General features: G+C 56.7%; 427 protein-coding genes, 3 tRNA genes, 1 other RNA gene, 13 pseudogenes and 1 other annotated feature (2 of these 445 only partly in view). Of the genes and pseudogenes, 212 read left to right on the top strand and 232 right to left on the bottom strand.

The window, feature by feature from the left end:
- On the bottom strand, window positions 1–560 hold the 5' portion of the coding sequence (locus tag GNG27_RS12155) for an LLM class flavin-dependent oxidoreductase (protein WP_156263845.1). It extends 469 nt beyond the left edge of the window; only the first 560 of its 1,029 coding nucleotides appear in the window; its start codon is at window positions 558–560; its stop codon lies off the left edge, out of view.
- A gap of 373 nt (window positions 561–933) precedes the next feature.
- Here GNG27_RS12155 and GNG27_RS12150 point away from each other — a divergent pair, with 373 nt between their 5' ends.
- The 7 genes from GNG27_RS12150 (at window position 934) to patD (ending at window position 8,315) form a co-directional block, all read left to right on the top strand.
- Complete coding sequence (locus tag GNG27_RS12150; RefSeq protein ID WP_142489569.1) at window positions 934–1,122, top strand: cold-shock protein; 189 nt, start codon at window positions 934–936, stop codon at window positions 1,120–1,122.
- A 113-nt stretch (window positions 1,123–1,235) separates the two neighbouring features.
- A complete protein-coding gene (locus GNG27_RS12145) occupies window positions 1,236–2,654 on the top strand; it encodes a PLP-dependent aminotransferase family protein (protein ID WP_142489568.1) in 1,419 nt (472 codons plus the stop codon).
- Between the two features lie 293 nt (window positions 2,655–2,947).
- Window positions 2,948–4,093: a putative ABC transporter substrate-binding protein YdcS gene (ydcS, locus tag GNG27_RS12140; protein ID WP_142489567.1), complete on the top strand. Its 1,146-nt coding sequence runs from the start codon at window positions 2,948–2,950 to the stop codon at window positions 4,091–4,093.
- A gap of 17 nt (window positions 4,094–4,110) precedes the next feature.
- Window positions 4,111–5,124 (top strand): ABC transporter ATP-binding protein, encoded by a 1,014-nt coding sequence (locus tag GNG27_RS12135; protein ID WP_156263844.1) that lies wholly within the window; start codon window positions 4,111–4,113, stop codon window positions 5,122–5,124.
- 7 nt (window positions 5,125–5,131) lie between these two features.
- Window positions 5,132–6,070 (top strand): ABC transporter permease, encoded by a 939-nt coding sequence (locus GNG27_RS12130; protein ID WP_370462897.1) that lies wholly within the window; start codon window positions 5,132–5,134, stop codon window positions 6,068–6,070.
- Complete coding sequence (locus tag GNG27_RS12125; protein WP_156263842.1) at window positions 6,060–6,866, top strand: ABC transporter permease; 807 nt, start codon at window positions 6,060–6,062, stop codon at window positions 6,864–6,866. The genes GNG27_RS12130 and GNG27_RS12125 overlap by 11 nt, the downstream gene beginning before the upstream one ends.
- 24 nt (window positions 6,867–6,890) lie before the next feature.
- Window positions 6,891–8,315 (top strand): aminobutyraldehyde dehydrogenase, encoded by a 1,425-nt coding sequence (gene patD, locus GNG27_RS12120; RefSeq protein WP_142489563.1) that lies wholly within the window; start codon window positions 6,891–6,893, stop codon window positions 8,313–8,315.
- 39 nt (window positions 8,316–8,354) lie between these two features.
- Here patD and GNG27_RS12115 read toward each other — a convergent pair whose 3' ends face one another.
- Window positions 8,355–8,537: a DUF1869 domain-containing protein gene (locus GNG27_RS12115; RefSeq protein WP_059307860.1), complete on the bottom strand. Its 183-nt coding sequence runs from the start codon at window positions 8,535–8,537 to the stop codon at window positions 8,355–8,357.
- A 4-nt stretch (window positions 8,538–8,541) separates the two neighbouring features.
- The gene (locus tag GNG27_RS12110) at window positions 8,542–8,883 is read right to left on the bottom strand and encodes a DUF1971 domain-containing protein (RefSeq protein WP_142489562.1); all 342 of its coding nucleotides are present in this window, start codon (window positions 8,881–8,883) and stop codon (window positions 8,542–8,544) included.
- Window positions 8,884–9,306: 423 nt separating this feature from the next.
- On the opposite strand from GNG27_RS12110, the gene GNG27_RS12105 reads away from it, so the two are divergent.
- The gene (locus GNG27_RS12105; protein WP_072036615.1) at window positions 9,307–9,480 is read left to right on the top strand and encodes a GhoT/OrtT family toxin; all 174 of its coding nucleotides are present in this window, start codon (window positions 9,307–9,309) and stop codon (window positions 9,478–9,480) included.
- A gap of 211 nt (window positions 9,481–9,691) precedes the next feature.
- Window positions 9,692–10,462, top strand: coding sequence for an alpha/beta fold hydrolase (locus GNG27_RS12100; protein ID WP_156263841.1), 771 nt, complete (start codon window positions 9,692–9,694; stop codon window positions 10,460–10,462).
- 103 nt (window positions 10,463–10,565) lie between these two features.
- Here the strand turns inward: GNG27_RS12100 and GNG27_RS12095 are convergent, their stop codons facing one another.
- Genes GNG27_RS12095 through GNG27_RS12085 form a run of 3 tightly spaced genes read right to left on the bottom strand, consistent with a single transcriptional unit; the run spans window position 10,566 to window position 17,051 of the window.
- Window positions 10,566–12,728 carry a virulence factor SrfC family protein gene (locus tag GNG27_RS12095; RefSeq protein ID WP_156263840.1) on the bottom strand — a complete coding sequence of 721 codons (2,163 nt, stop codon included), beginning with the start codon at window positions 12,726–12,728 and terminating at the stop codon, window positions 10,566–10,568.
- Complete coding sequence (locus GNG27_RS12090; protein ID WP_156263839.1) at window positions 12,725–15,706, bottom strand: virulence factor SrfB; 2,982 nt, start codon at window positions 15,704–15,706, stop codon at window positions 12,725–12,727. Before GNG27_RS12090 ends, GNG27_RS12095 begins: the two co-directional genes overlap by 4 nt.
- 4 nt (window positions 15,707–15,710) lie before the next feature.
- The gene (locus GNG27_RS12085) at window positions 15,711–17,051 is read right to left on the bottom strand and encodes an SrfA family protein (RefSeq protein ID WP_156263838.1); all 1,341 of its coding nucleotides are present in this window, start codon (window positions 17,049–17,051) and stop codon (window positions 15,711–15,713) included.
- 281 nt (window positions 17,052–17,332) lie between these two features.
- On the opposite strand from GNG27_RS12085, the gene GNG27_RS12080 reads away from it, so the two are divergent.
- Both GNG27_RS12080 and GNG27_RS12075 read left to right on the top strand, forming a co-directional pair.
- Window positions 17,333–18,931: an ABC transporter substrate-binding protein gene (locus GNG27_RS12080; RefSeq protein WP_156263837.1), complete on the top strand. Its 1,599-nt coding sequence runs from the start codon at window positions 17,333–17,335 to the stop codon at window positions 18,929–18,931.
- A gap of 97 nt (window positions 18,932–19,028) precedes the next feature.
- Window positions 19,029–19,262 (top strand): YdcY family protein, encoded by a 234-nt coding sequence (locus tag GNG27_RS12075; RefSeq protein ID WP_142489557.1) that lies wholly within the window; start codon window positions 19,029–19,031, stop codon window positions 19,260–19,262.
- A 2-nt stretch (window positions 19,263–19,264) separates the two neighbouring features.
- Here the strand turns inward: GNG27_RS12075 and GNG27_RS12070 are convergent, their stop codons facing one another.
- Together GNG27_RS12070 and mddA are read right to left on the bottom strand one after the other, a co-directional pair.
- Window positions 19,265–19,714, bottom strand: coding sequence for a DMT family transporter (locus GNG27_RS12070; protein WP_142489555.1), 450 nt, complete (start codon window positions 19,712–19,714; stop codon window positions 19,265–19,267).
- Window positions 19,711–20,229 carry an L-methionine sulfoximine/L-methionine sulfone acetyltransferase gene (gene mddA / locus GNG27_RS12065; RefSeq protein WP_156263836.1) on the bottom strand — a complete coding sequence of 173 codons (519 nt, stop codon included), beginning with the start codon at window positions 20,227–20,229 and terminating at the stop codon, window positions 19,711–19,713. Before mddA ends, GNG27_RS12070 begins: the two co-directional genes overlap by 4 nt.
- Window positions 20,230–20,378: 149 nt before the next feature.
- On the opposite strand from mddA, the gene GNG27_RS12060 reads away from it, so the two are divergent.
- From GNG27_RS12060 to GNG27_RS12045, 4 genes are all read left to right on the top strand, one after another.
- On the top strand, window positions 20,379–20,954 hold the full coding sequence (locus tag GNG27_RS12060; protein ID WP_142489553.1) for an XRE family transcriptional regulator: 576 nt from the start codon (window positions 20,379–20,381) through the stop codon (window positions 20,952–20,954).
- 65 nt (window positions 20,955–21,019) lie between these two features.
- The gene (locus tag GNG27_RS12055; protein WP_156263835.1) at window positions 21,020–22,060 is read left to right on the top strand and encodes an NADP-dependent oxidoreductase; all 1,041 of its coding nucleotides are present in this window, start codon (window positions 21,020–21,022) and stop codon (window positions 22,058–22,060) included.
- A 252-nt stretch (window positions 22,061–22,312) separates the two neighbouring features.
- Complete coding sequence (locus GNG27_RS12050) at window positions 22,313–22,981, top strand: GntR family transcriptional regulator (protein ID WP_142489551.1); 669 nt, start codon at window positions 22,313–22,315, stop codon at window positions 22,979–22,981.
- 180 nt (window positions 22,982–23,161) lie between these two features.
- Window positions 23,162–24,700, top strand: a complete 1,539-nt coding sequence (locus tag GNG27_RS12045) for a methyl-accepting chemotaxis protein (RefSeq protein WP_156263834.1) — start codon at window positions 23,162–23,164, stop codon at window positions 24,698–24,700.
- Between the two features lie 34 nt (window positions 24,701–24,734).
- Here the strand turns inward: GNG27_RS12045 and pqqU are convergent, their stop codons facing one another.
- Window positions 24,735–26,849 carry a TonB-dependent receptor PqqU gene (gene pqqU, locus GNG27_RS12040; protein ID WP_156263833.1) on the bottom strand — a complete coding sequence of 705 codons (2,115 nt, stop codon included), beginning with the start codon at window positions 26,847–26,849 and terminating at the stop codon, window positions 24,735–24,737.
- Between the two features lie 264 nt (window positions 26,850–27,113).
- Here pqqU and GNG27_RS12035 point away from each other — a divergent pair, with 264 nt between their 5' ends.
- The gene (locus GNG27_RS12035) at window positions 27,114–28,175 is read left to right on the top strand and encodes a YncE family protein (RefSeq protein ID WP_142489548.1); all 1,062 of its coding nucleotides are present in this window, start codon (window positions 27,114–27,116) and stop codon (window positions 28,173–28,175) included.
- Window positions 28,176–28,272: 97 nt separating this feature from the next.
- Here GNG27_RS12035 and GNG27_RS12030 read toward each other — a convergent pair whose 3' ends face one another.
- Entirely contained in the window at window positions 28,273–28,869 is a 597-nt protein-coding gene (locus GNG27_RS12030) for a TetR/AcrR family transcriptional regulator (protein ID WP_156263832.1), read from the bottom strand.
- Between the two features lie 128 nt (window positions 28,870–28,997).
- On the opposite strand from GNG27_RS12030, the gene GNG27_RS12025 reads away from it, so the two are divergent.
- Window positions 28,998–29,390, top strand: a complete 393-nt coding sequence (locus GNG27_RS12025; RefSeq protein ID WP_142489546.1) for a RidA family protein — start codon at window positions 28,998–29,000, stop codon at window positions 29,388–29,390.
- 185 nt (window positions 29,391–29,575) lie between these two features.
- On the opposite strand, the gene ansP is transcribed toward GNG27_RS12025, so the two are convergent.
- The 4 genes from ansP to GNG27_RS12005 form a co-directional block, all read right to left on the bottom strand.
- Complete coding sequence (ansP, locus tag GNG27_RS12020; RefSeq protein WP_156263831.1) at window positions 29,576–31,072, bottom strand: L-asparagine permease; 1,497 nt, start codon at window positions 31,070–31,072, stop codon at window positions 29,576–29,578.
- A gap of 376 nt (window positions 31,073–31,448) precedes the next feature.
- Window positions 31,449–32,339 (bottom strand): LysR family transcriptional regulator, encoded by an 891-nt coding sequence (locus GNG27_RS12015; protein ID WP_142489544.1) that lies wholly within the window; start codon window positions 32,337–32,339, stop codon window positions 31,449–31,451.
- Window positions 32,340–32,393: 54 nt separating this feature from the next.
- Complete coding sequence (locus GNG27_RS12010; protein WP_156263830.1) at window positions 32,394–33,698, bottom strand: HdeD family acid-resistance protein; 1,305 nt, start codon at window positions 33,696–33,698, stop codon at window positions 32,394–32,396.
- Window positions 33,699–33,700: 2 nt separating this feature from the next.
- A complete protein-coding gene (locus GNG27_RS12005) occupies window positions 33,701–34,948 on the bottom strand; it encodes an MASE1 domain-containing protein (protein ID WP_156263829.1) in 1,248 nt (415 codons plus the stop codon).
- A 219-nt stretch (window positions 34,949–35,167) separates the two neighbouring features.
- Here GNG27_RS12005 and GNG27_RS12000 point away from each other — a divergent pair.
- Window positions 35,168–35,518, top strand: a pseudogene (locus tag GNG27_RS12000) (Fic family protein); the annotation flags it as partial.
- Here GNG27_RS12000 and GNG27_RS11995 read toward each other — a convergent pair.
- Window positions 35,515–35,661 carry a hypothetical protein gene (locus GNG27_RS11995; RefSeq protein ID WP_156263828.1) on the bottom strand — a complete coding sequence of 49 codons (147 nt, stop codon included), beginning with the start codon at window positions 35,659–35,661 and terminating at the stop codon, window positions 35,515–35,517. The pseudogene GNG27_RS12000 and the gene GNG27_RS11995 overlap by 4 nt on opposite strands.
- Window positions 35,662–35,777: 116 nt before the next feature.
- Entirely contained in the window at window positions 35,778–37,313 is a 1,536-nt protein-coding gene (locus tag GNG27_RS11990; RefSeq protein WP_156263827.1) for a methyl-accepting chemotaxis protein, read from the bottom strand.
- Between the two features lie 350 nt (window positions 37,314–37,663).
- Between GNG27_RS11990 and GNG27_RS11985 the strand changes: the two genes are divergently transcribed.
- The 10 genes and pseudogenes from GNG27_RS11985 to pptA all read left to right on the top strand — a co-directional run bounded on the left by GNG27_RS11985 (window position 37,664) and on the right by pptA (window position 46,747).
- The gene (locus GNG27_RS11985; protein ID WP_156263826.1) at window positions 37,664–38,203 is read left to right on the top strand and encodes a (d)CMP kinase; all 540 of its coding nucleotides are present in this window, start codon (window positions 37,664–37,666) and stop codon (window positions 38,201–38,203) included.
- Between the two features lie 110 nt (window positions 38,204–38,313).
- Window positions 38,314–39,309 (top strand): LLM class flavin-dependent oxidoreductase, encoded by a 996-nt coding sequence (locus GNG27_RS11980; protein ID WP_156263825.1) that lies wholly within the window; start codon window positions 38,314–38,316, stop codon window positions 39,307–39,309.
- Window positions 39,306–40,427 carry an amidohydrolase gene (locus GNG27_RS11975; RefSeq protein WP_156263824.1) on the top strand — a complete coding sequence of 374 codons (1,122 nt, stop codon included), beginning with the start codon at window positions 39,306–39,308 and terminating at the stop codon, window positions 40,425–40,427. Before GNG27_RS11980 ends, GNG27_RS11975 begins: the two co-directional genes overlap by 4 nt.
- A gap of 15 nt (window positions 40,428–40,442) precedes the next feature.
- Window positions 40,443–42,718, top strand: a pseudogene (locus tag GNG27_RS23705) (NtaA/DmoA family FMN-dependent monooxygenase).
- 9 nt (window positions 42,719–42,727) lie between these two features.
- Complete coding sequence (locus GNG27_RS11960; RefSeq protein WP_156263821.1) at window positions 42,728–43,237, top strand: GNAT family N-acetyltransferase; 510 nt, start codon at window positions 42,728–42,730, stop codon at window positions 43,235–43,237.
- Window positions 43,238–43,246: 9 nt separating this feature from the next.
- The gene (locus GNG27_RS11955) at window positions 43,247–44,170 is read left to right on the top strand and encodes an amino acid ABC transporter permease (RefSeq protein WP_156263820.1); all 924 of its coding nucleotides are present in this window, start codon (window positions 43,247–43,249) and stop codon (window positions 44,168–44,170) included.
- On the top strand, window positions 44,154–44,927 hold the full coding sequence (locus GNG27_RS11950; RefSeq protein ID WP_142489532.1) for an amino acid ABC transporter ATP-binding protein: 774 nt from the start codon (window positions 44,154–44,156) through the stop codon (window positions 44,925–44,927). The genes GNG27_RS11955 and GNG27_RS11950 overlap by 17 nt, the downstream gene beginning before the upstream one ends.
- A gap of 9 nt (window positions 44,928–44,936) precedes the next feature.
- A complete protein-coding gene (locus GNG27_RS11945) occupies window positions 44,937–45,824 on the top strand; it encodes a transporter substrate-binding domain-containing protein (protein WP_156263819.1) in 888 nt (295 codons plus the stop codon).
- 39 nt (window positions 45,825–45,863) lie between these two features.
- Window positions 45,864–46,484: a glutathione S-transferase family protein gene (locus tag GNG27_RS11940; RefSeq protein WP_156263818.1), complete on the top strand. Its 621-nt coding sequence runs from the start codon at window positions 45,864–45,866 to the stop codon at window positions 46,482–46,484.
- 32 nt (window positions 46,485–46,516) lie between these two features.
- Window positions 46,517–46,747: a tautomerase PptA gene (gene pptA, locus GNG27_RS11935; RefSeq protein WP_142489529.1), complete on the top strand. Its 231-nt coding sequence runs from the start codon at window positions 46,517–46,519 to the stop codon at window positions 46,745–46,747.
- 51 nt (window positions 46,748–46,798) lie between these two features.
- Here pptA and GNG27_RS11930 read toward each other — a convergent pair whose 3' ends face one another.
- Window positions 46,799–47,692, bottom strand: coding sequence for an ABC transporter six-transmembrane domain-containing protein (locus GNG27_RS11930; protein WP_142489528.1), 894 nt, complete (start codon window positions 47,690–47,692; stop codon window positions 46,799–46,801).
- 92 nt (window positions 47,693–47,784) lie between these two features.
- On the opposite strand from GNG27_RS11930, the gene GNG27_RS11925 reads away from it, so the two are divergent.
- Window positions 47,785–48,366 carry a TetR/AcrR family transcriptional regulator gene (locus GNG27_RS11925; protein WP_142489527.1) on the top strand — a complete coding sequence of 194 codons (582 nt, stop codon included), beginning with the start codon at window positions 47,785–47,787 and terminating at the stop codon, window positions 48,364–48,366.
- Between the two features lie 374 nt (window positions 48,367–48,740).
- Window positions 48,741–49,925, top strand: a complete 1,185-nt coding sequence (locus tag GNG27_RS11920) for a hypothetical protein (protein ID WP_142489526.1) — start codon at window positions 48,741–48,743, stop codon at window positions 49,923–49,925.
- Between the two features lie 258 nt (window positions 49,926–50,183).
- Here GNG27_RS11920 and GNG27_RS11915 read toward each other — a convergent pair whose 3' ends face one another.
- Window positions 50,184–51,080: a LysR family transcriptional regulator gene (locus GNG27_RS11915; protein ID WP_156263817.1), complete on the bottom strand. Its 897-nt coding sequence runs from the start codon at window positions 51,078–51,080 to the stop codon at window positions 50,184–50,186.
- Between the two features lie 129 nt (window positions 51,081–51,209).
- Here GNG27_RS11915 and GNG27_RS11910 point away from each other — a divergent pair, with 129 nt between their 5' ends.
- The 3 genes from GNG27_RS11910 to GNG27_RS11900 are packed head-to-tail and all read left to right on the top strand — an operon-like array spanning window position 51,210 to window position 54,865.
- On the top strand, window positions 51,210–52,517 hold the full coding sequence (locus GNG27_RS11910; RefSeq protein WP_156263816.1) for an MFS transporter: 1,308 nt from the start codon (window positions 51,210–51,212) through the stop codon (window positions 52,515–52,517).
- 14 nt (window positions 52,518–52,531) lie between these two features.
- Window positions 52,532–53,599, top strand: coding sequence for a tartrate dehydrogenase (locus tag GNG27_RS11905; RefSeq protein ID WP_156263815.1), 1,068 nt, complete (start codon window positions 52,532–52,534; stop codon window positions 53,597–53,599).
- Between the two features lie 3 nt (window positions 53,600–53,602).
- Window positions 53,603–54,865 carry a glycerate kinase gene (locus GNG27_RS11900; protein WP_156263814.1) on the top strand — a complete coding sequence of 421 codons (1,263 nt, stop codon included), beginning with the start codon at window positions 53,603–53,605 and terminating at the stop codon, window positions 54,863–54,865.
- 95 nt (window positions 54,866–54,960) lie between these two features.
- Here the strand turns inward: GNG27_RS11900 and arsC are convergent, their stop codons facing one another.
- From arsC to GNG27_RS11885, 3 genes are read right to left on the bottom strand one after another with little or no spacing between them, the layout of a single operon-like run.
- On the bottom strand, window positions 54,961–55,386 hold the full coding sequence (gene arsC, locus GNG27_RS11895; protein WP_156263813.1) for a glutaredoxin-dependent arsenate reductase: 426 nt from the start codon (window positions 55,384–55,386) through the stop codon (window positions 54,961–54,963).
- A 12-nt stretch (window positions 55,387–55,398) separates the two neighbouring features.
- Window positions 55,399–56,688, bottom strand: coding sequence for an arsenic transporter (locus GNG27_RS11890; RefSeq protein ID WP_156263812.1), 1,290 nt, complete (start codon window positions 56,686–56,688; stop codon window positions 55,399–55,401).
- A 43-nt stretch (window positions 56,689–56,731) separates the two neighbouring features.
- A complete protein-coding gene (locus tag GNG27_RS11885; protein ID WP_156263811.1) occupies window positions 56,732–57,052 on the bottom strand; it encodes a transcriptional regulator in 321 nt (106 codons plus the stop codon).
- Window positions 57,053–57,150: 98 nt separating this feature from the next.
- Here GNG27_RS11885 and GNG27_RS23700 point away from each other — a divergent pair.
- The 4 genes and pseudogenes from GNG27_RS23700 to GNG27_RS11875 all read left to right on the top strand — a co-directional run.
- A pseudogene (locus GNG27_RS23700) lies at window positions 57,151–57,228 on the top strand (arsenical resistance protein ArsH); the annotation flags it as partial.
- 2 nt (window positions 57,229–57,230) lie between these two features.
- Window positions 57,231–57,653, top strand: coding sequence for a hypothetical protein (locus GNG27_RS23500; RefSeq protein WP_197090520.1), 423 nt, complete (start codon window positions 57,231–57,233; stop codon window positions 57,651–57,653).
- A 164-nt stretch (window positions 57,654–57,817) separates the two neighbouring features.
- Complete coding sequence (fusA, locus tag GNG27_RS11880; RefSeq protein ID WP_156263810.1) at window positions 57,818–59,920, top strand: elongation factor G; 2,103 nt, start codon at window positions 57,818–57,820, stop codon at window positions 59,918–59,920.
- Window positions 59,921–59,936: 16 nt separating this feature from the next.
- The gene (locus GNG27_RS11875; RefSeq protein WP_142489518.1) at window positions 59,937–60,554 is read left to right on the top strand and encodes a serine protease; all 618 of its coding nucleotides are present in this window, start codon (window positions 59,937–59,939) and stop codon (window positions 60,552–60,554) included.
- 141 nt (window positions 60,555–60,695) lie between these two features.
- Here the strand turns inward: GNG27_RS11875 and GNG27_RS11870 are convergent, their stop codons facing one another.
- Window positions 60,696–61,268, bottom strand: a complete 573-nt coding sequence (locus GNG27_RS11870; RefSeq protein ID WP_156263809.1) for a flavin reductase family protein — start codon at window positions 61,266–61,268, stop codon at window positions 60,696–60,698.
- Window positions 61,269–61,404: 136 nt separating this feature from the next.
- Here GNG27_RS11870 and GNG27_RS11865 point away from each other — a divergent pair, with 136 nt between their 5' ends.
- From GNG27_RS11865 to nhoA, 4 genes are all read left to right on the top strand, one after another.
- Window positions 61,405–62,097, top strand: a complete 693-nt coding sequence (locus GNG27_RS11865; protein ID WP_156263808.1) for an ABC transporter ATP-binding protein — start codon at window positions 61,405–61,407, stop codon at window positions 62,095–62,097.
- Window positions 62,094–63,062: an ABC transporter substrate-binding protein gene (locus GNG27_RS11860; RefSeq protein WP_156263807.1), complete on the top strand. Its 969-nt coding sequence runs from the start codon at window positions 62,094–62,096 to the stop codon at window positions 63,060–63,062. The genes GNG27_RS11865 and GNG27_RS11860 overlap by 4 nt, the downstream gene beginning before the upstream one ends.
- A gap of 38 nt (window positions 63,063–63,100) precedes the next feature.
- Window positions 63,101–64,756, top strand: coding sequence for an iron ABC transporter permease (locus GNG27_RS11855; RefSeq protein ID WP_156263806.1), 1,656 nt, complete (start codon window positions 63,101–63,103; stop codon window positions 64,754–64,756).
- A 71-nt stretch (window positions 64,757–64,827) separates the two neighbouring features.
- Window positions 64,828–65,673 carry an N-hydroxyarylamine O-acetyltransferase gene (nhoA, locus tag GNG27_RS11850; RefSeq protein ID WP_156263805.1) on the top strand — a complete coding sequence of 282 codons (846 nt, stop codon included), beginning with the start codon at window positions 64,828–64,830 and terminating at the stop codon, window positions 65,671–65,673.
- 919 nt (window positions 65,674–66,592) lie between these two features.
- Here the strand turns inward: nhoA and narI are convergent.
- The 6 genes from narI to GNG27_RS11820 all read right to left on the bottom strand — a co-directional run bounded on the left by narI (window position 66,593) and on the right by GNG27_RS11820 (window position 75,480).
- A complete protein-coding gene (gene narI / locus GNG27_RS11845; RefSeq protein WP_142489511.1) occupies window positions 66,593–67,273 on the bottom strand; it encodes a respiratory nitrate reductase subunit gamma in 681 nt (226 codons plus the stop codon).
- Complete coding sequence (narW, locus tag GNG27_RS11840; RefSeq protein WP_156263804.1) at window positions 67,270–67,965, bottom strand: nitrate reductase molybdenum cofactor assembly chaperone; 696 nt, start codon at window positions 67,963–67,965, stop codon at window positions 67,270–67,272. Before narW ends, narI begins: the two co-directional genes overlap by 4 nt.
- A complete protein-coding gene (gene narH, locus GNG27_RS11835) occupies window positions 67,965–69,509 on the bottom strand; it encodes a nitrate reductase subunit beta (protein ID WP_156263803.1) in 1,545 nt (514 codons plus the stop codon). The genes narW and narH overlap by 1 nt, the downstream gene beginning before the upstream one ends.
- A complete protein-coding gene (locus GNG27_RS11830; protein WP_156263802.1) occupies window positions 69,506–73,246 on the bottom strand; it encodes a nitrate reductase subunit alpha in 3,741 nt (1,246 codons plus the stop codon). The genes narH and GNG27_RS11830 overlap by 4 nt, the downstream gene beginning before the upstream one ends.
- A gap of 68 nt (window positions 73,247–73,314) precedes the next feature.
- Window positions 73,315–74,706 carry a NarK family nitrate/nitrite MFS transporter gene (locus tag GNG27_RS11825; protein WP_142489507.1) on the bottom strand — a complete coding sequence of 464 codons (1,392 nt, stop codon included), beginning with the start codon at window positions 74,704–74,706 and terminating at the stop codon, window positions 73,315–73,317.
- Window positions 74,707–74,904: 198 nt separating this feature from the next.
- A complete protein-coding gene (locus GNG27_RS11820) occupies window positions 74,905–75,480 on the bottom strand; it encodes a TetR family transcriptional regulator (protein ID WP_156263801.1) in 576 nt (191 codons plus the stop codon).
- A gap of 115 nt (window positions 75,481–75,595) precedes the next feature.
- On the opposite strand from GNG27_RS11820, the gene GNG27_RS11815 reads away from it, so the two are divergent.
- Window positions 75,596–77,089 carry an MFS transporter gene (locus GNG27_RS11815; RefSeq protein ID WP_156263800.1) on the top strand — a complete coding sequence of 498 codons (1,494 nt, stop codon included), beginning with the start codon at window positions 75,596–75,598 and terminating at the stop codon, window positions 77,087–77,089.
- Here GNG27_RS11815 and GNG27_RS11810 read toward each other — a convergent pair.
- Complete coding sequence (locus tag GNG27_RS11810) at window positions 77,086–78,114, bottom strand: LacI family DNA-binding transcriptional regulator (RefSeq protein WP_156263799.1); 1,029 nt, start codon at window positions 78,112–78,114, stop codon at window positions 77,086–77,088. The two genes, GNG27_RS11815 and GNG27_RS11810, sit on opposite strands and share 4 nt — an antisense overlap.
- Window positions 78,111–78,869 (bottom strand): MBL fold metallo-hydrolase, encoded by a 759-nt coding sequence (locus GNG27_RS11805; RefSeq protein ID WP_156263798.1) that lies wholly within the window; start codon window positions 78,867–78,869, stop codon window positions 78,111–78,113. The genes GNG27_RS11810 and GNG27_RS11805 overlap by 4 nt, the downstream gene beginning before the upstream one ends.
- 149 nt (window positions 78,870–79,018) lie before the next feature.
- Between GNG27_RS11805 and GNG27_RS11800 the strand changes: the two genes are divergently transcribed.
- The 4 genes from GNG27_RS11800 to GNG27_RS11785 are packed head-to-tail and all read left to right on the top strand — an operon-like array spanning window position 79,019 to window position 82,889.
- The gene (locus GNG27_RS11800; protein WP_156263797.1) at window positions 79,019–80,005 is read left to right on the top strand and encodes an ABC transporter ATP-binding protein; all 987 of its coding nucleotides are present in this window, start codon (window positions 79,019–79,021) and stop codon (window positions 80,003–80,005) included.
- 35 nt (window positions 80,006–80,040) lie between these two features.
- On the top strand, window positions 80,041–81,186 hold the full coding sequence (locus GNG27_RS11795; protein ID WP_156263796.1) for an extracellular solute-binding protein: 1,146 nt from the start codon (window positions 80,041–80,043) through the stop codon (window positions 81,184–81,186).
- 54 nt (window positions 81,187–81,240) lie between these two features.
- On the top strand, window positions 81,241–82,068 hold the full coding sequence (locus tag GNG27_RS11790) for an ABC transporter permease (RefSeq protein ID WP_156263795.1): 828 nt from the start codon (window positions 81,241–81,243) through the stop codon (window positions 82,066–82,068).
- Window positions 82,068–82,889 carry an ABC transporter permease gene (locus GNG27_RS11785; protein WP_156263794.1) on the top strand — a complete coding sequence of 274 codons (822 nt, stop codon included), beginning with the start codon at window positions 82,068–82,070 and terminating at the stop codon, window positions 82,887–82,889. The genes GNG27_RS11790 and GNG27_RS11785 overlap by 1 nt, the downstream gene beginning before the upstream one ends.
- 75 nt (window positions 82,890–82,964) lie before the next feature.
- On the opposite strand, the gene GNG27_RS11780 is transcribed toward GNG27_RS11785, so the two are convergent.
- Genes GNG27_RS11780 through GNG27_RS11750 form a run of 7 tightly spaced genes read right to left on the bottom strand, consistent with a single transcriptional unit; the run spans window position 82,965 to window position 89,416 of the window.
- A complete protein-coding gene (locus GNG27_RS11780) occupies window positions 82,965–84,191 on the bottom strand; it encodes a Zn-dependent hydrolase (RefSeq protein ID WP_142489498.1) in 1,227 nt (408 codons plus the stop codon).
- On the bottom strand, window positions 84,188–84,670 hold the full coding sequence (locus GNG27_RS11775) for an L-2-amino-thiazoline-4-carboxylic acid hydrolase (protein WP_142489497.1): 483 nt from the start codon (window positions 84,668–84,670) through the stop codon (window positions 84,188–84,190). Before GNG27_RS11775 ends, GNG27_RS11780 begins: the two co-directional genes overlap by 4 nt.
- Window positions 84,671–84,687: 17 nt before the next feature.
- Window positions 84,688–85,845 (bottom strand): branched-chain amino acid ABC transporter substrate-binding protein, encoded by a 1,158-nt coding sequence (locus tag GNG27_RS11770; RefSeq protein ID WP_142489496.1) that lies wholly within the window; start codon window positions 85,843–85,845, stop codon window positions 84,688–84,690.
- 28 nt (window positions 85,846–85,873) lie between these two features.
- Window positions 85,874–86,593, bottom strand: a complete 720-nt coding sequence (locus GNG27_RS11765) for an ABC transporter ATP-binding protein (RefSeq protein WP_156263793.1) — start codon at window positions 86,591–86,593, stop codon at window positions 85,874–85,876.
- Entirely contained in the window at window positions 86,586–87,353 is a 768-nt protein-coding gene (locus GNG27_RS11760; protein WP_156263792.1) for an ABC transporter ATP-binding protein, read from the bottom strand. The genes GNG27_RS11765 and GNG27_RS11760 overlap by 8 nt, the downstream gene beginning before the upstream one ends.
- The gene (locus GNG27_RS11755; protein WP_156263791.1) at window positions 87,350–88,456 is read right to left on the bottom strand and encodes a branched-chain amino acid ABC transporter permease; all 1,107 of its coding nucleotides are present in this window, start codon (window positions 88,454–88,456) and stop codon (window positions 87,350–87,352) included. Before GNG27_RS11755 ends, GNG27_RS11760 begins: the two co-directional genes overlap by 4 nt.
- Before the next feature lie 9 nt (window positions 88,457–88,465).
- Window positions 88,466–89,416, bottom strand: a complete 951-nt coding sequence (locus tag GNG27_RS11750; protein WP_156263790.1) for a branched-chain amino acid ABC transporter permease — start codon at window positions 89,414–89,416, stop codon at window positions 88,466–88,468.
- Window positions 89,417–89,586: 170 nt separating this feature from the next.
- Here GNG27_RS11750 and GNG27_RS11745 point away from each other — a divergent pair, with 170 nt between their 5' ends.
- Window positions 89,587–90,549 carry a LysR substrate-binding domain-containing protein gene (locus tag GNG27_RS11745; protein WP_156263789.1) on the top strand — a complete coding sequence of 321 codons (963 nt, stop codon included), beginning with the start codon at window positions 89,587–89,589 and terminating at the stop codon, window positions 90,547–90,549.
- Between the two features lie 83 nt (window positions 90,550–90,632).
- Here the strand turns inward: GNG27_RS11745 and yddG are convergent, their stop codons facing one another.
- Window positions 90,633–91,520 (bottom strand): aromatic amino acid DMT transporter YddG, encoded by an 888-nt coding sequence (yddG, locus tag GNG27_RS11740; protein WP_156263788.1) that lies wholly within the window; start codon window positions 91,518–91,520, stop codon window positions 90,633–90,635.
- 222 nt (window positions 91,521–91,742) lie between these two features.
- On the opposite strand from yddG, the gene fdnG reads away from it, so the two are divergent.
- The 3 genes from fdnG to fdnI are packed head-to-tail and all read left to right on the top strand — an operon-like array spanning window position 91,743 to window position 96,335.
- On the top strand, window positions 91,743–94,790 hold the full coding sequence (fdnG, locus tag GNG27_RS11735; protein WP_156263787.1) for a formate dehydrogenase-N subunit alpha: 3,048 nt from the start codon (window positions 91,743–91,745) through the stop codon (window positions 94,788–94,790).
- A gap of 11 nt (window positions 94,791–94,801) precedes the next feature.
- Window positions 94,802–95,686: a formate dehydrogenase subunit beta gene (gene fdxH / locus GNG27_RS11730; RefSeq protein ID WP_142489488.1), complete on the top strand. Its 885-nt coding sequence runs from the start codon at window positions 94,802–94,804 to the stop codon at window positions 95,684–95,686.
- The gene (gene fdnI, locus GNG27_RS11725; protein WP_142489487.1) at window positions 95,679–96,335 is read left to right on the top strand and encodes a formate dehydrogenase-N subunit gamma; all 657 of its coding nucleotides are present in this window, start codon (window positions 95,679–95,681) and stop codon (window positions 96,333–96,335) included. Before fdxH ends, fdnI begins: the two co-directional genes overlap by 8 nt.
- A gap of 46 nt (window positions 96,336–96,381) precedes the next feature.
- On the opposite strand, the gene GNG27_RS11720 is transcribed toward fdnI, so the two are convergent.
- The 3 genes from GNG27_RS11720 to ppk2 form a co-directional block, all read right to left on the bottom strand.
- Window positions 96,382–96,705, bottom strand: coding sequence for a CcdB family protein (locus tag GNG27_RS11720; RefSeq protein ID WP_156263786.1), 324 nt, complete (start codon window positions 96,703–96,705; stop codon window positions 96,382–96,384).
- Window positions 96,705–96,893, bottom strand: a complete 189-nt coding sequence (locus tag GNG27_RS11715; protein ID WP_156263785.1) for a hypothetical protein — start codon at window positions 96,891–96,893, stop codon at window positions 96,705–96,707. The genes GNG27_RS11720 and GNG27_RS11715 overlap by 1 nt, the downstream gene beginning before the upstream one ends.
- 176 nt (window positions 96,894–97,069) lie before the next feature.
- Window positions 97,070–97,894 (bottom strand): polyphosphate kinase 2, encoded by an 825-nt coding sequence (gene ppk2, locus GNG27_RS11710; RefSeq protein ID WP_156263784.1) that lies wholly within the window; start codon window positions 97,892–97,894, stop codon window positions 97,070–97,072.
- A 201-nt stretch (window positions 97,895–98,095) separates the two neighbouring features.
- Here ppk2 and araJ point away from each other — a divergent pair, with 201 nt between their 5' ends.
- On the top strand, window positions 98,096–99,271 hold the full coding sequence (gene araJ / locus GNG27_RS11705) for an MFS transporter AraJ (RefSeq protein ID WP_142489483.1): 1,176 nt from the start codon (window positions 98,096–98,098) through the stop codon (window positions 99,269–99,271).
- 110 nt (window positions 99,272–99,381) lie between these two features.
- On the opposite strand, the gene GNG27_RS11700 is transcribed toward araJ, so the two are convergent.
- The 7 genes from GNG27_RS11700 to GNG27_RS11670 form a co-directional block, all read right to left on the bottom strand.
- Window positions 99,382–100,473: an alkylhydroperoxidase domain protein gene (locus GNG27_RS11700; protein WP_156263783.1), complete on the bottom strand. Its 1,092-nt coding sequence runs from the start codon at window positions 100,471–100,473 to the stop codon at window positions 99,382–99,384.
- 9 nt (window positions 100,474–100,482) lie between these two features.
- On the bottom strand, window positions 100,483–101,472 hold the full coding sequence (locus tag GNG27_RS11695) for a putative FMN-dependent luciferase-like monooxygenase (protein ID WP_142489481.1): 990 nt from the start codon (window positions 101,470–101,472) through the stop codon (window positions 100,483–100,485).
- Complete coding sequence (locus GNG27_RS11690) at window positions 101,469–103,070, bottom strand: ABC transporter ATP-binding protein (RefSeq protein WP_142489480.1); 1,602 nt, start codon at window positions 103,068–103,070, stop codon at window positions 101,469–101,471. Before GNG27_RS11690 ends, GNG27_RS11695 begins: the two co-directional genes overlap by 4 nt.
- The gene (locus tag GNG27_RS11685) at window positions 103,067–103,918 is read right to left on the bottom strand and encodes an ABC transporter permease (RefSeq protein WP_142489479.1); all 852 of its coding nucleotides are present in this window, start codon (window positions 103,916–103,918) and stop codon (window positions 103,067–103,069) included. Before GNG27_RS11685 ends, GNG27_RS11690 begins: the two co-directional genes overlap by 4 nt.
- On the bottom strand, window positions 103,915–104,859 hold the full coding sequence (locus tag GNG27_RS11680) for an ABC transporter permease (protein ID WP_156263782.1): 945 nt from the start codon (window positions 104,857–104,859) through the stop codon (window positions 103,915–103,917). The genes GNG27_RS11685 and GNG27_RS11680 overlap by 4 nt, the downstream gene beginning before the upstream one ends.
- A gap of 10 nt (window positions 104,860–104,869) precedes the next feature.
- Window positions 104,870–106,489 (bottom strand): TIGR04028 family ABC transporter substrate-binding protein, encoded by a 1,620-nt coding sequence (locus GNG27_RS11675; protein ID WP_156263781.1) that lies wholly within the window; start codon window positions 106,487–106,489, stop codon window positions 104,870–104,872.
- A gap of 142 nt (window positions 106,490–106,631) precedes the next feature.
- On the bottom strand, window positions 106,632–107,834 hold the full coding sequence (locus GNG27_RS11670) for an NAD(P)/FAD-dependent oxidoreductase (RefSeq protein ID WP_156263780.1): 1,203 nt from the start codon (window positions 107,832–107,834) through the stop codon (window positions 106,632–106,634).
- 199 nt (window positions 107,835–108,033) lie between these two features.
- Between GNG27_RS11670 and GNG27_RS11665 the strand changes: the two genes are divergently transcribed.
- Window positions 108,034–108,540 (top strand): Rrf2 family transcriptional regulator, encoded by a 507-nt coding sequence (locus tag GNG27_RS11665; protein WP_156263779.1) that lies wholly within the window; start codon window positions 108,034–108,036, stop codon window positions 108,538–108,540.
- Window positions 108,541–108,639: 99 nt separating this feature from the next.
- Here the strand turns inward: GNG27_RS11665 and adhP are convergent, their stop codons facing one another.
- On the bottom strand, window positions 108,640–109,650 hold the full coding sequence (gene adhP / locus GNG27_RS11660; RefSeq protein ID WP_156263778.1) for an alcohol dehydrogenase AdhP: 1,011 nt from the start codon (window positions 109,648–109,650) through the stop codon (window positions 108,640–108,642).
- A gap of 274 nt (window positions 109,651–109,924) precedes the next feature.
- On the opposite strand from adhP, the gene GNG27_RS11655 reads away from it, so the two are divergent.
- Window positions 109,925–110,524 (top strand): inorganic diphosphatase, encoded by a 600-nt coding sequence (locus GNG27_RS11655; RefSeq protein ID WP_156263777.1) that lies wholly within the window; start codon window positions 109,925–109,927, stop codon window positions 110,522–110,524.
- Between the two features lie 37 nt (window positions 110,525–110,561).
- Here the strand turns inward: GNG27_RS11655 and GNG27_RS11650 are convergent, their stop codons facing one another.
- Entirely contained in the window at window positions 110,562–112,268 is a 1,707-nt protein-coding gene (locus GNG27_RS11650; protein ID WP_156263776.1) for an ABC-F family ATP-binding cassette domain-containing protein, read from the bottom strand.
- A 353-nt stretch (window positions 112,269–112,621) separates the two neighbouring features.
- On the opposite strand from GNG27_RS11650, the gene GNG27_RS11645 reads away from it, so the two are divergent.
- Entirely contained in the window at window positions 112,622–113,860 is a 1,239-nt protein-coding gene (locus GNG27_RS11645) for an MFS transporter (RefSeq protein WP_197090587.1), read from the top strand.
- A gap of 53 nt (window positions 113,861–113,913) precedes the next feature.
- Window positions 113,914–114,261, top strand: a complete 348-nt coding sequence (yajD, locus tag GNG27_RS11640) for an HNH nuclease YajD (RefSeq protein ID WP_156263774.1) — start codon at window positions 113,914–113,916, stop codon at window positions 114,259–114,261.
- Between the two features lie 46 nt (window positions 114,262–114,307).
- Here the strand turns inward: yajD and GNG27_RS11635 are convergent, their stop codons facing one another.
- From GNG27_RS11635 to GNG27_RS11620, 4 genes are all read right to left on the bottom strand, one after another.
- On the bottom strand, window positions 114,308–116,005 hold the full coding sequence (locus GNG27_RS11635) for an NAD-dependent malic enzyme (RefSeq protein ID WP_156263773.1): 1,698 nt from the start codon (window positions 116,003–116,005) through the stop codon (window positions 114,308–114,310).
- A gap of 175 nt (window positions 116,006–116,180) precedes the next feature.
- On the bottom strand, window positions 116,181–116,318 hold the full coding sequence (gene sra / locus GNG27_RS11630) for a stationary-phase-induced ribosome-associated protein (protein WP_032618124.1): 138 nt from the start codon (window positions 116,316–116,318) through the stop codon (window positions 116,181–116,183).
- An 80-nt stretch (window positions 116,319–116,398) separates the two neighbouring features.
- Complete coding sequence (gene bdm / locus GNG27_RS11625; protein ID WP_106992870.1) at window positions 116,399–116,614, bottom strand: biofilm-dependent modulation protein; 216 nt, start codon at window positions 116,612–116,614, stop codon at window positions 116,399–116,401.
- A 142-nt stretch (window positions 116,615–116,756) separates the two neighbouring features.
- Complete coding sequence (locus GNG27_RS11620; RefSeq protein WP_156263772.1) at window positions 116,757–117,278, bottom strand: VOC family protein; 522 nt, start codon at window positions 117,276–117,278, stop codon at window positions 116,757–116,759.
- Between the two features lie 145 nt (window positions 117,279–117,423).
- On the opposite strand from GNG27_RS11620, the gene GNG27_RS11615 reads away from it, so the two are divergent.
- Window positions 117,424–117,852 (top strand): OsmC family protein, encoded by a 429-nt coding sequence (locus tag GNG27_RS11615; RefSeq protein ID WP_142489464.1) that lies wholly within the window; start codon window positions 117,424–117,426, stop codon window positions 117,850–117,852.
- Between the two features lie 25 nt (window positions 117,853–117,877).
- On the opposite strand, the gene GNG27_RS11610 is transcribed toward GNG27_RS11615, so the two are convergent.
- Window positions 117,878–118,783, bottom strand: a complete 906-nt coding sequence (locus tag GNG27_RS11610) for a LysR family transcriptional regulator (RefSeq protein WP_156263771.1) — start codon at window positions 118,781–118,783, stop codon at window positions 117,878–117,880.
- A 126-nt stretch (window positions 118,784–118,909) separates the two neighbouring features.
- Here GNG27_RS11610 and GNG27_RS11605 point away from each other — a divergent pair, with 126 nt between their 5' ends.
- Window positions 118,910–119,659: a glucose 1-dehydrogenase gene (locus tag GNG27_RS11605; protein WP_156263770.1), complete on the top strand. Its 750-nt coding sequence runs from the start codon at window positions 118,910–118,912 to the stop codon at window positions 119,657–119,659.
- Here the strand turns inward: GNG27_RS11605 and GNG27_RS11600 are convergent.
- Window positions 119,656–120,636 carry a mannuronate-specific alginate lyase gene (locus tag GNG27_RS11600; RefSeq protein ID WP_231600449.1) on the bottom strand — a complete coding sequence of 327 codons (981 nt, stop codon included), beginning with the start codon at window positions 120,634–120,636 and terminating at the stop codon, window positions 119,656–119,658. The two genes, GNG27_RS11605 and GNG27_RS11600, sit on opposite strands and share 4 nt — an antisense overlap.
- 153 nt (window positions 120,637–120,789) lie before the next feature.
- Here GNG27_RS11600 and GNG27_RS11595 point away from each other — a divergent pair, with 153 nt between their 5' ends.
- The 5 genes from GNG27_RS11595 to glgX all read left to right on the top strand — a co-directional run bounded on the left by GNG27_RS11595 (window position 120,790) and on the right by glgX (window position 130,460).
- The gene (locus GNG27_RS11595) at window positions 120,790–122,022 is read left to right on the top strand and encodes a diguanylate phosphodiesterase (protein ID WP_156263769.1); all 1,233 of its coding nucleotides are present in this window, start codon (window positions 120,790–120,792) and stop codon (window positions 122,020–122,022) included.
- A gap of 202 nt (window positions 122,023–122,224) precedes the next feature.
- Window positions 122,225–123,775, top strand: coding sequence for a methyl-accepting chemotaxis protein (locus GNG27_RS11590; protein ID WP_156263768.1), 1,551 nt, complete (start codon window positions 122,225–122,227; stop codon window positions 123,773–123,775).
- Between the two features lie 291 nt (window positions 123,776–124,066).
- A complete protein-coding gene (gene treZ, locus GNG27_RS11585) occupies window positions 124,067–125,839 on the top strand; it encodes a malto-oligosyltrehalose trehalohydrolase (RefSeq protein ID WP_156263767.1) in 1,773 nt (590 codons plus the stop codon).
- Complete coding sequence (gene treY / locus GNG27_RS11580) at window positions 125,839–128,355, top strand: malto-oligosyltrehalose synthase (RefSeq protein WP_156263766.1); 2,517 nt, start codon at window positions 125,839–125,841, stop codon at window positions 128,353–128,355. The genes treZ and treY overlap by 1 nt, the downstream gene beginning before the upstream one ends.
- 29 nt (window positions 128,356–128,384) lie before the next feature.
- The gene (glgX, locus tag GNG27_RS11575; RefSeq protein WP_156263765.1) at window positions 128,385–130,460 is read left to right on the top strand and encodes a glycogen debranching protein GlgX; all 2,076 of its coding nucleotides are present in this window, start codon (window positions 128,385–128,387) and stop codon (window positions 130,458–130,460) included.
- Between the two features lie 9 nt (window positions 130,461–130,469).
- Here the strand turns inward: glgX and GNG27_RS11570 are convergent, their stop codons facing one another.
- Window positions 130,470–130,754 carry a VF530 family DNA-binding protein gene (locus GNG27_RS11570; RefSeq protein WP_142489456.1) on the bottom strand — a complete coding sequence of 95 codons (285 nt, stop codon included), beginning with the start codon at window positions 130,752–130,754 and terminating at the stop codon, window positions 130,470–130,472.
- 262 nt (window positions 130,755–131,016) lie between these two features.
- Between GNG27_RS11570 and GNG27_RS11565 the strand changes: the two genes are divergently transcribed.
- Window positions 131,017–132,273: an MFS transporter gene (locus GNG27_RS11565; RefSeq protein ID WP_156265121.1), complete on the top strand. Its 1,257-nt coding sequence runs from the start codon at window positions 131,017–131,019 to the stop codon at window positions 132,271–132,273.
- Between the two features lie 168 nt (window positions 132,274–132,441).
- Window positions 132,442–133,050 carry an alpha/beta fold hydrolase gene (locus GNG27_RS11560; RefSeq protein WP_156263764.1) on the top strand — a complete coding sequence of 203 codons (609 nt, stop codon included), beginning with the start codon at window positions 132,442–132,444 and terminating at the stop codon, window positions 133,048–133,050.
- A 61-nt stretch (window positions 133,051–133,111) separates the two neighbouring features.
- Here the strand turns inward: GNG27_RS11560 and GNG27_RS11555 are convergent, their stop codons facing one another.
- Window positions 133,112–134,452, bottom strand: coding sequence for a glycoside hydrolase family 10 protein (locus GNG27_RS11555; RefSeq protein WP_142489454.1), 1,341 nt, complete (start codon window positions 134,450–134,452; stop codon window positions 133,112–133,114).
- 215 nt (window positions 134,453–134,667) lie between these two features.
- On the opposite strand from GNG27_RS11555, the gene GNG27_RS11550 reads away from it, so the two are divergent.
- The gene (locus GNG27_RS11550; protein WP_156263763.1) at window positions 134,668–136,053 is read left to right on the top strand and encodes a cytochrome ubiquinol oxidase subunit I; all 1,386 of its coding nucleotides are present in this window, start codon (window positions 134,668–134,670) and stop codon (window positions 136,051–136,053) included.
- Complete coding sequence (locus GNG27_RS11545) at window positions 136,046–137,029, top strand: cytochrome d ubiquinol oxidase subunit II (RefSeq protein WP_156263762.1); 984 nt, start codon at window positions 136,046–136,048, stop codon at window positions 137,027–137,029. Before GNG27_RS11550 ends, GNG27_RS11545 begins: the two co-directional genes overlap by 8 nt.
- 3 nt (window positions 137,030–137,032) lie before the next feature.
- Here GNG27_RS11545 and iaaH read toward each other — a convergent pair whose 3' ends face one another.
- The 3 genes from iaaH to GNG27_RS11530 all read right to left on the bottom strand — a co-directional run bounded on the left by iaaH (window position 137,033) and on the right by GNG27_RS11530 (window position 143,283).
- The gene (iaaH, locus tag GNG27_RS11540; RefSeq protein ID WP_156263761.1) at window positions 137,033–138,472 is read right to left on the bottom strand and encodes an indoleacetamide hydrolase; all 1,440 of its coding nucleotides are present in this window, start codon (window positions 138,470–138,472) and stop codon (window positions 137,033–137,035) included.
- 80 nt (window positions 138,473–138,552) lie between these two features.
- Window positions 138,553–139,257: a LuxR C-terminal-related transcriptional regulator gene (locus tag GNG27_RS11535; protein WP_156263760.1), complete on the bottom strand. Its 705-nt coding sequence runs from the start codon at window positions 139,255–139,257 to the stop codon at window positions 138,553–138,555.
- 225 nt (window positions 139,258–139,482) lie between these two features.
- Window positions 139,483–143,283 carry an NAD(P)-binding protein gene (locus GNG27_RS11530; protein WP_156263759.1) on the bottom strand — a complete coding sequence of 1,267 codons (3,801 nt, stop codon included), beginning with the start codon at window positions 143,281–143,283 and terminating at the stop codon, window positions 139,483–139,485.
- Between the two features lie 806 nt (window positions 143,284–144,089).
- Between GNG27_RS11530 and GNG27_RS11525 the strand changes: the two genes are divergently transcribed.
- The 5 genes from GNG27_RS11525 (at window position 144,090) to GNG27_RS11505 (ending at window position 150,139) form a co-directional block, all read left to right on the top strand.
- Complete coding sequence (locus tag GNG27_RS11525) at window positions 144,090–144,341, top strand: helix-turn-helix domain-containing protein (RefSeq protein WP_142489448.1); 252 nt, start codon at window positions 144,090–144,092, stop codon at window positions 144,339–144,341.
- A gap of 3 nt (window positions 144,342–144,344) precedes the next feature.
- Window positions 144,345–145,664, top strand: a complete 1,320-nt coding sequence (locus GNG27_RS11520; RefSeq protein ID WP_156263758.1) for a type II toxin-antitoxin system HipA family toxin — start codon at window positions 144,345–144,347, stop codon at window positions 145,662–145,664.
- Window positions 145,665–145,791: 127 nt separating this feature from the next.
- The gene (locus GNG27_RS11515) at window positions 145,792–146,853 is read left to right on the top strand and encodes a YncE family protein (protein WP_156263757.1); all 1,062 of its coding nucleotides are present in this window, start codon (window positions 145,792–145,794) and stop codon (window positions 146,851–146,853) included.
- Between the two features lie 10 nt (window positions 146,854–146,863).
- Window positions 146,864–148,858, top strand: a complete 1,995-nt coding sequence (locus GNG27_RS11510) for a TonB-dependent receptor domain-containing protein (protein WP_142489445.1) — start codon at window positions 146,864–146,866, stop codon at window positions 148,856–148,858.
- Between the two features lie 99 nt (window positions 148,859–148,957).
- A complete protein-coding gene (locus tag GNG27_RS11505) occupies window positions 148,958–150,139 on the top strand; it encodes a PLP-dependent aminotransferase family protein (protein WP_156263756.1) in 1,182 nt (393 codons plus the stop codon).
- A 40-nt stretch (window positions 150,140–150,179) separates the two neighbouring features.
- Here GNG27_RS11505 and GNG27_RS11500 read toward each other — a convergent pair whose 3' ends face one another.
- Complete coding sequence (locus GNG27_RS11500; protein ID WP_156263755.1) at window positions 150,180–151,016, bottom strand: alpha/beta fold hydrolase; 837 nt, start codon at window positions 151,014–151,016, stop codon at window positions 150,180–150,182.
- 91 nt (window positions 151,017–151,107) lie between these two features.
- The gene (locus GNG27_RS11495; protein ID WP_156263754.1) at window positions 151,108–152,538 is read right to left on the bottom strand and encodes an MFS transporter; all 1,431 of its coding nucleotides are present in this window, start codon (window positions 152,536–152,538) and stop codon (window positions 151,108–151,110) included.
- A gap of 126 nt (window positions 152,539–152,664) precedes the next feature.
- Between GNG27_RS11495 and GNG27_RS11490 the strand changes: the two genes are divergently transcribed.
- Window positions 152,665–153,573, top strand: a complete 909-nt coding sequence (locus tag GNG27_RS11490) for a LysR family transcriptional regulator (RefSeq protein WP_156263753.1) — start codon at window positions 152,665–152,667, stop codon at window positions 153,571–153,573.
- 44 nt (window positions 153,574–153,617) lie between these two features.
- Here GNG27_RS11490 and GNG27_RS11485 read toward each other — a convergent pair whose 3' ends face one another.
- Complete coding sequence (locus GNG27_RS11485) at window positions 153,618–154,595, bottom strand: nitronate monooxygenase family protein (protein WP_156263752.1); 978 nt, start codon at window positions 154,593–154,595, stop codon at window positions 153,618–153,620.
- A 150-nt stretch (window positions 154,596–154,745) separates the two neighbouring features.
- Here GNG27_RS11485 and GNG27_RS11480 point away from each other — a divergent pair, with 150 nt between their 5' ends.
- From GNG27_RS11480 to GNG27_RS11470, 3 genes are all read left to right on the top strand, one after another.
- Entirely contained in the window at window positions 154,746–155,642 is an 897-nt protein-coding gene (locus tag GNG27_RS11480; RefSeq protein WP_156263751.1) for a LysR family transcriptional regulator, read from the top strand.
- Between the two features lie 21 nt (window positions 155,643–155,663).
- Window positions 155,664–156,284, top strand: coding sequence for a histidine phosphatase family protein (locus GNG27_RS11475; RefSeq protein ID WP_156263750.1), 621 nt, complete (start codon window positions 155,664–155,666; stop codon window positions 156,282–156,284).
- A gap of 426 nt (window positions 156,285–156,710) precedes the next feature.
- Window positions 156,711–157,934: an MFS transporter gene (locus tag GNG27_RS11470; RefSeq protein WP_231600448.1), complete on the top strand. Its 1,224-nt coding sequence runs from the start codon at window positions 156,711–156,713 to the stop codon at window positions 157,932–157,934.
- Window positions 157,935–158,023: 89 nt separating this feature from the next.
- On the opposite strand, the gene GNG27_RS11465 is transcribed toward GNG27_RS11470, so the two are convergent.
- From GNG27_RS11465 to grxB, 4 genes are all read right to left on the bottom strand, one after another.
- Window positions 158,024–158,341 (bottom strand): YebG family protein, encoded by a 318-nt coding sequence (locus GNG27_RS11465; protein WP_142489437.1) that lies wholly within the window; start codon window positions 158,339–158,341, stop codon window positions 158,024–158,026.
- Between the two features lie 110 nt (window positions 158,342–158,451).
- Window positions 158,452–159,705: an MFS transporter gene (locus GNG27_RS11460; protein ID WP_156263749.1), complete on the bottom strand. Its 1,254-nt coding sequence runs from the start codon at window positions 159,703–159,705 to the stop codon at window positions 158,452–158,454.
- A gap of 248 nt (window positions 159,706–159,953) precedes the next feature.
- Window positions 159,954–160,814, bottom strand: a complete 861-nt coding sequence (gene dapF, locus GNG27_RS11455) for a diaminopimelate epimerase (RefSeq protein ID WP_156263748.1) — start codon at window positions 160,812–160,814, stop codon at window positions 159,954–159,956.
- Between the two features lie 159 nt (window positions 160,815–160,973).
- Window positions 160,974–161,609 carry a glutaredoxin 2 gene (gene grxB, locus GNG27_RS11450; RefSeq protein WP_156263747.1) on the bottom strand — a complete coding sequence of 212 codons (636 nt, stop codon included), beginning with the start codon at window positions 161,607–161,609 and terminating at the stop codon, window positions 160,974–160,976.
- A 171-nt stretch (window positions 161,610–161,780) separates the two neighbouring features.
- Between grxB and GNG27_RS11445 the strand changes: the two genes are divergently transcribed.
- Complete coding sequence (locus GNG27_RS11445; RefSeq protein WP_156263746.1) at window positions 161,781–162,329, top strand: GNAT family N-acetyltransferase; 549 nt, start codon at window positions 161,781–161,783, stop codon at window positions 162,327–162,329.
- Window positions 162,330–162,357: 28 nt separating this feature from the next.
- Here GNG27_RS11445 and GNG27_RS11440 read toward each other — a convergent pair whose 3' ends face one another.
- From GNG27_RS11440 to GNG27_RS11400, 9 genes are all read right to left on the bottom strand, one after another.
- A complete protein-coding gene (locus GNG27_RS11440; RefSeq protein ID WP_197090585.1) occupies window positions 162,358–162,801 on the bottom strand; it encodes a fimbrial protein in 444 nt (147 codons plus the stop codon).
- Between the two features lie 31 nt (window positions 162,802–162,832).
- Window positions 162,833–163,255 (bottom strand): DUF6691 family protein, encoded by a 423-nt coding sequence (locus GNG27_RS11435; RefSeq protein WP_156263744.1) that lies wholly within the window; start codon window positions 163,253–163,255, stop codon window positions 162,833–162,835.
- Window positions 163,256–163,263: 8 nt separating this feature from the next.
- Window positions 163,264–163,695, bottom strand: coding sequence for a YeeE/YedE family protein (locus tag GNG27_RS11430; RefSeq protein ID WP_156263743.1), 432 nt, complete (start codon window positions 163,693–163,695; stop codon window positions 163,264–163,266).
- On the bottom strand, window positions 163,685–164,023 hold the full coding sequence (locus tag GNG27_RS11425) for a metalloregulator ArsR/SmtB family transcription factor (protein ID WP_142489423.1): 339 nt from the start codon (window positions 164,021–164,023) through the stop codon (window positions 163,685–163,687). The genes GNG27_RS11430 and GNG27_RS11425 overlap by 11 nt, the downstream gene beginning before the upstream one ends.
- Before the next feature lie 123 nt (window positions 164,024–164,146).
- Window positions 164,147–166,708 carry an autotransporter domain-containing protein gene (locus GNG27_RS11420; RefSeq protein ID WP_156263742.1) on the bottom strand — a complete coding sequence of 854 codons (2,562 nt, stop codon included), beginning with the start codon at window positions 166,706–166,708 and terminating at the stop codon, window positions 164,147–164,149.
- Between the two features lie 359 nt (window positions 166,709–167,067).
- Complete coding sequence (locus tag GNG27_RS11415; RefSeq protein WP_142489421.1) at window positions 167,068–167,403, bottom strand: hypothetical protein; 336 nt, start codon at window positions 167,401–167,403, stop codon at window positions 167,068–167,070.
- Window positions 167,404–167,470: 67 nt separating this feature from the next.
- Entirely contained in the window at window positions 167,471–168,733 is a 1,263-nt protein-coding gene (locus GNG27_RS11410; RefSeq protein ID WP_156263741.1) for a type II toxin-antitoxin system HipA family toxin, read from the bottom strand.
- Window positions 168,726–169,040 (bottom strand): helix-turn-helix transcriptional regulator, encoded by a 315-nt coding sequence (locus GNG27_RS11405; protein WP_197090584.1) that lies wholly within the window; start codon window positions 169,038–169,040, stop codon window positions 168,726–168,728. Before GNG27_RS11405 ends, GNG27_RS11410 begins: the two co-directional genes overlap by 8 nt.
- A 147-nt stretch (window positions 169,041–169,187) precedes the next feature.
- Window positions 169,188–169,943, bottom strand: a complete 756-nt coding sequence (locus tag GNG27_RS11400; RefSeq protein WP_156263740.1) for a DeoR/GlpR family DNA-binding transcription regulator — start codon at window positions 169,941–169,943, stop codon at window positions 169,188–169,190.
- Window positions 169,944–170,030: 87 nt separating this feature from the next.
- On the opposite strand from GNG27_RS11400, the gene GNG27_RS11395 reads away from it, so the two are divergent.
- Both GNG27_RS11395 and tam read left to right on the top strand, forming a co-directional pair.
- On the top strand, window positions 170,031–170,615 hold the full coding sequence (locus tag GNG27_RS11395) for an NUDIX domain-containing protein (RefSeq protein ID WP_156263739.1): 585 nt from the start codon (window positions 170,031–170,033) through the stop codon (window positions 170,613–170,615).
- Window positions 170,616–170,702: 87 nt separating this feature from the next.
- Complete coding sequence (tam, locus tag GNG27_RS11390; protein WP_156263738.1) at window positions 170,703–171,461, top strand: trans-aconitate 2-methyltransferase; 759 nt, start codon at window positions 170,703–170,705, stop codon at window positions 171,459–171,461.
- On the opposite strand, the gene GNG27_RS11385 is transcribed toward tam, so the two are convergent.
- The 14 genes and pseudogenes from GNG27_RS11385 to sad all read right to left on the bottom strand — a co-directional run bounded on the left by GNG27_RS11385 (window position 171,462) and on the right by sad (window position 188,606).
- Window positions 171,462–172,652: a cytochrome c biogenesis protein/redoxin gene (locus tag GNG27_RS11385; protein WP_156263737.1), complete on the bottom strand. Its 1,191-nt coding sequence runs from the start codon at window positions 172,650–172,652 to the stop codon at window positions 171,462–171,464.
- 249 nt (window positions 172,653–172,901) lie between these two features.
- Window positions 172,902–174,203 (bottom strand): ATP-binding protein, encoded by a 1,302-nt coding sequence (locus GNG27_RS11380; RefSeq protein ID WP_156263736.1) that lies wholly within the window; start codon window positions 174,201–174,203, stop codon window positions 172,902–172,904.
- Window positions 174,200–174,940 carry a response regulator gene (locus GNG27_RS11375; RefSeq protein ID WP_142489413.1) on the bottom strand — a complete coding sequence of 247 codons (741 nt, stop codon included), beginning with the start codon at window positions 174,938–174,940 and terminating at the stop codon, window positions 174,200–174,202. The genes GNG27_RS11380 and GNG27_RS11375 overlap by 4 nt, the downstream gene beginning before the upstream one ends.
- A 47-nt stretch (window positions 174,941–174,987) precedes the next feature.
- Window positions 174,988–175,983 carry an alpha/beta fold hydrolase gene (locus GNG27_RS11370; protein ID WP_156263735.1) on the bottom strand — a complete coding sequence of 332 codons (996 nt, stop codon included), beginning with the start codon at window positions 175,981–175,983 and terminating at the stop codon, window positions 174,988–174,990.
- A 132-nt stretch (window positions 175,984–176,115) separates the two neighbouring features.
- A complete protein-coding gene (locus GNG27_RS11365) occupies window positions 176,116–177,030 on the bottom strand; it encodes a bestrophin family protein (protein ID WP_142489411.1) in 915 nt (304 codons plus the stop codon).
- 230 nt (window positions 177,031–177,260) lie between these two features.
- Window positions 177,261–178,712 (bottom strand): tagaturonate reductase, encoded by a 1,452-nt coding sequence (locus GNG27_RS11360; protein WP_156263734.1) that lies wholly within the window; start codon window positions 178,710–178,712, stop codon window positions 177,261–177,263.
- Between the two features lie 118 nt (window positions 178,713–178,830).
- On the bottom strand, window positions 178,831–179,358 hold the full coding sequence (locus GNG27_RS11355) for a GNAT family N-acetyltransferase (protein ID WP_156263733.1): 528 nt from the start codon (window positions 179,356–179,358) through the stop codon (window positions 178,831–178,833).
- A gap of 81 nt (window positions 179,359–179,439) precedes the next feature.
- The gene (locus GNG27_RS11350; protein ID WP_156263732.1) at window positions 179,440–180,405 is read right to left on the bottom strand and encodes a sensor domain-containing diguanylate cyclase; all 966 of its coding nucleotides are present in this window, start codon (window positions 180,403–180,405) and stop codon (window positions 179,440–179,442) included.
- A gap of 52 nt (window positions 180,406–180,457) precedes the next feature.
- A pseudogene (locus tag GNG27_RS11345) lies at window positions 180,458–181,449 on the bottom strand (diguanylate cyclase).
- A 181-nt stretch (window positions 181,450–181,630) separates the two neighbouring features.
- Window positions 181,631–183,082, bottom strand: a complete 1,452-nt coding sequence (locus GNG27_RS11340; RefSeq protein WP_156263731.1) for a GGDEF domain-containing protein — start codon at window positions 183,080–183,082, stop codon at window positions 181,631–181,633.
- A 162-nt stretch (window positions 183,083–183,244) separates the two neighbouring features.
- The gene (gene glsB / locus GNG27_RS11335; protein ID WP_156263730.1) at window positions 183,245–184,171 is read right to left on the bottom strand and encodes a glutaminase B; all 927 of its coding nucleotides are present in this window, start codon (window positions 184,169–184,171) and stop codon (window positions 183,245–183,247) included.
- A gap of 63 nt (window positions 184,172–184,234) precedes the next feature.
- Window positions 184,235–185,812 (bottom strand): methyl-accepting chemotaxis protein, encoded by a 1,578-nt coding sequence (locus tag GNG27_RS11330; RefSeq protein WP_156263729.1) that lies wholly within the window; start codon window positions 185,810–185,812, stop codon window positions 184,235–184,237.
- Window positions 185,813–185,932: 120 nt separating this feature from the next.
- Window positions 185,933–187,009, bottom strand: a complete 1,077-nt coding sequence (gene fic / locus GNG27_RS11325; protein ID WP_156263728.1) for a protein adenylyltransferase Fic — start codon at window positions 187,007–187,009, stop codon at window positions 185,933–185,935.
- Window positions 187,010–187,223: 214 nt separating this feature from the next.
- On the bottom strand, window positions 187,224–188,606 hold the full coding sequence (sad, locus tag GNG27_RS11320; RefSeq protein ID WP_156263727.1) for a succinate-semialdehyde dehydrogenase: 1,383 nt from the start codon (window positions 188,604–188,606) through the stop codon (window positions 187,224–187,226).
- A gap of 99 nt (window positions 188,607–188,705) precedes the next feature.
- Between sad and GNG27_RS11315 the strand changes: the two genes are divergently transcribed.
- Window positions 188,706–189,584: a LysR family transcriptional regulator gene (locus GNG27_RS11315; RefSeq protein WP_142489403.1), complete on the top strand. Its 879-nt coding sequence runs from the start codon at window positions 188,706–188,708 to the stop codon at window positions 189,582–189,584.
- Here GNG27_RS11315 and GNG27_RS11310 read toward each other — a convergent pair.
- Window positions 189,538–190,020: a GNAT family N-acetyltransferase gene (locus tag GNG27_RS11310; RefSeq protein ID WP_156263726.1), complete on the bottom strand. Its 483-nt coding sequence runs from the start codon at window positions 190,018–190,020 to the stop codon at window positions 189,538–189,540. The two genes, GNG27_RS11315 and GNG27_RS11310, sit on opposite strands and share 47 nt — an antisense overlap.
- Before the next feature lie 151 nt (window positions 190,021–190,171).
- Here GNG27_RS11310 and GNG27_RS11305 point away from each other — a divergent pair, with 151 nt between their 5' ends.
- On the top strand, window positions 190,172–191,116 hold the full coding sequence (locus GNG27_RS11305; protein ID WP_156263725.1) for an L-lactate dehydrogenase: 945 nt from the start codon (window positions 190,172–190,174) through the stop codon (window positions 191,114–191,116).
- A gap of 3 nt (window positions 191,117–191,119) precedes the next feature.
- Here GNG27_RS11305 and GNG27_RS11300 read toward each other — a convergent pair whose 3' ends face one another.
- Genes GNG27_RS11300 through GNG27_RS11290 form a run of 3 tightly spaced genes read right to left on the bottom strand, consistent with a single transcriptional unit; the run spans window position 191,120 to window position 194,076 of the window.
- Window positions 191,120–191,881: a DeoR/GlpR family DNA-binding transcription regulator gene (locus GNG27_RS11300; protein ID WP_142489400.1), complete on the bottom strand. Its 762-nt coding sequence runs from the start codon at window positions 191,879–191,881 to the stop codon at window positions 191,120–191,122.
- A gap of 1 nt (window position 191,882) precedes the next feature.
- Window positions 191,883–192,869 carry a D-threonate 4-phosphate dehydrogenase gene (locus tag GNG27_RS11295; RefSeq protein ID WP_142489399.1) on the bottom strand — a complete coding sequence of 329 codons (987 nt, stop codon included), beginning with the start codon at window positions 192,867–192,869 and terminating at the stop codon, window positions 191,883–191,885.
- Complete coding sequence (locus GNG27_RS11290) at window positions 192,862–194,076, bottom strand: four-carbon acid sugar kinase family protein (RefSeq protein WP_156265116.1); 1,215 nt, start codon at window positions 194,074–194,076, stop codon at window positions 192,862–192,864. Before GNG27_RS11290 ends, GNG27_RS11295 begins: the two co-directional genes overlap by 8 nt.
- A gap of 174 nt (window positions 194,077–194,250) precedes the next feature.
- On the opposite strand from GNG27_RS11290, the gene GNG27_RS11285 reads away from it, so the two are divergent.
- The 6 genes from GNG27_RS11285 to GNG27_RS11260 all read left to right on the top strand — a co-directional run bounded on the left by GNG27_RS11285 (window position 194,251) and on the right by GNG27_RS11260 (window position 200,105).
- Window positions 194,251–195,396, top strand: coding sequence for an iron-containing alcohol dehydrogenase (locus GNG27_RS11285; protein ID WP_156263724.1), 1,146 nt, complete (start codon window positions 194,251–194,253; stop codon window positions 195,394–195,396).
- 17 nt (window positions 195,397–195,413) lie between these two features.
- Complete coding sequence (locus GNG27_RS11280; protein ID WP_156263723.1) at window positions 195,414–196,298, top strand: dihydrodipicolinate synthase family protein; 885 nt, start codon at window positions 195,414–195,416, stop codon at window positions 196,296–196,298.
- 77 nt (window positions 196,299–196,375) lie between these two features.
- Window positions 196,376–197,788: a sodium:solute symporter family protein gene (locus tag GNG27_RS11275; protein WP_142489395.1), complete on the top strand. Its 1,413-nt coding sequence runs from the start codon at window positions 196,376–196,378 to the stop codon at window positions 197,786–197,788.
- Between the two features lies 1 nt (window position 197,789).
- Window positions 197,790–198,959 (top strand): exo-alpha-sialidase, encoded by a 1,170-nt coding sequence (locus GNG27_RS11270; RefSeq protein ID WP_156263722.1) that lies wholly within the window; start codon window positions 197,790–197,792, stop codon window positions 198,957–198,959.
- Window positions 198,956–199,426: a YhcH/YjgK/YiaL family protein gene (locus tag GNG27_RS11265; RefSeq protein WP_156263721.1), complete on the top strand. Its 471-nt coding sequence runs from the start codon at window positions 198,956–198,958 to the stop codon at window positions 199,424–199,426. Before GNG27_RS11270 ends, GNG27_RS11265 begins: the two co-directional genes overlap by 4 nt.
- 1 nt (window position 199,427) lies before the next feature.
- Entirely contained in the window at window positions 199,428–200,105 is a 678-nt protein-coding gene (locus tag GNG27_RS11260; RefSeq protein WP_156263720.1) for an SDR family NAD(P)-dependent oxidoreductase, read from the top strand.
- Window positions 200,106–200,330: 225 nt separating this feature from the next.
- Here the strand turns inward: GNG27_RS11260 and GNG27_RS11255 are convergent, their stop codons facing one another.
- Both GNG27_RS11255 and GNG27_RS11250 read right to left on the bottom strand, forming a co-directional pair.
- Window positions 200,331–200,720, bottom strand: a complete 390-nt coding sequence (locus GNG27_RS11255) for a lysozyme inhibitor LprI family protein (RefSeq protein ID WP_156263719.1) — start codon at window positions 200,718–200,720, stop codon at window positions 200,331–200,333.
- On the bottom strand, window positions 200,717–202,978 hold the full coding sequence (locus tag GNG27_RS11250) for a hypothetical protein (protein WP_156263718.1): 2,262 nt from the start codon (window positions 202,976–202,978) through the stop codon (window positions 200,717–200,719). The genes GNG27_RS11255 and GNG27_RS11250 overlap by 4 nt, the downstream gene beginning before the upstream one ends.
- A gap of 294 nt (window positions 202,979–203,272) precedes the next feature.
- Between GNG27_RS11250 and GNG27_RS11245 the strand changes: the two genes are divergently transcribed.
- Window positions 203,273–203,809, top strand: coding sequence for a DUF924 family protein (locus GNG27_RS11245; RefSeq protein WP_156263717.1), 537 nt, complete (start codon window positions 203,273–203,275; stop codon window positions 203,807–203,809).
- Here the strand turns inward: GNG27_RS11245 and GNG27_RS11240 are convergent.
- Both GNG27_RS11240 and GNG27_RS11235 read right to left on the bottom strand, forming a co-directional pair.
- The gene (locus GNG27_RS11240; RefSeq protein ID WP_156263716.1) at window positions 203,806–204,603 is read right to left on the bottom strand and encodes a PhzF family phenazine biosynthesis protein; all 798 of its coding nucleotides are present in this window, start codon (window positions 204,601–204,603) and stop codon (window positions 203,806–203,808) included. The genes GNG27_RS11245 and GNG27_RS11240 overlap by 4 nt on opposite strands.
- A 17-nt stretch (window positions 204,604–204,620) precedes the next feature.
- On the bottom strand, window positions 204,621–205,409 hold the full coding sequence (locus tag GNG27_RS11235) for a PhzF family phenazine biosynthesis protein (protein ID WP_156265114.1): 789 nt from the start codon (window positions 205,407–205,409) through the stop codon (window positions 204,621–204,623).
- A gap of 175 nt (window positions 205,410–205,584) precedes the next feature.
- Between GNG27_RS11235 and GNG27_RS11230 the strand changes: the two genes are divergently transcribed.
- Window positions 205,585–206,781, top strand: a complete 1,197-nt coding sequence (locus GNG27_RS11230; RefSeq protein WP_156263715.1) for a sugar transporter — start codon at window positions 205,585–205,587, stop codon at window positions 206,779–206,781.
- Window positions 206,782–206,819: 38 nt separating this feature from the next.
- On the opposite strand, the gene GNG27_RS11225 is transcribed toward GNG27_RS11230, so the two are convergent.
- Window positions 206,820–207,485: a MarC family NAAT transporter gene (locus tag GNG27_RS11225; RefSeq protein ID WP_142489388.1), complete on the bottom strand. Its 666-nt coding sequence runs from the start codon at window positions 207,483–207,485 to the stop codon at window positions 206,820–206,822.
- A 257-nt stretch (window positions 207,486–207,742) separates the two neighbouring features.
- Between GNG27_RS11225 and marR the strand changes: the two genes are divergently transcribed.
- The 3 genes from marR to marB are packed head-to-tail and all read left to right on the top strand — an operon-like array spanning window position 207,743 to window position 208,848.
- Window positions 207,743–208,177, top strand: a complete 435-nt coding sequence (marR, locus tag GNG27_RS11220; protein ID WP_156263714.1) for a multiple antibiotic resistance transcriptional regulator MarR — start codon at window positions 207,743–207,745, stop codon at window positions 208,175–208,177.
- A gap of 18 nt (window positions 208,178–208,195) precedes the next feature.
- Window positions 208,196–208,579 carry an MDR efflux pump AcrAB transcriptional activator MarA gene (gene marA, locus GNG27_RS11215; RefSeq protein WP_138369239.1) on the top strand — a complete coding sequence of 128 codons (384 nt, stop codon included), beginning with the start codon at window positions 208,196–208,198 and terminating at the stop codon, window positions 208,577–208,579.
- A 53-nt stretch (window positions 208,580–208,632) separates the two neighbouring features.
- A complete protein-coding gene (marB, locus tag GNG27_RS11210; RefSeq protein WP_142489387.1) occupies window positions 208,633–208,848 on the top strand; it encodes a multiple antibiotic resistance protein MarB in 216 nt (71 codons plus the stop codon).
- A 32-nt stretch (window positions 208,849–208,880) separates the two neighbouring features.
- Here marB and eamA read toward each other — a convergent pair whose 3' ends face one another.
- Entirely contained in the window at window positions 208,881–209,780 is a 900-nt protein-coding gene (gene eamA / locus GNG27_RS11205; RefSeq protein ID WP_142489386.1) for an O-acetylserine/cysteine exporter, read from the bottom strand.
- Between the two features lie 193 nt (window positions 209,781–209,973).
- On the opposite strand from eamA, the gene ydeE reads away from it, so the two are divergent.
- The gene (gene ydeE / locus GNG27_RS11200) at window positions 209,974–211,173 is read left to right on the top strand and encodes an efflux MFS transporter YdeE (RefSeq protein ID WP_156263713.1); all 1,200 of its coding nucleotides are present in this window, start codon (window positions 209,974–209,976) and stop codon (window positions 211,171–211,173) included.
- 459 nt (window positions 211,174–211,632) lie between these two features.
- Here ydeE and zinT read toward each other — a convergent pair whose 3' ends face one another.
- From zinT to GNG27_RS11160, 8 genes are all read right to left on the bottom strand, one after another.
- Entirely contained in the window at window positions 211,633–212,274 is a 642-nt protein-coding gene (gene zinT / locus GNG27_RS11195; protein ID WP_156263712.1) for a metal-binding protein ZinT, read from the bottom strand.
- A 69-nt stretch (window positions 212,275–212,343) separates the two neighbouring features.
- The gene (gene urtE, locus GNG27_RS11190; protein WP_142489382.1) at window positions 212,344–213,042 is read right to left on the bottom strand and encodes an urea ABC transporter ATP-binding subunit UrtE; all 699 of its coding nucleotides are present in this window, start codon (window positions 213,040–213,042) and stop codon (window positions 212,344–212,346) included.
- Between the two features lie 9 nt (window positions 213,043–213,051).
- Window positions 213,052–213,843 (bottom strand): urea ABC transporter ATP-binding protein UrtD, encoded by a 792-nt coding sequence (gene urtD / locus GNG27_RS11185; RefSeq protein ID WP_156263711.1) that lies wholly within the window; start codon window positions 213,841–213,843, stop codon window positions 213,052–213,054.
- A complete protein-coding gene (gene urtC / locus GNG27_RS11180; RefSeq protein WP_142489380.1) occupies window positions 213,843–214,916 on the bottom strand; it encodes an urea ABC transporter permease subunit UrtC in 1,074 nt (357 codons plus the stop codon). Before urtC ends, urtD begins: the two co-directional genes overlap by 1 nt.
- Window positions 214,916–216,490: an urea ABC transporter permease subunit UrtB gene (urtB, locus tag GNG27_RS11175; RefSeq protein WP_156263710.1), complete on the bottom strand. Its 1,575-nt coding sequence runs from the start codon at window positions 216,488–216,490 to the stop codon at window positions 214,916–214,918. Before urtB ends, urtC begins: the two co-directional genes overlap by 1 nt.
- Before the next feature lie 25 nt (window positions 216,491–216,515).
- Complete coding sequence (gene urtA, locus GNG27_RS11170; RefSeq protein ID WP_142489378.1) at window positions 216,516–217,787, bottom strand: urea ABC transporter substrate-binding protein; 1,272 nt, start codon at window positions 217,785–217,787, stop codon at window positions 216,516–216,518.
- 204 nt (window positions 217,788–217,991) lie between these two features.
- A complete protein-coding gene (locus GNG27_RS11165; RefSeq protein ID WP_156263709.1) occupies window positions 217,992–219,095 on the bottom strand; it encodes a cobalamin-independent methionine synthase II family protein in 1,104 nt (367 codons plus the stop codon).
- 298 nt (window positions 219,096–219,393) lie between these two features.
- Window positions 219,394–219,720 carry a hypothetical protein gene (locus tag GNG27_RS11160; RefSeq protein ID WP_197090583.1) on the bottom strand — a complete coding sequence of 109 codons (327 nt, stop codon included), beginning with the start codon at window positions 219,718–219,720 and terminating at the stop codon, window positions 219,394–219,396.
- 226 nt (window positions 219,721–219,946) lie between these two features.
- Here GNG27_RS11160 and GNG27_RS11155 point away from each other — a divergent pair, with 226 nt between their 5' ends.
- From GNG27_RS11155 to GNG27_RS11145, 3 genes are all read left to right on the top strand, one after another.
- The gene (locus tag GNG27_RS11155) at window positions 219,947–220,144 is read left to right on the top strand and encodes a hypothetical protein (RefSeq protein ID WP_156263707.1); all 198 of its coding nucleotides are present in this window, start codon (window positions 219,947–219,949) and stop codon (window positions 220,142–220,144) included.
- A gap of 1,582 nt (window positions 220,145–221,726) precedes the next feature.
- Window positions 221,727–222,329 (top strand): hypothetical protein, encoded by a 603-nt coding sequence (locus GNG27_RS11150; RefSeq protein WP_142489374.1) that lies wholly within the window; start codon window positions 221,727–221,729, stop codon window positions 222,327–222,329.
- Between the two features lie 221 nt (window positions 222,330–222,550).
- Window positions 222,551–223,555 (top strand): IS110-like element IS4321 family transposase, encoded by a 1,005-nt coding sequence (locus GNG27_RS11145; RefSeq protein ID WP_000427623.1) that lies wholly within the window; start codon window positions 222,551–222,553, stop codon window positions 223,553–223,555.
- 525 nt (window positions 223,556–224,080) lie between these two features.
- On the opposite strand, the gene GNG27_RS11140 is transcribed toward GNG27_RS11145, so the two are convergent.
- Window positions 224,081–224,449, bottom strand: coding sequence for a hypothetical protein (locus GNG27_RS11140; protein ID WP_156263706.1), 369 nt, complete (start codon window positions 224,447–224,449; stop codon window positions 224,081–224,083).
- Window positions 224,450–224,524: 75 nt separating this feature from the next.
- Window positions 224,525–225,222, bottom strand: a protein-coding gene (locus GNG27_RS11135) for an IS1-like element IS1B family transposase (protein WP_095033700.1) whose coding sequence is annotated in 2 segments (ribosomal slippage) — window positions 224,525–224,973 and window positions 224,973–225,222 — 699 coding nt in all. Because the reading frame shifts where the segments join, the coding sequence is not laid out codon by codon here.
- 450 nt (window positions 225,223–225,672) lie between these two features.
- Here GNG27_RS11135 and GNG27_RS23875 point away from each other — a divergent pair.
- A pseudogene (locus GNG27_RS23875) lies at window positions 225,673–225,765 on the top strand (nucleoside recognition family protein); the annotation flags it as partial.
- Window positions 225,766–225,909: 144 nt separating this feature from the next.
- Here the strand turns inward: GNG27_RS23875 and pgaD are convergent.
- The 6 genes from pgaD to GNG27_RS11105 form a co-directional block, all read right to left on the bottom strand.
- The gene (pgaD, locus tag GNG27_RS11130; RefSeq protein ID WP_156263705.1) at window positions 225,910–226,347 is read right to left on the bottom strand and encodes a poly-beta-1,6-N-acetyl-D-glucosamine biosynthesis protein PgaD; all 438 of its coding nucleotides are present in this window, start codon (window positions 226,345–226,347) and stop codon (window positions 225,910–225,912) included.
- Window positions 226,344–227,678: a poly-beta-1,6-N-acetyl-D-glucosamine synthase gene (gene pgaC / locus GNG27_RS11125; RefSeq protein WP_156263704.1), complete on the bottom strand. Its 1,335-nt coding sequence runs from the start codon at window positions 227,676–227,678 to the stop codon at window positions 226,344–226,346. Before pgaC ends, pgaD begins: the two co-directional genes overlap by 4 nt.
- Complete coding sequence (gene pgaB / locus GNG27_RS11120) at window positions 227,675–229,690, bottom strand: poly-beta-1,6-N-acetyl-D-glucosamine N-deacetylase PgaB (RefSeq protein WP_142489370.1); 2,016 nt, start codon at window positions 229,688–229,690, stop codon at window positions 227,675–227,677. Before pgaB ends, pgaC begins: the two co-directional genes overlap by 4 nt.
- A gap of 9 nt (window positions 229,691–229,699) precedes the next feature.
- Complete coding sequence (gene pgaA / locus GNG27_RS11115) at window positions 229,700–232,165, bottom strand: poly-beta-1,6 N-acetyl-D-glucosamine export porin PgaA (RefSeq protein ID WP_156263703.1); 2,466 nt, start codon at window positions 232,163–232,165, stop codon at window positions 229,700–229,702.
- 324 nt (window positions 232,166–232,489) lie between these two features.
- The gene (locus tag GNG27_RS11110) at window positions 232,490–233,905 is read right to left on the bottom strand and encodes a surface lipoprotein assembly modifier (RefSeq protein ID WP_197090582.1); all 1,416 of its coding nucleotides are present in this window, start codon (window positions 233,903–233,905) and stop codon (window positions 232,490–232,492) included.
- A gap of 52 nt (window positions 233,906–233,957) precedes the next feature.
- The gene (locus GNG27_RS11105) at window positions 233,958–234,713 is read right to left on the bottom strand and encodes a Slam-dependent surface lipoprotein (protein ID WP_156263701.1); all 756 of its coding nucleotides are present in this window, start codon (window positions 234,711–234,713) and stop codon (window positions 233,958–233,960) included.
- Window positions 234,714–235,464: 751 nt separating this feature from the next.
- Between GNG27_RS11105 and GNG27_RS11100 the strand changes: the two are divergent.
- Window positions 235,465–235,857, top strand: a pseudogene (locus GNG27_RS11100) (SDR family NAD(P)-dependent oxidoreductase); the annotation flags it as partial.
- 11 nt (window positions 235,858–235,868) lie between these two features.
- Here the strand turns inward: GNG27_RS11100 and GNG27_RS11095 are convergent.
- Together GNG27_RS11095 and GNG27_RS11090 are read right to left on the bottom strand one after the other, a co-directional pair.
- Window positions 235,869–237,016, bottom strand: a protein-coding gene (locus GNG27_RS11095) for an IS3 family transposase (protein WP_089518920.1) whose coding sequence is annotated in 2 segments (ribosomal slippage) — window positions 235,869–236,779 and window positions 236,779–237,016 — 1,149 coding nt in all. Because the reading frame shifts where the segments join, the coding sequence is not laid out codon by codon here.
- Between the two features lie 44 nt (window positions 237,017–237,060).
- Entirely contained in the window at window positions 237,061–237,879 is an 819-nt protein-coding gene (locus GNG27_RS11090; RefSeq protein ID WP_156263700.1) for a LysR family transcriptional regulator, read from the bottom strand.
- A 130-nt stretch (window positions 237,880–238,009) separates the two neighbouring features.
- Here GNG27_RS11090 and GNG27_RS11085 point away from each other — a divergent pair, with 130 nt between their 5' ends.
- Window positions 238,010–238,861 carry a nitroreductase family protein gene (locus tag GNG27_RS11085; protein ID WP_156263699.1) on the top strand — a complete coding sequence of 284 codons (852 nt, stop codon included), beginning with the start codon at window positions 238,010–238,012 and terminating at the stop codon, window positions 238,859–238,861.
- A 186-nt stretch (window positions 238,862–239,047) separates the two neighbouring features.
- Here GNG27_RS11085 and melR read toward each other — a convergent pair whose 3' ends face one another.
- Window positions 239,048–239,974, bottom strand: a complete 927-nt coding sequence (gene melR, locus GNG27_RS11080) for a transcriptional regulator MelR (protein WP_142489322.1) — start codon at window positions 239,972–239,974, stop codon at window positions 239,048–239,050.
- A 272-nt stretch (window positions 239,975–240,246) separates the two neighbouring features.
- Here melR and GNG27_RS11075 point away from each other — a divergent pair, with 272 nt between their 5' ends.
- The 5 genes from GNG27_RS11075 to GNG27_RS11055 all read left to right on the top strand — a co-directional run bounded on the left by GNG27_RS11075 (window position 240,247) and on the right by GNG27_RS11055 (window position 246,425).
- Window positions 240,247–241,602: an alpha-glucosidase/alpha-galactosidase gene (locus tag GNG27_RS11075; protein WP_156263698.1), complete on the top strand. Its 1,356-nt coding sequence runs from the start codon at window positions 240,247–240,249 to the stop codon at window positions 241,600–241,602.
- 84 nt (window positions 241,603–241,686) lie between these two features.
- Window positions 241,687–243,114 (top strand): melibiose:sodium transporter MelB, encoded by a 1,428-nt coding sequence (gene melB, locus GNG27_RS11070; RefSeq protein WP_156263697.1) that lies wholly within the window; start codon window positions 241,687–241,689, stop codon window positions 243,112–243,114.
- Between the two features lie 2 nt (window positions 243,115–243,116).
- Entirely contained in the window at window positions 243,117–243,371 is a 255-nt protein-coding gene (locus tag GNG27_RS11065; protein WP_142489319.1) for a SemiSWEET transporter, read from the top strand.
- Between the two features lie 187 nt (window positions 243,372–243,558).
- Complete coding sequence (locus GNG27_RS11060; RefSeq protein WP_156263696.1) at window positions 243,559–244,986, top strand: glycoside hydrolase family 32 protein; 1,428 nt, start codon at window positions 243,559–243,561, stop codon at window positions 244,984–244,986.
- 83 nt (window positions 244,987–245,069) lie between these two features.
- Window positions 245,070–246,425, top strand: a complete 1,356-nt coding sequence (locus tag GNG27_RS11055; protein WP_156263695.1) for a carbohydrate porin — start codon at window positions 245,070–245,072, stop codon at window positions 246,423–246,425.
- Between the two features lie 142 nt (window positions 246,426–246,567).
- Here GNG27_RS11055 and GNG27_RS11050 read toward each other — a convergent pair whose 3' ends face one another.
- Together GNG27_RS11050 and GNG27_RS11045 are read right to left on the bottom strand one after the other, a co-directional pair.
- Window positions 246,568–246,963 (bottom strand): Imm63 family immunity protein, encoded by a 396-nt coding sequence (locus GNG27_RS11050; protein WP_156263694.1) that lies wholly within the window; start codon window positions 246,961–246,963, stop codon window positions 246,568–246,570.
- A 135-nt stretch (window positions 246,964–247,098) separates the two neighbouring features.
- Window positions 247,099–247,620, bottom strand: coding sequence for a hypothetical protein (locus GNG27_RS11045; RefSeq protein ID WP_156263693.1), 522 nt, complete (start codon window positions 247,618–247,620; stop codon window positions 247,099–247,101).
- Between the two features lie 152 nt (window positions 247,621–247,772).
- Here GNG27_RS11045 and GNG27_RS11040 point away from each other — a divergent pair, with 152 nt between their 5' ends.
- The 7 genes from GNG27_RS11040 to clcB all read left to right on the top strand — a co-directional run bounded on the left by GNG27_RS11040 (window position 247,773) and on the right by clcB (window position 254,403).
- On the top strand, window positions 247,773–248,396 hold the full coding sequence (locus tag GNG27_RS11040; RefSeq protein ID WP_156263692.1) for a glutathione S-transferase family protein: 624 nt from the start codon (window positions 247,773–247,775) through the stop codon (window positions 248,394–248,396).
- 170 nt (window positions 248,397–248,566) lie between these two features.
- Window positions 248,567–249,310 carry a YoaK family protein gene (locus tag GNG27_RS11035; RefSeq protein WP_156263691.1) on the top strand — a complete coding sequence of 248 codons (744 nt, stop codon included), beginning with the start codon at window positions 248,567–248,569 and terminating at the stop codon, window positions 249,308–249,310.
- 257 nt (window positions 249,311–249,567) lie between these two features.
- A complete protein-coding gene (gene osmY / locus GNG27_RS11030) occupies window positions 249,568–250,278 on the top strand; it encodes an osmoprotectant ABC transporter permease OsmY (protein ID WP_032617901.1) in 711 nt (236 codons plus the stop codon).
- An 18-nt stretch (window positions 250,279–250,296) separates the two neighbouring features.
- Window positions 250,297–251,196 carry an osmoprotectant ABC transporter substrate-binding protein OsmX gene (osmX, locus tag GNG27_RS11025; RefSeq protein ID WP_156263690.1) on the top strand — a complete coding sequence of 300 codons (900 nt, stop codon included), beginning with the start codon at window positions 250,297–250,299 and terminating at the stop codon, window positions 251,194–251,196.
- Between the two features lie 9 nt (window positions 251,197–251,205).
- Entirely contained in the window at window positions 251,206–251,853 is a 648-nt protein-coding gene (gene osmW / locus GNG27_RS11020; RefSeq protein WP_142489310.1) for an osmoprotectant ABC transporter permease OsmW, read from the top strand.
- Entirely contained in the window at window positions 251,853–253,004 is a 1,152-nt protein-coding gene (gene osmV, locus GNG27_RS11015; protein WP_156263689.1) for an osmoprotectant ABC transporter ATP-binding protein OsmV, read from the top strand. The genes osmW and osmV overlap by 1 nt, the downstream gene beginning before the upstream one ends.
- 88 nt (window positions 253,005–253,092) lie before the next feature.
- Window positions 253,093–254,403 carry a voltage-gated ClC-type chloride channel ClcB gene (clcB, locus tag GNG27_RS11010; RefSeq protein WP_156263688.1) on the top strand — a complete coding sequence of 437 codons (1,311 nt, stop codon included), beginning with the start codon at window positions 253,093–253,095 and terminating at the stop codon, window positions 254,401–254,403.
- On the opposite strand, the gene bioD is transcribed toward clcB, so the two are convergent.
- From bioD to GNG27_RS10995, 3 genes are all read right to left on the bottom strand, one after another.
- Window positions 254,338–255,033 carry a dethiobiotin synthase gene (gene bioD, locus GNG27_RS11005; RefSeq protein WP_156263687.1) on the bottom strand — a complete coding sequence of 232 codons (696 nt, stop codon included), beginning with the start codon at window positions 255,031–255,033 and terminating at the stop codon, window positions 254,338–254,340. The two genes, clcB and bioD, sit on opposite strands and share 66 nt — an antisense overlap.
- 125 nt (window positions 255,034–255,158) lie before the next feature.
- Window positions 255,159–256,379, bottom strand: a complete 1,221-nt coding sequence (mlc, locus tag GNG27_RS11000) for a sugar metabolism global transcriptional regulator Mlc (RefSeq protein WP_156263686.1) — start codon at window positions 256,377–256,379, stop codon at window positions 255,159–255,161.
- A gap of 127 nt (window positions 256,380–256,506) precedes the next feature.
- Window positions 256,507–257,406, bottom strand: a complete 900-nt coding sequence (locus GNG27_RS10995; RefSeq protein WP_156263685.1) for a LysR family transcriptional regulator — start codon at window positions 257,404–257,406, stop codon at window positions 256,507–256,509.
- Between the two features lie 122 nt (window positions 257,407–257,528).
- Here GNG27_RS10995 and GNG27_RS10990 point away from each other — a divergent pair, with 122 nt between their 5' ends.
- The 10 genes from GNG27_RS10990 (at window position 257,529) to GNG27_RS10945 (ending at window position 268,274) form a co-directional block, all read left to right on the top strand.
- A complete protein-coding gene (locus GNG27_RS10990; protein ID WP_156263684.1) occupies window positions 257,529–258,782 on the top strand; it encodes an MFS transporter in 1,254 nt (417 codons plus the stop codon).
- Window positions 258,783–258,983: 201 nt separating this feature from the next.
- Window positions 258,984–260,138 carry an iron-containing alcohol dehydrogenase gene (locus tag GNG27_RS10985; RefSeq protein WP_156263683.1) on the top strand — a complete coding sequence of 385 codons (1,155 nt, stop codon included), beginning with the start codon at window positions 258,984–258,986 and terminating at the stop codon, window positions 260,136–260,138.
- Window positions 260,139–260,181: 43 nt separating this feature from the next.
- Complete coding sequence (locus tag GNG27_RS10980; RefSeq protein WP_156263682.1) at window positions 260,182–261,198, top strand: 2-dehydro-3-deoxygalactonokinase; 1,017 nt, start codon at window positions 260,182–260,184, stop codon at window positions 261,196–261,198.
- A 19-nt stretch (window positions 261,199–261,217) separates the two neighbouring features.
- Window positions 261,218–262,207: a 2-dehydro-3-deoxygalactonokinase gene (locus GNG27_RS10975; protein ID WP_156263681.1), complete on the top strand. Its 990-nt coding sequence runs from the start codon at window positions 261,218–261,220 to the stop codon at window positions 262,205–262,207.
- Window positions 262,208–262,314: 107 nt separating this feature from the next.
- The gene (locus GNG27_RS10970) at window positions 262,315–263,553 is read left to right on the top strand and encodes an MFS transporter (RefSeq protein WP_231312479.1); all 1,239 of its coding nucleotides are present in this window, start codon (window positions 262,315–262,317) and stop codon (window positions 263,551–263,553) included.
- 46 nt (window positions 263,554–263,599) lie between these two features.
- Entirely contained in the window at window positions 263,600–264,247 is a 648-nt protein-coding gene (locus GNG27_RS10965) for a bifunctional 4-hydroxy-2-oxoglutarate aldolase/2-dehydro-3-deoxy-phosphogluconate aldolase (RefSeq protein WP_156263679.1), read from the top strand.
- A gap of 123 nt (window positions 264,248–264,370) precedes the next feature.
- Window positions 264,371–265,168, top strand: a complete 798-nt coding sequence (locus GNG27_RS10960) for an IclR family transcriptional regulator (protein WP_156263678.1) — start codon at window positions 264,371–264,373, stop codon at window positions 265,166–265,168.
- Between the two features lie 44 nt (window positions 265,169–265,212).
- Window positions 265,213–266,700, top strand: a complete 1,488-nt coding sequence (locus GNG27_RS10955; protein WP_156263677.1) for a carboxypeptidase M32 — start codon at window positions 265,213–265,215, stop codon at window positions 266,698–266,700.
- 149 nt (window positions 266,701–266,849) lie between these two features.
- Entirely contained in the window at window positions 266,850–267,170 is a 321-nt protein-coding gene (gene asr / locus GNG27_RS10950) for an acid resistance repetitive basic protein Asr (protein ID WP_156263676.1), read from the top strand.
- A gap of 279 nt (window positions 267,171–267,449) precedes the next feature.
- Complete coding sequence (locus GNG27_RS10945; protein ID WP_156263675.1) at window positions 267,450–268,274, top strand: serine protease; 825 nt, start codon at window positions 267,450–267,452, stop codon at window positions 268,272–268,274.
- Window position 268,275: 1 nt separating this feature from the next.
- Here the strand turns inward: GNG27_RS10945 and GNG27_RS10940 are convergent, their stop codons facing one another.
- From GNG27_RS10940 to mdtJ, 3 genes are all read right to left on the bottom strand, one after another.
- Window positions 268,276–270,438 carry an EAL domain-containing protein gene (locus GNG27_RS10940; protein ID WP_156263674.1) on the bottom strand — a complete coding sequence of 721 codons (2,163 nt, stop codon included), beginning with the start codon at window positions 270,436–270,438 and terminating at the stop codon, window positions 268,276–268,278.
- 86 nt (window positions 270,439–270,524) lie between these two features.
- Window positions 270,525–270,854 (bottom strand): multidrug/spermidine efflux SMR transporter subunit MdtI, encoded by a 330-nt coding sequence (mdtI, locus tag GNG27_RS10935; RefSeq protein ID WP_142489294.1) that lies wholly within the window; start codon window positions 270,852–270,854, stop codon window positions 270,525–270,527.
- Complete coding sequence (mdtJ, locus tag GNG27_RS10930) at window positions 270,841–271,203, bottom strand: multidrug/spermidine efflux SMR transporter subunit MdtJ (RefSeq protein WP_156263673.1); 363 nt, start codon at window positions 271,201–271,203, stop codon at window positions 270,841–270,843. The genes mdtI and mdtJ overlap by 14 nt, the downstream gene beginning before the upstream one ends.
- A 416-nt stretch (window positions 271,204–271,619) precedes the next feature.
- Here mdtJ and GNG27_RS10925 point away from each other — a divergent pair, with 416 nt between their 5' ends.
- Window positions 271,620–272,657 carry an AI-2E family transporter gene (locus tag GNG27_RS10925; protein ID WP_142489292.1) on the top strand — a complete coding sequence of 346 codons (1,038 nt, stop codon included), beginning with the start codon at window positions 271,620–271,622 and terminating at the stop codon, window positions 272,655–272,657.
- Here the strand turns inward: GNG27_RS10925 and GNG27_RS10920 are convergent.
- Both GNG27_RS10920 and GNG27_RS10915 read right to left on the bottom strand, forming a co-directional pair.
- Entirely contained in the window at window positions 272,654–273,610 is a 957-nt protein-coding gene (locus tag GNG27_RS10920; protein WP_156263672.1) for a zinc-dependent alcohol dehydrogenase family protein, read from the bottom strand. The genes GNG27_RS10925 and GNG27_RS10920 overlap by 4 nt on opposite strands.
- Before the next feature lie 23 nt (window positions 273,611–273,633).
- Entirely contained in the window at window positions 273,634–274,536 is a 903-nt protein-coding gene (locus GNG27_RS10915) for a LysR family transcriptional regulator (protein WP_156263671.1), read from the bottom strand.
- 114 nt (window positions 274,537–274,650) lie between these two features.
- Here GNG27_RS10915 and GNG27_RS10910 point away from each other — a divergent pair, with 114 nt between their 5' ends.
- A complete protein-coding gene (locus tag GNG27_RS10910) occupies window positions 274,651–275,256 on the top strand; it encodes a LysE family translocator (protein WP_156263670.1) in 606 nt (201 codons plus the stop codon).
- On the opposite strand, the gene smrA is transcribed toward GNG27_RS10910, so the two are convergent.
- On the bottom strand, window positions 275,253–275,816 hold the full coding sequence (smrA, locus tag GNG27_RS10905) for a DNA endonuclease SmrA (RefSeq protein WP_142489289.1): 564 nt from the start codon (window positions 275,814–275,816) through the stop codon (window positions 275,253–275,255). The two genes, GNG27_RS10910 and smrA, sit on opposite strands and share 4 nt — an antisense overlap.
- 345 nt (window positions 275,817–276,161) lie before the next feature.
- The gene (locus GNG27_RS10900; protein ID WP_142489288.1) at window positions 276,162–277,070 is read right to left on the bottom strand and encodes a LysR family transcriptional regulator; all 909 of its coding nucleotides are present in this window, start codon (window positions 277,068–277,070) and stop codon (window positions 276,162–276,164) included.
- 175 nt (window positions 277,071–277,245) lie between these two features.
- Between GNG27_RS10900 and GNG27_RS10895 the strand changes: the two genes are divergently transcribed.
- From GNG27_RS10895 to uspE, 6 genes are all read left to right on the top strand, one after another.
- On the top strand, window positions 277,246–278,556 hold the full coding sequence (locus GNG27_RS10895) for a M20 family metallo-hydrolase (RefSeq protein ID WP_156263669.1): 1,311 nt from the start codon (window positions 277,246–277,248) through the stop codon (window positions 278,554–278,556).
- Complete coding sequence (locus GNG27_RS10890; RefSeq protein WP_156263668.1) at window positions 278,556–280,001, top strand: M20 family metallopeptidase; 1,446 nt, start codon at window positions 278,556–278,558, stop codon at window positions 279,999–280,001. The genes GNG27_RS10895 and GNG27_RS10890 overlap by 1 nt, the downstream gene beginning before the upstream one ends.
- Before the next feature lie 36 nt (window positions 280,002–280,037).
- On the top strand, window positions 280,038–281,564 hold the full coding sequence (gene abgT, locus GNG27_RS10885; protein ID WP_156263667.1) for a p-aminobenzoyl-glutamate transporter: 1,527 nt from the start codon (window positions 280,038–280,040) through the stop codon (window positions 281,562–281,564).
- 11 nt (window positions 281,565–281,575) lie between these two features.
- On the top strand, window positions 281,576–282,091 hold the full coding sequence (ogt, locus tag GNG27_RS10880; RefSeq protein WP_142489284.1) for a methylated-DNA--[protein]-cysteine S-methyltransferase: 516 nt from the start codon (window positions 281,576–281,578) through the stop codon (window positions 282,089–282,091).
- A gap of 182 nt (window positions 282,092–282,273) precedes the next feature.
- A complete protein-coding gene (gene fnr, locus GNG27_RS10875) occupies window positions 282,274–283,026 on the top strand; it encodes a fumarate/nitrate reduction transcriptional regulator Fnr (protein WP_032617879.1) in 753 nt (250 codons plus the stop codon).
- Between the two features lie 135 nt (window positions 283,027–283,161).
- Window positions 283,162–284,112, top strand: a complete 951-nt coding sequence (uspE, locus tag GNG27_RS10870) for a universal stress protein UspE (RefSeq protein WP_142489283.1) — start codon at window positions 283,162–283,164, stop codon at window positions 284,110–284,112.
- Window positions 284,113–284,145: 33 nt separating this feature from the next.
- Here uspE and GNG27_RS10865 read toward each other — a convergent pair whose 3' ends face one another.
- The 4 genes from GNG27_RS10865 to pntA form a co-directional block, all read right to left on the bottom strand.
- Entirely contained in the window at window positions 284,146–285,468 is a 1,323-nt protein-coding gene (locus GNG27_RS10865) for an IS4 family transposase (RefSeq protein ID WP_156263666.1), read from the bottom strand.
- A gap of 105 nt (window positions 285,469–285,573) precedes the next feature.
- Window positions 285,574–286,689 (bottom strand): mechanosensitive ion channel family protein, encoded by a 1,116-nt coding sequence (locus GNG27_RS10860; RefSeq protein WP_156263665.1) that lies wholly within the window; start codon window positions 286,687–286,689, stop codon window positions 285,574–285,576.
- A gap of 112 nt (window positions 286,690–286,801) precedes the next feature.
- Window positions 286,802–288,190: a Re/Si-specific NAD(P)(+) transhydrogenase subunit beta gene (gene pntB, locus GNG27_RS10855; protein WP_142489281.1), complete on the bottom strand. Its 1,389-nt coding sequence runs from the start codon at window positions 288,188–288,190 to the stop codon at window positions 286,802–286,804.
- 10 nt (window positions 288,191–288,200) lie between these two features.
- Window positions 288,201–289,730: a Re/Si-specific NAD(P)(+) transhydrogenase subunit alpha gene (gene pntA / locus GNG27_RS10850; protein WP_142489280.1), complete on the bottom strand. Its 1,530-nt coding sequence runs from the start codon at window positions 289,728–289,730 to the stop codon at window positions 288,201–288,203.
- Window positions 289,731–290,265: 535 nt separating this feature from the next.
- On the opposite strand from pntA, the gene ydgH reads away from it, so the two are divergent.
- From ydgH to folM, 3 genes are all read left to right on the top strand, one after another.
- The gene (gene ydgH / locus GNG27_RS10845) at window positions 290,266–291,219 is read left to right on the top strand and encodes a DUF1471 family protein YdgH (protein ID WP_142489279.1); all 954 of its coding nucleotides are present in this window, start codon (window positions 290,266–290,268) and stop codon (window positions 291,217–291,219) included.
- A gap of 186 nt (window positions 291,220–291,405) precedes the next feature.
- Window positions 291,406–292,788, top strand: coding sequence for an amino acid permease (locus GNG27_RS10840; protein ID WP_142489278.1), 1,383 nt, complete (start codon window positions 291,406–291,408; stop codon window positions 292,786–292,788).
- 38 nt (window positions 292,789–292,826) lie between these two features.
- Complete coding sequence (gene folM / locus GNG27_RS10835; protein ID WP_142489277.1) at window positions 292,827–293,549, top strand: dihydromonapterin reductase; 723 nt, start codon at window positions 292,827–292,829, stop codon at window positions 293,547–293,549.
- Here the strand turns inward: folM and GNG27_RS10830 are convergent.
- Window positions 293,546–293,881 carry a GlpM family protein gene (locus GNG27_RS10830; protein WP_142489276.1) on the bottom strand — a complete coding sequence of 112 codons (336 nt, stop codon included), beginning with the start codon at window positions 293,879–293,881 and terminating at the stop codon, window positions 293,546–293,548. The genes folM and GNG27_RS10830 overlap by 4 nt on opposite strands.
- A 128-nt stretch (window positions 293,882–294,009) precedes the next feature.
- Here GNG27_RS10830 and rstA point away from each other — a divergent pair, with 128 nt between their 5' ends.
- The 6 genes from rstA (at window position 294,010) to tus (ending at window position 300,065) form a co-directional block, all read left to right on the top strand.
- Window positions 294,010–294,726: a two-component system response regulator RstA gene (rstA, locus tag GNG27_RS10825; protein WP_142489275.1), complete on the top strand. Its 717-nt coding sequence runs from the start codon at window positions 294,010–294,012 to the stop codon at window positions 294,724–294,726.
- Between the two features lie 140 nt (window positions 294,727–294,866).
- On the top strand, window positions 294,867–295,868 hold the full coding sequence (locus GNG27_RS10820) for an ABC transporter substrate-binding protein (RefSeq protein WP_370462896.1): 1,002 nt from the start codon (window positions 294,867–294,869) through the stop codon (window positions 295,866–295,868).
- Between the two features lie 86 nt (window positions 295,869–295,954).
- Window positions 295,955–296,917: an iron ABC transporter permease gene (locus tag GNG27_RS10815; protein WP_231600454.1), complete on the top strand. Its 963-nt coding sequence runs from the start codon at window positions 295,955–295,957 to the stop codon at window positions 296,915–296,917.
- On the top strand, window positions 296,914–297,684 hold the full coding sequence (locus tag GNG27_RS10810; RefSeq protein ID WP_156263662.1) for an ABC transporter ATP-binding protein: 771 nt from the start codon (window positions 296,914–296,916) through the stop codon (window positions 297,682–297,684). The genes GNG27_RS10815 and GNG27_RS10810 overlap by 4 nt, the downstream gene beginning before the upstream one ends.
- A gap of 79 nt (window positions 297,685–297,763) precedes the next feature.
- Window positions 297,764–299,062, top strand: coding sequence for a two-component system sensor histidine kinase RstB (gene rstB / locus GNG27_RS10805; protein WP_156263661.1), 1,299 nt, complete (start codon window positions 297,764–297,766; stop codon window positions 299,060–299,062).
- Between the two features lie 73 nt (window positions 299,063–299,135).
- Window positions 299,136–300,065: a DNA replication terminus site-binding protein gene (gene tus, locus GNG27_RS10800; RefSeq protein ID WP_156263660.1), complete on the top strand. Its 930-nt coding sequence runs from the start codon at window positions 299,136–299,138 to the stop codon at window positions 300,063–300,065.
- Here the strand turns inward: tus and fumC are convergent, their stop codons facing one another.
- Entirely contained in the window at window positions 300,066–301,460 is a 1,395-nt protein-coding gene (gene fumC, locus GNG27_RS10795; protein ID WP_156263659.1) for a class II fumarate hydratase, read from the bottom strand.
- 193 nt (window positions 301,461–301,653) lie between these two features.
- A complete protein-coding gene (fumA, locus tag GNG27_RS10790) occupies window positions 301,654–303,300 on the bottom strand; it encodes a class I fumarate hydratase FumA (RefSeq protein WP_156263658.1) in 1,647 nt (548 codons plus the stop codon).
- Between the two features lie 199 nt (window positions 303,301–303,499).
- Between fumA and manA the strand changes: the two genes are divergently transcribed.
- Together manA and GNG27_RS10780 are read left to right on the top strand one after the other, a co-directional pair.
- A complete protein-coding gene (gene manA, locus GNG27_RS10785) occupies window positions 303,500–304,675 on the top strand; it encodes a mannose-6-phosphate isomerase (RefSeq protein WP_156263657.1) in 1,176 nt (391 codons plus the stop codon).
- A gap of 98 nt (window positions 304,676–304,773) precedes the next feature.
- On the top strand, window positions 304,774–306,324 hold the full coding sequence (locus tag GNG27_RS10780) for a YdgA family protein (RefSeq protein ID WP_142489266.1): 1,551 nt from the start codon (window positions 304,774–304,776) through the stop codon (window positions 306,322–306,324).
- Window positions 306,325–306,363: 39 nt separating this feature from the next.
- Here GNG27_RS10780 and GNG27_RS10775 read toward each other — a convergent pair whose 3' ends face one another.
- Together GNG27_RS10775 and GNG27_RS10770 are read right to left on the bottom strand one after the other, a co-directional pair.
- Complete coding sequence (locus GNG27_RS10775; protein WP_156263656.1) at window positions 306,364–307,218, bottom strand: alpha/beta fold hydrolase; 855 nt, start codon at window positions 307,216–307,218, stop codon at window positions 306,364–306,366.
- A gap of 15 nt (window positions 307,219–307,233) precedes the next feature.
- Window positions 307,234–308,214, bottom strand: a complete 981-nt coding sequence (locus tag GNG27_RS10770) for an MBL fold metallo-hydrolase (RefSeq protein ID WP_156263655.1) — start codon at window positions 308,212–308,214, stop codon at window positions 307,234–307,236.
- Between the two features lie 108 nt (window positions 308,215–308,322).
- Here GNG27_RS10770 and GNG27_RS10765 point away from each other — a divergent pair, with 108 nt between their 5' ends.
- Complete coding sequence (locus GNG27_RS10765; RefSeq protein WP_156263654.1) at window positions 308,323–309,219, top strand: LysR family transcriptional regulator; 897 nt, start codon at window positions 308,323–308,325, stop codon at window positions 309,217–309,219.
- A gap of 2 nt (window positions 309,220–309,221) precedes the next feature.
- On the opposite strand, the gene GNG27_RS10760 is transcribed toward GNG27_RS10765, so the two are convergent.
- The gene (locus GNG27_RS10760) at window positions 309,222–310,250 is read right to left on the bottom strand and encodes a Mal regulon transcriptional regulator MalI (RefSeq protein ID WP_156263653.1); all 1,029 of its coding nucleotides are present in this window, start codon (window positions 310,248–310,250) and stop codon (window positions 309,222–309,224) included.
- Between the two features lie 178 nt (window positions 310,251–310,428).
- On the opposite strand from GNG27_RS10760, the gene malX reads away from it, so the two are divergent.
- Complete coding sequence (malX, locus tag GNG27_RS10755; RefSeq protein ID WP_156263652.1) at window positions 310,429–312,021, top strand: maltose/glucose-specific PTS transporter subunit IIBC; 1,593 nt, start codon at window positions 310,429–310,431, stop codon at window positions 312,019–312,021.
- A 49-nt stretch (window positions 312,022–312,070) separates the two neighbouring features.
- Window positions 312,071–313,243: a MalY/PatB family protein gene (locus GNG27_RS10750; RefSeq protein WP_156263651.1), complete on the top strand. Its 1,173-nt coding sequence runs from the start codon at window positions 312,071–312,073 to the stop codon at window positions 313,241–313,243.
- 272 nt (window positions 313,244–313,515) lie between these two features.
- Here GNG27_RS10750 and GNG27_RS10745 read toward each other — a convergent pair whose 3' ends face one another.
- Window positions 313,516–313,908, bottom strand: a complete 393-nt coding sequence (locus GNG27_RS10745) for a hypothetical protein (protein WP_156263650.1) — start codon at window positions 313,906–313,908, stop codon at window positions 313,516–313,518.
- Between the two features lie 34 nt (window positions 313,909–313,942).
- On the opposite strand from GNG27_RS10745, the gene GNG27_RS10740 reads away from it, so the two are divergent.
- The 3 genes from GNG27_RS10740 to add all read left to right on the top strand — a co-directional run bounded on the left by GNG27_RS10740 (window position 313,943) and on the right by add (window position 315,830).
- A complete protein-coding gene (locus GNG27_RS10740) occupies window positions 313,943–314,263 on the top strand; it encodes a hypothetical protein (protein ID WP_156263649.1) in 321 nt (106 codons plus the stop codon).
- A gap of 164 nt (window positions 314,264–314,427) precedes the next feature.
- Window positions 314,428–314,715: a tyrosine-type recombinase/integrase gene (locus GNG27_RS23870; RefSeq protein WP_197090581.1), complete on the top strand. Its 288-nt coding sequence runs from the start codon at window positions 314,428–314,430 to the stop codon at window positions 314,713–314,715.
- A 113-nt stretch (window positions 314,716–314,828) separates the two neighbouring features.
- On the top strand, window positions 314,829–315,830 hold the full coding sequence (gene add / locus GNG27_RS10730) for an adenosine deaminase (RefSeq protein WP_156263648.1): 1,002 nt from the start codon (window positions 314,829–314,831) through the stop codon (window positions 315,828–315,830).
- A 32-nt stretch (window positions 315,831–315,862) separates the two neighbouring features.
- On the opposite strand, the gene GNG27_RS10725 is transcribed toward add, so the two are convergent.
- Entirely contained in the window at window positions 315,863–316,903 is a 1,041-nt protein-coding gene (locus GNG27_RS10725; RefSeq protein WP_142489258.1) for an oxidoreductase, read from the bottom strand.
- Window positions 316,904–317,148: 245 nt separating this feature from the next.
- Here GNG27_RS10725 and blr point away from each other — a divergent pair, with 245 nt between their 5' ends.
- The 12 genes from blr to gstA all read left to right on the top strand — a co-directional run bounded on the left by blr (window position 317,149) and on the right by gstA (window position 327,532).
- Window positions 317,149–317,307, top strand: coding sequence for a division septum protein Blr (blr, locus tag GNG27_RS10720; RefSeq protein WP_185902423.1), 159 nt, complete (start codon window positions 317,149–317,151; stop codon window positions 317,305–317,307).
- 200 nt (window positions 317,308–317,507) lie between these two features.
- Window positions 317,508–317,723, top strand: a complete 216-nt coding sequence (ydgT, locus tag GNG27_RS10715; protein WP_032617854.1) for a transcription modulator YdgT — start codon at window positions 317,508–317,510, stop codon at window positions 317,721–317,723.
- An 84-nt stretch (window positions 317,724–317,807) separates the two neighbouring features.
- Entirely contained in the window at window positions 317,808–318,248 is a 441-nt protein-coding gene (locus GNG27_RS10710) for a DUF2569 domain-containing protein (RefSeq protein WP_142489256.1), read from the top strand.
- 75 nt (window positions 318,249–318,323) lie between these two features.
- Window positions 318,324–318,905 (top strand): electron transport complex subunit RsxA, encoded by a 582-nt coding sequence (gene rsxA / locus GNG27_RS10705; RefSeq protein ID WP_142489255.1) that lies wholly within the window; start codon window positions 318,324–318,326, stop codon window positions 318,903–318,905.
- The gene (gene rsxB / locus GNG27_RS10700) at window positions 318,905–319,483 is read left to right on the top strand and encodes an electron transport complex subunit RsxB (protein WP_142489254.1); all 579 of its coding nucleotides are present in this window, start codon (window positions 318,905–318,907) and stop codon (window positions 319,481–319,483) included. Before rsxA ends, rsxB begins: the two co-directional genes overlap by 1 nt.
- Window positions 319,476–321,689, top strand: coding sequence for an electron transport complex subunit RsxC (rsxC, locus tag GNG27_RS10695; RefSeq protein ID WP_156263647.1), 2,214 nt, complete (start codon window positions 319,476–319,478; stop codon window positions 321,687–321,689). The genes rsxB and rsxC overlap by 8 nt, the downstream gene beginning before the upstream one ends.
- A complete protein-coding gene (rsxD, locus tag GNG27_RS10690; RefSeq protein ID WP_156263646.1) occupies window positions 321,690–322,742 on the top strand; it encodes an electron transport complex subunit RsxD in 1,053 nt (350 codons plus the stop codon). It begins immediately after the preceding gene.
- 10 nt (window positions 322,743–322,752) lie between these two features.
- A complete protein-coding gene (rsxG, locus tag GNG27_RS10685) occupies window positions 322,753–323,373 on the top strand; it encodes an electron transport complex subunit RsxG (RefSeq protein WP_156263645.1) in 621 nt (206 codons plus the stop codon).
- A 2-nt stretch (window positions 323,374–323,375) separates the two neighbouring features.
- A complete protein-coding gene (locus GNG27_RS10680) occupies window positions 323,376–324,062 on the top strand; it encodes an electron transport complex subunit E (RefSeq protein WP_142489250.1) in 687 nt (228 codons plus the stop codon).
- Complete coding sequence (gene nth / locus GNG27_RS10675; RefSeq protein ID WP_142489249.1) at window positions 324,059–324,694, top strand: endonuclease III; 636 nt, start codon at window positions 324,059–324,061, stop codon at window positions 324,692–324,694. Before GNG27_RS10680 ends, nth begins: the two co-directional genes overlap by 4 nt.
- A 615-nt stretch (window positions 324,695–325,309) precedes the next feature.
- Entirely contained in the window at window positions 325,310–326,818 is a 1,509-nt protein-coding gene (gene dtpA / locus GNG27_RS10670) for a dipeptide/tripeptide permease DtpA (RefSeq protein WP_156263644.1), read from the top strand.
- Between the two features lie 108 nt (window positions 326,819–326,926).
- Window positions 326,927–327,532, top strand: coding sequence for a glutathione transferase GstA (gene gstA / locus GNG27_RS10665; RefSeq protein WP_156263643.1), 606 nt, complete (start codon window positions 326,927–326,929; stop codon window positions 327,530–327,532).
- A gap of 86 nt (window positions 327,533–327,618) precedes the next feature.
- Here the strand turns inward: gstA and pdxY are convergent, their stop codons facing one another.
- The 5 genes from pdxY to anmK form a co-directional block, all read right to left on the bottom strand.
- A complete protein-coding gene (pdxY, locus tag GNG27_RS10660; RefSeq protein ID WP_142489246.1) occupies window positions 327,619–328,479 on the bottom strand; it encodes a pyridoxal kinase PdxY in 861 nt (286 codons plus the stop codon).
- Window positions 328,480–328,542: 63 nt separating this feature from the next.
- The gene (tyrS, locus tag GNG27_RS10655) at window positions 328,543–329,817 is read right to left on the bottom strand and encodes a tyrosine--tRNA ligase (protein ID WP_142489245.1); all 1,275 of its coding nucleotides are present in this window, start codon (window positions 329,815–329,817) and stop codon (window positions 328,543–328,545) included.
- Between the two features lie 126 nt (window positions 329,818–329,943).
- The gene (gene pdxH / locus GNG27_RS10650; RefSeq protein WP_142489244.1) at window positions 329,944–330,600 is read right to left on the bottom strand and encodes a pyridoxamine 5'-phosphate oxidase; all 657 of its coding nucleotides are present in this window, start codon (window positions 330,598–330,600) and stop codon (window positions 329,944–329,946) included.
- A gap of 57 nt (window positions 330,601–330,657) precedes the next feature.
- Entirely contained in the window at window positions 330,658–330,981 is a 324-nt protein-coding gene (mliC, locus tag GNG27_RS10645) for a C-type lysozyme inhibitor (RefSeq protein ID WP_142489243.1), read from the bottom strand.
- Window positions 330,982–331,077: 96 nt separating this feature from the next.
- A complete protein-coding gene (anmK, locus tag GNG27_RS10640) occupies window positions 331,078–332,202 on the bottom strand; it encodes an anhydro-N-acetylmuramic acid kinase (protein WP_156263642.1) in 1,125 nt (374 codons plus the stop codon).
- Between the two features lie 285 nt (window positions 332,203–332,487).
- Between anmK and slyB the strand changes: the two genes are divergently transcribed.
- Both slyB and GNG27_RS10630 read left to right on the top strand, forming a co-directional pair.
- Window positions 332,488–332,955: an outer membrane lipoprotein SlyB gene (gene slyB / locus GNG27_RS10635; protein ID WP_156263641.1), complete on the top strand. Its 468-nt coding sequence runs from the start codon at window positions 332,488–332,490 to the stop codon at window positions 332,953–332,955.
- A gap of 194 nt (window positions 332,956–333,149) precedes the next feature.
- A complete protein-coding gene (locus GNG27_RS10630) occupies window positions 333,150–334,511 on the top strand; it encodes a GGDEF domain-containing protein (protein ID WP_156263640.1) in 1,362 nt (453 codons plus the stop codon).
- A 36-nt stretch (window positions 334,512–334,547) separates the two neighbouring features.
- Here the strand turns inward: GNG27_RS10630 and slyA are convergent, their stop codons facing one another.
- Entirely contained in the window at window positions 334,548–334,988 is a 441-nt protein-coding gene (slyA, locus tag GNG27_RS10625; RefSeq protein ID WP_156263639.1) for a transcriptional regulator SlyA, read from the bottom strand.
- A 187-nt stretch (window positions 334,989–335,175) separates the two neighbouring features.
- On the opposite strand from slyA, the gene GNG27_RS10620 reads away from it, so the two are divergent.
- The 3 genes from GNG27_RS10620 to GNG27_RS10610 are packed head-to-tail and all read left to right on the top strand — an operon-like array spanning window position 335,176 to window position 338,293.
- Window positions 335,176–335,412, top strand: a complete 237-nt coding sequence (locus tag GNG27_RS10620; RefSeq protein WP_231312506.1) for a DUF1656 domain-containing protein — start codon at window positions 335,176–335,178, stop codon at window positions 335,410–335,412.
- A gap of 2 nt (window positions 335,413–335,414) precedes the next feature.
- Complete coding sequence (locus tag GNG27_RS10615) at window positions 335,415–336,278, top strand: HlyD family secretion protein (RefSeq protein ID WP_156263638.1); 864 nt, start codon at window positions 335,415–335,417, stop codon at window positions 336,276–336,278.
- Window positions 336,275–338,293, top strand: a complete 2,019-nt coding sequence (locus GNG27_RS10610) for an FUSC family protein (RefSeq protein ID WP_156263637.1) — start codon at window positions 336,275–336,277, stop codon at window positions 338,291–338,293. The genes GNG27_RS10615 and GNG27_RS10610 overlap by 4 nt, the downstream gene beginning before the upstream one ends.
- Here the strand turns inward: GNG27_RS10610 and sodC are convergent.
- The 3 genes from sodC to GNG27_RS10595 all read right to left on the bottom strand — a co-directional run bounded on the left by sodC (window position 338,272) and on the right by GNG27_RS10595 (window position 340,056).
- Window positions 338,272–338,790, bottom strand: a complete 519-nt coding sequence (gene sodC, locus GNG27_RS10605; protein ID WP_156263636.1) for a superoxide dismutase [Cu-Zn] SodC — start codon at window positions 338,788–338,790, stop codon at window positions 338,272–338,274. The genes GNG27_RS10610 and sodC overlap by 22 nt on opposite strands.
- Window positions 338,791–338,871: 81 nt before the next feature.
- Window positions 338,872–339,768, bottom strand: coding sequence for an aldo/keto reductase family oxidoreductase (locus tag GNG27_RS10600; protein ID WP_156263635.1), 897 nt, complete (start codon window positions 339,766–339,768; stop codon window positions 338,872–338,874).
- A 48-nt stretch (window positions 339,769–339,816) separates the two neighbouring features.
- On the bottom strand, window positions 339,817–340,056 hold the full coding sequence (locus GNG27_RS10595; RefSeq protein ID WP_142489233.1) for a DUF1289 domain-containing protein: 240 nt from the start codon (window positions 340,054–340,056) through the stop codon (window positions 339,817–339,819).
- A gap of 146 nt (window positions 340,057–340,202) precedes the next feature.
- Between GNG27_RS10595 and eptA the strand changes: the two genes are divergently transcribed.
- From eptA to rnt, 5 genes are all read left to right on the top strand, one after another.
- Complete coding sequence (gene eptA / locus GNG27_RS10590) at window positions 340,203–341,831, top strand: phosphoethanolamine transferase EptA (RefSeq protein WP_156265110.1); 1,629 nt, start codon at window positions 340,203–340,205, stop codon at window positions 341,829–341,831.
- Window positions 341,832–341,869: 38 nt separating this feature from the next.
- Window positions 341,870–342,469, top strand: a complete 600-nt coding sequence (locus tag GNG27_RS10585) for a TetR/AcrR family transcriptional regulator (protein ID WP_156263634.1) — start codon at window positions 341,870–341,872, stop codon at window positions 342,467–342,469.
- A 53-nt stretch (window positions 342,470–342,522) separates the two neighbouring features.
- Window positions 342,523–343,620 carry an alkene reductase gene (locus GNG27_RS10580; protein ID WP_142489231.1) on the top strand — a complete coding sequence of 366 codons (1,098 nt, stop codon included), beginning with the start codon at window positions 342,523–342,525 and terminating at the stop codon, window positions 343,618–343,620.
- Between the two features lie 83 nt (window positions 343,621–343,703).
- Window positions 343,704–344,111, top strand: a complete 408-nt coding sequence (gloA, locus tag GNG27_RS10575; protein WP_142489230.1) for a lactoylglutathione lyase — start codon at window positions 343,704–343,706, stop codon at window positions 344,109–344,111.
- A gap of 96 nt (window positions 344,112–344,207) precedes the next feature.
- Window positions 344,208–344,858: a ribonuclease T gene (gene rnt, locus GNG27_RS10570; RefSeq protein ID WP_142489229.1), complete on the top strand. Its 651-nt coding sequence runs from the start codon at window positions 344,208–344,210 to the stop codon at window positions 344,856–344,858.
- Window positions 344,859–344,904: 46 nt separating this feature from the next.
- Here rnt and grxD read toward each other — a convergent pair whose 3' ends face one another.
- The gene (gene grxD, locus GNG27_RS10565) at window positions 344,905–345,252 is read right to left on the bottom strand and encodes a monothiol glutaredoxin 4 (RefSeq protein WP_032617810.1); all 348 of its coding nucleotides are present in this window, start codon (window positions 345,250–345,252) and stop codon (window positions 344,905–344,907) included.
- Between the two features lie 336 nt (window positions 345,253–345,588).
- On the opposite strand from grxD, the gene GNG27_RS10560 reads away from it, so the two are divergent.
- Window positions 345,589–346,392 (top strand): C40 family peptidase, encoded by an 804-nt coding sequence (locus GNG27_RS10560; RefSeq protein ID WP_142489228.1) that lies wholly within the window; start codon window positions 345,589–345,591, stop codon window positions 346,390–346,392.
- A gap of 122 nt (window positions 346,393–346,514) precedes the next feature.
- Window positions 346,515–347,096 (top strand): superoxide dismutase [Fe], encoded by a 582-nt coding sequence (gene sodB / locus GNG27_RS10555; protein WP_142489227.1) that lies wholly within the window; start codon window positions 346,515–346,517, stop codon window positions 347,094–347,096.
- A 35-nt stretch (window positions 347,097–347,131) separates the two neighbouring features.
- Here the strand turns inward: sodB and GNG27_RS10550 are convergent, their stop codons facing one another.
- Window positions 347,132–348,298: an MFS transporter gene (locus tag GNG27_RS10550; protein WP_142489226.1), complete on the bottom strand. Its 1,167-nt coding sequence runs from the start codon at window positions 348,296–348,298 to the stop codon at window positions 347,132–347,134.
- A 164-nt stretch (window positions 348,299–348,462) separates the two neighbouring features.
- Window positions 348,463–348,552: a YnhF family membrane protein gene (locus tag GNG27_RS10545; protein ID WP_106993692.1), complete on the bottom strand. Its 90-nt coding sequence runs from the start codon at window positions 348,550–348,552 to the stop codon at window positions 348,463–348,465.
- 295 nt (window positions 348,553–348,847) lie between these two features.
- Between GNG27_RS10545 and purR the strand changes: the two genes are divergently transcribed.
- On the top strand, window positions 348,848–349,873 hold the full coding sequence (gene purR / locus GNG27_RS10540; RefSeq protein ID WP_142489225.1) for an HTH-type transcriptional repressor PurR: 1,026 nt from the start codon (window positions 348,848–348,850) through the stop codon (window positions 349,871–349,873).
- Here purR and punR read toward each other — a convergent pair.
- The gene (punR, locus tag GNG27_RS10535) at window positions 349,870–350,802 is read right to left on the bottom strand and encodes a DNA-binding transcriptional activator PunR (protein ID WP_156263633.1); all 933 of its coding nucleotides are present in this window, start codon (window positions 350,800–350,802) and stop codon (window positions 349,870–349,872) included. The two genes, purR and punR, sit on opposite strands and share 4 nt — an antisense overlap.
- A 115-nt stretch (window positions 350,803–350,917) precedes the next feature.
- Here punR and punC point away from each other — a divergent pair, with 115 nt between their 5' ends.
- Window positions 350,918–352,114, top strand: coding sequence for a purine nucleoside transporter PunC (gene punC, locus GNG27_RS10530; protein ID WP_156263632.1), 1,197 nt, complete (start codon window positions 350,918–350,920; stop codon window positions 352,112–352,114).
- Between the two features lie 280 nt (window positions 352,115–352,394).
- Window positions 352,395–353,543: a cyclopropane fatty acyl phospholipid synthase gene (cfa, locus tag GNG27_RS10525; protein WP_142489222.1), complete on the top strand. Its 1,149-nt coding sequence runs from the start codon at window positions 352,395–352,397 to the stop codon at window positions 353,541–353,543.
- Window positions 353,544–353,577: 34 nt separating this feature from the next.
- Here the strand turns inward: cfa and GNG27_RS10520 are convergent, their stop codons facing one another.
- Complete coding sequence (locus GNG27_RS10520) at window positions 353,578–354,222, bottom strand: riboflavin synthase subunit alpha (RefSeq protein WP_142489221.1); 645 nt, start codon at window positions 354,220–354,222, stop codon at window positions 353,578–353,580.
- A 223-nt stretch (window positions 354,223–354,445) separates the two neighbouring features.
- On the opposite strand from GNG27_RS10520, the gene mdtK reads away from it, so the two are divergent.
- The 3 genes from mdtK to GNG27_RS10505 all read left to right on the top strand — a co-directional run bounded on the left by mdtK (window position 354,446) and on the right by GNG27_RS10505 (window position 356,135).
- Window positions 354,446–355,819 (top strand): MdtK family multidrug efflux MATE transporter, encoded by a 1,374-nt coding sequence (mdtK, locus tag GNG27_RS10515; protein ID WP_142489220.1) that lies wholly within the window; start codon window positions 354,446–354,448, stop codon window positions 355,817–355,819.
- Window positions 355,820–355,970: 151 nt separating this feature from the next.
- Window positions 355,971–356,047 (top strand) — tRNA-Val (locus tag GNG27_RS10510).
- A gap of 11 nt (window positions 356,048–356,058) precedes the next feature.
- A tRNA-Val gene (locus GNG27_RS10505) sits at window positions 356,059–356,135 on the top strand.
- A gap of 65 nt (window positions 356,136–356,200) precedes the next feature.
- Here GNG27_RS10505 and GNG27_RS10500 read toward each other — a convergent pair.
- The 4 genes from GNG27_RS10500 to GNG27_RS10485 are packed head-to-tail and all read right to left on the bottom strand — an operon-like array spanning window position 356,201 to window position 360,917.
- Window positions 356,201–357,076, bottom strand: a complete 876-nt coding sequence (locus tag GNG27_RS10500) for a 4Fe-4S binding protein (protein WP_156263631.1) — start codon at window positions 357,074–357,076, stop codon at window positions 356,201–356,203.
- Entirely contained in the window at window positions 357,076–357,909 is an 834-nt protein-coding gene (locus GNG27_RS10495) for a DmsC/YnfH family molybdoenzyme membrane anchor subunit (protein WP_156263630.1), read from the bottom strand. The genes GNG27_RS10500 and GNG27_RS10495 overlap by 1 nt, the downstream gene beginning before the upstream one ends.
- Window positions 357,902–358,534, bottom strand: a complete 633-nt coding sequence (locus tag GNG27_RS10490) for a DMSO/selenate family reductase complex B subunit (protein WP_142489217.1) — start codon at window positions 358,532–358,534, stop codon at window positions 357,902–357,904. The genes GNG27_RS10495 and GNG27_RS10490 overlap by 8 nt, the downstream gene beginning before the upstream one ends.
- Window positions 358,518–360,917: a DMSO/selenate family reductase complex A subunit gene (locus GNG27_RS10485; RefSeq protein ID WP_156263629.1), complete on the bottom strand. Its 2,400-nt coding sequence runs from the start codon at window positions 360,915–360,917 to the stop codon at window positions 358,518–358,520. The genes GNG27_RS10490 and GNG27_RS10485 overlap by 17 nt, the downstream gene beginning before the upstream one ends.
- Before the next feature lie 297 nt (window positions 360,918–361,214).
- Between GNG27_RS10485 and GNG27_RS10480 the strand changes: the two genes are divergently transcribed.
- Complete coding sequence (locus GNG27_RS10480) at window positions 361,215–362,825, top strand: FAD-NAD(P)-binding protein (RefSeq protein WP_156263628.1); 1,611 nt, start codon at window positions 361,215–361,217, stop codon at window positions 362,823–362,825.
- Window positions 362,826–362,906: 81 nt separating this feature from the next.
- Here GNG27_RS10480 and GNG27_RS10475 read toward each other — a convergent pair whose 3' ends face one another.
- Together GNG27_RS10475 and GNG27_RS10470 are read right to left on the bottom strand one after the other, a co-directional pair.
- Window positions 362,907–363,542, bottom strand: a complete 636-nt coding sequence (locus tag GNG27_RS10475; RefSeq protein WP_142489214.1) for a carbonic anhydrase — start codon at window positions 363,540–363,542, stop codon at window positions 362,907–362,909.
- Window positions 363,543–363,585: 43 nt separating this feature from the next.
- On the bottom strand, window positions 363,586–364,404 hold the full coding sequence (locus GNG27_RS10470) for an MBL fold metallo-hydrolase (RefSeq protein ID WP_156263627.1): 819 nt from the start codon (window positions 364,402–364,404) through the stop codon (window positions 363,586–363,588).
- Window positions 364,405–364,531: 127 nt separating this feature from the next.
- On the opposite strand from GNG27_RS10470, the gene GNG27_RS10465 reads away from it, so the two are divergent.
- Window positions 364,532–364,672 (top strand): hypothetical protein, encoded by a 141-nt coding sequence (locus tag GNG27_RS10465; RefSeq protein WP_032617828.1) that lies wholly within the window; start codon window positions 364,532–364,534, stop codon window positions 364,670–364,672.
- 99 nt (window positions 364,673–364,771) lie between these two features.
- On the opposite strand, the gene GNG27_RS10460 is transcribed toward GNG27_RS10465, so the two are convergent.
- The 4 genes from GNG27_RS10460 to GNG27_RS23495 form a co-directional block, all read right to left on the bottom strand.
- Complete coding sequence (locus GNG27_RS10460) at window positions 364,772–365,254, bottom strand: heme-binding protein (protein ID WP_156263626.1); 483 nt, start codon at window positions 365,252–365,254, stop codon at window positions 364,772–364,774.
- A gap of 77 nt (window positions 365,255–365,331) precedes the next feature.
- Window positions 365,332–365,955, bottom strand: a complete 624-nt coding sequence (locus GNG27_RS10455) for a response regulator transcription factor (protein ID WP_156263625.1) — start codon at window positions 365,953–365,955, stop codon at window positions 365,332–365,334.
- A complete protein-coding gene (locus tag GNG27_RS10450; protein WP_156263624.1) occupies window positions 365,948–367,276 on the bottom strand; it encodes a sensor histidine kinase in 1,329 nt (442 codons plus the stop codon). The genes GNG27_RS10455 and GNG27_RS10450 overlap by 8 nt, the downstream gene beginning before the upstream one ends.
- Window positions 367,277–367,436: 160 nt before the next feature.
- On the bottom strand, window positions 367,437–367,598 hold the full coding sequence (locus tag GNG27_RS23495) for a hypothetical protein (protein ID WP_181247256.1): 162 nt from the start codon (window positions 367,596–367,598) through the stop codon (window positions 367,437–367,439).
- A gap of 242 nt (window positions 367,599–367,840) precedes the next feature.
- On the opposite strand from GNG27_RS23495, the gene GNG27_RS10445 reads away from it, so the two are divergent.
- The 4 genes from GNG27_RS10445 to GNG27_RS10430 are packed head-to-tail and all read left to right on the top strand — an operon-like array spanning window position 367,841 to window position 370,923.
- Window positions 367,841–368,659, top strand: coding sequence for an ABC transporter substrate-binding protein (locus GNG27_RS10445; RefSeq protein ID WP_156263623.1), 819 nt, complete (start codon window positions 367,841–367,843; stop codon window positions 368,657–368,659).
- 1 nt (window position 368,660) lies between these two features.
- The gene (locus GNG27_RS10440; protein ID WP_156263622.1) at window positions 368,661–369,476 is read left to right on the top strand and encodes an amino acid ABC transporter ATP-binding protein; all 816 of its coding nucleotides are present in this window, start codon (window positions 368,661–368,663) and stop codon (window positions 369,474–369,476) included.
- Window positions 369,476–370,243 (top strand): amino acid ABC transporter permease, encoded by a 768-nt coding sequence (locus tag GNG27_RS10435; RefSeq protein ID WP_156263621.1) that lies wholly within the window; start codon window positions 369,476–369,478, stop codon window positions 370,241–370,243. The genes GNG27_RS10440 and GNG27_RS10435 overlap by 1 nt, the downstream gene beginning before the upstream one ends.
- The gene (locus GNG27_RS10430) at window positions 370,237–370,923 is read left to right on the top strand and encodes an ABC transporter permease subunit (RefSeq protein ID WP_156263620.1); all 687 of its coding nucleotides are present in this window, start codon (window positions 370,237–370,239) and stop codon (window positions 370,921–370,923) included. The genes GNG27_RS10435 and GNG27_RS10430 overlap by 7 nt, the downstream gene beginning before the upstream one ends.
- On the opposite strand, the gene fumD is transcribed toward GNG27_RS10430, so the two are convergent.
- Window positions 370,904–371,113 carry a fumarate hydratase FumD gene (gene fumD / locus GNG27_RS10425; RefSeq protein ID WP_130588972.1) on the bottom strand — a complete coding sequence of 70 codons (210 nt, stop codon included), beginning with the start codon at window positions 371,111–371,113 and terminating at the stop codon, window positions 370,904–370,906. The two genes, GNG27_RS10430 and fumD, sit on opposite strands and share 20 nt — an antisense overlap.
- Before the next feature lie 154 nt (window positions 371,114–371,267).
- Between fumD and GNG27_RS10420 the strand changes: the two are divergent.
- Window positions 371,268–372,230 (top strand): annotated as a pseudogene (locus GNG27_RS10420) (RNA-guided endonuclease TnpB family protein); the annotation flags it as partial.
- A 36-nt stretch (window positions 372,231–372,266) separates the two neighbouring features.
- On the opposite strand, the gene GNG27_RS10415 reads toward GNG27_RS10420, so the two are convergent.
- From GNG27_RS10415 to GNG27_RS10405, 3 genes are read right to left on the bottom strand one after another with little or no spacing between them, the layout of a single operon-like run.
- Window positions 372,267–373,079 carry a MetQ/NlpA family ABC transporter substrate-binding protein gene (locus GNG27_RS10415; protein ID WP_142489206.1) on the bottom strand — a complete coding sequence of 271 codons (813 nt, stop codon included), beginning with the start codon at window positions 373,077–373,079 and terminating at the stop codon, window positions 372,267–372,269.
- Window positions 373,080–373,107: 28 nt separating this feature from the next.
- On the bottom strand, window positions 373,108–373,776 hold the full coding sequence (locus tag GNG27_RS10410; protein WP_103179330.1) for a methionine ABC transporter permease: 669 nt from the start codon (window positions 373,774–373,776) through the stop codon (window positions 373,108–373,110).
- Window positions 373,769–374,791, bottom strand: coding sequence for a methionine ABC transporter ATP-binding protein (locus GNG27_RS10405; protein ID WP_156263619.1), 1,023 nt, complete (start codon window positions 374,789–374,791; stop codon window positions 373,769–373,771). The genes GNG27_RS10410 and GNG27_RS10405 overlap by 8 nt, the downstream gene beginning before the upstream one ends.
- Window positions 374,792–375,376: 585 nt before the next feature.
- Between GNG27_RS10405 and pykF the strand changes: the two genes are divergently transcribed.
- Window positions 375,377–376,798 carry a pyruvate kinase PykF gene (gene pykF, locus GNG27_RS10400; RefSeq protein ID WP_142489203.1) on the top strand — a complete coding sequence of 474 codons (1,422 nt, stop codon included), beginning with the start codon at window positions 375,377–375,379 and terminating at the stop codon, window positions 376,796–376,798.
- A 310-nt stretch (window positions 376,799–377,108) separates the two neighbouring features.
- The gene (gene lpp / locus GNG27_RS10395; protein ID WP_001082307.1) at window positions 377,109–377,345 is read left to right on the top strand and encodes a murein lipoprotein Lpp; all 237 of its coding nucleotides are present in this window, start codon (window positions 377,109–377,111) and stop codon (window positions 377,343–377,345) included.
- A 62-nt stretch (window positions 377,346–377,407) separates the two neighbouring features.
- Here lpp and GNG27_RS10390 read toward each other — a convergent pair whose 3' ends face one another.
- From GNG27_RS10390 to GNG27_RS10340, 12 genes and pseudogenes are all read right to left on the bottom strand, one after another.
- A complete protein-coding gene (locus GNG27_RS10390) occupies window positions 377,408–378,421 on the bottom strand; it encodes a L,D-transpeptidase family protein (RefSeq protein ID WP_156263618.1) in 1,014 nt (337 codons plus the stop codon).
- Window positions 378,422–378,518: 97 nt separating this feature from the next.
- On the bottom strand, window positions 378,519–378,935 hold the full coding sequence (sufE, locus tag GNG27_RS10385) for a cysteine desulfuration protein SufE (RefSeq protein ID WP_142489201.1): 417 nt from the start codon (window positions 378,933–378,935) through the stop codon (window positions 378,519–378,521).
- Between the two features lie 13 nt (window positions 378,936–378,948).
- Window positions 378,949–380,169 (bottom strand): cysteine desulfurase SufS, encoded by a 1,221-nt coding sequence (gene sufS, locus GNG27_RS10380; RefSeq protein ID WP_156263617.1) that lies wholly within the window; start codon window positions 380,167–380,169, stop codon window positions 378,949–378,951.
- Window positions 380,166–381,437 carry a Fe-S cluster assembly protein SufD gene (gene sufD, locus GNG27_RS10375; RefSeq protein ID WP_156263616.1) on the bottom strand — a complete coding sequence of 424 codons (1,272 nt, stop codon included), beginning with the start codon at window positions 381,435–381,437 and terminating at the stop codon, window positions 380,166–380,168. Before sufD ends, sufS begins: the two co-directional genes overlap by 4 nt.
- The gene (gene sufC, locus GNG27_RS10370; RefSeq protein WP_142489198.1) at window positions 381,412–382,158 is read right to left on the bottom strand and encodes a Fe-S cluster assembly ATPase SufC; all 747 of its coding nucleotides are present in this window, start codon (window positions 382,156–382,158) and stop codon (window positions 381,412–381,414) included. The genes sufD and sufC overlap by 26 nt, the downstream gene beginning before the upstream one ends.
- Before the next feature lie 16 nt (window positions 382,159–382,174).
- Window positions 382,175–383,662, bottom strand: coding sequence for a Fe-S cluster assembly protein SufB (gene sufB, locus GNG27_RS10365; protein WP_156263615.1), 1,488 nt, complete (start codon window positions 383,660–383,662; stop codon window positions 382,175–382,177).
- Window positions 383,663–383,670: 8 nt separating this feature from the next.
- Window positions 383,671–384,039 (bottom strand): Fe-S cluster assembly scaffold SufA, encoded by a 369-nt coding sequence (gene sufA, locus GNG27_RS10360; protein ID WP_106993654.1) that lies wholly within the window; start codon window positions 384,037–384,039, stop codon window positions 383,671–383,673.
- Between the two features lie 421 nt (window positions 384,040–384,460).
- Window positions 384,461–384,775 (bottom strand): annotated as a pseudogene (locus GNG27_RS23695) (hypothetical protein).
- Window positions 384,775–385,014 carry a hypothetical protein gene (locus tag GNG27_RS10355; protein WP_156263614.1) on the bottom strand — a complete coding sequence of 80 codons (240 nt, stop codon included), beginning with the start codon at window positions 385,012–385,014 and terminating at the stop codon, window positions 384,775–384,777. The pseudogene GNG27_RS23695 and the gene GNG27_RS10355 overlap by 1 nt, the downstream one beginning before the upstream one ends.
- A gap of 1,122 nt (window positions 385,015–386,136) precedes the next feature.
- Window positions 386,137–387,126: a tail fiber domain-containing protein gene (locus GNG27_RS10350; protein WP_156263613.1), complete on the bottom strand. Its 990-nt coding sequence runs from the start codon at window positions 387,124–387,126 to the stop codon at window positions 386,137–386,139.
- A gap of 9 nt (window positions 387,127–387,135) precedes the next feature.
- The gene (locus GNG27_RS10345) at window positions 387,136–387,438 is read right to left on the bottom strand and encodes a hypothetical protein (protein WP_156263612.1); all 303 of its coding nucleotides are present in this window, start codon (window positions 387,436–387,438) and stop codon (window positions 387,136–387,138) included.
- Window positions 387,438–389,096: a LamG-like jellyroll fold domain-containing protein gene (locus GNG27_RS10340; RefSeq protein WP_156263611.1), complete on the bottom strand. Its 1,659-nt coding sequence runs from the start codon at window positions 389,094–389,096 to the stop codon at window positions 387,438–387,440. Before GNG27_RS10340 ends, GNG27_RS10345 begins: the two co-directional genes overlap by 1 nt.
- A gap of 284 nt (window positions 389,097–389,380) precedes the next feature.
- Here GNG27_RS10340 and GNG27_RS10335 point away from each other — a divergent pair, with 284 nt between their 5' ends.
- Together GNG27_RS10335 and GNG27_RS10330 are read left to right on the top strand one after the other, a co-directional pair.
- The gene (locus GNG27_RS10335) at window positions 389,381–390,643 is read left to right on the top strand and encodes an IS1380-like element ISEcp1 family transposase (RefSeq protein ID WP_000608644.1); all 1,263 of its coding nucleotides are present in this window, start codon (window positions 389,381–389,383) and stop codon (window positions 390,641–390,643) included.
- Window positions 390,644–390,977: 334 nt separating this feature from the next.
- Window positions 390,978–391,853: an extended-spectrum class A beta-lactamase CTX-M-3 gene (locus GNG27_RS10330; protein WP_011091028.1), complete on the top strand. Its 876-nt coding sequence runs from the start codon at window positions 390,978–390,980 to the stop codon at window positions 391,851–391,853.
- Between the two features lie 46 nt (window positions 391,854–391,899).
- On the opposite strand, the pseudogene GNG27_RS10325 reads toward GNG27_RS10330, so the two are convergent.
- The 14 genes and pseudogenes from GNG27_RS10325 to GNG27_RS10260 all read right to left on the bottom strand — a co-directional run.
- Window positions 391,900–392,244, bottom strand: a pseudogene (locus tag GNG27_RS10325) (WbuC family cupin fold metalloprotein); the annotation flags it as partial.
- Between the two features lie 64 nt (window positions 392,245–392,308).
- A complete protein-coding gene (locus GNG27_RS23690; RefSeq protein ID WP_231600453.1) occupies window positions 392,309–393,439 on the bottom strand; it encodes a DUF1983 domain-containing protein in 1,131 nt (376 codons plus the stop codon).
- 1,403 nt (window positions 393,440–394,842) lie between these two features.
- Window positions 394,843–397,306, bottom strand: a pseudogene (locus tag GNG27_RS10315) (host specificity protein J); the annotation flags it as partial.
- A gap of 53 nt (window positions 397,307–397,359) precedes the next feature.
- Window positions 397,360–397,974: a tail assembly protein gene (locus tag GNG27_RS10310; protein ID WP_156263610.1), complete on the bottom strand. Its 615-nt coding sequence runs from the start codon at window positions 397,972–397,974 to the stop codon at window positions 397,360–397,362.
- On the bottom strand, window positions 397,952–398,698 hold the full coding sequence (locus tag GNG27_RS10305; RefSeq protein WP_156263609.1) for a C40 family peptidase: 747 nt from the start codon (window positions 398,696–398,698) through the stop codon (window positions 397,952–397,954). Before GNG27_RS10305 ends, GNG27_RS10310 begins: the two co-directional genes overlap by 23 nt.
- A 2-nt stretch (window positions 398,699–398,700) precedes the next feature.
- Window positions 398,701–399,438 carry a phage minor tail protein L gene (locus GNG27_RS10300; protein ID WP_156263608.1) on the bottom strand — a complete coding sequence of 246 codons (738 nt, stop codon included), beginning with the start codon at window positions 399,436–399,438 and terminating at the stop codon, window positions 398,701–398,703.
- A 57-nt stretch (window positions 399,439–399,495) separates the two neighbouring features.
- Window positions 399,496–399,834 (bottom strand): phage tail protein, encoded by a 339-nt coding sequence (locus tag GNG27_RS10295; RefSeq protein WP_156263607.1) that lies wholly within the window; start codon window positions 399,832–399,834, stop codon window positions 399,496–399,498.
- 2 nt (window positions 399,835–399,836) lie between these two features.
- A pseudogene (locus GNG27_RS23685) lies at window positions 399,837–400,205 on the bottom strand (phage tail tape measure protein); the annotation flags it as partial.
- Window positions 400,162–400,557 (bottom strand): head-tail joining protein, encoded by a 396-nt coding sequence (locus GNG27_RS10285; protein WP_156263606.1) that lies wholly within the window; start codon window positions 400,555–400,557, stop codon window positions 400,162–400,164. The gene GNG27_RS10285 and the pseudogene GNG27_RS23685, both read right to left, overlap by 44 nt.
- An 11-nt stretch (window positions 400,558–400,568) precedes the next feature.
- On the bottom strand, window positions 400,569–400,982 hold the full coding sequence (gene gpFI / locus GNG27_RS10280) for a DNA-packaging protein FI (RefSeq protein WP_156263605.1): 414 nt from the start codon (window positions 400,980–400,982) through the stop codon (window positions 400,569–400,571).
- Between the two features lie 46 nt (window positions 400,983–401,028).
- Window positions 401,029–401,397: pseudogene (locus GNG27_RS10275) on the bottom strand (major capsid protein); the annotation flags it as partial.
- A pseudogene (locus tag GNG27_RS10270) lies at window positions 401,397–403,304 on the bottom strand (phage terminase large subunit family protein); the annotation flags it as partial. The pseudogenes GNG27_RS10270 and GNG27_RS10275, both read right to left, overlap by 1 nt.
- Complete coding sequence (locus GNG27_RS10265; RefSeq protein WP_156263604.1) at window positions 403,279–403,824, bottom strand: terminase small subunit; 546 nt, start codon at window positions 403,822–403,824, stop codon at window positions 403,279–403,281. The gene GNG27_RS10265 and the pseudogene GNG27_RS10270, both read right to left, overlap by 26 nt.
- Window positions 403,825–404,260: 436 nt before the next feature.
- Window positions 404,261–404,464, bottom strand: a complete 204-nt coding sequence (locus GNG27_RS10260; RefSeq protein ID WP_156263603.1) for a hypothetical protein — start codon at window positions 404,462–404,464, stop codon at window positions 404,261–404,263.
- Window positions 404,465–404,790: 326 nt separating this feature from the next.
- Between GNG27_RS10260 and GNG27_RS10255 the strand changes: the two genes are divergently transcribed.
- Entirely contained in the window at window positions 404,791–404,958 is a 168-nt protein-coding gene (locus tag GNG27_RS10255; RefSeq protein ID WP_231600446.1) for a hypothetical protein, read from the top strand.
- Between the two features lie 225 nt (window positions 404,959–405,183).
- Window positions 405,184–405,384: a glycogen synthesis protein GlgS gene (locus tag GNG27_RS10250; protein WP_156263601.1), complete on the top strand. Its 201-nt coding sequence runs from the start codon at window positions 405,184–405,186 to the stop codon at window positions 405,382–405,384.
- Between the two features lie 40 nt (window positions 405,385–405,424).
- Here GNG27_RS10250 and GNG27_RS23485 read toward each other — a convergent pair whose 3' ends face one another.
- From GNG27_RS23485 to GNG27_RS10225, 7 genes are all read right to left on the bottom strand, one after another.
- A complete protein-coding gene (locus GNG27_RS23485; RefSeq protein WP_197090580.1) occupies window positions 405,425–405,565 on the bottom strand; it encodes a hypothetical protein in 141 nt (46 codons plus the stop codon).
- Window positions 405,540–405,905 carry a hypothetical protein gene (locus GNG27_RS10245; protein ID WP_156263600.1) on the bottom strand — a complete coding sequence of 122 codons (366 nt, stop codon included), beginning with the start codon at window positions 405,903–405,905 and terminating at the stop codon, window positions 405,540–405,542. Before GNG27_RS10245 ends, GNG27_RS23485 begins: the two co-directional genes overlap by 26 nt.
- Entirely contained in the window at window positions 405,895–406,392 is a 498-nt protein-coding gene (locus tag GNG27_RS10240) for a lysozyme (RefSeq protein WP_197090597.1), read from the bottom strand. Before GNG27_RS10240 ends, GNG27_RS10245 begins: the two co-directional genes overlap by 11 nt.
- A gap of 6 nt (window positions 406,393–406,398) precedes the next feature.
- Window positions 406,399–406,629 carry a class II holin family protein gene (locus GNG27_RS10235; protein WP_164540866.1) on the bottom strand — a complete coding sequence of 77 codons (231 nt, stop codon included), beginning with the start codon at window positions 406,627–406,629 and terminating at the stop codon, window positions 406,399–406,401.
- Window positions 406,630–407,156: 527 nt separating this feature from the next.
- A complete protein-coding gene (locus tag GNG27_RS10230) occupies window positions 407,157–407,480 on the bottom strand; it encodes a four-helix bundle copper-binding protein (protein ID WP_103179202.1) in 324 nt (107 codons plus the stop codon).
- Between the two features lie 161 nt (window positions 407,481–407,641).
- A complete protein-coding gene (locus GNG27_RS23680) occupies window positions 407,642–407,827 on the bottom strand; it encodes a hypothetical protein (protein WP_103792454.1) in 186 nt (61 codons plus the stop codon).
- Between the two features lie 89 nt (window positions 407,828–407,916).
- Window positions 407,917–407,993 (bottom strand) — tRNA-Arg (locus GNG27_RS10225).
- A gap of 433 nt (window positions 407,994–408,426) precedes the next feature.
- Between GNG27_RS10225 and GNG27_RS10220 the strand changes: the two genes are divergently transcribed.
- From GNG27_RS10220 to GNG27_RS10205, 4 genes are all read left to right on the top strand, one after another.
- Window positions 408,427–409,574 (top strand): IS3 family transposase gene (locus GNG27_RS10220; protein WP_089518920.1). Its coding sequence is split into 2 segments (ribosomal slippage): window positions 408,427–408,664 and window positions 408,664–409,574, totalling 1,149 coding nucleotides; the frame shifts between segments, so codons are not numbered across the junction.
- The gene (locus GNG27_RS23675) at window positions 409,567–410,940 is read left to right on the top strand and encodes an exonuclease (RefSeq protein WP_231600445.1); all 1,374 of its coding nucleotides are present in this window, start codon (window positions 409,567–409,569) and stop codon (window positions 410,938–410,940) included. The genes GNG27_RS10220 and GNG27_RS23675 overlap by 8 nt, the downstream gene beginning before the upstream one ends.
- Before the next feature lie 66 nt (window positions 410,941–411,006).
- Entirely contained in the window at window positions 411,007–411,222 is a 216-nt protein-coding gene (gene xisR, locus GNG27_RS10210) for an excisionase family protein (RefSeq protein WP_156263598.1), read from the top strand.
- A complete protein-coding gene (locus tag GNG27_RS10205) occupies window positions 411,222–412,508 on the top strand; it encodes a site-specific integrase (RefSeq protein ID WP_156263597.1) in 1,287 nt (428 codons plus the stop codon). Before xisR ends, GNG27_RS10205 begins: the two co-directional genes overlap by 1 nt.
- A gap of 517 nt (window positions 412,509–413,025) precedes the next feature.
- On the opposite strand, the gene menI is transcribed toward GNG27_RS10205, so the two are convergent.
- Together menI and GNG27_RS10195 are read right to left on the bottom strand one after the other, a co-directional pair.
- Entirely contained in the window at window positions 413,026–413,436 is a 411-nt protein-coding gene (gene menI / locus GNG27_RS10200) for a 1,4-dihydroxy-2-naphthoyl-CoA hydrolase (protein WP_106993653.1), read from the bottom strand.
- The gene (locus GNG27_RS10195) at window positions 413,433–416,489 is read right to left on the bottom strand and encodes an FAD-binding and (Fe-S)-binding domain-containing protein (protein ID WP_156263596.1); all 3,057 of its coding nucleotides are present in this window, start codon (window positions 416,487–416,489) and stop codon (window positions 413,433–413,435) included. Before GNG27_RS10195 ends, menI begins: the two co-directional genes overlap by 4 nt.
- A gap of 207 nt (window positions 416,490–416,696) precedes the next feature.
- Here GNG27_RS10195 and ydiK point away from each other — a divergent pair, with 207 nt between their 5' ends.
- Window positions 416,697–417,809: an AI-2E family transporter YdiK gene (gene ydiK, locus GNG27_RS10190; RefSeq protein ID WP_142489195.1), complete on the top strand. Its 1,113-nt coding sequence runs from the start codon at window positions 416,697–416,699 to the stop codon at window positions 417,807–417,809.
- Between the two features lie 186 nt (window positions 417,810–417,995).
- An RNA gene (gene rprA, locus GNG27_RS10185) (antisense sRNA RprA) lies at window positions 417,996–418,106 on the top strand.
- A gap of 339 nt (window positions 418,107–418,445) precedes the next feature.
- Here the strand turns inward: rprA and GNG27_RS10180 are convergent.
- From GNG27_RS10180 to ppsA, 5 genes are all read right to left on the bottom strand, one after another.
- The gene (locus tag GNG27_RS10180; RefSeq protein ID WP_156263595.1) at window positions 418,446–418,811 is read right to left on the bottom strand and encodes a hypothetical protein; all 366 of its coding nucleotides are present in this window, start codon (window positions 418,809–418,811) and stop codon (window positions 418,446–418,448) included.
- A gap of 3 nt (window positions 418,812–418,814) precedes the next feature.
- On the bottom strand, window positions 418,815–419,231 hold the full coding sequence (locus GNG27_RS10175; RefSeq protein ID WP_156263594.1) for a hypothetical protein: 417 nt from the start codon (window positions 419,229–419,231) through the stop codon (window positions 418,815–418,817).
- Window positions 419,228–419,707 (bottom strand): hypothetical protein, encoded by a 480-nt coding sequence (locus tag GNG27_RS10170; protein ID WP_156263593.1) that lies wholly within the window; start codon window positions 419,705–419,707, stop codon window positions 419,228–419,230. Before GNG27_RS10170 ends, GNG27_RS10175 begins: the two co-directional genes overlap by 4 nt.
- The gene (locus tag GNG27_RS23670) at window positions 419,707–420,342 is read right to left on the bottom strand and encodes a hypothetical protein (protein WP_231600444.1); all 636 of its coding nucleotides are present in this window, start codon (window positions 420,340–420,342) and stop codon (window positions 419,707–419,709) included. Before GNG27_RS23670 ends, GNG27_RS10170 begins: the two co-directional genes overlap by 1 nt.
- Before the next feature lie 691 nt (window positions 420,343–421,033).
- Window positions 421,034–423,412, bottom strand: coding sequence for a phosphoenolpyruvate synthase (gene ppsA, locus GNG27_RS10160; RefSeq protein ID WP_156263592.1), 2,379 nt, complete (start codon window positions 423,410–423,412; stop codon window positions 421,034–421,036).
- Between the two features lie 338 nt (window positions 423,413–423,750).
- On the opposite strand from ppsA, the gene GNG27_RS10155 reads away from it, so the two are divergent.
- The 8 genes from GNG27_RS10155 (at window position 423,751) to GNG27_RS10120 (ending at window position 431,895) form a co-directional block, all read left to right on the top strand.
- Window positions 423,751–424,584 (top strand): pyruvate, water dikinase regulatory protein, encoded by an 834-nt coding sequence (locus tag GNG27_RS10155; protein ID WP_156263591.1) that lies wholly within the window; start codon window positions 423,751–423,753, stop codon window positions 424,582–424,584.
- Window positions 424,585–424,738: 154 nt separating this feature from the next.
- Window positions 424,739–425,785 (top strand): 3-deoxy-7-phosphoheptulonate synthase AroH, encoded by a 1,047-nt coding sequence (gene aroH / locus GNG27_RS10150; protein ID WP_156263590.1) that lies wholly within the window; start codon window positions 424,739–424,741, stop codon window positions 425,783–425,785.
- A 159-nt stretch (window positions 425,786–425,944) separates the two neighbouring features.
- Window positions 425,945–426,181, top strand: coding sequence for a hemin uptake protein HemP (hemP, locus tag GNG27_RS10145; protein ID WP_181247255.1), 237 nt, complete (start codon window positions 425,945–425,947; stop codon window positions 426,179–426,181).
- A gap of 69 nt (window positions 426,182–426,250) precedes the next feature.
- Window positions 426,251–428,236, top strand: a complete 1,986-nt coding sequence (locus GNG27_RS10140; protein WP_156263589.1) for a TonB-dependent hemoglobin/transferrin/lactoferrin family receptor — start codon at window positions 426,251–426,253, stop codon at window positions 428,234–428,236.
- 48 nt (window positions 428,237–428,284) lie between these two features.
- On the top strand, window positions 428,285–429,313 hold the full coding sequence (chuS, locus tag GNG27_RS10135; protein WP_156263588.1) for a hematinate-forming heme oxygenase ChuS: 1,029 nt from the start codon (window positions 428,285–428,287) through the stop codon (window positions 429,311–429,313).
- Complete coding sequence (locus GNG27_RS10130; protein ID WP_142489189.1) at window positions 429,310–430,131, top strand: hemin ABC transporter substrate-binding protein; 822 nt, start codon at window positions 429,310–429,312, stop codon at window positions 430,129–430,131. Before chuS ends, GNG27_RS10130 begins: the two co-directional genes overlap by 4 nt.
- The gene (locus GNG27_RS10125; protein WP_156263587.1) at window positions 430,131–431,123 is read left to right on the top strand and encodes an iron ABC transporter permease; all 993 of its coding nucleotides are present in this window, start codon (window positions 430,131–430,133) and stop codon (window positions 431,121–431,123) included. Before GNG27_RS10130 ends, GNG27_RS10125 begins: the two co-directional genes overlap by 1 nt.
- Window positions 431,116–431,895 (top strand): heme ABC transporter ATP-binding protein, encoded by a 780-nt coding sequence (locus tag GNG27_RS10120; protein WP_142489187.1) that lies wholly within the window; start codon window positions 431,116–431,118, stop codon window positions 431,893–431,895. The genes GNG27_RS10125 and GNG27_RS10120 overlap by 8 nt, the downstream gene beginning before the upstream one ends.
- Here GNG27_RS10120 and selO read toward each other — a convergent pair.
- The 14 genes from selO to thrS all read right to left on the bottom strand — a co-directional run bounded on the left by selO (window position 431,892) and on the right by thrS (window position 444,506).
- Window positions 431,892–433,334, bottom strand: coding sequence for a protein adenylyltransferase SelO (gene selO / locus GNG27_RS10115; protein ID WP_142489186.1), 1,443 nt, complete (start codon window positions 433,332–433,334; stop codon window positions 431,892–431,894). The two genes, GNG27_RS10120 and selO, sit on opposite strands and share 4 nt — an antisense overlap.
- A gap of 61 nt (window positions 433,335–433,395) precedes the next feature.
- Window positions 433,396–434,109 (bottom strand): EAL domain-containing protein, encoded by a 714-nt coding sequence (locus GNG27_RS10110; RefSeq protein ID WP_156263586.1) that lies wholly within the window; start codon window positions 434,107–434,109, stop codon window positions 433,396–433,398.
- Between the two features lie 288 nt (window positions 434,110–434,397).
- Window positions 434,398–434,862 (bottom strand): NlpC/P60 family protein, encoded by a 465-nt coding sequence (locus GNG27_RS10105; RefSeq protein ID WP_142489184.1) that lies wholly within the window; start codon window positions 434,860–434,862, stop codon window positions 434,398–434,400.
- A gap of 71 nt (window positions 434,863–434,933) precedes the next feature.
- Window positions 434,934–435,689, bottom strand: a complete 756-nt coding sequence (btuD, locus tag GNG27_RS10100) for a vitamin B12 ABC transporter ATP-binding protein BtuD (protein ID WP_142489183.1) — start codon at window positions 435,687–435,689, stop codon at window positions 434,934–434,936.
- Entirely contained in the window at window positions 435,689–436,240 is a 552-nt protein-coding gene (locus GNG27_RS10095) for a glutathione peroxidase (RefSeq protein ID WP_142489182.1), read from the bottom strand. The genes btuD and GNG27_RS10095 overlap by 1 nt, the downstream gene beginning before the upstream one ends.
- Window positions 436,241–436,276: 36 nt before the next feature.
- Window positions 436,277–437,257, bottom strand: a complete 981-nt coding sequence (gene btuC, locus GNG27_RS10090; protein ID WP_156263585.1) for a vitamin B12 ABC transporter permease BtuC — start codon at window positions 437,255–437,257, stop codon at window positions 436,277–436,279.
- 101 nt (window positions 437,258–437,358) lie between these two features.
- Window positions 437,359–437,658, bottom strand: a complete 300-nt coding sequence (gene ihfA / locus GNG27_RS10085) for an integration host factor subunit alpha (protein ID WP_006820203.1) — start codon at window positions 437,656–437,658, stop codon at window positions 437,359–437,361.
- Between the two features lie 4 nt (window positions 437,659–437,662).
- On the bottom strand, window positions 437,663–440,050 hold the full coding sequence (gene pheT / locus GNG27_RS10080; protein WP_156263584.1) for a phenylalanine--tRNA ligase subunit beta: 2,388 nt from the start codon (window positions 440,048–440,050) through the stop codon (window positions 437,663–437,665).
- A gap of 15 nt (window positions 440,051–440,065) precedes the next feature.
- Window positions 440,066–441,049: a phenylalanine--tRNA ligase subunit alpha gene (gene pheS / locus GNG27_RS10075; protein WP_106993635.1), complete on the bottom strand. Its 984-nt coding sequence runs from the start codon at window positions 441,047–441,049 to the stop codon at window positions 440,066–440,068.
- A gap of 40 nt (window positions 441,050–441,089) precedes the next feature.
- Window positions 441,090–441,213: a sequence feature (Phe leader region), on the bottom strand.
- Window positions 441,164–441,208, bottom strand: coding sequence for a pheST operon leader peptide PheM (gene pheM / locus GNG27_RS10070; RefSeq protein ID WP_001386830.1), 45 nt, complete (start codon window positions 441,206–441,208; stop codon window positions 441,164–441,166). Its footprint overlaps the feature before it by 45 nt.
- A 117-nt stretch (window positions 441,214–441,330) precedes the next feature.
- Window positions 441,331–441,687, bottom strand: a complete 357-nt coding sequence (rplT, locus tag GNG27_RS10065) for a 50S ribosomal protein L20 (RefSeq protein ID WP_032617738.1) — start codon at window positions 441,685–441,687, stop codon at window positions 441,331–441,333.
- A 50-nt stretch (window positions 441,688–441,737) separates the two neighbouring features.
- Window positions 441,738–441,935 carry a 50S ribosomal protein L35 gene (gene rpmI, locus GNG27_RS10060; protein WP_003030583.1) on the bottom strand — a complete coding sequence of 66 codons (198 nt, stop codon included), beginning with the start codon at window positions 441,933–441,935 and terminating at the stop codon, window positions 441,738–441,740.
- 96 nt (window positions 441,936–442,031) lie between these two features.
- Window positions 442,032–442,574, bottom strand: coding sequence for a translation initiation factor IF-3 (infC, locus tag GNG27_RS10055; RefSeq protein WP_023616141.1), 543 nt, complete (start codon window positions 442,572–442,574; stop codon window positions 442,032–442,034).
- Window positions 442,575–442,577: 3 nt separating this feature from the next.
- Window positions 442,578–444,506 (bottom strand): threonine--tRNA ligase, encoded by a 1,929-nt coding sequence (gene thrS, locus GNG27_RS10050; protein WP_142489179.1) that lies wholly within the window; start codon window positions 444,504–444,506, stop codon window positions 442,578–442,580.
- A gap of 327 nt (window positions 444,507–444,833) precedes the next feature.
- Between thrS and yncL the strand changes: the two genes are divergently transcribed.
- Complete coding sequence (gene yncL / locus GNG27_RS10045) at window positions 444,834–444,926, top strand: stress response membrane protein YncL (RefSeq protein ID WP_072036629.1); 93 nt, start codon at window positions 444,834–444,836, stop codon at window positions 444,924–444,926.
- Window positions 444,927–445,035: 109 nt separating this feature from the next.
- Window positions 445,036–445,143 (top strand): small membrane protein YniD, encoded by a 108-nt coding sequence (gene yniD, locus GNG27_RS23665; protein WP_231312552.1) that lies wholly within the window; start codon window positions 445,036–445,038, stop codon window positions 445,141–445,143.
- Between the two features lie 185 nt (window positions 445,144–445,328).
- Here the strand turns inward: yniD and GNG27_RS10040 are convergent, their stop codons facing one another.
- Window positions 445,329–445,562: a hypothetical protein gene (locus tag GNG27_RS10040; RefSeq protein WP_156263583.1), complete on the bottom strand. Its 234-nt coding sequence runs from the start codon at window positions 445,560–445,562 to the stop codon at window positions 445,329–445,331.
- 254 nt (window positions 445,563–445,816) lie between these two features.
- Window positions 445,817–446,575, bottom strand: a complete 759-nt coding sequence (locus GNG27_RS10035) for a YdiY family protein (protein WP_156263582.1) — start codon at window positions 446,573–446,575, stop codon at window positions 445,817–445,819.
- A gap of 293 nt (window positions 446,576–446,868) precedes the next feature.
- On the opposite strand from GNG27_RS10035, the gene pfkB reads away from it, so the two are divergent.
- The 3 genes from pfkB (at window position 446,869) to GNG27_RS10020 (ending at window position 449,146) form a co-directional block, all read left to right on the top strand.
- The gene (pfkB, locus tag GNG27_RS10030; protein ID WP_142489177.1) at window positions 446,869–447,801 is read left to right on the top strand and encodes a 6-phosphofructokinase II; all 933 of its coding nucleotides are present in this window, start codon (window positions 446,869–446,871) and stop codon (window positions 447,799–447,801) included.
- A gap of 88 nt (window positions 447,802–447,889) precedes the next feature.
- Window positions 447,890–448,180: a type V toxin-antitoxin system endoribonuclease antitoxin GhoS gene (gene ghoS / locus GNG27_RS10025; RefSeq protein ID WP_156263581.1), complete on the top strand. Its 291-nt coding sequence runs from the start codon at window positions 447,890–447,892 to the stop codon at window positions 448,178–448,180.
- Window positions 448,181–448,285: 105 nt separating this feature from the next.
- The gene (locus GNG27_RS10020) at window positions 448,286–449,146 is read left to right on the top strand and encodes a fructosamine kinase family protein (protein WP_156263580.1); all 861 of its coding nucleotides are present in this window, start codon (window positions 448,286–448,288) and stop codon (window positions 449,144–449,146) included.
- A 39-nt stretch (window positions 449,147–449,185) separates the two neighbouring features.
- Here the strand turns inward: GNG27_RS10020 and GNG27_RS10015 are convergent, their stop codons facing one another.
- Window positions 449,186–449,722 (bottom strand): YniB family protein, encoded by a 537-nt coding sequence (locus tag GNG27_RS10015; RefSeq protein WP_156263579.1) that lies wholly within the window; start codon window positions 449,720–449,722, stop codon window positions 449,186–449,188.
- Between the two features lie 145 nt (window positions 449,723–449,867).
- On the opposite strand from GNG27_RS10015, the gene hxpB reads away from it, so the two are divergent.
- The 4 genes from hxpB (at window position 449,868) to GNG27_RS09995 (ending at window position 453,648) form a co-directional block, all read left to right on the top strand.
- On the top strand, window positions 449,868–450,536 hold the full coding sequence (gene hxpB, locus GNG27_RS10010; protein WP_142489173.1) for a hexitol phosphatase HxpB: 669 nt from the start codon (window positions 449,868–449,870) through the stop codon (window positions 450,534–450,536).
- Between the two features lie 146 nt (window positions 450,537–450,682).
- Entirely contained in the window at window positions 450,683–451,444 is a 762-nt protein-coding gene (gene kduD, locus GNG27_RS10005; RefSeq protein WP_142489172.1) for a 2-dehydro-3-deoxy-D-gluconate 5-dehydrogenase KduD, read from the top strand.
- A 92-nt stretch (window positions 451,445–451,536) separates the two neighbouring features.
- Complete coding sequence (locus GNG27_RS10000; protein ID WP_032617729.1) at window positions 451,537–452,127, top strand: metal-dependent hydrolase; 591 nt, start codon at window positions 451,537–451,539, stop codon at window positions 452,125–452,127.
- A 129-nt stretch (window positions 452,128–452,256) separates the two neighbouring features.
- A complete protein-coding gene (locus GNG27_RS09995) occupies window positions 452,257–453,648 on the top strand; it encodes an L-cystine transporter (protein ID WP_142489171.1) in 1,392 nt (463 codons plus the stop codon).
- Between the two features lie 59 nt (window positions 453,649–453,707).
- Here the strand turns inward: GNG27_RS09995 and cedA are convergent, their stop codons facing one another.
- On the bottom strand, window positions 453,708–453,962 hold the full coding sequence (cedA, locus tag GNG27_RS09990; RefSeq protein ID WP_255474661.1) for a cell division activator CedA: 255 nt from the start codon (window positions 453,960–453,962) through the stop codon (window positions 453,708–453,710).
- Window positions 453,963–454,160: 198 nt separating this feature from the next.
- Between cedA and katE the strand changes: the two genes are divergently transcribed.
- Window positions 454,161–456,419 (top strand): catalase HPII, encoded by a 2,259-nt coding sequence (gene katE / locus GNG27_RS09985; RefSeq protein ID WP_156263577.1) that lies wholly within the window; start codon window positions 454,161–454,163, stop codon window positions 456,417–456,419.
- Between the two features lie 129 nt (window positions 456,420–456,548).
- Here the strand turns inward: katE and chbG are convergent, their stop codons facing one another.
- Complete coding sequence (chbG, locus tag GNG27_RS09980; RefSeq protein ID WP_156263576.1) at window positions 456,549–457,307, bottom strand: chitin disaccharide deacetylase; 759 nt, start codon at window positions 457,305–457,307, stop codon at window positions 456,549–456,551.
- Window positions 457,308–457,318: 11 nt separating this feature from the next.
- On the bottom strand, window positions 457,319–458,575 hold the 3' portion of the coding sequence (locus GNG27_RS09975; RefSeq protein ID WP_156263575.1) for a 6-phospho-beta-glucosidase. The gene runs 99 nt beyond the window's last position; only the last 1,257 of its 1,356 coding nucleotides appear in the window; the start codon falls outside the window, past its right edge; its stop codon occupies window positions 457,319–457,321.

The following is a 458,575-nucleotide window of genomic DNA, read 5'->3' as shown; positions in this document are numbered from 1 at the left end:
GCCCCCCACCAGATCCGATCCCGCAGCCCTTCGGAGTGCGGCTCAACGCGCAGCAGGCCCGGCGGATTAGGGAACATCGGCTGCGGATTGGGTTTGGCAAAACCTTCTCCGCGCAGCGCTTCCAGCAGCACTTCGGTGTGGCGACGGGCCATATCAGACTCGTTTTCACCTTCGCCCGGTACATAACCAAAGTAGCGCCAGCCGTCGATCACCTGCTCGGGAGAACCGCGACTGATGCCCAGCTGCAAACGTCCACCGGAAATTAAGTCGGCTGAACCGGCATCCTCCGCCATATACAGCGGGTTTTCATAGCGCATATCGATAACGCCGGTACCGATCTCAATCCGGCTGGTTTTCGCGCCAATTGCCGCCAGCAGCGGGAAGGGGGAGGCGAGCTGACGGGCGAAATGGTGCACGCGGAAGTAAGCGCCATCCGCGCCCAGCTCTTCAGCGGCAACCGCCAGATCGATGGATTGCAGCAAGGCATCAGCGGCGGTACGGGTTCCAGACTGCGGCGAGGGCGTCCAGTGACCAAATGACAAAAATCCGATCTTTTTCATGTCGGGATTTCCTGGGTTCAGATAAAAACAGTGACCTTTACTTTACGGATTACCGGATGAGAAGAAATGCCGTTTATTTCACAGATGTGGTCAAAAAATTTGAAGGAATACAGAGAGTCGCTTAACCAAAAGAATTTTATCGTGAAAAGCGCTTGCATCCTTTCTTCGGTTGTGCGTAAATGGATTTTCGGTTTGAATGCCAAAAAATATCCGTCGCAGTCCCTTAAAGCATCTCTCAACACGTTGTGCCTCTCCGCAGCCTCTCTTGGGTTTTATCTTTACGCTCTGAACGCTCTGATTAGTTTTGTCTCAGACCTCTAATGCCTTAAAGGCCCAATTTAGTATTTAACGTTTTTACGTTCAGGAGATTTACATGAGTTCTACTATCCATTTTCGTTGCCCGTGCTGTCATGGTTCGCAGTTCCGCACCTCCATTTTCGACGTGTCTGAAAAAAATCCACACGGCGCGAAGTGCATTTTCTGCAAATCATCGATGATCACCCTCGATCATTTAGCGGCCTCCCGCCATGCGCGTCAGGTGCCGTTTGAGTTTCGTAAGTAAGCCAGTCGGGCGCCGTCACGCCTGCTGAATTCTTCACTGCTACCTATAACAGTTTATTAATCCTGCCTTTTTTCTCCTGCTGATATACACTGTGATGCAGCAAGGAGAACCCGATGAAAAAATACCAGCGCCTGGCGCAGCAAATCATTTCGCAGATCGAGCTTGGTGTCTGGCAGCCCGGCGATAAGCTGCCCTCCCTGCGTGAGCAGGTCACCAGCAGCGGAATGAGCTTTATGACCGTCGGTCATGCGTATCAGATGCTGGAGAGCCAGGGGCGCATTGTGGCCCGTCCACAGTCGGGCTACTACGTCGCGGCCCGTCCCACCGGGCAGCAGCCGATGCCGCCCGCGCAGGTGATGCGCGACGAAGCGGTGGATATCAACACCTATATCTTCGACGTGTTACAGGCCAGCCGCGATCCCTCGGTGGTGCCCTTTGCCTCGGCCTTTCCCGATCCGCGTCTCTTTCCGTTACAGCAGCTGAACCGCTCCCTGGCGAACGTCAGCAAGACCGCCACCGCCATGAGCGTGATCGAGAACCTGCCGCCGGGCAACGTCGATCTGCGTCACGCCATCGCCCGTCGCTACGCGCAGCAGGGGATGAACATCTCCCCGGATGAAATTGTTATTACCGCCGGTGCCCTCGAAGCGCTGAATCTCAGCCTGCAGGCGGTCACCGAACCGGGCGACTGGGTAATTGTGGAAAACCCCTGCTTCTACGGGGCGTTACAGGCGCTTGAACGTCTGAAATTAAAGGCGCTGTCGGTGGCTACCGACGTGCACGAGGGGATCGATCTCAACGCCCTGGCCCAGGCGTTGAACGACTATCCGGTCAAAGCCTGCTGGCTGATGACCAACGGCCAGAACCCGCTGGGCTTTACCCTCAGCGCGGACAAAAAAGCGCAGCTTATCGCCTTGCTCACCGAACATAACGTCACGCTGATTGAGGACGACGTCTACAGCGAACTCTATTACGGCCGCGAAAAGCCGCTCCCGGCCAAAGCCTGGGACCGCAGCGACATGACGCTGCACTGCTCATCCTTCTCCAAATGTCTGGTCGCCGGGTTCCGTATTGGCTGGGTGGCGGCCGGGAAACATGCCCGCCGTATTCAGCAGCTACAGCTCATGAGCACTTTGTCCACCAGCTCACCGATGCAGCTCGCGCTGGTGGATTATCTCGCCACCAAACGCTACGACGCCCATCTCAGGCGCCTGCGCCGCACGCTGGCGGAGCGTAAGCAGCAGGCGTGGCAGGCACTGCTGCGCCATCTGCCGGCTGAAGTGAAAATCCATCACAGCGACAGCGGCTATTTTTTGTGGCTGGAGCTGCCCGCGCCGCTCGATGCCGGGGAGCTTAGCGCCAGGGCGCTGGAGCACCACATCAGCATTGCGCCGGGCAAAATGTTCTCCACCTCCGACACCTGGACGCCGTTTTTCCGCTTCAATACCTCCTGGGCCTGGGGAGAGCGGGAGGAGCAGGCGGTGATCCAGTTAGCGCAGATAATTAGCGGAATGTTAAACGCGCAAAAATAGTATTTTCGCGCGATTGATCCGCGCGTCTGAATAAAGTTTTCTTATCCCGTTAATCACGCCGCAATTAATTTGCGGCGTTTTTTTATGGTCGCTCATAGGAAATATGCATAACGCCAGCGCCTGCTAACCCCTTGTCTATAATCCAGTTACCGGGGAATGCGCCCCCGGTCACAACCTGGTGAAATTTCCACAGCCCGCCGGGTGCGCGGCATTGGCGCGGTCTACGTTTAATTCAGGAGATATTCTTATCGGCACGGCTGCCTTCTGATTTCATTACGACAGGAGTAAGACGTATGAGCAAAAAATTTGCCCGTAGCAGCCTGTGCGCGCTCGGCATGACTGTTTTGACTGCGCAGGCAGCGGAGCCGCCAAAAGAGATCGGTCAGGGCGAAGGACGGCTGGATATCATTGCCTGGCCGGGCTACATCGAACGCGGCGAGACCGATAAAGCCTACGACTGGGTCACCGCCTTTGAAAAAGAGACCGGCTGTAAAGTGAACGTCAAAACCGCCGCCACCTCCGACGAGATGGTCAGCCTGATGGCGAAGGGCGGTTACGATCTGGTGACCGCCTCCGGCGACGCCTCCCTGCGTCTGATCATGGGCAAACGCGTTCAGCCCATTAATCCCGATCTGATCCCCAACTGGAAAACCCTCGACCCGCGCATCGTCAAAGGGGAGTGGTTTAACGTCGACGGTAAGGCCTACGGCACGCCCTATCAGTGGGGGCCAAACCTGCTGATGTACAACACCAAAACCTTCCCGACCCCGCCCGACAGCTGGGGCGTGGTGTTTAAAGAACAAAACCTCCCGGACGGCAAAACCAACAAAGGGCGGGTTCAGGCCTACGATGGCCCGATCTATGTTGCCGATGCGGCGCTGTACGTCAAAGCCACCCAGCCGGATCTGGGGATCACCGACCCCTATCAGCTGACCGAAGCGCAGTACGCGGCAGTCCTGAAAGTGCTTAAAGATCAGCACGCGCTGATCCACCGCTACTGGCACGACACTACCGTGCAGATGAGTGATTTCAAAAACGAAGGGGTGGTTGCCTCCAGCGCCTGGCCGTATCAGGCTAACGCCCTCAAAGGCGAGAATCAGCCGATTGGCACCGTCTTCCCGAAAGAGGGAGTGACGGGCTGGGCGGACACCACCATGCTGCACGCCGACGCCAAACATCCGATGTGCGCCTACAAATGGATGAACTGGTCGTTGACGCCAAAAGTGCAGGGCGATCTCGCAGCATGGTTCGGTTCACTGCCGGTGGTGGCGGAAGGTTGTAAAGCCAGCACCCTGCTGGGCGACAAAGGCTGTGAAACCAACGGCTACAACTATTTCGACAAAATCATGTTCTGGAAAACGCCCATCGCCAACGGCGGAAAATTTGTACCTTACAGCCGCTGGGTGCAGGACTACATCGCCATCATGGGTGGTCGTTAAGCGCCAGGGAGCGGATTATGACGTACGCAGTAGAGTTTAACGATGTTTCACGCCTGTATGGCGACGTGCGTGCGGTGGACGGGGTAACGATCCGGATTCGTGACGGCGAGTTTTTCTCGATGCTGGGGCCTTCGGGCTCCGGCAAAACCACCTGCCTGCGCCTGATTGCCGGTTTCGAACAGCTGAGCGGGGGCTCCATCTCGATCTTTGGCAAAGACGCCAGCGAGCTGCCGCCCTGGGAGCGTGACGTTAATACCGTCTTTCAGGACTACGCCCTGTTTCCCCACATGTCGATCCTCAAGAACGTGGCCTATGGGCTGATGGTAAAAGGAATTAACAAATCCACCCGTCAGGCCCAGGCGCGAGAGGCCCTGGATAAGGTCGGCCTCAGCTTCGCGGAAACCCGCAAACCCTCCCAGCTCTCCGGCGGACAGCGTCAGCGGGTGGCGATTGCCCGGGCGCTGGTCAATCAGCCCCGGGTGTTGCTGCTGGATGAGCCCCTCGGCGCACTGGATCTGAAACTGCGCGAGCAGATGCAATTTGAGCTGAAAAAATTGCAGCAGGAGCTGGGCATCACCTTTATTTTCGTCACCCACGATCAGGGCGAAGCGCTGTCGATGTCGGACCGGGTGGCAGTGTTCAACAATGGCCGTATCGAGCAGGTGGATACCCCGCGCGAGCTCTACCTGCGCCCGCGCACGCCGTTCGTTGCCAGCTTCGTCGGCACCTCGAACGTTTTCACGGACGCCCTGTCGCAGCGCGTCTGTGGCCTGACGGGGAGTTACTCCCTGCGCCCGGAACATATTCGCCTCGACGGGGAGGGAGAAATTCAGGTTCAGGGCCGGGTGCAGGCCGTGCAGTTCCAGGGGGCGGCCACCCGCTTTGAGCTCCGTCTTGCCGGGGGGGAAAAGCTGCTGGTGAGCCAGGCGAACCTGACCGGTGCCGCGCTGGCCGCAGGGGTGGAACCCGGGCAGACGGTGACCGCCTCCTGGGCGCGCGACGCCATGGTGCCGCTGCATGAGGAGAGGTGATATGGACATGAGCGTGGCACCCACCCCGGCGCCGCACGGCCTGGCCAGCCGTTTGTCGGCGCTGTTCTGGCGCAGACCATCGCTGGGGCTGTTCTTACTCCTTCTCGGCCCGCTAATGTGGTTTGGCATTGTTTATCTGGGGTCGCTGTTTGCCCTGCTGTGGCAGGGGTTCTACACCTTCGATGACTTCACCATGTCGGTGACGCCGGACCTGACCTTCGCCAACATCCGCGCGCTGTTCAACCCTGCCAACTACGACATCATCCTGCGCACCCTGACGATGGCAATTGCCGTCACTGTCGGCAGCGCGATCCTCGCCTTCCCGATGGCCTGGTATATGGCGCGCTACACCCGCGGGAAGTGGAAAGCCTTTTTCTACATCGCGGTGATGCTGCCGATGTGGGCCAGCTATATCGTCAAGGCCTACGCCTGGACGCTGCTGCTGGCGAAAGACGGCGTGGCGCAGTGGTTTCTCAGCCATATGGGGCTGGAGCCGGTGCTTACCTCGCTGTTAACGGTGCCGGGTATTGGGGGCAGTACGCTCTCCACCTCCGGGCTGGGGCGTTTTCTGGTGTTCGTCTATATCTGGCTGCCGTTTATGATCCTGCCGGTGCAGGCGGCGCTTGAGCGTCTGCCGCCGTCACTGTTGCAGGCCTCTGCTGACCTGGGGGCCCGCCCGCGTCAGACCTTCCGCTACGTAGTACTGCCGCTGGCCATTCCGGGTATCGCCGCCGGGTCGATCTTTACCTTCTCCCTGACGCTGGGCGACTTTATCGTGCCGCAGCTGGTGGGCCCGCCGGGGTACTTTATCGGGCAGATGGTTTACTCCCAGCAGGGGGCGATTGGCAATATGCCGATGGCGGCAGCCTTTACGCTGGTGCCCATTGTTCTCATTACCGTTTATCTGGCGTTCGTGAAGCGCCTGGGAGCGTTTGATGCACTCTGAACGCGCGCCGCTGTTTCTGAAAATTGCCACCTGGGGCGGGGTGATCTTCCTGCACTTCCCGCTGATGATTATTGCCATCTATGCTTTTAATACCGAGGATGCGGCGTTCAGCTTCCCACCGCAGGGGCTGACGCTGAAGTGGTTTAGCGCGGCGGCGGGGCGCAGCGACATTATTGAATCGGTGACGTTGTCACTTAAGATTGCCGCTCTCTCAACGCTAATCGCTCTGGTGCTCGGCACCCTGGCGGCCGCGGCGCTATGGCGGCGGGAGTTCTTTGGTAAGAACGCGGTGTCGCTAATGCTGATCCTGCCGATTGCCCTGCCGGGGATCATCACCGGTCTGGCGCTGCTGACGGCGTTTAAGACCATCAATCTGGAGCCCGGCTTCTTTACCATCATTCTCGGTCACGCCACATTCTGCGTGGTGGTGGTGTTCAATAATGTGATTGCCCGTTTCCGGCGTACCTCCTGGAGCCTGATTGAGGCTTCGATGGATCTCGGCGCCAACGGCTGGCAAACCTTCCGCTACGTGGTGCTGCCCAATCTGGGGTCGGCGCTGCTGGCAGGGGGGATGCTGGCGTTCGCCCTGTCGTTCGATGAGATCATCGTCACGACCTTTACTGCCGGACATGAGCGCACCTTGCCGCTGTGGCTGTTAAACCAGCTCGGTCGCCCGCGCGATGTTCCTATTACCAACGTGGTGGCCCTGCTGGTGATGCTGGTGACCGCGACACCCATTCTGGGAGCCTGGTGGCTAACCCGCGACGGCGAGAGCGTTGCCGGCAGCGGGAAATAACGTTGATTTCAACAGGACAATACTATGCAAACTCAACTGCTGATTAATGGTGAACTGGTCAACGGCGAAGGGGAAACGCAGCCGGTTTATAACCCTGCGACCGGCGAGGTGCTGCTGGACATTGCGGAGGCCTCTGCCGCTCAGGTCGATGCTGCCGTACAGGCCGCCGACCGCGCCTTCGCCAGCTGGGGGCGCACCACGCCGAAAAGCCGCGCCGAGTGCCTGCTCAGGCTGGCCGACGCCATCGAAGCCAATGCTGAGGCCCTGGCCCGACTGGAGTCGCAAAACTGCGGCAAACCGCTGCACTGCGTATTGGGGGATGAAATTCCGGCGATAGCCGACGTGTTTCGCTTCTTTGCCGGGGCGGCGCGCACCCTGCACGGATCGGCGGCGGGAGAGTATCTGGAGGGGCACACCTCTATGATCCGCCGCGACCCGGTGGGGGTCGTCGCCTCAATTGCGCCCTGGAACTATCCGCTGATGATGGCGGCGTGGAAGCTGGCCCCGGCCCTGGCCGCCGGGAACTGCGTGGTGCTTAAACCTTCGGAGATCACGCCGCTCACCGCCCTCAAGCTGGCGGAGCTGGCACAGACGATTTTCCCGGCAGGGGTGCTCAACGTGCTGTTCGGGCGGGGCAAAACCGTCGGCGATCCGCTGACCGGGCATGAAAAGGTGCGGATGGTGTCGCTCACCGGCTCTATCGCCACCGGGGAACACATCATCGGCCATACCGCTTCGACCATTAAGCGGACCCATATGGAGTTGGGGGGCAAGGCGCCAGTGATCGTCTTTGATGACGCCGATCTCGATGCGGTAGTGGAAGGGGTACGCACCTTCGGTTTCTACAATGCCGGGCAGGACTGCACCGCCGCCTGCCGTATCTACGCGCAAAAGGGCATCTATCCGGCGCTGGTGGAAAAACTGGGTGCCGCGGTCGCCAGCCTGAAGATCGGCGACCCGAATGACGAGAGCACCGAACTGGGTCCGCTAAGCTCCCAGGCGCACCTCGACCGGGTATGTCAAGCTGTGGATCAGGCCAAAGCCCTGGAGCATGTGCAGGTCATTACCGGCGGCAGCAAGCACGACGGCAAAGGTTACTGGTTCCAGCCGACCCTGCTGGCAGGCGCGAAGCAGGAGGACGCCATCGTCCAGCGGGAGGTGTTTGGCCCGGTAGTCAGCGTCACAGAATTTGACGATGAAGATCAGGTGCTGGGCTGGGCTAACGAATCCCAGTATGGACTGGCCTCGTCGGTCTGGACCCAGGACGTGGGCCGCGCGCATCGCCTCAGCGCCCATCTTCAGTATGGCTGCACCTGGGTGAACACCCACTTTATGCTGGTGAGTGAAATGCCGCACGGCGGGATGAAAATGTCAGGCTACGGCAAGGATATGTCGGTCTATGGCCTGGAAGATTACACCGTGGTCAGGCATGTGATGATTAAGCATTAATGCGGAAAGCAGGCAGCGACGAAGCGTCGCTGCCTTCGGTTACCAGCCGCACACCTCGTGCTCATTCTCCGTGTCGTAAGCCCGCACGGTATTCACGAGGTCTTTCACCACCTGAGCGGCGACGTCCGGGATCATCAGCTCCATCGGGGCGTCCGTCTCGTAATCTACCGACACGCCGTTGCTGTTGTTGGTGACGGTGACGGTATAGGTTGCTTTGCCCAAGATGTTACTCCTTCTCTATTTTCGGCTTTCTCAACACATCAGGTTCAACGAAAAAGTCGATATTGAAATAAGTATCGTCGGTCATCACTTCGATGTGGTGCCAGCGTTCAGGTGGAAATACGCCAAAATGCCCGGCCTCAATAATCAGAGTACTGTCGGGCTCGGGGGAGGTTTCGTCGGCATAGCCGAGATAACGTACCGCCCCCTGCATGACGCTGAGGCGTGGATAAACGCCGGGCTGGGTGCCGGTATCAAGATGGCGCTTGAAAATCCCCGGCGGGGCAGTGTCTTTGTTCCAGAACGGAGTGGAACGGGTGTGAATACAACTTTGCGGAATACGCAGCATAACGTCCTCCCTATAAAAACTGAGGATATTACAGCACGAAACGCTAACGTGAATTTGCCAAAAAGTGCATTTTAAATGCGACTTTAAAGTGGTACTCCTCAGGTGGGCTATACTTACTCATTCCGAAGGCCGCAAAGGAGCGTCTTATGCTACAAGTCGATAAAGACAAATCCCGTAAGGTGCCCGACTCGGGTAATAAAAAGCCTCAGCCGGTGAAGAAGTAGTCCCGGAAACCAGGGCCGCATCATGCGGCCCTCATTGTGTTTGGGTGCCAGGCAGGCATGCCCGGAGGATGTAGCGAAAACTACTCAGTTGTTATTAACCATAATCTCTATGTGGTTAATATGTAACAAAAAACTTGATCTGCCTCAACATTTGCCGCATATTGCGCGCGGTTATTGAACAGCAGATTGGGTGAATGAGATGACGTTGTACCAGAAAATGTTAATGTTTTACGCCGTCATGGCGACGATCAGTGCGCTTATCACCTGGTTTCTCTCTAAAGATCGCAAACGCATCCGTTTTCTGAGCGCCTTTCTGGTGGGCTCCACCTGGCCGATGAGTTTTCCGGTCGCGCTGCTGATTTCTCTCTTCTGACAGCGATCCCTGCGCGGCGTATTGCCGGATGCGGTGCAAGCACTTATCCGGCCTACAAAACCCATTTCACCTGCTGCACTGACCGTAGGCCTGATAAGCGTAGCGCCATCAGGCATCTGTTTCTGAAGACGCCTTCCAGATTTAAATTCCAGCAATAGCATTCCTCCTCGGTTGCCTGTATAAAAACACAGTCATCTGAAAAGGAGTGCTTATGAACAGCTTTTATTCGCAGCAGGCCCATTGCATGGTGCGCTGGCAAGAACTTCCCGGCCACGGCGAGCCACTGGTTTTTATCCACGGTCTCGGCTGCGCCTCTTCTTATGAATATCCCCGTATAGTCTGCGACCCTGAGTTCGGTTCCCGTCGGGCCATCCTTATCGATCTGCCTGGCAGCGGTTACAGCGATAAACCTGAAGCCTACAGCTATCAAACCTCAGCGCAGGCCCGGGTGGTCATTGAACTGCTTAACCATTTAGCCATAACGTCATTCTGGCTGTACGGGCACAGCATGGGGGGCAGCATTGCAATCGAAACGGCAGAACTGGCCGATAGCCGTCTGCTGGGTCTGATCGTTTCTGAACCCAATTTCCATGCCGGAGGTGGCGCCTTTAGCCGGGATATCGCCGCCCGGACGGAGAACGATTTTATCCGTACCGGTTATCAGGCCCTGCTTGAAGCTGAAACCTCGCCCTGGAAAGGATGCCTGCAAAGTAATGCTCCCTGGGCGGTGTGGCGCGGTGCCGCGAGTCTGGTTAAAGGCGTACAGCCCAGCTGGAACGTGCGTTTTCAACAATTACCTTGCCCGGTCTGGCTGATTTTTGGTGAGCTTTCACTGCCCGATGCCGACGTGGACGAGATGCGCCAGCAGGGTATTGAGGTAAAAATTATCCCCGATGCCGGGCATTCGATGTCGTGGGAAAACCCGTCGGCGCTGGCGAAGGCGTTGGCTGATTGTATCCAGCAGAGTCAGGCGGGCCGGTGAGGTTGCCGGATGCGGTGCTAGCACCTTATCCGGCCTACAAAACCCATTTCACCTGCTGCACTGACCGTAGGCCTGATAAGCGTAGCGCCATCAGGCATCTGTTTCAGGCCAGTAAGCCCTGCAACGCCTTCCGATCATCCATCGTCATATCGTGTGGATGCTGATACCCGATATTATCAATCGCCTGTGTATACAAGGCCACCAGCCAGTCATAGACATAGGCCGTCGCGGCATGCACTGGCTGCTCGCCGAGGCGGGTTAAGCGGGGGGCGCTGCTGTTGACCGTTGGCGTGACAAATACCGGCTGGCCCTTGCGGACACGGCTGGCAGGGCGCTCAGAAGCTGGCGTCTGCGCATAGCCGACCCAGCCCACAAAGTTCCCCAGCGCGGCGTGCAGCTGCGCGGCGCTGCTTTTATCGGTATCGACAATCTTTTTCAGCTGGGCGAGCAGATTCAGGCGGTAGCTGGCGATCACCAGCACATCGCTAATCTGCTGCAGCACCGCGGTGTCGAGTCCCAGGCGGCTGGCGACGGCGTCGTCGCGGCTCCACTGGCGCAGGTGATTCACCCAGACCTGATGGGCGAGGCGGGCTTTGTCCGTCGGCTGCCAAATCTCATCGGTATCCTGGGCGCTGTCGGCAAACAGGTCGATGGCGTCGGTAAAGAGACCGTTAACCTGCTCCTCGCGCGGCTGCTGCACCGCGAGCAGCGTTTCGAACGCGCGCAGCGGCGGGAGTAACCCTTCCAGCAGCTCTCCGTGACGGGCGGCGCTTCCCTGCAGGGCGCGCACCACCGCTTCCGCGGCGTGGCGCTGGGCAGTCGGATCCTGAGTTAATGGCGCCAGATACCCCTGCATCAGCTGGTGCAGGTCACGCTGATGCCGCTGGCGTAAGGCCAGCAGACGCGTCTGGCGCTGGGATGGCAGGGTTGCCTGCGACAGCCACTCGAGCACCCGCTGCATGCTGCTGCTGTCGAGCGCCTGCAGGGTGCCCCAGTACTGGCCGGGTTTGCCAAGCAGCTGTTGCACCGCTTCGTCGAGATTGGTGCGGCGGGTAAAGCGTGCATCCTGCGGGGTGATCGCCCACACCAGCCCCGGCAGGGCGGCGTCGTCGCCCGGCTGGGTCTCTTTTACCCAGTTGAGCAGCGTTTTAGCGGTCTTCGCCGTCTGGCCGTGATGGGCGGTGGCGTTGCAGATCACCAGCACGTCCGGCTGCAAATGCTGGCGATAATGCTCCAGCAGCCACTGCTGTTTGGCCTGGGCCAGCGGGAGATCGGGCTGGGCCGACGGGGCCGGAATATCAATGATATCCACCCCGGCCAGGGCGCTGTTTTCGACCGGCAGGATCAGCTCGCGGGTCAGCAGGGCCAGCACGTCCAGCGGAATGCTGATGGCATTGAGCAGCTCGCCGTTATGCAGCGGATGCAGAACCGCCTGCTGCACGTCCGGCAGGGCAATATCGCCCCGGGTGAGAAAACCTTCGGTCGGCAGGCCAAAATTATCAACCAGCAGGCTCAGCGGTGCGGCCAGCTCCCGGGCATGGCTGGTCTGGTGCAGGATATGCGCCAGCTTCAGCCACTGCTGCGTCAGTTCCTGCTGCTCGCCCCACAGCAGCGACCAGACGCTGGCGCGGGTGCTCAGATCCAGCGACGGCAGCAGCAGGGCAAACTGGTGCCACAGGGCATCGTCCATCTGCTGGGCTGCGGCGGGCACCGTATCGCGCCAGTAGTGGGCGATGGTGCCCACGTCGGCGGGGGTGATCCCCGGTACGCTCTGGGGCTGACGCAGGGCGCGCCACTTCTCCAGTCGCGCTTCAATCACGGTTTTGTCCACCGCAGGCAGCGTGGCGCGGGCAAGGAACACCTGCACCAGCTCCGCCTCGGTGAGCAGGCTCAGGCGCAGTGGAAAGGCGTCATCAGCGACCTCTGCCGCGTTCGGACTGAAGCGCAGCGCCATGTTGGTCAGGGCATGCCCCGGGTTGATATGCGAAAAGTAGTCAAAGGTCCGCTGGCCGACAATCACGTTCATTCGCTGATTGTCACTGCCGCACAGGGTCGCGAGCAGGTGGGCTTTCGCCGCCTGTGAGTGACCATATAAACCAATGGTGCTCCGCGAGGTCAGCGCCCGCGCAATGGCGTGTTCCCGCGCGTCGGCCACCGCCAGTCTTGCCAGCAGGGCGTCGGCGTCGTTATCGAGGATCGGGGCGTGCTGGCGCGTTGTGTTGATCCACCCGATTAACGCCTGAGTTGTGGTCGTCGTGGCTGTCATTTCAGGTATACGCTCCCGCTGTCGATCCAGTAGTGGCTGCCGCTGTGTCTGCGATCCGCCAGAGTATTCAGTTTAAAGGTCAGGGCATCGGGCGGCACCGGCGTACCGTCCTGCAGCCAGGCATCGCTCAGTTCAAAGGCTTCCGGGCCATCATGCTTATTGCCGCCGCAAAGCTTCAGGCGCAAGTTCAGCACCCCATCCCCGGCGATAGATTTCGCCAGTTCCGCCGAGTTAATGCTCAGCGTGTAGAGCGGGGTGGCAGGCCAGCGGGCGTTCGCCAGCTGACGGAAGCCGAGAGTCACGTTGCCGCGCAGCGGGAAGTGCAGACGGGTATCCAGCTTCGCCCCCGGCTTGTCGAGGTCGATATCCTGATACCAGACGTTCTCTTCACGCAGGGTGTTGACGGTGTTATCCAGCACGCCCAGGTAGCGCACGGTGGAGTACGCCCCGATATCCGCCGCCTTAAAGTTGAAGCGCGGCAGGCGCAGATCCAGCGCCAGGCTACAGAGCATCGCCCCGACCGCCGCGGTGGATTTCGGGTTGCCGATGCGCCCCTGCTGGCTGAATGGATACCACTCATGCACCCGGTACTTATCCAGCCACACCATCCGGCTGACCGGGACCGGTTGCAGATGGCGGATCAGCGCCTGGACGCCCGGCAGGCAGCCTGGACGTCCGGTGATCAGCAGAATATCGCAGGCGTAGTGGGAGATCGCCTCCGCCACGGCGTGCAGCGGCGCGGCCAGGGTAAAGTGCCCGGCCAGCATCGCATCCTGCATCTCGCGGAAGTTGACGTGCAGCGGCACGGCAAACAGGTCGAACGACTCCGATCCCGCTGGCAGGGCGTGTTCGATGGCCTGCTGCAGATAGTTCATTACGTTGCGCGTTGGTTTACGGGTCAGCAGATCGCCAAAGGTGGCGTGCAGCCCGTCGAGCGGATCGTCGATATCGCTGGCTTCCCAGGCGGCGAGGATCGCATGACCAATCGGCATAAACAGCTGTAACGCCGTCTGCTGGCGCAGCACCGCCTGGGTGTCGATGCGCCCGGAGTCGCCAAACAGCGAGGCCATCAGCAGCGAGGCATCGGCAATGCCGGACTTCTGCAATTGCGTCTGCAGGGCAGGCAGGACGTAACGCTGAATCACATCCAGCAAGGTGTCATCGCCCGCCACCTTAAAGCCTTCGCGGAACAGCAGCTGCGGCGTAATTTTGACGTTGCTGCCGGAGCCATCGTCGAGCTGGTAATGGGTGATCGCCATGTCGGTGGTGCCGCCGCCGATATCAATCGAGGCCACACGCAGGGCGCGACCCGGCTGACCGCCCGGCTCCGGCTCGCGATCCGGACGTGCCACGGCCGCAAAGAAGGCTTCGGTCTGGCCGTTATAATGGGAGATGGCTTCGTTATAGAGCCACACCAGCTGGCCGCAGCTGGCTTCGTCCCACTCCATCTGGATCTCCGGCACCGGCACCACGCTTTTCTCCTGCTGTTTGCGGCTGGAGAAGTCGTCATCCTGCGGGTGCCAACCCATCGCTTTCCAGACGATGGCGATGGCTTCGAACATGCGGCGGCGGAAGATCTCGCGCTCCTGCTTCGGCATCGCCGAGGGCAGGGTCAGGATCAGGGTGCGCAGCTGACGCGGCGAGGCCGGGAAGCCCAGACGCAGACGGGTGGCAACGCTGTTGATCTGCCCCAGCGCCTGCGCCAGCAGCTCGCACAGCATATGGGTCATCAGGGTGCTGCGGCTGTACTGCGGCGAGAAGACCGGCAAACGCTCGTCCTGCGGCAGGGTGAACAGCGGCTGACCGTCATCGTTCATCAGGTTCATCAGCGGGAAGGCAGTCGCCAGCGGCTCGCGCTGGGTTTTGCTGTTCATCTGGCTGAAACGCCAGTCCTGCACCACCGGGGTTTCATCCCACAGGTAGCGGCGCGGGCTGGAGATACCGCTGTTGCCTTCGGTGCCCAGTCGCTGGGTTGCCAGCTTCCGCGCTTCGTCGCCGACGCGCACGATGGATGGCCAGACGAAAGCATCTTCGCGGCCGCTCTCCACCGAGAAGTGCTGCTTGCCGAAGCGGGCTTCGGAAAACTCCAGACGGCTGGTAAACAGCGGCTCGTTGAGATACTGCGGTTCGCTCAGGGATCGCACCTGCAACTCGGCGGTCTGACGCAGGCCGTCGTTGGCGTCGCCGTGGTCTTCAATGATCACGCCGCAGGTGTGGGTGTTGCCCACATCCAGGATCAGGTCCACCGGGATCGCCGGGGTGCTGAGGGTATGGGTGACGAATTTTACCTCCGGCACCGTCAGCTGCTCGCCCAGCATCGCCATAATGTTCAGCCAGTGCGCCTGGTACTCAAAGTTACGCATCGCCAGCTGGAGATCGCGTTCGGCGCGATTCTCCACGCCAGTGGCGTACTGGGTGAAGGCCTCGCGCAGCCAGCCGTCAATCCAGGTCTGGTAGAGGAAGTTCGCCACTTCGTCATCGCGCCAGGCCAGTGCGAAGCGGGTGCCGTTAAGAATATCGTTCTCCACCGGCGACAGGGGGCTGGTGGCGTGGGCGGCAATCTGGCTGTCCAGCGCCAGGGTTACGCGATGGCTGTTCCCGGCATTATCGGGCGTCTCCAGCTTGCGCACCTGCACGCGTGCCCAGTTATCCGGGCCTTCAACAAAGGTACGCGGCGGGTTAAAGCGTAAAAACGGCACCGGCAGCCAGACGCCGTCCAGCACCGCCAGCGACTGCTGGAGCAGAATGGTGCTTTCGGGTTTGACCACTTCCGGCTGTCCACCGCCCGTGGCAGGCAGGGTATAGCGGCCATTAACCAGATCGAAATCCAGGCGCAGCAGGGGGCCATTCGCGGTTTTCCGCACGAAACGTCCGCTCTGGGCGGAGTCCTGCGGCGTCAGGCCAAAATCAAGAAACTGAACGCCGCTGTTCGCAATCAGCGTGACGCTCTGTTTGTAGTCGCAAAGGTTTACCAGCATAGGATCACGCACCTGCCTTCCTGAATGTCAATGGAACCACGGTTTTCGCGTCGTAGCGCGCGCTGCATTCTGCCACGTCGTTGGTACCGGCTTTACAGGTAATTTCCGGCATCGGGTAGCGCGAGCCGTCGGCGCAGCGGGCGTTGCCGCGGGTTTTAATCAGCAGCTCACCGTTGCTGTGCAGCCCGGAGAAGACCGTTGCGCGGCAGACCACGTTCTTACCGTGAACGACGCGGGCCGTACCTTTATTGTTCTGGATCTGATAGCGCACGTACGGCGGCTTACCGGTGATGGGATCGGTCACCTCCAGCATCGCCCGCCAGCTGCCGTTAAGAAAACGGGTCGAGCCGGATTTTACCTGACCGGCTTCCATCACCATCGCATCTTTCGGGATCGCGGTAATCACCACAGGTTCAGCCTCGACCGGCTCAGCAGCTTTCACGGCGGCCACTTCGGCCTGGTGCAGCGGTAAATTCAGCGGCAGAGGCTCAACGGCGGCAACGGGTTTTGGCGCGATCGCCACCGGGGCGACGGCTACGGCTTTCACCGGCTCAGCGGTGGGGGCCTGCTTCGGCCACAGCAATGGGGCGGCCACGGCGGCAACAACCACTGCGGCGACAGGCAGCGCCCAAAGCGCAACGCGGCGTTTTTTCGCCGTGACGATTGCCGGGGCGGGTTCTGGCTCAGGCTCGCTGGCGGTCATGACCGGGGCAGGATGCGCCTCGTAGAGATCGTCGGCGGTGATATGCACCGTCGCCGGGGCGGCAACCAGCGGTTCATCGGCTTTCTCAAAGACGATGGCCGGGGCCGGCTCGGGCTCGGGCTCCGGCTCAATAACCGGGGCAGGCATTGGGACCGGCAGCAGAGAGGCGCGCAGGCAGTCGAGAATATCCTCACGCGCGTTTTCATTAAGATTCACAAAGCCCCAGAAGGTGATCACCGGCTTGCCGTCCACCAGGAACAGGAAGTTTTCCCCCGGGAACTGAAACGCTTTAGACAGCAGGGAACCAAACAGCTGCTGGGCGGTTTTTGGCGACTGGAGCGATTTCTTGCTCAGGGATTCCACGCTGGACAGGGTGCTTTCCAGCAGGCGCAACGCCCGGAAGCGTGCATCTTCGTCGGCGGCTTTCCAGCTGGTCACGGCGCCTTCCGTAGGCGAGTACCAGTCTACCCGGTCGCCTTCGTCGTTGACCTGGGGGATCGCAAGGCAATCAACGATCGACTGCTGTTTGCGCAGGCGCAGGGCCTCACGGATTTGCAATGCTGATTCAAAAACGGCCTGTCCGCCGCCGCCAACGGCCTGAAAATCATCCAGATTGCCGCTGCGTAAAAGGGTTTTTGCCACGATTTGGTCCCATAGACTTTTTCACGCGTCTACTTTACGAAATCTGCGGGCAAGCAAACGGCAGAAGAGACGGCAAAAGGGGTGATTTCTTACAGCATTGAGGCAGCGGAAAGTGCTTGACGTTGAATGTACCTTAAGACAAATCACTCTCCCGCAGGTGGTGGGAAAATCAGCGGAAATAACTGCTTTAGAATAACCTGATAGTGTTTCGTTATTTGCCAGGGGAGAGGGGCTGTGCTGTTATTACCATTCTATATAATAAAACCAAACAGGTAATAAACATGTCTACAGGGAAAACTCTCCTCGCGCTGGCATTAAGCGCGCTGTTACCGGCAGGTGCCGCCTCGGCGGCGAATAACGACACCATTATCTACTGCTCAGAGGCCTCGCCTGAGTCGTTTAACCCGCAAATCGCCAGCTCCGGCCCGACCTTTGTCGCCAGTTCGCAGGTGCTGTACAACCGCCTGATTAACTTCGATCCGGTGAAAAACACCCCGGTTCCGTCGCTGGCTGAATCCTGGACCATCTCCCCGGACGGTAAAATCTATACCTTTACCCTGCGCAAAGGAGTGAAGTTCAACAGTAATAAATTCTTTAAACCGACCCGCGACTTTAATGCCGACGACGTTATTTTCTCGGTGCTGCGTCAGAAAGACCCTAATCATCCGTATCACAAGGTGTCGCAGGGCAACTATGAATACTTCAATGACGTCGGCCTGGATAAACTGATCCAGGAGGTGAAGAAGGTGGATGATACCCACGTCCAGTTTGTGCTGAGCGAACCGAATGCCGCGTTCCTCGCCGACTGGGGAATGGACTTCGCCTCGATCCTCTCCGCGGAATATGCCGATGCGATGCTGAAAAAAGGCACCCCGGAAAACGTCGATACCTGGCCGATTGGCACCGGGCCGTACGTGCTTCAGCAGTATAAAACCGACTCGCAGATCCGCTATCTGGCTAACCCTGACTACTGGGAGGGCGCGGTGCCGACCAAACACCTGATCTTCTCCATTACGCCGAACGTCGAAACCCGCCTGGCGAAGTTGCAGACCAACGAGTGCCAGATCATTCCTGCGCCATCTCCGGTGCAGTTTGACGTGATCAAGAAAAACAAAGATCTGACCCTCCACTCGGTGGATGCGCTGAACGTCGGCTATCTGGCGTTTAATACCGAGAAAAAGCCGTTTGATAACGTGCTGGTGCGCCAGGCGCTGAACTATGCCACCGATAAGAACGCCATTATCAACGCCGTATTTATGGGCTCCGGTACGGTTGCAAAATCGCCGATCCCGCCGAACATGATGGGCTTTAACAAAGATCTGCAGGACTACGGTTACGATCCGGAAAAAGCGAAAGCGCTGCTGAAACAGGCCGGGCTGGAGCAAGGGGCGGAAGTGACGCTGTGGTCGATGCCGGTGCAGCGTCCGTATAACCCGAACTCACGCCGCATTGCCGAGATGATCCAGAGCGACTGGGCGAAGGTGGGGATCAAGGCGAAAATCGTCTCTTACGAGTGGGGCGAATATCTCTCCGGGATGCGTAAAGGCGAACACGACAGCGCGCTGTTTGGCTGGATGTCGGATAACGGCGACCCCGATAACTTTGCTGACGTGCTGCTGGGCTGTAACAGCATTAAAACCGGCTCCAATGCTGCACGCTGGTGCGACAAGGGCTATGATGACCTGGTCCAGAAGGCGAAGCTGACCAGCGATCCGGCTGCCCGCGCGAAGCTTTACAGCCAGGCGCAGGAGATCTTCTACCAGCAGGCCCCGTGGATTGCGCTGGCGAACGGCAAAACCTTCTATGCCACCCGCAGCAACCTAAGCGGGTACAGCGTGAGCCTGATGGGAAGCGATTTCTCGAAGGCGAAGCTTAACTGACGGATTGCCGGGTGGCGGCTTTGCCTTACCCGGCCTACCCATGCACCCGTAGGCCCGGCAAGCGCAGCGCCGCCGGGCAGACTAATAAGGAGTGACAATGTCACATTTAGAGGAAGTTATCGCCCGCGTTGATGCCGCGGTGGCGGAAAGCGTGATCGTTCATATGAATGAGCTGCTGATTGAATTAAGCGAAGACAGCGAATTAAGCCGGGAAGATCGCTACACCCAGCAGCAGCGTCTGCGCACGACCATTGCCCATCACGGCAAACATTATAAAGAGGAGCAGGAAGCCCGCGAAGAGAGCCTGACCAAAGGCGGCGTGATCCTCTGAATTCAGAACGAGCGCCTTGCCACCAGCCAGGCGCCAATCACCAATAGTACCGCGCCGCATACCGGGCCGATCAGCGCCTTTAACGGTACCCCCTGGCTGCGCACCACGTCCATCACCAGACCGCCAATCAACTGGCTGGCGACCAGCACCGCAATGGTCGTTGCGGCCCCGACATACTGATACCCGCTGATGCTGGCAAAAACAAAGAAAGACCCCAGCAAGCCGGGAATTAAGGTCCACCAGCGCACCTGGTGCACCAGCTCGCTGAACCCGGCGACACCGTTTTTAATCAGCAGGATCGAGACAAACAGCACAATGCCCACCAGCGAGTTGAGCAGCATGGCGATAAGAATGGTGCTCGAGGTCTGGGTGATGCGCACCATCAGCGTGTTCTGCACCACCAGGCCAATACCTGCCGCCACCAGAAACACCAGGGTCAGGGACTGATTCATCCGATAGCATCCGGGTCGGTGCGCTCGTCGAGCTGCAGCTGCATAAAGGTCAGATCCAGCCAGCGGCCAAACTTGGTGCCCACCTGCGGCATCTGTCCGGTAGTGACAAAACCCAGGGTCTCATGCAGATGAAGTGAGGCGCCGTTCTGCGCTTCAATCCCTGCCACCATCACGTGTTTACCGATGCGACGCGCTTCCGCGATCAGGGCCTTCATCAGCTCGCGACCAATGCCTTTGCCCTGATGGTCGGGATGAACGTACACCGAATGCTCAACGGTATGGCGAAAGCCGTCGAAGGCACGCCAGTCACCGAACGAGGCATAGCCCGTCACCACTTCGTTTTCCATGCTCACCAGCACCGGGTATCCGGCCAGTTGGCGCGCTTCGAACCATGCGATACGGTTATCGGTATCGACCGTGGCATCGTTCCAGATCGCGGCGGTGTGCAAAACCGCGTGGTTATAAATTTCACCGATGGCGGCGCAGTCCTCTTTTAAGGCGTGACGAATAATCATGGCGATCCTCAGGCTGTGTGTTCACTATAGTGGTACGTTTCGTCACAATATTACACAGAGTGACAGGCTAAACGCTACGGTATAAGCCATATCTTTTTATTATGGAAAAAGCACGTTGTAATCCATTACTTTCACTATAGTATTACGTGATGAATACTATGCCAGACAATATTAATCAACGGATCAGCGCACGCATCCGGCTGGAGCGTGAATCCCGAGGCTGGTCTCTGAGCGAGCTGGCGGAACGCGCCGGTGTCTCACGGGCGATGATCCACAAAATTGAACGTGCTGAGAGTAGCCCAACGGCCACGCTGCTGGCACGGCTTTCCGGCGCGTTTGGCATCAGCATGTCCACGCTTATTGCGCGCGCTGAACTGCAGGAAGGCAAGTTGTTGCGCTTTGCCAACCAGCCGGTCTGGCGCGATCCGCAGACGCATTATCTGCGTCGTCACGTCTCGCCGCGCTCCGATCTGCCTATCGATATGGTGCAGGTTGAACTGCCCGGCGGCAGCGACGTGCCGATGCCAGCCTCTTCTTATGCCCTCGCACGCCAGCTAATCTGGCTCCAGTCTGGCGAACTGGTGTTCCTGGAAGGGGATACCCGCCACGAAATGCGCGCCGGGGACTGCCTGGAATTAGGCCCACCTAACGATTGTCGGTTTATCAACGAAAGCCGCGAGCCCTGCGTGTATCTGGTCGTCAGGCTGAACCAGTCTGGCTCGTAATGTCAAAGCAGACAGAGGAAGATGCGGCTAGTCTCTAAGGACGTTTGTCTAAACAGGAGTGAGGTATGAGTCAATCTTCAACGCAGAATCGTCAATGGCTTCTGGCTTCCCGCCCCCATGGCGCACCCACCACTGATAACTTTCGCTTAGAAACCACATCTATTCCGGAACCTGCCGACGGCCAGCTTCTGCTGCGCACTATCTGGCTGTCGCTCGATCCCTATATGCGCGGCCGCATGAGCGATGCGCCGTCCTACTCGCCGCCGGTGGAGATCGGTGCGGTAATGGTAGGCGGCACCGTTAGCCGCGTGGAAAAATCGAATCATCCTGACTATCAACCCGGTGAATGGGTGCTGGGCTACAGCGGCTGGCAGGACTATGACGTCTCTGACGGCAGCGGGCTGGTCAAACTGGGTACAGACCCTGAACACCCCTCCTGGTCGTTAGGCGTGCTGGGGATGCCCGGCTTCACCGCCTATATGGGGCTGCTTGATATTGGTCAGCCGAAATCAGGTGAGACGCTGGTGGTCGCTGCGGCTACCGGCCCGGTGGGCGCAACCGTCGGCCAGATTGGCAAGCTGAAAGGCTGCCGGGTGGTGGGCGTTGCCGGCGGTGCGGAAAAGTGCCGTCATGCAGTCGAGGTGCTGGGCTTTGACCAGTGTGTGGATCACCACGCCGGGGATTTTGCCGAACAGCTTAAACAGGCGTGCCCGCAGGGTATTGATATTTATTATGAAAATGTTGGCGGTAAGGTATTTGATGCCGTGCTGCCGCTGCTGAATACCGCGGCGCGCGTGCCGGTGTGCGGGCTGGTCAGCGGATACAACGCCACCGACCTGCCGCCTGGGCCGGATCGTCTTGGGCTGCTGATGGGCACCATCCTGAAGAAACGCATCCGCATGCAGGGCTTTATCATTAACCAGGACTATGGTTATCGCATCGCAGAATTTCAGCAGGAGATGGGCCGTTGGGTCCAGGAGGGCAAAATCCACTACCGTGAACAGGTCACGGACGAGCTGGAAAATGCCCCTCAGGCACTGATCGGACTGCTGGAGGGAAAAAACTTCGGTAAAGTCGTGATACGTGTCGCGAACAATAACTTATAGTACCTGTTATGGCGGATTATTCCGCCATAATTACCTGGGCAAAATTCGAAATAACGTCTTTAATTATACCAACATAGATTAGTCCGGTCGCCATATACGTAATGAGGAACATTAATTAATCAATTAATTTTGGTTTTGATGGATGACTTTTTTTAAAGTTAATCAGGCATGAAGATACAGGATATATCTTTCCCGCAGCGGTCAGTTTATCACTGTGGTATATAAGTTAAGTGTTGGTAACAGGAATTGAACATGCTGGATTTGGACAATTTAGAAAAGGCTCAACGAATGAGCCTGACGATGCAAGTTGAGGTGAGTCTGAAAGGTGCCCTGATTGCAGGGGCCCTGAAACCAGGCGCACGGCTCGTCACTAAAGAGATTGCGGATAAGTTAGGTACCAGTATTACTCCTGTACGTGAAGCACTGCTGCGGTTGGTCTCCGCTGGCGCGCTGCACGCCACCCCGGCGCAAGCGTTTCTGGTGCCGGAAGTCTCGCTTGAGCGTTACAACGAAGTCAATGCCATCCGTAAGGAGCTGGAGTGCATGGCCGTTGCGGCGGCGTGCGAGCAGATGTCTGATGAGCGGATCGCCACTCTGCGTACTCTCTCCGACAATTTTCATGATGCGATGAGCAATGGAGAGGTGGAGCGTGCGCTTCATGCCAACCGGGCTTTTCGCTTCACGCTCTATCACTATGCGGATATGCCAACGCTGATGGCGCTGATTGAGCAGTTATGGGTGCGTATTGGACCCTGTTTCAACTGTCTGTACGATCCCGAAATTGTGCTGCCGTGCCGCTCCTATCGCTACGATGAATTACTCACTGCCCTGGAACAGGGCGATACAGAAGCCAGCCGCGCGGCGATTGACAAAGTCATCGACGAGGCAAATGCCATATTGATTAAGCAGTTTTTACCGTAATTTACTTAAACAAGCGAAGCGGTAATATCGCGGACTATTTCCCTGCATTATTTTCCGGCGGTCATTGTGCTGCCGGAAATGCTATTTCCTTTCAAACTGATAAGACCAGCCTGGCTATGAAATAACCACAACACCTGCCGATAACCTTAAAAGGCACAGTTGCCTTCTAAGGAGCCAGGAATGAGTGTCAGTCAACGATTACGTAATATAAAAATGAGCAGAAAGCTCGCGACAGGTTTTGGTCTGGTGCTGCTGCTGGTGGCGGTATCGACGCTGTTGAGCGTGCAGCGCTTCAAAGAGATTCGCGACGTCTATCAGCAAACTAACCTGATCTATAACATCAATATCGAGGTCTTCCAGGCCAAGATAAACCGCCTTAAATTCCTCTATAACGGTGACGAAAAATCCGGTCAGCTGATGGCGAACTACGTCAGGCATGCTGCCGACCTAACCGCTGAAGCCCAGCAGCTGGAGTGGACACCCAAAGAGAAAGCGATCATTGACGCCATTGCCGGGCATCTGGCCCGTTTTGGCAGCAGCGTGAGCGAAATGCAGACCGCGATGGCGGCCTGGCACGCGGACAAAAACGATCAGGCTGCAACAGCAGCCCTGAAGGCGGCGGAAGACAAAGTCAAAACCGCAGGGGACGACAGCAGCGCTGCGATCCGCGACATCATCGCGCTGGTCAAAGTCCATAACGACTCGCTGGCCTACAGCTCCAGCACCATCACCGCCATTATTGGCGTGGTGGCCGTTCTCTTCGGGATCCTCGTCTCCTGGTGGGTTACCCGCCAGATCACCCATCCGGTTAAACACAACCTCCAGCTGGCCGAGCGCATTGCCAGCGGCGATCTCAGCTCGGATATTCTCCCGCAGGGTGAAGACGAACTGGGCAAACTGACCGGGGCGATGGGAAGGATGAACGATAAACTGCGGCTGATGATTGGCGAAGTCCGCAGCAGCGTGGCGCAGGTGTCGCTGGCGGCAAGCGAAATTGCCGAAGGCAATACCGACCTGTCATCGCGCACCGAGCAGCAGGCCGCGGCCGTGGTGCAAACCGCAGCCAGCATGGAAGAGCTGACCGCCACGGTGAAAAACAACGCCGATAACGCCCGTCACGCCAGCCAACTGGCGGCAGAAGCCTCGCAAACCGCCACCCAGGGCGGACGGGTGATGCGCGATGTGGTGAGCACCATGAGCGACATTAACACCAGCTCGCAAAAAATTGCCGATATCACGGCGGTGATCAACAGCATCGCCTTCCAGACCAATATTCTGGCGCTGAATGCCGCGGTAGAAGCGGCGCGCGCGGGGGAGCAGGGGCGCGGCTTTGCGGTCGTGGCCAGCGAAGTGCGCAGCCTGTCGCAGCGCAGCTCTCAGGCGGCGAAAGATATCGAACTGCTGATCAGCGAATCGGTCACGCGTATCAACACCGGTAGCGATCTGGTGGCGAAAGCCGGGCAGACCATGGAGCAGGTAGTGGACTCGGTGACCCGCGTCAACGATATCATGGGCGAAATCTCCTCGGCTTCTGAAGAGCAGAGCCGCGGCATTGAGCAGATCTCCCGTGCGGTGATGGAGCTGGACACCACCACCCAGCAAAACGCCTCGCTGGTGGGCGCATCCTCGACGGCGGCAGGGGCGCTGGAAGACCAGGCCCGTCTGCTGGAGTCGCTGGTAGCGGCGTTCCGTCTGGAACAGCGCGCGCAGATGGCATAAAAAAACCCGGCAGACTGGGCTGCCGGGTTTTTTATTACTCGAAGCGATACGAGACGGAAAGGCCCACCCCGTAGTTACGCCCCGGAGCCGGTTCGTAGTAACGCCCGTTTGATTCGTTGACGATAACCGAGCCGACATACTCTTTGTCGAACAGGTTATCCACGCGGCCAAAGACGTCCATGCCCCAGTTGCCGACGTTCAGCTTATAGCCGGTATTCAGGCCCACGACGGTATAAGAGGGGGCTTTGGCGTTGTTTTCGTCATCGGCCTCGATGTCGCTCATGTAGCGCACATCCGATCCCGCATACCAGCCCTCTTCAGGCTGCCAGCCAAAGGAGGCATAGCCCATGTTGCGCGCAATGCCCGGCATCCGGTTGCCTTCGCAGTCTGCGTCACCACAGACGTTGGTGCGGTAGGTGGCATCCAGGTACGTCCACGCCATCTTCAGCTTCCAGTTCTCAGCAAACTGCTGATCGAGTGAAAGCTCCACACCCTGACGACGGGTTTTACCGGCGTTTTTGTAGCTGGTGCGTCCGCCTGCGCTGGCATCCACCACGATTTCATCGTCGGTATCGGTGCGGAACAGCGCCGCGGTGAACAGGCCGTTGCCGACTCGCGTTTTGCTCCCCACTTCATACGTATTGTTGGTCGACGGCTTGAGGCCGAAGTTCAGGCCGCTCTGGTTATCGGAACGGTAGGAGAGTTCGTTGATGGTCGGGGTTTCAAAACCACGGCCTGCGGCGGCATAGACGTTCCAGGCATCGGTCACGCGGTACTTCAGCGCGCCTGCCGGGAGCCATTTGTGGTAGCTGGTGTCGCCGCTGTCATCGCCGTTAGCACCCTGCACATAGTGGTCGTTCGAGTCGAACCACACCGAGCTGTAGCGCACGCCCGCATCGAGGGAGAGCTTATCTGTCAGCTGCCAGTTGGTTTGCAGGTAAGGGTCGACGTTCCACATCAGGTTGCGCTCATCGCGGCGCTTCGCCCCTTTCACGCCATAGTCCGGCGACCCGTTGTTCATCACGAAGTTTTCATACCCGCGACGATCTTCGCTCAGGTTTTCGTAGTTCAGACCGGTGGTGAAAGTCATCGGCACCAGCAGTTCCCCACGGTGGGTCCAGCGGGTGTCGATCCCCTGGTAGTGGCGCTGCATGTCGATCACGCCCCCCGCGTGGGTTGGACGCAGCTGCGGCTGGTACGGGATCGACTGGTACTGGGTCATCTCACGCTCGCCGGCGTAGGCCATCACGCTGAGGTCGTCCTGCGCGCTCAGCTGGCGCTCATAGCGCAGGCCCGCCTGGGTCTGCTTGATGGTTTTACGGGTGTTGTACTGATCCCCGCGCGGGGACTGACGTGGGTTATCCCGCCACTCCTGATAATCCAGTCCGCCGGGATCGTTGGCTTTCATATCGACGCTGTTAAAAATCAGGCTCAGCTTGCTGGCATCGTCGATGCGCACGCCCAGTTTGGCGTTGGCGAGGTTTTTACGCGCGCCGCTGTGATCGCGATAGCCGTGGGTGGTGAAGCGGGTGGTGGAGACGGTGTAATCCACATCCCCAGGCTGCGTGCCGTCGCCCATCGCGCCGGTGGCCTTCATGCCGTAGCGCCAGCTGCCATAGCTGCCGTAATAGCTGCTGGCCTCCACGGTGGTGGGCTGGCGTCCGGTTTCGGTGGTCATGTTAATCACGCCGCCCGAGGCATTGCCGTACAGGGCGGAGAACGGCCCGCGCAGGACCTCCACGCTCTCGATGCTGTTGATATCGATGTTCGAGGTTTGCCCCTGTCCGTCCGGCATGGTGGCCGGTATCCCGTCGACGTACAGACGAATACCGCGCACCCCGAAGGTGGAGCGGGCACCGAAACCGCGGGTCGACAGCTGGAGATCCTGGGCGTAGTTCTGACGGTTCTGGATTTGTAGTCCGGGAACGCTGCCGAGGGTTTCAGAGAGATTAATGCGCGGGGTGGCCTGGCGCATATCATCGCCGTTGACCACGCTGACCGCCGCAGGCGTATCCAGCTCAGATAGCGTTTGCGGCGACGCGCTGACGATCATGGTTTGCTCTTCGGCCGCCATCGTAGCGACAGGCGAAAAAATAACAGGAACCAACAGCAGGGGAAGCGTTGCCTTACGGGCAGAAATGATTTTCATGAATAAAAGCCGGTTAAGGGAATGACGAACCAAATGGAACATGTACTTATATGGTAAATCTTTTGTAAATGTTTTGAAAACCATAAAAGCACATAGCGTTAATCAAAGTGTAGGATAAATCGGCGGATCGTCTTGATGCGATCAAGAATTACTCCACATTGAGATAAATAATGATTACTATTCTCATCAATAATCAGGCGAAGCGATGACTTTGCCAGCCGGAAGCGATGTCACCGATACCATCTACGTTAAAAGGGAGTTGTTATGAATTTACGTCACCTGTGCTCGCCGCGTCTGCGTGGCTCACTGCTGTTAGGTTCTCTGCTGGTCGCCGGGACCTTTAATGTTCATGCCGCCGAAGAGATGCTGCGTAAAGCGGTGGGTAAGGGCGCGTATGAGATGGCCGTCAGCCAGCAGGAGAACGCATTGTGGGTCGCCACCACCCAGAGCCGCAAAACCGATAAAGGTGGGGTGGTTTACCGTCTCGATCCGCTGACCCTGGAAGTGACACAGGCTATTCATAGCGACCTGAAACCTTTTGGTGCCACTATCAACAACGCCACCCAGACGCTGTGGTTTGGTAACACCACCAACAGCGCGGTGACGGCGATTGACGCCAAAACCGGTGACGTGAAGGGCCGTCTGGTGCTTGACGATCGTAAGCGCAGCGAAACCGTCAAACCGCTGCAGCCGCGTGAGCTGGTGGCAGATGACACCACTAACACTGTCTATATCACCGGTATCGGTAAAGAGAGCGTGATTTGGGTGGTGGACGGCGAAACGCTGAAGCTGAAAGAGACCATCACCGGCACCGGCAAGTTCAGCACCGGTCTGGCGCTGGATGCGCAGGCTAAGCGCCTGTACACCACCAACGGCGACGGCGAGCTGCTGACCATAGATACCGCGACCCATAAAATCATCGAGCGCAAAAAACTGCAGGACGACGGCAAGGAGCACTTCTATCTGAACCTGAGCCTCGACGTGAAGGGCCAGCGCGCGTTTATCACCGACTCTAAGCAGCCGGAAGTGCTGGTCATCTCCCTGAAAGACGGCAGCGTCATCAGCAAAGTGGCCGCACCTGAGTCACTGGCCGTGCTCTTCAACCCGGCACGCAATGAAGCCTACGTGACCCACCGTGAAGCGGGCAAGGTGAGCGTGATTGATGCGAAAACCTATAAAGTGACGAAAACCCTCGACACCCCGACCTTCCCGAACAGCCTGGCGCTCTCTGCCGACGGTAAAACCCTGTTCGTGACGGTGAAGCAGAAGTCTTCCCGCCAGCAGGAAGCAACCCAGCCGGATGATGTGATCCGTATCGCGCTGTAAGTGAAGTCCCGTGCCGGGTGGCGGCTTCGCCTTACCCGGCCTACAACACCACGTAAACCGTAGGCCCGTGCAAGCGCAGCGCCGCCGGGCAAATATGTTATTCCGGGCGCTGGCACAGGCCGCATGCCAGCTGCGTAAACACCGCAATAATGTCCGGCAGCGCCTTCATGGGATCTTGGCTGGACGCTATCCATAGCGCGGCGCTCATCGCGGCGCTGTTTAACATATAGGCCGCGGCATCCGCGTTCACGGGGTTTATCTCGCCGCGTTCGAGCATGTTTATGATGCTCTGGCGGGTGGATGCAAGGCAGCTCAGCTGACCCGGCCACTGGGCGGGGTCGCCCAGAAAAGCAGGGCCATCCAACAGAACGATGCGTTGCACCTCCGGGTCGAGCGCCATTTTAATATAGGCCACCCCTTCGGCTAATAGTCTTTCCCAGTCATCATCCACATCAGCGGCCTCAGCCTTGGCGCGTTGCGCCATTTCACCATCTATCTGGTCGACAACGGCGGCGAGGAGACCTTTTTTATCGCCAAAATTGTGGTACAGCGCCCCGCGAGTAAGGCCGACGCTGGCGGTGAGTTCATCCATTGATGCTGCGGCAAAGCCCTTTTCAGCAAAGGCTTTTCTTGCCGCCAGGATCAGTTTTGCCCGGTTCTCTTCCATCGTTTCGCTGCGGCGTTTGGCCACCATAGGTCCTCCATCTTCATTTGACATACGCGGCGTATGTGTGATTAATTTGACATACGCCACGTATATTAAATCATCCTTACGTGCTGCGCTTGACGTTTTTTAACCTTCTCTACAGTACAGGACACGCTATGATCCAGCGCGAACCGATTTTCCCTGCAAACCGACATGCGCTCTATGAAGCGCACGGTTACTCTGCCGCCATCCGTTCCGGCGATTTACTCTTTGTTTCTGGTCAGGTGGGAAGCCGCGCCGATGGCACGCCGGAGCCGGATTTTGCCGCTCAGGTACAGCTTGCGTTTGAGAACCTGAAAGCGACGCTTGCCGCGGCGGGATGTACATTTGACGATCTGATTGATGTCACGACCTTCCATACCGATCCGCAGAATCAGTTTCCAGTGATTATGCAGGTCAAACAGGCTATTTTCCCGCAGCCTCCTTATCCGAACTGGACCGCCGTCGGCGTGACCTGGCTGGCAGGATTTGATTTCGAAATTAAGGTGATTGCACGCATTCCGCAGTAATCCAGGCCCGTGCAAGCGCAGCGCTGCCGGGCAAAAGGGTGAGTGCGGTCTGTTTGCCGGGTGGCGGCTTCGCCTTACCCGGCCTACGAAAGGATGTGCGTGCGGATTTTGTAGGCCCGTGCAAGCGCAGCGCCGCCGGGCAAAAAAAAAGGAAGGCATCTGCCTTCCCTTTTTTATTCATGCTTTTACCTTGAGGTCTCTTCCACCAGCGGACCATCCTGCTTTTCATCGTCCGGGTGTTTCGGCGCGGTGCTGTGGATCTCATGCACGCGCTTACGTACGCCAAACCAGCCCGCTACCAGCAGAACCGCCAGCAGAGGGATAGTCGCAATGGTGTAGGTGCCGTTCGGGTAGTCGAACGCCATCAGCACCAGCACGCTGAACAGGAACAGCAGGGTCAGCCAGGAGGTGACCGGTGCGCCCGGCATTTTGAAGCTCACGTCGGCAGCGGTGCCTGCCTTTATCGCTTTGCGCAGACGCATCTGGCACACCACGATAAAGGCCCAGGAGGCGATAATGCCCAGCGCCGCCACGTTCAGCACGATCTCAAATACCTGCGACGGCACCAGATAGTTCAGGAACACGCCGAAGACGTAGACCACCAGGGTCGCCAGAATGCCCGCGTACGGCACCTGCTGCTTGCTCATCTTCGACATAAACTTCGGTGCAGAACCACCCATCGACATGGAGCGCAGGATACGGCCGGTGGAGTACAGGCCGGAGTTCAGGCTCGAGAGCGCCGCGGTGAGAACCACGATGTTCATGATGCTGCCCACGTACGGCACGCCGAGCTTCGAGAAGAAGGTCACGAACGGACTTTGACCCGCCTGGTAGGCGTTCCACGGCAGGAGCAGAACCAGCAGCACCACGGAGCCAACATAGAACAGGCCGATACGCCAGATCACGCTGTTGATAGCCTTTGGCACCATGTTCTCTGGATCTTTACATTCGCCCGCCGCCGTACCCACCAGCTCAATGGAGGCAAAGGCGAACACCACGCCCTGGACCAGCACCAACGCCGGCAGAAGGCCGTGCGGGAAGAAACCGCCGTTATCGGTGATCAGATGGAAGCCGGTCATGTTGCCGTCCAGCGGTTTACCGCTGCCGAGGAACACCGTACCGACGACCAGGAAGATCACAATCGCCAGCACCTTAACCAGCGCAAACCAGAACTCCATCTCCGCGAACCACTTCACGCCGATCATGTTCATGGTGCCGACAATCGCCAGCGCGCCAAGGGCAAATACCCACTGCGGCACATCGCCAAACGCGCCCCAGTAGTGCATGTAGAGCGCCACCGCCGTGATATCCACGATCCCGGTCATCGCCCAGTTGACGAAGTACATCCAGCCCGCGACATAGGCGGCTTTTTCACCGAGAAACTCACGGGCGTAGGAGACGAAGCTGCCGCTGGACGGACGGTGTAACACCAGTTCGCCAAGGGCACGCAGAATAAAGAAGGAGAAGATACCGCACACCAGATAGACCAGTGCGAGGGCCGGGCCAGCCATCTGCAGACGAGCGCCTGCACCTAAAAACAGCCCCGTACCGATAGCGCCGCCGATGGCGATCATCTGCACCTGACGGTTGCCCATCGCCTTGTGATAGCCCTCTTCGTGGGCGTTCAGCCAGCGACGTTTCGCAGCATGATGATCGGCTGCGATTTTATTGCTTGTTTTCATTGAGTTACCTGTTTACCTGTCTGAATCATGTTTCATGATGTCCTCTCCGGCAGGTCACAATACAAACGATTGCTTTTGCGCGGAAATGTGCTACCTTTCCAGTCATTCTGCGTATGGATAAGGCAAAACATGGCGAAGCATCCTACCTGCAAATAGTAAGGGACGCAAAATATAACGGGCCGAAAGTGAGGTGGCTCTAAATAATTGGTCGGGGCAGTGCTGTCGGGGGTTTGAGGCTGCTGAATCGTGCGTATTTTTGAAACGGCTTTTTGCGTTTTCGCCGCAATTTATATCAGTTTTGCTTAATTATTGCACAGCGGTGAATACGGAGATGCCGACCCGATCGCAGGACCGGCAAAGCGGGGCAGAAAGACCGCTATTTGTGGCGCAGAGCCTCAACCAACAGGGCAAAGGCGGTAGTGTGCTGGCGGCGGCTGGGGTAGTAGAGATGGTAGCCGTCAAACGCGGGACAATACGCCTCCAGCACTCGCGCCAGACGCCCCTGGCTGATGGCTTCCTGTACGGTGTCTTCCGGAACATAGGCGAGTCCCAGACCGGCCTCGGCGGCGTCCAGGCGCTGGGGCAGGTTATTCAGGGTTAACTGCCCGTCCACCCGAACGCGGATCTCCCGCCCTTCACAGGTAAACTCCCAGGCATACAGGCCGCCGCGCGTCGGCAGGCGCATATTGATGCAGCGGTGATCCGCCAGCTGCTCGGGAGTCTGCGGCTCGCCATGCCGGGTGAAATAGTCCGGGGAGCCGACGACCGCCATCCGCATATCTGGCGCGATGCGCACCGCAATCATATCCTTTGCCACCTGTTCGCCCAGCCGCACGCCGGCATCATAACGGCCGTCGACGATATCCGTCAGGCCGTTATCCACCGTCACTTCCACATTGATATCCGGGTACTGCGCCATAAAGGGTTTCAGCACCGGCCACAGCACCCCGGTCATGGCATGTTCTCCGGCGTTAATGCGGATATTGCCCGCCGGGGTATCGCGCATATCGCGCAGGGCGGTCAGCTCCTGCTCGATCTCCCGCAGATGCGGGCTCAGGCGTATAAACAGCTGTTCGCCCGCTTCGGTGGGGGCCACGCTGCGGGTGGTCCGGGTCAGCAGGCGCATATCGAGGCGCGCTTCAAGGTTGCGCATGGCGTGGCTGAGGGCCGACTGCGACACGCCCAGCTGCGCCGCGGCGCGGGTGAAGCTGCGCTCCCGGGCGACGACCATAAACGACAGCAGATCGTTAAAATTATCCTTCAGCATCGTGGCGCTCCCATTATATGAATTTCACTCATGTTTCCTTGTAGATTATGCAGTCTAATCTTCGCCGTCCGCCGCCGTAAACCATCTCTTTTTGATCAGGTGGATCAGCGACACCTCCGTGGGGTGAACCACCGCATGTAGCGCCCGGGTATAGTCCAGCACCAGCCCGGGCGTCCAGGCCATGTTGGTGGCACGCTTGTGCAGCTGCGCGGCGATCCACAGCTCCGGAATAAACAACAGCCGCACAAAGCCGCCCCGGGTACAGCGCTCTTTCAGGGCACCATCCATGGCGGCTTCAAGGGCCCAGGCCACGCTGCTGGAGCAGTTGCGCCAGGTCAGGTTGTAGGTTTTGGTTTGCCGGTAATGGTTCCAGAAACTGGTGAGTGATGTCGCATTAAAGGTGGAGAAGTGGATTTTGCGGTCGGACTCGCACCACATATTGGCTTCAAAGGGATAATCCGGTTGATACTTACCCGCCACGGTGTTCGCCTCCACCGCCTTCAGCAGGTTAAAAAACTCCGACGGTGACCGGTCAATCTCCGCCGCCGGGTAGAGGCTGATATAGAGCGTCGGCGGCAGTTCCAGCGCCGCATGGCCGGTCGAGATCACGCCGTCGGCATCCACGGCGGCAATGTAGCGGTTGATCACCGGGCGCGGAAGCGTCTGTTGTTTAGCCGAGCCCTCCGGCGTCCAGACGTGAACGATCAGCTGATTACCCGGCGTGTTCTCAACCTCCTGCGGGAGCGCCTCGCGCTCGCCAATCCTCAGCGTCTGCGGGACGAGAATATCGAATACCGAGCGGCCGTGGCGGACCTGGCGCATCCGCAGGGAGAGGATCACCGAGTGCACCCCGCCGGTGAGCATCACCATGCCGATAAACTGCGAGACGGTGCCGTCGTGTTCTGTCGGAAAGGGCAGGAACAGGAAAATAGCAAACAGGATTTGCGACACCCCGGAGAGCAGGGCGCGACGCCAGTGGCTAAAGCGCACCACCACCGCAGAGGCGATGGTGAACAGGCCGGTAATGAAGTACGCAATTCCGAAGACGATCGCCAGCGCCAGGGTGCCATCATGGCGACCCGATAAAATCAGAATGGCGATTAACAGGAACACGCCGCCCTTAAAGTAAAAAATCCCGCGCTGGGTCCCTTTAGCCGCCGAGCCCAGCGCCAGGGACACCAGGCTGTCGAGCAGCAGAAACAGCCCAAAGACATGCAGGGGGAAGTGCAGCCCACCCTGCAGGCCATCGATAAAAATGGCCAGCCCCAGCCCGCCCCAGAGCATTCCGGCCACCATGAAGAACGGCGCTGCTCTGCGGACAAACGCCGCCCCGGCCAGCAAAAAAGCGATTTGCAGCATGGTTAACTCTCCTCCTGCGGCGCGGGCTGAAACAGGCTTTCCTTGTCTTCAGACCAGAACGCGACAATCACCGGGCGATCCTTATCGGCCATCAGCAGCATATTTCGTTCAGTTATTCTGATGGGCGGATGGTCCCGGAGCGCCAGCGTAAAATGAAATGCCTCCGCAACGGGCTGGCTGTCCGCTACCGCCTGCCAGCGGGCGGCCATCTGCGCCTGCTGTCGCGGATCGGGTACCCGGATCAGCAGCGCTTCCCGGGTGGTGACCTGGGCTAACGCGGCGGCGAGGGCCGGGTGCGCATGAGGAGCCCAGACCAGGCGACCCGTTTCGGGATCGAGGGAGTAGGCCGTAGACCGGGCATGACGGTCGGCGGGGGTATGCGTTTTCTGGGCGCGAATAAACACCAGCAGCAGGGCAGCGGCGGAGAGGTAACATTGCGCCAGCAAAATCGACTCCTCCGGGGTCAGGCGGGCGAAATAAAAGGGGCCGGTTTCGCGCCAGGAGGCGTAGATCACCACGGCGCTAAAGAGGATAAACGCCAGCGATGCCAGGCGATTACCGCATATAACGGTGGTGGCGGTCAGCAGGACCAGCGGCAGGCAGGCCAGGGCGTAAATCAGGGCGATATTGTCGCTGCGGTCGGGCACGCCGTTGAAGATATAGAGGGTCGTCAACAACACGGCGAACACTAAAAACACGCCTGCTAATGACTCCTGCCGCGCCCCTTTATCGACCGGGGCCAGAAGGCCCATCAGCGGCGGGGTGACAAACAGCGTGCCGGTGACGTTGGCGCTCCAGACGATCCACAGCCATGGCATCTGCACGCTCCCGGCCATCAGGGAGAGCCAGCCGACCCCCGCCAGCGCCGCCAGCGCGCTGAAGACGATAGTGGAAATCACCCAGTTGACGATTTTGTGCAGGCGGTCGTAGTCCCGGGAAAAATAGCGCACACTCCATGCAATGCCCAGATGGCTGGTCAGCGAAAACAGGGCCAGCACCAGCGAGACGTGAAGCGTATGCTGAAAGGTCACCCCCAGTAACAGGCGGGCAAGGAACAGGGTAAGCCAGAGCGCGAGCCACCGCTTTCGCGTTGTGATGAGAAAGGCGGTAACGGCCACGCCCGACGGCAGCCAGATAAATGCCGCCCGGCTCTCAGGACCGTCGAGGAATAACGAGATCCAGCCCAGCAGATAATAGAGTGCGCCCCAGGCGAGTAACGAGACCGCTAACGTCAGTTTATCTGCTTTCATCCAGGGCTCCCGGCAGTGACCGTCGCTATAAAAAGATATGACCTTTTCGCCGGGTTAGCCATTTTTGCCGTGGCGATGAGTCGCCAGGCGCAGGGTGAAAGGAGATCAGCCAACACAGCGACGGTTTGCTGAATGGCGGTAGAAGCTTGTCAAAATATGAACTAATTTCAGCGGAACAGCGTTACCAGCCTGGATCCGGTGACACAGTTATGGCGAATAAAGGACGGTTTTCAGTTTGCAGCCGCCAACAGGATCCCCATGCTGATAGCTGGCTTCGGGAAGCAATATCTCTGCTGTTCCGGCGACTTGAAATCAATGACCCGCCCTGAACTGGTTCGTTATCTGGCTGAATGTCATGTTGAGTTCATTTTGATTCATCCCTTCAGGGAAGGTAATGGACGTCTGTCGCGGCTACTCTTCGACATGTTGTCGGTTCTGGCGGGAAAAGGGGTGCTAGATTATAGCTTGTGGGACGAGCACAAGACTTTTTACTTCAAGGCGATTCAGGCTGGTGTGTCAGGCAACTACAGCCCCATGATGCAACTGGTTGACGATATTCTGCCTGATTAGCGGGCGAGACCAACGGCTTTCGCCTGGGCCTGATTTTGTTTGAGTTGCTGCTCAATTTTTTGTACAGAAACGCCTGTTTCGATCGCGGTTGAGCTGGCAACGGAACGATAGATCTGAGCTTTGGTGATGGTTTTTTTTCTCATGCTATGTACCTCCTGAATGGCTCTGGAAATTTTAGGGAGGAACCGTGCCATTAGCAAGGTGGTTCGTACCGTTACCCATTCATCGGGGCGAAAACAAATTTTCGCCCCGATGTTGTTCAGCCGCCGAACACCGCAATCGCCTGCTGCAGGCGGGTGGTGCGCTGGGTGAGGTGGTTGGCCGCCTGGGTGACGTGCTCCACCATCCCGGTGTTGTTATGGGTCATCACCCCGATACGGGAAATGGATTCATTAATCAGGGTCAGCGCCTGGGTCTGCTCCTGGGTGGCGTGACCGATCTCCTTGATCAGGGCCGACATGTTCAGCACGTTACCAATCATGGTGGTCAGCTGGGTTTCGGTCTGTTCCACCATATCCACCCCGGCGTTGACGCTGGCGACGTTCTTCTCGATAAGGGACGCGATCTCCTTCGCTGCTGAAGCAGAGTGCTGGGCCAGGTTACGCACTTCGGCGGCGACCACCGCGAAGCCGCGTCCCGCCTCCCCGGCGCGGGCGGCTTCTACCGCGGCATTCAGCGCCAGAATATTGGTCTGGAAGGCGATCCGGTCGATCACCGCGATGATATCGACAATCTGGCCGTTATCCCACGACACCGACTGCATCACGCCGATGGTCTGCTTCATCACCGCTTCGCCGCTGTACGCGCTGGCGCTGGTCTGGTCGGCCATCCGGATTGCCTCTTCCGCCGTTTGTGCGGTCTGTTTTACCGCGCTGGCAATCTCTTCCACCGCCGCAGCGGTCTGCTGCAGATCACCGGAGGTCTCTTCCGAGCGGGCCTGCAGGGCATCGCCTTCTTTGGCGACCTGCTGGCTGATATCGCGGATACCGTTGATTTGCGTCCCGACATCATCCACCAGCGAGTTCAGGTTTAATCCGGACTGGTTAACCAGCCGCATCATTAAGCCAATCTCATCGACGCGATCGAAATGGGTGTAATCTGTCTTGCGACCCGACACCACGCGCTGCATCTGTTTAACGATGGTTTTTACCGGGCGACAGATCTGGGCATTGAGAAATAACGCCAGCAAAATAAACAGCAGCGCCAGGACGACGGACTGCATTATTCCGGTAGAGAATAATAAAGGCAGGGCCAACGCGAGCAGGGCGGTAATACCAAGGGAGTAATTAACCCGCTTCGCGGTACTGAGCCGTTTGAAAATAGAGAGGAAGGAGAATATTCCCCGACGCACCAGCACCCCTTTATAAAAACGATGGCCTTTTATTTCGTTATTTCGCACCCGCTGATAGAGCGCCTCGCTGGCATCGATCTCACGACGTTCGGGAATATTGCGCACCGAGATATAGCCGGTGAGGCTGTCATTCTGGTAGACCGGCGTGACGTTGGCCCGCACCCAGTAGTGATCCCCGTTGTGACGGCGGTTCTTCACCAGCCCGGTCCAGCTCTCGCCCTGCTGCAGGGTAAACCACATATCGCCAAACGCCTCCGGGGGCATATCAGGATGGCGGATCACATTATGCGGTTCACCAATAAGATGTTCTTCTTTATAACCACTGGCATCAATAAAGGCCGAGTTCGCGTACGTAATATGACTCTGGGTATCGGTGGTCGACATTAGGGTCGATCCTTCGTTAAGCAAATACTCGTTTTGTGTAACTTGATTGTTACGCCTCATGAATAACTCCATGGTGATGTCTGTGTAAAGAGAAGCCGCCCGAAAAAAAAGTTTCAGGCAAGGTTAACTGTTTATTCTGTAATATTACGGCTGGCGTATTCTCCACAAAAATTAATGAATTAGAAAGCGCCAGAATTAACTATTTTTTTGTATTAACCGGTGCTTCTGTAATAAAAATGCAATCAGCAGGGGGCGAATATCAATGCAGGCGGGAAATAAACCGACTTAAGGCAAATATAACGGAAATAATGGCTCCATGGCGAAAACCACACTTCCGAAATCGTGTTTCATTAACATTCATAAAACATTATCATTGTTAGCCCGTTTTTCACGACGCATCAGGAAATGTGATGAAAATCAATATTGTTGGCACCAGCGGCAGCGGCAAGAGCACGCTGGCCCGCAGGATCGCTAGTGAACTGGCACTGCCCTGTATCGAAATGGACACTCTGTACTGGCGTCCTGACTGGCAGGGCACCCCGGACGAGGTCATGTTCGCAAAGCTGGAGACGGCGCTCAGCGCCACGCCAGGCTGGGTGCTGGACGGCAACTACAACCGCACCCGCCCGATAAAATGGCGCAACGTCGATCTGGTGGTATGGGTCGATTACGGCCTGGCCCGCACCCTGCGTCAGGCCGTCACCCGGGCGGTTAAACGCGCCTGGACGCGGCAGGAGCTGTGGCCCGGCACCGGCAACCGGGAGAGTTTTCGCCGCACCTTCTTTAGCCGGGAATCGATCCTGCTGTGGACAATCAAAACCTGGCGCAGCAACCGGGTGCGCTACGAGGCCGACATGCAAAACCCGGCTTTTGCCCATATCCGCTTCGTGCGCATCACCTCCCGCCAGCAGGCCAACGCCCTGATCGCCGGGCTCCGTTCATCGCGATAATCCGACGCGGTATTTCTGAAATCCGGCAAACCAAATGTAAATTAATTGTTTCTCAGAGGTGAAATCGCCCTTTAATAATGGCGACATGTTTAGTCAAACGAGATTGCAACATGTCCTGGCGAATCAGCATTCTGGATAAAAGTCCTGTCGCAGAAAACGAAACGGCCGCCGATGCGCTGTCGCGCACCTTAAGCCTGGCGCAACAGGCCGAAACCCTGGGTTATCACCGCTTCTGGATTGCCGAACACCACAACACCCCGCAGCTGGCGAGTCCGTCGCCTGAGCTGCTGATTGCCTGGATCCTCGGGCAGACCCGTCGCATTCGCGTCGGCTCCGGTGGGGTAATGCTGCAACACTACAGCCCGTACAAAGTGGCAGAGAACTTCAACCTGCTGGCGGCTATCGCCCCCGGGCGTGTGGATCTGGGTGTCGGCAAAGCGCCGGGCGGCCTGCCGCTCTCGACCCGGGCGTTACAGCTCGGCCTCAGCCAGCAGGAGAAGGGCGATTTCGCCGACCAGCTGGCGCAGCTGGATGGCTGGATCAACCCGGCTTCACAGGAGGAGGCGGTTCGTGCCACTCCGTTACCCCAGGTTCCGGCTGCTGGCTTCCTGCTGGGCGCCAGCGCAGAGAGCGCGCGCCTGGCCGCCCGCCTCGACTGGGACTTCGTTTTTGCTGCCCATCTGAATGGCGATCCCGATCTGCTGCGCGAGGTGATTAACACCTGGCGCGTCCATAGCGCCCGGGAGGTGATTGTCGCGGTGCAGGCCATCGTTGCGCCAACCCAGGCGCAGGCCGAGGAGCTGGCCAAATCCGTCGAAGTGTGGGGCGTTGAGCTTGTCAACGGCCAGCGGGTCACCGTTGCCAGCGAGGAGCAGGCTTATGCCTTTGCTCGCCAGGCGGGCAGCGAGCCGCTGCGCATCGCCCGACGCGCCCAGTCGCTGCTGGCGGGTACTGCGGAGTCGGTACTCGAACAACTGGAGGCACTGCATCAGCAGTGGGGCATCGATGAGTTCATCATTGATACCCCGGTTGCCGACGGCACCGCCCGGGTGCAGTCCCTGCGCCTGCTGGCCCAGGCCCGACAGCAGAGGGAGGTGGCCGCATGAGCCTCGAACAACAGCTGATCGCCTGGCGCCGCGAGCTGCACCAGAACCCGGAGCTTTCCGGCGAGGAAGTACAAACCACCGCCCGCCTGCGCCAGTGGCTGGGTGACGCCGGGATCACCGTCCTGCCCTATGACCTGCACACCGGCCTGATCGCCGAGGTGGGGAAGGGTGACAAACAGATCGCCCTGCGGGCCGATATCGACGCCCTGCCGATTGAGGAGCGCAGCGGCGTAGCCTTTACCTCCCAACGCCCGGGCGTCATGCACGCCTGCGGCCACGACATCCACACCAGCGTGATCCTCGGCGCGGCCCTGAAGCTGAAAGCCCGCGAAGACGCGCTTAATGGCCGGGTGCGGATCCTGTTCCAGCCCGCGGAGGAGAACTTCGGCGGCGCAAAGAGTCTGGTGCGCGCCGGAGCCCTGCGCGATATCAGCGCCATCTTCGGCATGCATAACGAACCCGGTCTGCCGGTGGGCAGCTTCGCCACTCGCGGCGGCCCGTTCTACGCCAACGTTGACCGCTTCGTATTTCGCATTACCGGCAAAGGGGCGCACGCCGCCCGTCCGCATGAAGGCAACGACGCCATCCTGCTCGCCAGCCAGCTGGTCACCGCCCTGCAAAGCGTCGCCAGCCGCAACGTGAATACCCTGGATTCGGTGGTGCTGAGTGTGACGCGCATTACCGGGGGCAATACCTGGAACGTGCTGCCGGAGAGCGTCGAGCTGGAGGGGACCCTGCGTACCCATCGCACGGAAGTGCAACAGAACGTGAAGGCCCGGGTGGCCGAAATCGCTGCCGGATTTGCCGCCGCCTTTAACGCGCAGATCGACATCACCTGGTATGCCGGGCCTACCGCGCTGGTTAACGACGCCAACTGGGCCGAGTTTGCCACCTCGGTGGCGCGGGAAACCGGGTATGAGACCCGGCAGGCCGAGCTGCACATGGGCGGGGAGGATTTTGCCGTCTACCTGCAGCAGATCCCCGGGGCCTTTGTCAGTATCGGCAGCGCCAGCCAGTACGGTTTACACCATCCGGCCTTTAACCCGGATGAAGCCTTAATTGAACCCGCCGCGCGTTATTTCGCCCGACTTGCGGAAAAAGCACTGAACCAACTTTAAGGGTAAGGAGGGAATATGTCCGCAACACGACAGCTGCGCCTGGGCACGATTTTGCACGGCGCCTCGGGAAATATGTCCGCCTGGCGTCATCCGGCAGCCCCGGCCGATGCCAGCATCAATTTTAACTTTGTCAAAGAGACGGCCCTCAAGGCCGAAGCGGGCAAGCTCGACTTTATTTTTGTCGCCGATGGCCTCTACATCAACGAGAAGTCGATCCCGCATTTTCTCAACCGCTTTGAGCCCCTGACCGTGCTGTCGGCGCTGGCGACCGTCACATCACGGTTGGGGCTGGTGGGCACCTTATCCACCTCCTACAGCGAGCCCTTCACCGTGGCGCGCCAGTTTGCCAGCCTCGATCACCTGAGCAACGGTCGGGCGGGCTGGAACGTGGTCACCTCGCCGCTGGAAGGTTCAGCGAAGAACTTCTCCCGCGATAAGCACCCGGAACACGCCCTGCGTTACCGCATCGCCGATGAGTATCTCGACGTGGTGAAAGGGCTGTGGGACTCCTGGGAGGGCGACGCCTTTGTGCGTAACAAAGAGACCGGGCAGTTCTTCGACCCTGAAAAGCTGCACACCCTCGATCACCATGGCGATTTCTTCAAGGTGGCCGGGCCGCTGAACATTGGCCGCACGCCGCAGGGCAGGCCGATCGTCTTCCAGGCCGGGGCCTCGGACGACGGCAAAAAGCTGGCAGCGAAACACGCTGACGCCATCTTTACCCACCATGACACCTACGAAGAAGCGCAGGCCTTCTGGCACGACGTCAAAAGCCAGCTCAAACAGCATGGCCGCAGCGCCGATGAGCTGCATATCTTCCAGGGGGTGAGCGTCATCGTCGGGAAAGACGCCGACGACGTGGAGGAGCAGTATCAGACCACTGCCGCGCTGGTCTCCATTAACGATGCTCTCAACTATCTGGGCCGCTATTTTGAGCACCACGACTTCAGCCAGTATCCGCTGGATGAAGCCTTCCCGGACATTGGCGATCTGGGGAAAAACAGCTTCCGCAGCACCACCGATGAGATCAAACGCAACGCCCGGGCGCGCAACTTAACCCTGCGTCAGGTGGCGCTGGAAGCCGCCTCGCCGCGCCCGCGTTTTTCCGGCACCCCGGAACAGGTTGCTGACGGCTTACAGCAGTGGTTTGAGGGCTATGCCGCGGACGGGTTCATCATCCAGGGCGGCACCCCGGATACCTTCCCGCGCTTTGTGGATCAGGTGGTGCCGCTGTTGCAGGCGCGCGGCCTGTTCCGCACCGAATACCCCGGCACCACCCTGCGTGAGAGCCTGGGATTAGACCAGCCCGTTAATCAGTTCACACAACAATAACGCACACAACAATAAGAGAACCTGCCATGAAAAAATCATCGCTTATTCTGGCGCTCGCGCTGGCCTTTACCCCTGCCGTCTGGGCAGAGAACGTCAACATTAACGGCACCGGGGTCAGCCTCGAGGCCAACAAAACGCCGATCAACACCGCAAAAAATCCGCAGGCCATCGCTCAGCTGCCCGCCAGCTTTAAGCCGGTAGTGCCGGGGAAATTTACCGTGGCGATTGCCGGGCTCAGCCAGCCGCCGCTGACGGTGTTTGCCGATGACAACAAAACCCTGATTGGCAGCGAGGCCGATATCGCCCGTCTGGTGGCCGACAGCCTCGGGCTGGAGCTGAACGTGGTGCCCACCTCCTGGGAAGACTGGCCGCTGGGGGTGACCTCCGGCAAATACGACGCGGCGATCAGCAACATCACCGTCACCAAAGAGCGTAAAGAGAAGTTCGATTTCGCCACCTACCGGAAAGATTCCCTGGGCTTCTACGTGAAATCCACCAGCCCAATCAAGAAGCTCGAGAAGGCGGAAGACATCGCCGGGCTGCGGATTATCGTTGGCTCCGGTACCAACCAGGAGGCGATTCTGCTGGCGTGGGATGCGGAAAATCAGAAGAAAGGGCTGAAGCCGTTCACCCCTATCTACACCAAAGATGATGCCGCCCAGACCCTGGCCCTGCAATCCGGTCGCGCGGACGCCTACTTTGGCCCGAACGTGATTGGCGCGTGGAAAGCGGCCCTCAACGGTAAAACCAAACTGGTGGGCAGCGTCGACGGAGGCTGGCCGAAAGCGGCGCATATCGCCGTGACCCTGAAAAAAGGCAGTGGCCTGGCCGAGCCGGTGCAGACCGCCCTGAACGGCGTGATCAATAACGGCGACTATGACAAGGTGCTGAACCGCTGGGGTGAAGGCGTGGAGCGCATCCCGAGTTCCGAAGTGAATCCGGCCGGCCTTGGCGACTAAGGAGATCCCATGAGCGACCATTTTCGTGACGTATCGCCCGAGGACGCCGATCTTCAGCCCATCATTGAGGGGCTGTTCGGCGAGTACGCGGCGCGCTACGGCGACTACTTCTCTAAAGATGCCGAGATCGAGCTGACCGAGTGGTATCTGGCGCCGCAGGGGCTGTTTATTGTCCTGGAGCGCGACGGAAAAATCATCGCCACCGGGGCTTATAAACCCTTCGATGGGCAGACCGCCGAGATCAAACGGATCTGGACCGACAAATCCCTGCGCCAGCAGGGACTTGCCGCCCGGGTGGTGCAGGAGCTAGAGCGCCGGGCGGTACTGGCCGGTTACAGCCAGATCTACCTCACCACCGGCTTTCGTCAGCCGGAAGCGGTGCGGCTCTACCTGAGCCAGGGCTACGCGGCGCAGTTCGACCTGACCCGCGACCCGGAAGAGTACAGCCAGCCGCCGTTCGACGGACGGCTGCGCTTCACCAAAACGCTGGTACGCGAAGCGTTCAGTAAATCGGCATGAGGAACGACGATGAACAACGTTGAAACCATCAAAGTGGTCCCGGCGCGCTACCCGTTGCGCACGGTGGGGGCGATCGTTGCGCTGTTTGTGCTGGCGGTTGTCATTCAGTCGGTAGCCTTTAACCCACGCTGGGAGTGGAGCGTGTTCGCGCGCTGGTTCTTAGACCCGGTGATCCTGGAAGGGGTGGGGCAGACGCTGCTCCTGACCCTGATCGGCACCGCGCTCAGCGTGGTGATTGGCGGCATGCTGGCCCTGGCCCGGCTCTCCTCCTCGTGGCTGCTGAGCAGCCTCGCCTGGGGCTATATCTGGCTGTTCCGCTCCCTGCCGCTGATTGTGGTGCTGATTATCCTCTACAACTTCTCCTATCTGTACGACACGCTGTCGCTCGGCGTGCCGTTCACCAGCATCACCTGGGGCAGCTTTGAGACCATCAACGTGCTGGGGCAGTTCTCCACAGCCGTTGTCGGCCTGACGCTGGTGCAGAGCGCCTATACCGCGGAGATCATTCGCGGCGGCTTCCTGGGGGTCGATCACGGCCAGTATGAAGCGGCGGCCGCGCTGGGTTTGCCGGCCTCGCGCTGCACCCTGCGCATCATCCTGCCGCAGGCGCTGCGCACCATTCTGCCGTCCGGGTTCAACGAAATCATCAGCCTCGCCAAGGGCACGGCGATGGTTTACGTCCTGGCGATGCCGGAGCTGTTCTATACCATCCAGATGATCTACAACCGCACCCAGGAGGTGATCCCGCTGCTGATGGTCGGTGCCGTCTGGTATCTGGTGATCACCACCGTGCTCTCCGCCATTCAGCATCTGGTTGAACGTGCTCTGGCCCGCAGCGAGCGCCGCTCGGCGGTGAACACCTCCCGCGCCACCCGCACCCGTTCCGTTACCACCCAAACCACACAGGAGCCTGTCCATGCGAGCCTCTCCTGAAGGACATATTTCCATTACCGGCGTCAGCAAGTTTTTTGGCCGGCACAAGGCGCTGGATAACGTCTCGCTGGAGATCCCGCCGGGCTCGGTGACGGTGATCCTCGGCCCGTCCGGCTCCGGTAAATCCACACTGCTGCGCACCATTAACCACCTCGAGCGCGTTGATGAAGGTTTTATCCAGATAGACGGGGACTACATCGGCTATCGCCGGGAGGGCAACACGCTGTACGAGCTGAAGGAGAAAGCGATCCTCAAACAGCGCATCAACGTGGGCTACGTGTTCCAGAACTTCAACCTGTTCCCGCACCTGACGGTGCTGGAGAACCTGATTGAGGCGCCGATTGCCCACAAACAGCTGAGCCGAAAAGAAGCGGTCGATCGGGCCTACGATCTGCTGGACGTGGTGGGGCTGCGCGATAAGGCCGACGCCTGGTCGCGGCACCTTTCCGGCGGGCAGCAGCAGCGCATCGCCATTGCCCGTGCCCTGGCATTACGCCCACGAGTGATGCTGTTTGATGAACCGACGTCCGCCCTTGACCCCGAGCTGGTGGGCGAGGTGCTGGACGTGATCAAAAAGCTGGCCCGCTCCGGCACTACCCTGGTGGTGGTGACCCATGAGATCGGCTTCGCCCGGGAAGTGGCGGACCAGGTGGTGTTTATGGTCGATGGCAAAATTGTCGAACAGGGGAGCAGCGACGAGGTGTTGAACCGTCCGTCCCACGCCCGAACGCGGCAGTTCCTGTCCAAAGTGCTGTAAGGAGAGAAGATGAAAAAGGGATTACTGGCGTTGTTAATGGTGGCGTCCACAAGCCACGCCGCCATTGATTTACAGGCGAACGAGCAGCCGCTGCCGGTGAGGGTGGATAAGCAGGCGGTGGCGAAAATCCCCGCAAACTATAAATTTGTCGAACCGGGCACCTTAACCGTCGCCATTTCGGCGCTGAACTCGCCGCCGCTGGCGCTGCTGTCCAGCGATAACCGTACCCGCATCGGCAGTGACCCGGATATCGCCCGGCTGCTGGCGGGCAGCCTCGGTTTAAAACTCAAGCTGGTGCCGACGGCGTGGGAAGACTGGCCGCTGGGCATCACCTCCGGGCGCTACGACGTGGCGCTGGTCAACATTGCGGTGACCGAGCAGCGTAAACAGAAGTTTGACTTCGCCACCTATCGCGTCGATAACCTGGCCTTTTCAGTGAAATCCACCAGCGAGGTGCAGTCGATCAAGAGCGCCGCCGATCTGGCGGGTAAAAAGGTGATTGTCGGCTCCGGCACCAACCAGGAGCGTATTCTGTTGGGATGGAACGAAGAGAACAAAACCGCCGGGCGCGAGCCTGCGCTGCCGGTCTACCTCACCGACGACGCCTCAGGCAATCTTTATATCCAGTCCGGCAGGGCGGACGTGTTCTTTGGCCCGCAGTCGGTATCGGCTTATAAAGAGGCCCTGACTGGTAAAACCCGGGTAGTGGGCTTAGGGCCGAAAAAAGCGTATGTCGCCACCACCACCAAAAAGGGTAACGAGCTGGTGTATGCCCTCCAGGCGGCGCTCGACGGGGCCATCCAGCGCGGCGAATACCAGAAGGTGCTGGCGCGCTGGGGCGAACAGGGCGAGGCGGTGGCGCAGTCGGAGGTTAACCCGCCCGGGATAACCTACTGAGGCTGCTCTACACTTAAGGCTTTGACCGAGGTATAGCCGATGATCAAAGTCTATGGCGTTCCCGGCTGGGGCTCAGCCATCAGTGAAGTGATGCTGACCCTCGCCGATATTCCGTATCAGTTTATCAACGTCGACGGGTTCGATAAGCCGGGTGCCACGCGCGAACTGCTCGAAAAACTGAATCCCCTGTGTCAGGTGCCGACCCTCGAGCTGGAGAACGGCGAGATCATGACGGAAACGGCAGCCATTGCGCTGCTGGTGCTGGATCGCTGTCCCGATCTGGCACCTCCCGTCGGGCACGCAGATCGCCAGCAGTTTCAGCGCCTGCTGATCTGGCTGGTGGCCAACGTCTATCCCACCTTTACCTATGCAGACTACCCCGAACGCTGGGCACCCGACGCCCCGGAGCAGCTGCAACAAAACTGCCGTGAATACCGTAAATCGCTCTACCTTTGGCTGGATAACCACCTCAAAGCCGCGCCCTGGGCCTTTGGCGAGCAGATCACCCTTATCGACTGCTATTTGTGCGTGATGCGTATCTGGGGGCCTCGCCCGGACTGGTTTGCCGCCAACACGCCGAACATTACCGCCATTGCCGATAGCGTGTGCAAGCTCCCGAAACTGCACAAGGTGCTAAAAGACAACGAGATACTCTGCTAGTCTGGAATGCTTACTCAAAAGGAGCCCTGCACATGCCACACGTCAATATCAAATGTTTTCCCCGCGATCTGAACGACGAGCAAAAAACCGCGCTGGCGGCAGATATCGCCGAGGTGATTACTCGCCATCTGAACAGTAAAGATCGCTCTATTTCGGTGGCGCTGAACGAAGTTCAGGAAGCCGACTGGAAAGCGCAGGTCTGGGATACGGAGATTGGTCCGAAGCTGGATGAGTTGATTAAAAAGCCGGGCTATTCGATGTAAAAGCAGTAAACGTATCCCCCGCATCGGCAAGATGCAGGGGATAAAAGCTGATTAAAGGGTACTGGTATTAACCCGCTTGCCAATATCTTTTAGCTGAGAATACTTTTCCAGTAATTGCGGTCCGTCATCCAGACTCATGGCAAACATCCACATATAGGTCATGACCGAATAGATATGCCCGGCATCCAGCCCGCCTTCGAACGACATGGTCATTATGGTGCTGGCGAATAAAATCGCCGTCACGGAACCGATGGCTAAATAGCCAAATGCTTCCCGATCCGACAGTTTAATTCTGAGCCGCGCCAGCACATCATAGTGCCTGGACAGTGACATTCTGGACGCGTTATTCACGAACGCCACCTCTTTTTCCAGCCGATCGTTCAGCCTCAGGAATAATGCTTCGTTCCTGCGGGTGAAGCCCGGTAAAAACAGGGCAAAAAAGATCAGAATGAACAGACAGGCGACGCCGGTCCAGAACTGCAGCAGGAGCAGCATCACTGCGGCACCGATGATTGAAGCGACAGAGGTCACCAGTACCGGCAGATGTTTCTCGAAGAAATCGACAAATTCCCGCGACAGCGCCACGCGGGCCGCAATCGTTGAAGCGCTGTGCTGTTCTTCACGTTGGGCAAGGATGACCGGAACGGCCAGTTCGGCATAAATGCGCGCAAATGTCCGGGTATCAATGCTGCGTCTTGCCGCGCCAATCGCCCACATCACAAAAACCATCACCGCATAAAGGACGGCATGTAACGCCTGGCCGGAGATGATGGCATTGATCGCAAACCCCGCCAGCAGGGGATAGAGCAGCATGGTGACGTTTTCAGCCGCCACCAGTAAGAAGGTCAGAATGAGTTTTCGGCTATGTCGTTGGCCCAGCAGTTTGAGCGTTTTGACCGCGCTGTTTGATACTGCGGCAGGAGCCGCATTTTTTAAGGTAAGCATACAATTTTCTGTTAAGATAAATTTGAGCGGTTGCTCAAATTTGTAGGGCGAGTCTATTTGAGCACTTGCTCAAAGTCAATGTGGGCGTGTAGATGAAAGAAGCAAAAGAGACGTTAAAAGCCAGGATTCTGGACGGGGCTATCGCACTATTTCTGGAGAAGGGGATCGCCAACGTTACCACGCGTGAGTTGACCGAGTCGTTAGGGATCTCACGCAGCCATATTTATCATTACTTCAGCAACTGGCAGGCCTTGTGTATTGCGGCGCTGGATCGTTTTATGCGCGACGAGCTGGAGACATTTACGCGTGAAGTCGCGGGGTTATCCTCCGCGCAAAAAATGGAGCGCCTGGTCGCCGATTTTCTGCCCTTTGAGCAGGATGCCGCCTGGCAGCTGTATGGCGCCACGTGGCAGTTAGCGCTGCATAATGACGCTTACGCCGAATTCGTTGAGGCCATTATGCAAGCGTGGAGCGAACGGGTTCGCGACATTATTGAGGAAGGTGTGGGGAATAGAACCTTCCGCGAGTGCGACCCCAGCCGCACCACGCGACAGCTGATTTCGCTCCTGAGCGGTTATGACGAATTTTTGGGCGTCAGACCTTCGGCGGAAAAATGCGCGATGGTCGAAGCCGATATTGCCGATTTTATCCAACGATTTATTTATAAGGCGTAGGGGCCGGGTAAGGCGCAGCCGCCACCTGGCAAACAGGCCGCACGAAGTGACTTATCCTGTTTCGGATGCTAAAAAAAGCGTTGATTTGACCTCGAGATCCGAATTTTGCAATTATCAAAAAAATACTCTTCTGATTTTAGTTAGGGCGAGATAAAGACATACCTATTGCTTATTAGTATTCTCCGACCCCTTTAGGTTTTTAATAGTAGTATAAAAAGTCGAGCAACTACCATTTATGGTGGATTTATAAGTCTGCGCCTAAGAAAAAAGACTTCAACATGTGGTTCCTAAGCATTAAAATGTCCACGCTAAAAATTATCAAAAAATAGTAAATTAAAGTTATTATAAAATTGCCAATGGATGATACAGATCATATGAAAAAGAAAATTTTAGCTACCACGTTACTTACGTTGGTTTCCGCTGTTCTGGTAGGGTGTGGCGATAAGCAACCGGAATGTACTTCCGAGGCCTTTTCTAAAGCTATTGTCGATCGTGTTGGTGATAACTTATTCCGCAACTACAATGATACCGACGTTAAATTTAAGGATAAGGACGACTTAATCGCCCGTAACCATATTGAATTAAGAAACGTAAAAGAGGTTTCTGCAGATGAAAAAGCGCAGTCGAAGGTATGCTCTTTTGACATTAGCATCCAGCCAGTAGGCCCCTTAACCACCCGTTTTGAATCCAGAAACCATCAGGCCAGCGTCTTAATTGATAATAACGGTAAGGAAGTTATCTCCGCAGCGTCTAATTTAGGGCATTCGTTGATGGAAGATCCTGACATTGCTGAACGGGGTAAACCGTCCAAAGAGCAACAAGAAGCCCTTGATGCCTATAAGAAACAAAAGGAAGAACAAGAAAAGAAAGCGGCTGATTTCAAAAAACAGGTTCTTGCCGTACCAGCAGAAGATTACAAATTCATCAGCGATGAGGATTTTACCTGGCTGTATCTGGCGCGAGCTAAAAACATTGATAATAAAGAGATGCTTAACCTTGTTGATGCCAAATATTATAATGAGCAAGATGAGTTTAAGAAGCGCGATATCGAAAAAACCGCCATTCCGGCCATGCTTGATAAACTTGAAGAATATAAAAAAATCAAGTATATAAAATTTATATCAGCAGAGCGTGACCCTAAGGGGCAATTCCCTACCGTTTCGGGTGGGCCTGTGATGGTGAAATTTTTACCCGGTATTTTCCCTGAGAAGTATAACTTTGAAAAACAGGTTTACACTCTGACTTTGGACGGATGCCCTGATGTACCCAGCATTAAAAATCTCATGGTTAATACTCAGAATGTCATGATGGCCTGGGATACGGAAGCCTCACTCACAACATGCCAGATCAAACCTAAAGATGAAGCGGAAGCGCGTGCCTGGAATGACATCTTCCAGACTGAAAAAAGCCAGTATGGACATAATAACTATGGTGTGGTTTATTTCGCACTGAACGATGAGCTCGATGATTCTGGTCATCTCAAGTCTGTCCTGATCCGCGCGGATGTTAATTATAATGGCGAGCAGCCGCTGAAATTAACGACGCAGTTAAAGAATTAATGTTGTAGTCACTACAGGGGTTGAATGGCTTATTATTCAGCCCCTTTTTTACAGGCCGTATAACCTTTCTCTATATTAAAAGTCCATGAGCCGATCGCGCGATCTTGACTTTTAGCGATATAAACAGGCTTAAACTCTCATCCCAACATTAAAGCGGGAATATTTCACCTCTGAACGTTGATACCTCTTTTTATAGAGTTAGCACGTCCCCTGCTGCACGTTCTTATACGTTCCATAGAGTATCTAGGGGGCAAAATTCTATCCATACAGCTCCGGATGCTCCCGCAACATCGCCAGCATATTATCCCGTATCTCATCCTGCGCACCGGCCATCCATACCGCCTCCAGCGGCATCCCCATCTGCTCCGCGCCGTTCAGCTGCACAAACTTCACCCCCGGCATCAGATAGCGGCTGCTCCACGCCGGGACAATCGCCAGGCCAATGCCCGCCGCCACCAGGTTGATAATGGTCTGCTTTTCGTCCGCCATTTGTGACACCGTCACTTCAATGCCCGCTTTATGGAACAGGTTCATGGTCAGATCGTGGCTGTGCGGGCGCGAACGCCGCTCCGGCAGGATCATCGGCATTCCTTCCAGCTCGGCGATATCGACCCTTTCCCGGTCGGCAAACGGATGGCGGGCCGGCAGGGCAAGGATGCCGGGCTCATTGCATAAAAACGCCCGGCCAAACTGAGGATCCAGCTGCGCGGGCGGGCGAATAAACACCAGATCCAGCCTGCCGCTTTTCAGCTTCGGCAGCAGATGGACGGTCTTGTCTTCGAAGAGCTGGATCTCCACCGTCGGGTAGTGCTGGCGAAACAGCTGCAGCAATCCCGGCAGCAATCCGATGGCCGCGCTGTCGATAGTCCCGACGCGTAAAAGCGGCTGCGCCCGGCGCGGATTTTGACGAAATTGCAACATAATAGCGTCGGCGTGGGCGAGCAGCTTTCGCGCCTCTTCCCGCAGCAAAACGCCATTCTCCGTGAGCGCCACCCGGCGGGTTGAACGCGTGAATAGCCGCGTGCCAAGTGCCTCTTCTAAAAGACGAATATTCCTTCCCAGGGCAGAGGGCAGCATATCCAGCCGCTGTGCCGCCTGACCGAAATGCAGGGTTTCTGCCACCGCCAGGAAACAGCGCAGGTGTTGTAGTTCCATTTTGGCTCGCTCGTGATTATTGCATTTTTTTGTATAAACCGATGCGCATGATCATGCAAGAAATATCAGCATACTCATCAAGGCAGCCCGACTGCGTACCCTACAAAATAATTATGAGGAACACCTCACATGACCTGCACAATCGAACAACGGGTCATGCGCAAGATCACCTTGCGCATCGTACCCTTCATCATGCTGTTGTATTTCATCGCATTCCTCGACCGCGTCAATATCGGTTTCGCGGCGCTCACCATGAACGCCGATCTCGGCTTCTCCCCGGCGGTGTTTGGCTTCGGGGCCGGGATCTTTTTCCTCGGCTACTTCCTGTTTGAGGTGCCGTCTAACCTGATCCTGCACAAGGTTGGGGCGCGCATCTGGATTGCCCGGGTGATGATCACCTGGGGGCTGGTCTCCGGCGGCATGGCTTTTGTCCAGGGCACTACCAGCTTCTATACCCTGCGTTTCCTGCTCGGCGTGGCGGAAGCAGGCTTCTTCCCGGGGATCATCCTCTACTTAAGCTACTGGTTCCCGGCGCAAAAGCGCGCCCAGGTGACGGCCATCTTTATGGCCGCGGCGCCTATCTCCACCGCGCTCGGCTCGCCTATTTCCGCCGCACTGCTGGAGATGCACGGCATGATGGGCTTTGCCGGCTGGCAGTGGATGTTTGTCCTCGAAGCGGTGCCAGCGGTGATCCTCGGCGTGGTGGTGCTGTTCTGGCTGACCGACCGCCCGGAAAAGGCGAAATGGCTCAGCGAAGAGGAGCGCGGCTGGCTGATTGCCACCCTGCAACGTGAGCAGGCGGCGAAACAGGCCACGGCGCAGCACAGCGTCTGGAAAGGGCTGCTCGATAAGCGCGTTCTGGCCCTGTCGCTGGTCTACTTCGGCACTTCCGCCGGGCTCTATACCCTGGGCATCTGGTCGCCGCAGATCATCAAAACTCTCGGCGTCTCCTCCATGACCGTCGGCCTGCTGAATGCGATTCCGGCGGTGCTGGCAGTGGCAGCGATGGTGCTCTGGGCGCGTCATTCCGACAAAACCGGCGAACGCTCGTGGCACGTGATTGCCGCCTGTATCGTCGCGGCGGCCGGGCTGTTTATGGCGGGCAGTACGACGAGCATTGTCGGGGTGATCCTTGCGCTGACCATCGTTAACTGCGGCATCAGCGCCTCCAAACCCCCGCTGTGGAGCATGCCAACCCTGTTCCTTTCCGGTTCGGCGGCGGCGGCGGGTATCGCCACCATCAACTCACTCGGCAATCTGGGCGGCTTTGTCGGTCCGTTCATGATTGGCCTGATCAAGCAACAGACCGGGAGTTACACCTGGGGACTGTGGTTTGTCGCCGGGCTGCTGATCCTCTCCTCAATCGTGGTGCTGTGGCTCTCGGCGTCCAGCCGCAAGGCGCAGGCCAGCGAAACATTAATTCAGTCAAAACATTAATTTAAGGAAAAACCATGAAAGATTACGCCATTGCAGCTATCCCCGCAGACGGTATCGGCCCGGAAGTGATCACCGCAGGTGTTGAGGTTTTACACGCGCTGGCTCAGCGTCAGGGCGATATGCGTTTCTCGGTGCACACCTTCGAGTGGGGCTCGGATTACTACAAAACCCACGGGGTGATGATGCCTGAAGACGGGCTGGAGCAGCTCAAAGCCTTCGACGCCATCTACTTCGGTGCGGTAGGTGCCCCGGACGTGCCGGATCACATCACCCTCTGGGGGCTGCGCCTGCCGATCTGCCAGGGCTTCGACCAGTATGCCAACGTCCGTCCGACCAAAATCCTGCCGGGTATTCAGTCCCCGCTGCGCAAGGCGGTACCGGGTACCCTCGACTGGGTGATCGTGCGCGAGAACTCGGAAGGGGAATATTCCGGCCACGGCGGTCGCGCCCACCGCGGCCTGCCGGAAGAGGTGGGTACCGAGGTGGCGATTTTCACCCGCACCGGGGTGACGCGCATCATGCGCTACGCCTTCCGCCTGGCGCAGACCCGTCCGCGCAAGCTGTTAACCGTGGTCACTAAATCCAACGCCCAGCGTCACGGGATGGTGATGTGGGACGAGATCGCCGCCGAAGTGGCCCGCGAGTTCCCGGACGTCACCTGGGACAAAATGCTGGTGGATGCCATGACCGTGCGCATGACCCTGCACCCGGAGTCGCTGGACACCATCGTGGCGACCAACCTGCACGCCGATATCCTCTCCGATCTGGCGGGTGCCCTGGCGGGCAGTCTGGGGGTGGCCCCCACCGCCAACATCGATCCGGAGCGGCGTTTCCCGTCGATGTTCGAACCGATCCACGGCTCGGCGTTTGATATCACCGGCAAGGGCATCGCCAACCCGGTCGCCAGCTTCTGGACCGCGGCGCAGATGCTTGAGCATCTGGGCGAGGGCGAGGCTGCTGCACGTCTGATGGCCGCCGTCGAGGCCGTCTGCGCGAAGGGCATCATGACCCCGGACGTGGGCGGTACGGCCAATACCCGCGAGGTCACTCAGGCGGTGATCCGCGCCATCGCAGAAGGCTGACCTATGGCTCAACACGACGACAGCGCCCTGCGAGGGGCGCTTACTGAGATCTTCATGGCAGCGGTGAAGAGTGCCGACCCCCATGAGGCGTTGATTAACGCGCTGCCGGAGAAACCACGAGGGCGCTGCATGGTGGTTGGCGCGGGGAAAGCCAGCGCCGCCATGGCCGCCGCGCTGGAGGCCGCCTGGCCGGACGTCGATCTGCAGGGCGTGGTGGTGACACGCTACGGTCACGCGGTGCCGACGCAAAAAATCCGCATCGTCGAGGCGGCGCACCCGGTCTCGGATGCGATGAGCGAAGTGGCTTCGATGCTGATGATGGAGCAGGTCAAGCACCTCACCGCCGACGACTGCGTGGTTGCGCTGATCTCCGGCGGCGGCTCGTCGCTGCTGGCCCTGCCGCGCAAGGGCATCACCCTGGCCGATAAGCAGGCGGTGAACAAAGCGCTGTTGAAGAGCGGGGCGACCATCCATGAGATGAACACCGTGCGCAAGCAGCTGTCGGATATCAAGGGCGGACGGCTGGCGCTGGCCGCCAGACCCGCCCGGGTGATCACCCTGATCATCAGCGATGTGCCCGGGGACGATCCCCAGAGCATTGCCTCCGGCCCGACGGTGGCGGACAGCTCCACGGCGGAAGAGGCGCTGGAGATTATCGCCCGCTATGGCCTGGATCTGCCGGAACCGGTGATGCGGGTGCTGCGCATGCCGCGAGCCCCGGTGACAGCAAAGGAAATAGACGACGATATCCGCCTGATCGCCACCCCCTCCGGCGCGCTGGCCGCTGCCGCCGACGTGGCGCAGCGGATGGGTTTCACACCCTTGATTCTGGGGGATGCCCTGGAGGGGGAAAGCGCCCAGCTGGGTATTATGATGGCCGGGATCGCCAAATCGGTGAAGCAGCACGGCCTGCCGGTGAAAGGCCCGGCAGTATTACTCAGCGGTGGGGAAACCACGGTCACCATCGGCGAGACGGGCTGCGGGCGCGGCGGGCGCAACACCGAATTTCTGCTGGCGCTGGCCTGTGCGCTGAAGGGTGAGGAGGGGATTTACGCCATCGCCGGAGACAGCGACGGGATTGACGGCACCGAGGATGCGGCGGGCGCAATTGTCACCCCGGATACGCTGAGCCGCACTTCGCTGGACGCGAAGGCGATGCTGCGGGGGCATGACAGCTACAGCTACTTTGCCGCGGCGGGGGATCTGGTGGTGACCGGCCCGACATTAACCAACGTGAATGATATTCGGGTGATGTTGATTACCTGATGTGGGTTTTGCCGGGCGGCAGCTTCGCTTTGCCCGGCCTACAACACCGATCCCGTAGGCCGGGTAAGGCGAAGCCGCCACCCGGCGTTTTTGCTTTATCCCAGTCGCTTCCCGGTGCTATCAACGACTTTTTCACCGTCTTCTTTTGTGAATTCACCTTGCTGCGGATCAGGAAGAATATCCAGCACCAGTTCCGAAGGGCGACACAACCGGGTACCCCGCGGGGTTACAACGACAGGTCGGTTAATCAGAATCGGGTGTTGCAGCATAAATTCAATCAGCTGTTCATCTGTGAACCGATCGTCAGACAAACCCAGCTGCTCATAAGGTTCAACATTTTTACGCAACAAGGCCCGGACGGCGATCCCCATATCGGTAATGAGTTTCACCAGCTCATCCCGTGACGGCGGGGTTTCAAGATAATAAATAATGGTCGGTTCGTTGCCGCTATTGCGGATCATCTCCAGCGTGTTACGTGACGTACCGCAGGCCGGGTTGTGATAGATGATAATGTTGCTCATATCTGGATCTCATTACAAAGTGACAGAGAGCCGCAACGCCAGCGCGGCCAGAGTGATAAACAGCACAGGCAAGGTCATGATAATGCCGGTACGGAAGTAATATCCCCAGGTGATGGTCATATTTTTTTGAGAAAGAACGTGCAGCCACAGCAGCGTCGCCAGGCTACCGATAGGGGTAATCTTCGGCCCTAAATCGCAGCCGATGACGTTGGCATAGATCATCGCCTCTTTGATTACGCCGGAAGCCGTACTCCCGTCAATCGACAATGCGCCAATCAGCACCGTCGGCATGTTATTCATTACTGATGAGAGAAATGCCGTCAGGAAGCCGGTACCCAGCGTTGCCGCCCATAAGCCTTGCTCTGCCAGCATGTTCAGCACGCCGGAAAGATAATCTGTCAGCCCGGCATTGCGCAGGCCATAGACCACCAGATACATCCCCAGCGAGAAAATAACGATCTGCCACGGGGCGCCACGCAATACTTTCCCGGTATTAATGGCATGGCCCCTTTTCGCCACGATAAACAGAATCACCGCGCCAGCAGTCGCAATTGCACTGACCGGGATCCCCAGCGGCTCAAGGACAAAGAAACCGGCAAGCAACAACAGCAGGACAATCCAGCCGGCGCGGAACGTCGCCGGATCTTTAACCGCACTGGCAGGGGTTTTCAGCAGTGAAACGTCATAGGTCGCCGGGATATCTTTACGGAAGAAGAGATGCAGCATCGTCAGCGTGGCGGCAATAGCCGCGATATCGACTGGGATCATGACCGACGCATAGTCAGTAAAGCCCAGACCGAAGAAGTCAGCAGAGACGATATTCACCAGGTTGGAAAGAATAAGCGGCAAACTGGCGGTGTCGGCGATAAAGCCTGCGGCCATCACAAAGGCCAGGGTTGTGCCCGGACTGAACCCCAGCGCGAGGAGCATGGCAATGACGATAGGGGTCAGGATTAGCGCCGCACCGTCGTTCGCAAACAACGCGGCCACTACTGCGCCCAGCAGCACAATCCAGGTGAACAGCAAACGCCCGCGCCCGTTACCCCAGCGAGCAACATGCAGCGCAGCCCATTCAAAGAACCCGGATTCATCGAGCAACAGGCTGATGATGATCACTGCGATAAAGGTCGCCGTCGCGTTCCAGACGATATTCCAGACCACCGGAATATCATCAACATGAATAACGCCGAACGCCAGCGCCAGCACCGCACCAATGCTCGCACTCCAGCCAATGCTAAGCCCTTTGGGCTGCCAGATGACCAGTATCAGCGTCAGTAGAAAGATTATCCCTGCCAGTAACATCCCTAACTCCATTACATATGGTTAAGTGTATGTGATTTGCGTTTTAACAGGATGAGCAGGCTGACTGTACCAGCCATCCGCGAACCTCATCCCGCATGCAATGCCATGCAGTGGTAATGGTCTCTGCTGCCCATGCCGGCATATGGGGTGACAAACGATAGTGGATCCATTTTCCTTCCCGGCGATCGAGAACCAGCTCAGCCTCGCGTAAGATCGCCATGTGTCGCGATATTTTTGGCTGCGATTCAGTAGTCGCTCCACAGATATCACAGACGCACATTTCCCCGGATTCCCTGAGTAGCATAACGATCGCCAGCCGGGTTTCATCCGACAGTATTTTGTACAGCTGGACAGGTTGTAGCATTTCCCACTCCGATACGCTTAGAATACACATATGCTAAACCATATGTGTAAAGTTTGAAATCACCTGTTCTCTCTGGAGGAGAAAAAATGGAACAGCCGTTTTGCCGCGAAGAGGCGGGCCGTCTGCTGACTGCGATGGGTGCGGAGGTCAAAATGTTTAACCCCTCCGGAATGCCTCAATGGTGGATATGGTGACCATTGATACGTCGCCCACTCATCTCCCCGTGTTCGAGCCGGAAACCGATACTCTGTGCCGGTACTGTCAGGAACTTACTCAACTGACAATGAGTGGCATGCTGACAAGCGAGCAGCAGCGTGTGATTGAAGATTTGCTGTTTGAACTGGTGAGTTATTTTAGCGACAGGCTAAAAGCCCCTCGCTGGCTGCGGACAGAGCAGGGCGATATGAAATCAATTCAGGTAGACAAAGAAGACGTAACCGCTGTTACTGGCAGGCTAACAAGGCAGACGGCAATGTCTCTACAGCGGAGGCCTTACTTAAGGGGCTCCCGGTTAAATAATTGGCCATATGGATTAAGTCCTGGCGCGGATGCCGGGCGGCAGCTTCGCTTTGCCCGGCCTACAACGACACCGGTCCCGTAGGCCGGGTAAGGCGCAGCCGCCACCGCCACCCGGCGTTGCAGCGCGGTCTGCTTCCCTCACCGTAAATCACCCGTCCCCACTTTGACAGGGCACTACACTGATCTACATACCTGCACGCGCTCACCCGGCGCGTGATTGTCATGTCCATTAAAGAAGGATGCATCATGATCCGGCCCATTCATCTAGAGCGTTATCGCAACATCGGTATCTCGGCGCACATCGATGCCGGAAAAACCACCACCACCGAGCGCATCCTGTTTTATACCGGGGTGAGCCACAAGATGGGGGAAGTCCATGATGGCGCGGCGATCACCGACTGGATGGCGCAGGAGCAGGAGCGGGGCATTACCATCACCTCGGCGGCGGTGAGCTGCTTCTGGTCCGGCATGGACCGCGGCTTTGAGCCGCACCGGATCAACATTATCGACACCCCCGGCCACGTCGATTTCACCATTGAGGTGGAACGCTCCATGCGCGTGCTGGACGGGGCGGTGATGGTCTACGACTCGGTGGGCGGGGTGCAGCCGCAGTCGGAAACCGTCTGGCGGCAGGCCAATAAGTACCGGGTGCCGCGCATCGCCTTCGTCAACAAGATGGACCGTCCGGGAGCCGATTTCTTCCACGTGGTGCAGATGATGATCGACCGGCTGAAAGCCCACCCGGTACCGATTGTGATCCCCATCGGTGCCGAGGATCATTTCACCGGGGTGGTGGATCTGATCCACATGCGGGCCATTATCTGGGATGACGCCACCCAGGGGATGACCTTCAACTATGCCCCGGTGCCAGATGAGCTACTAACCACCGCGCAAACCTGGCGGGATAAAATGGTCTCGGCGGCGGCGGAAGCCAGCGACGACCTGATGGATAAATACCTCGAAACCAACGATCTCGACGAGGCGGAGATTATTCGCGGCCTGCGCAAACGCACGGTGGCCGGGGAGATCCAGCCGATGCTGTGCGGCAGCGCCTTCAAAAATAAAGGGGTGCAGCGGATGCTGGATGCGGTGATTGAGCTGATGCCGTCGCCCCTCGACGTTCCCGCCATTGACGGGGTGGATGAGAAAGGGCAGCACGCCGAGCGTCACCCCAACGACGATGAACCCTTCTCGGCGCTGGCGTTCAAGCTGATGTCCGACCCCTACGTCGGGCAGCTGACCTTTATCCGCGTCTACTCCGGGGTGCTGAAAAAAGGCGACGCGGTCTTTAACCCGGTGAAGGGCAAAAAAGAGCGCATCGGGCGCATCGTGCTGATGCATGCCAACGACCGGCATGACGTCGAAGAGCTGCGGACCGGGGATATCGCTGCCTGCGTCGGGCTGAAGGATGTCACTACCGGCGATACCCTGACCGACCCCAACGCGGTGATTACCCTCGAGCGGATGGAGTTCCCGGACCCGGTGATCTCCCTCTCCATCGAGCCGAAAACCAAAGCTGACCAGGAGAAAATGGGCATCGCGCTGCACCGGCTGGCGGCGGAAGATCCCTCCTTCCACCTGCATACCGACGAAGAGTCCGGCCAGACCATTATCTCCGGGATGGGGGAACTGCACCTGGAGATCATTGTCGACCGCATGCGGCGCGAGTTCGGCGTTGAGGCCAATATCGGCCGTCCACAGGTCACCTACCGGGAAACCATCCGCAGGGCGGTAAACGACATCGAAGGCAAGTTTGTCCGCCAGTCCGGCGGGAAAGGGCAGTACGGTCACGTGGTGCTGAGCCTCGAGCCGCAGGCGCCGGGCAGCGGTTTTGCCTTTGTCGATGCCACCAAAGGCGGGGTGGTGCCGCGGGAGTATATCCCGTCGGTGGAGAAAGGGCTGCGCGAAGCGATGAACAGCGGCGTGCTGGCGGGATATCCGGTGGTCGATGTCAAAGCGACCCTGACCTTTGGCTCCTATCACGACGTCGACTCCTCGGAGATGGCCTTTCGCATGGCGGCGATATTCGGCTTTAAGGACGCGGCGCGCAAAGCCGATCCGGTCATTCTCGAGCCGATGATGCACGTGGAGGTTGAAACTCCGGAAGAGTATGCCGGGAATATTATGGGCGATCTCTCCTCCCGGCGCGGGCTGGTGCAGGGGATGGAGGAGCAGTTCGGCAGCCAGATTATCCGCGCCGACGTGCCGCTGGCGGAGATGTTCGGTTACGCCACCACGCTGCGCTCCATGTCCCAGGGGCGGGCAACCTACAGCATGGAGTTCCACCATTACGCCGAGGCTCCGCGTATCGTGGCCGATGAGATCATCGCCGGGCGGTCGAAAAGGTAGGGCCGAGGGGTGAACCATGAAGCGTCTGCATTATGCTCTCGCCGCACTCATGGCACCCCTTACACTGCTGGGGTGCGTGGTGATGTCCGGCACCAGCCGCACTGACTTTTCCGCCACGAAACAGGCGGATCTCGTCTTTATCGGCCTGCCTGCGCCGCTGAACTGGCTTGCGGCCGGGATGCAGGGCACCACCTTTGCGGTCTCAAGCACGCTGTCGCTTACCGCCGCCCACGTCGCGGTGCCGTTGCTGAAGCCCATCAGGGCGCAACATCCGGCCTGCGACGTGGCGGTGATTGCCGATAACAACCGGGGCAAGATCGTGCATCAGCTGGCCTGGGCCAGGGTCGGGCGCAACGTTACCCTGTTCGGCTACAGCGCTATCAATAGTCTGCCTAAATCCAGCATGGGAAAAATCGACGGCTTCGTGAAGCGTGACGGCTGCTACTACGGCATCATCACCGGGGCGGGGGCGGTGTCCGGCATGTCCGGCGGGCCGGTCATCGACAGCCTGACCGGGGAGACGGTGGGCATCATCACTAACGTCATCCCCGGCAAAGGGGCGGTGGCGTTCGTCGCGGTCCAGGATTTTACCAACCTGCTGGACCGGATGCGCATCCCCTATAAGACCTATTAGACGATATTTACGACAGTGCAAGACCTGCAACGCCGGGTGGCGGCTGCGCCTTACCCGGCCTACGTGTCCCGTGCTCGTGTAGGCCCGTGCAAGCGCAGCGCCGCCGGGCAAAATCCGGCGCCTGAGTAAACACGGGTTATTTCACTCAGGCGCTTTCACCTGCCTGCCGCTGGTGACGAAGGTCCCCGCGCCAAGGTGATGCAGGGTATTGCGCTTATCGTCATCAAACTGCCAGCGTCCGGCGACAAACGCCTGCTCATCCGCCGCGGCAGAGACCACCTCACCAAACAGGGTGTCATACTTTTCCGCCGCCGAGGTGGCGGGCAGCAGACGGCACTCCATCCACGCCAGGCACTTCTCCTCGATCACCGGCAGGCCCAGCACCGGACCGTTGATGGCCGGAATACCGTAGCAGTTGAACTTATCCTCATCGCGGCCGCTGACGCTACCCACCGCGTAGGTCCAGTTGGTCGCCGCCACGCCGGGAATGACGATCCCGAACATGCCGCTGCGCTCAATCAGCTCCCGTGACCAGGCGCTTTTATCCACCACGATGGCGATCCGCGGTGGCTCGAACTCCACCGGCATTGACCAGGCGGCGGCCATCACGTTGCGCCGATCAAGGGTGTCGTCGCGGCTGGTAATTAAAACGGTCGGGCCGTGATTTAACAGGCGGCTGGCGTGCATTAACTCAACGGGGCGGAAGTGGCTCATAGAAATTCCTCATAAATAGCATCAGAGCATTAAACGTCTGAAAGCCATTGGAAATCAATACGCAACATTTACGTCATGTATACGTCACATAAGCTGCCTACAGTGGCGAGCATCAAATCCCAAAGAGGATAACAATATGCTCACTTCCATAACGCTCAAAGGCGTCTCCTACGCTTTTGGCGCGAATACCGTTTTGAATCAAATCGATCTGCATATCGAGCCGGGTAGCGTGGTTGCGCTGCTGGGGCCCTCGGGCTGCGGCAAAAGCACGCTGTTGCGTCTGCTGGCAGGGTTAACCCAGCCCGCGCAGGGGACGATCCATTTTGGCGAACGGCTGGTGGCGAAAACCGGCTGGGCCTTGCCGCCGGAAGCCCGGGACATCGGCATGGTGTTCCAGGATTACGCCCTCTGGCCGCATATGACCGTGGCACAGAATGTGATGTTCCCGCTGAAGATGCGCCAAATCCCGCGTCAGGAACGCGACAGCCGCGTGGCTCAGGCATTGGCCCGCGTCGGCTTAAGCGATTTCGCCGACCGCAAACCCGCCGGGCTCTCCGGCGGGCAGCAACAGCGCGTGGCGCTGGCCCGGGCGATTGTCGCCGAGCCGCGGGTGCTGCTGTTCGACGAGCCGCTCTCCAACCTCGACAGCGAACTGCGTGGAACCTTGTGTCACGAGATGGCCACGCTGCTGCGCCAGCTCGGCACCACCGCCGTCTATGTTACCCACGACCGCCGGGAGGCTGAAATCCTGGCCGATCGCATCGTGCATTTGTCTGCTGGCAGCGTCGCTGCCGATCGTTTGATTACATCCTCAGGGGAGTTCGCATGAAAGCTGCATTGTCCGTCAAAAAAGGAGTTCTGTTAGCCATGGCGTTATCGTCCGTAATGATGTCCAGCGCCCACGCGCTGACCGTCTACACCGCCGGCCCGGGGTCGCTCGCCAAAAGCCTCGCCAGCGGTTTTGAAAAGAAAACCGGCGTGAAGGTGGATATCTTCCAGGCCACCACCGGCAAGGTGATGGCCCGCCTCGAGGCGGAACAGGCCAATCCGCAGGCCGATATTCTGATCTCCGCCTCCTGGGATACCGCAGAAGATCTGCACAACCGCGGCTGGCTGCTGCCGTACCAGAGTGCCAATGCTGCGAAGGTGCCCGCAGACCTGAAATCAGACGACTATGTGGCGCAGGGCATCTCGGCCTTAGGCATTGTCTGGAACACCAAAAGCGGCACCCCGGAGCCGAAAGAGTGGCGCGATCTGACCACCGACGCCTTCAAAGACAAAGTGACCACCCCGGACCCGGCGCTCTCCGGCGCCTCGCTGGATCTGCTGATCGGGCTGCAAAATGGCATGGGCGATAAGGCCTGGACCCTGTTTGATGAGCTGAAAAAGAACGGCATGGTGGTCAGCGGCCCGAATGCCCAGGCGGTAACGCCGGTAATGCAGGGGGCGAAAGCGGCGGTGTTCGGCGCGGTGGATTACGTGTCGTATGGCAACATCAGCCAGGGCGAATCCCTGAAGGTGATCTTCCCGGCCAGCGGGACGGTGATTGCCCCGCGCCCGATGATGATCCTCAAATCCACCCAGCACGCGGAGGATGCCAAAGCCTTCGTCGATTACGTCCTCTCCCCTGAAGGCCAGGCGATGGTGGCCGATGCCTGGCTGATGCCCGCCCGCGGCGACGTGCAGGCTAAGCGTCCGCTGCTCAACGATCTGAAAATCCTGCCGACCAAAAGCGACGGTACAAGCGAACGCAGCGATATCCTCAAGCGTTTCAACACGCTCTTCACCTTATAATCATGTGACGGGGGCAACCCCGTCTTCAGGACTGCTTTGTGAATCCTAAATACTTGTCGGTGACGACGCTGGCGCTACTGGTGATCCTGGTGGCGTTTCCGCTGGTCTTTATTCTGCTGCAGGCGGTGTTTCCGCAGTTCAGCGCCGGGGTCTTCTCCGGGGCCTTTAGCGGCGTTGCGACGCTGCTGGCCGAACCGCAATTGCCCACCATGCTGGGCGGTACGCTGCAGGTGGCCGTCGGCGTGGCGCTGGTCAGCGCGTTGATTGGCTTTCCCCTCGGCGTGGCGCGCGGGCTGCTGAACCTGCCGCTGCCCCGGCTGTGGGATCTGCTGTTTCTGATCCCGTTTTTAACCCCGCCTTATATCGCCGCGCTGTCGTGGATGCTGGTGCTGCAAACCAATGGCTATCTGCAACAGCTCACCGGGTTCAACCTGAATAATCTGCTGTTCAGCCAGACCGGGATTGTGCTGGTGATGGCCCTGAATATCTTCCCGGTGGTCTATTTCGCGGTGTCGCGCAGCCTGCTGGCCAGCGGGCAGCGTCTGGCCCTGGTGGCGCGGGTTCACGGCGCGACGCCGGGGCGGGCGTTCTGGCATATCACCCTGCCGATGCTTTCGCCGTCGCTGGCGGCGGGGATGCTGCTGGCCTTTACCCTGGCGATTGAAGAGTATGGCGTGCCCGCCGCGCTCGGCACCCGTGCCGGGGTGATGATGCTGACCACCGATATCGAGAAAAAACTCGCTGAATGGCCGATCGATCTCTCCGGCGCATCGATGCTCTCGGTGGTGCTGGTGACCATCGCCCTGAGCGCCTGGTGGTTGCAGAAAAGACTGACCGGCCATCAGGATGTGACCAGCATTACCGGCAAACCGACGGAGAACATGGGGGCGGATGCAGGGGGCTTTACCCTGCCGGTGGTAGCGCTGCTGGCGCTGACCGGGCTTATCGCGGTGATCCTGCCGGGGGCCTCGATGGCCTTGTCCGGGGTGCTGGGCACCTTATCGGGCGGGGTGGCGCTCGCCAATCTGACCGGCGCTCACTATGTGGCGCTATTCAGCCAGCAGGGGGATGCCCTGTCGGCGCTGGGCACCAGCCTGTCGCTGGCGCTGGGGGCGGCCTGTATTACCGGGCTGCTCGGCCTGCTGGCCGCCTGGCTGGTGGTGGTGCAGAAGATCAAAGGGCGCGGCGTGCTGGATGCCCTGTCCCTGATGCCCGCGGCGTTACCCGGCGTGGTGGTGGGCGTGGGGCTGATCCTGCTGTGGAACCAGCCGTTCTGGCCGGTCACGCCCTATAACAGCTGGGCGATCCTGCTCCTGTCCTATTGCTGCCTGCTGCTGCCGTGGCCGGTGCGCTATGTCGGAAGCGCGCTGCGCCAGCTGGGTGGGAATCTGGAGCCTGCCGCGCGGGTACATGGCGCGTCGGCGTTGCAGGCCTTGCGCTTTATCGTCCTGCCGCTGGTCTCCCCGGCGATGCTGGCGGCGATGCTGATGGTATTCGCTATCGCCTCGCGCGAGCTGGTCACCTCGCTGCTGCTGGCCCCGGCGGGGACGCAAACCGTGTCGGTGTTTATCTGGCGGCAGTTCGAGCAGGGATCCGTCGGACAGGGGATGGCGATGGCTACGCTGACGCTGCTTACCGGGCTGGTATTAATGCTGACGGCGCTGGGGATCATGCAACGCACAACGCGCGGGTAAAAAGCACATTTGCGACAGTGGTTGAGGAAAAATAGTTTATAAACAAGGAAGCATTGTTAAAGGAGCCCACCATGACCCCGTTTTTGACCGAGTATTTCGCCCGTACCGGCTGGCAGCAGCCGGTTTCTGTGGATATCGACACCCTGCGGGCGTTGCACCTGCAGCACAACAGCGCCATCCCGTTTGAAAATATCGATGTGGTGCTGCCGCGGGAGATCCAGCTCGACGATCGTTCCCTGGCCGATAAGCTGGTCACCGCCCGACGCGGCGGTTACTGCTTTGAGCAAAACGGCCTGTTTGAGCGGGCGCTGCGTGAGGTAGGGTTTAACGTGCGCAGCCTGCTGGGTCGGGTGGTACTGGCAAACCCGGCACAGATGCCGCCGCGCACCCATCGTCTGCTGCTGGTCGAGCTGAATGGCGAGCGCTGGATAGCCGATGTGGGCTTTGGCGGGCAGACGCTGACCGCACCGATTCGGCTGATCGCCGAGGAGGAGCAGGCGACCCCGCACGGGGTCTACCGCCTGATCAACGACGGCCAGGACTGGGTGCTCCAGTTCCGTCATCACGATCACTGGCAGTCGATGTATCACTTCGATCTCGCCGCCCAGTATCAGACCGATTACGTGATGGGCAACTTCTGGTCCGCGCACTGGCCGCAGTCCCATTTTCGTCATCATCTGCTGATGTGTCGGCATCTGCCGGACGGCGGCAAATTGACGCTCACCAATCTGCACTTTACCCACTGGCAGGAGGGGCATGTGGTGGAGCAGATCAACCTGCCGGACGCAGCGGCGCTATATCAGCTGATGCAGGAGCGGTTTGGGCTGGGCGTGGACGATCCGAAGTACGGTTTTTCGCTGGCAGAACTGACGGCGGTGATGGCCGGGTTTGAAACCCATCCGCAGGCGGGGAAATAGGCGGGAAGGGGCGACAGCCCCTTTCTGTTAGCCGATTAAAACTTTAGCGCGTATGCTCACGGCATCCAGTTCTTCGGCGGTTGCCGTTCCCTTTTTCGCCGCGTTACTACGGTATGGTGCGGTTTTCGTAGGCCGGGTAAGGCGGAGCCGCCACCCGGCATGGTTTGGCACCCTGCGGTCTGCAACGCCGGGCGGCGCTAGCGCTTGCCCGGCCTACGGTATGGTGCGGTTTTCGTAGGCCGGGTAAGGCGGAGCCGCCACCCGGCATGGTTTGGCACCCTGCGGTCTGCATCGCCGGGCGGCGCTGTCGCTTGCCCGGCCTACGGTATGGTGTGGTTTTCGTAGGCCGGGTAAGGCGGAGCCGCCACCCGGCATGGTTTGGCACCCTGCGGTCTGCAACGCCGGGCGGCGCATGCGCTTGCCCGGCCTACGGTGTGGTGCAGTTTTCGTAGGCCGGGTAAGGCGGAGCCGCTACCCGGCATGGTTTGGCACCCTGCGGTCTGCAACGCCGGGCGGCGCATGCGCTTGCCCGGCCTACGGTATGGTGTGGTTTTCGTAGGCCGGGTAAGGCGGAGCCGCCACCCGGCATGGTTTGGCACCCTGCGGTCTGCATCGCCGGGCGGCGCATGCACTTGCCGGGCCTACGGTATGGTGCGGTTTTCGTAGGGCGGGTAAGGCGTGGCCGCCACCCGGCATGGTTTGGTACCCTGCGGTCTGCAACGCCGGGCGGCGCTGTCGCTTGCCCGGCCTACGGTATGGTGTGGTTTTCGTAGGCCGGGTAAGGCGGAGCCGCCACCCGGCATGGTTTGGCACCCTGCGGTCTGCAACGCCGGGCGGCGCATGCGCTTGCCCGGCCTACGGTATGGTGCGGTTTTCGTAGGCCGGGCAAGGCGCAGCCGCCACCCGGCGTGGCTCGGGCTTACCTCCGGGAGCGCACCAACTGATAGCGTCGGGTGATGTATTCGAACGGGGCGCTCCAGACGTGAACCAGACGGGTAAACGGGAAGATCAGGAAGATGGTCATCCCCAGCACCAGGTGGACGCGGAATATGAACGCCACGCCGGTCAGCATCTCAGACGATCCGCCGCGGAAAGTGAAGATCCCCTGCGCCCAGCCGACCAGTTTCAGCATCTCGCTGCCGTCCGGGTACTGGGCCGAGAACGGAATGGTCGTCAGGCCGAGCACGCACTGGGTCAGCAGAATGCTCATGATGATGATATCCGGGGTGGTGGAGGTGGCGCGCACCCGCTGATTAAACAGACGACGATACAACAGCATCGAGCCGCCAATCAGGGTCAATACGCCGCAGATCCCCCCGGCAATCATCGCCAGCTGCTGTTTGACCGCCATCGGCAGGAACCAGGCGTACATCCAGTGCGGGGTTAACATCCCGAACAGATGGCCGAAAAAAATCCCCAGAATGCCGATGTGGAACAGGTTAGAGCCCCAGTTCATGCCGCGCTTGTCCAGCAGCTGGCTGGAGGAGGCGCGCCAGGTGTACTGGCCGTAGTCATACCGCAGCCAGCTGCCGAGGAAGAAGACCGCGGCGCAGATGTACGGATAAATGTCGAAGAAAAAGACGTTCAGATGGTGTGTCATTTTGGGCCTCCGGCGCTGACGTCCACGTACTGCGGCGCGACGTCCTGGCTAAAGCGTCGTTGATATTGCTGCATGGGCGAGCTTTCGCACGCCGTGGCGTTATCCTCAATAAACTTCACCTGCTCCTCTTCCCAGACCGCATCCAGCGCCTGGCGGGTATCGTCCCGTTTTTCACCTGCCACCTGCTGCGTGACACTGTCACTGGAGAGCTTGCTGCCCGCGAACCTCAGCAGGGCATCAAACAGCTGATAGTGCGCCACCTCGCGCTGTTTCAGCCGTCCGCCAATCAGGGCCAGGATTGGCGCCACGTTCTGCAACCCCTCCCGGGCCTGCGCCTCGGGCAGAATGCTTAAATACTCCAGATAGAGCGGCAGATAGTCCGGTAGCTCGCGGCAGTCGAGCTGCAATCCGGCCTGCTCGTACTGGTTCATCAGGTCGACCATCGCCTGTCCGCGATCCCGGGATTCGGCATGCACATGTTCAAACAGCAGCAGCGAGGTGGCGCGCCCACGTTCGAACACCTCGCACCACCCCGCCTGCCGGTCGAGCAGCGGCGCGCTGAGATAGTGCTGCGCAAAGGGCAGCAGCGCCGGCGCGTCCTGCGCCACCAGAGCGATCGCCTCGTCGCGGCTCTCCCACAGCGCCTCGTCCGGGTACTCAATCAGCAGGGCAATAATTTTGAGGATCTGCATTACTCTCCCTCCCCGTGATCCCGCACCTCGGTGATGTTGATGGCGTCGATGCGGCTGCTGTTGAACAGGTTGAATTTAGTGTCGGAGCCGTGGCAGCCGTCGCCGAAGGTAAAGCCGCAGCCGTTTTTCTCCGGGAAGGCATCGCGGGCCATTTCCCGGTGGCTGGTCGGGATCACGAAGCGGTCTTCGTAGTTGGCGATGGCGAGATAGCGGTACATCTCTTCCACCTGCTCGACGCTGAGGCCCACTTCCTCAATGGCGCGGGTATCGGTCACGCCTTCCACGGTCTGGGAGCGTTTGTAGTGGCGCATCGCCATCATCCGTTTCAGGGCGCGCAGCACCGGGCCAGTGTCGCCCGCGCTGAGCATGTTCGCCAGATACTGCACCGGAATGCGCAGGCTTTCAACGGCCGGGAGGATGCTGTCGGTCTGCGGCAGACCACCGGCATCGGCATAGGACTGGATCGGCGACAGCGGCGGTACATACCAGACCATCGGCAGGGTCCGGTACTCCGGGTGCAGCGGCAGGGCCAGCTTCCAGTCCATCGCCATTTTGTAGACCGGGGAACGCTGTGCCGCGTCAATCACGTTCTGCGGAATGCCTTGCTTAACCGCCTCTTCAATGATGGCCGGATCGTGCGGGTTAAGGAACACGTCGCACTGACGCTCATAGAGATCGGTTTCATGCTCGGTGCTGGCCGCCTCTTCGATACGGTCTGCGTCATACAGCAGCACGCCGAGGTAACGGATGCGCCCGACGCAGGTTTCCGAGCAGACGGTGGGCTGGCCGGATTCGATGCGCGGATAGCAGAAGATGCATTTTTCCGACTTGCCGCTCTTCCAGTTGAAGTAGATTTTTTTGTACGGGCAACCGCTGATGCACAGACGCCAGCCGCGGCATTTGTCCTGATCGATCAGCACGATGCCGTCCTCTTCGCGCTTGTAGATCGCCCCGCTCGGGCAGGTCGCCGCACAGCTCGGGTTCAGGCAGTGCTCGCACAGGCGCGGAAGATACATCATAAAGGTGTTTTCGAACTGGCCGTACATCTCCTTCTGCATCCTGTCGAAGTTGCGGTCGCGGGCGCGTTTCTCGAACTCGCCGCCGAGCAGCTCTTCCCAGTTTGGCCCCCATTTGATCTTGTCCATCCGTTTGCCGTCAATCAGCGAGCGCGGGCGGGCGGTGGGCAGGTGGTTGCCCTCCGGGGCGCGGTGCAGATCCTGATAGTCGAAGGTGAAGGGTTCGTAATAGTCGTCGATCTGCGGCATCTGCGGGTTAGCGAAGATTTTCGACAGCACCCCCAGCTTGCCGCCCAGACGCGGGGTCAGCTTGCCGGAGATGCCGCGGATCCAGCCGCCTTGCCACTGCTCCTGGTCCTCCCAGTTTTTCGGGTAGCCGATGCCCGGTTTGGTTTCGACGTTGTTAAACCAGGCGTACTCCATGCCTTCGCGCCCGGTCCAGACGTTTTTGCAGGTCACCGAGCAGGTGTGACAGCCAATGCATTTGTCGAGATTAAGTACCATGCCAACCTGTGAGCGTATTTTCATTTTTTCGCCTCCTGTACCTGATCCCGACCTTCGCCATCCAGCCAGTTAATGTTCTTCATTTTGCGGATCATGATGAACTCGTCGCGGTTCGACCCGACGGTACCGTAGTAGTTGAAGCCATACGCCAGCTGGGCGTAGCCGCCAATCATGTGGGTCGGTTTCGGGCAGATGCGGGTGACCGAGTTGTGGATCCCCCCGCGTCGTCCGGTCACTTCAGAGCCTGGAATGTTCAGAATGCGCTCCTGGGCGTGGTACATCATGGTCATTCCCGGCGGCACGCGCTGGCTGACCACCGCGCGGGCGGTGAGGGCGCCGTTAGCGTTGAAGCACTCGATCCAGTCGTTATCCTCAATGCCCAGCTCGCGGGCGTCGGTTTCGCTGATCCAGACAATGGGCCCGCCGCGCGACAGCGTCTGCATCAGCAGGTTCTCGCTGTAGGTGGAGTGAATACCCCATTTCTGGTGCGGCGTCAGGAAGTTCAGCGCCTTCTCCGGGAAGCCGTTGGGTGGGATCTCGCGCATGTGGGTCACGCTGCGGGTATCAATCGGCGGACGATAGGCTACCAGGCTCTCGCCGAAGGCGCGCATCCACTGGTGATCCTGATACAGCTGCTGCCGCCCGGAGAGGGTGCGCCAGGGGATCAGCTCGTGGACGTTGGTGTAGCCGGCGTTATAAGAGACATGTTCGCTCTCGATGCCGGACCAGGTCGGGCTGGAGATGATTTTACGCGGCTGGGCCTGAATATCGCGGAAGCGGATCTTCTCGTCTTCCTTGTTCAGGGCCAGGTGGCTGTGTTCGCGGCCGGTGAACTCGGCCAGCGCCTCCCAGGCCTTGACCGCTACCTGTCCGTTGGTTTCCGGGGCCAGGGCGAGGATCACCTCCGAGGCGTCAATCGCCGTCTCGATGCGCGGGCGGCCTTTCGCCGGGCCGTCGAGCTTGACGTAGTTGAGCTTGCCGAGGAAATCGACCTCGTCCTGGGTATTCCACGAGATGCCTTTCCCGCCGTTGCCGAGCTTGTCCAGCAGCGGCCCGAGGGCGGTAAAGCGCTCGTAGGTGTCCGGGTAGTTACGCTCCACCACGGCGATGTTTGGCGCGGTTTTGCCGGGGATCAGCTCACATTCGCCTTTGCGCCAGTCGGCGATGTCGAACGGCTGGGACAGCTCCGCAGGAGAGTCGTGCTGCAACGGTTGCAGCACCACGTCGGTTTCGGTACCCAGATGGCCGACGCAGACCTCAGAGAAGGCTTTGGCGATGCCCTTGTAGATCTCCCAGTCGCTGCGCGACTCCCAGGCCGGGTCCACCGCGGCGGAAAGGGGATGAATAAACGGATGCATATCCGAGGTATTCATATCGTCTTTCTCGTACCAGGTGGCGGTCGGCAGGACGATATCCGAGAACAGGCAGGTGCTGGACATGCGAAAATCGAGGGTCACCAGCAGATCCAGCTTGCCCTCGATGGCGGCGGTCTGCCACTCCACCTCTTCGGGTTTCACGTCGTCGGTATTGCCGAGATCGTCGCCCTGAATACCGTTTTCAGTACCCAGCAGGTACTTAAGCATATATTCATGGCCTTTGCCGGACGAGCCCAGCAGGTTCGAGCGCCAGACAAACAGGTTGCGCGGATGGTTACTGCCGCTGTCCGGCTGCTCGCAGGCCATACGGATATCGCCCGATCTCAGCGCCTGGGCGGTGTACTCCTGGGGCGACATGCCGACCGCCTCGGCCTGAGCCTTGATGTGAAGCGGATTAAGGTTTAGCTGCGGCGAAGAGGGCAGCCAGCCCATGCGCTCGGCGCGCACGTTAAAGTCGATCAGATGCCCGGTGAACTTCGAGGCGTCTGCCAGGGGGGAGAGCAGCTCCTGGGCGGTGAGTTTTTCATAGCGCCACTGGCTGGCGTGATTGTAGAAGAACGAAGTGCTGTTCATCTGGCGCGGCGGGCGGTTCCAGTCGAGGGCGAAGGCCAGCGGCAGCCAGCCGGTTTGCGGGCGCAGCTTCTCCTGGCCGACATAGTGCGACCAGCCCCCGCCGCTTTTGCCCACGCAGCCGCAGAACACCAGCATGTTAATCATCCCGCGGTAGTTCATGTCCATGTGATACCAGTGGTTCACCCCGGCACCGAGGATAATCATCGACCGTCCATGGGTTTTATGCGCCGTGTCGGCGAACTCCCGGGCGATCTGCTCAATATGGCGACGCGGCACGCCGGTGATCTGCTCCCCCCAAGCCGGAGTGTAGGCTTTGATTTCGGCGTAATCTTTTGCGGCGTGAACATCTTCCAGCCCGCGATCGAGACCGTAGTTAGCCAACACCAGATCGTAGACGCTGGCGACGTGCAGCTGGCGGCCATCGGCGAGGGTCAGGGTTTTTACCGGCAGCTGGCGCACCAGCACCGGCTCCTGCTTCACGCTGCGAAAATGCGGGTTTTCATTGCCGCCAAAGTAGGGGAAGGCCACCCCGGCGACGGTGTCGCGGGTGCCCAGCAGGGAGAGCGCCAGCTCCGTTTCCTGACCGGCCGCCAAAGGTTCGAGATTCCATTTGCCTTTTTCGCCCCAGCGGAAGCCGATAGAGCCGTTGGGCACCACCAGATCGCCGGTGGCGGTAAAGGCGACGGTTTTCCACTCCGGATTATTGGCTTCGCCCAGCCCGTCGGCGAGGTCGGAGGCCCGCAGCATCCGGCCCGGCACGTAGCTGCCGTCCTCGCGCGGGTCGAGCATCACCAGCATCGGCATGTCGGTATAGCGACGGCAGTAGTTGAGGAAGTAGTCGCTCGGGTTATCGAGGTGGAACTCTTTCAGGATCACGTGGCCCATCGCCATCGCCAGGGCGCTGTCGGTACCCTGTTTCGGCGCCAGCCACTGGTCGCTGAGTTTCGCCACTTCCGAAAAATCGGGGGTGATGGCGATGGTTTTGGTGCCTTTGTAGCGGACTTCGGTAAAGAAGTGGGCGTCCGGGGTACGGGTCTGCGGCACGTTGGAGCCCCAGGCGATGATATAGCTGGAGTTGTACCAGTCGGCGGACTCCGGCACGTCGGTTTGCTCGCCCCAGGTCATCGGCGAGGCGGGCGGCAGGTCGCAATACCAGTCGTAGAAGCTCAGACAGGTGCCGCCCAGCAGGGAGAGATAGCGGGTGCCCGCGGCGTAGGAGACCATCGACATCGCCGGGATCGGCGAGAAGCCTGCCACCCGGTCCGGGCCGTAGTGTTTGATGGTCCAGACGTTGGCGGCGGCGATAAGCTGGTTTAATTCTTTCCAGTTGGAGCGGATAAACCCGCCGTGACCGCGCGCCTGCTTGTAGCTCTGGCTCTTCTGCGGATCATTCTGGATGGCGTTCCAGGCCAGCACCGGATCGCTGTGCTGTGCCAGCGCCTCGCGCCATAGCTCGATCAGCTTGCGGCGCACCAGCGGGTACTTCAGGCGGTTGGCGCTGTAGAGATACCAGGAGTAGCTGGCCCCGCGCGGGCAGCCGCGCGGCTCGTGATTCGGCAGGTCGGGGCGGGTGCGGGGGTAGTCGGTCTGCTGGGTTTCCCAGGTGACCAGGCCATTCTTGACGTAGATTTTCCAGCTACAGGAGCCGGTACAGTTCACGCCGTGGGTGGATCGCACAATTTTGTCGAACTGCCATCGCTGGCGATAGCTGTCCTCCCAGTCGCGGTTGGTGTGCATCACCTGACCGTGTCCATCAGCGAAGGTCTCGCCTTTTAGTTTGAAATAACGAAAGCGATCCAACAATTTACTCATGACGTTTCTCCTGACGGGGCGACTCCCGCCCCGTGGTTACACTGCTCACAAAAAATTGAACTGACTCGTTATGATTTGACGTGCTTCTGACGACGGCCATACACCAGCCAGGTGACGAACACGCAGACGATGTAGAACACCAGGAAGACCTTCATCGCCCCTACCGGCGAGCCGGTCATCGCCAGGGAGGTGCCGAAGGCTTTGGGAATGAAGAACCCGCCGACGGCGCCGATGGCCGAGATAAAGCCCAGCGCGGCCGCGGTGTCGGTAACAGCCTCTTTCTGGGCCTGCTCGTCCGTGCCGCCGTGCAGTTTGACTCTATAGACGGTGATTTGCCGGAAGATGACAGCGATCATCTGGAAGGTGGAGCCGCTGCCGAGCCCGGCGGTGAGAAACAGCCCCATAAACACCAGATAGAAGGCGGTAAAGTTGCCGGAGCCGGAGCCCGGCAGGGTGAGGAACAGCAGGGCGCTGAACAGGGCCATAAAGATGAAGTTCACCAGCGTGACGCGCACCCCGCCAAGCTTATCGGAGATCACCCCACCGGCAGAACGCGCCAGGGCCCCAATCAGCGGGCCAAAGAAGGCCAGATGCAGGATATTGACGTCCGGGAACTGGGTTTTCGACAGCATCGCGAACCCGGCGGAAAAGCCGATAAACGACCCGAAGGTGGCCAGATAGAGCAGGCTCAGCAGCCACAAGTGCAGGCGCTTGAGTACCGGCAGCTGGCTGGCGATGGTCGCCTTCGAGCTGGCGATATCGTTCATGCCGAAAAAGGCGGCGAGGGTGGCAAGCAAAAGCAGCGGGGCCCAAATCCAGGCGGCGTTGGCGAGGAACAGCGTCGAGCCATCCTCCTGCGGCACGCCGTGCACCCCAAGGAAAGTAAACATCGGCAGGAAGATCACCACCGGAGCCAGCATCTGCATCACGCTGACGCCGAGATTGCCTAGCCCGCCGTTAATCCCCAGCGCGCTGCCCTGTTTGGCTTTGGGGAAGAAAAAGCTGATGTTGCCCATGCTGGAGGCGAAGTTGGCGCCGGCAAAACCGCACAGCAGGGCAATAGTGATAAATACCGCATAGGGGGTAGCCGGGTTTTGCACCGCAATACCGAGCCATACGCAGGGAATAATAAGAATAACGGTGCTTAATACCGTCCAGTAGCGGCCGCCAAATATGGGCACCATAAAGGAGTAGGGAACGCGTAATATCGCCCCGGAGAGCGAAGGCAGGGCGGTTAACATAAACAGCTGATCGGTGGTGAAATTAAAACCCACCTTATTCAGATTCACCGCCACCGCGCTAAATAACATCCAGACGCAGAACGCCAGCAGCAGACAGGCAACCGAAATAACTAAATTTCGTCGCGCAATCTTTTTACCTTTATTTTCCCAAAATGCCGCGTTTTCCGGTTTCCAGTTACTCAACAGATAATGATTATTCTTCTCAGCTTGTTGTGACATATTACCCTCTTGCATATCCGTAAATGGCAGAAAGAGAAATACATTCAGGCAGATGCCTGAGTTTTTGATGAGAAATTATTAGATGTGTTTTGGGAGTCTTCTGAAAGGATAGATAAAAAAGCGAACCCCTGAGTTTAGAAGGGAGATGTGGGCTCGCTTAATGTGTTACAAATCGTAACAGTTAAGCATGGCTGATGATTAGTCCAGCTCGAGGGTAATTAACGTATTAAGGTGTTGATTAAATGCTGCGTCGTCCATCTGCGGCATGGATAATACATACAGCCCGTCCAGCCCGCAGACCAGGCCAATCAGCCGCCAGGCGATGTTTTCAGCCCTGTCTTTCAGCCTGAAGGCCTGCTCTTGTTCACCCGCCCGTATTATGGCGACCGTCTCCTGATGCCACATCTCCATGGTTAACACATAAGCCCCTTTTATTTCGTCATCGCGGGTGGCTAACAGCTGGGCTTCCCGCCACAGGCGAATATAGGGTTCAAAACTGCGGTCATCGCTGCCGAGCATGGCGTGGAGCCGTTCCCGCCAGGTGGCGTTTTCTGCTACCACATCGGCATCCAGCAGGGCGCGGATCAGGCGGATAAAGGCCTGCGATTTGAGCTCGCCTGCGGAGGCAAAATGGTGATGCACCTGACCGGTCGCCACTTTCGCCTCACTGGCAATACGTCTTACGGTCATCGCGGTAAAGCCTTCGCTCAGCGCCACGCGCATCGCCGCCTGCAGGATCTCTTCCCGCCGCTCGTCCTTGCTCAGATAGCTCATTATTTTCACTCTCAACTGGGGGACAACAAGTGTAACAAAAAGCTGGACACGCGTTCAACTTTACGTAGGATTGCAATCTGGACATGTGTCCAGGTTTAGTCAGATAAGGATAGTTATGTTTCGTCAGTGGTTAGCGTTAGTGATTATTGTGCTGGTCTATATCCCGGTGGCGATCGACGCCACGGTGCTCCACGTCGCCGCGCCGACGCTGAGTATGACCCTGGACGCCAGCGGCAATGAATTGCTGTGGATCATTGATATCTACTCCCTGGTGATGGCCGGGATGGTGCTGCCGATGGGCGCGCTCGGGGATCGCATCGGCTTTAAGCGGCTGCTGATGATGGGCAGCACCCTGTTTGGCCTCTCGTCGCTGGCGGCGGCGTTTGCCCCTTCGGCGGGGTGGCTGATTGCGGCGCGGGCCTCGCTGGCAATTGGGGCGGCGATGATCATTCCCGCCACTCTGGCCGGGATCCGCACCCTGTTCCCGGATGCGCGTCGGCGTAATATTGCCCTCGGGGTCTGGGCGGCGGTGGGGTCCGGCGGGGCGGCCTTTGGCCCGCTGGTGGGCGGGATGCTGTTGGCGCACTTCTACTGGGGGGCGGTATTTTTGATCAACGTCCCGATTGTGCTGCTGGTGGTCTCCCTGGCGGCGCGTTATGTTCCGGCTCAGCAGGGGCGGCCTGAGCAGCCGCTGAACATCACCCATGCCCTGATGCTGATCGTGGCGATTTTGCTGCTGGTCTACAGCGCTAAAACGGCGCTGAAAGGGGGAATTTCTCCGTGGCTGGTGGCGGGCACGCTGCTGACCGGGGCGGTAATGCTGTGGATCTTTATCCGCATCCAGCTTCGTGCCCGCACGCCGATGATTGACATTCGCCTGTTCGGCCACCGCATTATTCTCAGCGGCGTGGTGATGGCGATGACGGCGATGATTGCCCTGGTGGGCTTTGAGCTGCTGATGGCCCAGGAGTTACAGTTCGTCCACGGCTTCACCCCGTTTGAGGCGGGGATGTTTATGCTGCCGGTGATGGTCGCCAGCGGCTTTAGCGGCCCGATTGCCGGGGTGCTGGTGGGGCGTCTGGGGCTGCGGATCGTGGCGACCGGGGGCATGGGCCTGAGCGCGCTCAGCTTTATCGGACTGTCGATGCTCGATTTCAGCACCCAGCAGTGGCAGGCCTGGTGCCTGATGGTGCTGCTGGGCTTTAGCGCGGCGAGCGCGCTGCTGGCTTCCACCTCCGCGATCATGGCCGCCGCGCCAAAAGAGAAGGCCGCTGCGGCCGGGGCGATTGAAACCATGTCCTATGAGCTGGGGGCCGGGCTGGGGATTGCGATCTTTGGTCTGCTCCTGACCCGCAGCTTCTCGGCGTCGATTGAACTGCCGCCTGGGCTGGATGCCAGCCTTGCCGATCACGCCTCCTCATCCATCGGCGAGGCGGTGAAGGTCGCCCAGCATCTCACGCCAACGCTTGCCGAATCGGTGATTGAGGCGGCGAAAACCGCGTTTATCACCTCGCACAGCGTGGCGCTCGGCAGCGCAGGGGCGATGCTGCTACTGCTGGCAACAGGGGTGTGGTTTAGCCTGGCGAAAGTCCCGCGCCAAGCGGGCTAAGCGCTTTCGGGCCTGGGCGAGGTTTGGCGGTAAACCAGCTCCACGCTGACCCACTCCACCTGGGAGGGCTGGAGCGGGTTTTGCGCCCGTGCCAGCAGCCGCGTCAGCGCCCGACGGGCAATCTCGGCCACGTCCTGATGCAGCGTGGTCAGCTGATAACTTAACTGACCGCTTTGCGGGGTGTTATCGAAGCCAATCAGATGAAAATCGCACGGGGCAGATTTTCCTCGCTGGCGCATCCCATCGAGAAAACCGCAGGCCAGCTGCGCATTGGCGCAGAAAATCCCCTCCGGCAGCTCGCCTTCATAGCCCTGGGCCGTGGTCAGCCCGCCCTCATAGCCCTCCGCAGCGGCGGCGAGCACGGTAACCTGCTGCGCGGTGTCGACGCCCAGCTGCTGCAGGGCCTGGACAAAGGCCTCGCCGCGCATTCTGCCCGCCCAGGTGGAGGCCTGATGGTTAAGCCAGCCAAAGCGACGACACCCGGAGCGCCAGAGCTGTTCAGCCGCCAGCAGGGCGCCGCGCTGGTTATCCGAGCAGATAAAATCCACCAGCGGGATATCGGGATGACGATTGATGCCGACCACCGGGATCTGCTGGCTGACGCACTCGTTAACGATGGCCTCCGGCGGTTTGCCGGAGGTGACGATGACTCCGGAGACGCGAAACTGAGTGAAGCGTCGTAGGGTATTGACCAGATCGTCCTCGCCGGTGATCTCGCTGACCAGCGCCTGATAGCCACGCCGCTGGATCTCGTGCAGTAACCCCTCAAGCAGACTGCTGCGAAACGGATCGCCAATCCGGGCGACGATCACCCCAATCAGCTGGCTGCGCTGGCGGTTCAGTCCCTGAGCGAGAAAATTCACCTGATAGCCCAGTTCCTGAGCGGCCCGTAACACCTTTTCCCGGGTCGCAGGGGAGATGCTGCCGTTGCTGCTCAGGGCGCGGGAGACGACGGCCCGGGACACGCCCGCCCGTCTGGCCACGTCCTCGGCGGTCACCGCCTGCTTGCGAAGACTGCTACTCACGGGGCCTCCTCCCGGCGATGGGGCAGCTCGAAGCTCATGCCATCTTCACTGACGAACAGGCCGGGGTAGGGCTTGCAGGCCTCCGCCAGGGTCGGCCTGGCGCTGTCGTTGCAATGATAGAGCCCCAGCGCCGGCAGTTTGAGGCGGGAAAAGAGCGCCAGACAGTCGGGGAAATCCCCATGGGACGCGTCACCGGGCAGCGGCGTCGCCGAGGCGCACTCCTGGAATGCCAGATCTGCCCCGGCCATCAGGGCAATACTCTCTGGGGTTGGACGGCCATCGCCGCTGTAAAACAGAGTGGCGAGGGCCGTCTCAATGCGCAGGGCCAGGTTCGGGATTTCATGATGGGTGAAGGCGGTACGCAGGATCCAGTCCTGCCAGCGCCACTCTGGGGTGCTGTCGCGCCAGTCGATCGCAAAGCAGAGTCCGGTTTCCGGCCAGTTCGCCAGGCTTGCCAGCTGCAGCAGGGCCGGGCGATGCGCAGGCTGCGACCAGATAATGAGCGGTTTTGTCCGCTGAAAGCTTTTCCAGTGGTTGAGAAGCGCCGTCAGCCCGGTGCAGTGATCCGGGTGGATGTGGGTGAAGTAGAGAGCATCAATGTCGTTAACATCCAGCCCCCGCTGCCATAACGCCCGGGGAATGGTGGGGCCGCAATCGATCAGCAGCTGATAACCGGCGCTGTCGATCACCCGGATTGCCGAGGTATTCTGCCGCAGAGAGAAGGCGCTGCCGCAGCCCAGAATATCTATTTTCATTTCGCCTCATTAATTTTTTGCTGACTTAATCAAATTGTCACAAATACACGACAGAGTAGGCGAACATAATGCCGCTGGAACGTTGCGTTTTTTTTACAAACAAATGAACACGTGTTCATCGGTAACGGGAAAGAATTAAGGGATCGTGCGTGAGTTATTTGCAAATAGATAAACTGAAGGTTGCCTACGGGAATAATATTGTTCTTCACGATATTCATCTGGCGGTGGGCAAGGGCGAGATGATCGCGCTCCTTGGCCCCTCCGGCTGCGGCAAGACAACGTTATTGAATGCGTTATGCGGTTTTCTCCCGGTCCATTCTGGCTCCATGGCGATTAATGGCCGAGATATTACCTACAGTTCGCCGGAGCAGAGAAATATCACCATGGTGTTTCAGAGCTACGCCCTGTGGCCGCATTTAACGGTCGCGCAAAATATCGGTTACGGGTTGAAGGTCCGCCGCGTTAAAAAAGAGGAGATACAGCGCCGGGTACGCGAGTTATTAAAAATTATTAACCTCGAAGGCTATGCGGAAATAAAAGTGACGGCGCTTTCCGGCGGCCAGCGCCAGCGCGTTGCCCTGGCCCGTGCGCTGGCGATTGAACCGGATGTGCTGGTGCTCGACGAGCCTCTGTCGAACCTCGATGCCAAAGTGCGCCTCAACGTGCGGCATGAAATTAAAGCCCTGCAAAAACGGCTCGGTTTTACCTCGCTGATTGTCACCCACGATCAACAGGAAGCGCTGGTGATGGCCGACCGAATCGCGGTGCTGAATAACGGCCGCATCGAGCAGATCGGCACCCCGGAGGCGATTTATCACCGCCCGGCAACACCCTTTGTGGCGGATTTTATGGGCGCGGATAACTGCCTCACGCCTGACGATGGACAGGGAAGAACGCTCTATTTCCGCAGCGCCGATATCGCCATGCATACCGCGCTACCGGAGCCCACGCCGGAAGGATTAACCCTCGAAGGAACCGTCGAAGAGAGCGCCTTTTTAGGTCATCAGTACCGACACAGCGTGCGCTGCGCCGGGCAGATTTTACTCGCAGACTCAGCAACATGCTGGCCTGACCGTTCGCCGGTCGTGTTGCATGTGCCTGAGGCTGCGCTCCACAGGTTTGAACCTGCTTTGTAATGCCAACCGACACACACTTTTTCTGGGGAACGATCATGTCCGTAAAAACAAAAATGGCTGTCACCGTCGCACTGACTCTGGGCTGCCTGCACGGGGCGAATGCCGAAACGGTACTCAACGTCGCCACCGCAGGTGACCAGAATATGGTGGACTACGTCAAAACCTGGCTGGGACCGAAATTTGAAGCCGCCCATCCGGGGGTAAAAGTGCAGGTGGTCGGCACCGGGCCAGGCGATGCCGGATCGAACAAGATTATTGAAAAACTGACGGCGCAGGAGCAGAGCGGCGCCAAAACCTGGGATATCGACGTGGCGGTCGTACATCAGGCCGCAGGCGGACAGCTGGTCGAGAAAGGGCTGCTTGAGAATTACCGCCAGGCGGTGAAAACCGGCACCATGACCACCGCCGAGAACGCAAGAAACGCGCTGGGGGTCAATGTTGACGGCTATGTGATGCCGATGTTCCTCAGCCAGACGGCGATTGCTTACAACAGCGACCTGATCAACACCCCGCCGAAATCCTACGACGAGCTGGTGCAGTGGTCGGAAAAAAATCCCAAAGCCTTTGGCTATAACGGCATCAAAAACGGCATGTCGGGCGTGAGCTTTGTGGTGGGCTGGATGTATGCCTACGGCACGCCGGCCGAGCGTCTTACCGCGCTGCCTTACGATAAAGGGGTTGAAAAGGCGTGGGGCCCGGCCTGGGCTAAGCTGAAAGAGTTCAATAAAAACATCACCTTTACGCCGGGCAATGCCGGAACCCTGGATATGCTGAGCCGGGGCGAAATTACCATGGGACCGGTATGGGTTGATATGTTCTACAGCTGGAAAGATCAGGGCAAACTGCCGCCGTCCATCAAGCTGGCTTTAATCGCACCGGGCATGCCAGGGCAGCCGATGTACTACGTTGTACCGGCCAAAGCCGCGCAGGCAAAACTGGCCCAGGCCTTTATCGAGCTGGCGACCAGCCCGGAGATTCAGGCTAAGGGGATCGTTAAGCAGTTCAACTGGTACCCGGGCATCGACGCCAAATATGTGAAAGGGGCGCTGGACGATGCCACCTGGCAGAAGCTGTTTGCGGAAATTTCGCCGGAAGCCTTAGCGGAAAACGGCAAAAGCTTCCCAATCAAACCGTTCTTTGACGATATCAAAGAAGGCTACGAGAGCCAGGTTTCAAACTGAATAGATGACGTGCCTGGCGGGTCTCTGCCGGGCACCTTTTAGCGGTGATTATTCATGCGACACGCACTTAACGCTCTCCTGCTGGTTGCCCCGGCAACCCTGATGATTGGCATTTTCTTTCTCTGGCCGCTGGGCTACTCGCTCATGTCGGCTTTTACCCATGAAACAGGCTTAACCCTGGCGCACTTTGAAAAAGTGTTCAGCCTCTATTCCAACGATATTCTTTTTACCCTGATTATTGTCCTGGCCTCGCTGGCGATCCTGGCGCTGCTCTCCATCACCATTTCCGCCGTAATTGTGCTCTCACCCTGTCGTCGCCTCGTTAAGGCGCTGGCCTTTTTATACCGCCTGCCGCTGTTCATTCCGTTTATCGTAGCCGCGCAGATGATGCGCACCTTCCTGGCGAAGAATGGCCTGATGAACAATGTGCTGGTTGCCCTCGGGGTGATGACGCCGATGGAGACCAGCTCGCTGCTCGGCTGGAGCGGGATCATTATTACCTTTGTCTGGAAGCAGATGGCGTTTACCACGCTGCTGATCGGCGGCGCCATGGCGGCGGTGGACGCAACCCATATTCTGGCGGCGAAAAACCTCGGTGCCTCCCGGGTGCGGATCCTGTTCGACATTATTTTGCCCCAGGTGCTGCCGACCATAGGCATCGCGATGGTGTTGTCCACCGTGACCATGATGTCGGTGCTCTCCGTTCCCCTGATGATCGGCACCGGTACGCCGACGATGATGACCGTGGATATGGCGTTTCGCGTTAACTCTTATGGCGACTATCCGGTGGCGAACGCGATGGGGGTGATCTCTTATCTGATGTGCGCCGCGCTGTCCTGGTTCTACCTCCGTCACAGTCTGAATGCGAAAGGAACCCACTGATGAACGCGCTGTTTCATAGAATTCGCGGCAGCTTTATTCTGCAAACCCTGCTGCTGACCTTTCTGGTGCTGGCGCTGTTTGGCCCGCTGTTGAACCTGCTGATCTGGACCGTGGCGGAGAGCTGGTTTTTCCCACATACGCTGCCCAATCAATGGGGGCTGAAATACTGGGGGCAGGTATTCAGCCCCTACAGCGACGTCTCCGGCTCGTTGTCCATCAGCGTACTCATTGCCCTGCTGTCAGTGGTGGTGTGCCTGCTGATTTCGATCCCGGCCGGGTATGCGCTTTCGCACCGTTCCATGCCGTGCCGCGCCTTCTTTATGCTGTTGTTTCTGATCCCGCAGGCCTTCCCGAACCTGACCGTCTATATGAACGTGGCGCGTCTGTTCTACCAGTGGGGATTGAATGGAACCATCGCCGGGGTGGTGCTGGTGCATAGCGTGCATGGGCTGATGTACTCCATCTGGATCAGCGTAGCGGCGTTCTCGGCGCTCGATCCGCTGCTGGCGCGGGCGTCACGCAATCTCGGGGCCGGGCCGGTCTACACCTTTTTCCATATCATCCTGCCGCAGGCAGCGCCCGGGCTGATTGCCGCCAGCATCTTTGTGTTTCTGGAGTCGCTGGATGAGTTTACCGCTACCTTCTTTGTCGGCGCGCCGGAGATCAACACGCTGCCGATACTGCTCTATACCGCCAGCATGTCGGGTAACTATCAGATATCATCCATTACGGCGCTGATCCTGCTGGTGCCTTCAGTCATCTTTATGCTGGTGATCCATAAATTCATGCGCCCGGAGATGCTGTCGAAGCTGGGGAAATAACCGGTCATAGTTACAACATACTGTAAGGTTTTTTCATAAAAGGTTCCCCGGCCGTTGGCCGGGGAAAGTGCCTGTTTAGCGCTCCTGCGCCGCACTCAGCACGCTATGCAGCAACACATTGGCGCCTTTCTCTGACCATTCCGGCAGGATCTTTTCCGCTTCGTTATGGCTGATGCCTTTTACGCACGGAATAAAGATCATGCTGGCCGGCGCGATTTTGCTGATATAGCAGGTATCGTGCCCGGCACCGGAAACCATCGGCTTCGCGCTGTACCCCAGCTCTGCTATCGCTTTCTCGCTGCGCGCAAGACAGCCGGCGTCAAAGGCGATAGGCGCATAGTCGAAAATGCGCTCCACCTCTGCGGTGATGCCGCGCGCAGTAAGGCTTTCCGCCGCCTGATGCAGGGCGGTTTCCATCGCAATCAGCGCCGCGCTTTCCGGGTGACGGAATTCGACGCTGCACACCACCCGGGAAGGGACCACGTTGCGCGAGTTCGGCGTGATTTCCGCCATCCCAATTGTCGCCCGGCCGTCGGGCGCATGCTGATAGCCAATGGCTTCCACCTTCAGCGCCAGCTCTGCAAAAGCGGTTAAGGCGTCGCGTCGGCTGTGCATCGGCGTGGTGCCTGCATGGGCGGCGAAACCGTCCAGCGTGAGGGTAAACCAGCGCTGGCCCATCGCCGCACGTACCAGTCCGATATCAACGGCTTCATCTTCCAGAATCGGCCCCTGTTCGATATGCAGCTCGTAGCAGGCGTGGATCGGGAAGGCGCGGGCAGGGCGTTCGCCGCGATAGCCAATGGTGTCCAGCGCTTCGCTTACGGTAATGCCATCCCGGTCGGCCCGGGCGTGGGCGTACGCTTCGCTGAACTGCCCGGTCCAGACGCCGGAAGAGAGCATCGCCGGAGCAAAACGCGCCCCTTCTTCGTTGGTCCAGTTCACCAGCACGATATCGCGCTCGGTTTCGATCTGATGGTCGTTCAGGGTGCGCAGCAGCTCCAGCCCGGCCAGCACGCCGTAGATCCCGTCGTAGTTGCCGCCCAGCGGCTGAGAGTCCACGTGCGAGCCGGTCATCACCGGGGCGAGGGCAGCGTTCCTGCCCGCGCGGCGGATAAACATATTGCCCATGCTGTCAACATCGCAGGAAAAACCCGCCTCCAGCGCCCAGTCGCGCAGCAGGTTGCGGGCAATCCGGTCTTCGTCGCTTAACGCCAGGCGGGTCACGCCGCCCCTGGGCGTACCGCCGATCTGCGCCATCCTCTCCAGCGTCGACCATAGCCGGTCTCCATTCACGCGGATCATGCTTTGTCCTTGCTGCTGCGATAGCGGAAGTCGCAGCACTTGCCGCCCTGCATGATGGTGGTGGTACGGGTCAGCTCCACATCTGGCGCATAGCCGACGATAAATTTCTCATCGCGGGCGCACGACAGCAGGTGGCCGATCTCACCCAGCCCCATCTCGTGATACATCTCGGCATAGCGACAGCGGGTGACGTTGTAGTTGTACTGCTGGTCGTCGGCGTCGATCACCTTCACGTCCAGAGCGTTATCCTTCTCCCACAGATACTGCAGGGCGATAAAGCTCTTCACGTCCGCGCCGTTCGGCTCCTTGCTGGCAAACGCTTTGCCCGCGTCAATGGCGGCCTGCTCAATGGCCTCGCCAATTACCGCCTGGGCGCGAGTCTTGCCGATCTCGCGCACCAGAATTTCGTAAATGGGCTTAATAATTTCTGCTTCAATTTTGCGGCGGGCGAGAATGCCCAGCTCGTTATTATCACTCATCACATTGCCTCACTGCGTTACTTAGCTTTTGCGCCGCCCAGTACGGTTTGCGGCTGCCATTTGCCGTCGACCACTTTATAGACGGTGAACGACGGGGCTTTCAGGTTGCCCTGGTCATCAAAGGCGATCTGCCCGGTGACGCCGGAGTAGCTGATGGCGCGCAGGGCAGGCAGGTACTCTGCCGGATCCACCGAGCCGGCTTTCTCCATCGCCGCTACCAGCACGCGGGTGGCGTCATAGGCGAACGGGGCGTGCAGTTCGATATGGGTGTGGTAGCGGGACTGATACGCCTGCTCAAAGGTCTTGCCGCCCGGCATCTGATCCACCGGCAGGCCCGGTTCCAGCGCCACCACGCCTTCACCCTCTTTCTGCGCCAGTTGCAGGAAGGTCTGGCTGACAAAGCCGCCCGCGCCCATCAGGGTGGCGTTCATCCCCAGCTGTTTGATACGGCGCGCCAGCGGCGCTGCCTGGCTGTCCACGCCGCCGAAGAAGATCAGATCCGCGTTTTTGCTACGGATCGCGGTCAACACGGCGCTGAAGTCGACGGTTTTGTCGTCAACGTACTGACGGTCGACAATCTTCACGCCCTGAGCTTCGAGGGATTTAATAAACTCGTCCGCCAGCCCCTGACCAAAGGCGGTACGGTCGTCGATCACCGCGATGCGTTTGGCTTTCAGGGTGTCGATGGCGTACTGCCCGGCAAACTGACCGCCGTCATCGTCATGGCCCATCACGCGGAAGCTGGTGTCAAAACCCTGTTTGGTATAGGCGTGACCGGTGGCGACCGGGGCCACCTGGGCGATACCCGCGTCGTGATACACCCGTGCCGCCGGGATGCTGGTGCCGGTGTTCCAGTGACCGACTACGCCCGCTACGCCGTTGTCTACCAGACGCTGGGCCACGGCCACCGCGGTACGCGGATCCGACTGGTCATCTTCGGACTGTAGCTTGAAGGTTACCGCTTTGCCGCCGATGGTCGGATGCTGCTTGTTGATGTCGTCAATCGCCAGTTGGGCGCCGTTCTCCAGGTCTTTACCGATACGGGCAGACGGGCCGGTGAGTGGGCCCGCCAGGCCAATCACCACGGTTTCGCTGTCGGCGGCCCAGGCTCCGGTAGAGGCAAACCCGCTGAGCAGAATAGCGGCGCTGAGGGCGCTGATTTTTACGGTTTTCATTATTTTTCCCTGATGTTGGTTGGTGTCGTTAAACGGGCATTTCGCCCAAATAAATCTGTGCAATCTGGTCGTCGTCGAGCATCGCTTTCGATGCCCCGTGATGAACGATGCTGCCGCTGTCCATTACCCAGGCCTGGTCGGTGACTTCCAGCGCCAGGCGGGCGTTCTGTTCGATCAGCAGCAGGGCGACGCCGCGCTCGCGCAGCCCGGCGATGACGGCAAAAATGTTCTCCACCATCTTCGGCGCAAGGCCCATCGACGGCTCGTCGAGGATCAGCAGACGCGGTTGGCTGAGCAGGGCGCGGTTCAGCGCTAAAAGCTGCTGTTCCCCGCCGGAGAGCAGCCCGGCCAGCTGGTTCTGGCGTTCGCCCAGACGGGGAAAACGGTCAAAAATCGCGTCCATCTCCTGCTTCATGGTGACAGTGTCACGTCTAAGCCAGGCCCCCATCTGTAAGTTCTCCAGCACCGTCATGCGGGCGAAGATGCCCCGACCTTCCGGGACCATCACCAGCCCGTTGCGCAGCAGCCCTTCGGCTTTCTGTTTACGCACCGGCTTGCCGTTAAATTCAATGTTGCCGCCAAAACGCTCCAGCCCGGTGATGGCCCGCACGGTGGAGCTTTTGCCCGCGCCGTTAGCACCGATCAGGGTGGCCTGTTCGCCTTCGCGCAGGCTAAAGGAGACATCCCGAACCGCCTGGATCCCGCCGTAATGCACGTCCAGACGTTCCACTTTCAGTAATTCAGACATGGGCATTGCCTCCAAGCCAGGCGGCGATGACCGCCGGGTCGCGGCGCACGCTGTCCGGGGTGCCGCTGGCTAACGTTTTGCCGTAATCCAGCACCGTGAGGCGATCGCAGATCCCCATCACCAGCTTCACGTCGTGTTCAATCATCAACAGGGTTTTTCCGTCGTCACGAATGCGGGTCAGCAGTTCACCCAGGGCCACTTTTTCTGCCGCGTTCATCCCGGCGGCGGGTTCGTCCAGCGCCAGCAGCAGCGGATCGGTGGCCAGCGCGCGGGCAATCTCCAGCCGACGCTGATGGCCGTAGGCCAGGTCGCAGGCGCGGTAGTGGGCGAACTTCGCGATGCCGGTGTACTCCAGCCAGTGCCAGGCCTGCTCCAGGGTCCGGGCTTCTTCTTCCCGGGCGCGCTTGTGACGGCTCAGCGCCGCCCACAGGCCGTTGCGGGTGCGCACGTGGCGACCGACCATCACGTTCTCCAGCACCGACATCTCGTTAAACAGCCGCACGTTCTGGAAGGTGCGGGCGATACCCGCGGCAGTCACTTTTTCGATCTGGGTTGGAAAATAAGGTTTATCGGCAATGGCGAACTCGCCGCTGTCGGCCGGATACAGGCCGGTGATCAGGTTAAAGCAGGTGGTTTTGCCCGCACCGTTGGGGCCGATCAGACCGTAGATCTCGCCCTTGTTAATCGACAGCGAGACGTTATCCACCGCCGTCAGGCCGCCAAAGCGTTTGGACATGTTGCGCACGGTTAACAGGCTCATGCTTTCACCTCCTTGTGGCGCTTCGGCCAGATGCCCGACGGGCGAACCAGCATCACGCCGACCAGGGCCAGGCCGTAGAACAGCTGGCGCAGGATCTCCGGGTCAATGAGTACTGAACCAAACAGCGCCTGCTGCGCCGAGGCCGCCTGGCTGCGCAGCAGCTCCGGCAGGGCGGTAAGCAGCACCGCCCCGAGGATCACTCCCGGGATATGGCCCATCCCGCCCAGTACCACCATCGCCAGCACGGCAATGGACTCCTGCAGGGTAAAGGATTCCGGGGAGACAAAGCCCTGGAAGGCACCGAACAGCGCCCCGGCCACGCCGCCGAAGGAGGCGCCCATGGCGAAGGCCAGCAGCTTAAAGTTGCGCACGTTAATGCCCATCGCCCGGGCGACGTCTTCATCCTCGCGGATGGCGTGCCACGCCCGGCCAATGCGCGAGTGTTGCAGGCGCAGGCAGACAAAAATGATCCCGACAATCACCAGCATCAGCAGGTAGTACCACAGCCACAGGGCGGGCACTTTGACGCCAAACCAGTGGTAAACCCCGCTGAACTTGAGGCCGAACAGGTTGAGGGTATCGACGCCGGTAATGCCTTTCGCGCCGTTGGTGATGTTCACCGGGCGGTCGAGGTTACGCATCAGAATGCGGATGATCTCCCCGAAGCCGAGGGTCACGATCGCCAGGTAATCCCCGCGCAGCTTCAGCGTAGGGGCACCGAGCAGAATGCCGCACACCGCCGCGACCAGCGCCGCAAGTGGGATAATCAGCAGGTAAGAGGTGTGCAGCCCGTCCGGGAACCAGACGTTGAGGATCGGGAACACCTCCGCCAGATGCGGAGACGCCAGCAGCGCCGCCAGATAGGCACCGACGGCGTAGAAGGCGATAAAGCCCATATCCAGCAGGCCGGTGTAGCCGACCACGATATTCAGCCCCAGCGCCAGCATGATGTAGAGCAGGGCGAAGTCGATCACCCGCACCCAGTAGTTACCGCCCAGCTGGGTAGCCACCACCGGTGCAAGCAGCAGGGCAAGGACGAAGAGCGTCATGCCGGACCAGAATTTACCGCTGGTCGCCGGTGTTTTGAGTTCAATGGCAGTCATGATTTTCCCTTACGCCCTGTGCGCCACGCGCTCGCCCAGCAGACCTGCCGGACGGAAGACCAGCACCAGAATCAGCACGATAAAGGCGAACACGTCCTGATAGTTGCTGCCGAACACGCCATGAGTCAGCTCGCCCAGATAACCGGCGCCCAGCGCTTCGATAATGCCGAGCAGGATCCCGCCAATCATCGCCCCGCGAATATTGCCGATGCCGCCGAGCACCGCCGCGGTAAAGGCCTTAATGCCGGGCAGGAAGCCCATTGAGAAGCTGGCGTTGCCGTAGTTGCTGGCCATCATCACCCCCGCCAGCGCGGCAAAGATGCCGCCAATGGCGAAGGTCAGGGTGATGATCGCATTTGGATTGACGCCCATCAGGGTGGCGACGCGCGGATTTTCCGCCACCGCGCGCATACCGCGGCCAAGACGGGTGTACTCCACCAGCAGCCACAGGCCGGTCATCACAATCAGGGCCAGCGCCACGGTCACGATGCCGGTCACGGTGATAATCGCCGGGGGATGTGCCTCGCTGCCTGCGGTGACGGCAATGGGGTCCATCGGCAGGATCTGCGGAAACATCAGCGGGTTGCGCGACCAGATAACCATCGCCAGGGTTTGCAGCAGCACCGACACGCCAATCCCGGAGATCAGCGGGGCCAGCCGCGGGGCGTTGCGCAGGCGACGGTAGGCAAAGCGCTCCACCGCCATCGCCAGCAGGGCGCAGACCGCCATGGCAATCACCAGCGCAAAGCCGAGCTGCAATAGCTGCGGCATGGCCGGGAAATGGTTGCTGAGAAGATTCAGCGTCGACAGGGTAGTCAGCGCGCCGACCATCAGAATATCGCCGTGGGCGAAGTTAATAATGCGCAAAATGCCATACACCATGGTATAGCCCAGCGCGATCAGCGCGTAGATGCTGCCCAGCATCACGCCGTTGATCAGTTGTTGTATGAGTGTGTCCAACGTTGTTACCCGACAAATTGCTCTTTCAGCGGTTAACATCTAATAATTGAATTAAATTGTGAAATACGCATATATTCTTTCTTATGATTTTTGGAGCTTGCGTTATCTGATTGATTTTAAAGATTATGATAAATAACTGATTAACCTGATTATCCATAACAGGTCAATATATGAATAAAACAGAACAATCCATGGCGTTGGCGGCCTTTGCCGAGAGCCGGCTGGCGAACGATCCGCCCCTGCGGGCGGTTCGGGCCTTCGAAGCGATAGCCCGTCTGGGCAGCGTGACGCAGGCAGCCCGGGAGCTGGACATCTCTCCGTCGGCGGTCAGCCATCAGTTGAAGGTGCTGGAAGGGTATCTGCAAATGCCGCTCACCGAGCGCCAGGGGCGCAGGTTGATCCTCAGCCAGCAGGGGCGGGACTACTACCGCTCCATTCGCGCGGCTTTTAACGTGCTGCGCCAGGCCACGGAGCATTTACTGGAGCAGGTGCAGACCCGCCAGGTGACCATCAGCCTGATCCCGCTGTTTGGCATGGGGTGGTTTATTCCGCGCCTGCCGGGGTTTATGCGCGCCAATCCGCAAACCGAGATTAACGTGGTTTACGCCAACCACCGCAACTACCTGAGCGATGCCTCGGATATGTCGATTCGCTTTGGTAACGGCCAGTGGGCGGGCTACCAGAGCGAAAAATTGATTTCCGGGCAGATGGTGCCGGTCTGTAGCCGGGCGTTTTTGCGCCTGCACGGGCATATAGACACCCCCGAGCAGCTGCTGCAAATGCCGCTCCTGCACGACGAGGAGCGCGCCACCTGGCAGCAGTGGTTTATCCAGCAGGGAGTGAAGCGCCCGGTGCGGCGCAGCGGACCGATGTTTGAAGACGGGCTGTTAACCCTGGCGGGAGTGCAGGCGGGGCTGGGCTGTGCCCTGATGCGCGAGCCGCTGATTGCCCCCTATCTGGAGAGCGGGGAGCTGGTGAAGATCTTCGATCTGCCCATTGATGATGGCCGGGATTATTACCTGTGCGTGCGTCAGGACGGCGAGATGAGCCAGGACGGGAAGCTGCTGCAAAGCTGGCTGCGCAGGAACAGTTCCCTCACCCTGGAGGAGATGCCGGGTGGCGGCTCCGCCTGACCCGGCCTACAAAATCTACAAACGGCACCACGCCGTAGGCCGGGCAAGCGCATGCGCCGCCCGGCGTGGCAGGCCGCAGAATCCTAACCCTTACGGGCCCGCGTGGCGTACCAGCACAATAGCGACCCCGCGCACACCATCATCGCGCCCTGCCAGAAGCTAAACGACAGGGGCGCACTCAGCAGCACCGCAGCCAGCGCTGCTGACAGCACCGGGGTAAAATAGGAGGCCGCCGCCAGCAGCGTCACGTTGCCGTGCAGAATCCCGACGTTCCACGAGGCATAGCCAAACCCCAGCGCCACGCCGCACATCAGGAGCTTGATCGTCACCGGCACGCTGAACACCATCTCGGGCTGATCGCTGAAGGCATATTTCAGCCACAGGCTTAGCGCCGTCAGCAGCACAAACAGCGTAATCCCGTTCTGCCCCCTGGCATATTTGCTGGTCACGGTGCAGTAGGCCGCCCAGATAAAGGCTCCGACAAAGGCGAGACCGTAGCTCAGCGGATTGGAGACGATGTTACGGGCAATCTCCGCCGGATTGAGCCCGTTCTCGCCGCCCAACACCCAGCTGACGCCCAGCAGGGAGATAATCAGCCCCGGGCTCACCCACAGGGTCGAACGCTGGCGGTTAAACAGAATGGCAAACACAATGGTCAGGCTCGGCCAGAGATAGTTAACCATCCCCACCTCAATCGCCTGATGGCGGGTAGTGGCGTAGCCTAACGACAACGCCAGGCAAATTTCATAGCTGACGAACAGCACGCTGCCGGCAATCAGGTAACGGCGCGAGAAACGCCGGAGGTCAGGAAACCCGACCGTGATCAGGCAGAGTAAACCGCTGAGCGTGTAGATCATCGCCGCTCCCCCTACCGGGCCGAGCCCCTCGCTGACGCCCCGGATCAGGCCCACCATCGTGCTCCAGAGCACAATTGCGGCCAGCCCGATCAGGGTGGCTTTTTTTCTGTCCATCTTATTTCCACAGTCTTTGCATTTTTAGGGGCAAATTTATAGCACTGTTTCAGTACCTTCCGCGAATTAATCTCCCTTCAGCTACTCATTAAGCAGTAATAAAACCGCTCCCCGCTGACTATTAAGAGGGCGAAGATCGGTGATATTGATTTGCCGCAAAAAAAACAGGGGCTTTGCTGTTAGTTTTCCGCCGGAATTCTCAATGATCTAACGAGGACAGCAATGGACGTCAGCCGCAGACAGTTTTTTAAAATCTGCGCGGGCGGTATGGCCGGTACGACAGTGGCTGCTTTAGGGTTCGCCCCTAAAATGGCGCTGGCTCAGGCGCGCAACTATAAGTTGCTGCGCGCCAAAGAGATCCGTAACACTTGCACATACTGCTCCGTGGGATGCGGGCTATTGATGTATAGCCTGGGTGATGGCGCGAAGAACGCCAAAGAGTCGATTTATCATATTGAAGGCGATGCGGATCATCCGGTCAGCCGTGGGGCGTTATGCCCGAAAGGGGCGGGCCTGCTGGACTATGTCCACAGCGATAACCGTCTGCGTTACCCGGAATACCGCGCCCCGGGCTCCGACAAATGGCAGCGACTCTCCTGGGATGAAGCCTTCACGCGTATCGCGAAGCTGATGAAGGCCGACCGCGACGCTAACTTCGTCGAAACCAATGAGCAGGGCGTGACGGTAAACCGCTGGCTCTCCACCGGGATGCTGTGTGCATCCGCGGCAAGTAATGAAACCGGCATGCTGACGCAAAAATTTGTGCGCTCCCTCGGCATGCTGGCGGTAGACAACCAGGCGCGCGTCTGACACGGACCAACGGTAGCAAGTCTTGCTCCAACATTTGGTCGCGGTGCGATGACCAACCACTGGGTTGATATCAAAAACGCCAACGTCGTGATGGTGATGGGCGGTAACGCCGCTGAAGCGCATCCGGTGGGATTCCGCTGGGCGATGGAAGCGAAAAACAACAATGATGCGACGCTGATCGTCGTCGATCCGCGCTTTACGCGTACGGCATCGGTGGCTGATATCTATGCGCCAATCCGCTCCGGCACGGACATTACGTTCCTCTCCGGCGTGCTGCTGTACCTGATCGAAAACAACAAAATTAACGCCGAGTACGTTAAGCACTATACCAACGCGAACCTGCTGGTGCGGGAAGATTTTGCCTTCGACGACGGGCTGTTCAGCGGCTACGACGCCGAAAAACGCCAGTACGACAAGTCCTCCTGGAACTATCAGTTCGACGAAAACGGCTATGCAAAACGCGATGAAACCCTGACCGATCCGCGCTGCGTGTGGAACCTGCTGAAACAGCACGTCTCCCGCTATACGCCGGAGGTGGTGGAGAACATCTGCGGCACGCCGAAAGCCGATTTCCTGAAGGTGTGTGAAGTGCTGGCCTCCACCAGTGCCGCCGACAGAACTACGACCTTCCTGTACGCGCTGGGCTGGACGCAGCATACCGTCGGGGCGCAGAACATCCGTACCATGGCGATGATCCAGCTGCTGCTCGGCAACATGGGTATGGCCGGTGGCGGGGTTAACGCCCTGCGCGGTCACTCCAACATCCAGGGCCTGACCGATCTCGGCCTGCTGTCGACCAGCCTGACCGGCTATCTGACGCTGCCGTCCGAGAAACAGACGGATCTGCAGAGCTATATGACGGCGAACACGCCGAAAGCGACGCTGCCTGACCAGGTGAACTACTGGAGCAACTATCCGAAGTTCTTCGTCAGCCTGATGAAATCTTTCTACGGCGATGCGGCACAGAAGGAGAACGACTGGGGCTTTAACTGGCTGCCGAAATGGGATCAGTCATACGACGTCATTAAGTATTTCAACATGATGTCGAAGGGGAAGGTCACGGGCTACATCTGTCAGGGCTTTAACCCGGTGGCGTCGTTCCCGGATAAGAACAAGATTGTCGCCAGCCTCAGCAAGCTGAAGTACATGGTGGTGATCGATCCGCTGGTGACCGAAACCTCGACCTTCTGGCAGAACCACGGCGAGATGAATGATGTGGATACCGCCTCGATTCAGACCGAGGTCTTCCGTCTGCCGTCGACCTGCTTCGCGGAAGAGGACGGCTCCATCGCCAACTCCGGTCGCTGGCTGCAGTGGCACTGGAAGGGGCAGGATGCGCCGGGCGAAGCGCGCAACGACGGTGAAATCCTGGCCGGGATTTACCATCGCCTGCGCGAGATGTATCGCACCGAAGGCGGCAAAGGCGTCGAGCCGCTGCTGCGGATGCGCTGGGATTACAAACAGCCGGATCACCCGGAATCGGAAGAGGTGGCGAAAGAGAACAACGGCTATGCACTGGCGGATCTCTATGATGCCAACGGCGTACCGATCGCGAAGAAAGGCCAGCTGTTAAGCAGCTTCGCCCAGCTGCGTGATGACGGTACGACGGCATCGTCGTGCTGGATCTACACCGGGAGCTGGACCGAGCAGGGTAACCAGATGGCTAACCGCGATAACGCCGACCCGTCAGGGCTGGGCAATACGCTGGGCTGGGCCTGGGCGTGGCCGCTGAACCGTCGCGTGCTTTACAACCGCGCCTCGGCGGACATCAACGGCAAGCCGTGGGATCCGAAACGGATGCTGATCCAGTGGAACGGTGCGAAGTGGACCGGGAACGATATTCCGGACTACAACACCGCCGCGCCGGGCAGCAACACCGGGCCGTTTATCATGCAGCCGGAAGGGCTGGGGCGTCTGTTTGCCATCGACAAGCTGGCGGAAGGGCCGTTCCCGGAACACTACGAACCGATGGAAACGCCGCTGGGCACCAACCCGCTGCACCCGAACGTGGTTTCGAGTCCGGTGGTGCGTGTCTACGAGGAAGATGCCGTGCGGATGGGCAAGAAAGACAAGTTCCCGTATGTCGGCACCACCTATCGCCTGACCGAGCATTTCCACACCTGGACCAAGCATGCGCGACTCAATGCTATCGCCCAGCCGGAACAGTTTGTCGAGATCAGCGAGACCCTGGCGCAGGCCAAAGGCATAGCCAACGGCGATCGCGTGAAAGTCAGCAGCCAGCGCGGGTTTATTCGCGCCGTGGCGGTGGTTACCCGTCGTCTGCAGGCCCTTAACGTTCACGGCCAGCAGGTGGAAACGGTCGGTATTCCGCTGCACTGGGGCTTTGAAGGGGTGGCGCAGAAGGGCTATATCGCCAACACCCTGACGCCATCGGTAGGGGATTCCAACTCGCAAACGCCGGAGTACAAGGCGTTTCTGGTCAACATCGAGAAAGCATAAGGAGCGAATAAATGTCGATGGAAACACAAGACGTCATCAAACGCTCCGCCACCAACGGCTTTACCCCCGCGCCTCGTGCGCGGGATTACAAAGCGGAAGTGGCAAAGCTTATTGATGTCTCCTCCTGCGTGGGCTGCAAAGCCTGCCAGGTGGCCTGCTCCGAGTGGAATGATATCCGCGACGAGGTGGGCCATTGCGTTGGCGTGTACGATAACCCGGCCGATCTGAGCGCCAAATCCTGGACGGTGATGCGTTTTAGCGAAACCGAGCAGAACGGCAAGCTGGAGTGGCTGATCCGCAAAGACGGCTGCATGCACTGTGAGGATCCGGGCTGTCTTAAGGCCTGTCCGTCCGCCGGGGCGATTATTCAGTACGCCAACGGCATTGTCGATTTCCAGCAGGATAACTGCATCGGCTGCGGGTACTGCATCGCCGGGTGTCCGTTCAACGTGCCGCGCCTCAATAAAGAGGATAACCGGGTCTATAAATGCACCCTGTGCGTGGATCGCGTCAGCGTTGGTCAGGAGCCAGCATGCGTGAAAACCTGTCCAACCGGGGCGATTCACTTTGGCACCAAGAAGGAGATGCTGGACGTTGCCCAGCAGCGGGTCGATAAGCTGAAGGCGCGCGGCTATGCCAACGCGGGCGTCTACAACCCGCAGGGGGTAGGCGGGACGCACGTGATGTATGTCCTGCACCATCTCGACCAGCCGGAGCTGTATCACAATCTGCCGAAGGATCCGGCGATCGATACCTCTATCAACCTGTGGAAAGGGGCGCTTAAACCGCTCTCCGCGGCGGGCTTTATCGCCACCTTTGCCGGGTTGATTTATCACTACGTGGGCATCGGGCCGAACAAAGAGGTGGATGACGATGAGGAGGAGCACCATGAGTAAGTCAAAGATGATCGTGCGCACGAAGTTTGTCGACCGCGCCTGTCACTGGACGGTGGTGATCTGCTTCTTCCTGGTGTCACTGTCGGGGATTTCATTCTTCTTCCCGACGCTGCAGTGGCTGACCGAGACCTTCGGTACGCCGCAGATGGGGCGTATTCTCCATCCGTTCTTCGGGGTGCTGATTTTCGTGGCGCTGATGTTTATGTTCGTGCGTTTCGTGCATCACAACATCCCGGACAAGCAGGATATTCCGTGGCTGAAGGGCATTGTTGAGGTGCTGAAAGGCAACGAGCACAAAGTCGCGAAAGTGGGCAAGTACAACGCCGGACAGAAGATGATGTTCTGGACCATCATGAGCATGATTTTTGTGCTGCTGGTGACCGGGGTCATTATCTGGCGTCCGTACTTTGCCCAGTATTTCCCGATGCAGGTGGTGCGCTATAGCCTGCTGATCCACGCGACCTCGGCCATTATTTTGATCCACGCCATCCTGATCCATATGTATATGGCGTTCTGGGTCAAAGGCTCGATTAAAGGGATGATTGAAGGGAAGGTGAGCCGCCGCTGGGCGCAGAAGCACCATCCGCGCTGGTACCGGGACGTGGAGCGACTGGAAGCGCAGAAAGAGAATCGTGAAGGGATAAAATGAGTTCCCCCCGCTCCGGACGGTGTTTCGGAGCGGGTATTTTGGGAGGTCAGGTGTTGGTGAACAATGCGTCGATGGTGGCGACGATATCTCTCCTGGCTGTATTGAGATGACAAATAAAATCCTTGGGTTTGATCTGGGATTTATCAATATGACTTATCATCGGAGCATAAATATTTAAAGTATCAAACTCAATATTCACTTGTGGGGCGATGTGACTGTACCATCGAGGTATTTTATGGTGTCTCATTAATGGCATAATAATGCGCGTACTAAGATCGTCATAATGGTCGTTTTGCACAACGACGTAATATGGCAACAAGTTCCTCGTATTAGTCGATGTATTCCGATAAACATTAAATTGTTTGGTCATCAGAGCACCCTGAAAAATTCATCATCTGTTAACATTCCATGTTCTGCTACAATTTCATTCATTATGCGCATGAATTCCTTATCACGCTTGTGTTGCTCGATGCGCTCCTCTGCTGTTAATACGGGGCGTGGGGGGACGCCAGTTAAATGATCCTTACCTGCGCTCTTTTCTTTGATGGCCATTTTCATTATTCGTTCTCCTGTTCTGGTGCAGTCATTATCAATCGCCAACAATAAAAAACAATACCGTTCCGCCTGGTAATTCAGGAATTGCGAGCACGCTTCCAGACCAAAGTAACAGGCTGAAAACAGACAGGGTTATTGTGAATCACCCTCCCGATAAATAATCAGGAGGGTGGTAAAAATCAGAACTTCTCGTCAATATAACGGAACGGATATGCGGTTGGTTTAATTTTGCCAATTTTACGTTTCGGTAATTTAACCTCTTCTTCCGGCAGGTCTTTATAAGGAATCTGCGTCAGCAGGTGAGAGATAATATTCAGCCGCACGCGCTTTTTATCCTCGGAGCGGGCGACAAACCATGGGGCCCAGGCGGTATCGGTGGCCGCAAACATCGCATCGCGCGCCTCGGTGTACTCATCCCAGCGGTTAAAGGATTTAACGTCCATTGGCGACAGCTTCCAGGTTTTGCGCCCGTCGTTGATGCGGTCGCGCAGACGGCGCTCCTGCTCTTTGGGCGTCACTTCCAGCCAGTATTTGATCAGAATAATGCCCGCATTGACCATCGCCTTTTCGATGATAGGCGCACCGTCGAGAAACTTCTCGACCTGTTCCTCGGTACAGAAGCCCATCACGCGCTCCACGCCCGCACGGTTGTACCAGCTGCGGTCGAAAATCACGATTTCACCTGCTGACGGCAGATGCGGCACATAGCGCTGGAAGTAGAGCTGACTTTTCTCTTTCTCGGTGGGGGCCGGCAGCGCGACCACCCGGAATACGCGCGGACTGACGCGTTCGGTCAGGGCCTTGATAGTGCCCCCTTTACCTGCGCCATCGCGTCCTTCAAAGACGACGCACACTTTCAGGCCCTTGCTCACCACCCAGCGCTGCAACTTAACCAGCTCTACATGCAGGCGATGCAGCTCTTGTTCGTACTCCTTACGCTTAAGCGGGACGGGAGGGGCGCTCTTCGCAACGGGTTTGCTTTTCTTCTTTTCTTTATCTGCCATGATGCGTTCCTTTACGGGAGGTCTGACGGTACGGTGAGACATAACACTTTGAAGTGTAATCAGGGCTGAGCACCCTGGCGGAAAATATTCACCGCCTGGCCGAATTGATGGAGGAATCGGCCAGCGGCGCGATTTGAACTGGCTCACCATACAAGATTGGTCGATAATGGCTGTTGCAATTTTTTAACAAGTGGTTGTGGTATGAAAAAGACGGTGTTTTCGTTAGCACTTGGTACCTTTGGCCTGGGCATGGCCGAATTCGGCATTATGGGTGTGTTAACCGAGCTGGCGCGTGATGTAGGCATTACGATTCCCTCCGCCGGAAATATGATTTCGTTTTACGCCTTCGGGGTGGTGATAGGGGCGCCGATCGTCGCGCTCTTTTCCAGTAAGTTCTCCTTAAAGTCGATCCTGCTGTTCCTGGTGACGCTGTGCCTCGTTGGCAATGCGATTTTTACCTTCTCCACCTCCTACACCATGCTGGCAATTGGGCGGCTGGTCTCCGGCTTTCCGCACGGCGCGTTCTTCGGTGTCGGCACCATCATCCTCTCGCGCATAGCGCCGCCGGGCAAAGTGACGGTAGCGGTAGCGGGGATGATCGCCGGGATGACGGTGGCTAACCTTGCGGGCGTGCCGCTCGGCACCTGGCTGGGGCATCAGTTTAGCTGGCGCTACACCTTCTTCCTGATCGCCGCGTTTAACCTGTTGGTAATGCTGTCAGTTGTCCTCTGGGTACCGCAGACCTTTGATAAAACGCAGCTTCGCCTGAGTGAGCAGTTTCACTTTCTGAAAAAGCCGGAACCGTGGTTTATCTTCGCCGCCACCATGTTTGGCAACGCCGGCGTCTTCGCCTGGTTCAGCTTTGTGAAGCCGTTCATGATCAACGTGTCGGGCTTTTCCGAAGGGGTGATGACCGCGATCATGATGCTGATGGGGCTCGGCATGGTGCTGGGGAACCTGTTCAGCGGCAAGCTCTCCGGGCGCTACAGCCCGTTGCGGATTGCGGCGATAACCGATCTGGTGATTGTCCTGTCGCTGCTGCTGTTGTTTGCCTTTGGCGGGCTGCCTGCGGCCTCGCTGGTGATGGGCTTTATCTGTTGCGCCGGTCTGTTTGCGCTGTCGGCTCCGCTGCAGATCCTGCTCCTGCAAAATGCGCAGGGCGGGGAGATGCTTGGAGCGGCTGGGGGCCAGGTGGCGTTTAACCTCGGCAGCGCCATTGGCGCGTACTTTGGCGGGATGATGATCACCCTGGGCTTTAGCTGGAGCTACGTGACTCTGCCTGCGGCGGTGCTGTCGTTCTGCGCGATGTCGTCGCTGTTGATATACGGGTATCTGAAATCCCGTCGGGGGCAGGCTGACGCACAGGCGTTAGCCTGAGCAACGAGCGTGCTGGTTGCCCGGCGGCGCTGCGCTTGCGCGGGCCTACGGTTCCATAAACCCGCGGTTTTGTATGCCGGGTAAGCGCAGCGCCACCCGGCATAAAGCGCTCACGGCAAAGACGGTTCACCCAGAGTCAACATCAGCCGGTTAGCCCAGGCGAAGAACGCCGCTGACTGCACCAGATCCAGCTGGGCCAGGGTATCCAGCCCCTGACGTTCCAGCTCGGCCAGATGCCCCGGCGTTACCGCCGGCGGCGTCACCGACAGCGCGGCGGCAAAATCAATCCCCGCCTGCCAGCGTGGCGACTGCCCGCTGCTCAGGGACTGTCCCGGCTCTACCGCCAGCAGCCTTTCCACGGCATCATCATCTTTCGACAGCTGGCTGGCCTTACGCGCATGGACAGAGGCGCAGTAAATGCACCCATTCACCTTGCTGGTCACCGCGGCGGCCAACTCTCGCTCCGCACGAGACAGCCCACCAGGGGTATAGAAAATCCCTTTATCGGTGAGCGTTCGCTGCTCCAGCACCGGCAGATTGCGCCCCAGCAGGCGGAAATAGTCCGAGTCGGTATGGCCGAATTTGGCGAGGATCGCCTGTTCATCGGCGGTAAATTCCGCCAGCGGTTTGGGTGTCAGCCACGGCTCCCAGCCCAGCTCCAGCTGGGTAAATTCGACCGGCGCGGCTTTACCATTTTTGGTCAAAGGCACGGTGTGCCAGTGGCCCGCCACAACGGGGACATCGCTTGCCGCCACCGTTTTGTCATTAAGAAGACGCAGCCCAACGAGCAGGCGACTCTGGAAACTGACAAAGGCAATCAGCTGCGCCAGGGTCACAATACCTTCTTTGCTCCAGCCCGCCAGGGTGAGCGCATTGATCGCCCCCGGGGTGGCCTGGACCGGCGAGAAGGTCAGCAACCGGGCAAAGGCCAGGGCGGGGGTCAGGCGCACTGAGGTCGGGTCGGCCAGACCAAACCCGGCATAGTGGGCCGCCAGTGCGTCGGCGTTGTGCCATTTCGCCACTTTTGCCGCCACGGCAAAGCGTTCGTCCAGCGCAAAGTCGGCATCCTGCTGACTGAATAACGTTTCGTAACTCCCCTGAGCGTGACGCGTTGCCGCCTCGCGGGTGAGTCGTGCCTGTTCCAGCGGGGAACCCGGGGCAATCTCCGCCAGCCCGGCGAGAATATCCTGACTTAAAGCCATGGTGACTCCTTATAAAAGATGAGGGGCGATCTGCTCTGCGATTAACTCAATGGAACGCAAGGTGTCCTGATGCGACGGCTCAACCGAATGCACCTGGAACGAAATGTCGGTAGCGCGCGCCAGGACCGAATCCTGCGCCAGCGAGGCGAGGACCGTCTGCGGCGCGCCGATATGGGCATCGAACTGGCGAACGTGATCCGTGACGGTGTCACCGATCAGGGCGTGCCCGGCAGCCTGATGCTGCTGCGCCTGACGGGTCAGACCCGGTTCGGCCACCTTCAGCGCATATGCATCGCTGTCGGCGACAAATGCGGTACGCGAAGCCAGAATGCGCGGGGCCACGCCGGACGGAAGGGCGTCAAGATAGGCGTCGATAATCGGGTTCTGGATCGCATCCAGCGGCAACAGAAGATTGTCCGCCGGGCGCGGCTGGGTGCGGGAGAGCATCAGCCCGTGGCCCTGCTGCGCGGCACGCACCGCCCCCTCGACTGAAAAAGTCGCGATCCACACCCGCTCCGTCAGTCCTGGGGCGGGCGGATAGAGATGGTTATCGGGATGGGTCAGCGAATCCCCGCGCCAGGCGCTGTGGATCAGGTGCAGGTGATCGGCGAAGGTCGCCGCCCGTTCGTTAATGGTCAGCCCGAACGGCAAAAACGAGGTCGGCGTGCCGCCGGAACCAAACCCCACCTCCAGCCGTCCGTCGGATAAGAGGTCCAGCACCGCCGTGTCCTCCGCTACCCGTAGCGGGTTCTCCAGCGGCAGGGTGATAATGGCCGTGCCGAGGCGAATGCGGGTGGTGAACGCCGCCACATGGGCGAGGAACACCAGCGGCGACGGCAGGCCGCCCTCATGCTCGTGGAAGTGGTGCTGCGCGATCCATGCCGTGTCAAAACCGTAGCGTTCGGCATGGCGGATCTGCTCTGTTGCCAGGCGATAGCGTTCCAGGGCTGGCGCATCGTCCAGCAGGCGGGTGAAGAAACCCAGGCGTTTACGCGTCATGCGTACTCCTTCTGTGAAAAGTGGGGAATGGCGTCGATCAGCTCGCGGGTGTAGTCGTTTTGCGGCGAGGCGAACAGCGACTCGACTGCGCCATGCTCAACGACCTGACCGCTGCGCAGCACGGTAACGCTGTGGGCAATGCGCCGCACCGTCGCCAGATCGTGAGTGATAAACAGATAGGTCAGGCCCAGCTGCTGTTGCAGCTGCTGGAGCAGGGCGAGGATCTGCGCCTGCACGGTGACGTCCAGCGCCGAAGTGGCCTCGTCCAGCACCAGAATGGTCGGCTCGAGGATCAGGGCCCGGGCAATGGCCACGCGCTGCCGCTGTCCGCCCGAGAGTTCCCGCGCGGTGCGGGTTAACAGCTCCGGCGGCAACGCCACCCGCCGGGTGACGCTCTCCACCCGGGCGGCGCGTTCGGCCTTGCTGACCGGAGCGAAATTCTTCAGCGGCTCTTCGATGATCTCAAACAGCGTCTGGCGCGGATCTAGCGAGGCAAAGGGGTTCTGGTAAACGAACTGGATCTTCTGCCGCAGCTGGCGACGCGCTTCATGGCTCAGGGTGGTGGCGTCGATATCATCGATAATCACCTGGCCGCTGTCGGCCTGCTCAAAGCCCAGCAGAATACGGGCTAGGGTGGTTTTACCCGAGCCCGACTCGCCAACCAGCGCGTGGGTGCTGCCGCGCAGAACGGCAAAGCTAACCCCATCCAGAGCCTGCAACTGATGGCCTTTGCCCAGCGCAAAGCGTTTGCTGATCCCCTCGGCGCGAATAGCCGGAGAGGCCAGCGGACGACCCGATACCGGGGCGATAGTTAACCGCTGTCCGTTCAGATCGCTCAGCAGCTGGCGGGTGTAGGCGTGCTGCGGGGCCCGTACCACGTCGGCGGTGGCACCATGCTCCTGCACCTCGCCGTTACGGAACACCAGCAGCCGGTCGGCCCGCTGGGCCGCCAGGGCCAGGTCGTGGGTGACGAACAGCACCGCGGTGCCGGATTCGCGGCGCAGCACGTCCAGCAGATCGAGAATGCGTTTCTGCACCGTCACGTCCAGCGCGCTGGTGGGCTCATCGGCGATGATGACGTCCGGGCGCAGGGCGATAGCGATAGCAATCAATACCCGCTGCTTCATGCCGCCGGAAAGCTGATGCGGAAACTGCTTCATCCGCTGCTCCGGGTGGCTGAGGCCCACTTTAGTCAGCAGGGCCAGCACCTGATTATCGCACTCGGCCTTACCGATCTTCTGATGCAGACGCAGGATTTCACCCACCTGTGCGCCAACAGTTTTTACCGGATTGAGGGAGTTACCCGGATCCTGCGGCACCAGGCTGATGCGCGCGCCGCGCAGGCTGTCGAGCCGCTTCGCCGACCACTGGCTGAGATCTTCCCCGTTCAGACGGATGCTGCCAGCGTCGCGGCGGGCGTTGTCCGCCAGCAGGCCAATGATCGCCTGGGCAGTGGTGGTTTTCCCGGAGCCGGACTCGCCGACAAAGGCCAGCAACTCGCCGCGCCCGAGGGTAAAGCTGACGTTATGTACTACCTCGCGCCACTCCCGCCCCGTGCGGTAGCTGAGGGTCAGGTTTTCAACAGATAATACGGTCATGAACGGCCTCCGCTTAACTGACGGCTGATACGGTTGGTCGCCAGCACCACGGCAATGACCACCAGGCCGGGGAAGGTGGTTAACCACCAGGCGGTTGAGAGATAGTTACGTCCTTCGGCAATCAGCAAGCCCCATTCCGGGATCGGCGGCGGGGTGCCGTAGCCCAGGAAGCTAAGGGTCGAGAGGGCCAGGATCGCCTGACCAAACTGCAACGTGGCAAAGGCCAGCACCGCGGTTAGCGAATTGGGCAGAATGTGGCGCCACAGCACCGTCCAGAAGGTGCCGCCGCTGCCAAACGCCGCTTCGACATAATCGCTATGGCGAATGCGCACCACTTCACCGCGCGCCAGGCGGGCAAAGCTGGCGATCGACGCCACCCCAACGGCAATGGCGGCATTCACCGTGCCAAAGCCCAGAAGAATAATTACCGTCAGCGACAGCAGCAGCGAGGGGATGGCGAGCAGAACGTCCACCAGCCGCATCAGCACTGACTCCACCCGTCCGGCAAAGGCCCCGGCAATCACGCCGATGGCGGTGCCAATAAACAGCCCCATCGCCACCGCCACCAGCGCGGCGCTCAGGGAGTGCGAGGCGCCATAGATGATGCGGGTATAGACATCACGACCCAACTGGTCGGTACCGAGCCAGTAGTCAGCCTGGGGTGCCAGCCGCTGCGCCCCGGCAATGCCTTCAATCGGGCTGTAGTGGGTAAACAGCCCCGGCGCGATGGCCGCCAGGGCGGCAGCGGCAATAATGGCGTACGCCAGCCACAGTCCAGGCTGCCAGCGCCATCCGCGCCAGGCCGGGATGCGCTTGCGCGCCGCAGCAGCATAATCAACAAGGCTCATGCAGCACCTCCGGTAACGGTTTGCAGGCGGGGATCGAACAGCGGCATCAGCAGATCCACCAGCAGGTTAATCAGCACAAAGCCGAGGGCGGAAATCATCACCACCGCCTGTAGCACGGCGATATCCTGGTTGTTCACCGCCTGCTGGGTCAGCAGCCCCAGCCCGCTGCGGCCGAACACGGTTTCGGTGATCAGCGCCCCGGCAATCAGTTCGCCCAGCAGCAGCCCGGCGATGTTCAGCACCGGCAGCAGGGCATTGCCCGTGACGTGCCGCCAGAGGACCGCGGTTTCACTCAGCCCTTTGGCCCGCGCCACGGCAACGAACGGCTGGGCGGCCACCTGATCCAGACTGCGCATCAGGATCTGCGCCAGCGGGGCGGAGATGGGAATGGCGACGGTGACAATCGGCAGGATCAGCCCCTGCAGCGGGGTCGGGTTAATCACCGGGATCAGCCGCAGCTGGAACGAGAACAGCTGAATCAGGGCAATCCCCAGCCAGAAGGTCGGCAGGGAGATAAACAACACCGGCAGGGACTGAATGGCGTTGCTTAACCAGCGCAGCCCCGGCAGGCGCGAGGCCAGCGCCAGGGAGAAGGCCAGCACCACCGCCAGCGCAAAGGCGGGCAACGCCAGGCTTAAGGTGTCCGGCAGATTAGTGGCAATCAGCTCGCTCACCGCCACGCCCGCCTGCACCGAGAAGCCAAAATCGCCGCGCAGCATCGCCCCGAGGGTGTGCAGATACTGTTGCCACAGCGGGCTGTCGGCCCCGTAGGCGATGCGCATCTCTTCGATTTGCGCCGGACTCAGACCGAGATCCGGGTTCTGGAACTTGATCAGCACCGCATCCCCCGGCAGTACCTGGAGCAGCACAAACGACAGGGTGAATGCCGCCCATAACACCAGCAGCCCCAGCCCGGCCCGTCGCAGCAGATAGTGGCTCATCGTCGACTCCTTAATGTTTCTCGATCCACGCGCCGTAGAACGACGGGCGACCGACCGCTTCAAAACTCACCCCTTTTAACCAGGGCGCACCGGCAAACACCTGCGGCTCTTCGAAGATTGGGATCACGTAGGCGTTATCCAGCAGATAGCGCTGGGCATCGCCGGTAAGCTGGAGGCGTTTCTGCGGGTCCACTTCGGCGGAGATATTCACCAGCAGCTCGTTGAGCTTGTCGTCGCGGAAGCTGTTCACCTTGTCGCTGGAGCCGCCTTTTTGCAGTAGGGCGTCGCGGTTATTCGGGTAGAACATGCTCTTCACCACGTCCGGGTCGGCGCGGCCCACTTCCGAGACGGTGAGTGGGGTCTTCAGCGGGTCGAGGTTGTCGAGAACGTGGCTTCCGGCATCACCGGCCTTCACGTTGAGGGCGACGCCCACCTGACGCCACTGCTGGGCCACCAGCTGCAATACCTCTTTATTCTGCGGCTGCGGCAGGGATTCATAGATAGTCAGGGCCAGACGCTGGCCGTCTTTGGCGCGGATGCCGTCGCTGCCCGCTTTCCAGCCCGCCTCATCCAGCAGGCTGCTGGCTTTGGCCGGGTCGAAGGTCAGCTTGTCGCTGAGATCGACATAGCCCGCGGCGGAGTCGGCTATGACCGATTTGGCCTGCGGATAGTTAGGCGAGAACAGGGTCTCAACCACCTGCTTCGCGTTGGTGGCGTGCAGCAGCGCCTGGCGCACCCGGATGTCGGCTACCAGCGGATTATCCGGGCGGAAGCTGATGCTGTCGTTTACCCCGCGGGTGGGGGCGGCGTAGATGTGGTATCCCTGATCGGTGGCCTGTTTTTCGTCATAGGCCTGCACCTGGCGGATAAAGTCGGCCTGTCCGGCCAGCAGTGCGCCGACGCGAACGCTGTCCTCCGGGGTCACCAGATAAGTGATGCCGTCCAGGTTCGCCGGGCCCTGTTGGGCGAGGTTTTTCGGGCCCCAGGCGTAGTCTTTCCGCGCCAGAAGGTGCACCTCCCGGCCCAGCTTTTCGTCTTTCACCACGAACGGACCGGAACCGATGATATGTCGGGCATCACCCAACTCTTCAAAGTTACGTTGTAACGTGCTCAGGGAGACCAGACCCGAGCCGATAGTAGCAGTGCCCTGCAGGAAGCCCGGGGACGGCTTTTTGAAGTAGAACTTCACGGTCTGCGGGTCGATCACTTCGCTGCGGTCGTAGTTGTTGATCACTTCCGATACCGGCAGGCGCTGGGCCTTGTTGCCTTTGCCGTAGGTATCAAAGTTCTTCGCCACTGCGTTCGCGTCCAGCGGTGTGCCGTCGGAGAAGGTCACGCCGGGGCGGAGCTTAAAGGTGTATTCGGTTTTATCGGCATTGGTGCTCCAGCTCTCGGCGATCCACGGCTCCACTTCCAGGGTCTTAGGGTTCTGCCAGGTGAGTTTGTCGGTGATCTGGTTCAGGATCCCGCCGTTGGGGTAAAACCCGCCCGCCGGGGGATAGAGATTGGTGTGAGCCTGTTGCTCCAGATAGACCAGCGTGCCGCCTTTAACCGGGGTATCGGCAGCATACGCCGCCGTCGTCGCAAGAATGAGCGCCGTCAACAGCGGCAGGCAAAATGGGGTTTGCATGGTGAATTCCTTATGTTTTTTCTTGTTAGCGTCGAATGCATCTTCGGGCGGGGCAGAAAAGAAAGGAACCAAGGAATTGAGCTAAGGATTTGCGGAAAATGGCAATAAAAAACCGCGCCGGCGGGGGCGCGGTGAGTCGTCTCTAGACAAATTTCGCCAGCGGATCGGCGGCGGCAAAGGCCATGGCGCGGTCTGCTGCGGGCGGGTAGATCAGTTCGTTGGTGATGGCGATTTTGATTTTCTTCGCCTCGTCGCGCACGCATTTCACTTTCTGGTCCCACCCCTCGCTGTAGACCGCGCCCCAGCCGCCTAGATCGAGACAGGTGACATAGTTCACCTGACGATAGGGATAGGGGGCCACGTCCAGCAGGCTGGCGGCGGCGTTGTGCCCGGCAAACTTGCCCAACTGGATGGCGTGTTGGCAGGTCATTAGCGCCGTGTTGCCGAGATCGTCGGTGCGGGCATGGGCCATATCTCCGGTGGCATAGACCTCTGGATGGGCAGGTACCTGCAGGCTCTCGTTGACGATTAAGCGTCCCTGGCCGTCGCGTTCGCCCGCAATCTGCTGGCTGAGGGGATGCGCTTCCACGCCTGCCGTCCAGACGACGGTGGCGGCAGCGATGCGCTCGCCGTTTTTCAGCGTTACGCCTGTAGCATCAATAGCTTTGATCTCACTGTTTAGCCGCCACTCCACGCCCAGTTCATTGCTCGCTTCTTCAATTGTATTGCGCAGCTCTTCACTGTAACGCCCGCCAATTACTGCGCCGCGCTCAACTACGATAATTTTAGTCTGCGTATTTTCGCCGAAACGGGCCCGCAGACGGGCAGGGAGTTCGGTCGCCAGTTCAATGCCGGTAAAACCGCCTCCGCACACTACCAGGGTGTTGCGTTCCGGCGTAGAAGGGCGTAGGGCCAGTGAATCGAGGTGATTTTCAAAAATCTGTGCGGATTCCAGCTGGTCGATATCAAAGGCAAATTCGGCCAGACCGGCAATGGCAGGGCGTCGGGTCTGGCTGCCGGTCGCCACGATCAGACGGTCGTAAGCGGCCAGCGTCACGTTGCCCTGGCTGTCGCGATACCAGACACTTTTCTGCTTCGCATCAATACGTTCAGCGGATCCAGCAATAAAGTGAATGTTCAACTCAGCAAAAAGCTCGCTTAACGGGGCAGCAAAGCCCGCGACCTGCTCTTCATAAAAGCGCGGACGGATCCGCAGCTCCGGACGGGGCGCCAGGACGCTGATCTGCAGGTCGTCACTGCCCGTAACATCGGCCAGGCGCGCGGCGCTTACCGCAGCCCACATTCCCGCAAAACCGCTGCCCACAATTAAAATTTGCTTCTTCATCTTCGATCCTTTTTCTTATCAGGCCCCGTGGCCGACGTGACTACAACTATACTTGTCGTAGTTAACTGCGACAACATCTTTCTGAGTTAAATAACCGGGCACCGTAAAAACAGAGGGTTAGATGAAGAGAGGATTGTGACTGTCTTTCTTTTACGAAACGCGGCTATAATGACCCGGAATAATAACTTCGGAGTTAAGCATGGCTTTTTACAGTTCCGGCGTGGAGTACGGCATTCATAGCCTGATGACCATGGTGGATGCGAAAGGGAACGACCGCGAGATGAGCGTCAGGGAGATGGCAGCACTACAGGGCGTGCCTTACGACTATCTGGGCAAGATTTTCACGCGTCTGTCGCGCGCCGGGCTGGTGAGCAGCACTGAAGGAAAGGGCGGCGGTTTTCGGCTGGCGCGGCCTGCGGAACTGATCACCGTGCTGGATGTGGCCCACGCCATTGATGGCGAGAAAAATACGTTTGAGTGTCGTGAAGTGCGTCAGCGGCTGGCGGTGTTCGACGAAACGCCTCCGGCCTGGGTCTGCGACGGACCGTGCGGCGTGCGCTCGGTGATGGACAGCGCCCAGCAGCGGATGGAAGAGGAGCTGGCGCGGCATACCATTCTCGACCTGGCGCGCAAAATGTACCGTAAGGCACCGGATACTTTTCAGATTGAGGTGCAGGAGTGGATTGCGGATCGGCGGAATTCGTAGGCCCGGCAAGCGTAGCGCCGCCGGGCATGCAGTGTTACAGGGGAGTGCGGCCCGTTCCCCCTCATCCTGACCCTCTCCCTCAAGAGAGAGGGAACAAGGTTACGAACGGAAATCAATCACCATACGGCCGCGAATCTGGCCTTGCTCCATCTCTTTGAAGATGGCGTTGATATCGCCCAGCGGACGCAGCGCCACTTTCGGCACAACCTTGCCTTCGGCGGCAAACTGGAAGGCTTCGGTCAGATCCTGGCGGGTGCCGACCAGCGAGCCCACGACCTGAATGCCATCCAGCACCAGACGCGGAATATCGAGACTCATCGCCTCAGGCGGCAGACCGACCGCCACCACCCGGCCACCGGCACGAACCGCATCCACCGCCGAGTTAAAGGCCACTTTCGCCACTGCCGTCACTACCGCAGCGTGGGCGCCGCCGGTTTTTTCCTGAATGAATTTCGCGGCATCGTCGCTGCGGGAGTTGACGACCAGATCGGCGCCCATGCTGGTCGCCAGCTTCAGCTGCTCATCGTTTACGTCAACGGCGATCACTTTGGCGTTGAAAACGTTTTTGGCATATTGCAGCGCCAGGTTACCCAGCCCGCCCAGGCCATAAATTGCAATCCACTGGCCGGGTTTGATCTCTGACACTTTCACCGCTTTATAGGTGGTCACCCCGGCGCAGGTAATGCTGCTGGCGGCGGCGGACTCCAGCCCGTCCGGCACTTTTACCGCATAATCGGCGGTAACGATGCACTCTTCTGCCATTCCGCCGTCCACGGAGTACCCGGCGTTTTTTACGGTACGGCACAGGGTTTCATTGCCAGAGTTACAGTATTCGCAATGGCCGCAGCCTTCGAAGAACCACGCCACGCTTGCGCGATCGCCCGGTTTCAGCGAGGTGACGCCCGGACCGACTTCCTTAACCACGCCAATGCCTTCATGGCCGAGGATCACCCCGGTTTTATCGCCAAAATCGCCGTTTTTAACGTGAAGATCGGTGTGGCAGACGCCACAGCACTCCATCTTCAGCAGCGCTTCGCCGTGCTTCAGCGGGCGCAGGGTTTTCTCGGTCACTTCTACCTGATGGTCTTTAGTCACGACAGCAGCTTTCATATGTTTCTCCATTTTCATAATGAGGATCTGCGAGGCAGGTATGACGTCCAACAGCGCGACATACTCCTTAAGGATTAATTTTTTTAATGATTGAGGCAAGGGCTGTGAAACATAATGTCATCATTTAACGCAGATTTATCGGAACGACGATAGCGGATGCTGTAATAACCATAATGAATGCATGGTAAATATTTCTGCAGTAAATCTGTCATGTTTCTGACATTTCGAAACCGTAAGGTGTGGTCTTCTTAAAAACCGAAGAGTTAACAAGACAATGCATCTGGTAAAAAAACTTCTCGCAGTGAGCGTCCTCCTGTCAGCTTCTGTGCAGGCACAAAATATTCTCGAATTCCCACAGCCTGATAATAATCCGGAAGAGTTTTACGCCGTCACCGAAATTCCGGCCGGCGGGATTATTAAGTATGAAACGGATGCCAAAACGGGCTTTATCGTGGCCGACCGCTTCCAGTCGATGCCGGTGGCCTACCCGGCAAACTATGGCTCGCTGACCCAATCCCTGGCGGGTGATGGCGATCCGCTGGACGTGATCTTCTATACCCGCGCGCCGATGGCCCCGGGTACCCTGATTAAACTGCGCGCCATTGGCGTGCTGAAGATGATCGACGGCGGCGAGAAAGACGACAAAATTGTCGCCGTACCGGCCAGCAAAATTGACCCGACCTATGACGATATCAAAGAGTTGAGCGATCTGCCGAAGATTGAGCAGCAGCGTCTTGAGTCGTTCTTCCGCGTCTACAAACAGCTGTCGGAAGGGCGCAAGTCGGTGGAGCTGAACGGCTTTAACGATGCCGCCACCGCGAAGCAGGAAATTAAACAGGCATGGGATGCCTGGAAAACGAATCAGCCGAAGTAAAAAATGGCCCGGCGGCGGCTACCCGCCGGGCGATTTCCTACAGCTGTGCCGTCAGCGCGGCAATCTCCTCCTGCCACTGTGCCTGAAGCTGCGGCTTCTGATGTTTAGGCTTACGCAGCCGATCTTCTTCCAGCAACGTCTCCAGCATAATCAACCGTTCCAGCAGATCGTCATGTGCCTCTGGTTCATCTTGCTGTGCGGCCCGAACCGGCACAGCACTGACCCCGTTGCCGTCACGTAGTCGGGCAAACACCGCGTCGGCATCATGCCATTCGCTGAGTTGACCATTTTCAATCAGCCAGAAGCGGTTACAGCTCTGGCTGATTAACTGCCGGTCATGGCTGACCAGCAGCACGCCACCCTCGAACTGTTGCAGCGTTTCTGCCAGGGCCTCTTTACCTTCCATATCCAGATGGTTGGTCGGCTCATCGAGCATCAGCAGGCTGAAGCGGGCCAGGGTCAGGCCAATAAACAGCAGCCGCGAGCGCTCCCCGCCGCTAAGCGTACTGACCTTTTGTCCGTGCCTCGCCCAGGCGAATCCGGCGGAGATCAGCGCCATCTTGCGATCCTGAGGATTGGGGGCGAACGGTTCCAGAGCGTCGATCAGCGTGGCGTCGTCCGCCAGCTGATGCAGGGTCTGGTCGTAATACCCCGTGGCTACGCGCGGGTGGATCTTCAGCCCGGCATGCATTTCGCTGGCAATAAACTGTTGCCAGATAAGCCGCATCAGGGAGGATTTTCCGCAGCCGTTGCGCCCGACAATCGCCACCCGATCGCCGCTTTTGAGACGGACGTTTTCTACTGAGAATAACGCCGGCAGGCCAGGCGCAGGCGCAACGCCGAGGGCGTCGATCTCCAGCAGCCGATCGGCACGCAGCGCATCGCCGCGCAGGGTTAGAGTCCATGGACTGCCGGTTGTCAGCGTCGTCTGGCTCTCCTTCAGGCGCTCGACCTGACGTTCCATCTGTTTGGCCTTGCGGGCCAGATCCTCGTTATCGTAGACCTTGCCCCAGGTCGCCAGCCGTTTTGCGCTGGCGGTGACCCGGTCGATCTCCTTTTGCTCAGCTTTATGGCGCAGGGCATCGCTTTCGTCTTTCTCCACCAGCGCCTGACGTGCGCGGGTGCAGGGAAGGGCGAAGTAGTGCAGCGTTTTGTCGCGCAGGATCCAGCTGCCGTTGGTGACGGCATCTAATAGCTGTCTGTCGTGAGACACCAGCACAAAGCTGCCGGACCAGTTTTGCAGGAACTGCTCCAGCCACAACAGCGTCGGCAGGTCGAGGTGGTTGCTGGGTTCATCCAGCAGCAACAGATCCGGCTCAGTAATCAGCGCCCGCGCCAGCAGCAGTCGGGTGTGCTGTCCGCCGCTGAGGGTGGCTGATTGCAGGGCGGTGTCCTGTGGGGTAAAGCCCATACCTGCCAGCAGGGTTTCCGCCCGCCAGCGCAGGCTTTCACGTTCCGCCACCGGCAGTTGCGCCAGCACCGCATCAATCATTGTCAGCGGATAAACAGATTCAGGCAGATGCTGCTCGACCCGAGCCATCAGGCAGTGTCCGGCCAGCGCAACCGTCCCGGAAAGGGGGGCGTCTGTGCCGTCGAGGATCTTCAGCAGGGTACTTTTGCCGCAGCCGTTATCGCCCAGCAGACCAATGCGGTCGCCTTTTTTCAGGCTAAAGGTGAGGTCGTTGAACAGCGTGTCAAAGGCAGTATCAACACGAAGAGAAAGTGCAGTCAGTAATGTGCTCATTTGCTTACTCAAGAGTTACAGGCATAAAAATGCCTCGTCATACATCGCTGACGATAACCCGGTAAGCCCGAGAGAAGGGATTCAGTCTTAGGTGTCTTCGCTCAAGCCGAAGTTATCGCAGCACGAAACCGATAACGCTTGAGCAGGTGCGATCACCAAGGTGAAGTGAAATATCAAAGATTTCACAGCACAGCATAATTAGCCTCCTTTTATATTCAGTAGGTTGATGGATGAAGGGAGTGTAGCGGGGAAGGGACATTTCAGCAAGACACGCCAATTGGTTGCATTTTAAAACCATCTCATCTAGCCTTCATTTGGTTTTATCTTAAAACCAAATGAAGAGGGGTAAGACCATGAAAGGAGAAATGACGCTATTGCAGGGCGAGGCCAAACCTGCGGGTCTGTCACGTAGTCTGGTATGGCTCTTCGCCATCGCCAGCGGCCTGTGCGTAGCGAATGTCTATTACGCGCAACCGCTGTTGGACGCCCTGGCCCGGGATTTTGCCATCAGCCAGGCCGCGGTCGGCGGTGTTATTACTGCCACGCAAATAGGCTGCGCGCTGGCGCTGCTTTTTCTGGTGCCGCTGGGTGACAGGGTGGATCGCCGCTGCCTGATGGCGATCCAAATGCTAGCTCTGACTATCGCCCTGGCGGCGGTAGGGATGGCGCAGTCCGCGCCGGTATTGCTGGCTGGCATGCTCGCCGTCGGGCTGCTCGGGACGGCGATGACCCAGGGGCTGATCGCCTATGCCGCCAGCGCCGCGGCCTCTCATGAGCAGGGGCGGGTGGTGGGAACGGCGCAGGGCGGGGTGTTTATCGGGCTGCTGCTGGCGCGGGTCTTTGCCGGGGGCGTCAGCGATCTGACGGGCTGGCGCGGGGTCTATTTCTGTGCCGCGCTCCTGATGCTGGCGATTGCGATCCCGCTGTGGCGACGGCTGCCCGTCCTGCCTCCGGCTTCTCACGCGCTGACTTATCCCCGTCTGTTAGCCTCGATGCTGACGCTGCTGCGTCAGGAGAAGGTGTTACAGGTGAGGGGCATGCTGGCGCTGCTGATGTTCGCCGTCTTTAACATCTTCTGGAGCGCGTTGGTGCTGCCCCTGAGCGCGCCGCCTTATAGCTTCTCGCACACAATGATTGGCGCGTTCGGGCTCGCGGGCGTGGTCGGCGCGCTGGCTGCATCGCGTGCCGGTCAGTGGGCGGATCGGGGATATGCCGGGCGCACCAGCGGAATGGCGCTTCTGACGCTGCTGCTGGCCTGGTGGCCGCTGTCGCTGATGGATATGTCACTCTGGGCGCTGGCGATCGGTATCGTGCTGCTGGATCTGGGCGGCCAGGCGCTACACGTCACCAATCAGAGCCTGATATTTCGCACCCGCCCGGATGCCCATAGCCGGCTGGTGGGGATTTATATGCTTTTTTATACCGTCGGTAGTGGGCTGGGCGCGATCGGTACCACCCTTACGTATGCCCATTTCGGATGGCAGGGAGTGTGTTTGCTGGGGGCGATGGTCAGTTTGCTGGCACTGGCGTTCTGGTGGCTGACGCAGCGCCAGCTCACAGAAACGATGGACTGCGGCAGTGAACGCAGGTGAATTCCCGGCCGTACTGGCGTAAAATTAGTTTTTTGTCACAGGTAATCTCAGCAATGGCTCTGATCCCCAAAAACTACGCGCGGCTGGAAAGCGGCTATCGCGAAAAAGCACTCAAAATCTATCCCTGGGTATGTGGGCGCTGCTCGCGGGAATTTGTTTATTCAAACCTGCGTGAATTAACGGTCCACCATATCGATCACGACCACACCAATAACCCGGAAGATGGCAGTAACTGGGAGTTGTTGTGTCTGTTTTGTCACGATCACGAGCATTCTAAATATACGGAAGAGGATCTGTACGGCACTACCGTGGTAGCGGGTGAGGACGCGCAAAAAGACGTAGGCGCGGCAACCTATAATCCGTTTGCCGATTTACAGGCGATGCTGAATAAGAAGAAGTAGATCGTACCAACATAAAAAAAGGCAACTCGCGTTGCCTTTTTGCTTTTTAAATTGAGGTTCTGCGGTAGCTGCGGTATTCCGGCTGCCAGAAGTTCTCATCAATCGCCTGCTGCAACGCATCGGCAGACGTTTTCACCGCCACCCCTTGCTGCTGCGCCATCTTGCCTACGGCAAAGGCAATCGCCTTCGACACCACGTGAATATCCTTCAGCTCCGGCAGCACCAGCCCTTCGCCGTTGTTCACCAGCGGTGAATGCTTGGCCAGGGTTTCGCTGGCGGACATCAGCATCTCATCGGTAATGCGCGAGGCTCCTGAGGCGATCACCCCGAGGCCAATCCCCGGGAAGATATAGGAGTTGTTACACTGGGCAATCGGGTAGGTTTTATCCTTCCATACCACCGGGGAGAACGGGCTACCGGTGGCAACCAGCGCATTGCCTTCGGTCCAGGCGATGATGTCCTGCGGGGTAGCTTCCACACGTGAAGTCGGGTTCGACAACGGCATCACGATGGGGCGAGCGCAGTATTTATGCATCTCGCGGATGATCTCTTCGGTGAACAGCCCGGTCTGTCCGGAGACGCCGATCAGAATATCCGGTTTGACGTTGCGCACCACGTCCAGCAGGGAGAGCACTTCGTTGTCGGTATCCCAGTTTTTCAGGTTCTCGCGCTTTTGCACCAGTTTGGTCTGGAACGGCAGCAGGTTCGGCATGGCGTCGGTCAGCAGGCCGAAGCGGTCCACCATAAAGACGCGCGAGCGGGCCAGCTCTTCGCTTAACCCTTCCCGCTGGGTCTGGGCGATGATCTGCTCGGCAATACCGCACCCGGCGGAACCGGCGCCGAGGAAGACGATCTTCTGATAGCTTAACTGGTTGCCCGCCGCGCGGCTGGCGGCAATCAGGGTGCCGACGGTGACCGCCGCGGTGCCCTGAATGTCGTCGTTAAAGGAGCAGATTTCGTCGCGATAGCGGTTCAGCAGCGGCATCGCGTTTTTCTGGGCGAAGTCTTCAAACTGCAGCAATACGTCCGGCCAGCGGTGTTTTACCGCCTGGATAAAGTCATCCACGAACTGGTAATACTCGTCGTCGGTGATGCGTGGGTGGCGCCAGCCCATATACAGCGGGTCGTTGAGCAGCTGCTGGTTGTTAGTGCCGACATCCAGCACCACCGGCAGGGTGTAGGCCGGGCTGATGCCACCGCAGGCGGTGTACAGCGACAGCTTGCCGATCGGGATGCCCATTCCGCCGATCCCCTGGTCGCCCAGACCGAGAATACGCTCCCCGTCGGTCACCACAATCACCTTGATGTTGTGGTTTGACACGTTCTGCAGAATGTCATCCATTTGGTGGCGGTTCTGATAGGAGATAAACACGCCGCGGGAGCGACGGTAAATTTCGGAGAAGCGTTCGCAGGCGGCCCCAACGGTCGGGGTGTAGATCACCGGCATCATCTCATCGAGATGGTTTTGCACCAGTCGATAGAAGAGGGTTTCGTTGGTGTCCTGGATATTGCGCAGATAGATGTGCTTATCGATTTCGGTTTTGAAGCCCTGGTACTGGATCCACGCACGCTCGGCCTGTTCTTCGATGGTTTCCACCACTTCCGGCAGCAGGCCCAGCAGGTTGAAGTTGCTACGCTCTTCCATGCTGAAGGCGCTGCCCTTGTTCAGCAGGGGGAACTCCAGCAGAACCGGCCCGGCGTAAGGGATGTAAAGGGAACGATGTCGGGTTGCTTTGTTGTCCATGTCACTCACTTAATTTTTGGAAATCCGTCCCTGGCACTGGTGTTGATCATTGTCGCTGTCGTGCCCGCAGGGGATGTCAGGCGGGTAGTATAAAGGAGGTCAATGTTAAAAACCGCAACATACAAACAAAAACACCACCGGAGTAGCCGGTGGTGTCAGGTATGCTTTAGCGAACTTACTTAGGTTCGTGGCGTTTTCTGCCGGTAGCGTGGGTGACCTGCGTTTCGCTGTCGCCCTCAATCACCACTTTACGCTGGTTCGAGAGTTTGTAGTTCAGTCCCAGGATATGGCGTGCCTGACGGTTCGATTTCATATTAACTCCTCATTCCTGTTGATAGTGATAAGGCGAACGAAATGTAACCCCTAAGGTTGCAGATCCAGCATAGCAGGTTTTTAGAAACTGGCGTGCTGACCGCTGACGACGTAGTTAATGGTCTGCTGGTAGATGTCACTGAGGATGTCATTGTCTGAGGCCTCAACCCACTTGGTGAGTTCCATCAAAATGTCATCTTCGGTGACAGCGCCCAGTTCTGCGCGTAAACCCTGTGCAATTGCATTTACCAGCTCCGGCTGTGCGGATGGTGTGGTTGCTGAAGTATAAGTAAACATAGTGCCTCCGTGTCGTTTTCTGTCTAATGTTCCGGTTCGCAGTAACGAAATGCACATTCAGAATGGCAAACTTTTTTAGCGCTGTGTCTAAGACTCGTCCTGGAAATAAAAATATCATAATCACAGCACTTTCATGGATATATCATGGCTTCCAGCGACGCAGAGGCGTGTATTTTTCATAAGGCATGGGGGAGGGCCAGGATATCAATTCAATGACGCTGCCCCAGGGCGTTTTGCCGTAGCAAAAGACGTTGCCTTCTCCCTGTTCTGCCGGGAACGAGAGCGCTTTTGGCTCGGTAAATATCTCGCCACCCGCCGCGGTAAAGCGTTTTATCGCCTGTGAAAAATCATCGACATAGACGGCAAAGTGCTGAAGACCGAAGTCGCTTGCTCTGGCCGGGGACTGCTGCTCCGGGCCGTGCATTTCGAACAGCTCAACCCCGGGCCCGTGGGGCATGGCCAGCATTCGAATAGCGCGCACTTCCGTGCCCGGGAATAAGCGCAACGTCTTTTGCTGGGCGTCGGGATCAATATTACCGTCTCCGGGTTCCACGGAACGATATATTTCTTTCGCGTTAAACGCCTGTTCAAAAAATAGCGTGGCCTGATTAATGTCCGGTACGGTAATACCGATGTGATCGATGCCTCTGACGGGTAAATTCATTCTTCTCTCCTTAGCAAATATTAAAATATAGCAGGCTGGCAGCGGGTGAATATTTGCACAATGGGGTGAGACTGTTCCGTCTTTGCCGCAAAGCCCGATCTCTCTTCTATACTTAACGCCTTGTATGCCAAAAGGAGAACAATTTATGACAATTCACAAGCACGGTTCGGCGCACTGGTCTGGCGATATTAAACGCGGTAAAGGGACAGTTTCCACCGAAAGCGGCGTCCTTAATCAGCAACCTTACGGCTTTAATACCCGCTTCGAAGGGGAAAAGGGCACCAACCCGGAAGAGCTGATTGGCGCAGCGCATGCGGCCTGCTTCTCAATGGCGCTTTCATTGATGCTGGGCGAGGCGGGCTATACCGCCGATTCCATCGACACTACTGCGGATGTGTCGCTGGATAAAACCGACAGCGGCTTTGCCATCAGCAAAATTGCGTTGCAGAGCAAAGTGACCGTGCCGGGCATTGACCCGCAGCAGTTTGACGGCATTATTCAGAAGGCCAAAGCCGGTTGTCCGGTGTCGCAGGTGCTGAAAGCTGAAATCACCCTCGACTATACCCTGAACTGATCCTTCCGCCGGGCCTTGCGCCCGGCTATCCCTTCACCGCTTCAGGAAAGACCTCTGCCAGCCAGGCGATAAACACCCTTAACCGCTGCGTCACATGCCGGTTTTGCGGATATACCACGTAAAACGGGTAGTCCGGCGGCCGCCATTTCACCAGAATTTCCACCAGCGTGCCTGCCTCCAGCATCGCCCCTACCGAATACCGAAAGGTCTGGATGATCCCCATTCCGGCAACCGCCGCCGCCAGGTGCGCGTTGCTCTCGTTGACGCCAATATGGTGCCGCAGGTTGATTTCGCGAACCTCATCGTCGTGCGTAAAGCGAAACGGCACCGCGCGACCGTTAGCCGGCGAGAGATAGCTCACCAGCTTATGACCGTTCCGCAGCTCCTCCGGGTAGGCGGGGATCCCGTGCTGTTTCAGATAGCCCGGCGTGGCGCAGGTGACCATCTCTGCATTGCCGATATGCCGGGCAATCAGGGAAGAGTCCCCCAGCGCGCCGCCGCGGATCACGCAGTCCACATTGCCGCTGATTAAATCCACCGGCCGGTCCGCCACGCCCAGGTCGATGCGGATGTCGGGATAACGGCGCATAAAATCCGGCAGCACCGGGATCAGCACGTCCCGCGCCGTCGAGCCCCCCACATCAATACGTAAATGCCCCTGCGGCTGCTGTTTCACCGCGTTGAACGAGGTGTCGATATCTTCGATATCAATCAGCACCCGTCGGGCTTTTTCATAATAGTCCTGCCCCTCCGGCGTCGGCGTTACCCGTCGGGTGGTACGTTGCAACAAACGCACGCCAAGGTGCGCCTCCAGCGCTTTTACCAGTTTGCTGAAGGTGGCGATGGGCATGTTCAGCGAGTCTGCCGCCCGGGTAAAGCTGCCGGTTTCTACCACGCGCGTAAAGGCGCGCATTGCCATTAACTGATCCATAGAGCGGCGCTCATCAAAACGGGGATTATTCCCCGTGGGAAAAAGTGATTTCCATTTTTGCTGATTTTTCCCTAATCCCGCAAGCGGTAGAGTGCATCCACACCAACAACACAGAAGGTAAATCACATGAACTCAGCATTAACAGGTAAAGTCGCACTCGTCACCGGTGGTACCAGCGGTATCGGTCTGGCAACGGCAAAAGAGCTGGCCGCTCAGGGGGCGAAGGTGTACATCACCGGTCGTCATCAGGCAGAACTGGACAATGCCGTCGCCAGCCTGGGCGGGCAGGCGATCGGTATTCGCGCCGATGCCTCGCGCCTTGACGATCTCGATGCGGTGTATGCGCAAATCGCTGAACAGGCCGGGCGGCTGGACGTGCTGTTTGCCAACGCTGGCGGCGGAGATATGCTGCCGCTGGGGGCCATCACCGAAGAACACTTCGACCGCATTTTCGCCACCAACGTGCGCGGCGTGCTCTTCACCGTGCAGAAGGCGCTGCCGCTGCTGGTTTCCGGTTCCTCGGTGATCCTCACCGGCTCGACCGTCTCCATTAAAGGCACCGCCAACTTCAGCGTTTACAGCGCCAGCAAGGCGGCAGTGAGAAACTTTGCCCGCTCCTGGGCGCTGGATTTACAGGGGCGCGGGATCCGCGTCAACGTGGTCAGCCCAGGCCCGATTAAAACCCCGGGGCTGGGTGAGCTGGTACCGGAAGATCGGCGCCAGGGGCTGTTCGATGCGTTAGCGTCGACGGTACCGTTGGGACGCATTGGCGAACCGGAAGAGGTGGCTAAAGCGGTGGCGTTTCTCGCTTCCGATGCCGCCAGCTTTATCAATGCCACCGAGCTGTTCGTGGATGGCGGGATGGCGCAGATTTAACGCTGATAGAGTAGTGTGAGATTGCCGCCGAGGCGGCGATCCTGCAACGGACGGCTGGCGTCCAGGCGTGACAGTGTCACTGATGTGCAGTGCTGCATGGCGCACCAGGGCTCCAGCCATTCGGGATGAGACTCGTCCTGCCGCAAAACATACCCCGCCAGCCGCGCCAGCGCGCCCTTGTTCTCCTGAATGACATCTACCTGATTGGCTCTGGCAAAACTGGCGATCATCACCAGCGGCTGCAGAGCGTAATTGTGATAGGCCTGCGCCCGCTCGCGGCGACGCAGTTCGTTTGCCAGCGTGCCGTCGGCGGCAATCTGTCCGGCGGCGATGCGGTACTCTTTTAATGACCAGGTGAATAAATCCCGCCGGTCGAGCGCCACGGCGCTGGCCATGACCGCCCATGCTGCCCAGTAGCTGTGATTATTGGTGCTCTCCAGCGGCAGGCCGTCCCACTCCCGTACCACCCGATCCGCCAGCTGGCCCAGCCAGCGCTCGGTGGCCTGCTGTCCGGCAAGCGACGTCCCGGGGGTAAACTTCAGCTCCAGCCAGCTGCTGGCAAGCGTTGCCAGCGCCCATTTGCGCATGGCGCGCCCGGTGTGGCTGGTCTCTTCTGAGAGCAAGGCCTCCGCGTCGGCCCATGTCGCGTAACCATTCAGAATACAGCGCAGGGTATGCGGATCTCCGCTCTGCTTATAGCGCCACACCATCTCCGAGATCCCGCGTTCAAAGCCGACGATGGGTTTAGACGCGGCGCGAAACGCCTGCTCGGCCTGCGGATTAAGGGTGGCGCGGGCGCTGTCCGATCCCTCATATTTACTGCGCAACGTCAGCGGGGCGGTAAAGGGCGCGGGCAGGGCTACGCAGCCGCCCGACGCGGTATGGGGCAGCGGGCGGGTAAAACCGGCAGGAGGCACCAGCGGAGCGGCCAGAGCGTATACCGGTAAACAGAGCAACAGTCGCAAGGTACATTTCACATTCGCCTCCGCCAGAATTAAACATTCACGTTGATTATTTTTGAGCCGAATCGCCTGTTTCCTGATATATCCTTTTAATACTATTAGTCGGCGATCGTAATTTATGTTACACAATAGCTTAAAAGGCCTAACAATCTATCGGGAACAATGGCTGTGCTGACTACACTCATTTACAAAAGCCAGTTAAATCCGTCCTGTAAATCTTTATCCCTCCTCTCACTTGTTGAAAAGGCCAAACACAGTAATACCGCGCTGGACGTCACGGGCATTTTGCTGTTTGACGGTGTCGAGTTTCTGCAGATCCTCGAAGGGTCTGAAGAGGTTATTGAGACGCTGTTCCTGAAGATCCGCGAAGACAAACGCCACGACAGCGTGGTGGAGCTGATGCGTGACTACGGTCCGCGTCGGCGCTTCGAGAACGTCGGTATGCTGCTCTTCGATCTGCGTATCGAGACGTCCAAATCGGTGCGTTCCTCCGTTTTGCGCTACAGCAAGCTGGATAATTATCTGGCGGCGGAGGATCGGGTATTTAAATTTATTCAGACTTTTATCAACCAGCAGAAAAAAGCGTTGGGCGGGTCAAATTTCCGGCCGGAGAAGTGGACGCTGGCCCCGGAGCATGCCCCTTTTGGCAAATCCATCAACGGGCTGATTGATAATCAGGTCTGTCAGTTTGCCCTGCAGCCGATCGTCCAACCCACCGAGGGTAAAATCTCCTCGCTGGAAGCGCTGATCCGCGGCAACGACGGCGGGAGCCCGGAGCGGTTCTTTAACGCCATCGATCAGGACAAAGTGTATGAGGTTGATCTGCTGACCAAGGCCTACGCCTTTGCGCTGGCCGAGAAAATTGGCATCGGTGACCATAAAATTGCCATCAACCTGCTGCCGATGTCGCTGGTCAACGTGCCCGGCGCCGTCGATTATCTGATGGATCAGATCCTTATCCACGGTTTACAGCCGGAGCAGGTGGTGATTGAGGTCACTGAAAACGAAATGATCTCCGGCTTTAACCAGTTTAACAGCGCCATCAAGCAGTTGAGGGCGGCGGGGATTGGTCTGGCGATTGACGATTTTGGCTCTGGCTATGCCGGGCTGTCGCTGTTGACCCGTTTCCAGCCGGATAAACTGAAAATCGATCGCGAGATTGTCAGCAATATCCACTTAAGCGGCCCGAAACAGGCGATTGTGAAGTCGATTATCAGCTGCTGTACCGACATGGAGATTGCGCTGGTGGCTGAGGGCATCGAGAAAATCGAAGAGTGGTGCTGGCTTGAATCGGCAGGCATCAAGCGTTTTCAGGGATTTTTATTCGCCCGGCCTGAATTAAACGGCGTGGGGGAAATTCACTGGCCGCAATTTACCAGCGCTGAATATTTAAACGATTAAATACGCCACCAATAATCATCTGCTGAACAGATAAAAATTTTCCATCTATCGCAGGGCCTGAATATAAGGCCCTGTCGTGCAATCCGCTGATTTAAATAACGATTAGCGACCCTGTTGATATTCTTATAAATAAATAACTTTAATTCAATATTAAGGGGCGGATGCCGATAACACTTCAGACCGTTTTATATCTGAGGTAGTTATGTCGTTGAAAAAGTCGTCCCTTGCCATTCTGCTCGCTTTGCTGTTTTTCTTTGTTGCCAGTGGCGCAACCAATGTCTGGCTGGCCATTAAAAGCAATGATTCACTGGATAACGTGAATAAAGAGATCCAGGTGGTGTTATCCATTATCGATCCCATTAACCACAGCCGTACCCTGCGCGTGCGGGTCATGGAGTACATGAAGCAGGCGGAGAGCGGAGATACCGCCGGTCTTGCGGAGAAGCTGGACTCGGTAAAGCTGGCGCTGACCAAGGCCGATGGCGCGTTTGCCGCCTTTAATGCCGCGCCGCGTCTGGCGGATGAAGCTCCGTTAGTGAAAGATTACGACGACGCCTGGCTCGCCTACCGTAATCAGGGGCTGGCACCGCTGATTGATGCGGCCTCGGCGCATGACGCGGCAAAATTTGATGCCCTGATCCCACAGATCTCCCGTCTCGACCGCCAGTACGAAATCGTCCTCGACCAGGTGCTCTCCGTGCACCAGAAATACGCGAAACAGCTGAATGACGATGCGCGATCCCACTTTGCCTCCGGCTTAACCATTATTGCCGCCTTTGCTGCGCTGTTTGTGGTGGTGATTATCGGCGTGAGCGTCCTGATGAAGCGGTTTGTCTTTGCCCCGATTAACCTGGCGCGGGCGCACTGCAGCCAGATCGCTGCCGGTCAGCTGACGGAAGCGGTGCCGCAAAAAGCGGGCTCGAACAACGAAATCGATCTGCTGATGGGCTCGATGGAGCAGATGCGTCTGGCCCTGCTGGAGACTATCTCTCAGGTGCGTGAAGCCTGCCGTACCGTCAATTACGCTTCGCAGGAAATTGCCTCCGGCAACATCGATCTGGCCTCACGTACCGAGCAGCAGGCGTCAGCCCTGACAGAAACCGCCGCCAGCATGGAGCAACTGAGCGCTACCGTCGCCAATAATACCGACAATGTGTATCAGGCCGGGAAGCTGGTGCAGGATGCGGTGAATAACGCCCGCACGGGGGAGGCCGTGACCCGCGAGGTGATCGAGACCATGAACACCATCGCCGCTAACTCCCAGCGTATCGAAGATATTACCAGCGTGATTAACAGCATCGCCTTCCAGACCAATATTCTGGCGTTGAACGCCGCGGTTGAAGCCGCCCGCGCCGGCACCCAGGGACGGGGATTTGCGGTGGTAGCAACGGAAGTCCGTACCCTGGCGCAGAAGAGCGCCGTGGCGGCGAAGGATATCGAAAACCTGATCGCCCAGTCGGTCTCCAGCGTGAAAAACGGTTCTCAGCTGGTGAATCGCTCGGGGGAGGTGATCCATGCCATTATCAATTCGGTCAATAAGGTGAACGCGCTGATGGAGCAGATCTCGGTGGCGTCGGAAGAGCAGAGCCGTGGTATCGGCCAGGTCGGTCAGGCGGTAACCGAGATGGACGGCGTCACCCAGCAAAACGCCGCCCTGGTGCAGGAGTCCGCGGCCGCGGCCGCCTCGCTGGAAGAACAGGCGAAACACCTGACCCAGAGCATCGCCAGCTTCAGACTGCCGGAACCGGCATAATTCCTAATGCCCGGCGGCGCTGCGCTTGCACGGGCCTACGTTTCTGTAGGCCGTGTAAAGCGCAGCCGCTACCCGGCAAGACACATCGCAGCCTTTCGTAGGCCGGGTAAGGCGTAGCCGCTACCCGGTAATACAGATCGCACCCTTCGCAGTGACCCATCTCACATTAATTTTCCTGGTCTATGCTTGATGTTCATGCGCGGTATCACGCCAGCGCATTTTCTCTTTTTCCCTCTGCTTAGCGATTAACGCCAGGCAACCCGAGGATCATGGGTCAAACGAGGTGGTGGAATGACAGCTAAATCTATTAGGTATTGGGGTTGTGAATATAGCGATGCGAACAGCGTTCGCTTTCATCTGTGGGCCAGCGGTCAGCAGCAAATTGCCCTGCGCCTGAACGACGAAACACTGCCGATGCACCCGACCGGTGACGGCGGATTTGAACTGACGGTCAACGATGTTGCCCCCGGTTCAGCCTACAGCTTTATCCTGCCTGACGGCACCGCGGTGCCCGATCCGGCCTCCCGCGCCCAGCAAGGTGATGTCAACGGCCCGTCGCTGGTGTGCGATCCTCATAGCTATGTCTGGCGCAATACCCACTGGCAGGGCCGGCCCTGGGAAGAGAGCGTGGTCTACGAGCTCCATATCGGGACCTTTACCCCGGAGGGCACTTTCCGCGCGGCCACCGACAAACTGTCGTATCTGGCCTCGCTCGGCGTCACCATGATTGAGCTGATGCCGGTCTCCCAGGCGGGAGGCAGTCGTGGCTGGGGCTACGATGGCGTGCTGCTGTATGCTCCGCACAGCGCCTACGGCACGCCGGATGAGCTGAAGGCCTTTGTCGATACCGCCCACGGCCTCGGCCTGTCGGTGGTGCTGGATATCGTGCTTAACCATTTCGGGCCGGAAGGTAATTACCTGCCGAAACTGGCACCGGACTTTTTCCACCCGGAACGCATGACCCCGTGGGGGAACGGTATCGCGTATGACCTTGCGCCGGTGCGTCAGTTTATTGTCGATGCGCCACTGTACTGGCTGACGGAGTTCCACTTCGATGGCCTGCGCTTTGACGCCATCGACCAGATCGAAGATACCTCCGACCCCCACGTGCTAATCGAGATCGCCACCCGCATCCGCGCCGCCATCACCGACCGGCCCGTGCATCTGACCACCGAAGACAGCCGCAACGTGGTGTTTCTCCATCCGCGTGAAGACGACGGCAGCGTGCCGCTGTTTACCGGGGAGTGGAACGACGATCTGCACAATGCCATCCACGTGATGGCCAGCGGGGAAACCCATGCCTGGTACCAGGATTTTGCTGAAAAACCGGAGCAATGGGTGGCGAGAGCGCTGGCAGAAGGCTTCTCTTATCAGGGGGAACGTTCCCCGCAAACCGGTGAGCCCCGGGGAGTGAAAAGTATCGCTCAACCGCCAGTGGCCTTCGTCGATTTCATCCAGAATCACGATCAGGTAGGCAATCGTGCTCAGGGGGATCGCCTGTTAAGCCTGATTGGGGAAGAACGTACCCGGGTGCTGATGGCCGCGCTGCTGCTGTCCCCCCATATCCCGCTGATGTTTATGGGCGAGGAGTTTGGTGAAACCCAGCCGTTCCTGTTCTTTACCGATTTCCACGGGGATCTGGCGCGTGCGGTGCGGGAAGGGCGCGCGAAAGAGTTCAGCGATCACGACGAGACGGTGCCGGATCCCAATGCACCTGAGACCTTTGCCCGTTCGAAACTGGACTGGAACAAACTCAACCAACCCGGCGGCCAGACCTGGCTGCGCTTTACCCAACAGCTGTTACAGCTGCGCCAGCGGGCGATTGTGCCGCTGTTGGCCGGAGCACAGGGCGGTAGCGGCAGGGTGCTGAAAACGGCCCCGGGCTGCGTGGTCGTGAGCTGGACATTTACACAGGGCACGTTGACGCTGGCGCTCAATATTGGCGAACAGGATCAAATGCTGCCCGATATAGCGGGTGAAACGCTGTTTGCCTGGCCTGAAGGCCGCACGGAACTGCTCGCGAACACCGTTATTGTACGTTTTGCACAAGGAGAACCGACCTGATGATCCCCACAGCGACCTGGCGTATTCAGTTTCGCAACGGCATGACTTTCGACCGTGCCGCCAGTCTGGTGCCGTACCTGCAACAGCTCGGCATCAGCCATCTGTATGCTTCGCCAATATTTACCGCCGCCCGGGATTCGACGCACGGTTATGACGTCACCGATGCCAACGAGATTGACCCGTCTATTGGAGGCCGCGCCGGATTTGAGCGGCTGGTCAGCGCCCTGAAGGCGGCCGGGCTGGGGTTGATCCTGGATATTGTGCCGAACCACATGTCCACCTCGCTGGAAAACGCCTGGTGGCGCGATGTGATTGAACACGGAGAGAAGAGCCGCTACGCCCGCCATTTTGATATCGACTGGTCGCGTCGGCTGACCCTGCCGTTTCTGGGTGATGACTTTGATGTGGTGCTGGCGAACGGCGAAATCAGCGTTCAGCGCGACCCTGACACCGGCAAACCGGCGTTGGCGTATTTCGACAACTTTTACCCGCTGACGCCTGACAGCTGGGAAGGGCGCGAAGACGAGGTTCTTCGCCTTAGCGATCCGGCGGCCATCACCCGGCTGCATGACCAGCAGCCGTGGCGGCTTACCAGCTGGCGTGATGCCCCGCGCGACCTCTCCTGGCGTCGCTTCTTCGAGATCACCGGCCTGGTGGGCGTGCGGGTTGAGGACGACGCGGTGTTTGATGACAGCCATGCCCTGATCCTGGCCCTGGTGCGCTCGGGTGCAGTGGACGGGCTGCGCATCGATCACGTGGACGGGCTCGCCGACCCGCGCGCCTATCTCCAGCGTCTGCGTCAGGAGGCGGGCCCAGACTGCTATATCACGGTGGAGAAGATCCTCAGCAAAGGCGAGAACCTGCCCAATGACTGGCCGATCTCCGGTACCACCGGCTATGAATTTATCGCCTCGCTATCGGAAGTGCTGATAGATGACGACAAAATCGATGGTCTGCGCCAGGCCTATGACAGGGTCATGGGCCGCCCGGTGGATATGCACGACGAACTGCGCGACGCGCGTCTGCTGATGGTGGACAGAAACTTCGCCGGCGAGTTTTCTACCTTGCTGACGCTGGCGAAAACCCTGGCGCAGACCGAAGGCGTCAACCTCGAAGAGGAGCCTCTGCGGATGGCGCTGCGCGAGCTGCTGGTGGCCTTCCCGGTATACCGCACCTACGGCACGGCGCAGGGAATGTCCGCCGCGGATGTGCGGCTGCTGAACCATGTGGTGTCGACCATCAGCGCCGATCCCGACGCCATTGCGCTGCTGATGCGTATTCTGACCGGCGAGGTCTCTGAGGAGGCCCGCGATACCGCCACGAATTTCCGCACCCGTTTCCAGCAGCTGACCGGGCCGCTGATGGCGAAGTCGGTGGAGGACACGCTGTTCTTCCGTCAGCACATGGATCTGGCCCTCAACGAAGTGGGGGCCGAACCGGTGCCGCGCGCCTTTTCACTGACGCGTTTTCACACCGAGATGACCGCGCGGCGTGAGCGTCAGCCGGATGCGCTCTCCGGCACCTCAACCCACGACACCAAGCGCGGGGAAGATGCCCGCGCCCGGCTTTACACCCTGACCGAAGCCCCGGAGGTCTGGGCAGAGTGCGTGGCCCGCTGGCAGCAGCTGAACCAGACCCACGTGCGTTTTCTCAATGATGGTACGGCCCCCAGAGCCGCCGACACCTGGATGCTCTATCAGGCGCTGGCGGGGGGCTGGCCACCACAGCTGGATCCGCAGGATGCTGAGGGGCTGAAGGCGCTGGAGGAGCGATTCCTGGCCTTTGTTGAAAAGGCGCTGCGGGAGGCCAAGCTGCGCACCGACTGGGTGGACAGTAACGAAGCCTATGAAACAGTGGTGCTGGAGTATGCCCGCCATCTGCTGTCGCCGGAGAATCAGAATTTCCTGCAAGACTTCAGCACCTCGCTGCGTCCGTTTATCCGCGCCGGGCTGGTAAACAGCCTGAGCCAGACGGTGATCAAACTCACCGCCCCGGGCGTGCCGGATGTCTATCAGGGCAGCGAGGGGCTCAACTTTAGCCTCGTCGATCCCGATAACCGTCGCGAGCCCGATTTCGACCAGCTCCGCCAGCAGCTGGCGTCGGCGGATCGGCAGATTGCCACCCGCGAGGCGAGCTGGCAGGACGGGCAGCTGAAGCTGTCTGTCACCAGCACGCTGCTGCACTTGCGCCAGCGCAAACCGGCGCTGTTCCGTCTGGGCAGCTATGTTGCGCTGCTCACCCGCGGCGAGCGGGCGGATAAGGCGATTGCCTTTGCCCGCGTGGATGACGACGACGTGCTGATTGTGGTGGCACCGCGGCTGGCGCTGGCGAATGCCACCCGGGCGTTTCCCGTCACCGGGGCGGCTCTGTGGGGAGCGACCGAGGTGGTTCTTCCTCCCGATCTCGCCGGACGCAGCTATAAGGACTGTTTCAGCGGTGAAACCCTGGTGTTGGGTGAAAGTCTGCAATTGAGTGATGCACAGGATTGCTGGCGGGTGTTATTGGCCTGCGGCTAATGATTATTACTGTTCGAAGGAAAGACGTTATGGCATATGACAAAATTTATGAAATCCAGCCGGGGCAGAGTTACCCGCTGGGGGCGAATTACGATGACAAAGGGGTGAATTTTGCCCTCTTTTCGGCCTGCGCCGAACGCGTTGAGCTGTGTCTGTTTGACCCGAGTGGTAAATCTGAAATTGCCCGTCTGGAGTTACCGGAGTACACCGACGAAGTCTGGCATGGTTATGTCCCGGATCTGAAGCCGGGCGCGCTGTACGGCTACCGCGTGTATGGCCCTTACGATCCGGAAAACGGGCACCGTTTTAACCCGCATAAGCTGCTGATTGACCCTTATGCGAGAGCCTTAACCGGGGAACTTATCTGGAACCCCTCGCACTTTGGCTATGAACTGGGGCATGACGAACTCGATCTGAGCTTTGATACCCGGGACAGCGCACCCTATACGCCAAAATGCCGGGTCATCGACCCACGGGTGTTCGACGGGCAGGATCCACATCGCCCGGCGGTGCCGTGGTCCAGTACGATTCTGTATGAAACCCACGTGAAAGGCTTTACCCAGCTCAACCCGGCGATCCCGCCCGAACTGCGCGGCACCTTCGAGGGGATGGGGCATAAAGCCACGGTGGACTACATCAAAAGCCTCGGCGTGACCTCCGTTGAGCTGCTGCCGGTACATGCGTTCCCGGACGATCAGCATCTGCTTGAGCGGGGGCTGAAAAACTTCTGGGGCTATAACACCCTTAACTTCTTCTCTCCGGCGTCGCGCTACGGCGGCCCGAACGGCATTCAGGGGTTCCGCGACATGGTGCGCGCCTTCCACGATGCCGGTATCGAGGTGATCCTCGATGTAGTCTATAACCACACCGCCGAGGGTAACGAGCTGGGCCCGACGCTGTCGTTTAAGGGGATCGACAATTTCTCTTACTACCGCACCATTGCCGGTCAGCACCGCTACTATGTGAACGATACCGGCACCGGCAACACGGTGAATACCTCGCACCCGCGTGTGCTGCAGATGGTGATGGATTCCCTGCGTTACTGGGCGGAGTCGATGCATATCGACGGCTTCCGCTTCGACCTCGGCACCATCCTCGGGCGCGAGCCGGAAGGGTTCGATCAGCGCGGCGGCTTTTTCGATGCCATGATGCAGGATCCGCTCCTCTCGCGGCTGAAACTGATAGGCGAGCCGTGGGATATCGGCCCCGGCGGTTATCAGGTAGGGGGCTTCCCTCCAGGCTGGGGCGAGTGGAATGACAAGTATCGCGATACCGTGCGTGAGTACTGGCGCGGGGATAACGTCTCGTCCGATTTCGCCGCGCGTCTGCTCGGTTCCGGGGATCTGTATGACCAGCGTGGGCGTCGCCCGTGGGCAAGCATTAACTTTATCACCGCCCACGACGGTTTCACCCTCAACGACCTCGTCTCCTTCAACGAGAAGCACAACGAGGCCAACGGGGAAGACAACAACGACGGCCACAATGATAACCGGTCATCGAATTATGGCGCTGAAGGCCCGACCGACGACGAGCAGATTAATGCCCTGCGTGAACAGCAGAAGCGCAACTTCCTCACCACGCTGCTCTTCTCCCACGGCACGCCGATGCTGCTGGCCGGGGATGAGTTTGGCCGCAGCCAGCTGGGTAATAACAACGGCTACTGTCAGGACAGCGAAATCAGCTGGGTACACTGGGAGAATCTCCCGGAAAGCGCCGAGACGCTGCGCAACTTTACCCGGCATTTGATCAAGCTGCGCGCCAGCCAGCCGCTGTTGCACCGCGAGAGCTGGCGTGACGGGATGGAGATCACCTGGTTTAATGCCGGCGGCGGGCCGCAGCTGCCGGAGCACTGGGACGAGGGCACCACGCTGGGGCTGTACCTCACCCGGGCCGATCTGCACGGGCAAAAGGGGATCTGGCAGGAGGTGCTGCTGCTGATCAATCCGTATGAAGGGGCGGTGCCGTTCCGTATCCCGGAATGCGGTAAAGAGGGTTGGGTCCTGGAGCTGAGTACGGCAGGAGATGAGCATCTGGGGCAGGCGGTGATCCCGGATACCGATTTTCCGCTGCCAGGCCGCAGTATCGTGCTGTTACGGCGGCCATAACGCGGGGCGTTACTTGTTAGCCCGCGCTCTGTCCCACGGGCTGGTGGTCTCGTCGTCAGCTTTTGCTGGCGCGGGATCCTCCAGCGAGTCCAGATAGAGGGCTTCGACTTCGGCGCGGGCCCACGGGGTACGCCGTAAAAACTTGAGGCTGGATTTGACGCTGGGATCGCTGTTAAAGCAGTTAATTTTAATCAGCTTTCCCAGCTGCGCCCAGCCGTAACGCGCCACCAGGGCATTGACCTGCATCTCGAGCGTGACGCCGTGCAAAGGATCTTTCGAAGGGTGAGCAGTCACAGGCATCCTTTTATTATCTGGCAAGGGGTTCAAAGCGGGGAAGGGTACAAGAAAAGCAGGGGGCCAGCAAGCGCTCAGGCGGTCACCGGTTTTGTAAATTTTGTAGGCCGGGTAAGGCATAGCCGCCACCCGGCACGACAGATCGCACCCGGGTTTATGCCCGGCGGCGCTGCGCTTGCACGGGCCTACGATTCCGGGAATGGGTGTTTTTGAAACGCCGTTCCGTTATAATGTCCCTCCCGATCCCGACGCCATTGAACCCATGACAACGCCTGATAAAAACGTTCGTGCCTTTCACTTTTCCGCTTTTCGCTATCTGTTCGCCGCCCGTTTTCTCACCGTGCTGGGCAATGGTATTGCCCCCATCGCACTGGCTTTTGCGGTCCTGGATATCGGCGGATCGGTCTCTGATTTGGGTATCGTTGTCGCCTCCCGGTCGATTTTCAACGTGCTGTTCCTGCTGCTGGGCGGAGTGTTAGCGGACCGCTATTCCCGCAGTCGGGTGTTAGTTTCATCTTCCCTGGTCGCGGCCATTTCGCAGGCGGTTGTGGCCTGGTCGGTGCTGGACGGTTCCGCCACGGCGATCGGACTGGCCTTGCTCGGTGCCCTGAATGGGGCCGCCGCCGGGATCGCCTTACCGGCCTCTTCCGCGCTCATTCCTCAGACGGTTCCCGCCCGCAATCTGCGTGAAGCCAATGCCTTTTTGCAGGCCGGTATTTACGGTGGAACGGTGATCGGCGCTTCGCTGGGGGGCATTCTGATAAGCGCCGTCGGGCCCGGCTGGGGGCTGGCCATTGATGCGCTGGGCTTCGCCGCGGCTGCGCCGCTCTATTATTTAATCCGCGTCTCGCCACGTGAAGCCGGTTCAATCCAAAGCAATATCCTGCAGGACCTGAAAGAGGGATGGAAAGAGTTCGCCAGCCGGGCCTGGGTGTGGGCTATCGTCGTGCAGTTCACCATTATTAATGCGGCCTTCAGCGGCGTGATGATGGTGCTCGGGCCAGTGATTGCCGATGCCTCCTTTGGACGTGCACATTGGGGGATGATTATTGCAGCCCAGAGCGTGGGGCTGATTGTGGGATCTTCCCTCGCGCTGCGCTGGCGCCCGCGCCGCGACCTCTTTATCGGGGTGCTGCTGGTGTCGTTTTGCGCCTTGCCCCCGTTCATGCTGAGCCAGCTTGCGGCCACACCCTGGCTGATGGCCGCGTTTTTTATTGCAGGCGTAACCTTTGGCCTGTTCGGTGTCGCCTGGGCCCAGTCGCTGCAAACCCATATCCCGCAGGACAAGCTGGCCCGGGTCTATGCTTATGATGCGGTGGGGTCTTTTGTCGCCATCCCCTTCGGCGAGCTTATCGCAGGCCCGTTGGCGATTGAGTACGGCACCAGCAACGTGCTGTTGGTATCCGCCGTTGCGGTGGTAATTGCCACGGCGGGGGCGAGCATGGTGCCGGCTATCAGGCGGCTCGAGAGTGGTTCTGAGATGACATCGCACACAATGTCCGGGGAACGCAGCTCGTAGGCCGGGCAAGCGCAGCGCCCCCGGCGGTTCCTTCTGGTTTGATAAAACGAGGAAAATGATTCATTCGATGATGAATACGCAGATGATTTCCAGTCACGCTTTCCAGGTGCCGTTTCAGGGCAAATTCATCTATGCCGAAAGCACATTCGGGCGCAATGGCCTTTCCTGATGCTTCATGGGGGCGGTAAGGATCGCACGGTGTTCTATAAATACCGTGCGCTTCTGGATAGGTCAGGCATTGGAACGACGCTCTTTGACTTTGTAGGTCATGGTGAGACGGGGGGAGATATGCACGCGTCCTCTCTTTTCAGCCGCACGGCACAGGCAGAGGCGGTGATTGCGTTTCAGGGGCTGGCTCTCACGGGGTGTATAGGCGTAAGTATGGGGGCCTATAACGCCCTCCAGCTGAGTAAAACGATCCGGTTTCAATCCCTCATTCTCATGGTTCCCGGCATCTACTCAACGCCAGCCTATAAGATTAACTTTGGTCCTGAATTTTCTGCCATCATTCGCAAAGAGAGAAGCTGGGCGCAAACTGATGCCTGGGATATCGCAGCTGAATTTACCGGCAATCTGCTGATTATTGCCGCCGAAAATGACGCAATCATTCCCGCAGAAATACCGGAAAGACTGTTGTCCTCAGCAGCTGGCTGCCGCCAGAAGCAGCTGCTCACCATTCCTGGCGCCGGGCATAATACTATCTGGCAAAATTTAATGCTGTCAGACACGCTCTACGAAGAGGTGCGTTCAGCTTTTGCGCGGTGTTTATCCCATTGAACTTACTGTTTCGCCCTGGTCACAGCTGACCCTCTTAATGGTTTTCAGCTGGGGGCAAAGGCTACGACCCCCAACGCGTTCGCAGATAACGCACCGCCTCCTGCGCCTGGGGCTGATTGAGGTTGTTCTCCCGGAACAGGATCGTACCGTCAATCTGCGGCTCGGATTCGTTCAGATCCAGCTGTTTTTTCAGCTCCGGCACGCCGCCTTGCACCGTCCAGTCGGGCTCTTTGCTTGAGGGCTCGCCCACCTTATACAAGGCGACGCCAATATAGAGCCGGGTATGGGTAGGTTTCACCACCTGAGCCCACCATTTCGCCAGCACGTCATAGCGCGCCGCATCCCGGGAAAACGGCCAGTAGATCTGCGGGGCGATGTAGTCCAGCAGCCCCTGCTGCACCCAGCGACGGGTATCGGCAAAGGATTCGTCGTAGGCCGCTGCGCCCCGGGTGTCGGACCCGGCCGGATCGTGGGAGCGATTACGCCAGACGCCAGCCGGACTCACGCCAAACTCGACGTTGGGGTTGATCTGCTTGATGGTGCGTGACACCTGCGTAATCAGCTGCTGGGTATTGTCGCGCCGCCAGTCGGCTTTCGAGTCAAATCCCTGACCGTACTGGCGGTACGTCTGGCTGTCGTTCAGCGCCGAGCCTGCGGACTCGGCATAGAAGTAGTCATCGAACTGCACGCCGTCCACCGGATAGCGCGACACCACTTCGGCCACGATGCTGGTGATCCAGTCCCGGGCTTCCGGAATGCCGGGGTCGAGGACATAGCGATCTCCCGCGGTGCGGATCCACTCCCGATGCAGAACAAACACGCTCGGCGGATGGAGCGACAGGGTACGGTTCAGCTCCGCGACCGTGCCGGGCCGGGTGTTGGTTGAGACGCGGTAAGGGTTAAACCAGGCGTGAACCTTCATCCCGCGCTTGTGTGCTTCATCGAGCATAAACTGCAGCGGGTCGTAGCCGGGATCTTCCCCGATTTTGCCGGTCAGCATATCCGACCACGGCAATATCTTTGATGGCCACAGGGCGGTGCCGTCCGGTTTGACCTGGAAAAACACGGTGTTGATCCCGAGACTTTTCAAATTATCCAGCTTATCGGTCAGGGTCTTTTGCTGCATGGCGATCCGCGATGCAGCAGGGCGACCATTCACCGACGCCTGCGGCGGCCAGTCGAGACGAGAGACGGTCGCCAGCCAGACACCGCGCACCGGCTCATGGCGTGCACTTTTATCCGGCAGCGGATGTTTAGCCACCGGCGGTAGCGGAGTGACCAGCGATTTAGGTGGTGTAGAGCTGCAACTGACCAGTAACAGCGCCCAGGCGATAAGGGCACCAGAGCGTTTAAGGTGGGTGGCAAGCTGAGAAGGACGTGAGCAGGCGATGATAGACTCCATTTCTACAGTGTTTCGCCGGGAACATTTATTGTCGTTCTATTCATGGGTAAGTCAATTCTTAACAATGATTGTAATTCCCCACTTTCTTCGTACGCCTTCCCATCGATTGCTTACACTTTATCGAGATAAATCTACACAAGAGGGGCTATGCGACAGACAGCATCTCATCTCTGGATCCTGTTGACCGGCTTACTGGGCATCCTTGTGGGGCGACATTGAGTCCGGAGACCACACTTCTGCTGGCGCGCAGTCAGTTCGCCTTTACCATCAGCTTTCATATTGTGCTGGCGGCGTTTACCCTCGGGCTGGCGCAGCTCTTGATGGTGCTGGAGGGGCTCTGGCTGTGGCGTAAGCAGCCCGTCTGGCTCGGTCTCTGGCGCTACTGGAGTAAGGTGTTCGCCCTGAACGTGGCGGTAGGGATCGTGACCGGAGTAGTGATGGAGTTCTCGTTCGGTACCAACTGGAGCGGGCTGGCGAGTCGTACCGGCGCGGTGCTGGGGCCGATGCTCTATATGGAAGTGCTGGTGGCCTTCTTTCTGGAAGCGGGCTTCATGGGGGTGATGCTGTTCGGGATGAATAAGGTGCGGCCGTGGATCCACTTTATGGCGACCTGCATTGTGGCGCTCGGTTCGGTGTTTAGCGCTTTCTGGATCCTCGCCGCTAACTCCTGGATGCAAACCCCGGACGGGTATCTGATTGGTGCCGATGGTCGCTTCCGGCCCGTTGACTGGTGGGCGGTGATTATCAATCCCTCTTTCCCGTGGCGGATGGCGCATATGGTTGTGGCCGCCATTCTCGGTACCGCCTGTCTGGTCGGGGCCTGTGGCGCATGGCATCTGCTGCGCGATTCCCAGCATCCGGCGGCCCGGCATATGTTTTCTATCGCGATGTGGACCTTGCTGATAATGGCGCCGCTGCAGGTGGTGCTGGGGGACCTGCATGGAGAGAATACCCGGGATCGTCAGCCGGTGAAGCTGGCCGCCATGGAAGGTAGCTGGGATCCCCCTCCGCCCGGACATGGCGAGCCGATGCGGCTCTTTGCGCTGCCGGATATGGCAGAGCGTCGCAATCATTATGAGCTGGCCATTCCTGATATCGGCTCCCTTTACCTGCGGCATAACCTGCAAGGGACGATCCACAGTCTTAATCAGTATCCTCCTGATGAACTGCCCTGGGTGCCGCTGGTGTTCTGGGCCTTTCGCATCATGGTGGGACTGGGTCTGCTGATGGTGTTTACCGCTATCACCGGACTCGTTGCGCGTCTGCGCGGGCGATTATGGCAGGCGCGGCGGCTCCAGCGTCTGATGGTGGTTATGGCACCCGCCGGCTTTTTTGCCATGCTGGCGGGGTGGATGGTGACCGAAGCCGGGCGGCAACCCTGGACGGTCTACGGTCTGGTTCGTACCTCAGAGAGTATTTCGCCCGTTGCTCCGCATTTTGTACTCGGCTCATTAATTCTGATCGGCACGATTTACCTGGCGCTGTTCGGGCTGGGGCTGTGGTTTTTGCTGCGCCTGCTCGCCAGGCCGCCCACGGAGGACGAAGAAGGGGCTGAGCCCGATGTCGCCCGGCGGACGGGGAAAGGAGAAACCGATGCATGAGTTGATGGGATTACCGCTGTTACAAATCCTGTCAGCGGCATCGCTGGTGGTAAGCCTGTGGATCTACGTTCTGCTGGACGGAACGGACCTCGGCGCCGGGATACTCTGCGCCTTTCAGCGCGACGAGGCCTCCCGGCATAAGATCACTATTTCATTACTCCCCATCTGGGATGGGAACGAGACCTGGCTGGTGCTGGCGGCGGGAAGCCTCTTCGGGCTGTTTCCCCTTGCGTACGCCATTATTCTGAGCGCCCTGTATGTGCCGGTCTTTATCCTGGTGCTGGCACTGGTAGTGCGTGGAATGGCGATTGAGTTTCGGCATTATGCCCCACGTCTGTTTGATACGCTGCTGGTGGCGGGGTCGCTGCTGGCTACCCTGGCCCAGGGGGTGATTGTCGGGAGTCTGATCCAGACGATCCCCAACGACGGTCAGCAGTTTACCGGTACCGGCTGGGAGTGGTTTAGCCCATTTCCGCTCTTTTGCGCACTGTCGCTGGTGGTGTTTTATTGCCTGATGGGCGAGGGATGGCTGATCTGGCGGGGAACCGGAGTACTGTTGCATCGGGCGAGGCGGGCGCTCCCCTGGCTGGCGACGATCGCGCTGTTGCTGATGGCCGGGCTACTATTCTGGACCATGCAATTACAGGAGACCTGGCGTTTGCATCTGCAGAATTTCACGATCTGGCTGCCGTTTGCCGGGGCGGTGCTGGCGGGCGAGGGACTGGTGTGGTTCGGCCTAAAGGGCGGGGATCATTTTCTGCCGTTGGCCGGGATCCTGGTGCTGGTGAGTAGCGGCTTCGGCGCGCTGGTGTTTACGCTGTATCCGTGGATAGTCCCGGCGTCGATAACCCTTCATCAGGCGGCCGCGCCACCGGAGACCCAACGTTTTCTGCTGATAAGCTTTGCGCTGCTGGCTCCGGTGACGCTGCTGTACAACACCTGGGGGTTCAGGCTGTTTAGCGGGAAAATTCGCTAATCGTTACTGCGCCAGGATCTGCTCCAGCGTGGCACCTATCGCCAGAATTTGCGCATCACTCCCCGGCAAACCGTCTATCTCCAGCCCTACCGGCAACCGGCTGGTGGCGCCCACCCCGACCGGCAGGGTCAGCCCCGGCAGGCGGGCATTGCTTCCCGGATCCACATTGCGGATCAAGCGGGCAAAGTTTTCCGCGGAACTCACCTCATCATTCGCCAGCGGGGCGACGACCGGCGAAGTGGGGAAGATTAACCCGTCGAGCTGGTGGTCGTGGAAGGTCCGTTCATAGAGGGCGATCAGACGCCCGATCCCCTGCGAAACTGCCTGTTGGTATAGTGGCGTCAGCGGAACCAGATTGCCGTCATTATCCGGGATCACCCCCGGGACAATGACGTGCTCAAAGATGGCGCGCACATCCGGGCTGGCGATGTGCTGCACGATATCCTGCAGGGTCAACCGGGTGTCATGCGCCTGGAGATAATCAATCAGATCGTGCTTACCTTCATGCATCACCACCGGGAAGGAGACGGCGGCATTGGCCTCTTCAAGCCCGGGCATCTCGACGGCAACCAGCGTGACTCCCGCATCGCGCAGCCTGGCGAGCGCGGCGTGGGCCTGCTGGCTGACCTCTTCATCCAACGCCTGCCAGAACCAGGGCGCAATTCCGAGACGAATGGTCCGGGCGGGTTTAGGGAGTAACACCTCGCCACCGGCCATCAGGCTGTCGAGCAGGGCAATATCCGCCACGTTGCGGGCCATCGGGCCCGCGGTATCCCGGGTGTGGGAGAGGGGGGTGATCCCCGCCTGGGAATAGCGCCCGGTGGTGGGACGAAAACCGACGCAGCCATTCAGGGCGCAGGGCTGGCGCACCGACGCCCCGGTATCGGTGCCGATGGCTACCGGTGCCATTCCGGCGGCAACGGCTACCGCGCTGCCCGACGAAGACCCGCCCGCAATACGGCTGACGTCATGGGCGTTGCGCACGCCCTTTATCGCAGGCGTGTGATACGCCGCGTTATAGCCGGTGACGCCAAAGGCCAGCTCATGCATGTTGCATTTGCCAATAATAATGGCGCCCGCATCGATAAGACGTTGGATCACCGGGGCGGTCGTTTTGGGTACAAAATTTTTCAGGGCTGGCGTCCCGGCCGTATTAGGCAAACCGGCGACGTGAATATTGTCTTTCACCGCGACGGGAACACCGCCCAGCGGCAAGGGGGCACCGCCGTCGGCGAGGTGTTTATCCCAGGCCTTTGCCTGCGCCAGCGCCTGTTCGGCATTCACCGTAATAAAGGCGTTAAGGTGATCCTGGGTTTCGATGCGGGCCAGGCAGGCGCGAACCAGCGCTTCGCTCGACACTTTTCGTTCACTGATGAGCTGTGCCGCGTCGGCGGCGGTGAGGGTATCCAGTTGTGCAGGGTTTGCGGGTGTTGTTATTTTCATGGGCTGTTTCCGGACAGTGGGTATCCGCAACATTTAGGCAAATCAGCCCTCCGCGCGCCATCCTCAGGATTGAGGAGGCGTTAATGCCTGAGCCGCGAGGCCAGCTCCGTGCGGTTGGCGCAGTCGAGCTTTTTCAGGGCGTGATTCAGATGGGTGCGGACGGTGGTGAAGCTGATGTTCAGCAGGCGGGCGACCTCTTTATCGCCCAGACCTTTGCAGACCAGGCTGACCACCTCCTGCTCCCGGGCGGTTAACGACGGGGACTCTTCATTTTTCGGTAAGGCTCTGGCAAACCAGGGTTCCAGCAACTGCAACAGTGCGATTTCGCGCTGCCCGAACGGCGGGGCGTCTTTGGCCCGCCAGATGCGCAGATCGCCCACGTCGTCACCATCACGTAAAAAATAGACATTAACGCCGTGGTGCATGCCGCAGGGTTTCAGGAACTCATGGTAAAAGGGCGTTTTGAACAACTCGCGGGCAGGCATCACCTCATCCACCAGGGTTGGATGCTGTTTTGCGCGCAGAAGCGGGGTGATGGGATCGATGTATTGCCAGGTACTGGCATGCTCACGCATTGCTTTTTCAGCAATGTTCCAGCTGACGCCGTGGCGCGAGGTCCTGGAGGCAGAGGACCAGATGCAGGATGCCGCAAAATCGGCCTGCAACAGGGCGCAGACATTTTCCAGCGTCTCCTGACGCAGGGCGCGGCTGCCCTGGCCCGAACCGAGTTGCCACAGGATGTGCGAGAACAGACGAAGCTCACTGGAGGTTAACGGGATCTCCATTCCTGATGTTCTCCCTGTGGGTTTGTGTCAGTGAGTGTAGAACAGGTCGGGCGCAGCGCCATAATTATATGTAGTTACAACATACAATAAACTTATTACACTAAGACACGTCAACATCGTGCCCGTTTATCTTCGCTTTACAGCATGCGGGAGTCCGCTCTGCGCCGTTTGCGAACAATACGTTAGCGCAAACGGCGTCGGCTGAACAGATTAATGATTTATATCTCAGGAAACAGAATGCCGGTAAGCCGATCCCCGGACTTTCTCAACGGCCACTTTCCCGGCGATAAACGCATGGTCCGAATTGTAGTATTCCCATTCGCTGTAGCGTCCGGCCAGGGTGATGCCGTGCAGCAACAGCCATTTGCGGATCGTCTCCACGTTCTCCTTGCGGCTCTGATCGTAGATCACGTAGGCGTAGGGGATATCGATTTGGTTGGCGGTGATAATCTCATCCTCTGCTGAAATAATTCCGGCTTCGATGCACTCCTTAATGCAGCGGTCGATCAGCGCCTGGCCGTCAACCGGCAACGGTTTATCCGGTGAGTAACTGATTTCACAGGTCAGGCCGCAGCTGCCCGCCGGGCTGCAGAAGGGGCTGGCGTTCCCCTGAACAAAAATGCGGTGAAATATTGTCTTACCGGCAAAGTAAATCCAGTGTTTGTCGGTCAGATTGTCACGGCCAACCCCCAGATTGACGCAGCGAACGGAGACGTGGCGCAGGCCTTTCGCTGCTTTGCGTACGTCAGGCGGCACTTCGTCGCCCATCAGGCGAATCAGCTCCGGCAGTACCAGAGTGCTGATCATATGTTCATAGCGATACTGCCGTCCGTCTGACAGCGCAACGATGTGCTGATTGGCATAGATTTTACTGACCTCGGCCCCGGTCTCTATCCGGCCTTTAATGTGCGGCAGAAAACCGTTCATCAGCGCCTGGAAGCCGCCCTGCAGCGGATAACCAAAGCGCGCATTGGGCCCCATCGGCTTTGAGGTCTCGTTCAGGGCGCCGTCGATAATTTGTTCCAGGTCGGGCAGGGGAACGCGGCCACCCAGCCAGGATGTCTCCATTTCCGACAGCGGCACCGTCCATAGCTTTTTATTGTAGGGAATAGCAAAATGCCGGGCGATCCCCTTGCCCCATGTCTCATAGATAAAGGCTTCAAAGCTGCCTTTTCGTGGCGTTTTCTCCGCTGGATCGGCGCTGATGTAGTCCGGCACCGCGCCATCGGCGCAGCAGTCGTGGTGCTGTTTCCCCTGGCCGGTTTTCTCGGCGCAGGTCGTCATGCTTTGCACACCCGAACCCGTTCCGTATCGCGCCTCGATGGCACCCAGAATACACTCTTTAACCACCGTGGCGGGCAACCCGTAAAGGGAGCCCTGGAAGGGGTAGCGGGTATAAACGCCCTCGGTATAGACCCAGGCTTCACGGATCTGCCAGTGGATATTGTCCCCCAGTAACGTTTTGTACAGCGCCAGCACCTCTTCGTCAGCGGAAAACATAATGTGGCCTGCATAATCGAAGGTAAAACCTTTGTCCTGAATGGAGCGACAGAGCCCGCCGACCGTGGCATTGCGCTCAAGCAACGTTGCCCCTTCGCCATAGTGATAGGCCGCGCTCAGCCCGGTTGGCCCGGCCCCGAGGATTAAACATTTCTGTGCTTCTGTGCGGGCCGCCTTCTGTGGGATCAGCCGTAAAACCGGCTCGGAAGCGGATTCGTCGGAGCTGCTATCCGCTGCGTTGACCGTCGCAGCCGAGGCATCCAGATAGCGTAAAAACGCGTTCTCAATCAACGCGTGCATGCTCTGCACGGTTTTATCCCAGGAGGTGCTGGCGACAATACGCTGCATCGTCTGCTGCTGCGCTTTTCGGGTGTCTTCCGGCAGCGCCAGCGCCTGTTCGCAGGCGGCAATAAAGGCTGTCTGGTCGTGGGCAACAGCCACAACGTGGCTATAGGGTTTTTCAACATCGGCAATGGCGGTACTGACCACCGGCAGCTGCGCGGCCATGTACTCGAGCACTTTTGTCGGGCTAATGAACCGCGTAGATTCATTCAGCGCGAACGGCATCAGGCACACATCCCAGCCGGCAAGGAACTGTGGCAGGGCCTGATAAGGCTGCATGCCGGGATAATGAATGTTGCTGCGTCTGGGCAGGGTAGCGGGATCGATCTTCACCACCGGGCCGACCATCACGATCTGCCACTCCGGATGTGAATCCGCGAGAGCCGCAATTAAAGATAAATCCATACGTTCATCAATAACGCCGTAATACCCGAGCCGTGGATGAGGGATCTCGTCCTGCAGCGGGTGATGATTCGCCCTATCCAGCGCCTGTTCGAAATGCACCGCATCGACGCTACTGGCAAAACAGTGAATATTCGGGTGACGGCCTTTCCTCGCTTCATACAGGCTGGGGCCACCGGTAAAGACAATATCCGCCCGGCTCAGCAGAGCTGACTCACGTTGCAACAGCTGGCGAGGGGCTTTCTCAAAGGCGGCAAGTTCATCCATGCAGTCATAGACCACGACCGCCGGAGTAAAGATCTTCAATAGCGGAAGCGCCATCGGCGTATAGAACCAGACCACCGGGGTTTCGTCCGGCTCCCGTAGCTCCGTCAGGAGCGTTTCCAGAAAGGCAATTTGCTCGTCGTGGAACCCGGCCGCCGTTGACGGGGTATGCGGCCGAACCACGGTGACGTTTGGGGCGGGCCGGGAGAGCTTCAGCTCCGGTTTCTCCGCTGAATAGAGCGGCTCCTCAATAAAGACAATGTGATAGTGCTGGGCAAGACGTGTCATCAGATGCTGTGGACGCTGAAAGACAAAGTCCCAGCGCAGGTGACTAAAAACATATATTTTTTTCATATCTGATACCTCTGTGCCGGTGCAGGTAAAGGCGCCTGATGGCTGTTGAAAACGTTTCAGCCGGAGCTGGGTTTGCTCAAGCGCGCGTGCGTAAAGGGTATTAAGATGTCGCTCTTTATCGGGCGTAATGTCCCACAAACCGCAGTGATGCCAGACAGCACAGTTTTCCCAGTCGGGGCGGTCAATAATGGGGTAAAGGCAGATCCCTGAGAGCTCAACGCCCGCCAGCTGTGCCTGAGCAACCTCAGAGGCGACATCGTTAATCCAGGCTCCACGCCCACTGCCGACATGGCTTGTTTCGGCAAGCAGAATAGGGCGGTGATAGCGTTCATAGAGTTCCTGCAACATTTCGTGTAATCGTCGTCGTCGCCGGTCGCCAAGATGCCAGGCGAGGCGCTGGTTGTTTCCCATCATCCACTGGTTGTCGTGGTAGTAATTGGCCCCGATCAGATCCAGGTAGCGTGGGTTACCGCCGAGCTCGGGCTCATGCCGTCCCGCTAGCATGTCCCACGCCTGGTACTGCGCCGTGCGCAACGCCTCGGTTTCCTGTTCGGTCGTGGGGTCGTCGTCGGGAGAAATCAGATGAATCAGAGGGTCACAATGCAGAATTCTGGCCCGGGGATCGGCAGCCCAGATGGCGTCGCAGGCGGCTATCGTGGCGCGAACCAGCTGCCGCTTGATCTGCATGCTTTCCATCTCTTGCGCAAGGGCGGCGGGAAACAGGCCCACGGCAATCCCCCAGGCGGTAAAGGAGATCTCGTTGACCGGGGAGTAGACCGGCGGCTTCTGATACCAGGGGCGCAAAAAGGCGGCCAGCGCGCCGCACAGCTGGGCGAAACGCGTCACAAATGCCTCAGAGAAAAAATCGACATCGTCTGGCCAGCCGTAATGGCAAATCGTCCAGCAGATCTGGATACCGTTCTCCTTTGCCGATGCCATTTTGGCCGCGACGGCGGTAAAGTCGTAACCCTCTGATGTATCGGTAAGTCGCCAGCCGACGCTCTCCCTCACCGTGGCGATGTGAAAAGGGCGGAGTGCCCTGTAATCATCGTAATGTCTGCTGTCATGACCCGTTTCGTGATCCATTGAAAGGGCATGCCCTTGCCGCGTAACAAAATCTGCACCTTCAAACCCCGCCTGCCAGAATGAACTAAAAATAGGCATCTCACTGCTCCCGATGGATAGTGTTTATCAATAAAAAAAACAAACCGGCATGGTATTAAAATGGGGAAATAAATAATCCCTTTTTACGGATCACAATACGGCAGAATAATCAGGTCCTCACTCATATTTACGTCACAATCATGCATGCTTATCCCCTCCACGTATTTTATTAAAGGCAGAACAGAGTCAAAAATAAACCACCCGGAAGTACCAGGTTTGTTTCAACATCCCTTGCAGAAATAAGCGCGAACCAGCTTTACCGCTGTCTTATCTTTAAATGATAGACGGGAACACTGATGAGGAGCAGGGTCTTTTCATCGACGCTCTGCTTCGTTATTAGAAAAGATGATTAAAATCATCGTGAGACAGGAGTGCTTTTTTTACAGTTAACGCTTCGGTTAAGCGAAATTATTTTTTATAGGCTGCATAAAGTCCCCGGGGCCGCTACGTTAGTTTTTTGCATATGCAGGGTTTGCTGGCTGTAATTAACGAACCGGTACGCGCCCTATATTTAATACATTTCTTTTTTAACGATCTCACGCGGAGTAAATATAAATTACGGCACATTTAATAATGAATAAATAACTCCGAATAATATATGTTATATGTAGTTACAACATACAATAGCCTTCTTTAACCCTATACCTCAGCATAGTGCTCGGTAACAAAGCCTTGCAGTTTGAAAAGGATGGTTTGAACGTTTTTATCCTTTTCAGGGGATAATTTGCACTTATCCCCTGGAGGGGTTATTCTCATTTTATCCCCTACAGGGGATTTTCTCAAAATATCCGCTATGAGGGATAATCATGAAGGTGACATCGGCAGACGCACTGGCGCAAGCCGTCCGGGATCAGCGTAAGGTCAATAAGTTAACCCAAACGGCGACGGCTGAACAGGTAGGTATTAAACAAACCACCGTATCGGATTTCGAGAACAAACCAGGCTCCACCAAGCTGGACACATTGTTCAAAATCCTCGCGGCGCTGGACCTGGAACTGCACGTGGTAAAACGCGGCGCCACGCTGCCGGACAATAACGCCTGGACGAAGGAGTGGTAAGCGATGCGCGCAAAACGTCTGACTGTCGCGATGAATGGCGATGTGATAGGCACGCTGCATCGTGATGGCAGCGGGGCGATGTCCTTTCAGTATGCCCCAGCGTGGCTGGCAGAGCCGGGTTCGCGAGCGATCTCGCTCTCTCTGCCGCTGCAACACGGCAGGATTAGCGGCGCGCCGGTCTTCAATTTCTTCAGCAATCTGCTGCCTGACTCTGAGGCGATTATTGCCCGCATGCAGGCCCGTTTTCAGGTGGAAACCACGCATCCCTTCGATCTGCTCGCCAGCGTTGGGCGTGACTGCGTCGGCGCCATTCAGCTCTATCCGCCGGGGCAGGAGATCCCCCCAGTAACGGATATCGTGGCCGAACCGCTGGATGACGATCAGATTGCCGCGCTGCTCGAGGGCTACCAGATGGCGCCGCTGGGGATGACAGAGGAGGGCGCCGATTTTCGCATTTCGCTGGCCGGGGCGCAGGAGAAAACGGCGCTGCTGTGGTATCAGGATCGCTGGCAACGGCCCCAGGGCAGCACCCCAACCAGCCATATCTTCAAGCTGCCGATCGGCAGAATAGAGCAAAACAATATCGACCTGAGCGAAAGCTGCGAAAACGAATGGCTCTGTTTACGTATCGCCAAAGCCTTTGGTTTCCCGGTCGCGCATGCCGACATGGCGCAGTTTGGCCGGAAAAAGGTGCTGATTATCGAGCGTTTCGATCGTCGATGGGCCCGCAGCGGCTGGCTGATGCGCTTGCCGCAGGAGGACTTTTGCCAGGCGCTGGGCGTGTCGCCAGCGCTGAAATATGAGTCTCACGGTGGCCCCGGGATTGCAGACGCCATGAAGCTGCTGCTTGGTTCTCGCCTGGCGGGGCAGGATCGCGAGATGTTCTTTAAAGCGCAGATCCTGTTCTGGATGCTGGCCGCCATCGATGGCCACGGTAAAAATTTTAGCCTGTTTATTGAGGCTGACTCCTCGTTTCGCATGGCCCCGCTGTATGACGTGATTTCCGCGTTTCCGCTGTTCGACGCCGGGGGGATCCCGCTCAAAAAGGCGAAGATGGCGATGGCGCTACAGGGAAAAAACCGACAGTACCATTTCGCGATGATCCTGCCGCGACACTTTATCAGCACCGCCGCCTTTGCGGGATTTTCGCAGGAGGCTGCCCGCCGTTTGATGACGGAGATGGCCGCGGTTACCGACGACGTTATCGCCACCGTCAGGGCAGAACTGCCGACGGATTTTCCGCTGCCGGTGAGCGAGGCTATTTTTCGCGGTTTAGCCCGCCAGGCGGCGCGGATAGGGCGATTCAATGAGTTAACCCCGTAATACAGCGTGCCGGGCGCCTGCTTTGGGTACTAAAAATGGTAGGTAATTGAGATATATTTGCATTTGTAAATGATATTTATTTTCATTATCATTTTTCTTTACGTAAGCAACTGTAAAGAAAAATGACATGAACAACGCCTCTGCTGTAAAGAATAAAACGCTGTGTGCCCTCGCTATTTCACTGGCTATGCACTCTGGCTCGCTCTTCGCTAAAGAATTTACCGAGAAGGATTTCCTCGTTCAACCACTGGGACATGGCGTGTATGAGCTGGCCTATGATAAAGACCAGAACGCGCTCTATGCAGCCTCTGCGCCCTCTTTTGATAAAGACAAAACCGCCGGGCTGGTCTTCCAGCTGGCCGCACCCACACTGAAAATTGAGCACCAGATCCCTACCGAACGCCGCACCTTTGCCGTCGCGCTGGATCAGGAGCAGCACATTCTCTATCTGGGTAATGCCCTGGAAGGGTCGGTCACACTGCTCGACACGCGTAACAATAAAATCATCAAAACGATCCAGCTGAGCGACGATTCAGATCCGAATAAAAAAGCCCACGTCCGTGAAGTGGTGCTGGATAAAAAACATCAGCGCCTGTATGTCTCCGGAATTGGTCGTAAGGGTGAAGGCCTGCTCTGGGTGGTGGATACGCAGAAGCAGGCTCTTGCCCAGACCCTCGAAAAACTGGAGCCCGTCGGTTTTGCCGTGGATGAGGCTGGCGACAAGGTTTACGTCGTCTCCGGCACCGGAGAGCTGATCACCCTGGAGGGTAAAACCTCGCAGCTGCTCACCCGCGTGAAGGTCGATCCTGCCGACCCGGAACATTACTTCCTGAACATCGCGCTCAACACCGCGAAAGGGGTGGGCTATATCGCGGATACCAACACCAAAGATGTGCTGGTTGTGCAGCTGGATTCCGGCAAACTCCTGCACCGCGTCCCGACGCCTAACTCCGTCGGCGTGCTCTACAACCCCGCGCGTGAAGAAGTTTATGTCACCCATCGCAACGATCGGCAGATTAGCGTGATCGACGCGACCAACAATCGCCTGAAACACACCATTAAAACCGCGGCGATGCCAAACAGCCTGGCGCTTTCTGCCGATGCCAGCACGCTCTATGCCAGCGTCAAGCAGGATGAGAAAGCCAGTGCAGCTGACTACGTGCTCAAGATTGATTTAAACCAGTTCTAAGGATCCCGTTGTGATTAAGCAAACACGCATGGCCGTGGCGGTTTCGCTCGCCCTGGCTAACCTGCCGGTGGCCGTTTTCGCCGCAGAAAATACCGCCGTAAACGAAGATGAACTGGTAGTGACCGCGACCGGTTTTAGCCAGGAACGCCGTGAAGCACCGGCGACGATTTCCGTGGTGAATGAAAAAGAGCTGAACACCCGCTCGAATCAGAACGTTACCGAAGCCCTGCGCGAGATGCCGGGCGTGCTGGTCGGTAACGGCCACGGCAGCCTGGCAACAGGCGATGTGCAGATGCGCGGGATGGACTCCACCTATACCTCGTACATGGTAAACGGCATCAAGCAGGCGACCCGCGAATCCCGCCCCTATGGACACCATATCGGCACCGAAGCGGCCTTTATGCCGCCGCTTGCCGCCATCGAGAGGATCGAGGTGATCCGCGGGCCAATGTCCTCCCTGTATGGCTCTGACTCCATCGGCGGCGTGGTCAACGTGATCACTAAGAAGGCCTATAACCTGGAGAAGTGGACCGGGGTTCTGGAGGATAACTACTTCCTGCAGGAGAAGAGCGAGTACGGCAATACCAACCAGACGAATGCCTTTGTGATGGGACCGGTGATCCCGGGCAAGCTTGGGGTGAGCCTGGCCGCGGACTATCTCGATCGCCGCGACGATGACAGCATCAACGATGAGCGTTTTGTGAAGCATCAGTCCGGGAATCTGGATGCGACGATCTCCATGTCGCCGACCGATACCCAGCTCTGGGATCTGAATGCCACTAAAGGCAACCAGGAGAAAACCCATAACGACAAGCAGTGGTACTGGGGCTTTGATCGCGATGCGGCATCGCTGTCGCAACATGCCTGGTATGGCGACATCCTGGAAGTAAAGAACTTCGTCAGCTACGAAAAAGCCAAAACCGAGTACCGCGTTCCGGGAATGTCATCGCAGTTTATTACCCAGAAGAATTACGAAGCCAACAGCGCCAACACCTTTACCCTGGGCGATCACAAGCTGACCCTGGGGGTGAACTTTACGCGCAACGAGCTGGATGATGAGTTCGGCATTAAGGATAAGGAAGCGCCGGGCGTCACGCCGGTCAGCGAAATTACGCGCGACGGCTGGGCAGTGTTTGCCGAAGATGCCTGGATGATCGTGCCGGACTTCACCCTGACCACCTCGGCGCGTCTGGATCATGACAGCTATTTTGGTTACCACGTCACGCCTAAGCTCTACGGCAACTGGACCATCGATGAGAACTGGGCGCTGAAGGGCGGTGTCTCTGCTGGCTATAAGAAGCCGGATCTGCGCCAGAATAACCAGGGCTTCACCAGCGTGTACGGCGCTTATCCGTATTCGGAAATCGGCATCGGTAATGACGATCTGAAGCCTGAAGAGAGCGTCAACACCGAGCTGGGCATCTACTGGCAGCAGGACGCGCTGGCGCTGGATGCAACCCTCTTCTACACCAAATTTAAGGACAAAATCAGCGACCATCTCATTTGTACCGCGTCGGACACGCAGAAGTGTACCTACAACGGGTATGTCGCGGATACCGTCTTCCAGTACGCCAACGTCAGCGATGCGGAGATCTACGGTCTGGAGCTGAACGGCGACTGGCAGGTCACGTCCTCCCTGAGAGCCAACGCCAACTATACGTACACCCACAGCGAACAGCAGAGCGGGGAGTATAAAGGGTATGCGCTGAGCGATTTCCCGGAAAGCATGGCCAACGTCTCCCTGACCTGGAACGCGGTAAACGACCTGGAGCTGTGGACCAAAGCCAGCTGGCGCAGCACGTCGCCGGACATTGGTAAATCCAGCGAAACGGAAGCCTATGCCCTGGTCGACCTGGGCGCGCGTTATCATCTGAACAAGAACGTGACGCTGATGACCGGCATCTATAACCTGTTCGATGCCAACCCGATCTACCGCACCTCTTACAACCAGTCTTCAATGCTGGAAGGTCGCCGCTATAACTTTGGCGCCCGTATCGAGTTCTGATATCTCTGCCGGGGCCTGTGGGCTCCGGTCTCTTCGGCTGGTTAAAACGTTCTACTTGTGATACTTAAACTGGGATACAACAAACCAGGATAATAAAAGATGTCGCAGAACAAAATTGCCCACAAAGTACAAAACCTCCAGTCATCCGCGATCAGAGAATTATTAAAACACAGCAAGATGGAAGGGGTGATTTCACTCGGCGGGGGCATTCCCAACCCGGATCTTTTCGATCGCGAAGGGCTGGAGCTGGCTATGGAGAAGGTGCTTTCCAGCACCTGGAAAGAGGCGTTTCAGTACGGTCTGAGCGAGGGCAGCCCGGAGCTGCGCGGGGCCATCTGTCAGCTGCTGAGCGGCAGGGGGATTACCTGCGGCGTGGATGACGTGGTGGTGACCTCCGGCTCCCAGCAGTCGCTGGATATTCTGGCGCGAGCGCTGATTAACCCGGGCGACATCGTGGTCGTCGAACGTCCGACCTATCTCGCTGCGCTGCAGGTTCTGCAGTTAGCGGAGGCTAACCTGATGTCGGTGGGTACCGACGGCGACGGGATGATCATCGATGAGCTGGAAGCCCTGGTTAAGACCACGCCGGTGAAAGCCGTCTATATCGTACCGACGTTCGGCAACCCGGGCGGCGTTACCCTAGCAGAGCAGCGCCGCAAGCAGTTAGTGGCCTTATCCCAGCGCTACGATTTCGTCATCATCGAGGACGATCCCTATGGCGAAATCAACTTCACCGACCAAACCTTCACGCCACTCAAGGCCTGGGCGGCAGAAATGGGCTGTGGCGATAACGTGATTTATACCTCCACCTTTTCCAAAATCCTCGCGCCGGGCGCAAGGGTTGGCTGGTTAGTACTGCCGGACTGGATAAAGCGTCAGGTGGTGATCCTCAAGCAGGCGACCGATCTGCACACCAGCTCGTTATCGCAGTCGCTGACGTATCACTACCTGGAGAGCGGCCGCCTGGCCGGGCAAATCGACCTGATCCGCGAAGCCTATAAACACAAGTGCCAGATCCTGTGCCAGCACGTGGAAAACGAACTCAGCGAACATCTGACCTTCCATAAACCGATGGGCGGCATGTTCCTGTGGGCCAAATTTAAATACGAGATGAATACCACGGCGTGGTTGCAAAAGACGCTCAGCAACGGCGTAGTCTATGTGCCTGGGGAGTTCTTCTACTGCAACGAGCCGGATCATGCCACGCTGCGCATGTCGTACGTCAGCGTCACGGATGAGAACCTGAAAGAAGCGGTGGCGCGGTTAAAAGCCTCGCTGTAAGTTCCCGGAACGGGTGGCACAAGCCACCCGTTTTTAGTTATCAGCTGCGAATAAATTCCAGTAAATCTTTGTTGATGGTATCAGGGTGAGTGGTGTGCATCCCGTGAGGATACCCCGGATAGACTTTCAGGGTGCTGTTGCTGAGAAGTTCATCCTGGAGCAGGCTGGCGTTTTTGTAAGGCACAACCTGATCGTCATCGCCCTGCAAAATAAGCACCGGCAGGGTGATCGCTTTCAGATCGGCGGTCTGGTCCGTTTCTGAAAACGCCTTAATGCCTTCATAGTGCGCCTTCGCGCTGCCAATCATCCCTTGTCGCCACCAGTTCTGGATGGTGCCCTGCGAAATTTCAGCCCCGTCACGATTGAAGCCGTAGAACGGACCGGTCGCCACGTCGAGATAGAACTGAGCCCGGTTTGCGGCCAGCGCTTTCCGGAATCCATCAAACACGTCTATTGGTGTACCGCCCGGATTGTCGGGCGTTTTCACCATCAAAGGCGGTACGGCGCTGATCAACACGGCTTTCGCCACGCGACCCTGCGGTTGTCCGTATTGCGCCACGTATCGCGCCACCTGTCCGCCGCCGGTAGAGTGACCGACATGCACCACATTGTGCAGGTCCAGATGTTCAACGATGGCGGAGACATCGGCGGCGTAGTGGTCCATATCATGGCCGTCGCTGACCTGATCGGAGCGGCCATGCCCGCGACGGTCCGAGGCGATGACACGGAAACCTTCCGCTAAAAAGAACAGTAACTGGTTATCCCAGTCATCCGCGCTTAATGGCCAGCCGTGATGGAAGAAGACAGGTTGTGCATCTTTGGGACCCCAGTCTTTATAGAAGATACTGACATTATCTTTTGTGGTGACAAATGACATGGTGAACCTCTCGGGGAGTGAAAGAACCTGAGTGAAATGAGTAAGTCGATAGGTGACGATGTACAGCCGCTTAGAAGTCTAGTTGAGATAATTAACGGCTGCCTCCAAAAGAGAACGTAACCGTTTTGCGAAGCCGGCTCAGGCTAAACAGCATCGACGCGACAGAGGCTGCGACGGCGACCCACAGGGCAATATGGACGGCATGTTCATTGAACGTCTGGCCGGATTCAGTCGACATGACGGAAAGCAGGATACCCACCACGGCGGCGCCCAGGCATTGCCCAAACGTCCGCGCGATAGACAAGATCCCGGAGCCATAGCTGGCGTACTCACGAGAAACATTAGACAGCATCTCCCGGTTGTTGGGGCTCTGGAAGCAGCCAAATCCGATGCCGCACACCAGGCTGCGCAGGCAGATATCCCATACCGCAGGCGTGGCGGGCAGCATCGCCAGCAGGATCAATCCCACAACAAAAATAGCCAGCCCAATGGTGGAGATCAGCGGCGCAGAAAGGGTATCGGCCCAACGGCCCGCATGGGGCGCAATCAGTACAATGCCAATCGGCCAGGGAATAAACAGCAGGGCGGACACGACAGGGCTATAGCCATACACGCTCTGAAAAAGGAAAGGCAACGCAATAAAGGTAATGCCCTGGCTGATAAAAGAGGCCAGCGAGGTTAATGCTGCCAGGGTAAAACGCCCATTTTTGAAAATGGCAGGCGGCAGTAAGGGGGCCTGGACACGGCGGATATGCCAGATAAACGCCATAATGCTGATGATGGCGAGGAGCCCCCAGCTGACGGTCTTGTGGTGGCTCGCAGTCTGATGGCTGGAAAGGCTATTCGCCGCCATGATGGTTGAACCTAACAGCGTCGCCGACAGCACCGCCCCGAGTGTGTCGAACGCAGCATTGCCGGAGGTTGGTTTTCCGGGTAATGCCTTGCCAGCCAGCACCAGTGCGAGCGTTCCCGGAATCAGGTTAATGGCAAACAGCCATTGCCAGCTGAAAGTGTCCAGAATTGTGCCGCCCAGTACGGGAGCAATAGCCGTACTGGAAGCAATCAACAGGGCATGCAGTCCCAGAACGCGCCCGAGCAGTCGTCCCGGGAAAACGGATCGCAGGATCGCCGGGGCAATACTCAATGTGGCCGCGCCGCCGATCCCCTGCAAAATACGCATTCCGATCAGCATCTCCGGCGTTTTTGCCAGCGCGCAGCCCAGGGATGCCAGCGTAAACGTAGCCAGTCCTCCCAGAAAAATGGGGCGCGTTCCGTATCGGGCCGCGAGTGAGGCGAAGATCAGTAACGTCATGGCAGCCGAAAGCAGATAGCCGTTGGCGAACCAGACAGCAATATTGGCGGGCACCCGCATCGCTTGCGCCATGGAGGGCAGGGCAATGTTGATCATGGTGCCATCGAATACCCCCATCAGCGTGGCGATCATCACTGCGATCATAACCCTGGCGCGTTCCTGGCCTGGCAGCCCTTCGTCACCGGGTTGGTTTGAAAATAATGTATTCATCCTGACTCCTGGGGATGGTGTTTTGATGAAGAAACTATAATCATGGGGCATAGAGTGCGGAAGGCGCATCGTCCACACTGAATCATTGCACCGAACGCCTTATCTGATTTCGCCTTGAGGTTAATCATGTCTGACCCTGATTTTAACTTGCTTGTCGCGCTGGACATCCTGCTGGCAGAGGCCAGCGTTGCAGGGGCCGCGCGACGCTTAAACCTGAGTACATCAGCCATGAGCCGAACGCTCAGCAGGCTACGGGAAGTAACGGGCGATCCGATCCTGGTGCGGGCCGGACGCAACATGGTGCTGACGCCCTGGGCTGAAGCGTCCCGGGACCGCGCCCGGAACGCGGTGCATGAGGTGAGGGCGGTGCTGCAACCCTCACTGGAGACGCTCAAGATGGAAAATCTGGCGCGGCTTTTCACCATCAGAGCCAACGATGGATTTGTTGTCGCGTTCGGCCCGGCGCTGATTGCCGCCGTAGCTGAGGCCGCTCCTGACGTGTGTATCCGCTTTGCGCCGAAGCCTGAAAAAACGTCTCGCTATCTGCGTGAGGGCCTGGTCGACCTGGAGATTGGCGTACAGAGCAACATGGGCCCTGAAATTCGCCTTCAGCGGCTTTTCCAGGACAGATTTGTGGGTGCGGTCCGTAAGGCGCATCCGCTGGCGTCCTTACCGGTAATCGGCATTAATGAATATGTCGCCTGGGGCCATGTGGTGGCTGCGCCCGACGGATCGTTACACGGGTTTGTTGATGATGCGCTGGCAGAGTCAGGCATGAAACGTAAGGTGGCAAGCGTGGTGCCTGGCTTTCCAACGGCGTTATCCGTAGCGCTGGCATCCGATCTTATCGCCATGGTGCCGGCGCTCTATTTAATTAATCAGCAGATGACAGAACAGTTGCACGTTTTTGAACTGCCATTTAAAACCCGGACCATAACGGTTTCGCAGATGTGGCATCCCAGAATGGAAAAGGATCCCGGCCATCGCTGGCTGAGAGAGAAGATTAAAGCGGTGTGTCAGACGGCGGGTGGGTGAAACTGCGCTCCGAATGGCAACCAGGCAATCCGGAGCGCTATCCTTTATACGTGCAGTTCTGCGACGACCTCGGCAACGCTTTTCACGCGGCGAATGCTGCCGATGCCAGTGCCGAGAGAGATATAGCCCTCGTCAGTATTGCCTTCAAGCATTCCCAGGCGCAGACCGCGTAATCCGCCCATCACCTTCGCCAGCTCTTCCTTACTGGCACCCGCTTTATCCAACGCAACCAGTTTATCGGTGAGCTTACCCGGCAACGAACGGTAGTAATCGGGAAGGGTGCGGAACAGGCGCATATCCAGCCCGTTCGCGGCGATAATTTTGTCTTTTACTGATTGCGGTACGCGGCTTTCAAGCGTGCTGATAAATACCGAGCCGGCAAACACACCCTGAGCGCCCAGGGCATGTGCGGCTCTGGCGGTTCGGTTGTCGGTTATCCCGCCCGCAGCCATAACCGGGACATTTTTCACCGCGTCGGCGATCAGCGGCACAATGGAGAAAGTGCCCAATGTGATGCCGGGCAAGGTGCCGCCTTCATCAAACCCCGTCGCAACAATAATATCGGCCCCGGCGGCTTCCGCGAGTCGGGTGTTTTCCGGAGAAGGGTTGATATCCCGGAAGATGATTTTGATCCCTGCGGTTTTCAGCTCATCAAACAGGGCAGGGATAATGGAACCTTCGCCGTAGCCGGTGTAAACCACTGCATGCACAGCTTCCTCTTTGATGACGTTGAGGATGGACGGTGTCCAGATGTCATTTTCTGCCGTCGGGATCAGATTGACGCCAAAAGGTTTCTCGGTGAGCATTTTGGTTTTGCGGATCTCTTCGCGCATTTTCTCGGCTGTCGCTTCCGGCGTTGAGACCGCTGTTTCGGCCGTTAATCCGGCATTGGGTCCGAGTACCCCGAGACCTCCGGCGTTACTGACCGCCGCCACCAGACGGGCATCGGTGAGCCATGACAGAGGCCCCTGAATGACATTTTTTTCGATACCCAGAATATAACTAACACTCTGATTTTGCATGAGACATTTCCTTTAACTAAGACGGTTCGTAGACCGGAATAGCCTGAGTCTACTCGCCGCTTTTGTTCTGAAAAATAGCGAATATCCTTCATCACTTTTACAAAATCAGTAACAATGGGCGTGTTATCTATTTCGGGATGAAGGCGTGCTATGCAAATCAACGTGTACGAACTGATGCGGATCTTTATTGAGATCGTCGAGTCGGGCAGTTTTTCCCAGACGTCAGAAAACCTGCAAATTCACCGGCCCGCAGTGACCAGAGCGATCAAACAGCTGGAGCAGCACACGGGGGTGCGTTTGCTGCACCGTACAACCCGGCGAATCACGCTGACACCCGAAGGGGAAGAGTTTTACCGCAGCAGTAAGCCCTTGCTGGAACAAACCGATGCTTTATTAGGCTCTTTTGTCGCGGGCCGTTCATTATGCGGGCAGCTGCGTGTGGATATGCCCGTATCGATTGCCGCAATGCTGGTTGTACCCAGGTTGCCGGATTTCTATCGCCATTATCCCGGAATTGAAGTGGTGCTCAGCAGCTCCGACAGGCGTAAAGATATGCTGCGTGACGGCCTGGACTGCATCGTCCGTGTCGGTCCGCTGGAAGACGGTGACTATGTGGCTCGCTCGCTGGGTAAGATTCAACTGGTCACCTGTGCCAGCCCGGCATACCTTGCGGAGTATGGCGTGCCTGAAACGCTGGACGATCTGCAGAATCACCAGGGCGTGAACTGGTTTAACATTAACAGCAGACAAATTATGTTGTGGGTGTTTCAGTCGCCGTCTGGCATTGAGGAACTTAATCTGGCAGGCAAACTGGTGCTGGATAATTCAGAAGTCTATATTGCGGCGGGTCTGGCCGGGCTTGGGTTATTGCAGGGCATGGATTTCTTTTTACGCCCGTACATCAATGACGGACGTCTGGTAGAAGTGTTGCCTGGTCATCCGGTTCCGGCGCGACAGTTGTCCGTGCTTTATCCGCACCGGCATATTTCCCCGAAAGTGCGGGTCTTTACGCAGTGGCTGGAGACGGTTTTGAAGGCGTATACCTAAAATTGGGGCAGGGTGGACTGAATGAAAGTGATACTGGTGCGGCACGCGGAAACAGAGTGGAATGTGCGGGGAATTATTCAGGGGCACAGTGATAGTGCGTTGACCCGTCGGGGATTGCATGAAACATCGGCCTTACTGGCCGCGCTTGCAGCAAGTGATTACCGTATCGAAGGTGTTTACGCATCTCCGCTTGGCCGTGCATGGCAAATGGGCCAGAGCCTGGCTAAGGGCTTTCGCTGCCCATTGACAGCAGAACCAGCTCTTAAAGAACAAGCCTTTGGTCAGTTTGAAGGAGTGTCATCAGAGCTGCTCATCCAAAACTATCCAAACGATGCCCGTGCATTATTCGAACTTGATGCAGCGTATTGCCCACCAGGTGGTGAATCTCTCGCGCAGGCTTCTCAGCGGGTTATGCATTTTTTACATCACCTGGAATCAACGTCACATCATCAAACAATTTGTATTGTGACACACGGGCATGTCAGTCAGGGCGTTCTGGCGATTCTTAAAGATGGGGTAATCGATTATTTCCCACGATATGCACAACCCAACGCGAGTTACTCCGTGTTCGATCTGAAAAGCGGGAAATGTACTGATGTCAGATGGGGAATTGCCACACACTTGCTTCAACTTCGTTGGTGAACAACACGAGAATGAAAACTCCTCTGTGATAAATGGCTGGATAGGAAAGGGAAGGTTGTGGTGCACGCGTATTGGGTTATCTGCATAAGGATATGGAACAGGATGGTGTAGGTCTATATATTGCATTTAACATAATATACATTATGCGCATTAATGTAGTAGCAGCACAATTATCAGGTTTAGTTCGGGCTAGACCTCATCCTTGTGGGATTCTGATAACGACACATGCCGCGGATTTTTAACGGTGAATGACGGTCATCGGCCTGAACTCATTTAAGCCACAAGACTATCGTGAAAGACATCGCGTTCTGGCGCCACTCTTTCATCACCAAAGGAAAAAGATTGCTTTTGCAGGCAGCGTAAAGCTACGTTGAATACTTTGATTTCTGGATGTGGCCTTCTCTTATAAATACGGAAAACCTCCAAATGACTGATGCACATCAGGATGGCGCAATGATTAACCGGTCTGTCAGAAATAGCTGGTTGATCATTTCCGCCCGTTTTATCTCTGACTTCGGCGCTTTTCTAAACATGGTGGCGTTATCCACCTATGTTTACTTGCTAAGCCAAAGCGTGACGCAAGTAAGTATTTTTCTGGCCTGTCGCGTCACCGGGGGAATCTTAGCAAGCCTGTTTGGCGTCCCTTACTTCAGACGCTTCACCGGGCGCTTGCCCCTGGTAATACTGGATATTCTTCGCGCTGCGCTGCTGGCATTGTTGTTAATTTTCCCTTCTTCCGTACAACTTTATCTTTTACCTTTTATCGCTCTGGGAATTGGTATAGGTAATTCCATGGTCGCAATTGGGTTAAACAGCCAGTTGCCCTCTTGGGTGGATGATTCCCGCCGGGTTGCAACGAATGCCTGGTTGACGTCGGCCTCTGCGACAGGTGCTGTGACGGGCAGTATGGTGTCAGGTATATTGCTGGCTACAAACGGTTATGAGCTGGTATTTGTCACCAATATTGTCACTTATCTCCTGGCCGGTTTATGTATTCTGCCTTTACGCTTTCTGATTATCCCGGCGGGAGCCGAGATAAAAAATCAGCGTAAAGAGTGGCGTGATCTTGTTAAGGGGCTACGGGCGGCACCGCTGATGGCTGGAATGTTGCTGATAACAATGGCTGATACTCTCGGTAGTGCTGCCCATAACGTCGGCTTTCCAGTCATTTCAGAGCTTCTGACGTCGGCATCTCCAGGCAAAACCATGGGTCTTCTGCTGGCGGTCTGGGCCGGTGGGAAATTTGCAGGTGCAAGATCGTCGAATTATTTTCTGCTTAAGCGAGGGATACCAGCTGAGCGTCTATTTTTTTATGGTGTGGCCTTAATGTCCCTGGGATTTATTTTAACTTTCCAACAAAATACCGTTTCTCTGGCATTATTTTTTATTTTCTTTGCGGGTATTGGAGATGGACTTGCGGATGTGAGTCTGATTTCACGAATTCAAAGTGAAGTTGAATCTTTACGGCTACCTGTTTTTAGTTTGATGACTCTGTTACAGATGACAGGTTTCGGTGTTGGAATGCTGATAGTCGCCCCCTTTTATATCTGGCTAGCCCCCTCGTTGGTCATTATTATTTTTCATGGCATCCCATTACTGACGTTGATCTTCGTATGGCTATACAGCCGACGTGGACACGCCTCACGTTAGACAGGAATTGCCAGCGACACTGAACAATAAAAAGCCGTAAGCAGCTTCCCGCTTACGGCGACAGGATCGGTGATAACCTGTTATGGCAATCAGGCAGCCTTAACTGCTCTGATTTTTTTACTGCCATCTGCATCTGACTCTGCTTTATCTGTTGCAGTTGCGGCATTAAGATCAGGAACCTTGCTGGTACGCAGAATATGCTGCACGGCCTCTTTCTGCTCGGCAAGAAACAGCCCAAGATTCTCAGCCTGCGTTTCATCCATCTGCATTTCGCTTTGCAACAGCCAGTCGGTGAACGCTTCTGCCATGTCCAGCAGTTTGTCGTGAGCGTCAGCCTCTTTCTTACTGGCAAATGTCATTTTCTCTTCACCTTTTCTTACGACAACAAATTTTGTTTCAACAGCCATCATATGCCCCCTATACTGTAATTATATACAGTATAGCAGTTTCGGATGAGTGTTGCAGCCAAAATGTGCTCACGTATGACGGCATGGTGCGACTCCCGGCCGCACGGTTATTATGAATCCTGCAAGCGTGCCAACATTCTGACCCGGCAGGCATAAATAATCGCGCACAACAGCAGACTCAGTAATGCGGTGCAGATAAATACCCCCGCTCCGGTCATGGCCAACATCACGCCACCGATCAACGGCCCGGCAGCGATCCCTAGCGTCGTCAAGGTCGAGGCCCCCAGATAGGCACCGCGATGCTCTGCCGGTGCCAACTGATCGAGCAGAATGTTCAGGTTCGGCATCAGAATCGCCTCCCCCATGCTGAACACGGCGGTCACCGTCAGCCAGGCCCAAACTTCCGTCGAACGGGTGGCAAACATGCAGAGCTGCGACAAAGCGAAAATTAATCCCCCTATAAGAATGCGTCCCGGCAGGCCGATCTGCGCCAGAAACCGCATAATAAAGCTCTGGAACACCAGCACGGTACAGGCATTGGTAACCAGTATCAGGGTAATCAGCTTAACCGCCGCATTGCTATCCAGTAACATCAGGTACTGGGGTAATACGGCTTCGTAATGGATGAAAACAATGCTGCACAATATGCTGCACAGCAGTGCCGCAATGTAGATTCTGTCCCTGGCGATAATTCCCATCACCTGGTGCAGTTTAACCGCCGGCGCGTCACCGCCCTGCTGTTCGCCCAGCAGTTTTCCCGCCGGGATAAACAGCAGCACGTAGACAAAAAACGGCAGATAGGTCAGTCCGGTGATCAGAAACGTGCCCTTCTGAGATGTCAGACCAAAGACTAACCCCACCAGCGGGCCAAACACTGCCGCAACGTTGATCAGGTAGTAGCGCATCTGAAGCGCAAGCGCGCGGCGGCGGCGATCGCCCAGCAAATCACTCATGAGTGCACGCACAGGAGGATCAACCCATGCAAAGCAAACGCCGATGATCATCAGGCCGGTAATAAACAGCCCCATCCCGGTAGCCTGCGCCAGCGTGATATAACCCACGGCGGAAAAACCACAGCCCAGCAAAAGAATTATCCGGCGTCCCAGCCGGTCCGAAATCTGCCCGCCATACATACCGAGTACCACCGACAACAGCGCGCTGCTGGTCATCACCACGCCAATAGCAATCGGCGACATATGATAATTCTGCGTCATGATTACGGCGATAAAGGGCCATGCCATAAAATAGCTGAAGCGGATAACGAAGGTAAAAAAGAGCAGCGCATGAACAGTCGCCGGGAAGGTTTTAAGCGTCTGAAATAGACCCGGTGCCGCACTAACTTCAGCGGCGGGTTTTATCGTCATAAGTCATCCTAATGATTATATTTATTAACATATAAAGTCGCTATGCACTATAAGTGACTAAATATTAATATGATTTTTTGACGACAACCGCAACGCAAATGTTAAATAAATGTTTAATTTACCAGCTTATGACGTGAGGGCTATTTGTCGCAGAGAAATATAAGGGAAAGAAGGATTGAGGAGACATAATGCGAAAGTTAATACTAAAATCACCGGCAGCTCGTTGCAGGCTGCCGGTCTGAGAAGCTTTAAAATCTGTTGGCGTCGTCCCCACCAGCAAAACAGTCTTCGTCCAGCATCAGGCTACCTATTTTATGCACCGGGCCACACATGCTGACCTGAAACTCATCACCGAAGGTGATTTGCAGTTGCCCACCCGGCATATTCACGCTGACAGCGTTATCAACCCGACCTAATTTGCGCATGACGCTGGCCGCCGCGCAGCTGCTGCTACCGGATGCCATAGTAAAACCGGCGCCCCGCTCCCAGATGCCAATACGCAGCGTATTGCGATCAACAACCTCCACCAGCTGAACATTGGTGCGTTTGGGAAACAAGGGATGATTTTCAATCTGCGGCCCTAAACGGTGAACCAGCGCCAGATCGAGCTTATCCACCAGCACAACACAGTGAGGATTGCCCATGGAGACCAGCGAGACCAGAAGGGTTTCGTCCGCCAGCTTCAGGGGATAATTCAGCGCTTCGGGTTGTTCAATCAGGGCCGGCAATGCCGCCGGACTGAAGTTAGCCCGTCCCATCTCCACCGTGATTTGATGGGGATCTTCATGGACCCTGCAATGTACGTCCCCGCCCGCGGTGTGCACTAAAAATGGCGCGTGTCCGACGCGGCTGATATCAAAAAGATAACGGGCATAGATGCGGAGACCGTTACCGCTTTTTTCGGCTTCTGAACCATCGGAATTGATAATTCGCAATGTGGGATCGTGCCGATCGCCACTGTCAACAAGCAGACCGTCAGATCCTAACCCATAGTGGCGATGGCATATGAGACGAACCTGCTCGATGCTCAACTGCTCTGCGACAGAACGATGGCACACCAGGTAATCATTACCGAGTCCGTGATATTTATGGAATAACAAAGAAGTCATGGATTGCGTTCTGAATTTGATTATTTAACAAATACATTACCGTATTTTTCATTCCGCAGGACAAAAAAGTGAACGCTGTTTTCGTTCATGTTCAATAAGCCATTCTTTACGTGCAATCCCTCCCCCGTGCACTATTAAGGGGCCCAGGCCCCCTGATCGTTACAATGCCTTATCGGTAAACAGCGGTACGTTGCAGGATGTGGAAATATGATCCAAATAGCCGCGCAGCGGCACTGTATACGGGAAACCTTTCACAATCGTCAGCGAATTGAGAACCGGGAAGAGATAAAAATCCGTGATGCTGACAGGATTGCGAGCGCTCATATACGCCTCGATGTTACTGAGCGCCCCCGACAGCGTATCGATGTACGTCTGGCTATTGGCCATTAACGCATCCAAATCGCCAAACGCCTTAATCTCGCGCTGGGTATAGGCTTCTCGCGCGGCTGGCGTGGCGAGTTCTTTAAAATCGGCGCGGGTGAAACGCGGGATCGCAAGGTTAAATACGGCGCGGGTATTCTCTTTGCACCAGGCTTCAATCGCCGGGTCGCATTCCCCTTCAATAACCGGAGCGCCGTCAAGCTGGTCAACGTAATGAACGATATCCATGCTTTCCGGCATGTAGACGCCCTCTTCTTTCTGCAGGATCGGCACCACCTTTCTACCCACCATGCGGGTTGGCGTTTCGGCGTCGCCTTCCATAATCACACCCAGCTCGACAGGCACCTTTTTAAGACCAAAGATCATTCGCGCACGGATACAGAACGGGCAATGCTCATACACATATAGTTTCATGGCACTCTCTTTTCAGAACAGTTCAATAACGGGATGACTCATACCATAGCATCTGGCAAACAGAGTCACGTTTTCCAGCCTAACTTTAGTAGGTTAATGTCAGAAGCCTGCTGGAAATCAACTTCATAATCAGTACAATCCTTGTGACAATATTGTTAATGAGATTTAGATATGAAGTTATTTTCCACCGCGCGTACGGATGTGTTGCTGCTGACTACGGATCTGGCTGACAACCTCCAGCTTTTCCTGCTGGAGAACCGGGCGTATTTCGCGCCCTTTGAGCCATTGCGTAATGAGGACTATTTCACGCTAAACAGTATTACTCAAAGAATTGAAAGTGCGCAGAGCGATTACGACGCGAGAAAATGTCTGCAATTGGTTTTCACTTTAAAAGACGAACATAAGATCATCGGCAGTATCAATTTCACTAACTTCATCTTTGGCGTTTTCCATGCGTGCTATCTCGGATTCTCGCTCGATCCTGCTTATCAGGGAAAAGGACTAATGCACGAGGCGCTGAAGGCATCGCTGAACTATGTGCAGGCGAATTATGGTTTTCATCGGATTATGGCAAACCATCTTCCTGATAACGCCCGCAGCAGTAAGACTCTGGCCAGGTTCGGGTTTGTGAAGGAGGGATATGCGCACTCCTATCTCAAAATAAACGGGGTCTGGCAGGACCATGTGCTCAATTCACTTGTTCTGCCAGAAGTAGAGTGAGTGGCCTCTGTCACTGAAACACGCATCACTAATAATACGTCAGCGTATAAGTCGCCACCGCGTTAACCTCCCCGGCCTCTACGCGGCGTTGCGTCTGGTAATAACGTGCCAGCAGAGGGATCGCATATTGTCCCTCTGCTGCGGTTCCCATATCCATTTCTTTGTGGAACATTACCGGCGCATTCTGGTAAAGCAGCTGAACCCCAATACCGCGCGCCTGATTATGACGGGCATCGTTTTTTAGCACGCCCTTGTCTTTGATGGATGCCGATTCATTACCCTCCAGGCGCAGCTTCACTCCCACAGCGCTATTGCAGTCGAGCTGTAAAGCAAACGGCATATCACCTGCGGTATCGCCTACTCGCTCAAATTTATTCAGGTTGGTCGGGGGGAGCTGGACCGTGGTAGGCGTGGATGCGCTCAGGGTACAGGCCCCCACTTTGATTTTTCCTTTAATTTCGATGGCTGCCACAGAGGTATCGCCAGCGAACAGAAAATGGTTATCAAGATAATCCAGATGAGGGGCGAACGCGGTTAACTATCCACATCCCCGCCAGCATAGCCAAAACAAACAGCAGCCCTTTCCCGACGCCCGCCCCCAACAATATCAGGGACGGCCCGGGACAAATGCCCGCCAGCCCCCAGCCCAGGCCAAACAGGATCGCCCCCACCAGCAGCGCGCGGTCTACGGCGTTATTCTTCGGCAGCAGGATGGGCACTCCGCAAAACGCCCTTTCTCTGCCTTTGACCAGCGCAAAACCAACTATCCCCACCGCAATCGCCCCTATCATCACGAAGGCAAGAGAGGGATCCCAGGCCTGAGAAAGGTCAAGAAACCCCAGCACCTTTTCCGGGTTTGCCATGCCGCTTATCAGCAAACCCACGCCAAAAATCAGGCCACACAGAAATGCGCTAATTATCATTATCAGTCCTCCTAACCCAGCCAGAATCCGGTCAGCGTTGCGGTAGCAATGCCGACAGCCATAAAGGTCAGCGTGGCGACCAGAGAGCGCTTAGAAAAACGCGACAGGCCGCAGACGCCATGCCCACTGGTACACCCGGAACCCAGACGCGAGCCGATGCCGACCAGCAAGCCGGCAACAATAATCATCGGCCATGAGGTTGGAACGTTAATGTCCGGTAAGGGGAAAAACAGGGAGAACAGCAGCGGCGAGCCAATCAGACCAGCCAAAAAAGCCATCCGCCACCCTTCTGTTCGGGTCTGTTTCGTCAGCATTCCCGCCACAATGCCGCTGATCCCGGCAATGCGCCCGCAAAAGTGAATCAGCAGTATGGCAGCGAGCCCGATTAAAACCCCGCCGCCGAGGCTGCTCAGGGGCGTAAAGTGAGAGAAATCAATCGTCATGGTCGACTCCTGCCTGTGGGCAATAGAGGTCATATAAGGTGTTGAGCAGCGTGAAGATCCGCGGATCCTCAATCCGGTAAAAAATCTGTTTGCCTGTGCGCCGGGTCTCCACCAGCTTTAAGCGCCGCAGTACCCCCAGCTGCTGGGACAACGTAGGCTGGTGGATCCCCACCGCCTCTTCAAGCTGCGCAACGCTCGCTTCCCCCTGGCTTAACTGGCACATCAGCAGCAGCCTGTCGGCATTGGACAAACCGCGCAAAATCTCCGCGGCACCCAGCGCCGCCTGTTTCATGGCATCCTGAATATCAGTATCGGTCACTGTAGTCATGGTTTCCATCCATCAATATACAATTTTATATAATGTATTTTAGTATATTGTAATCCGGGCCGTGCTGCAAAAAAAAACGGCAGGGATCCTGAGATCCCTGCCGTTTGGTTGGGTCAGACTGGGTTAGAACTGATAGCTGATACCGGCCTGTACGCTGGCATCGTTATCCACATCACCCGTACCGAAGTACACTCCGGTGTTAACGGAGAAGTTGTTACCGATGGTGGTATTAATACCCGCCCCGAAGATACCCATTGAGGTGTTATGACCGTCGGTGTTGTGATAATCCGCCGCTTTGATGTCGGTATTATCGCTAAACTCGGTCTGGTAACGGGCATCGGCCCATGGGTAGAGCTCGACGTTCTTGTTGAGATCCGCGAGCTTAGTGGTCACGTGCATACCGACGCTGGTATTCCACTGCGAAACCTGGTTATCGCTGAAGGTCAGCTCTTTGTCAGAGAAGCCTTTCTCCTCTGCTTTATCCCAGCCTAAAGTCGCATATGGCTGGAGGACGGTCTCACCCGGCAGCATCACGTTGACACCGGTACGCAGCTGGGTGGTGTACAGGTTACCATCCGCGGAGCCGCTTAATGCTTCGGTCATGCCGCTGGTGTCCTCTTTGCTGTTTTTCGCCGACATTGAGTAACGCATATCGCCGTAGCTGAAGCTGCCGTCAACGAACATACCCCACAGGTTGTCGTGCAGCGCCTGCTGCCAGCCGGCATAAACGCTGTAGTAGTTGCCATAGACGGTATCGTTGAAGCTGTTAGCGCCGCCGCTGTTGCTCTGGTCGCGGCTGCGGGTCCAGCCCAGCGCCACACCGCCGGTCAGGCTGTCGCCGTTTGTCAGGTGGGTCGTCCAGTCAACGCCGCCCTGCACGCCCTGGGTGATGTCCTGGTAATCAACGTCATCGCTGTAATCCCCATGGTGATAGAGGAAGTCGCCCCAGAGTTGCGCCCCATCCGCCGTGTGGCCATACAGATTTTGCAGGTGAACCTGATCCAGGCGGTTTGCCAGATCGTCCGTTATCATGCGGCCTGCCTGCTTGGCGGCATCCAGACCGGCAATCGCCCCCTGGACATCGCTGGCCAGTTCACCGCGCGAGCTGTCGAGCAGCACGTTGTAAGCATTCGGTGTGGCAGTCAGCCCGGCACGTTTACTCAGCTGTGCCGCCTGCTCAATGGTCAGGGAATCATTGTAGTTGTAAGCGCCGCTGCGGCTTTCAACCTGCTGTGAACCGTTGCTGAACTGGGCTTCAACGGCATCGGCCGGGTTACCGGTGGTAGAGAATGTCGCGATCTGAACGTTTTTCTGGTTCAGGGTAGACGGGGAAATCTGGGTTACCGTCAGGTTGTTGTTGGTCCCGGTGACGTTACCAAAATCAACGGTGCTGTCGGAAGTCATTGCCACCTGGACATTGCTGCCGGTGGTTTCGGCCACTAAACGGGAGCCATTCTGGATAGTCCAGCCGGTATTGTCGTTTAACTTATCGATGTCGATATTGTTATCCGAGGTGGTGTTTACCGTTTCAAATCCGCTGATCTGGCCGGTGATGGAGCTGCTGGCATCCATCGACAGCTCATCGGTGCCGGTACCCGCATCCACGTTACCGGTGACAGAAGAGTTATTGGCCAGCACGACCGTGTCATCTCCCGCTCCGGTCGTAATATTGCCGTTGACGGTAGCGTTATTCAGATTCACCGTGGTGTTACTTTCATCGGCGGTAATAATGTTGCCGTTCAGGGTGCTGCTGTCGAGGGAGATCTGCGCCGTAGAGGAGCCATTCCCGACAACCGCAACAGAGCCATTTACCGTGGTGCCGTTGGTCAGCGCAATAGTGGATGCCTGCTGACCATAGATACCCATCGCAATTGTTTGCCCCTGAAGCGCCGAGGTAATAGTTGCTGCATCCGCGTTGCCTGCATAGGCCCCTTCGAAATAGCCCTGCAACGTCGCGTTAGTTTCATTTGCCGTCACGGTACTGTTATCAACGCTAATGGTGTTGTTGCTGTTAGTGAAAGCATAAATAGCGCCGTTAACGGTGCTGTTCCCGGCAACATTAATGGTGTTATCCCCGCCGGTCACGGTATAAATAGCGCCGCCAAGGGTACTGCCATTTTCGATATTAACGGTGTTGGTACCCTCATTGGCACCGGAGTCAACAAAAATAGCCGCCCCACCCATATAGGTTTTCGCATGCGATGCCGCACCGTAGATGAGGTTGTCATTCTCTCCTGTCAGCGTGGAATTATTGATATCAATGTTAAAGCTGCCGTTATCACCCGGGTTGTTGTTGCCACCCTCAATCATGTCGGTGGTCGCGCCGTTCTGCAGGGTAATATTTTTGGTACCACCATAATTAGCCTGAATAAACGTCCCGCTCATGTCGGTGCCGTCTACGGTCAGTGACTGAGTATCTTCCTGTTTGTTATCCCACAGATAGATAGCGTCATTGCCGTTGCCGGTGCTGTTGGTATTGGCATCATTGGTGTAAGCGGAGCCATTATCATTAACAGCCCAGGTCTCGGTGCCATTAGGACCATGATAATTCGTACTCTTGAATCCGCAGGTGCTGGTTGGCGCATCGGCTGGAGAGCAGTCTGCTGCTAAGGCATAGCCGGAAAAAGCAGTCAGAGAGAACAGGATGCATTGTGATAACAAGGTACGGCGAGTTTTATAGCGCATTTTTATATCCCTAAGATGATTCTGATAAACAATCGATCGAAGAGATTCTTACGCAATAAAAACCAATTAAGAATAGTCTTACCGCCTGCTATTTGTAATATTAATTTCACGCACGCCATTTTAATAAAAATCTAAAACCCAGCGCAATCAGTGTGTTTTTTATATTAATAGATTCATGAAATGAATGGTTTCGATCGCTTATTCAACACCTGACGCCGCCATAGCCCCCCATTTTTATATATCCCCCTTTGTGATTATAAACATGCAAGAACGAGGAGCGTCAGAGCGCTAAAAATAATGTTTAGGATACTAACATTTTGTTTCATTGGCGGGAGAAAGATGCAGCTCCCGCCCGAAGGTTATATTTTCAGTTCAGGAACAAGGGCTTTTTTGTCCGACATGCAGGTTTGCCACGCCTTGCCCGGCTCGCCATTATCCAGCACCGAGGAGGTTCGATATTCCACCGTGCGGGTACGCTGGTCAGACGCCACGTACTCTATGGTCGTCCAGCGAGTATTGGCATCCTTCCCTTCAGCGGTGAGTTCGATGGTCTGGTTTTTCACAATTTCGGCGCATTCGCTTGCCGCGGCCTCTACTTTGCGAAACTTTTTCTCTTCGGGGGACGTGCCCTCATTGGACATACACCCGGTAAACAGCACACAGGCGAGAGATAACAGGCTGATTTTTTGCAGCATCACGCAGTCCTTTTGTTAAACAAGCATTAGCTGAAGCGTAGCCTATGCAGCTGCGCTCTTCCTGGCTTTAACGGAGCTGCTTGATGTTGGCATCAATTTGCTTTTGCATGGCACGCCGGGTAGCCGGGGTAATTTTGCCCGGAAGCAGCGCTTCGGCATAAACGGAAAATCCACTGGCGACATCGGCAATGCTCGCAATCAGCCGGTTAACCTGCGTTTCACTGAGATCCGCCTCCTGGGTGCCCAACCACAGCAGATGCTGTTTATTAATATTTAACGCCTCGCCCATAATATCCATCTGGTGGTATCCGCCTGGGCCTTCGTTCCAGGTGACATCAAACGCAGGCGCCAGCGACCACGTCCCTTCGGCAGACATTAAATACGCGAAGTTTTTTGGGTGATCGTCGCGGTTATTGAATATGACGTTAAAGACAACCCGGGCAAAGGCGCGCGCTTTCTCTCGCACATCGTTGGTACAGAACTGCGTGGCGCGCATAAAGGTGGCGTAATCCAGCGAGCCCGGCGCCCGATAATCCGCTCCGGTAAATGCCGCCAGGCTTTGCATCGGTACACGCATCCCGGCTTGCCGATCGAAGCGCTTGCTGGCAAACGCCGCATAGCCGCCCGGCAGATCAAAATATTCTGTTTGCGGGGTATCAATGCCGCACTCCCGCAGGCACTGGGCATAAACCATCTCAATGGCGCACACTTCGGCAGGCTCATCCCTGGCAGGAAACTTGATCAGCCAGGGTTCATAGCCCATTACGGGGATCGTGGTGAATCTCCCGGTGACAGTGTCACGATAGAGCAAGGCTTTAGGCCTTGCCCCCTGCGGGGAGCCCCCCATCTGCAGCAGCCGGTGTAAAAATGCCCCACCTTCGCCTTCCAGAACCTCCCTTACCTCTTCTGCAAGCTGCGTCAGGGGAATATCGTTCTGTGGCGCGGCAAGATCGGTCTGAACAGGCACAAAAGACATCGCCCCCATCGCATTACTGCCAATGTAGGTCAGTCTTTCAAGGGGGCCGACACGGGCCGTACTCAGGCCACGCTGCCTGAACAAGCGATCCATCAGCAGCATACCCCAGCCGTCAGGCAGGGAGTCATAGACCGGGCCAGGCAAACCTAACTGGTGAGCGGGAAAATTTTGTCGCAGCTTGTCACCCTTAAGAGGAAGACTAAACGCAGATAATTCAAAACCTTTTTCCAGCGCCTGCGGGCTGTATTCGAAGAAGATCAGCGGCCGCCCGGTCAGTGCGGTGGTGGTCGCCAGCGTTCCCCACAACCAGCGTTCACCCCAGCCCTCGTAATAAACCTCTACGCGATCAGGCATCATGACTCCTTTTCCTTATGCGCTGGCGGGACGCGCTGGCTTCGAAGCGCTGAAGATCGTCCAGGCTCTCGAGCTGCGGCTGAAACAGGTTCTCCAGCTCAGGGGTAAGACCCAGCACCATCGCCACACGAACCACAACTTCAAAGCCGACGTTGCGCCCCGCCTCGAGATTTGAAACCGTATTCACCCCCACGCCAGCCCGTTGCGCCAGTTCGGCCTGGGTAAACTGACGGCGAATGCGCTCCTGGCGTAATCGCTCGCACAGCAACTTAACGATCTCATCAGGCTTTTTGAAGTTTAAATCCATTATTTTGTACCTTAATCGCGATTTTTGGCGTTAACACACAATATTATAGAGTTACTCTCATCGTTACGCTATCAGCCATAAATCACAAAATAAGAGAATTAACGCGAAGAATCAGGATTAAACAACATAATGCTGGAGTTAAGCTTGTCAGGCTTTCACAACCGAAACCCCCTGCTGACTCACCGCATCCACCCAGCGGCTGTCGGTATCCGGTTCAACCACCAGGGTGTTGATCAGCGAAAGCTCACCGATCGTGAAGGAGGATGCGGTATTAATTTTTTCCGGCGAGGCCAGCACCACCGTTTCTGCGGCTCTTCCGGAAAATGCCCGTTTGATGCACGCTTCTTCATAATCTCCCGTGGTTAACCCGGCCTCAGGGTGGATCCCGGTCACTCCCATGAAAAACAGATCCGCATGGATATGCGCAATGCCTTCAATAGCCGCGGCGCCGACCGTGACAACCGAGTGGCGGAACAGGCGTCCGCCGATCAGGATCACCTCTACCCGGGGATAGTCCACCAGCGCCAGGGCAATGCCCGGGCTGTGGGTCACCGCCGTGAAAGGCAGATCCGCAGGCAGGCAGCGCACCAGCTCGGCGGTGGTGGTCCCGCCGTCGATAATCACCACCTGGCCGGGCGAGATCAGTTCGACGCCCTTCTTCGCCACCCGCTTTTTCGCCTCGATGCCCAGATGGCTCCGCTCGGCAAAGCTGGAGACCGCCTTTGATGCCGGCAACGCGCCGCCGTGTACCCGTTGTAAACGCCCCTCGGCGGCCAGCTCGCGCAAATCCCGACGAATGGTGTCTTCCGACACGTCAAATTCCAGGCTGAGGGTTTTGGATAACACTTGCCCCTCGGAACTCAGTTTTTCGAGGATCAGCTGTTTGCGTTGACGAGTGAGCATGGGACGGTTCCTGAGGCTGCATGTTTGATCTTGATATTGCACGAACGTGCGGTTTATGATGCCCACTCTACGTAAACAGGAGGCACCGTGCAATCAAATCGTGCAGAAGTACGCATTCTCGATAGCCAGACGTTGTCAGATGACTGGTACACACTCAAAAAATACATCTTCGATGTGCGCCGCCGTAACGGGGAGTGGCAGCGCCAGAACCGTGAAGCCTATGATCGGGGGAACGGCGCCACGATCCTGCTCTACAACCGTGAGAAACGAACGGTGATCCTCACCCGCCAGTTTCGTTTTCCGGTGTACATCAACGGTCACGACGGCTATCTGATTGAAGCCGCTGCCGGGTTGCTCGATAACATGGCGCCGGAAAAGCGCATCAAGGCCGAAGCGCAAGAAGAGACCGGGTATCAAATTGACCATGTGGAGAAAGTCTTTGAGGCCTTTATGAGCCCCGGTTCGGTCACCGAGAAACTCTACTTTTACATCGCGGAGTATCGCCCTGGCGATCGCACCAGCGAGGGTGGCGGCATTGAGGCCGAAGGTGAAGATATCGAAGTGCTGGAGTGGCCCATAGAACAGGCGTTGCAGGCCATTGATAACGGCGTGATTGTCGATGGCAAAACCATTATGCTGCTGTATCACGTTGCCCTGAAGGGGATCTTCTAGCCTAATCGCGCCGACAGAAACGGATTTCTGTCATCCCGCAAACCGCATCATCTACACTTCTGAAAAGAGCAAACCGGAGATGCCTGCATGACCGACTGGAACCCCGCCCTGTATCTGCAATACGGCGCTGAACGCACCCGCCCCGCCTTAGAACTCCTTTCCCGCATTGCGCTTGACGAGGTTACCGATGTCGTCGATCTGGGCTGCGGGCCGGGCAACAGCACGGCGCTGCTCCAGCAGCGCTGGCCCTCGGCGCGCATCACCGGAGTCGATACCTCGCCCGCGATGCTGGTGGAGGCCAGAGCCGCGCTGCCGGGCTGCCGGTTTATAGAGGCCGATATTCGCCACTATCGCCCGGAACAGGCTCTGAGCGTGATCTACGCCAACGCCTCGTTGCAGTGGGTTGAGAACCATTACGACCTGCTGCCGCATCTGGTTTCGCTGCTGAAGCTGCACGGCGTGCTGGCGATCCAGATGCCGGATAACGATCTGGAGCCGACGCACGTGCTGATGCGGGAGGTGGCCTTTGAACAGGATTATCCGGATCGCGGCCGCGCGGCCCTGGCGGGCGTCCATGCGTATTACGATATTCTGACCGAGGCGGGATGCGAGGTGGACATCTGGCGCACCACCTATTTTCATCAGATGAGTTCGCACCAGGCGATTATTGACTGGGTGAGCGCTACCGGTCTGCGGCCCTGGCTGCGGGATCTGAACGAGAGCGAGCAACAGCGCTATCTGCATCGCTATCATCAGCTGCTGGAAGAGCAGTATCCGCTGCAGGAAAACGGGCAGATACTGCTGGCCTTCCCGCGCCTGTTTATCATTGCCAGACGCGAACCCTGATTACGCCTTCGCCTCTTTCAGCAGCTGCTGGATCACCTGCTCCTGCTTGTCGTTATTCCCCTCCCCGAAAGAGGCGTAGCGCAGCTGGCCTTTGGCATCGAAGAAGTAGTGCGCCGGCCAGTAACGATTGCCGAAGGCCGTCCAGATCTTGTAGTTGTTGTCAGTCACCACCCGGTACGGCAGTTGCCATTTGTTGATGGCCTGCTGCACCGACGCCAGCGGTTTTTCCCACGGATATTCCGGGGTATGGACGCCAATCACCACCAGTCCCTGGGCCTGATATTTATTGGCCCATTCGCGAACGTGCGGCAGCGTATGCTGACAGTTGATGCAGTCCCAGGTCCAGAAGTCAATCAGCACTACCTTACCTTTTAACGACGCCGGGCTGACCGGCTCACCGTTCAGCCATCCGGTTCCGCCTTCCAGCGACGGCATAGCGCTGGTGGTGACGGGCTGCGCCACCGGCTGAAGCCTGGGCTGAGGGGAGCTTTCCGGCACCAGCTGCAACAGCGTTTTCTCCAGCCGGTCGGCTACGCCGTTTGCCCCCTGAAAGACGCTGTTCAGACCGAACGCGGTAAACGCCACCGACATCAGCATCGCAGCCCCCGCCGCTTTTCGCAGCCCGTCCATCAGCCCAGACTTGGTTTTCAGTCGCGCAATCAGCGCCTGCCCGCTAAAGCCGAGCAGCGCGAGCATGACGGCGCAGCCGCTGCCGTACGCTGCCAGCAGGCTACCGGTAGCAATCGGGTTATGGCCTGCGAGACTCAGGCTGAGAATGGCCCCCAGCACCGGCCCGGCGCACGGCGACCACAGCAGCCCGACCGCCAGCCCGGCGAGCACGGCCGAGGCGATGCCCCGGGTGCGGCTGCTCCGGGTATTGATCGCATTGCCGAGACGTAATGCGGGCCCGGCAATGCGCTGCGCAAAGGGCGGGAAGATCAGGGCCAGCGCGGCGAGGCTCAACAACGCCAGCGCAATCCAGCGTCCGACAATCGTAGCGCTGACCACCCAGTCGCTGGCGACGGCGATCAGGCTGGCGACCAGGGTAAACATGATAACCATCCCAAACAGCATGGCGATAAGCTGGCGCTTCTGGCCGCGAAAACCGGCGAACAGCAGCGGGATGACGGGAAGCGTACAGGGGCTGAGCAGGCTGACCATCCCACCTAAAAATGCGATTAAAAGAAACATAACACACCTCACTAAAGCGGTTGGCTGCGACTATTGCAGTGAGGCTATTACAGCGTGGGGAGGTATCTGGCATGTGTGGGCAATTGGGGGTTTTGTCAGGTGGTGTATTCGTTTAGCGCCGGGATACAGTGCGGTACAAATGGCGGGTTGAGTGCGGCCTGACTGCCCGGCGGCGCTACGCTTGCCGGGCCTACAAGGGCAAAGCAAGGGTTTTGTAGGCCGGGTAAGGCGCAGCCGCCACCCGGCAATTCACATCACCGGCAAGGTAATCCGTGCGCAAAGCCCGCCCTCAGGGCGGTTCGCCAGCTGTAACTGGCCGTCAAGCTGGGCGGTCAGCTGGGCGGCAATCGCCAGCCCCAGCCCCGTACCGCCGGTTTCCCGGTTGCGGGAGGATTCCACGCGGTAGAACGGCTGCAACACCGCCGCCAGCTCGTCTCCGGGAATACCCGGGCCGTTATCCTCTACGGCGATCAACACCGTTTTGTCGTGCACCGTCAGCGTCACCTCTGCGGCATCGCCAAACTTCAGGGCATTATCCAGCAGATTGGTCAGGATACGGTGCAGCGCCTGCGGACGGGTAGCAAAAGGCAAGGCGGTGCGGGCGGCAGTAAACTGCACGTTTTTACCGGTATCGGTGTAATCGCAGATCAGGGTATCGATAAAGTTATAGAGATCGACGTTGCGCACCGGCTCGGGCGAAACCCCGGATGAACGGGCGTAGTCGATCCCCTCCCGCACCAGCCGGGTCATGCTGTCCAGATCCTGGGTTAGTTTGTCGCGCAGCTCGGGCTGGTCGGCCATCTCCACCCGCAGCCTCATCCGGGTGATGGGCGTCTGTAAATCATGGGAGATAGCGGCGAGGATCTGCGCCCTCTCCTTCAGCGAGGTCTGGATCCGGGTCTGCATGGCGTTAAAGGCGCGGGCTGCATGCTGCACCTCCAGCGGGCCTTGCTCGGTGAGCATCAGTGGATTGGGGCTGGCGGGCTCAAGGGTATCGACTGCCCGGGTAAAGCGGGTAAAGGGACGCACCACCTGGCGCACCGCCAGCCAGGCGCAGATCGCCACCAGCAGCAGCTGAATAACAAACACCACCGGCAGCCAGCGGGCCACCGGCGGCATCCGGGGGGTGAGATCCAGCGTCAGCGGCGAGCCGTCGCCCAGGGTCAGGTGCGCCTGAATATGCGAAACCGGCCCCGGCACCGCCGTGAAGCGCAGCGGATACCGTGTCTCCAGGCTCTCTGTTATCGTGCGGACCGCATCCCGGGAACGGGCGTCTGCGGGTGGAGCGCCCGGCTCACCCGGGCCCAGCACATAGTGATAGTTATCCCGGTCAAGACGCGGAAGCCACTGCGCCCGCTCACTGGCGGGCAGCCGGTCAAGAATCGCCACGCTGGTGGAGACATCGTCCTGCAGATTACCCAGCATCACGTTACGCACGCTGCTCATGCGCTCGGCCATCACCAGCGCCAGGCTCAGGCCGTTGGCAAGTAGCAAACCCAGCAGGACGATCAGCAGCAGACGATAATGCAGCGAACGCGGCCAAAGCCTCATTCTCTGACCTCAAGAATGCTCACCGGCATCGAAAAGACATAGCCTTCACTGCGCACTGTTTTGATATACCGTGGTGAGCGTACATCCTCATTCAGACGCTGTCGCACGCGGCTGACCAGCAGATCGATGGAGCGTTCGAACAGCTCCGCATCCCGGCCCTGGGTAAAATTCAGCAGCTGATCGCGGGTTAATACGCGCTGGGGATGATCGACAAACACCCGCAGCAAACGGTACTCCGCCCCGCTCAGCGCCACGATGGTGCCGGTGGCATCCAGCAGATGACGGGCGCTGGTGTCGAGCTGCCAGTCGCCGAAGGCGATGATCCGTCCGGCTTCGGTCACCTGCAGGTTGGGCGGCAGCGTGCGAAAGCGGCGCAGTATCGCTTTGATCCGCGCCAGCAGCTCGCGCGCCACAAAGGGTTTGACCACATAATCGTCGGCCCCCATCTCCAGACCCAGAATGCGATCCATGTCGTCGTGGCGCGCGGTCAACATCAGTATCGGCAGATCTTTATGTTGCCCGCTGCGCAGCTGGCGGCACAGGGTGAGTCCGTCGTCACCGGGCATCATGATATCCAGCACCACCAGATCGACCGCCTGTTTATCGAGTACGGCACGCATCTCTTTGCCGTTGGCGGCGCCGGTGGCGCGATAGCCCGACTTCAGCAGATAATCGACGACCAGCTCGCGAATATCCCGGTCGTCATCGACGACAAGTATGTGATCGATTGTCTCCACCCTAAGCTCCTGTTTATCAGCAATTCGCCAAAAATAGCATAGTTGGCTTACAACCGATCCGCATCCACCACCGCCTTGACGAAATCCTGCGGATCTTCCTGCGCCGGATTGTGGCCGATGTTGCCGGTAAAGGTGCGATGCTGATATTTGCCGGTGAATTTCGCGGCATAGGCTTCAGGAGCCGGGTGCGGCGCACCGTTATTGTCGCCTTCGATGGTAATGGTCGGCACGCTGATGGTCGGGCCAGCCGCCAGCTTTTGTTCATAGCTGTCGTAGCGGCGTTCTCCTTTTTCGAGCCCCAGACGCCAGCGGTAGTTGCTGATAGTGACCGCCACGTGATCCGGGTTATCCAGCGCTTTGGCGCTGACGTTAAAAGTGGCGTCGCTGAATTTCCAGCCTGGCGAGGCCAGAGTCCAGATCAGTTTCGCGAAGTCATGGGTGTTGGCGGCATAGCCCTTTTCACCGCGCTCGGTGGCGAAATAGAACTGATACCACCACTGTAACTCGGCCTGCGGCGGCAGCGGTTTTTCCCCTGCCTTCTGATTGCCAATCAGATACCCGCTCACCGAAACCAGCGATTTCACGCGCTCCGGCCACAGTGCCGCCACGATATCCGCCGTTCTGGCCCCCCAGTCGTAACCGGCGAAGACCGCACGTTTGATTTTCAGCGCATCCATCAGGTTAATGACGTCTTTCGCCATGGCCGCCGGCTGACCGTTGCGCGGCGTGGCTGGAGACAGAAAATGCGTCGTCCCGAACCCGCGATTGTACGGCACAATCACCCGGTAGCCTTTTGCCGCAAGCTGAGGGGCAACCTGGGCATAGCTTTGAATGTCGTACGGCCAGCCGTGAAGCAGGATCACCGGTTCGCCGTTTTTCGGCCCGATATCGACATAGCCAATATTCAGATCGCCTGCGTCAATCTGGCGGATCTGGTTAAAAGCGGCGGCATAATCCGTGCCCGCCGCTTCGGCCTGACAGGCGGAAACGGTCGCGAAAGAGAGGGTCAGCGCCAGGGTTGAATAAGCCAGTTTGTTCATCATGGTGGTATCTCCGGGTCAGTAGAATTTACCCGCTTATCTCACCACCCTGATGTATGCCGAATATGTGCAAAATGGCCCGTTTTGCAAGCCGCTGTATCCTGCCCGCGCCCGGATACACTGGGATACAAACGCCTACGTCAGCTGGTAATATTTGTCCGGCAGTTTGCGCGCCGGGATCTGCTGCTCATCGTTCATCTGCAGCAGATCAATCTCCATCGCGTTGCAGATGGCATCCAGCGGTAAATCGTTATTTTCGGTGCCGAAGGGCTCCTCCAGCTCTTCCGCCAGGGTATCCAGCGAGATAAAGGTGTAGGAGATCAGCACCGACACGAACGGCGTCATGTAGTGCAGATCGCTGACCAGCGCAAACGGCAGCATGATGCAGAACAGGTAGACGGTGCGGTGCAGGATCAGGGTGTAGGCAAAAGGCACCGGGGTGTTGGCGATACGCTCGCAGCCGGCCAGCACGGTCGACATATCATTCAGACGAATATTCAGGCTGTGAAACAGGATATCCGACAGCTCCCCTTTCCGGCGTCTTACCGCCAGCCATTCGCCCATGATCAGCAGAATGCGGTTAGCGGGCGAGCTGGAATCCATCGCCACGCGCAGGTTTTCCTCGGAAAGATATGCCGAAAGCTGGTCGGCCTGGGGCTGTCTGCGCAGGGTCATGCGCAGACAATGGGCAAACGCAATCTGCAGGCGGACAAACTCGCCAAGCGCGGGGTCGTCCGGCAGCGTGTTTTTGACTTCGCGGAACAGCGAGCGCGACGCAATCATCAGCTGGCCCCACAGCTGCCGCGCTTCGACATAGCGTGCGTAGCAGGCGTTATTGCGGAACCCAAGGAAGATCGCGATGGCGACCCCGAGAATACTGAACGGCGCTACCGTCAGACGAATGCCCAGCGAGGTGTACCAGGGCAACATCAGGATCACGACGATAGAGAGCAAAAAGTTTAGAAACAGGCGGGAAAAGATTTTGGTTAGCACGGAACCGTGCCAGACAAAAATCAGACGCAACCAGTGCTGTTGAGGTCGAACAATCATAGTCAGCTTCATCGGGAAAAAAGAGCGGTGACTATTAAACGTGATCGTCGTCACGGTTGCAAGTATGTTAAAAAATGATGACGTTATTGCGAGGCGAAAGGCAGACCGCACGGTGTTGAGGAGGCGGTAACAGGAATAACTTAAAGTATGTTGTAACTAACATGGGTGAGGAGTCAATAACGGTGCGGTGTTTTTCCCCTCACCCTGAGGATGAGGGGAAGTTCAGCGGATTAGCAGAGCGGTTTTACCGCTTCACGCATCCCTTTCTGCAGAATCGCATCCAGATCCTGCGTAACCAGATCCATCAGGCCAGTAACCTGAGTCAGATCCTGCTCCCAGTGCTCGCTGACGCTCAGTACCGCGCTCACCAGCTCGCGGGTTGTGATCTGTCGATCGTGATGCTGGGTCCACAGCTGCTGGAAGCGGGTGATCCAGTGGGCATCGTCCTGCACCGGGTAGCTTTCACCGTTACGTTCCGCACGGTAGAAGGCAATCAGCGCCGCCAGGGCAAACGTCAGACGCGCCGGGAGTTTGCCGCTGGCCTGCTGCCCTGCCAGAAGCTGCGGCAGAATACGCGTGCGGTACTTGGTCATGCCGTTGAGCGCAATCGACAGCAGCTGATGTTTGATATACGGGTTGCGGAAGCGGCCCGTGACTGCACTGGCGAAGGAGGCCAGCTCATCACGCGGCAGATCGAGCACCGGAATAATCTCTTCATGGATGGCTTTTTCGACAAAGGCGCAGATCCCGGTATCGTTCATCGCCTCACCCACGGTATCCAGCCCGGCCTGGAAGGCCACCGGCACCAGGGCGGTATGCGCGCCGTTGAGGATCGCCACTTTACGCTCTTTGTACGGTTTGATGTCATCAACAATCAGCACGTTCAGCGCCAGCTTGTCGAGACGCAGCTCCTGCGCCAGCGATTTTGGCCCCTGGATCACAAACAGGTAGAAGTGTTCGGCGGTATCGAGGAAGGCATCATGATAGCCGAGAGAAGCTTCAAGCTGGGCCACTTCATCACGCGGATAACCGGTGACGATACGGTCAACCAGGGTTGAGCAGAAGCTGTTAGCGTCGTTCAGCCACTGGATAAAGGCCGCAGGCAGCGCCCACTCCCGGGCATAACGCAGCACCAGCTCGCGCAGGGCGTCACCGTTATAGTCAATCAGTTCGCAGGGGACGATCACCCAACCTTTATCGGCAGCACCGTTGAAATGGCTGAAACGCTCGAACAGGAGACGCGTCAGTTTCGCCGGATAGCTGACCGCAGGCGCATCCTCGAACTTATCCCCGGCGTGATAGCTGATGCCCGCTTCCGTGGTGTTGGAGAAGACAAAGCGTATCTCCGGGTTGTGGGCCAGCTTCAGGAATTCATCGTACTGGTCGTAAACGCTGATTTCGCGGTTCACCGAGCGGATCAGACGCGCGTCGCTCACCGCTTCGCCCTGCTCGTTCAGGCCACGGATGATGGTGGTGTAGAGGCCGTCCTGAGTGCTCAGTGAAGGCGGGAAATCGCTTTTGATTGGGCGGACAATCGCAATACCGGCGTTCAGGTCGGTATGTTCATTGAGCAGGTCAATCTGCCAGTCAATAAACGCGCGCAGGAAGTTGCCCTCACCAAACTGGATGATACGTTCAGGATAGAGAGCACCGGGGAAATCACGACGGTTCAGTGTGTTCACAATGGGGTCCTTGTAATGATTAGTCATACAGCCTGATAAGATTGGTACGATAACTTATCAAAACTTAACGACCACGAACCCCTGTTTTGATCAAATACGGTGTGAATTGTGACAGGATTTATAAGAATTTGTAGAACACCGAGGTGGCCGTCATCTCACCGTCCGGCATCAGGGCATAGCGCGGGATCTCCCCCACTTTCTGCCAGCCCGTCCGCTGATAGAAGGTCTCCGCCCCGCTGCCGGTTGACGTGTCCAGCACCAGCACCGTTTTACCTTTATCGCGGGCCACGTTTTCCAGGGCCTGCATCAATCGTCCGGCATCGCCGTTGCGGCGTGCGTTCTGGTGAACCAGCAGTTTGGCAACGTCCGCCCGGTGCGGCTGGTTGTCGGGCTGATCGGTGATTAGCTGCACGGTGCCGGTAAGTTCGCCCTCTGTGTTAGTCGACACCAGCACGGTACGTTCACCCCGACCGACGCTGTCGGCTACGCCGCGCCAGAACGCGCCAGCCTGCTCATGGCTGTAAGGCAACATAAAGCTTACCGACGCGCCGCCGGTCACACAGCTGTGCAGGATCTCCGCTAACCGGGGAAGGTGCGCTAGAATATCGTCACGGGATAAGATCTGAATAGCGGGTGATGTCATCATTATTCTCCTTTTTATCAACGGCATCACCATGCGCTTTACATTTTCGTAACACAAGAGCGACTATCAGAGGATTTTCTTATCTCAGCAGCCGGTACCGCGCTGCTGTTTCATGGAGTACATCATCTCATCGGCGGTCTTCAGCCAGCCCTCCAGATCGTCGCGATCGTGGTTGAACTCGCTCACTCCCCAGGAGAATGAAAGCGACCACGGATATTCGGCGTGCTCATTCCACACCGCAGCCTGTTCGGTGAGAAACTGCATGGCGACCCATGCGCCCTTTTCGTCGCTGTTGGCAAAGAGGATCGCGAACTCATCTCCGCCGTAACGCGCCAGCACGTCGGCTTCGCGGAAGGTGGAACTCAGCAGACTTGCCATTGCCTTCAGGGCGTTATCGCCGTCGGCGCGGCCAAAGCGAGCGTTGATCTGTTTAAAACGGTCGAGATCCAGCCAGGCGAGGGTCAGCGGCTCTGCCCGTCGGCGCGCGGCGCGAATGGCGTAGGTGGCGAGGTGATGAAATCCCCGGCGGTTATACAGCCCGGTCAGGTCGTCGATGATGCTGGCGCAGATCGCGGCGAACTCCACCTCAACCAGCGCAGCCAGATCGGCCAGCGCCTCAACGTCAGAAGTTGAAAACTGCCGCGGCTGATGATCGATAATGCACAGCGACCCCACCGTGGCACCATTGGGCAGATGCAGCGGATAACCGGCATAAAAGCGGACAGGATCGTCGTCGGTAGCCAGTGGATTATCGGCAAAACGCGCATCGTCCAGGGTGTCGGGTACCACCAGCGGCGTGTCACTGAGCACGGTATGGCCACAAAAGGAGAGATTTCGCGGCAGATTCGTCGGGTCCGCGCCATCTGCGGATTTGACCACCACCACATGCTCGTCAACCAGATTTATCATCGCCACCGGCACGGCAAACAGGCGTTTTGCCAGCCGGGTCAGCCGGTCATAGGACGGGTGATTTTCGATCTCCAGCAGCCCGGATTCGCGCAAGGCGCTGAGACGCTCCACTTCATTGTTGGGTCGTGAGGGTGATTTCATACGGGGCTCCGGACGTCAGGCTTTTTAAAAGCTTAGTGCATCCTGACCCCGGTTAGTGAGCAAAGATGCGGTTTTTCCCTTCACGTTTCGCCTGGTACAGGGCGGTGTCGGCTGCCTGTAACCAGTCTGTAACATTTCCCATCTCCCGGGTGGCAATGGCAATGCCAATACTCATCGTGCAATGGACCGCCTCTTCCGCCACGTCATCGATCACGGCGGCGGCATCCATAATCCGGGTCGCGACAAGATGCGCCTCGTCAAGCGTAGTATCCGGAAGCAGAATCACAAACTCGTCCCCGCCCAGCCGCGCGGGGGTATCGCTCTGGCGGGTAGCGATATGCAATATTTGTGACACTGTCACCAGGAGCATATCCCCTACCTTATGTCCGAAGCGATCGTTAACCTCTTTGAAGTTATCGATATCGATGAACATCAGCGCCGACTCGCGACAGGTCTGCCGCAGCTTATGTAACTCATGATCGATACGCTTCTCGAGCAGGCGCCGGTTGGCAATGTCGAGCAGCGGATCCATCATCGCAATGCGTTCCAGCTCGCGGGATTTAAAGCGCAGCCGCATGGCGATACTGTTGGTGAGCACGCTCAGCGCCACGGTGTAGATACCGATCAGCGGCAGCGTCGCGTACATCGTACGCTGCGACACCCAGGGGATCACCGCCATCCCCTGCGTCAGCCAGCTGGCCATAAAACCGCCAGCATCACCGCACCGGCTTTTTTCATCAGCGGGAAACCGCCCGCTGCCAGCCGGTCGGCCATTAAGATAGTGGCAATGGTGATCGAGGGTAGCGGATTCGCCGCCATCATGGCGATCCAGAAACCGCCCGCCCCGGCATCCAGCACCAGGTTCTGGTGTTCCGTACTGAGCGGCGTTGCGGATCGTCGCGCACGCCAGAAGGCCAGCGTCGGCCAGATAAAGGCGTTGATCCCCAGCAGACCCATAAGCCAGGGTGAACGTTGCTGCTCCACCAGGGCTGAAAGAATGGGAAAAAAGCAGAGAAATGTTCCAAGCACTCGCATCAGAAACATGCGTTTGATAAACCGACTGCCAGGCACGCAAGGGGGTTTACTGAGTCTGTCAGTTCCGTTCATCACACGAATTTTCCGATATAATCACCCTATTATATTATTGACGGATAAAATACGTATCAAGGCATTTATCAGTTTTGTGAATATATGGTAGGTGCCCTTTCACCGCGCAGGCAAACGATTACAGCTGTTCCGATGGCGCAGGGTTTTGAGCGGCAGTGGTTCGCTCTGTCATTCGCGCGCTGGTACGATTTCGCCCTGCTTTTTTCGAGCGATACAGATAATCATCCGCTTCGCTCATCAGGCGATTAAAAACGTCCGTTAGCTGCCGCGACTCCGCTTTTCCGCTGCCCAGACCGATACTGACGGTCAAAAACAGCGCCTGCCCGCGCCAGTTGAACGGATGTTGTTCAATGGTGGAGCGAATACGCTCCGCCAGGGCATAGCCCTGCTGCGCCGACGCGGTGTTCACCACCACGGCAAACTCTTCGCCGCCCATTCGCGCCACCCGTCCCTCGCTCCCTACCGTCTCCTGCACTTTGCGCGCAAAGGCCGCCAACACGGTATCCCCGCACTCATGACCGAAGTTGTCATTAATGCTTTTGAAATAGTCGATATCCAGCAGCATCACGGTCAGCAGCGGGCTTTTACGCATCCCCTCGTCGCTCTTCAGCGCCTCGTACAGCCCTGAACGGGAGTAAACCTGGGTTAAAAAATCATAATCGGCACGCAGGGAGACCTGGCGGATCAGGGAGTTGATCGCCGCCATGCTGACCGACACCATGATCGGGCAGATTGCCATGGTGGCTATCCCCAGGCGCGCCGAGAACATCATCGGGGTGGTGAGCGGTGTGGTCGCCACGATGGTAATGACGGAGTTGGCGACCAGTGTGATCTCCACCGCCCCGGTGACAAAGGTCAGCAGGCAGGTTGCCGGCAGTGAATAGCGCACCGCACACCAGATCAGCGCCGGCATCGGAAACGCCAGCGCACCGGCCCCGCCAATCGCCACCGAGGCCACGACAGAAATAACCAGTAACACCACCGGCATCAAATGCGTGGCACGCAGGGCCCGGTTGAACGCGGGCCAGGTGATGGTCAGCAGACAGGGAACGATCAACACCCCGGTTGAAAACTGCTCACTAAACCAGTCGGCGACCAGCGGCCAGAAGGTGCGATTGTCCAACCCGACTGACGACAGCGCCCCGACCAGGGCGCACAGTAGCGCGGCCAGCAGGCAATAGTTAAACAGCCGCAGGGCATTGACCGGATCCGGGGTACTGTTTTTCAGCCGCCTGTCGCGCTGAACCAGCAGCGCAACGGTGACAATAAACATCATATTCGAGAGGTTAATGCCCAGCGAGGTGATACCCCAGTTGGTGGTGATAAGGTCGTACAGCAGCATGGCAATGTACGATATCGCATAGTAGTGCAGCCGGTTGAGGTAAGCATAACGGGCAAACACCCCCGCCATTACCCCATTCAGCGGCCAGAACATCGACAGGGACTCCACCAGACGTAGCTGCGCGCCAATAAAATAGAACAGCGTGGTCAGGGCAAATATTCCCGCCGCATTACGCATGGCGCTTTGCGGCTGAAAAAGCGCGAAAGTTCTGGTGGAGGCAGAAGACATGCAATATCAATCCATAGGGTTGCTTTTAACAATGATTTATCACCCGCGCGGGTGAATGTTAAAAGTTTGGGATTAATGTATATCACATTAGGGGTAATACGATCACCACTCCGTTAACGGGGTTTAACGATGTGGCAATAAATACACCGACACAGGATCCCGTTAATAGACCGAACGACCCAGCTTCTGGCTCAGGCGCTCCAGCACCGCGACGCCCGCCAGCGAGTTCCCCGTCTCGTCCAGTTCCGGGCTCCAGACCGCAATCGCCATTTCGTGCGGCACAATCGCCACCACGCCACCGCCGACCCCTGATTTGGCAGGCAGCCCCACCCGCCAGGCGAACTCCCCGGCGTTCTGATACATCCCGCTGGTCGCCATCAGGGCATTCACCTGCCGGGCCTGCATTGAGGTGACCACGGGCTCAGACAGATGCGGCGCTTGACCCTGCGCGGCCAGAAACAGAAAGGTGTCAGCCAGTTCAACACAGTTCATCTTCAGGGCGCAGTAGTGGAAGTAGTTTTGCAGGACCGTCGGCACATCGTTATGGAAATTGCCGAACGATTTCATCAGCCAGGCAATGGCCGCATTGCGCGCCGAGTGTTCGAATTCAGACCGGGCGACCGCCGCATCGTAGGCAATATCGCTGACCCCGGAGAGCTGGCGCACAATCTCCAGCATCCGCTGACGGGGCGCGCTAAGACGACTTTGCAGCATATCGCACACCACCAGCGCCCCGGCGTTGATAAAGGGATTGCGCGGTTTGCCCTGTTCGATCTCCAGCTGCAGGAGGGAGTTAAACGGCTGACCGGAGGGATCTTTCCCCACCCGCTGCCAGATCTCCTCCTCGTCATACTGGCGCATGGCCGCCACCAGGCTGAGCACTTTCGAGATCGACTGAATGGAAAAACGCTCGGTGGCATCCCCGGCCTGGAAGCGCTGGCCGTCAACGGTACGGATGGCAATCCCGAGCTTGTTGCCGTTGACCGAGGCCAGCGCCGGGATGTAATCGGCCACCTTGCCCTGACCCAGTAAGGGACGTACTTGCGCCAGAATGGCTTCCAGCATCTGATTATTGATGTTCGCAGCCATCGGTTGCTCCTTGCTCACAGGCCAAAAACGGCCTGCGAGTATAACAGAGGCTGATGGATGACGTCAGGCCGGAAGTCGGAACCGCGATACCGCCTGTAACAGCAGGCCGGATTCATCATGCAGCCGTTGCGAGGCTTCGGAGGCGGTGTTCACCAGGATATCGGTCTGGTGCGCCACCTGATTCAGCGCCTGCAGCTGGCCGGTCATCCGGTGAATGCTCTCCCCCTGGCTGAGGGTGGCGACCGAGATCTCATTCAGCAAACTACAGAGGTTGCCGACCAGGCCGATGACCTGCTGCAGGTTATCTTCAAGTCGGGTTACCGCTTTCGAGCCATCTTCGATGCCTTGCAACGAGTGGTTAATCAGCTGCTGGATGGTCTGCGTCGAGTGGCTGCTTTTGCGCGCCAGCAGCCCTACTTCCCGCGCCACCACGGCAAAACCGCGCCCCTGATTCCCGGCATGCGCCGCCTCGATGGCCGCGTTCAGCGCCAGAATATTGGTCTGAAACGCCACGTTATCGATGATTGCCACAATGCCGCGCATCTCGGCAGATCGCTCCACGATCGCCGCCATCGAGGCATTCACCGTCTCCATCATTCGATCCCCGCCTGCCGCCATCGCCCGCGCCTCGTCCGCCCGCGAGCTTGCAAGCCTGGCGTAGCCGCTGTTGCCCTCGACGTGAGTCTCCAGATCGGCAATGTGTGCAGTGACCTCTTTCAGCTCCTGCGCCTGACGCGCCGACTGGTGATACAGCTTTTGATTTCCCTGCGCCAGCGAGCCGATATTGGTCACCATCGAGGTAGTCGCCTCGCTGACCTGGGTCACCAGCTGCTGCAGGCCCTGCTGGAGGGTGTCGACGCTGTCGCCAAGCTGCGCGATCTCACGGTTGAAACGCTTAACGCCCGGCGGCTGCGCGGACAGATCTCCCGCCGCCAGCATGTTGATATGGGCGATAAGGCGACGCAGCGGCACGATCACCCAGCGCGACATCGCAAACCACACCGCCACGGCGATGGCCAGCAGGACCACCGGAGCCAGTAAGAACAGCAATTGCAGGCTGGAGAGACTGGCGGTCAGCAGTTGACGCCCCTCAGCGGCGCGCTGGGCGCTTGCCTGCTGATAGCGGGCGTAGTTGTCATTAAAGTCCGCCTGAAAAGCCTGGGCGGGTACGGCGAAGAAGGCATCGATCGACTGGCTGTTGACCAGTCCGTCGGCCTGTTCCCGGATGGCATCGAAGAACAGCTGATAGCTGGTGAGCAGGGCCTCATCCCGCGGCGGTTGCATTGCCTGCCACGCCTGCCAGGCCTGCTGAGAATCCCGTAACGCCTGCTGCGCCTCATCCATCAGGCTGTGCCAGCTCCCGTCCGACCCGGTCTCTTTATCCTGCATAAAGTAAACCCCCGCGCGGTTAAGCAGATCGCTCGCCGCCAGCAGCGAGATCCGCGCCTGATCGACCTTCGCCTGTTGCAGGTACGCCATCTGGTTACGCTGTTCATTGCGCTGGGCATCACGCAGCGAGACGGAGAGTAAAACCGAAGAAGAGATTTGCAGTGCGGAAAAGAGCCCGATAATGCAGAAGATCCCCGCCAGCAAACCAAACTGCCGGGGAGTAAAGCGGCGGAAAATTTTGCTTAAGTTCATAATTGTATTCATTAACAATGGCTTAGACGTGGGCGAGTCTACGCAGTGAAAATGACAGAACTATTTCAGGGAGATGACAAGGGACTGTAGGTTAAAAACTCGCTAACCCCTTTTAAAATACTAATGATTTAATTCGAGTAATAATCGGGTATTGATATACAACTTCTCACGCCCAACGTTCATTTCCTCCAGCACACCAATCTCAACTAATTGCTTGAGGTAGGATGAAGCCGTCTGCCGTTTTGCAACGCCAGCCTCTACAAGGTTTTCAATCCGACAATAGGGCTGTGCAAAGAGGGCCCTCACCAGTTCGTGTGTATAAATCTTGGGTAATTCCTTACGTACATAGTCAGTAGTCTCCGCCATCAACGCTCGGACCACTGCGATCTTCTTCGTTGTCCATCTCGCCGTATTCTCTATCGCTTCGAGCATAAAAAGGATCCATGCCTGCCAGTCCCCATTCGCAGTCACACTACGCAATAAGGTGTAGTAATCGTTACGTCTTTCGAGGATGAAGCGAGACAAATACAGAATGGGTAATGACAACAATCCTGCCTGAATTAAATAGAGGATATTCAGGATCCGTCCCGTTCGTCCATTACCGTCGGGGAAAGGATGAATGCATTCAAACTGATAGTGTGAAATAGCCATTTTGATCAACGGGTCGACATCATCCTCGGCATTGAGGAAGCGCTCCCAGTTAGCCAGGAGATCGCGGATAGTTGTTCCGCCAACTGGCGGCGTATAAACCACCTCCTCGTACTGGTCGCGCAAGACGGTACCCGGCGTCTTACGAATATCGGTTTGTACGGCTCGTAGTGCAGTACAAATTTTTATCGCGGTATTGGTGCACAAGGGATAGCTGCTGAGATGGAGATATCCATCGTATAACGCAGTGCGGTAGCGTAGCGCTTCCTTTGTAGCGGGATCGGCATTTTCGGCACGATCAACGTATTGAAAAAGCCGATCGCTGGTGGTCACAATGTTCTCTATACGGGAAGAGTCTTTTGCTTCCAGCATCGGTAGGATATTAATCAATAAACTTTGATCGGGTATTAACTCACCCGCGGTTTTTAACTCAGCAATCGCTGCGCGCGCACTGATACAGGCTTTGAGTACACTACGGGTTTCAATGCTGTCCAGATCCGGAGGTAACACCGGAAGTTCATTATAAGGTACGACGGGATCCCAGCTCATATGTTTAAAAAAACCGTTTTTATCGACATATGACCATGTTATGTCGATGGTATAAACATGTCACATCAATATGTTTAAAAAAACGCATTTTATCGACACATGTCGCAAATATGCCAAATTGCCCGGCGGCGCTGCGCTTGCACGGGCCTACGGGCTAAGGGGTTCATGTAGGCCGGGTAAGCGCAGCGCCACCCGGCAAAACACCGGCGCTAGATCACACCCGGTCTTTCCACACCGTCTGCGCATTGCAGAACTCATGCAGGCCAAAGTGCGACAGCTCCCGGCCAAAGCCGCTCTTCTTCACACCGCCGAACGCCACGCGGGCATCGCTGGCGCTGTAGCCGTTGATAAATACCCCGCCGCACTCGAGCTGGCGGGCAAAGCGATCCGCCATTGCAGCATCGGCGGTAAACACCGTCGCAGAGAGGCCGAAATCGCTGTCGTTGGCAAGCTGAAGGGCGTGATCGGCATCGGTTGCCACGGTGATGGCCGCCACCGGGCCAAACAGCTCCTGCCGAAACGCGGTCATATTCGGGGTGACGTTACCCAGTACGGTCGGTGCATAGTAGTTCCCTGCCCCCGCCACCTTCTCACCGCCCAGCAGCAGCGTTGCCCCTTCGGCCAGCGTGGCCTGCACCTGCTGATCCAGCTCGTCGCGCAGATCGAAACGCGCCATCGGGCCGAGATAGTTCTCTTCTGCGTCAGGCGCGCCCATTTTCAGCGCCGCGGTCGCCTCCACAAAGCGACGGCTGAACGCATCCGCAATCCCCGCCTCAACGATAAAGCGCTTGGCCGCCGCGCAGACCTGTCCGGTGTTTTGATAGCGTCCAGTCACCGCCGCTTTCACCGCCAGATCCAGATCGGCATCATTCAGGACGATAAAGGGATCGGAGCCGCCCAGTTCAAGCACGCATTTTTTCAGCGCCGCCCCGGCCTGAGCCCCAATCGCCGCCCCGGCGCGCAGGCTACCGGTGACGGTCACCGCCGCAATGCGCGGATCGGCAATCATCTGGCTTACCCCGTCGTTGGTGGCATTCAGCTGACTAAACACCCCCTGGGGGAAACCGGCATCGTTAAAAATCTGTTCGATCAGGTTCGCGGCACCCAGCACGTTCGGGGCGTGTTTCAGCAGATAGCTGTTGCCCGCCAGGATAATCGGCACCGCGCCGCGCAGCACCTGCCATAGCGGGAAGTTCCACGGCATCACCGCCAGCACCGGCCCCAGCGGACGGTATTCGATCACCGCGTCCGCTACCTGCGTCGCCTCGGTATTCAGCATGGCCGGGCCGTGATCGGCATACCAGTCGCAGAGACCGGCGGATTTCGCCACCTCCCCACGCGCCTGGGCGATGGGCTTGCCCATCTCGCGAGTGATCATCCGGGCCATCTCTTCGCCACGGTTGCGCAGCGCGGTGCCCAGGTCACGTAATTTTTGCGCACGCGCCGCCACCGGCACGCTGCGCCACTGACGAAAGGCGGCATCGGTCTGTGCGAGGGCATGTTCAACCTCGGTGGCGGTCGCCCAGGACCACGAACTCAAGGTTTCGCCATTTGCCGGGTTGATGGACAGGGCATGGGTAGCAGAAGGTGTAGTCATGATCGGCTCCGTGTAATAACAGTTGCTACAGTGTGGCCCGTTCTGCTATTTCTTAAAAATGAATAATAGTGACCACCTTATTCACGATATGAGAATGATATGGATCTGACCCAGCTGGAAATGTTTAACGCCGTCGCCCAGACCGGCAGCATCACCCAGGCCGCGCAGAAGGTGCATCGCGTCCCCTCTAACCTCACCACCCGCATCAAACAGCTGGAGGCCGACCTCGGCGTGGAGCTCTTTATCCGCGAGAACCAGCGGCTGCGCCTCTCCCCGGCGGGTCACAATTTTTTGCGCTACAGCCGGCAGATCCTCGCCCTGGTAGATGAAGCCCGGATGGTAGTGGCGGGCGATGAACCCCAGGGGCTGTTTACCCTCGGGTCGCTGGAGAGCACGGCGGCGGTGCGCATCCCGGCCTCGCTGGCGCAGTTTAACCAGCGCTATCCGCGCATTCAGTTTGCGCTGGCGACCGGCCCTTCGGGGACGATGATCGATGGCGTGCTGGAGGGGACGTTAAGCGCAGCCTTTGTCGACGGGCCCTTAACCCACCCGGAGCTGGAGGGGATGCCGGTCTACCGGGAGGAGATGATGCTGGTGGTACCGGCCGGTCAGCCGAAGGTCGAGCGGGCTCTGGCTATTAGCGGACACGATATCTACGCCTTTCGCGCCAACTGTTCCTATCGCCGCCATTTTGAGAGCTGGTTTCATGCGGATCGTGCCACGCCAGGGCGTATTCATGAGATGGAGTCCTATCACGGCATGCTGGCCTGCGTGATCGCCGGCGCCGGGATTGCGCTGATGCCGCGCTCGATGCTGGAAAGTATGCCCGGTCATCAGCAGGTGGAAGCCTGGCCGCTGGCAGAGAACTGGCGCTGGCTCACCACCTGGCTGGTGTGGCGCCGGGGGGCGATGACCCGCCAGCTCGAGGCGTTTATAGCACTGCTAAACGAAGATCAGCCACCAGCGCCTTCTCCATAAACAGGCTCAGGGGATCGGGCGCGTACGGAGGGAATGCCTCGCACAGCTGATAGCCACAGCGCTCATACAAATGAATAGCCGGCAGTTGCCTGATGCCGGTCTCGAGGCGCAGGGTATGACAGCTGCGGCTCAACGCTTCATCTTCCAGCGCCGCCAGCAGTTTTTCACCCAGCCGCTGCCCGCGATGGGTCGGGTCGATCCAGACCCGCTTCATCTCTCCGCTGCCGTCGCCGTTCAGCACGATGGCCCCACAGCCGACGGCGTTGAGCTGGCGATCGCGGATCACCATCATGATCAGGCTGTGTTCCGGCAACCCGGTCAGATCCAGCAGATGATTGCTTTCCGCCGGATAGAGCGTGCTCTGGTAGCTGTCGAGATCGGCAATCAGGTTAGTGATATCCGGATGGGCGGGCGATTCTGAGGTAATGGAATACATGGCAGGCTCCTTTTGTCGTTTTTCTCCACCATAACGCCGCCTGACGAGCGAGCAGGCATATTTTTAACTTATAGCTGCCGCCAGCCATTGCGCCCCCTGCGCCTGCGGCGTAAGTTTGGGCACAGTCACGGTTAAAATCTCAGGAAAAACAATGAACACCAAAGCCCGCAAAGTGATGATTATCGGGGCCGGAAACGTCGGTACCTCCGCCGCCTACGCCCTGCTGAACCAGAATATCTGTGAAGAGCTGCTGCTGGTGGATATCAACCAGCCGCGCAGTGAAGGCCACGCCTGGGATCTGTCGGATGCCGCCGCCTTTATGCCCGGGATGATGACCATCTCCACCCGTGAGGCGAGTGACTGTGCCGATGTGGATATCGCGGTGATCACCGTCTCCGGCGGCGCCCTCAAACCGGGGCAGACGCGGCTGGATGAGCTGACCGCCACCGCCAGCATTGTGAAAAACATTGTGCCGCAGATGATGGCGGGCGGGTTTAACGGCATTTTTCTGATCGCGACCAACCCGTGCGACATCATCACCTGGCAGGTGTGGCAGCTCTCCGGCCTGCCGCGTCAGCAGGTCATTGGTACCGGCGTCTGGCTGGATACTACCCGCCTGCGACGGACCCTGGCGCAGGCGCTGGATATCGGCGCGCAGAGCATCGACGCCTTTATTCTGGGTGAGCACGGGGATACGCAATTCCCGGTCTGGTCGCATTCGGCGGTCTACGGCTCGCCGATTGCTGACGTTTATCAGCGTCACACCGGCAAAACCCTGGATTTTGATGAACTGGCCGAGCGCGTGCGCAAACAGGGCTTTGAGATCTATGCCCGTAAGGGCTGCACGGAGTACGGCATCGCCGCCACCATCGCTGAAATCTGTCGCAATATCTTCACCGGCAGCCACCGGGCGCTGGCGATCTCCTGCATTCTGAAGGGTGAGTATGGGGTGGACGGCGTGGCGATCGGCGTGCCGGCGGTGCTGGCCCAGAGCGGCGTCCAGCAGATCATTGAGCTGAAGCTGGCAGAGGATGAACTGCAAAAATTCCGCCATTCGGCGGAGGTGATCAAAGCCAATATCGCCCGTCTGCCCTGAGCCTTAAGGCGCTAAGGTCAGGGTGGCATCCAGCTGGCTTAGGGTCTGTTGCACCCCTTCGTCCAGCCGTTTGTCGGTGACAATATCGGTCAGGGTGTTGAGGTGAGCCACGTTAAACAGCGACCAGGCGCCATATTTCGAGCTGTCGGCCAGCAGCACCCGGCGGCGGGCGTTGGCGATCAGATCCCGCTTCAGGGCAGCTTTCTCTTCCGTCGGCGAGGTGATGCCGCGCTGCAGATCCCAGCCGTTACAGCTGACAAAGGCGATATCCGGCCAGACATTTTGCAGCAGGCGGCGACCGTGCTCGCCAATGCAGGACTGGCTCGAGTCGTCGATGCGCCCGCCAATGATCGTCACCTCAATCTGCTTAAACTCGGACAGAAACAGGGCGATATGCAGATCGCTGGTGATGACGCGCAGCGGCAGATGGGTCAGCTGGCGCGCGAGTTCAATCATGGTGGTGCCCGCATCGAGCACCACCGCGTCGCCGGCCTTAACAAAGCTGGCTGCCGCGCAGGCGATGGCGTGTTTCTCCGCCAGGCTGCGCTGCATCTTTTCGCTGGTGGTGGGCTGTGAAGGGATGAACCGGTTCAGGGTCACGCCGCCGTGGGTGCGGCTGATAACCCCCTCCTGATCGAGCTTAATCAGATCCCGGCGAATGGTCGCGGGCGAGGCGTCCGTGGCCGCCACCAGCTGATCCACCGTCACCAGGTTGTGCCCTTTCAGGTAGTCCATTATCTGTTCTAACCGGCTATATCCCTTCATATTATTCCCGTGTGATTTGCATCGCTAACTGGATAGAGACCGTCATGCTCTCAGACTTCGCTTTACCTGTCCACGCAATGTCGAACGCGGTGCCATGGTCGGCAGACGTGCGGATAAACGGCAGCCCGGCGGTGATGTTCACCCCGTCGTAAAAGCCGAGTAATTTTAACGGAATATGCCCCTGATCGTGATACATCGCCACTACCATGTCGTACATTCCTTCGTGACACTGCATAAACACCGTATCCGGCGGGCATGGCCCTGACACATTCAGACCCTGGGCCTTCATCGCTTCCACCGCCGGACCGACAATCTTGATCTCTTCGTCGCCAAACAGACCGTTCTCCCCGGCGTGCGGGTTGACCCCGGCCACGGCGATACGCGGATTCTTATACCCCACGCGCTTGAGGAAGGTATCCGCAATGCCAATCACGGTTTTTACCCGATCCTGGTTAAGGGTATCAAGGAATTTGCGCAACGCGATATGGGTAGTGATGTGGATCACCTTCAGCTGGTCGGTATAGAGCACCATCGCGTAATCTTTGCTGTCGGTGAGGTGCGCCAGCAGTTCGGTATGGCCCGGATAGTGATGGCCCGCCAGGTGCAGCGCCTCTTTATTGAGCGGCGCGGTGGCAATGGCTTTCACCTCGCCCGCCATCGCCAGCTCGGTGGCGCGACGCACGCAGCGGTAGGCCAGATCGCCTGCCTGGGCCTGCACCACGCCGGGCTGCAACGCCTCGGGATCCGCCAGCGGCTCGTCCAGCACGTTGATGATGGCCGGGCCGAACTGCGCCTCGCTGACGCGGGTAATCACGCGTAACTCCGCCGGGGCGGTGATGCCCTTCTCCAGCACCCGTTGCAGGGTACGGGCGCAGCCGACCACCACCAACGGCGCGCCGGACAGCTCGCCTCCGGTCAGGGATTTGATAATGATCTCCGGGCCAATGCCCGCCGGGTCGCCCATGGTTACAGCAATGATATTAGTCACTCATCTTCTCCTCGATAAAATGCAAAACCTCAAGCAGCGTGGTTTCAGTACCAAAACCACCCGCTTTGGTCATGACTGGCCCCTGCCAGTCACAACCCAAAAACCGACCAAACGGCACGCACTGCGCCACTTGTCCGCGTATGGCAAATCCTTGCGCGTTGAGCGCGCTGGCGACCGCCATTGCCACGTCGCCCCCGGAGACATACAGCGCCGCCGGGCTATGGCTCTCCAGCACCCTGCGCGTAAGCTCGCCAAGAAACGCGCTGATGGTCTCTCCGAGCGCGGCACGGCTTAACCCGCGCTGCTGACACAGGGTGTCGATCTGATGCCGGGCCTGTGTATCGGCGCAGGTATGCACCACGCAGTGCTGGCCTGCCGCCAGCGCGGCAGCGATTTGCTGCTGATAGCCCGCCAGCGCATCGCTGAACACATCATTGATATCTATAAGTACCCTGCTGACGTTATGCTGAGTGCCCACCCGCTGGATCTGCTGCTGAGCAATCTCACTCATCGAACCGATAACCGCCAGCAGCTGACGCGGCGTCGCCAGACGGCGCGCCAGGGCATCGCACAGCCCGGCGGAGCCCACCAGCAGCGGACGTTCATCGCAGGTAAAGGCCGCACTGATAATCTGATCCAGCTCGTCGTCGCTCTGCGCATCGACAATCACCAGCTGCGCATCACTATGTAGTGCTGGCGTCAGCTGCTGCGGGGTGACGACCACGCTGTTAAGCCGGGTTTGCTCCGCCAGCACCGCCGCAATGTGGGCATGACGCACCGGGGTTTTCGGATCGCTGGCAAATTCGGTCTCTGTGACCGGCACGCCGTTAACCAGGCAGACGCCGTTTCGCGTGGTGCGCCCCGCCGCCGGGAAGGCCGGGGCGATAATGGCCTGACGCTGACCGCTGAGACGCAGCAGCGCCTCCACCTCTGCCCCCGGGTTGCCGCGCAGGGTGGAGTCGATTTTCTTCACCAGCCATTTCGCGGCGTTAATCTCGGCAGCGTAGTGCGTCAGCTTTTCAGCGGCCTCTGATGCCCGAAGCGCACGACTCTCGCTATTAATAACCAGCGCATCGGTGTCGCCGGTAAAGGGAGTCTGAAACGCCACGCTGACTTTTTTACCGCTTAACGCCAGGCTAACCCCCGCGTCGTTCGCACCGGTAAAGTCATCGGCGATCGCCACCACTTCTCTGTTCAGGTTGTTCATTCCATCCCCAAAGGTTCGCATTTCCTGATAATGATTATATTCAATCACGATTGATTATGTGTGAGCAAGATCAAGGTATTCAATTTGCGAATAAATTATAAATTTAGACACACGATGAGTGTGATTGCCGGGTTTGAGCGAAATCAATCACAGACACAGCAACAGGAGAGCAATGTGTTAACCATTAACAGTACAATTATCAGCGGTGCGGGTGCGATCCCGGCCCTCGCGCCACTGCTGGCAGGCAAGACGCGCCTATTACTGGTCACCGACGGCAATATCGCTCGTCTGGACGCCGCTCGCGCCATCCGCGCCCTGCTGGAAGCCGACAACCGTAGCGTCAGCGTGATCGAAAGCGTGCCGCCGGAGCCCACCAACCATGACGTTCGCGCCCTGCTGGCGGAGATCAACAACACCGACTTTGATCTGGTGGTTGGCGTGGGCGGCGGCAGCGTACTGGATGTGGCGAAACTGCTCTCCGTGTTGTGCCATCCTGCTTCGCCGGGGCTGGATGCCCTGCTGGCGGGTGAAAAACCGACCCTGCGCCTCGCCTCATTACTGATCCCGGCCAGCGCCGGCACCGGCTCTGAAGCCACGCCGAACGCGATCCTCGCCATTCCTGAGCAGAGTACCAAAATCGGCATTATCTCTCCGGTGCTGCTGCCGGATTACGTGGCGCTGTTACCCGAACTGACCACCAGCATGCCGCCGCACATTGCCTCCTCCACCGGGATCGATGCCCTGTGTCACCTTATCGAATGCTTTACCGCCACCGTGGCGAATCCGGTGAGCGACAACGCGGCGCTGATTGGCCTGCGCAAGCTGCTGAACAATATCGAAACCGCCTGCGCCGAGCCGCATAACCTGGCGGCGAAGCTGGAGATGCTGTGGGCCTCGTACTACGGCGGCGTAGCCATTGCCCATGCCGGAACCCATCTGGTGCATGCCCTTTCCTATCCGCTGGGCGGCAAGTATCACCTGACGCACGGGGTCGCGAACGCCATTCTGTTGGCGCCCTGCATGCGCGTGGTGCGCCCGGATGCCGTCGAAAAATTTGCGCAGGTGTGGGATCTGGTGCCGGGTGCGGATACCTCCCTGTCGGCAGAAGAGAAATCCCACGCGCTGGTGGCGTGGTTTGCCGCCCTGGTGCGCCGCCTGAACTTACCGGACAACCTCGAAACGCTGGGCGTACCGCGGGATGACATCGCCTCCCTGAGCGATGCCGCCCTGAACGTAAAACGCCTGATGAACAACGCCCCGCGTCAGGTCAGCCATGCCGAGGTGCAGGGCATTTATCAGACCCTGTTCCCCGAAATTTAACATCGAAGGAGTGAGAAATGCGTAACAAGATTGAAGGCGTGCTGACGGCAATCGTCACCCCCTTTACGGAGGATGGCGCGCTGCATCTGCCGGGACTGAAACGCCAGATCCAGCGCCAGCTGGCGGCGGGAAACGGTATTTTCTGCGGCGGTACCAACGGTGAGTTCTTTGTGCTGACCGAAGAGGAAAAGGTGGCCGTCGCCCGCACCTGCGTGGAAGAGGTCGCAGGCCGTGCGCCGGTGGTGGCGCACATTGGGGAGATCTCCACCCGCGCCACTATTCGTCTCGGCAAGCAGGTCGAAGCCCTGGGCGTCGATGCGGTCTCGGTGATCACCCCGTGGTTTGTGCCCCTGACCCAGGCGGAGCTGATCGCCCATTATACCGCCATCGCCGATGCCCTGACGGTGCCGGTATTTCTCTACAACATCCCGGCGCGCACCGGCAACACTATTGAACCGCACACCGCGCGGGTGCTGGCTTCGCACCCGAACATCATCGGCATTAAGGACAGCGCGGGCAGCTATGAGAGCCTGAGCGGTTTCCTGAAAGCTACCCAGGGCATCGAGGATTTCGCCGTGCTGAACGGCCCGGACTCGTTGATCCACCAGGGCTTTGTCGAGGGCTGTTCCGCCTGTATTTCCGGGCTGGCGAACGTCGCCCCGGCGGCGATCAACGCCATCTGGGCGCGTTACCAGGCGGGCGATATTGACGGCTCGCGTCAGGCGCAGGAGAGCGTCACCGAGCTGCGAACGAATTTATATAAAATTGCCTTCTCTCCCGCCGCCGTGAAAAAGGCGCTGCAGGTGATGGGCGAAGAGGTGGGTGAAAGCCGCTACGCGGTGGCTTTTGATGCGCAACAGACTGAACAGATCCGCCAGATAGTGACGAAGTCACTGCAGTAACCGGCGTTTGATTTCGTCCATAAGAATACCGGGTGCCGCGGGCGCCCAGGTTTCCTACGCCCTGAAGAGAGGCAAAGATGAACAATTTTACCGCTGAAGATACCCTGATCATCGTAGGCATTGTGATTGTCTACATCCTGTTTACCACCTGGCTGACCTTCCGGTTGCGCAGTAAAAACTCCGGCGATTTTATGGAGGGCTCCCGGGCGATGCCGGCGTTTATCGTCGGGATCCTGCTGATGTCCGAATACATCGGCGCCAAATCCACCATCGGCACCGCCCAGGCGGCGTTCGAGGATGGTTTTGCAGCCTCCTGGTCGGTGATTGGCGCGGCGATTGGCTTCCCGCTGTTTGGCCTGTTGCTGGTGAAGCGCATCTACAGCACCGGCAAAATCACCATCTCCGGGGCGATTGCCGAGAAGTACGGCACCAGCACCAAAAACATTATCTCGATCATCATGATTTACGCCCTGCTGCTGGTGAACGTCGGCAACTATGTCTCCGGCGCGGCGGCCATCTCCACCGTGCTGAAGGTCAACCTGCCGGTCGCGGCCTTTATCACTGCGGTAGTCAGTACCTTCTACTTCGCCTTTGGCGGCATGAAGGGCGTGGCCTGGGTCACGCTGCTGCACAGCGCTCTCAAGTATTTCGGTATCCTGGTGATCATGGGCTTCGCGCTCTCCAAAACCGGCGGCTTTACGCCAATGATTGAGCAGATGCCGTCGTACTACTGGACCTGGGATGGCAACATCGGCGCCAGCACCATCTTCGCCTGGCTGATCGGCACCATCGGTTCCATTTTCTGTACCCAGTTTGTGATCCAGGCCATCTCCTCCACCAAAGATGTGAAGTCGGCCAAACGCTCTACCTGGGTGGCGTTCTTCTTCTGCCTGCCGATCGCCCTCGCGATTGCGGTGATCGGCGTGGCGGCGAAGTATCTGCACCCGGAGATCGACAGCCTGTACGCCATGCCGATCTTCCTGCAGGACATGAACCCGTGGCTGGCCGGTCTGGTGACAACGTCACTTGTAGCGTCAATCTTCGTGAGCGTGAGTACCGTGGCGCTGGCTATCGCCTCGCTGGTAGTGAAAGATTTCTACGTGCCGTACCGCAACCCCACCCCGGAGCAGGAGTTTAAAGCCACCCGCTGGATGTCGCTGCTGATTGGCTTCCTGCCGCTGATTTTCGTCCTGCTGGTGCCGGAAGTGCTGAAGCTGTCCTTCTTCACTCGCGCCATTCGTCTGTCGATTACGGTGGTGGCGGTCATTGCCTTCTATGCCCCGTTCTTTAAGAGCACCCGGGGTGCCAACGCCGGCCTGATTGGTGCCTGCGTGGTGACCTCCCTGTGGTATCTGCTGGGCGACCCGTTTGGCATTAACAATATGTATATCGCGCTGATCACCCCGGCGGTGATTATGGTCCTCGACCGTCTGATCCCTAACAAAGCGGATCGCAAAGCGCCTGCCCCTGTTCAACATAATGGAGTCTGATATGTCTGTAACCGTAACCCGTGACGGGATTGTTCGCCCGCAGCCGCAGGATGCCCGCGTGGAAACGGCGATGCTGCCCTCTTCCTGCCCGCAGAACCACGCCGCGAACCTGCTGCCGCTGCCGGATGGTACCCTGATGTGCGTCTGGTTTGGCGGCACGCAGGAAGGGATCGCTGATATTTCAGTGTGGGGGTCGCGCCTGGCCCCGGGCAGCAACCAGTGGAGCGAAGCGGTGAAGCTGTCGGACGACGCCAGCCGCTCGGAGCAGAACCCGGTGCTGTTCCTCGCCCCGGACAACGTGCTGTGGCTGCTGTGGACCGCGCAGCTCTCCGGCAACCAGGACACCGCCATCGTCCGTTACCGCAAGTCTGAGGATTTGGGTAAAAGCTGGGGCGAGATCGCCACCCTGCTGGATAAACCCGGCACCTTTATTCGCCAGCCCATTGTGGTGCTGGAGAACGGCACCTGGCTGCTGCCGGTCTTCTACTGCCGCACCCAGCCGGGCGAAAAATGGGTGGGTAACGACGACATCAGCGCGGTGAAAATCTCCGAAGACCAGGGTCAAAGCTGGCGCGACGTCGAGGTGCCGGAGAGCCTGGGCTGCGTGCACATGAACATCACCGCCCTGAATAACGGCCATCTGGTGGCGCTGTATCGCAGCCGCTGGGCGGACAATATCTACATCAGCCAGTCGCTGGACAACGGCGAAAGCTGGTCGGTGCCGGAACCTACAGCGCTGCCGAACAACAACTCGTCGATTCAGGTCACCACCCTTGCCAGCGGCGAGCTGGCGCTGGTGTTCAACCACATGAGCGCGGCGGGTGCGCTGGAGCGCCGCGCCTCGCTGTATGACGAGATCGACGACGGCGACGGGCGCAAAGAGCCGGAAGTCACCCACGGTCGCGCCGCCTTCTGGGGTGCACCGCGCGCGCCAATGACGGTGGCAATATCCAACGACGGCGGGAAAAGCTGGGCCTGGCAGCGCAACCTCGACGAGGGTGACGGCTACTGCATGACCAACAACTCGCTGGAGAAACTGAACCGCGAGTTCTCCTATCCCAGCATCAAACAGGGTGCCGACGGGTCGCTGCATATCGCCTACACCTACTTCCGCCAGGCGATCAAGTATGTGCGCGTGTCGCCGGAGTGGGTAAAGGAGCCGCAACAGTGATTATTGGTCATCTTAACGCCCTGCCGCTGGCGGGGCTCCCGCCGGTGCTGCGGGCGATCCTCGAGCGTCCGGACTGTTCCCTGACGGCGCTCATCGCCCGGGATGACGGACGCTGGCAGCCGCAAGGCTGTCCGTGGTTCTGCCATATCGGCCCCGCGCAGACTCAGCCGCAGGCCGAGCGTCATACCGAATATCACTATTTGTATGCCGATATTCAGGTGGTGCTGGCGGGTGAAGAGACGATCCGCGCCGGGATGCAGTCTGTCGCGCAGGTCGGCGACGAAGAGCGCAAACCGGATCTGTGGATCGCCACCGGGGCGCAGCATCCGGTGAGCATCACCTTACGCAGCGGGGATTTTGCGGTGTTTCTCCCAGGCGAGCCGCATCAGGCGCTGTGCGCGGTGAACGCGCCGATGACCGTGCGCAAGGCGGTGTTCAAGGTGCCACGCGCCCTGCTGGAGGTGTGATATGCGCCATGCGATTGTCACCGGTGCCAGCTCGGGCATCGGCGAAGCTATCGTCAAACGCCTGCTGGCGGAAGGCTGGCAGGTGACGGGCTTAAGCCGACGCGAAGTGGAGTGCGGACACCCGAACTTTACCAGCCTGAGCGTGGATTTAAGTGACAGCGTCACGTTCAGCGGCACGCTCAATACCCTGCCGGTTCCGCAGGCGATCGTCCATGCCGCCGGAATGATGGCCGCCGCCCCGCTCGGCGAACTGGATCCGGCGGTCAGCGCTCGTCTGTGGGGGCTGCATATCCACGCCGCCGAGATCCTGTTTAACCACTTTGCCCCGCGGATGAGCGCGGGTGGACGGCTGATCGCTATCGGCAGCCGCACCTCACGGGGAGCGGCCGGGCGCTCGCAGTATGTTGCGACCAAGGCGGCGCTGGTTGGGATGGTGCGCAGCTGGGCGGCGGAGCTGGCTCCGCGCGGGATCACCGCCAACGTGGTGGCCCCGGGTGCGACGCAGACCCCGATGTTGAGTGCGCCAGGACGGCAAACGTCACCGCCAAAAATGCCGCCGATGGGGAGGCTAATCGCCCCGGAAGAGGTGGCGGCGATGGTCAACTATCTGCTGAGCGCCGAGGCCGCGCCCATCACCGGGCAGGAGCTGGTGCTGTGCGGTGGCGCGTCGCTGGGGTGAGTTGTGCGGCCTGTTTGCCGGGTGGCGGCTGCGCCTTACCCGGCCTACGTTCTGGGGTGTTTTCGTAGGCCCGTGCAAGCGCAGCGCCGCCGGGCGATACCGCAGAGGGGATTGTACGGTCTGGTTCCGGGTGGCGGCTGCGCCTTATCCGGACTACTTTTCAGTAATAGAAAAATTAGATCCGGTCTTCTGATAAACGTGGGTCATAAAATGATAAAGACTTCACTAGATGTCATTAGAAAATGCAGCTAACTCCTTTCCTCTGCTCTCTGACATTCTTGCGATACACTCATTAAGAGATGTTTGATGAGCTGGACTATTGCTATCAATTTGGAAAGAATATAATTGACAGTTTGAATCTCTGAATTTAACCCAATCTCGCTGAGAAGTCTTAATATTAGTTACAAACTCATTTTTCAAAGCATCATCATTAACATATTCAGAATTTATTTTAGTCAATAAATCTGAGTATTGTTTATTTAAATACTTATCCGCCTCGTTTTTTTTACTTTCAGAACATAAATACACTTGATCGGAGTTTCTTATATCACTACAAACATCCGCACCATGTGAAAATGCTGTATAAAATAAAAAAATAGCTGCAATGCGTTTCATTCACTATCCTCCAAATAATTAGCTCTATGTCTTCCAGGTTCATACTGAGAAATCGATGTGGTATTTTTTATATAGTCAATTAATTCCTGTTTGTTATTTTTTGAACCTGCAAGCATAGGATTAGGTCCTTTCGTGAAACCCTGATAAACAAAATCAACCAACACTTCTTGAATCGTACAGTCTAGCTCTTCCCATGGTTTTGCCCCTGAAAAACCATTAGTCCATTTATTATAATTTAAAATGGCTCGCTCAACATATCCAGGATAAATGATAGCAAAAAGAGATTCTTGTTGCTGCAATGTAATCTCTCCCACATCACTCTTATTTGAAGATACAAAGTTACGCGCGGCGATTCCTTTTAAACCTGCACCTTTCGATATTTTAGTTGCTTGCTCATCAGATATTCCTGATGCGACCATATCATTATATACAGCCGTTTCAGTACGATCCCCCATATCATAGCCTCGGCCAAGTGTAACTCCTGATAGGTCATTACCAGGCCAGTGGATTACCCGACTATAATAAATAGATGATGAAATATCATTCCCTTCAGCATTGTAGGTCAATTTTCCTTTTAATATTTTCTCTTGCGATTTAATAGCATCCAGAAATACAATCGGGTGCATATGCCACAGTGCTTCACCGCTGCGTATCTCCGGCACTTCCTTCATCCATACCAGTCTGTTGATAAAATCCCGGTTATACAGGGCCATATCCGGATATTTCTTCGCCTGCTCATCCAGCGCAGCCTGCCACAAGGCTGACAAGCCATCCTTCAGCCATTCGCTGTGGTGCTTCACCACCAGACGCTGCACCTGATACTGGATATGCAGCTGGCGGTTATGCAGAAATCGCCACAACTCACCGGCATCAATCACACCATCCCGGTTCAGATCCATCTGCTTAAGCAGCTTCTGGTACTTCCCGGTGTAGCTTGAGGAATACATATCCCGCGTTTCACTTCGGGCCAGCGCTTCCAGCCGCCCGTACACCTGGCGCAGCCAGCCCTCTTTCGGTGTCTGGAAAATACTCTGCGGGGCATCCTCCTGCTCCAACGGCATAAAACCCTGCTTTTCGAGGTCGAACTGATTCGCTCTCTCCACATCTTCTGCTGCCATCCATGCAAGCTCGCCGGGAATGTAATACCAGGTATTTCCGTCGGCCTCCAGTTTCCGGCACTCGCTTTCCAGGGTGTAGCGCTCTGCAGTACTGCGCGAAGGATCGCCCCCCACGCCAGCCACCACAAACGTATTATCCTGCTTTCGGTGCTGCCAGCGGGTTTTCTCGGTCAGCGTGTGCAGCACTGCCTCACCGGTTGTCACCCCGGCCCTGTTCGCCAGAAAATCCTTCATCCTCGTATCCTGGCTGAAGACTTCCAGATGACAGAAGTGCTGTGGCCTGCCATATGGGCGTTCGTACAGACTCAGATGACCGATAATCTCCCCAACTTTAACCGCCGGCGCATCCTCCCCGGAAAACGTAACCACCTGATTAAACACACCATGTTGACGGGCTGTCTGCATCCATGCAGGCAGCGTATCGTCCTGCCGCTTCACAAACTTATCCAGCCCGGAGATCCAGCCTGACTCACCGACCGATAACCCGCTTTTCTTGCCTTCAGGTATCGATATCACGGATACGTAGATAAACGGAGCTGGCCTGCCTTTCAGCAGGAAAGAAGCCTCTTGCTTGATTTCCACCACCGCACCACGCGGCAGCGTGGTATGCGTATCCTGTGGCACTTCATAGTGTCGAAGCATAGCGTCGGGAATATTGTTCCTTTCCCTCAGCCCGTCACGTATCCAGCCGGGAAACGTGTTGTCCTGGCGGATTTTTATCGCCCTGGCGGTCACAGTTACCCTCGGTGAGTCCGTTAGCCCGTATTCCGACAACGGAGCTATCTGCATCCACAGGGTGTAGAAATCCAGCGCGTTATCAGGCTGGTCTTTATCCGGGATACTGGTGGATTTGATGAGAACGAAGGTGGAACTGAATTTCAGCGTCTTTTTTCCGAATACCGCCGTCTGATAATTATCATTCAGCCGCCAGGCAACCACATGACCATCAGTCATACATTTCAGACCGCGGCTGTCGGGTCCAAAGACGGCATTGCCGGCAAAGCCCTCATATAGATGAATACCACCATGCCAGTGCTCTGCCTGCTTCATCAGCCAGTGGGTGTCACCCTCGCAGCCCTGCATGGCCTCCATAAATTCCTTTGCCGAACGGTAGCCAGCGATCGGCAGTACCATTTTCATCCTTTTATCCCTGTTTTTATGGTGGTTATTTACTCATCATACACCGCTAAGTACATAACTTAAATTCTGTTCTCGGATAATAGGTTACTGAAAATGGCATATTGTTATATCCATGCAGTTTGAGCTTTTTTAGCTTCGCACGTCATACCTTATCCGGTAATAAGTAAATAAATAATTTAATACCAATTAACCCTCAATGAACCAGGGTGTAAAAGCAAAATGGGATCTTACATTGCCGTTTTGCTTTTACCTCGCTACGGTATAACCACCATTACCCCAACGCCGGAACCCGCCATGGAATACGCTTCTCTGCTTGAATTCTGGTTTCACGACCAGCATCAACCACTCTGGTTTTCCCGCAATGATGATTTCGACGCCCAGTGCAAACACCGCTTCTACCCTTTGTGGCAGGCCGCCTGTCGGGGGGAGCTGTTTCACTGGCGGGGCACGCCGCACGGACGGCTGGCGGAGATCGTTTTGCTCGATCAACTCTCGCGCAACCTGAACCGCAACGACGCACGCGCATGGCAGCAGGACGGCATGGCGCTGATCCTCTCCCAGGAGCTGGTTTATCAGCCGATGTGGCAGGAGCTGGACAGCAACGAAAAAGGCGTCTCGCTGCTGCCGATGATGCATGCGGAATCACGAGTGATTCATCAGGAGGCAGAGCGGCTGTTCACCGCCCTGAACGTGCCGGGCTTTCTGAATGCGGAAATCAAGCACCGGGCAATTATTGAGCGCTTTGGCCGCTACCCGCACCGCAACAGCCTGCTTAATCGCCCATCCACCCCCGAAGAGGTGGTGTGGCTGAAGCACAACAAAGGCTTTTAATGGCCGCGCAGGTAAACGGTGCCTTTCAGATAGAGCGCCGCCTGGCCGCTAATCAATACCCGGTCGCCCTTCAGCTCGCAGCGCAGATCGCCGCCGCGGGGCGAGACCTGACGGGCCTGTAGCGACGTTTTACCCAGCTTTTCGCTCCAGTACGGGATCAGCATGCTGTGGGCGGAGCCGGTCACCGGATCTTCCGCCACCGACTCGCCCGGGCAGAAGAAGCGGCTGACAAAGTCATACTCATCCCCCGGGGCGGTGACGCAGACCATCTTATCCAGCGGCATCATGCCGTCGATATGCGGGGTCAACGCCTCAACCTGCTGCTGGTTCTCCAGCACCACCATGTAGTCACGCCCTGCCCGCACCTCCTTCGCCCCGGTGATGCCGAGGGTACTGAACAGCAGCACTGGCGGATTGTCTACCGGCTCGCTGCCCCACGCCGGGAAGTTAAGCGTTAACCAGTCGCCGCTGCGGGTGACCTTCAGGTCGCCGACAAAACGGGTGGAGAAAACGATCTCGGTGTGCGGGTAGTCCAGATACTCAAAAATCACGTGGGCGCTGGCGAGCGTGGCGTGACCGCAAAGGTTAATCTCGTACTGAGTGGTAAACCAGCGCAGTTCAAAGCCCACGTCGGTACGCACGAAAAAGGCAGTTTCCGACTGGTTATGCTGCTGGGCCATCTTTAACAGCACGTCATCCGGTAGCCACTCCTCGAGCGGGCAAACGGCTGCGGGATTCCCACCAAACGCGCGATCGCTAAACGCATCGACCAGATAAAAGGCAATTTCTTTCATTGGGTTAACCCTTATTGTTAGCGTAAAAACAGATGACCTTTCATATACAGCGATGCCCGGCCGCTCATTAACACCCGGTCGCCCTTCAGTTCACAACGCACGTCGCCGCCACGGGCAGAGACCTGCCGGGCAAAGAGCGACGTTTTATTCAGCTTTTCGCTCCAGTACGGGATCAGCATGGTATGGGCCGACCCGGTGACCGGATCTTCCCACAGCGCCGCCCCCGGCGAAAAAAAGCGGCTGACAAAATCGTATTCGCCCTCTCCGCGTGCGGTGATCGACACTTTATGCTCGCCGGGCGTCATGGCGTTAATATCCGGCGTGACCGCCTCAACCTGCTGGCGATCTTCCAGCACCAGCACCCAGGCGCGCCCCTTGCGGGCCTCGACGTAGTTTTCGATCCCAAGCGCGGCAAGCATCTCTGCCGGCGGGGTCTGCGGCTCGCCAGGACAGGCCGGGAAATCGAGGGTCAGCCAGTCGCCGTCACGGCTGACGGTAAGTCTGCCGGAGGCGGTATCAAAATGGATGCGGGCGTCGGGATAGTCCAGCTCGTTGAACAATACCCAGGCGGTCGCCAGAGTGGCGTGGCCGCAGAGGTTCACCTCGCCGCGCGTGGTGAACCAGCGCAGCTCAATGCCGCCCCGGTGGCGCACGAAAAATGCGGTCTCCGACTGGTTGTGCTCCCGCGTCATATTGAGCAGCGTCTCGTCCGGCAGCCATGCCGGCAAAGGGCACACCGCCGCCGGGTTGCCGCCAAACGAGCCTTCGCTGAACGCATCGACCAGATAAAACTCAATCTCCTGCATTGCTTTACCCACTGTTAACGTAATGTTGCATCCTATATTCATGGAAAATACCCTGTTTCACCAGCTATTACTTTTTGGATATAGTGAGATCTACATCACAAAATGATTGTATTTTCAGCAGGGAAGGTTTTAAGATCGCCGCACCTCATTGACGTAACGACTCCCGGATTTCCCTATGACAACCAACACCGTTTCCCGCAGGGTCGCGTGGCTACGGGTGGTCACGCTCGCCGTTGCCGCCTTTATCTTCAATACCACTGAATTTGTCCCCGTCGGCCTGCTCTCGGATATCGCCAGCAGCTTTGGCATGGAGACCGCGCAGGTGGGGATCATGCTCACCATCTATGCCTGGGTGGTGGCGATGATGTCGTTACCCTTTATGCTGCTCACTAGCCAGATGGAGCGGCGCAAACTGCTGATCGGGCTGTTTGTGCTGTTTATTGCCAGCCATGTGCTGTCGTTCCTCGCGTGGAACTTCACGGTGCTGGTGATAAGCCGGATCGGCATTGCCTTCGCGCACGCCATTTTCTGGTCGATTACCGCCTCGCTGGCGATCCGCCTGGCCCCGGCCGGGAAGCGCGCTCAGGCCCTGAGCCTGCTGGCCACCGGCACCGCGCTGGCGATGGTGCTCGGGCTGCCAATCGGCCGCATCGTCGGACAGATATTCGGCTGGCGTACCACCTTTTTTGTTATCGGGCTCGGGGCGCTGTTCACCCTGATGTGTCTGATCAAGCTGTTACCCAAACTGCCAAGTGAGCACTCCGGCTCGCTGAAAAGCCTGCCGCTGCTGATGCGTCGTCCGGCGCTGATGAGCCTCTATCTGCTGACGGTCGTCGTGGTGACAGCCCATTACACCGCCTACAGCTACATCGAGCCGTTTGTGCAGACCATCGCCGGGTTCAGCGCCAGCTTTGCCACGGTATTGCTGTTGCTGCTGGGCGGCGCAGGCATTATCGGCAGCCTGCTGTTTGGCAAGCTCGGCAACCGTCACGCCTCGCTGCTGGTGAGCAGCGCCATTGGCCTGCTGCTGGCGTGTCTGCTTCTGCTGCTGCCCGCCTCGGGCAGTGAGACAAATCTCGCCCTGCTGAGCATCGTCTGGGGTGTGGCAATCATGATTATCGGTCTTGGGATGCAGGTGAAAGTGCTGGCCCTGGCGCCGGATGCCACGGACGTGGCGATGGCGCTGTTCTCGGGTATTTTCAACCTGGGGATTGGCGCGGGTGCGCTGGTGGGCAATCAGGTGATCCTGCATCTGTCGATGGCGTCGATCGGTTATCTGGGGGCGATCCCGGCCCTTGCGGCGCTGATCTGGTCGGTGCTGATCTTCCGCAAATGGCCCGTCGCCCTGGAAGAGCAGCCGCATCACGGCTAGAGAGTTAACCGGGTGGCGAGCGCCACCCGGTTCAGTTATTACGGGTAGGTTTTAATAATTTCCAGCACGCCGTTAATAATAAACTGCACGCCCATACAGACCAGCAGGAAGCCCATCAGGCGGGAGATGGCTTCGATACCGTCTTTGCCCACCCAGCGCATAATCGCGCCCGAGCTACGCAGACAGCCCCACAGGATCACGCCGATAATGGCAAAAATCAGCGGCGGCGCAATCATGACCACCCAGTCCGGGAAAGCAGAACCGCTGCGCACCGTCGAGGCGGAGCTGATGATCATCGCAATGGTACCCGGACCTGCGGTGCTTGGCATCGCCAGCGGCACGAAGGCAATGTTCGGAGCCGCTTTATTTTGCTTATCTTCCAGCGCGTCCTGCACGTCGGAATCATCCGGCGATTTCGGCGCGGGGAACAGCATTCTGAAACCGATAAAGGCCACGATCAGCCCCCCCGCAATTCGGAGGCCGGGAATGGAGATCCCGAAGGTGTTCATTACCAGCTGCCCGGCGTAGTACGCCACCATCATGATCGCGAAGACGTAAACGGAGGCCATGAGCGACTGATGATTACGTTGTTCACGGTTCATGTCGCCCGCCAGGCCAAGGAAAAGCGCAACGGTGGTTAACGGGTTTGCCAGGGGTAACAGCACCACCAGCCCAAGACCAATTGCTTTAATTAAATCAACCATTTTACGGATTCGTCCTTATCAAAAATTAACCAGGCAAGTATAGGGTCAAAACAACCGTTACAGCTACGCACACATCGTAAGTAATATTTTCGCTCCGAAATCAATTTATCCCGGTGATATGACGATCCGCCTGGCGGGCAAAAAAGTGATCTGAATCGCTTTAGCAAATCGTGTCATAAGCAAATGCATTCAGTTGACTTATAGTTGCCTGAGCAATAATATCTGCCGTGATTAAACTACTTGCCAGGGCAACCATTGTGAAAAGCACCAGTGACCTCTTCAACGAAATCATTCCGCTGGGTCGGCTTATCTACGTGGTTAACCAGAAGAAAGACCGCCTGCTCAATGATTATTTATCACCGCTGGATATCACCGCAACCCAGTTTAAAGTGCTCTGTTCTGTGCGCTGCGAAGTGTGTATCACCCCGGTTGAGCTGAAGAAAATCTTATCTGTCGACCTCGGCGCGCTGACGCGCATGATGGATCGGCTGGTCTGCAAGGGGTGGATTGAACGCCGCCCGAATCCGAATGACAAACGCGGCGTGCTGGTGCAATTGACCAGCGACGGCGCGGCAATGTGTGAACAATGTCATCAATTAGTAGGACAAAAACTGCACCAGGAACTAACAAAAAACTTAACGGCGGACGAAGTGGCAACTCTTGAGCACTTGCTTAAGAAAATCCTGCCGTAAACAGAAAGAGGTATGACGATGTCCAGACGCAATACTGACGCCATCACTATTCATAGCATTTTGGGCTGGATCGAAGATAACCTGGAGTCGCCGCTCTCGCTTGAGAAAGTGTCTGAGCGTTCAGGTTACTCAAAATGGCACCTGCAACGGATGTTTAAAAAAGAGACCGGCCACTCATTAGGCCAGTACATCCGCAGCCGCAAATTAACGGAAATCGCGCAGAAGCTGAAGGAAAGTAACGAGCCGATCCTGTATCTGGCTGAGCGTTATGGGTTTGAATCGCAGCAGACCCTGACACGCACGTTCAAGAACTACTTCGACGTTCCACCGCATAAATATCGCATCACCAATATGCATGGGGAATCCCGGTATCTGCTTCCGATTAACCACTGTAACTGCTAAACGCCTGTATTAAGAGCCTGGCCCTGTAGGCTCAAAGACGTATCGAGGAAATTATGAAACTATTCGCTTCCGCCGTTCTCACCGCCCTGGTGCTGGTCTCTGGCCAGAGTTTTGCGGAGCAAACTCCACGTGTCCCGCAGCAGAACAGCCGCGACACGATGATCCTGCCAACGGCTAACGGCCAGTCGCCCCATGACTTTAACCATATGGGCGCAGGCAGCGACAAATCCGACGAATTAGGCGTGCCCTATTACAATCAGCACTCTTAATGCGTTTTGCCCCGCCCGCGCGGGGCTTTTTTTTAGCCTCTGACCCGCGTCGCCCGACGCAGGCGCAAGCCGAAAACGTTGATATAAAGTCCGGCCATCACCAGCAGCGCCCCCACCAGCTGCAACGCCCCCAGTTTTTCATCCAGCAGCAGCGCCGCACTGGCGATGCCCACCACCGGGACCAGCAGCGACAGCGGTGCCACCCGCCAGGTTTCGTAGCGCCCGAGCAGCGCGCCCCAGATGCCGTAGCCAACAATGGTGGCGACAAAGGCCAGGTAGATCAGCGACAAAATCGTGGTCAGGTCGAGGGTGACGAGACTGTGCAACATCACCGTCGGGCCATCCAGCAGATATGAGGCCGCCATAAAGGGCAGGATCGGGATCAGCGCACTCCACACTACCAGCGACATCACCGCCGGACGCGTCTCAAGCTGCATGATCTTTTTGTTGAAGATATTGCCGCTGGCCCAGCAGAACGCCGCCGCCAGGGTCAGTAAAAAGCCCAGCAGCGCGACGTGCTGCCCGTTCAGGCTGGCCTCCGCCAGCACCAGCACGCCGACCACGGCCAGGGCAATCCCCGCCAGCTGTTTGCCCTGAAGGCGCTCGCCAAACACCAGCGCGCCAAGGATGATGGTGAAGAACGCTTGCGCCTGTAGCACCAGCGAGGCCAGACCGGCGGGCATGCCGAAGTTAATGGCGCAGAACAGAAAGGCAAACTGACCGAAGCTGATGGTCAGGCCGTAGCCCAGCAGCAGACGAAACGGGATCTTTGGACGGGCAACGAAGAACAGCGCCGGGAAGGCCACCAGCAGAAAGCGTAAACCGGCCAGCATCAGCGGGGGCATGTTGTGCAATCCGACTTTGATCACCACAAAATTCAGCCCCCAAACCACTACCACCAGCAATGCCAGCAGCCCGTCTTTGCGCGTCATACCCTGCCCCTGTTTATTAAATTTTTGTAAACGCTTATCAAAGTAACGAAAAAAACCGCCGAGGAACAGATCATTAATTCTGACAGTCAGGCGAAGCACTTAGGGATAAATTTGGTGGTATACAAGCCTCTTATGCCATGTTAATCCTGATAAGACATAACAAAAACTTCACACGCAATTGTCGGGCAGGAAAATGAAACCATCACTCAGGCGCTCAACCGCAGCGCTGCTGGCGTCGTCGCTGTTACTCACCATTGGTCGCGGCGCGACATTGCCGTTTATGACCATCTATCTCACCCGCGTCTATAACATGAGCGTGGAGAATATTGGTTATGCCCTGACGGTGGCGCTGACTATCGGGGTGGTTTTCAGCCTGGGGTTTGGCATTCTGGCCGATAAATTCGATAAAAACCGCTACATGCTGATCGCCATTACGGCGGTGGCTCTGGGCTTTCTGGCGATCCCACTGGTGGATAACGTCGTGCTGGTGGTGCTGGCCTTCTCGCTGATCAACTGCGCCTATTCGATCTTCTCCACGGTGCTGAAAGCCTGGTTTTCCGATGTGCTCAACCCGGCGGAAAAAGCGCGGGTTTTCTCCCTTAACTACAGTTTTCTCAACATCGGCTGGACCGTCGGGCCGCCATTGAGCACCCTGCTGGTGATGTACAGCCTGCAACTGCCGTTCTGGGTAGCGGCCTTCTGCGCCGCGTTGCCGCTGGTGCTGGTCCAACGCTATGTGCAGAAAGGCGTGGCGGCCGACAGCGAGCATGTGCCAGTGCCGTGGCAGCCGTCGGTACTGCTGCGCGACCGGGCGCTGTTCTGGTATACCCTCTCCGGGCTGCTGGCCTCCTACGTGGGCGGCTCCTTCGCCAGCTGCATTTCCCAGTACGTGCTGGCGGCAGACTACGACAGCGATTTCGCCCAGAACGTGGTGGCCGTGGTGCTGCCGGTGAATGCCGCGATGGTGGTTTCGCTGCAGTACATCATTGGCCGTAAACTGTCGGCCCGTAATATCCGCCCGCTGATGACGCTGGGCACCCTGTTTTTTGTCCTCGGTCTGGCCGGGTTTATGCTCTCCGGGGAGAATCTGATCTACTGGGGGCTGGCTGCGGCGGTCTTTACCGTGGGTGAGATTATCTATACGCCAGGGGAATACATGTTGATCGACAACATCGCCCCGCCGGGCATGAAAGCCAGCTATTTCTCTGCCCAGGCGCTTGGCTGGCTGGGTGCGGCCTTCAACCCGATGGTCACCGGGCTGATCCTGACCCATCTCCCGCACTGGTCGCTGTTTGTAATTATGATGGTTGCCATTGTGCTGGCCTGGCTGATGATTTTGCGGGGGATGCGGGTGAAGGCGTGGGTTGATGTGCCTGATTTGGTATCGCGGTAATTGCCCGGCGGCGCTACGCTTGCACGGGCCTACAAAACATGTAGGCCGGGCAAGCGCAGCGCCACCCGGCATATAGACCGCACCGGGAACGTAATGGTGCAATATCTCCCTACTGAGAGCATTTATTATTTATATTTAAACCAGAGGAAAAGATGCCCAATTACAAGTAATAATATAAATGCACCGATCTGGGTGATCGCAACGTCAGGGAAATAGACCACTGCAAACATACTAAAAAAGAGAACAGACAGAAAACAGCCCCATCCCCAGATAATTAAAATCACCTCTTCCTTGAGCCACTGTTTAAGAAAACCCATCACTACCTCAGCATTTCGATAGCAAAATCAATAGGTTCATCATTAGAGTCGAGATAAAATAAAGAAAATATTAATGAATTCCGAAAGATTTTGTAGGCCGGGTAAGGCGTAGCCGCCACCCGGCGCACAGGCCGCACCGGAATTAATGGTGCAGCATCTCCTCTACCACCTGCTTTTTATACATTTCGTTCGGATAATAGGTCGGCCACTTATCCATCTCTTTTAATAACGCCTCGTGGGAGGTGTTGCCCATAAAGATATGGAAATGGGCCGACTGGCGCGGACCAATAGTGTGGTCGCTGAACTGGACAAACTTCGGTGCCTTGCTGCTGGCGTCCTTACATTCAAACAGGTAACGCACGCCCTTCTTGCCGGAGGCATAGGTCAGGATCTTGTAGCCGTTAGAGACGTATTCACAGCGGCTCAGGTTTTTCCCGGTGTGAAACTCCATCACGTTGTTCTCAATGCCAATGGTTTCCACGTCCGTAGCGTAGCCGGTGCGGTAATAGGCTTTAACCTCGTCAAAGGTTTTACTATTGTCTTTCTCGGCTTTCTTCTTGAACACCGGGTCGAGATCGCCGCTCAGCAAAAACGGATAGACCGACTGCCAGACGCCGTCCCAGTTGGAGAGCGGGCGATCTTTTACGTCTTTATCGTCAAACACGCCGTTGGCCGCTTTTTGTTCCGCTTCGGTCATCTGGTGGCCGTGGGCATGGGCATACAGCTGGCCGCTGACCAGCAGCGCCCCCAGAGTCATTGCAAATTTACCAATATGTCCTGCCAAGGTAACGTCCTCACTCCATTTTAAAAGAGCGATGGATGTTATAGTATAACATATCGCAAAACAACCCCGTTAAATCGCCACCAGACCGCGAACGCCCTCCTGTTCCATATCCTCCCCGCGCCCGCGCTGGATAATGCTGCCCCGGGACATCAGCAGATAGCTGTCGGCCAGCTCGGCGGCAAAGTCATAAAACTGCTCCACCAGCAGGATCGCCATATCGCCCCGGTTCGCGAGCTGACGGATCACCTGGCCAATCTCCTTAATCACCGAAGGCTGGATCCCCTCCGTCGGTTCATCAAGTATCAACAGCTGAGGACGACTCGCCAGCGCCCGACCAATCGCCAGCTGCTGCTGTTGCCCGCCCGAGAGATCGCCGCCCCGGCGCTGCTTCATCTCCTTAAGAACCGGAAACAGCTGCCAGATCTCCTCCGGGACCTGCTTCGCCTCACGCGCCGGAAAGCGCGATAGCCCGAGCAGCAGGTTCTCCTCCACCGTCAGGCGGGGAAAGATGTCCCGCCCCTGCGGCACATAGGCTACCCCGGCCTGCACCCGCTGGTGCGGTCTGGCGTGTGTGATGGATTTGCCCTGCCAGAGGATTTCGCCGTTGCGCGCCGGGATCAGCCCCATCAGGCACTTCAGCAGCGTGGTTTTGCCCACCCCGTTGCGGCCCAGCAGGCAGGTGACTTCCCCGGGGAGGGCCTCAAAGCTGACCCCGCGCAGAATGTGGCTCCCGCCGTAATACTGATTCAGTTCGTTAACCTGTAGCATCCGCGCTCCTTAGCGTCCGAGATAGACTTCAATCACCTGCTCGTTGGCCTGCACCTCGCGCAGCGAGCCTTCGGCCAGCACCCGCCCCTGATGCAGGACGGTAACGTGATCGGCAATGGTTTCCACAAAGCCCATGTCATGCTCCACCACCATCAGCGAGTGTTTGCCCGCCAGGGTGCGAAACAGTTCGGCGGTGTACTCGGTTTCGGCGTCGGTCATCCCGGCGGCCGGTTCGTCGAGCAGCAACAGATGCGGCTCCTGAACCAGCAGCATGCCGATCTCAAGAAACTGCTTCTGCCCGTGCGACAGCAGGCCCGCCCGGCGATGCCGCTCCCCGCCGAGGCGCAGCAGGCTCAGCATCTCGTTGATCCTGTCTGCCTGCTCGCTGCTCAGTCGGGCGCGCAGGCTGGCCCACACCGATTTATCCCCCTTCATCGCCAGCTCGAGGTTTTCCCATACCGTCAGGGCCTCAAACACCGTCGGCTTCTGGAATTTGCGCCCGATGCCCTGACGGGCTATGGCGATGGGATCCAGAGTAGTGAGGTCCGTCGACTGGTCGTACAGCGCGCGCCCGCTCTGGGGCCGCGTTTTACCGGTGATAACATCCATCAGCGTGGTTTTGCCCGCGCCGTTAGGGCCAATTACGCAGCGCAGCTCACCCACGCCAATATTCAGCGACAGGTCGGTGAGCGCCTTAAAGCCGTCAAAGCTGACGTTGATCCCCTCCAGCTGTAACACCGGGTCTGTCTGGTCGCGATAGCGATCTCCGGGCAGCTGGCGGGTAAATAATTCATCGCTCATTACTGGTCTCCCTTGCGGAACAGGCCCGTTACGCCGCGCGGTAAAAACAGCGTCACCGCAATAAAGATCAGCCCGAGAAACAGCTGCCAGTACTCCGGCATCGCCACGGTGAAGACGCTTTTCGCGCCGTTCACCAGCGCGGCGCCAATCACCGGACCGATCAGCGTACCCCGCCCGCCGAGCGCGACCCAGATTGCCGCTTCGATGGAGTTGGTGGGCGACATCTCGCCGGGGTTGATGATCCCGACCTGCGGGACGTACAGCGCCCCGGCCAGCCCGCACAACACCGCCGACAGCGTCCAGACCAGCAGCTTAAAACCGCGGGGATCGTAGCCGCAGAAGGTCAGCCGGTTTTCCGCGTCGCGTACCGCGGTCAGAATGCGGCCAAACTTACTTTTTGCCAGCGCGTACCCCACCGCCAGCGACGCCGCCAGCAGCAGCACGGTGGCAATAAACAGCGCGATGCGCGTTGAGGTGGCGGTCACCGGGAAGCCCAGCAGCGTGGTGAAGCCGGTAAAGCCGTTGTTGCCGCCAAAGCCGGTTTCATTGCGGAAGAACAGCAGCATCCCGGCGAAGGTGAGCGCCTGGGTCATGATGGAGAAATAGACCCCTTTGATTTTTGAGCGGAAGGCAAACCAGCCGAACAGCAGCGCCAGCAGGCCGGGCACCATGACGATCAGCACCAGCGCCCAGGCGAAATGCTGCGTGCCCCACCAGAACCAGGGCAGCTCGCTCCATGAGAGAAACGACATAAAGGCCGGGAGGCCGTCGCCCGCGGCCTGCCGCATCAGGTACATTCCCATCGCGTAGCCGCCGAGGGCAAAGAACAGGCCGTGGCCCAGCGACAGCATGCCGGCATAGCCCCACACCAGATCCAGCGCTACGGCGACAATCGCATAGCAGAGGATTTTGCCCACCAGCGTCAGCATCCAGGTGGAAACCGCCAGCGGATGCGTGGCGGGCAGCAGCGCCAGAAACGGCAGCACCAGCAGGGCGGCAAGGAGCAGGCCGAGTATGATCGGTAAACTGCGTGGCGCTTTCCGCGCCAGGGTTAAGGTCAGTGGCTGGCTCATCAGTCGATTACCCTCCCTTTCAGTGCAAACAACCCCTGAGGGCGCTTCTGGATAAACAGAATGATCGCCACCAGAATCACGATTTTGCCCAGTACGGCACCCATCTGCGGTTCGAGGATCTTATTGAAAATCCCCAGCCCGAAGGCGGCCGCCACGCTGCCGGCCAGTTGCCCCACGCCGCCGAGCACCACGACCAGGAAGGAGTCGATGATATAGCCCTGGCCCAGCTCCGGCCCGACGTTGCCCAGCTGCGACAGCGCCACTCCGCCGAGCCCGGCAATCCCGGAACCCAGCCCGAAGGCCAGCATATCGACGCGCCCGGTAGGCACCCCGCAGCAGGCCGCCATGCTGCGGTTCTGCGTCACCGCCCGCACGTTCAGCCCCAGACGGGTTTTGTTGAGGATCAGCCAGGTGAAAAAGAGCACCAGCAGCACAAAGCCCAGCACCACCAGCCGGTTCCACGGCAGGATCAGGCTGGCGTAGACCTGCACGCCGCCGGAGAGCCACGCCGGGTTAGCCACCTCAAGGTTTTGCGCCCCGAAGATCATGCGCACCAGCTGGATCAACATCAGGCTGATGCCCCAGGTGGCGAGCAGGGTTTCCAGCGGGCGGCCATAGAGGTGGCGGATCACCGTGCGCTCCAGCGCCATGCCCACGCCAGCGGTGAGCGCGAACGCCACCGGCAGCGCCACCAGCGGGTAGAAGGTGAGCCACTGCGGGGTAAACTGCGCCATCGCCTGCTGCACCATCCAGGTGGCGTAGGCGCCAAGCATCAGCATCTCGCCGTGGGCCATATTGATCACCCCCAGCAGGCCGTAGGTGATCGCCAGTCCGAGCGCGGCCAGCAGCAGAATGGAGCCCAGCGACAGGCCCATAAACGCCTGGCCCAGCAGGTCGCTGATGGTCTGACGGTGTTGGATCTGGCGCAGGCTTTCCGCGGCGGCTTCCCGCACCCCGGCGTCCGGCTCGGTCTGCGCATGGGTATATGGCAGCAGTCTGGACTGCACCTCCGGATCGCTCGACTCGCCCAGCAGCGTGACGGCCTGCTGGCGTACCGCGGGCTGGGTGCTGGTCAACTGGAGACTGGCGACGGCCAGGTTCAGCACCTGACGCACCGCGTCATTATTCTCGCTTGCCAGCTGACGTTGTAAAAAAGGCAGCATCTGCGGCTGGGGATCGCGCTGGAGTTGCTTCGCCGCCGCCAGCCTTTCCGTGACACTGTCACCTGCCAGCTGATGGGTGGCGAGCGCCGTAGCGGCCAGCACCCGCAGGCGGTTAGTGAGCCGCACGGCTTTGGTAGCGCCTGCCGGCTCTCCGCCCTCGCCGAGAGTGGTCAAGGCGCCGTTTTCCCGGGCGAAGGCGTGTTTGTGGGTATCGACATAGACACTTTCCTGCTGCAATGCTCGCAGCAGCGCCAGCCGGGCGGGATCGGGCGCGGCGGCCCACTGCTCGAGCAGTACCGCCTGCTGGCTGCGGCTGGCGGCAACAAAGTTATCGGCGTCCGTTGCCTGCGCCATCCCTGGCAGCAGTCCGGCAAGCCATACGAGAGCGAAGATCATGCGCATGACGTTCATGGCTTTACCTCTTTATGATCCGGATTCAGTTGCTGGCAGTTTTGATCGGGGTGTCGGGCTTTTTGTCATTCCCGGCGATATACGGGCTCCAGGGCTGAGCGCGGACCGGGGCTTCGGTCTGCCACACCACGTTGAACTGGCCGTTACCCTCGATTTCGCCAATCATCACTGGCTTATGCAGGTGGTGGTTGGTGGCATCCATGGTCAGGGTGAAGCCCGATGGTGCTTTGAAGGACTGGCCTGCCATGGCGGCGCGGACTTTATCCACGTCGGTGGTGCCCGCTTTTTCCACTGCCTGGGCCCACATGTGAATCCCCACATAGGTCGCTTCCATCGGGTCGTTGGTCACCACCGTGCCGGCGTTCGGCAGCTTCTGCGCTTTGGCCCAGTTTTTATAGGCCGCGACGAAGGTCTGGTTGGCCGGGTTATCCACCGATTCGAAGTAGTTCCACGCCGCCAGGTTACCCACCAGCGGTTTGGTATCGATACCGCGCAGCTCCTCTTCACCCACCGAGAAGGCGACGACAGGTACGTCGGTGGCTTTTACGCCCTGGTTAGCCAGCTCTTTGTAGAACGGCACGTTGGAGTCACCGTTAATGGTGGAGACCACCGCGGTTTTGCCTGCGGCAGAGAATTTCTTGATGCTGGCGACGATGGTCTGGTAATCGCTATGGCCGAACGGGGTGTAGACCTCTTCGATATCTTTATCCTGCACCCCTTTTGAGTGCAGGAAGGCGCGCAGAATTTTGTTGGTGGTGCGCGGGTAGACATAGTCGGTACCCAGCAGGAAGAAGCGCTTCGCCGCCCCGCCGTCTTCGCTCATCAGGTACTCCACCGCCGGGATGGCCTGCTGGTTAGGTGCTGCGCCGGTGTAGAAGACGTTCGGGGACATCTCTTCCCCTTCGTACTGCACCGGGTAGAACAGCAGACCGTTCAGCTCCTCAAACACCGGCAACACCGATTTGCGCGAGACCGAGGTCCAGCAGCCAAAGACCGCCGCCACCTTATCCTGGCTTAACAGCTGACGGGCTTTCTCAGCAAACAGCGGCCAGTTGGAGGCGGGATCCACCACCACCGGCTCCAGCTTTTTGCCCAGCACGCCGCCTTTGGCGTTGATCTCGTCGATGGTCATCAGCGCCACATCTTTCAGCGGCGTTTCGGAAATCGCCATCGTGCCGGAGAGCGAGTGCATGATGCCAATCTTGATGGTGTCGGCTGCCTGCACGCTGAAACTCATCCCCATGGCCACCACGGAGGCCGATAAAGCAAAGGCTTTTAACAAGGTACGACGATGCATAATTTTCACTCCTGAAAAACAACGCTGTGCGAAATCGTCCGTTACGGGGCGGACGCAGAAAAAGCATTCAGGGTTAGACAGAGCAAAAAGGATGCCAGAACGAAAAATCAGCAGGATCAGGAGGCTGGAGAGGGTTTTAAACGCAGGGGCGGATCAGAATGGCACAGCGTTGCACTTAATTAATGCAACGCTGTGGATAAGCCGTTACCAGACTTCGCTGGCGATTTGGGTGACCAGGCGAACCTTATCCCACTGCTGGGCTTCGGTCAGGGCGTTGCCCTCTTCGGTGGAGGCAAAGCCGCACTGCGGGCTGAGGCAGATCTGGCTTTTCGCCACGTACTTCGCCGCCTCTTCCAGACGCGCTTTCACCCCTTCCGGGTTTTCCAGCTCGCCGCTTTTGGTGGTGATCAGCCCCAGCACCACCTGCTGCTTGCCCGGACGGACAAAGCGTAACGGGGCAAAGTCGCCGCTACGATCGTTGTCGTATTCGAGGAAGAAGGCATCGACGTTGACGGTGCCAAACAGAATTTCGGCCACCGGCTCGTAGCCTCCTTCGGAGATCCAGGTCGAACGGAAGTTACCGCGACAGACGTGCAGTCCGATGGTCAGGTCGTCCGGCTTGCCTTCCAGGGCCTTATTCAGCACCCGGGCATAGGTATGCGCCAGCTGGTCCGGGTCATCGCCGCGCTCGCGGATCTGGCGGCGCTGATCGTCGGAGCAGAGGTAGGCCCAGACGGTGTCGTCCAGCTGCAGGTTGCGACAGCCCGCCGCGTAGAAAGCGTGAATGGCATCGCGCCAGGTCTGCGCCAGGTCGTCAAAATAAACATCCAGATCCGGGTAGACGGTGGCATCGATACCTTTGCGGCCACCGCGGAAGTGCAGCACGCTCGGGCTCGGGATGGTCATCTTCGGCTGGGCGTTACCGCTGACGCTTTGCAGATAGCGGAAGTCCTCCAGCATCGGATGGCTGCCGAACCCCAGCTTGCTGGTGACGCGCACGCCGTGGGCTTTGGTCTGCACGCCGTTAAACTGGATCCCCTGCTCAGCTTCGTAACGCTCCACGCCCTGCAGGCCGTCGAAGAAATCAAAGTGCCACCAGGCGCGACGGAACTCGCCGTCGGTCACTACGTTTAAGCCGCAGGCGCACTGCTGCTCTACTACATGGCGAATCGCCTCGTCTTCTACCGCACGCAGTTGCTGCGCGTCGATTTCACCGCTGGCGAACTTCACCCGCGCCTGTTTGATGGCGTCGGGACGTAAGAAACTGCCTACCACATCGGCACGGTTCGGGGCGTGTTGTCGCTGCATGCTTATCTCCTTTAACTGCCGCCAGGTAATTGCCGACAGTGATAATTCATTACTTGAACATTTAGACTTCTGGATGGCTATATGTCCAAAAGATGTCATAGCCTGCGCCGCACGGCAAACGAGAAAAATTCAACGGTATTGAAAAAAATTCATGTTGGTCTGAAGGGCAAAAAAAAACCGCCAGAGACTGGCGGTAAATGCTTGCATGGATAGATTTGTATTTTGATATCTACGGACCCGGCATTCCATACCGGGCTGCGGATCCTGACCAGGTTAGCATGAGAAAGATAAATGAAGGTTAAACGAGCTCTGAGCGGGTTGAGGATGAACGGTAACGCGCGACTAGCCAGACGGCTGTACAGGCGATAACCGGAACCAGCCAGTCGAGCAGGCTGGCCATATTCCACACCTGCCAGTCAAACCCGCCCCACCACGGCATGTTGGCGCGCTTACCCTGGCCAAACAGGGCAATCCAGCGGTATTCAGCCTGGGTCTGCTCACGGGCGATAAACCACAGGGAACCCAGCGCACCACCGATTCCCCATCTGCCCAGTTTCAGGCCGAAAAGACACTGGATCGTTACGGCAGCCAACGCGTGTAGTAAAGGGGAAAAATCCATGCTCATCCTTCTGTAAGTCCAAACGTGCAACATGGCATCATAATAAGGCTTACCCTGAATGTGAAATAATCTGCCATCACCCGACGGGGATTCACTGGCGGCTCCCTACAAAAAATCAGGATTGCCCGGAAAGACCAGCGATGAGATAGTGCTCTTTCCCCTTGAACGAAAAAAAACCACCCAAGAATAACAACAACTGTTGTCGACGGTTTCGTTCAATAAGGGTATTACCATGTCTCAAAAACTTACTGCAGGCCAGGTGTTCTGTAATGTCGCTCTTTTCTTTATCGCTGCGCTGCCACTGGCGGTGACAGGAATTGCCATATTCATTATGGCAGAGGGGATTGAACGATGGTCTGCCGGCGGGTTTTGTTTAGCAATGGCTTTTGGGATTAGCCAGAGTATCTGGCGAAATCTATCTGGCAAATAGTTTAGCGAAAGCTAAACACACTAAAGCAGGATGTTAATCCTGCTTTTTTATTGCCGTAATCCAGCCTGGTGGCAGGGAGTTATGGCGTCCTGAACGAGGTGGCAGCCCTGAAGATATGAGAAAAGCCAGCGAATGACGGCTGTTTCTCCAAAAAGTAACTTTTTATTTTCGCGAAAGTATAAAAACATTCAAGAAAGCGGGTATGTAGATCCGAAGCGTTGTATACGAATTCCTTTTCACAGCCAGAAGCGTGATAACCACGGCTAGCAATCCTATGGCGTCTGTTAGTGTGGGTGGCCATGTATCACAGTAGGTCGTCATCGAGTACTGGAGCCATTGTTCAAAAAGGGTTGTGCGCGTATGCATGCTTATATCCTTGATTATATCTAATGAAGGGAAAACATTATCGCATGGTGTACGCGTCGTTTTTTCCGTATAAGGACCTAAAATGAAGGCATACGCATTCAGGGTTTAATTTTTGGCTCTAAACATGATTTCAAGTTAACCCGCGGACGCGAATATACCTCTTTCACTCCACCAGATGCTCTTTACGCCACGCATTGCATAGAGAAAATGCGTGCCGAAAAGAACTGGAGTGCAGCCACCTTAACCTTTAATCCGCAAACGACACAATTCATCTGGCACTAAAAACCGCCCGGAGGCGGTTGTTTCCAGGATGCGGCTGTCGATCCCTACATTGTAAATGTTCACAGGTGGTAGCCTGCGCCCTGCATAGCCTGTTGCCGGCGAAGGAAATCCATCAGGGCAACCTCCGCCTGCCTAGTGACGTTCGGGGTCACACCATGTATTTACTAACTGCCTCAAAAAGTAGATAAGCCCCGACACAATCAGCAACGCAGATAAGGCTGTCAACATAGCAACCGTCATAAGAAACTCCATGTTCTCAGTTTTTGTCCTACAGAATATTAGAACGTATTTTGCATTTGTCACTAGCTTGAGCGATCTGCGGTGCGCGGTTATCCAGGCATACAGAAAAACAGGTCAAACGGGGCTGATGGCAGACGTGTATGGCAAACCTGGCACCCACTAAAAATGGGGATTGATAGAAACAGTAACTTTTGCAAAAGTAAAAGCTACACCTAAGGAAAGCACTGCAAAAATTTTAGTTTAAGCACAACACGGCAAGCCATAAAAACAATAGAAATATGAAGTCGATGGTTTCTGATCGCTATTGCCCTGACTGTGGAGAAAATGAGCGCAGTAAGACCCGGCACCATACTTCCAGCTACAACTACTCCTACGTATCTTCATCTGACAACGCGAATTCAGGGAACTATAGCGGTGGGACTGGCTATGGTGGGAAGAAGCTGCCAGCCACCTCTGGTGAAATAATTTTTAATGTCATTGCTGCGATTGTAATTAACAGTATTGGCCTGGTCGTTCGGTCGGAAAGAGAAATCTTGCCGGGATATTCCGGGCCGAATTAGCTTTGATTTGTGAGCCAAAACATCTATGGCAAAGAGGGAAACCTCATTTGACAGGCAGTTCTGTACCAAATATAGTCATTGCCACCCTGAATCACTTCATATTGTGTATTCACATAAACTTCTCGAGGTTCAATATGCCCATCCCCTTCATGCCTATATTAATAGGCAGCATCATCAACGCTATTCCGGTATTAGCGTTGTATTTTGCCGTCAGTAAGAACATTAAACGGCTGGCCCCATTAGTTCTCTTTTCAATCGTATACTCCGCTGGAAATTCCCTATATTGGATTTCTAATCAAGTTAACCTGACGCTGATTATCACGTTTACCGTCTTAGTCGTCGTAGGATTGATTTGTCTTTACTCCATACTCAGGCATGAAAGTGGTAGACTGAAGTCATGGTTTCTCGCAAGTAGCGCTCTTATTCTATGTTCGGTTATTCCATTCGTACGGCTGAGCTTGTTTCTGGAAGAAGTCTCACCTACGTTTTTTTATCCGTTGATAGCAGCGTTACTGGCTGTGGGTGTTGTTTCATTGGCTTTCGCCCGAGGTACTGGTGGGCCATTGACTAACGGGACTGCATATCCAAACGGAACTATAACTAAGACTTATGCTACCCAGACAGAAATAGATACGGATTTAGCCATCAAAGGGAGATCTGTGTTATCAGATCCAAATCTGGATGAAGGCGAACGAGCAAGATACCGTCAAGCTCTGGATGAGAAGGACAACGGATAACGCAAGCCCTTCAGTCGCCACGCTGTTAGCGTGGCGATTTTCATATCAGCTAACCTGCCACCCGTTTTCATACACAATACTGACAATAATGTCCGCAGAGCGCTCGAAGCTGCCTGTCATGCCTACTTAAGAAACAAGCTTAGCGTAGGATATTTAATGAGATGGTCACTCCCTCCTTCCCGGTACTATGCTGAGGACAGGCTTTCATTCGGAGAACTATCATGGAAAACATTGCGCTCATTGGTATCGATCTGGGTAAAAACTCTTTCCATATTCATTGCCAGGATCGTCGCGGGAAGGCTGTTTACCGTAAAAAATTTACCCGGCCAAAGTTGATCGAATTTTTGGCGACATGCCCCGCTACAACCATCGCAATGGAAGCCTGTGGCGGTTCTCACTTTATGGCACGCAAGTTGGAAGAGTTGGGGCATTCCCCAAAGCTGATATCACCACAATTTGTCCGCCCGTTCGTTAAAAGCAATAAAAACGACTTTGTCGACGCCGAAGCTATTTGTGAAGCTGCATCGCGTCCGTCTATGCGTTTTGTGCAGCCCAGAACGGAATCTCAGCAGGCAATGCGGGCTCTGCATCGTGTCCGTGAATCCCTGGTTCAGGATAAGGTAAAAACAACCAATCAAATGCATGCTTTTCTGCTGGAATTTGGCATTAGCGTTCCCCGAGGAGCTGCCGTTATTAGCCGACTGAGTACCATTCTTGAGGATAATAGTTTGCCTCTTTACCTCAGCCAGTTATTGCTGAAATTACAACAGCATTATCACTATCTTGTTGAGCAGATTAAAGATTTGGAATCCCAGTTGAAACGAAAGTTGGACGAAGATGAGGTTGGACAGCGCTTGCTGAGCATTCCCTGCGTCGGAACACTGACAGCGAGTACTATTTCAACTGAGATTGGCGACGGGAAGCAGTACGCCAGCAGCCGTGACTTTGCGGCGGCAACAGGGCTTGTACCTCGGCAGTACAGCACGGGAGGTAGGACGACATTGCTGGGAATTAGTAAGCGAGGTAATAAAAAGATCCGAACTTTGTTGGTTCAATGTGCCAGGGTATTCATACAAAAACTGGAACACCAGTCTGGCAAATTGGCCGATTGGGTCAGGGATTTACTGTGCCGGAAAAGCAACTTTGTCGTCACTTGTGCTCTGGCAAACAAGCTGGCCAGAATAGCCTGGGCCCTAACGGCACGACAGCAAACTTATGTAGCATAACGGCAGAAATACACCGGTTTAAAGAATTACTGATCTGGTTTTGCGAATACTGATATTGATGATACTAACGGCCCACCGGCCTGTTGAGGAACCTGTAAAACGGAAAGGCTCATTGAAGCCGTATATTTTCTGGAGGTTCATCAGGCGCGGAACTCATCAAGGCGCGGGAATAAAATCCCATTCAGACGCCGGATAGATTCAAGCAAGCCAACTTGTCGTCAAAATCGGTGTTGCAAAAACGGGAGTGACCATAGATTCCGTTTCCTGGCGGCCCCCTTGATCACCGTGGGCAGCAGGGTTTCTTCCGTATCTATGCTGAGCTGGGCGGAAGCTATACGCAATACAACATGACATGGGACGAGGCGAACAAAAGCATGACGTTATCTGGCCAGTGGCTGAATACAGATGATAAGTCGCTGCGTACCGCAGACATGCTGCAATGCACTGGATCGGCGCAATTAATGCGCGAACCACCGAAAGCACTGTCTACACTGGAATTGTTCCAGCAAGGTAAGGCCGGAACTACTACATTTTTACATCGGCCCAGGTGAAGTATTTCGGTTCCATGAAACGATTATTTGTGCTGCCAGACCTAATTGGCATTGGGTCCGCGCTGGTTACGGGGTATTTGAAATCAACTCTGATAAAGCTGCGCTCCCCACACTTATATATAATATATTCACTCCAGACTTTTTCATCACCTTCTCTGTCCGATTTATAGGTGTCTACAGCGCAGGTTTCGCTTTTATTCCCTGCTTTCCCTACAAGTTTACTACCAGATAACTCTAGCTTAAGGCCTTCAATAGTAATTGTACGTGATTTAAAATCGTTGTCGTTACAACCCGCAAGGAGCAGCGTAAGTATTCCTGCATTTAGTAAGGTGGTTATTTTCATAGCAAGTCCATTAATAAAATAAAATGTCAAAGTATTACAATACTGTGCTTTCGGCAACCCGGTAATGACTCCAACTTATTGATAGTGTTTTATGTTCAGATAATGCCCGATGACTTTGTCATGCAGCTCCACCGATTTTGAGAACGACAGCGACTTCCGTCCCAGCCGTGCCAGGTGCTGCCTCAGATTCAGGTTATGCCGCTCAATTCGCTGCGTATATCGCTTGCTGATTACGTGCAGCTTTCCCTTCAGGCGGGATTCATACAGCGGCCAGCCATCCGTCATCCATATCACCACGTCAAAGGGTGACAGCAGGCTCATAAGACGCCCCAGCGTCGCCATAGTGCGTTCACCGAATACGTGCGCAACAACCGTCTTCCGGAGCCTGTCATACGCGTAAAACAGCCAGCGCTGGCGCGATTTAGCCCCGACGTATCCCCACTGTTCGTCCATTTCCGCGCAGACGATGACGTCACTGCCCGGCTGTATGCGCGAGGTTACCGACTGCGGCCTGAGTTTTTTAAATGGCGGAAAATCGTGTTGAGGCCAACGCCCATAATGCGGGCGGTTGCCCGGCATCCAACGCCATTCATGGCCATATCAATGATTTTCTGGTGCGTACCGGGTTGAGAAGCGGTGTAAGTGAACTGCAGTTGCCATGTTTTACGGCAGTGAGAGCAGAGATAGCGCTGATGTCCGGCGGTGCTTTTGCCGTTACGCACCACCCCGTCAGTAGCTGAACAGGAGGGACAGCTGATAGAAACAGAAGCCACTGGAGCACCTCAAAAACACCATCATACACTAAATCAGTAAGTTGGCAGCATCACCCGGCAACCCGGTGTTAAAGGTTTTGTGAGAAACTACTAATAATAATGGTGTGTAAGAAGTATCAATCTGTTAATTTAAATAAAGGCAAGCAAAGCGGCCGGTAAGCGGAATCAGTGCGGAGATAAAGCCATCACCTTCTAAGACGTTACGCGGTAATACTCTATCAACGATATGATGTACGGAGAAATGAGTATTGATGGCAAGTTCTTCCGCGCCAAAGACTTTGTTCGATGCAGTATGCCCACGAGAAACCGACCGTATTGTCACTGAATCGTAATATTAGCATTGGGCGACAGCCCACCGCTAACTAAATAAAATTTAAAAATCCCCCCCGGTGCTTGCAGGCGGCGCATATATTTTCGAAAGCGGAATCGCAGCGTCCAGTGATGCTCTTCCTGGCGCGCGGCACAGCTTATTTCGGTTTTATCTCTGAATTATTGCGAAAAGGCCTGTTCACGCCTGAGCAGGTTAATGCCTCAGCCGGTTTGTCAGACCGTTTCACTACGTGATCCCCGGCGTCATTACAGGCATCGCTCTACGCATGCCTATTCCGCCCTCCTGTATTAAGCGAGCCGCAGGTACTCCATAAAAAACCTGCCAGCAAACATCCGGAATTACCGGCAGGTTTTTCGTTACTCGCGCTGCACGTTAGCGAGAATTTTCGCCATCCACACGCGGTCAATTGCCCCCGTATCATAATGAGCGAGGGTAAAGACTTTGGCCTGACTCATCATTAGCGCCAGTTCGGGGGTGATATTGAAACTTGCCGCAACTTCATGGCGCTCAAGTTCAGGCCGGCGCTTACGACGCTCAATACGAAAGCGCAGCTGGTTGTATTTTGCCCAGGCGATCAGCGCCAGACTTATAAGACAGGCCACCAGCAGGTAGATACTCAACGTACTGAGCGTGGTGTAGAACGGTCTGGTCCCCATAAAAGGATTGTGTTCAATCGCGGTTATCAGACCACTGTAAATCAGCCAGCCAAACCCCAGCCAGGCAACGATGGTTAACAGGGAATCCAGCGCGCGTGGAAACAGCCGTTGTTCAGTAAAAATTAAAGGTTGGATCATGGTTTTAATCTCCCAATACCGCGATCGGGACTCACCCAACGAGCTCTGCTGCGTTTGCGGCGCAGCATGACTTTCGGGAAAGCCACAAGCGTAGTGAACAGGCTCAACATCCAGTACACCACCGGAAACCAGATAATCCAGAACAGAGACGCCGCAATACCTTTCTCGTAGCGTCTTTCGATAATCAGACTGACCGTGAACTGCAACAGACAGACCACGCCCAGCATCAGGCCAGTAAAAGCCGGTGGGAAAAGGTGCTGAACATATAAAGAATCGGGCATCGGAATAAGCAGCCCGAAGATAAACAACAGAATGCTGACGGCATAGGCAAAGGCCCATGCGGTTGACATACAAAACTCAATAAACAGAGGCCACATGCGGCGGTACTCCCAGTTCCACAAGCGACGCATATTGACGATAAACACCTCCGCGCCCCCCTGCGCCCAGCGCAGACGCTGCTTCCAGAGCCCTTTAAGCGTCTCGGGCATCAAAATCCAGCACAGCGCACGAGGTTCGAAGAAAATTGACCAGTGGCGCAGTTGTAACTTCCAACTGATATCAATATCTTCCGTGATCATATCCGGGCTCCAGTACCCCACCTCTGCCAGGGCGCGACGGCGATAAGCGGCAATGACACCGGAAACGGTAAAGACCTGACCATAGACGCGCTGGGTACGCTTGATAAGGCCGATGATAGATGAAAATTCCCCCACCTGGACTCGCCCAACCAGCGTTGAACGCGTACGGATACGCGGATTACCGGTCACGGCCCCCACGCGAGGGTGATTGAGCAGCGGTGCGACCATATACACCGCCGCATCTTTATCCAGCAGCGCATCACCATCAATACACACCAGAAAATCACTGCGCGCCGCCGCGGCACCCGCCTGCAGGGCTACCGCTTTACCCTGATTTTCCGCCAGATGAATTACCCGCAGCCGCGCATACTCACTTGCTAACTTGTCCAGTACGGCAGCGGTGCTGTCGATAGAACCGTCATTGATAGCAATCACTTCTATATTTTCATAACGTTGCGCCAGCGCCGCTTCGATAGTCTCACGGGCATTCAGCCCTTCGTTAAAGCACGGCACAAGAATGGAAATCAGCGGATTGCCTTCGAGTACAGGTGGCGGTGTGCCCGGCCCCCATGGCCAGTGGCGCTCGCGGTGAAACCAGAAGTAAAGCCCACCGCTTATCCAGAGGGCCGACATAAACAGCGGCCAGAAAAAGACGAAATCAAGGATCACTTCACCGGTAAAAATCACCGCCACGCCGAGCGGAAAACTGAACATCAGGCAAAGGATCAGAAAGGCGATGAGGCGATCGGTCATTTTTGCGGATACCAGTAGGAGGAAAAAGCAGAACGGATCTCTGCCATCCGGGGTTGATCGTTAATGAAATCGTCCGGGTAGTAGCCATAGTTTCTGGCACCGCTCAGCTTGAGCTGCCGCATCCACCCGTTAAGCATTTCACCGCTAATGTTGTCCTGCCCTGCCCCCTTACGCCAGTCGCGTGCCTGAAGTTCAAAGACCGTTTTATCCAGCGCGCCGGGGTAACGGGCTACCTGCCCGACGAGTCTGTCCAGCCAGGCATTGGCATCGTTGACCGGGACATTCTCCATCAGCGGCATCGCCATCGGGGCTGTCCAGTCGTAGGTGCCGAGAAAATCATTCAGATTCTGCGCAAACCAGGTTTCGCTCTGGGGATCCAGTACCGGCATGGCGTAAATGTTGCGGGCGGTTTTGATCTGTGGGCCGCGCACGGCACGCACGGTTTGCGTGAGCTCCCGGGTAAAATCAATCAGGGCGCGACTTTTAAAGCGCGTCCAGCGCGCCAGCAGTTCCGGGTTGGCGCGAATCTGCGCGAGATCGTCCGGGAAGCCTGCTAAACGATAGGCTTTGAGCGCATCCGGGGAGGCATCCTCAAAGTCGGTCAAAAAAGCGTCATCATGGAACAGAATGCCGCTGAAGTTGGCATGGCGCGCCAGGTCCTCGTAGATGTCGTTGATTCTCTGCCGGGCAACCGCACTCCAGGGTGATAAGCGCAAATACTGGCGATTATCTGGCGCAATTCGTCCGGTGTCTGACGACCAGGCCGCCACGCGAGGCACCGAGGGGTCTAACCCAAACGCCAGTACCGGCATCCAGGCGTAAACCTTCACTGCGGCACGGGTCTGCAACTGCCAGGAAACGAAGTTAAACAGATCCGCCCGCATAGGGAGCCAGCGACTGGGGAAATAGAGCGCATTGACGTTGCCGTCCCCTTTCGGATCGGCATAGGCCTGTAAAAAGACATGGGTGATCTTCATATCGAAAACCCGCTGAATGAGCAGATCGATATTTTTACGCTGTTGAGCCAGGTTTTTGTCGTACACATAGTCGAGATCGACATGCATAACCCGCATGGTCTCAGGTTCCCTGACCTGAGCTATCTGGCTGGCGAAGCTACGCAGCGAAGGGTTGTTGGAAATCAGCACCCGGGGAACATCTTCCAGATTTGCGGCATTCGCCAGCCCCTGGTTCAGGGTGAAAGCTATCTGGTAGCCCTGCTGATGCGCGAGCTTCAGTGTTGTCCCGCTCGCCGCACCGTAGGGCCAGACCCAGGCTCGCGGTGCTTTCCCGGTGACCTCTTCGATTTTGCCCGAAATGCGCGACAGGTCAGCACGAATACGCTGTTCAAACTGCGCATCCGTTTCGTACTGTCCGCTGGTTTTATCGTAAAACCGGTTAGCGACTGCGGGCTCCTTACTGCCTTGCGGATTGGCCTGATGGCCGTAATGGGATGCCCAGGTGTGCGCCCCCACTTCCACGAGCCCCGACTCGCTGGCCTCGCGTACCATCTTCCAGGTGGCAAACTTTTCCCGCGGCGTCTTTAGTCCGCCAAAATCCACCAGCGAATGTTCCGGTGCATCCACCCAACTGCCGACAGGCGCCCACAGAGCAGGCCATTTGAACAACCGAAGCAGCGGCAAAACGCGTGTCGAGAAGCTACTGTATCCATCATCAAAGGTCAGCATCACCGCCTTTTCAGGCAAGGTGATTTTTCCGGCATGGGCATCCAGCACCTGCTGCACGCTAATCGGGTGGTAGCCGTTATCATGCAACCAGGCAAACTGGTCGTTCAGGGCGCTGGTGCGCACGGACAGATAGCGCTGATCGGCGGCACCGTCCTCCACGTCATGCCAGCCCAGCACCAGAAAGCTGTTTGTGGGCCAGCGCTGGTCCGCATACAGCGCCGGACGCTCGGCGGGAGGAAGGTAACGCGGTGCCGCGGCCAATGCACACATGCTCATCATCATCCACCCGACGATTACCCTCGCGGCGAGAAGCCATCGTTTCATCATGAAGCGCCCTTAAAACCTGACATTCAGATCAAATGCGAGGGCAATATTGCGCTCCCGCTTCCCGTCGTATGGACGCTTATCCCAGGTCAGTTTCACCCCGGCATCCACTACGTTATTCCATTGAATACGTTGCCCGTAACCTAACTGATTGATGGCCCCGGCACTGTGCCCTTTTTGCCAGTAGCCGCCCGCCCCCGCCTCAAACTGCTGCTTCCAGACCGTGTCGTAATGGCGGTACAGCACCTGTTCGGCGCGCAGCCCTGCAACCGCTGCAAGATCGCGTTTGGGGTTGTAATAAGGCACATTTTCTTTGCTGTTATGGCTGCCGCCGATGCCGGGGAGAAAATCCAGAGTAAAACGTGGTAGCGTCCAGAGGCGTTCTTTACCGCTGATGCCGTATTCCAGTCGATCGTTGCCGTCGGTGAAATGGGCACCGAAAAGCGAAACTTGATATTCGCGTCGTTCGTTCTGATACCAGCGTAACCACAGATCGCCACCGTTGGCGTTTACCCCATTGCGCAGGGCACGCAGCGGCGTGTTACGGGATAACCGCTCCGCCGAGCCCCCGACCCGCCAGCTGTCGCTGAAATCGTACCAGCCAGAGAGGCGTCCGCCGATTTTCTGATCGCTGCCATCGTTGCGCCCGGAGACCTCCATTTCGGCCCAGCTATTCCTTGACGTCCATTCCACGCCCGCCAGCAGGTCCCGGCTTATTCCCTTCCCCTCCTCAAATTCGCCACGGGCAAAGTTGTAGCCGGTAAACAGTCGCCAGTTTTGGTTAACAGGTGGGCTATAAAGCGCAGCGTTGAGGGTAAAATCATTTTTGCCACTGACCGGACTGTCGGATGAGATGCCCTGAGACCCGGCTATCCGCAGTTCAGCTTTGTTATGCAACGCCATCAGTCGTTCAAGCTGCAACGTGGCGGCGTCATCCGGGCTGCGGGTAACTACATCCTTCGTCAGTTCGTTGGCCTGCTGCCACTCCTGTAGCTCCATGGCCGTCCATGCTTGTTGCCGTTCCAGCTCCAGGTTGCTGGGTTCAATGACTTCGGCAAGCTTAAGTTCGCGCTCTGCGGCACGGGGTAATCCTCTCGCCAGCAGCACTGACGCATAGGCAATACGCAGTGCCTGGTTACCCGATCCTGTACGCGCCAACCGCTCCGCATGCGTCTCGGCTGCAGGCAAATTATTGGTAGCGACCAGATATTCGGTTTTTAAGGTTCTTGCCAGCAGCCAGCTGTCATTGGGCTCCGGCGTAGGAGAACCGTAGATTTGTCGCAGGTAAGGGTTCTCTTTAGTGTATGTATCCAGTTGCTGCTTCGCTTCGTCGAAATGGTTGTTATCGAGACGGGCAAACAGCAGTTCCTGTTGATCGTCCATGGTCAACGGCTGTGATGCCAGGGTCGAGCCACGTGGAAAATAGATGCTTTCAAGCAGCGACTCGGCTTTGTCCGGCTGCTTCTGCGCAAGATATGCAGAAGCGACCCATCGTCTGGCGTAGTCAGGAACCGGCGTTCCGCTCGCCTCGAGCGATTCAAATTCGGCAATCGCTTCATCCATGCGTTTACGGATAACCAGCGCCCCCAGCCGGTCAATTCTGGCGCGTCGCACATCACCTTGCGCCTCGGGATGGGATTTCCACTCGGCAATCAGCGCGTCATAGCGAGCCAGTGCTTTATCTGCCACCAGAAATCGTTCCTCTTCATTGCGGGTGGGCGTAAACGCAGTGCGGACGGTTTGCGCCGCCGCATCCAGTTCAAGTTGACGTGTAATGGCATCAGGCTGCGGGAAGCGCTCTGAAAGGGTCAGCGCGGGGCCGGCAATGCGGTTGGCCGACATGGCAGCCAGCAGCGTGGGCACCACGTTTTTGTTGTGGTCTGAATCGGTATCGATTTGGCTGGCCGCCAGTACTGAATCCCAGTTTTTCCCCTGAGCATGATAAACATAAGCCAGCAGTGCCTCCCTCTCTGGCCCCGGCTCCTCGTCTGCCCAGCGCCGGGCTTCGGTGATGGCCTGCTCGTTGCGATGGGCATCTGCGAGCGTCATTATCCAGCCGGTGCGGGCGTCGCTATTGCCGGGCTCATCTTGCAGAACGGTTTCCCAGACGGCCAGCGAGTCATTCCACTGCTTTTGGTTACGCAGCGCGCGGGCGGCAGCGACCTGCCCTCTGGCAGGGATGGCCATGCTATGGCGATAACGATCCCATACCGCCAGCGTCTCCACGTCATTATTGGCCCATGAGGAAACCTGAAGCCAGTCAGCAATCTCTCCCGCCGTTAACTGTGTCTGCTTTTCCCGAACGGCAAGGTATTGCAATAAAGGCTGGCGGTCGCCATCCCGTGCCTGAATAATAAGTTCGTCGTAGGCAGACATTTCGGCGTATGCCCATGTCGGGAATAACATGCTCACCATTAATAAATATCGTCCTGAACGTAAGGGTTTAATAACGCAAGAGGAGCAGGAAACTCTGAACATGGCTAACCCTTAATCTCTGTTTTAATGTGAGCTTTTCATTTATTCATGACTAAAAGATGACGGAAATTTAATAACTAAGCAAGAAACAAAAAAGTACAGATGAATTTGTAATGTCATACTTTTTTCGTATTTACCATTATCCAGCCAATGACTACTTGTTTTGAAAAAAACGCATGAGCGGCACTCGAAAAGTTAGCAGCCACGCTTGCCTTTTACCAACTCATGAAATAAAAAAACACGCCGGAGCGTGCTTTTCATGTTAAATTCATTCTTTCGTATTAGTCTTTTTCTGCATACTCACTAAAATGGCCTGGCAAACGTCTGTTAAAAATTCTTATCCACAGAAAGCGTGACATTTCTCTGTCGATAATCATAGAAATCGATATTGCTATCGACCCGTTTATAGGTGAAATTCAGTTTCGGCATCACCCCAAAGAAATAAAGGTCGCGATGCCAGAGCGAGAGGTTATAGATCTGTTCGTTATCTTTCCGTCGCGTCGAAAAGATATCACTGTCGGCCTGATAATTGCGTCTGGCAATGGCCGTGGTGGCGGCAAAAGAGAGTTGCCAGGGCATATCAACCTGCACCCCGCTGCGCAAGCCTACCCGGTGGTTAGACTCACTGCGAGTGAAGGTCTGCTGATCGAGCAGATCGAAGCCGGCAAACCCTGACACCCGGTTACTGAAGGCATGGGACAGGGTTGTGGAAGAGTAACGATTTTGCCCGCGCAAGAATCGATAATTTTCATCATCATAATCCAGTTTCTGATATTCCAGCGCCTGACTCACCTGCCATGTGGGCGTAAGTAAATAACTGTATTCGGCGCGGACGCCAGGGCCAGAAGAGTACGCCTCGGTGCCATACCATCTTTTTTCATAAAAAGGCAACAGGGCAAATTGCTGCCGGAAATTACGCCATTGATATCCAGCATAAGCACGGGTGGTAATATCATCAAAATCATGATTATTCCAGTAACTCTTACCGTTTACCGTACCTAGAAATCGCAAGCCATGCTGATCGTAGAGTTGGACATCTTTTTGTAATGCGCCATTGAACCAGAAACCTTCTCCGCGCTGAGGGAAACTATCCTTATTACGAATAAACAGACGATCGCCAACCCGAATGGTTTTACCCGATGAAGCGTTATTCACATTGCTGTCATTCAGATAACTCACGCTGAATGAACCCGTTAATGCGCTGCCTTTCTGAATGCGCTCAAGATAGTGTGCAATAACCTGCTGGATATTTTCAGGCGGATTGCTTTGTAATACACGACGAAATTGATAATCAGCCGCGTCAAACTGACGATTTTCAAACATGGCACGCGCTAAATCCAGACGCACCGCAGCAAAGTCAGGGTGCCTGGTCAGAATAGCGCGATAGTGTTCAATCGCCTCTGCATAATGCCCCTGACTGCGCGCCAGCCCGGCTTTCGCAAAATGAATCAGGGTAGAATCCGGATTGGGTGACGCCGCATAGACGGGTAGAATGGCACGAACCATCGGCCACTTTTCTTCACGAATGGCCTGATCGAGCAGCGCCATCGCCAGCTCTGGCTGTTCCGCCAGTTGAGCATTAGTAACATGCAGTGTCTTGTCGCCAGGCTCGGTGCGCTTGTCCGGCGTGGTCAGTCGTTCAAAGTGGGGAGCAGCAGGAATCGAGTCGGTTTCCGGCGGCGCAGCAAACGCAACGCTGAGCGGGCACAGCAAACTCAGTGCGCCAGTACGCAAAATATTCATAGAAAGGCTTACCATCTGAAGGTCCGGTCAGCCAGGCTGACCGGAAAACGATTTATTGACGTGTCGCGCCAAAGGATGCGTTTTTAGTCGTGTCTGTAAACTGCGCCAGACCGCCCAACTCTTCAGCCGTAGGGCCATTGAAATGTCCGGTGAACGTCCCCTCCTGCCCGCCGGATTGCGCGTTACCGGTGAAACCACCGTTGGCAATGTTGCCCTGCATCGCAATTTCGCTACCAAAGGTATCATTGGCGGCAATGGTGCCAGTGATGGTTTTCGCCGCAAAATCAATGTCAAAGCGAGCATCACTCAGGTTACTTTCACGCATACCCTGACCCACATAGGTCGCCGTTCCCTGGGTTGGCATGTTAGCCGCGAGCGTGGCATCCCCGGTGTAGAAGACCTCATGCTGCCCTGTTTCATGCTGTGTCCAGGTACCGAAGATGGTGTAACTCATACGGCCACAGCACCATGATGTTGAGGAGATCAGGAATTGGCCACCACCACGGGTGACCCCATGAGTTTGCACCGAGCCCGCAGAGATCCCGGAGTTGCGCAAAACATATTCACGGCCCTCAGGGGTGGTGTAGGTCCAACCAGAAAGGGTACCGCCGGTGGTCAGGCTGACCGGTGCCGTGGCAGGGGTTTCCGGTGTGGTATCCGTATTGCCGTTATCCGTTTGCACAGGCGCAGTGGTTACTGGAGGCGTGCTGTCGCTACCACCGCCACCACCGCCACCGCCACCGCCACCGCCACCACATGCAGTCAGCGCAAAAGCAGTCAGTAATAATCCAGGTTTTAAGATCCCCATACGCTAAACGTCCTTGGTTGTGAATAAATTCGTAGAATTTGTAACATAATTTTTGCGAATAAATTTACGCCAAAACATTCAGCATCTCTAATGAATAGTCCTTATTTCCGCCAATTCTAAGATTAATCTTAACAACCACTTACATAACCTTGCGCCTATGGATCTGTTAAGCGGCGTTAATTTGACTTAAGGCGATTAATTAGCGTTTTTTTCACGCGCTTTCTATTATGTGCCCTAATTCATCCTCTTTTGTGCTTAGTACAAATTATGTCACTCAGGTCTTTACATTTTTTTGCAGCATTTATTATTTTTTTCAACGCAACAACGCTGAAATTATTTTAACCCTTGTATCAGAGCAATAATGTATGCGTCAGGCTGAGTTCAACCAACAAACCACTTCCGCTGTTGTGGGTTATTTTGCCTGTTCCGACGCTGGTTGGCGTATGCCCGAATGACTGAGACAGCGGGCAGCTGGCGGGCAACACTCTATATGGCTATGCGTTCAGCAGTGCTGATTAACCCTTAGATTAGTGACCTCTATACGTCGCGTTGCACGTGAAAAGCCTAAAAAGTCGCTATTACAGTCTGCATCAGAAAATTCATAACGATACTTAATGCGATGTTCAGGCACCAAAAGGTCTGGATATACAGCGTCTTCCTGTCGTCTCAAAATGGCACTAACTGAAAGATGCCAATCTACCTCCTCATGTATATCTACATCCACACAATCATTAATAAAGGATGGATGAAGATGCTGAGAGGTAAAAGAGCTGTGATTACCGGTGGCGGCGCGGGATTTGGTCAGGCGCTGAGCGTGTGGCTGGCACGAGAAGGCGTCGAGGTAGATTTTTGCGCGAGGCGTGTTGATGATATTCAAAAAACTTGCGGTATCATCAAGGCTGAAGGCGGAATGGCGAAAGGGTATATCTGTGATTTGACTCAGCCTGAATCCCTTTCTCAGTTTTCTTCACAGTTGTTAACTTCAGACAGACCCATAGACATTTTAATCCTTAATGCTGCTCAATGGCTGTCAGGAACGTTAGACGATCAACCAAACACAGAGATTATCAATACCGTCAGTTCGGGACTGACAGGTTCAATTCTACTGACTCAGGCGTTACTACCCGGGTTAAGACGTGAATCGCCACGGATAATCTAGACACTTCCTAGCCGTTGATAATACTGGTTTTCATATTCTGTCGGTGACATCTGATCGCTGGAACCATGCCGACGCTTACTGTTATAAAACATTTCGATGTAATCAAAAATATCGCTGCGGGCTTCTTCCCGCGTTCCGTAGATCTTTTTCTTTATCCGTTCGCGTTTCAACAACTGGAAAAAGCTTTCTGCAACCGCATTATCATGGCAGTTACCGCGACGGCTCATGCTGCCCTCCAGGCCGTGTGATTTCAGGAACGACTGCCACTCATGGCTTGTGTACTGACTGCCCTGATCCGAATGAACCAGCACCTGTTTTTGGGGATTACGGCGCCATACAGCCATCAGCAGTGCGTTCAGGACAATGTCCTTTGTCATCCGGGATTGCATGGACCAGCCGATAATTTTGCGTGAGAACAGATCAACAACCACGGCAAGATACAGCCAGCCTTCGTGGGTCCTGATGTAGGTTATGTCCGTTACCCAACGCTTATCCGGAGCATCCGGATTGAACTGTCGCTGGAGCCTGTTGGGCGACACGATACTGGCCTCGCCTTTACGTGCCCGCGGGCTCCGGTATCCGACCTGAGCCTTTATCCCGACACGTTTCATCAGTCGCCAGACTCTGTTCACTCCGCACTGTTGCCCGCTGTCCCGCAGATCCAGATGGATTTTGCGATAACCATAGACGCATCCCGATTCCAGCCAGAACTGTTTAATCTGTCCTGTCAGTCTCAGGTCTGCCTGATGGCGTTGTGAATGCGGCTGCTGAAGCCAGGCGTAAAAACCACTGGGATGAACATCCAGCACCCGACAGAGCAGGCGAACAGGCCAGCAACAGGTGTTGTCACGGATAAAGGCGTACCTCAGTCGGACAGCTTTGCGAAGTACGCCGCGGCTTTTTTTAATATGTCCCGTTCGTCGGTAACCCGCTTCAGCTCTTTCTGGAGACGGCGGATCTCGGCCTGAGCATCTGACTGTTCTTTATTAGCGGAAGAATCCGGACCGTACTTCTTTATCCAGGCGTAAAGGCTGTGGGTGGTGATATCGAGACGTGTTGCAACGCTGGCAACAGAATAACCGCGATCAACAACCTGTTTGACTGCTTCAATTTTAAACTCTTCGGGATAACGCTTACCGCTCATGGGCACCTCTCTTTAAGCCATCTTAAATGACTCTGAGGTGTCTGTTAAACCCGTGGCGATTCAAATTGCCTTTGCGTTACGTCTTCAAGAACAGGAACGAGTTCACCAGATTCTATAAAGCGCCTGGCAACGGAAGCATGGGTTTGTCCGATGCCCATACCCTGTACAAGTATGCTAATCAGAGCGGCACTGTCGTTCGCGGCGATATCAAAGGCCACTAACTGTGTATCGTCTCCCCGGCTGCGGAAACGCAGAGGCCATGCCTCACCTGTTGCGGCGCTGAAATAGCCGACGATCTTATGTCCATCCTTAAGATCGGAGAGGTTTTTCGGCACGCCATACTGCTTAAGATATCCGGGGCTGGCACAGGTAATTAAGCGATCTTTATACAGCGTGCGCGCAATCAGAGACGAGTCCGCCAGTTCTCCCGCGCGAATGGCGCAGTCCACCCCCTCCTCTATGAGATTAACCGGGCGATCGCCCACCCCAAGCGCCAGCTGAATATGCGGATAGCGTTCCCGAAACTCCTGTAGAACCGGCATCAATACAAAATTGGCCAGTGATGAATGAAGGTCAATTCGCAGCCTTCCTTTCGCCGCTGTCCCTACATCTCGTATTGCGCCTTCGGTCTCATCAAGCTTAGTGACAAGCCTACTGATCCTCCGGTAATACTCAGCACCCTCAGTGGTTAACGCGACAGAGCGCGTAGTGCGCTGTATCAGCTTAGTACCCAGATGCTCTTCTAACTCTTTGAGGTTCTTACTGACCGTAGAGCGTGGCAAGTCCAGGTGTGCTGCGGCCTTTGTGAAAGAGCGCGTCTCAACAATGCGCTGGAATATACGTATAGCTAATAGATGATCCATGCCTCAATTCTAAGGCATACACTCCGATTGTGCACACATATGAAAACTGAAGTCGCAAATCAGGGGATTATCTGTTTTGTCAGCCCGGCTATCCTGCGGTCATCAAATTTGCCGAAGGAGAGTAAAAACCATGACCGAAATGAATGCACAACAGCAGGCATTGCTTGAGGCCCGATACGGTGCAGAGCAACCAAAACCTGACAACATTATCTGGACGCCTCAGGTAGAAGCGCTTCTGAGCCATAAATCTGTCAGGACATTTTTGCCTGAAGCTCTGCCGGATGGGGCAATAGAGACGATGGTTGCTGCGGCACAGTCGGCATCAAATTCTTCTGCCTTGAACCAGTGGAGCCTGGTGGCCGTTACTGACCCGGCCCTCAAACAGCGAATTTCAGACACTGTAGCCCGCTCAGTACCCGTGGACCGTATCCCATGGATCGAGGAAGCTCCTGCATTGCTGCTCTGGGTAGCAGACCTGTCACGTGGTGCAGGAATTACAAAGGATGCCGGGAAAGAGCCTGTTGTGCTCGACTACCTTGATTCTTTCCTGATGGCTTCGATTGACGCAGCGCTTGCCGCCCAAAACGCAGCCGTTGCAGCGGAATCTATGAGCCTGGGGATAGTTTATCTCGGCGTCATGCGTAACATTGCGAAAGAGGTTGCGGATATAATCAACCTGCCTGATTACAGCTTTGTCACTTTTGGGATGGCTGTAGGATTGCCAGATGATACCAGAACCAGCAGCGTTCGCCCGCGCCCTGCCCAGCCGATGGTGTTACATTACAATCATTACGATGAGAGTCGTTATCGCACCTGTATTGAAAGATATGAAGCCGCTTATCAGGCATTCCGTAAGCGTCAGAATATGAGTGACAAAACCTGGGCTGGATCCGTAGTTGAATCCGCGATAAGCATGGATTATTTAGGCGGAAGAAATAAATTACGTGAAACAGTCATACAGCGCGGTTTCAAATTGAAATAACGGGGGGCTATCAACCTTGCAGCTGAATTTTGGGCTCTTTTTTTGAGCCCTCTGTGGCCTGGCTTAAGTTCCGCTTTTCACTCAATATTCAGCGCCAGGCAATCAGAACTGTTTCAGCGCGAACGCCTCTTGTACTTCCTCTCCACAACTGGGCTGACGCGCATGATTATTAAGCGACCCGGTTAATTAGCAGCCATTCCTTAACTGGCGCAGTTTGCGATAGTTATGCGGCGACATCCCGACATATTTGTTAAATGTGCTGTAGAAACTACTGCTGGAGTGGAACCCTGCGGTGAGAGCGATATCCAGAATCGACTTGTCCGTATCGCTAAGAAGTGCCCGCACATGGTTAATGCGCATCGCAGTAATATATTGCTTCATGGTGAGCTGCATCACGCGCTGAAATATCCCCATCGCATAATTCGGATTGAGTTTGACGTGTTCAGCAACCTGTTCGATGGTCAACGCCTGGTCGTAATTATTGCCGATAAACTCCAGCATTTGGCTGACATAAAATTGTGCATGGCGTGACACATTGTTACCGCTGCTGCGCGTACGGGCGGGTTTATTCACCAGAATCGGCTGCCAACCTGACAGGCTAAAACGTTTGAACATAAGGCAGATTTCATCGATGACTAACTGGCGAATTTGCTCGTTGGGGCTTCTGATCTCCTCCTGCCAGCGCTGAACTTCAAAGGGGCTAAGCTGCTGCGCGGTCAGGGATTTCAGCACCGTACCGTGGGTGACATGATTGATAAGCTGCCGGTCCAGCGGCCAGGAGAGAAAAAGATGCATAGGAAGACTAAAAATAGCCATATTTTTGCATTCACCAGGACGGGTGAGCTGATGCGGAGTACAGGCCCAAAATATCGTGATATGTCCCTGCTTAATCTGCACCGTTTCATTATTGATTAAGTATTCTACGTCGCCGTCAAAAGGGACATTCACCTCGACCTGCCCGTGCCAGTGGCAGGCTTCCATATGCTGGGGCCTGCGTAGCTCGATATCCATGCGTTGGTATTCGGAGTAGAGCGACAAAGGACTGCGCGTATTGCTATCGGTGCTGCTGCACATATCCGGGTCGGGCGGAAGGCTATTTGGGATGATATTCATTGTTCTCTCCGTTTCCTGAATTGTCAGAAATACTGGCACAAAAGTCTTTCTGTGACTGTGAGAATGAGAAAAATTTGGCGATATAAGCGGGCGGTTATCAGTCTGTTAGCCGAGATTATCTGCTTTCCTGACGAAAAAATCCGGAAAACTCATATTTAAATGGGTGATGAAACCAATCTGAGTTTTCCGGAATGCTAAGTAAGGAAGAGGGAGGAGAACCGGTGCACGACATGCCAATCTGACGGGGTTTACTTATGCCACGGAGAAAGAAAATGTCAGCACCAAAAATTACCTTTATCGGCGCAGGCTCGACGATTTTTGTTAAAAACATTCTCGGAGATGTTTTTCATCGCCCGGCGCTGAAATCGGCCCATATCGCCCTGATGGATATTGATGAAACGCGTCTGGAAGAGTCACATATTGTAGTGCGTAAACTGATGGACTCCGCAGGTGCCTGCGGAAAAATCACCTGCCATACCGACCAGAAACAAGCCCTTCAGGATGCTGATTTCGTTGTGGTTGCTTTCCAGATTGGCGGCTACGAACCCTGTACCGTCACGGACTTTGCCGTCTGTAAAAAGCACGGCCTGGAACAAACTATTGCCGATACCTTAGGCCCTGGCGGAATTATGCGTGCCCTGCGCACCATCCCGCATTTATGGCAGATTTGTGAAGACATGACGCAAGTTTGTCCGGATGCCACGATGCTTAACTACGTCAATCCGATGGCGATGAATACCTGGGCTATGTATGCACGCTACCCGCAGATTAAACAGGTGGGGCTGTGCCACTCGGTGCAGGGAACGGCTGAAGAGCTGGCGCGTGATTTATCTATCGACCCGGCGTCCTTGCGCTATCGCTGCGCCGGTATCAACCATATGGCATTTTATCTCTCGCTTGAGAAAAAAAATGATCAGGGTGAATACGTCAGTATTTATCCGGATCTGCTGAGAGCTTACGAAAGTGGCGAAGCGCCGAAGCCCAATCTGCATGGCAATCCGCGCTGTGAAAATATCGTCCGCTACGAGATGTTCAAAAAGCTGGGCTATTTCGTGACGGAATCTTCTGAGCACTTTGCAGAATATACGCCCTGGTTTATTAAGCCTGGCCGCGAAGATCTGATTGAGCGTTACAAAGTCCCATTAGATGAGTACCCAAAACGTTGTGTTGAGCAACTGGCTAACTGGCGCAAGGAACTTGAAGAGTACAAAACGGCAGAACGCATTGACATCAAGCCATCACGTGAATATGCCAGCACCATTATGAACGCGCTGTGGACGGGTGAGCCGAGTGTTATCTATGGCAACGTGCGCAACGATAACCTTATCGATAACCTGCCGCAGGGCTGCTGTGTTGAAGTAGCGTGCCTGGTGGATGCCAATGGTATTCAACCGACCCGTGTTGGCACACTACCCTCACATCTGGCAGCGCTTATGCAAACCAATGTTAATGTTCAGACCTTACTGACCGAAGCGATTTTGACAGAGAATCGCGACCGCGTTTACCACGCCACGCTGCTTGACCCTCATACCTCAGCCGTCCTCGGAATTGAAGAGATTTATGCCCTGGTTGATGACCTGATTACAGCACACGGTGAATGGTTACCGGCCTGGCTTCATCGCGCATAACCCAGTACGCCGGGCGTCATGCCCGGCTTCTCACATATCTAATAACAGAAGGAAGGCACTGGTGACAGTGGCCTGGTACCCTATATGAGCATATCAATTACAACAAAACTCAGTTATGGATTTGGGGCGTTTGGTAAAGATTTCGCTATTGGCATCGTTTACATGTATCTGATGTATTACTACACCGATGTTGTCGGTTTATCGGTAGGCCTGGTGGGCACGCTGTTTTTAATCGCAAGGATTTGGGATGCTATCAACGATCCGATCATGGGCTGGATAGTCAACAGCACCCGTAGCCGCTGGGGAAAGTTTAAGCCGTGGATCCTGGTGGGGACGATAGCCAACTCGATTGTTCTGTTTTTACTGTTCAGCGCGCATCTGTTTGAAGGCACAACGCAGGTAGTGTTCGTTTGCGTGACCTATATCCTATGGGGCATGACCTACACAATCATGGATATTCCGTTCTGGTCGATGGTACCCACCATTACCCTGGATAAACGTGAACGCGAACAGCTGGTACCTTTTCCACGTTTCTTTGCCAGTTTATCCGGGTTTATCACCGCAGGCGTTACGCTACCGTTCATCAACTATATCGGCGGCGAAGACCGAGGTTTCGGCTTCCAGATGTTTACGCTTATATTGATAGCCTTCTTTATTGCTTCAACCCTCATCATGTTACGCAACGTGAAAGAGGTCTACTCGTCAGACAGTGATGCAACCGAAGACAGTAGCCGCCTCAGCTTAAAGGCCATAGTGGCATTGATCTATAAAAACGATCAGCTTTCTTGCCTGCTGGGTATGGCGCTGGCTTACAACATCGCAGCAAACATTATTACGGGGTTCGCGATTTATTACTTCACCTACGTTATAGGTGACGCCAGCCTCTTCCCCTATTACATGTCTTATTCGGGGGCAGCAAACCTGTTAACCCTGATCCTGTTCCCGCGACTGGTAAAAGCGTTGTCACGCCGCTTACTGTGGGCGGGAGCATCGGTGCTACCGATTTTTGGCGGTGGGGTACTGCTCTGGATAGCGCTGGCTGGGTATCACAATGTGTGGTTAATTTCCCTTGCCGGAATTTTGCTGAACGTAGGGACAGCCTTGTTCTGGGTACTACAGGTCATTATGGTGGCGGACACCGTAGATTATGGCGAGTACAAACTCAACGTTCGGTGTGAAAGCATTGCCTATTCGGTTCAAACGATGGTGGTTAAAGGAGGCTCGGCGTTTTCTGCATTCTTTATCTCCCTGATACTTGGCATCATAGGTTACGTACCAAATGTTGCGCAGTCTGAAAGCACCGTAACCGGTATGCAGTTCATCATGATTGCGCTTCCGGCGCTCTTCTTCCTGATCACCCTGATCTTCTACTTCCGCCTCTACAAACTTAATGGCGATATGCTGAGAAAAATACAGATCCACCTGTTGGATAAATATCGTCACTCCACAGCGCCTGTAGAAACGCAATCATCCAGCATCAGCATGACGAAAACATCAGACGCGAAGGCGTAACCATGGAATGGATATCTGTAATTGGTTACATAGCGGCAAGCCTGACAACATTGTCATTCTTGCCCCAGGCGGTAAAAGTGATTTCCACACGCAATACGCAAGGCATCTCCGGCCTGATGTACGCGATGTTCGTTTGCGGACTGATGATGTGGTTTTTATATGGGCTATTAATTAACGATTTGGCTATTAGCGCGGCAAATCTTTTGACATTGCTGTTTGCTCTGCCCGTCTTAATTATGAAGTACCGCTTGCGCTAAGGCAGGCCAGATAAGCGTAGCGTCATCCGGAATTTTTCTTTGGAATAACAGATAAAAAGGCGGATGACGTTATCGCTTATCCACTCTACATGATCCTTTCGATTTTCTTTTTACGAGGCAATAAGTCCTTATCCGGCGGGCGGCTATCGCAACCTCCCCCATTTGAATTATTCAGGAGTGAGTTGTTATGACGTTATTGATTGCCAATGCTGAGAAGGCCCTGAACGAAAAGCAAGACCAACTGAACATTCGCTGGTATCCACGTTACCATCTTGCTCCGCGAGCGGGTTGGATGAATGACCCCAACGGGCTGGTTTGGTTTGACGGGTGGTATCACGCGTTTTATCAACATCATCCTTACTCCCCGGAATGGGGGCCGATGCACTGGGGGCATGCGCGCAGCCGCGATATGCTGCACTGGGAACATTTGCCGGTGGCGCTGGCACCGGTTGGGCCAGAAGACAAAGATGGTTGTTTCTCGGGTTCTGCGGTAGTGAACGCTGATGAACTGTCATTGATTTATACCGGCCATAAATTTCACGGCGATCTGAGCAGTGACGACAACCTGTACCAGGTGCAGTGTCTGGCAACCAGCAAAAATGGCATCGAATTTGCGCGTCACGGGACGGTTATTGACACTCCTGCGGGACTGCATCATTTCCGCGACCCGAAAGTGTGGCAGGAAGGCGAAGCGTGGTACATGGTGGTCGGCGCGCGCGTGGGTGATACCGGGCAGGTCAGGCTCTATCGTTCAGAGTGCTTACGAAGCTGGCAAGCTGAGGGGATTCTGGCCGAAGCGGACGAGAAGATGGGCTTTATGTGGGAGTGCCCGGACTTCTTTACCCTAAACGGCAAACAGATACTTATGTTCTCGCCGCAGGGAATGGCGGCACAGGGATATGAAAATCGTAACTTATTCCAGAGTGGATATCTGGTTGGGCAGTGGCAACCGGGTGCCCCTTTCGTGCAACAGAGCGCGTTCCGGGAGATGGACCACGGACACGATTTCTATGCGCCGCAGAGCTTTCTTGCCCCGGACGGCCGTCGCATCGTTATGGGCTGGATGGCCATGTGGGGATCTCCAATGCCGGAACAACAAGACGGCTGGTCAGGCATGCTGACGTTACCACGAGAGTTGACACTCACTGCCGATAATCGCCTGCAAATGCGTCCTGTAAGAGAGCTGGAAAACCTACGCCAGCACTGGTTCAGTTGGCCCGTCAGCACCCTGAGCAACAAAATGCTGCCAGTGATGAATCACTGCGAAACAACGGAAGTCATTTTGCAGTGGGAACTGGCCGCCTGTGATGCAGAACAATACGGTATCGCACTGGAGGACGGTATGCGCTTGTATGTCGATAACCAGGCACAACGGCTGGTGCTTGAGCGCAATTATCCGGAGCTTGGTCTTTGCGGGCAACGGAGCATTCCTCTCCCCGCTTCCGCAACGCTGAAACTGCGGATATTCTTCGACAGCTCGTCGGTGGAAGTTTTCGTCAATGACGGCGAAGCCTGTCTGAGCAGCCGTATATATCCGCAGTCACGCATGTTGAGTCTCTTTGCCTGGTCAGGACGTGCCGAATTCACGGAGTGTGGTGCCTGGCATCTGGAATAAAGAAATAAATATAAATAAATGCCGTAGTAATTACCCTGCGGCGTCACGCGTCGGCATCATTAAAATTATACAGGTTTGATTCGATGAAAATAACAACCGGATCGGTGCTCTGCGCCGGCTTATACTCGGCCTCCGTTTTTTCCCAGACACCGTTAACTATTGAACAGCGCTTTATGGTGCTTGAACAACGATTACAGGATGCAGAAAATCGCGCTTATAGCGCAGAGGCAGAAATAGCAGCGTTAAAACAAGCATCAGCCAGGAAAGATGAAAATAATATAAATTCAGCAAAGCAAACAGACGTACCTAAATTAACTTTAAATAAAGATGCGGAATTAAAATTCCATGGTGACGTGGAGTTTAATCTTGATGGTGCCAGCCGCACCGGTAGTTTAACATCGGCAAAAACCAGCGCGAATAAAAACTGGGCGCCGGGCGATAAAGAACGCTGGGATATCAATGGACGTATTCTATTAAGCATTGACGGTATACAACGTTCATCGAATGACCAGTTTGCCGGTTTTACTGCCCAACCGCTGGCGGATATGAATGGGAAAATGAACCTTGATGATGCGGCGTTCTTCTTTGGACAACAGCAAGATTGGTTAGTTAAGGTTGGGCGCTTTGAAGCCTATGATATGTTCCCCCTCAACCAGGACACCTTTATCGAGTACTCTGGAAACACAGCTAATGACCTGTATAGCGACGGTTATGGCTACATCTACATGATGAAAGAGGCGCGTGGGCGCAGTAACAGCGGAGGGAATCTGCTATTCAGTAAAACGTCAGATAACTGGTATCTGGAGGTGAATACACTGGTAGAGGATGGCAGTTCACTTTACGTAGACCAGCGTTATCACGGAACTGAACTCGATAATCAAAAAAATGTGGTTTACGTCCGCCCGGTTATTGCCTGGCGTTCAGGCGACTATTCTGTGGCGGCTGCTATGGAAACTAACCTTGTCAACAACGCTTACGGCTATAAAGATCCTGACGGAAAGTGGCACGATCAATCGGAGCGCACAGGATATGGTTTAACCATGAACTGGAATACCCTGCAAAAAAATCCGCAAGATGGTGTAGTGGTTAATATGAGCACTGCTTATATGAATGCAGAAGACGAAAAAGACTTTAGCGTAGGGGTCAATGCGCTCTGGCACCGCGTTGAGTTAGGCTATATTTATGCTCATAACAAGATTTCCGAATTCAATATATCCGGATTAAACAGTGAGTGTGATAACGAATGCGCAATACTCGCGCCTGGAAATTACGATATCCATACTATCCACACCTCCTGGCAATTACCCAATATTATGAATATGCCCAATTTCAACATTTACCTTGGCGCTTACACCTCCTGGCTTAATTCAACAGCACAAGAAGAAGCTAATGACCAACCGCGTTACGGCGCACGCCTGCGTTTTAAATATCTGTTTTAATTGCATTATCGCGACAGGAGTACCCTTGCAATCAGCCTGTTCATCACGCCATGACCCATAAGTAGCACAGGGCCGTTTGATGCTTTTGCAATGGTAACGGTCCTTTTTACGCAGACAGACTAACGTAATGACATTTGCGGATCTAAGCACTAAGAATTTCTGAAAATTCTTTGCGTTTCCTTGTCGCCCATTCAGGTTTAATGGAAAGCATTAAACTGTATTGTTTCCGGAAATAAACCTCCCTGAATGCCTTGCCCGGTGAGCTGTGCAAGGCTGCAAACTCTGCCGCTAAACCAGCCACGCCACATTCAACAAACCAGTAAAGAATCTCATCGTCACTCAGCGTCACTTTACGCGCTATTTCGATACCTCTTTCATTGACAATGAAGTGATATTCTTGACCATGAATTTCCAGATAGGGCGTTGCCATACCATCAGGTCCGTCAGGGATGATGAAGTAATAATTGGGCCTTATCCCCCCTCCAATTCGCTCACCTATTTTGAGAAGTTCTGCGCGTAACGCTTCGATATCTTTCATGATTGATTATTTATTAGCCTTAAGCGAACCTCCCCGCGTAATGCGGAGAGGATTCTGAGCGAGGGGCTGATGTCCGCTCCGCGCTCTGAATGACCGGCAACAGCTTACAACGCCATGGACAATTAACCAGCCTGACTACCTGAGCACTGTTCTCAGGTTTACATAAACATCCAGCGCTTTGGCCACGTTCGCCTCATCCATCGACATCTCGGAGAAATCGGTGAACAGGGCATCAGAGCTGTGTTTATTGATGACAAAAAGCTTTTTCCCTTGAACGAGGCGATATTCAATATCGTACTCTTTGCGCGTCAGCGAGTCTGTATCCGGGACGGTGAATCTGGTTGTCGCTGCCGTATCTTTGGGATCCCATTTCAGGAATCCGGAATAGAGGTTAATCCAGCTTTCAAGCGTGTTTTTGGTGACATAGCCGAACTGGCTTACAACGTTGCCGCCGTTATAGATCACAATCAGGGCATATTCGCCATCATCGTCCTGGCGTAACGTCCCATGAAAGGAGTCATTATATTTAGGCTCTTTAGGGAGATTGATATCAATCCCCGTACGGTACTGCGTCCAGGTATAAAAGAAAGCGGGTTTACCGGGGGTGGAACAGCCTGCCAGCAATAAGACAAATAATAATCCCAACACTTTTTTCATCGTTACTCCTTTCTTAATACTTCCATTGTGTTTCAACTATTGCATAAATCATTACTTACCGCACGTCACCACTTCCCCACCAGAATTTGCCCTAAGCTTCCTGCATAACTGCTGTATTGTTATTAACTCACCCGACAAAGGACATCTGCACCATGCTAAAAATCCTCGGCAAAACCACCTCCATTAACGTGCGCAAAGTGCTCTGGACCTGCGAAGAAACGGCTCTGGACTATCTTCAGGAAGACTACGGCAGTGGCTTTACCTCGACGGAAACGGACGCCTTCTGCGCGCTCAACCCGAACGCTATGGTACCGGTGCTGATCGAAGGCGATTTTGTGCTGTGGGAATCCAATGCGATCTGCCGTTATCTGGCGCGTAAAGCCGGGCGCGACGATCTGCTCCCCACGGATCTGCAGGCCTGCGCCAACGTCGAGCGCTGGATGGACTGGCAGGCGACCGAGTTCAACAACGCCTGGCGCTACGTCTTCCCGGCCCTGGGGCGCAAAAACCCGGACTTTAACGATCCCGCGCGGATAGCGGCCGGGATTAAAGAGTGGAATCACCATATCGCGATCCTTGAGCAGCAGCTGCAACGCACCGGGGCCTGGGTGGCGGGCGAGACCTTTACCCTCGCCGATGTGGTGCTGGGGCTGTCAGTAAACCGCTGGAAGATGACGCCCTTCGATCATCCGGATGTGCCCGCCATCGAGGCCTGGTTTGACCGTTTAAACCAACGCCCGGCGTTTTTACGCCACGGCAATAATGGAATGATGTGAGCCTGCCGTGTCCGATGCTTAATAATCACTTTCTTATCAAGGTTATTTTAATTAATTACTAAATCCACCCGGACCTCCGGTGCCGTAATAATTAAGCGCTATCCTGGACAACCCGTGAATTGTCTTTGCTAGCCTGATTATTCAGGCAAAGCTCAAACCGGAGGTATTCTTTGCTGATTAAACTCAAGAAAGAACGAACGCATCAGGAGGATCGCCGGCTTGCCCTCTGGCTGGCCACCTCCGCAGGATTACTGAATGCCATTGCGCTGGGGGCATTCGGGTTTTTTCCTTCCCATATGACCGGCAATACCTCGCAATTCTCCAGTGAAGTCTCCTCAACGGATCTGAACGATATTATTTTCTTTGCCACCATTATTTTGTCGTTTGTTACGGGAGCAATTATTGCCCGAATTATCGTTTTATGGGGCATCATTCAGAATGTGCGGCTCATTTTTTGTCAGGTTTTGTTTATTGAAGGGCTATTACTGGCCGGTGTGTCTCTGTATGAAATGTATTTTCATACCTTCACCACCAATCGGGAAATTATTGTTTTTCTCTGCGGCCTGATGGGGATCCATAACTCAACTTCCACCCAGCTTTCCGGCGGACGGGTAAGATCCACGCACATTACCGGCACGTTAACCGACGCAGGCATTTCGCTGGCCTCGGTGGTAGTGGCGATGCTGCGCCGGGATTACTCCAAAGATACCGCAGCACAACGAAGCCAGCTCAAAACCCATCTCACCACCCTCTTCTCATTCATCACCGGGGGTATTGCCGGGCTGATACTGTTCCGGTGGTTTGGCTTCAATGCGATGCTGGCGCTGGGGCTCATGCTGGTTTTCGTGGCTGCTTTCTCCATCATCAGCACCTCGCTACGTGTGCGAAAAGTCCGCACTGCGCTCAGCAAATAACAGACTTGCCTTCTCATTAAGTGACAGTGTCACTTAATGAGAATATCTTTAAGACTATTCTGCCTCCCCCTGACCAGGCCTTATCCCATAAGGCTTAAACTATGATTACCCCTGTTTTCATAGGGTTACTGATTTTACCGCTTCGCTGGAACCCTTCCCAATCCCTTGCTATAGCTCAAATACCCCTGCCGAATCATGGCATAACAACAGGCAACCGGTGGTTGCTATAACGCATGCGCACAGGGAGACACATCGCAATGCATCCATTATTCAAACGTTCGCTGCTTTTTGTCGGCGCGATTATCGTGGTTGTCGCCCTCCTCGTCTGGGGAATTGGGCTGGAGACGATCAAAGCGCGCCAGGTTGACCTGGTCTATCTCGGACAACAGCATCTGATTTTAGTCTTCTCCTCCATGTTCTTCGCCCTGCTGGTTGGTATCCCGAGCGGTATTTTGCTGAGCCGTCCGGCCGCGCGAGGTATCGCCGAATACGTGATGCAGATCTTTAACGTCGGTAACACCCTGCCGCCGCTGGCCGTTCTGGCCCTGGCGATGGTGGTGATTGGCATTGGTGATACCCCTGCCATCATCGCCCTGTTTCTGGCCTCGCTGCTGCCGATCGTGCGTAACACCTACGCCGGGCTGTGCTCCGTGCCGGGGTCGTTGCTGGAAGCGGCGAACGGCATCGGGATGACCAAATGGCAGCGTCTGTGGCAGGTGGAAATCCCCAACGCCTGGCCGGTGATGCTCTCCGGGATCCGCATCGCTACCGCGATTAACGTCGGTACCGCGCCGCTGGCCTTCCTGATCGGCGCCAGCAGCTACGGCGAGCTGATTTTCCCGGGTATTTACCTGAACGATTTCCCGACGCTGATCCTGGGTGCTGCGGCTACCGCCCTGTTCGCCCTGATTCTGGATACGCTGCTGGCGGCGCTGGGTCGCCTGATGAGCCCGCATCTCGCGCGATAATTATAACAAGGAGCTTCTATGAGACTGTTTACCGGCCTGACGGCGCTGTGCGCCGCCGCGCTCTTCTCCAGCCAGGCGCTCGCCGCGCCGCTGATTCTGGCGACCAAGAGCTTTACCGAGCAGCATATTCTCTCGGCCATGACCGTGCAGTATCTGCAAAAGAAAGGCTTTCAGGTTCAGCCCCAGACCAACATTGCGACTGTCATCTCCCGCAACGCGATGATCAACAAGCAGATCGATATGACCTGGGAGTACACCGGTACCTCGCTGATCATCTTTAACCACATCAACAAACGCATGTCGCCGCAGGAGTCGTACGAGACTGTGAAACGCCTGGATGCGAAGCACGGCCTGGTGTGGCTTAAGCCTGCTGACATGAACAACACCTACGCCTTTGCCATGCAGCGTAAGCGCGCCGAGGTGGAGCATATCAACACTATGTCGGAGCTGGTGGCGAAGGTTGAGCAGGTGCGTAAAACCGACCCGGATAACAACTGGCTGCTGGGGCTCGATCTCGAGTTTTCCGGGCGCAGCGACGGCATGAAGCCGCTGCAGGCTGCCTACAACCTGGAGCTGGATCGCCCGCAGATCCGCCAGATGGATCCCGGTCTGGTCTATAACGCGGTGCGCGACGGCTTTGTCGATGCCGGGCTGATCTACACCACCGACGGGCGCGTGAAGGGTTTTGACCTGAAGGTGCTGGAAGATGATAAAGGCTTCTTCCCGAGCTATGCGGTGACGCCGGTCGTGCGTAAGGACACCCTGGAGGCTAACCCGGGTCTGGAAGAGGCGCTGAATACCCTCTCCGCCCAGCTCAACAACGACGTTATCACCGAGCTGAACAAGAAGGTGGATATCGATCATCAGTCACCGCAGCAGGTCGCCCGTGATTTCCTGCGTAGCAAGCAGCTGCTGTAAGGAGGCGCTATGGATACGGTTCATTACATTATTGATAACTGGGGCTATCTGTTAACCCTGACGCTGCAACATCTGTGGCTGGTGGCGCTGGCCGTGGGCTTAGCCATTATTATCGGCGTGCCGCTGGGCATTCTGATTGTGCGCCACAAATGGCTGGCGACGCCGGTGCTGGGGATTGCCACCATCGTGCTGACCATCCCGTCGATTGCCCTGTTCGGCCTGATGATCCCACTCTTTTCCATGATAGGTCAGGGTATTGGTGCCCTGCCCGCTATTACGGCGGTGTTTCTCTACTCGCTGCTGCCGATTGTGCGTAATACCCACACCGCCCTCGACAGCCTGCCGCCGGGCCTGCGCGAAGCGGGTCGCGGCATCGGCATGACCTTCTGGCAGCGTCTGCGCTGGGTAGAAATTCCGATGGCGTTGCCGGTGATCTTTGGCGGTATCCGCACCGCCGTAGTCATGAACATCGGCGTGATGGCGATTGCCGCGGTGATTGGTGCTGGCGGGCTGGGCCTGCTGCTGCTTAACGGCATTGGCGGAAGCGATATTCGTATGCTGATTGCCGGTGCGCTGATGATTTGTCTTTTAGCGATTGTGCTCGACTGGTTACTGCACCGTCTGCAGATCGTTCTGACTCCAAAGGGGATTCGATAATGATAAAACTGGAAAACCTCACCAAACAATTTTCACAGAAACAGGGCCAGACTTTTAAGGCCGTGGATAACGTTAACCTGAACGTGCCCGAAGGGGAAATGTGCGTCCTGCTCGGCCCGTCCGGCTGCGGCAAGACCACTACCCTGAAGATGATTAACCGCCTGATTACCCCAAGCAGCGGCAAAATCCTGATTAACGGTCAGGACACCAGCGACATGGATACCGTCACCCTGCGCCGCAACATCGGCTATGTGATCCAGCAGATTGGTCTGTTCCCGAACATGACCATCGAAGAGAACATCACCGTGGTGCCACGGATGCTGGGCTGGGACAAAGCCCGCTGTAAAACCCGCGCCGAAGAGCTGATGGATATGGTGGCGATGGATCCGCATAAGTTCCTCAACCGCTATCCGCGCGAAATGTCCGGCGGCCAGCAGCAGCGTATCGGCGTGATCCGCGCCCTGGCGGCAGATCCTCCGGTGCTGCTGATGGATGAACCCTTCGGCGCGGTCGACCCGATTAACCGCGAGGTGATCCAGAACCAGTTCCTGGAGATGCAGCGCAAGCTGAAAAAGACCGTTATGCTGGTCAGCCACGACATAGACGAGGCGCTGAAGCTGGGGGATCGCATCGCCGTCTTCCGTCAGGGGAAAATTGTCCAGTGCGCCAGCCCGGACGAACTGCTGGCTAAACCGGCGAATGAGTTTGTCGGCTCATTCGTCGGCCAGGACCGTACCCTGAAGCGCCTGCTGCTGGTTTCTGCAGGAGATGTGACGGACCAGCAGCCGACGATCACGGTTCGCCCGGCCACGCCGCTGCCTGAGGCCTTCGCCACGATGGACGATAACGATATCCGCGCGGTGACCGTGGTGGATGAAAACGGCAAGCCGCTGGGCTTTGTGAAGCGCCGGGAAGCGCGTCATGCCACCGGTACCTGCGCCGACCTGATCCATCCGTTCCGCATGACCGGCAAGGCGGAGGACAACCTTCGCGTGGTGCTCTCCCGCCTTTATGAGAGTAATACCAGCTGGATGCCGATTGTTGATGAGGACGGGCGCTATAACGGCGAGATTTCCCAGGACTATATCGCGGAATACCTCAGCTCTGGCCGCACCCGCCGGGCGCTGAATATTCATAGCGAGAACTCATAAAGTCAGCCGGGCCCTGCCCGGCGCTTTACGTTGCTAACCCCGCGATTTCCCCTCACAATATTGTATCTTCCCTGTTTACGCGTAACCCATGCATCGACTCCATGCTTACCCTGACATCCGCGCGATGTTTCGCAGGCTGCTGATTGCCACCGTCACCGGCGTGCTGGCGGCGCTGGTCGTGGCGGTGTTTCGTCACGCCATGTACCTGCTGGAGTGGCTGTTCCTGAGTAACGAAAGCGGCAGCCTGGTGAATGCGGCCAGCGCGCTTTCGCCCTGGCGGCGTGCGCTGACGCCCGCCCTGGGCGGACTGGCGGCCGGACTGTTGCTGTGGGGATGGCAGCGGATGACGGCGCAGCGTCCCCATGCCCCTACCGACTATATGGAAGCTCTGGAAACGGGCGACGGGCGGTTCGACTATGGTGCCAGCCTGGTGAAATCCCTGGCGTCGTTACTGGTAGTTGCCAGCGGCAGCGCCATTGGTCGTGAAGGGGCGATGATCCTGCTGGCCGCCCTCGCCGCCTCCTTTTTTGCCCAGCGCTTTACGCCGAAATCAGAATGGAAACTGTGGATCGCCTGCGGGGCCGCCGCCGGGATGGCCAGCGCCTACCACGCGCCCTTAGCCGGGAGCCTGTTTATTGCCGAGATCCTGTTCGGCACCCTGATGCTGGCGTCCCTCGGCCCGGTGGTGATTGCCGCGGTGGTGGCGTTGCTGGCCACCCGCCTGCTCAGTCCGGGTGCGAGCACGCTGTATGAGGTGCATCTCAGCGAAACCCTGACCGCGGTGGATTATTCCCTGATCGTCGGCATGGGCCTGCTGGCCGGCCTTTGCGGCCCGGCGCTGATGTGGCTGATGTCCTTCAGCCACGCTCTGTTTCTGCGCCTGAAACTCTCGCCGCCGTGGCAGCTGGCGCTGGGCGGGCTGATTGTCGGGCTGCTGTCGCTGCTGACGCCCAAAGTGTGGGGCAATGGCTACAGCGTGGTGCAGGCGTTTCTGCTGGCGCCGCCTGTGCTGTCGGTCATTGCGGGGGTATTCATTTGCAAGCTGCTGGCCGTGCTCGCCAGCAGCGGTTCAGGCGCACCGGGCGGGGTCTTCACGCCAACGCTGTTTGTCGGCATGGCGACCGGGATGCTGTTTGCGCAACTCTTTATGCTGTGGTTGCCAGGGTCTGAAACTGCGATTTTGCTGGGGCTGGCGGGTATGGCGACACTGCTTGCCGCCACGACGCACGCACCGATCATGTCGGCGCTAATGGTCTGTGAAATGACCGGGCAGTATCTTCTGCTGCCCGGCTTGCTGATTGCCTGCGTGGTGGCGTCGGTCCTGTCGCGGACGTTACTCCACGACTCTGTCTACGGTCAACACACTGCCGAGAGCCGAGAGATCGATATAGTGCGCTAGCTCGCGCTGCTCTGCGCGCGGCAGATACGGCAGCTCGCCCACCAGCGGGCCAGGCAGTTTTTTACTCAGCACGTCAATGATTTCAGCGTAGTGGGCCAGGCCCGGATTGATGCGGTTTGCCACCCAGCCCACCAGCGGCAGACCATCATTGGCAATGGCCTGCGCCGTCAGCAGGGCATGGTTAATACAGCCTTCCTGAATGCCCACCACCATCAGCACCGGGAGCTGCTCCTGCACCACCCACTCCGATAATGGACGCAAATCATTCATCAGGCTACGCCAGCCGCCGGTCCCTTCCACCACCACATGATCGACCTGCTCGCTCAGGCTGGCGAGCCCGTCCGACAACAGGCTGTAATTGACCCGCCCGCTGTGCGCCACGCTGCTCTCATCTTCGCTGAGGGCGATGGGGTTTACCGCATGATAGGGCAATTCAATCGAGGAGACGCTTTGTAACACCAGCGCATCTTTATTGCGCAATCCCTCTGGCGTCTCTTTACTCCCTTTTGCTACCGGTTTGTACCCTGCAACGCTCTTGCCGCTTGCCATCAGGGCTTGCAGCAAGGCGCGGGACACCACCGTCTTACCGACAGAAGTATCAGTACCCGTTACAAAGAAACGCTTAAGCATCACTCACTCCACCGTTATGCTTTGAAAATATAAATCAAGGAAATAATTCAGTGGGGGAAGTCTAAGGCATGCGCTATCCGCTCAGTTTGAGATAGCGCAATTTTTAGTAAGTCTGTAAGAAACGGTTAACCCTGTAGCAGACGGATCAGCAGTGAACCGTTATACATCGCATCTTTTACCAGCGCGGCACCGGCCATCGTGCCCTGATTGGTAAACTGGGTGCTCTCCACCACGATATGCCTACTGTAGGCTGGCAGGGACTGCTGGCGGATGGAGTCGGCGATGGCCGGGAAGAGAACCTCTGCCGCCTGGCTCAGGGGCGAGCCGATGAGGATCTTTTGCGGGTTAAAGAGGTTAACCATAATGGCAATAATGCGCCCGACGTTGGTGCCGACGCCGGTAATGATATCTTTAGCCAGTAGATCGCCCTGCCGGGCAGCCGCGCAAAGCGACGCCACCGTCAAAGGCTGCCCGTGCAGCGACGAGCTCATCGACTGGCCGAGGCGGAGCTGGGCCAGCTCCAGCACGCTGTCGACGCTGGCAATGGTCTCCAGACACCCATGATTGCCGCAGTAGCAGCGTTTACCATAGGGATCGACCTGGGTATGACCAATCTCTACCAGGCTGCTGCTGCCGGCGTGCAGCAGACGGCCATCGGTAATCACCCCGGCCCCCACGTTGTGGTCGATCACCACCTGAATCACGTCCCGCGCCCCGCGTGAGGCGCCGAACAGCGCCTCGGCCATCGTCCAGGCGCTGATGTCATGCTGAATATAGACCGGCACGCCGGTGTGGTTTTTCAGCACCTCTCCCAGCGGCATCTCTTTGACGTCATCATAGAACGGCATCCGGTGGACAATACCGTTTTCGGTATCAATGATGCCTGGCATGGTAATGGCGATGGCGGTCAGACGCTCCAGCTTCTGCTGGTGATGAATAAAGAATTGATCGATAAGCGCGGTGATCCGCACCTCCAGCGGCAGCTCGGCTTTCAGCTCAAGCGGCAGTTGCTCTTCCACCACCAGCTTGCTGCTGAGATCGCGCAGCGCCAGGTAGATTTCACCCCGGCTGATACGCAACGAGAGGTAGTGCCAGGCTTCGGTTTCCACCACCAGACCTACTGCCGGACGGCCGCGGCTGCCCGGCTCCTGAATTTCCGTCTCCTGCACCAGATGCGCTTCGAGCATTTCTCGTACGATCTTGGTGATACTGGCAGGTGCCAGTTGCGCAAGGCGGGAAAGATCGATGCGCGAGACCGGCCCAAGCTGATCAATCAGGCGATATACTGCACCCGCATTGGTCTGCTTAATCTGATCGATATGCCCAGGCTGACTATCAGCAACCACCACGTACTCCCTTATTTTCGAGCTTCGAAATAAACTGTGGGCTATGGTGAAGCACTTCTACAGTAATCGTCAAATTTTTACTTAGCCTTGTGATTTACAGCACATTTTTGCCCGCCTTTTTTGCGGCTTAGCCGCCGGAAGAGGCATTAATCAGTAGATTTTTGAAACGTTGTGCCGCCGCGCTGAGCTCATGATGTTTCGACCACACCAGCCACATCTCCGACACCGCATCCGGTTCGGCTATCGCCACCCAACGCATTTCGTTCAGCTGAAGGCGCTTGAACGAGGCGGGCAGGATCGACACGCCCAGCCCCGCCGCCACCAGTCCGATAATGGTCATCGCCTCGCCCACCTCCTGGGTGATGACCGGGGTAACCCCGTAGCGGCGCAGCAGCCCCAGGATATCGTCATACAGGCCCGTGCCGACATGCGGGTCGAAAAAGACAAACGGCTCATGGGCCAGCTCCGCAAGCGAAACCACAGGCTTTGCCGCCAGGGGGTGATCCCGGTGGATCATCGCCAGCAGCGGCTCGCGCAGCACCCGCTGCCACGCCAGAGTATCCGGCAGCTGGGTATTTCGCATCAGGCCGAGGTCGAGCGAGCCTTCGCTCAGCGGGACGATCTGCTCCCGGGTGTTGATCTCCCGGGTCTGGATATGCACATCCGGGGAGAGGCGGCGAAACGACGACAGGGTTTGCGAGATGGCGCGAATAAAGGGCGCGGAAGAGGTAAACCCGAGGCGCAACTCCCCGGTTTCGCCATGATGCAGGCGTTCCGCCCGGGCTGCCGCCTCATCCACCTGGCTCAGGATCTGCCGACTGTCCGCCAGAAACTGGCGTCCTGCCGCCGTCAGCGCCACGCTGCGGTTGGTGCGCGCCAGCAGACGGGCCCCCACCTGAAGCTCCAGGGCCTGAATTTGCTGGCTCAGCGGCGGCTGGGAGATATTCAGCCGCGCCGCCGCACGACCAAAATGCAGCTCCTCCGCGACGGCCACAAAGTAGCGCAGATGACGCAGTTCAATATTCATATTTTTAACGTATCATTTGAGATTATTAATATATTAGACAGAATATTTACATTTTCCTACCCTGATCCCTGTGGTCATACCCGTCACCAGAAATCACGGGGATGTTGAAGCAAGGAACTTACGTGAGTCGTACAACAACGGCTGATATCGCCCCGACAGATGATATCGATCTCTTACCGGCCAAATCGCGCCCGGTGCAGTTAATCAAACGCGGCACCCCGCAGTTTATGCGCGTCACCCTGGCGCTCTTCTCCGCCGGACTGGCGACCTTCGCCCTGCTCTACTGCGTGCAGCCGATCCTGCCGGTGCTGTCGCAGGAGTTTGGCGTGACGCCCGCCAGCAGCAGTATTTCGCTCTCCATTTCCACCGGGATGCTGGCGGTCGGCTTGCTCTTTACCGGCCCGCTGTCGGATGCCATCGGGCGTAAACCGGTGATGGTTACCGCCCTGCTGCTGGCCTCGGTCTGTACCCTGTTGTCGACGATGATGACCAGCTGGCACGGGATACTCATCATGCGTGCGCTGATCGGCCTTTCTCTCAGCGGCGTGGCGGCGGTAGGCATGACCTACCTCAGCGAGGAGATCCACCCCAGCTTTGTCGCCTTCTCGATGGGGCTCTACATCAGCGGTAACTCCATCGGCGGGATGAGCGGACGGCTGCTCAGCGGGGTCTTTACCGACTTCTTCAGCTGGCGGATTGCGCTGGCGGCGATCGGCTGTTTTGCGCTGGCGTCAGCGCTGATGTTCTGGAAAATCCTTCCGGAGTCGCGCCACTTTCGTCCTACGGCCTTGCGGCCAAAAACGCTGTTGATTAACTTCCGCCTGCACTGGCGCGATCGGGGCCTGCCCCTGCTGTTCCTCACCGGATTCCTGCTGATGGGCTCGTTCGTCACCCTGTTTAACTACATTGGCTACCGGCTGATGCTCGCCCCCTGGCACCTGAGTCAGGCCCTGGTTGGCCTGCTGTCGGTGGCCTACCTGACCGGCACCTGGAGCTCACCGAAAGCCGGGGCGATGACCACCCGTTTTGGCCGCGGTCCGGTGATGCTGGCGTCGACAGGCATCATGCTGGCCGGGGTGTTGTTAACCCTCCTCGCCAATCTGTGGGTAATTTTCGCCGGGATGCTGCTCTTCTCTGCCGGCTTTTTCGCCGCCCACTCGGTCGCCAGCAGCTGGATTGGCCCGCGCGCCCGCCGCGCCAAAGGCCAGGCCTCGTCGCTGTATCTCTTTAGCTACTACCTGGGCTCCAGCATTGCCGGGACGCTGGGCGGCGTGTTCTGGCATCAGTACGGCTGGAACGGCGTGGGGGCATTTATCGCCCTGATGCTGTGTGCCGCATTGTTGGTGGGCGCCAGCCTGCATAAACGTCTGCATTAATTCTCCGCCTGCTCTGGCGCCTCCCCTTTGTCAGAGCAGGCTTAAGCACTTTTCCGAAAACCCTGCCCCTCTTTCCTTTACAGAAAAAAATGTGAGTCCGCTCATTGTTCAGACAAAACGGATTATGCATCGGAAAAATATCACCCCATAATAAACACATATCCGGACACTGTCCGCATTTACGAACAAAGGGAAAAACAAATGACCGATTTCATCTTCAACAACCCCGTCAAACTTCACGTCGGCCCAGGCAAATTCAATCAGCTCGGGACCATTGCTCAGCACTATGGCAAGAAGGCCCTGCTGGTGGTGTCTGACAGCACCAAACCGACCGGCCAGCTCGCCCGGGCTCAGGAAGCCTTATCCGCAGCAGGCCTGACCTTCGCCGTTTATGACGAATTCATGCAAAACCCGCTCTCTACCCTCGTGGAAGCCGGAGCAAAGCTGGCGCAGCAGGAACAATGCGATCTGGTCATCGGCATCGGCGGTGGCAGCGCGATGGATATGGCGAAAGGGATTGCGTTTTGCGCGCTTAACGAAGGCAGCATCTGGGATTATGTGTTCGGCAGAAAAGTGGCCCAGCACGCGCTGCCGATTATTCTGGTACCGACCACCGCTGGCACGGGCAGCGAAGCCAACCGTACCGCGGTATTTACCAACCCGGAAACCCACGATAAGAAAGGGCTGGTGAATCCGCTGATTTATCCGGTGGCGTCAATTATCGACCCGGAACTGATGCTGACCCTGCCGAAACGTGTCATTGCCGGGCCGGGGGCAGATGTGTTGTTCCACGCCCTGGAATCGTACATCTCCCGTAACGCGCATCCGTTCAGCGAAATGCTCTCCCTGCGCGCCATTACCCTGCTGGCGCAAAACCTGCCGCGCGTGTACGCCGATGTCACCGATCTGGCGGCCTGGGAGCAGGTCTCCTTTGCCAGTACCCTGGCCGGTACGGCCATCGACTGCGCAGGCACCACGCTGCCGCACGCGCTACAACATCCTATGGGCGGTTTACTGGATGTGATCCACGCAGAAGGTATCGCCGCCGTCTATCCCGCGTTTATGGAATATACCTGGTCGGCCGCACCGGAAAAATTTGCCGCCATCGCCGCCGCCATGGGTGTCGACACGCGGGATATGGATACCGAAGCCGCCGCTTACAGCAGCGTTAAGGCGGTGACCGATTTCCTTCAGTCCGTCAACATGCTGCCTTCATTAACCGAGCTGGGCGTTAAGGAAGAACATTTCGACTGGATCATTAATAACGTGCAAACCACCATGAAGGTGGTGCTGGAAAATAACCCGCGCGTGCCGGATGCACAAACCTTACGCGATATTTTACAGCGCAGCCTGTAATCCCTCCCGGTAATGGCGAACAGATAACGATAAAGGAGCGAATATGTTTGTGGTTATTGATTCAGGTTCGTCAGCAACGCGTATTTATTTGCTGAAATTTTCCGACACCCGCGTTATTGATAAAGTAATAATTACCGAAGGGGTGAATTCCACGCTGACTTCCGGGAGTAGCGACATATTACGTCAGTCGATGGCGAATGGCGTAAAACAGTTGCTGGCAAGAAACGGCCTCGCTGAAAATGATATTGCCTTTATTATTGCCTCGGGGATGATTACCTCTAACCTGGGGCTGCATGAAGTTCCGCATCGTATTGCCCCCGCCAGCATTGCCGAGCTGGCGCAGCACACGGTGAAATTTGCCGAAAACGAACTGCTGGCCCTTTCTATTCCGGTGATATTAATTCCGGGGATTAAAAACGACACAACGCCTTCATGGGCTAACCTGCGCGGTATCGATCTCATGCGCGGCGAAGAGACGCAGGCGGCAGGAGTTCTGCTGGGCTACCAGCCGCGTCTGCCCTGCACGTTGATTGAGTTAGGCTCTACCACCAAGCTGATTTCCATTAACGAACAGGGGCAGATCGCGGGTAGCATTACCTCACTCAGCGGCCAGATTTATGCCGCCATAGTGAAACAGACGTTTGTATCATCCAGCGTCACCACCTCTGCGGAAGAACCCGCCGAGGAAATCGATCGGGATATTATTGATGCCGCCTGCCGTTCCGTGGCCGACAGTGGATTTTTACGCACCGTATTAATGACGCGCTTCTTGCAATTTTCATTTCCGACCACCGCCTCTCAGCGCAAATTATTCCTTGAAAGCGCCATGGCCGGTGACGACGTAAAATTGTTCGCCGACGCGCAACAACAGGGGTTTAATTTCGATGGCGACGTCTTCTTAATTGGCAACGCCAGACGCTGCGAGATATATCAGCACGTCATTCAGCAACAATTAAATATTGATAATCCGTTACGCATTATATCTGACGAAGAGCAAATAGATCTGTTAGCCATTACCGGCGCCAGCGCTATTGCCAATATTCTTCACACCCTACAGTGATAAGAAGAGCGAGAAAGATATGTACATTATTACTATTGATACCGGCACCACCAATACCCGCGTGTGTGCCTGGCAGGATACGCGTTTGCTCGCCGAGGCAGCCCGTCCGGTGGGCGTGCGTGATACCGCCATTTCCGGCAGTACCGAAACATTAATGCGAGGCGTTAGCGAAGCCGTTCAGGATGCGCTCAGCCAGGCACGGATCCCGGCAGGAGAAAAAGTGGTTTATCTCTCTGCCGGGATGATCACCTCCAATGTGGGACTGTGTGAAATACCCCATTTACTGGCCCCCGCAGGCCTGGATGAGCTGGCGCAGGGGATGGTCAGCGCACATTTGCCGGCGATTACCGACGAGCCCGTCTGGTTTGTGCCGGGCATTCGTAACCATAACGCGCCGATCACGCTGGATAATGCCGAGCAAATGGACATGATGCGCGGGGAAGAAACTGAGGCCATCGGCGTGCTGGCCAGCCTTGATATAGCCGGTCCGGCGCTGATTATCCTGCCGGGCTCGCACTCGAAGTTCGTGAAAATCGATGCTCAAAATCGGATCGAAGGCTGTGTGACCACTATTGGTGGGGAAATGCTGGATGTGATCACCCGCCATACGATCCTCGCCAGCTCGCTTAACCTGCAGTTTGCCAGCGAAATTGACGCGCCGTCCCTGATGCAAGGGGCGAATCAGTGTCTGACTACCGGCCTGTCCCGCACCTGTTTCTCGGTTCGCGTGCTGGATATGTTCGGTGAGTTAACGCTGAACCAGAAAGCCAACGTGCTGCTCGGTGCAGTATTACAGGATGATTTACAGGCGGTTAAAAACAGCAAGGCCTTTACGGTTACGCCGGATACGCATGTCATCGTATGCGGTAAAGATACCCTGAAATTTGCTTTTGCCACCTTAATTGATAACGACCCCTGGTTTACCGGAAAAATAACAATCGCACCGGCAAACCGTTCTCTTTCCAGTTCCGGGTTATTTGCCATGGCGTCTCGCCGACAGATTATTTAATTCTTTTGTACCCTACACAAAATTAAAAGGTCTGCTTTATGAATACTATCGTTAATGAAAGAGCAGTTGCTAAAAAGAGAGGAAATAAGCGCTGGTTCGTGGTTTTCATGTTACTGGTTGGCGGCATTATTAACTATCTCGACCGCGCCAGCTTATCCATTGCTGCGCCGGACATGATGAAAGATCTTAATTTATCCAATACCGATATCGGTTTATTAGGATCGGTCTTTGCACTGATATACGCGCTCTGCCAGCTGCCAGCGGGTTTTCTGGTAGACCGCTTCGGGCCGAAAAAAGTCTACGGCTGGGCAATCGCGTTATGGAGCGGTGCGACCATGTTGACGGGTGCGTGCAGCAATATGGTCACCCTGATTTTTGCCCGAGGCATTCTGGGCGTAACGGAGGCACCCTGCTGGCCGGGTGCGGCGAAGATCACCGCCTCCTGGTTCCCGAAGAGCGAGCGCGCCCTGGCAACCGGCTTCTGGGATGCCGCCTCTAAATGGGGTCCGGCGATTGCGCCGCCTATCCTGGTCGCCATCATCGTTCCCTTTGGCTGGCGCGCGCTGTTCTATATTGCCGGGGCAATTGGTTTAGTGTTTGTCGTGTTCTTTATCTTTGCCTACCATCAGCCAGAAAAGCACCCGACAATCAGCAAAGAAGAGCTGGATTATATTAAAGAAGGCGGCGGCGGCACCGCAGTAAAATTAACGGGCGATGCGGAAAAAATTAGCTGGGGCGGATTATTTAAATACCGCTGCATCTGGGGAATGATTTTAGGCTGGTTCTGCTACGTGTGGATGATGAATATCTTCACCACCTTCCTGCCTCTCTATTTAATGAAGACCCAGAACATTCAGTTTAAAGAGTTAGGTATCTACGCCAGTATTCCATATTTCGGCGGTATCGTTGGCGCGATTGCCGGTGGCTATATTTCGAAATGGCTGGTTGATAAAAACATTTTCAGCGAGTCGTTAAAAGCCAAACGCGTGACCATCAGTATTTCCGCGCTGTTAGCCGGTGTCGCCGTGATTGCCGTACCTATGGTCGACAGTTTATCCGCAACCCTTGCCCTGCTGGTGGTGGCTATGGGACTGCTTTCTGCATTGTCGGCCACCGGGTGGGCATTGCCGGGGGATGTTGCTCCTGCCTCGATGGTGGCGTCGGTGGGCAGTATTCAGAACTTCGGCGGCTATTTTGCCGGTTCATTATCACCGCTGGTTACCGGTTATATCGCCGACGTGACCGGGTCATACACCCTGGCGTTCACCAGCGGCGGGATTATCGCAGCCTGTGCTGCACTGTGTTACTGGTTCATCGTCAGAGAGCCTGTGACCGTAAGGGATTAATGTCATCAGGGAGGCGACTCCCTGATTTTTGTCTAAGAGGTTATTCATGATTAAACATCGCGTGATTGGCGCTATTGAAGAGACCGGCATCATTGCCATTGTACGCGGCGTCGCGCCCGAAGGCATTTTGCCGCTGGCGAGCGCCTTGTACGACGGCGGTATCCGGGTTATTGAAGTGACCTGTAATTCGACCCGTCACCTGGAAAGTATCAGCGCCCTGAAACAAGAGATGGGCGACAAAATGTATGTGGGCGCCGGGACGGTCATCAATCCGGTGATGGCGCAGCTGGTACTGGATGCCGGGGCCGATTTTGTTCTATCGCCCGACTTCAATCCTGACGTCGTGTCAATGGTGCATGAAAAGCAGCGACTGATGATCCCGGCGGTGATGACGCCGTCAGAGATTTTACAGGCCTGCCGTCTGGGCGTGGATTTACTGAAGCTCTTCCCGGCCAACAGCCTTGGCGTGAACTACATGAAAGAGATACAAGGTCCGCTGGATAACCTGTCCTTAATCCCGGTTGGCGGCATCACGCTCGACAACACCCGCGACTTTGCCAAAGCCGGCGCCTTCGCCGTGGGGGTCGGCAGCGCGCTGACCAACAAAGCCTGGATAGCACGCGGCGACTGGGGTGCGATCGCACAGCAAGCAAAGGCGTTCATACACACCTTTCACGACGGCAAAAGAGCCTGACTGAACAGCCCAAAAGCCACTGTATGTGGCTTTTTTATTGTTCTTTCCCGCCGCCTGGCCGCTGTTTTCACTGCGGTTACCTCGCTATACTGCCCGCTATAACAATGACAGTGAGGTAAACCCGTGTCGGAAAAGATAAATCGCTCGGTTGCCCGGGCGCTTGAGATGCTGGAGTTAGTGGCTGCAAGTAAAGATGAGCTGACGATCACCGAGATCAGCAAGCAACTTGGCATTCCCAAGAGCACCACCTTTGATATTCTCTACACCCTGCTTGATAAAGGCTATCTGGAACAGGCCAATGAAAAACAGAAATCGTTCAAACTGGGCGTAAAGCTGTTTCAGACCGGCGCATGTTACCTTGAACAGACCCCTTTCCAGAACGTAGCGCACTCGGTACTGGAACGGCTGGCCGAAGTGGCCGGAGAAACCGCCTTTCTGGCGCTGTTAAACAATGATGAACTGGTCTACTTCGATAAAGTCGAGAGCCCGAACTCGGTGCGCACATCGGCCCGAATTGGCTCCAACAATCCGCTTTATTGTACCGGCCTCGGTAAAGCCATCCTCGCCGCACTGCCCGATGAAGAGGTAAAAGCGATACTGGCCCGTACCGGTGGCTTAAAACCCGTTACCCCCTATACCTGCACCGATGAAACGCAGTTTTTTGCTATTCTCAATCAGGCACGCCAACAGGGTTACGCCATTGATGACCGTGAACATAACGCGGAAGTGTTTTGCCTGGCGGCACCGGTTTATAACCTGCAAGGCAAAATCTATGCGGCGATTAGCGTTGCCAGCCTGTATACCAAAATTAACCACCAGCCCGAAAAAATCACCGCCCTGGGTAAAATGATCGCTGATGCGGCACTGGACCTTTCCCAGCGGATCGGCTATCGCGGCCCGCGCCTGTATGCGGACTTTTAATCGGGTTCACACCTTAACCGCTTCATAAGGACAAGAGAAACAGAATGACGAACAACGAGAACTATCAGTCTCTTACCCGCACCTTCCAGCGTCTCTCCCGCTTCTCCCATCTCTCTTCCATCGCCAGTTGGGACATGTTCACCATGATGCCCGCGGGCGGCAGCGCCGCCCGGGGCGAAGCGCTGGCAGAACTGAGCGTGCTGCAACATCAGATCCTGACCGATAAAAAAGTGGCCGACTGGCTGCGTAACGCTGAAAGCGAAGATCTTAACGACGTCGAACAGGCCAACCTGCGGGAAATGACCCGCCATTATCAGCAGGCCGCGCTGCTGCCAGAGTCGCTGGTTGAAGCCAAATCGCTGGCGGGCAGTAAATGCGAGCATGCCTGGCGCACCCAGCGTCCGGCGAATGACTGGCAGGGCTTTGCTGCCAACCTGAAAGAGGTGGTGAAGCTGAGCCGGGAAGAGGCCCGCCTGCGCACCGAAGCCAAAGGCTGCACCCCTTACGATGCGCTGCTGGATATCTTCGAGCCGGACATGACCAGCGCCCGGCTTGACGAGCTGTTTGGCGATCTCAAATCCTGGCTACCGGATCTGCTGAACCAGGTTGTCGAAAAGCAGGCGCAGCAGTCCTTCGTGCCGCCGCAGGGCCCGTTCCCGACGGCGATCCAGCGCGAGCTGGGGCTGGAAGCGATGAAGACCCTCGGCTTCGACTTTAACGCCGGTCGTCTGGACGTCAGCGCCCACCCGTTCTGTGGCGGCGTGCCGGAAGACGTGCGCATCACCACCCGTTACGATGAAGACGAGCTGCTCAGCGCCCTGTTTGGGGTGATTCATGAAACCGGCCACGCCCGTTACGAGCAGAACCTGCCGCGCAACTGGCTCGGCCAACCCATCGCCCTGGCACGCTCTACCGCTATTCACGAATCCCAGAGCCTGTTCTTTGAGATGCAGCTTGGCCGCAGCAAGGCGTTTCTCAACCACCTGCTCCCGGCGGTGCATGAGCGCTTCGGCAGCCAGGCGGCCTTCACGCCGGAGAACTTTGTCGCCTGGAACCAGCGCGTTAAGCCGGGCTACATCCGCGTGGATGCTGACGAAGTGAGCTATCCGGCGCACGTGGTGCTGCGCTATGAGATCGAGCGGGCACTGATTAACGGCGAGATCGAGGTGGAGGACATTCCGTCCCTGTGGGATGAGAAGATGCAGGCGTGGCTGGGCCTGTCCACCAAAGATAACTACCGCAACGGCTGTATGCAGGATATTCACTGGACGGACGGCGGCTTTGGTTATTTCCCGTCGTACACCCTGGGTGCGATGTACGCCGCCCAGCTGTTCGCTGCTGCGAAAAAGGCCCTGCCGGGATTGGACGCCGCCATCGCCGTGGGGGATTTCAGCGCCCTCTTCGACTGGCTGCGTCAGAACATCTGGCAGCACGGCAGCCGCTTCACCACCGCCCAGCTGATTGAGCAGGCGACCGGGGAGGATCTCAACAGCCGCTACTTCCGTGACCATCTTACCGCCCGCTACCTGTAACCCTCCGCGCCGGGTATCGTACCCGGCGCTGTACAATCCGTAACACGCCGTCACCAATCACTCACGGAAGCCCCGTAGTTTCAGGGATATAGTTCTTTCAACGGCCCCGCAGTGGGGTTAAATGAAAAAACCAATTCGAGGGTAGGATGATGAATAAAGTATTAGCTCTGGTTGTTGCCGCTGCAATGGGTCTCTCTTCTGCTGCGTTTGCTGCTGACACCGTCGCCAACACCGCTGCACCTGCTGCAACCGCGACCACCACCACAGCACCGGCTGCGAAAACCGTGCACCACAAAAAACATAAAAAAGCTGCCGTCCAGAAAGCACAGGCAGCGAAAAAGCATCACAAAAAAGATGTGAAAAAAGCGGAAGCCGCTCCGGTTGCCCAGAAAGCCCAGGCTGCCAAAAAACACCACAAAAAACCAGTGAAACACGAAGCTGCAGCCCCGGCAGCTAAACCGGCTGCATAAGCCGACTTACCTTAACGTGCCCTGAGGGGCGCGTTGGTCCCCGGCGCTGAACCCCCAAGGTCGCAGCGCCGTTTTTCTATCCGGAGGGCGTTATGTTTCAGCGCTATCGGTTTGAGTTCATTCTTATCACGCTTATTTTGTGCGCACTTGTCGCCAGTGTGTTTTATATTTCCTGAGTGTAGCACGCTGATTTTACTCCCACTTTCGCGCTGTCCCGTCTATAGTTATTAACCAGGGTTCATATTTAATAATCATAATTATCCCCCTTCAGAGTGTGATATGCGTAAATCTGTTGTGGTTGTACTGGGAACGTTTTTTCTCTTTTCTGGGTTAAGTCATGCGGACGATGGCGGTGTCGACGCTGCGAACGTCAAAAAAGAGGTACAAACGCTGTTTTTTGGTCATGACGACCGCACGCGTGTCGCCGATCCTTCCCGCTCGCCGTGGGATGCCATTGGCCAGCTGGAAACCGCCAGTGGAAATCTGTGTACTGCGACTCTCATCACCCCTCAGCTGGCGCTGACCGCCGGCCACTGCCTGCTTGTGCCGCCAAACGGTAAACCGGATACCGCCGTTGCCCTGCGCTTCGTGTCGCTAAAAGGCAGCTGGCGCTATGAGATCCACGGCATTGAAGGGCGCGTCCCGGCGTCACTGGGACGACGGCTGAAAGCCGACGGCGATGGCTGGATCGTGCCGCCTTCTGCCGCCTCCTGGGATTTTGGTCTGGTGGTGCTGCGTAATCCGCCATCGGGGATCACCCCGCTGCCGCTGTTTACCGGCGACAAAGACGCCCTGACCGCCGCCCTGAAAGCGGCCGACCGCAAGGTGAACCAGGCAGGCTATCCGGAAGATCATCTCGACGTGCTCTATACCCATCAGGACTGTATCGTCACCGGCTGGGCGCAAACCGGCGTGCTGTCGCATCAGTGCGATACCCTGCCCGGCGACAGCGGCTCGCCGCTGATGCTGAAAACCGCCGAAGGCTGGCAGGTCATCGGGGTACAAAGCTCCGCCCCGGCGGCGAAAGATCGCTGGCGGGCGGACAACCGCGCCCTGTCGATTACCGGCTTTCGTGACAAGCTGGAAGAGCTGGCCCGGCAGTGATTTAGCACTGCCGCTGCTGGCGTAGCGCCATGATCGCCTCTATCGGCATCGGCTGGCTGTACCAGAAGCCCTGCAGCTGATCGCAGCCCGCCAGCCGCAGCAGTTTCATCTGTATCTCGTTCTCCACCCCTTCGGCCACGACGGTCATCCCGAGGGCGCTGGCGATGCGCACCGTGCCGCTGACCAGGGCCGCGGCCTGCTCGTCATGATCCACCAGCCCGGCCAGCGATTTGTCGATCTTGATGGTGTCGAAGTTAAAGCGCCTGAGATAGCCGATGCTGGAGTAGCCGGTGCCAAAATCATCCAGCGCCACGGCGATCCCCTGGGCTCTGAGGTTGTTGATAGCTGAACGCGCCCGCTCGGGATTTTCCAGAACGTAGGTTTCCGTCACCTCCAGCTGCAGGCGCGTGGCCGGGAAGTGGCTGACGTCGAGGGCGCCTTCCACTTTGGCCTCAAATTCCGGGTCGCGGAACTGCGCGGGCGAGATGTTGACCGACAGTTTGAGATCCGCGTAAGGCTCCAGATCCTGACAGGCCCGGCGCAGGACAAACTGCCCCAGACCATAAATCAGCCCGCTGGTCTCCGCGATAGTGATAAACACGTCCGGCGGCAGCGGCCCCTCCGGGCGGCGCGGCCAGCGCACCAGCGCCTCCACGCTGACCATCTTCTGGCTGCGCGCATCGATGATCGGCTGATACCAGACATCGAACTCGTCGCGCTCAAGGCCGCTGCGGATCTGACTCTCAATCGCCACCTGGCGCTCACGCACGCTGTTCAGCTCCGTATCGTAGTGCGTCACCCGCCCCTTGCCGGTGATTTTGGAGTGGTACATGGCGATATCGGCGCGACGGAACAGCTCCGAGCTGGTGCACTCCACCAGGGTGCCGCTGGCAATACCGATGCTGGCGCCAATATGGATGGTGCGCTCCCCGACGCGGATCGCATTGTTCAGATAATCGAGAACAAAACCTGCAAAGGCGGAGGCCAGCGCTTCGGCATTGTCCCCGCCGATGGTCATGGCAAACTCATCCCCGCCCATGCGGGCCAGCATGCCGTCTTTCGGCACCTTGTCGCGTAGCGCGCCGGCAATGATAACGATCAGCTCATCGCCCACCTCGTGGCCGTAGATATCATTGACGTCTTTAAAGCCGTCGAGATCGATAAAGACCACGCTTTTACGATCGGTATCGCCGCGCTGGCTCACCCGCTCCAGCTCTTCAATCAATGCCCGGCGGTTAGGTAAATGGCTGAGCCAGTCGGTGCGCGCCACCTTTCTCGCCAGGTTCTCACCTCGTGCCAGTTTATACAGCCCCACGCAGCTGAAGAGGATAAACAGCAGGATCAGCGCTGCGGTGAAGAGCACGATCTGGGTGATATCCAGCGAAGCAGCTTTGGCCGCGGCAGCCCCTGGCAGGCGCGGCTTCCACGACAGATACCCCAGCACCTCCCCCGAAGAGCTCTTCAGCGGCACGTTAACGTCGCTGACCTGCTCCGGGGTGAAGGTCAGGTCGTCGATCTGAAAGGTGTTTCCCAGATCGCGCAAAATTTGCGGATTGATGTGGCGGGTGATGACCAGAAAGCGGCGGGTATTGTCCCCCGCCTGCAAATTGCCTATCGTCGGGCGGATCAGTCCGACGCCCACGAAGGCGATCCCCGCCCGGGTGCGGGTGATCCCGGCATAGATGTTTTTATCCGATTTCAGGGCGTTGGTGTGCATCAGGATCAGCGACTTTAAGCCATCGCCAAAGAAGTCGAGGTTTTTTTCCGCGAAAGGCTGGCTTTTAAACGATCCCCACAGCACCCGGAAGCGTTCGTCGAGTACAAAGGTGCCGTCATACAGGTTATTGACCTTATAGCCCGCCCCCCAGGTGTTGTAGAGCCAGTCTATGTCCAGCGCCGGACGATAGGCTTCGCGCACCGCGTCATCCCAGACGGCGTTGTCGATCACCAGCGACCAGACCCGGTTAATCGAGGTCTGAACGGCGCCCTGCACGGAGAGGGCCGTACGCTGCTCGTCGATTTCATTGGCTTTACTGCTGATGAGGTTCAGCGAGAGGTACAGCAGGGTCACAACGGAGAAAATTAAGCCGAGCCCTGCCATAAAAATCATGACAAACAAAGTTTTCGCAGAGGGGATTTTACGCCAGCTTAAAGGGGTATGCATTCATTCCTCGTCCTTTTTAATGCTTTCAGTCTAAGCGTAATACAGGAGATGAATTTCGCTGCCTGTAATGACAGGCAGCGATGTTATCAGGCCAGTTTTATCATGATCATCCCGGCCAGAAGCAGAAGCAGGCCAATCCAGCCCTTCTGGTTCAGCCGCTGACCAAACAGGATCCAGCCCGCCGCCAGCGTCGCCGCAATCCCGAATCCGCCCCACAGGGCATAGGCCACCGACAGCTCAATACCTTTAACCGCCTGCGACAGGGCGCTGAACGCGCCCAGTACCGCCGCAATCGACAGCAGACCATAGGCTTTGCGGCGAAAACCGTCGGAAAACTTCAGCAGCACGTTAGCGGCAATCTCCAGGACGATCGCCAGCGCCAGCCAGGCGCCATGTACCCACTCAAACTGTGGCATGGGTCGCCTCCTTGCGCTGTTTTACCGGTTTGCGGGTGCCGGATTTGATGAATATTATTCCCGCTACCAGCGTCGTCAGTCCGGCCATTTTCATCAGCGACAGCGACTCATCAAACAGTAAAACGCTAAACAGGGTGATTAAGAAAATACCTACCCCTTCCCATAATGCATAGGCTACGCCCAGCGCGATTTTTTTAACCGCAAAAGACAAGAAAATATAGGACAGCGCAATCATCGACAGCATTAAAATATAACCGGTGTGACCGCCGCTGACGCTGGCCCATTTCATGGAGAGGGTGCCGGTTATTTCAGCAACAATAGCCAGGGCTAAGAGGATCCAGTAAAACATGTTTTTCTCCTGCTTGAGAATATAATCCTTCGCGGCTCGCCAGTGATGGCAGCCGGGTAAAAACGAATGAAGATTCAGCCGGGCGCAAGGCGCCAGCTCAGGCAGAGAGAGGGTCTACAGCGCGGTGCGCCAGTGTTGCTCGCCAGACAGCAGGCAAAAAGAGGAGAGTAAAACAGAGAGGTTTGAAAAATAGGTCCTGAACAGATTGTCCATAAAATTACAATTATCTGCGGTGTTGCTTCTCGTCAGTGCAGATGAAAATTGTCTCCGGTAGTTAAACACAGCTGATTTTTACCATAAGCCAGGATTTTACTCAAAGCCTTTTCATTTCTTTACCCTCGCCGTTTGCGTTTGGTTAATTTATTAAAAGCGCCGCGCCGTTAGAATATATAAAAAGGACGGCATCAGGAGCCAGTATGGCCAAACCCATTATTACCCTCAACGGATTAAAAATAGTCATCATGCTCGGCATGCTGGTGATTGTGCTGACGGGGATCCGCATTGCGGCGGATATTATTGTGCCCTTTATCCTGGCGCTGTTTATCGCCGTGGTGCTGCACCCGCTGGTGCGGCGTCTGGTGCGCCTGCGTCTTCCCCGGGTGCTGGCGATCGTCCTGCCGATCCTGCTTATCGTGGTTTTTATGGCGTTACTGGTGGCCTATCTGGGCACCTCGCTGAATGAGCTGGCGCGCACCCTGCCGCACTACCGTACCTCGCTGGCCGTGCCTTTGCTGCATCTGGAGCCCTGGCTGCAGCGGGCCGGGATCGAAGTGTCGATGGAGGAGCTGCTGAAGTATATCGACCCCAATGCCGCTATGACGCTGGTAACCGCCCTGCTGGCGCAGCTCTCCAGCGCCATGACGTCTATCTTTCTGCTGCTGCTGACCGTGGTGTTTATGCTGCTGGAGGTGCCGCAGCTGCCGGCGAAGCTCCAGCCGCTGATGTCACGCCCGGTAGAGGGGATGGCCGCCATTCAGCGCGCCCTCGACAGCGTCTCGCACTATCTGGTGCTGAAGACCGCCATCAGCCTGGTGACCGGGCTGGTGGTCTGGGGGATGCTGGCGGCGCTGGAGGTACGGTTTGCCTTTGTCTGGGCTCTGCTGGCCTTTGCCCTGAACTATATCCCCAACATCGGATCGGTGCTGGCGGCCATCCCGCCCATTGCGCAGGTGCTGGTATTCAGCGGCTTTTACCCAGCGCTGGTGCTGCTGGCGGGGTATCTGATCGTCAATCTGATCTTCGGCAACATTCTCGAGCCCCGGTTAATGGGGCGCGGGCTGGGCCTCTCCACGCTGGTGGTTTTCCTGTCGCTGATCTTCTGGGGCTGGCTGCTGGGGCCGGTGGGGATGCTCCTGTCGGTGCCTCTGACCATTATCGTGAAGATTGCGCTGGAGCAGACCACCGGCGGCAAAAGTATTGCGCTGCTGCTGAGTGATATGAGCCGGGCGAACTAAGGATTATCGCGGGTAAAGTCCAGCAGCGGCTTGTGGGTACGCCCCGCCTGGCGGTAGCCGGCCAGCGCCGACGGCCAGGCACTAAAGGGGATCAGCATGGCGTCGCTGTACTGGCTCTCAGCCAGCAGCGGCCAGATTTCACTAAACGCCGCCTGCCACACCTGCGGGCTAAGCGCCGCGAAGTGGTTGCGAATATGGAACCAGTGCGTCGGCGGAAAATGACGCTGTAACGAAAAGGGCTGGCCTGAGAGCAGCCCGTAGCAGACAAACGTTGCGCTGCTGCGCATCGAATTGAGGATGGTCTGGGCCAGCTCGCCGCCGGTGGCGTCATAGACAATGTCGCTGGACGCGGCGAGGGCGCGCACGGTATCGCTGTCCTGCTGCGCAACCGGGACGATCCCCATTGCCCGCAGCCTGTCGGCGTGGATCGCCGAACGGTGAATGCCGTACACCGCCGTCGCCCCCCGCCGCTGTGCCCACTGCCCGAGCAGAATGGCGCAGTCCGACCCGGCGGCGGTCAGCAGTACCCGTTTACCCTGCACAGGCCAGAGGTTGAGCATCAGCCAGGCCGCCATCGGGTTGATAAACGCCCGCGCCGCCAGCGCGTCCTCAACGAAATCGGGAACCGGGATCGCCAGCGCCGCCGGGCAATCAACATATTGCTGCCAGGTGCCTTCCCCGCGCAGGGGCAAAACCCGCTGTCCCGGCAGAAGCGCAGCGCCGTCCGGAGCGGCAATCACCTGACCCATGCCTTCATATCCGGCGATGGCGGGCAACGTGATGCGATGACGGTAGGCCCCGGTGATGGGGATCAGATCTGAGGCATTGACCGGGGAGAGCAGCATCTGCACCCGCAGCATTCCCGGCTGTAGCGGCGCTTTTTCGCTGATTTCCCTCTGGAGTACAGATTCAGGTTCACCAAACTGGCGGTAGCGTAATGCGGTATTTTCCATGGATGCGCGGCGTTCTGTCAGAATCATTCAGCCCGCAAATGTACCATATCCGGGGTGTGTGCCAGCAGATACTCGCCCAGACGGGTAATGGCCTGCTGCTTACTGCTGTCGCCCGGCGACACCAGATAATAGCCATCGCCGGTGCGGACGATGCGTGAGAAGGGCCGCACCAGCAGGCCCTTCTCCAGCGCGTTCAGGCTCAGCGCGACATCGCCCACCGATACGCCGTGCCCGCCGATAGCCGCCTGATTACCCTGCTCCAGGGTATCAAACAGATGACCTTTGCTGAGATCAATCGTCTTTTCCAGCTCGCTGCCCTGCAGCCAGCGTCGCCAGTCCCGGCGATCCGCTGAGGGATGGATTAATTCACAGGTGGCCAGATCCTGACGGGCCTTCTCCACCAGCCAGGGGGCGCAGACCGGGGCGAGCAACTCGTCAAACAGCCGCAGCGAATGGGTGTTAGCGCCAAACTGACCGTTGCCCAGCAGAATGGCGCAATCAAAGGCTTCGGTGCGAAAATCAACCCGGTCGACGTCCATCCAGACGCTGGAGACCTGCACGTCGGGCGTGGCGTTATCCGCATGAAACCCGCGCAGGGCCTGCAGGAGCCAGTTGACCGTCAAACTCGAAGGGGATTTCAGGCGCAGCAGACGGCGGGTGCTGCGAAACGCCTCGCAGGCGCTCTCCAGGGTGGCGAAACCGCTGCGAAGCTGGTTGGCCAGCGCGCGTCCGGCATCGGTCAGCTCCACCGCCGGGCCTTTACGCAGAAACAGCTGGCACTGAAAATTCTCTTCCAGGGTACGGATATGGCGACTGACCGCTCCCGGCGTCAGGTGCAAGGCCTGCGCAGCACGGGTAAAGGAGCCATGCCGGGCCGCGACGTCAAACGCCCGGAGCGCATACAGCGGAGGAAGGGGTGAAGGCATGGCGCACGTCCATTGTGAGTTTTACTCACAGTTAAACGCAGGATTTTACGTTTTTCAACCCGCCGAATTTTGCCGACACTCAGGGCCTCATCCCCTTTGTATAAGGTATGTTCTGTGGCACTGACGCTGTTAGGCACCTATTTTTTGTCGGTAATTTTACTGTTGATGACTCCTGGCCCGGTGGTGGCGCTGGTCACCCATACGGCGTTGCGGGAGGGGCATCGGCGGGCATTTGTCACGGTGGCGGGCACCAACGTCGGCTCGCTGGGGCTGATCCTGATGGCGACGCTGCTGCTGAGCGGTATGATAACGCTGCATCCGCTGGCGCTGCCGGTGGTGGGTATCGCAGGGGCGCTGTTTCTGGCGGGGATGGCACTTCAGCTGCTGCGAAGCAGCGGCGGCCCGCAGGCCGCGGCTTCGCGTTCCGCCGGCGGCTTTATCGCGGGCCTGATGACCGCGATAGCTAACCCGAAAGACATCCTGTTTTTTGCCGCCTTTTTTCCGCAGTTTGTTCCCGTCACGCCCCGCTTTGCGCTGAGTATCATGCTGTTGACCGCCATCTGGGTGGTGCTGGATCTGCTGATCCTGAGTCTGTGGATCCTCAGCGTCCGGCGCTATTTACCCCAGCGCTACACCCGCGCGGTCAACCGGGTGGCTGCCCTGTTCCTGTTAGCCGTGTCGGCCTCGGGTCTGGCGCTTAACGTGCCCGCTCTGTGCTAGCGGCTGCGTTTAGCCAGGCGCTCACGGGTTTCGAGCTTCGCCTCACTGGACTTGCGCAGTGCAACATAGCAGGCGCCGCTGCCGCCGTGATGCGGCTGGGCCACGGTAAACGCCTGTACCGCCTCGAACTCCGGCAGCCAGCGCGCCAGATAGCTGCGCACGATGTTGGCGTGGGACTTATCGTCGCGCCCTTTACCGTGAATGATAATCAGGTTACGCAAGCCGTCACGCTCCGCCTGGCGAATGAAGGTAAACAGCTGCTGGCGGCACTGCTCCACGGGCTGACGCAATAAGGTGAGGCTCGCCTCGCGGGGGTATTTGCCCGAGCGCAGCTTATCGAATACCCCCTGTTGCACCCCTTCCCGCTGAAACGCCAGCGGCTCTGCCAGAGGCAGAACATCCAGAAAGCCGGTGGTGAGAAAGTTATCCAACTGGCTGGTGTCCACAGGCTGGCGAGTGCGCGGGGTGGCGGCGGGCTGCCAGTGGACGTCGGTACAACGCCTGAGAGGCTGGACATCCTCCATCGCATCGAGAAAAAGCGATTTATCGTCTGGGTTCATGGCATCCTCCTGCTTAGCTGACAGGGTACTATACCTGCCCCTTTCACGTGGCTCAATGCGGCGTTACAGGTCGGTTAATCATTCCAAAAACAATAATTAATAAACTAAATTTAATGGATAATGCATGTGGACTGAAATTAATTTTTATTAATGATTAACTTTATGACTTACATTAAATTTTTATGATCCCGTTACGTTAATTCCTTTATTTATCACTAAAAGATGTTATATATGAAGTTATCTGCACAACGGAAATAATAAGCAGAGTTGCATCTGGAGCAATGCTGTGTGTACTGTGGAGTCTGTTGGATGTCGACGGGCTCCTTTTTTTTATCCTTATACTGTCTAATAAATAACCTGCCGGGCATGACGTCTGAATTGTGTGATTAATGAGGTGGTCAGCGGTGTCTGTCGGGAGTCCCTTCGTTGAATAAGGTAATAGGTCGCTTTCGGTAACGGCTCTTTCACCGGCAACATCACCAGCCTGTTGGCCAACAGCGGGTCGCAGCCCAGCTCCTGCGGCAGTATGCTGAGAAAATCGCTCTGCGCCACCAGGCTAATACAGGACGAAAAGGTCTCACATACCACGCCAATATGGGGGATCTGATCCCGGTGGGAAAACATCTCCTCCAGTTGCTTATAATAACTGCCTCGCGGGGTTGGCATCGTCCAGCTATATTTCAGCAACGCATTAATGGATTCCGCACCTATTGCCGGATGATCTGCCCGACAAAATATCGCAAAAGGCTTCTCAAACAATTTTTCGAACGTGAATTCATGATCATACGGCCCCTGGTAATAGGTATTGATGGTAAAATCAAGCTCCCCCTGGCGTAATTCATTAATCATCGAAACTAATTGCCCCTCCATAATACGCACCTTGACCTGCGGGTGCTGCTGATGGAAACGGGTAATGACCGCAGGCATTAACAGGCGGGCAATACTGGCGCCCATGCCGATATTAATCTGCCCGGCCTGCTGGCCCTGCCGCTGGCGAATATCGTCCTGCGCGCTGCGTAACTCTTCAAGTATCAGCCTGGCGTGCTGGTAAAAACTCTCTCCGCACTCGGTTAAGGTCACCCCTTTGCTGCGGCGGATGAATAGCTGCGCCGCGATGCCCTCTTCCAGCTCTTTAATCGATTTGGTTAACGCCGGCTGCGACAGGTTCAACACCCGACCCGCCCCACGGATGCTCCCCTGCTGTGCCACTTCCACAAAGGCTCGCAGCTGATGAAATTTTACCTGGAATGTCATGTCGGCACCGATAACCGTTGTCTATCAGAGTAAAGAAACTGTCATCTACTGTAATGGAATTGATTGTGCCAGGGTAAGCCACGAACGGTTAAATCTGTGAAAAAACGGTTAGTGATAAGTAAAAACTATCACAGTGTGAAGGAGTTCACATATTCTAATGATGACAGGAAACGATATGCATACACTGGCGCAGGACCTGCAAACCCTCTTCCCGCAACTCATCGCCTGGCGACGCGATTTCCATCACTTTGCGGAGTCAGGCTGGGTGGAGTTCCGCACCGCGGCAAAAGTCGCAGAGATACTGGATCAACTGGGCTACACGCTGGCGATGGGCCGCGACGTGGTCGATGCCGACAGCCGGATGGGTCTGCCCGACGAGGCCACCCTGGCCCAGGCCTTTGCCCGCGCGCGTCAGCAAGGTGCGCCGGAAAAATGGCTCAGCGCCTTTGAAGGCGGTTTTACCGGCATTGTTGCCACGCTGAATACCGGCCGCCCGGGGCCGACGCTGGCGTTTCGGGTCGACATGGACGCGCTGGATCTGGATGAATCCATCCAGGGTGACCATCTCCCCGCCCGGGAAGGCTTTGCCTCCTGCAACAGCGGCATGATGCATGCCTGCGCCCATGACGGCCACACCACCATTGGCCTCGGGCTGGCGCACCTGCTGATGCAGTACCGCTCGCAGCTGAACGGCACCATCAAACTCATCTTCCAGCCTGCCGAAGAGGGCACCCGCGGCGCGCGGGCCATGGTCGCCGCCGGCGCGCTTGACGGCGTGGACTACTTCACCGCGATCCACATCGGCACCGGCGTGCCGGCGGGCACCGTGATCTGCGGCAGCGATAACTTTATGGCCACCACCAAATTTGATGTGCGCTTTACCGGCGTGGCCGCGCACGCGGGCGGCAAACCCGAAGAGGGTCGCAATGCCCTGCTGGTCGCCGCCCAGGCAGCTCTTGGCCTGCACAGCATCGCCCCGCACAGCGAAGGCGCGTCCCGCGTGAACGTCGGCGTAATGCAGGCGGGCAGCGGTCGTAACGTGGTCCCCGCCAGCGCGCTGCTGAAGGTAGAGACCCGCGGCGAGAGCGAAGCCATTAATCACTATATGTTCGAGCGCGCAAAAGCGGTCATTGACGGCGCGGCGGCGATGCACGGCGTCAGCACCGAACTGCGTCTGATGGGCGCAGCGACCTCCAGCGTCCCCTCTCCGGCATGGGTGAACTACCTGCGCGAGCAGGCATCGCAGGTTGCCGGTGTGGAACAGGCCATCGATAAGGTAAAAGCCCCTGCCGGATCGGAGGATGCCACCCTGATGATGGCCCGCGTTCAGCAGAACGGCGGCCTCGCCTCCTATATGGTCTTTGGCACCACCCTCAGCGCCGGACACCACAACGAAAAATTCGATTTCGACGAGTCGGTGATGCCGATCGCCATCGAAACCCTGGCGCGTACCGCGCTTTACTTCCCGTGGACGCGAGGTGTGTAATGGAGAATATCTACCGTTTTATTGAGGATGCCATCGATACCCGATGTCAGCTTTACACCGATATTGCCGATGAGATCTGGGATCACCCGGAGACCCGTTTCGAAGAGTTCTGGTCCGCCGAACGGCTGGCCTGCGCCCTGGAAGAGGCCGGCTTTAGCCTGGCCCGCGAGGCCGGCGGCGTGCCGAACGCCTTTATTGCCAGCTACGGCGAGGGTAAACCGGTGATTGCCATTCTGGGGGAGTACGATGCCCTGGCAGGCTTAAGCCAGCAGGCGCACTGCGCCACCCCGCAAACCGATACCCCGGGCGCCAACGGCCACGGCTGCGGGCATAACCTGCTCGGCACCGCCGGGCTGGCGGCTGCGGTGGCGGCAAAAAGCTGGCTGGAGCAGCACGGCGGCAGCGGCACCCTGCGCTTTTACGGCTGCCCTGGCGAAGAGGGCGGATCGGGTAAAACCTTTATGGTGCGCGAAGGGCTGTTCGACGACGTGGATGCCGCCGTCACCTGGCACCCCGAGGCCTTCGCCGGAATGTTTAACGTCAGTACCTTAGCCAACATCCAGGCAGCGTGGCGTTTTCACGGTACAGCAGCCCATGCCGCCAACTCTCCGCATCTGGGGCGCAGCGCGCTGGACGCCGTCACCCTGATGACCACCGGCACCAACTTCCTCAATGAACACATCATTGAAAAAGCCCGCGTCCACTACGCCATTACCGATACCGGCGGGATCTCCCCGAACGTGGTGCAGGCCCAGGCGGAGGTACTGTACCTGATCCGCGCCCCGGAGATGGCCGACGCGCAGCAGATCTATGAGCGGATCGAAAAGATTGCCCAGGGTGCCGCGCTGATGACCGAAACCACCGTCGAACGCCGTTTCGATAAAGCCTGCTCCAGCTACCTGCCGAACCGCACGCTGGAGGCCGCGATGTACAGCGCCCTGCAGCATTACGGCATCCCGGCGTGGAGCGATGATGAGCGCGCGTTTGCGGCGGAGATCCGCGCCACCCTGACCGATAACGATCTGCAAAACAGCCTGAAAAATATCGCCGCCACCGGCGGGGAAGACGGCAAGCAGTTTGCCCGTCGCCATCAGCAGACCCTGCTGGTGGACGAGGTGGCCCCGTATGCCATTACTGATAACGTCCTGGCGGGCTCCACCGACGTGGGCGACGTCAGTTGGAAAATGCCGGTAGCCCAGTGCTTCAGCCCCTGCTTTACCGTCGGCACGCCGCTGCACACCTGGCAGCTGGTGGCCCAGGGCCGCACCTCCATCGCCCATAAGGGGATGCTGCTGGCCGGTAAAGTGATGGGAGCCACCGCGCTGGCGCTGCTGCGGGATCCGGCGCTGCTGGCCGCCTGCCGCGAGGAGTTTACGCAACAAGTAACCGAAAAACCGTACGTCTGCCCGATCCCAGAAAACGTGACACCGTCACCTTTAAAATAATAAAACACAACAACACAACACTCCCGAGGAACGCCCATGAGTATGTCATCCATACCTTCGCATTCTCCTACCGGTAAGCTCTATGGTTGGGTTGAAAGGATCGGCAATAAAGTGCCGCACCCTTTCCTGCTTTTCGTTTATTTGATTGTGATCCTGGCGGCAGCTACCGCCGTGCTGTCGGCCTTTAACGTCAGCGCCCGCAATCCGGCCGATGGCAGCATGGTCGTTGTCAAAAATCTGCTGAGCGTTGAAGGGCTGCACTGGTTTTTACCTAATGTGATTAAAAACTTCAGCGGCTTTGCCCCGCTGGGGGCGATCCTGGCCCTGGTGCTGGGTGCCGGCCTTGCCGAACGTTCCGGCCTGCTGCCTGCCCTGATGGTGAAAATGGCCTCTCACGTCAGCGCGCGTTACGCCAGCTATATGGTGCTGTTTATCGCCTTCTTCAGCCATATCTCGTCCGATGCGGCGCTGGTCATCATGCCGCCGATGGGCGCGCTGATCTTCCTCGCCGTCGGACGCCATCCGGTGGCGGGCCTGCTGGCGGCCATTGCCGGTGTCGGGTGCGGTTTTACCGCCAACCTGCTGATCGTCACCACCGACGTGCTGCTCTCCGGCATCAGCACCGAAGCGGCCAAAACCATTGATGCCGCGATGCACGTCAGCGTGATCGACAACTGGTACTTTATGGCCAGTTCGGTGATTGTGCTGACTGTTGTCGGCGGGCTGATCACCGACAGGATCGTTGAGCCGCGTCTGGGCAAGTGGCAGGGCAGCAGCGACGAGAAGCTGGATGCGTTGTCGCCGGAGCAGCGCCGCGGGCTGCGCGTTGCCGGGGGGGTATCGCTGCTGTTTATCGCCGCCATCGCCCTGATGGTAGTGCCGGAGAACGGCATTCTGCGCGATCCGGTCCAGCACACCGTACTGCCCTCGCCGTTTATTAAAGGCATCGTGCCGCTGATCATCCTGTTCTTTTTTGTGGTGTCGCTGGCGTACGGCATCGCCACCGGAAAAGTGCGTCGTCAGGGCGATCTGCCCCAGCTGATGATCGAGCCGATGAAAGAGATGGCCGGGTTTATCGTGATGGTGTTCCCGCTGGCGCAGTTTGTCGCCATGTTCAACTGGAGCAACATGGGCAAGTTTATGGCGGTGGGCCTGACCGACCTGCTGGAAACCGCCGGACTGAGCGGCGTGCCCGCCTTCGTCGGCCTGGCGCTGCTCTCCTCCCTGCTGTGCATGTTTATCGCCAGCGGATCGGCCATCTGGTCGATTCTGGCCCCTATCTTCGTGCCGATGTTTATGCTGCTCGGCTTCCATCCGGCGTTTGCGCAGATCCTGTTCCGCGTGGCGGATTCATCGGTGATCCCGCTGGCCCCGGTGTCGCCGTTCGTACCGCTGTTTTTAGGCTTCCTGCAGCGCTATAAGCCCGAGGCCAAACTGGGTACCTACTATTCGCTGGTGCTGCCGTATCCGCTTATCTTTTTAGGAGTATGGTTGCTCATGTTGGTGGCGTGGTATCTTGTCGGCCTGCCCATTGGGCCGGGAGTGTACCCGCGACTGAATTAAGGAAGAGCACAATGCTGAGATTACTCGAAGATAAAATTGCTACCCCGCTGGGGCCGCTGTGGGTGATTGCGGACGAGCAATTTAACCTGCGCGCCGTGGAGTGGGAGGAGCACAGCAACCGGATGGTGGAACTGCTGAATATCCACTACCGGGCGCAGGGCTACGAGCGCATCAGCGCCAGCAATCCGGGCGGGCTTAGCGATAAGCTGACCGCCTGGTTCGAGGGCGATCTCAGCATTATCGACACTCTGCCGACCGCCACGGCTGGCACCCCCTTCCAGCGTGAAGTGTGGCAGGCGTTGCGATCCATTCCCTGCGGCCAGGTGATGCATTATGGCCAGCTGGCGGAACAGCTTGGTCGCCCCGGCGCAGCGCGCGCCGTGGGTGCGGCGAACGGGTCAAACCCGGTCAGTATTGTGGTGCCCTGTCACCGCGTTATTGGTCGCAACGGCACCCTGACAGGCTACGCGGGCGGGGTGCAGCGCAAAGAGTGGCTGCTGCGTCACGAGGGCTATTTATTGCTGTAGTTCCAGGCTTTTAGTGCTTAATTTTCCTTAAGTTAGCGATAAAGTCCGCAGCTAATTTGTGGAATTTCAAGAAGATGCTGGCGCATTCACGCTTCTTGTCCTGATTGATGGTTTACCAGGCTTACGTAGGGTCCAAAAAGATGTTAAAATTGACCAATATCAATTAAGGCTTGAGCAAACCTATGATCCCGGAAAAGCGAATTATTCGACGCATTCAGTCTGGCGGTTGTGCTATCCATTGTCAGGACTGCAGCATCAGCCAGCTCTGTATCCCGTTCACCCTGAATGAGCACGAGCTGGATCAGCTTGATAATATTATCGAGCGTAAAAAGCCGATTCAGAAAGGGCAAACGCTGTTTAAAGCGGGAGACGAACTGAAATCGCTGTACGCTATCCGTTCTGGCACCATCAAGAGCTATACCATTACCGAACAGGGCGACGAGCAGATCACCGGCTTCCACCTGGCGGGCGATCTGGTGGGCTTTGATGCGATCGGCACCGGTAACCACCCGAGCTTCGCTCAGGCGCTGGAAACCTCAATGGTTTGCGAAATCCCGTTTGAAACTCTGGACGATCTGTCAGGCAAAATGCCTAACCTGCGCCAGCAGATGATGCGTCTGATGAGCGGTGAGATCAAAGGCGATCAGGACATGATCCTGCTGTTGTCCAAAAAGAATGCCGAAGAGCGTCTGGCCGCGTTTATCTATAACCTGTCCCGTCGTTTCGCCGAGCGTGGTTTTTCTCCGCGTGAGTTCCGTCTGACCATGACCCGTGGCGATATCGGTAACTACCTGGGCCTGACCGTTGAAACCATCAGCCGTCTGCTGGGTCGTTTCCAGAAAAGCGGCATGCTGGCGGTAAAAGGGAAATATATCACCATCGAAAACGGTGAAGCGCTGGCGGTGCTGGCGGGCCATTCACGTAACGTGGCATAAACGTCTCCGATTCCCCTGCCAGATCGATAATTTTACTGATTTATTGATCTGGCAAATCTTCCCCTCTGTTTCATTTCAGATATATAGGTTACTCTTTTAATTACAGACTGTGGTGACAGTAGTAAGGAGACCTGTATGGCAAAGTATCAAAACATGCTGGTGGCCATCGATCCTAATCAGGACGATCAACCGGCGTTACGACGAGCTGTCTATTTACATCAACGGATTGGTGGCAGGATAAAAGCGTTTCTGCCGATATATGACTTTTCTTACGAAATGACCACCCTTCTGTCGCCTGACGAACGCACCGCTATGCGTCAGGGAGTGATCAGCCAGCGTACCGCGTGGATCCGCGAGCAGGCAAAATTCTATCTTGATGCCGGTGTGCCCATTGAGATCAAAGTGGTGTGGCACAACCGTCCGTTTGAAGCCATCATCCAGGAAGTGGTGAGCGGCGAGCACGACCTGCTGCTGAAGATGGCCCACCAGCACGACAAGCTGGAAGCGGTGATCTTTACCCCGACCGACTGGCACCTGCTGCGTAAATGCCCGTGCCCGGTGTGGATGGTGAAAGACCAGCCGTGGCCGGAAGGCGGCAAAGCGGTGGTGGCGGTAAATCTCGCCAGCGAAGAGAACTACCACAATGCTCTGAACGAAAAGCTGGTGAAAGAGACGCTACACCTGGCCGAGCAGGTCAACCATACCGAAGTCCACCTGGTGGGCGCCTACCCGATTACCCCGATTAACATTGCCATCGAACTCCCGGAATTTGATCCCAGCGTGTATAACGACGCCATTCGCGGCCAGCATCTGCTGGCGATGAAAGCGCTGCGGCAAAAATTCGGTATTGATGAGAAGTTGACCCACGTCGAGAAAGGCCTGCCAGAAGAGGTGATCCCGGACCTTTCAGAGCATCTGCAAGCCGGTATTGTGGTGCTGGGCACGATTGGCCGCACCGGTATCTCTGCCGCCTTCCTCGGCAATACCGCGGAGCAGGTTATCGATCACCTGCGCTGCGACCTGCTGGTCATTAAGCCGGACCAGTATCAGACCCCGGTCGAGCTGGACGACGACGAAGACGATTAGCCATGAGAAAGCCCGCCGTGAGGCTAATGCTGGTCACTTAAGGTGACCAGCATTGTTTTTAAAGGGGTATTTGGACCTTTTTGGTCTCACTTCTCTCTCATATTTCCGCTCCCGCTTCCCTGGTAGTTTCAGCATCGCGGCGTTACTGTAGAAGTGCTTCAGGTGACCCGGGATGGCTCCCGGTGAAGACCACGGCAGCCCGATTAACAACCGCAGTATCTCTGCCACCGAGCCGCTGAAGCTCAGCTGATACGGCAGGTAATCCCCTTTCAGGCTGAACGCCATTTTCACCATCTGATACCGCACCAGGTTGTACGTCAGCAGTATTCCCCACAGCTCCTGCCTCACCAGTTCCGGTAATTTACTTCTCAGCGTCCAGCGGTTGCCGCACAGGTACTGCTTTGCCTCACGGTACCCCAGCTCGATTTCCCACCGGTGCTTATACAGCTCAGCAATGTCTGCTGCCGGATAACGCATCGCATCCGTCATCGACGTGACAACCTGACGCTCCACGCCGTTAACCTTCCTGCTGATTAGCCGTACGGTGAGTTCATCCGGCAGGCCTTCCCACTGCTTTCTTGCCTGCGGCGAGGTCTTCAGCATTATCAGCTCATCCTGTTTACCCAGCCTGCGCACCACTTCATACTGCGTTCCCTTCTTCAGCGGCAGCAGCCAGTGGCGGTTCTCACCTGTCTGATGCCAGTCATGCAGCAGGCCCGCTGACCAGAAGCCTCGGTCGAACAGCGTCACGCTGTTATCCGGAGCCTGCTTCGCCAGTCCGGCGGCCAGCCGCACTTCACTGACATCATAGCGGTCCATCACGCTGGCCCGCAGCAGATGGCTGCTCAGCTCCATCAGGCACACCATGCGAACCTGCGGACAGCCACTTTCTCCGTACTGATTGCCGGCTTTCGCGAAGGCTGCGGCATTTTCCGGTGTGTCGGGCGTGCGCCAGACCACGCCGTCAACGGCATTGAGCGTCAGGCCGTTCCAGTGCGGGTGCCGGGCTTCCTCATGCCAGTGCTGTTGCGTGAGCCCGAACAGCACCCGGATGGCATCCTCACCCAGGGTTTTACGGCGGGCAATCACGGAGCTGGGTGCGGTGAATGGTCTCCCGGTCCGGTCAACAATGTCCATCAGGTTGACGATATGGGACAGGGGTTTGTTGTTGAATATCGCCATGCCAATAACCAGCCAGACCATGGACTCAAGGGGAAGCTTGCGCTTACGCAACGTCACCGTGTCAGTGAGGGAAAAGGCCTGCTGAATAAGGTCGGGAGGAAGGAGGTCGGCAAGACTCTGGACCTCTTCGGGGGCGGTGAGATTGATAATGCCGAGGGCCTGGGAAAGTTCCATTTAAAAAGGGCTCCATGATAAACATGGAACCCTTTTTACACCAGCCACCGGATCGGTCAACCGATCCTTAAACGATCGGCATTAGCCGTAACGGCGGGCTTTTTTTTAGCTCTCGATGGCGGGCTGAGGCGACTGTTGCATGCCTTCGCCCTCTTTCATCCAGGGCGCATGCAGCACCATGCTTGGCAAGGCCAGTTTCACCCCTTCATCATTCAGGCTCTCCAGAATACGGATGTTGATCTCCTGCTGGATATCCATGTACTTGTTGTAGTCCGCCGTGTTGACGATATGTACCACTTCAAAGGTAAGCCTGTCCTTATCAAACCCGAGCAGATGGGCACGGTCAAAACGCGTTTCGCCGATATCCGTAATGATCTTCTTCACGTTATCGCCAATAACCCGCAGCTTTTCCGGGGGCGTATCGCTGGCCACGCCAAAGGTAAAGACGATACGACGGGTCTGCATACGCTTGTAGTTATGCAGGGTTTGCTGAAGCAGGATAGCATTCCCACAGACAATCTGTTCCCCACTCAGGCTGCGAATACGCGTCGTTTTGAGGCCAATGTGCTCTACCGTCCCGGCAACGTCGTTAAACACCACAAAATCCCCGATCTCGAAGGGCTTATCAAAACCTATCGAGAGCGAGGCGAAGACGTCGCTGAGAATGGTCTGTACCGCCAGCGCAATGGCAATCCCCCCCACCCCAAGGCTTGCCACCAGCGCAGTAATGTTGACGCCCGCGTTGGCAAGAATCGACAGCAGCATCACTGACCAGACAATTGCCCGCAGGATCATGCCGGTGATCACCAGGGTGACAGGGTTTTTATGGCTCCCCGGTGCCAGCATCACGTGCCGGAGCCAGGAGACCACCCCCTGATCCATCCACAGCGCCACCTGAATCGCCAGCACCAGGAACCAGGCATGGCTCAGGGCGCCATAGAGGCGATCCGGCAGTTCGACAAACCGCAGGCTAAACAGAAAGGCCACCACAAACAGCAGAACCCGGCTGGTTCTGTTGAGTATTTCCGTGAGGATAAAATGCATCTTGTGGGTAGCGGGATGTTTATCACCCCAGTTGGTGATGCCCTTATGGACAAAGGTGATGAGGCGTTTCAGTAGCCAGTAGATCAGCAGGGTTACCACCGTCACGGTGGCAAAGCCAATCCAGAATCTGGGGGTCATCATTAAGGTCAAAAAATCGAAACGTGACAAAAACTGCATGTCCCTTCTCCCTTTACGCAAAAAAGGAAAGTATAGACAGTGAGCGCGAGCAGCCTGCAGAAATGAGAAAACCGCCCGGTGGGGCGGTTTTTTTAGGGTGCGTAACGCCGTATTACAGCGCTTTCAGGATCGCATCCACGCTGGCTTTGGCGTCGCCAAACAGCATGTGGGTGTTCTCTTTGAAGAACAGCGGGTTCTGCACGCCGGCATAACCGGTGTTCATGGAGCGTTTGAAGACGATAACGTTCTGCGCCTTCCACACTTCCAGAACCGGCATACCGGCGATCGGGCTCTTCGGATCGTCCTGCGCCGCCGGGTTCACGGTATCGTTCGCGCCAATCACCAGCACGGTGTCGGTGTCGGAGAAGTCGTCGTTGATTTCATCCATCTCCAGCACGATGTCGTAAGGCACTTTCGCTTCCGCCAGCAGCACGTTCATGTGGCCCGGCAGACGCCCGGCAACCGGGTGAATACCAAAGCGCACCTTGATGCCGCGGGCACGCAGGCGCTCGGTGATTTCCGCAACCGGATACTGTGCCTGCGCTACCGCCATGCCGTAGCCCGGGGTGATGATCACCGAGTGCGAATTTTTCAGCAGGTCAGCGGTATCTTCGGCATTGATCTCACGATGCTCACCCACCTCTTCGTCACCGTCGGAGGTTTGTCCGTCGGTACCAAAGCCCCCGGCAATCACGCTGATGAACGAACGGTTCATCGCCTTACACATGATGTAGGAGAGGATCGCACCGCTCGAGCCGACCAGCGCACCGGTCACGATCAGCAGGTCGTTACTCAGCATAAAGCCCGCCGCCGCTGCCGCCCAACCGGAGTAGGAGTTCAGCATTGAAACCACCACCGGCATATCTGCCCCACCGATGGAGGCCACCAGGTGCCAGCCGAAGGCCAGCGCGATGATGGTCATCACCAGCAGCGCCAGCACCTGCATGCCCACGCTGTCCGTGCGTACGAACACCACCAGCAGCACGAAGGAGACAACCAGCGCAGCCAGGTTCAACTTGTGGCGGTTTGGCAGCATCAGCGGTTTAGAGGAGATCTTGCCGCGCAGTTTGCCGAACGCCACGATAGAACCGGTGAAGGTCACCGCACCGATGAAGATCCCGAGGAACACTTCGGTCAGGTGGATGTTCACCAGAATCGGCTCCATCCCCGGCTCGTGATACAGGTAGCTGTTAAAGCCTACCAGCACCGCCGCCAGACCCACGAAACTGTGCAGGATCGCTACCAGTTCCGGCATTTCGGTCATTTCAACGCGTTTGGCGAGACGGATACCAATGGCGCCGCCGATAATCATCGCCACCAGGATCCACGCAACGTTGCCGGTGTCCGGCCCGAAAATCGTGGCAATCAACGCAATCGCCATCCCGGCGATACCAAAGTTGTTACCCTGCTGCGACGTTTCATGTTTTGAAAGCCCCGCGAGGCTGAAAATAAACAGGACCGCAGCAACAATGTATGCAGCGGTAACTAATCCTCCAGACATAAGTTAACCCTTATCCCTTACGAAACATTTTCAGCATGCGCTGAGTCACGGTGAAGCCACCGAAAATATTGATACTGGCGATCAGTACCGCGATAAAACTGAGGAAACTGACCCAGCCGCCGTGACCAATCTGCAGTAATGCCCCGACCACGATGATCCCGGAGATGGCGTTGGTGACCGACATCAGCGGCGTATGCAGCGCATGGGAGACGTTCCAGACGACGTAGTAACCCACCACGCAGGAGAGCGCAAAGACGGTAAAGTGCCCCAGGAACTCTTTCGGTGCGACGTCCGCCAGCCAGCCAAACAGCACGATCGCCAGCGCCATAAAGGCAAACTTACGCCACGGCGAAGCCGGTTTTTCCGGCTCTTTCGGTGCCGGAGCGGCTTTGGCTGCCGCCTGCGGTTGCGCGGAAACCTGAATCGGCGGTGCCGGCCAGGTAATTTCACCCTCGCGAACCACGGTTACGCCGCGCACGACCACGTCGTCAAAATCAACGGTGATGGTGCCGTCTTTCTCTTTGCACAGCAGCTTCAGCAGGTTGACCAGGTTGGTACCGTACAGCTGGGAGGACTGGGTAGGCAGACGACCCGGCAGGTCGGTATAGCCGATCACCTTCACGCCGTTGGCGGTGGTAGTAACCACGCCCGGGACGGTATATTCGCAGTTGCCGCCGTTTTGCGAGGCCAGATCGACGATCACGCTGCCGGCCTTCATGGAGTCGACCATCTCGCGGGTGATCAGCTTCGGCGCCGGTTTACCCGGGATCAATGCGGTGGTGACAATAATGTCCACCTCTTTCGCCTGAGCGGCGAACAGCGCCATCTCGGCTTTGATAAAGGCTTCGGACATCACTTTTGCGTAGCCGTCGCCGCTGCCTGCCTCTTCTTTAAAGTCCAGCTCAAGGAACTCGGCGCCCATACTCTGCACCTGCTCTTTCACTTCCGGACGGGTGTCAAAGGCACGGACGATAGCGCCCAGGCTGTTGGCTGCGCCAATGGCGGCCAGCCCGGCAACGCCTGCGCCGATAACCATCACCTTCGCCGGGGGAACTTTACCCGCCGCGGTGATCTGCCCGGTAAAGAAGCGACCAAACTCATGCGCGGCTTCGACGATGGCACGGTAGCCCGCGATGTTCGCCATCGAGCTCAGGGCATCCAGCGACTGCGCACGCGAGATGCGCGGCACGGAGTCCATCGCCATCGCGGTCACGCCGCGTGCCGCCAGTTTCTCCATCAGCTCCGGGTTTTGTGCCGGCCAGACGAAGCTCACCAGCGTGGTGCCCGGATTGAGCAGTGCGATTTCATTCTCTTCCGGCGCATTTACCTTCAGAATGATGTCTGAATGCCAGACGTTAGCGCCGTCTACAATTTCTGCGCCAGCCTGAATAAACGCCTCGTCATCGAAACTTGCCAGCTTGCCTGCGCCGCTTTCAACCGCGACGGTAAAACCCAGTTTAAGCAGCTGTTCCACCGTTTTTGGTGTCGCCGCTACGCGGGTTTCATTGGCAAACCGTTCTCTTGGTACCCCAATACGCATAGTAATCCCTTCCATCGGTTTTTGATGATGGTTTGTCGAACGTTCATCACGGGTATACGCCGGCAGTGACAGCCTTAACCTGCCACGCACGTTTACCCGCAGAAAATAAAACAGTAACAAACTTTCTATAACCTACTGAAAATACCGCCTGTGATCCACAGCAAGAAAACACTATTTATGACTTTAACTGTCAAAAATAAGCGATCGGCGTCTCAGACAGGCATATCTACCTTTATTTCCCCGCCAGGGCCGATGTTTAGCTCAGGCGAAGCGGCAAAAACACGATATAGCCCCAGCAAGAAACAACTTATTAACATTAAATCAACTTGTGAAAGTCATATGCTTTATTAGTTTTACTGGTCAAACGCGTGTTTTTTCAACATATCACTAAAGGTTATATATTTTGATGACTTACTCCGCACCGGTCGCGAAAAATCGCGCAGACAGCGACAGGTGTTAAATGCAATAATCAACAACGTTTTCAAATTAACAACTACACCAGTACCTGGTTTGCGTAAGGCGAAGGATTATTTTTATGAAGCTTAAGAACACTCTCCTGGCGTCCGCACTCCTTGCTGCGACCGCCCTGTCTGCCAATGCCGCAACAGAGTTAACGCCGGAGCAAGCGGCTGCAACGAAACCTTACGATCACGTTACGATCGTAGGTCGTTTTAACGCCATTGGCGATGCAGTTAATGCCGCCTCCAAACGCGCCGATAAAGAGGGCGCTGCCGCATTCTACGTCGTGGATAACTCCGAATACGGCAGCAGCGGCAACCAGCGCGTGACCGTTGCGCTGTATAAGGAGAATGCCCCGAAAGCGGAAGTGCCGAAAAACCGCGTCATCAACGGCGTGATGGAGCTGCCGAAAGAGCAGGCCGTTATGCTTGAGCCGTTTGATACCGTCACCATTCAGGGCTTCTACCGCAGCCAGCCGGAAGTGAACGACGCCATCACCAAAGCCGCGAAAGCGAAAGGGGCTGACGCCTTCTTCATCGTTCGTCAGATTGATGCCAACCAGGGCGGCAACCAGCGGATCACCGCCTACGTCTACAAGAAAGACGCCAAAAAACGTGTGATCCAGAGCCCTGATGCCATCCCGGCTAACTCTGATGCTGGCCGCGCGGCCATTGCCAAAGGCGGCGAAGAAGCGAAGAAAGTCGAGATCCCGGGCGTAGCGACCAGCGCAGCGCCAGGCGCCTCCGCTGCCGGTGTGGGCCGTTTCTTTGAGACCCAAACCACTCAGGGCGGCCGTTACAGCGTTACCCTCAACGACGGCACCAAAATTGAAGAGCTGAACAACGCCACTGCCGCGCAGATGATTCCGTTCGACAGCATCAAGTTCACCGGTAACTACGGCAACATGACCGAAATCTCCTACCAGGTGGCAAAGCGTGCGGCGAAGAAAGGGGCCAAGTATTACCACATCACCCGCCAGTGGCAGGAACGCGGTAATAACATGACCATCAGCGCCGACCTGTACAAATAAGTAAACAGATACACAGAGGCGGCGTAATGCCGCCTTTTTTTTGGCTTTTTACGCAGAATTCCGCCCTTCCTGATTGCATGCCTTCGTCACACTCCGTAAAATCCCGCGCCTTAGTGTGATCCACCATTATTATGCGTTTCGACGAAATAATTATTCTGGATCTGACCCTTTTTAAAAAGGAAGCCAATGGAAAAGAAACTTGGCCTGAGCGCTTTAACTGCGCTTGTTTTAAGCTCCATGCTCGGTGCAGGTGTATTCAGTCTGCCGCAGAATATGGCTGCCGTTGCCAGCCCGTCAGCATTGCTTATCGGCTGGGGCATCACCGGCGCCGGGATCCTGCTGCTGGCCTTTGCCATGCTGCTGCTGACGCGCATCCGTCCCGATCTCGACGGCGGCATCTTCACCTACGCCCGCGAAGGCTTTGGTGAGCTGGTGGGTTTCTGTTCCGCATGGGGTTACTGGCTGTGCGCGGTGATCGCCAACGTCTCCTATCTGGTGATCGTTTTTTCTGCGCTGAGTTTCTTTACCGATACGCCTGAACTGCGCCTGTTTGGCGATGGCAATACCTGGCAGTCCATCGTCGGATCTTCGGTGCTGCTGTGGTTCGTCCATTTCCTGGTACTGCGCGGCGTGCAGACCGCGGCGAGCATCAACCTGGTCGCCACCCTGGCGAAGCTGGTGCCGCTGGGGCTGTTTATCGTGCTGGCGTTTATCGCGTTTCGTCTCGATGTGTTTAGCCTGGACTTTACCGGCGTGGCGCTGGGCGTCCCGGTCTGGGAGCAGGTGAAAAACACCATGCTCATCACCCTGTGGGTCTTTATCGGGGTGGAGGGCGCGGTAGTGGTCTCGGCCCGGGCGCGCAATAAACAGGACGTCGGTCGCGCCACGCTGCTGGCGGTACTGGCCGCGCTGGGGGTCTATCTGCTGGTCACCCTGCTCTCCTTAGGCGTGGTGGCGCGTCCTGAGTTGGCGGAGATGCGTAACCCGTCGATGGCGGGCCTGATGGTCAAAATGATGGGTTCCTGGGGCGAAGTGGTGATTGCCGCCGGTCTGATCGTATCGGTATGTGGGGCCTATCTGAGCTGGACCATTATGGCGGCAGAGGTGCCGTTCCTGGCCGCGACGCATAAGGCGTTTCCTCGTCTGTTTGCCCGTCAGAACAAGAACAATGCGCCTTCCGCCTCGCTGTGGTTGACCAATATCAGCGTGCAGGTTTGTCTGGTGCTGATCTGGCTCACAGGTTCGGACTATAACACGCTGTTAACCATCGCCTCTGAGATGATTCTGGTACCCTATTTCCTGGTGGGCGCATATTTGTTAAAAATAGCCACCCGCCCGATGCACAACGTCGTGGGAATGGGAGCCTGTATTTATGGCTTATGGCTGCTTTATGCCTCCGGCCCGATGCATCTGCTGCTCTCCGTGGTACTTTATGCGCCGGGGCTGCTGGTGTTTATTTATGCCCGTCGCACGCACCAGCTGCAACACGCGCTGAAACGCCGTGAAATGGTGTTGATTGGAATGTTACTGGTTGCCGCATTACCGGCAACGTGGATGCTGATGGGATAAGCGAGTTATCCCATCGTCGAACGGTTAAGGAGAATACGATGGGACACGCAAAGCCGCTCCCGATCCTGATTACTGGCGGAGGCCGTCGCATCGGTCTCGCGCTTGCCCACCATTTTCTGAATCTTCACCAGCCGGTGATTGTCAGCTACCGGACAAAATATCCTGCTATCGCCACCCTGTGCGAGGCGGGTGCGACCTGCATTGAGGCCGATTTTTCCACCGACGAGGGTATTTTGGCCTTTGCAGAGCGCGTAAAAGCCGAGACCCCTGCATTACGCGCCATCATTCATAATGCCAGCGCATGGATGCCAGAAACGCCTGACAACTCGCTCAGCGAAACGCTCTCCTGCATGCTGCAGATCCACGTTCACGCGCCCTACCTGCTAAACCATGCTCTGCAGGATCTGCTGCGCGGGCACGGCCATGCGGCCAGCGACATCATCCACTTCACCGACTATGTGGTAGAGCGCGGCAGCGATAAGCACATTGCCTATGCCGCCAGCAAAGCCGCGCTGGATAACATGACCCGCTCGTTTGCCCGCAAGCTGGCGCCGGAAGTGAAGGTCAACGCCATCGCCCCGTCGCTGATCCTGTTTAACGAGCACGACGATGCCGACTATCGTCAGAAGGCGCTGAATAAATCGCTGATGAAGATCGCCCCCGGAGAAAAAGAGGTGATCGACTTAATCGACTACATCCTGACCAGCTGCTACGTTACCGGCCGGTCGTTTGGCGTCGACGGCGGGCGGCCGTTACGTTAGTGAAAACGGCCCCAGCAGAAGATTAATACCCAGGCGCTGAGGCACCAGCAAACCACCGCCCCGCCCAGCGCCAGGGGCAGACGCATCACGCCGACGAAGTACCAGAGCGAGAGCAGATAAAGGAAGTACGGAATAATCGCCCACATCCCAAAGATGATGGTGGCGCGCAGCGCCTCGATGCCGCGCTCAGAGGCGACAATATAGTGGGCAATCAGGGCAAAGGTCGGAAACAGCGGGAGCAACCCGGCTATGTAATAGTTTTTGGTTTTGGCCAGTATCCCTATCAGTAGCACCACCAGCGCGCCTATCGCCGCTTTTATAAACAACCCCATCCTTTTTCCCTTAACAACTCACTAACAGTGCCGGGCAGCATAACGGAACGGCAATAATTTGCGAACGATTAATGGAAGGTTAAGGTTCTGCGGTGTATGTTGGCGTTTTCCGCAGACACAGACTTGCTATGAACAAGATCGTATACGTTGAGGATGAACCCGAAGTGGGCCAGCTGATTGCCGCTTATCTGGGTAAACATGATATGGAGGTCATCGTCGAAGCCCGTGGAGACCGTGCTGAAGAGGTAGTGGCGCGGGAAAATCCCGATCTGGTGCTGCTGGACATTATGTTACCCGGTAAAGATGGCATGACCCTGTGCCGGGATCTGCGTGCCCGCTGGCAGGGCCCGATTGTGCTGCTGACCTCCCTCGATAGCGACATGAACCATATTTTGTCCCTGGAGATGGGTGCTAACGACTATATTCTCAAAACCACCCCGCCGGCGGTGCTGCTCGCACGTTTGCGCCTGCATCTGCGCCAGCGCGTTGCGGCCACCAGTGATACCTCCGCCCCGCTGCTAACGCCGCACAAAGCGCTGCGGTTTGGCACCCTGTCCATTGATCCGGTGAATCGTCAGGTGCTGCTGTCCGGCGAACAGGTGGCGCTGTCGACGGCGGATTTCGATCTGCTGTGGGAGCTGGCGACCCATGCCGGGCAGATTATGGACCGGGACGCGCTGCTGAAAAACCTGCGCGGCGTCAGCTACGATGGCCTGGACCGCAGCGTGGACGTGGCCATCTCCCGCCTGCGCAAGAAACTGCTGGATAACGCCACCGAACCTTTCCGCATTAAAACCGTACGTAACAAAGGCTATCTCTTCGCGCCGCACGCCTGGGATATTTAGCCCCCTCAGCCTGCCGGGCATTGCAGGCTGCTTCCGCTGACAGACACCTTCTTCTGCGATTAATCTTTTGCTCCCATCCGCATATTATGTATTATGTTATAACATAACAATTATGGGATGGGATTGTGATAATCAAAAAGATGGTACTGGCGTCTGTTCTCACGGCCCTCGCGAATTCGGTTTTTGCGGCACAGGTTTATCCGCTGACGGTAGAAAACTGTGGGGTTAAGGAGACCTTCACGCGCGCCCCGCAGCGGGTGGTGACGGTCGGGCAACACGAGACAGAACTCCTGCTGGCGCTGGGGCTCGAAAAGAAAATCAGCGCGACGTCAGTCTGGTTTGGCCCCCTACCCGATACGCTGGCGGAGCGCGGTAAGGGAATAAAAAAACTGGCGGATAACGCCCCTTCCTTTGAGGCTGTCACCGCTCAACATCCCGATCTGGTGCTGGCGCAATATCACTGGCATATCGGGCCGCAGGGGGAAACGGGTACCCGCGAACAGTTTGCTTCGCTTGGCATCCCGACCTGGGTTTCCCCCGCCGACTGCATCGGCAAAAGCGTGACCGACAGTTCGAATGGCGACGGGGCGCGCAGTACGCCTTTCTCCATCGCGGAGATCGAGCGTGAAATCAGCGAGCTGGCGGCCATTTTCGACGTTCAGTCGCAGGGCAAAAAACTCAACGAGGCGCTGACCCTTCGTATTCAGAAGGCTCAGGCGCGCGCCGCTGCGCAGCACACCAGGCCGCTGAAAGTCGTGTTCTGGTTCTCCAGCAGCCGGCTGAAAGGCGACCCCTGGGTGGCGGGCGACTATGGCGCGCCGGGCTGGATCGGCCACACGCTGGGGCTGAAAAACGTTATTGATTCCCATGATGAATGGCCTGCCGTCACCTGGGAACACATTGCTCAGGCGCAACCTGACGTTATCGTGATTGCTGAGATGTCCCGGCGCCTTTACCCCGCTGATGATGTCGCTGTTAAAAAAGCCTTTTTGTATCAGGACCCGGTAACCAGAAACCTGCCCGCCGTAAAAAAAGGACACATCATTGTCGTCCCCGCGATGTCACTGAATCCCTCATTGCGTAATGTCGATGCCATCGAGGCGATAAGTGAAAAACTGGCGACCTTTCAGGCTGAACCATGAGCATACTGACTTTCCGCGTCCCCTCTACAGTGCCGCGCTGGCGGCAGCACAGCCTGACGGCAGTCGGGTTACTGACGCTGCCGTTAATGCTGGTATTTGCCGCCACCGTCGGGGATATGCCAGTTTCGTATGCGAATGCGGGTAAAGCCATTCTCAACGGTCTCGGGCTGGGAGCCTGGCCGCTGCCGCAGGTTGAGGAGGGCATTGTCTGGCAGTACCGCATGAGCCGGGCCCTGATGGCGGCCTGTAGCGGAGGCGGACTGGCGCTGTGCGGCCTGGTGATGCAGGCGATTCTGCGCAATCCGCTGGCCGAGCCCTATCTGCTGGGGATCTCTTCCGGCGCGTCGCTGGGTGCGGTCTGCGTCATGTTGCTGGGGGTGGGTGGCAGCACGCTGGGCATCAGCGGCGGTGCCTTTATGGGCGCCTGCTGCGCATTTGGGCTTATCATGCTGATCACCCATGGCATGACCGACAGCCCGCCACGCATCTTGTTGGCGGGTATCGCCGGTACCCAGCTGTTCAACGCCATGACCGCCTACATTGTCAGCACATCCGCCAATGCGGAGCAGTCGCGCAGCGTGATGTTCTGGCTGCTGGGGAGTCTGAGCGGCGTTCGCTGGCCGGATGCCCTCCTGGCTCTGGGGGTGGTGCTGGCCGGGTTTATGGTGATCTTCGCCTTTTCACGAACGCTTGATACCTTCACCTTTGGCGATGACGTCTCGACCACCTTGGGCGTGCCGGTCACCCTCGTGCGCATGATATTGCTGCTCACCTGCGCGCTGGTGACCGCGGTGATGGTCAGTATCATTGGTGCGGTGGGGTTTGTCGGGCTGGTGATCCCCCACATAACCCGGATGCTGTGCGGCCCCGGGCACCGCCGTTCAGTTCCTCTGACCTTCCTGATCGGCAGTCACTTCATGATCCTCGCCGATGTGGTTTCCCGAGCACTTATCACTCATCAGGTGCTCCCCATCGGCGTGGTCACCGCGCTGGTAGGCGCACCTGCTTTTGTAGTCCTGCTGTATCGCAGCCGGGAGAAAAGAGTATGACCATTTCATTACGCGGATTGCAGGTCTCCCTGCAATCCCGGAAAGTGCTGCACGATATCGATCTGGAGCTGGCGACGGGTGACGTCGTCGGCCTGTTGGGGCCTAATGGTTCCGGTAAATCCACGCTGCTGCGCTGTCTGGCCGGGCTATTTCCGCGTCATGCCCATCATATCCGGCTGGATGGAACGCCGCTCAACGAGATCTCCCTGCGGGAGCGGGCCAAACAGCTGGCGTTTGTGCCCCAGCATGCCGAGGTCGACGGCGATCTGTGCGTTGAACAAATTGTCCGTCTGGGGCGCACCCCGCACCGCAGGGGGCCTTTTGGCTGGAGCGATACCGACGACAGCGCGGTTGAGAACGCGATCCGGTTAATGAAACTCTCCGGCCTGCGCCACCGGCTTTGGCGGCAGCTGTCCGGCGGGGAGCGGCAGCGCGCGCAAATCGCCCGCGCCCTGGCCCAACAGCCGGGATTGCTGATCCTCGATGAGCCCACCAACCACCTGGATATTGAGTATCAGCTGGAACTGATGACCTTAATTACGCAGCTGCCCGTTACGGTGGTAGTGGCGCTGCACGATCTCAATCTCGCCGCCAACTACTGCCAGCGGCTGGTCCTGCTGAAAGCCGGATCGGTGATAGCCAGCGGGCCACCTGAAGCCGTGCTGACCTCAGATCTGATCGAAAATGCCTGGCATGTTAAAGCGAACGTCATAAAACAGGGCGACACGCTAAATATTCGCTATGCCATGAAGGAGCCCATTGCGTAAAGTGTGCGATGTCCCGCCAGAGAAGGTGAATCGTCTGGTCGGGCGGCATCATTAACGCGTGGTATTTGGGTGATATTCGATGAAAAAACTGTTCGTGCAGTTTTACCTCCTGCTGTTTGTCTGCTTCCTGGTGATGACCATGCTGGTCGGGCTGGTCTACAAGTTCACCGCCGAGCGCGCGGGCAGACAGTCGCTGGATGACTTGATGAAAAGCTCGCTCTATCTGATGCGCAGCGAACTGCGTGAGATCCCCCCTCACGACTGGGCGCGGACCATCAAAGAGCTGGATCTGAACCTGTCATTCAAACTGCGCATCGAACCCCTGAAAAAGTACAATCTGGATGCCCCGACCATGCAGCGACTTCGCGGCGGTGACATCGTCGCGCTGGACGATCAGTACACCTTTATCCAGCGTATTCCGCGCAGCCACTATGTGCTGGCGGTTGGCCCGGTGCCCTACCTCTACTTCCTGCACCAGATGCGCCTGCTGGATATCGCCCTGCTGGCCTTTATCGCCATTTCGCTGGCCTTCCCGGTGTTTATCTGGATGCGCCCCCACTGGCAGGACATGCTGCGCCTCGAGGCCGCCGCCCAGCGTTTTGGCGACGGGCACCTGACCGAGCGGATCCACTTCGACAGCGGGTCCAGCTTCGAGCGGCTTGGGGTGGCCTTTAACCAGATGGCGGACAACATCAACGCCCTGATCGCCAGCAAAAAACAGCTGATCGACGGTATCGCCCACGAGCTGCGCACCCCCCTGGTGCGGCTGCGCTACCGGCTGGAGATGAGTGAGAACCTGACCGCAGCGGAGTCGCAGGCCCTGAACCGCGATATCGGTCAACTTGAGGCGCTGATTGAGGAGCTACTGACCTATGCCCGCCTCGACCGTCCCCAGAACGAGCTCAAGCTCACCACCCCGGACCTGCCCGCATGGCTGCGCAGCTACGTGGAGGACGTGCAAAGCGTCAACCCGCAGCGCACGCTGCGGATCGACAGCATGGACGGCGACTATGGCGCGCTGGATATGCGTTTGATGGAGCGGGTGCTGGATAACCTGGTCAACAACGCCCTGCGCTACAGCGATAACACCCTGCGTATCTCTTTGCAGCTGAACGGCAGCCGCGCCACGCTGTCGGTAGAGGACGATGGCCCCGGTATCGCGCCAGAGGCCCGTCAGCGGGTGTTTGAGCCCTTTGTCCGTCTCGACCCGAGCCGGGACCGCGCTACCGGCGGCTGCGGCCTCGGGCTGGCGATCGTCTATTCTATTGCCCAGGCGCTGGGGGGCGATGTCGGCTGCGAAGCCAGCGAGCTCGGCGGGGCCCGGTTCTGCTTTAACTGGCCCGTCTGGCATCATATCGCCCTGCCCATCCCTGACTGACCTAAACCGCACGCTGGCCTGACCCGGCGTGCTGTGCTATATAATAAGTATGTTGTAACTAATGTGGTGTGCTATGGCAACTTACGATCTTATTGAACGCTTGAACTCAACCTTTCGCCAGATGGAACATGCGCTGGCCCGGCTCACGGACGATCTGAAAAGCTGCCGCTTACTGGCGGGCCGCGTCTTCTCCCTGCCGGACGTCGCCAAAGGCGCCGAGCACGATCCGCTCAACGCCATCGCGGTAAAACAGCACCTCGGCCAGGAGGCGCTGACGATGGCGCTGCAACACTATCGCCACCTGTTTATTCAGCAGCAGTCCGAAACCCGCAGCAGCAAGGCCGCCGTGCGCCTGCCGGGGGTGATCTGCCTCCAGAGCGATGCCGCCAACCGCATCCAGCTCACGGACCAGATCGCGGGCATTAACGCCTTAAAAGCGGAATTTGAAAAAATCGTCACCGAAGAGTCGGGCCTGGCCCCCGCCGCCCGCTTTGAGTGGGTGCATCACCAGCTGCCGGGTTTGATTACCCTCAACGCCTATCGCACGTTAACGGTCATCAACCACCCCGCCACCCTGCGCTTCGGCTGGGCCAATAAGCACATCATCAAAAACTTCACCCGCGATGAGGTGCTGGCGATGCTGGAGAAAAGCCTGAAGTCCCCGCGCGCCGTGGCCCCCTGGTCGCGGGATCAGTGGGTGGAGCGGCTGGAGGCAGAATATACCGCCATTCACGCCTTGCCGGCGGAGGCGCGGCTGAAGATCAAGCGACCGGTGAAGGTGCAGCCTATTGCCCGGGTCTGGTATGCCGGACAGCAAAAACAGGTCCAGTACGCCTGCCCGACGCCGCTGATCGCCTTGTATGATGACGATCGGGGGGCGGTGATCCCGGACATTGGCGAACTGCTGAATTACGATGCTGAAAATGTTCAGCACCGTTATAAGCCGCAGGCACAGCCGCTGCGATTGATCATCCCGCGGCTGCACCTGTACGTTGCAGAGTAGCTATTTCAGGCTGCCGACCATCTCTCCCGGGCGGACCCAGCTGTCGAACTCGGCCTCGGTGAGATACCCCAACGCCAGGGCGGCGGTTTTGAGGGTCAGCCCCTCCTTGTGCGCTTTCTTGGCGATTTCAGCTGCCTTGTCGTAGCCGATATGGGTATTGAGCGCCGTCACCAGCATTAACGACTCGTTGAGCAGCTGGCTGATGCGCTCGCGGTTAGGCTCGATGCCCACCGCGCAGTGCTCGTTAAAGCTCTCCATCCCGTCCGCCAGCAGACGCACCGACTGCAAGAAGTTATGGATCACCATCGGGCGATAGACGTTCAGCTCAAAGTTGCCCGACGCGCCGCCCATATTCACCGCCACGTCGTTGCCCATCACCTGACAGCAGAGCATGGTCATGGCTTCACACTGGGTCGGGTTGACCTTGCCCGGCATGATAGAGCTGCCCGGCTCGTTCTCCGGAATGCCGATCTCTCCGATGCCGCAGCGCGGCCCGGAGGCCAGCCAGCGCACGTCGTTAGCGATTTTCATCAGCGAGGCCGCCAGCCCTTTCAGCGCCCCGTGGGCATGCACCAGCGCATCACAGGTCGCCAGCGCCTCGAACTTGTTCGGCGCGGTGACAAACGGCTGTCCGGTGATGGTCGCCAGCTCTTCAGCCACCCGTACCGCGTATTCTGGATGGGTATTGAGCCCGGTGCCTACCGCGGTGCCGCCCAGCGCCAGCTCCGCCAGGTGCGGCAGGCTATGGTCGATATGGCGCAGGTTGTGCTCGAGCATCGCCACCCAGCCGGAGATCTCCTGGCCAAGGGTCAGAGGCGTGGCATCCTGCAGGTGGGTACGGCCAATTTTGACGATATCGCTAAAGGCGTGAGCTTTGGCATCAAGAGTGCGTTTCAGCACGTTCAGCTGGGGGATAAGTTGCTCGCGCAGGGCGATCAGTGCCGCCACGTGCATCGCCGTCGGGAAGACGTCGTTGGAGCTTTGACTTTTGTTGACGTCGTCGTTGGGGTGGATCTTGCGCTCCATGCCGCGCACGCCGCCGAGCAGCTCGCTGCCGCGGTTCGCCAGCACCTCGTTCATGTTCATGTTGCTCTGGGTGCCGGAGCCGGTCTGCCAGATGGCGAGGGGGAATTCATCAGGATGCTTGCCCGCCAGCACTTCATCGGCGGCGCTGATAATGGCGGTGGCTTTTTCCGCCGCCAGCAGGCCTAAATCCTGGTTCACTTTGGCGGCAGCACGTTTGGTCAGCGCCAGGGCCTGGATCAGCGAGACCGGCATTTTTTCAGTGGAAATACGGAAATGTTCCAGCGAACGCTGGGTTTGCGCGCCCCAGAGTTTGTCCTGCGGGACGTCGATGGCGCCCATCGAATCTTTCTCACTGCGTGAGGTGGTCATTACTTTCTCCTTGATAACACTGAAGTGGATTGCTCACAGCTCAAAGAAACAAGTATTGATGAGAACGGGGAAAGGGTATGGCGCTTTGTGCGCTCTTTTTGTTGCCCGGCTGTGCCGGGTGGCGGCTACGCCTTACCCGGTCTACCGAACATGTATGCCGGGTAAGCGCAGCGCCACCCGGCGGGTTTTCAAACTACTTCACACAGGCCGAACACTGCGAAGACTGGATCTGTTTGAAGAAGTCGTTGCCTTTGTCATCCACCAGGATAAACGCCGGGAAGTCTTCCACTTCAATTTTCCAGATCGCTTCCATGCCCAGCTCCGGGTACTCCACGCACTCGAGGCTCTTGATGCTGCCCTGCGCCAGTACCGCTGCCGGGCCGCCGATGCTGCCGAGATAGAAGCCGCCATGCTTGTGGCAGGCATCGGTCACCTGCTGGCTGCGGTTGCCCTTCGCCAGCATGATCATGCTCCCGCCGTTAGCCTGGAGCTGATCCACATAGGAGTCCATACGCCCTGCGGTGGTTGGGCCTAATGAGCCGGAGGCATAGCCGTCCGGGGTTTTCGCCGGGCCGGCATAGTAGATCGGGTGATCCTTGATGTACTGCGGCAGCCCTTCGCCATTATCCAGACGCTCTTTCAGCTTGGCGTGCGCGATATCGCGGCCCACGATGATGGTGCCGTTCAGGGAGAGACGGGTGGAGACCGGGTATTGCGACAGCTGGGCCAGGATCTCGCTCATTGGACGGTTCAGGTCGATGCGTACCGCCTCGCCCTCGCCCGCTTTACGCAGCGCTTCCGGGATGTACTTGCCTGGGTTGTTTTCCAGTTTTTCGATCCAGATACCGTCGCGGTTGATCTTGGCCTTGATGTTGCGGTCCGCCGAGCAGGAGACGCCCATGCCCACAGGACAGGACGCGCCGTGACGCGGCAAACGGATCACGCGGATGTCGTGGGCGAAGTATTTGCCGCCAAACTGCGCGCCGAGGCCGAGGTTCTGCGCTTCCACCAGCAGCTCCTGCTCCAGCTGGACGTCGCGGAACGCCTGACCATGTTCGTTACCTTCGGTCGGCAGGCCATCGTAGTACTTGGTCGACGCCAGCTTGACGGTTTTCAGGGTGCTTTCCGCCGAGGTGCCGCCAATCACAAACGCGATGTGGTACGGCGGGCAGGCCGCGGTGCCGAGGGTGCGCATCTTCTCCACCAGGTAGTTCTTCAGCTTGCCCGGAGAGAGCAGCGCTTTGGTCTCCTGATAGAGATAGGTTTTGTTCGCTGAACCGCCGCCCTTGGCGATGCAGAGGAATTTGTATTCGTCGCCATCGACGCTGTAGAGGTCGATCTGCGCCGGCAGGTTGGTACCGGTGTTCACCTCTTTGTACATATCCAGCGCGGCGTTTTGCGAGTAGCGCAGGTTATCTTCGATATAGGTGTTGTACACGCCGTGGGCCAGGGCCGCTTCGTCGCCGCCGCCGGTCCAGACGCGCTGGCCTTTTTTGCCGGTGATGATGGCGGTGCCGGTGTCCTGACAGGTCGGCAGAATGCCTTTCGCCGCGATATCGGAGTTACGCAGGAACTGTAGCGCCACGTACTTGTCGTTTTCACTGGCCTGCGGGTCGCTGAGGATATCGGCTACCTGCTGCTGGTGCGCCGGGCGCAGCATGAAGGAGGCATCGTGGAAGGCGTGTTGCGCCAGTAAGGTCAGCGCCTGCGGGTCGACTTTGAGGATCTCCTGACCTTCAAACTCAGAGACAGAAACGTGATCGCGGGTTAACAGATAATATTCGGTCTGATCCTTGGCCAGCGGGAAAGGATCCTGATAATGGAAGGGTTTATTCGACATTGATCTCTCACTTACTGCTTGGGTCTGATTATGTAGAGCAGATGTTCCGCTGCTCGGCTTAAAAGCGAGTTAGCCTATCCTACACAATTTTTTAACAAAAACTGAGACTAGTACGACTTTTTCCGAGCGCAGGTTACTTCCGCCCGGTTTATTGCTTTAATACGGGCAGTTAATTCCACATTTGAAACAGGGCTTGATAATGCAAAAACTCATTAACTCAGTGCAGAACTACGCCTGGGGAAGTAAAACTGCGTTAACGGATCTCTACGGTATCGCCAACCCCGACAACCTGCCGATGGCAGAGCTGTGGATGGGTGCGCATCCGAAGAGCAGCTCAAAAATTGACGATGCCCGCGGGGTACGTTCCCTGCGTGAGGTCATCGACGCGGATAAAGCCACGCTGCTGGGTGCAAAGGTTGCCGATCGTTTTGGCGAGCTGCCGTTCCTCTTTAAGGTGCTGTGCGCCGATCAGCCGCTCTCCATTCAGGTTCACCCGAACAAGCAGGCCTCTGAAGCGGGCTTTGCCAAAGAGAACGCGGCAGGTATTCCGCTGGATGCCGCCGAGCGTAACTATAAAGATCCCAACCACAAACCCGAGCTGGTGTTCGCCCTGACGCCGTTCCTGGCGATGAACGCCTTCCGCGAATTCTCTGAAATCGTCTCCCTGCTGCAGCCGGTGGCCGGGGCGCACAGCGCCATTGCCCACTTCCTCGAAAAACCGGATGCCGATCGCCTGAGCCACCTCTTCGCCAGCCTGCTCAATATGCAGGGCGACGAAAAATCCCGTGCCCTGGCGGTGCTAAAAGCGGCGCTCAACAGCCAGCAGGGTGAGCCGTGGCAGACCATTCGCGTGATTTCGGAATTTTACCCGGACGACAGCGGCCTGTTCTCCCCGCTGCTGCTGAACGTGGTGAAACTGGAGCCGGGTGAAGCGATGTTCCTGTTCGCTGAAACCCCGCACGCCTATCTCAAAGGCGTGGCGCTGGAGGTGATGGCCAACTCCGATAACGTGCTGCGTGCGGGCCTGACGCCGAAGTACATTGATATTCCTGAACTGGTGGCTAACGTTAAATTCGTCGCCAAACCGGCCGCTGAGCTGCTAACCCAGCCGGTGAAAAATGGCGCGGAGCTCGACTTCCCGATCCCGGTGGATGATTTTGCCTTCTCGCTGCACGACCTCAGCAGCGCCGACACGCAGATTGCCCAACAGAGCGCGGCGATCCTGTTCTGCGTAGAGGGCGAAGCGGTGCTGAGCAAGGGCCAGGAGCGTCTGGTGCTGAAGCCGGGCGAGTCGGCGTTTGTTGCCGCCAGCGACTCGCCGGTCAGCGTCAGTGGCGTTGGCCGCCTGGCCCGGGTTTTCAACAAGCTCCAGTGACCTGCTGAATTTTTTAACAATTATTGCTAAGCTATTGGTAATCTTATGACCTCACCGGGCGGTTTTCACCGCTCGGTTTCATTTTAGGGATAATCACGATGAAGAAATCGGTTATAGCTGCAGGCGTTATTGTTGCATTAGGGGTGGTCTGGACGGGTGCGGCCTGGTTTACCGGGAAACAGCTGGAGGGCCATCTGGCAGAGATGGTGGCGCAGGCGAATAGCGAGCTTAAGCGTACCGCACCGGAAGCCGGGCTGGAGCTGAGCTATCAGGATTACCAGCGTGGCCTGTTCAAAAGCCATCTGCAGCTGGTGCTTAAACCGGTCGCGGGCACGCAAAATCCATGGCTACAGCCAGGACAAAGCCTGGTGCTGAACGAAGTGGTTGACCACGGCCCCTTCCCGCTGGCCCAGCTGAAAACCTTCAACCTGATCCCATCCATGGCCTCGGTAAAATCGACGCTGGTGAACAACGAAGCCTCTAAGCCGCTGTTCGATCTGGCGAAGAATGCGTCTCCGTTTGAGGCCAATACCCGCATTAGCTATGCCGGTGACACCCGCACCGATCTCGCGCTGAAAGCGCTGAATTACGAGAATGGCGACGAGAAAGTGGCCTTCAGCGGCGGCAATTTCCAGCTCGATGCCGATCGCGACGGCAACAGCTTCTCGCTGAAAGGTGAAGCGGCAAGCGGTCTGGTGAATGCGGTGAACGAGTACGGCCAGAAAGTGCAGCTCACCTTCAATAACCTGAAAACCGATGGCAACAGCCGTCTTACCGACTTTGACGAGCGTATCGGCGATCAAAAAGTGACCCTTGATAAGCTGGCTATCGCCATCGAAGGCAAAGAGATGGCGGTGCTGGAAGGCACGGACCTGAGCGGTAAGGCCGAGCTGTCGAAAGACGGCAAGAGCGTCAACAGCCAGGTGGATTACAGCCTGAAGAGCCTGAAAATACAGAATCAGGATATGGGTACCGGCAAGCTGACGCTGAAAATCGGCAATATCGACGGCCAGGCCTGGCATCAGTTCAGCCAGCAGTATCGCGCTCAGAGCCAGGCCCTGCTGGCAGATAAAGCGCTGATGGAAAATCCGGCACTCTATCAACAGAAAGCGACAGAGGCTTTCTTCAGCAACCTGCCGATCCTGCTGAAAGGCGAACCGGTGGTGACCCTCGCGCCGCTGAGCTGGAAAAACAGCAAAGGCGAGACCAACTTCAACCTGTCGCTGTTCCTGAAGGATCCGGCCACCGCCACGGGTGAAGCACAGACCCTGGCTCAGGAAGTGGATCGCAGCGTGAAATCGCTGGAGAGCAAGCTGACCATCCCGATGGACATGGCGACCGAGTTCATGACCCAGATTGCGAAGCTTGAAGGCTATAACGAGGATGATGCCGGCAAGCTGGCCAGCCAGCAGGTGAAAGGCCTGGCGGCGATGGGTCAGATGTTCCGCATCACCACCGTGGAAGATAACGTCATCAGCACCAGCCTGCAGTACAGCAACGGTCAGGTGACGCTGAACGGGCAGAAAATGCCGCTGGAAGAGTTCGTCGGCATGTTTGGCGTTCCGGCGCTGAATCTCGCCGTACCGGACGAGCCTGCCGCGCCAGCGGTTCCGGCTCCTGCGCCGGTGCCTGCGGTTCCACAGCAGTAAACCGCAAACCCCCTCTTCGGAGGGGTTTTTTATTGCCGGTCATCCTTTCCAGCCGGCCAGAAAGTCCATCAGCAGGGCATTCACTTTCTCAGGCTGTTCCTCCTGCGGCAGATGGCCGCACTCTTCAATGGCATAAGCCCTGAGATCGTCCGCCATCTCCGCCCAGACGCTCTGCATATCGAAGAGTTTACCGACGGCGTGAAAGTCATTGCCCCACAGCGACATCACCGGGCAGGCAATTTTAACCTCCGCGTCTGCCAGATCTTGCTCTACATCCTCGGCGTTGGCGCGATAGTCCGCCATCGCCCCGCGCACGGCACCAGGGGCCTGATAAGCCCGGACATAGGTATCAAACGCCTCACCGCTGATGGTCGAGGGATCGAAGGTCCAGTCCGAGAAGAAATGGCGTAGCCAGATATGCTCCCGACCGGCTATCAGGGCTTCAGGCAGATCGGGCACCAGATGAAACAGGAAGAACCAGTAGGCGCGGGCGATGGAGGCGTTGAGATCCCGCGCCACGATGCGCGTGGGGACGTTATCCATCACCACCAGGCGATCCACCAGCTCAGGATAGTCTTTCGCAAAGCGGGTCGCGACGCGCGCCCCGCGGTCGTGCCCCACCAGCACCACTTTGTTCAGGCCCAGCGCGCGCATCAGCTCCCGGATATCCCGGGCCATGTTGCGTTTATCGTAGCCGGAGGCCGGTTTATCGGTCTCCCCGTAGCCGCGCAAATCCGGGGCAATCACCCGGTAGTGCCTGGACAGGACGGGAATTTGATACCGCCAGGCGTAGTTGGTTTCCGGGAAACCGTGCAGGAGGATCACCGGCGCGCCTTCCCCCTCTTCAATGACGAACTGACGAATACCATAAGCCGTTACGGTGTAACTTTTCATTATCATCTCCTCGTCTTACTTCAGCAGTGGCACATCGGCCGCACGTTGATACGGACCGTAGATTGCCGGGTTCCAGCTGTAGCCCTGAGCGTCGGTCGTGATGTGCCCAATACCGGGGAAGGCCAGATGCGCTGCCGCCATCCACTCGCCGTCTTTCGCCAGGGCGTTAAATTCCTGCCCGCGGGATGCGGTGGCCTTTTTCGCATCCACGTCAAAGCGAATCGACACTTCCGGGTGCGGGAACTGCACGGCAGGCGCGTGGATCAAATCCCCGATAAAGTTGATAGCCTTCCCTTCCGAGGCAAAACGATAAACCGTGCTGCCAGGCGTATGGCCGACCGCATAGGCCGTCTGGACTTCAGGGATCGGCGAGGCTGGCGGAACGAAGGTTTTCAGGTGTCCGGTCGCTTTATAGGCTGCCAGGGCATGCTGAGCGATAGCAAAATACTCTTTCGCATTGGCCGGCGCGCTGGCCTCTTTCGCCGGATCCAGCCAGTAATCCGCTTCGCCCTGCGGCACCCAGACGGTGGCATTGGGGAACAGCGCTTTCCCGGAGGCATCGCTCAGGCCGCAGACGTGGTCAAGGTGGAGGTGGGTCAGGAAGATAGTATCCACCTGCTCAGGGCGATAGCCAGAGGCCTCCATATTAGGAATCAGTTGCCCGGCGGTTTGCGGCACGCAGTGGCCCGCCCCGCTGTCAATCATCACCAGATGCTGACCGGTATTGACCAGAAAAGCGTTAAACGAGGTTGGCATGCGCCCGGCATCAATCTTTTGCTGCGCCAGCAGGCCGCGAATTTTGTCGGCTGAGAGCCCTTTCAAAAGCGAAGGCGAGAGATCGTTATAGCCATCGAAAAGCGCCGTCACCTCATTTTGCCCCACCGCCAGGCGGTAATAACCCGGCACCTGCTGGCGGATCTGCGCGGGGGCGTCTGCCCAAACGGCATTCGCTAAAAACAGGCTGCTGAGCGCTAAAGCCGTTGTCATCTTTTTCATCGTCACTCCAAATTTACTGTTTATCAGGATGTGGAGTGACTATGGCGCTATAACGATAATTAGTGTAGATGTGTAATTTGATACGCCAGCATAACGAGAAACGAGATAATGAGACTGGACGACGTGGAAGTGTTCGTTGAAGCGATAAAAGCGGGTAGCCTGGCGGGTGCTGCACGTCGGCTTTCGATGAGCGCCATGGCGGCGTCGCGCTGCCTTAATAATCTGGAAGCCGAGCTTGGGATTCGGCTGGTGCATCGCACCACGCGCTCCCTGTCGCCGACCAGCGACGGCGAGGTCTTTTTGCCGCATGCCCAGGCGCTGCTGGAAGATAAAATCAATGCCCTTGCCGATCTGTTTCCTGAGGGAGCACATCTGTCCGGGCGGCTGCGCATTACCGCCTCGGCGGCCTTTGGTCGCAGGATCATCGCCCCGATGCTGCCCGACTTTATGCGCCAGCATCCGGCCCTGCAGGTCGATCTGCTTGCCACCGACGAGCAGGTTGATATTGTCGGGAAAGGCATCGACGTGGCGTTACGTATCGCTCCGCTGCGGGACAACCGGCTGGTTGCGCATCGTCTGTGTGATAATCCCCGTGACCTGTGCGCCAGTGCCGATTATCTGGCGGCGAACGGCTATCCGACCGCGCTCAGCGATCTGACGGGCCACAGCTGCTTAACCACCTCTGACACTACCCACTGGTCGTTTGAGCAGGACGGACAGCGGAGCAGACAAAAGGTATCGGGGCGATTTTCGGCGAATTCGATTGAGGCGATCTTTGAGGCCTGCCTGGGGGGAATGGGCATCGCCAACCTGTCCCGCTGGTACGTTGGGCCCGCCCTGGCGCAAGGCAGGCTTAAGCGGATCGTCCTGGAAGACGCCGAGCCGGAAGCCCTGGCCGTCTGGGCCGTTTACCCGACCTCGCGGCTGATCCCGGCAAAAGTGCGTAAGTTTGTCGAGGTACTTGAGGCGCGGCTGGCGCAAAATCCACTCACGCCACAACCCTGATGCTACTTCACCGTCACTAACCGGGCCGAAACGATCTGGTGCCCGGCCTGCACGTCGGATTTCTCAATCCGCTGCATAATGCGGTCTGCCAGGGTGTAGCCCATCTCCCGCGCCGGGGTAGTCGCCCAGACGATGGGCAGATCGTCCAGCGCGTTTTCTGACACATCCGCAAAGGCGCCGAGCGCCACCTGATGTCCAAAGAAGGTTTCAACCCCGCCGTCCCCGCTCTGGCGTCCGGCCCGGATCAAGCCAAACCAGGCGCCCATGGCAATCACGTCGTTGTAGCAGATCACGGCGCTAATGGTGGGGCTGGCGCGCAGTAACATACTTATTGCCTCCGCCGCCTGCTTCTGACTGGATCCACACTCCACCACCCATTCACTGTGGAACGGCAGGCCGTATTTAATCAGCGTTGCGCAGTAGCCCCCCACCCGTTCAGCCCGGGTCAGGGACGAACTTTGCCCCCCCAGCCAGGCAATCCGCTGATGGCCACGGCGAATAAGATGTTCGGTCAGCATTTGTGCCGCCTGCATGTTGTCCGGGCGCAGGGTGTCGGCTTCGTCCAGATAGCTGGCGCGGGAGGCAAACACCAGCGGCACGCCCTTCTCCGCGGCCCGTTCGCACAGTTCATTGCTTACCCCGGACGCTCCGGCAACGATTACGCCATCCACCCCCTGCGTAAGCAGCATGTCGAGCCGCTGGAGCAGCTGATCGGCCTCGCGGCCGCCGTGCAGTAAAAAGACCATCCGCCCCTGAGCTTCCAGCGCCTCCGTCAGCCCCGCCGTCAGTTCTGCATAGAATGGCGAGGTAAGGTCGCGAACGATCAGGCCAATGACCCCGCTCTGCCCTCCGCGCAGCGCCGAAGCCTGGCGGTTGCGAACAAATCCCAGCTGTTCAACCGCATCGTTGACGCGCTGACCCGTCGCGGAGGAAATTCGCCCTTTCCCGCTCAGCACCAGTGAAACCGTGCTGACGGAAACGCCCGCAGCCAGGGCGACATCATTGATGGTGATCTTTTTCGCTACAGCCATGTGTTGGCGTGACTCCCTGATAATGAGATCGGTAAAACGTTTTATCAATACCTTGTCTTTATACTCTCTGCCAAAGCCTGATAATGTGATTTAGCGCGCACTAAACTTTGATAAAACGTTTTATCTTCTCGCAGCACTGAGGCAGGTAAACTTATTTTAACAATAAAGGAGTCGTTTTATGACGGCGAAAGCAGCACAAAAAATCTCGCTATGGGAATTTTTCCAGCAACTGGGTAAGACCTTTATGCTGCCCGTGGCTCTGCTCTCCTTCTGCGGGATCATACTGGGCATAGGCAGCTCGCTCAGCAGCCACGATGTCGTTACCCTGATCCCGGTTCTGGGAAACCCTGTGCTGCAGGCGATCTTTATCTGGATGAGCAAGGTCGGCTCCTTTGCCTTTAGCTTCCTGCCGGTGATGTTCTGTATCGCCATCCCGCTGGGGCTGGCCCGCGAAAACAAAGGCGTAGCGGCGTTTGCCGGTTTCGTTGGCTACGCGGTGATGAACCTGGCGGTTAACTTCTGGCTGACCGCCAAAGGCATCCTGCCGACCACCGACGCGGCAATCCTGAAGGCTAACAACATTCAGAGCGTGATTGGTATTCAGTCTATTGATACCGGGATCCTCGGGGCCGTGATCGCGGGCGTGATCATCTGGATGCTTCATGAACGTTTTCACAATATCCGCCTGCCGGACGCGCTGGCCTTCTTCGGCGGTACCCGCTTTGTGCCCATCATCACCCTCGTGGTGATGGGGCTGTTTGGTCTGATCATTCCGCTGATATGGCCGGTCTTTGCCATGGGCATTACCGGTATTGGCCGTATCATTAACAGCGCCGGTGATTTTGGCCCAATGATCTTCGGTACCGGCGAACGTCTGCTGTTACCCTTTGGGCTTCAGCATATTCTTGTGGCCCTGATCCGCTTCACTGAAGCGGGAGGCACGATGGACGTGTGCGGCCACGACGTCAGCGGCGCGCTGACCATCTTCCAGGCGCAGCTGAGCTGCCCGACCACCCACGGTTTCTCCGAGAGCGCCACCCGCTTCCTCTCCCAGGGTAAAATGCCGGCCTTCCTCGGCGGTCTGCCGGGTGCCGCGCTGGCGATGTACCACTGCGCCCGTCCGGAAAACCGTCATAAGATTAAAGGTCTGCTGATCTCCGGCGTCATTGCCTGCGTGGTGGGCGGAACCACCGAACCGATCGAGTTCCTGTTCCTGTTCGTGGCGCCGGTGCTGTACCTCATTCACGCCGTGCTGACCGGTCTGGGCTTTACCACCATGGCGGTGCTGGGTGTGACCATCGGTAATACCGACGGCAACGTGATTGACTTCGTGGTGTTCGGGATCCTGCACGGCCTGTCGACCAAGTGGTATCTGGTGCCGGTGGTGGCGGCTATCTGGTTCGCGGTGTACTACGGGATCTTCCGCTTCGCCATCACCCGCTTTAACCTGAAAACGCCGGGTCGCGATACCGACGCGGCCACCAGCGTTGAGCAGGCCGTTGCGGGTAAGATTGGGAAATCCGGCTATAACACCCCAGCCATTCTGGCGGCGCTGGGCGGTGCGGATAACATTACCTCGCTGGATAACTGCATTACCCGCCTGCGCCTGTCGGTGGCGGATATGTCGAAAGTGGATACCAACGCCCTGAAGGCCAACCGTGCTATCGGCGTGGTACAGTTAAATCAGCATAATTTGCAGGTGGTCATCGGCCCGCAGGTGCAGTCCGTGAAAGACGAGCTGGCAACCCTGATGCGAACAGTAGAAGCCTGATGCCTCAACCCCCTCGCCATGAGGGGGTTTTATTTTAAGGACCAACGTCATGTTTGATTTCTCTACCGTCGTGGATCGTCACGGCACCTGGTGTACCCAGTGGGACTACATTGCCGACCGCTTCGGCGCCACCGATCTGCTGCCCTTTACCATCTCGGATATGGATTTTGCCACCGCCCCCTGCATCTTCGACGCCCTGCAAGCGCGCATCGGTCACGGGGTGTTTGGCTATAGCCGCTGGAAAAACGACGAGTTCCTGGCCGCCGTGGCCCACTGGTTCCGTCAGCGCTTTAACAGCGAAATTGATACCAGCGCCATCGTCTATGGCCCGTCGGTGATCTATATGGTGTCTGAGTTGATTCGCCAGTGGTCGAACCCGGGCGATGGCGTGGTGATCCACACTCCGGCCTACGACGCCTTTTACAATGCCATTGCGGGTAATCACCGTCAGGTGGTTGCCGTCGGTCTGCACAAAGCAGCACAGGGCTGGCAGTGCGATATGGCCGAGCTGGAGTCAGTGCTGGCCCGGCCGCAGAACAAAATCCTGCTGCTCTGTAGCCCGCACAATCCCACCGGCAAGGTCTGGACCCGTGACGAGCTGACCACCATGGCTGAACTCTGTGCGCGGCACGACGTGGCGGTGATTAGCGACGAGATTCATATGGATATGGTGTGGGGCAACCATCAACATACTCCCTGGTGCGAGGTGGCGCAGAGCAAATGGGCACTGCTGACCTCCGGCTCCAAAAGCTTCAACATTCCCGCCCTCACCGGGGCTTACGGCCTGCTTGGCGATGAGGCCAGCCGCACGGCGTATTTGCAGGCGCTGAAGGGGCGCGACGGGCTCTCTTCGCCGTCGGTGCTGGCGCTGGTGGCGCATATCGCCGCCTACCAGCAGGGCGAGCCCTGGCTGGATGCCCTGCGCGGCTATCTGGAGGCGAATTTACAATATGTGGCCGACAGCCTGAATGCCGCTTTCCCGGCCCTGAACTGGCAGCCGCCGGAGGCGACCTATCTGGCCTGGATCGATCTTCACCCGCTCAATATCGATGACAAAGCGCTGCAGAAGGTGCTGATTGAGCAGCAAAAGGTGGCGATCATGCCGGGATATACCTACGGCGTGGAGGGAAACGGCTTTATCCGCCTGAACGCCGGGTGCCCGCGCAGCAAGCTTGAACAGGGGGTTGAGCGCCTGATTGCCGGGATCCGCGCTTTACTTTAATTTTGTTGCGCAACGGAATTATCCATTGCGCAAATAGCTTTTTGACGTGTTTTGTTTTTATAATAGCTCGCACATTACAGTTAATGCGTTAAATGTCGTTGAAAATTAATGTTTATCATTTTATTCAACAAGTTGCATAACGCATAGCAATGACATTATCTCGCATTAACTGACATTTTTCTGTCCCTGTTTGTGTCCCTAGAATGCTTTTTGCCCCAGTGTGCCCCCAGACCTTCCCCGTTTTGCGTAGCTCCTTTCAGAAATCACACCCTTTACTTTACGATGCATAACTCCTTGGGCAATAACGCTACCGATCCGTTGGACGATTTAAAGGTGCGCACCGCTTCATACAACGGAATGTCATCAGCATCTGTGCTGTTGATGAAAAACGTCACGCGCCCCAGCACCTCGACCTCTTCAGTTGCCTCACCTTCGATCGCTTCGCCATCATTCGTGATTAATGCCCTTCGCCTGAGTTTCGCAATCTGCGTGCGACCACCAATCAGGATAAGCAAAACCTGCCCCTGCACTAACTTGGTAACCGGTTCGATTAATGCGAAACCTGATGACGTTTTGAGGATGCGGGTGTCGATACCGACGCTGCAGATGAGTTCTGGTGTCATCCTCTGAGACACGTAATCAGCCGCTGGGGATGGAAAGCCCATCAGTGAACCCTCCCATGTTGCGCAGGATCCAGTAGTGATTGTCGGTTCCGTCGGTTGTCTTATGATACGCACGTTGTGCGCCATGCTGAAATTTGCAAAACGTAGCCAGATTATTTCCAACAGCCCTTTTGAAGACATTCCGTCTTTGAAGCGGCCAAAAAAAGCACCAGATCCATTCACGATGGAAGAATACGAGCGATTCATTTTGGCGTTACCGGCTTCAGTCGTTAACCTATGGAAAGTGGCATTTTACGCTGGTCTTCGTCATGGCGAGCTTTGCGCACTTGGATGGGATGATGTGGATCTGGTCAGCGGTAAAATTCACTTTAGTCGGAACCTGAACAACTACGATTAGTTCGGACCGCCCAAAACGGCTGCTGGAGAACGTACGATTACATTGCTGGAGCCTGCCCCGAAGCTCTAAGAGATCAGTTTGACCTGACCGGCGCTGACCAGACCACAGAAATCACATTTCACCATCGGGCTTATGCAAGTACTGAACGGCAACAAGTACGGTTTGTGTTTCGTCCGGTGATAAAATTTGCCGTTCCAAATCCCTATTATTCAAAAAACGCTCTGGGTTATAGCTGGAAACAGGGCTTGAAAAAAGCGAGCATACGCAGCCGCGTTCCTTATCAGTCTCGCCATACTTACGCGTGCTGGTTGTTGTCTGCGGGAGCGATCCCCTCTTTCATCGCCAGTCAGATGGGACACGCAGACGCCAGTATGGTGTATAAAGTTTACTCGAAATGGATGTGTGATAAAGACCGGGATCAGGTGGAGCTTTTAAATAGCAAATTAGGCTGATTGCCCCCTATATGCCCCTTTCATTATGCAGGCATCTGAATTTGTCAGCATTTTTTATAGGTTAATTAACTGTAGTATAATGGCTCGCACTTCTACTAATAAAGAGTGCGACCATGATTGATACCACCCTCCCGTTAACTGACGTTCATCGCCACCTTGATGGCAACATCCGTGCCCAGACCATCCTTGACCTGGGTCGTCAGTATAATTTAACCCTGCCCGCACAGACCCTTGAGACACTGATCCCACACGTGCAGGTGACGGAAAACGAGCCGGATCTGGTCAGCTTCCTGAGCAAGCTCGACTGGGGGGTAAAAGTCCTGGCCTCGCTGGATGCCTGCCGTCGGGTCGCCTTCGAAAATATTGAGGATGCCGCACGCAACGGCCTGCACTACGTCGAACTCCGCTTCTCACCGGGCTATATGGCGATGACCCATCAGCTGCCGGTCGCGGGTGTGGTGGAAGCCGTCATTGCCGGCGTGCGCGAAGGCTGCAAGACCTTTAACGTGGAAGCGCGCCTGATTGGCATCATGAGCCGTACCTTCGGGGAGGACGCCTGCCTGCAGGAGCTCGAAGCTCTGCTGGCGCACCGGGACCATATCACCGCCGTGGATCTGGCGGGCGACGAGCTGGGCTTCCCGGGCAGTCTGTTCCTCTCCCACTTTAATCGCGCCCGGGATGCAGGCTGGCACATTACCGTCCATGCCGGTGAAGCGGCGGGTCCGGAGAGCATCTGGCAGGCCATCCGCGAGCTGGGTGCCGAACGTATCGGTCATGGAGTAAAAGCGGTCGAAGATCGTGCCCTGATGGACTTCCTGGCGGAACAGCGCATCGGGATCGAATCCTGTCTGACCTCCAACATTCAGACCAGCACAGTGGCGACCCTGGCGCAGCATCCCCTGAAAACTTTCCTTGAGCATGGGGTGATGGCCTCGCTGAACACCGACGATCCGGCGGTTCAGGGGGTGGATATTATTCACGAGTATACGGTTGCCGCTTCGCTGGCCGGGCTCAGCCGGGAGCAGATCCGTCAGGCGCAGATTAACGGCCTGGAGATGGCCTTCTTAACCCCTGCCGAGAAGCAGGCGTTACGCGACAAGGTCGCACGCGGATAAGAAAAAGCCCGGCGATGCCGGGCTTTATTTTTTTAAGCAAGACACAAAGTCGCGCGATGTTTCGCAGACTCAATCCCCAGCTCAATTAGCTCCATAATCTGGATCGCCTGACTTGCCGGGACCGGGTTTTCTCCGTCACCGTTCAGCGCATCGCGGATACCGGCATAATAGGCCGGATAGTTCCCCGGCAGCGTCAGCCAGGTCTCTTCCACCCGCTCTTCCCCTTCGACGCGAGTCAGCACGCCGTCACGCATATCGTAGCCCCAGTCCTCCTGCGGCAGGCGCTCGCCGTTTTTCAGACGATCTTCCTGCGGGTCGAGACCAAACTTCACGTAGCTGCCGCGGGTGCCGTGCACGATATAACGCGCAGATTCCGCTGCCGCCATCATGGTACCATGCAGTACCACGCGACGCTGCGGATAGCTCAGGACAGCGTGGAAGTAGTCCGTTGCCTGCGCGCCGGGGCGCAGCTGGGCCAGATCGACGTTCAGGCTCACCGGGAGACCGAACAGGTTAACGGCCTGATCGAGAAGATGCGGAGCCAGATCGTACCAGATGCCGCTGCCCGGGCCCGCCTGCTCACGCCAGCGGTTACGCACCTGCGGCCGGAAGCGGTCAAAATGGGATTCGAAAAAGGCTACTTCGCCGAGGGAACCGTCAGCGATCAGCGCCTTCACGGTCAGGAAATCGCTGTCCCAACGGCGGTTATGGAACACCGAGAGCAGTTTACCGAGGCTTTTCGCCAGCGCGTCCAGCTCCCGGGCCTGTGACAGTGTCACGGTAAAAGGTTTGTCCACCACCACATGCTTTCCGGCTTCCAGGGCCGCTTTCGCCAGTGGGAAATGCGTGTCGTTCGGGGTGGGAATAACGATCAAATCAATATTGGGGTCGTTAAACAGATGCTTCGGCTCGGAAACCACCGGGACCGTCGGCCAGTCTGCATGCACTTTCGTCGCATCGCTGCTGGAAATTGCCGCCAGCTCCATCCCCGGAGTGCCATCAATCAGCGGGGCATGAAACGTTTTACTCGCATAACCATAACCTATTAATCCAACACGGATTTTATCGCTCATGAAGTCGCCTCTCATCTTTTGACACGCCTATTTCACACCATCTCTTCATCGGTCACAATAGATTAATCCGGGGTATCGCGCCTTAAGGCGATACATGCAATCAGTAATTTCTGATTAACAATTATAACTCGCTGAATACAATCGCAAAACATCACTGCAAAGCGCTTGCCGAAGGGCATTCTGCGCTGTAAAATTCTTAATCTGTATTTATGGATAAAACAAAATAACGAATCATGACGACAATTATTAATCGAATTATCGAGTTAGCGGGGTGGATTGTGCTGGGCGTGTCGGTGATATTGCTGGGGATCGCCAGCCATATCGATAACTACCAGCCGCCGGAGCCGGTCAATAGCGTCAATCAAGCCAAGCCGCATGCACTGATCAAAAATAGTGACATATGATGTCAGTTGCATATTGCCAGCCGTCATGAACAGCGTTAACCTTCATCGCCAGGCGTCGGCCGACGCCTGATTTCACCAGTAAAGAAAATTCTTATTTTTGCCGATACGCTTCGGCAAATGTTTACGTCTTTCTTGTTCCGTTTATTATTCGACCGAATTACTCCTTTGGTAGCACGCCTTTTATATGGAAAATTATTAATATGACCGTTCAGGACTATTTATTAAAGTTTCGCAAGATTAATTCCCTCGAAAGTCTGGAAAAGTTGTTTGATCATCTGAACTACAGCCTGAGCGATAACCAGGAGATTATCAGCATGTACCGCGCCGCGGATCATCGCCGCGCAGAGCTGGTCTCTGGCGGGCGTTTGTTCAACATTGGCGAAGTCCCTAAGTCGGTGTGGCGTTACGTGCTCTAAGAGGGTAGCCATTCCCCGGAAATGTTATATACTCTCGCCCCTGCTAATTTGCAGTTCGCGCTGTTACTGACTTCGGGAGAGAACATGACCACAAAGGCTGGAGAAAGAATTGGCGGCTGGTTACTGGCTCCGCTTGCCTGGCTGCTGCTGGCATTATTAAGCACGTCGCTGGCGTTGGTACTTTACTCCACGGCATTAATTACGCCGCACGCGTTAAAAGCGCTGGGCGCGCAAAATACCGTTAATATCGTCATGTGGTTTTTATCTTTCGCCTTTGCGATTGCCATGTGGTACTACACGCTCTGGCTGACCATTGCTTTTTTTAAGCGTCGTCGGAATGTGCCTAAACACTATATTATCTGGCTGCTTGTCTCCGTATTACTGGCCGTAAAAGCCTTCGCGTTTTCGCCCGTCTCCGATGCGCTGGCGGTGCGTCAGTTACTCTTCCCTCTGTTGATGACCGCGCTGTTTGTGCCCTACTTTAAGCGTTCGGCACGCGTGAAGAACACCTTTGTGAACCCGTAAAACCTTACAGTTAACCTGTTGTCGCCTGCCGCGGTTTATCCGATAATAGGCGGCTTTTTTATTTCAGGCTGAATAATGACCGATTACTTACTGCTCTTTGTCGGCACGGTGCTGGTAAACAACTTCGTCCTCGTGAAGTTCCTTGGCCTGTGCCCGTTTATGGGCGTATCCAAAAAGCTGGAAACAGCGATGGGGATGGGGCTGGCCACCACCTTCGTGATGACCCTTGCCTCGATCTGCGCCTGGTGGATTGACACCTGGATCCTGATCCCCCTCGGCCTGACCTATCTGCGTACGCTGGCCTTTATTCTGGTTATCGCGGTGGTGGTGCAGTTCACCGAAATGGTGGTGCGTAAAACCAGCCCGGCGTTATACCGTCTGCTCGGCATCTTCCTGCCGCTGATCACCACTAACTGTGCGGTGCTCGGCGTGGCGCTGCTCAACATTAACCTTGGGCACAATTTTCTGCAGTCGGCGCTGTACGGCTTTTCGGCTGCGGTCGGCTTCTCGCTGGTGATGGTGCTGTTTGCGGCGATCCGCGAACGTCTGGTCGCCGCCGATATCCCGGCACCGTTTCGCGGTAACGCCATCGCTCTGGTTACCGCCGGTCTTATGTCTCTGGCCTTTATGGGCTTTAGTGGTCTGGTGAAGTTGTAATGAATGCAATCTGGATCGCCGTCGCAGCCATCAGCGTTCTGGGGCTGCTTTTTGGCATCATACTCGGTTACGCCTCGCGCCGCTTCGCGGTGGAGGACGATCCGATCGTTGAAAAAATTGATGAGCTGCTGCCGCAAAGCCAGTGCGGGCAGTGCGGCTTTCCTGGCTGTCGTCCTTACGCAGAGGCGGTGGGCAACGGCGGGGAGAAGATTAACCGCTGTGCGCCCGGTGGCGAAGCGGTGATGCTGAAGATCGCCGCGCTGCTGAACGTTGACCCGCAGCCGGTCGACGGCGACGAAAGCGCGCAGGAGCCGGTTCGCATGCTGGCGGTGATTGATGAACCCAACTGCATCGGCTGTACCAAATGTATTCAGGCCTGCCCGGTGGATGCCATCGTCGGAGCCACGCGCGCCATGCACACCGTGATTGAGGATCTGTGTACCGGCTGTAATCTCTGCGTCGCCCCCTGCCCGACCCAGTGCATTGAGTTACGCCCGGTAGCGACAACGACCGACAGCTGGAAATGGGATCTTCAGACCATTCCAGTGCGCAATATTCCTGTGGAACAACATGTTTAAGTTATTTTCTGCCTTCAGAAAAGAGAAGATCTGGGATTTCGACGGCGGTATTCATCCGCCGGAGATGAAAACCCAGTCCAGCGGTACGCCGCTGCGCCAGATCCCGCTGGCTAACCGTTTTGTTATCCCGCTCAAACAGCACATCGGTGCTGAGGGCGAGCTGTGCGTTAAGGTCGGTGACCGCGTGTTGCGCGGCCAGCCGCTGACCTTTGGACGCGGACGTATGCTCCCGGTTCATGCCCCAACCTCCGGCACCGTGGCGGCGATTGCCCCGCACACCGTGGCCCACCCTTCCGCCCTCTCCGAGCTGTGCGTGGTGATTGACGCCGATGGCGAAGATCGCTGGATCGAACGTGAGGGCTGGAGCGACTACCGCAGCCACAGCCGTGAAGATCTTATTTCCCGAATCCACCAGTCTGGCGTCGCCGGTCTGGGCGGCGCGGGCTTCCCGACCGGGAACAAATTGCAGGGCGGTGGCGATAAGATCCAGACGCTGATTATCAACGCCGCCGAATGTGAGCCGTACATCACCGCGGACGATCGCCTGATGCAGGACTGCGCCGCGCAGATCGTCGAGGGTATCCGCATCCTCGCCCATGTTCTGCAGCCGAAAGAGGTGCTGATCGGCATTGAAGACAACAAGCCGCAGGCCATCTCCATGCTGCGCGCGGTGCTGGCGGGCAGCCACGATATCAGCCTGCGGGTGATCCCGACCAAATACCCGTCCGGCGGCGCGAAGCAGCTGACCCAGATCCTGACCGGCAAGCAGGTTCCGCACGGCGGTCGCTCATCAGATATCGGCGTGCTGATGCAGAACGTCGGCACCGCCTATGCGGTAAAACGCGCCGTTGTTGACGGCGAGCCGCTGACCGAGCGCGTCGTCACCCTGACCGGTGAAGCCGTCAGCCGACCCGGCAACGTCTGGGCGCGACTGGGCACCCCGGTGCGTCATCTGCTGGACCAGGCCGGGTTCTGCCCGAGCGCGGAGCAGATGGTGATCATGGGCGGGCCGCTGATGGGCTTTACCCTGCCGTGGCTGGATGTTCCGGTGGTAAAAATCACCAACTGCCTGCTGGCGCCGTCCGTCAGCGAGATGGGCGAAGAGCAGGAAGAGAAAGGCTGCATTCGCTGCAGCGCCTGCGCCGACGCCTGTCCGGCGGATCTGCTGCCCCAGCAGCTCTACTGGTTCAGCAAAGGCCAGATCCACGACAAAGCCAAATCCCATAACCTGGCCGACTGCATTGAGTGCGGAGCCTGCGCTTGGGTCTGCCCGAGCAATATTCCGCTGGTGCAATACTTCCGCGTCGAGAAGGCCGAAATTTACGCCATCGCCCAGGAAGAGAAACGCGCCGCCGACGCGAAAGCGCGCTTTGAAGCCCGCCAGCAGCGTCTTGAGCGCGAAAAAGCCGCCCGCGAGGAGCGCCATAAAAAGGCTGCGGTACAACCAGCGGCGAAAGATCAGGACGCCATTAATGCGGCCCTGGCGCGCGTGCGCGAGAAGAAAGCTACCGCCGCGCAGGATGTGGTGATCCCGGCAGGAGAACGCCCGGATAACAGCGAAGCCATTGCCGCGCGCGAAGCACGTAAAGCAGAGGCCCGCGCCCGTCAGGCGGAAAAAGCACAGACCAGCTCCGCACAACCAGAAGCCGATCCGCGTAAAGCCGCGGTCGAGGCCGCTATCGCCCGCGCCAAAGCGCGTAAAGGCGCACCGCCGGAAGAGACGCAGGCCGAGCCGGCCCCGGTCGATCCGCGTAAAGCGGCGGTCGAAGCCGCCATCGCACGCGCGAAAGCCCGTAAAGCCGTACCGCCGGAAGAGGCGCAGGCCGAGGCTGCCCCGGTCGATCCGCGTAAAGCCGCAGTCGAAGCCGCCATTGCCCGCGCGAAAGCCCGTAAAGCGGCGCAGCCGGACGATATTCAGATCGAACAGACCCCGGTCGATCCGCGTAAAGCCGCGGTCGAAGCCGCCATTGCCCGGGCGAAAGCCCGCAAAGCGGCGCAGCCGGACACTACACCGGCAGAACCCGCTCCGGTCGATCCGCGTAAAGCGGCGGTCGAAGCCGCCATTGCCCGTGCGAAAGCACGCAAAGCGGCGCAACAGGAAGAAGAACCGGCAGCCAATGACGATCCACGCAAAGCGGCCGTTGCCGCCGCCATTGCGCGCGTTCAGGCGAAGAAAGCAGCACAGCAGGCAGTTAACGAGGATTAAATGGTTTTCAGAATCGCAAGCTCCCCTTATACCCACAACCAGCGCCAGACATCGCGCATTATGATGCTGGTCTGTCTGGCCGCCATGCCGGGCATCGCCGTTCAGGTCTGGTTTTTCGGCTGGGGTACGCTGCTGCAGATCGTTCTCGGCTGTGTGAGCGCCCTGGTGGCGGAAGCTCTGGTCCTCAAACTGCGTAAAATCGCGGTGAGCAAAATCCTGGCGGATAACTCCGCCCTGCTCACCGGCCTGCTGCTGGCCATCAGTATTCCCCCCTTCGCCCCCTGGTGGATGGTGGTGCTCGGCACCGTATTCGCGGTGATTATCGCCAAGCAGCTGTACGGCGGCCTCGGGCATAACCCGTTTAACCCGGCGATGATTGGCTACGTGGTGCTGCTGATCTCCTTCCCGGTGCAGATGACCAGCTGGCTGCCGCCGCATGAGATTGCCGCGACCGTGCCAGGCTTTATGGATGCCCTGCAGGTGATCTTCTCCGGCCATACCGCCAGCGGCGCGGACATGAACACCCTGCGAATGGGCGTGGACGGCATCAGCCAGGCCACCCCGCTCGATACCTTTAAAACTTCCCTGCACGCCGGTCACAGCGTGGAGCAGATCCTGCAGTACCCGATCTACAGCGGCGTGCTCGCCGGTGCGGGCTGGCAGTGGGTTAACCTGGCGTATCTGGCCGGGGGAGTGTTCCTGCTGTGGCAGAAAACGATCCGCTGGCATATCCCGGTGAGCTTCCTGGTCACTCTCGCGATCTGTTCCGGCCTGGGCTGGGCATTCTCCCCTGAGTCTCTGGCTTCCCCGCAGATCCATCTGCTGTCCGGCGCGACCATGCTGGGGGCGTTCTTTATTCTGACCGATCCGGTGACAGCCTCGACCACCAACCGGGGACGCCTGATTTTCGGCGCGCTGGCCGGTCTGCTGGTGTGGCTGATCCGCAGCTTTGGCGGCTATCCGGACGGCGTGGCCTTTGCGGTTCTGCTGGCCAACATTACCGTACCGTTAATTGACTACTACACGCGTCCGCGCGTGTACGGCCATCGCTAAGGGACTCGCCATGTTAAAAACGATGCAAAAACACGGCGTGACGCTGGCGGTCTTTGCCGCGGTGCTGACCGGCCTGACGGCACTGGTCAACGGCCTGACCAAATCCACCATCGACGAACAGGCGGCCCGTCAGCAAAAGGCGCTGTTCGACCAGGTGATCCCGGCGGAGCTTTACGATAACGATCTGCAGAAAAGTTGTTATCTTGCTGAGGCTGCGCCATTAGGCAAAGGTACCCACCGCATCTTTATCGCCCGTAAAGGGGATGCTCCGGTGGGCGTCGTGATGGAAGCTACCGCGCCAGACGGCTATTCCGGCGCTATCCAGCTGCTGGTCGGCACTGATTTCTCCGGCACCGTGCTGGGAACGCGCGTCACCGAGCATCACGAAACGCCAGGGCTCGGGGATAAAATCGAAACCCGCTTAAGCGACTGGATTTTGCACTTTGCCGGCAAAACCATCCACGGCAGTGACGATCCGGCGTTCGCGGTGAAGAAAGATGGCGGTGAATTCGATCAGTTTACCGGGGCGACCATCACCCCCCGCGCGGTGGTGAACGCCGTTAGACGTGCGGGTGTCTATGCCCAAACGCTGCCTGCGCAACTTAACAATCTGCCCGCCTGTGAGGAGTGATCATGAGCCAGGTTAAAGAGGTTATTGTCCAGGGTCTGTGGAAAAACAACTCCGCCCTGGTACAGCTGTTGGGGATGTGTCCGCTGCTGGCCGTCACCTCGACTGCCACCAACGCGCTCGGTCTGGGTCTTGCCACTACGCTGGTGCTGACCCTGACCAACCTGTCGATCTCTGCCCTGCGTCGCTGGACGCCGTCAGAAATTCGTATTCCGATCTACGTGATGATCATCGCCTCGGTGGTGAGCGTCGTGCAGATGCTGATTAACGCCTACGCCTTTGGCCTCTATCAGTCGCTGGGGATCTTTATCCCGCTGATCGTAACCAACTGTATCGTGGTAGGCCGCGCCGAAGCCTTTGCGGTGAAGAACGACCCGCTGATTTCGGCCCTCGATGGCTTTGCCATCGGCATGGGGGCAACCGGGGCGATGTTCGTGCTGGGCTCGATGCGTGAAATCCTCGGCAACGGTACCCTGTTCGACGGCGCAGACGCGCTGCTGGGCGGGTGGGCAAAGGCCCTGCGCATTGAGGTGTTCCACACCGATACGCCATTCCTGCTGGCGATGCTGCCACCGGGCGCGTTTATTGGCCTCGGCATGATGCTGGCGGTAAAATACCTGATCGATGAGAAACGTAAGCGCCGCGCTGCTGCCCGCAGCGTAGAGGAAGGGATCCCTGAGAAGGCCTCATGAACAAAGAGAAGCGTTTAACCATTTTGCAGCGCCTGCGGGATAACAACCCGCACCCGACCACCGAGCTGAATTTTACCTCGCCGTTTGAACTGCTGATTGCGGTCCTGCTCTCCGCGCAGGCCACCGACGTCAGTGTGAATAAAGCCACCGCGAAGCTCTATCCCGTTGCCAACACGCCGCAGGCGATGCTGGAGCTGGGCGTGGAGGGGGTCAAGTCGTACATCAAGACCATCGGCCTGTTTAACAGCAAAGCCGAGAACGTGATTAAGACCTGCCGCATGCTGCTTGAGCTGCACGGTGGCGAGGTCCCGGAAGATCGCGCCGCGCTGGAAGCCCTGCCCGGCGTCGGGCGTAAAACCGCTAACGTGGTGCTGAATACGGCGTTTGGCTGGCCGACTATCGCGGTCGATACACATATTTTCCGCGTGAGTAATCGGACAAACTTCGCCCCCGGCAAAAACGTGGAGCAGGTGGAAGAGAAGCTGCTGAAGGTGGTTCCGGCTGAGTTTAAGGTCGACTGCCATCACTGGCTGATCCTTCACGGGCGCTACACCTGCATCGCGCGTAAACCGCGCTGCGGCTCCTGTATTATTGAAGATCTCTGTGAATATAAAGAGAAAACCGACCTCTGAAACCGTCAACCGACGGTTTTTTTATAATGTAAACTGCTTACAGAAAGCATGACTCCCTGCTGATAGTACCTTTCATAGTTTTTCAACCTAAGCCAAACTTCGTCTTTCGCGCATTGTGCGGCTATATAACAATCAAACAGGTTAATTGTTTTTTCGTCAGCGAAATTTTCTATATAAATGTGATCAGGATCACTCTGTTCACATGGTGTTAATTTTATGTATAGCAAATCCCGATAAAGCCTTATTGCATCAAGAAACTGCCCCTGATAACCCGAAGATATGACCGGATATATTTCAGAACTTAGCCCATATCACTGCACAATCCCTTTTACAGCAGAACATATCGCCACCTGCGTATTTTATCCGCTAACTGATAGTGGAAAAAACCAGTTTAGACGCAACGGTAAAATTTAACGCTAAATAACATTTAGGTTTCTGGCGCATTATAGCGCGAGAGTTATATGTAACAGGTTATTACAAACACCTTGCCAGATGGGTCAGGATAGTGAACATTACCCGCCGTTTCCCCTCCCACTATAACTATAAAGCGGACGGACTACGGTCATCACGCTATGAACACCCCCGTTAATATGGGATGTAAAAAAAGAGGTATATGTGTCTACTGCAAACAATAAACCAGCTGAAGAAAGCGTAAGTCTTAACGCTTTCAAACAACCGAAATCGTTCTATCTCATTTTCTCCATTGAGCTTTGGGAACGTTTTGGTTACTACGGCCTGCAAGGGATCATGGCGGTTTACCTGGTTAAACAACTGGGTATGTCCGAAGCTGATTCCATCACGCTGTTCTCTTCTTTCAGTGCTCTGGTGTACGGTCTGGTCGCGATTGGCGGCTGGCTGGGCGATAAAGTGCTGGGCACCAAACGTGTAATTCTGCTGGGCGCCATCGTTCTGGCGATCGGCTACGGTCTGGTTGCCTGGTCTGGTCATGATGCCGGTGTGGTGTACATGGGTATGGCGACTATCGCTGTCGGTAACGGCCTGTTCAAGGCGAACCCATCTTCCCTGCTCTCGACCTGCTATAACAAAGACGATCCGCGTCTTGATGGCGCATTCACCATGTACTACATGGCCATCAACATCGGTTCCTTCTTCTCTATGCTGGCAACCCCGTGGCTGGCAGCGAAATTCGGCTGGAGCGTGGCGTTTGCACTGAGCTTCGTCGGAATGCTGATCACCGTGGTGAACTTCCTGTTCTGCCGCAGCTGGGTTAAGGACTACGGTTCAAAACCTGACTTCGCGCCGGTACAAATGGGCAAACTGCTGGCGACCATCGTCGGCGTGGTGATTCTGGTTGCCGTTGCCACCTGGCTGCTGCACAACCAGGGTATCGCGCGTGCGGTTCTGGGCGTGGTTGCGCTGGGTATCGTCTGCATCTTCGCTAAAGAAGCCTTTGCCATGCAGGGCGCAGCACGTCGTAAGATGATTGTTGCCTTCATCCTGATGGTTGAAGCGATTGTCTTCTTCGTCCTGTACAGCCAGATGCCAACGTCCCTGAACTTCTTCGCTATCCGTAACGTTGAACACTCTATCCTCGGCATCGCGTTCGAACCTGAGCAGTTCCAGGCCCTGAACCCGTTCTGGATCATGGTGGGTAGCCCGATTCTGGCCGCTATCTACAACAAGATGGGTGACCGTCTGCCAATGCCGCACAAGTTCGCGGTAGGTATGGTGCTGTGCTCTGGCGCCTTCCTGGTGCTGCCGCTGGGTGCGAAATTCGCCAGCGACGCGGGTATCGTTTCCGTAAACTGGCTGATCCTGAGCTACGCCCTGCAGTCCATCGGTGAGCTGATGATCTCCGGTCTGGGTCTGGCGATGGTTGCGCAGCTGGTGCCGCAGCGCCTGATGGGCTTCATCATGGGTAGCTGGTTCCTGACGACTGCCGGTGCTGCAATCATCGCCGGTAAGATCGCAAACCTGATGGCCGTGCCATCTGACGTGACCGATCCGCTGCTGTCTCTGCACGTGTACGGTGACGTATTCCTGCAGATTGGTATCGCCACCGCGGTTATCGCCGTGCTGATGATGCTGACCGCACCAAAACTGAATCGCATGACTCAGGACGACGACATCAACGCCAAAGCGAGCAAAACCGCGGCCGCGTAATGTCATCGGGAAACGACTGAATTGAAGCCGCTAACTGTGCGTTAGCGGCTTTTTTTTTATTCTGTGCCGCACTACCATAGGGTAAACCTACGTAAACAGGAGTGACCGATGAAACTGTTCTATAAACCAGGCGCCTGCTCTCTTGCCTCCCATATTACGCTGCGCGAGAGCGGTAAAGACTTCACCCTCAACGGTGTTGATCTGATGAAAAAGCGTCTGGAAAACGGCGATGATTTTTTCGCGGTGAATCCTAAAGGCCAGGTCCCGGCGCTGCTGCTGGAAGACGGCACCCTGCTGACTGAAGGGGTGGCCATCATGCAATACCTGGCGGATGGCGTTGCCGATCGCCAGCTGCTGGCCCCGACCGGCAGTATCGCCCGCTATAAGACCCTCGAATGGATGAACTACATTGCCACCGAGCTGCACAAAGGCTTCACCCCGCTGTTCCGCCCGGATACGCCGGAAGAGTACAAGCCGACCGTACGCGCGCTGCTGGAGAAAAAGCTCCAGTATGTGAACGAGTCGCTGAAAGATGAGCAGTGGATTTGCGGTCAGCGCTTTACCATTGCCGACGCGTATCTGTTTACCGTTCTGGGCTGGGCGCGGGCCGTGAAGCTGAATATGGAAGGGTTAAGCCATATTGACGCGTATATGCAGCGTATGGCGGAGCGTCCTGCCGTGGCGGCAGCGCTGGAAGCGGAAGGGTTGAAGTAATTTTTTTTGCCGGGTGGCGCTGGCGCTTACCCGGCCTACAAAACCTGTAGGCCCGTGCAAGCGCAGCGCCGCCGGGCATTATGATGCTAGAGCTGGGTCGCGCTAAAGAGGTGCTCCGGCTTCGCAATCTGATCCTGAGCGGCCACCACCTGCAGTTCATACTCCTGCATATTCTTCGTGGCGATCATAATTTCATACACCGCCGCCGTGACGTGCTCAAGCGCATCACGCACCGTTGCCCCCTGCAGCAGTTTCACCAGCAGCAGGCCGCTGGTCACATCACCTACGCCCACCGGCTGACGGCTGCCGAAATCCACCAGCGGACGGCTGATGTGCCAGGCTTCGTCTTTGGTCACCAGCAGCATCTCAAAGCGGTCCGGGCTAATGCCGGCGCGCGCCAGATGCTTCACCAGCACGATCTCCGGGCCCATGGCAATCAGCTCCCGGGATGCGGCAATAGCCTCTTCCACGCTGTTTACCGGATGTTCGCAGAGGATCTCCAGTTCGATAAGGTTCGGGGCGATAATATCGCTGGCCGGTAAGGCATGACGGACATGGAACTCCGCGACGCCAGGCGCCACGATGCAGCCCTTTTCCGGGTGACCCATCACCGGATCGCAGAAGTATTTTGCCGCCGGGTTGGCCGCCTTCACCTGACGGACAATCCCGAGAATATGCTCGCCCTGCTCGGCTGAACCCAGATAGCCGCTCAGCACGGCGTCACAGGTCTTGAGTTTGTCGATCTCCGCGATGCCCTGAACAATCTCTGTCAGATGGGCAGGCGGCATCACGCAACCGGTCCACTTGCCGTATTGCGTATGATTGGAAAACTGAACGGTATTTAATGGCCAGACGTTGGCCCCGAGACGACGCATCGGAAATTCAGCGGCGCTGTTGCCAGCATGCCCAAACACAACGTGGGACTGGATGGCGAGGATATTCTTCATTTTCTTACCACAACCCTGAAAAAATAAAGGGGCATGGTTTCCCATGCCCCTGTGCTTTTACGATTACTTCCAGCAGATCAGACAGTAATTCTTTTTGCCGCGACGCAGTAAGGTGTAGCGGCCAAACAGGCGATCGCTGTCCACGAAGGTATACTCCTCGTTGGACTGTTTTTCACCGTTAATGGTGATGGCGTTCGAGGCGATGGTTTTACGCGCCTGGCCACGGGACGGCTGCAGCTCAGAGTCCACCAGCGCCTGCATCAGGTCTGCCCCTTTCTCCATCTCAACCATCGGCACGCCATCCTGCGCCAGCTGTTCGAAGTCAGCTTCGCTCAGATCGCTCAGGGTACCGTTGAACAGGCTGGCGGTAATACGCTTCGCGGCCGCCAGGCCCTCTTCGCCGTGAACCAGTTTGGTGACCTGCTCCGCCAGCACGTACTGGGCGCGCGGGGCTTTGCCGCTGTTTTTGTCTTCTTCTTCCAGGGCGTTGATCTCTTCCAGATCCATAAAGGTGAAGAACTTCAGGAAGCGATAGACATCAGCATCCGCGGTGTTGATCCAGAACTGGTAGAACTTGTACGGGCTGGTTTTCTTCGGATCGAGCCATACCGCGCCACCTTCGGTTTTACCGAACTTGGTACCGTCGGCTTTGGTGATCAGCGGAACGGTCAGACCGAAGACCTGGTTCTGGTGCAGACGACGGGTCAGATCGATACCGGAGGTGATGTTACCCCACTGATCGGAGCCGCCAATCTGCAGCGCCACGCCGTGCAGGTTGTTCAGACAGGCGAAGTCATAACCCTGCAGCAGGTTATAAGAGAACTCGGTGAACGAGATGCCCTGGTCGTCACGGTTCAGACGCTGCTTCACCGCTTCTTTGTTGATCATCTGATTAACGGAGAAGTGCTTGCCGATATCACGCAGGAAGGTCAGCACGTTCATGCCGCCAAACCAGTCATAGTTGTTAGCGGCGATCGCTGAGTTTTCACCACAGTCGAAATCGAGGAACGGGGCGACCTGTTTGCGGATCTTATCCACCCACTCCTGCACAGTGTCTGCCGTATTCAGTTTACGCTCAGCGGCTTTAAAGCTCGGGTCGCCAATCAGACCCGTTGCGCCGCCGACCAGCGCCACAGGCTTATGGCCTGCCAGCTGGAAGCGTTTCAGGCATAACAATGGAACCAGATGCCCCAAATGCAAGCTGTCGGCGGTAGGATCGAAGCCGCAATAGAGCGCGATCGGGCCTTGCGCCAGTCGCTCTGCTAACGCTTCCTCGTCCGTCACCTGGGCTACCAGCCCCCGCTCTTGCAATTGTTTAATCAAGTTACTGCTTGCCATCAAATTCTCCATGTATAAAACGACTGCACCTCTGCCGGTACACGACTTTTCGCCAGACGCGAAAGGTACATAGAATAAAGCGCTGACACCCGTTGTACCAGCGCTTAAGAGAACAAATTTCGGGGATTAAGGTGCTAGACGATCGATTTTCCAGGCGTCATTATCGCGCTGGTATAAAAAGCGGTCGTGCAGACGATGTTCACCGCCCTGCCAGAACTCCATCTGCTGGACACAGACGCGGAAACCGCCCCAGAAGCTCGGCAGGGGCACTTCGCCCTGCTGGAACTTCTGTTTCAGCTCAAGGAATTTACTTTCCAGTACGCCGCGGGCGGAGATGCGGCTCGACTGTTTAGAGACCCAGGCGCCAATCTGGCTGTCGCGCGGGCGGCTGTGAAAGTACTTCACCACTTCCAGGGTAGAGAGACGCTCGACGGTGCCGGTGACCATCACCTGACGCTCCAGCATATGCCAGGGGAAGAGCAGGCTGATGCGCGGGTTGTTTTCGAGGTGGTGTGCTTTGCGGCTGCCGAGGTTGGTGTAGAACACCAGCCCTTTCTCATCATAATGCTTGAGCAGCACAATGCGCTGGTAGGGTTGACCCAGTTCGTCGACCGTCGCCACCACCATCGCGGTGGGATCGGCCAGACGGGCATCACAGGCCTGTTTCAGCCAGTGCTCAAACAGCACCAGCGGCTCGGCGGGGAGATCCTGGCGACGCAGGCCGCCTTTGGTGTATTCGCGCCTGAGGTGCGCGATGTTCTGCAATTCGTCGTTATCTGACATGGCGTTAGCTGACATTGACAATGGGTGACGCTATTGTGCGCCGCCCCCTGCAAAATCTCAACGCTTCGGATTTTCGATCTGACAATTGTTCAGCACGACGCGATCGCGCTTGTAGACCGTCGCGCTGTCGCCCTTCGACCAGAAGACATAGACCCCGTCGCTGTAACGGGTACCGGAGGCCGACATCCCCTGCTTCAGCGTCAGCAGCTTGTTGTCATAGACAAAACTGACTTCCTGACGAGGATTATTAAGCTTCACGGTGAGCGGTTTCTCTTCGCACTGATAAGCCAGGGTGTCGGTTTGCATACGCTCAACAAACTGGTTGTAGACGCTACAGCTCGCCAGCAGGAAGGGGGTAAAAGCAAGAAGCAGTTTTTTCATGGGTGAGTTCCGAAGACTTTCCTGGTCCCGGAGGGCGCGAACGCCCTCCCGTTTTTTCGTGTCATTCTACCCATCGTGCCTTTAAGCGAAATTCGGTTAACTCTGATTTTGCCGCGGATTGGCTGGAAAAACAGCACCTAACACGCTGGCTTCACGCGCGCCGGTCACGGAAGGCAGATTTCCGGGCAAGCCCGCCACCGTTCGCCACGCCAGCCAGGCAAAGGCCAGCGCTTCCATATCATCGCCGCTGATCCCGGCGCGATCGGTGGTGGTCACTTCCGTACCCGGCAGCAGACCGGCCAGCCGCGCCATCAGCAGCGGGTTACGGCTACCGCCGCCGCACACCAGCAGACGATCGCAGCCGCCGCTCAACAGCACTTGTTCCGACACGGAGACGGCGGTGAGCTCAGCCAGCGTGGCCTGCACGTCATGCGGCGCCAGGCCCGGGAAGTTCGCCAGCTGGCGTTCCAGCCAGCCGTAGTTGAAATACTCGCGGCCGGTGCTTTTCGGTGCCGGGGCGGCGAAATAGGGATCGCACAGCATGCTTTGTAGTAAGGGAATGATGACCTTGCCGCTGCAGGCCCACTGGGCGTCTTTATCGTAAGCTTTGCCCGCCTGACGCCAGATCCAGGCGTCCATCAGCATGTTCCCCGGCCCGGTGTCGAAACCGCGTACCGGCTGCCCGGGGATCAATAAGGAAAGATTGGCGATGCCGCCAATGTTAAGCACCATGCGGCGCTCCGTCGGGTGGGCAAGCAGCGCGTGGTGGAAAGCCGGAACCAGCGGCGCGCCCTGCCCCCCGAGCGCCATATCCCGACGGCGGAAATCACCGACCACCGTTACCCCGGTTTTGGCCACAATCTGGTTGTTATCACCAATCTGCAGGGTATGAGGCGCATCGCCGCCCGGCTCATGCCAGACCGTCTGGCCGTGACAGCCAATCGCCACCACATCCTGAGGGCGGAGATCTTCCTGGTTCATCAGCGCCAGCACGGCATCGCCGAACAGACGTCCGAGCTGTGTATCCAGCTGCCCCAGCTGCGACAGCGTCAGCTGCTGGCCCTGACAGATATTCAGGATCGCTTGTTTGGTTTCCGGGGGAATGGGCCAGCTAAGGCTCGCCTGCTGTGCCACCATATTCTCATCGATTGCCGCGAGAACGACATCCACGCCATCCAGACTGGTTCCTGACATTACGCCAATATAGCGACCCGATTTCATCCGTTTTCCTTACTCCACAGGGTTGATGGCCCACTCCACCATAAACCCGTCATCAATGCCATGACGTGATAATACTTTTTAACAATAGCTGGACGTTACGGCCATTCCAGGAATTATCCTTACCGGATGCGGGGTGAAGTCAGAGCCTGTTTATATCTGGTTAAGCCAGAATCAAGTACTATTCTCTGAATGTTTAGGCGAAAATAGGATCTGTGGCACCTGATGCCATATAATTTAGCCATAACGGATGCTCATAGAGCGTTTTTTGGTGAACAGGAGATTCAAATGATTTTACGTGTACTGGCCGTTTCGCTGGTTGGATTCACTCTGGCTGGCTGTGTTAATGATAGCTCCCTCTCCGGGGATGTTTACAGTGCGTCTGAGGCGAAACAGGTACAACAAGTCACCTACGGCACCATTGTGAACGCACGCCCGGTGCAGATTCAGGGTGGTGACGAGAACAACGTGATCGGTGCTCTTGGCGGTGCGGTACTGGGTGGCTTCCTCGGTAACACCGTAGGTGGCGGCTCGGGTCGTTCTCTGGCGACTGCGGCAGGTGCCGTAGCCGGTGGCGTTGCCGGTCAGGGTGTTCAGGGTTCGATGAACAAATCCCAGGGCGTTGAGTTAGAGATCCGCAAAGATGACGGCAGCACCATTATGGTGGTCCAGAAACAGGGCAACACTAAGTTTGCCGCTGGCCAACGTGTCGTGCTGGCAAGCAACGGCAGCCAGGTGACCGTCTCCCCGCGTTAATGACATTATGGGCGTGGTCTTACGATCACGTCCATTTACCCTACACAACACTCACGTGAATATATTAACAATATACATTCACCCAGCATATAGTTAATATCCGCTTATCTTGTTCCTGCGCAAAGTATTCCCCCGGCCTTCATGAGATTATTCGCAAACCCCTTTTATCTCTTTGTTAATTTAATACAATGCCTATGGTTGCGATGAGACGTTATATAAATAATAATTATGTTCGGTTCTTTCTGGGATGCTTTATTGTCATCGGGATTTTACACTCTCTTTTTATAGGTCTTGAAGAAAAGGTTTCGTCTTTTTCGCCGCTTTTATTTCCGATGCTGACCATATTTTTACTGGTTTTTCACCTCTTTATTGCCTGTTTTATGGTAATGAAGTACTGGTGCGACAGACAGCGCTTATATCTGCTCGCCTTTGCCTTCGCCTATGTCGGCTCCGCTATACTGATGGCGGGGACGCTTTCCAGCTACCCGGCATGGCTCGACCAGCACCAGTTCAACGTCGTCAACTATAACGATGCGATGATCTTCTTTACCTTCCGTCATCTGTTGATGTCGGTGCTGTTTATCGCTTCGGGCCTGCTTTACTTTATCCGTAGCAGACCGCTGTCACGGACGTTTCATCTCTCTGTCATTGTGGGCGCCACTCTTTTTACTGGCATGGTCGTGACCCTGGCCTGGTTTTATTCCAGCTATTCACCTTTGTTATCAATAGACTTGGTTGATAATGAAACCCGGCAATATATGCTGCTGTGGAAACAGGAGATAAACATTGTCTTAATTCTCTTTTGGGTTGTTTCATTAGCAACGCTGATGATTATTACCCGCGTGCGCAATATGTTTTGGGTCGGCGGGAATTTTTTATGTGTCTGCTATCTCGCAACCCTTGGAATGTTGTATTTGGGTGGTCACGCGGAAGATATCTCCTGGTATCGTGCCCGGTTATTTGAAACCGTCGCAACGCTGCTGATTATTTTCGTCCTCCTGTATGACGTATTTAATCTGTATCGTAACTCGCATCTGAAGTATCAACAGTCATACCAGAACTCAATACGCGATCCCCTGACCCGTCTCTACAATCGAAGCTATTTTTACGACGCGTTGAACCAGTCGCTGCGCACGGCAACAGAGGCGCACCCGATCTCGGTTATTGTGAGCGATCTCGATCGTTTTAAACGTATTAATGACAACTACGGGCACCTGCAGGGAGATAAGGTGCTGCAGTTTGTCTCCCGGCTGTTGATGGATTCGGTACGGCCACAGGACATCGCGGCGCGAATCGGTGGGGAAGAGTTTGTTCTGATGTTAACCCATACCTCTTCCGACGCAGCCCGTCAGGTTGCGGAGCGGATACGGTTAAAACTGAGCAGCTTCGACAAAGCCAGCTCGGAGGGCCAGCTTCCCGAGCCCATCACTATCAGTATGGGCGTGTTCACCACCACGTCGTCGAAAACCAGTGCGGAAGAGTGCGTCGAACGGGCAGATAAGGCGATGTACGAGGCGAAAGAGACCGGGCGTAACCGGGTTGTCGTGTTCCGTTAAAGAAAAAGCCTTGCGTTCGCAAGGCTTTTTTAAAGGTCAGTCACGGGATTGTAGCTCGTGGATATTGCTTTCCAGCCGGGCGACCAGCGAGATCAGCAGTTCCAGTTCAGCGGGGCTGATCCCGGAGAGGATCTCACCGCGCGTTTTGCTGATCACGGCTTCCATCTCTGTGATGATCGGTGTGGCTTTTTCGGTAAGCTTAATTCGCTTGGCACGACGATCGCTGGCGCAGGTCTGACGCGAGATCAGTCCCTTATCTTCCAGTTGATCGAGCGTTCGTACCAGGGATGGCTGCTCGATGCCAATCGCTTTTGCCAGTTGGATCTGTGACTGGTCGGGCGGCAGCTGATGGATATTATGCAGCGTGACCCAATGCGTCTGTGTCAACTCCAGAGGTTTCAGGCGATGGTCAATCAGAGCACGCCAGATGCGTACTAACCTTGCCAGATCAGAACCTAGTGGCGATTCCAATTTCATCTCCTTATAATTAGCTTGCTAAGTTATTATACTGATTTTAGAATAGTGTGCAGCATTTATATTGCCAAAACAAATGCAATACGGGTCTAAAACTTGATGGTCGTCTGTTTTACACTGAGTTCAGGCGCCCCCGGGCGTTATGCGACTGCTATTTTGGTCACTTCCCCCTTTGCAAAGGAACCGGCTCGTGAATTTCACGTTTAACGCCACGGGGTTACCGCTTCAGGATTTGATTGTCGGCGCCTCAGTTTACTTCCCTCCCCTGTTCAAGGCGGTGATGCTGGGTTTTATTATCTGGCTCGTCACCCACCGCTTACTGCGCGACTGGATGTATTCCGGTGAAATCTGGCATCCCATGCTGATGGATCTTTCGCTGTTTGTGCTGGCAGTATGCCTGGGTCTGGCTATGCTGATTGTGTGGTGACTATGCATATGAAAACAATCAAATATTTTTCATCATTACTTGTTCTGGTCCTGGCGCTAATCGCGGGCTGGTGGTTATGGAATTATTATATGCAGTCGCCCTGGACCCGTGACGGCAAAGTGCGCGCCGAGCAGGTCAGCGTGACGCCGCAGGTGTCCGGCACTATCACCAGCCTGCTGGTTAAAGATAACCAGTTTGTTCATGCGGGTGAGGTACTGTTTTCTGTCGATGAGACCCCTTATCACATCGCGGTCCTCAACGCCGAGGCGCAGCTGGCGAAATCCCAGTCCGATCTTGCGAAAGCCAATAACGAAGCCAACCGCCGCCGCCATCTGTCACGGAACTATATCTCCGCCGAAGATCTGGATACCGCCAATATTAACGTCAAAGCGATGCAGGCCAGCGTCGCGGTGGCTGAAGCGACCCTCAAGCAGGCCCAGTGGCAGCTGACCCAGACGGTGGTTAAAGCCCCGGTTGACGGCTGGGTCACCAATCTTTCCACCCGTCCGGGCGATTACGCCACCACCGGCCAGCCGGTCTTTGCGCTGGTCGACAGCCATTCGTTTTACGTGGTGGGCTATTTTGAAGAGACCAAACTCCGACATATCCGCGAGGGTGCTCCGGCGCAGATCGTCCTCTACAGCGGCTCGAGAACCCTACAGGGGCATGTATCCAGTATCGGACGCGCCATCTACGATCAAAGCGTCGAGACCGATTCAGGCCTGGTGCCTGACGTTAAACCCAATATTCCCTGGGTGCGGCTGGCACAACGTATCCCGGTGCGTATCGCCTTTGACCAGCTGCCGACGGATCTGACCCTGGTCTCCGGCACAACCTGCACCGTCTCCATCGGAACCGCCCGGTGAACTGGCGCAACCTTCCGTGGCTCAGGGCAACCCCGGCGCAGTGGCGCTATGCCCTGCGCAACGGGATTGCGATGTGTCTGGCCCTCACCGTCGCCTATTGTCTCAATCTGGATGAACCCTACTGGGCGATGACCTCGGCGGCGGTGGTTAGCTTCCCGACCGTCGGGTGGGTGATCAGCAAAAGCCTGGGCCGGGTGGCGGGCAGCCTGCTGGGGGCCACCGCGGCGCTGATCATTGCCGGACATACCCTCAACGACCCATGGCTGTTTCTGTTCAGCATGGCGGCGTGGTTGGCTATTTGCACCTGGGCCTGCGCCCACTTCAGCAATAACGTCGCCTACGCCTTCCAGCTGGCGGGTTACACCGCGGCGATCATCGCCTTCCCGGTGATCAATATTCTCGACATCACCCAGCTGTGGGATATTGCCCAGGCCCGGGTGTGCGAAGTCATTATCGGCATCCTGAGCGGCGGCGTGATGATGATGATCCTGCCCAGCACCTCCGACGGCACCACCCTTATCAGCGCCCTGAAAGCGATGCACGCCCGGCTGCTGGAGCACGCCAGCCTGCTGTGGCAGCCCGACAGTAACGACGCTATTCGTCTGGCCCATGAAAAGGTCATCGCTCAGATCCTGACCATGAACCTGCTGCGCATTCAGGCCTTCTGGAGCCACTACCGCTTTCGTCGGCAAAATGCCCTGCTCAACTATCTGCTCCATCAGCAGCTGCGGATGACCAGCGCTATCTCCAGCCTGCGCCGCATGCTGTTGAACTGGCCCAACCCGCCTGCCCATACCCGGGAAGTCATCGATCGGCTGCTCGCCGCCCTCGCCCGTCCCGATGCCGATTTTTATACCGTTGCCCGCATTATTGCCCCGCTCAGACCGGGCGACGACGGCGACTACCGGCATCGCGCCGTCTGGCAGCGGCTGCGCTATTTTTGCCGCCTGTATCTGCGCAGCAGCCGCTGGATAGCCGCGGTGGAAGCGGCCACGCCGGTGACCGAGTTTGCCGTCCCGCGCAGCCCGGCGCTGGCAAGGCATACCGATAACCTGGAGGCCCTGTGGAGCGGCTTTCGCACCTTTTGCGCCCTCAGCCTGGTGGGCGCCTGGACCATTACCGCCCAGTGGGATGCCGGGGGTGCCGCCCTGACGCTGGCGGCGATCAGCAGCGTGCTCTACTCGGTGGCGGCCTCGCCCTTTAATTCACTCACGCTGCTGCTGCGGACGCTGATCCTGCTCTCGCTGTTCAGCTTTGTGGTCAAATTTGGCCTGATGGTGCAAATCTCCGATCTGTGGCTGTTCCTGCTGTTTCTGTTTCCGCTGCTGACCACCATGCAGCTGCTTAAACAGCAGATGCCCGCCCTTGCCGGGCTGTGGGGGCAGCTGATCGTCTTTATGGGGTCGTTTATTTCAGTGACCAACCCGCCGGTGTATGACTTTGCTGATTTCCTCAACGACGACCTGGCGAAAATTCTTGGCGTGGGGCTGACGTGGCTGGCCTTTGCGGTACTCAGGCCGGGCTCGGATGCGCGGAAAAGCCGCCGTCATATCCGGGAGCTGCGACGGGGGTTTGTCGATCAGCTCAGCCGCAGGCCGCAGCTGAGTGAAAATGGTTACGAATCGCTGGTGTATCACCATGTGAACCAGCTCAACAGCAGTAAGGATGCGCTCTCGCGCCGCTGGCTGCTGCGCTGGGGGGTAGTGCTGCTCAACTGCAGCCATGTGGTCTGGCAGCTGCGAGGCTGGGAGACCCGCTCGGATCCGCTGGCGCAGGTGCGGGATGTCGCCGTGTCACTCCTGCGCGATATCATGAGCGAGCGCGGAGTACAGCAGCGGCCGCTGGCCGCCACCCTTGATGAGCTTCAGCGTATCTGCGTCACCCTGGGGCATCATCCGCAACCGGCCGGGCAGGAGCTGGCAGCCCTGATCTGGCGACTACACTGTTCGCTATCCCAGCTGGAACAGGCGCCCGCTCCGGGCACCCTGACCGATCAGATCACACCGCAGGCGTAGCGTTCACCGCCACCGCCGAGCGGTTTGGGCTGATCCGACATATTATCCCCGCCGACGTGGATCATCAGCGCCTTACCTTTGACCTCATCCAGCTTTTTCAGACGCGGCGCGACCACCGGGTCGGTAGCTTTACCGTCATTGTTCACCACCAGCGCAGGGAGATCGCCGAGGTGGCCCATCCCTTCCGGCCCTTCATGCTTGCCGGTGTTCTGGGGATCGAGGTGTCCGCCCGCGGCCTCAGCGGCGGCCGGTTTGCCCTCTTTCATGGCCGGTTCGCAGGAGCCTTTGGCATGGACGTGATAACCGTGTTCGCCCGGTGGGAGGGCTTTAAGATCGGGGGAGAACTCCAGTCCTTTATCCGTTTCGGTAATTTTCACCGTCCCGATGGACTGACCTATCCCCTGTGAGGTGACGAGGTTCATTTTTACTTCTTCACTGGCAGCCTGCGCACCTGCACAGACCACCAGCGTCAACGCTGCCAGAGTAAAACGCTTCATATGACCTCCTTCGGTTATTTTTTGCCCCTTAAGTTTATACCAGGGGCAATGATTTCACCGGGAAATCAGACAAATACGGAATTACGGCACGTCGTAACCCAGCGCGGCTTTACGGATGCGGAACCACTGCTGGCGCGTCATCTGCAGCTTCTCTGCGGCGAGGGCTGAACGCACGCGCTCGATTTTACCGGAACCGATAATCGGCAGCGGCTGGGATGGCAGACGTAAAATCCAGGCGTACACCACCTGCTCGATGGTTTCGGCATTCAGCTCCTGCGCCACCTGAGCGAGTTCATCGCGCAGCGGCTGGAAAGCGTCGTCATTAAACAGACGACCGCCGCCGAGGCAGGACCAAGCCATCGGACGGATGCGCAGCTGCTGAAGCTGGTCGAGGGTGCCATCCAGCAGCAGCGGCTGGTAAACCGGCGAAATCTCAACCTGGTTGGTCGCCAGGGTGAACGGCAGGCGCGATTGCAGCAGGGTAAACTGCGCCGGGGTAAAGTTGGAGACGCCGAAATGACGCACCTTGCCGCTCTGATGCAGGGCGAGGAAGGCCTCAGCGACTTCATCAGCATCCATCAATGGATCGGGGCGGTGAATCAGCAGCAGGTCAAGATAATCGGTCGCCAGATTGGTGAGGGACTGCTCTGCACTGCGGATAATATGGTCGCGGTCGGTGATGTAGTGGCCGATCGCATGCTCCGCTTTGGCCGTGGTGGCGATGCCACATTTGGTGACGATCTCCATCCGCTGACGCAGCGCGGGAGAGAGCTTCATCGCCTCGCCGAAGGCGGCTTCACACTGATAACCACCGTAGATATCGGCATGGTCGACGGTAGTGATCCCCAGCTCAAGATGTTCTTCAATAAAGCTGACCAGCTGTTGGGCGGACATATTCCAGTCCATCAGACGCCAGTAACCCATCACAAAACGGGAAAACTCCGGGCCCTGCGGGGCAAGGGTAATACGCTGAACCATAGCAATTTCCTCAAAAAAAGTCTGGGGAGAGTATACGCATTTACGGCGCTAAAAAAGTGAGGGTTGCTGCGGTTCTTCGGTTTCGGGGGCTTTGTTTGCGCGCAATTTACGCAAAAGACGCTGACGGCACAGGCGCAGGACCTCCTGCTTCTGCGCATCGCTGAAGGCTTGCCAGTTAAAACGCTCCTCCCGCGTGCGCATGCAGCCGCGACAAAAACCTCGCTCGTCAGACTGGCAGATACCCCGGCACGGGCTCTGGACGGGAAAGAACTCCAGTTGTTCAGCCACACGACCCTCCCAAAACCCAAGATTGAGTAAAGTGAAGACCTTAAGTCCGGGTAACGCAAGAGGTCAACCACAGAATTGTGGCATTAAGGTTTCACTAATCTTCGCTCCCTATACTCGCCTCATCACTACGATCTGGTTTAACGATGATGCTGACCCTTAAAAAGTTACAGTGTAACGATACAAAATTTACGCTGGGCTGTGCGCTCTTATTTACCCTGTTGAATGCCCTGTTTATTCATCGCAGCTGGCAGGTGATCTCTCCCGCCCGGCTGCATGACGTGCTTTTCGCCCTCACGGTGCCGCTGGTGCTGTTCTGCGGCTGGGTTATTGTATTCAGCATCCTGAATATCCCCCTGATCCGTAAACCGCTGCTGGTGCTGCTGACCCTCGGCTGCGCGGCGGCAACCTGGTTTATGTTCACCTACGGGGCGGTGATTGACCAGAACATGATGGTCAACGTCTTTGAGACCAACTCTCAGGAGGCCACGGCGCTGCTCACCCCGCAGCTGGTGCTGTGGCTGGTTGTCGCCGGTCTGGTGCCTTCCGTCGTGCTGGCGTTGATCCGCATCCGCCCCGGTAAATGGTGGCAGACGCTGTTAATGCGTCTCGCGGCTATTCTCGCAAGTCTGGTGGTCATCGTTCTGGTGGCAGCGGTCTTTTATAAGGACTATGCCTCGCTGTTCCGCAATAACAAAGGCATCGTCAAGATGGTGACCCCGGCCAACTACGTCAGCGCCATCGCCAAATACAGCAAGGCGCGCTGGTTTGCCGGTGACCAGACCTTGATCCGTCTCGGTGAAGATGCGCGTAAAGGCCCGCTGCTGCTGGCGCAGCAGAAAAAAACCGTGCTGGTGCTGGTGGTCGGGGAAGCCTCCCGGGCGGAAAACTATTCCCTGAACGGTTATAACCGTGATACCAACCCTGAGCTGAAAAAAGAGAATGTGATTAACTTCCCGCAGGCCTCCTCCTGCGGCACCGAAACCGCCGTCTCCGTGCCCTGCATGTTCTCCGGGATGCCGCGCAAAAAATACGACGCCGACCTGGCGCATCATCAGGAAGGTTTGATGGATGTGCTGAATCACGCCGGGATCAACCTGCTGTGGCGGGATAACGACGGCGGGTGTAAAGGCGCCTGCGATCGCATCCCGCACACCGACATGACCCAGTGGAAGCTGGACCAGTTCTGTAAGGACAAATCCTGTATTGACGACGCGGATCTGTATCGCCTGGACGACACCCTGGATGGCCTGAAACAGGATACAGTGCTGGTGATCCACCTGATGGGCAGCCACGGCCCGGCCTACTATCAGCGTTACCCGGAGCAGTACCGTCGCTTTACCCCGACCTGCGATACTAATGAGATCCAGGACTGCGATCATCAGGCGCTGATGAATACCTACGACAATACTATTCTCTATACCGACAGCGTGGTGAGTCGAACCATCGATGCCCTGAAAGCGCGTCAGGCAACGATGAACACGGCGCTGGTCTATCTCTCCGATCACGGTGAATCGCTGGGGGAAAACGGCCTCTATCTGCACGGCACGCCGTATATGCTGGCCCCGGAGCAGCAGACGCACATTCCGTTTATGTTCTGGCTCTCAAAGGACTACAAACAGAACTTCGGCGTTGACGAGCAGTGCCTGCGCGACCAGGCGGCGAAAGAGACGGTATCGCAGGACAATCTGTTCTCCACGGTGTTGGGGATGATGAACATCCGGACGTCGGTCTATCAGCCGCAAATGGATCTGCTCGCCCACTGCCGTCAAACTTAACGCTTGCATTAGACCGATTGGTCTACTACATTGACGACATGAATAAGCATACTGAACATGATACACGCGAACACCTTCTGGCGACCGGCGAGCGGCTGTGCATGCACCGCGGGTTTACCGGAATGGGGTTGAGCGAACTGCTGAAAACCGCCGATGTGCCGAAGGGGTCGTTCTATCACTACTTCCGCTCCAAAGAGGCGTTTGGCGTTGCTTTGCTGGAGCGCCACTATGCGGGCTACCATCAGCGTCTGGCTACGCACTTCGCCACTGGCAAGGGCAACTGTCGCGATCGTGTTCTGGCTTATTACCAGGAGACGCTGGCTCAGTTCTGTGCTCAGGGCATTATCAGCGGCTGTCTGACGGTTAAACTCTCAGCCGAAGTCTGCGATCTTTCCGAAGATATGCGCACGGCGATGGATAAAGGCGCCACGGGCGTGATCGCCCTGCTGGCACAGGCACTGGCGAAAGGGAATGATGAAAAGTCACTGACCTTCGTCGGCGAACCGCTCACCCAGGCCCAGGTGCTCTATTCCCTGTGGCTGGGCGCTAACCTCCAGGCCAAAATATCCCGCAGCGCGCTGCCGCTGGAGAGCGCACTGGACCATGTGAAGAACATTCTTGCAACGCCTGGCGTATAACAGGCGTTTTTATTTCACTAATTACTAGACGACCGGTCTACTCAGGAGCCACTATGTCAGCCGAAAAATTATTCACCCCGCTTAAAGTGGGCGCGATCGTTGCACCCAACCGTGTCTTTATGGCACCCCTTACCCGTCTGCGCAGCATCGAGCCGGGCGATATTCCAACGCCGCTGATGGGCGAATACTATCGCCAGCGCGTCAGCTCGGGCCTGATCATCTCTGAAGCTACCCAGATCTCCGCCCAGGCCAAAGGCTATGCTGGTGCCCCTGGCCTGCACAGCCCGGAACAGATCGCGGCGTGGAAGAAGATCACCGACGGCGTGCATGCCGAAGAGGGTCGCATCGCGGTCCAGCTGTGGCACACCGGTCGTATCTCTCACAGCAGCATCCAGCCTGGCGGCGAGGCTCCGGTTTCTGCTTCTGCCCTCAATGCGGGCACCCGCACCTCCCTGCGTGATGAAAACGGCCATGCGATCCGCGTCGACACCACCACGCCGCGCGCGCTGGAGCTGGACGAGATCCCGGGCATCGTTAACGATTTTCGTCAGGCGGTCGCCAATGCTCGTGAAGCCGGTTTCGACCTGGTCGAACTGCACGGTGCCCACGGCTATCTGCTGCACCAGTTCCTGTCACCGTCTTCTAACCAGCGTACCGACCAGTACGGCGGCAGCGTAGAGAACCGCGCCCGTCTGGTGCTGGAGGTGATTGATGCCGTATCACAAGAGTGGAGCGCCGATCGCATCGGGATCCGCGTTTCGCCAATCGGATCCTTCCAGAACGTCGACAACGGCCCGAACGAAGAAGCCGACGCGCTCTACCTGATTGAAGAGCTGGCCAAACGCGGCATCGCCTATCTGCACATGTCTGAGCCAGACTGGGCCGGCGGCGAGCCTTACACCGACGCCTTCCGCCAGAAAGTGCGCGACGTTTTCCCGGGCGTGATCATCGGTGCCGGTGCCTATACGCCAGAGAAAGCAGAAGATTTGATCAACAAAGGGCTGATTGACGCCGTGGCCTTTGGCCGCGCCTACATCGCCAACCCGGATCTGGTGGCGCGCCTCGAGCGCAAGGCCGAGCTGAACCCGCAGCGTCCGGAGAGCTTCTACGGCGGCGGCGCGGAAGGTTATACCGATTATCCTTCTTTATAATCCCTTCATTGATAGCGGCGACAATTCGCCGCTATACTAAAACATCGTTTCTGTTCAAGATGATAAAAAGCTAAGAGGATAATATGCGCCTACTTCACACCATGCTGCGCGTTGGCGATCTGCAACGTTCCATCGAGTTCTACACCAATGTGCTGGGCATGACCCTGCTGCGCACCAGCGAAAACCCGGAATACAAATACTCCCTCGCCTTTGTCGGTTACGGCGAAGAGAGCGAAGAAGCGGTGATTGAGCTGACTTACAACTGGGGTGTTGATAGCTACGAGCTGGGTACCGCCTACGGCCATATCGCGCTGGAAGTGGATAACGCCGCGGAAGCCTGCGAGCGTATCCGTAGCAACGGCGGCAACGTCACCCGTGAAGCGGGTCCGGTTAAAGGCGGCACCACGGTGATTGCGTTTGTCGAAGATCCAGACGGTTACAAAATCGAACTGATCGAAGCCAAAGACGCCGGTCGCGGTCTGGGCAACTGATCCTGACGGGCGCGCCATGCGCCCGTTGTTTTACTGCATCCCATTGCAAAATTTGCCATAATGCCCACTGCTTTTTTCCCCTTGTAAGAGATCCAGATGTCCGATAACGCTCAACTTACCGGTCTGTGCGACCGTTTTCGTGGTTTTTATCCTGTCGTCATTGATGTCGAAACCGCTGGATTTAATGCCAAAACCGATGCGCTGCTGGAAATTGCCGCCATCACGTTGAAAATGGATGAGCAAGGCGATCTGCTGCCGGACTCCACGCTGCATTTCCACGTCGAACCTTTCGAAGGGGCGAACCTGCAGCCGGAGGCGCTGGCGTTTAACGGCATTGATCCGCATAACCCACTGCGCGGGGCGGTCAGTGAATATGAGGCGCTGCATGCCATTTTCAAAATGGTCCGCAAGGGCATGAAAGACCAGAACTGTAATCGCGCGATTATGGTGGCGCATAACGCGACCTTCGATCACAGCTTTATGATGGCCGCCGCCGAGCGCGCCTCCCTGAAGCGTAATCCGTTCCACCCGTTTGTGACCTTCGATACCGCCGCATTAAGCGGGCTGGCGCTGGGGCAAACCGTGCTGTCGAAGGCCTGCATTACCGCCGGTATTGAGTTTGATGGCACCCAGGCGCACTCTGCCCTGTACGATACCGAGCGCACCACAGAGCTGTTTTGTGAAATTGTGAACCGCTGGAAACGCCTCGGCGGCTGGCCGCTGCCGGAAGCCGACAGCAACGCATAAAAAAAGCGACCTTGTGGTCGCTTTTTTATTTACCGGGCCCGATAAATCACTCGGCGCCTGGCTCTTCAGATTTGTATTTCGCAGCCGTCTCTTTGATCAGCTGTTGCAGTTCACCGCGCTGATACATTTCAATCAGGATGTCGCAACCGCCAACCAGCTCACCGTCAACCCACAGCTGTGGGAAGGTCGGCCAGTTTGCGTATTTTGGCAGCTCAGCGCGGATATCCGGGTTCTGCAGAATATCAACGTAAGCAAAACGTTCGCCACAGGCAGACAGCGCCTGGACCGCCTGAGCGGAGAAACCACAGCTTGGCAGTTTCGGAGAACCTTTCATGTACAGCAGGATCGGGTTTTCAGCAATCTGCTGCTGAATTTTTTCAATAGTAGTGCTCATGTTTTGCTTCCTTTAACTTCTGTTACGGCAATCGTCTGACATTGTAGCGTTTCAGACCGACAACGGAAAATAACATTTTTGTCACTTATATGATTTTACCGCGCGTCCCTTAAAGATGCATTCAGAACCTAACTTATCGCGAGATTACCTGCGGTTTTGTTCACCTAATGCACAAAACGCCGCTGCGAAATTGTGATTTTTTGCGCTCGCTAACGAAACACAGTTTTAGATGCAAAAAGTTTATTAACGTTGGGCCTTTTTATAGATTAGAATCGACGAGTTTTGTAAATCATAAGCAGGTTTATTTATAACCTGCAATTACCAGGGGATTGCCCAGTGGCGCGAATAAATAAATTCTCGATCACGCTCTGTGCTTTGCTGTTTACTTCTCTCACATTCACGCCGGTGGCTAACGCCTCAGAGCAGGCGCGGCCTTCTGCCGCGCATAAAACGCATCTGGCGAAAGCGACCGAACCTAAGAAAAAAAGCAGTACCAGCAAAACCACAAAAAAAGAGAGCACCAGTAAAAAGAGCAGCACCAAAAAAAGCCTCGCTAAAACACAGTCAACGCATTCCAGCAAAAAAAGCCGCACCACCTCCCGCAACGCCAGCCGAACCACGCAAACCGCCTCCCGCGTTGTGACAGAAAAATGCACCACCCGTAAAGGGCGTAAAGCGCAGTGCGTAAAAACCAGCAAGACCACGACTCTTGCCGAAGCGCATAAAGTCCGGGTGCAGAAAGCGCAGAAAACGGCAATGAATAAGCTGATGGGCCAGATCGGCAAACCTTATCGCTGGGGCGGTTCCTCTCCGCGTACCGGCTTCGACTGCAGCGGTCTGGTTTATTACGCCTATAAAGATCTGGTTAAATTCCGCATTCCGCGCACCGCTAATGAAATGTACCACCTCCGTGACGCCTCTCCGGTCGATCGCGGTGAGCTGGAGAGCGGCGATCTGGTGTTCTTCCGCACCCAGGGCCGCGGTACCGCCGATCACGTTGGCGTGTACGTGGGTAACGGCAAATTCATTCAGTCCCCGCGTACCGGCCAGGACATTCAGATCACCTCCCTCAGCGAAGACTACTGGCAGCGTCATTACGTTGGCGCACGTCGCGTGATGAAGGCCAACACCCTCCGTTAATCCCCTGCCCCGCCGGTACGCCTGCGGGGTAAGTTCCTCTTTTGCATAATCTTTCAATTTGCTACTCTATCCCTTCATTCAGTAGGGCTATTGAATGGATCACTATAATAAGGAGAGAAGCAATGTCGTTTGAATTACCTGCATTACCGTATGCAAAAGACGCCCTGGCCCCGCACATCTCTGCGGAGACCCTGGAGTACCACTACGGCAAACACCACCAGACCTATGTCACCAACCTGAACAACCTGATCGGCGGTACCGCCTTTGAAGGGAAAACCCTGGAAGAGATCGTACGCACGTCAGAAGGCGGCGTGTTTAACAACGCCGCTCAGGTGTGGAACCATACCTTCTACTGGCATTGCCTGGCGCCCAATGCCGGCGGCGAACCGACGGGTGAACTGGCGGCAGCCATTACTGCTGCGTTCGGCAGCTTTGCGGAATTTAAAGCGAAGTTTACCGATGCGGCGGTGAAGAACTTTGGCGCAGGCTGGACTTGGCTGGTAAAAGAGGCCGACGGCACACTGGCGATCGTCTCTACGTCTAATGCGGGAACGCCGTTAACCACTCGCGCTATTCCGCTGCTGACCGTCGACGTCTGGGAACATGCGTATTACATCGATTACCGTAATGCGCGCCCGAATTACCTCGAGCATTTCTGGGCGCTGGTAAACTGGGAATTTGTGGCGAAGAACTTCGCGGCATAATAAAAACGCCGAAGGGAACTCCTTCGGCGTTATTTTTATTCGGTAGCGCAAACCGGCTCGGGTTGTTTTCGTTCCGAGGCAAAGACCAGAATAAGCCCCAGGCCTGCAATAATGGCCCCCATCACCGGAACAAAGCTGTAGCCCATCCCGCTGGAAATGACCGCCCCACCGGCTGCCGCCCCCAGCGCATTCCCAAGGTTAAAGGCACCGATATTCACCGACGACGATAACCCCGGCGCATCGCTGGCCACGCGCATAACGCGCATCTGCAAAGGCGGTACCACCGCAAAGGTCGCCATGCCCCACACCACCATCGCCACGGCCGCGCCCACTTCATTACGCGCCAGCCACGGAATAGCCAGCATGATGACGATCAGCAGGAGTAAAAAGCCTTTCAGGGTGCCGCTCACAGATTTGTCCGCCAGCTTGCCGCCCAGGTAGTTGCCAATGGAAAAACCGACGCCAATCAGCACCAGCATGGCGGTGATAAAGGCCGGAGTCGCCTGGTTGATGTCATGCAGCACCGGGGCAATGTAGGTGTAGAGCGTGAACATCGCGCCAGCCCCGAGCACGGTGGTCAGCAAGGCAGACAGCACCTGCGGACGCAGCAGCACCGCCAGCTCTTTGCGCACCTCCGGTTTTTCGCCCGCCCCGCCAGCCGGCAGGGAGAAGAACAACGCAATCATCGAAACCACGCCCAGCAGCGCGGTCGCCAGGAAGGACATCCGCCAGCCAATCGCTTCGCCCATCCAGGTTGCGGCCGGCACCCCACCGATATTGGCGATGGTGAGGCCCATAAACATGGTGGCGACAGCGCTGGCCTGCTTATGCTTCGGCACCACGCTGGCGGCGACTACCGACCCGAGGCCAAAGAAGGCGCCGTGGTTCAGGCTGGTCAGAATACGCGACAACATCAGGGTGGTGTAATCCGGCGAGAGCGCCGACAGGACGTTACCGACGGTAAAGATCGCCATCAGGAAGATCAGCGCATTGCGACGCCCGCGATGGGACAGCAACAGGGTCATCAGCGGCGCACCCACCATCACGCCGATGGCGTAGGCGCTGATCAGCATGCCCGCAGCGGGAATAGAGACATCTACCCCCCGGGCAATAACCGGTAGCAGGCCCATCGGGGAAAATTCGGTTGTGCCGATACCAAAGGCACCAATGGCCAGGGCCAGCAGCGGAAAATTAATTCTCATACTTCAACTCCAGACACCGTGTCGTCAGGCGACACAGAACAATGAAGGCGAAAGCATGACACCAATCACAAAAAATGAGAAGTTAACAATTTGGCAAAAGATTTTTGCAGGGCGCGTAACAATCAGCAGAAGGAACGAGGGAGAGCTGACCTCTCCCGCATCAATCAGTGCAGTGCCGCCGTCAGACCGCTGGCAACAATCAGACTCAGAACAATAATGGTGGTAATCAGCGAAAACTTAAGATCGGTACTCATCAATTTTTCTCCTTTTAATCACCCTATTAAGAGTGAGCCTGCTCATTTTTACACAGTTCAGGGTAAAAATCTTGCTGGATTTAGATTGATATCGGTTTTTGCTCTTCCCCTTTTGGCCAAGATAAGACAAAATTCCACGCTAAATTTATTAGCGTACCGGCCATTGACCCCCTCCTGACGTCCTGTGTCGTTTTCCCGGCGTACCGCAATTCAAATTGCGCAATTAGGGCGAGTGAAGGCAAACGTTTACCTATTGGTTTTTCAGGAGCTTAGATATGGTCTGGAGTGACATCTGATGGCAACAATTAAAGACGTGGCGAAACGCGCAAACGTTTCCACTACAACCGTATCACATGTTATTAACAAAACCCGCTTTGTTGCGGAAGAGACCCGCAACAACGTCTGGGCGGCCATTAAAGAGCTGCACTACTCTCCCAGCGCCGTGGCCCGCAGTCTGAAGGTGAATCACACCAAATCGATCGGCCTGCTGGCGACCAGCAGCGAAGCGCCCTATTTCGCAGAAATTATTGAAGCAGTAGAGAAGAACTGCTTCCAGAAAGGCTACACCCTGATCCTCGGCAACGCCTGGAACAGCCTCGAAAAACAGCGGGCCTATCTGTCGATGATGGCGCAGAAGCGCGTCGACGGTCTGCTGGTGATGTGTTCCGAATACCCGGAATCCCTGCTCACCATGCTGGAAGAGTACCGCAATATTCCAATGGTAGTGATGGACTGGGGCGAAGCGAAGGCCGACTTTACCGACTCGGTAATCGATAACGCCTTCGAAGGCGGCTACATGGCCGGTCGTTATCTGATTGAACGCGGCCACCGTGAAATCGGCGTGATCCCCGGGGCGCTGGAGCGCAACACCGGGGCCGGGCGTCTGGCGGGCTTTATGAAAGCGATGGAAGAGGCGTTAATCACGGTGCCGGAAAACTGGATCGTGCAGGGCGACTTTGAGCCGGAGTCCGGCTACCGCGCCATGCAGCAGATCCTTTCCCAGAGCCCGCGTCCGACCGCCATCTTCTGCGGCGGGGATATTATGGCAATGGGTGCACTCTGTGCCGCCGATGAGATGGGCCTGCGCGTCCCGCAGGACGTTTCGCTGATCGGGTATGATAACGTGCGCAACGCACGCTTCTTTACCCCGGCGCTGACTACCATTCACCAGCCGAAAGATTCGCTGGGTGAGACCGCCTTCAACATGCTGCTGGACCGTATCGTTAACAAACGCGAAGAGTCCCAGTCGATTGAAGTGCATCCGCGCCTGATCGAGCGCCGCTCCGTCGCGGACGGTCCGTTCCGCGACTACCGCCGTTAATCCTCTCCGGGAGTCAGTACCTCTGGCTCCCGCAGCCACTCCCGGTTCATCGTTTCACTGTCTCCCAGATAATCCAGCAGCCAGGCCAGGGCCGGTGACATATCGTTTTGTTGCCAGGTCAGGCAGCACGCCGCATCCGGGAAGGGATTTTCCAGCGACAGCGCCACCCATTTGCCGCTGTCGATCCACGGACGGGCAAAGTGCACCGGCACCATCCCCACGCACAGCCCGGCCGAGAGGCAGGTGGCTGACGATTCCCAGTCCGGGGTGACGATCCGCCGCTGGTTATCCAGCAGCCAGGTGATGCGTTTCGGCAGCGAGCGGGAGGTGTCTTCGCGCACCAGCGAGGGCCAGTTGCGCAGGGTATCATCGCTGAGCGGCCCTTCCATGGCGGCCAGCGGATGATGGCTGGCGACCACGCAGATCCAGCTCAGCGTACCCATATCGCGAAACGCATAGCGCCCCCCGACCGGGATCGCCTGGGTGGCGCCGATCGCCATTTCCACCCTGCCGTCCGCCAGCGCGTCCCAGACGCCGTTAAAGACCTCCTGGGACACCCGCAGCTCGACGTCCGAAAAGTGGCGGTAAAAATCGACAATCATCTGTCGGGTACGCTCGGGGCGGACGATATTGTCCACCGCAATGGAGATATGTCCGCGCCAGCCGTTGGCAATCTGCTGGCACTGTTCGCGGGTGATCTGCATTTTTTTGATAACAGACCGTCCCTCTTTCAGAAACCACATCCCGGCAGGGGTAAGCTCCACGTCACGGTGACGCCGCTCAAACAGCGGCACCGCCAGCCACTCTTCCAGTTGACGCACGGTGTAGCTGATGGCGGACGGAACGCGATGCAACTCCTGCGCTGCTCCGCTGAAGCTGCCGTTACGCGCGACGGCATCCACCACTTCAAGAGAATATTCTGACCACATTTTCTGCCTGCAAAATTTTTGAATGCAACCGCCAAATATTAGCGTTTCACAAGCGGGTTTGCACTCCCTACACTCAGCGGCTACCCAAACCTGCGCCCAAACGGAGAATAGAACAATGACACCCGGGAAAGGATTTTTAGTCTGGCTCGGCGGCTTAAGCGTGCTGGGCTTCCTCGCCACCGATATGTACCTGCCTGCCTTCTCGATCATGCAGGAGGATCTGCAAACCCCGGCGGCGGCCATCAGCGCCAGCCTGAGCCTGTTCCTGGCGGGCTTTGCCTTTGCCCAGCTGCTGTGGGGACCGATGTCCGACCGCTTCGGCCGTAAGCCGGTACTGCTGGCAGGGTTAGCCATTTTCGCCCTCGGCTGCCTCGGTATGCTGTGGGTCCGGGATGCCACCTGGCTGCTGGTGCTGCGCTTTATCCAGGCGGTGGGGGTTTGTGCCGCAGCGGTCACCTGGCAGGCGCTGGTAACCGATTACTACCCGGCTTCGCGCACTAACCGTATTTTTGCCACCATCATGCCGCTGGTCGGACTCTCTCCGGCGCTGGCCCCGCTGCTCGGCAGCTGGATCCTTGCCCACTTCAGCTGGCAGGCGATTTTTGCAGTGCTGTTTGTTATCACCCTGGTGCTGATGATCCCGGCTTTCAGCCTGAAGCCAGCGGCAGTGAAAAATGAACAACCTAAACAACGCGTCACCTTTTTATCGCTGTTACGTTCGCGCACCTACCGCGGCAATGTGCTGATTTACGCCGCCTGCTCCGCGAGCTTCTTCGCCTGGCTGACCGGGTCGCCGTTTATTCTCAGCGATATGGGTTACAGCCCGGCGGCGATCGGCCTGAGCTACGTGCCGCAGACCATCGCCTTCCTGATTGGTGGCTATGGCTGCCGTGCCGCGCTGCAGAAATGGCAGGGTCACCAGATGCTGCCGTGGCTGCTGGGCCTGTTTGCCCTCAGCGTGATCGCCACCTGGGCGGTTGGGTTTATCCCGGGCGTGGGCCTGGTTGAGCTGCTGAGCCCCTTCTGCCTGATGGCGGTGGCAAACGGCGCGATCTACCCGATTGTGGTGGCGCAGGCCCTGCGTCCCTTCCCGCAGGCGACCGGCAGCGCTGCCGCACTGCAGAACACCCTTCAGCTGGGCCTTTGCTTCCTGGCGAGCCTGATGGTGTCGTGGCTGATTGCCACCCCGCTGCTTACCACCACCAGCGTGATGGTAGCAACCGTGGTGCTGGCGGCGCTTGGCTATCGGATGCAGTACGTGCGCGCAGAACAGCAGGATGACAGGCTGCAGGCAGAATCGTCCCGGGCCTGACAGGATACTTAGTTAGCCTGCTAACAATATCCTGTTGAATCACTACCCTATCAGTCCTATACTGACTGAAGCGTTCTGATAAATACTAAAAATATTAAGTGTTAACGGGAGCCGGAGTGCTCCCGTTTTACCATGGATGGCCTTTCGGCAAGGGTCCTCTCCCTTCCTCTGTTCTACGTCGGATATTAGCCTCACGGGTCACGCCGTGAAATTTCTCACTCTCCATAAAGAGCGTCTACGCTATTTATGGATTCTGATCACATCAGGTGATGGAGAAGCTATGAGTTCATCGTGTATAGAAGAAGTCAGCATCCGGAATGATGACTGGTTCCGGATCGTCAATGAATTGCTGAGCCGCGCGGGTATCACCATCAACGGCCCGGCATCCTCCGATCTACAAATTAAACACCCCGATTTTTTTAAACGCGTCCTGAAGCAGGGCTCGCTGGGTCTTGGCGAGAGCTATATGGACGGCTGGTGGGAGTGTGAGCGGCTGGATATCTTTTTCAATAACGTCCTGCGGGCGGGCCTGGAAACACAGCTGCCCAGCCACCTGAAGGATACGCTGCGGATAGCCACCGCCCGCCTGTTCAACCTGCAGAGTAAAAAGCGCGCCTGGATCGTTGGTAAAGAGCATTACGATCTCGGCAATGACCTGTTCAGCCGCATGCTCGACCCCACCATGCAATACTCCTGCGGTTACTGGAAAGAGGCGACCACCCTCGAACAGGCCCAGCAGGATAAATTACGTCTTATCTGCGAAAAACTGCAGCTGAAACCCGGCATGCGGGTGCTCGACATTGGCTGTGGCTGGGGCGGGCTGGCGCATTTTATGGCGCATCACTATGGCGTCAGCGTGGTGGGTGTGACCATCTCTGCTGAACAGCAAAAAATGGCTCAGGCGCGCTGCGAGGGGCTTGATGTCACCATCCTGTTGCAGGATTATCGCGATCTGCGCGACCAGTTCGATCGCATCGTCTCCGTGGGGATGTTCGAACATGTCGGGCCGAAGAACTACCGCACCTATTTTGAGGTGGTGGATCGTAACCTCAAGCCGGACGGTCTGTTTCTGCTGCACACCATAGGTTCACAAAAAACCGACCATCGCGTCGATCCGTGGATCGATAAATACATCTTTCCGAATGGCTGTTTACCTTCAGTTCGCCAGATTGCGAATGCCAGCGAACCCCATTTTGTAATGGAAGACTGGCATAATTTCGGCGCTGATTACGATACCACCCTGATGGCATGGCATGAACGTTTTCTCGCCGCCTGGCCGGAGATCGCAGACAACTATTCCGAACGATTTAAACGGATGTTCAGCTATTACCTGAATGCCTGTGCCGGAGCGTTTCGCGCCCGCGATATTCATCTGTGGCAGGTGGTGTTCAGCCGCGGCGTGGAGCACGGCCTGCGGGTGGCGCGCTAAATAAAACACCCCGGCATGCCGGGGTGTTTTATTATCACGCGTCGTTAAGCGTCTGTTGGATGGCTGCTGCCTCTTTGGCTGCCAGCACGCGCTCTACGGTATCGACCACCGCCTGGGTTTGCGGATCGATTTCAATATTGACCCGATGGCCCAGCTTTTTATTGCCGAGTGTCGTGCGCTGCAGCGTCTCCGGGATCAGGTGAACGCAGAAACGGGTTGGCGTCACTTCACCCACCGTCAGGCTGATGCCGTCCACGCCAATAAATCCTTTATAGAGGATGTATTTCATTAACGACGGATCCTGAACTTTAAACCAGATCTGGCGGTTATTTTCTGAGGTCAGGATTTTAGAAATTTCAGCCGTGGTCATAATATGGCCCGACATTAAATGCCCGCCGATTTCGTCGCTGAATTTTGCCGCGCGTTCCACGTTAACAATATCACCCTCGGCCAGGTCGCCCAGGTTGGTGATACGCAGCGTTTCCTTCATTAAATCAAAACTGATCAGGTTACCGTTAATTTCGGTGACCGTCAGACAACAACCGTTGTGCGCAACAGATGCCCCGGTCTCCAGCCCATCGAGCATCTCATCCGGCAGGGCGACAACATGGGTTCGGAAGTTGGGTTTTTCATCAATGGACACCAGTTTCGCGGTGCCCTGCACAATACCAGTAAACATGCTTACGACTCCTGTTTGTTCCTTCGGTGATGACACCGTTTTATCGCACCACAATAACAGTTGAAAATAGAGGTTGCCAGTACCCCACCTTTTCTGGCGATTTTTTCACTAGATAATTAGCCTATCCCCGCTACAATAGCTGGAATTCCCCGCATCTTCTTCTTGCTGTTTTTTCGCAGCGGCTTTTTCTCTTTCAAATAACAACAATATCAAAGGTGTTCACGTGCAGAAGTACTTGATTGAAGCGCGTCAGTTATTAGCTCTGGCGATCCCGGTAATACTGGCGCAAATTGCCCAAACCTCGATGGGATTCGTCGATACCGTGATGGCGGGTGGCTACAGCGCCACCGACATGGCCGCGGTAGCCATCGGTACCTCTATCTGGCTGCCGGCGATTTTATTTGGACACGGCCTGCTGCTGGCGTTAACCCCTACTATTGCCCAGCTGAACGGCTCCGGGCGCCGGGAGCGTATTGCCCATCAGATCCGCCAGGGGTTCTGGCTGGCCGGTTTTGTCTCGGTGCTGATCATGATTGTCCTGTGGAACGCGGGCTATATTATTCACGCCATGCGCAATATTGATCCGGCCCTGGCGGATAAAGCCGTTGGGTATTTACGCGCCCTGCTCTGGGGGACGCCGGGTTATTTATTCTTCCAGGTCGCGCGTAACCAGTGCGAAGGTCTGGCGAAGACCAAACCGGGCATGGTGATGGGGTTCATCGGGCTGTTAGTGAATATTCCGGTGAACTACGTCTTTATTTACGGTCATTTCGGCATGCCTGAGTTGGGCGGCGTCGGCTGCGGCGTGGCAACGGCAGCGGTGTACTGGGTGATGTTCTTCGGCATGCTGTCTTATGTAAAGCGCGCCCGTTCCATGCGCGATATTCGCTACGAAGCCGGTTTCAGCAAGCCGGACATGGCGGTAGTGAAACGTCTGGTACAGCTGGGTCTGCCTATCGCTCTGGCGCTGTTCTTCGAAGTGACGCTGTTTGCGGTAGTGGCGCTGCTGGTCTCCCCGCTGGGGATTGTCGACGTGGCCGGTCACCAGATCGCCCTTAACTTCAGCTCCCTGATGTTCGTACTGCCGCTGTCGCTGGCCGCCTCCGTGACCATTCGCGTCGGGTATCGCCTCGGCCAGGGCTCAACCCTGGATGCGCAAACCGCCGCCCGCACCGGGATTGGCGTCGGGGTGTGCATGGCGGTGTGCACCGCACTGTTCACCGTCACGCTGCGGGAGCAGATCGCCCTGCTCTATAACGATAATCCGGAAGTGGTGATCCTTGCCTCCCAGCTGATGCTGCTGGCGGCGATATATCAGATCTCCGACTCCATTCAGGTGATCGGCAGCGGCGTACTGCGTGGCTATAAAGATACACGCTCGATTTTCTTTATCACTTTTATCGCCTACTGGGTTCTGGGGCTGCCGAGCGGTTATATTCTGGCCCTCACCGACCTGGTGGTGGATCGGATGGGGCCTGCCGGCTTCTGGATGGGCTTTATTATCGGCTTAACCTCTGCCGCAATCATGATGATGCTGCGCATGCGCTTCCTGCAGCGCCAGCCATCCAGCGTGATTTTGCAACGCGCTGCACGCTAATTGCGCAGTAGCCGCCCGCGGGCGGCTACTTTCTCCGCATTTTGCGCGGGAATACAGCAATCGCGTGAATTCGTGAAGAAATTTGCAGTTTTCCTCTTGCCTGATGCCCGCGCTGCCGCTAATATTCGTCCCCGTTGTCACACACAACAATGCGTTCATAGCTCAGTTGGTTAGAGCACCACCTTGACATGGTGGGGGTCGTTGGTTCGAGTCCAATTGAACGCACCATTCTCTACAGTGCGTCCGTAGCTCAGTTGGTTAGAGCACCACCTTGACATGGTGGGGGTCGGTGGTTCGAGTCCACTCGGACGCACCATTTCAGTAAGTCCTCAGTTATTCCTTTTTATCTCTATTATAAATCACCCTGTTGTTACGCGTTTTTTATGCTTCCCGCATTCCGTACTTATGCCGCTGACACACCGCACAGCGTTCTGTTTCCGGATCAAAGGTATAAAACGCCCGCTGACAGCATCGGCAGGTTTTTTGAATCCACGGAAAGTGCAACACCCTGTTTTCGCCCTCCTGCCTGTCGATGCGAACAGCGTCCACGGGGCAGACCACGGCGCAGCTGTTGCAGCCGGTACAGGATGACGACGAGAACGTCAGCGCCCCCTCGCCCCGGCTCAGCGCCTTCTCCATACAGACCCTGGAGCAGGCCCCACAGACCGTGCATTGCGCTCGATCCAGCGACAGCTGATATTCGCTGAGTGCTGAAAAAGTCTGACGACGGGCCCGAACCCCGACGCTCACGGTGGATGACTGGACGTCCACTTCGCGAACCTTAATAAAGTGTCGCCTCCCGGTGTTGATCGCTTTTCGCTGCGGCGCAACGATCTGCCAGACCGGGGCATTCAGTTCCCGAAGCCGGATATTCAGGGCTGCGACGGCGCGCACCCAGCCGGGAAACGCATCCATCTCCATTTCCACCGCCCGGATCCCGTGCTGCTGATGCCACATCAGCAATTCCTCTACGGACGGCTCCAGCGTGGAAAAAGGCGCAACCAGCGTCGATGCCGTAAAGTGGCGGGTTTCAGGCCGAATGTTTTGCAGCGCATCCGCCGGACAGACGAACAGGCAGCGGCCGCATTGCAGGCATTCAGCCTCGTTAATCACCGGCGTGGTGGCAGGGGCGGTAATGGCCTGCACCGGGCACGCCACCATACACGCCTGACAGTCGTGGCGGGGAAGCTGTTTGCGCAAGCAGGACTCCCCCACGCCGGGCGGCGCGGGGATCTGCGTCAGGCGAAAGCGCGCCATCAGTTAATGCAGAAGAACATAAAGCGGAACAACACTTCAGACAGCACCAGCAGCAGGCTACCGACCATCAACCCGAACTTGCCCTGACGCCATGCGCTTACCGCAAACAGCAGCGCCCCGACCGCGGATAAAGTCCAGCTCAGCAGCCGCAGACCGCTTAGCCGGGTGAAGATCTCCATCGGCTGGTGCGGCAGGGTGATAACGCCGCTCAGGCTGGCACTTGCCAGATGAGCCATATAGTCCGGCTGTGCCAGCAGACGTATGGCGACAATCGCCACCACCATCGCCGCCGCGAAGCGCATCACTGACTGTCGCTCCCGGGCCACGGAGCGTGCTTTGAGCATCGGCAGCCATGCCAGCGCCACCGCGCCCAGCACGCCAACGGCACCGTAAAACATCAGCCAGGTGTTGAAATGGCTCCAGGTAATGACGGAGGTATGAGCATAGATCGCACTCATGCACCAGACGTCAATAAGCCCCAGCACGGCGGCCAAGGGCAGTAACAGCGGGATCAGCTGCTTTCTGACCAGCATCACCAGCGTGCAAAGCCCAAGTGCAGCCAGATAGAGGCTGGCAAAGACGATCTCACGGCTCAGCCATGAGCTGGCGACGTGGCGCAGGGCATTAAACGCGTTGAGCGGATAGCCGAGGTGCAGGGTGGAAACCATCAGCCCTAGGCCGCCGGCAATACAGGCTATCAGCATGCCCGGCAGCAGCTGGGGTTTGACCTCCGGCACGCGCGATCCCGCCCGGGCAGATAGCGTCAGGAAGAGGGTCATGCCAACCGAGCCTTGTACCAGCAGGGTAAAGATCAGAAGCGGTAACTCATGCATGCGGCTGTTCCTCTTTTTCTGCACCCTGATGCGGTTTAATCACCAGATTGGGCTGAGTAATGGACGACGCCGGCAGGCCCTGCACGTCGCAGAGATTGCCATACTTCGCGCGCAACTCCTCGATCGGCCCGAACTGGATCGCCCCCAACGGGCAGGTGGCGACGCAGATCGGCTGTTCGCCTTTGGCCTGCAAATCCACGCAGAAATCGCATTTTGACATCTGCCCGGCCTCCTCATTCATCTGCGGCGCGCCGTAAGGGCACGACCAGGCGCAGTAGCCGCAGCCGACGCATTTGTTGGTATCGACGCGGACAATGCCATCCCCCGGGCGCTTATGCATCGCCGTGGTCGGGCAGTTTTTGGTGCAAATCGGATCCGCGCAGTGGTTGCAGGAGATCGACAGGGTGAAGGCATAGACGTTATTGGCATAGCCCCCCTGTCCGGTCGGGATAAAGCCGCCGCCCTTCACCTCATAGACGCGACGGAAACGACGCCCCACTTCGAGGTTATGCTTGTCTTTACAGGCCACCTGGCAGGCTTTGCACCCGGAGCAACGTGATGAGTCAATGAAAAAGCCAAGCTGCTTATCGCTGACCGGTGGGTATTCCTTATACTGCTGGCTCATACTTTGCGACCTCCACAAGCATGGTTTGATGAGAATTGCCTTTCGCAAGCGGAGTAATACGTGCGGAGCTCAGAACGTTGGCACACCCGCCGTGATCGACGCCGTCGGCGTCCGGCTGCCACCAGGCCCCGGCCTGCATGGCGACCACCCCAGGCATAATGCGCTGGGTCACCTCCGCCGGCACCTGGCAGACACCGCGCTGGTTGTGAATGCGCACGCTGTCCCCCTGGCGGATCCCCCGCTGCTGGGCATCCATCGGGTTGATCCACAGTTTCTGGACCTGCACTTCCTGCAGCCAGGGGTTGGCATACTGCGTGGAGTTGGCGCGGTTCTTTCCTTTCCAGGTGATCAGCTGGAGCGGGAACTGCTTCGCGAGCGCATCTTCCGGGCCTTCGTGTGCCGGAACGTAATGCGACAGCGCCGGGATTTCCGGGTTGTTCATGTCGTACAGACGCTTCGAGAAGATCTCAATTTTCCCGGACGGCGTCGGGAAGGGGTGATTCTGCGGATCGCGGATGTTGTCTTCAAAGGCCACATACGGCTTGCTTTTGAAGAGGTGCTGACGTTTTTCCCGCAGCTCGGCGAACGTCGGCAACTGCTCATCCGGCATGGAGAGGCGGGTCTGCTCCCAGATATGTTCAATCCACTCCTGCTCGGTGCGGCCTTCGCTGAACTGCGGCTCAATCCCCAGCTTAGCGGCCACTTCACGCTGCCAGTCATAGTCAGAGCGGCGTTCAAACTCCGGCTCGATCAGCTTTTCCGACAGGATCAGGTAGCTTGCCGTCCCCCAGGTTTCCCCGATGTTCCAGCGCTCCATAAAGCTGGTTTCCGGCAACAGCAGATCCGCATAGCGGGCGCTCGGGGTCATGTAGAGGTCGCTGGCGACGATAAACTCAATTTTCGACTCATCCTCCAGCACCTTCACCGCCTGATGCAGATCCGGGTTCTGGTTCGCCAGATAGTTGCCCGCCAGCGAGAAGAGGATACGGATATTGCTGTTGAGTTTATCCGCCCCTTTGAGCCCCGCTTCCGCCGTAACTTTGCTGGCATCATCGGCGGCCTGCACCCAGTTCATGATCGAGATGCTCTCTTTGACCGGGTTGTCTGGCATCTCCGGGCCTGCCGCGAATTTACGATTGCCGCAGCCGCCGTATCCCGCCGCCCAGCCGCCTTTGATGCCGACATTGCCGGTAAGAGTCGCCAGCAGCGTCGAACCGCGGGCGGTACGCTCGCCACAGTTGTGTCGTTGAGGCCCCCAGCCCTGAATCAACGCCGCCGGTTTGGTGTTAGCGTAATCCCGCGCCAGCTGGCGAATCGTTTGTGCCGGAACACGGGTGATCTTTTCCGCCCACTCCGGGGTTTTGACCTGACCGTCTTTATCCCCCATCAGGTACGCCACCAGCGACTCGTTGGCGGGCACGCCTTCCGGCATGGAGGCCTCGTCGAAGCCCTGGGTATAGCGTTCGATAAAGGCTTTATCGTGCAGATTTTCGCTGACGATAACGTACATCATCGCGTCCATCAGGGCGTTGTCGGTGGCGGGCAGCAGCGAGATCCACTCATCGGCCAGCGACGCCACGGTATCGGAATAACGCGGATCGACGACGATAAAGCGAGTGCCGTTCTGTTTCATCTGCTGAAAATAGTGGTTGGTGTGGCCGAAGATGGTTTCGGTCGGGTTGTGTCCCCAGAGGATCACCAGCTTCGTGTCGGCCAGGGTATCCAGCGAGTTACCGCTGGCGGCCGTGCCGTAGGTATAGGGCGTCGCGGCGGCAGTGTTGCCCATGCTCACCGAGTGGTAATACTCCAGATAGCCCCCGGTGAGATTGAGCAGACGACGCATCATTTTATCGCCGGAGAAGGTGCCCCCGCTGGTGGCGGTATTGTTGTGCACAAAGCGGCACGCCGGGCCATATTTGGCGGTGATGCGTTGCAGGTTGTCGGCGATAAGCGTGGTGGCTTCTTCCCAGGAGATGCGTTCAAACTTCCCCTCCCCCCGTTTACCGACGCGCTTCATCGGATATTTCAGACGATCCGGGTGATAGACAAACTTGCGATAGCTCCGGCCGCGCACGCAGGCGCGCATCACCGGCATCTGCGGATCGAGCGCGCTATCCGGGCGAGTGGTGATCTGTGTCACCACGCCGTCCGCGACGTGGGCGCGAATATCGCATTTACCGCCACAGTCGAAGGTGCTGCAGGTCTGGACGACGCGTTCTGCGTTCTCCGCGGACGCCTGCGCCGTACCGGCAGCGGTTTTCGCGGCCATTGCTTTACCGGACATGACAAAGGGCAGCGTCACCAGGGCTGAGCCCGCCTTGAGCAGGCCTCTGCGCGTGATTTCGGGAAAAAGCGCCTCCCTTTTTTCTTTGCGTTCTGACATGTTGTACCCTCTCAAAAAAGAGGTGCATTCTTCCCTATAACCCCAGGGAGGTAATTGATATGAATCAATTGAGAAAATGTGCCCTGTGCCAGGCGCGTTATTTTTGATTTATCCAAGTAAAACAATTGAGTATGTGAATGCTATATTTAACACGCATTCACAAAACTAATGATTTAGGGGTATCCCCGGACTGCCGATTTGCTCATTTTGCGTTTTCATCCACACTTATTTTTCATGGATTAATAACGCGCGTGCCTGAGACGACGTTACAGGCAGGCAAAAAAAGGGTCAGCATTGATGAAAAGGATCGCAATTATCGGCGCAGGGCCGACCGGCATTTATACGTTTTTTTCGCTACTTAACCATCGGACGCCGCTTTGCATCACGGTCTTCGAGCAGGCCGAAAAAGCCGGCATCGGCATGCCCTACAGCGACGAAGAGAACTCTAAAATGATGCTGGCTAACATCGCCAGTATCGAAATCCCCCCTCTGGTTTCAACCTACATCGACTGGCTGCGTAGTCTGGACGATGCGCATCTGGCGCGCTACGGCGTGGAGCAATCAACCCTGCACGTCCGGCAGTTTCTGCCGCGCATTCTGCTGGGGGAGTATTTCCGCGATCAGTTTGTGCAGCTGGTCGATCGGGCCAAAAAAGCGGGTTTTGACATCGAGGTGCGCGAGTCCTGCCAGGTCACCGACGTGGAGGCAACCCCTGACGGGGTCAATATTTTGACTGAAGAGGAATCTGCGCCGAAGCTGTTCGATCTGGTCGTTATCGCCACCGGTCACGTCTGGCCTGATGAAGATAATGCCTCCCGCTCCTTTTTCCCCAGCCCCTGGTCCGGGCTGATGGAGGCAAAAATTCGCGCCTGCAACGTGGGCATTATGGGCACCTCGCTGAGCGGGCTGGACGCGGCGATGGCCGTCGCCGTTCAGCATGGCAAATTCATTGAAGCCGATAATGAACAGATCCAGTTCCGGCTGGACGAGGGCAGCGAAGCGCTGAAGATCGTGCTGATGTCCCGCTCGGGCATCCTGCCGGAAGCTGACTTTTACTGCCCCATCCCCTACGAGCCGCTCACCCTCGCCACGGAACCGGCAATAGACGCCGCAATTGAACAGGGCTCTGAGGGCTTACTCGACCGCATTTTTGATCTTATCGTTGCCGAGCTGCAGCACGCCGACCCACAGTGGAGCGACGCGGTGGCGTTAGAGACCCTGACGGCCGACAGCATTCGCGACGCCTGGTTTGCCGACAGGGAAAAACATGGCCCGTTCCGCTGGGCGGTGTCTAACCTCGATGAAGTGGAACGCAACAAGCGCGACAAACGCACGGTGCCCTGGCGCTACACCATCCTGCGGCTACACGAGGCCGTTGAGAAGATTGTGCCCCACCTGACAAAACAGGACAAAGAGCGCTTTAAGGTCGGCCTGGCGCGTATTTTCATCGATAACTATGCGGCAATTCCGTCCCAGTCTATCCGCAGACTGCTGGCCCTGCGCGAGGCGGGCGTTATCAGCATTCTGACCCTGGGTGACGATTATGAAATGGCGTTAAAAGAGGACCGGACGGTGATCCATGCCCGGGATGAAGCCTGGTATTTCGATGTGTTTATCGATGCGCGCGGGCAGCAACCGCTCAAAACGAAAGATCTGCCGTTTCCGGTCCTGCGCCACCAGCTGGAATCCGCCGGGGAGGATATCCCCGACGTTGGGGACGATTACACCCTTCTGGCCCCCGACTACCTGCGCGGAAAAATCGCTTTCGGTGCCCTGCCGTACCTGATGCACGATCGCCCCTTCGTGCAGGGGCTGGTGGTGTGCGCCGAAATCGGCGAGGCGATGGCAAAAGCCGCGGTGCAGCCCGCCTCGCGCGTGCGTCGTCGGCTGCCGTTTACGACAGAGTAAACGCAGTTTCGCAGGCGGCGACGTGGAATGTGGACGGCACAGAGCATTCAGGGCGGGGGAGCCCGCCCTGAATATCGACATTTACTCGAAGTAAACGCCAGGGTTGTCTGACAGAGAGACGAAGGTTTTTGAATCTTTATCGAGAGCGAGAATTGCCCCGCTTTCGATATCGTAAACCCAGCCGTGCAGACGGATGGCGTTGTTACGCAGGCCTACCGCCACAGAAGGGTGAGTTTTGATGTTGCTCAGCTGGGCGAAGACGTTTTCCTGCACCATGGCGTTAACTTTGTCGGTCGGGTTGTCCCAGGTCTTATTCTCCACCACCGCTTTGGCGGCATCGGAGTAACGCAGCCAGTGTGATACCGCAGGCATGGGCTCGAGATTGGCGTTGTCGGCAATCGCCTTCATCGCGCCGCAGTTCGAGTGGCCGCAGATCACGATGTCGGTGATACCCAGCGCCACTACCGCGTATTCGATGGTGGCGGAGACGCCGCCCGGCTCCGGGCCGAAAGGCGGCACGATGTTGCCAGCATTACGAATGACAAAGAGCTGTCCCGGATCCTGCTGGGTGACTAATTCCGGCACCAGGCGGCTGTCAGAACAGGAGATAAACAGCGCTTTGGGATTCTGGCTGGAGGCCAGACTGCGGAAGAGGTCTTTACGTTGCGGAAAAACTTCTTTTTGAAAGCTGAGAAAACCTTCAATGATATGTTGCATAGCAATGTCTCATTTTATTGTGATTGTACAGGCATGATCGAGATCACGGTTTTTCGAGTTTACCCACCGGGCCCGAGTTCAGACAAGCAATATATTTCTGGACCGACCGCATAACAATCTCCCGCGCGCTGGCGGAAATGTTCTGCCCTTCAAAGGCGCCGTAAAGCCGTTCAAAGCGCACATCGTCCAGACGGGCGGCGATTTCGCTCACCTCGTTGGCCGGCAGCGGCAGCATATTCGGATAGCTCCACATAAAGGAAACCGCGTCTTTTCCGGGGGTCACCTGCAGGATATCCCCGGCCAGCAGCACGCCCCCGTCGAGATTCCAGTGCAGCACCGTGCCGCCGGCAAAATGACCGCCCAGCCTCAGCAGCGTGACGTCAGGGGCGAGCTCAAGGGAATCCCCCTCCCAGAAGCGCAGGGCGGGACTGCTGCGCATCACCCACTGCCGGTCGCTGGCATGCAGATACACAGGGGCATTAAAGGCCGCGGCCCAGTCCTGCATGGTGCTGTAGTAGTGCGGGTGGGAGATGGCAATAGCGTCGATCCCGCCCAGCGCCGTCACCAGCGCGTGGGTGGCGGGGTCAAGGTTGGCGATGCAGTCCCACAGCACGTTACCCTGCGGAGTTCGCAGCAGAATCGCCCGCTGGCTGATGGCAAACGCGGGAACGGTTTTGATGCTCAAAAGGCTGGCTTCGAGCTGTTGCCACTTGTTGGTGTGGGTGGCGGTCAGGGTGCTGAAATTGATCCATTCCTGCCCCGTCGCGGGCACGTACTGGCGTTCATCTTCGCATATGGCGCACTGTTGCGGTTCGCTGGCCACATCGTACGACGTGCCGCAGGTTTTACAGAGGACAATCATGACATCTCCTTAGCCGGATAATTCATGAGTATGGCAAGGATTAACCTTATGTGCGCTGGGGTGCCTCAGCCCACTGTTTTGCTCTATAATACGACCTGGAACAAAAACCGAACAAAGCAGGTAAATGATGGAAATTGATCTCAACAATCTGGTGTTTGACGGGCTGGATGAAGCGGAAGAACGTAACGCAGAACGCCTTGAAGATGCGGATAAAAAAGCCCAGGCGATTGTAGCGGACGATGACTGCGGCGACGCCTGCAAGATCTGATGTAAAAAGCCCCGGCGATCGCCCGGGGCTTTTTGCCGGGTGGCGGCTGCCGCCTTACCCGGCCTACAAAACCATCCCTGAAGCGCCGCCGGGCAATGATTACGACTTATTCATACCATCAATCGCTTGCTGGGCGCAGGCTTCATCCAGATGCCCACCCGGTGCGCCGCCAATCCCGATAGCCCCGATCACCTCATCCCCTTCCTTAACCGGTAAACCACCCGCCAGCAGCAGCAGGCCCGGAATATCACGCAGGTTCTGCGCTCCGGCGTTGCTTTGCGCGGACTCCATCACTTTGCCCGAGGCATTTTTGGTGCTGAGCGCGGTAAAGGCTTTCATCTCGCTGGCTTTCAGGGTGTGCGGACCGGCGTTGTCCGTGCGCTGTACCGCTTTAACGACCCCGGCACGATCCACCACCGTGACGCTGACCTGATAATTTTTCGCCGTGCAGGCCTGAATGGCCGCGCTGGCCAGGGCGTTCGCCTGGGTCAGGGAGAGATTTTTTTGCGCCACGGACTGGGCGTGCGCCGATACGCTGACCATCCCGGCTACACAAACTGCTGCCATCATTAACTTTTTCATCGCACATCCTCGGGTAAGTGGAAACAGATGCAGCGTACCCAAGCGGACGAGAGAATGTTATTCGGTCGATTACGCAGTTATCCTGGTAGTTCTACGGATTGCAATTTGTCGTATTCCCGGATGGCCTGCACCAGGCTGGAGACGCCCAGCTTGAGAAATACCGCCGCACGGTGCGCTTCCACCGTTCGCGGCGAGAGGTTTAGCCGGGCGGCGACCTCTTTATTACTGCTCCCCTCCATCAGGGCCAGCAGCACTTCGTGTTCCCGGGCGGTGAGCTGCTCAAACAGCGCCCTGACCCGTCGGGCCTCCTGCCAGCGCACTATCCGTTGCTGGCTCTCCGCCAGCGCGGCGGTAATGGATTCGATCAGCTTGTCGGCATCCAGCGGCTTGGTGAAAAATTCAAATACACCGTTATGAAACGCCCGTCGACAGGCATCAATGGTGCCGTGGCCGGTCATCAGGATCACCGGCAGCAGCGGCCAGGGCCATGCTCCCTCCTCCAGCCAGGCCAGCCCGCCTTTGCCCGGCATGCGCATATCCAGCAGCAGGCAGCCGGTCAGGGCTTGTTCTTCACCGTGGGCGGCCGTAAAGGCGGCAATACTCTCATAGGGTTCAACGCGCCAGTGCATCCCGGAGAGCAGAAAAACCAGCGACTCCCTGACAGACGCATCATCGTCAATTAACCAGATGACGTTATCCATTTTCCTGACTCCCCTGATAAGCAAACTGCAACCGGACCCTGGCGCCCCCTTCCGGGGCATTATCCAGGGCCAGGTTGCCATTCATTCTGGTGACTAACGACTCCGTTAAGGTCATGCCCAGGCCGATGCCGCCCTGCCGCCCGCTGTAAAAGGGCATAAAGGCGTTATGTAAGGCATCCGGGGTAAAACCCGGCCCGCCGTCGGTGATCTCTATCCGGATAAACTCGCCGCTGCGCTGGCTGCGGATATGCACCCACCCCGCCGCACGCTCCTGCTGCGCCTGGATGGCGTTGCTGAGGATGTTGTGCAGCACCTGCTCCAGCCAGAGCCGGTCGGCGCAGAGGGTACGGGCGTCGGCGGCAAAATCATGGGTCAGGCGGATAGGTCTGGCGGTGCGTTCGTGCTCCAGCAGGTTGCCGACCTGATGCCAGCAGCTGGCCAGATCCACCTCACCCAGATCCACCCTCTCCTGGGTAACGTGTTCGCGAAAGCGGGTCAGGAGCTCGCCGATCCGCTGGGTCTGCACCAGCGCCGCCCCGAGGGCCTGAGACACCGCCTCGGGATTATCCTGCCGCAGCTGGCGCTGCGCCCCCTGGATCCAGGTCTGGGCCGCGGTCAGGGGCTGGTTGATCTCATGCACGATACCCGCAGTGATCTCCCCCAAAGTATTGAGCCTGGCGTGCTGATAATACCTGGCGCGCTGGTCGGCGTTTTGCCGCTGCTTACGCTGCCAGAGGATCACCCCGCCTGCCGCAATCACCCCGGCCCATCCCAGCCAGAGCAGCAAAAACGGCACCAGAGCAACGTTCAGCCACGTCGGTCGGGCATCGGCCTGCAGGATAAAGGGTTGGGTGTGCTGAGAGAACTGCCGCTGCCAGTGCCAGAAGGCGTCCGCCGGGGGTGGCGATACGTCGCCGCGGAGATCCAGGCTGAGATGGGAAAAAATTGGCCTGACGCCGATCACCGATTGGGTGTCGATCAGCACCCGGATTTGCCGCCAGGGGTTGTAGAGCCAGTATTGCGCGTCGCCCACGGGTTCTACCCGCGCGGCGTCGAGGGCGCGGCCCTGAGTCTTTTGCAGATCGAGGATTTGCGGGAATTTTTTACGCAGCGCCGCTAAATCTTCATTGCCATTTAACAGCGGCAGCACCGACTCATTCTGCGTGAGGACCGCCCCTGCCTCAGCAAAGGCCGCGGCAAACGCCCGGTCCAGATCCCAGAACTGACGGCGGATCTGTTCGGCATACAGCAGCACGCTGCTCAGCAGGCAGAGCAGGAGCCAGATCAGAAGCCCACGTTGTAAAAATTTTTGGCTGTTCATTCATTTAACTGGCGCTGGAAAAGGACGCCAGAGACCTTAGCAGGAAGCTAAGCCGGGGACAAAACTTGCGGTGATTTTTGGATGTTAACGTCCAGAATGGCGGGGCGTGCGCGGAAGAACGCACACTTCGTTCCAGTAGGTTTCCCGCACATGGCGGTGTTCAGCGTTGCGTTTGCTCATGAAACCACTCCGGGTCAATGTTGGCGATATCCACGCCATACAGGCTGGCAACCGGCAATATGGATTCAATAATACGCTGCGCGCTGTTCTCTTCCGATTTTGCGGCAAAAAACCGCCGTAACGTACTCATCAGTTTGCCCATTGCCCTGTTCCTCATCAGTTCAGCCTGAGTGCAGTAAACCAGCAATCTGGCGCGGCGAGAAATGCCGATTCCGGCAGAGGATTTGCGCCAATCGCAAAAGCCTCTTTCTTTTCACCTCTGTGTAACCGGCTGTTCACTAATCATTTTTTTCACATAGCAAAGACGATATTGGCATTTGGCGGCCGGGGGCGGTTATGGGAGCGTAACAGGACAAAACAAAAACAGACTCAGAGGATATTCTTATGGCAATACACACAAAACTCGCGCTGGCACTTGGTTTGCTGACCGCAGGCGGTCTTCTTGCAACTCAGGCGCAGGCAGACCAGCTGGCCGATATCAAGGCGGCAGGGGTATTAAAAGTCGCCACCTTCGATGCCAACCCGCCGTTTGGCTCGGTGGATGCCAAAAGCCACGAGATCGTTGGTTACGACGTGGATTTTGCCAAAGCATTAGCCAAAACCCTCGGGGTGAAGCTGGAGCTGGTTACCACTAACCCGGCTAACCGCATCCCGCTGCTGCAGTCGGGCAAAGCGGATCTGATTGTGGCGGATATCACCATCACCCCGGAGCGCGCGCAGGTGATCGATTTTTCCACCCCCTACTTCGTGACCGGGCAGCAGTTCCTCGTTCCGGCGAAAGGGGCTGATAAACTGGATGCCTACAGCAAAGCACGTATCGGGGTGGTAAAGGGCACCACCGGGGAGCAGGCGCTGCATCAGCGTTTCCCGCAATCCCGCGTGCTCTCCTATGACGATATTCCGCTGGCGCTGACGGCGTTGCGCAACGGCAACGTACAGGCCATCACCCAGGACAGCACCATTCTGGCCGGTCTGCTGGCGCATGCACCGGACAAAGCCGAGTTTAAAATTCTCCCTGACCTGCTGAGTAAGGAGGAGATTGGCGTCGGGGTGAAGAAAGGCGAAACCGCGCTGCTGAAAGTGGTGAACGACGAGCTGGTGAAGCTGGAGAGCAGCGGCGACGCGGCGAAGATCTACGATGCCTGGTTCGGGCCACAGACCCCCTCCCCGCAGCCTCGCGCCTTTAAAATAGAAGCCCAGTAAGATGCGGTCAGGTCTATTCTCACGCTCCGCGGCATCTGCCGCGGATTTTTCACATCTGGAGCAGGCCAGCGTCACCTTCTCTGAGGTGGCGAAACGCTACGGCGATCGCCCGGTGCTGAAAGGCATCAACCTCAGCGTCACGCCGGGTGAAGTCGTCGCCATTCTCGGCCCGTCGGGCTCCGGTAAATCGACGCTGATCCGCCTCATTAATCAGCTGGAAACCCTGACCTCCGGCGACATTCTGATCGACGGAAAATCGACCCGTCAGCTCTCCCGCCAGGCGTTGCGCCAGCTGCGCAGCCGGGTCGGGTTTGTATTTCAACAGTTCAACCTTTACAGCCATCTGACGGCGCGACAGAACATCGCCCTGGCGCTGAAGCATGTTCACGGCTGGCGGCCCGCCGAGGCCGAAACCCGCGCCGAGGCGCTGCTGGCGCAGGTGGGCATGGCGGAGAAAGCCGACCACTATCCGGAGGCGTTATCCGGCGGGCAGCAGCAGCGGGTGGCGATTGCCCGCGCTCTGGCCTCCTCGCCGCAGATCATCCTGTTTGATGAGCCCACCTCGGCCCTCGACCCGGAGATGATTGGCGAAGTGCTGATGGTAATGAAGGCCCTCGCCCACAGCGGGATCACCATGATTGTCGTCACCCATGAGATGCAGTTTGCCCGGGAGATTGCCGACCGGGTGGTGTTCATCGATGGCGGCCACATTCTGGAGGAGGCTCCACCGGAGCAGTTCTTTCAGCATCCGTCTCATCCGCGCACCCGGCGTTTTCTGCAGAAGGTACTTAACCCGCTGCATCCGGGAGCGGTGTGATGCCGGCCCTCGACTGGCAGGGGGTGCTGACCGGACAGCCCCTGCAGTGGATCCTCTCCGGTTTTCTCACCACGCTGTGGGTGACCCTGGCGGGGATAGTGGTCGCCAGCCTTATCACCCTCGCCTGCCTCGGGCTGCGTCTCGCCGGGGGCCGTATGGGGGCGAAGATCGTTGCCGTATGGGTCTCGCTGTTTCGCAATACGCCCCTGCTGGTGCAGATTCTGTTCTGGTATTTCGCCGCCTGGAACGGGCTGCCGCAGGGTTTTCGCACCTTTGTGATGGACGATCATCCCTGGTCGGTGCTGCCGGGCCAGGTCTGGTGGTTCACGCCCGAGTTTCTTTGCTCCGCCTGGGGGCTGGGGGTCTTTACCTCGGCCTTTTTGACCGAGGAGATCGCCGCCGGGCTGCGCGCCGTCTCTGTCGGACAGCGGGAAGCCGCTCTGGCGCAGGGCTTCTCCGCCTGGCCGCTGCTGCGCTATATCCTGCTGCCGCAGGGGCTGGCGAACGCCTGGCAGCCGGTGGTGGGTCAGTATCTCAACCTGATGAAACTCTCGTCGCTGGCAAGCGGGATTGGCTTTGCAGAACTCACCTACCAGGTGCGGCAGATAGAGAGCTATAACGCCCACGCGCTGGAGGCGTTCAGCGTCGGCACGGTGTTGTATCTACTCACCGGCGTGGCGATGGGCGTGCTGCTGACGAAACTCGGCCCCTCAACCGAACGGCAGCGAAAAACTGCCCTCATCCCCCGGAGTGAAGAGAAATGCTAGCCGGACTCACTGTGATCACCGATAACCTGGATTATCTGCTCTGGGGGCGGGCTGCGGCCGGGCAGCCCGGCGGCGTGTTGTTGACGCTGCTGATGGCCTTCGGCGCCGCGGCGCTGGCGTTACCGGCCGGGATTGCGCTGGCGGGGCTGGCGTGGCGTTTTCCGGGGGCAATACGCAACACCCTGTACCTGTGGGCCGAGATTATCCGCGGGATCACGCTGATATTTGTCATTTTCTGGCTGTGGTATTTGCTGCCGCTCATTACAGGCGGCGATCTGCCGGGTGCGCTCACCGTGACCCTGGCGCTGGCATGGTTTACTGCCGCCGCGGTGATGCACTCGGTGCTGGCCGGGCTGCGGGCGCTGCCTGTCGGGCAGTATGAAGCGGCACAGGCGCAGGGATTTGGCGCGCTGCAAACCCTGGGATGGGTGCTGCTCCCGCAGACGTTGCGCAACACCTTACCTTCGCTGCTGGGGATTTTTATCAGCCTGCTGAAAGACACCTCGCTGGCCTTTATCGTCAACGTCCCGGAGCTGACCACCGTTGCAGGCCAGGTGAACAACCGGGTGCAGATCTACCCGGCGGCTATTTTTGTCTTTACTGGGGTGGTCTATTACCTGCTGTGCTGTGGGATTGAACAGCTGGCTAAACGCTGGCAGTTTAGCCAGCCAGCGCTTTAACCACGGTTTCCATCGCCTGGGTCGTTAATTCACTGCGTTGCACTCGCTGGTTCGCCAGCGAGGTGCGCAGCACCCCGGCGATGACAATATGCTTTGGCTCCTGCCCGAGATCGCGCATCTCAAGAACGACTTTGCCTACCACTCGACACATCTCCTGATACAGCGCTTCGTCTTTGGTTACATTGCCCATGTCCTTCACTCCATTGCCTGAAAACGCCAGCTTAAAGCATTCATTAGCCTTATACAAAAAAGAAGCCCGGCGAGAGACTCACCGGGCTTTTTAAAAGTAGAATCAGGGGATTAGCAAATGCCCCGTAAACCCTCGCCCAGTCGGGCGGGAATGCTGGCTCAAAAAATATGACTCGCTGGCGCTCCAGCAGGCGGTGATCAATCTGGACAAGGCTTTTGCCAACTTCTTTAACAAGGAACTCAAAGCCAGATTCCCCGTTTTCAAAAGCAAGCACGGCAGGCAATCCAGCTACCATCCCAACGGGAAGGTATTAACTGACGCTATCCAGTTGCCGAAAATCCCCGCTATCCGGGCGAACATTCACCGTGAGATTGTCGGCAAGGTTTCCAGCATCACGATCACCCGCAACGCAGCGGGCAAATACTTTGCCTCAATACTTGCAGACGATGGACAGGAAGCGGCAGCGAAGCCGACCTGTATCACCACCGTAGCAGGCTATGATTTGGGGCTATCGCACTACCTGATCGGCAATGATGGCGACAAAGTGGCGAATCCTCGCCACCTGGTCATCGCATACCGCCGCTTACGCCGTGACAGCAAGGCGCTATTCCGTAAGAAGCCGGGCAGCGCAAACCGCCGTAAGGCTCGCTTACGCCTTGCAGCACAACACGAACGGGTAGCCAATGCCCGGGCTGATTTCCAGCACAAACTTTCCAGGCGAATTATCGACGAAAATCAAGCGGTGATTGTGGAAACGCTGAAATCGGCAAACATGATGAAAAACCGTCGCCTCGCCCGTCATATCGCGGATGCGGCATGGTCTGGATTTGTGGCAAAACTCGCCTACAAAGCGGAGTCGGCAGGGGTTCACCTGGTCAAACTGGATCAGTGGTTCGCCAGCTCGAAAACGTGCCATTGTTGCGGCCACAAAATGCCGGAAATGCCGCTCAGGGTGCGGGCATGGAAATGCCCCGGCTGTAGTGCCGATCATGACCGCGATATCAATGCGGCGATCAACATACAGCACAAGGGCATAAAAGAATTAATGGCGGCGGGTCACGTCGTCAAAGCCCATCGAGGCTTGCGTAAGTCTGGCTCCATGCCAGTTGCAGCCTGAGAAGTGGGAAGCCTCGCCGTTTACGGCGAGGAGCAGTCACTTGTTAACCGGGATCACTGCGCCTTTGTATTTGGTGCGGATCCAGTCCTGAATCTCTTTAGAGTGCAGCACGTCCACCAGCGCCACGATATCCTTCTTCTTCTCATCGCCACGGTGCACGGTGATGATGTTGGCGTACGGGTTGTTTTCACCGCTCTCTACCGCGATTGGATCGTGAACCGGATCCAGACCGGCGTCGATGGCGTAGTTGGCGTTGATTACTACGGCAGCGCCTTCGTCGTTGTTGTACATCTGCGGCAGCAGAGAGGCTTCAACGTTCGGGGTGAACTGCAGCTTTTTCGGGTTCTCAACGATGTCGCTGATGCGCGCGGTCACTTTGTCGATGCCTGGCTTCAGCTTGATCACGCCCTCTTTCTCGAAGATAGAGAGGATACGACCCTCTTCAGACACCGCATCACGCATGATGATTTTTCCGCCTTCCGGCAAATCTTTCAGCGACTTGTATTTTTTGGAGTAGATACCGATCGGCTCGATATGGATCGCCCCGGCGCTGACGAAATCATACTCTTTATCCCCGGCGTGATCTTTCAGCACGCTGTTCAGGTACGGAATGTGCTGGAAGTAGTTGGCGTCGATGTCACGGCCGGCCAGAGCGGTGTTCGGCAGGATGTAATCCTGGAACGGTTTGATCTCCAGATCGATACCCTGCTTCGCCAGAATCGGCTTCGCCTGCTCCAGAATTTCCGCATGCGGGGTGTTGGACGCGCCCACGGTCAGGGTGTCAGCCCAGGAGGCAAAGCTCAGGGCGCTCAGGGTTGCTGCGGCGATCAACGTCAGTGTCTTTTTCATGATGATGGTTCCTGTGTGTTATTAGTGTTTATCTTTTATCAAGAATGGAAGTAATGATGTCGCCGCAGAACTGGATAATGAAAACGATGATCAAAATGGTCACCGTTGCCACCAGCGTGACGTCACCATGGTTGCGCTGGAATCCTTCCAGATAAGCCAGATTTCCCAGACCACCGGCACCAATCACCCCCGCCATTGCGCTGTAGCTGACCAGCGCAATCAGCGTCACCGTGATCCCTGAGACCAGAGCGGGTGATGATTCCGGCAGTAAAACCCGAAAAATTAAGGTGCTCAGTCGGGCACCCATTGAGCGCGTCGCCTCGATCACCCCTTTGTCCACTTCACGCAGGGCAATTTCCACCAGACGGGCGTAGAACGGCGCGGCGCCAACAATCAGCGCAGGCAGCGCGGCATTCGCCCCGAGGATGGTTCCCACCACGGTTTTGGTGAAGGGGATCAGCAGCACAATCAGGATGATGAACGGGATCGAACGGAACACGTTCACCACAATCGAAATCACGCTGTAGACCGTGCGGTTGTGAAACATGCCACCCCGGGCGGTTAAAAACAGCGCCAGGCCGAGGACAAGCCCGAGCACAAAGGTCGCGACGCCGGAAAGTGCCGTCATGTACAGCGTTTCCAGGGTGGCAGCCCAGAGCTGGTCCCATTTCAGGTGCGGGAAAAGATTCTCAGCCATGTTTAATTACCTCGCCTTCAATATCACTGTGCTGCAAATCGGCGAGGATATTGTTCAGTTGTTCTTCGGTTGCCACCACGTGCAGCCAGAGCTGGCCGAATACGCCGTGGGCAGTTTGCGTCATTTTGCCGTGCAGGATGTTAAACGGCAGGCCGTAGCGCAGGGTCAGTTCCCCGACAATCGGCTTGTGGGTGCTGTGTCCGGTGAAGGTCAGCTTGATGACGGTACCTTCCAGCTCGTTCGCCAGCTCGGTGTTAAAGGTCTCTTCTTCGGCGTACTGGCTGACCTGACGCACAAACTGTTGCGTAATCGACTGCTGCGGGTGGGTAAAGACCTGCAGCACCTCGCCCTCTTCCACCACTTTGCCGTTTTCCATCACCGCCACGCGGTCACAGATCTTGCGCACCACGTGCATTTCATGGGTGATAAGCACGATGGTCAGCTTAAAGCGACGGTTAATGTCGAGGAGCAGATCGAGGATCTGATCGGTAGTCTGGGGGTCCAGCGCCGAGGTGGCCTCGTCGCAGAGCAGGACGTCAGGGTTGTTCGCCAGCGCGCGGGCAATACCGACGCGCTGCTTCTGCCCACCGCTGAGCTGAGACGGATAAGCCTGTTCGCGGCCTTTCAGCCCCACCAGCTCCACCAGTTCCGCCACGCGGGCTTTGATTCTGGCTTTTGGCACCCCGGCAATCTGCATGGAGAAGGCGATGTTCTCGCTCACCGTGCGGGACCACAGCAGGTTGAAGTGCTGAAACACCATACTGATCTTCAGCCGCGCCTGGCGCAGGGCTTCGCCTTTCGCGGCGGAAATATCCTGGCCGTTAATGGTCACGCTGCCGGTGGTCGGTTTTTCCAGGCCGTTGAGCAGGCGGATTAAGGTGCTTTTACCGGCGCCGCTGTAGCCAATAATTCCATAAATCTGTCCCTGCTCTATCGTCAGGTTCACGTTATCAACGGCCGTCAGCGCCACTTTTCCGTTGTCAAAAATCTTCGAAATATTCCTGAGTACTATCATTCTTAGAGTAATCCGTTCGCCCGTGGCGGTTTAGCAGTATGGATGTCCAAATGATAGTAAACAGCCGTTATTAGCTTTTAAATGAATGAAAAGGAATATCTTATAACTTTCAGCAATATGCCGCATGCAGGCTGACAAAACTCGTAAAGCTCATTTTTAGCAATCAATAGGTATGGGATGGATATGTGGACACGCCCAAACAATTTGCGGCGTTTGACGTAAGGATTTCCGCTCCTGCAACATCCTTACAGTGAACCTTAACGCCTTGATAACAATCCTTTGTGAAACGGCATATAAAATTTTTGAAACGCTGTTTTCATTTTCCTTTTGCGCATTTATCAGCGTATAATGCGCACCTAATCCCTGATGAATGGTTTCAGCGCTTGGACTACAAAAAACAACGCATACAACTTTCCCCCTCTCCCTGGGCTGAAACACAGGCACACATTCTTCTGCACGCTCATTTGATGTCACCTATCCTTACTGCGTGTCACAAAAAATTTCGCAACACAGGTTTGACTCTGAGGCCATGCGCCCCCGGAGCGAGATTTCCATATCCTTCTCAACTTAAAGACTAAGACTGTCATGAAAAAGACGAAAATTGTTTGCACCATCGGCCCGAAAACCGAATCTGAAGAGATGCTGACCAAAATGCTGGAAGCCGGCATGAACGTTATGCGTCTGAACTTCTCTCACGGTGACTATGCTGAACACGGTCAGCGCATTCAGAACCTGCGCAACGTGATGAGCAAGACCGGTAAAAAAGCAGCAATCCTGCTGGATACCAAAGGTCCAGAAATTCGTACCATTAAACTGGAAGGCGGTAATGACGTTTCGCTGAAAGCGGGACAGACCTTCACCTTCACCACTGACAAGTCCGTTGTCGGCAACAGCGAAATCGTTGCTGTGACTTATGAAGGCTTCACCAGCGACCTGTCCGTTGGCAACACCGTACTGGTGGACGACGGCCTGATCGGTATGGAAGTCACCGCTATCGAAGGCAAAAACGTTGTTTGTAAAGTGCTGAACAACGGCGACCTGGGTGAAAACAAAGGCGTTAACCTGCCAGGCGTTTCCATCGCCCTGCCTGCTCTGGCAGAGAAAGATAAACAGGATCTGATCTTCGGCTGTGAGCAAGGCGTTGACTTTGTTGCCGCCTCCTTTATCCGTAAGCGTTCCGACGTGGTTGAAATCCGTGAGCACCTGAAAGCGCACGGCGGCGAGCACATCCAGATCATCTCCAAAATCGAAAACCAGGAAGGCCTGAACAACTTCGACGAAATCCTCGAAGCGTCTGACGGCATCATGGTTGCGCGTGGTGACCTGGGCGTTGAGATCCCGGTTGAAGAAGTGATCTTCGCGCAGAAGATGATGATCGAGAAGTGTGTTCGCGCACGTAAAGTGGTGATCACCGCCACCCAGATGCTGGACTCCATGATCAAAAACCCACGTCCAACCCGCGCAGAAGCCGGTGACGTGGCGAACGCCATCCTCGACGGTACCGATGCAGTCATGCTGTCCGGTGAATCCGCGAAGGGTAAATACCCGCTGGAAGCCGTCTCCATCATGGCGACCATCTGCGAGCGTACTGACCGCGTGATGCCAAGCCGTCTGGATAACAACAACGACAGCCGTAAACTGCGCATCACCGAAGCCGTTTGCCGTGGCGCGGTAGAAACTGCTGAGAAACTGGAAGCACCGCTGATCGTGGTTGCAACCCAGGGCGGTAAATCTGCTAAAGCCGTTCGTAAATACTTCCCGAACGCGACTATCCTGGCCCTGACCACTAACGAGATCACTGCTCGTCAGCTGGTACTGAGCAAAGGCGTTGTGCCGCACCTGGTGAAAGAGATCGCTTCTACTGATGATTTCTACCGTCTGGGTAAAGAAGTGGCCCTGCAGCTGGTTGAGCGTGGTCTGGCGCAGAAAGGCGACGTTGTGGTGATGGTTTCCGGTGCGCTGGTACCAAGCGGCACGACTAATACCGCATCTGTTCACGTCCTGTAATAATTTCGAACGAATTAATTTGTATAAAAAGCGTCCTTCGGGGCGCTTTTTTTATTTCCGCTATCAACCAAACTTATTAAAAAAGCAAATCGGGTTTTTCTATTTAACGGGTACGTTTTCTAAGATGAATCCGATGAAAATTGTCTGTTTTTGCACAATATTTTTCACGAAATAGTCAAAACAGGTGCTTCTTTGAGCGAACGATCAAAAATAGGCATATTCCCATCAAAAAAATATTCTCAACCTAAAAAACTTTGTGTAATACTTGTAACGCTACATGGAGATTAACTCAATCTAGAGGGTATTAATAATGAATCGTACTAAACTGGTACTGGGCGCGGTAATCCTGGGTTCTACTCTGCTGGCAGGTTGCTCCAGCAATGCTAAAATCGATCAGCTGTCTTCTGACGTTCAGACTCTGAACGCTAAAGTTGACCAGCTGAGCAACGACGTGAACGCAATGCGTTCCGACGTTCAGGCTGCTAAAGATGACGCAGCTCGCGCTAACCAGCGTCTGGACAACCAGGCTACTAAATACCGTAAGTAATAGTACCTGTGTTAATAAAATGGCGCACATTGTGCGCCATTTTTTTTGCCCCGCATTTCGCTTTACTGAATCGCCACTTCATGCCCACCCTGAGGCGCTGCCGCCGGAAGCTGCGTATTACGCGCTGACAACCCCGTACTCTCGACCTGCGGCCCGGCCCCTGTCGATACCACCACCGGGATCCCTGCCCGACGTGACAACGCTTTATTCACCAACGTCTTATCGCTACCGCCCTGCGCCATAAAGGACGCAAAGGCCCCGGACTGCGCGATCGCCAGGGTTTGCGGGTTTTCCCCCTCCACCGACGCCAGCGGACGATGCACTTCAACGTAGCGCTTACCGTCCGGCTCGACCGAGAACTTCACCGGCTCATTGATGATCTGCACCCGCGTGCCGACCGAGCTCTGGGCAAAGAGCGCTTTGATATCCGGCGCATTCATGCGCATACAGCCGGAGCTGACGCGCAACCCGACGCTATCCGGTGCGCTGGTACCGTGGATAAGATATTCGCCGTTACCCACGCCCAGACGCAGCGCAAAGCGCCCCAGCGGGTTATTGGGGCCTGCGGGGACTACCGGGGGCAGCTTGATGCCCTGCTCCAGCGAGCGCGCTCTGATGCCCGCTGTGGGGGTCCAGGTTGGATTGGGGATCTTCTGGCTGATGCGGGTCACGGTGACCGGCGTTTCCAGCCCCAGTTGACCAATGCCCAGCGGGTAAACCTGAACGAAGTTTTCCCCCGGCGGATAGTAGTAGAGCCGCAGCTCCGCCAGGTTCACCACTATCCCCTCCCGGGGGGTATCCGGCAGCAGCATTTGCGACGGGATAGTGATCTCCGTTCCCGGCGCCGGATAGACCGGGGCGATGGTATTATTGGTTTCAAGTATTAAGTGCGCAGCGGTATTAAATCGCCGCGCGATGGCCTGCAACTTATTATCGCCTTCCTGAATGATATACGTCTGGTTTTGCCCGATAAGCCGACTGCCCGCCGGCGGCAAGGGATAATCCACCGCCAGGGCGCTATTAAGCGCGCTGAGCGAACCAAAGAGAATAAGAGTAACAAGGGACGCGCGCTTCATACTGAGATTCCTTATTCACTGACCGATCGTCAGAAAGCTGAAAAATCCACGAGGCGGGAACCACCTCGTGAAACAGAATGATAGCTGTCCTGTTAGTTTAGCTAATGTTGGCGGCTTTGGAGCGGATTGCGCGGATCATCGCCTCAAGACCCTGAGAGCGGGAAGGCGTTAAATGCTGGGTAAGCGCCATTTTTTCAAACCACGGGCGCACGTCAAAAGCGACAATATCCTGCGGAGACATCTGCTGATATAAAATAAACACCACGGCTATTAGGCCTTTTACTATTGCCGCATCACTGTCGCCCGCTAATTCAATCATTCCGGACTCGTTCTGGTGCATTATTATCCACACCTGGCTCTGACAGCCCTGAATACTATTTTCCGGAACGTGCGCGCTTTCGCTGAGGGCAGGCAGACGCTGCCCCAGCTCAATGATGTAGAGGTATTTCTCTTCCCAGTTTGCGCAACGCGTAAAGTTACGCAGCAATTTGTCTCTGTCTGGCAATGCAGCCATCTCTTGCCCTCTTTTAGCCCAGCAGGTGGTGGATACGCTTCAGCCCTGCCACCAGCCTGTCGACCTCTTCCAGTGTGTTGTACATTACCAGCGATGCGCGACACATTGCCGGTACCTGATAGAATGCCATCAGCGGCATGGCGCAGTGATGCCCGGTGCGCACCGCCACCCCGTAGTTATCGAGGAAACTGCCGACGTCATAGGCGTGGTGTTTCCCGAGATTAAAGGCGATCACCCCCTGACGATCTGCCGGGCCGTAAAGGGTCAGATCCGGCACGCTGGCCAGCTCTGCCAGGGCGTAGTGCATCAGCATCTGCTCGTACTCGGCGATGGCATCGAGGCCAACGGACGAGACATACTCCATCGCCGCCCCGAGACCGATAATGCCCCCGGTGTTAGGCGTCCCGGCTTCAAAACGCCACGGCGCGCGGGCATAGGTGGTGCCTTCGCTCAGGCTGACGGTGGCGATCATTGACCCGCCCCCTTCCCACGGCGGCATCTTCTGCAGGATATCGTCTTTGACGTACAGCACGCCGATCCCGGTCGGGCCGTAGAGCTTATGCCCGGAGAAGACGTAAAAATCGCAGTCCAGCGCCTGCACGTCCACGGTGTGATGCATCACCGCCTGCGCCCCGTCCACCAGCACTTTCGCGCCGACAAGATGGGCTTTAGCGATAATGTCCGCTACCGGGTTTTCGGTGCCCAGCACGTTGGAGATTTGGGTGATAGCCACCAGCCGGGTGCGTTCATCCAGCAGCGTATCCAGCTGTTCAAGCTGGAGCGTGCCGTCCTGATTCAGCGGGATCACCCGCAGCTCGGCCCCGACCCGCTCGCACAGCATCTGCCAGGGCACAATATTGGCGTGATGCTCCATCTGGCTGATGATGATGTTATCGCCCGTATGGACCTCAGCACTGCCCCAGCTATTCGCCACCAGATTGATCCCTTCGGTGGTGCCGCGCACAAACACCAGCTCTTCCGGCGAGCGGGCATTTAAAAATGCCGCCGCCCGGGTACGGACGTTCTCCATCCGCTGCGTCGCTTCGGCGCTGAGGGTGTGGATCCCCCGATGCACCGCCGCGTAACCGTGCCGGTAAAACTCCGCCTCGGCCTCGATCACCTGCGCGGGCTTTTGCGCGCTGGCGGCGCTGTCGAGATAGGCAAGCGGCAGACCGTTCACTTCACGGGTCAGGACGGGAAAATCCGCCCGCACTTTCTCTACAGGAAAACTCATGCCACACCTCCGGGCAGACGCTGACCGATTCGCGCCAGCACCTGCTGTCTTAAGGTTTCATCTCCGAGCGCTTCGGTCAGCTCGGCGGCAAAGGCGTAAATGATCATCTTCTCTGCCGCCTGCTTATCGATCCCGCGGGAGCGCAGATAGAACATCTGCTCATCATCAATACGACCCACCGTTGCCCCGTGGCTGCATTTCACGTCATCGGCATAGATTTCCAGCTGCGGTTTGGTGTCCACCTCCGCCAGCCGGCCCATCAGCAGATTATTGTTGGTCATCTGCCCGTCGGTTTTGATGGCGTGCTGCGCCACGTTAATCAGCCCGTTAAAGACCGCCCGGCCCTTATCGCTGACGATAGTTTTGTGCAGCTGCCGACTGTTGCAGTAGCCCTTGTTGTGCTCAAGCCAGGTGCGGGTGTCGCACACTTCGGTTTTCACCGGCATTGCCAGGCTGTTAATGCGCAGCGTGGTGTTTTCGCCGTTGAGCTGGGTGCTGGTGTTATGGCGCAGTACCGCCCCGCCCAGCAGGAAGCTGTGGCTGTATGCTGCCGCATCGGCGGCAAGCTGGAGGTCGTTATGGGCGAAGTGATGACTCGCCGCATTCTCAAACGCCAGCTTGATATGGTGCAGCTGAGCGTTGGCCGCCACGCTCATGGTCAGGCGCGAACCGGTGAAATGGCGCGCCGGGGTCAGACTGGCATAGTGTTCAATAACCGTCGCCTCGGCCCCTTCGCCCAGCTCCAGATGGTGGCGATAGTGGGCGGTGTTGATCTCCTCCCCCTCAAGCCCCTGGGTGATGTGCATCAGCAACAGCGGCTTCGCAGGACGCGCGTTACGCTTCACGCGGATATGGGTCACGCTCTGCGCCAGACTCTCGGTAAGATGCAGGAACAGCTCCGGCTGCACCGGTGCCGCCAGGCTCTGGCGCTCGTCGTTAATAACGACCTCAAAGCCGCTGTCGTCGGTGCTGTCGCTCAGCGCCGGGCTAAAGCGCCCGTCAACAAACACCAGCCGGGTGGCGTCGAGGGTGAGCGCCAGCGCATCACGATCGGTCGGTTGCACGCTGGCAGGCCGGGTGACAAACTCGCCGTTGAGCAGCCCTTCCAGCGGGGTGTATTTCCAGTTCTCGTGCTTACGCGTCGGCAGGCCGAGGCGCAGCATCTGCTGCAGGTGCTGCTGGGCCTGCTCCGAGCGCGTCCCGCCCTGGGCCTCAAACAGACGGTGCCACTGCTGCAGCGCGTTACTGCTGTTCGCTAAGCCAGCCATAGCCCTGCTCCTCCAGCTGTTTCACCAGCGTAAAATCACCGGATTTCACAATCCGCCCCTGATAGAGCACATGCACGTAGTCCGGCTTGATGTAGTCGAGAATACGCTGGTAGTGAGTAACGATGATGAACGACCGCTTACCGTCGCGCAGGGCGTTAACGCCGTCGGCGACAATTTTCAGGGCGTCAATGTCCAGCCCGGAGTCGGTTTCATCGAGAATGCACAGCTCCGGCTCCAGCACCGCCATCTGCAGGATGTCGTTACGCTTCTTCTCCCCGCCGGAAAAACCGACGTTGACCGAACGGGTAAGCAGATCTTCCGGCATCTTCAACAGCTGGATCTTCTCTTCCATCAGATCCTGAAAATCGAAGCGATCCAGCTCCTCTTCGCTGCGGTATTTACGCACCGCATTCAGCGCGGTCTGCAGGAAGAACTGGTTGCTGACCCCGGGGATCTCCACCGGATACTGGAAGGCCATAAAAATGCCTTCGCCGGCGCGATCTTCCGGCGACAGCTCGAGCAGATCTTTGCCCTTAAAGTCGACCGAACCGCCGACCACTTCGTAATCTTCGCGCCCGGCCAGGGTGGCAGAGAGCGTGCTTTTCCCCGAGCCGTTTGGCCCCATAATGGCGTGCACTTCGCCCGGACGCACGTCCAGGCTCAGGCCGCGCAGGATCGCTTTATCTTCCACACTGACCTGTAAATCTTTAATGCTTAACATGTGCTTTCCTTAATCCTTAACCGACGCTGTGTTCAAGGCTAATCGCCAGTAATTTCTGCGCTTCAACGGCAAACTCGAGCGGCAGTTCAGAGAACACATCCTTACAGAAGCCGTTCACGATCATTGAAATGGCATCCTCTTCGCTGATGCCGCGCTGCAGACAGTAGAAGAGCTGATCTTCACCAATCCGCGAGGTGGTAGCTTCGTGCTCCAGCTGGGCGCTGTTGTTACGGCACTCGACGTACGGGAAAGTATGCGCCCCGCAGTCCGGGCCAATCAGCATCGAGTCACACTGGGTAAAGTTGCGCGCGTTGGTGGCCGTCGGCATGATTTTGACCAGCCCGCGGTAGCTGTTCTGGCTTTTACCCGCCGAGATCCCCTTCGAAATGATGGTCGATTTGGTGTTCTTGCCGATGTGGATCATTTTGGTGCCGGTATCGGCCTGCTGATGCCCGCTGGTGAGCGCCACCGAGTAGAACTCGCCGATGGAGTTATCACCGCGCAGGATGCAGCTCGGGTACTTCCAGGTGATGGCGGAGCCGGTTTCGGACTGGATCCAGGACATCTTGCTGTTTTCGCCTTCGCACAATGCGCGCTTGGTGACGAAGTTCAGAATGCCGCCGGTGTTGTTATCCCCCGGGAACCAGTTCTGCACCGTGGAGTATTTCACTTCGGCGTCTTTATGGATGATCACCTCCACCACCGCGGCGTGCAGCTGATAGCTGTCGCGAACCGGGGCGGAACAGCCCTCGATATAGCTGACGTAGCTACCCTCGTCGGCCACCAGAATGGTGCGTTCAAACTGGCCGGTTTTCTCAGCGTTGATGCGGAAATAGGTCGACAGCTCCATCGGGCAGCGCACGCCCTTCGGCACATAGATAAAGGTGCCGTCGGAGGCTACCGCCGCGTTCAGCGCCGCAAAGAAGTTGTCGTTGCCCGGCACCACCGTGCCGAGGTACTTCTTCACCAGCTCGGGATGATCGTGGATGGCTTCGCCAAAGGAGCAGAAGATGATCCCCTGCTCACCCAGCTTTTCCCGATAGGTAGTGGCGACCGAGACGGAGTCGAAGATGGCGTCCACCGCCACCTCGCGTCCTTCCCGCACCGGCACGCCAAGCTGCTCAAAGGCCTCTTCCACCTCTTTGCTTAAAAAGGCGTTGGCCCCGGTCTGCTGTACCGCGCCGGGCTCAGAGGCGCAGGTGTCGTCGCAATTGCCGCACGACGGCGCAGAGTAGTAGCTGTAATCCTGATAGTTCAGCTTATCGTAGTGCGCCTTCAGCCAGTGTGGCTCTTCCATCTCCAGCCAGGCTTTGAACGCATTCAGGCGGAACTCCAGCATCCAGTCTGGCTCGTTGCGCTTGGCGGAAATGGCGCGGATCACCTCTTCATTGATCCCTTTTGCCAGCTCATCGGTCTGCAATTGGGTGAAGAAGCCCTCTTTGTAATTGATATGGCCGCCGGACCAGGTGTTGACGTCGTCAGTTGCTTCAGTATGTCGAGACATAATACCGCCTATACCCCAAAACTTTCGCCGCAGCCGCATTCGTTCTGGGCTTTCGGGTTATTGAATTTGAATAACTGGTTTAAGCCTTCACGCACGTAATCCACTTCCGTGCCGTCAATAAACGGCATCGCCTGCAAGGGAACATACAGTCTGGCGCCATCCTGCTCGAAAAGTAGATCGTCTTTAGCCGGTTCGCTGACGGTATCGAGCACATAACCAAAGCCGGCGCAGCCGGTAGTCTTAACGCCTAACCGCACGCCCAGCATGCCCGCCTGCTTGCTTACCAGCTCGCGTATATGCGCCGCTGCGGCAGGTGTAAGCGACAATCCACGCCACGCAAATTCCGTCGGATCAAATGTTTCTGAATGCTGTTGCATAAATCCACCTCTTGTATTGCGCCCCCAGGGCATAACACCATGTTAGTGATAATGATTATCACTTCAACCCCTCAGTTGCAGGGGCATTCGGCTTAACCGCCCTTTTTGGCTACTTTCATTAAGCATATACCCTGCTATGGAGGTTAACAGGGATGATCACATTAACTTAACATGTTGATCGGAGGAGGGATTTCCCATTAATTCGCGGCTGAACGGGATAAATACAAAATATGTATAGAAAATGCCTATTTTTGAGATAGATATTTTAATTTCAGTTAATTCAGGCCATTATCATCATTTCAGTAACTTAGCAGATCCGCATGCTAGACAATAACGGTCAATATCAGCCATTCCATCCCCCCTAAACACGCCCCCAAACTTACTTTTGCCCCCAAATTTGCCCCCAAATGCGTACCGTTTTTTACACCGGAACGCCATCAGCATCCGTGCTGTTGATGAAGTACGTCACCCTGCCCATCACCTCGACTTCTTCCGCCGCTAACCCCTCGATCGCCTCGCCGTCATCCGTGATTAATGCCTTACCTCTGAGCTTTGCAAACTGCGTCCGCCCACCGGATAGGATCAGCAGAGTCTACCCCTGTACCAGCCGGGCGCACGGCTCGATCACAGCAAACCCGGATGATGTTTCGAGGATGCGACTTTCGTTCGTGGTGCAGATGCTGGCTGGCGACAAGCGCTGCTCGACATAATCGGTTGCCGGAGATACGAAGCCCATCAGTGAACCATCCCCATGTTGCGCAGGATCCAGTAGTGATTGTCGGTTCCGTCAGTTGTCTTATCCGTGAAATCTGGCTGGTAGCGCTGTATCCACTCGTTGGCGTCGGCCCGGCTGAAATGCCAATGGACCTTTGCCAACTCGCGGATAAAGTCTTCAGTGCGCAAGCACCGGTAGCCTTTGGGGTTTAGCTGAATTGCGGCCACAAATGCGGCGTGAATGTCGGAACGGCGGGGCATGGTGACCTCTCAATTATTATTACTGTGTGTTTATACAGTAGTTTTAAGAGGGGGGCCAGGGCAAGGAGGCTGTGCCTATTGATAATTACTGCTGAACATCTGGTTGTACTGCCGAATTAACCAAGCGAGTGCATAGAAATTTTTCAGAGACAGAGGTTAAGCCGATGCTGGGCATACTGGGAGAAGTTTTCGAAGAAGCCAATATGTGGCTGGTTTCGGAATAAGTCATGTAAACCCCTAAGGACTGCATCGATCATCGCAAGCCGCTTCGTGTCACAAATGATTAAACCACCTGTTTAGGCCATCGCCTTCTGCGCGGAGTTGGAAGGATGGAGCGCTTAGTAAGCCGGGTTCCGCATACGGAACATACCGCGCCGTGTGGCAGATTTTGCTCGGGATTGAAGGAGGTGAAAAAGAACCGATTACTTTTGCAAGCAGGACAGATGAATTTCATAACAAGTATGCCCTCAGACTGTTGGCTGAACCAGCCTCAAAACCCTTTCAATGTGCTCAAATGAACATCACTTCACTGTCTTTATTATGCTTCTGGCCCGATACCAAAAGCCCCGGACAATACAGATATTTTGAGCCGGGTCAGGCGTCATTCTGAATGGTTTTAATGTTGCTCCGGACCGCACCAGATATTTAATAATGCCCGTGAAAGACCGATAAGACCCGACACGATAAGCACAAACAAACCGGCTAAAAGCGCAACATTTGCCATGAGAAACTCCTCATCAAGGTCTTAAAAAAAGGCCTGCCGCTTGAGCAGGCAAAGGTTATCAGCACAAACAAACAGCTTACTCTGATACAGGTGCCGGGTGCCTCCCGGTGACTCATTACCAGTTATACGAGCCGCAAGCATATTTACACGAACAGCAACTGGATTGCCCCTCCGCACAGGGGGATTCACCTTCATTAACTTTAGATGATTTTAAACGAAGCGCTAATGCTCTCTACCTAAAGTAATGGCTTATGCTGCCGATATGTTAACTACCTGCGTCCTGAACGCGGGATTGATAACAAAACTAAGGGATTTGTGCCCGTTCCCGTACGGGCTTTTTTTCTTCAAAGAGATCGAAATGCGGCTGATGATAATTACTGATGAACATCCTGGTGCCGTTACGATTTTAGCGCCTGAACCTCAGCCTGCAGCTGCGTGACCTGGATTGTCAGCGCCTCGATTTTGGCAATCGCGTGATGCAGCGCCAGCGCCGTATCCATCTGGATGACGTTATTATCAAGAGCTAAGGTGTCGTCTTTATCACAACGATTCCCCTCTTTGTCAAACTCAGGCGCAGCGGGAACCAGCTTCACATACTCACGGTCAATATCCCGTAAAGCGTCCTGGGCGATGATCCCCCGGCGCACACGCTCCAGATAATCGCCGTTATACACGAACGTGCAGGGTTTCAGCTTCCTGATGTTGTCGTAAGAGGCTTTGCCATCGTCATAGGCGATATTGTGCTTCAGTGTGGCATCAGAGGTAGCTGCCTTCTGATACGTATAGTTGCCGGCAAACCCACCGTCCCCGCCCACTGAGGTGACGAGATCCCCTGCTTCAGGTGTAAAAAGCCAGTAACGGACTTTTGAGCCGCTATCCCCAAACTGGACCATCGTGGTATTGCCCCAGTTACCTGTACCATTGCCGACATTACCCCAGCTCGTCCGCAGAGGGTAACCTCCGCCGTGTTGATAGCCCCAGGACCAAGCAGCTATGGCCCCCATTCCCTGGTTATCCAGTGTTGAGTCCATATACGCACCAGCGTAACCCCGTTGCCAGGACTGCGCCCAGCTTGTAGCCAACGGAGCACCTGTGCTGAGATATTTAGACGAAAACCCTCCATCGACGTTAAAGGAGTAAATATAGCTGACCGTCGTTGGATTACTGTTAACCTGTAGTTGCGTAGTACCGTTGGGCGCGGTGAAGAAGATGCTTCTCGCACCTCCATTATTATCCTGCAAATAAAGAAGCGTATTTGACGAAGCATCGACACTTTTAATCTGAACACTATTTTTGCATATCACGTTACCATTTACAGTACCACCTTCTGTACTCAGGGCTTTTACATCTGCCGCAGTAAGAGTAATACTATCTTGTCTTTTTGCCATGTAATTTCCTTATGCCCAGACGCGAGCAGGCGTTTTTGGAGTCACGATGAATTCATGCAGAGGTGATAAATCAAGCCCGTCATTCATTACCCGGATATTGGCGTGATAACCAGGTTCCTCGGAATATTTTATTAACTCGTTTTCTTGCCCAGGATTTTCAACATCGCTGACGATGGTAATAACTCCGATGATATCCAGGCTGATATCCGGGTGGTATAAATACCCCTGCTGTTCATCATCAATAAATCCCGCCGCGATTAACTGCCTACGCATTTCATCGGCGTCAGAAAAGCGCAGATATAAGTCTCTCATTAGCGGAGTCCTTTTATTTGATTGTCAGTGAGTGCGCGGTGCCAGATACGCAGATTACGGATGTGGCCATTGAGCATTCGCACGCCAGGGGTAGCCGACCCTGCACCTCGACCGATATAAATCGTGTTGTTAGATACGCCTACATTTCCTGGCGTCGGTCTGGTTATTATGTCCGAGGTGATAACCGCTCCGTCTGTGAATATCTTCTTATTTATAGTGTCAGAGACGAACACCATATTATGAATTTTCCCATCATCTATTGCCGTCGCTCCCCCTACCAGCGCGGGGCTTGCATAACAAAACATGGGCCTTCCTGATAACCCGGGAGAGGAATTAAGCGCCGCGAAAACCCACTCTGTGGACGAGGGATAGTAGCTAATGATACCCCTGCGATTGTTCGCGCCGTTGCTCGCCACCGTTTGCCCGTTACAGTGAACCTCCATGGCAAAAGTAACAGGTCCAAAGTAGTTATCATTACCAGAGCGTTGCAAAGTGCAATCATCAGCAGCACGTGTTGCTGTGTTTCCATTAGTAGGTATATAGGAAGTTGCTGTTAAAGATGCTTCTAATTGCATACGATCAAGTGTTACTTTATGACCTACAGGTACACTGGCACCGAATTGAATACGTAAAGCCATTCGATATAAGCCAGTTGTACCTGCTGTCGTAACAGACAAAGTATTGCGACCTGCTACAGCAGTAGTTACCCCCGCAGTGGTATCACCTTCTGATGACGTGTTGCGAATTATTGCGATCGCAACATCATCACCAGCTTCAACAACCAAATCACATGATATGGATACAGGGTTCGCCGCTTCATATGTAGCGGCACCAGTATGTTGCTCAAACCATACGCTTGTTGTACCTGTTTTAGTGATTTCCACGCCACCATCTGGCTTAAAAACAACAGATACGCCAGCCCCGTATCGCATAATGGAAGGATCATATTCCGTTGGTGACGACCTCTTAAGAAAGTTTGTACTTTGTTCTTCTATTAAAAAACCTTCTTTTTCGAAGCGTGGTTCATTAATAGCTGCTGTACGCAGCACTCCAGATTTATCTATGTAAGTCGCAGTGGATGCCCGGGAAAATGTCAGAGATTTAGACGGCAGTTCCAGCACCTGCCCGGAAATAGTCAGCGTGTCATAGGGCGCGAATCCGGCGAGCAGGCGCAGATCGTCGTTGAGCGGTGCCCATACGTCAGGGAACGGCGCTGCCTCATAGGGTACAGACGTCAGCTGCTGCGCGGCGGCCAGCGATGCTGCGGCACTACTGGCGCTGGCCCCTGCGTTGTTCTCTGACGTCCTGGCATTCGTCTCAGATGTTTTCGCATTGGTTTCTGAGGTCTTCGCAGCGTTCTTCGAAGCGAGGGCATTTCCCTCTGACGTTGCCGCGTTCGTTGCGCTGATTGCCGCAGCGTTTTTGGAAGCCAGTGCATTCGTCTCACTGTTTTTGGCAGCGGTCGCGCTGGTCCCTGCCGCGTTCGCGGCGGTGATCAGCTTCGACCAGCTGGGGCCCGTTTTTTTCGAACCATTTGCCAGAGTAACGGTGACGTCACCAGTGCCCGATAAAATCAGGTCCTGGTTGATAATACTGCTTTGCGCCAGGCGAAAACCTTCCGTGACGGCGTTCGCTAAATCGTCATCAAGTGTGGCCATTCGTGATGTCCTTAAAATGAAAAACCCAGCCGGAGCTGGGTTATAAGGGTGTGATTATTGAATTCAGAAGAAACAACGTGTGCGCAGCCGAAATACTTCCTAGATTCTACGTCAGTACTTCAAAAAGCATAATCAAAGCCTTGATAAATATGCATTCCTTCGAAATTCAGCTTTCACCCATTGGGTGAAAGAAAAGTGCTCAAAAATATGTTAAATTATCAGCTTTTATGACTCGATATATGGTAAAATAATAGTAAGAAAAGTAGTAAAAAGGGGTTCTAATTATGATTAATAAAATTGATTTCAAAGCTAAGAATCTAACATCAAATGCAGGTCTTTTTCTGCTCCTTGAGAATGCAAAAAGCAATGGGATTTTTGATTTTATTGAAAATGACCTCGTATTTGATAATGACTCAACAAATAAAATCAAGATGAATCATATAAAGACCATGCTCTGCGGTCACTTCATTGGCATTGATAAGTTAGAACGTCTAAAGCTACTTCAAAATGATCCCCTCGTCAACGAGTTTGATATTTCCGTAAAAGAACCTGAAACAGTGTCACGGTTTCTAGGAAACTTCAACTTCAAGACAACCCAAATGTTTAGAGACATTAATTTTAAAGTCTTTAAAAAACTGCTCACTAAAAGTAAATTGACATCCATTACGATTGATATTGATAGTAGTGTAATTAACGTAGAAGGTCATCAAGAAGGTGCGTCAAAAGGATATAATCCTAAGAAACTGGGAAACCGATGCTACAATATCCAATTTGCATTTTGCGACGAATTAAAAGCATATGTTACCGGATTTGTAAGAAGTGGCAATACTTACACTGCAAACGGTGCTGCGGAAATGATCAAAGAAATTGTTGCTAACATCAAATCAGACGATTTAGAAATTTTATTTCGAATGGATAGTGGCTACTTTGATGAAAAAATTATCGAAACGATAGAATCTCTTGGATGCAAATATTTAATTAAAGCCAAAAGTTATTCTACACTCACCTCACAAGCAACGAATTCATCAATTGTATTCGTTAAAGGAGAAGAAGGTAGAGAAACTACAGAACTGTATACAAAATTAGTTAAATGGGAAAAAGACAGAAGATTTGTCGTATCTCGCGTACTGAAACCAGAAAAAGAAAGAGCACAATTATCACTTTTAGAAGGTTCCGAATACGACTACTTTTTCTTTGTAACAAATACTACCTTGCTTTCTGAAAAAGTAGTTATATACTATGAAAAGCGTGGTAATGCTGAAAACTATATCAAAGAAGCCAAATACGACATGGCGGTGGGTCATCTCTTGCTAAAGTCATTTTGGGCGAATGAAGCCGTGTTTCAAATGATGATGCTTTCATATAACCTATTTTTGTTGTTCAAGTTTGATTCCTTGGACTCTTCAGAATACAGACAGCAAATAAAGACCTTTCGTTTGAAGTATGTATTTCTTGCAGCAAAAATAATCAAAACCGCAAGATATGTAATCATGAAGTTGTCGGAAAACTATCCGTACAAGGGAGTGTATGAAAAATGTCTGGTATAATAAGAATATCATCAATAAAATTGAGTGTTGCTCTGTGGATAACTTGCAGAGTTTATTAAGTATCATTGCAGCAAAGATGAAATCAATGATTTATCAAAAATGATTGAAAGGTGGTTGTAAATAATGTTACAATGTGTGAGAAGCAGTCTAAATTCTTCGTGAAATAGTGATTTTTGAAGCTAATAAAAAACACACGTGGAATTTAGGTTTCATTCTGGCGACGTCCGTATTTGCCTTTCGGAAGCATAAAATCGGACGCGTTGTGGCTCGCTTCAGGTAAAATATTGACTATTCATGTTGTTGTTATTTCGTCTCTTCCAGAATAAGGAATCCCATGGTTAAAAAATCACTGCGCCAGTTCACGCTGATGGCGACGGCAACCGTCACGCTGTTGTTAGGAAGTGTGCCGCTGTATGCGCAAACGGCGGACGTACAGCAAAAACTTGCCGAATTAGAGCGGCAGTCGGGAGGCAGACTGGGTGTGGCATTGATTAACACAGCAGATAATTCGCAAATACTTTATCGTGCTGATGAGCGCTTTGCGATGTGCAGCACCAGTAAAGTGATGGCCGCGGCCGCGGTGCTGAAGAAAAGTGAAAGCGAACCGAATCTGTTAAATCAGCGAGTTGAGATCAAAAAATCTGACCTTGTTAACTATAATCCGATTGCGGAAAAGCACGTCAATGGGACGATGTCACTGGCTGAGCTTAGCGCGGCCGCGCTACAGTACAGCGATAACGTGGCGATGAATAAGCTGATTGCTCACGTTGGCGGCCCGGCTAGCGTCACCGCGTTCGCCCGACAGCTGGGAGACGAAACGTTCCGTCTCGACCGTACCGAGCCGACGTTAAACACCGCCATTCCGGGCGATCCGCGTGATACCACTTCACCTCGGGCAATGGCGCAAACTCTGCGGAATCTGACGCTGGGTAAAGCATTGGGCGACAGCCAACGGGCGCAGCTGGTGACATGGATGAAAGGCAATACCACCGGTGCAGCGAGCATTCAGGCTGGACTGCCTGCTTCCTGGGTTGTGGGGGATAAAACCGGCAGCGGTGACTATGGCACCACCAACGATATCGCGGTGATCTGGCCAAAAGATCGTGCGCCGCTGATTCTGGTCACTTACTTCACCCAGCCTCAACCTAAGGCAGAAAGCCGTCGCGATGTATTAGCGTCGGCGGCTAAAATCGTCACCGACGGTTTGTAATAGCGGAAACGGAATGGGGAAACTCATTCCGTTTTTGTTTATCGCCTTAGACGGCAAAAGTGCTGTCGCCCACCTGCGCTTGCGCATACCAGGCCATAAGCTCCGTGGTTCCTGGTTCTCCTTCCGCTGGAGCCCAGTGCGCATAGTCATCGGCAGCCACGGGTTGATAGCCACCGTGTTTTACTTCAAAAATTATGCCACCGGTATCCAGCGACAGCACGGCATGCCAGGTTCCTGCGGCCATCTCCAGCACCGTACAGGTTTCCCCCAATATCGCCCGATGGGTGACGGTACCCCGATCGTCAAAATTCAGCACCACGAAACGACCCCTTAATGGCAACAGTAGCTCGAAGGTGTGAGGGTGTCGGTGCGGGCGCACGTAGGTCCCAGGTACTTATATCGGATTTTATTTCCAGCCCGTTAAAGCCAAATCGCCAGCATCCACCTGGCTGGAATTAATTACCTGAATAACCGGAGAAGTTTGGGGAATTTCTTTTGGTAATTAACGCCATTGATGGCTGCATATCCATATGAGTACTCCCACTGGTAATCCCTCTAAGGCCAATACGTATAGTCACAGGGCCTGAGTTTGCGGGAATATCCAGACTACCTGTAACGGGTACATAACTGTTAACCTGACGACTGACGCTATTGGTGTCGTTATACGATAGCTTAAAGCCAAGAGACACTACTGTAATATCTCTCCCGTTTATATTGATATATGCTTCCAGAGAGCCATTATAAGCTTCACTTTCATTCCAGACGACAAATGTCGGAACAGCGATAGTGACGTCATATGGGACACCCCCCGCCCAGGTAACCTGTCGATAAAAATCTCTTTGTTGGCCTGGCTCTCCCCTGAATCTGCCACCAGGGAAGGAGAACATATTAACGACATCACCTACGATTTTGTTCGCGTAAACTGTGCCTTTGAAGTCTCCATCCGTCGCGTAAACTGTCCCTCTGAATTCCCCACTGGTTGCATATATCGTCCCCCTGACTGTCACGCCGTTAAACGTGGCATACCCGGATTTATTGATATGCCAGCCGACATTGCCGGTCCCGTCCCAGTTGCTGGACTGGAGGTAATTGCCGATCTTGCCGTTGTCGATGGAACCATCCTGGATGAACACCGATCGCATGAACATCTGCCCGCCTGTGGCGGCAAACACCAGTTCCTGTCCTTTTGTCGTCGGGTTATAAACCGCAAACGTATCGGCAGAAATCAGGAAGTTTGAGGACCCGGTTGCATCAATGCCCAGCTGAATACCCGCGATACGTTTAACCCCGTTCGCTTCCACCTGAACCTTAACGCCCCACTGGGCACCCAGCTTACCGGTAATGTCAGCAACAGCTTTACTGGTCGTCTGGACACTGGCATTGGTATCGTCGATCGCAGCCGTCACCTGCTCAATGCTGGTCGCGGTGGCGCTTTCCAGATCCGTAACAGCTTTATCAATGCGCGTAATGGCGGCGGCGTTGGTCTTACCGTTTTGCTCAACCGTCGCCTTAAGCGTGGTGACCTGCTCCGCCACGGCACTCGTGGCATCCGCGGCGGTCTTCCGGCTTTCGATGATTTCAGCCATCGTTTTCGTTTCGCCAACAGCATACGTCACGCGCTGTTCAGAGAACGCGGTGAAGCTGGCGAGCGCATTGGTGACGTTACCGACAATACCGGCGTCCCGGCTGGCCGTGTTGCCGTCCACATCCACTTTCAGCGTATCGATGCGGCGGCCGAGTGCGCTGTCAGCATTCGTACGTGCAGTGGTTTCCGTGCTGATGTCCGAAGTGTTCTGGTCGGTCGTGGCCTTAACCGCAGCCAGCGCGGTGGTCTGCGCCTTGTTGTTATCCGCGACCGCTTTATCGATGCGTGTAATGTCACCGCTATTTTTGCCAACGGTGGACTGCAGGCCTGAAAGCGTGGTGGCCTGAGCCTCCTGCTCATTCGTCAGCGTCGCCAGCTCCTGAGTAACGGAAGCCTGGTTAGCGTTAACGGTCGATTCCAGCTTCTTCCGCTCTGTCACCTCCGCTTCCTGCGCCGTGATGCGCGCCTGGCGTTCGGTATACAGCAGGCCCGAGGCCAGTTTTGACGGGTCGTCACCGGTATAACCGCCCCGGATCTGCGTCGCCAGCGTCTCGCGCGCCGTGGCTTCCGCCTGGTCGCCGGTAACACGGGCTGTCGTTTCCTGCTGCAGGGCGGCCATCCCGGCGCCCGGCGTTGGCCGCCCGATCGCCACCCAGTCAATCAGGAAGTAGTTCGTCGCGTCCTGTTTGCTGGAAAGGTCCAGCCGAATCTGGTTAATCGTCGTCTCGGCCAGCCAGGGGATATCGTCGCATTCCAGCGTTGCAACGCCGTCGGCGTTATACGCCGGTTCGGCCACCACGAAGCGGTTGGTTTCGTTGAAACTGGCCGCATTGCGCCAGCGGATTTCCCCCGCCCATGCAGGCGCTCCCACTTTCCTGATACGCAGCTTCAGGAAGCGATACGCAGCTGCTGTTATGCCCAGCGTCGCAGGAGAAGCAACGTACGGGTCCGATGCGTGGTTGGCAGGACGGAGCCAGCCGTTAACAATGGTCGGCGTGCCGTTACCGGACCAGCCCTCCGCAGTCGAATCGAAGTACCAGATTTTGGCCGGATCGAACTGAGAACCGGTCCCCGCCGACACCTGCGCAATCTGCTGCGCCAGCGATTCGGTGGTGGTCTGAATCGTCTGGTTGACGTTGCTGATATCCGCGACGCGCTCGTTCTTCTCGGTCAGCAGTGCCTGGCCGCGGGCCGCTGCCTCGTCGGTGATGGCTTTCTTACGGTCCGTGATCTCCTTCGCCAGGCCCGCTTTGGTCGCCGCCGACTCTGTTGTGACTGAGCTAATGTCGTCGCGCGCCGACTGGATATCTTCACCCAGATCGGCAATGTCCGACACGAGGTTTTTATAGCCTTCAGTCTGTTCAAGCGTGTCGCCGATCATGTCGAGATAATCACTGGCTTTCGAGCTGGACTGTCCTGCCGCCCACTCCGTCCAGTCTCCGGTGTTGCCGATACGATCCACCAGGCGCGCACGATACCACTGACTGACGCCCGCCAGCATGGGACCATGCTGGTAATGCGTGGCCGGATACGGCACCAGCGCCAGTAATTGCGGGTTAGCCTTGTCTTCGGTGGTGGCGCGCTGAAGCTCGGTATATGCCGTATCACCAGAACCATCCGGGAAAGCCCAGGTGATATCGATAGCCCAGACGACATCGTCCGTGGCGGCCAGTGCCTGCGGCGTTCCCGGCCTGCCGTTTTTGCCCGTAAGATAGGTGGTGTCAGCATAACCCCACGGCGAGCTTGAATCCTGGGAGTTAAGCGCCCGCACCCGCACGTCATAACTCCCGGTGTAAATCCCCTGCACCGTAAATCCCTGGGCGCTGCTCACCGGGACGTTTATCCAGTCGCCATTATCCTTGCGCCATTGCGCCTGGTACCGGATAGCGCCTTCCACCCGATCCCAGGAAGCATTCATGGTGGCAACGGTAAGCCCCTGCTCGATGTGGTCGGTTTCGCTGAGGATGATGTTTTTCGGTGCCGGCAGAACATTTACCGGCGTGACGGTGACCGGCGCCGGGATAATGCGCACACCGTCATCGATATAGCGATATTTATTCGGGTCATGCTGAACCGCGGTGATCGTGAAACCACCGTTGCTGTCGTCGTTCGCCCGGATGGATGTCACACGAAAATACTGAATAGCCAGGTTGTCGCTGTCGATGGCCCACACTGCGCCGGACTCAGGCGGCAGCCTGAAGGGGGTCGTGACCGTCACCGTCTGTTTGTCCGCGCCGACGGACGCGATTGTCCGCGTCTGCGCCTTGCCGTCCGGCAGGTTGACCACCAGGCGATCGCCGGCTGCGTAATCAACGGGGCGATCAAGCGTGACGTTACGCCCGCTCACCGCCCGGATACGGCCGCCGTTCTGCCTGGCGGCACGGAACGGATCCGCGATACCGATAATTTCCGCAGGCAGGGGAATATAACCGTCCAGCCCCACGCCAAATGACACCGTTCCGTCGCGCGCGTTAGACAGCAATGCCCAGCGGCCCCGGCGGTGCGCCTCACTCTGGGACGTACAGCCGATCGCTGTCATCGACATCTGGTTAACCTTGTACCGTTTCACCAGGTCGGAATCATAGACACTCTCTGTGGTGTCACTGTAGTGGTTCTGAGGATCCGACCAGGATACCAGCGCAGATGAGTAGCGGTTTTTGTAGCTGCCGCCGCCGTAGGTAAACAGTCCGTCGATCACGTTCGAGGCATGATAGGTAAAATCGACCTCATCCTGCGGCACATCCGCACGCACGTAAATCTGGTCGTTACCCCAGAAGGTAATCCCCCGGAATACAGCAGCCAGATCACTGAGAACGGTGTAGGCATCCTGCTGGCTCTGGATATAAACGTTGCAGGTAAAGCGCGGTTCAGTACCGCCCGCCCCGTTCGACACCCGCTGGTCACAGTACTGCGCAATGGCATACAGCTCCCACTTATCGATCATGCCTGCATCGATGCGGGTACCCATGCCATAAATCTCATCCAGCACCAGATCGTAAAATATCCAGGCCGGGTTGTTGGTGTAGGCCATTTTAAAACCGCCCGACCAGGTGCCGCTGTAGGTCCGCGTAACCGGATTGTAAGAGTCCGGCACGCGTACCAGTTTGCCCTTCGGTCTGCAGGTCACCTTTGGCGCACCACTGGTAAACTGGCTGGCATCGACCTCAATATACAGCAGCGCTGTATTGGGATAGCGTAACTTGCTGTCGATCACCTCAGCGAACGAGAACACCTTGAAGGCGTTTATGAGTTTTGAGTTACCAATGGAATCAGGCGTGATGCGGCGTACCCGCACAGCCCAGCCGGTAGTGGCCGCTGGCAGGTCAATGCGGATATCGCGCTGGTATTCCGTGGTTGTCTTTCCGTCGAATTTGCCGTTAACCACCGCCTGCCAGGCAGCACCATCAGTCGAGAGATCGACGGCGTACTCCGTGACCGTGCCGACCATATCGCCATTGTCTTTATAGGTGTACTGTACGGGCAGGCTCAGCTTAATACGCACGGCATCCAGCATCAGGTTAGAGAACTGGCGTGTCCATGGCGCGGTGGTGGTGACTGCCACGTTTGCCGACATTTCGTTGTCGACCTCTGGCAATCCCTGAATATAGGTCTGATCCTAGGTGCCCTGGCGAAAATCCCACTTCACGCCGGTGAAATTGTAGCTGCCGTCGGCGTTCGCCAGCGGAGTGTCGTTGAGGAAGATGTTCTGCGCCGTCAGTTCGCCCTGGATTTCACCTTCAGCAATCGCCAGCAGCATTTTTAATTTTGCTGTCGACAGCAGGTCATCCGGATCCTCAACAGGAGTGTGCTGTTTAGCGCCACCGCCTTTACGTCCCTGAATAAGGGTTTCATCTTCGAGAAGTCGCATATTTCACCCATAAAAAAAGCCACCCGGAGGTGGCCTGTAGCTGACAATAAAATTTACTGCTGGTCGCTGGAGAAGATCCCCGCGCTGATGACTGCCCCGCCGATCTCGCGCTCACCAAAAAGAACGGGGACCGGATAACCCACAGCCACGGTGTTCACCGGCGCGCCAAAGGCGTAGTTGGGTTTGTTGTCCGTGCTGGATGAGGCGCCTACATTGTATTTTGGCTGGGGTGTCAGCAACTGAACGACGCCCCCCAGCATCATCGACAGACCGAGGCCAGTCAGGGCCGTTGTTGTCGCGGTTGCGGCAGCTGTGCTCAGACCTATCGCCGTCAGCGAGGCGCCCGCTGTAAAATACGCGGCCACGAGAGCGACCGCCCCGATAACGATCTGCAGTACGCCGCCGCGCTTTGCGCCTTCGGTAATAGCTGAAATTCGGTACACCGTACCGCCGCGGGTCATGTCGAACTCATCGAGGCCGATGTTGTTTTTGCCATTGAAGAAGGCAAAGCGGATCCCCTGCATATGGCCTTCTGACAGGTAGCGTTTAAAACCGGGGACCTGGCTGCACATGGCGCGCAGCATCTCGCGCAGATCCTCAACATGAAATTTGTGTTCGCGCCCGAACTTTTTCGCCATGCGGCCTTCAAGAATGAGTGTCTTCAGCATTCATCAGTTCCCTGTGCCGGACCACACGAACGGTGCGGTCACGGTAATACTTGCCGTACGGCACCCGGGCAGACAGGCTGCCGAAATTATGGTGCAGCATGATATTGTCCTGGTGCTCGTGATGACCGAGGTAAACGGCCGCGTGGTTCGTTACCTGCGCCTGTATGCGCATCATGATCATATCCCCGGGACGCATATCAGCCGGGTCCACCTGAACAAAGCCTTCTGCCTCCCAGTTATCGTCGTAACGATTTTCGCCCTGCTCCCACCACTCGTAAGGGACCGAGTAATTGCCCAGGGTAATGCCGTGCTCACGCTGGTACCACTCACGGATCAGCGACCAGCAGTCAGCAAAGCCCAGCACCCAGCGCCGCCCGGCGTAGTCCCGGTCCTCACGGGGTGCCAGCGTGCAAAAATCCCCGTCCGGCCAGCTCATGATGCCCCATTCCACCCCGGACCAGTCGCAGTGCACCCTGTCCATTTCAGACGGCACAAGCTGCACCACATCCGGATGGGAGTGGATAACCATAATGATTTCACCCCTCTCCGACGCGGCGAGCTTATCCTCCGGCGAGATCGTGAAGGCCTCGGTGGGTGTTGCTGAAATATTCCGGCATGGAACGTACTGCTGCGCCTGCCCGGCCTGCACCACCACGCCGCAGGCCTCGTTCGGATATTCCGCGGCAACATGGGCGCGGATCGCATCCATCAGTTTTTTTCGCATGGTCATTTACCCTGAAGGTTTGCCGCCGGGAAGCCGCCAAACGGCAGCGGGTTACCGGCCCCGAACCGCGCTTCGCAGTCCGGCATCAGGCCGCCGCACATATCCAGCGCCGGGTTATCGGTGGGAGTGCCATCCTTGAGAAAATAGCGGTTCCCGTTGTAGTCGCATCCGGTGCCGGTGCGATACCAGCCGCGCGTGCACCAGGTGCAGACTGGCGTGATCTGGCGGGTGGGCAGCTGCAGGTTCTGGATGTCAAAGGGTGAGCACAGTTCAAAGTCGACCTGCACCCGCGTTTCAGCGGTTTTGGCGTTGACGTAAAAAAGCTGCACACGCTCGTCCGCCGGGCTGGCGTTCGGGTTGCCAGCTGTCCAGTTGGCCGCGTCCAGGTATTTCGCCAGCGTGGTGTGGATCTTCACCTTCGCCCTCGCCAGGTCGTCATACTCCAGGCAAAGCGCCGTCACGTAGTTGCCGACGTTCGACACGGAAAGCGTGGGTGTGGGCTGCGCCCCGGTGCTGGACAGCTCCAGGCCTTTCAGCTCGTAAGGGTAAGGGTCGTACTGCTGACCCTGCCAGATAATGGCAGGGAGGTTGTCAGCCGCGAATGCAGCCCAGCCTGCAGTAGAAATATTGTGGGCATGGAAGCGCAAAATGGTATCCATGCCAAATTCGGTGCCGTCTATTTCAATCAGTTGGACTAGCTGGCCCGGTTCCAGCTGCTGTATATCCTGCGTGAAACTCATATTCACCCCATAAAAAAACCGCCCGGAGGCGGTAAGTCATTCTGGATTTGAAAATAATCAGGGAGCAAAGGACTGCTCGAACGTGAACGCTACTGTCGCTTTTTTTCCAGAGGGGAACGAAACACTGAAGGAATCAGCCTTCATCCGGTAGAGCTTCTTCTCCCCCCAGGGGTTCGTCCACCAGAACGATTTTGTGATGTGCGACACAAGGAACGCACGCAGCACTGCGGCTTCGCTTCGTGTTCCCGTCCAGTCAAGATCCCAGACTTCGGACTTGTCATTGATCCCCATCCCGGCGATCTGTTTATACCCGTCGCCAAACTGGGACTGAAGCGTACGGGTGCTTTCCGTTCCCCGGACTGTTTTACGGGTGCGCCAGCTGAATGTGTCTGTCACTGCTACCTCCTTGGGTAAAGTACACCACCCGGCCCCATCTCCTTTTTAAGCCGGTCAGTGATGGTCTGCTGAACAATGCCCTGAAGCTGCCGCGCCGTTCCGATGGTGTCCGCCTGGCTGGACTCGCCACCACCCTGCTGACTGACACTGACCGGTGCATAAACGCTGATCCCCCGCGTGGCCGCAGCGGGCATATTGCCGCCACCCACCAGTCCGCCGGACGCGTAACCGCGCATCATGCTGTACAGATTCCCCACCCCGATCCGGCTGGTCGCCTCTTTGGTAAAAACGAACTCCCCGCGATGAACGACCCCGGCAGGTTCATATTTACCGCCCGATCCGGTATAGCCGCCTCCGGCAAATCCGATAGCCGAACTGACAGCGCCCACGATCCCTACTCCCGTTGCCCAGCCAGATATGACAGGAGCCGCAATCGTCAGGGCCAAGACGATCAACCCAGAATGCCCGCCCGTTAATCATCAGGGTGTCCATGCGTTCCAGCTGCTGAACAGTGGTTGATTTCACAAATAAAGACGGGCTGGTTCCTTCAATCCGGACCCCTGCCCCGGCATAACCAATATTCTCAGGATCATCGAAGACACCCTGAATCGTTACGCCCGACAATGCACCGGACGTCACCGTTACATCAGCGCCCATGACGTCGCGAATCGTGTCATCCGCCCGTGACATAGCTGCATCAAAGAGATTTTCGAGATCAGCCACTTTGCCCCCTGTCAGATGTCGCGGACCAGTCCATGAGAAATCAGATAGCCTGCCTCCTTCCCGGTAACGCGGATCGTGACACCAGGCTCCACAATTGATACAGGCTCATTTCGTGCGGCGTGCAACGCGTCAATATGCAGGGTGACCAGCGTTTCAACCGCCACCAGCTCACCATCACCGGATAAGATTGCGTCAGTGGTATCAGCTGTTACCGGGGGAACATTTTCGCCCGCACCAGCCACAATACCGGCTTCGCCCTGCCCGTTGCTTTCGCCTGTAGCAACTTCCCCCCCCTCATCCAGTTCTTCTTCGAGCTCTGCAATACGCATCGACAGTTCCTGGATAGTGCCGCTGGTATTCACGTCGCGGCCAAGCATTTTGCCCAGCTCTTTCAGCCGGGCGATGAGTGTTTCTTTTTCAGTCATGGAAGCTACTCCGAAGAATTGGCCCCGAAGGGCCACCGGGTGGAAGTTACGCGAGTTTGACGGATACAAACTCGTCCGCATCGGCCAGCAGCATCAGCGGCGCAGACTGGATCATGGTGAATTCACGGGCCGGGTCACCGGTCTGCACCCAGTTTTTCGGATAGCGTGCGGACGCATTAATGCCATCGCGTTGCGCGTCCACATCCTGGATGCAGCCATAGGTCCGCAGACCGCGCGCCTGTGTGTTGCCCAGTACCATGGTGTTATCCGGCAGGTAATTCTTCTGCACACCCCCTTCAACGTACTGTCCGGCATACACGACGATTGCCACATCGCCGTACATACCCTTGTAGGAAACCGCCTGACCGAGATCCTTGAGTGCGGTTTCCAGCTCAGAGTTAGAGCCGCGGCGGGTAATGCCCGGGCGTAATCCGCCAGGGTTTTGTTATTTTTACGCCCGCTGTCTTCCTCCAGCAGACTTGCCAGAAGAGAATCGAGATTAAGCTGCCATCGCGAGATGCTGATCCGCAGGGCCGCAAGTGCGTAGACAAAACAGTCGAGCGCCTCATTTCGTCGCTTTTTGCTGTCCCAGACGATCTTTTTCTTACCATCTGCCCACTTTTCGACCTGCTCCTCAGCTGTCAGCTGCTGAGCTTCGGCTAAATCATAAATTTCAGGGTTATTCGGGAAATGAACTGCCCCGGCGACAGGTTCATCGGCCTCTGGCACGAGGGTGAAACGGTTATAGATTTGCTCTTTAGCCGTGTCGGTTCCCACTTCCGTGAGATAAACACCGTTTTTGTTGCGCTTGCGCGGCATGCTGGCAACGGGTTTACCGTAGACAGATGCCCCTTTAATGGGTATCAGGCGGAACAGGCCATGCTTTTTCGAGCGGTTGTAAACGATGGTCGGGTCGATACCGCCGATATCCCAGCAGATGCGTGAAACCGACATTTCCACGCCATTCTGCCGGGTATATGTCCGATTGATGGCCTCATCCACTCTGAGCAAAGTAGCTTCATCGTCATGACGGCCCATGATGATCTGCCTGTCGATGAGCCAGCTTTCTTCGCCCGGCCCCCATCCCCAGACCCGCATTTCATAACGGTCAAGCTGTGAATCGATACCGGCTGTCAGGTAGGCCACCCGCTCCGGTACCGCGGCGCCAAAGTGCTCCTTACGTTCGGCCATTACGTCAGCATCGGGACGGTCGCCAATTTTCGGCTCCCATGTCTCGCCAAGCGTGGTATTCACGAAAGTTTTACGCTTGCCGGTATCCCCTTTGGTCTTGATCCAGTCTTTGACGATTTGCACCCACGTCGTAAAGGGGCTGTAGGCGGTCCAGATATGAAAGGTGACACTGTCAGGTGGGTCAATTTCGGTACCGGATGATGAAAACCAGCACAGACCGTCCCGCGTCCAGATCCCCGTCTCTTCGCAAATGTACCGGGCCTGCGCAAAATCGAGATCCTGCTGCTTAATCACACAGGCGTTATGCTCGCAAAGATAGAACACGCTGGCAGGCTCACCCGGCGTCCACTTGAAGCCGAACGGTGTTTCTTTATCGCCGAATTTCAGGTACTGCTCTTCCCCGCAATGCGGGCAGGGAACGTGGAACCGCAAAAAGTGCTGCGACTCTTTCGCGGCACGCTCAATCTGGCAGGTGCCCCTGATTTTTGGCGTGGATCCGCGGATGGACTTGGGCCAGACCGAACCTTCAATTCGTTTATCACCCAGAAAGGTTGGAGAGCCTTCTTTCTCGATGTCCTCATCGAAGGCGGCCAGCTCGTCATAGCCCGCCACATCGACGGATTTCTCGCGATAGTTTTTTGCGGCCTTCCCCCCCAGACACCAGAATCCACGCCCGTTTGAAAAACGCTTCATACTGAGGGTATTGTCCCGGTGTTTTTTGCCATACCAGGGAGCCAACGCCAGCAAGGTGGGAATATCACGGATTGTCGGCTCGACATGCGACTTCATAAAGTTTTCAGCATCGCCGTCAGTCGGCAACCAAATAAGGGAGTTCCGCTGCTTATGCTGGATGAAATACGCATAAACCCCGAGCAGCATCTTTGAATAGCCTACACGGGCAGATTTCACGACATTCACTTCACGAACATAGTCGTTGCCCATGGCATTCATGATTGCACGCTGAAATGGCAGCGTCTCCCAGCGCCCCTCTTGGTATGCAGACTCTTTGGGAAGATAGTAGTTATCGTCTGCCCACTCAACAGCTGTCTGCGGCTCCGGACGGTACAATGAACGGAGCCCAGCGTTCGCAGAGTGCTGCAGCCCCTTAACCTGACTGTTCGATATATTCACTCAGCAACCCCGGTATCATTTCATCCAGCGCAGCTGCTTTGTTCATGGCCTTAATGACGTCCTTCTTAAGGAAATCAATATGTCGGTTTTCCAGCTCCGGGAAGCGCCGCTGAACCGACAGAGGTACTCCATCGAGAATACTGGCAATTTCTCCGGCTATCCGCGACAGCACGAACGTGCAGAATGCGGTCTCCACCACCTCAGCGGACTCTTTTGCATTTTTAAGTTCCTGAGCGTCAGCCTGGGCTCGGGTGAGACGGTGCCGCTCATATTCAATCGTGCCTGGCTGAAGGTCTGACTCTGAAGCAATCCGCAGGTCTTCAACCTCCTTCCGTAATTTTTCATTTTCTATCGCAGCGTCCCGCGCTGAATACCATTCGATAACGGCGGCGGATTCATACAGCACTTCATTCCCCTTCCCGCCTCCACGCGCTACCGGCATCCCCTGATCCTGCCAGTTCTGAATCGTGCGTACGCTGACGCCGAAAATCTCGGATAAGAGTTTTTTGTTAACCTCCATTGCTCACTCCTGGCATAAAACAGAGAAAGGAAATGATAAATGCCAAATCACCATTTCTTAGGCTTCATCATTTCCTTTCTTTTGAAGGGGTGTTCTCAGTAAAAACAGCAAGATAGCCAGAAGAAGAACGGAAACGGCAAATACCCGAAAATTTTCATAAATAGCGAGAATCTGCGCGGACGCCGCCCCGTAGCAGGTCGATATGCTGGAAAGGACCCGTCAAATGATAATGAATGTCATTTGCATTGAAATGCGCCGCATCGACACTCCATTTTGCCATCTGGACGTCTAAACACCCAATCGACTTCTAGCTAGTTTTAATCAGTCAGATTGTTGCAAAATAACGAAGTGCTGACGGTCTCCGTTCTGCCAGACATACTATGCACGTAAAAAAGCCCCGCTTTTGCGAGGCTAAATTCGACCAACCGCCAGATGCTTATTCATCTTTCTTGATCACAACTTCCTGCGGTCTCATCTGCTGGATAGCACGGCAGATGCAGTATGGGATGACAGCCCACGCAACGCCCATCGCTGCACCAGCTGCTTGCTGAGGTGCGCTGACAGCGCCAAACACAGCAACAATACCCTCAATAAAACCAACTACCCCACATAAGATACAAATTGCCCAAAGGAATTTCATTACCTTAACTCCATTTAAAAAAGAGTTATTAGGATAAATCTGCAATCCATTTAGTAAAGCATTAATGTATGTGCACTATGCATGTTTAGACTTACACAGCTTTTATCCCCTGTGAGGGATATTCAATATTTAACCCCTGCAGGGGTTAAACCGCTGCGATGGCCTTCTTTGATGTTGTAGTGTTATGGTGTTCATTCATTTTCATCGACCAGCTAGCCTGAACCCATCTTATAAAGGAGATTGACATATCTGATGCAGAAAGAATTAAAAAATTAGAGGATACGGTTTCCCGGCTTAAAGTTGAGACTTGGGTCCTAAAAGAGTTAATGATGCAGCAAGTGCGCCTGAACAATATCACATACAAAGGTAAGTATGACGAGGTGATAATCAGTATTGCTAAAGAGTATGAATCTCGCGGCTTGGATAATGAAGAAAACCGAGAGGTGCACGACACCCTTAGACAGTATTTGAAAGCTGAAAACGATAGTGAATAAATTTCTTATTCAATCAATGCCGCTTAAAAGCGGCATTTTCATATCATCAGGGAAGAGGATCTATTTTAGACGCTGCTCTCACAAATACCTATGCAGGCCGGTTGGTTGCTTTGTTACAATTTCAGACCTGCTCCTGCGGCCTGAATGACCGCTAGTACGATTTTTTGATCCATACTTGTAACTAACGCATTTTTCTTTTTGTTTCATCAAACAGAGGAGGAATGTATGCAGTTAGTAAGTGAGAAAGGTGTCGTGTCTTCCCGGGATTTAGATTTTCTTGCCTCAAGCTTTGCCCGGATGCACTTGCAAGGCCGACATCTCTGCACGGATGCATTAACCGGTAACATGGATGAAGATTGCCGGCTGTGGTTCCTTCAACGTTTTGACTTTTACGTTGAACAGCTAAAAGATAAGGAACTGCAGTAGTAAGCACAGGCCGGGTGGTAACAGCTGCCCGGCATTCACTTCAAAGTAACGCGTTATACCAGGCCTGCCAGCGATACGTATTGAGCCGCAGCTGGCGCAGGCATTGGGCGGTTTCCACATCAGCCTGCAGATCTTCATCGCTGTTGGCGCCAGCATCACTTCCCTTGCACGGGTCCTGCATCAAATCCGCTGATGGAGTTGGCAGCGTCGATAGCCTGTTGCCGCAACCGGACAGACTCATCATCAAAATCACAAACGGTACGATTCGGATCCTGGACATATTTTACCACGTCGCGGGTTATGGTTCGGTAGATGATCCGGCCTTCGTCGCTGGCCTTAGCGGCCTTCTGCTCAATGGGCTGAATCGCCTTCTCTGCCTTGGCTCGCTTATCGGCGGCCAGGGCAGTGATGTGGTCAGCGTGGGCATACCAGCCATTCCTATACCGTAGCTCGCCATAGCCAATAGCAAACAGCATGACCACGAGAGCAATCAGCAGAATCGCTCGAAGGCTAAAGGTCATGTTTGCTCTCCGCCAGGCACATCGATCGCTCCATCTCTCGCCGGTTCTGAAGGCCTTTCCACTTCATGCCACCAGCATAAACCCAACGCCGCATCTCTTCGCACGCTCCGTCGTGATCACCCTTGTTAAGCTTGCGCAACAGCGTGGACTTAGAGAATGCGTCAGAGCCAACGTTAAAAACAAAGCTGTAGAGCGCGGCGCGCTGATACTCGCCCAGCGGCACCTTAACCAGACTGTCTACCGTTCGCTTTGCTGGCTGGAGGTCTTTCCACAGCAACTGGTCACATTCGCGATCGGTATACTTCTTCCCTCTCACGATATCCCGGCCCGTATGGCCGTCGCAGACAGTCCACACCCCGGCGACGTCTTTATAGGCTTCATACTTTCGCCCTTCGACGCCATCCTTCCCACCGAGGAACAGCGAGGCAATCAGCATTGCACCACCACCAGCAGCGGCGATGAGTTTGTTACGCAGGCTACTGGTCATTGGCATTTATTCATCTCCGACTTTGACTGCTGGGCCATACTTCTCAAGCGCCTTTACCTGGGCATTGGCGACCTTGCGTTTGAAATACCAGTTGATAAGCCCTGTAACGATGATCCCGGCAATACCAGCCAGTACGCCGATGGCGCTCCATTCGTCAGGGCTCAGTTTTGTGAGGACGCCGTTCAGGATGGTTCCTCCTGAGGTGCCGAGGGCGACTCCGGTGACAAGTTTGCTCATACGGGACATTTCTCTCACCTCGCTGGGATGCGGGTGCTGTGTGGGTAGGGCTCAGGCTCTCCGGATGAATTAACGACGAGACCTTTGATAGGCGTTCCGGGAGCCTGAGATAAAAAAAGGCCCGCATTTTCAGCGGGCCTAACTGAGTTTAAATCTAAGTAGGTAGGCATGTTCCCCAGCCACCATCCGTATTGCAACTATGTCGAGCAGCATTACTGACCGGTCAGGAGCTCCGGTTAATGGTTATGGCTTGGTTACGATTAAATAATAGCACCACTAACGAAGCGCATATAAAAAAAAGCCTGCTTTAGCAAGCAGGCAACATTTACCCAGGTATTGATACTAAGACAGGTGCCGGGTGCCTCCCGGTGACTCGTACCAGTTATACGAGCCGCAAGCATATTTACACTTTCATCAACTGGATTGCCCCGCCGCACAGGGGGATTCACCTGACTCTTAACAATAGCAAAAGTTTGTCAGAATTCTAAAGTGTCGATGCTCAAACAGAAAACTGGAAGCAAGTTCCATTAAGCCATCGAGCGGCACGCTTCTGCGCAACGAAGGCAAGCTTCAGAGCATTTCTGACAATGTTCTGCTTCGTGCTTCCCACATTCTTCACCGCATTTCTGACAGACTTCTGCGCAGACCCGGCATAGCGATTTGGCAAATTCACTATCAAAGGTCATAAATTGCGCTGCGAGCCGACAAATATTCGCGCACTGCATATCGAGTCTTATGCACTCACGCATCATATCCACTTGTTCTTCTTTCAGACATGAAGCAGCACAATAATCACAGGCAGCCGCGCATTTGTAGCAGGCCTCGATGCATTCAGCATGGTTAATTGGCATATTTCGCTCCTTTCAGTCGTAAGCAGAAAACTAAGTCTGGTTACAGGAGTGCGATGATGCCAGTTAATAGGAGCGTTATTCCAAATTCGCCTAAATTGTAATTACAGGGAACGCATTCGAATAACGACTACCTTCATCAAATTCCGAAACGACTAACGATCTCATGATGGTGTAAGAGGACCTTCCAGAACTTCTGCTTCACCATTATCACAAATGGGATCCCCCTGCGTCAGGTGCCAGATACCGGTTACGGTCTTACCCGTTTCAAGGTCTTCCGTTTCTCCATGGGTATAGTAGGCAACCTGAACTCTGCCATTGTGCTGTATCCAGTAAAAACCCTCTATCATGCCTTTCCCTCCCTCACTGAGAGGAGAGTGTAGCCATTGTGGTTACGGGCTGGTGTGAGAAATACTTAATTAAGAATGAAGCGATGCAATGGTCCGCCATCGAGGACTCGACCCCCGAACCACAGAGGTAGAAGCTCCGTGCTCTTTCCAGTTGAGCTAATGGCGGATAAAAAAGACCAGCAATGAAGCTGGTCAGGGTCATGCAGTTGTCTCTGCAAAGTGGGCGCTTCCCCACTCCAGTGTTGTAATCGTATCGAGAGCATTATCGAATGCCACTTCAACTATAGCATTGCTAATAAAGTCGGCGCTCTGTTAAAGGCCGCTAAAAGGCAGCCTTAGAAATAAATGATATTGAAGATGTGATGCCGGGTGCCTCCCGGTGACTCTGCGCCAGACCACAGAACCGCGTTCTACTCACCTGCCAGTCTAGTCGCCCCGCCGCATAGGGGGATTCATCACAGGCACAGCCTAGTCTTCTTTCTGCCATAAAGCTATTTATATCTGTATATTTATTCAGTATGAACAAAAAGACCAACTGAATCGCCACGGGTTTAACAGACACCTCAGAGTCATTTAAGATGGCTTAAAGAGAGGTGCCCATGAGCGGTAAGCGTTATCCCGAAGAGTTTAAAATTGAAGCAGTCAAACAGGTTGTTGATCGCGGTTATTCTGTTGCCAGCGTTGCAACACGTCTCGATATCACCACCCACAGCCTTTACGCCTGGATAAAGAAGTACGGTCCGGATTCTTCCGCTAATAAAGAACAGTCAGATGCTCAGGCCGAGATCCGCCGTCTCCAGAAAGAGCTGAAGCGGGTTACCGACGAACGGGACATATTAAAAAAAGCCGCGGCGTACTTCGCAAAGCTGTCCGACTGAGGTACGCCTTTATCCGTGACAACACCTGTTGCTGGCCTGTTCGCCTGCTCTGTCGGGTGCTGGATGTTCATCCCAGTGGTTTTTACGCCTGGCTTCAGCAGCCGCATTCACAACGCCATCAGGCAGACCTGAGACTGACAGGACAGATTAAACAGTTCTGGCTGGAATCGGGATGCGTCTATGGTTATCGCAAAATCCATCTGGATCTGCGGGACAGCGGGCAACAGTGCGGAGTGAACAGAGTCTGGCGACTGATGAAACGTGTCGGGATAAAGGCTCAGGTCGGATACCGGAGCCCGCGGGCACGTAAAGGCGAGGCCAGTATCGTGTCGCCCAACAGGCTCCAGCGACAGTTCAATCCGGATGCTCCGGATAAGCGTTGGGTAACGGACATAACCTACATCAGGACCCACGAAGGCTGGCTGTATCTTGCCGTGGTTGTTGATCTGTTCTCACGCAAAATTATCGGCTGGTCCATGCAATCCCGGATGACAAAGGACATTGTCCTGAACGCACTGCTGATGGCTGTATGGCGCCGTAATCCCCAAAAACAGGTGCTGGTTCATTCGGATCAGGGCAGTCAGTACACAAGCCATGAGTGGCAGTCGTTCCTGAAATCACACGGCCTGGAGGGCAGCATGAGCCGTCGCGGTAACTGCCATGATAATGCGGTTGCAGAAAGCTTTTTCCAGTTGTTGAAACGCGAACGGATAAAGAAAAAGATCTACGGAACGCGGGAAGAAGCCCGCAGCGATATTTTTGATTACATCGAAATGTTTTATAACAGTAAGCGTCGGCATGGTTCCAGCGATCAGATGTCACCGACAGAATATGAAAACCAGTATTATCAACGGCTAGGAAGTGTCTAGATTATCCGTGGCGATTCAAACCGATCGCAACCCTAACTACAAACCCGACTTTGATGGACTCGATACTGAGATTGCGTTGGCAACGCTGTCAGCGGATTTCAATATTTACGACATCCCAAGTGATGCCTTCCGCCAGGCAAAGACTATCGTCGCAGCGAACGAAAGCCCGTTTAAAGAATGGTCTGAAGCTTTGCGCGTAACGCCTGGCATTCTGGACTATTCACGCGCAGCCATCTTCGCGCTTATCCGAAGTGCTCACCCTGAGTACTACAGACAGCCTGGGCGCCTTGCCGGATACATCCACGCAAACCTGACCGAAACAGATCACGAGAACCCTACAGCTGAAATGCTGGAGGCAGCACGCCACACACCTGAAGTGAGCTGGGAAAATGAAGTTAACGAGCAGATCGAAGCGGAAAAAGCAGAGTTAGCCAGCCAGCCTCAGGTCGCGAACCTCGGCGGCGGAGTATTCACCATTGATGGCCTGATGAACGAAAAACAACCACAAAATGATGACCGTTCATCGGTTAATGAGGAGACCACCAGCGATGTGCAGATGGAAGAGACTAACCCGGCGGAAGGAGAAAATGTTGGCGCGGTTCCACCAGGCGAAAGCGCTGATGCAACTGCTGCGCAAACAGATGCCGTAGCGGGAAACATCTGCACTGGCTGTGGTACCGAAGGTGGCGGCGGTTGCCCTGACTGTGGCGCCGCGTCTGGCAATGCAACCTATACGGTAATGGAAGCGGGTCTGAAAGAGGAGCTGGAGGGGCTGGGGGCTGATACCTCAGACCCGGGAACCATGTTCACGCACCTGATGGTGGATCTCGAAACCATGGGCAAAAAACCGGGCGCGCCGATCGTTTCAGTGGGGGGAGTATTCTTTGACCCGGCCAGCGGGAAAACCGGTGCTGAATACTATCAGGTGATTAACCTTGAATCGTCGATGTCATTCGGGGCCCGGCCAGACGCCAGCACCATCCTCTGGTGGCTGAAGCAATCGCCGGAAGCCAGATCTGCAATCGTGGTGGATGACACGGTCGGTCTGGTGGAAGCGCTGGAGCAGTTTCTCGATTTCATTGCTGAAAACGCGTCTAACGGCTCGAAGACTGTTCAGCTGTGGGGAAATGGTAGTTCGTTTGATTGTTCTCTTCTGGAGGCGGCATTCGAGCTGGCCGACACGCCATTCCCAATCCCGCACTGGAACTACCGGGATGTGCGTACCGTCGTCGAACTGGGCAAAGCTGTTGGGCTGAACTCTCGCTACGAAATTCCTTTTGAAGGCGATCAACACAATGCCCTGGCCGACGCCCGCCACCAGGTTAAATACGTCTCGGCTATCTGGCAGCGCCTGACCCAAAACTGATTATTCGATTTCACAAACAGCCAGCTGCAGCGGCTAGTGTTGTAGCTGGCGGCATCGGAGTTATCTATGTCGCAAATCATTTTCGGCGAAGAGTGGATGGTTGAAGCGCGACTCAGTGAAAAGACCGGCCTGTCCGAAAGGCAAATTAAAAGTTATCGGCTGAACTTATGGATCGAAGGCGTGCACTTCAAGCACCTCACTGCGCTGGGTGAAACCGATAAATCTACAGGTCTGCTTTGGTACAACTATCCAAGGATTAACCAATTAGTACAGGAAGCGTGATGGAATTTCCCACAGGTGTTGAACTTCATAGCGGCAAAATCAGGATCACTTTCACATATCGCGGCATTCGTTGCCGCGAAGTGTTGCGTGGCTGGTTGGTAACGAGTGGGAATATCAAGAAAGCTGGAAACCTTCGCGCTGTAATTGTCAGCGAGATCCAGCTCGGCCAGTTCGATTACGCCTCTCGGTTTCCGGAATCAAAAGCTCTTAAAAAGTTTTCATCAACAAAAAAGGTGACAACCTTTAAAGAGTTATGTGACGTCTTTAAGGAAGCAAAAGCCCTCGAAATATCGTTAGCTTCAATGCAAACCACCAGCGCCATAATAAACACGCTTCGTCGCATAATTGGAGATAATACACGTCTGGTTGATATTCAGCATTCAGACCTGCTCAATTATCGGAAAGAGTTATTAACTGGTGAGGTATTTAACCCCGTTAAACCAAACTTCAAAAAAAAAGGACGGTCACCATCAACTGTAAATACTCGCATGAGTTTATTATCTGAAATGTTGAAGCTGGCAAACCGCAGTCAATTTATTAAACACGCGCCATATGAAGGTGTTGCTCTACTGAAGGTTTCTAAGAAAGACCCGGATCCTTTACTGCTGCATGAATACCAATCTTTCATAGAAGCCTTACCTGTTAAACATGCTCTAATATGGCGTCTGGCCTTCCACACTGGAATGCGCCACGGCGAACTGTGCGCCCTCGCCTGGGAAGATATTGACCTCTCTAAAGGTGAGATCCACGTTAGCCGAAACGTTACCAACAAGGGGGTTTTCGTTCCACCCAAGACCGACGCTGGTATCAGAACCATTGCCCTATTGCAGCCAGCTGCTGATGCGCTGAAAGAGCTTTTCAAGTTATCCGGGCATCTGGAAAAAAGAGAGATCGTTTTCCATCATAGAGAACTTGGAAAAACCGAACGCCAAAATCTACGGTTTGTTTTCGTACCGGGACCCCAGTCAAAAACCAAGGCGGGGTATTTATCCAAGAATGCACTCTCTTTGAGCTGGAATCGTGGCATGAAAAAAGCGAACGTTCGCCACCGGGTTCCGTACCAGTCACGGCATACCTTTGCATGTTGGACACTGGCCGCAGGAGCTAACCCTTCCTTTATCGCAAGCCAGTTAGGACACGAGGATGCGCGGATGGTTTACGAAGTGTATTCAAAATGGATCGGAGAAATGAATGCAAACCAGGTGGGAATGTTGAACAGCAATATGCCAACAGCAACGCCCCCAGAGCGCCCCCAAAGTAAAGGCAGATTGCGAAAAGTTGTTTGATTATATGCGGTTGATAACAACACATATAATTAATGCCTATTTTTGGGATAGGAAGTGTGCCGATGCGGCTGATCTTACCTGTAAGCGTATTCTGAAAGAGCCCCAGGGTGGGCTATAGCCAGGCTGCGGGTACGCTATCCTTGATGTAAAGGGGCCAGCATCAGGAGGGGATATGCTTACTGCACTGTTGATAACCGCCATCCTTGCCGTGGTCATTACCGGCCTGGTCATTCTGTCCGCCATGCAGGATCTTAGAGACGATTATTGAAGGTAAACAATGGGCCGCAGATGGGCCGCGCAAAAAAGAAAACCCTTAAGACTACTGGAATAGTCTTAAGGGTTTCTTGCTCCATCCGGCGCTTATCTCCGGCACTCATCATGGCTTAGCTCTTGAAGGAGCATAAGAATAATCTCATGATTCATGCTGTCGGATTTAACATAAATTGCGACCTGTCAGAAATCAATGCTGTTTCAATGAGATGAAAATGTAAAAAGGCCGCTTTCGCGGCCTTCACTTTTATACGACTGCGGTCGTCAACCGCGACGAGCAGCACAACCGCTGCTGTTCATCGAAGATATCAATCTGCCACACCTGGTGTCGCCCGCCGGTATGCAGAGCGCGACAGACGCCGCGCACCCGCCCGCTGCGCACGGAACGTATGTGGTTGGCATTGACCTCCAGACCCACCACCTTCTGCTCCCCTTCGGTGCAGAGATAGCCCGCTACCGAGCCCAGGGTTTCGGCCAGCACCACCGACGCGCCGCCGTGCAGCAGGCCAAACGGCTGATGAGTGCGGCTGTCCACCGGCATGGTCGCTTCCAGTTCATCTTCGCCGATGCGGGTAAACTGAATGTCCAGCAACCCCACCATGTTCCCGTCGCTCATGGCGTTTAACGCCTGCAGGGTGACCGCACGTTTCCAAATCATCCCATAATCTCCAGTAAAGCCTGCAGTGGATGGCGTACGCCGCTGCCCTCGACGCGCTTCACCTGGCTGCGGCAGGAGTAGCCGGTCGCCAGACAGCGATTACGCGGTAAACGCTGCATCGCCTGATGCCAGGAGAGCTCATAGATCCCCAGCGAGTTCTTGTGGTTCACCACCTCATGGCCGTAGGTCCCGGCCATGCCGCAGCAGCCGACGCTGACGCTCTCAAGCTTCGCACCAAAGCGGGCAAAGATCGTAGCCCACTGGGCAGGCGCGCCCGGCAGCGCGGTGACTTCGGTACAGTGGCCGAACAGGTACCAGGATTCGCCGCTGGTCTCCCGGGCGGCTTGCCCGTCGACAATCGCCGGGAGCCACTCATGTACCAGCATCACGTGGAAGTCGCCTCGCTTGTCACCGAGGGTCTGCTTGTACTCATCGCGATAGCAAAGCACCAGCGCCGGATCGACGCCGACCATCGGCATCCCCAGCAGCGCCACCCGGCTAAGGAAGTCAGAGGTCTTTTGCGCCGTTTTGGCGAAACGATTGAGGAAACCTTTAATGTGCTGGGCTTTCCCGTTCGGCGAGAACGGCAGCAGTACCGGCTGATAGCCCAGTCGCTCCACCAGACGAATAAAGTCGGCCACTACCTGCGCGTCGTAATAGCTGGTGAACGGGTCCTGCACCACCAGCACGGTTTTCGCTTTCTGCTCCGGGCTCAGGGCCTCCAGCTGCTCAAGGGTCAGGTTGGCGGAGCGGTGGCCCACCAGCTGGCGCTGCAGCGACGGCGTGGAGAGCAGCGGCAGGTCAATCATGCCGATATGCTTCTCGGACAGTTTACGCACCAGCGGCTGGTTGATAAAGAAGTTGAAGGTGCGCGGCGCGCGGGCCATCAGCGGGGCATAGTTCTCAACCGTCGCCACCAGATGATCGCGCATCGGGCGCAGGTAACGGCTGTGGTAGAGCTGCAGGAAGCGCGAACGGAACTCCGGCACGTCGATCTTAATCGGGCACTGGGTGGAACAGGCTTTACAGGCCAGGCAGCCGGACATCGCCTCTTTCACCTCGTGGGAGAAATCGTACTCCCCTTTGCGCGCGTGCCAGCTGTTACGGGTGCGCTCAACGAGAGTGCGCAGGCTGGCGCGTTTTTCCGGCAGCTCTTTCTCCAGCGCCAGCGGATCCACGCCGCGGTCGGCCAGTAGACGCAGCCACTCGCGCACCAGAGTGGCGCGCCCTTTCGGGGAGTGGATGCGGTTGCTGGTGATCTTCATCGACGGGCACATCGGGCTTTTGGCATCGAAGTTAAAGCACAGGCCGTTGCCGTTACACTCCATCGCGCCGCGCCACGAAGCGCGCACCGCAATCGGGATCTGACGATCGAAAGTGCCGCGTTTCACCGCGTCTACCTGCATCATTGGGGCATCAACGCCCTCAGGCGGACAGATTTTACCTGGGTTGAGCCGGTTGTCTGGGTCGAAGGCCGCTTTGATTTTGCGCAGTTCGCCAAACAGCGCCTCGCCAAAGAAGGCCGGGCTGTACTCCGCGCGGAACCCTTTTCCGTGCTCGCCCCACAGCAGGCCACCGTATTTCGCGGTGAGGGCTACCACGTCATCGGAGATCTGCTTCATCAGCATCTCCTGCTGCGGATCGCACATGTCCAGCGCAGGGCGAACGTGCAGTACCCCGGCATCGACGTGACCGAACATGCCGTAGCTCAGGCCGTGGCTGTCGAGCAGGGCGCGGAATTCGACAATATAGTCGGCGAGGTGTTCCGGCGGGACGCAGGTATCTTCGGCAAAGGGGATCGGCTTGGCCGCCCCTTTGGCGTTACCCAACAGGCCGACCGCTTTTTTACGCATCGCATAGATACGCTCAATACCGGCAAGCTCGTTGCACAGCTGCCAGCCAATTACCCCGCCCTCGCCCCGGGCGATCAGCTCGTCGAGACGCTGGCACAGGGCCGCGACCTGACTTTCGATGAGTTCGGCGTCATCACCGGCAAACTCAACGATGTTCAGGCCCAGCATCTCTTTGTCGGGCACGTCGGCGATCAGCTCGCTGACCGAGTGCCAGACGATATCTTCCCGCGCCAGGTTGAGCACTTTGGAGTCGACGGTTTCCACCGACAATGCGCGGGCATCCACCATAAAGGGAGCATTACGCAGCGCAGAGTCAAATGAGTTGTACTTGACGTTCACCAGCCGGCGCACTTTTGGCAGGGGGGTGATGTCGAGACGCGCCTCGGTGATAAAGGCCAGCGTGCCTTCTGAACCGGTCAGGATGCGGGTCAAATCGAACTGGCTCAGGTCGTCATTGAAGACATGACGCAGATCGTAGCCGGTCAGGAAGCGGTTCAGTTTCGGGAATTTATCGATAATCAGCTGACGGTTATCCCGGCAGCTGTCCAGCACGGTGCGGTAGATGCGCCCGGCGGTGGTGTTGTCCGTCCCGAGCGTCTCGGCCAGTTCGACCGGCACGGGCTGGGTATCAAGAATATCGCCGCCAAGCAGCACCGCCCGCACCCCGAGGACGTGATCGGAGGTTTTGCCGTACACCAGCGAGCCCTGACCCGAGGCGTCGGTGTTGATCATCCCGCCGAGGGTGGCACGGTTACTGGTCGACAGCTCCGGGGCAAAAAAGTAGCCGTAGGGCTTCAGGTACTGGTTAAGCTGATCCTTGATCACCCCGGCTTCAACCCGCACCCACCCCTCTTCCGGGTTGATCTCAATGATGCGGTTCATATAGCGGGACATGTCGACAACGATCCCGGTGTTCAGCGCCTGGCCGTTGGTGCCGGTGCCGCCGCCGCGGGGGGTAAAGATCAGCGAAGCGAAACGCTCCTGGGATGCTACACGGGCCAGCAGGGCAACATCAGCGGTAGAACGGGGAAAAACGACTGCATCGGGAAGTAGCTGGTAGATACTGTTGTCGGTCGCCATGGTCAGCCTGTCGGCATAACGTGTGGCGGTATCGCCGGTAAAACCCTGTTGCTCCAAAGCCTGCAAAAAATTGAGCACCAGCTGAACGACGCCGGGTGCCTGAGAAATTTGTGGGATCATTACTGTCGACCCTGCCCCATCTGAATTGTTGTAGATAATCGTTTGCGTTGTATCTCACATTTTGTATCACATTTTATTCATATGCGCCCGACAGAATTACAGGCAGAATCAGCCTGTTAAAAATCGCTGAAATCACTAATGATTAGAGTGATGCAGTTTCCTGTTCTCACCGGTCTTTCCGGTGTCCTTCAAAGGTAAATTTCAACTATGGTCAATCGACACCAGCCCAGGGACGTTGCACAAGTTTTGCTGTCGGTGCTGTTTCTGGCAATCATGATTATTGCGTGTCTGTGGATTGTTCAACCCTTCATTCTTGGCTTTGCCTGGGCGGGGACGGTAGTCATCGCCACCTGGCCGCTGTTTCTCCGTTTAGAGCGCTTGCTGTTTGGTCGCCGCGCGCTGGCGGTGCTGGTGATGACGCTGCTGCTGGTACTGCTGTTTGTCATCCCCGTTGCCCTACTGGTGAATAGCCTGGTGGACGGCAGCGGCCCGCTCATCACCAGCATCACCAGCGGGGATATGACCTTACCGACGCTGGACTGGCTGAACGATATCCCTCTGATTGGCGATAAGCTCTATGCCGGCTGGCATAACCTGCTGGATATGGGCGGCAGCGCCATCATGGCGAAGGTGCGGCCTTATGTTGGCGCGACCACCACCTGGTTTGTCGGTACCGCCGCGCACCTGGGCCGCTTTGTTGTCCACTGCGTGTTGATGCTGCTGTTCAGCGCCCTGCTCTACTGGCGCGGCGAGCAGGTAGCGCTCGGGGTTCGTCATTTTGCGACCCGTCTGGCGTCCGCCCGCGGCGATGCGGCGATGCTGCTGGCGGCGCAGGCCGTGCGTGCGGTTGCGTTGGGCGTGGTGGTGACGGCGCTGGTGCAGTCGGTGCTGGGCGGAATTGGTCTGGCGATTTCCGGCGTGCCTTATGCCACCCTCTTTACCGTGCTGATGCTGTTAACCTGTCTGATGCAGCTGGGGCCTCTGCTGGTGCTGGTCCCGGCAATTGTCTGGCTCTACTGGAGCGGTGATACCACCTGGGGCACGGTGCTGCTGGTGTGGAGCTGCGTGGTGGGCACGATGGATAACGTTATTCGTCCGATACTGATTCGCATGGGCGCTGACCTGCCGTTAATCCTGATCCTCTCCGGCGTTATCGGCGGGTTGATTGCCTTCGGGATGATCGGTCTGTTTATCGGGCCGGTGCTGCTGGCGGTCTCCTGGCGACTGTTCTCCGCGTGGGTACACGAAGTCCCGCTGCCGCCGACCGACCCCGACGCGCTGCTTGAAGCGCTGAACGAGACGGAAGAGCTGAAGAAGTAAATTCCGGTTCTGGTGGGTTCGCCCACCAGAATGTTAAGCGTCACTTATCATTTCAATTTCCCTTAAGCGCAGCTAAACCCGTTTTTATCCGCAATTGCCTCATTACTCTCATAAAATCTTCACTTTCTTTAAACTATTGAGACGAATCTGATCGACGCAAAAATTCCCCATGCCTACTATTAGGTCACGGTTATGAATCAACAACACCTTGATTTATAAGCATGGAAATCCCCTGAGTGAAACAACGAATTGCTGTGTGTAGTCTTTGCCCATCTCCCACGATGGGCTTTTTTTTCTTTTAAAATCAACGCTTACATACTCTGCCGTAGGCGCTTAGTGTGCAACGTGTGTGCAAAGCGTGTGAAGAACAAAAAATGCAAAAAAATCATCTTATAAAATCAAGGATTTAAAGGTGTGTGCAAGGTGTGGGAAAGGCATTAAAAGCTAGTGGTTTTAGCTGGGTGTTTGATTTACATCACCTATATCAGATTTTTGAACGACTCTCTTTTGTACAGCAGGCGCTGGCTTATAGGAACATCCAGCCAGTAGCCATAAAGCCACCGTGTAAATGCTCGCCGTTTGGATAAGCAAACACTGAAACAGAGACACACGTCAATAATACAGCTAATACTTTCTTCATGAATTAAACCTCTTGATATTTGAATGCTCATGGCAAGGATAATAGTTAGCCCCACCATCGTTAGAATATGCTGTAGTGTCGTTGTTATTATTACTTTCCCATATGAACCCTGGAAATTCATAAAACGCTACAGTGTTGTTTTCAATGCTATGATATGGAATATCTTCTCCGTCTCCGTTATACACTTCCACACCATTAGTTTTTATTTCATAGTTTACTAGCCAGTATCTAGCCCCGCTTACCTTCATCCCTACATCAGTGATTACATGATTACCACATGTGTAGACAGTGGTTAATAAGGCAGTTTGAGCATGTACGCCAAAGGTAGCCAGCATTGCAGCGGCTATTAACAAGCGTTTCATTTTTTACCATCCAGCATTATTTAAAGTAGAATCCACTACATGAGTACGACAACGCACAGGATTGTTATCACACACTTCAGCGGCAATAATATTATCCAGTAGTGACGGTTGCGGGTGTGCTGCATCATATGCGGCCTGTATGCGTTCCTGCTCTGCTTTCTGCTCTGCTATCTGCCAATCTAACTGGGCTTGCTGCTTTACCTCTGCTTCATCGTTAGCGGCGTTCATACGCCCCATAGCTTCACGGTATTTCATTTCCTTGTAATACACCTGATATAAATCGGAATCAGCGTCGTGATGCCACTCCTTAACCATGCTTAAGACATGTTCATTAGTCTCCTTACTGGCAGCGTTCTGTAAAGCAGCAGCACACCCCGACAATGTAGCAGCCATAGTTACAGCAATAAGTAAGCGTTTCATAATGATTTTACCTTTTTACACGACATCCAATAATGCTCATTACGATGAACATCACCAGAATCAATAAACCCTTCATCCATAATAGAGGAAGCCCGAATATCACTAAACAAAATAGCTTTGGCCTCTTTACGCCTTACCTTCATGGGATAGTCAGTATTAAAAAACACCTTAGCAGCGGAAAGTAAAGGATGGGCATAAGTAACAATGAATATGTTTGAATAAATGTTACTATCCTTACCCCATTTCGAATATTCAAATTGATAATCACTTTCACCTTTCATATCATGAGATATTGGCGATAGATTAAAGGGCTTATAGGTGTAACCGTTCGCCTTAACACTCTCAGGGAAACCAGAAAGATTAACAGCCATTGAATACCCAGTTTCTCTGTCTGCACAGACGTAATTAGAATCAGTGTTATTGTCACATCCAGAAAGAACAGAGCAAACCAAAACAGCCAGAAGTAAACGCCTCATTATGCTTTCCACGGATTTTCTACATTAATACGCTTACACTGATAATTAAAATCACCAGTACCTTTTAAAGAGGCGCTAACAGCCTTACCATTAACATAATTAACTTTCAGTGTTGCAAACTCCCATACATGCGGGAAGTTAGAGATAGTTAAATAGCCAGTGTCATTATGATCAAAATGATAGTTAACAGGGAAAGCATCAGTGTTATTAGGGAAAATCGAATGCTCCATATTCCCTAAATAATGGTTATGTGCTACTAATTCTACTGAATACCAGTTTTCCGGTACTTCTGATTTTTCTATGCTGGATGAATAGCGCCCTGCATTGAAAGAAATATTCAAATCACCATTACATTTAAATTCTACATTGTCTGGATAGGTATTCTCACCTGCCACCAAATGAGAATCTCCGCCAATTTGATTGGGAATAAGTTTATCTGTATTCACAGGCGTTAAATCATTATCCACTGACAAGACTGAATATTCAGGTGGTGGAGTATAACCACCCGCACGAACAGAAGCAGCCCTAGCGCCACAAATAGAACCATCAGCGGCGTGTTCATCTGGATAATCACAATTACCAGCCATAGCGCAAAAGCTAGCCGTCATTAATACGGCAAATAAAATCTTTTTCATTGTTTAGATACTCTCAGAATTAAAAACTACCCACGCCAGCCACTAATTAAAGAATGCTGAACCATCACACTATGAACTACAGATTTTAAATTTCCTTGTATCGCTGTATAGCATTAGCGAACACCACAAAAATTAACCTACATAGCGCCGCCAGGTTCAATTCCCACTAATTCTGTTACTCTGTTCACCTGAAAGCAAACCGCTGGAGATGTTGTAATTCCATAATCTATTCTCATTATTTTTAATGGGATAACCAATCTTGAAATGAAGAAAATTTATTTAATCCGACACTCAAGCTTATCGCTTGCGCTACTAAGTAGAAATATTATTTACACATCCCATTAACAATCCTGACCGTGCCATCCACACTTTGAACTCCTCATTACAACTCTCTTTAATATGGATAAAAGTCATGGCAACATTTAGTTTCGTTTCGTTTTATTGCTAAAAAGAGAAAATCCAGACAAGTATCCCAACACAGAATCGAACAAGAATGGATTCAAATATATTTGCTGGTATCGAGCACATTAAAGGTACGTAAGATTATTCTCATGTGAACTAATTTTTTGAGGGATTAGTGCTATTCAAGAAGAAAAGACAATATTTTATCAATTTTTAATTTTGGCATAAGATGAAATAAAAAAGGCGAGGTCCAAAGTCCTCACCTTTATGCGTTACAGCAAGCGTGACGTTACTTATTCAGTTCCGCCAGGCTCAGCCAGGTTTGCACCACGGTGTCCGGGTTCAGGGACAGGCTGTCGATCCCCTCTTCCATCAGCCAGGCAGCAAAGTCTTCATGGTCGGAAGGTCCCTGACCGCAGATGCCGACGTATTTGCCCTGTTTCTTCGCGGCGCGGATGGCCATCGACAGCAGCACTTTCACCGCCTCGTTACGCTCATCAAACAGCGCAGAGACCACGCCGGAGTCGCGATCCAGACCCAGCGCCAGCTGCGTCATATCGTTGGAGCCGATAGAGAAGCCGTCGAAGTGTTCCAGGAACTGCTCTGCCAGCAGGGCGTTGGACGGGATCTCACACATCATGATAATTTTGAGCCCGTTCTCGCCGCGCTTCAGCCCCTGACGGGCCAGCTCGTCGACGACCGCTTTCGCCTGATCGACGGTACGCACGAACGGCACCATGATCTCGACGTTGGTCAGCCCCATCTCGTTACGCACGCGTTTTACCGCCTCGCACTCCAGCGCAAAGCAGTCGCGGAAGCTGTCAGAGACGTAACGACCGGCGCCGCGGAAGCCCAGCATCGGGTTCTCTTCTTCCGGCTCGTAACGCTCGCCGCCCACCAGGTTGGCATATTCGTTAGATTTGAAGTCAGAGAGACGCACAATGACGCGTTTCGGGAAGAACGCCGCGCCCAGAGTGGCGATCCCTTCGGTCAGACGGCCGACGTAGAACTCCTTCGGCGAGTCGTAACCCTTCATCATCTCGCGGATCTCTTTCTGCAGCTTCGGATCCTGGTCGTCAAATTCCAGCAGCGCGCGCGGGTGAACCCCGATCATGCGGTTGATGATGAACTCCAGACGCGCCAGGCCAACGCCTTCGTTTGGCAGACAGGCGAAGTCAAAGGCGCGGTCCGGGTTACCGACGTTCATCATGATCTTGAGCGGCAGATCCGGCATGGTGTCGACGCTGGAGCTCTTCACGCTGAAGTCGAGGATCTCGGCGTAGACGTAGCCAGTATCGCCTTCTGCGCAGGAGACGGTAACGTTCTGGTCGTCCTTCATGCGCTCGGTGGCGTCACCGCAGCCGACCACGGCCGGGATGCCCAGCTCGCGGGCGATGATCGCCGCGTGACAGGTACGGCCGCCACGGTTGGTGACAATCGCCGCCGCCTTTTTCATGATCGGTTCCCAGTCCGGGTCGGTCATGTCGGTCACCAGCACGTCGCCCGGCTGGATACGATTCATTTCGCTGATGTCGTGAATGACTTTCACCGGGCCCGCGCCGATGCGGTGGCCGATGGCACGGCCTTCCGCGATGATGTTGCCCTGGGCATGCAGCGTGTAACGCTCCATCACCTGACCGCGGGAACGCACGGTTTCCGGACGCGCCTGGACAATGAACAGTTTGCCGGTGTTGCCATCTTTGGCCCACTCGATATCCATCGGACGGCCGTAGTGTTTCTCGATCTGCACCGCCTGCTTCGCCAGCTCCTGCACTTCGGCATCGGTCAGGGAGAAGCGGTCGCACTGCTCCTGCGGCACATCTTCAATTCGCACCTGCTTGCCATGCTCCTGGGTCGGAGCGTAGATCATGCGGATTTTTTTCGAGCCCATGGTGCGGCGCACGATAGCCGGGCGATCCGCCGCCAGGGTCGGTTTGTGAACGTAGAACTCGTCCGGGTTAACGGCACCCTGCACCACCATCTCGCCCAGCCCCCAGGCGGAGGTGATAAAGACCACCTGATCGAAACCCGATTCGGTATCAATAGAGAACATCACGCCTGACGAGGCCAGATCCGAACGCACCATGCGCTGCACGCCCGCCGACAGCGCAACGCCACGGTGGTCATAACCCTGATGCACGCGATAGGAGATGGCGCGGTCGTTAAACAGGGAGGCAAACACATGTTTTACCGCCACCAGCACGGCATCGTAGCCCTGCACGTTGAGGAAGGTCTCCTGCTGCCCGGCGAACGAGGCGTCCGGCATATCTTCTGCGGTAGCAGAGGAGCGCACGGCAAAGGAGGCCTGAGCATCATCAGCAGAGAGCTGGTTGTAGGCGTCGTGAATGGCTTTTTCCAGTTCAGGCTGGAAAGGTGTATCGATGATCCACTGGCGGATCTGGGTCCCGGCTTTGGCAAGCTCAGAGACATCATCAATGTCCGTGTTATCCAGTAGTTCGTAAATGCGCTGGTTTACGCCGCTTTGGTCCAGAAAATAGTTAAACGCATCGGCGGTAGTCGCAAATCCATTCGGTACGGAGACACCCATACTGGACAGATTCGTAATCATTTCACCCAGGGAGGCATTTTTGCCTCCAACTCTGTCTACATCATTCATGCCGAGTTGGTTATACCAAAGCACCAGCGGTGACGAGCCATTGTTGGACATCGAAACAATCCTTTTGTGATATATGAACGGGTTTTAAGAAACTCCTTACTGCGTATTTATACTGTCATATTTATTCGCGCTAAAAAAACGGTGAATCGTGTAAGCACTTTTATTTTTTAGCTTTTCAGACTGTTCCCGCTTAAATGCTAACCTAATGATTCGTATGGATTCCCACAAAAAAACTCAGACTTTAGGGTGATTTTGAAAAATGAAACACCCCTTTCATTAAAAATAAAAATAGCGTTTCATTTTTAATTTGCTTCCCGCATTGACTGTTGTATTTTACTTTTTTAATTTATGCTTTCAGTCAATTACATCTGATATACAGAGTGTGCAAAATGGATAATGCTGTCGATCGCCACGTTTTTTATATTTCCGATGGTACGGCGATCACCGCCGAAGTGTTGGGCCATGCGGTGATGTCGCAATTCCCGGTTTCCATCAATAGCATCACGCTGCCGTTCGTGGAAAACGAAAGCCGTGCCCGAGCGGTAAAAGATCAAATCGACGCCATTTTCCAGCAGACCGGCGAGCGGCCTCTGGTGTTCTACTCGATTGTGATCCCGGAAATTCGCAATATCATTCTGCAAAGTGAAGGCTTCTGTCAGGACATTGTGCAGGCGCTGGTGGCCCCGCTGCAGCAGGAGTTGAAGCTGGATCCTACCCCGGTGGCGCACCGTACCCACGGCCTGAACCCGGCGAATATCATCAAGTATGATGCCCGTATCGCCGCCATTGACTACACCCTCGCCCATGATGACGGCATCTCGATGCGTAACCTCGATCAGGCCCAGGTCATTCTGCTCGGCGTCTCGCGCTGCGGGAAAACCCCCACCAGCCTCTATCTGGCGTTACAGTTCGGGATCCGCGCGGCAAACTACCCCTTTATTGCCGACGATATGGATAACCTCGTCCTCCCGGCAGCGCTCAAACCCCTGCAGCATAAGCTCTTTGGTCTGACCATTAACCCGGAACGGCTGGCGGCGATCCGTGAAGAGCGTCGGGAGAACAGCCGCTACGCCTCGATGCGCCAGTGCCGGCTGGAGGTAGCCGAAGTTGAAGCCCTGTATCGTAAAAACAACATTCCGTGGCTGAACAGTACCAACTATTCGGTAGAAGAGATCGCCACCAAAATCCTCGACATTATGGGCCTCAATCGCAGCATGTACTAATAGACTAGTACATCAGTCCATATTCCTTTATACTCCCACCCCACAACAGGGCACCGCTTGTGCCCTGCACTTGAATTCAGCGGGGATTGGTTTAAGGTGATGCCCATCACTTCCCGGTAAGTTACCGTTGAAGCACTACATTCTGAGAAATACCATGAATAAAACCGATGAACTCCGCACAGCGCGTATCGATAGCCTGGTGACGCCAGCTGAACTGGCCCAGCGGTACCCTGTTTCTGCGGCAGTGGCAGAAAACGTGACAACGTCACGCAAACGTATTGAAAAAATTCTAAACGGTGAAGATCGCCGGCTGCTGGTGATTGTTGGCCCCTGTTCTATTCACGACCTTGATGCCGCGATGGACTATGCCCAGCGCCTGAAGGGACTGCGGGTTAAACACCATGCCCGCCTGGAAATCGTGATGCGCACCTACTTCGAGAAACCACGCACCGTGGTGGGCTGGAAAGGGCTGATCTCCGATCCCGATTTGAACGGCAGCTACCGGGTGAACTACGGCATTCAGCTGGCGCGCAAGCTGCTGTTGCAGGTCAACGAGCTGGGCGTCCCCACCGCCACCGAATTCCTCGATATGGTGACCGGACAGTTTATCGCCGATCTGATTAGCTGGGGGGCTATCGGCGCCCGCACCACCGAAAGCCAGATCCACCGTGAAATGGCTTCGGCGCTCTCCTGCCCGGTGGGCTTTAAAAACGGTACTGACGGTAATACCCGCATCGCGGTAGACGCTATCCGCGCCGCCCGCGCCAGCCATATGTTCCTGTCGCCGGACAAGAACGGTCAGATGACCATCTATCAGACCAGCGGCAACCCATATGGCCACATCATCATGCGCGGCGGCAAACAGCCGAATTATCACCCCCAGGATATTGCGGAAGCCTGCGATACCCTGCGTGAATTCGACCTGCCCGAGCAGCTGGTGGTGGATTTCAGCCACGGCAACTGCCAGAAACAGCACCGCCGTCAGCTGGACGTCTGCGATGAGATTTGCCAGCAGATCCGCAACGGCTCCACCGCTATCGCCGGGATCATGGCTGAAAGCTTCCTGCGCGAAGGGACGCAGAAAGTAGTGGTCGGTCAGCCCATCACCTATGGCCAGTCGATCACCGACCCTTGCCTGAGCTGGGAAGATACCGAGCTCCTGCTGAATAAACTTGCCTCAGCAGTTAACAGTCGTTTTTAAAACCCCTGCCCGGTGGCGGCTTCGCCTTACCGGGCCTGGAAAAGCGATACGTAGGCCGGGTAAGGCGCAGCCGCCACCCGGCTTTTTTTGCATCCCCCTCTTTCACACACCTCACTGTTTTTTCATAAAACGCTTGCCGTCAAAATCGATTTGTTGATAATGATTATCATTGTTACATTGATTGCTATTTTGAAAAACATTATGTCACGTATGGATAACACTGCAGCAACGCTCACTCGTCCTGAAGACAAAACACAGCCTGCCCCAGGCGCAACCGATCGTCGCATCGACAGTAAACAGCTGTTGGGCGAGGAAGGCCGCGTCATAATTGAGCATGACGGCCAGCACTACCTGCTGCGTCAGACACATGCCGGAAAATTAATCCTCACAAAATAAGTTCCCCGCCAGCCACCCAGGTTCCCCCCAGGCAGCCAGCGCTTTTCACTTTTAAATGGAGAGTGGCTCATGCCATACCTGAATACCGCGTCTTTACGCCCGTCGCTGCTGGCACTGGCGATCGTCAGCGCCCTGCCGGGAGCGGCTGTTGCCGCCACCGACGACATGACCGTTACCGCGACTGGTAATGCCCGCAGCGCCTTTGAAGCACCGATGATGGTGAGCGTCATTGACGCCACCGCCCCGGAAAATCAAACCGCCAGTTCCGCCGCCGATCTGCTGCGCCACGTGCCCGGCCTGACCCTCGACGGCACCGGGCGCACCAACGGCCAGGACGTTAATCTGCGCGGGTACGATCGCCGCGGCGTGCTGGTGCTGGTTGATGGCGTGCGCCAGGGCACCGATACCGGTCACCTGAACAGCACCTTCCTCGATCCGGCCCTGATTAAGCGTATCGAGATCGTGCGCGGGCCGTCCGCCCTGCTGTACGGCAGCGGCGCGATGGGCGGGGTGATCGCCTATGACACCGCCGATGCGAGAGATCTGCTCCAGGCCGGACAAACCAGCGGCTACCGCGTGTTTGGCACCGCCGCCACCGGCGATCACAGCCTCGGCATGGGTGCCAGCGCCTTTGGCCGTACCGACACCCTCGACGGCCTGGTGGCCTGGTCGAGCCGGGATCGCGGCGATATTCGCCAGGGCGGCGGCGGTACCGCGCCGAATGACGAATCGATCAACAACATGCTGGCGAAAGGCAGCTGGCAGCTGGATCGGGCCCAGTCCCTGAGCGGCTCGCTGCGCTATTACAATAATGCGGCGCAGGAGCCGAAAAACCCGCAGACCATCGAGGCGGACGACAGCAGCAACCCGATGACCGACCGCTCCACCATTCAGCGGGACGTCCAGCTGGGGTATCACATTGCCCCAGAAGGCAACGACTGGCTGAACGCCGATGCCCGCCTTTACTGGTCCGAGGCACGTATCAATGCCCAGAACATCGATGGCACCGGCGAATTCCGCCAGCAGACTACCAAAGGCGGCAAAGTAGAGAACCGCACCCGCCTGTTCGCCGACTCCTTCGCCTCGCATCTGTTGACCTGGGGCGGGGAGTACTACCGTCAGGAGCAGGAGCCGTCCGGGGCCACCACCGGCTTCCCTGATGCGAGCATCGACTTTAGCTCCGGCTGGATCCAGGATGAGATCACCCTGCGCGACCTGCCGATCACCCTGCTGGGCGGTACCCGCTACGATAACTACAGCGGCAGCAGCGACGGCTATGAGGATGTGGATGCCGATAAATGGTCCTCCCGCGCCGGGATCACCCTGTCCCCCGCGGACTGGCTGATGCTGTTCGGCTCTTATGCCCAGGCCTTCCGCGCCCCGACGATGGGGGAAATGTATAACGACGCGAAACACTTCTCCATTGGCCGGTTCTACACCAACTACTGGGTGCCGAACCCGAATCTGCGCCCGGAAACCAACGAAACCCAGGAGTACGGGTTCGGTCTGCGCTTTGACGATCTGCTGTTGGCTGACGATGCGCTGGAGTTCAAAGCCAGCTACTTTGATACCCATGCTAAAGATTACATCTCCACCACCGTCGATTTTGCCGCCGCGACAACCATGTCGTACAACGTGCCGAACGCCAAAATCTGGGGCTGGGACGTGATGGCGAAATACTCCGCCAGCCTGTTCAACCTCGATGTTGCCTACAACCGCACCCGGGGCAAAGACACCGACACCGGCGAGTATATCTCCAGCATCAGCCCGGACACCGTCTCCAGCAAGCTGGATGTCCCCCTGGCGCAGAGCGGCTTTAGCGTCGGCTGGATCGGCACCTTTGCCGATCGCTCCACCCATGTGAGCAGCAGCTACAGCCACCAGCCGGGCTACGCGGTGAATGATTTCTACGTCAGCTATCAGGGGCAACAGGCGCTGAAAGGCGTGACCACCACCCTGGTGCTTGGTAACGCCTTTGACAAAGAGTACTGGTCCCCGCAGGGCATCCCGCAGGATGGCCGCAACGGCAAGATTTTCGTGAGTTATCAGTGGTAATTACCCTGCCCCGGCGCTGCCGGGGTATTTATCCGGAAGGAAGAGACAATGAATCACTACACACGCTGGCTTGAACTCAAACAAGAAAACCCGGGAAAATACGCGCGGGACATCGCTGCCCTGATGAACATCAGCGAAGCCGAACTGAACTGGGCCCGGGTAGGACATGACGCGTGGCGTCTGCACGGTGAAATTCGCGAGATCCTCAGCGCGCTGGAAGCGGCAGGCGAAACCAAGTGCATCTGCCGCAACGAGTATGCGGTTCATGAGCAGGTGGGCACCTTCACTAACCAACACCTGAACGGCCATGCCGGACTGGTGCTCAACCCGCGCGCGCTGGATCTGCGCCTGTTCCTCCACCAGTGGGCCAGCGCGTTTCATATCACCGAAACCACTCCCCGCGGCGAACGCCAGAGCATTCAGTTTTTCGACCATCAGGGCGATGCGCTGCTGAAGGTCTATGCCACCGACAACACGGACATGGCTGCCTGGGGCGACCTGCTGTCCCGCTTTATCTTCGCCGATAACCCGCCGCTGGCGCTGAAAGCCGCCGACCCGGCAGTTAACGTGGCGAATGCCGACGCTGCGACGGTGGACAGCGAGTGGCGCGCCATGACCGACGTCCACCAGTTCTTTGGCCTGCTGAAGCGCCACAGTCTGACCCGGCAACAGGCGTTCCGTCTGGTGGGGGACGACCTCGCCTGTCAGGTGGATAACAGTGCCCTGGTGCAGCTGCTGAATAGCGCCAATCAGGACGGCAACGAGATCATGATTTTCGTTGGCAACCGCGGCTGCGTGCAGATCTTCACCGGCGCGGTGGAAAAAGTGGTTCCGATGAAGGGCTGGCTGAACATCTTCAACCCGGCCTTTACCCTGCATCTGCTGGAAGAGACCATCGCCGAAAGCTGGGTAACCCGCAAACCGACCGCCGACGGGCATGTCACCAGCCTCGAACTCTTTGCCGCCGACGGGACGCAGATCGCCCAGCTGTACGGTCAGCGCACGGAAGGCGAGCCCGAGCAGAGCCAGTGGCGTTCACAGATTGACGCCCTGACGGTAAAAGGGCTGGCCGCATGAGAAAACTGCTCGCCCTGCTTGTCGCCCTACCGCTGGCCGCCATCGGCGCGGTACAGGAGAGGATCGTCGCCCTCGGCGGCGACGTGACGGAGATTATCTACGCTCTGGGGGCCGAAGGCTCGCTGGTGGCGCGCGACAGCACCAGCCAGTGGCCGGAGCAGGCCACCTCGCTGCCGGACGTGGGCTACCTGCGCCAGCTCAATGCCGAGGGGATCCTGGCGATGCGCCCGACGCTGGTGTTAGCCAGCGCCCAGGCGCAGCCTTCGCTGGCGCTGAAACAGGTCGGGCAGAGTAACGTCAGCGTGGTGACGGTCCCGGGCAGTAATGCCCTCAGCGTCATCGACGAGAAAGTGCGGGTGGTGGCCCTGGCGACGCACCGCATTGTCGAAGGGGAAACCCTGCGTAAGCGCCTGCGGCAGGAGCTGGCTGCGCTGCCCGCCTCGCCGATCGATAAGCGGGTGCTGTTTATCCTCAACCACGGCGGGATGACTGCCATGGCCGCCGGGCAGGAGACCGGGGCCGATGCGGCGATCCGCGCGGCCGGTCTGCATAACGCTATGCAGGGGTTCTCCCGCTATCAGCCACTCTCTCAGGAAGGTGTGATCGCCAGCCAGCCCGATCTGGTGGTGATTTCGCAGGAGGGCGTAAAAGCGATGGGTGGAGAAGCCAATCTGTGGAAGTTGCCAGGTCTGGCGCAAACCCCGGCGGGACGTCATAAACAGGTATTGCAGATTGATGATATGGCACTGCTCGGGTTTAGCGTGCGTACCCCGCAGGCCATCGGACAGCTGCGCAGCAAAGCCGAGCAACTTCCCTGATGCCTCGCCGGATCGGTTATTCCCTGTGGGGACTGGCAATGGCGCTGGCGGTGATGACGCTGCTGGCCACCGGTTTTGGCGCGTTGCGCCTGCCGGTGTCCCTGCTGTGGAGCGGCAGTGACGAAGCCCTGCGTCAGATCTGGCTCACTATTCGCCTGCCGCGGGTGCTGCTGGCGCTGGTGATTGGCGGCTCGCTCGCGCTGGCGGGCTGCGTGATGCAGGGGCTGTTTCGCAACCCCCTCGCCGATCCGGGTTTGCTCGGGATCAGCAGCGGTGCCGCCTGCGCCGTCGCCCTGTGGGTGGTGTTGCCCATCTCCCTCCCCACTCTGCTGATGCTCTACGCCCCGATGCTGGCGGCCTTTCTCGGCGCGCTGGCGGCGACCGTAGTGATTTTTCTCCTCAGCCAGCAGCGGGAGAGTTCGCTTTCGCGTCTGCTGCTGGTGGGGATCGCCATCAACGCCCTGTGCGGGGCGGCGGTGGGCGTCCTCTCCTGGGTCAGTAACGATGCCCAGCTGCGCCAGCTCTCACTGTGGGGGATGGGCAGTCTCGGCCAGGCGCAGTGGTCCACCCTGCTGGCGGTGACCTCGCTGATGATCCCCACCGTGCTGGTGATCTGGCGGCTGGCTGCAGCCCTGAACCTGCTGCAGCTGGGTGAGGAGGAGGCGCACTATCTGGGCGTCGACGTGCGGCTCGTTCAGCGGGTTTTACTCCTGTGCAGCGCCCTGCTGGTGGCCGCCGCGGTGGCGGTGAGCGGAGTGATCGGTTTTATCGGTCTGGTGGTGCCGCACCTGATGCGCATGTGGCTGGGATCGGATCACCGGGCGGTGATCCCCGGCTCGGTGCTGGCGGGGGCCTTTCTGCTGCTGATTGCCGATACCGCCGCACGCACGCCGGTCGCCCCGGCGGAGATGCCGGTGGGGTTGCTGACCAGCATTCTCGGCGCGCCCTGGTTCCTGTGGCTTATTTTCCGGCATGGAGGTCAGCATGGCTGAACCCTTACTGGCTGAAGGCCTGTCTTATAGCGTGGCAGGCCGGGCGGTGGTACGCGATGTTTCGCTGTCGCTCGCACAGGGCGAACTGGTGGCGCTGATCGGCCCCAACGGCGCGGGGAAATCAACCCTGCTGCGTCTGTTAACCGGTTTTCTCCGGCCGGATACCGGACGCTGTCTGCTGGACGGAAAAGCCCTGGCGGCGTGGGGTACCCAGGCGTTATCGCGTCAGCGGGCGGTGATGCGCCAGCAAACTCAGCTGGGCTTTGACTGGCCGGTGGAGGCGGTGATCGGGATGGGACGTTCGCCCTGGACGCCGCAGCCTGAAGCGCAGATCGTCAGCGAGGTGATGCAGCTCACCGGCTGTCAGCCGCTGGCGGGTCGTCAGTATGCGGCCCTGTCGGGCGGGGAGCAGCAGCGGGTACAGCTGGCCCGGGCACTGGCGCAGCTGTGGTGCGACGCCGCGCCGCGCGGCTGGCTGTTCCTCGATGAGCCCACCTCGGCGCTGGATCTTTACCACCAGCAGCATCTGCTGCGGCTGTTGAAAACGCTGACTGCGGACGGGAATTTGCACGTCTGCGTAGTGCTGCACGATCTCAATCTGGCCGCCTTATGGGCCGACCGGATCGTGCTCCTGCACGAGGGGAGGATTGTCTCCCAGGGAACGCCCCCGTCGGTGCTAAAGGCCGATGACCTTGCGCGCTGGTATGGCGCGCAGGTACATGTGGGCCTGCATCCGTTGAACGCTACTCCCCAGGTTTTTCTCGTCTCTTAGCTTGAGCAACTTACTTCCAGCCGCTTACCCCAGTCGGGCGGGCGGCTGATGTAGTCATCGTTGCGGTCGGCAAACGGCGTACGCAGCGCCTCGTGCAGCCGGTGCAGTTCGGCGTAATCGCCTTTCTCCGCCTGCTCGATCGCCCGCTGCGCCAGCCAGTTGCGCAGCACCATCGCCGGGTTAACGGCATTCATCTGTGTCTGACGCTCGTCATCCGCGATATTCTCCCGCTGGAGACGTTCGCGGTAGGTCGCGAACCAGTCATCGAAGGCCTGTCGGTCGATAAATTCGTCGCGAAGCGGCGAGGCGGCGCTGTGCTGCTCGGTTTGGCCCAGCATGCGGAAGGTGCGGGTGTAGTCGCTGCCTTCCCGCGCCATCAGCGCAAACAGGTTATTCAGGATGTCGTTGTCGCCCCGCTCCTGGGTCATCAGCCCCAGCTTACGGCGCATCAGCTTGCCATACTGCTGCAGGAGCACCTCCTGATAGCCATCCAGCGCGTCGTTGAGGGCGTCAACATCGATAAACGGCGACAGGGACTGTGCCAGCCGCTGCAGGTTCCACAGCCCCACCGCCGGCTGGTTATCAAAGCGGTAGCGCCCCTGATAGTCGGAGTGGTTACAGATATAGCCCGGCTGATAGTCGTCGAGGAAGCCGTACGGGCCGTAGTCGATGGTCAGACCGAGGATCGACATGTTATCGGTGTTCATCACCCCGTGGGCAAAGCCCACCGTCTGCCAGCTGGCGATCAGCGCGGCAGTCCGCGTCACCACATCGCGGAACCAGAGGATGTATTTATCGGCATCGTCCTGCAACTGCGGCCAGTGATGCTTGATGACAAAATCCGCCAGCTGGCGAACTTTCTCTGGCTCGCGGCGATAGTAGAAGTGTTCGAAATGACCGAAGCGGGCGTGACTTTGAGCCACGCGGATCAGCATTGCCCCCTGCTCCATGGTCTCACGTGCCACAGGCGTGTCGCTGGTGACGATCGACAGCGCGCGGGTGGTGGGGATCCCGAGGGCGTGCATCGCTTCCGAGGCCAGGCTTTCACGGATGGTCGAACGCAGCACGGCGCGCCCGTCGCCCATACGTGAATAAGGGGTGAGCCCGGCGCCTTTCAGGTGCCAGTCCATCGTTTGCCCGTTGGCGAGTTGCTGTTCGCCGAGCAGGATCCCCCGCCCGTCCCCCAGCTGCCCGGCCCAGACGCCGAACTGATGGCCGCTGTAAACCTGGGCCAGCGGCTGCATGCCCGGCAGCAGGATTTCGCCGCCAAACACGCTAGCGCCCTGTTCGGGGCTAAACAGCGACTCCGGGATCGCCAGCTCGGTGGCCAGCGCCGTGTTATGCCAGATCAGGCGGGCATTATTGAGTGGAGTGGGTTTCAGAGCCGTATAAAAGCCGGGTAATTCATCATGCCAGTGCGCGGTAAAAGACAGGGTCATAGGTCCTCCTGCTTTTAGTGTAGTGGGTTTATCAGAGGTTAAACACCGGGTAAGGTAAGGGTTATCCCTGCACCAGGGTGGTAATGCGCTCAAGGGGAACGGCAGGCCACAAGCCGCCCTGCATGGCGCTGAAGCCTAATGCCGACAGCCGCTGCAGGGTAAGGTCGTCGTCCACGCCCGCCACCATCAATGACTGACAGTAGGGCGAGACCTGAGTCATGATCGCCTTTAATAACAGTTCGAATATATTATCTGTTAAATGCTGTTGAATGAAATTTTTATCCAGCGCCACGCGTTTAAACATGCCATCAAAAATGGCTTTGGTGGAGGCATCCCCGGCGCCGAAATTGCCAAGCACCAGCGGAAAACGCAGGGCAAAGTCCATCAGGGCCGTATTCATATTGCCTTTATTCAGATCGGGATAATTCTCATTAATGCAGAACTCCAGCCACGGATGTTGCTCACTTATTGCAGCACCGTTTTCTTCTGTTAACAGGTATTCAACGATGGCCGGAGAGATATTTATCCATGCTGTCAGCTGCTGCTGAATAAAAAAGAGTTTGCAGCTGTCGAGCATCGCCAGCTGTTCCTGAAACAGCATCAGCTCTTGCTCAGGGGAGAGATACGGGCGCACCAGTTCGGTCGGAATGCGGACCTGGTTATCCACACCAACAAAGTTCACGACTATTTCAAGGCCTGTCAGCGATCCTGAGTCATTCCGCGCAGGCAGTAATAACAATTCAGACTGATAAGCAATATCCAGCATCACAATCATGGCGTCCGACCCGGTTTAAAAACGATACAAGACATCCTGAAACATATGCTGAAGCAATTCAACTTTATGGATTTTAATAAGATTAATTTCATTCGTTCCATTAAATATTCGGATTTTCCTTAGTCCTGAAATAATCTTATCCTGGATAGTGCTTAATAGCCAGTTGTCGCTAACTAACAGAATTGCTTCAAATTAATTCAGCAGCTAAGCAATTCTTCACAATTAAAGCTCACTAACGAATAACATTTACGGATGAAAGAGAATGTCGCGCCGCGCGGCGCGACAGGGTTAAATACGTCGGGCTTGCCAGAAATTTTTACGCCAGTAGACGTTATTGAGGGAAGAGCGCATCACACCACGACTGGTAGAGGCATGAATAAATTGATTGTCGGTGTCATATATCCCGACGTGTAGCCCGCTTTCGCCGGAGCCGGTTTTGAAAAACACCAGATCGCCCGGAAGCAGCTCATCTTTGTCAATTTCGGTGCCAATGGTGGCCTGCTGGCGCGTTTCACGCGGCAGCTGTAGCGCAAACTGGTCGCGGAAGGTCAGGAGCACAAATCCTGAACAATCAATCCCGCCACGCGTCATGCCGCCATAGCGATAAGGGGTGCCGCTCCAGTGATGCAGCTGATCGTTCAGACCGGCAATCACGGCAATAGAATCGGACAGCCGCGCGTTCGGAGGCGGTGCGCGATGGCTGCTGCATCCTGCAAGAAATAGCGCGGCCACAAGAAGAAAACAGAATCGCATTCCAGACGAATCCTCTGATTTTTGTGCTTTCCGTAATTTAGCCTGTGAATATGTCGCTGTGCAACAAGCGGTTATTCCTGGGACGTCGAAATGATCATTCTGTGACCTTCGATGTCCAGACGGCGAAATGACATATCGTAGGCTTTAGCCAGATTCGGCGGCGTCAGCACGCTGTCCCGCGCGCCGCTGGCGATAAGCAACCCCCGCTTCAACAGCCAGACGCGATGGGCGTGGCGCAGCGTATGGTTCAAATCGTGGCTGCTCATAACCACCGCAATCCCCTGCCGTGACAGGGCGCTTAACAGCCGGTCGAGGGCCACCTGCTGGGCGACGTCGAGACTGTTCATCGGCTCGTCCAGCAACAATAGCTGGCCGTGCGGATTGCCGCCAGGGTGGATTTGCAGGATCACGGCAGCCAGCCGCACGCGCTGCCACTCCCCGCCGGAGAGCTGGCTGACGTGGCGAGAAAGTTTATCCTCGATACTCAGCGCCCCCGCCACGTCACTTAACAACGTTTTTTGCTGTTTGTCGTACTGATGCAGCGTCAGATAGTGCCAGACCGGCATGGCGAACGGCGCGCTTTGCTGCTGGGCCAGATAAGCCCTGCGGCAGGCCAGCGACGCAGGGGACCACCGGGGGAGCGGCTCGCCCTGCAACAGGATTTCGCCCGGCCCGGTGCTCAACCCGGCCATACGCGCAAGCAATGTGCTTTTACCTGCCCCGTTCGGGCCGACCAGGTGCAGGATCTCCCCCGCATTAACCTGGGCGGAAATCGCTTGCAGACGCCCTGTTTCCGCCACTCCATTGAGCTGCATCAGCATCGACATTACTTCGCGAGTGCCAGCTTGATCGCTTCCATCAGGATCGGATCCTCAGGGGTCATATCCGGCGCAAAACGCTGGACCACTTCCCCATCGCGGCCAATCAGGAATTTTTCGAAATTCCATAAAATGTCATCAGGATAGAGCGGCGCACGGCCTTTGCTTGCCAGACGCTCATAAAAACCGCTGCTTTCAGGAGCGACAGCCACCGGGGCGGCGGCAATCAATTTTTGGTACAGCGGGTGACGGGCTTCGCCATTGACATCGATTTTGCTGAACATCGGGAAGGTAATGCCATAGGTAGTGCTACAGAAGGTTTTGATCTCCTCTTCGCTACCGGGCTCCTGGCCGAGGAACTGGTTGCACGGGAAACCGAGCACGGTAAACCCGTCCTTTTCCCATGCTTTGTGGATATTTTCGAGCTGCTCATACTGCGGCGTCAGACCGCATTTCGATGCCACGTTCACCACCAGCAGCACCTTCCCTTTATAGTCCGCAAGGGTCGTGGTTTTGCCATCAATGGTCGTCACTTCGGTGTTCAGAATATCGTTCGGCATAGCATTCTCTCAGGTTGTGTTTCAGATGGGCTGTACTTAACGTCCGGCTTTTAAGAGTAGCCAGATAAACACGGGTGCGCCCAGTGTCGCAGTCACCACCCCAATGGGCAGCTCCGCGGCGTTGAGCGCCAGGCGCGCGATGATATCCGCGAAAAGCAGCGTTGCGCCGCCCGTCACTGCCGCAGCGGGCAATAACAGCCGGTGATCGGTAATACCGCACAAACGCAGCATATGGGGAATGACAAGACCGATAAAGCCGATAGCGCCGGCCAGGGCTACGCTCACGCCCACCATCCAGCCGATGGCGACCACCAGCGTGTTGCGCCAGAAGGTGAGCGGCAGGCCGAGCTGACGGGCCGAAATCTCCCCCAGCGCCAGAATGTTCAGCGGCGGCGCCTGAAAGCAGGACCAGACGATGGCGGGCGCCAGCAGGAGCATCAGCCAGCCCTGCCCCCAGTCCACACCGCCGAAACCGCCCATCATCCAGTACATCAGCTGGCGCAGGTCGAAGGCGGTGGAAAAATAGACGGCCCAGGTCATCAGGGCGCTACAGATGATACCCAGCGCCACCCCGGCCAGCAGCAGGCGGCTCACGGAGAGGTGACGGCGGGCGAAACGCAGCAAGATGAGGGTGATGATCAGCGCCCCGGCGATGGCGCAGAGGCTTAAGCTCCAGCCCGATAACGTCCCGCCGCCGAGCATCACGGCGGCAATCAGCCCTACCCCGGCCCCGTTCGATACGCCCAATAATCCAGGCTCCGCCAGCGGGTTGTCGAACAGCGCCTGCATGATCGTTCCGCTGAGCGCCAGCGCTGCCCCCACCAGCACCACGGCCAGCGTACGCGGCAGGCGGATTTGCCAGATAAACAGCTCCCCACGGGGAGTGAACCACGCTTCAGGACCAATCCACCGATCGCCGGCGCACAGGCTCAATCCCAGCGCGATAACCAGCGCCAGTAACAGAAAGAGCAATTTACGCAGATCGGAGCGGTACTGCTGACGGGCAAGTTCGGGCATCGGAGTCATTATGCGGGTGAATGATGTAACTGATTTTACGGTGGGTTTACAGCAGCGCAAAGAAAAAAGGCCGCATCAGCGGCCTTTTTGGTTAGATCATATCACTCTGCTTTGGGTGAAGCGTTTTCGACACGGCTTTTTAACTTCTGGCCGGGTCTGAAGGTCACCACGCGGCGAGCTGTAATGGGAATATCCTCACCCGTCTTCGGGTTACGGCCCGGACGTTGATTTTTGTCACGCAAATCAAAGTTACCAAAGCCGGAGAGTTTTACTTGCTCACCATTTTCCAGAGCGCGACGGATCTCTTCGAAAAACAGCTCAACCAGCTCTTTGGCATCCCGTTTGCTAAGCCCAAGCTTATCAAACAGATATTCGGACATTTCAGCTTTTGTAAGCGCCATAGGTTCAATCCCTCAATGATGCCTGGAATCGCTCTTTTAATGCCTCTACACATTTGGCGACGGTAGCGGCAATCTCCTCTTCTTCGAGTGTACGGCTGGTATCCTGAAGGATCAGGCTGATAGCCAGGCTCTTAAAGCCCTCTGCTACGCCCTTACCGCGGTACACGTCAAATAAGTTTACGCCAACTACCTGATTTACGCCAACTTTCTTACATTCGGCCAAAATATCTGCGGCAGGCACATTTTCGGCCACCACAACTGCAATATCACGACGGTTTGCAGGGAAGCGGGAAACGTCCTGAGCCTGAGGAATGACGCGGTCTGCGACCTTGTTCCACTCCAGTTCAAACGCCAGCGTGCGGCCATTGAGATCCAGCTTGCGTTCCAGCTCCGGGTGCACAACACCAATGAAACCAACGCGTTCACCTTTCAGATAAATCGCGGCGCTCTGGCCCGGATGCAGGGCTGGAATGGCTTCAGCACGGAACTCAATTTCAGACAATTTACCGGTCAGATCCAGCACCGATTCCAGATCGCCCTTCAGGTCGTAAAAATCAACGCTGTTTTTACTCAGATCCCAGTGCTCTTCATAGCGGTTGCCGCAGATAGCGCCCGCCAGCATTAGATCCTGACGGATGCCGAGGTTAGCCTGGGTATCCGGCACAAAGCGCAGACCGGTTTCGAAGATGCGCACACGGCTCTGCTGACGGTTCTGGTTGTATACGATGGTGCTCAGCAGGCCAGTCAGCAGCGACAGACGCATGGCGGACATTTCGCTGGAGATTGGGCTTGGCAGAATCAATGCTTCCTGGCCCGGGTGGATCAACTGCTGCACTTTCGGGTCAACGAAACTGTAGGTGATCACTTCCTGGTAACCTTTGTCGTTCAGCATGGTTTTCACACGCTTCAGAGAGAGGTCGGCTTCGCGATGGGAGCCCATCACCAGGCCAGCCTGCACCGGCTCATCAGGAATGTTGTTGTAGCCGTAAACACGGGCCACTTCTTCCACCAGATCTTCTTCGATCTCCATATCGAAACGCCAGCTCGGCGCTACGGCAGTCCACTGGTCCTGACCTTCGGCCACTTCACAGCCCAGACGGCGCAGAATGTCGCTCACCTGCGCATCGGCAATGTGATGACCAATCAGGCGATCCAGCTTGCCGCGACGCAGGGTGATGGTCGCAGGCTTCGGCAGATGCGCGTCGCTGGTGACATCAATCACCGGACCGGCTTCACCGCCGCAGATGTCGATCAGCAGGCGGGTTGCGCGCTCCATCGCTTTGTACTGCAGGGCCGGATCCACGCCGCGCTCATAGCGGTGAGACGCATCGGTATGCAGACCATGACGACGGGCACGACCGGTAATGGACAGCGGGCTGAAGAAAGCACACTCCAGCAGCACGTTTTGCGTTTCGTCATTCACGCCTGAGTGTTCGCCGCCAAAGATGCCGCCCATCGCCAGCGCTTTGCCGTGGTCGGCAATCACCAGAGTGTCGGCGTTCAGTTTGGCTTCGCTGCTGTCCAGCAGGACCAGGGTTTCGCCCTCTTTCGCCATGCGCACGACGATCCCGCCTTCGATACGATCTTTATCGAACGCGTGCATCGGCTGACCCAGTTCCAGCAGGACATAGTTGGTCACGTCAACCACCGCATCGATAGAGCGGATGCCGCAGCGACGCAGCTTCTCTTTCATCCACAGCGGGGTCGGCGCCTTGACGTTGATCCCCTTCACCACACGGCCCAGGTAGCGCGGACAGGCGTCTGCGGCTTCAACCTGAATCTGCAGCGTGTCGCTGATAGTCGCGGCAACTGGCGCGATTTCTGGCGCGTTCAGTTCAGTCTGGTTCAGTACCGCCACGTCGCGGGCCACGCCGATGATACCTAAACAGTCGGCACGGTTCGGGGTGACGCTGATCTCGATAGTGTTGTCATCGAGCTTCAGGTAGTCGCGCAGGTCGGTGCCAATCGGCGCATCCGCTGGCAGCTCAATAATGCCAGAGTGATCGTCGGAAATACCCAGCTCGGAGAACGAGCACAGCATCCCTTCAGAAGGCTCGCCGCGCAGTTTTGCCGCTTTGATTTTGAAATCACCCGGCAGCACCGCGCCAACGGTCGCCACGGCCACTTTCAGGCCCTGACGGCAGTTCGCCGCGCCGCAGACGATATCCAGCAGACGTTCGCCGCCCACGTTAACTTTGGTGACACGCAGTTTGTCTGCGTTCGGGTGCTGGCCGCACTCCACGACTTCACCGATAACCACGCCGTTAAAGGCACCAGCAACCGGCTCAACGCCGTCCACTTCCAGGCCGGCCATGGTGATCTGGTTAGAGAGCGCCTCGCTGTCGAGCTCGGTGTTCACCCATTCGCGTAACCACAGTTCACTGAATTTCATTGTTCTGTCCTGCCCTTATTTAAACTGTTTGAGGAAACGCAGATCGTTTTCGAAGAAAGCGCGCAAGTCGGTCACGCCATAACGCAGCATGGTCAGACGCTCCATCCCCATACCGAACGCAAAGCCGGAGTAAACTTCCGGGTCAATGCCGACGTTACGCAGCACGTTCGGGTGCACCATGCCGCAGCCCAGCACTTCCAGCCATTTGCCGTTTTTACCCATCACATCAACTTCTGCGGACGGTTCGGTGAACGGGAAGTAGGACGGACGGAAACGAACCTGCAGATCTTCCTCAAAGAAGTTGTTCAGGAAATCGTGCAGCGTGCCCTTCAGGTTGGTGAAGCTGATATTTTTATCAACGATCAGACCTTCCATCTGGTGGAACATTGGGGTGTGGGTCTGATCGTAGTCGTTACGATAGACGCGACCCGGGGCGATGATGCGGATCGGCGGTTCCTGCTCCTTCATGGTACGGATCTGCACGCCAGAGGTCTGGGTGCGCAACAGACGCGTGGCATCGAACCAGAAAGTGTCGTGGTCAGCACGTGCCGGGTGGTGGCCTGGGATATTCAGGGCATCGAAGTTATGGTAATCGTCTTCGATTTCCGGGCCGGTCGCCACGGTAAAGCCGAGCTCACCGAAGAAACTTTCAATGCGGTCGATGGTGCGGGTGACCGGGTGCAGGCCACCGTTCTCAATACGGCGACCCGGCAGGGAGACATCGATGGTTTCCGCGGCCAGGCGGGCATTCAGCGCGGCGCTTTCCAGCGCGTTTTTACGCTCGTTCAGCACCTGCTGAACCTGCTCTTTGGCTTCGTTAATCACCGCACCTGCAGCCGGACGCTCTTCTGGCGGCAACTCACGCAGGGTAGTCATTTGAAGGGTCAGGTGCCCTTTCTTGCCCAGATATTCGACGCGGACGTTGTCTAACGCGGCAACATCTGAGGCCTGGTTAATGGCGGCCGTTGCACTGGCAACCAGCTCTGCGAGATGTGACATGGTTTTCCTCGTTATGTAGCGATATTTACAAGCGGCAGATACAAAAAAAGCCTCCATCAGGAGGCTTTCTGGCGCTGTTTTCCGTTTCGTCTTTCACGCGCTAGCCTCCTGATGTCAGGTGCTAAAGTAAAAGAAGAAGCGGAAAATAGCAGCATTCATGCTTGCATTACCTTGTGTGGTAAGAGACCTAACGCCTTATTGAAAAGGGTCGGCGGAAAATTGTCAACGTTTTGATGCTGTTGAAACGAAAAGAGGGAGCAGAGCTCCCTCTTTCAACTGGCTTATGCCAGAGCTGCTTTCGCTTTTTCGACCAGAGCGGTGAACGCTACTTTGTCGAATACTGCGATGTCAGCCAGGATCTTACGGTCGATTTCAACAGAGGCTTTTTTCAGGCCGTTGATGAATTTGCTGTAAGAAATACCGTTCTGACGTGCTGCTGCGTTGATACGCGCAATCCACAGTTGACGGAACTGACGTTTACGTTGACGACGGTCACGGTAAGCGTACTGACCTGCTTTGATAACTGCCTGGAAGGCAACGCGGTATACGCGTGAACGCGCACCGTAGTAGCCTTTGGCTTGTTTCAAAATTTTCTTGTGACGTGCGCGGGCAACTACACCACGTTTTACGCGAGCCATATGTGCTCTCCTGTATCTATATTCTTAATAAAAAATTAAACGTTAACGGCTTATGCGTACGGCAGGCACGCGATAACCAGACCCAGATCGCCTTTAGACACAAGGCCTTTTGGACGCAGGTGACGTTTACGCTTAGTAGATTTTTTGGTCAGAATATGACGCAGGTTTGCGTGCTTACGCTTAAATCCACCACCACCGGTTTTTTTGAAGCGCTTAGCAGCACCGCGTACGGTCTTAATTTTTGGCATCTTAATAACTTCCACTTCGCATTGTTAAATAAACGAAACCCAGGCGAACAAAACCTGCGAAGCCTGTTGGCTCCCCAGGAATTGCTACTTGAAGGCCTACTGTTTCTTCTTAGGAGCGAGCACCATGATCATCTGGCGGCCTTCGATCTTCGTAGGGAAGGATTCGACTACTGCCAGTTCACTCAGATCGTCACGGACGCGGTTAAGCACTTCCATACCGATCTGTTGGTGGGCCATCTCACGACCGCGGAAACGCAGCGTGATCTTGGCCTTATCGCCATCTTCCAGAAAGCGTATCAGGCTGCGGAGTTTTACCTGATAATCGCCATCGTCGGTACCAGGACGGAATTTAATTTCCTTAACCTGGATAACTTTTTGCTTCTTCTTCTGTTCCTTAGAAGACTTGCTCTTTTCATAAAGGAACTTGCCGTAGTCCATGATACGACAAACTGGCGGTTCGGCGTTAGGGCTGATTTCAACTAAATCTACTCCAGCTTCTTCAGCCTTTTCGATCGCTTCTCTCAGACTCACAATCCCCAGCTGCTCGCCTTCCAGACCTGTTAAGCGAACTTCCTGGGCGCGAATCTCGCCATTGATACGATTCGGACGTGCCGTTTGAACTCGTTTTCCGCCTTTAATACCTTATTCCTCCAGTTGTTGAAGACTGCGGCTGCGAATCTCTTGTTGCAGCTTCTCAATCACTTCATTTACGTCCAGGCTGCCCAGGTCTTTACCACGGCGGGTGCGAACGGCAACTTTGCCTGCTTCCACCTCTTTATCACCACAGACCAACATATACGGGACACGACGTAAAGTGTGCTCGCGGATTTTAAAGCCAATCTTCTCATTTCTCAAGTCTGCTTTTACGCGAATGCCCGCATTTTGTAGTTTCTGCGTCAATTCTTTAACGTAATCAGCCTGAGAATCAGTAATGTTCATCACGACTACCTGCACTGGCGCAAGCCAGGTTGGGAAGAAGCCCGCGAACTCTTCGGTCAGGATGCCGATGAAGCGCTCCAGTGAACCGAGGATAGCACGGTGAATCATTACCGGCACCTGACGCTCGTTATCTTCGCCAACGTAAGAGGCGCTTAAACGCTGCGGCAGGGAGAAGTCCAGCTGTACAGTACCGCACTGCCATGCACGATCGAGACAGTCATACAGGGTAAATTCAATTTTCGGACCGTAGAATGCGCCCTCGCCCAGCTGGTATTCGAACGGGATACCGTTCTCTTCCAGCGCCACGGCGAGATCCGCCTCAGCACGATCCCAGGTCTCATCGCTACCGATACGTTTTTCCGGACGCGTTGAGAGTTTGACGACGATCTTCTCGAAGCCAAAGGTGCTGTACATATCGTAGACCATACGAATACAGGCGTTAACTTCATCACGTACCTGATCTTCAGTACAGAAGATATGCGCATCATCCTGCGTAAAGCCACGAACACGCATCAGACCGTGCAGCGCACCTGATGGCTCGTTACGGTGGCAACTACCGAACTCCGCCATACGCAGCGGCAGATCGCGGTAAGATTTCAGACCTTGGTTAAAGATCTGAACGTGGCCCGGGCAGTTCATTGGCTTGATGCAGTATTCACGGTTCTCAGAAGAGGTGGTGAACATCGCATCTTTGTAGTTGTCCCAGTGGCCGGTTTTTTCCCACAGCACACGGTCCATCATGAACGGGCCTTTTACTTCCTGATACTGGTACGCTTTCAGTTTGGAACGCACGAAAGTTTCCAGCTCGCGGAAAATAGTCCAGCCGTCGTTGTGCCAGAAGACCATACCCGGCGCCTCTTCCTGCATATGATACAGGTCGAGCTGTTTACCGATTTTACGGTGGTCGCGCTTCGCCGCTTCTTCCAGACGCTGCAGATACGCGTTCAGGGCTTTTTTGTCAGCCCAGGCGGTACCGTAGATGCGCTGCAACATCTTATTGTTGCTGTCGCCACGCCAGTAAGCACCCGCGGTTTTCATCAGTTTGAAGTGATGGCAGAAGCGCATGTTCGGCACGTGCGGTCCACGGCACATGTCGATGTATTCTTCGTGATGATACAAGCCAGGCTTGTCATCATGAGCAATGTTCTCGTCAAGAATAGTGACTTTGTAGTTTTCACCACGCTTCACGAAGGTTTCACGCGCTTCGTGCCAGCTCACGGTCTTCTTGATGACGTCGTAGTTGCTCTCAGCCAGCTCGTGCATACGCTTTTCGAGGGCTTCGATATCTTCCTGGGTCAGCGTGTGGTCAAGATCGACGTCATAGTAGAAACCGTTGTCGATAACCGGGCCGATAGCCATTTTGGTATTAGGCCACAGCTGCTTGATCGCATGACCGAGCAGGTGAGCGCACGAGTGACGAATGATCTCCAGACCTTCTTCGTCTTTCGCGGTGATGATCGACAGCTTCGCATCGTTTTCAATTAAATCGGAAGCATCAACCAGCGTACCGTTTACGCGGCCAGCAATAGTGGCTTTCGCCAGACCCGGGCCGATATCCAGCGCAACATCCATTGGGCTGACGGCGCGGTCAAAATGGCGTTGGCTGCCATCAGGAAGAGTAATTACAGGCATTTTATGTCCTTATTTGCAGTGATGCCCCACACATAAGAGCATATGCAAAGAAAATAATCTTTAATTTACAGTGAATTGCAAAACCATCTGACCAACAATCGTCAAATTGGCCCGCAATCATGCACAGGATCGAAATCAGAAAAATGGCAATTTACGATCAGCCTGTTGATGGTAACACTAACGCCAGGGTGAAAACACCCTTACGGGCAGATTGAACGCGTTAGCACTTTCGCATGAGTTTAACGTGGAATTTCAAACAGCTTCTCGCAATACCGGGTGGCTGAGCTATTCTTGAACAGGTCCTTACAACACACTTTGGGGCATAGTATGAACGTATCCAGCAGAACAGTCGTTATCCTGAACATTCTTTCTGCCACCGCGTTACTCGTGATTCTGGCGGATAAGTTTCACTGGTTTTAAAGCTCGCTGTTGCCAGCGCCTGACGCTATAACTTCCCGGTGAAGCGCAATTATTTTTGCTCTTTGGTAGACTTAGCAGTCGACCACGACCAAAGAACAAGGATGATGTGATGCCGACGAAACGCTTTTCAAAAAAATACTGGAAGATGGTGATTGTGTTAATCACCCTTTGTGCTGCCCTGCTGTTATTACGCTGGGCGGCGATGCTTTGGGGTTAATCGTCTCTTCTCTGTACTGTCGCGTAGGCATATTCGTTTTTGTTTGCAAAACCCAACGAATATAAACTTACGTTTTAAATATCTTTACACAAACGGCAGAAATAAAAAAACCGGTACATCAGAATCCGGTTTTTTTTAGCGGTAATAACTACCAGCAAATGAATTTATCGCGTTTGACGAATCAATCAGGACCATTCACCGGCAACCAGTTTATGCACGTCGAACGCGTCATCCATGGATTGCCCGGTAGATTGTGAGCCCGGGGCAATGTTCGAACCGGCTTCTACATCAGAGGCTTTGGTGATGCCAATTTGTGTAGAGCTGTCACTGGCAGAGTTATATACAGAATCAGCGGCAAATGCGCCGAATGATAGTGCAGAAAGCACTATTGCTGCAGATGCAGTTGTGATTTTATTCATAATATTTTTCTCTTACTGAATTAATGCAGAACACCTTAAGGCAATATCTAGCCTGTCCTGTTAGTTTAGATCTGCATCACACTTTTGCATAGTCAAAATATTTATCAATTCGTGTCAAATAAACTGAATGTTAACAAAACGAGGAATTATGGAGAGAATATGGAGATATCGGCTGCCGCTATTTTTAAAACGCTGTTTATTATTTATCAGCACAAAAATTAAAAACGGGCCAATATATTATTGGCCCGTCGCAATTACATTTTGTAGCCCAGAGAGACGATGGTTCTGCGATCGGTATGTTCCGGTGCAGAAGCTGGCGGCTCAGAGTTCCAGGTCACGTTGTATGCAACTTTCAGCCCGAAATGGGCGTTAATCGCCACGTTCAGCGCGGTCTCGGAGTTGACGGTTGTGTCGTCAGCGCCAAAGACGGAGACGCCCTGGCTAAATTTGGCATTATCGGTCATCTGCCAGGCGTAAGTACCGGACGCATAGCCCAGTGGCTGGGTTTCAGTGTCACCATCGGTGTATTCGTCGTAACGCACGCCTGGACCAAATTCAAAGCGGAAGCTGTGTACCGGACCATTCAGGAACTGGCGACCATAACCGGCCGTTGCCACATCACGCTCACGGTAGCCGTTGTAGCGGTCGGTCAACCAGCTTGCCTGGCCGAACAGATAGTCGAAGTCGGTCATGTTGTAACGGCTACGCCCACCCACCGCATATTTCTCGGAAGAGCGTTCATCGTTTGAAGAGGTGTTGCTGGCGTTACCCCACAGCGACCAGGCGGTGGTATTACCGTACCAGGTCATGGTGGTGTCGGCGGTCAGGGAGGAGCTTTTTGTATTGCCCGATTGCGCCAGATAACCTGCGTTCAGGTTGCCTTCGAAAGGTTTCTGTGCAGTGGAAGGATCATCCATGACAGTAAAAACGGAATCATCGGCTGTTGCATGCATTGACGCAAACAGGCCTCCCGCTACCATCATTGCAGCGGGTACTGTCTTTAAGAGCTTCATTTATAAAGAGTCCGTACAACAAAAAAAGAGACCATTACGGTCCCGGAAACTTTCTTGCGGATCAATGCCATGGGATCCCGCGAAAGGTAACAAATTATAAAAAGGCTCAAATAACATAGCAATGATTTCTTGTTTCATTTTTGGAATAAGAACGATCTCAAACCAGCTGGATATTTATAAATAAAAGTCACGGTACGTAAAGATATTCATTTTTAAAATCATATTGTTATTTACTTTCCCTTCCGCTGGTTCGGTGCCAGGCTTAGGGCTATCCTCATTCAAAGGAGATCAGCATGGATCGTATCTTTACGTTGACGCTCTCCCCCTCTCTGGACAGCGCAACCCTGACGGCTCAACTCTATCCTGAAGGTAAACTTCGCTGCAGCGCGCCGGTTTTCGAACCCGGCGGCGGTGGGATTAACGTGGCGCGCGCCATTGTTCACCTCGGCGGAAAAGCTACCGCCATCTTTCCTGCGGGCGGCGCGACGGGTGAACACCTCGTCTCGCTTCTCGCTGATGAGCAGGTCGCCGTGGATACGGTCGATGCCCATGACTGGACCCGGCAAAACCTGCACGTGCATGTTGAATCCACCCACGAGCAGTATCGCTTTGTGATGCCTGGCGCGACGCTGAGCGAAGATGAATTTCGCCAGCTGGAAGAGAAAGTGCTGGCCATCGAGAGCGGCGCGCTGCTGGTCATCAGCGGCAGCCTGCCACCCGGGGTCAAAACCGAGCGCCTGACCCAGCTTATCCGCGCTGCGCAACAGAACGGCATCCGCTGCATCGTTGACAGCTCCGGAGAGGCCCTCAGCGCCGCGCTGACCCTTGGCAACATCGAGCTGGTGAAACCCAATCAGAAAGAGCTAAGCGCGCTGGTCAATCGCGATCTCAGCCAGCCGGATGATGTGCGTAACGCCGCAGAAGAACTGGTGAAAAGCGGTAAAGCCCGGCGGGTAGTGGTGTCCCTGGGCCCACAGGGTGCGCTGGGCGTGGATGAAACCGGATCGGTGCATGTCGTGCCGCCGCCGATGAAAAGCCAGAGTACCGTCGGCGCGGGGGACAGCATGGTGGGTGCCATGACCCTGAAGCTGGCACAAGGGGCGTCTTTACGGGAGATGACTCAATACGGCGTGGCGGCAGGCAGCGCGGCAACCATTAATCACGGAACCCGGCTGTGCTCCCTTGATGACACGCAGAAAATCTTCACATACCTGACAAATGCGTAACCCTTGCCCTCCCGGTGTCCCGGCGAGGGCGACAAATGGCATGAATCGTCTATGCTAAAAAAATTTCGTGATAACAACGAGGTGAATTATGAGCAGTGGAGAGATCGCTCGCTACGTGGTAACCGTAAAAGTTCATGAAGACTCGCTGACAGAACTCAATGAAATCAACAACCATCTTACCCGCGGCGGTTTTTTGCTAACCATGACCGACGGCGACGGCAATCTGCATGAGCTGGGTACCCATACCTACGGTCTGGTCAGTACCCTGAGTGAAGACGAAGTGAAGGCGCTGGCCACGGGTCTGGTGGAGAGTGCCACCGGGAAAGAGCCGCAGGTTGAAGTCACGAGCTGGGAAAACTGGCAAAAACAGCAACAATAAGTGCCACAGGGTCAACCAAACGGTATAGATGTGCGTTAGTTCGTGTTTTTTGACCATAGTTTCACGCTAACTTTATGATCTGGCAGACAACATGGGAGAGCGATCATGTGGCAGGCTATCAGTCATCTTTTAAGTGAACAACTGGGCGAAGGTGAAATTGAACTGCGTAACGAGCTGCCAGGGGGCGAGATCCACGCCGCATGGCATCTGCGCTATGCAGGACGCGACCTCTTCGTGAAATGTGATGAACGCGAGCTGTTACCCATCTTTACCGCGGAAGCTGACCAGCTGGAACTGCTCTCCCGCAGCAAAACCGTCTCCGTACCCCAGGTGTGGGCCGTCGGCAGCGATCGTGACTATAGCTTTCTGGTGATGGAGTTCCTCCCTGCCCGTCCGCTCGATGCGCATAACGCCTTTATCCTGGGGCAACAGATTGCCCGCCTCCATCTGTGGAGTGAGCAGCCGCAGTTCGGTCTCGATTTCGACAACGACCTCTCAACCACCCCGCAACCCAACGCCTGGCAACGCCGCTGGTCGACCTTCTTTGCCGAACAACGGATCGGCTGGCAGCTGGAACTGGCGGCGGAAAAAGGGCTGGAGTTCGGCAACATTGACGCCATTGTCGATCATATTCAGCAGCGCCTGGCCTCGCATCAGCCGCAGCCTTCGCTGCTGCACGGCGATCTGTGGTCGGGCAACTGTGCGCTGGGTCCGAACGGCCCCTATATCTTCGATCCTGCCTGCTACTGGGGAGACAGGGAGTGCGACCTCGCGATGCTGCCGCTGCACCCTGAACAGCCGCCGCAGATCTACGACGGCTATCAGTCAGTCTCGCCGTTGCCGGCCGGTTTTCTGCAAAGGCAGCCGGTCTATCAGCTCTATACCCTGATGAACCGCGCCATTCTGTTTGGCGGCGAGCATCTGGTGATTGCGCAGAAGGCGATGGAGCGGGTGCTGGCAGCGTAGCGGACAGACTGCCGGGCAGCACTGCCCGGCAGCGAACGCTTATAACAGGCCGAGCAGGGAGAACAGGAAGTACCCGGCAACGATCATCAGTACCGGAAGTACATAGAGGGTAAAAATTTGCAGGAAAATGGTGTGATTCGGCACCACAATGCGCGCTTCGATCTGTTCGCGCGTTAATCCCTCTTCTCCTTTTGCCTTCTCCAGAATCAGCTGGGCTTCCAGCCCTTCGCGAATGAGGCGGGTCTGCCGGCGCATCCGCGCTCCGGAAGCCTGTAGTGCCAGAGCAATAAAGATCAGAGCAAAGATAATCCAGAACGCGATGTTCATTCCCTGCCGGAAATCTGGCGTCGGGGAGTTGTACCAGAAGAAATTCAGAAACGGCGTGTTAAAGCGCATCATCTCGATCATGACATGGGCAAAATCCAGCATCACGGCATTGATCCCGGCCTGCTTTTCGCTGTGGTCATAAATAAATTTCAGGACGGAAATAATTGTCGAGATCACCGCCGGGATAAAAATTACCCATCCGGCGATTATCTTCAGTATCGCTACACGTCCAGCTTGTTGATATGTCATCGGTTCCTCGTTTTTAAAATACATCCTTTGAGGCTAAGTCTACCTGCTGGTTGTCATTTTCGCCCGTTCTTTGCAGGCGATATGGTAAATTGCCAGGGTTAGGTAGCCTTTACCCCTGATAAATACCCACGAAAGGAGAAGTTGCATGTCGACTCCGCGTCAAATTCTTGCAGCCATTTTTGATATGGATGGATTACTGATTGATTCCGAGCCGCTCTGGGATCGTGCTGAACTGGATGTGATGGCCAGCCTGGGCGTGGATATCAGCCGCCGTCACGAACTGCCGGATACCCTCGGTCTGCGCATCGATATGGTGGTTGAACTCTGGTATGCCCACCAGCCGTGGGTGGGGCCGGGCCGGGATGAGGTCACCGACCGCATTATCAACCGGGCCATTACGCTGGTGGAAGAGAACCGCCCGCTGCTGAAAGGGGCCCGTGAGGCTGTCGCCCTGTGCAGAGCGCAGGGGTTGAAGGTTGGCCTCGCCTCCGCCTCGCCGCTGCATATGCTGGAAAAAGTGCTAATCATGTTTGATCTGCGCGACAGCTTTGATGCGCTGGCCTCGGCAGAAAAACTGCCTTACAGCAAGCCGCACCCGCAGGTCTATATGGACTGCGCCGCGAAGCTGGGCGTCGACCCGACCACCTGCGTGGCGCTGGAAGACTCCGTTAACGGCATGATCGCCAGCAAAGCGGCACGGATGCGCTCGATTGTCGTCCCCGCAGAAGAGAATCAGCATGACGCCCGCTACGCCCTGGCGGACGTTAAACTGACCTCGCTGCAGGACCTCACCGTGGCACATCTGCGCGGCTGATTAACGACGGCGGGCAACGTCCTGTTGCCCGCAAATATGATCCACATAAAATTTTTAAAACATCATTTCATTTTAATTTGATATTCCCTATCCCTGCTTCTATGCTTATCTCAGAACAACTATACCCCCTACTTTCTGAGGTCTGTATGATACTGGATGCCTTTAATCTTTCAGGAAAAGTTGCCATCGTTACCGGCTGTGATACCGGACTCGGCCAGGGCATGGCGCTGGGTCTGGCGCAGGCAGGCTGTGACATCGTGAGCGTCAATCGCCGGATCCCGGAAGAGACCGCTGCAGGCGTGAAGGCGCTGGGTCGCCGGTTTCTGGCTATTCAGGCCGATCTCAGCAAGCAGGATGCTATTAACGATATCGTCGAGCAGACGGTGGCGGGCATGGGGCGCGTTGATATTCTGGTAAATAATGCCGGCACCATTCGCCGGGAAGATGCTCTGACCTTCAGCGAAAAGGACTGGGATGATGTGATGAATCTCAACCTGAAATCAGTCTTTTTCCTGTCGCAGGCCGTGGCCCGTCAGTTCATCGCTCAGGGGCAAGGCGGCAAAATTATTAACATTGCCTCCATGCTGTCGTTCCAGGGCGGGATCCGCGTTCCCTCTTATACCGCGTCGAAAAGCGGCGTGCTCGGGATCACCCGCCTGCTGGCCAACGAGTGGGCACACCATGGTATAAACGTTAACGCCATCGCGCCAGGCTATATGGCAACCAACAATACACAGCAACTCCGCGACGACGAACAGCGCAGCAAAGAGATCCTCGACCGTATTCCGGCGGGTCGCTGGGGTAAGCCGGAAGATCTCCAGGGCCCGGCGGTATTTCTGGCCTCGTCGGCCTCGGACTACGTCAACGGCTACACCCTCGCCGTCGATGGGGGCTGGCTCGCACGTTAACAGCTTTGTGACAAAGAGTTACACCGTCACTACTTCCGTATACTGTATAAAATCCCTATACTGGATGCATTGACAGTTTAGTGGGTTTTATCATGACGGCGGAAGGTCATCTGCTCTTTTCTCTCGCCTGCGCAGTGTTTGCCAAAAACGCTGAGCTTACACCAGTGCTGGCGCAGGGTGACTGGTGGCACATCGTGCCATCGGCAGTTTTGACCTGCCTGTTACCTGACATCGATCATCCAAAGTCGCTGCTCGGGCAGCGGCTGAAGTGGATCTCAAAACCCATAGCCCGCGCCTGCGGCCATCGCGGCTTTACACATAGCCTGCTGGCGGTATTTGCCGCGCTTACCCTCTTCTATTTAAAAGTGCCGGACAGCTGGCTGATCCCGGCGGATGCCATCCAGGGGATGGTGTTGGGCTATCTGAGCCATATTCTGGCCGACATGCTTACCCCGGCGGGCGTTCCTCTGCTGTGGCCCTGCCGCTGGCGTTTTCGTCTGCCGATCCTCAGGCCGCAAAAAGGCAACCAGCTGGAGCGCGCCCTGTGCATGGCCCTGTTTGCCTGGGCGGTGTGGATGCCGCAGACGCTGCCGGAAAACGGAGCCGTGCGCTGGTCCTCACACATGATTAATTCCCTGCAGTTTCAGTTCAACCGCTTTATTCACCATCAAAGTGAGCAGTAACTGGACGAATTCAGCCGTTTTGGCATAACCCATTCCATTTGGATATAAGCGACCAGATCACACTTCTGATAATCTTGCGCCAACAAGGTCGGACCTAATACCGATCTGCTATTCAATCAGGAGAACGGGATGAATTTTCCATTAATCGCGAACATCGTGGTGTTCGTCGGCTTACTGCTGTTGCTGGCGCAGTCGCGTCACAAACAGTGGAGCCTGGCCAAAAAAGTACTGGTCGGTCTGGTGATGGGCGTGGTCTTTGGACTGGCGCTGCAGGCCATTTACGGTGCCAGCAACCCGGTACTGAAAGACTCTATCCAGTGGTTCAACGTTGTCGGTAACGGCTACGTCCAGCTGCTGCAGATGATTGTTATGCCGCTGGTGTTTGCCTCTATTCTGAGCGCGGTTGCCCGTCTGCATAATGCCTCTCAGCTGGGTAAAATCAGCGTCCTGACCATAGGTACGCTGCTCTTTACCACCCTGATCTCGGCTCTGGTGGGCGTGCTGGTCACCAACCTGTTTGGCCTGACCGCAGAAGGCCTGGTGCAGGGTACCGCAGAAACCGCGCGCCTGACCGCCATCGAGACTAACTATGCGGGTAAAGTAGCGGATCTCACCGTACCGCAGATGCTGCTCTCCTTTATCCCGAAAAACCCGTTTGCCGATCTCACCGGGGCCAGCCCAACGTCGATCATCAGCGTGGTGATTTTCGCTGCCTTCCTCGGCGTAGCCGCGCTGAAACTGCTGAAAGATGACGCCCCGAAAGGCCAGCGCGTTCTGACCGCCATCGACACCCTGCAGAGCTGGGTGATGAAGCTGGTGCGTCTGGTGATGCAGCTGACCCCATACGGTGTACTGGCGCTGATGACCAAAGTGGTGGCAGGCTCAAACCTGCAGGACATCATCAAGCTGGGTAGCTTCGTGGTCGCCTCTTATCTCGGTCTGGGCATCATGTTTGTGGTCCACGGCATTCTGCTCGGCGTGAACGGCGTCAGCCCGCTGAAATACTTCCGTAAGGTGTGGCCGGTGCTGACCTTCGCCTTTACCAGCCGCTCCAGCGCCGCCTCCATTCCACTGAACGTGGAAGCGCAGACCCGTCGTCTGGGCGTGCCGGAATCGATCGCCAGCTTCTCCGCCTCCTTTGGCGCGACCATTGGTCAGAACGGTTGTGCAGGTCTCTATCCGGCAATGCTGGCAGTAATGGTGGCACCGACGGTGGGTATTAACCCGCTGGATCCGGTCTGGATTGCGACCCTGGTCGGGATTGTGACCGTGAGCTCTGCCGGTGTGGCCGGTGTGGGCGGCGGCGCGACCTTTGCCGCGCTGATCGTACTGCCTGCGCTGGGTCTGCCGGTGACGCTGGTGGCACTGCTGATCTCGGTAGAACCGCTGATCGACATGGGCCGTACCGCGCTGAACGTCAGCGGCTCCATGACCGCCGGTACGCTCACCAGCCAGTGGCTGAAGCAGACCGATAAAGCGGTACTGGACAGCGATGAACATGCGGAACTGGCGCACCGTTAAGCGCCACCCTCGCTAAAAAAAACCGCCTTCAGCAATGAAGGCGGTTTTTTTATTATCTGTTAATCCTCAACCTCTTCTTCCTGGCGGACCTGTGCCGCCCAGCGCTGAGCAGATTCCGGAACGTTAAACGCCGGTGAACGGCGAAAACGCTCGCCAATCAGCACAAAGGCCACATATTTGCCGCGTAACAGCCAGACGTCACGAAAGCCATCCATTTTGTTGGCATGTTCTGGCGGCGCGGGTTCAACGCGGGGCTGATAACTGATAACAGGACGATTTTGTTGGCGAAGAGGTTTCATAAGCAGCGGGTTCACTAAAGCAAACTCAAAAATCAGTAAATTCCTATGATAGCTGATTGCCCTTCCTGCGTCGCGCCCCACGTGGCACATCAAGCGTAAGTGGTAGCCAGAAATCGGGTTTTCACCCGGCTCACCGTCGGCATTGTTCTATAGTTAATGAGTTTTGACGCAAAGACGACCGCGTTTCAGCAATGAAAACAGGAGACGAGTGCAATGTCGCAAAATGATAAGACCCACCACCCGCAGCAATCCCCGGTGCATGATGAAAATGAAGCGAAACCCGGCCTGGACTCCCTGGCCCCAGAGGATGGTTCCCACCGCGCCAGTCCGGTCCCTACTCCGCCGGGCCAGGAACCTACCGCGCCCGGCAGCCTGAAAGCACCGGACACCGGCAATGAAAAACTGAACGCGCTGGATGCGGTGCGTAAAGGCGGCGAAAACTTCCCGCTCACCACCAACCAGGGTGTACGCATCGCTGACGATCAGAACTCGCTGCGTGCCGGGACGCGCGGCCCGACCCTGCTGGAAGATTTCATCCTGCGGGAGAAGATCACCCATTTCGACCATGAGCGTATCCCGGAGCGTATTGTCCACGCCCGCGGCTCGGCCGCGCACGGCTATTTCCAGCCTTACAAAAACCTGAGCGACATCACCAAAGCCGCCTTCCTCTCTGACCCGGATAAGATCACCCCGGTGTTTGTCCGCTTCTCCACGGTGCAGGGTGGCGCAGGCTCCGCCGACACGGTGCGGGACATTCGCGGCTTCGCCACTAAGTTTTATACCGAAGAGGGCATTTTTGACCTGGTGGGCAACAACACGCCGATCTTCTTTATTCAGGACGCCCACAAGTTCCCCGATTTTGTCCACGCGGTGAAGCCGGAGCCTCACTGGGCAATCCCGCAGGGCCAGAGCGCGCACGACACCTTCTGGGACTACGTTTCATTGCAGCCTGAAACCCTGCATAACGTGATGTGGGCGATGTCCGACCGCGGCATCCCCCGCAGCTACCGCACCATGGAGGGGTTTGGCATCCACACCTTCCGGCTGATCAATGCCGAAGGCAAAGCCACCTTTGTGCGCTTCCACTGGAAGCCGGTGGCCGGCAAAGCCTCGCTGGTGTGGGATGAGGCGCAGAAGCTCACCGGGCGCGATCCGGACTTCCATCGCCGCGATCTCTGGGAAGCCATCGAAGCGGGCGACTTCCCGGAATATGAGCTCGGCTTCCAGCTGATCCCGGAAGAGGACGAGTTTAAATTTGATTTTGACCTTCTCGACCCAACCAAGCTGATCCCCGAGGAGCTGGTGCCGGTTCAGCTGGTGGGCAAAATGGTGCTCAACCGCAACCCGGACAACTTTTTTGCCGAGAACGAACAGGCCGCCTTCCACCCTGGGCACATCGTCCCCGGGCTGGACTTTACCAACGACCCGCTGTTGCAGGGCCGTCTGTTCTCCTACACCGATACGCAAATCAGCCGTCTGGGTGGGCCGAACTTCCACGAGATCCCCATCAACAAGCCAACCTGTCCGTACCATAACTTCCAGCGTGACGGCATGCACCGGATGGAGATCGACACCAACCCGGCCAACTACGAACCGAACTCGATCAACGATAACTGGCCGCGCGAGACCCCGCCTGGGCCAAAACGCGGTGGGTTTGAGTCTTATCAGGAGCGTGTGGAAGGCAGTAAAATCCGCGAACGCAGCCCCTCTTTCGCGGAGTATTACGCCCATCCGCGCCTGTTCTGGCAGAGCCAGACACCTGTCGAGCAGGAGCATATCATCGGTGCCTTCAGCTTTGAGCTGAGCAAAGTGGTGCGGACCTATATCCGCGAGCGGGTGGTCGATCAGCTGGCGCGCATTGATATCACCCTGGCCCAGGGTGTGGCTGAGAATCTGGGGCTTACCCTTACCGAGGAGCAACGTAATCTGGCTCCACCGCAGGATGTCAGCGGTGTCAAAAAAGATCCGTCCCTCAGCCTGTATGCCGTTCCCGGTGGCGATATCAAAGGCCGCGTGGTGGCGATACTGCTCAACGATACCCCGCGAGCCAACGACGTACTGGCGGTACTGAGGGCGCTGAAGGCCAAAGGCGTTCACGCGAAGCTGCTCTACTCGCGAATGGGTGAAGTAACCGCTGATGACGGCTCGGTGCTACCGGTGGCGGCGACCTTTGCCGGATCCCCGTCGCTGACCGTTGATGCGGTGGTGGTGCCCTGCGGCGATATCCAGAGCCTGCTCAATAACGGGGATGCCGCCTATTATCTGCTGGAAGCCTACAAGCACCTCAAGCCGATTGCGCTTGCGGGAGATGCGCGGCAGTTCAAACCGCTGCTGAAGGTGGCGGATCAGGGCGAAGAAGGGATTATCGAAGGCGATACAGCGGCAGGCGCGTTTATGGATGAGCTGGTGTTGCAGATGGCGGCGCACCGGGTCTGGTCGCGTCGCAGTAAAATCGCCAGCATACCGGCGTAAAAAAAGCCGGGTGGCGCTTGCGCTTACCCGGCCTACGGTTCCGTGTAATTTGCTAACCGGATAAAACCCGGCGCAAGGTTCCATTGAATTTATAGGCCGGGTCAGGCGAAGCCGCCACCCGGCATTTCCTCACAGATCCCTGAACGTCCCCAGACGATACCCGCGCTCGGCAATTGCGTATTTCAGCGACGTCGAGGTCAGCACATCCAGCTCCGTCAGGCGCGGCCAGCAGTAGGCGCTTTTACGAATGGTGTTATCAATAAAGGCCGGGTGCGCCATCACCTCCAGCGAGCGTTCGCCCTGCTGCACGGAATGATCCAGCACGCTTAAGAACAGCGCCTCACTGATTTCATCGCCATAAAATGCGCTACTGAAACCGTCGGTGGTCGGCGGCAGTTCGGCACTCAGCTCCCCAAGCCCTTCAACCTGACGATCCACACGCAGCGCCACTCCTTTGCGGCGGGCAAACTCGGCCACCAGCGGGAAGATGGCCGGGATCATATGCACATGGTGATGGCTGTCGATATGGGTCGGCTCGCGGCCGAAGAGATCGACAAAGCGATTGAACTGACAGTCCAGCTCGCGGGCAATCTCCTCCAGCGGCAACGTCCCCTGCTCCGCCATCTCCCAGATCCATTTCCCCAGTTGCCCCTCGCGGGTCAGCCCTGGCATCGGCGTCAGCGGCATGCCGAGAGTCAGAACAAAGTGCATCCCGACACCCAGTTCCGGCAGCGCCCGACTGAGTTCAGCGGCGTGCTCAATCGCATCGCCGTTGACCATCGCGGTGGTTGAAGTCACCACGCCGTGCCGACAGGCTTCCACGATGCCATAGTTTTGTCCTTTTGAGAGGCCAAAATCATCGGCATTGACGATCAGCAGATATTCCATAGCGATCCCTCTTAGTGCTGCTCGCTTTTCAGTTTATCAATAGCGCCGGCAAAGTTCGGCAGCCATTTTTCATGGGCCAGAATCAGGTCGCGCGCCAGCTTCTCGGCATCGCGATCGGACTGGACCAGCGGGCTCAGGTTCAGAGCCAGCAGCACATCATTCAGCTCGCCGCTGATCGCCGCCTGGCTTGCTGCGACTTCAAAGCCCTTGATGGTGTGGATCAGCCCCATCACCTTGTCATCGAAATGGGTCAGACGCGGATGCGGTTTCGCGCCATCGCGGCCGAGGATGCAGGTCATCTCCACCGCCCAGTCTGCCGGGATATTATCAATGTGGCCGTGGTGCGGCACGTTGACGTAGTGCTCCGCCTGCTTGTCGTTGTAGATGGCGTTGATCACTTCGCAGGCCGCATCGGAGTAGTAAGCCCCACCGCGCTGCTCCAGCTCTTTTGGCTTTACGTTCAGATCCGGATCCTTGTACAGGTCGAAGAGCTGTTTTTCTACCTTCTGCACCACCTGCGCCCGGGCGCCGCCTTTGTAGTATTCGCCCATCTCAATGGCCAGCATCTCTTTCAGCTTGAAGTAGTAGAGCAGATAGGAGCACGGCAGCAGATTGAGCGAGCGAATCAGTCCTTCGCTGAACGGCAGGTCGAAGATATTTTTCACCGAGCTGGCTTTCAGGGTGCCAGATGCCACGCCGTCCAGCAGTTCGGCAAAGCGTGACTCGCCGTTGACCAGCACATCTTTGATAAAGACCATGTGGTTCAGGCCGAACAGGTCGATGGAGAGTTCGTCGCTGTCGGTCAACGCCAGCACATCGCGGATAAACATCTTCATGCCGATAGGGATATTACAGACCCCAATGAAGCGTTTGAAATCGGTGTGGCGGTAGACCGCTTCGGTTACCATCCCGGCCGGGTTGGTAAAGTTGATCACCCACGCCTGCGGGCAGATCTCCTGCACGTCTTTAATGATGTCGAAAACCACCGGAATGGTACGCAGCCCTTTGAACAGACCGCCGGCACCGTTGGTTTCCTGACCCAGATAGCCGTAGCTCAGCGGGATACGCTCATCCAGCTCGCGCGCCTTCAGCTGGCCGACGCGCAGCTGGGTGGTGACGAAATCAGCGTCTTTCAGCGCCTGGCGACGGTCGAGTGTTTTATGCACGGTCATCGGTACGCCCGCTTTTTTCACCATGCGCTGGCACAGGTCAAAAATAATATCGAGCTTCTCCTGGCCTTCAGCCACGTCCACCAGCCACAGTTCGCT

Source organism: Leclercia sp. 119287, assembly GCF_009734485.1.
In the GTDB taxonomy this organism is placed as follows: Bacteria; Pseudomonadota; Gammaproteobacteria; order Enterobacterales; family Enterobacteriaceae; genus Enterobacter; species Enterobacter adecarboxylatus_C.
The sequence above is the reverse complement of the archived record's forward strand: the minus strand, read 5'-3'. Positions and strand labels throughout refer to the sequence as shown.

Bases quoted from the DNA above. Each gene is read 5' to 3' on its own strand.
- GNG27_RS12150 (WP_142489569.1), top strand. From the start codon at position 934: ATGAGTTCTACTATCCATTTTCGTTGCCCGTGCTGTCATGGTTCGCAG.
- GNG27_RS12145 (WP_142489568.1), top strand. From the start codon at position 1,236: ATGAAAAAATACCAGCGCCTGGCGCAGCAAATCATTTCGCAGATCGAG.
- ydcS (WP_142489567.1), top strand. From the start codon at position 2,948: ATGAGCAAAAAATTTGCCCGTAGCAGCCTGTGCGCGCTCGGCATGACT.
- GNG27_RS12135 (WP_156263844.1), top strand. From the start codon at position 4,111: ATGACGTACGCAGTAGAGTTTAACGATGTTTCACGCCTGTATGGCGAC.
- GNG27_RS12130 (WP_370462897.1), top strand. From the start codon at position 5,132: ATGAGCGTGGCACCCACCCCGGCGCCGCACGGCCTGGCCAGCCGTTTG.
- GNG27_RS12125 (WP_156263842.1), top strand. From the start codon at position 6,060: ATGCACTCTGAACGCGCGCCGCTGTTTCTGAAAATTGCCACCTGGGGC.
- patD (WP_142489563.1), top strand. From the start codon at position 6,891: ATGCAAACTCAACTGCTGATTAATGGTGAACTGGTCAACGGCGAAGGG.
- GNG27_RS12110 (WP_142489562.1), bottom strand. From the start codon at position 8,883: ATGCTGCGTATTCCGCAAAGTTGTATTCACACCCGTTCCACTCCGTTC.
- GNG27_RS12105 (WP_072036615.1), top strand. From the start codon at position 9,307: ATGACGTTGTACCAGAAAATGTTAATGTTTTACGCCGTCATGGCGACG.
- GNG27_RS12100 (WP_156263841.1), top strand. From the start codon at position 9,692: ATGAACAGCTTTTATTCGCAGCAGGCCCATTGCATGGTGCGCTGGCAA.
- GNG27_RS12095 (WP_156263840.1), bottom strand. From the start codon at position 12,728: ATGACAGCCACGACGACCACAACTCAGGCGTTAATCGGGTGGATCAAC.
- GNG27_RS12090 (WP_156263839.1), bottom strand. From the start codon at position 15,706: ATGCTGGTAAACCTTTGCGACTACAAACAGAGCGTCACGCTGATTGCG.
- GNG27_RS12080 (WP_156263837.1), top strand. From the start codon at position 17,333: ATGTCTACAGGGAAAACTCTCCTCGCGCTGGCATTAAGCGCGCTGTTA.
- GNG27_RS12075 (WP_142489557.1), top strand. From the start codon at position 19,029: ATGTCACATTTAGAGGAAGTTATCGCCCGCGTTGATGCCGCGGTGGCG.
- GNG27_RS12070 (WP_142489555.1), bottom strand. From the start codon at position 19,714: ATGAATCAGTCCCTGACCCTGGTGTTTCTGGTGGCGGCAGGTATTGGC.
- mddA (WP_156263836.1), bottom strand. From the start codon at position 20,229: ATGATTATTCGTCACGCCTTAAAAGAGGACTGCGCCGCCATCGGTGAA.
- GNG27_RS12060 (WP_142489553.1), top strand. From the start codon at position 20,379: ATGAATACTATGCCAGACAATATTAATCAACGGATCAGCGCACGCATC.
- GNG27_RS12055 (WP_156263835.1), top strand. From the start codon at position 21,020: ATGAGTCAATCTTCAACGCAGAATCGTCAATGGCTTCTGGCTTCCCGC.
- GNG27_RS12050 (WP_142489551.1), top strand. From the start codon at position 22,313: ATGCTGGATTTGGACAATTTAGAAAAGGCTCAACGAATGAGCCTGACG.
- GNG27_RS12045 (WP_156263834.1), top strand. From the start codon at position 23,162: ATGAGTGTCAGTCAACGATTACGTAATATAAAAATGAGCAGAAAGCTC.
- pqqU (WP_156263833.1), bottom strand. From the start codon at position 26,849: ATGAAAATCATTTCTGCCCGTAAGGCAACGCTTCCCCTGCTGTTGGTT.
- GNG27_RS12035 (WP_142489548.1), top strand. From the start codon at position 27,114: ATGAATTTACGTCACCTGTGCTCGCCGCGTCTGCGTGGCTCACTGCTG.
- GNG27_RS12030 (WP_156263832.1), bottom strand. From the start codon at position 28,869: ATGGTGGCCAAACGCCGCAGCGAAACGATGGAAGAGAACCGGGCAAAA.
- GNG27_RS12025 (WP_142489546.1), top strand. From the start codon at position 28,998: ATGATCCAGCGCGAACCGATTTTCCCTGCAAACCGACATGCGCTCTAT.
- ansP (WP_156263831.1), bottom strand. From the start codon at position 31,072: ATGAAAACAAGCAATAAAATCGCAGCCGATCATCATGCTGCGAAACGT.
- GNG27_RS12015 (WP_142489544.1), bottom strand. From the start codon at position 32,339: ATGCTGAAGGATAATTTTAACGATCTGCTGTCGTTTATGGTCGTCGCC.
- GNG27_RS12010 (WP_156263830.1), bottom strand. From the start codon at position 33,698: ATGCTGCAAATCGCTTTTTTGCTGGCCGGGGCGGCGTTTGTCCGCAGA.
- GNG27_RS12005 (WP_156263829.1), bottom strand. From the start codon at position 34,948: ATGAAAGCAGATAAACTGACGTTAGCGGTCTCGTTACTCGCCTGGGGC.
- GNG27_RS11995 (WP_156263828.1), bottom strand. From the start codon at position 35,661: ATGAGAAAAAAAACCATCACCAAAGCTCAGATCTATCGTTCCGTTGCC.
- GNG27_RS11990 (WP_156263827.1), bottom strand. From the start codon at position 37,313: ATGAGGCGTAACAATCAAGTTACACAAAACGAGTATTTGCTTAACGAA.
- GNG27_RS11985 (WP_156263826.1), top strand. From the start codon at position 37,664: ATGAAAATCAATATTGTTGGCACCAGCGGCAGCGGCAAGAGCACGCTG.
- GNG27_RS11980 (WP_156263825.1), top strand. From the start codon at position 38,314: ATGTCCTGGCGAATCAGCATTCTGGATAAAAGTCCTGTCGCAGAAAAC.
- GNG27_RS11975 (WP_156263824.1), top strand. From the start codon at position 39,306: ATGAGCCTCGAACAACAGCTGATCGCCTGGCGCCGCGAGCTGCACCAG.
- GNG27_RS11960 (WP_156263821.1), top strand. From the start codon at position 42,728: ATGAGCGACCATTTTCGTGACGTATCGCCCGAGGACGCCGATCTTCAG.
- GNG27_RS11955 (WP_156263820.1), top strand. From the start codon at position 43,247: ATGAACAACGTTGAAACCATCAAAGTGGTCCCGGCGCGCTACCCGTTG.
- GNG27_RS11950 (WP_142489532.1), top strand. From the start codon at position 44,154: ATGCGAGCCTCTCCTGAAGGACATATTTCCATTACCGGCGTCAGCAAG.
- GNG27_RS11945 (WP_156263819.1), top strand. From the start codon at position 44,937: ATGAAAAAGGGATTACTGGCGTTGTTAATGGTGGCGTCCACAAGCCAC.
- GNG27_RS11940 (WP_156263818.1), top strand. From the start codon at position 45,864: ATGATCAAAGTCTATGGCGTTCCCGGCTGGGGCTCAGCCATCAGTGAA.
- pptA (WP_142489529.1), top strand. From the start codon at position 46,517: ATGCCACACGTCAATATCAAATGTTTTCCCCGCGATCTGAACGACGAG.
- GNG27_RS11930 (WP_142489528.1), bottom strand. From the start codon at position 47,692: ATGCTTACCTTAAAAAATGCGGCTCCTGCCGCAGTATCAAACAGCGCG.
- GNG27_RS11925 (WP_142489527.1), top strand. From the start codon at position 47,785: ATGAAAGAAGCAAAAGAGACGTTAAAAGCCAGGATTCTGGACGGGGCT.
- GNG27_RS11920 (WP_142489526.1), top strand. From the start codon at position 48,741: ATGAAAAAGAAAATTTTAGCTACCACGTTACTTACGTTGGTTTCCGCT.
- GNG27_RS11915 (WP_156263817.1), bottom strand. From the start codon at position 51,080: ATGGAACTACAACACCTGCGCTGTTTCCTGGCGGTGGCAGAAACCCTG.
- GNG27_RS11910 (WP_156263816.1), top strand. From the start codon at position 51,210: ATGACCTGCACAATCGAACAACGGGTCATGCGCAAGATCACCTTGCGC.
- GNG27_RS11905 (WP_156263815.1), top strand. From the start codon at position 52,532: ATGAAAGATTACGCCATTGCAGCTATCCCCGCAGACGGTATCGGCCCG.
- GNG27_RS11900 (WP_156263814.1), top strand. From the start codon at position 53,603: ATGGCTCAACACGACGACAGCGCCCTGCGAGGGGCGCTTACTGAGATC.
- arsC (WP_156263813.1), bottom strand. From the start codon at position 55,386: ATGAGCAACATTATCATCTATCACAACCCGGCCTGCGGTACGTCACGT.
- GNG27_RS11890 (WP_156263812.1), bottom strand. From the start codon at position 56,688: ATGTTACTGGCAGGGATAATCTTTCTACTGACGCTGATACTGGTCATC.
- GNG27_RS11885 (WP_156263811.1), bottom strand. From the start codon at position 57,052: ATGCTACAACCTGTCCAGCTGTACAAAATACTGTCGGATGAAACCCGG.
- GNG27_RS23500 (WP_197090520.1), top strand. From the start codon at position 57,231: ATGGTGGATATGGTGACCATTGATACGTCGCCCACTCATCTCCCCGTG.
- fusA (WP_156263810.1), top strand. From the start codon at position 57,818: ATGATCCGGCCCATTCATCTAGAGCGTTATCGCAACATCGGTATCTCG.
- GNG27_RS11875 (WP_142489518.1), top strand. From the start codon at position 59,937: ATGAAGCGTCTGCATTATGCTCTCGCCGCACTCATGGCACCCCTTACA.
- GNG27_RS11870 (WP_156263809.1), bottom strand. From the start codon at position 61,268: ATGAGCCACTTCCGCCCCGTTGAGTTAATGCACGCCAGCCGCCTGTTA.
- GNG27_RS11865 (WP_156263808.1), top strand. From the start codon at position 61,405: ATGCTCACTTCCATAACGCTCAAAGGCGTCTCCTACGCTTTTGGCGCG.
- GNG27_RS11860 (WP_156263807.1), top strand. From the start codon at position 62,094: ATGAAAGCTGCATTGTCCGTCAAAAAAGGAGTTCTGTTAGCCATGGCG.
- nhoA (WP_156263805.1), top strand. From the start codon at position 64,828: ATGACCCCGTTTTTGACCGAGTATTTCGCCCGTACCGGCTGGCAGCAG.
- narI (WP_142489511.1), bottom strand. From the start codon at position 67,273: ATGACACACCATCTGAACGTCTTTTTCTTCGACATTTATCCGTACATC.
- narW (WP_156263804.1), bottom strand. From the start codon at position 67,965: ATGCAGATCCTCAAAATTATTGCCCTGCTGATTGAGTACCCGGACGAG.
- narH (WP_156263803.1), bottom strand. From the start codon at position 69,509: ATGAAAATACGCTCACAGGTTGGCATGGTACTTAATCTCGACAAATGC.
- GNG27_RS11830 (WP_156263802.1), bottom strand. From the start codon at position 73,246: ATGAGTAAATTGTTGGATCGCTTTCGTTATTTCAAACTAAAAGGCGAG.
- GNG27_RS11825 (WP_142489507.1), bottom strand. From the start codon at position 74,706: ATGTCACAACAAGCTGAGAAGAATAATCATTATCTGTTGAGTAACTGG.
- GNG27_RS11820 (WP_156263801.1), bottom strand. From the start codon at position 75,480: ATGAGCTATCTGAGCAAGGACGAGCGGCGGGAAGAGATCCTGCAGGCG.
- GNG27_RS11815 (WP_156263800.1), top strand. From the start codon at position 75,596: ATGTTTCGTCAGTGGTTAGCGTTAGTGATTATTGTGCTGGTCTATATC.
- GNG27_RS11805 (WP_156263798.1), bottom strand. From the start codon at position 78,869: ATGAAAATAGATATTCTGGGCTGCGGCAGCGCCTTCTCTCTGCGGCAG.
- GNG27_RS11795 (WP_156263796.1), top strand. From the start codon at position 80,041: ATGTCCGTAAAAACAAAAATGGCTGTCACCGTCGCACTGACTCTGGGC.
- GNG27_RS11790 (WP_156263795.1), top strand. From the start codon at position 81,241: ATGCGACACGCACTTAACGCTCTCCTGCTGGTTGCCCCGGCAACCCTG.
- GNG27_RS11785 (WP_156263794.1), top strand. From the start codon at position 82,068: ATGAACGCGCTGTTTCATAGAATTCGCGGCAGCTTTATTCTGCAAACC.
- GNG27_RS11780 (WP_142489498.1), bottom strand. From the start codon at position 84,191: ATGATCCGCGTGAATGGAGACCGGCTATGGTCGACGCTGGAGAGGATG.
- GNG27_RS11775 (WP_142489497.1), bottom strand. From the start codon at position 84,670: ATGAGTGATAATAACGAGCTGGGCATTCTCGCCCGCCGCAAAATTGAA.
- GNG27_RS11770 (WP_142489496.1), bottom strand. From the start codon at position 85,845: ATGAAAACCGTAAAAATCAGCGCCCTCAGCGCCGCTATTCTGCTCAGC.
- GNG27_RS11765 (WP_156263793.1), bottom strand. From the start codon at position 86,593: ATGTCTGAATTACTGAAAGTGGAACGTCTGGACGTGCATTACGGCGGG.
- GNG27_RS11760 (WP_156263792.1), bottom strand. From the start codon at position 87,353: ATGAGCCTGTTAACCGTGCGCAACATGTCCAAACGCTTTGGCGGCCTG.
- GNG27_RS11755 (WP_156263791.1), bottom strand. From the start codon at position 88,456: ATGACTGCCATTGAACTCAAAACACCGGCGACCAGCGGTAAATTCTGG.
- GNG27_RS11745 (WP_156263789.1), top strand. From the start codon at position 89,587: ATGAATAAAACAGAACAATCCATGGCGTTGGCGGCCTTTGCCGAGAGC.
- yddG (WP_156263788.1), bottom strand. From the start codon at position 91,520: ATGGACAGAAAAAAAGCCACCCTGATCGGGCTGGCCGCAATTGTGCTC.
- fdxH (WP_142489488.1), top strand. From the start codon at position 94,802: ATGTCGATGGAAACACAAGACGTCATCAAACGCTCCGCCACCAACGGC.
- fdnI (WP_142489487.1), top strand. From the start codon at position 95,679: ATGAGTAAGTCAAAGATGATCGTGCGCACGAAGTTTGTCGACCGCGCC.
- GNG27_RS11720 (WP_156263786.1), bottom strand. From the start codon at position 96,705: ATGACCAAACAATTTAATGTTTATCGGAATACATCGACTAATACGAGG.
- GNG27_RS11715 (WP_156263785.1), bottom strand. From the start codon at position 96,893: ATGAAAATGGCCATCAAAGAAAAGAGCGCAGGTAAGGATCATTTAACT.
- ppk2 (WP_156263784.1), bottom strand. From the start codon at position 97,894: ATGGCAGATAAAGAAAAGAAGAAAAGCAAACCCGTTGCGAAGAGCGCC.
- araJ (WP_142489483.1), top strand. From the start codon at position 98,096: ATGAAAAAGACGGTGTTTTCGTTAGCACTTGGTACCTTTGGCCTGGGC.
- GNG27_RS11700 (WP_156263783.1), bottom strand. From the start codon at position 100,473: ATGGCTTTAAGTCAGGATATTCTCGCCGGGCTGGCGGAGATTGCCCCG.
- GNG27_RS11695 (WP_142489481.1), bottom strand. From the start codon at position 101,472: ATGACGCGTAAACGCCTGGGTTTCTTCACCCGCCTGCTGGACGATGCG.
- GNG27_RS11690 (WP_142489480.1), bottom strand. From the start codon at position 103,070: ATGACCGTATTATCTGTTGAAAACCTGACCCTCAGCTACCGCACGGGG.
- GNG27_RS11685 (WP_142489479.1), bottom strand. From the start codon at position 103,918: ATGAGCCTTGTTGATTATGCTGCTGCGGCGCGCAAGCGCATCCCGGCC.
- GNG27_RS11680 (WP_156263782.1), bottom strand. From the start codon at position 104,859: ATGAGCCACTATCTGCTGCGACGGGCCGGGCTGGGGCTGCTGGTGTTA.
- GNG27_RS11675 (WP_156263781.1), bottom strand. From the start codon at position 106,489: ATGCAAACCCCATTTTGCCTGCCGCTGTTGACGGCGCTCATTCTTGCG.
- GNG27_RS11670 (WP_156263780.1), bottom strand. From the start codon at position 107,834: ATGAAGAAGCAAATTTTAATTGTGGGCAGCGGTTTTGCGGGAATGTGG.
- GNG27_RS11665 (WP_156263779.1), top strand. From the start codon at position 108,034: ATGGCTTTTTACAGTTCCGGCGTGGAGTACGGCATTCATAGCCTGATG.
- adhP (WP_156263778.1), bottom strand. From the start codon at position 109,650: ATGAAAGCTGCTGTCGTGACTAAAGACCATCAGGTAGAAGTGACCGAG.
- GNG27_RS11655 (WP_156263777.1), top strand. From the start codon at position 109,925: ATGCATCTGGTAAAAAAACTTCTCGCAGTGAGCGTCCTCCTGTCAGCT.
- GNG27_RS11650 (WP_156263776.1), bottom strand. From the start codon at position 112,268: ATGAGCACATTACTGACTGCACTTTCTCTTCGTGTTGATACTGCCTTT.
- GNG27_RS11645 (WP_197090587.1), top strand. From the start codon at position 112,622: ATGAAAGGAGAAATGACGCTATTGCAGGGCGAGGCCAAACCTGCGGGT.
- yajD (WP_156263774.1), top strand. From the start codon at position 113,914: ATGGCTCTGATCCCCAAAAACTACGCGCGGCTGGAAAGCGGCTATCGC.
- GNG27_RS11635 (WP_156263773.1), bottom strand. From the start codon at position 116,005: ATGGACAACAAAGCAACCCGACATCGTTCCCTTTACATCCCTTACGCC.
- sra (WP_032618124.1), bottom strand. From the start codon at position 116,318: ATGAAATCGAACCGTCAGGCACGCCATATCCTGGGACTGAACTACAAA.
- bdm (WP_106992870.1), bottom strand. From the start codon at position 116,614: ATGTTTACTTATACTTCAGCAACCACACCATCCGCACAGCCGGAGCTG.
- GNG27_RS11620 (WP_156263772.1), bottom strand. From the start codon at position 117,278: ATGAATTTACCCGTCAGAGGCATCGATCACATCGGTATTACCGTACCG.
- GNG27_RS11615 (WP_142489464.1), top strand. From the start codon at position 117,424: ATGACAATTCACAAGCACGGTTCGGCGCACTGGTCTGGCGATATTAAA.
- GNG27_RS11610 (WP_156263771.1), bottom strand. From the start codon at position 118,783: ATGGATCAGTTAATGGCAATGCGCGCCTTTACGCGCGTGGTAGAAACC.
- GNG27_RS11605 (WP_156263770.1), top strand. From the start codon at position 118,910: ATGAACTCAGCATTAACAGGTAAAGTCGCACTCGTCACCGGTGGTACC.
- GNG27_RS11590 (WP_156263768.1), top strand. From the start codon at position 122,225: ATGTCGTTGAAAAAGTCGTCCCTTGCCATTCTGCTCGCTTTGCTGTTT.
- treZ (WP_156263767.1), top strand. From the start codon at position 124,067: ATGACAGCTAAATCTATTAGGTATTGGGGTTGTGAATATAGCGATGCG.
- treY (WP_156263766.1), top strand. From the start codon at position 125,839: ATGATCCCCACAGCGACCTGGCGTATTCAGTTTCGCAACGGCATGACT.
- glgX (WP_156263765.1), top strand. From the start codon at position 128,385: ATGGCATATGACAAAATTTATGAAATCCAGCCGGGGCAGAGTTACCCG.
- GNG27_RS11565 (WP_156265121.1), top strand. From the start codon at position 131,017: ATGACAACGCCTGATAAAAACGTTCGTGCCTTTCACTTTTCCGCTTTT.
- GNG27_RS11560 (WP_156263764.1), top strand. From the start codon at position 132,442: ATGCTTCATGGGGGCGGTAAGGATCGCACGGTGTTCTATAAATACCGT.
- GNG27_RS11555 (WP_142489454.1), bottom strand. From the start codon at position 134,452: ATGGAGTCTATCATCGCCTGCTCACGTCCTTCTCAGCTTGCCACCCAC.
- GNG27_RS11545 (WP_156263762.1), top strand. From the start codon at position 136,046: ATGCATGAGTTGATGGGATTACCGCTGTTACAAATCCTGTCAGCGGCA.
- iaaH (WP_156263761.1), bottom strand. From the start codon at position 138,472: ATGAAAATAACAACACCCGCAAACCCTGCACAACTGGATACCCTCACC.
- GNG27_RS11535 (WP_156263760.1), bottom strand. From the start codon at position 139,257: ATGGAGATCCCGTTAACCTCCAGTGAGCTTCGTCTGTTCTCGCACATC.
- GNG27_RS11530 (WP_156263759.1), bottom strand. From the start codon at position 143,283: ATGCCTATTTTTAGTTCATTCTGGCAGGCGGGGTTTGAAGGTGCAGAT.
- GNG27_RS11525 (WP_142489448.1), top strand. From the start codon at position 144,090: ATGAAGGTGACATCGGCAGACGCACTGGCGCAAGCCGTCCGGGATCAG.
- GNG27_RS11520 (WP_156263758.1), top strand. From the start codon at position 144,345: ATGCGCGCAAAACGTCTGACTGTCGCGATGAATGGCGATGTGATAGGC.
- GNG27_RS11515 (WP_156263757.1), top strand. From the start codon at position 145,792: ATGAACAACGCCTCTGCTGTAAAGAATAAAACGCTGTGTGCCCTCGCT.
- GNG27_RS11505 (WP_156263756.1), top strand. From the start codon at position 148,958: ATGTCGCAGAACAAAATTGCCCACAAAGTACAAAACCTCCAGTCATCC.
- GNG27_RS11500 (WP_156263755.1), bottom strand. From the start codon at position 151,016: ATGTCATTTGTCACCACAAAAGATAATGTCAGTATCTTCTATAAAGAC.
- GNG27_RS11495 (WP_156263754.1), bottom strand. From the start codon at position 152,538: ATGAATACATTATTTTCAAACCAACCCGGTGACGAAGGGCTGCCAGGC.
- GNG27_RS11490 (WP_156263753.1), top strand. From the start codon at position 152,665: ATGTCTGACCCTGATTTTAACTTGCTTGTCGCGCTGGACATCCTGCTG.
- GNG27_RS11485 (WP_156263752.1), bottom strand. From the start codon at position 154,595: ATGCAAAATCAGAGTGTTAGTTATATTCTGGGTATCGAAAAAAATGTC.
- GNG27_RS11480 (WP_156263751.1), top strand. From the start codon at position 154,746: ATGCAAATCAACGTGTACGAACTGATGCGGATCTTTATTGAGATCGTC.
- GNG27_RS11475 (WP_156263750.1), top strand. From the start codon at position 155,664: ATGAAAGTGATACTGGTGCGGCACGCGGAAACAGAGTGGAATGTGCGG.
- GNG27_RS11470 (WP_231600448.1), top strand. From the start codon at position 156,711: ATGACTGATGCACATCAGGATGGCGCAATGATTAACCGGTCTGTCAGA.
- GNG27_RS11465 (WP_142489437.1), bottom strand. From the start codon at position 158,341: ATGGCTGTTGAAACAAAATTTGTTGTCGTAAGAAAAGGTGAAGAGAAA.
- GNG27_RS11460 (WP_156263749.1), bottom strand. From the start codon at position 159,705: ATGACGATAAAACCCGCCGCTGAAGTTAGTGCGGCACCGGGTCTATTT.
- dapF (WP_156263748.1), bottom strand. From the start codon at position 160,814: ATGACTTCTTTGTTATTCCATAAATATCACGGACTCGGTAATGATTAC.
- grxB (WP_156263747.1), bottom strand. From the start codon at position 161,609: ATGAAACTATATGTGTATGAGCATTGCCCGTTCTGTATCCGTGCGCGA.
- GNG27_RS11445 (WP_156263746.1), top strand. From the start codon at position 161,781: ATGAAGTTATTTTCCACCGCGCGTACGGATGTGTTGCTGCTGACTACG.
- GNG27_RS11430 (WP_156263743.1), bottom strand. From the start codon at position 163,695: ATGACGATTGATTTCTCTCACTTTACGCCCCTGAGCAGCCTCGGCGGC.
- GNG27_RS11425 (WP_142489423.1), bottom strand. From the start codon at position 164,023: ATGACTACAGTGACCGATACTGATATTCAGGATGCCATGAAACAGGCG.
- GNG27_RS11420 (WP_156263742.1), bottom strand. From the start codon at position 166,708: ATGCGCTATAAAACTCGCCGTACCTTGTTATCACAATGCATCCTGTTC.
- GNG27_RS11415 (WP_142489421.1), bottom strand. From the start codon at position 167,403: ATGCTGCAAAAAATCAGCCTGTTATCTCTCGCCTGTGTGCTGTTTACC.
- GNG27_RS11410 (WP_156263741.1), bottom strand. From the start codon at position 168,733: ATGCCTGATCGCGTAGAGGTTTATTACGAGGGCTGGGGTGAACGCTGG.
- GNG27_RS11405 (WP_197090584.1), bottom strand. From the start codon at position 169,040: ATGGATTTAAACTTCAAAAAGCCTGATGAGATCGTTAAGTTGCTGTGC.
- GNG27_RS11400 (WP_156263740.1), bottom strand. From the start codon at position 169,943: ATGCTCACTCGTCAACGCAAACAGCTGATCCTCGAAAAACTGAGTTCC.
- tam (WP_156263738.1), top strand. From the start codon at position 170,703: ATGACCGACTGGAACCCCGCCCTGTATCTGCAATACGGCGCTGAACGC.
- GNG27_RS11385 (WP_156263737.1), bottom strand. From the start codon at position 172,652: ATGTTTCTTTTAATCGCATTTTTAGGTGGGATGGTCAGCCTGCTCAGC.
- GNG27_RS11380 (WP_156263736.1), bottom strand. From the start codon at position 174,203: ATGAGGCTTTGGCCGCGTTCGCTGCATTATCGTCTGCTGCTGATCGTC.
- GNG27_RS11370 (WP_156263735.1), bottom strand. From the start codon at position 175,983: ATGATGAACAAACTGGCTTATTCAACCCTGGCGCTGACCCTCTCTTTC.
- GNG27_RS11365 (WP_142489411.1), bottom strand. From the start codon at position 177,030: ATGATTGTTCGACCTCAACAGCACTGGTTGCGTCTGATTTTTGTCTGG.
- GNG27_RS11355 (WP_156263733.1), bottom strand. From the start codon at position 179,358: ATGATGACATCACCCGCTATTCAGATCTTATCCCGTGACGATATTCTA.
- GNG27_RS11350 (WP_156263732.1), bottom strand. From the start codon at position 180,405: ATGAAATCACCCTCACGACCCAACAATGAAGTGGAGCGTCTCAGCGCC.
- GNG27_RS11340 (WP_156263731.1), bottom strand. From the start codon at position 183,082: ATGTCTTCTGCCTCCACCAGAACTTTCGCGCTTTTTCAGCCGCAAAGC.
- glsB (WP_156263730.1), bottom strand. From the start codon at position 184,171: ATGGCTGCGAACATCAATAATCAGATGCTGGAAGCCATTCTGGCGCAA.
- GNG27_RS11330 (WP_156263729.1), bottom strand. From the start codon at position 185,812: ATGAACTTAAGCAAAATTTTCCGCCGCTTTACTCCCCGGCAGTTTGGT.
- fic (WP_156263728.1), bottom strand. From the start codon at position 187,009: ATGAGCTGGGATCCCGTCGTACCTTATAATGAACTTCCGGTGTTACCT.
- sad (WP_156263727.1), bottom strand. From the start codon at position 188,606: ATGACTACACCTTCTGCTACCCATGCCCTGTCCATCAACCCGGCAAAT.
- GNG27_RS11315 (WP_142489403.1), top strand. From the start codon at position 188,706: ATGGATCTGACCCAGCTGGAAATGTTTAACGCCGTCGCCCAGACCGGC.
- GNG27_RS11310 (WP_156263726.1), bottom strand. From the start codon at position 190,020: ATGTATTCCATTACCTCAGAATCGCCCGCCCATCCGGATATCACTAAC.
- GNG27_RS11305 (WP_156263725.1), top strand. From the start codon at position 190,172: ATGAACACCAAAGCCCGCAAAGTGATGATTATCGGGGCCGGAAACGTC.
- GNG27_RS11300 (WP_142489400.1), bottom strand. From the start codon at position 191,881: ATGAAGGGATATAGCCGGTTAGAACAGATAATGGACTACCTGAAAGGG.
- GNG27_RS11290 (WP_156265116.1), bottom strand. From the start codon at position 194,076: ATGAACAACCTGAACAGAGAAGTGGTGGCGATCGCCGATGACTTTACC.
- GNG27_RS11280 (WP_156263723.1), top strand. From the start codon at position 195,414: ATGCGTAACAAGATTGAAGGCGTGCTGACGGCAATCGTCACCCCCTTT.
- GNG27_RS11275 (WP_142489395.1), top strand. From the start codon at position 196,376: ATGAACAATTTTACCGCTGAAGATACCCTGATCATCGTAGGCATTGTG.
- GNG27_RS11270 (WP_156263722.1), top strand. From the start codon at position 197,790: ATGTCTGTAACCGTAACCCGTGACGGGATTGTTCGCCCGCAGCCGCAG.
- GNG27_RS11260 (WP_156263720.1), top strand. From the start codon at position 199,428: ATGCGCCATGCGATTGTCACCGGTGCCAGCTCGGGCATCGGCGAAGCT.
- GNG27_RS11255 (WP_156263719.1), bottom strand. From the start codon at position 200,720: ATGAAACGCATTGCAGCTATTTTTTTATTTTATACAGCATTTTCACAT.
- GNG27_RS11250 (WP_156263718.1), bottom strand. From the start codon at position 202,978: ATGAAAATGGTACTGCCGATCGCTGGCTACCGTTCGGCAAAGGAATTT.
- GNG27_RS11245 (WP_156263717.1), top strand. From the start codon at position 203,273: ATGGAATACGCTTCTCTGCTTGAATTCTGGTTTCACGACCAGCATCAA.
- GNG27_RS11240 (WP_156263716.1), bottom strand. From the start codon at position 204,603: ATGAAAGAAATTGCCTTTTATCTGGTCGATGCGTTTAGCGATCGCGCG.
- GNG27_RS11235 (WP_156265114.1), bottom strand. From the start codon at position 205,409: ATGCAGGAGATTGAGTTTTATCTGGTCGATGCGTTCAGCGAAGGCTCG.
- GNG27_RS11230 (WP_156263715.1), top strand. From the start codon at position 205,585: ATGACAACCAACACCGTTTCCCGCAGGGTCGCGTGGCTACGGGTGGTC.
- GNG27_RS11225 (WP_142489388.1), bottom strand. From the start codon at position 207,485: ATGGTTGATTTAATTAAAGCAATTGGTCTTGGGCTGGTGGTGCTGTTA.
- marA (WP_138369239.1), top strand. From the start codon at position 208,196: ATGTCCAGACGCAATACTGACGCCATCACTATTCATAGCATTTTGGGC.
- marB (WP_142489387.1), top strand. From the start codon at position 208,633: ATGAAACTATTCGCTTCCGCCGTTCTCACCGCCCTGGTGCTGGTCTCT.
- eamA (WP_142489386.1), bottom strand. From the start codon at position 209,780: ATGACGCGCAAAGACGGGCTGCTGGCATTGCTGGTGGTAGTGGTTTGG.
- ydeE (WP_156263713.1), top strand. From the start codon at position 209,974: ATGAAACCATCACTCAGGCGCTCAACCGCAGCGCTGCTGGCGTCGTCG.
- urtE (WP_142489382.1), bottom strand. From the start codon at position 213,042: ATGCTACAGGTTAACGAACTGAATCAGTATTACGGCGGGAGCCACATT.
- urtD (WP_156263711.1), bottom strand. From the start codon at position 213,843: ATGAGCGATGAATTATTTACCCGCCAGCTGCCCGGAGATCGCTATCGC.
- urtC (WP_142489380.1), bottom strand. From the start codon at position 214,916: ATGAGCCAGCCACTGACCTTAACCCTGGCGCGGAAAGCGCCACGCAGT.
- urtB (WP_156263710.1), bottom strand. From the start codon at position 216,490: ATGAACGTCATGCGCATGATCTTCGCTCTCGTATGGCTTGCCGGACTG.
- urtA (WP_142489378.1), bottom strand. From the start codon at position 217,787: ATGCATCGTCGTACCTTGTTAAAAGCCTTTGCTTTATCGGCCTCCGTG.
- GNG27_RS11165 (WP_156263709.1), bottom strand. From the start codon at position 219,095: ATGCAGCGACAACACGCCCCGAACCGTGCCGATGTGGTAGGCAGTTTC.
- GNG27_RS11160 (WP_197090583.1), bottom strand. From the start codon at position 219,720: ATGAGCATGGATTTTTCCCCTTTACTACACGCGTTGGCTGCCGTAACG.
- GNG27_RS11155 (WP_156263707.1), top strand. From the start codon at position 219,947: ATGTCTCAAAAACTTACTGCAGGCCAGGTGTTCTGTAATGTCGCTCTT.
- GNG27_RS11150 (WP_142489374.1), top strand. From the start codon at position 221,727: ATGCCCATCCCCTTCATGCCTATATTAATAGGCAGCATCATCAACGCT.
- GNG27_RS11145 (WP_000427623.1), top strand. From the start codon at position 222,551: ATGGAAAACATTGCGCTCATTGGTATCGATCTGGGTAAAAACTCTTTC.
- GNG27_RS11140 (WP_156263706.1), bottom strand. From the start codon at position 224,449: ATGAAAATAACCACCTTACTAAATGCAGGAATACTTACGCTGCTCCTT.
- pgaD (WP_156263705.1), bottom strand. From the start codon at position 226,347: ATGATCCAACCTTTAATTTTTACTGAACAACGGCTGTTTCCACGCGCG.
- pgaC (WP_156263704.1), bottom strand. From the start codon at position 227,678: ATGACCGATCGCCTCATCGCCTTTCTGATCCTTTGCCTGATGTTCAGT.
- pgaB (WP_142489370.1), bottom strand. From the start codon at position 229,690: ATGATGAAACGATGGCTTCTCGCCGCGAGGGTAATCGTCGGGTGGATG.
- pgaA (WP_156263703.1), bottom strand. From the start codon at position 232,165: ATGTTCAGAGTTTCCTGCTCCTCTTGCGTTATTAAACCCTTACGTTCA.
- GNG27_RS11110 (WP_197090582.1), bottom strand. From the start codon at position 233,905: ATGAATATTTTGCGTACTGGCGCACTGAGTTTGCTGTGCCCGCTCAGC.
- GNG27_RS11105 (WP_156263701.1), bottom strand. From the start codon at position 234,713: ATGGGGATCTTAAAACCTGGATTATTACTGACTGCTTTTGCGCTGACT.
- GNG27_RS11090 (WP_156263700.1), bottom strand. From the start codon at position 237,879: ATGGATCATCTATTAGCTATACGTATATTCCAGCGCATTGTTGAGACG.
- GNG27_RS11085 (WP_156263699.1), top strand. From the start codon at position 238,010: ATGACCGAAATGAATGCACAACAGCAGGCATTGCTTGAGGCCCGATAC.
- melR (WP_142489322.1), bottom strand. From the start codon at position 239,974: ATGAATATCATCCCAAATAGCCTTCCGCCCGACCCGGATATGTGCAGC.
- GNG27_RS11075 (WP_156263698.1), top strand. From the start codon at position 240,247: ATGTCAGCACCAAAAATTACCTTTATCGGCGCAGGCTCGACGATTTTT.
- melB (WP_156263697.1), top strand. From the start codon at position 241,687: ATGAGCATATCAATTACAACAAAACTCAGTTATGGATTTGGGGCGTTT.
- GNG27_RS11065 (WP_142489319.1), top strand. From the start codon at position 243,117: ATGGAATGGATATCTGTAATTGGTTACATAGCGGCAAGCCTGACAACA.
- GNG27_RS11060 (WP_156263696.1), top strand. From the start codon at position 243,559: ATGACGTTATTGATTGCCAATGCTGAGAAGGCCCTGAACGAAAAGCAA.
- GNG27_RS11055 (WP_156263695.1), top strand. From the start codon at position 245,070: ATGAAAATAACAACCGGATCGGTGCTCTGCGCCGGCTTATACTCGGCC.
- GNG27_RS11050 (WP_156263694.1), bottom strand. From the start codon at position 246,963: ATGAAAGATATCGAAGCGTTACGCGCAGAACTTCTCAAAATAGGTGAG.
- GNG27_RS11045 (WP_156263693.1), bottom strand. From the start codon at position 247,620: ATGAAAAAAGTGTTGGGATTATTATTTGTCTTATTGCTGGCAGGCTGT.
- GNG27_RS11040 (WP_156263692.1), top strand. From the start codon at position 247,773: ATGCTAAAAATCCTCGGCAAAACCACCTCCATTAACGTGCGCAAAGTG.
- osmY (WP_032617901.1), top strand. From the start codon at position 249,568: ATGCATCCATTATTCAAACGTTCGCTGCTTTTTGTCGGCGCGATTATC.
- osmX (WP_156263690.1), top strand. From the start codon at position 250,297: ATGAGACTGTTTACCGGCCTGACGGCGCTGTGCGCCGCCGCGCTCTTC.
- osmW (WP_142489310.1), top strand. From the start codon at position 251,206: ATGGATACGGTTCATTACATTATTGATAACTGGGGCTATCTGTTAACC.
- osmV (WP_156263689.1), top strand. From the start codon at position 251,853: ATGATAAAACTGGAAAACCTCACCAAACAATTTTCACAGAAACAGGGC.
- clcB (WP_156263688.1), top strand. From the start codon at position 253,093: ATGCATCGACTCCATGCTTACCCTGACATCCGCGCGATGTTTCGCAGG.
- bioD (WP_156263687.1), bottom strand. From the start codon at position 255,033: ATGCTTAAGCGTTTCTTTGTAACGGGTACTGATACTTCTGTCGGTAAG.
- GNG27_RS10995 (WP_156263685.1), bottom strand. From the start codon at position 257,406: ATGAATATTGAACTGCGTCATCTGCGCTACTTTGTGGCCGTCGCGGAG.
- GNG27_RS10985 (WP_156263683.1), top strand. From the start codon at position 258,984: ATGACCGATTTCATCTTCAACAACCCCGTCAAACTTCACGTCGGCCCA.
- GNG27_RS10980 (WP_156263682.1), top strand. From the start codon at position 260,182: ATGTTTGTGGTTATTGATTCAGGTTCGTCAGCAACGCGTATTTATTTG.
- GNG27_RS10975 (WP_156263681.1), top strand. From the start codon at position 261,218: ATGTACATTATTACTATTGATACCGGCACCACCAATACCCGCGTGTGT.
- GNG27_RS10970 (WP_231312479.1), top strand. From the start codon at position 262,315: ATGTTACTGGTTGGCGGCATTATTAACTATCTCGACCGCGCCAGCTTA.
- GNG27_RS10965 (WP_156263679.1), top strand. From the start codon at position 263,600: ATGATTAAACATCGCGTGATTGGCGCTATTGAAGAGACCGGCATCATT.
- GNG27_RS10955 (WP_156263677.1), top strand. From the start codon at position 265,213: ATGACGAACAACGAGAACTATCAGTCTCTTACCCGCACCTTCCAGCGT.
- asr (WP_156263676.1), top strand. From the start codon at position 266,850: ATGAATAAAGTATTAGCTCTGGTTGTTGCCGCTGCAATGGGTCTCTCT.
- GNG27_RS10945 (WP_156263675.1), top strand. From the start codon at position 267,450: ATGCGTAAATCTGTTGTGGTTGTACTGGGAACGTTTTTTCTCTTTTCT.
- GNG27_RS10940 (WP_156263674.1), bottom strand. From the start codon at position 270,438: ATGCATACCCCTTTAAGCTGGCGTAAAATCCCCTCTGCGAAAACTTTG.
- mdtI (WP_142489294.1), bottom strand. From the start codon at position 270,854: ATGCCACAGTTTGAGTGGGTACATGGCGCCTGGCTGGCGCTGGCGATC.
- mdtJ (WP_156263673.1), bottom strand. From the start codon at position 271,203: ATGTTTTACTGGATCCTCTTAGCCCTGGCTATTGTTGCTGAAATAACC.
- GNG27_RS10925 (WP_142489292.1), top strand. From the start codon at position 271,620: ATGGCCAAACCCATTATTACCCTCAACGGATTAAAAATAGTCATCATG.
- GNG27_RS10920 (WP_156263672.1), bottom strand. From the start codon at position 273,610: ATGGAAAATACCGCATTACGCTACCGCCAGTTTGGTGAACCTGAATCT.
- GNG27_RS10915 (WP_156263671.1), bottom strand. From the start codon at position 274,536: ATGCCTTCACCCCTTCCTCCGCTGTATGCGCTCCGGGCGTTTGACGTC.
- smrA (WP_142489289.1), bottom strand. From the start codon at position 275,816: ATGAACCCAGACGATAAATCGCTTTTTCTCGATGCGATGGAGGATGTC.
- GNG27_RS10900 (WP_142489288.1), bottom strand. From the start codon at position 277,070: ATGACATTCCAGGTAAAATTTCATCAGCTGCGAGCCTTTGTGGAAGTG.
- GNG27_RS10895 (WP_156263669.1), top strand. From the start codon at position 277,246: ATGCATACACTGGCGCAGGACCTGCAAACCCTCTTCCCGCAACTCATC.
- GNG27_RS10890 (WP_156263668.1), top strand. From the start codon at position 278,556: ATGGAGAATATCTACCGTTTTATTGAGGATGCCATCGATACCCGATGT.
- abgT (WP_156263667.1), top strand. From the start codon at position 280,038: ATGAGTATGTCATCCATACCTTCGCATTCTCCTACCGGTAAGCTCTAT.
- ogt (WP_142489284.1), top strand. From the start codon at position 281,576: ATGCTGAGATTACTCGAAGATAAAATTGCTACCCCGCTGGGGCCGCTG.
- fnr (WP_032617879.1), top strand. From the start codon at position 282,274: ATGATCCCGGAAAAGCGAATTATTCGACGCATTCAGTCTGGCGGTTGT.
- uspE (WP_142489283.1), top strand. From the start codon at position 283,162: ATGGCAAAGTATCAAAACATGCTGGTGGCCATCGATCCTAATCAGGAC.
- GNG27_RS10865 (WP_156263666.1), bottom strand. From the start codon at position 285,468: ATGGAACTTTCCCAGGCCCTCGGCATTATCAATCTCACCGCCCCCGAA.
- GNG27_RS10860 (WP_156263665.1), bottom strand. From the start codon at position 286,689: ATGCAGTTTTTGTCACGTTTCGATTTTTTGACCTTAATGATGACCCCC.
- pntB (WP_142489281.1), bottom strand. From the start codon at position 288,190: ATGTCTGGAGGATTAGTTACCGCTGCATACATTGTTGCTGCGGTCCTG.
- pntA (WP_142489280.1), bottom strand. From the start codon at position 289,730: ATGCGTATTGGGGTACCAAGAGAACGGTTTGCCAATGAAACCCGCGTA.
- ydgH (WP_142489279.1), top strand. From the start codon at position 290,266: ATGAAGCTTAAGAACACTCTCCTGGCGTCCGCACTCCTTGCTGCGACC.
- GNG27_RS10840 (WP_142489278.1), top strand. From the start codon at position 291,406: ATGGAAAAGAAACTTGGCCTGAGCGCTTTAACTGCGCTTGTTTTAAGC.
- folM (WP_142489277.1), top strand. From the start codon at position 292,827: ATGGGACACGCAAAGCCGCTCCCGATCCTGATTACTGGCGGAGGCCGT.
- GNG27_RS10830 (WP_142489276.1), bottom strand. From the start codon at position 293,881: ATGGGGTTGTTTATAAAAGCGGCGATAGGCGCGCTGGTGGTGCTACTG.
- rstA (WP_142489275.1), top strand. From the start codon at position 294,010: ATGAACAAGATCGTATACGTTGAGGATGAACCCGAAGTGGGCCAGCTG.
- GNG27_RS10820 (WP_370462896.1), top strand. From the start codon at position 294,867: ATGGTACTGGCGTCTGTTCTCACGGCCCTCGCGAATTCGGTTTTTGCG.
- GNG27_RS10815 (WP_231600454.1), top strand. From the start codon at position 295,955: ATGCTGGTATTTGCCGCCACCGTCGGGGATATGCCAGTTTCGTATGCG.
- GNG27_RS10810 (WP_156263662.1), top strand. From the start codon at position 296,914: ATGACCATTTCATTACGCGGATTGCAGGTCTCCCTGCAATCCCGGAAA.
- rstB (WP_156263661.1), top strand. From the start codon at position 297,764: ATGAAAAAACTGTTCGTGCAGTTTTACCTCCTGCTGTTTGTCTGCTTC.
- tus (WP_156263660.1), top strand. From the start codon at position 299,136: ATGGCAACTTACGATCTTATTGAACGCTTGAACTCAACCTTTCGCCAG.
- fumC (WP_156263659.1), bottom strand. From the start codon at position 301,460: ATGACCACCTCACGCAGTGAGAAAGATTCGATGGGCGCCATCGACGTC.
- fumA (WP_156263658.1), bottom strand. From the start codon at position 303,300: ATGTCGAATAAACCCTTCCATTATCAGGATCCTTTCCCGCTGGCCAAG.
- manA (WP_156263657.1), top strand. From the start codon at position 303,500: ATGCAAAAACTCATTAACTCAGTGCAGAACTACGCCTGGGGAAGTAAA.
- GNG27_RS10780 (WP_142489266.1), top strand. From the start codon at position 304,774: ATGAAGAAATCGGTTATAGCTGCAGGCGTTATTGTTGCATTAGGGGTG.
- GNG27_RS10775 (WP_156263656.1), bottom strand. From the start codon at position 307,218: ATGAAAAGTTACACCGTAACGGCTTATGGTATTCGTCAGTTCGTCATT.
- GNG27_RS10770 (WP_156263655.1), bottom strand. From the start codon at position 308,214: ATGAAAAAGATGACAACGGCTTTAGCGCTCAGCAGCCTGTTTTTAGCG.
- GNG27_RS10765 (WP_156263654.1), top strand. From the start codon at position 308,323: ATGAGACTGGACGACGTGGAAGTGTTCGTTGAAGCGATAAAAGCGGGT.
- GNG27_RS10760 (WP_156263653.1), bottom strand. From the start codon at position 310,250: ATGGCTGTAGCGAAAAAGATCACCATCAATGATGTCGCCCTGGCTGCG.
- malX (WP_156263652.1), top strand. From the start codon at position 310,429: ATGACGGCGAAAGCAGCACAAAAAATCTCGCTATGGGAATTTTTCCAG.
- GNG27_RS10750 (WP_156263651.1), top strand. From the start codon at position 312,071: ATGTTTGATTTCTCTACCGTCGTGGATCGTCACGGCACCTGGTGTACC.
- GNG27_RS10745 (WP_156263650.1), bottom strand. From the start codon at position 313,908: ATGGGCTTTCCATCCCCAGCGGCTGATTACGTGTCTCAGAGGATGACA.
- add (WP_156263648.1), top strand. From the start codon at position 314,829: ATGATTGATACCACCCTCCCGTTAACTGACGTTCATCGCCACCTTGAT.
- GNG27_RS10725 (WP_142489258.1), bottom strand. From the start codon at position 316,903: ATGAGCGATAAAATCCGTGTTGGATTAATAGGTTATGGTTATGCGAGT.
- ydgT (WP_032617854.1), top strand. From the start codon at position 317,508: ATGACCGTTCAGGACTATTTATTAAAGTTTCGCAAGATTAATTCCCTC.
- GNG27_RS10710 (WP_142489256.1), top strand. From the start codon at position 317,808: ATGACCACAAAGGCTGGAGAAAGAATTGGCGGCTGGTTACTGGCTCCG.
- rsxA (WP_142489255.1), top strand. From the start codon at position 318,324: ATGACCGATTACTTACTGCTCTTTGTCGGCACGGTGCTGGTAAACAAC.
- rsxB (WP_142489254.1), top strand. From the start codon at position 318,905: ATGAATGCAATCTGGATCGCCGTCGCAGCCATCAGCGTTCTGGGGCTG.
- rsxC (WP_156263647.1), top strand. From the start codon at position 319,476: ATGTTTAAGTTATTTTCTGCCTTCAGAAAAGAGAAGATCTGGGATTTC.
- rsxD (WP_156263646.1), top strand. From the start codon at position 321,690: ATGGTTTTCAGAATCGCAAGCTCCCCTTATACCCACAACCAGCGCCAG.
- rsxG (WP_156263645.1), top strand. From the start codon at position 322,753: ATGTTAAAAACGATGCAAAAACACGGCGTGACGCTGGCGGTCTTTGCC.
- GNG27_RS10680 (WP_142489250.1), top strand. From the start codon at position 323,376: ATGAGCCAGGTTAAAGAGGTTATTGTCCAGGGTCTGTGGAAAAACAAC.
- nth (WP_142489249.1), top strand. From the start codon at position 324,059: ATGAACAAAGAGAAGCGTTTAACCATTTTGCAGCGCCTGCGGGATAAC.
- gstA (WP_156263643.1), top strand. From the start codon at position 326,927: ATGAAACTGTTCTATAAACCAGGCGCCTGCTCTCTTGCCTCCCATATT.
- pdxY (WP_142489246.1), bottom strand. From the start codon at position 328,479: ATGAAGAATATCCTCGCCATCCAGTCCCACGTTGTGTTTGGGCATGCT.
- tyrS (WP_142489245.1), bottom strand. From the start codon at position 329,817: ATGGCAAGCAGTAACTTGATTAAACAATTGCAAGAGCGGGGGCTGGTA.
- pdxH (WP_142489244.1), bottom strand. From the start codon at position 330,600: ATGTCAGATAACGACGAATTGCAGAACATCGCGCACCTCAGGCGCGAA.
- mliC (WP_142489243.1), bottom strand. From the start codon at position 330,981: ATGAAAAAACTGCTTCTTGCTTTTACCCCCTTCCTGCTGGCGAGCTGT.
- anmK (WP_156263642.1), bottom strand. From the start codon at position 332,202: ATGAAATCGGGTCGCTATATTGGCGTAATGTCAGGAACCAGTCTGGAT.
- slyB (WP_156263641.1), top strand. From the start codon at position 332,488: ATGATTTTACGTGTACTGGCCGTTTCGCTGGTTGGATTCACTCTGGCT.
- GNG27_RS10630 (WP_156263640.1), top strand. From the start codon at position 333,150: ATGGTTGCGATGAGACGTTATATAAATAATAATTATGTTCGGTTCTTT.
- slyA (WP_156263639.1), bottom strand. From the start codon at position 334,988: ATGAAATTGGAATCGCCACTAGGTTCTGATCTGGCAAGGTTAGTACGC.
- GNG27_RS10615 (WP_156263638.1), top strand. From the start codon at position 335,415: ATGCATATGAAAACAATCAAATATTTTTCATCATTACTTGTTCTGGTC.
- sodC (WP_156263636.1), bottom strand. From the start codon at position 338,790: ATGAAGCGTTTTACTCTGGCAGCGTTGACGCTGGTGGTCTGTGCAGGT.
- GNG27_RS10600 (WP_156263635.1), bottom strand. From the start codon at position 339,768: ATGGTTCAGCGTATTACCCTTGCCCCGCAGGGCCCGGAGTTTTCCCGT.
- eptA (WP_156265110.1), top strand. From the start codon at position 340,203: ATGCTGACCCTTAAAAAGTTACAGTGTAACGATACAAAATTTACGCTG.
- GNG27_RS10585 (WP_156263634.1), top strand. From the start codon at position 341,870: ATGAATAAGCATACTGAACATGATACACGCGAACACCTTCTGGCGACC.
- GNG27_RS10580 (WP_142489231.1), top strand. From the start codon at position 342,523: ATGTCAGCCGAAAAATTATTCACCCCGCTTAAAGTGGGCGCGATCGTT.
- gloA (WP_142489230.1), top strand. From the start codon at position 343,704: ATGCGCCTACTTCACACCATGCTGCGCGTTGGCGATCTGCAACGTTCC.
- rnt (WP_142489229.1), top strand. From the start codon at position 344,208: ATGTCCGATAACGCTCAACTTACCGGTCTGTGCGACCGTTTTCGTGGT.
- grxD (WP_032617810.1), bottom strand. From the start codon at position 345,252: ATGAGCACTACTATTGAAAAAATTCAGCAGCAGATTGCTGAAAACCCG.
- sodB (WP_142489227.1), top strand. From the start codon at position 346,515: ATGTCGTTTGAATTACCTGCATTACCGTATGCAAAAGACGCCCTGGCC.
- GNG27_RS10550 (WP_142489226.1), bottom strand. From the start codon at position 348,298: ATGAGAATTAATTTTCCGCTGCTGGCCCTGGCCATTGGTGCCTTTGGT.
- GNG27_RS10545 (WP_106993692.1), bottom strand. From the start codon at position 348,552: ATGAGTACCGATCTTAAGTTTTCGCTGATTACCACCATTATTGTTCTG.
- purR (WP_142489225.1), top strand. From the start codon at position 348,848: ATGGCAACAATTAAAGACGTGGCGAAACGCGCAAACGTTTCCACTACA.
- punR (WP_156263633.1), bottom strand. From the start codon at position 350,802: ATGTGGTCAGAATATTCTCTTGAAGTGGTGGATGCCGTCGCGCGTAAC.
- punC (WP_156263632.1), top strand. From the start codon at position 350,918: ATGACACCCGGGAAAGGATTTTTAGTCTGGCTCGGCGGCTTAAGCGTG.
- cfa (WP_142489222.1), top strand. From the start codon at position 352,395: ATGAGTTCATCGTGTATAGAAGAAGTCAGCATCCGGAATGATGACTGG.
- GNG27_RS10520 (WP_142489221.1), bottom strand. From the start codon at position 354,222: ATGTTTACTGGTATTGTGCAGGGCACCGCGAAACTGGTGTCCATTGAT.
- GNG27_RS10500 (WP_156263631.1), bottom strand. From the start codon at position 357,076: ATGGCGCGCTTTCGCCTGACGCAGATCCCCGCGCCGCCCGGCGTGGGG.
- GNG27_RS10495 (WP_156263630.1), bottom strand. From the start codon at position 357,909: ATGCATGAGTTACCGCTTCTGATCTTTACCCTGCTGGTACAAGGCTCG.
- GNG27_RS10490 (WP_142489217.1), bottom strand. From the start codon at position 358,534: ATGAGCCAGCAGTATAAGGAATACCCACCGGTCAGCGATAAGCAGCTT.
- GNG27_RS10485 (WP_156263629.1), bottom strand. From the start codon at position 360,917: ATGTCAGAACGCAAAGAAAAAAGGGAGGCGCTTTTTCCCGAAATCACG.
- GNG27_RS10480 (WP_156263628.1), top strand. From the start codon at position 361,215: ATGAAAAGGATCGCAATTATCGGCGCAGGGCCGACCGGCATTTATACG.
- GNG27_RS10475 (WP_142489214.1), bottom strand. From the start codon at position 363,542: ATGCAACATATCATTGAAGGTTTTCTCAGCTTTCAAAAAGAAGTTTTT.
- GNG27_RS10470 (WP_156263627.1), bottom strand. From the start codon at position 364,404: ATGATTGTCCTCTGTAAAACCTGCGGCACGTCGTACGATGTGGCCAGC.
- GNG27_RS10465 (WP_032617828.1), top strand. From the start codon at position 364,532: ATGGAAATTGATCTCAACAATCTGGTGTTTGACGGGCTGGATGAAGCG.
- GNG27_RS10460 (WP_156263626.1), bottom strand. From the start codon at position 365,254: ATGAAAAAGTTAATGATGGCAGCAGTTTGTGTAGCCGGGATGGTCAGC.
- GNG27_RS10455 (WP_156263625.1), bottom strand. From the start codon at position 365,955: ATGGATAACGTCATCTGGTTAATTGACGATGATGCGTCTGTCAGGGAG.
- GNG27_RS10450 (WP_156263624.1), bottom strand. From the start codon at position 367,276: ATGAACAGCCAAAAATTTTTACAACGTGGGCTTCTGATCTGGCTCCTG.
- GNG27_RS23495 (WP_181247256.1), bottom strand. From the start codon at position 367,598: ATGGGCAAACTGATGAGTACGTTACGGCGGTTTTTTGCCGCAAAATCG.
- GNG27_RS10445 (WP_156263623.1), top strand. From the start codon at position 367,841: ATGGCAATACACACAAAACTCGCGCTGGCACTTGGTTTGCTGACCGCA.
- GNG27_RS10440 (WP_156263622.1), top strand. From the start codon at position 368,661: ATGCGGTCAGGTCTATTCTCACGCTCCGCGGCATCTGCCGCGGATTTT.
- GNG27_RS10435 (WP_156263621.1), top strand. From the start codon at position 369,476: ATGCCGGCCCTCGACTGGCAGGGGGTGCTGACCGGACAGCCCCTGCAG.
- GNG27_RS10430 (WP_156263620.1), top strand. From the start codon at position 370,237: ATGCTAGCCGGACTCACTGTGATCACCGATAACCTGGATTATCTGCTC.
- fumD (WP_130588972.1), bottom strand. From the start codon at position 371,113: ATGGGCAATGTAACCAAAGACGAAGCGCTGTATCAGGAGATGTGTCGA.
- GNG27_RS10415 (WP_142489206.1), bottom strand. From the start codon at position 373,079: ATGAAAAAGACACTGACGTTGATCGCCGCAGCAACCCTGAGCGCCCTG.
- GNG27_RS10410 (WP_103179330.1), bottom strand. From the start codon at position 373,776: ATGGCTGAGAATCTTTTCCCGCACCTGAAATGGGACCAGCTCTGGGCT.
- GNG27_RS10405 (WP_156263619.1), bottom strand. From the start codon at position 374,791: ATGATAGTACTCAGGAATATTTCGAAGATTTTTGACAACGGAAAAGTG.
- pykF (WP_142489203.1), top strand. From the start codon at position 375,377: ATGAAAAAGACGAAAATTGTTTGCACCATCGGCCCGAAAACCGAATCT.
- lpp (WP_001082307.1), top strand. From the start codon at position 377,109: ATGAATCGTACTAAACTGGTACTGGGCGCGGTAATCCTGGGTTCTACT.
- GNG27_RS10390 (WP_156263618.1), bottom strand. From the start codon at position 378,421: ATGAAGCGCGCGTCCCTTGTTACTCTTATTCTCTTTGGTTCGCTCAGC.
- sufE (WP_142489201.1), bottom strand. From the start codon at position 378,935: ATGGCTGCATTGCCAGACAGAGACAAATTGCTGCGTAACTTTACGCGT.
- sufS (WP_156263617.1), bottom strand. From the start codon at position 380,169: ATGAGTTTTCCTGTAGAGAAAGTGCGGGCGGATTTTCCCGTCCTGACC.
- sufD (WP_156263616.1), bottom strand. From the start codon at position 381,437: ATGGCTGGCTTAGCGAACAGCAGTAACGCGCTGCAGCAGTGGCACCGT.
- sufC (WP_142489198.1), bottom strand. From the start codon at position 382,158: ATGTTAAGCATTAAAGATTTACAGGTCAGTGTGGAAGATAAAGCGATC.
- sufB (WP_156263615.1), bottom strand. From the start codon at position 383,662: ATGTCTCGACATACTGAAGCAACTGACGACGTCAACACCTGGTCCGGC.
- sufA (WP_106993654.1), bottom strand. From the start codon at position 384,039: ATGCAACAGCATTCAGAAACATTTGATCCGACGGAATTTGCGTGGCGT.
- GNG27_RS10355 (WP_156263614.1), bottom strand. From the start codon at position 385,014: ATGCCCCGCCGTTCCGACATTCACGCCGCATTTGTGGCCGCAATTCAG.
- GNG27_RS10350 (WP_156263613.1), bottom strand. From the start codon at position 387,126: ATGGCAAAAAGACAAGATAGTATTACTCTTACTGCGGCAGATGTAAAA.
- GNG27_RS10345 (WP_156263612.1), bottom strand. From the start codon at position 387,438: ATGAGAGACTTATATCTGCGCTTTTCTGACGCCGATGAAATGCGTAGG.
- GNG27_RS10340 (WP_156263611.1), bottom strand. From the start codon at position 389,096: ATGGCCACACTTGATGACGATTTAGCGAACGCCGTCACGGAAGGTTTT.
- GNG27_RS10335 (WP_000608644.1), top strand. From the start codon at position 389,381: ATGATTAATAAAATTGATTTCAAAGCTAAGAATCTAACATCAAATGCA.
- GNG27_RS10330 (WP_011091028.1), top strand. From the start codon at position 390,978: ATGGTTAAAAAATCACTGCGCCAGTTCACGCTGATGGCGACGGCAACC.
- GNG27_RS23690 (WP_231600453.1), bottom strand. From the start codon at position 393,439: ATGGCTGAAATCATCGAAAGCCGGAAGACCGCCGCGGATGCCACGAGT.
- GNG27_RS10310 (WP_156263610.1), bottom strand. From the start codon at position 397,974: ATGCTGAAGACACTCATTCTTGAAGGCCGCATGGCGAAAAAGTTCGGG.
- GNG27_RS10305 (WP_156263609.1), bottom strand. From the start codon at position 398,698: ATGCGAAAAAAACTGATGGATGCGATCCGCGCCCATGTTGCCGCGGAA.
- GNG27_RS10300 (WP_156263608.1), bottom strand. From the start codon at position 399,438: ATGAGTTTCACGCAGGATATACAGCAGCTGGAACCGGGCCAGCTAGTC.
- gpFI (WP_156263605.1), bottom strand. From the start codon at position 400,982: ATGACTGAAAAAGAAACACTCATCGCCCGGCTGAAAGAGCTGGGCAAA.
- GNG27_RS10265 (WP_156263604.1), bottom strand. From the start codon at position 403,824: ATGGAGGTTAACAAAAAACTCTTATCCGAGATTTTCGGCGTCAGCGTA.
- GNG27_RS10260 (WP_156263603.1), bottom strand. From the start codon at position 404,464: ATGAAATTCCTTTGGGCAATTTGTATCTTATGTGGGGTAGTTGGTTTT.
- GNG27_RS10255 (WP_231600446.1), top strand. From the start codon at position 404,791: ATGATGCAGCAAGTGCGCCTGAACAATATCACATACAAAGGTAAGTAT.
- GNG27_RS10250 (WP_156263601.1), top strand. From the start codon at position 405,184: ATGCAGTTAGTAAGTGAGAAAGGTGTCGTGTCTTCCCGGGATTTAGAT.
- GNG27_RS23485 (WP_197090580.1), bottom strand. From the start codon at position 405,565: ATGCAGGACCCGTGCAAGGGAAGTGATGCTGGCGCCAACAGCGATGAA.
- GNG27_RS10245 (WP_156263600.1), bottom strand. From the start codon at position 405,905: ATGACCTTTAGCCTTCGAGCGATTCTGCTGATTGCTCTCGTGGTCATG.
- GNG27_RS10240 (WP_197090597.1), bottom strand. From the start codon at position 406,392: ATGACCAGTAGCCTGCGTAACAAACTCATCGCCGCTGCTGGTGGTGGT.
- GNG27_RS10235 (WP_164540866.1), bottom strand. From the start codon at position 406,629: ATGAGCAAACTTGTCACCGGAGTCGCCCTCGGCACCTCAGGAGGAACC.
- GNG27_RS10230 (WP_103179202.1), bottom strand. From the start codon at position 407,480: ATGCCAATTAACCATGCTGAATGCATCGAGGCCTGCTACAAATGCGCG.
- GNG27_RS23680 (WP_103792454.1), bottom strand. From the start codon at position 407,827: ATGATAGAGGGTTTTTACTGGATACAGCACAATGGCAGAGTTCAGGTT.
- xisR (WP_156263598.1), top strand. From the start codon at position 411,007: ATGTCGCAAATCATTTTCGGCGAAGAGTGGATGGTTGAAGCGCGACTC.
- GNG27_RS10205 (WP_156263597.1), top strand. From the start codon at position 411,222: ATGGAATTTCCCACAGGTGTTGAACTTCATAGCGGCAAAATCAGGATC.
- menI (WP_106993653.1), bottom strand. From the start codon at position 413,436: ATGATTTGGAAACGTGCGGTCACCCTGCAGGCGTTAAACGCCATGAGC.
- GNG27_RS10195 (WP_156263596.1), bottom strand. From the start codon at position 416,489: ATGATCCCACAAATTTCTCAGGCACCCGGCGTCGTTCAGCTGGTGCTC.
- ydiK (WP_142489195.1), top strand. From the start codon at position 416,697: ATGGTCAATCGACACCAGCCCAGGGACGTTGCACAAGTTTTGCTGTCG.
- GNG27_RS10180 (WP_156263595.1), bottom strand. From the start codon at position 418,811: ATGAAACGCTTGTTAATAGCCGCTGCAATGCTGGCTACCTTTGGCGTA.
- GNG27_RS10175 (WP_156263594.1), bottom strand. From the start codon at position 419,231: ATGAAACGCTTACTTATTGCTGTAACTATGGCTGCTACATTGTCGGGG.
- GNG27_RS10170 (WP_156263593.1), bottom strand. From the start codon at position 419,707: ATGAGGCGTTTACTTCTGGCTGTTTTGGTTTGCTCTGTTCTTTCTGGA.
- GNG27_RS23670 (WP_231600444.1), bottom strand. From the start codon at position 420,342: ATGAAAAAGATTTTATTTGCCGTATTAATGACGGCTAGCTTTTGCGCT.
- ppsA (WP_156263592.1), bottom strand. From the start codon at position 423,412: ATGTCCAACAATGGCTCGTCACCGCTGGTGCTTTGGTATAACCAACTC.
- GNG27_RS10155 (WP_156263591.1), top strand. From the start codon at position 423,751: ATGGATAATGCTGTCGATCGCCACGTTTTTTATATTTCCGATGGTACG.
- aroH (WP_156263590.1), top strand. From the start codon at position 424,739: ATGAATAAAACCGATGAACTCCGCACAGCGCGTATCGATAGCCTGGTG.
- hemP (WP_181247255.1), top strand. From the start codon at position 425,945: ATGATTATCATTGTTACATTGATTGCTATTTTGAAAAACATTATGTCA.
- GNG27_RS10140 (WP_156263589.1), top strand. From the start codon at position 426,251: ATGCCATACCTGAATACCGCGTCTTTACGCCCGTCGCTGCTGGCACTG.
- chuS (WP_156263588.1), top strand. From the start codon at position 428,285: ATGAATCACTACACACGCTGGCTTGAACTCAAACAAGAAAACCCGGGA.
- GNG27_RS10130 (WP_142489189.1), top strand. From the start codon at position 429,310: ATGAGAAAACTGCTCGCCCTGCTTGTCGCCCTACCGCTGGCCGCCATC.
- GNG27_RS10125 (WP_156263587.1), top strand. From the start codon at position 430,131: ATGCCTCGCCGGATCGGTTATTCCCTGTGGGGACTGGCAATGGCGCTG.
- GNG27_RS10120 (WP_142489187.1), top strand. From the start codon at position 431,116: ATGGCTGAACCCTTACTGGCTGAAGGCCTGTCTTATAGCGTGGCAGGC.
- selO (WP_142489186.1), bottom strand. From the start codon at position 433,334: ATGACCCTGTCTTTTACCGCGCACTGGCATGATGAATTACCCGGCTTT.
- GNG27_RS10110 (WP_156263586.1), bottom strand. From the start codon at position 434,109: ATGATTGTGATGCTGGATATTGCTTATCAGTCTGAATTGTTATTACTG.
- GNG27_RS10105 (WP_142489184.1), bottom strand. From the start codon at position 434,862: ATGCGATTCTGTTTTCTTCTTGTGGCCGCGCTATTTCTTGCAGGATGC.
- btuD (WP_142489183.1), bottom strand. From the start codon at position 435,689: ATGTCGATGCTGATGCAGCTCAATGGAGTGGCGGAAACAGGGCGTCTG.
- GNG27_RS10095 (WP_142489182.1), bottom strand. From the start codon at position 436,240: ATGCCGAACGATATTCTGAACACCGAAGTGACGACCATTGATGGCAAA.
- btuC (WP_156263585.1), bottom strand. From the start codon at position 437,257: ATGCCCGAACTTGCCCGTCAGCAGTACCGCTCCGATCTGCGTAAATTG.
- ihfA (WP_006820203.1), bottom strand. From the start codon at position 437,658: ATGGCGCTTACAAAAGCTGAAATGTCCGAATATCTGTTTGATAAGCTT.
- pheT (WP_156263584.1), bottom strand. From the start codon at position 440,050: ATGAAATTCAGTGAACTGTGGTTACGCGAATGGGTGAACACCGAGCTC.
- pheS (WP_106993635.1), bottom strand. From the start codon at position 441,049: ATGTCACATCTCGCAGAGCTGGTTGCCAGTGCAACGGCCGCCATTAAC.
- rplT (WP_032617738.1), bottom strand. From the start codon at position 441,687: ATGGCTCGCGTAAAACGTGGTGTAGTTGCCCGCGCACGTCACAAGAAA.
- rpmI (WP_003030583.1), bottom strand. From the start codon at position 441,935: ATGCCAAAAATTAAGACCGTACGCGGTGCTGCTAAGCGCTTCAAAAAA.
- thrS (WP_142489179.1), bottom strand. From the start codon at position 444,506: ATGCCTGTAATTACTCTTCCTGATGGCAGCCAACGCCATTTTGACCGC.
- yncL (WP_072036629.1), top strand. From the start codon at position 444,834: ATGAACGTATCCAGCAGAACAGTCGTTATCCTGAACATTCTTTCTGCC.
- yniD (WP_231312552.1), top strand. From the start codon at position 445,036: ATGCCGACGAAACGCTTTTCAAAAAAATACTGGAAGATGGTGATTGTG.
- GNG27_RS10040 (WP_156263583.1), bottom strand. From the start codon at position 445,562: ATGAATAAAATCACAACTGCATCTGCAGCAATAGTGCTTTCTGCACTA.
- GNG27_RS10035 (WP_156263582.1), bottom strand. From the start codon at position 446,575: ATGAAGCTCTTAAAGACAGTACCCGCTGCAATGATGGTAGCGGGAGGC.
- pfkB (WP_142489177.1), top strand. From the start codon at position 446,869: ATGGATCGTATCTTTACGTTGACGCTCTCCCCCTCTCTGGACAGCGCA.
- ghoS (WP_156263581.1), top strand. From the start codon at position 447,890: ATGAGCAGTGGAGAGATCGCTCGCTACGTGGTAACCGTAAAAGTTCAT.
- GNG27_RS10020 (WP_156263580.1), top strand. From the start codon at position 448,286: ATGTGGCAGGCTATCAGTCATCTTTTAAGTGAACAACTGGGCGAAGGT.
- GNG27_RS10015 (WP_156263579.1), bottom strand. From the start codon at position 449,722: ATGACATATCAACAAGCTGGACGTGTAGCGATACTGAAGATAATCGCC.
- hxpB (WP_142489173.1), top strand. From the start codon at position 449,868: ATGTCGACTCCGCGTCAAATTCTTGCAGCCATTTTTGATATGGATGGA.
- kduD (WP_142489172.1), top strand. From the start codon at position 450,683: ATGATACTGGATGCCTTTAATCTTTCAGGAAAAGTTGCCATCGTTACC.
- GNG27_RS10000 (WP_032617729.1), top strand. From the start codon at position 451,537: ATGACGGCGGAAGGTCATCTGCTCTTTTCTCTCGCCTGCGCAGTGTTT.
- GNG27_RS09995 (WP_142489171.1), top strand. From the start codon at position 452,257: ATGAATTTTCCATTAATCGCGAACATCGTGGTGTTCGTCGGCTTACTG.
- katE (WP_156263577.1), top strand. From the start codon at position 454,161: ATGTCGCAAAATGATAAGACCCACCACCCGCAGCAATCCCCGGTGCAT.
- chbG (WP_156263576.1), bottom strand. From the start codon at position 457,307: ATGGAATATCTGCTGATCGTCAATGCCGATGATTTTGGCCTCTCAAAA.